The organism is Bacillus sp. FSL K6-2819, assembly GCF_038008305.1.
In the GTDB taxonomy this organism is placed as follows: domain Bacteria; phylum Bacillota; class Bacilli; order Bacillales; family Bacillaceae; genus Bacillus; species Bacillus amyloliquefaciens.
On the sequence record NZ_JBBOYV010000001.1, the window covers coordinates 3291623 to 3752995 of the forward strand.

The following is a 461373-nucleotide window of genomic DNA, read 5'->3' on the forward strand; positions in this document are numbered from 1 at the left end:
GTCGTTCCCGATATTGAAGTCTTCAAAGACGGCTCCTTCATGAACGAGCGCGAGATAAGTTCCGTTGACGATATCACTGATATAGCTGAAGCAGCGTATTTGTCCGCCGTCTCCGTAAAGAGGCAGCTCTGAGCCATTCTCGGCCAGACTGAAAAACTTGTTTATGACAAAATCCTCGCGCTGTTTCGGTCCGTATACATTAAAGTACCGGACGACCCGAATATGAAGTTTATCGGAAGCTTGTTCTCTTAAATATTCCTCTGATTGCAGTTTGGCTTTTCCGTAAGCCGATTTCGGAAGCTTTCTGCTTGTCTCGGTATAAGGAAAATCAGGTGAATCTCCGAACACTTCTGAGCTCGATGAGAAAAGAAGTGTGCTGATTCCCAATTCACCGCATACCTCGGCGACGTTTTTCGTTCCTTCAAAATTGACCCGTATGACGTCTTCTTCATTGCTTCGGCAGCTGTCCACTCCGACCATTGCCGCCAAATGGACAACCGCATCCGCTCCCCTCAGTGATTCGCGCAGCGACGTCCGGTCAAGAATATCCGTGTGGCGGTATTCAGTGTCAAAAGCCGGCTTCTTTTGGTCTGCAATAATGGTGTGATACCCTTTAGTCTGTAATAACGCCGCCAGTTCGCTTCCGATAAAACCGGCCCCTCCGATAATCGCAATATTCTTCATGATCCAACCTCCTGGCTGATAGTCAAAACTTCTTTTATAGACTTAACAATATAGCTGCAATCCTCATCTGATAACTGGCTGTAAAGAGGCAGTGATACGATCTCCCGGAAAACACGTTCAGTTACCGGAAGCTCAGCAGGAAAATGTTTTTTATAGTAAGGATGCATATGCACGGGAATAAAGTGCACGCTCAGCCCGATTTGTTTTTCTTTCATTTTCTCAATAAACAGATCTCTGTCCATGCCGCCGTTTTCTCGAATCCGTAAAATAAATAAATGCCATGAGTGCGTTATGCCGTTTGGAATGTCAGAAAGCGGAAGCGCTGCTTTGTCAGCTTGGCCTGACAGTTCACGGACATAAAATTGAGCGATCTGTTCCCGTTTTTCTTGAATTTCATTTGCGCGTTTCAATTGAACCAGACCGAGTGCGGCCTGAATATCCGTCATATTATATTTAAAACCCGGCAGTAAAACGTCGTATCTCCAGCTGCCTTTTTCACCGTACCGGTTCCAGGCATTTTTTGTGATGCCGTGCCAGCCGTACAGCCTCGCTCTTTCTGCGGCCTGTTCGTCTTTCATGACGAGGGCTCCGCCTTCCCCCGTCGTAATATTTTTGGTAGCGTAAAAGCTGAAGCACACCGCATCGCCGTGGGTGCCGATCATACTTCCGTTATATTTTGTACCGAGCGCATGAGCGGCGTCTTCAATCAGGTATAATCCGTGTTCTTTACAAATGGACTGCAAGTTTTCCAGATCAGCCGGATAGCCGGCAAAATGAACCGCAATTACCGCTTTTGTGCGCGGCGTTATTTTCTTCCTGACATCTTCAGGATCTGCACACAGACTTTTCTCGCATATATCCGCAAACACAGGAACGGCTCCGGCGTGCAGGATGACATTGACACTGGAACAGAACGTGAAGCTCGGCACGATGACTTCATCGCCTTCTCCCACACCGAGCGCCAATAAAGCCATGTGTAATGCAGCGGTTCCTGAATTACAGCTGATGACGTGTTCGGCTCCTATACATTCTCCCAGCTTTTTTTCAAAATCTATTACCTTCGGGCCTTTCGAAATCCATCCCGATTGAATTGTTTCGGTGACGCTTGCGATTTCTTCGCTTGTCATATCAGGTCTGTGAAAAGAGATAAATCGATTACTAATGACCGTTCACTCCTATAAAGTGACAACTCTGCAATTGTCGGCTGATTTTTCCCTGCATACATTTCTTGTGTCAAAGATAATCGGTGAGGCATCCTTCAAAATACTGTAGTCAATCACATCGTGGTCTGTATGAATGATGATGACGTCGTATTGATTGATTTGTTCTTTTGTGAAAGGGACAGATTGTTTGCGGCTTCCGTCATTCAAGCTGATCTTGCTGATAAACGGATCATGATAATCAATCGTGCATCCCTTGCCCATCAATTCTTCCATTATCGTAAACACTGAGGATTCACGCGGATCATTTGTATTTTTTTTATAGGAGGCGGCTCCTATTATTAAAATGCTGCATTTGTCTTTGCCCGCCAGTTTCAGGGCATAGTCAGAGACAGAAATCGGCATGTTAGAATTGATTTCGTCTGCCAGATCAATTAATTTTGTCTGCAGCCCTTTTTCATTCGCAATCCATTTGAAGTAAAAAGGATCAATCGGGATACAATGGCCTCCGACCCCGGGGCCCGGGATAAATTTTTGAAAGCCGAACGGCTTCGTGTCCGCCGCGCAGATGACTTCCCATATATCAATGTCGAGTTCACGGCAATTAAGCGCCATTTCATTGATGAGAGCTATATTGACATAACGATAGGTATTCTCTAGGAGTTTAGCTGTTTCAGCTACTTCGGGTGAGGTGACCGGGTGAATGCTGGTAACGATGGTGCTGTAAAACGCTGAGGCGAGTTCTGTGCAAGTCTGTGTAATCCCGCCGACTACTTTAGGAATATCTGATACTTCATATTGACTGTTGCCCGGATCGATTCTTTCCGGTGAATAAGCCGTAAAAAAGTCTGTTCCTATTTCCATGCGGCGGCTTGATGCCATTCTTTCGGCAATCTTTTTTTTCGTTGTTCCAGGGTAGGTGGTGCTTTCTAAAATTAAAAGCTGATGCTGTCGTCCATAAGCGATCATGCTGTCAACTGCACTGTCGATGTAGGATAAATCGGGGATCTTGTCTTTTTTGTCCAGGGGTGTCGGCACACATATCACAATGATGTCACATTTTTGGATAAGCGACATGTCGGCACTGACTTGAAATCGTTTTGTTTGTAAAGCAGAGTTCAGTCTGTCGTCCTCTATATCTTGAATATGGCTGCTTCCGGCGGCTAACAAGGAAACCTTTTCACTGTTTTTGTCGAATCCGATAACATTGTATCCTTTATCAACACATTCCAGTGCAAGAGGAAATCCCACATATCCCATGCCTAACACGCCTACAATCGCCTGCTTCGTTTCAATCAGATGTAACAGCCGTTTTTGACCAAGGTTGCTGGCTTCTTTTGTGACAGTATTCATTTTTCGCCCCCTAATAGATAGAAAAGAGTATTATTTTTTACAATTTAATACAAATATCGATCGATATCGCAATTATAACAAAAGTTAAAATTTGTTGAATGGGTTTTACATCCTTTTATAAATTAGGTATTATATATTTATTTTTCCTTTATTCATAAAATAAAATCCTATTAAATGGTACATATTTGGTAACAAGTGAGAAAATCTCCCCTAATTGAGAGAATATACAGAAAACAATATAAAAAAACAGGCCGCAGCCTGTTTTTTTATTCTTTCACAGCCTCAGTTACAGCTCCGGTAACGAGTGCTCCCGCTTTCTCTAATCGTTCTTTGCTGATATGTTTCATATTATCATTCTCGGTGTGATACCAGGGCCCCGGCTCATGTGTATCGGGGCTGAGCCAAATCCAGTTAGCCGACGGAATTCCCGCTTCATAAAAAGAGACGTGGTCTGAGTAACCGAGCTGAATCAGGCTTGGCTTGACCAGCCGGGATTGTTCAGCGGCTTTTTCAGCATACCGGACACTCGGATTTTCCCTGCCGTCAGGAGTGGTGACACACATTTGGCTCGCTTCTTTCCAGTCAGTCGCAATCATATCGGCATTAAAATTGGCCTGGCTGTGCTTTCTTTCATCTTTCGTAAGTGTACTGACGTAATAAGATGAACCCGCAGACCATAATTCTTCTGCACCGAACAGGATAAAGCGGATTTCTTTATCTTTCGGTATGTGTGTAAACTGCTTGCTTATTTCCAGAACGGCAGATGTGCCTGAGGCGTTATCGTCCGCTCCGGGCGCTCCTTTTACGCTGTCATAATGCGCTGTGACATAAATAATATCAGCATCAGAAGGGTTGGCCTGTGCCGCTTTGCGAGTTCCTATGATATTTTGTGAGGTACGGTTTTTATAATTCTTAAATTGAATGACTGCCTGCTTTTCCCGCAGCAATGCTTCACCGTCTTCTTTTTTCATACCGGCCGCCGGTATTGTTATTCCTTTCCCGCTATGCGGGCGGACAGCAAGCGGTTTTGTTGCCTGATTATAAATAATAACTGCATTGGCTCCCGCTTGTTCGGCATGTTTTATCTTTTGCGAAATGGGGATCTTCCCCTCACGGATTACTGCAATCTTTCCTTTTGCTCCCGTTACGTCATCGCGTAATCCGAGGCCGCCGTCAAAGATCGCGCCCTCTATTCTCAGCTCTTTTTCAACAGCAGATTGATCAGCGGAGCGAAGCGGGAATTCATGCTCTCCTGCTGTGACTGAACCTGAAAAATACTTTTTCAATTGAAATGTCTGTACTTGGACAGCGGCGCCTTGAGCCCTCAGGCGATTCGATATGTATTCAGCCGCTTCCTTTTCTTTCGCAGTTCCCGTTTCCCTCGGCCCGATGGTTTCACTCAGAGCATGCATGGTGTCCAATGCCTCGTCAGTATCAAAAACCGGCGCCTTCACTGTTGAATGAGCATGGGTTTCGGACAGCGGTCCGGCAGACGCGCCCCATATAACACTTGCTGCCACCGCAGCTGATATAAATGAAAATTTCATCAAAATCCCTCCTCTTATTACACCTCTTCCTTTCGATTGATGGACAATGATTCCTTTAAAAAGGAAAAAAATGAATATTATTAACCAAATGAAAATGATGAAAAAGGAGGGAAAAGTCCGAAGGCATAAAAAAAGCCGGGAGAATATCTCCCGGCATTCTTTCATTACTTATTCAAGTTATAGAAAGAGTTGATACCGTGGTATTGAGCAGTTTCAGCCAACTGATCTTCGATGCGAAGAAGCTGGTTGTATTTCGCAACACGGTCCGTACGTGACGGAGCACCTGTTTTGATTTGTCCTGCGTTTGTTGCCACAGCGATGTCAGCGATTGTGCTGTCTTCAGTTTCACCAGAACGGTGAGAGATAACGGCAGTGTAGCCCGCGCGTTTCGCCATTTCGATCGCATCGAATGTTTCAGTCAATGTACCGATTTGGTTTACTTTGATCAGGATAGAGTTGCCTACGCCGTTTTTGATACCTTCAGCAAGCTTTTTCGTGTTTGTAACGAAAAGGTCGTCACCGACAAGCTGAACTTTTTTGCCAAGACGCTCTGTAAGAAGTTTATGTCCTTCCCAGTCGTTTTCGTCAAGTCCGTCTTCGATAGAGATGATTGGGTATTTAGAAACCATTTCTTCATACCAGTCAACCATTTCAGCAGATGTTTTCACAACGCCTTCGCCAGACAGATGGTATTTGCCGTCTTCTTTGTTGTAGAACTCAGAAGATGCAGCATCCATAGCAAGTTTCACTTCTTCGCCAGGTTTGAAGCCGGCTTTTTCGATTGCTTCAACGATTGTTTGAAGCGCTTCTTCGTTAGAACCAAGGTTCGGAGCGAATCCGCCTTCGTCACCTACAGCTGTGTTCATTCCTTTAGCAGAAAGAACTGATTTCAGGCTGTGGAAGATTTGAGCGCCCATGCGAAGCGCTTCACGGAAGTTAGGCGCGCCTACAGGCATAATCATGAATTCTTGAATGTCTACGTTGTTGTCAGCATGCTCTCCGCCGTTTACGATGTTCATCATCGGTACAGGAAGCGTTTTTGAGTTGAAGCCTCCAAGGTACTGATAAAGAGGAATCTGTAAGAAATCAGCAGCAGCGCGCGCACAAGCCATAGATACGCCAAGGATTGCGTTCGCACCGAGTTTGCCTTTGTTTTCAGTTCCGTCAAGCTCGATCAAAAGCTGATCGATTGCGTTTTGTTCTGTTACGTCAAAGCCGAGAAGCTCTGGAGAAATGATTTCGTTTACGTTGTTAACAGCAGTTAACACGCCTTTTCCAAGGTAACGGTCTTTGTCGCCGTCACGAAGCTCAACCGCTTCGTATTCACCTGTAGAAGCTCCGCTTGGCACTAATGCGCGGCCAAAAGCTCCTGTTTCTGTATATACTTCAACTTCAACTGTCGGGTTGCCGCGGGAGTCAAGGACTTCGCGTGCATAAACATCAACAATGTATGGCATGAGTTTGTCTCTCCTTTTGATTTACGCTTATTTTTGAATTAAAGATGTTCCGGTCATTTCTTTCGGTTTTTCAACACCGAGAAGGTCTAATAACGTTGGTGCGAGGTCGCCTAGGATTCCGCCTTCGCGCAGCGTCACGCCTTCTTTCGTCACAATGACAGGGACTGGGTTTGTCGTATGGGCAGTGTGCGGTTCGCCTGTTTCTGTAATCAGAATGTCTGCATTACCGTGATCAGCGGTAATGATGGCGTGGCCGCCTTTAGCGATGATGGCGTCAACCACTTCGCCTAAGCATTCGTCCACTGCTTCAATTGCTTTAATTGTCGGTTCGACCATTCCGGAGTGGCCGACCATGTCAGGGTTTGCAAAGTTCAGGATGATCGCGTCGTGCTTGTCAGCCGCGATTTCTTTTACAAGAGCATCCTTCACTTCATACGCGCTCATTTCAGGCTTCAGGTCATATGTTGCGACCTTCGGCGAGTTAATGAGGATGCGCTCTTCGCCCGGGAATTCTTCTTCGCGGCCGCCGCTCATAAAGAACGTAACGTGCGGATACTTTTCAGTTTCCGCAATGCGAAGCTGTTTTAACCCGTGCTGTGCTAATACTTCACCGACCGTATTATCAAGGTTTACCGGTTTAAAAGCCACATATCCGTCAACAGATTCACTGAAGTGAGTCAGGCAGACGAAATGCAGGTTTTTCGGATGATTTTCACCGCGGTCGAAATCGCGGAAATCTTTGTTGGTAAACGTGTTCGAAATCTGGATGGCGCGGTCAGGTCTGAAATTATAGAAAATTACAGAATCGCCGTCATGAATTTTCGCAACAGGTTCGCCGTTTTCTTTTGTGATGACGGACGGAATGACGAATTCATCATGAATGCCGTTCGCATAAGAATCGTCCACTACATCCATTGCGCTCTTGTAAGACGGGCCTTCGCCGTAAGCCATTGCGCGGTACGCTTTTTCCACACGGTCCCAGCGTTTGTCGCGGTCCATGGAGTAGTAGCGTCCGGAAATGCTGGCGATTTCGCCGACACCGATTTCTTCGATTTGCTCATTCAGCTGCTGAATGTAAGTTTTCGCTGTTTGCGGACCTACATCGCGGCCGTCGAGGAAACCGTGAATATACACCTTCGTCAGCCCTTCACTTTTCGCAAGCTTCAGCAGCGCGAATAAATGATTGATATGACTGTGTACGCCTCCGTCAGAAAGAAGACCGAACAGGTGCAGCGCTTTGTCGTTGTCCTTCGCGTTTTTGATGGCGTCAAGGAACGTTTGATTGCGTTCGAATTCACCTTCGCGGATGGCAACGTTCACGCGTGTTAAGCTTTGGTACACAATACGTCCGGCGCCGATATTCAAATGTCCGACTTCAGAGTTCCCCATCTGTCCTTCAGGCAGTCCGACTGCTTCGCCTGATGCCGTCAGCGTCTGATGAGGGTATTGGTTCCAATAACGGTCGAAATTCGGTTTTTTCGCTTGTGCGACTGCGTTTCCGACTGTTTCATTGCGTAATCCGAACCCATCAAGAATGATGAGTGCAGCTGGTTTTTTACTCATATTGACCTTCCTCCAATAATTGAACGAATGACTGCGGTTCAAGGCTTGCGCCGCCGACCAAAGCACCGTCAATATCGGACTCTGCCATATATTCTTTAATATTTGCAGGTTTTACGCTGCCGCCGTATTGAATGCGGAGCTTGTCAGCAGCTTCTTGGCTGAAGCTTTCAGCAACAACTTTGCGGATATGCGCGCAGACGTCGTTTGCATCTTTCGCTGTAGAAGATTTGCCTGTTCCGATTGCCCAGATTGGCTCGTACGCAATAACGGAAGCTGCAACTTGCTCTTCAGAAAGACCCGCAAGACCTTTTTTCACTTGATCGGCAACAAGATCATTTGTTTTTCCGGCTTCGCGCTCTTCAAGCGTTTCACCTACGCAAATGATCGGCACAATGCCGTGTTTGAAAGCGGCATGCGCTTTTTTGTTAACTGTTTCATCAGTTTCAGCGAACATTTCACGGCGCTCAGAGTGGCCGATGACGCAGTAATCCACGCCAAGGTCTTTCAGAGCGACCGGGCTGATTTCGCCTGTGAACGCACCGTTTTCTTCAAAATGCATGTTTTGGGCGCCGACTTTTAAGTCAGTTCCTTTAACAGCAGAAGTCAGCTTTTCTAAGAAAAGAGCTGGTGCGCAAACAACGGCTTCCGCTTTGTCTGCTGCTGGAATGGAATTTTTCACTTCTTCAACGAAGCTGACAGCCTCGCCGAGAGTTTTGTTCATTTTCCAGTTACCGGCTATAATTGGTTTTCTCATCTGTTCCACTTCCTTATAGCAGTTTTTATTTATCGTTCAGTGCAGCTACACCAGGAAGCTCTTTGCCTTCCATGAATTCAAGAGATGCGCCGCCGCCTGTAGAGATATGGCTCATTTTATCAGCAAGGCCGAATTTTTCAACGGCTGCCGCAGAGTCTCCTCCGCCGATGACAGAGTATGTATCTTTCGCCTCTGCCAATGCTTCCGCAACCGCTTTTGTTCCTTGAGCGAACAAGTCGATTTCGAATACGCCCATCGGTCCGTTCCACACGACAAGTTTGCTGTTTTTGATAACGTCAGCATACGTTTCGCGTGTTTTCGTACCAATGTCGATTGCTTCTAAATCACTAGGGATTTCAGAGATCGGCACCATTTTCACGTTTGCATCGTTAGAGAAATCGTCTGCAACGAGCACATCTTCAGGCATATAGAATTTCACGCCTTTTTCTTTCGCGCGGTCCATGAATGATTTTGCAAGCTCGATTTTATCTTCTTCAAGCAAAGATTTACCGATTTCGTATCCAAGGGCTTTTACGAATGTGTAAGCAAGACCTCCGCCGATAATCAGGTTGTCCACTTTATCAAGCAGACTTTCGATTACGCCGATTTTGTCTTTTACTTTCGCTCCGCCGATGATCGCCGTAAACGGGCGCTCAGGATTTGTCACGGCTTTGCCGAGAACGTCAAGCTCTTTTTCCATCAGGAATCCTGCAACCGCCGGCAGATGCTCGGCAATTCCGGCTGTAGATGCGTGAGCACGGTGGGCAGCACCGAATGCGTCATTGACATATACATCCGCAAGCTCAGCAAATGCTTTTGCAAGCTCAGGATCATTTTTCTCTTCACCAGGGTAGAAACGTACGTTTTCCAATACAAGAACGTCTCCGTCCTTCATATCGGAAATTTGTGCTTTTACAGCATCTCCGTAAGCTTCATCCGCTTTTTTCACTTCTTTGCCAAGCAGTTCGCCTAAGCGCGCAGCGACAGGAGTTAAACGAAGCTCCTCAACCACTTCACCTTTCGGGCGGCCTAGGTGGCTCGCAAGAAGGACTTTCGCGCCTTGGTCTGCAAGGTGTTTGATTGTTGGAAGCGCAGCGCGGATACGAGTATCGTCTGTTACTTCCCCGTCTTTCATTGGAACGTTAAAGTCAACGCGGCAGAATACGACTTTGCCTTTTACGTCGATGTCTTTTACTGTTTTCTTATTCATGCCTTAGGAGATCCTCCTTCAAAATGGTTTGCATAGCACGAAAAACGTGAAACGTGAAACCGCCTCATGATGCTTCCGCCGCGGGGCAGATTGCAGCTTCTCGGCACGGGGCAGATCGTCTTCTGAGCCAGGGCAGGCGGCCCCGAAAACGAAAGTGCCGCGGAAACTGCAAAACGCGGACGTTCTGCAGCAATCCGGCGCTTTCTGAAAGCCGGTCCTCATGGAAAAAGGGAAAGGGAGTCCGTCCCCTTCCCTTGTCCGCTTTCATTATAGCGTTTCTGTCCGAAAGAACCAAGTCCGGCCCTTTCCGGGAGCTATGAATTAAAGACCTTGTTTTGCGATGTAAGCTGCAAGGTCAACAACGCGGTTAGAATAGCCGCTTTCGTTATCGTACCAAGAGATTACTTTTACCATGCTGCCTTCCATAACCATTGTAGAAAGAGCATCGATTGTAGAAGAGTTAGCATTGCCGTTGTAGTCTCCGGATACTAATGGCTCTTCGCTGTAGCCAAGGATTCCTTTAAGGTCGCCTTCAGCCGCTTCTTTAAGAGCTGCGTTTACGTCTTCAGCCGTTACGTCTTTGTTCAGTTCAGCAACTAAGTCAACAAGAGAAACGTTTGGAGTCGGCACACGCATAGCTCCGCCGTTCAGTTTGCCTTTCAGTTCAGGAAGAACGAGGGAAACTGCTTTAGCAGCACCAGTTGATGTAGGAATGATGTTTTCAGCTGCTGCACGCGCACGACGGTAGTCTTTGTGCGGAAGATCAAGAATTTGCTGATCGTTTGTGTAAGAGTGAACAGTTGTCATCATACCGCGTTTGATGCCGAATTTGTCGTTAAGTACTTTTGCAAACGGCGCAAGGCAGTTTGTTGTGCAAGATGCGTTAGAGATAACATGGTGGTTAGCCGCATCGTATTTGTCTTCGTTAACACCCATAACGATTGTGATATCTTCTTCGTTAGCAGGTGCAGAGATGATAACTTTTTTCGCGCCAGCTTCTAAATGTTTCGCAGCGTCTGCGCGTTTTGTGAAGAAACCAGTAGATTCAACTACGATTTCAACGCCTTGTTTGCCCCAGCTGAGTTTCGCAGGATCGCGCTCAGCAGAAACTTCGATTGTTTTGCCGTTAACAACAAGGTTGCTGCCGTCAACTTTAACTTCTGCGTCTAATTTTCCGTGTACGGAATCATATTGTAAAAGATGAGCAAGCATGTTAGCGTCTGTTAAATCGTTAACCGCTACTACCTCAACTTCAGGATTGTTTAATGCTGCGCGGAATACGTTACGTCCAATACGACCAAAACCGTTAATACCGACTTTTACTGCCATGATTGTTTCCTCCTTTAAATAAGTGAGAGATATTTATATTGAGGGACTTTTATCCCTTAATAACTTCTTTGCGGCTCCTTCGTCCGTGACGAGAACCGTGTTTCGCTGCTTTTTAAAATAAGCTTCAATTGCTTCTGCTTTTGATGATCCGCCCGCTACTGCGATAATGTCGGGAATGGCGCCGAGATCATCGAGCTGCATTCCGACTGAATGCACTTTGTGAACGACTTCTCCGTCCGCATTAAAGTAGTAGCCGAATGCCTCTGTCACCGCATGATTGTCATCTATTTTCTTCAAATCTTCCAAAGGCGTGTTTCTTCGTTCCGCCATTGTTCTAGCTTCGCCGATTCCGTGAACGAGCATACTCGCTGATTTAATCGTGTGAAGCACCTCTTTTACGGAAGGCTCTTCAATAATAGATGAGTAGGCGCCTTGTGACAGCTGTCCGGGAACAAACAAAAGCCGGTAAGTGCCTGAAGCTTTTTCCGCCATATGCGCGCATATGGTGTTCGCCTGATTTTTGACGTTTTCACCTAAACCGCCTCTTGCAGGCACAAACAGGAGCTCGCGGTTTTTTGAATCCGGCGTCATCATATCGGCGACAGCTTCAATTGTCGTACCGCCGGTTACAGCGACGATATTTTTGCCTGAAAATCTCTTTTTCATACATGCGACGGCCGCTCTCCCTAATTCTTTTTTGACCCAAGGAGATTGGTCGCTGTCTCCGGAAACGATAATGGCGTCTTTCAGATTAAGACGTTCCTTTAATGTCTTTTCCAAAAGCGTCAATCCTAAAACATCCTTCATCGTATCTTCCAGAATCGAAAGCAGTGAATAGCCCTCTTCCGTCAGTGTCATGCCGTTTGTTTTTATATCGATGAGATTCTGTTCTTTCAAAAACTGAACCTCGCTTCTGAGAACGCGCTCGGTCAATCCGAGACTGGCTGCAAGGCTTCTGCGGCCGATCGGTTCAGTAAGCCTGATATACTGCAAGATTTCAAATCTTTTCTGCATCACAAGCAAAAGATCAGGCAATAATTTTTTTTGAGCTTGTATTAACTGGTTCATGACTCAAACGTTCCTTCCTATTCATACTGGACAGAAAATGTCCCGCTATGACAAAAAACGTCCCATCATAGCCAAAAAAAATTATGTCTGCTTTCTTTAATTATTTTAACAGGCTGACATTGTTAATTCAACTGTTAAAGGTCAATTCCTCGACATTCTTCGCAACATTTACCAGTATCTCCTTGATACAGTCATTATATACAGAAACGGAATGAAGGTGACAGACAAAAGCCCGCCGGAGCGGGATTTTGTCGTAAAACGCTTTCATTTTATCCAGAGCTTTTCTATTTCTTCTAATGATTTATTTTTCGTCTCAGGGCAGATCGTCACGACGAACAAGAAACAGAGAATATTAATGACGGCGAATATCCAGAAGGTGTACGCAAGACCCAGCCCGCTGATCATCATCGGCACAAACTGGCCGATCGCCCAATTCGCCCCCCATAAGAATATTGTTGCAATACCGGCGAGGCGCGTGCACGGAGGTGATTCGGGAAGATTTCTGAAATCATGATCCACGTAATCGGCCCCACTGATACACAGAAAGCGGCGACGAATCCCAATATAATGACGACTAAAGCCGTCCCGCTCGCCAGATGAAAATAAAAGGATGCCCCGATTAAGATCATAAACAGCGCCATAAAGGCAGATCCGACCCCCATCAGCTTTTTCCGGCCTACTTTATCGACTAAAAGAACCGCGATAACGGTGAAAATCACTTCGACGACACCGACGATGCATGTCGTGACAAACCCTGCATTCTGCCCGAAGCCCATCATTTTAAAGATTTCCGGCCCGTAATACGTAATCGCGTTCATACCGATGACCTGATTGAACAAAGCCAGCAGAATCCCGATCACAAGCGCTTTTCTCAGCCCCGGTTTAAACAGCTGAGATAATGAACCCATTTTTTCTAATTGTAAAGACGTTTCGATTTGTTTGATTTCTTCTTTCGCAGTCTGTTCGCCGTTTATACGCGTCAGCACGGCGAGGGCTTCATTCCGGCGCCCCGCTTTTGCAAGCCAGCGCGGACTTTCCGGCACGAGAAACAGCACGATAAAAAAGATGACGGACGGAATCATTCCGTAAGCGAGCATCCACCGCCAGCCGGTATGCACTCCCCATTCATATGAACCGGATTGCTGGACGGCAAGGTTAATAAAATAAGTGCCGGAGATGCCCAATATCGTAAATAGCTGATACAGTGAAGACAGACTGCCGCGGATGGCCGGCGGGGCGGCTTCGGTAATATAGGTGACAGAAAGCGAGGAGCCCATCCCGATTCCCAGACCGCCGATAATTCTGGCGATAATTAAGGAAGACACGCTTTGAGAAAGCGCAGAGACAACCGCTGACACCGCAAACAAAAGCGCTGCTGCCATCAGGATCTTTCTCCGTCCGAAACGGTCGCTCAAAAATCCGGAAATACCGACACCGAAAACACCGCCGATCATAATGCTTGAAATCACGAGCCCTTCCATAAAAGGACTTAAGCGGTACAAGTCTTTCAAAAAACCGATCGCGCCGGAAATCACCGCCGTGTCATAACCGTACAAAAGCCCTCCAAGTCCGGCCGCACATGAGATGAGAATGACAAACCACATGGAATGCTGCCGAGTGACTGGTACATGTGAACCAATTGGTGCCGGGTGATTCTTCATGAATTTTACCCTCCCGCGTATAATAGAATAAAAACGCTTACAAATCAGAGTGCCGGCGTTTGGTTTGACTTTGGTTTACTTCGCCGTCACATTTGTACGTACTTATAAAGAATTTTATCTAAAAATAAGGAAAATTAGTACGTACAAATAAAGAATAAGCAGTTTTTCATAATCTGTCAATTATTTTTGACGCTTGATGAAAGGGCTTACTATGTTATACTTGAATTTGTCCGTATACATTTTGGAGGAATTGATATGCTACCGAAATATGCTCAAGTAAAAGAAGAAATTTGTTCTTGGCTGAATCAAGGGAAGATACAGCCGGATCAAAAGCTGCCTACGGAAAATGAGCTGATGCAGCAGTTCGGCGTCAGCCGCCATACTATCAGAAAAGCGATCGGGGATTTGGTCTCGCAAGGACTGCTGTACAGCGTTCAGGGCGGAGGCACCTTTGTCGCTTCACGCACGGCGAAATCAGCCATGCATTCAAACAAAACGATCGGCGTTATTACAACGTACATATCAGACTATATTTTCCCGAGCATCATCAGGGGAATCGAATCTTATTTAAGCGAACAGGGCTATTCCATGCTTCTGACGAGCACCAACAACAATACAGAAAGTGAACGGCGGGGCCTTGAAAACCTGCTGTCCAAAAATATAGACGGGCTGATTGTCGAGCCCACAAAAAGCGCGCTTCAGACGCCCAATATCGGCTACTATCTCAATCTGGAGAAAAACGGCATTCCGTTTGCCATGATTAACGCCTCTTATGCGGAGCTGGCCGCACCGAGCTTTTCCGTCAATGATGTCAAAGGCGGCATGATGGCTTGCGAATACGTTATGTCACTCGGCCACACGCACATTATGGGAATCTTTAAAGCCGATGACACGCAGGGCGTCAAACGGATGAACGGCTACCTTCAGGCACATCGGGAACGCGGGATTTTTCCATCGCCGGACATGATCGTGACTTACACGACTGAAGAAAAAGAAACCGTGCTTCTCGAGAAAATGAAGCATACTCTTGAGCAGAACAGCGGGTCACATCCGACGGCCATTCTTTGTTACAATGACGAAATTGCGCTGAAGACGATTAATCTTCTCAGAGAACTCGGTTTGAGAGTCCCTGATGATGTGTCAGTCATGGGCTATGATGATTCACATTTCGCCCAGATTTCCGAGGTGAAGCTTACCTCTGTCAAGCATCCGAAATCAATTATGGGGAAAGCGGCGGCAAAATACGTCATCGACAGCTTAGAACATAAAAAACCGAAGCGGGATGACGTCGTGTACGAACCGGAACTCGTTATCCGGAATTCCGTAAAGCGAATCGACGAATAAAAAAAGCAATGTGCACGGCACATTGCTTTTTTGCTCAGCTGTTTTTTAATTCAGCAATAATTTCAAACGACCGCATTCTGTCGGCATGCTCAAAGCTTTCAGAATTCACCATGATTTCATCCGCCTGTGTTGTCCGGATGAAGCTTTCCAGCTTTTCCTTCACACGATCAGGTCCGCCGACGATCGTTGAACTGAGCTGTTCATTGACCATCGCTTTTTCATACGGCGACCAGATTTGATCCATGTCTTCAACAGGAGGTTTCAGCTGATTCGGTGTACCGCGTACGAGGTCTAAAAATCTTTGATAATGCGATGTCGCCAGATGCTCCGCCTTTTCATCCGTATCCGCGGCAATGACGGTGACGCCGACCATCGCGTACGGTTTATCCAGTACGTCTGACGGGCGGAAGGAGCTTCGGTACATCTCAAGGGCGGGCACGGTGTTTTTCGGTGAGAAGTGAGCCGCAAAGGCGAACGGAAGCCCGAGCTCACCCGCAAGACGCGCGCTGAAGCCGCTTGAGCCCAAAAGCCAGATCGGCACGTCCAGCCCTTCGCCTGGAATGGCGCGGACTTGATTACGCACATTGCCTGACGGTTTAAAGTAATTTCTCAATTCTTCAAGCTGCTCCGGAAAATCTTCTCCGCTGTTTATATTTCTTCTTAAAGCTCTCGCCGTTAATTGGTCGGTTCCCGGAGCGCGTCCGAGCCCGAGGTCAATCCGCCCCGGATATAACGTTTCAAGGGTTCCGAATTGCTCCGCGATCACAAGCGACGAGTGGTTCGGCAGCATAATGCCGCCTGAACCGACGCGGATTTTTTTCGTGCCGCCGGCAATGTGGCCGATCAGCACTGACGTTGCCGAGCTGGCAACTCCTTCTATATTATGATGCTCCGCCAGCCAGTAGCGGTTATAGCCCCACTCCTCGGCGCGGCGCGCTAAATCCATGCTGTTGCGGAACGATTCAGCAACCGTTCCCCCCTGTACGACCGGCGATAAATTCAATACGGAAAACGCAGTATCTTTCAATGTATGTTCAGCCATCGTTTTCTCCTTTATGGTTTAGTGTAAGCAGATCTTAAACAAGGTCTCTACCACACACCTTACCACAGCTTTTCCCGTGAGTTAAACAATTTGATTCGATGATCTTCGAACAATCAGTCAGCGGCGGTTTTCTTACGGATGAACAGCTCCTCGGCAATTTCAATAAAAAGCTTGGCGGCAAGTGAGGCGTCTTTTATAGAAGGAACCGCCAGCTGCACCTCCCTGAATACATCCGGGGTAAACTCTTTAATCACCACTTCTTCCGGAAGAGGATTGCCGGCCATAGACATTTCCGATAAGATTGCCATGCCTAACCCCTCCCGCACCATATTAATGGATGTGCTGACATTAAAAACGGTAAAGGCGGCGCAAAGTTCGGCACCGGCTTGTTTAAACAAACCGGAAAAAGGGGACGTGTAACCGCCGTCGCAGACCACCATCGGTTCGCCGTCCAGATCCTTTATTGTTACGGTTGAGCGTGCGGCGAGAGGGTGATCCCTATGCATAACCGCTGCCATTTTGTCTTTTTTCAACAGGAAATAATCCATATCCTCTGTCGGAAAAAGCAAAATGCCCGCATCAATCATCCGGGATTGCAGCCACTCCTTCACTTCGTCCGCCGTTCCTTCATGCAGCACCAGTTCAAGCTTCGGATACCGTTTTTTAAACACGCTGATCAGCTTTGGAATGAAATAAGCGGAAGCGGCCGGAAATGTGCCGATGTGAATCGTTCCCTGTTCAAGCCCTCTTTCCGCGGCCGCCAGCTGCTCCGCTTTTTCTATGCCTTTGAGCACCTCTCTGATATGTACGAGAATTTTTTTGCCCGTGTCCGTGAGCCTTAAGCCGTTGCGGCGTTCCCGGATGATCAGCTTGATGCCGAGCTCCGTCTCAAGCGCCGAGATGGCATGACTGACGGCGGGCTGCGTCATATTCAGCGCCTGCCCTGCTTTTGTAAAACTTCCCGTTTCAGCAATTTGAACAAAAACCCGCAGTTGTGTAATCGTCATAACGTTTTACTTATGCTCCTTATAAAAAAGATTCATTTTATTTATCTTACTGATTACCGTATCATATGATGGAATTGTTCTACAAGGAGTGAACGACGTGAAACAGCTTTCGAGAATACAGACGGCTCTCATGCTGGCGTTTTTAGTCACGGTATGGGGGATTAACTGGCCGCTGACAAAGGCAGCGCTCGCCTATTCGCCGCCCCTTCTGTTTGCCGGAATCCGCACGCTGATCGGCGGACTGCTGCTGTTAATGGTTGCGGTGCCCCGTTTTAAAAAGCTGCGTTTTAAAGAAACGTGGCCGATCTATCTTATTTCTGCTATTTTAAATATCACTTTATTTTACGGCCTGCAAACGGTCGGCTTGAACTACCTGCCCGCCGGCTTATTTTCAGCCATTGTGTTTTTCCAGCCGGTCTTAATGGGCGTTTTTTCTTGGCTGTGGCTCGGGGAACCGATGTTTCCTTTGAAAATAGCCGGTCTTATTCTGGGCTTCGCCGGTGTCGCCGTCATCAGCGCAGCCGGTTTCGGAGGCCATATTTCCATCGCCGGCATTCTTCTGGCATTAGGCTCTGCGGTCAGCTGGGCGCTCGGCACGGTATTTATGAAAAGAACGGGAGGACGCGTGGATTCCATCTGGATGGTCGCTCTTCAGCTTCTGATCGGCGGCGGGCTGCTTGTCAGCTCAGGCAGTTTTTCGGAAAGCTTTTCAGCGATTCAATGGAAAGCTCCGTTCATTCTCAGCCTTCTATTTATTTCGGTATTTGTCATCGCGCTCGGCTGGCTCGTCTTTTTTACGCTTGTCGGTTCAGGGGAAGCAAGCAAGGTTGCCTCTTACACCTTCCTGATCCCGCTCATTTCCATTGTCGTCAGCTCAATTTTCCTGCATGAGCCGCTGACCGTCAGCCTTTTGGCCGGACTGCTTCTGATCGTCACAAGCATCTGTTTTGTGAATATAACACCGAAGAAACTGAAAACACCTGCTTTGGCCGCAGAAAAAAAGGCCGTTCATTAAAAAAACTCTTGCCGCGGGGCAAGAGTTTTTTATTTATTGGCGTCTCCCTTTCACAAGATACGCAGCCGTAATGAGCAGATAGATGGCCGCCGTGATGCATGTAATGACGATTGATGTCGTGGCAATCACGCCGATCAGGATGGCCAAAAGCGCAAGCACCGCGAACCATGTGGTGTACGGGAACCATTTTACGTAATAAGCGGGCTGTTCCGCTGCATGTTTTCTTGATTTCAGATGGGCGAACCCGATAATCAGCCAAATGAACAGCACGGTATAGCCTAGTGACCCCATCAAATAATTAAACGTCTGGCTTCCTGCAAATAAAGAAATCAGAACGCCTACATATAAAAACGACGTACATGTAAGAATCGCATAAACGGGGACCTTTTTCTTTGATAGTTTTGAAAAGACTTTCGGCACCCGGCCGTCAGAAGCCTGCGTAAACAAGACGCGGGATGATCCGTACAGTCCCGAGTTCATGGACGAGATAATCGCAAGAAGAATGACGGCGTTCATAATATGGTCGGCACCCGGAATTCCGATCATCTTAAATACGATGACAAACGGGCTTTCGGGAACGCTGTTAACTTGATTCCAAGGAATCAGGCTGACGATGATGAAAAACGGCAGCAAGTAAAAAGCGACAATCCGCGTTAACGTGCTGCGGACAGCTTTCGGAATCACCTTTTCAGGATTTTTTGTCTCCGCCAGCGTGACGCCGATGATTTCCGTTCCGCCGTATGAGTAGATCACAACGAGCATCGCCGTAATGACGCCCCCCGCTCCATGCGGGAAAAACCCGCCGTGGTTCGTTAGATGAGACAGCCCCGGTGCCGTGTGATTGCCGAATGAGAAAAATAACAGCAGAATACCGCATAAAATAAAGATGACAATCACCGTAATTTTAATAAGCGCGAGCCAGTACTCTGTCTCGGCAAACAGCTTAACAGAAAGCATATTAACGACCGTAACAACGATGGAAATGATTAGAGCCAATATCCATATCGGACATTCCGGCAGCCAATATTGAATAAAAATTGCGGCTACTACCGCTTCTGCGGCAATATTGAGCACCCACATTTTCCAATAAATCCAGTCTAAAAAGTATGCAGCGTACGAACCGAGAGACTGCTGAACCAAATCACGGAACGTCCTTGCATTTTTATTTCGGACAGCCATTTCAGCCAGCCCCTGCATAATAAACAGCAGAATAATTCCGCCGAGGAGATAGGCCAATAATACGGACGGCCCGGCTTCATCAATCGCCGTGCTGCTGCCTTTAAAAAGCCCGGCTCCGATCGCGCCTCCAAGCGCCATCATCATAATGTGTCTGGACGACATCGTCCGTTTTAACGTTTGCTTGTCCTTTTCCATCTATCACACGCCCTCTCGCAAAAAATTGTTCATCACATAAAAAAGCACGCCGCCTCTTTTTAGAAAAGAGACGGCGTGCCTCAGGCAGCCGCGGTACCACTCTTGTTGATCCCGAATATCCGGAATCCAGCTTTTAAACCTTTTAACGAAGGTCAGCCGTTAGGACATAGGGAATATTCCGACAATTCCGTTCCGCCCTGCCACTTCCGGGCGAGTTCAAAGAACAATCAGTCCGCGTTGCACCACCCCGCGGCTCTCTTTTTCTGACTGGATTCTTTTACTGCTCCCGTTCACAGTGTTTTATGTTAAATGAATCTCTTGAGTTTTTATTTTCTGAATATAGTAACATAATATACAGTCTTCTATTTTCAAAGTCAATACATAATTTTTGCCGCTTATTGCCCTTCCAAGTCATTTAAAAATCTCAGCAGAAATCCGGAAACCGGGCTTTGCTTTCCGGGTGCCGCGCTTTCCGCTTTTACCTTTGTATTTGCGTATAAAAACAGGGCAAGCGCAATGCCGAATGAAATGACGAGAATCCATGCTTTTTTCATCCAGATTCCTCCTCACTTTTTATCATCGGCGGCCTTTCTCTTTTTTTTATATTTTAAATCGAAAAAACAATTTTAAAATTCTGTTTTCCTTATATTGAAACTTGCTTTATCATAAAAGTATGCGTTTACATTCGAGTAAGGAGGTTATAGCATGACCCCTGTCAATTCAAGCAGCATCGGGAAGATTCAGGCTGCCAGCAAAGGCTTGTCGCCAAAATTGAGAGCGATTGCAGACCATATCGTGAAGGAACCGAAAGACGTGGTTCACCTCTCCATCATTCAGCTGGCGGAAAAAACGAAAAGCTCTGAAGCGACGATTTTCAGGCTGTGCAAGCGTCTCGGTTTTACCGGCTATCAGGATTTAAAAATCACGCTTGCTCAGGAGATCGTTCAGGAGCCGGTACAGCACATTCATGAAGAAATGAGCCCCGATGACGATATCGAAGTCATCATTCAGAAAGTTTTCCGCGCAAATATTTCCGGCCTGACTGATACCTTCCATTTACTAGATCCGGCCGATGTTGAAAAGGCGGTAGAGATGATTCACAGCGCAGACAGAATCGAATTTTACGGAAACGGCGGCTCCGGGCTGATCGCCACTGACGCGTATCATAAGTTTATGCGTACGGGCATAAACTGCATCGCGCATACGGATTCTCACTTTCAGGCGATGTCAGCGGGTCTTCTCGGTCCCGGAAGCGCGGTCATCGGCATTTCTCATTCGGGGAGCAACAAAGATGTGCTCGACGCAGTGAAAACGGCCAAATCGCTCGGCGCAGGAACGATCGGCATTACAAGCTATCAAAAATCGCCGCTCACCCAGATTTCCGACGTTGTGCTGTATACATCAACAAGGGAGACGGCCTTCAGAACGGAAGCGATGTCCGCAAGACTCGCCCAGCTGACAGTCATTGATACACTGTATTTCGCAACTGCCCGTCTGCGGCAGGAGAAAACGCTCGCCAACTTGCAGAAAATCAGAAAAATGATCGCGCACAAACGTTTGTAATCGCTTTCTGAATATTTATTTTTCAAAAGAGAAATGCCGATACAGCGGGAAATGAGGCAATTTTATGAAAAAATTTTTCTTCTTCATCGTTGATTTATAAAAAAATTATTCCTATAATTGACTTTGTAAGGGCATACATTATCAATCTATCTTATTATTCAATTAGATTAGGCGGGATATATATGAAGGAAACCCAAGCTGTTATCGGTCTGGATATCGGCACGACCAGTACGAAAGCCGTTCTGTTCGGACCAAGAGGCAAAGTGTTAGCCAAGCATTCGGTTCACTATGATTTAATACAGCCAAAGCCGGCATGGGCCGAGCAGGATCCTGAGCACATTTTGGAAGCGGTTATCGGAAGCATCAGGGGCGCCGTCACAAAGGCCGGACTGAGTCCTGACAACCTGCTTGCAATCGGTATCAGCACCGCCATGCACTCATTGATTGCTGTCGATCAGCACGGCGGCCTGCTGACCAAAAGCATCATTTGGGCGGACAACCGCAGCGCTGAGCAATCAAAACGGATTATAAAAGAGATGAACGGTTTCGATATTTATAAAAGGACGGGTACACCGATTCACCCGATGTCCCCGCTTTCCAAAATTGTGTGGATGAGAGAGCAGGATAAGGAGACATTCGCGAAAACCGCCAAATTCATCAGTATTAAGGAATATATTCTGCACGAGTTTTTCGGGACATATGTCGTCGATTATTCCATTGCTTCGGCAACGGGGCTGTTCCGTTTAGAGACGCTTTCCTGGGATGAAGAAGCGCTCCGGATTGCCGGAATCCGGGAAGATCAGCTGTCGGACATCGTGCCGACCACTCATCAGCTGCGCGGCCTTGCGCCGGAAATCGCGGCACGGATGGGCATTCATGCGGATACCCCGTTTGTCATCGGCGCAAATGACGGCGTGCTCGCGAACCTGGGAGTAGGCGCGATCGGCAAAGGCGAGGTAGCCGTTACGATCGGAACAAGCGGTGCCGTGCGTTCGGTGACGGATACGCCGATTACGGATGAAAAAGCGCGGACGTTCTGTTACGCGTTGACTGACAAGCATTGGGTCATCGGCGGCCCGACGAATAACGGAGGCATTATGCTGCGCTGGCTTCGTGATGAATTCGCTTCTCCGGAAGTCGAAACGGCGAAGCGGCTGGGCGTTGATCCGTACGATTTAATGATTGATATCGCGGATAAAGTGCCCGCAGGTTCTGAGGGATTGCTGTTTCTGCCGTTTTTATCAGGAGAGCGCGCGCCGTTTTGGAATCCGAATGCCCGCGGAACGTTTTTCGGCATCAGCCTCCGCCATAAACGGGAGCATTTTATCAGAGCGGTGCTGGAAGGCGTCATCATGAGCGTCTTTTCAATCGGGGTCGCACTGAGAGATTTGGCGGGTCCCGCAAAAGACGTGCGGGCATCAGGCGGATTTGCGAGGTCGCCGCTGTGGAGACAGATTTTGTCCGATACGATGGGGCGGGAAGTTCTCGTACCGGAAAGTTATGAAGCCTCGGCGCTCGGAGCTGCCGTCCTCGCTTTACACAGCCTTGGCGAAATGGAACGGATTGAGGATGTTCAGGACTGGATCAGAATTTCTCACCGCCATGAACCAAATGTCAAAAACAGCGAAACATATATTGAGCTGTTTTACTTATACGAGCGGCTGTATGACAAGCTCAAAGATGAATTTGACGTCATCAGTGAATTTCAGCTCAAACAAAGCCGTTAATTCTTCTTTGAAAGGGTGAAAAGGTCATGTTACTGTTTATTGTCATTGCCGCTATTATCGTTTTACTCTTATTGATTACAGTCGCTAAGTTAAATCCTTTTATCAGTCTTTTGATTACATCCATCCTTGTCGGTTTCGCAACGGGCATGCATCTTCCGGACATTATCACTTCGATGAAAACCGGGCTCGGCAATACGCTGTCTCTGCTTGCGATCGTGCTGGCTCTCGGTACGATGCTCGGTAAAATGATGGCTGAATCAGGGGGTGCGGAGCGGATCGCTCACACCCTGATCGGCCGCTTCGGCAAAAAGAAAGTGCATTGGGCAATGATGGCCGTTGCTTTTATCGTAGGCATCCCGGTCTTTTTCCAGGTCGGCTTCGTCCTGCTCGTGCCGCTTTTGTTTACGATTGCGATTGAAACCGGCGTTTCATTAGTGACGATCGGGATTCCGCTCCTTGCGGGGCTTTCCGTCGTGCACGGATTGGTTCCGCCCCACCCGGCGGCGATGGCGGCTGTCGGCATTTATCACGCAAATGTCGGAAAAACGATTTTGTATTCTTTAATCGTCGGCATTCCGACTGCCATCATCGCGGGGCCGCTTTACGGAAAATGGATTGGTAAGCGCATTCACAAACCCGTTCCCGAACTTTTGAAAAAACAATTTATTGAACGGAATGAGAAACACAAGCTTCCTGGATTCGCAAATACATTGTTTACGATATTGGTACCGGTGATCCTGATGCTTATGGCAACGCTTGCCGAAATTGCGCTTCCGGAAAAAAGCACGCTCTATGAAACTTTTAAATTTATCGGCGATCCTGTCACGGCGCTTTTGATCGCCACGGTTTACTCCTTTTTCAGCCTTGGTTTTTATCAGGGCTTTAACAGAGAAAGCATTTTAAAATTCAGCAATGACTGTCTGGGACCGATCGCTTCAATTCTGCTTGTGATCGGAGCCGGCGGCGCTTTTAACAACGTCCTGATTGATTCAGGCGTCGGCACTTATATCGCTGATCTGGCGAAGCATTCAAGCTTCTCTCCCGTTCTTTTAAGCTGGACGATCGCGGCAGTCATACGCGTCGCCACAGGTTCAGCGACTGTCGCCATGATGACGGCGGCCGGCATTGTCGCACCGATTGCATCTGTCATGCCGGGCGTCAGCAGCGAGCTTCTTGTTTTAGCAACAGGAGCGGGTTCTTTGATTCTGTCTCATGTCAACGACTCCGGTTTCTGGCTTATTAAAGAATACTTCGGAATGACGGTGAAAGAAACATTCCTGACATGGACGGCGATGGAAACGATTATTTCTGTCAGTGCGATTTGTTTTATCATGATCATTAACGCGTTTATATAAAAACAGCCCCCGGACTGAACCGGGGGTTGTTTTTGTTATCGGTCATTCACAAGGATATAAGCAGCTTTAACGGGTCCGTGGACGCCGACAACCAAATCCATTTCGATATCGGCCGAGTTGCTCGGTCCGGTAATATAGTTGATGCAGGAAGGAACAGTGACGCCGTCTCTGATCTGCTGTTTCAATATATCACTGGCCTGCGTCATTCTCGGCACAATGGAAGATTTCGGGATGATTGCGATATAGGTGGTCGGAAGCAGGCTGACAGAACGGCCGGCATGCTCTGACGCATACAAAACGACGGTGGCTGATTCCGCAAGCGTGATCTCGCTGAATGTGATGCCCACATTCGCCTGTTCCGCTTTTTCAATATTTTTCGCTCCTTGTTCCGCATCCCATTCCCAAACCGGAATCCCTTCATCCGGCCACTCTTCTGTCATAAGGCTCTGCAGGCCGTATGTTTCAAACCGGCTGTCTTTCGGGATAATGACAGGCCCCCCTTCAAAGCGTTCCACCTGCGTGCGCAAAGCGGCGTAAAGCCCGGCGGCATCCGTTTCGATCAGCTCCGTATGAATGTTGACACAGTGGTCTTTCAGCATCATGACAAGGTCATCTTCCGTACAGTCCGCGTGCGTTTCATATTGAGGCTGATACTTCCATTCAGGCAGGGACACGCCTGATTTTCTGCGCTCTCTGCCCAGGCTTTCGGCAATCCGGTTTAAAAAGGATTCCTGATGTTTAACCGTCCCTTTCATCATCATTCTTCCTCCTTTTGTGTTTCCCGATCTTTAAACCAATCTCGGAATCTCGATTTATGCGGCGCCGGGAAGTCCCGGACTGTTGTCCATCCCTTTAACGGTCCCGGTCCTTTTGATATTTTGTCATCTTCCGTAAACGGCATCATGGCGGCTGGCGCCCATTTTGATCCCATTTTATAAAGAGACGGGGATGATGAGCCGAGCCCGAAGGCTTTCATGGCCAGTTTTTCGCTGAACGGCGCTTTGCCCTCTTTTTCCACGATGTTCTGCCGGTGCTTGAGCAGGAGCTCGTGCAGCGGAATTTTAACGGGGCACGCTTCCGTACAGGCCGCGCATAAGGAGGATGCGTACGGAAGCTCCTTATACTCGTCGTATCCGCCGAGAAGCGGCGATAAGACGGCGCCGATCGGGCCCGAATAGATGGACCCGTACGAATGTCCGCCGACATGCCGGTATACGGGACAGACATTAATGCAGGCGGCGCAGCGGATACATTGCAGCACCGATTGAAATTCCGTGCCGAGTATGCGGGAACGCCCATTGTCCACAACCACTAGATGGAATTCCTCCGGTCCGTCAGCTTCTCCCTCCCGCCGGGGGCCCGTCAGCGCCGTAATGTAACTTGTAAGCCGCTGGCCGACGGCGCTTCTCGTCAGCATGCTGACAAGCACTTCAAACTCAGAAAATGAAGGAACGATCCGCTCCATTCCCATTACGGTAATCTGCGTCTTCGGCAGCGCGGACACAAGGCGGCCGTTTCCTTCGTTTGTCACGAGACTGACTGAACCAGTATCCGCGATTGCAAAGTTGCAGCCCGTGATGCCGACGTCCGCTTCGAGAAATTTTTTCCGGAGAACGCTGCGCGCGTGCATAACGAGCTCTTCCGGTTTTTCCGTCTGCTTGTATCCGAGTCTTTCTTTAAACACGTCACGGATCTGCTCTTTGTTTTTGTGAAGAGCGGGAGCAACGATGTGTGACGGCGGGTCGTGATCGTCAATCTGGAGAATGTATTCGCCCAGATCCGTTTCTGTGACTTCACAGCCCTCTTCCTCAAGCACTTCGTTCATATTGATTTCTTCTGTCACCATGGATTTGGATTTCACGATTTTTTTGGCGTTTTTCTGCCGAATGACATCGCGGATATATGAGGACGCTTCTTCCGCCGTTTCGGCGAAAAAGACGTGTCCGCCTCTTTTGGCGACGTTTTCGGCGAGCTGTTCTAAATAGAAATCAAGATTGTCCAGCACATGCTGCCTGATTTCTTCCGCATGCGAACGCCAATCCTCCCAGTTTCCCAATTCCTCTGCCGCCTGAAGCCTTCTTGTCCTGAGCCGTTCCTGCGCTCCGGAGACGGCTCCTCTCATAAACTCATTATCTATTCCTTCTGATACCCGCTCTTTAAAAGCGGCGGTGCCGATTTTCATCGCCATGATTTTACCCCCCTGTTGTTTCTCGTTATCTGCTGTTCAGCACTTCGGCGATGTGCATGACTCTGACGTTTTTTTCTTTCCGGTCAAGACGCCCGCCGATATTCATCAGACAGCCGCAATCCGCCCCGATCAGCACCTCGGCCTCCGTGTCTTCCACACAGGCGACCTTCTCATCCACCATTTGTTCGGAGATTTGCGCCATTTTCACGGAAAACGTTCCGCCGAACCCGCAGCATTGATGTTTTCCGGGAAGCGGAGTAAACTCAAGCCCCTTCACATGGCGCAAAAGCTTCATCGGCTCCTCCGACACGCCGAGCAGCCTTGTCATGTGGCACGATGTATGTAATGTCGCTTTTTTATGCAGCACCGCACCGACATCCTCCACCCCGAGAATATTGACAATAAAATCTGTTAACTCATATGTTTTGTCTGCAAGCTGCTGCGCTTTTGCCGCCCACTTCGGATCGTCCTGAAACAGATGCGGATAGTCACGGAACATCGTCGTACAGGAGCCTGACGGACTGACGACGTACTCCGCTTCCTCAAACGCGGCAATCATCCGCTTCATCGCTTTTTTCGCATCCGTCACATACCCGCTGTTGTATGCCGGCTGACCGCAGCAAATCTGACCCTCGGGAAAATCCACCTCACACCCGAGCCGTTCCAGCAACTCAACCGTCGCCTTTCCGACATTGGTCTGGAACATATCCACAAGGCACGTGACAAATAATGAGACTTTCATGATGAACCCCTCTTTCATCCTCAATATATTGATCCGGTCATCTGATGACCTGTTTTTGGGAAAGCTCTATAAATATCCTACACTATTCTGAATATGGATTGGAAGGTTTTTCTGAAAAATCCTGTTGTCCGATGCGCTAAGGGCACAAAAAAAGAGAAGCCCGAAAGCTTCTCATGCTGCTTTACACCTCGTTTTCCAGCAGGCGCCCCAGCTTTTGCACACCCTCTTTTATCGCAGCTTTACCTGCATAACTGAACGACAGGCGGAGATATTCCGCACCGTCTTTCTGGTTCAGAAAAAAATATTTTCCGGGTACATAGGAAACGCCTGAAGAAAGAGCCCGCGCCAGCAGTGCGGACGTATCCGCACCCGGCACTCTCACCCAAACAAAATAACCGCCGTCCGGCACGTTCCAGGATGCGGATTCCGGAAGATATTGCTCTAATGCGGCGAGTAAAACGTCACGTTTGCTCCGGTATGCTTCCCGCAAGGCGGCGAGCCGTTCTTCAACATTCGTTTGTTCCAGATAGACGGCGGTCACCGCTTGAGAAAATGGGTGGTCCAAGTCTTTTTTAAACCATGACAAAGCCTTGATGAAAGAAGCGTTCCCTGCAATCCAGCCGATCCTCATACCCGGGGCGATGACTTTTGATAATGAACCGGCGTACAGTACCCGGCCGTTCTGATCCATGGCCTTTAAAGGCGGCGGGATATCAGTGAATCCCAGCTCTCCGTATGCATCATCCTCCAAGATGAGAAAATCATACGTTTCGGCCAGCTGAAGCAGGCGGGTTCTCCGCTTTGCTGACATCACAGTTCCCGCAGGATTCTGAAAAGCGGGTATCGTGTACAGAAGACGGGGAAGCACAAGCCCTTTGCGTTTTCTTTCCTCAAGCATGAGGGCTAATGTTTCTGTTTGCAGGCCCTCTTGATCTGCCGGAACGCTCATCATATGCGGTGTGTAATTTTTAAAAATCTCGAGCGCCTCCATGTAGGCAGGAGCTTAAACGGCAGCGGCGGTTTGTTCATCGAGAAAAACCCGGGCAGCCAGATCTATCGCCTGACAGGCGCCTGAGGTCACGATCAGTTCATCGTCCCGGCAGTGAATGCCGCGGACAGCTAATCGTTTTTGAATCTGCTTTTTTAAAACGGCCGGCCTCGGACTTCCCATATAATGCAGCGGCAGATCGCGTTCCTCATCGAGAAGACGGGATGCAGCTTCTTTCAGCTCCTTATCAGGAACGAGTGCGGGATCGGGATAGCCGGAATGCAGAGGGATGCACGCTTTCGGAACATCCGGCATCCATTCCCCGGGAGGATCGTTTGTAAGGGCTTTCTTTACATGGTCAGAAAAAAAAGATTCGGCCTGCATGTGATCTTATCCCCTTTCACAAGTCAGCTTTTATACATTTTCTTCAAAATAAGCCCCCAGCACTTCTTCCACATTCGTCAGGTGCGCCGTCATCGCGGCTTCCGCTTCATCCGCGTCTCCGGCGGCGACGGCGCTGTAAATGCGTTCATGCTCTTCATATAATCTTTTCACGCTCGTTTGTTTAGAAAACAGCCAAATCTTTCTCGTTTCTCTCATCGTTTCCAAAAGCAGCGCGGAGACATGATTCATGAGATGCTTGAGCAGACCGTTTTGTGATGCTTCCGCCAGCGCCATATGAAAGGAGAAATCTGCTTTTTCCCCCAATTCTTCGTCTCCGTCGATGTCTTTCATCTCCATGAGAGCTTGGCGGATTTTCTGTAAATCTTCTTCTGTTCGTTTTTCAGCGGCCATGGCGGCGACACCCAATTCAAGCAGCTTTCTGACTTCGAGCAGCTGTTTGACGTCCTCTTTTTTCATTAAGAGGGCGGAAGAAAGCGGCTGGGAAATATGGGCCGGTTCAAATTCTTTTATGTATGTGCCTTCTCCCTGTTTCATGTCGACGAGCCCCATCGCTTTCAAAGCTGACAGCGCTTCTCTGACTGCCGAGCGGCTGACCTGAAAACTCTCAGAAAGCGCCTGAACGGAATCAAGCTTTTCACCCGGCTTAAGCTCGCCCGCTTTTATCTTCTCAAGCAATGCATCAGCGACTTCTTCGTAGATTTTTTTCGTTTTAATTTGTTTATATTTCAACGCGATCACCCCGTCACTTGTGAATCTTGATGTTTATCGTCTATTATACTTCTTTTTTCGAGCCGCCGACAGGTTCAGACAATTTGTTTCAGAAAAGTATTGTATTTTCAAAACCTTCAAAATATAATGCTAATTAACCCGGTCATCAGATGACCTTATCATAAAAAGTAATCGTTTACATGTCATAAGGAGGGGTTTTTAGGGATGCAATGGACACAGGGGTATGCTCCTTTAGGGGGAAATTTGCTTTTATCGGCAGCTTGCGCGCTCGTGCCGATTATCTTCTTTTTTTGGGCGCTGGCGGTGAAACGGATGAAGGGGTACATAGCGGGTCTTTTGACATTAGCCGTTTCACTTTTAATCGCTGTATTTGTTTACGGAATGCCGGCGGAAAAAGCGGTGCTGTCCGCTTCGCAGGGAGCGGTGTACGGGCTGCTTCCGATCGGCTGGATTATCATCACGTCCGTCTTTTTGTATAAAATCACCGTGAAAACAGGACAATTTGAGATTATCCGAAGTTCGGTGCTGGCGATTACAGATGACCGCCGTTTACAAGCGCTGCTCATCGCCTTTTCATTCGGAGCGTTTTTAGAAGGCGCCGCCGGTTTCGGCGCTCCCGTCGCGATCTCGGCCGCTTTGCTCGTCGGACTTGGTTTTCAGCCGCTTTATGCGGCGGGGATCTGCCTGATTGCCAATACCGCGCCCGTTGCCTTTGGCGCGATCGGCATTCCGATTACCGCCGTCGAAGGTCCGACCGGAATACCGGCTATGGAAATTTCTCAAATGGTCGGCCGGCAGCTGCCGTTTTTATCCGTATTTATTCCGCTTTATTTAATCATTTTGATGAGCGGATTTAAAAAGGCTTTTGAAGTCTGGCCGGCCATTCTTGTTTCCGGCGTCTCCTTTGCGGCCGTGCAGTACGCAAGCTCAAACTTTTTAGGGCCTGAGCTGCCTGATGTGCTGTCGGCGCTTGTGTCCATGGCCGCGCTCACCGTGTTTTTGAAATTTTGGAAACCGAAAACGGCCTTTCGTTTCGCGGCAGAACGGGAATCAGCCGCAGCCGCTGACGTCACGCCGGCCGTGTACGGGGGGGCTGCGGTTTTTAAAGCATGGTCTCCTTTCCTTCTTCTGACGGCCATGATATCCGTTTGGGGGATTCCCGGCGTGAAGGCCGCCTTGACCGGTCATTACGAAGGAACGTCAATATGGCTTTCCTGGCTGAATGCAGCCGGGAAAGCATTGACCTTCACGCCTCCCGTCCCATTTGTAAATCAGCAGATTCTTCAGGCTGACGGCACGCCGATTGAAGCCGTGTACAAGCTTGAATTTTTCGGTTCAGCGGGCACGGCGATTCTGATTGCGGCCGTCATCTCCAAGTTCGCACTCGGCATGCCGTGGAAGTCATGGGGCGGGGCATTTATAGAAACCATAAAAGAACTAGCGCTTCCGATCGTCACCATCGTATCTGTTGTCGGCTTTGCTTATGTCACGAATGCTTCCGGCATGAGCGCGACACTCGGTCTTGCGCTTGCCATGACTGGCGCGATGTTTACCTTTTTTTCGCCGGTGCTCGGCTGGCTCGGCGTGTTTATTACCGGCTCTGATACGTCGGCCAATTTATTGTTCGGCGGATTGCAAAAGGTGACGGCGCTCTCTGTCGGGATGGATCCGGTTCTCTCTGTCGCCGCCAATTCATCAGGCGGCGTCACCGGAAAGATGATTTCTCCCCAATCCATTGCGGTGGCCTGCGCCGCTGTCGGTCTGGCAGGCAAGGAAGCAGAGCTTTTCCGCTTCACGATTAAGCACAGTCTGTTTTTGCTTTTGCTCGTCTGCCTCATTACATTTTTACAGCATCATCTGTTTTCATGGATGATCCCCTAACAAAGAGAACCTCCCCGGGAATTGGCTCGGGGAGGTTTCAGCTGTATCGTTTTCTCGCCGATGACGGCGGGATATTTAATTGGTCACGGTATTTGGCGACGGTGCGTCTTGAAATTCGGATGTCATATTGTTCAAGCAGCAGGTCGGCAAGCTTTTGGTCTGAAAAAGGTTTCTTTTTGTCTTCTTTACGGACCAATGCTTCCAGGTGTGCTTTTACGGCATAGTTTGAGGCGCTGCCGTCTCCCGATGATTCAGCTTTCGCCGAAAAAAATGTTTTCATATCGTACAGTCCGTACGGCGTCTGCACGTACTTTCCTTTGATGGCCCGGCTGATCGTTGATTCATGGAGCTCCAGCGTTTCCGCCACCTCTCTTAAGGTCAGCGGCTGCATGCCGCTTTTTCCTGTGAGAAAAAAGGATGCCTGCCGTTCAGTCAGGACGCCGATAATTCTCGTGATCGTTTGTTTTCTTTGCGATAAAGCCCGGTTCAGCCAGCGCCATTCCTGATATTTTGCCGACAGATAATCTTTCGTGTCACGGCATCCGGCGGCTGACAGCATCGGCCGATAATGGGCATGAAGCTGGATATCCGGGAACGAACGGCTGTTGAGCCGCGCTTGAATGATGCCGTTTTTCACCGTGATGAAAATATCCGGTTCAACGTAAAAACCCGGTTCCTCATGCGCATAACGGAGCCCCGGCCTCGGGTCAAGCGCGCTGATCATGTCAAAGATGTCCTGAATGTCTTTGAGCGGAATGCCCGTTTGCAATGTAAGCGCTTTCCAGTTCTTTCTTGCAAAAAGCTCAAAATAGGCGCCGGCAATCCATTCCGCCTGTTCGTTCCGCTCGGGCAGACGGCGGAGCTGAAGAAGGATGCATTCCTGCAAAGACCTGGCGCCGATTCCCGCGGGCTCAAGCGATTGAAGCTTTGCCAGAACGGCTTCCGTCTCCTCTAGTGAAGCGGATACATGGTCGGCGGCAGCTTGTATGTCCTCTTTTAAATATCCGTTAGAATCCAAGGAATATATCAGATAATTAAAAATTTTCTTTTCAGCATCGGACAGCTTCATGTCTATGGCCTGCTGTTTGAGCGAATCCTGCAGCGTTTTGCGCGTAAGCCTGATCTGCTGGCTTACGTCCTGTTCTTTCATCCTGTTTTTATTTGTTTTATGGTAAGATAGTGGCGGCGTGTCTGTTTCCTTTCGTTCAATCAGAGGGTTTTCCAGAGAGAGCTCATCAATATACCCGGCCAGTTCCGCGGAATTGTATCCGAGTAAAGTGATGGCCTGTTTAAGCTCTTGAGTCAATTGAGGCTTTAAAATTTGTGTTTGCTGAAGTTTGATATCCATCATGCTCACTCCCCTTTTTTCATTGTACATGATTGGTTTCATACCGTATATACTTATTAAAAGGAGTTGCTTTATAGATGTCAGAACTTTTTTCTGTTCCTTATTTTATTGAAAACTTTACACAGCATATTGAAATGAATCCGAATGAAGACCGAATTCATGCGATGAACAGCTATTACCGCTCCGTCGTCTCAACCCTTGTACAGGATCAGCTGACGAAAAACTCGGTTGTGCTCAAAAGAATTCAGCATTTGGATGAGGCGTATAACAAAGTAAAACGGGGAGAAACAAAATAAACCTTCCGCTCATTCAAAGCGGAAGGTTTTCCTTCGTGCCTGCAGTCTCGATCAGACGGACGTCCGGCGCTTCGTGTGTCCAGGTGTGATAATAGTTGGCGTTTTTCCCGTATGAATTATCAATGACAGTATTCGGTTTCCCAAGAAGCGAGGACAGGATGTGGCCGTGAAGCCTTGACGTTTCCGCCGATTCGTACTTGCTGAAAAACCGGACCGCTTTTTTCGTCAGGAAATCCGAATAGAATTTCCAAAACCGCGCAATCGGCAGCAGGTTTCCCGCTTTTTTATTCAGGACATTCAGCGTCTGGAAAAAAGCGATTCCCCGGCGGTCGCTTGCTGACAGCACATGCTGCCAGTCGCAGCTTTTAACGGAATGATTGTTTTGCAGTTTCGGATTGATTTCCCCGTCAGTGCGGATAAAATGAAGCCTGCCGCGTGACGGAGCCGCTGCCGTCTTGATCGGATACAGCTGATGGGCCATATCAGGCAGAAGTCCGATGTGATTCGCCGAAAAAAAGCGTTTCGCAGTCTCGTGTGACACATGATCTCTCGTAAACAGGTGCAGATCCTTGTGCTCCGCAAAAAGCGCCGCTGTCTTTCGCAGCCGTGTTTCATCCTGATAATAGATGGATTGGGGCAGAATGACGATCCTGTTTTCGGGAAAGGCTTTGACGATTTTTTCTCTGAACGTCTGATAGTACGGATAGAGATCCCCGAAATTCCCGCCTCCCTGACAGACGATGATCGTCTTTTTATCCGCCCTGCGCCCGAACGGAAAATTGTCAGGATTCCAGCGCTGTTTCACGCGGATGCCGTGCGCTTTAAAAAACGCCTCCGTCCCTTTCATAATCAATAAATCCCCTACATTTCCATAGAGGGGATAGTCGGCATAAATGATGTCAGACTGGGGCGGTATGACGCTGAGCAGACCTGTCAGCGTCTCTTTTAATCGGCTCATGACATGGCGGCTGTCCATGTTTTCTCCCCTTTCGTTTCAAACAGTTGTGCTAGTGCGTCAATGACACGCTGCTGCTCTTCAATAGACAAATCAGACCCGGACGGCAGACAAATGCCCCGGCTGAAAAGGTTCTCAGAGACCCGTTCATGATCGCTGTGAGGATAAAAAACGGAAGATGAGAAAAGCGGCTGCGTATGCAGCGGTTTCCACAGCGGACGGGCCTCAATATTTTGTTCGGCAAGACAGGCGACGGCTTCCTCAGGCGTCACGCCGTTATCAAGCGTCAGAGCCGTCAGCCATCGGTTTGAAACCGTTCCTTCAAGCTCCGGCATCATGCGGATGCCCGGATACGTTTCCAGCGCTTCCTTATACCTGTGAAAGATTTCTCTCCTCGCCCGGACGCGTTCTTCGAGCACTTCCAGCTGCGATATACCGACGCCTGCGAGAATGTTGCTGAGCCTGTAGTTATAACCGAGCTCACTGTGCTGGTAATGAACGGCGGCATCTCTCGCCTGTGACGCAAGAAACTTCGCTTTTTCAATAGCTGCTTCATCGTCAGACACGAGCATGCCGCCTCCCGATGTTGTAATGATTTTGTTGCCGTTAAAGGAATAAATGCCGAAACGGCCGAACGTGCCGCTCTGTCTGCCTTTATATGTTGATCCTAAGGACTCGGCTGCGTCTTCAATCAGACAGACTCCGTATGCGTCGCAAAGGCGTAACAATTCATCCATTTTTGCGCTTTGGCCGTAAAGATTGACGGCGATCACCGCTTTCGGGAGCCTGCCGCACCGTTTTGCATCCCGGAGCGCCCGCTCAAGCGCGGCGGGCGACATGTTCCACGTCTCCCATTCCGAATCAATGAAAACGGGCTCTGCCTGCTCATACACAATCGGATTCGCCGTGGCGACAAACGTAAAGGAAGGACAAAATACAGCGTCTCCTTTTTTCACACCCGCAAGCCGCAGGGCAAGATGGATGGCCGCCGTTCCCGAGCTTACGGCCGCCGCGCTTTTCACCCCCGCATATTCCGCGAGCCGCGCTTCAAACGAATTGACGAGCGGACCGAGCGGCGCAATCCAATTGGAACGGAAGGCTTCCGCGATGTATTCCTGTTCTTTTCCGCTCATATGAGGCGGAGACAAATAAATCCGTTTGTTTGTTTGCATGAAATCATCCTTTTTCATTATGAATAGAGGAGATGACGCGGGCCGGAACGCCGACCGCCGTCACATGATCGGGAATCCGGCTGATGACGGCAGCCCCCGCGCCGATAACCGACCAAGGACCGATGTCTGTCCGCGGTATGACAGACGCGCCGATTCCGATGTGCGCTCCTTCCCCGACTTTCACTCCGCCGGCAAGCGCAGCGCGCGGGGAAAGATGGACGTAATCTCCGATTGCATTGTCATGATCGGCAACCGCACCTGTATTGATGATGCAATGCGCGCCGATGTCAGCGCCCGCCTGAATGACGGCGCCCGCCATCACAACCGTTCCGTGTCCGACGGAAGCCGTATCACTGACGATTGCCCCGGGGTGAATGAGAGCGGTGTAATCATCATGTTCAAGCCCAAGCGTTTCAGCGAGCTGCTTTCTTACACCATTGTGACCGATGCATATCGTGAATACGGCTCCCGGGACGAGTTTCCGAAGCATGTGCACGTCTTTCGTTCGGCCCGTATACAAACCGTCCCGAACGGTAAAACCGCTGAATCCGTCGTCCAATATGCCCGCAAGCTCCATATCGGAACGAGCCTTCACGATTTCCTTTACAACTTTTCCGTGTCCGCCGTTTCCGATCAGCACGACCTTTTTCACGATGACATATCTCCGCTGCCTGTGAAGCGCTTTGCCGTCGCATGGCCGGATTGATGTATCCCCTCTGACACGAGAACCTTTTTCACAGTTAACAGCAGTATTTTCAAGTCGAGAAGGAATGTGCGGTTATCGACATACCACACGTCGAGCTTGAATTTTTCTTCCCAGGAAATCGCATTTCTCCCATTAATCTGCGCCCAGCCCGTAATGCCCGGTTTCACCTCATGCCGCCGCGCCTGCTCCGCCGTGTAAAGCGGCAGATAATCCATCAGCAAAGGGCGGGGGCCGACCAGACTGATATCGCCTTTGATCACATTAAAAAGCTGGGGAAGCTCATCGATGCTCAGTTTTCTGATCAGCTTTCCCGCTCTGGTCAGACGCAGATGATCCGGAAGCGGCGCACCGTTTTCGTCACGCGCATCCGTCATCGTCCTGAGTTTATACAAAGTAAACGGACGCCCGTTATACCCGGGTCTCGTCTGTTTAAAGAACACCGGCGACCCGATGGCGAATCTGACGGCGGCCATGGCGAAGAGAAGAATGACACTTGCGCCGCACAATAACAAAATCGCGGCCGTTATATCAAATACACGTTTCGCCTTCAAATCTGAACAGCTCCTTTCACTTTTCGGCATTTCTGTAAAGCAAGCCGCCTTTCTTCCTTCGTACAAATGAAGAAAAAAGCGAATGCGGCATAGCTCACGCATACGGCAAGCCCTGCGGCAATCAGGCCGGTCCAGCTGTCAAGCGGTGAAAACAGCTGGATTCCCCGGCAGACAGCCCAGGCAAATACAGCCGCCGCCAACGGACCGAACATGCCTTTGTAAAACGCGGTTTTCTGAAAGCCGGTAATATGCGAAACATACAGCGGCGTGAAGACGGCATTTTTCAAAATGAGAGAGACAGCTCCGGCAATGGTGATGCCGTACAGGCCGAGATGAGCCGGCCCGCTGAGAACAACGGCCAATAGAACATTCAGTCCGCCTAAGCATAAAGTAACGACGGCGGGCGTTTTTTGTTTATTAAAAGCCGTCCATACGTAAAATAGCGGCATGACAGAGAGACTGACCGCCAAATACGCGGCGTGAATGTATAAAATAGGCGCCGTCTGCACAAACGACGGGCCCAGCCAAATCGACAGAAACGGTTCGGCAAGCCCTCCTAATAAGGCGGCGGGAAGCGCGAGCAGAAGCCCGTTGAGCCGCACGGCCTTATTGGCGTAAGACAGGAGACCTTCCATATCGCCTTTTGAATAGCAGGAAGTCAAAACCGGCGCAAACAGCGAAGCGAGCGTCCCGGCAAGACTTCTAAGCAGAAGCGGAAATTGGATAATCGCCGCATAAATGCCCGCTTCCGACGGCCCCAGCACAAGGTTTGCCGTCATCAGGTCAATCTGCAGAAACAGCAGCACGCCGATCTGGTTGACAGAGCTCCATGCACCGGCCGAAAACAGCACTTTGCTCGTCTGTAATGACAAGGCTTTCCGCCTGAAAGAAAACCACGGAATCAATTTCTTAAAAAAGAAAAACGTCAGCACGGCCGCGCAGACGGCACCGGCTAAAGCCGAGAGCTGGATCTGCCAGATCTTCGGGGGAAGGAACGTAAACAGAGCGAGCACACACAGCACCCTGACCAGCATTTGCACGGCCTGAATGGAGCTTGTGATATAAAGCTTGTTGGCAAAAAACGGCCCCGTCGCGAAACCTGCCATAAAAAACGTCAGCATAAACAGCACACTGCCGATCACGATAGAGAGCCTCACATCCGTTAACAGCCCGGCCGGAACATTCATGATGCGGTCAATAAAAAAAGCCGTCCCGGCGAGCGGCACAGCGAGCAATAGCGAAATCACGACAGACGCGGCTAAATAATTGCTTACATACGCATTGGCCTCATCCCTGTTCCCCCTGTGGGCGGCGACGGAGAAAAACCTCACAACGACAGAGCTCAGCGCAACGGTAATAATAGAGAAATAGTTAATGATATTCTGTGTCAGATGGACAAACCCAAAAGCCTCTACACCTAATGTTTTGACAATAAAGGGGGTCATCCATACTGATAAAAACACCGATAGTAAAAACGCCGTCACATTGGCGCCGAAATTAATGGCAAATTTCATGCTCCTTCCGCACTGCCTTTCTCTTTCGTTTTCCGATCGAAAAATGCATGCAGAAGCAGCGGAAGGCGCATTTTGCACAGACCGAGCACCACACGTTCCCCGGCCAGCAGCTGTTTATGCCGGCACGGCGTGCTGCGCACCGCCGTTTTTACCATGTCATACGTTAAAATTCTGCCGATGTGCGCCGTAATCTCATGTGACGGCTGCGGGGCGGCGCATGCATTGGCGATCAGCATCGGGATCTGATGCTTACACAAATACGTATTGATATCGCTTTGGCAGGCGTCCGTCAGCCCGTTCGCCTCATAAAAAGCCATTTTCGCTTCATATTGCTTTTGCAGTTCGTCATCTAAGTGTGGCTTAAACGGAGTTTCTGTAAGGCTTGTGGGGTTTTCCCGGTAAATATAAAGCCCTTCATCTATCACTTTGACACGTGCTGCATGGCGGAACGCTGCCAAGTTAAACGGAGAGTCCTCGGCAAATCGGATATCTTCATGAAACAGCAGCCCTTGCAATACTTCTCTCCGGTATATATAACGCCATACGTACCAAATAAACCGATGTTCGTGCGCGCAGGTCAGCAGATCAGTCATCTCAGCCGCTGTGAAGACGCGGCCCGGCGGAATGGACGGCGGCATATACGCTCTTTCCTTAGACGGCGTTTCCTTATAATAGCCGCATCCGGCGATATCCAGCCGGTTCTTCTCCGCTTCTTCATAAAGCCGCTCGAACATCGTTTCCGTCACATAGTCATCGCCGTCCACAAAGCCGATATAACGGCCGCGGGCGGCTTTAATTCCGGCATTGCGGGCCGAGCTGAGACCGCCGTTTTCTTGATGAATCACCCGGATTCTCGCATCTTCTGCGGCGAATTGTTCGGCCATCCGGCCGGACTGATCCGGTGAGCCGTCATTGACGAAAATAATTTCGATGTCTCTCAGCATCTGTTTTGTTAAAGATACCGCGCATGCTTTAATAAAAGGCTCTGTCTTATACATCGGGACGATTACGCTTACCAGCGGCGCGTTCATTGGGCATCACCGCTGATTTTCGAGCGCAGCCCGGCAAAATAAACACTGCGCATAGAACCGCCTTCCTCATACTTGCCGCTCAGCAGCCGGTTTACAGCGGCCGTCACGGCTTCAGGCTCCGGACGTTCAAGCAATGTCATGTTCGGTATATGTTTCAGCCATTGAAAGCCTTCCATCACTTTATGGTCAAAAGAACGAATGACGACACAAGGCGTTTTCGTCAGCGCACAAAAAATCATCCCGTGAAGCCTGTCAGTTACGACGGCTTCCGCGCCTTTCAGTGTATTCCACAGCGCCTCCAGCTCTTCTTCCCGTGTATGGCGGCTGACTCTCCGGCCGACCGTCGTGGTAAAGGAATGCAGCTCTCCGTATTCTTCAGCCAAAGCTTCTTTTACCATCGTTCTTTCCTCAGCGGTCAGCGCGCTCTCCCGGTCCTCACGTAAGCAGAGGTAGATCCCTTCCCGCGGGAGGCGCCGTTCGCTTTTATCCAAATATAAGACCATGTCAGGCTGTTTGAGCACTGTTTTTCCGGGAAAATGACGCTTCATCCATTGATACGTCGTCTCGTCTCTTGCCATTAACAAAAGGTCGGGATGCGCATTATACACTTTTTGGGCGCGTTTCAGTTCCTTCCGCCCCTTTTTTGAATCAGAAAAGTGAGCCGTCGCCGGAAGCTGAACGATCCGATACTGATGGAATGTTTTTATAATAAAACGGCGCGTCCATTCCTCATAACGGTACAAATCACCCATGTTCCCGCCGCCGATGATGAATACCATATCATCGGGGTGGCGTTTTTTGATCAGCGCTTTTGCGGATCTGTATATATCCTTCATATCCACCTCAATGATGTCAAAATCGGGATACTCCCGTTCAAGAAACGTTTTGCTTGCGTAGGCGATGGCGTGATCGCCGAGATTATCGTGGGACGGAAGCAGCGTCAGAATGATCTTTTTTCTTGCCGCTGTATGCCCCGCCCCGTCCGCTGCCGTTCCGAAATGAAATTGAGACGGGTATTTCACCTTAAGCAAAAGCCATTCCGCGAGATTGATTTTTAAAGATTGTATCGACATGTCTTCACCCTCTGATTTTCATTTTGTACTCGATTGCCCGCTGATACGCGGCTGATGCCAGCGATACGAACGGAATCAGCTTCAGCTTCGCCAAAAGCAGAAGGCATGAGCGTTTAGCGTCAAACGGCGCCGTTCCTGTTTTGGAAAGACTCAGGCGGAACACGGGATCAGCGCATATCCGGCTGATATTCTGCCATTTCTCAGAAAAACGTCCGCCGTTATTCCGCTTCCATTCATTAAGCAGGCAGACTGTTCCGTGCTGGACGATAAAAAAGTCCAGCTCCTGCCGGTATTCCTGTAAGCAGCCGTTTTCACGCAAAAAAGCCTCGTTCAGCCGATAGAGAACCAGACCTGAGTCAAACAGCTTTTTCTGATAGCTTTGCACAATGGAAGTCAAGTGAATCCGATAATGATAGAGCGGCTGATCCACGTACGAGACCGCATCCGCGAATACATGCGCACGGAGGCTGAAGTACTGATCCTCCACGTGTTCCAGCTCATCACGAAGCGGAAAGCGCAGCCGATGATGTTCGATCATGGTTCTGTTGTACAGCTTGTTCCATGAAAATCCGCTGACTCTTCCCTCAAATAAATCTTTCAGGTAGAGTTGTTTCGGACGGCCCTCATACGCTGAAGCGATCGTTGATACGACAGTTTTCCCCGTATCCGCAAATTCAGCCGCATATTCGCAAATGACGAGATCAGCCTGATCAGCCTTCGCTTTTTCATACATGCGCAGGCAATAATCCGGTTCAACCCAGTCGTCCGCATCAATAAAAGCGATAAATTCGCCGCGCGCCGCCTCAATGCCCTTGTTGCGGACCGCGCCGAGCCCCCGGTTTTTCTGATGAATGACCCGTATTCTCTCATCCCGCTTTTGATAGGTTTCAAGAATGGCCGGGCTTTGATCCGTTGACCCGTCATTGACGGCGATAATTTCGATATTGGCGAGCGACTGATTGAGCAATGAATCTAAACATTTTTCTAAATAGGTTTCCGTATTATACACAGCAATTAATAAACTGACCGCGGGTGTTTCCATATAAACCTCCAGTATCCATTACCGGGAAAAAATCGTTCTGTACGGAAGCACAGACGAATCGACCGGCATAAGCAAATAGCTGTAAAGAAAATAACAGACAATAATGGCGATATAAATCAGGGCATTCGATTTTTCATCAAAAATCCTCACAAAATAAGGGATCAGGATCATTTGGTACAGGCCGAAATATATATTAAACCGGGCAAAAATAACATCCTTTGTCGCCAGCAGACCGAACAGCAGGCCGAGCAGACAGAAATTCACGATGACATCAATGCCAGGCCAGAGCTTCCGCAGCCGCTCCCGGTAGCAGAAAGCCAAAAACAGCGGCAGAAGCAGCACCGCGATTTTTACGACGTTCATCCCGTTCGTATTGGTCATCAGCCATTTCTCATAATGGCCGTACGAGCTGTTCTCCAGCACGACGACAAACAGCGAAATGAACTTCTGATACAGAAACGTCATGAGAAGAAACAAGGCCGACAGCCCGAAAATCGCGGGCGACCAGGCTCTTCTTCTGACGATAAAATAAACCGGAATCATGATCAGGGCCGAGGAATGAAAGAGCGAGCACAACAGCACGATCAAAAAATAGCGCTTCCAGCTTCCGCTGATCACGTAGCGGACGGCCCAAAACAGCACGGCCGCCACCATATACTGCCTGATGCCGTTAAAAGAAGCGTAATAATGATACGTGCCTAAAAACAAAAACACACTCAGCTCAAACGGACGGCCGAACTCGGCGAGCCCTTTTAAAATAAAGCTGCACGTCACGACCGCAACGGTGAAATACATGATTTGCGGATCTTTCGTGATAAAATTCATGAGCCAGATGAGAGCGGTAAACCCCGGATCAACAGCGGCTTTTTTCGCTCCGAACCCGAAAATCTCCCATATACTGCCGTAATTGCCCGCCAGTTTGTACATCAGCGCGTACGTCTGAAAATCCGTTCCGACTCTGTAGCGTAACCCGGAGACCAATACCAGCGATAGCAGCGGAACCAGCATGACGAGCTGATTCGGGCGGTACCCGGTCGAAAGCGATTGATCACGCCCGCCGCACATTTTCGCGAACCATGACCAAATATAAACAATTCCCATATTGACTACATATACAATCATTCGTTACTGTTCCTTTTCACAATTCATATTGTAAAGCTTCATAATCGCCCCCGCATTTTCTCCCGCATCATATCCCAGCCGTCCGAGGGTTTCTTTAATGCGGGCCTTGTCAGGCACCGGCGTCTCCGCTGCCCGTAAAATCGCGGATGCCCATTGTTCGGGCGGCTCTTTGAGGCTGAGCCTGCTGACCAGTCCGAGCCCGGCATCGGCTTCTTCTGTTATGCCGTCTGATATCACGCACGGCACCCCGGAAGCCTGCGCTTCAACGAGCGTGACAGGCAGCCCCTCATATAGAGACGGCATGACAAATACATCCAGCGTTTTCAGCAGATCATGAACGCGCTCCTCTACGCCGATAAAACGCACATCATCATCAAGCCCCAGCTTCTCCGCCAGTTTTTCCATATCGGTGCGAAGCGGACCGTCTCCGGCGAGAATCAGCTGAAAGCCGATGCCCCGCTCTTTCATATCAGCGGCCAGCCGGAGCAGAAATTGGTGGTTTTTCTCCTCTGTAAAGCGGCCGATATGTCCGATTGCCAAACGGCCGCCGGCAATGCCCCGCTTCCTTTTTTCCGATTCTGTGTCCGCACGCCCGCCGGCAAATAAATCGAGATCAATGCCGTTCGGCAAAAGATGCACATCTTTTTCTTTACCGAATAAGAAACGTCCCGCCTCTTCCCCGCAGGCGCACAGCGCGGTGGCGTTTGCCGTGATCATCCGTCTGAATACAAATAGCTGCATCCCGGCAAGCCGCGACGACCGCCCCCGCCACGACGTGCTGTGAGAATGGCAGATCCTCACCGGGACACCGGCTAAACGCGCAGCCAGCGCGATAAATCCCGATTGAAAATCGGTATGGGCGTGCACGGCGGCAAACGGGCCTTTTTCCTGAATCACCCGTTTGACCTGTTTCACAAATGTTATCGGATTTGTGCTGCCGATGCTCGGCACATAAAAAAGCCGTCCGCCGAGAGTAAGAATTTCCTCATCATAAGCGCACGGATCGTTCCTATGGGTTAAAAAATCAAACTGCACCTTCGTTCTGTCCATCTTCCGGTACAAATTCATCATCATCGTTTCTGCGCCGCCTCTGTTCATCCCGCTGAAGATGTGCAGCACCCGCACAGGTGTGTCAGTCATGTTCGGCAAGCCCTTCTTTTTGGCGGATGTCCCTGTTTTTATGATAACGGTTCATGACCGCAGGCGGCGTAATGGCGCGGATGAGCGGCTTTGCGATATACACGTAATGGGAAAACGGCAGCTTCAGCCGTCTGCACGCCTGAAAAACGAGCACAGCATTATCAATGGAATACGTGAACGACCTCCGTTTAAACGCATCGCTGTCCTCTCTCACTTTATACAGCGTTTCTTGGAGATTGTACCCTCTGAAGCCCTCTTCAAAAAAGCGCAGCCACAAATCGATATCCTCCATCCGCCGCGTCCGCCTGACTGACCGGTAGCCGCCGAGCGCTTTGTACGCTTCGGCCCGCATCATAATGGTGCCGTGGCAGAACGGTGTGCCTTTCGCCATGATTTCCGGTTTCGGCACCGGCGGCAAAAGCCGGGCGCCCCTCACGCCGAATTCGTCAAATACGAGCATACCCGTGCCTACGACTTGATAGTGGGCGTGCTTGTTTAAGAAAGCGGCCTGTTTTTCCAGTCTCCTAGGGGCGGAGATATCGTCTCCGTCCTGTCTGGCGATATAATCCCCCGACGCGTATGTCAGACAGCGGTTCAAAGAAGCGGCAAGCCGTTGATTTGTCCTATTTTGAATCAGCGTAATCCGGTCGCTGTAATGATCCGCGTAACGGCGCGCAATCTGATACGTTCCGTCAGTTGACGCGTCATCACACATAATCAGCTCCCAATTCTTATAAGATTGGCTCAGGATGGATTCAATACTCTCCGCCAATGTCTGTTCGCAATTATAAATTCCCATGATGACGGAAATTTTCGGTTGTGCTCCTGCATTCATACGCTTTTCTCCTTTTTATCCATATAACCGGCGTAAATATGCGCCATTTCCTTTACCGTGCGTGTTTCTGAAAAGCATTCCGCCGTACGGCGCCCTTTTTGCCCCATTGCTTTTCGCAGGCCGGGGGAGCGGTACAGCTTTCCAATCCGATCGGCAAACGCCGCGCTGTCTCCGGCCGGCACGAGAAAACCGTTCACGCCGTCTTCGATGATCTCACGGTGCCCCCTGTTATCTGCGGCAACGGCGGGCTTTTCGGCAGCCATTCCCTCAAGGACATTCATGCCGAGCCCTTCCCGGATACTTGAGGCGACAGACAGATCAGCAAGCTGAATGAGTTCATGAATGTCCCGGCAAAAACCGTAAAACCGCACAATATCGGATACACCGAGTGATTCAGCCTTTTTTCTGTACGACTCTTCCATCGCGCCTTCTCCCGCAAATACAAGCTTCAGCTCAGGGATGCTGTTCTTCAGCAATGCCGCAGCCTCAATGAGGATACCCTGGTTTTTATTGCTGTTTAATTCAGCTGGATAAACGAGGATAAATTCTCCGGCGGTGAAGCCGTGTTTTTCTCTCAGACGTTCACTCTCTGCCCGGCTTACAGGCCGAAACCTGTCCGTATCAACGCCGATGCCGTGTATTTTTTTCGCGTCGCAATCGGTTTTTTTCATTTGCTTGGCCCGTTCGTAATCCTCTTCATTAATGGTAATCAGGCAATCCGTATAAGAAGAAAGAAATTTTTCGATCGGGTAATAAAGAAGCCAATTTTTCAGAGGCGCTCCCTCACAGAAGTGAAAACCATGCGCGGTGTAGAGCACCTTTGTCCCTTTTTGGCGTGCTTGTCTCGCGGCAAGGCGGGCGAGCACGCCGCCGACCGGCGTATGGCAGTGAATCATGTCATAGCCGTTATCCTGAATGAGCCGTTTCAGCCGTCTGTAAACAGAAAGGTTTTCGGGATGAAACGGTGAGCGCCGGATCGGAACGGAAAACTTTTCATTCACGAACGGCAGATTCATATCACCGCCTGCCGCGACGTGCACCTCCCAGCCCATATCCTGAAACCATTGAAAATACGGAAGATGAAAGGCTTTAAAATGATAATCGACAGTGGCGCAGAATAATACTTTTTTCGTCATCTTTCTGACCTCCCATCACACGCCCGCGGCCGCTTCTTCATGTACTGATTCGATTGCCTCAAACAGCCGTTTTCTCAGCTCTTCCTCAGGCAGACGGCTGAATTCTTCCATAAAGCGGATAAGCACGGCCCAATCCCCGTCTACCGCTTTTCCGATATGGATTTTCGGAAAAATCTGTTCCGTATGTACTTCATTATGATTCAGCAGTTCTTCATACATCTTTTCTCCCGGCCGGATGCCGGAGAATTCAATAGGAATCTGTTCTGTCGTATAGCCTGATAAATGAATCAGGTTTTTTGCCAGATCGACGATTTTGACGGGTTCTCCCATATCCAGAACGAAAATCTGCCGCCCTTTTGCAAGCGCCCCCGCCTGAATGACGAGTCTTGACGCTTCGGGGATCGTCATAAAATATCTTGTCATCGCCGGATGCGTGACGGTGACGGGTCCGCCTTTTGCAATCTGCTTTTTGAAAATCGGAATGACGCTGCCCCGGCTTCCGAGCACATTTCCGAAACGGACGGCGGCGAATTTGGTGCGGCTGATTTTTCCGAGGTTCATGATGACCATTTCCGCAAACCGCTTCGTCGCCCCCATAACATTGGCCGGATTGACCGCTTTATCAGAAGAAATCAGCACGAACGTTTCCGTTCCGCACATATCGGCGGCCTCGGCGACATTTTTTGTGCCGAGGATGTTGTTTTTGACAGCTTCCTCCGGGTTATGTTCCATTAACGGCACATGTTTATGGGCAGCCGCATGATAGACGACGTGCGGCTCGTATTTTTTCATCAAGGTAAAGATTTTATCTCTATCCTGAATATCGGCGATCTCCGCGTGAAAAAGCACCTCTTTCCCAAAGCGTGCTGACAGTTCGCCATGCACGGAATAAATGCTGTTTTCCCCGTGGCCGAGAAGGACGATTTCACGCGGACGAAACGAGCTGATCTGGCGGCAGATCTCAGAACCGATAGAGCCGCCGGCACCCGTGACCAGAATCGTTTTTCCCTTTATGCTGTCAGAAATTTTGCTCGTATCCAGAGTGACCGGTTTTCTGCCGAGCAAATCTTCGGCGTTTACATCTCTGATGTGTCCGGCAGCCTGCGTTCCGAGCAGGATCTCATCAAATTGCGGCATGATTTTAATATGGGCGCCCGTCTGCACACATTCTTTGTATAAAGTCTGAAGCTCATGGGTTCGCAGAGACGGAATGGCGATGATGATATGGTGAATTCTCAGCCTCTGCACCGCCGGCAAAATGCTTTCTTTTCCGCCGATGACGGGCAGCCCCATAATCTCGAGCTTATGCTTCGTCTGGTCATCATCAATAAAAGCCACAGGCATGATTCCGAGATCGTTTTTCTGCGTAAGCTGACGGGCGAGCAGCGTCCCCCCCGCGCCAGCGCCGATAATCAGCGCCCGTGAAGAGTCATTTTGCTTCTTGCCGATCGTTTCTTTCAGCACGCGCGAAATCATCCGGCTGCCTCCGATAAACAATAGCTGAACCATCCAGCTGACGGCTAAAAGCCGGAACAAAATCGTGTGGAACACCCCATATTGAACGGCGGCCGTCACCGCTGCGGACAGAGTGATCCCCTTCAGCAGGGCAAGCAGCTCCCCTATTCCCGTATACGTCCATACCTGCTTATACTGGTGAAACATAAAAGCGCATACATGGTGGCTGATCAGCATGCTCACCGCGGTCAGCAGGAGCGCTCCGGAGTCATAAAAGTGATAAGAATCCTCAAAAAATTGATATCCTATAACAACGGAAAGTAAAACGAGATACGTATCCAATGCAAAAATCATTGAAAGTCTTCTCCGGTAAGTCAATCTTTCCCCTCCTCATTTATCGGTTTAGCTGATACGGTTTTCGCAAAAAAACAGGCATAACAGCTAAGCCGATAAAAACGCGGCATTTTAAGATAAATTGGGCATTTAACCCGTCCTCACACCCCGCCACCGACGACCAGCATCTAAGGCAGCGAAAATCGCTGCCCACAGCAGAGCCGAGTGCCTCCGTTGATAAAGGTAAGGAGACATCACCTTCACCGCTCAATACGAGTAGTGTTCTGTTTTTTTGATTTTCTTTTTATTCAAAAGCGCGCCCAAAAGCTTCGCCTTCGACTGCTGAAGCGCGTCTTTCGCCTTTTGGACGGTATCCATTTTTGTTTTTCCGCTCAAAACGACGAGAACGCTTCCATCCGTCTGGTTCGCTAAAATCTGTCCGTCCGCCACCGCCAAAAGCGGAGGTGAATCGAAAATGACCAGACTGTATCGGCTGTACATCTCCTGAATCAGCTCTCCCATCGCTTTAGAGGACAAAAGCTCAGCCGGATTCGGCGGCGTCGGACCGCTCGTTAAGACATAAAGATTATCTATCAGTGTTTTTTGCACCGTTTCGCCGAGGGAAGCGTTTCCGACTAACACATTCGTAAGGCCTTGTACATTTTCAAGCTGATAGGTCTCATGTATCGTCGGTTTTCGTAAATCCGCATCGACGAGCAGCACCTTTTTTTCCTGCTGCGCAAATACCGCGGCAAGGTTGGCGGCGCTGAATGATTTTCCTTCTCCCGGAACGGAAGAAGTGACGAGAATAGAGCGCAAATGGGTCTGTACAGAGGAAAACTCAATATTTGTCCGAATGGTGCGGTATTGTTCAGCTACCAATGATTTGTGGTGTAAAACGGATATTTGAGCCAATCCCCGTCTTGACTTCTTTTTTCTGAATCCCAAATGCCTCACTCCCCGAAATGTTTTTCATCAGACCGTGTCTTCTGATTTTTGATATCATACACAACCCCTAAAACAGGCAAGTCTGTTTTTTCGCTGAGCTGCCGCTCGCTTTTAACGGTTTCATCAAGAAAGTGGAGAAAAAACGCAAGCGTCACACCGGCCATAAGGGCCGCACCGAATGCCATCATGATATTCCGGATGCGCGAAGGCTTGACCATCGGGCTTTCCGATGCTTTTGCCTCAGACAAAACGATGACGCCTTTTATATTCATCCTGTCGCGGACTTCTTTTTTAAATGTTTTCATCAGCGTGTTCGCTATTGCGGCGGCCTGTTTCGGATTCTCATCCTGCACCGCTGCGGTGATGATTTCTGAATCGGTTTCGCTGCTTGTCGTGATCTTTGCTTTCAAAGCGGATGCCGTCTCGGAAAGATGGAGCTTCCGCTTCACTTTCTCAATCACAACCGGGCTTTTCATTATCGTTTGAAACGTGTTGTTGTAATGGAGATTCAGCTGGATGTCGCTGAGATTTGATTTTTTTTCACCGCTTGTTTCATGAATGAGCACCTGGGTTGACGCCTGATAAACGGGCGAAATCACTCGAAATTGGATGTATCCCGTCACCAGCGTCACTACTGCTGTCATGATAAAAATCAGTAAAAATCTGCGCTTAATAATATCAAATAATTCTTTAAAACTCATATTCTCATTCATGTAATATACAGCCTCATCCTTGATGCATCAGGCTTAAACGCCCCCTTCTGTTAATGATTGGATTATAAAAGAAAAGCTCGAAATTTGAAAATTTCAAATTAAGCCATTTAGTTCTTTTTAGAGAACGTTATCATGATTTTCCTCTTATTTACTGCACTTACCTTATAATTTTAAATTTTATAAAGAACAAAAAATTTCTTATAATGAACAAAAAAATGCCAGTATACAGGGGAGAATTCAGCATAATGATTGGAAGAATAATACGTTTATACCGCAGAAGAAAAGGCTACTCAATTAATCAGCTAGCAGTCGAAGCAGGTGTCTCTAAATCTTATTTAAGCAAGATAGAACGGGGGGTTCATTCAAATCCGTCTATTCAATTTCTAAAAAAAGTGTCCGCCACCCTGCAGGTCGATCTGACGGAGCTTTTTGATGCCGAGACGATGCTGCATCACATGGGAGACACGGAAGATGAGTGGCGCATCCATCTTGTGCAGGCCGTGCAGTCAGGCATGCCGAAAGAAGAACTGTTCACCTTTACGAACAAACTGACTGAAAAACGGCCGGAGCCCGCACCCTACCGCAACAGAAAACTGACTGAATCCAATATTGAGGAGTGGAAAGCGCTGATGCAGGAAGCGAAAGAACTCGGCTTGTCCGTTCAGGAAGTCAGATCATTTTTAGAACGGAAGCGTTACTAATCATATGCTGATGAAAGGGCTTTTATTTCCATCTTGTCATCATCTCCGTTTATAATGAAATGAAAAAGGGGGATGAAATAATGACAGAACTTACTGTTCAAACCCGCTGCGGCGCATTGAAGGGAACTGCCGGTCACGGTGTCCGCACATGGAAGAGCATACCGTATGCAAAGCCGCCCGTGGGAGAGCTGAGATTTAAAGCGCCGGAGCCGCCCGTACCTTGGGACGGCGTAAAAAATGCCGACTCGTTCGGGCCGGTTTGCCCGCAGCCGGCTGATTTGCTGTCGATGTCATTTTCCGGAGATGTACCGCCTCAATCTGAAGATTGCCTTTACCTCAATGTGTTCGCTCCCGATTCAGAGGGCGGGAAACGGCCTGTCATGGTATGGATTCATGGCGGCGCATTTTTCCTAGGTGCCGGAAGCGAACCGACTTACGACGCATCTGCTCTTGCCGCTGACGGAGATGTCATTGTGGTGACACTTAATTACAGACTCGGGCCGTTCGGTTTTTTACATTTGTTTTCTATTGATGACACATATCCCGGCAATATCGGCATGCTCGATCAGATCGCCGCGCTGCGCTGGGTGAAGGACAATATCTCCGCATTCGGAGGAGACCCTGATAATGTCACGGTATTCGGTGAATCGGCTGGCGGCATGAGCATCGCCTCACTTATGGCCATGCCTGACGCAAAAGGCCTGTTTCATAAAGCCATACTGGAAAGCGGCGCCTCTCAGACGATGACGGCGGACGTGGCAAAAGAGATCACAACAGCATTTATTCAAGAAGCCGGCACTGATCAATTGCAGGAGCTTTCCGTTAATGACATTCTCAAGACTGCGGATAAGTTGCGGAATACAATAGATCAAAGCATTTTTCATCTTTTGTTTCAGCCCGCCATCGATCCGGCCACATTGCCTGCGGAACCGGCCAAAGCCATAGCAGACGGGGCCGCGGAAGGCATACCAATGATCATTGGAACCAATCGTGATGAAGCATATTTGTTTTTCACCCCTGATACAGACATTCATTCCGAGAAAAAACAGCAAGAATATTTGCTTTATCATCTCGGAGAGAACAGCGCCAAGCTAGCGGCAGATTTATATCCGCATTCTTTAACAGGACAAATTGATATGATGACGGATCTGAAATTCTGGCGGCCTGCCGTTGCCTTTGCACAAGAACAATCGCAATACGCGCCCGTCTGGATGTACCGCTTTGATTGGCATGGCGAAACACCGCCGTTTCATAAAGCGGTTCACGCTCTGGAATTGCCGTTTGTGTTCGGAAACTTTGATTCTTTGAAAAAGACGCTGAAGGAACCGCTCAGCGAAGATGTAAAACAGCTCTCCAAGCTGATTCAATCCGCATGGATCGCTTTTGCAAAAACCGGAAAACCGGACACTGATCAGCTCCATTGGCCTCAGTATGAAACAGGTTCGCGTGAGACCATCATTTTCAACACATCCGTCTCGACGGAAAGCGATCCCGATTCAGCCAAACGCCGCATTCTGTTTCAAGCATAAAAAAACCCCCAAGGGATCGGTTCCCTTGGGGTTTCGTTTTCATCCCACTTCAGACATCAGTCAGCTTCAACCTGGTCATTCGGTTTCGCAGAATACCCATTTCCATATTAATCCTTATATGTTATATTCTATTACAACTAATAATCTAACCATTCATAAAGGAGTTTTTATATGGAGAAATCAAATATTATCGGCACAGCTGCCGTTATTATCGGAGCGCTTATGCTCTTAGTTTCTTATCTCTTCCTGCGCGGCACTGATTTCTATGCCGTGAGGTGGATAGGGGCTGTGATCATGGTTGCAGGATTTTCATGCGGGCCGGCCCACACAATTTCAAAAAATAAAAACAAACATGAAAAAGAAACCCGGTAACCTTACTGGGTTTCTTTCATATATTTCATTCTATCTCACTTCATAACGCAATTCCGCAAATTGCTTGTAGCGCCGGACATCCGTAAGCTTCAATGCGGTCTCCGTCTCTCCCGGTCTGAATAACGGAATACCCCGGCCAAGCAGAACGGGAGCGACCTGAATGATAAACTCATCGACAAGCTCCTCTTTCAATATCGGCTGCAGCAGATCGCCCCCGCCGACAATCCAAATCCGCTTGCCATCTTGGCGTTTCAACGCTTGTATAAAATCGGCAGGTTCTTCATGAATAAACCGCACATCTTCAGTACGCCCGGTCAATGTCCGTGAAAACACATAGCATTCTTTCCCCTTATATGGAAATTCATCAGGGAATAAAACCAATATTTCCTCATATGTTTTTCTGCCCATGATGATCGTATCGACAGATTCATAGAAGTCTGCATAATCGGTGTCTTCTTCACCTTCAGTTCCGATCAGCCAATCCAAAGAATGATTTTCCCGCGCAAGATAGCCATCTGCGCTGACAGCTCCGTAAAAAACGAGCTTTCTTTGACCGCTCATGAAAACCCCTCCCCTTTTTACAAGTTCATATTGAGTTCATACAAACCTATTATACTGCAAGAAGCCGGATAAACCGGCAGTTAAAAAATTGAGGTGAGTATAAATATGAACAGCCAAGAAAAACGAATTGCGATTATCGGTGCAGGGCCCGGCGGTCTGACACTGGCGCGCATTCTGCAGCAGGGAGGGCTCGCCCCGGTCATTTATGAGCAGGAGACATCACCGGCTGAGCGGCAGCAGGGCGGAACGCTTGATTTAGATGAACAAACCGGACAAAAAGCGCTGCAGGCGGCCGGCCTTCTCGGCTCCTTCCGGTCGATCTGCCGTTATGAAGGGCAGGCGCTGAAAATCACAGATAAAAAAGGAACCGTTTTTGCTGAGACAGAACCTGAAAAACTGACGGATCATGGGCGGCCTGAAATTGACCGAACCGAACTTCGCAGACTGCTGCTGCAATCGCTGAAAACGGACACGATCAAATGGGGACATAAGCTTTCTCATGCCGTTCCGCTTGAGAAAGGAGGTCATAAGCTCGAATTTGAAAACGGACATACAGACGTCTTTGATCTTATCATTGCGGCGGACGGCGCCTTTTCCCGGGTTCGTCCCCTTCTCAGCGATGCGCCTGTTGAATACTCCGGAATCAGCATGATTGAGCTTCATATTATGAATGCGGCGGCTGACTTCCCTGACCTCGCCGGTTTTCACGGCACGGGAAGCATGTATGCCCTTGATGACCGGAAAGCGATTATGGCCCAGCTCAATGGAGACGGCACAGTCCGGGTCTATTTATGCTTTGCCGCCGGCAGGTATTGGATAGATGAAAACGACATAGATTATGATCAGCCCGAGGAAGCGAAGCAGAAACTTCTGGAGCTTTTTGAGGACTGGAGCGACGACCTGAAACATTACATCCAATACGCAGGAGAAACCATTCTGCCGCGAAGACTGTACAGCCTGCCCGTGCAGCATAAGTGGGAGCACAAACAAGGTGTCACGCTGATCGGTGATGCCGCCCATCTCATGACGCCGTTTGCCGGGGCGGGAGCCAATCTGACTATGCTGGATGCGGCGGAACTCGGGCTTTCTATCTTACACAATGCTGATACAGACAAAGCGGTAAAACAATATGAAGAAAAAATGTTTGCTTATGCGGAAGAAACGGCAGCTGAGACCGGCTCACACATGAAAACATTCTTCTCAGAGAGCGCCGCACAGAAGATAGGCGCCATGATGAATGCATTTTAAATCTGATATATGAACTGGAGGTGCGCTGAAAGTAAAGCTTTCGGCAAACAAATGACAGAAAAAGCGAAATGTATCCCTATTCATTTACACATCCCGATCCCGGCAATGCCGGATGGACAATTCACGATGACACCGACACTGTTTCATACAGACAATGATTTGATTCTCGTTGACACGGGAATGCCCGGTATGGTGAAAAACATCGTAATGCAGCTGGAAGCTGCGGGATTTTCACCCGGGGAATTAAACGGCATCTTGCTCACCCACCAGGACATTGATCATATCGGAAGCGCCGCACAGCTGAAAACGAAATTTCCGGACATTGAAATTTATGCCCATGACGCTGATAAACCTTATATACAGGGAGAACTTCCCCTCCTTAAAACACTTCCGAATTCCCTCGCTGCGCAAATGTCTTCCGACGGCAAGCAGACGTCCGGACTGACCGTCACTCATACCGTTACAGACGGAGATCAACTGGCCGGCGGGCTGACCGTGATCCATACACCCGGGCATACACCGGGGCATATCAGCCTGTATCATTCGGCCTCGAAAACGCTTATCGCCGGAGACGCCCTGATCGTCAGAGGCGGGGAGCTTCAAGGGCCGAATCCGCCTCAAACTCCTGACATGGAAGAAGCCTATCGGTCCGTCGCAAAACTGGCATCCTATGATATCGAAAAGGTCATCTGCTATCACGGCGGACTATACGATAGAGACGTTAACCGCAAAATCGCACAGATTGCCGCAGCAGGGCCTCCTCTTAAAAATAAGGAATAACAGCAAAAAACCCGGCCGTCACCGGGTTTTAGTTTCTTCCTGCTTTTGAGATACTGTTAAGATGCTGTCTATCCATCTTCCGGTAATCGGCATAAAGAAATGAAGGATCATTCCTCCTAAACAAACGGTGAAAAACGTTCCAACGCCTACCGGTCCTTTTAAGATCAATGCCAATATGAAAAATACGAAGTAAATGACCGTTCTTGAAAAAAAGATGCTTCTTCCGGTTAATTCGCGGATAATTAACGTTAACCGGTCAACCGGGATCGGTGCGAAATTTGTGTGCAGATAAGTCGCGGTGCCTATCCCTATCACAACCAAACCGATTGCAAAACACCCCGCTTTTCCGTACCATAGTTCAGGCGTGATGATTCGATGCAGGAAAAAAAGCCACAAATCAATCCCGATTCCCGTGATAAACGCGGTAATCATTCCTGAAAATTCCGGTCTTTGTCTTTTTAACATTGAATTACAGCAAATTAACAGGAAAGCTATAATGACTTCCCAGCTTCCCACGGTAAGGCCTGCATTTACAGATAGTCCCACGATAAGCGCATCAAAAGGCGATGTTCCAAGATCTGATTGAATAGTGACAGAAATACCAAAGGTCAATATGATGATTCCCAAAACATAAAAAACGTATTTCACTTGATCAGCCTCATTTTATAATTTTATGTTGCAAATACAATAAAATTACGTTATGTTTACTATACGGTATTTTCATTGCAAATACAACATAAATCAACTGAAGAAAGGAGATGTATGAAGATGAGTATCAAAATAAAAAAGTGCAGCCTTAACGATATAACAGCACTCCGAGAGATAAGCATTGAAACATTCAATGATACATTTAAAGATCAAAATTCACCTGAAAATATGAAAGCTTATTTGGAAACTGCATTTCGCTCTGAACAGCTGAAAACGGAATTATCCAATCCCTCTTCGAAATTCTATTTTGTTTATTATGACGATGACCTTGCCGGATATGTAAAAGTCAACATGAACGAAGCTCAATCAGAAAAAATGAGTGAAGATTCTCTAGAAATTGAGAGAATTTATATAAGAAAGAACTATCAGAAACACGGACTTGGAAAATTTCTGCTGAATCATGCTGTAAAAATCGCAACTGAACACAATAAAAAGAACATCTGGCTGGGCGTATGGGAAAAAAACGAAAATGCAATCGCCTTTTATCAAAAAATGGGGTTTATTCACACCGGAGAACACTCTTTTTATATGGGGAATGATAAACAAATCGACTTTATCATGACGAAAAACCTGTCGTAAAAGCCGCCGGATTGACTCATACAAAAAAACCCGGCCAAGCTGCCGGGTTTTTTCTATTATTTTAATTTTCCCGCGCGAATATCATCAGTCATTCCTTCGTACGGCGCTTCTGAAATCAATGCTTCGTTATTGATTCCCGCATTGTTGAGATACGTAATATCCGCAAACTCGGGAACGACATATTTCGGGTACGTGTCATATTTCTCACGTGACTCTTTCATCACATCAATGTAATCATTTTGGTAGCACACCGTGATTTCCGGATGCTCATGAACCCATTTCGGGAAGAAAATAATCCCGTGCATCCGTTTTTCATTCGGCATAAAGTTTAATGAAACGTCTGTGCCTGTCGGTTCAGTCCATGACACTTTATATACGCCTTCTGTCAGCTTTACGATATTCACTTCTTGGTCGCGCACCCAGCGGCCGCCTACCATTCCGCTATGAATCCGATAGTCGATCGTATGATCATTTTTAATATAAATTTCATACTCCCAGCCGTTTTCATACGTGTAAATCATATGGCTTCCGATAAAGTTTTCCATGCTAACTCACTCTCCATATTATTATTATTGAACTTCATAAATATCCAACCGAATGTCATCCGGCAATCTGACCGCAGCCCCGATAAACATCCGGTCCTGCAGATGCTGATATGCCTTACTGCTTGTTTTAAACACAGGCACAGTGCGGAAATACACGTGCTCGTGATCAATGATGCGCCCCTCTGCAGCCTGCTGGCGGAACGGTTCACTGACTTGGCGGATGCCGTTGTTCTCAACATAAATGACTTCGTGCTCTTCGGTTTCCAGCGCGTACCTAGCAGAAAGATCAACCCGGCCGTTCGGACGGATGATCTGGGCGTCTGCCCCGCCCGGGAGAACACGCCCCTTTACGGCGCCGCTGACCGTTCCGCCCCGAATCAGGATCAGCTGCCTTTTCCCTAATCCAGTCTGCCCAGCAACGATCGGTTCATCCACTTTAATTTGCAGAGACATCACTTTTTTTAAAGAAGGTTCATTCAGGACGTATCACCTCCCAAGACATTATGTTTATATATACATGTAACTATTTACATGATTAATTGTAACGCTGTTAAAATGGACTGTCAAATGATGAGATGCTTCACCCGGTAAAAAGGTGTTTAATAAAAAAGACAAGGACGGCAAATGCCGAAACCCTTGTCTTTTTCATTTACTCTGGCGCTCCTTAGGTCCATGCTCACATGCGGCTCGCGAACTAGAAAGGAATCATAAAGAGGTTTTCTCTATTCCAGCGCCTTTTAGTATTCACATTCTTTTTCTTGACACTCAGGTTTCTCTTCAGCATCGACTAAAGATATCCCTATTTCATCATTCGTTTTGTCATAAAGTCCGAAAAATTCTTTTTCCTTATTACCATTCAAGTAACCCTCGATGGAAATTCCCCCCATAGGATCTATTTTGTAATCGTTATCGTATGTAATGTGCTTTATATTTTTGTAATTAGCTTTTATATAGCTTTCCATTTTATCTTTCGCTTGGTTAAAAAGTTCTTGTTCTGCTTCTTTTTTATCATGTTGGTACTTCAAGTAGGTACCTCCTGACGCTATAACCATTACAAACACCAGGATAATTATGTATTTATTCACAAACTCATCCTTTCTTATATTAAATTTATATCTACTTTTGGGGTGTTGTACATGTCTAAAAAACATGAATGTATCAAAAGTCGAGAATACTTTTATATAAGCGTTAGTTACACTTGCCTAAAGGGTGTGTGAATTTCTAAAAAATCTTATAGTTAGATCTAGGTTAAATGAAGTTATGAAGAGGAAGGGAATTCAAAGCCAGAAAGAATTGGCTGAGTTAGGTTAGCTCTATGAGGCTGCGATAAGCAGATTTAAAACAAATATCAAGATATGATATCACAACACTATTCATTATTAACAGAGGATTAAATGTGCCTATGGAAGATTTGTTTTATATCGAGGAGATAGAGGGTAGGCAATAAAACAAAATTAGCCCAGCTCGATTTGAGCGGGCTAATTTATCTTGTACAAAGCTTATCTTTACATTCTTCTTTGGGTTCGGCATCAACCGTATATGACAATATTTCTTTATTACTTGGATCATATAGACCTTCAAACTCTTTTTTTCCGTTAGTATAACCCTTAACACTAATACCACCCATTGGATTAATATAGTAATCCTCAGAAAAATGGATATCATCCACATTTTTATAGTTCGTTGTTAAAAACTTTTCCATATGATTCTGGGCTTCTTCGAATAACGCAATCTCTTTTTTCTTTTGATCATACTGATGCTTCATAAAAAGACCCCCAACTGCTATAATTATTAAAATAAGGATAATTATGTACTTTTTCTTTTTCATTTGGAAATCAACCCTTTCCTATAAATAACTGTCGTTTTTAAGTAAACGAAATGAGCGAAAACTTGATATGAATATACTTTCAGCATGCCAAAAGCAAAGCTAACCAATTCAGAATTCATCGCGATTGTTGCTGACAAGTTAAGATTGGAACTTAAAGCGAGTAAAATGCTATCTGACGTTTTTCCTATCGTTGAGTTGTCATGATATTTGTACGCAGTTACCGTTAATTATCGGGGATACCTCGACAAATGAGACGGTAGAGGCGATTGATCTCAGGAATAGGTTTGAACTGTATGAGAAACATATCACGAATTTTGTAAGATAATTAAACAAAATAAATACCCACTCATCCTGAGGTGGGTATTTTATCTTTCTTCGGCATTGACCACTGAAATACCTATCTCTTTGTTCGTTGGATCGTATATACCGGAAAATTCTTTTTCTTTATTATTATTTATGTAACCTGAAACTTCGACTCCGCCTGTCGGATCGATATTGTAGTCTTTGGAAAAGTGAACTTCCTGCACATTTTTATAGTCTTTTTTTAAGTAATTCTTCATATGATCTTGCGCCTCATTCACAAGTTTCTCTTCGTTCTTATGTTTGTCATATTGATGCTTCACGAAAAAACCTCCCACTGCTATAATTATAACAATTAGGATAATAATGTATTTTCTCATGCGTATCATCCTTTCGAACTTATTTTACAATATATGAAAGGTGATGTATATATGCCAAAAGGAAAAGAAATAACCGTCTCAAATGTTACAGATAAAGAATATTACCGTTTGAGTCAGGCGGCCTACCACTATAAAATGTTAGCCCTGCACATGAAATATAAAACCCCCTATAAAATCAGTAAGACGTCATATTGGTACATTGAGAAAGTTGAGCAGGATTCTGATACGGGTCTTGATGCCTTTGTATTCTCAAAAGGTGTAAAGACAAAAGACGGCAAGTGGGCGAAGTCTGATAACCCCGAAAACGTCGTCATCGCCTTTGCGGGAACCGATATCGGAAAAGATCCGATCAATGACGGCGTAAAAGCAGACGGCGGGAACATTGTTTTCGGAAATGATCCGAAAAAAGAAGCCCATTATATTGTTAAAAAAGGCGCCAAAGACACATCTAAAACACTCGGAAAATATAATGGAACACCTACTCAAGACGCCATGCTTACAACGGGAAACTATAAGCTGCTGACGAAAACATCGCAAATTGATCAGGCAGATCAGCTCGTGAAACAAGTCAAACGCAAATACGGAACATCAACAATCGTTTCAACAACCGGCCATTCACTGGGAGGCGCAGAAGCGGAATACAGTGCGGTCAACAATGATATTTACGCAGTCGCTTTTAACAGTCCTTCTGTCGTAAAACTGCATGATAAAGAAACACAGAAAGACATCAACAGCGGCTTATACGATCCTTACATACGATCAATCATCAATCCGGACGACATGGTCGGGGCAGGTTATTGGAACGAATATGACCGGCATAACGGGACAACGATTTATACGAAAAACCCCTCACTCTCACAGTTCAGCCGAAAGCTGCGGCTTGATGGGAGCTTGAGCGAGCAGATCGGCAAGAATCTCGCTTATTTCTTCACTACCGTCATTCTGAGAAATCCGGATACACACGGCTTAAATGAAGCAAATTTTATGTTTGACCGAAACGGAAACATCGCAAATCCGAACGGAGATGAATTAGTCTTCGATAAAAACCTCGGAGCTCTCCTCCCGGCCGGTGCGATCGGAAGCGGAGACGCGATTAAAGTAACGCCCGCGATCGCCAAAAAGCTGGCTGAAAAGGTGCAGGCCATGACCGAGGATTTGCGGACAATGAAAAAAGAAGCGCAGAACGCCTATCAGGAGCACGATGAAAAAATCGCCGAGCTGAAAACGGAATTTTACGGCCAAGTCGGACACGGCTTGTTTGATCAGCTTCAGGCACAGGATGTGACCAATACAATAGAAGATATTGCGCAATCCTACGATAAAGGCCCGATTTTTTATGACACTCAGGCTGAGCAGGCGTTTATTGATTCTTTGCAGACGGCGATCACGGACCTTGAAGAGATCGGCGGATTCTTACATACAATAGCGGATGACTTTAAAGAAAAAGATCACATGCTGGCAAACTGGTTACGTTTATAGGAGATGATTTTTATGACGACATTAGACAAGCTTCTGGAACAAAAAGATGATCCCATGAGGAAAATGCTGCAGCGGCAGATGCTGAAAACCGCCATGACGCAGGCAGCGGGGACAAAACTGGAAACAGTGCGCCGAACGCTTCAGCCAAAATTCGATTTAAACACATTGAAAGATGAATTAACTGAAGTTTATTCAGCCCTATTGAACAGCTTCGAAGGCAAGGCGCAAAAAGCTCTCGCACAGCGGATCAGTGAAAGTGCGCAGCTGATTGCCGGAGCTGAAAATAACAGAGACACATTCATTAACAGCTTCAAAACAAGGTAAACAAAAAAACCTCACAGATTGATTCATCTGCGAGGTTTTTAACTGTTACGCGCTCGGAGGGATTCGAACCCCCGACAGACGTGGTACCGGAAACCACCGCTCTATCCAACTGAGCTACGAGCGCACGTTATTTCAATCAGATACCTTTATATTATAATAAAGAAACGTGCAGAAAGCAATACTTTTTCAATGAAACGTGATTTACGGCGTATCGTGACAGGATTATGCAGCGTTCTCATGCAGCATAATCCCGCATCATATAACGGCTATTGGTTTGCGAGCAGACACGCCGCCGAAACGCTGCAATGTTTCAGCTTTTTTTCCAAATGTCTTTTAACGTCCAATAGGTGAATTCCTCAACCTTTACAGCGCCTTTCTCAGAAAACAGCTCAAGCCCCAATCTGCCCTCTTTCGGATAGATACGGCTTGTCATCGTTGCTTCTCCATGATTGGCGAATACTTCAATCGAAGACCTGTCAATAAATATTCGCAGCGCCAGCTTGCCGCTTGCATCCATCCGCACTCTTCTCACACCGTCTTTCGCTTTCCCCATCTTGGTGCAATCAAGTGTCAATTTTTTATCCGTTAGATTGTACTTAAGCACAAGTTCCTCTTCATCAAGGCCGCGAATTTTAATACCTGCCGTTTCGGCATCGCAATCGTTTACATCATACACGACTTGGACTTCCAGCAGCTCTTCGGATGTCTTTGCCGAGTAACTGCCTGAAACGGACCGGCCGGCACATTCCCGATATTTCATTTTTCGCAGCTGCTTGGTTTCTTCCACGGGATTCATCAAAAGTTTATGATCATCACGCAATGTCAGTTCCCGCGGCAGTGTCAAAGCACCGCACCATCCGTCCGCTTTTGTCGGCATCTCGGATTCCCACATATCCATCCAGCCGACGGCAATTCTGCGTCCTTTATCATCCAGTAATGTTTGAACGGCGTAAAAGTCATGGCCGTGATCCAGTTCTTTAAAAGCGCCGTGTGTAAATTTATTTGTTTCATCATTATAGTCACCAATTAAATAACCGGTTTGATGTAAATTTTTATAGGAATCACCGTCGGCTTCAATACCCTGTGGCGAAATTAGCAGGACATGTTTGCCGCCTAATTCAAAGAAATCAGGACATTCCCACATATAGCCGAGATGACCGTCACTTTGGGCGAGAACACCTGCGTATTCCCAATTACGCAAATCAGATGAACGGTATAAAATGACCCGCCCGACGTTTTCTTTTGTGGAATTGCCGACTACCATATACCAGTCTCCGCGATGCTTCCACACTTTCGGGTCGCGAAAATGGCGGGAGCTGTCTTCCGGCGGTTCCGCAATAACAGGGTTATCTTGAAGCTTTTCAAACACTGCACCATCTTGGCTGACAGCGATATTTTGAGTTTGATAGAAAAGGTCTTTCTCGGGGTCAATCATGTTATGCCCGGTATAGATTAAGACAAGTCTTCCACGATCATCGACCGCGCTTCCCGAAAAACAGCCGCTTTGATCAAATGCGTCGCCCGGCGCTAAGGCAATCGGCAAGTGCTCCCAATGAATGAGGTCTTTACTCTTTACATGCCCCCAATGCATCGGCCCCCAGTTCTCATCAAACGGATGATGCTGAAAAAAAACGTGGTATTCTCCCTTAAACTGAATAAGTCCGTTCGGATCATTGATCCAATTCGCCCGGGGCATAATATGGTACCCCAGCCGATATCTTTGTTTCACTTTACCCTCGGCTTTCTTCAAGGCTTCTTCCGCCTGCTGAATTCTATCCATTTGCGACATCCTCTCTATCCGATTTTTTGTAAATGCTGCACGCGCCTGCTGTTTTGTTTCGGGCCCAATAAAGTAAATATGGAGATGACGGTAAAACCAAAGACGACGATTCCCATGATGAGATAGGTTTGCCGGAACCCCGCACTGTCATATAATCCTCCCGCCAGCGGCGACAGAATCGACGCGCCTGCCTGAGATGCGAATTGGAAACCGACGAGATAAAGGACGGACGACAGACGCGTATCAAAATTGGCCGCCAAATATTTAAAAACGGCGATCAGCATAATCGGCAGTTCCAGTGCGTGGATGAGTTTCATTGATGAAATTCCTACTGGCTCAACTGCAATTCCGGACCCGACGATGCGGAAAGCCATTAAAAACCCCGCTAAAATCAAACTGTTTTTCGCTCCGAACTTATTGACGATAAAAGGCGCAAGAAACATCATGCCGGCCTCCAAAAATACCTGGAACGAATTAAGATAGCCGAATACTTGGTTGCCTATCGCCACTGAAGGAAATAAAGACGCATAGTAGATCGGGAACTGCTGATCATATACGCCGTAAATGCAGGTCACGCCGATAATGTACATCATAAAAAACCAAAAATCCTTTATTAAAAAGAGACGACCCACATCTTTTAACCGGACCGAATCCGCTCTGTTTTTCTCATGGTCGGTCATTTCGATTTTCACAGACATGATAATGGCCGTTAAAATGACGGCTGATACAGACGCAATCCAGAAGTTGATATTGGGATTGATATTGAAAAGCTGCCCTGCAAAAAATGCAGCGGCCGCCCAGCCCAGCGAGCCCCACATTCTTGATTTTCCATACTCGAATTGATATTTCCGGCTGACCTTTTCAATGTAAGTTTCAATCGCGCCTATCCCCGCTAAAAAAGCGGCACCCAAATACAAGCCTCCGACAGCCGCGCCAAGGAAGACGTTGTACTGCAGGAGCGGTCCATAGATGAAAATATAAAACGGACCTGTAAATAGGAGAAGAAAGCTGATCATAAACAATATCTTTTTCTTCAGCCCCAATTTGTCAGAGATAAAACCGTAAAGAGGCTGCATGCACAGGGCAAATACGGCATTTACAGAAAAGATAATGCCTGTCGCTGATCCGTTTAAATTGATTTCTTGCCCTAACCAAATCGCAAATAAAGAATAGCTGGAAGACCAAGTAAAAAAGAAAAAGAAAAAATAAGCACTCAGTTGCCAATACAGACTTTTTGCGCTTTTCATGTTCACCGCTCCTTTGATCGGACATGGATATTTCTTAATCTCCGTTCCCGAACTGCTTGCTGAGCCACGTACTTCCTACTTCTTTTTCAGCAGATTCATGCGAGTGTTTGGTAAGCGCTTTCTTTTTTGCCGCTGTTCGCCCCTTTCACTTTTGCGGCAGCAATATCCTTTTTTGTAAAGCACTTTCAAAAAGAATTGTATGTCAACCGGTTTCATATGTCAATCGGTTGACATATATTTTTCTGATTATTAAAACTAATCCTGCTCACATGAAAACAGACACATGGAGTTTCCTTGCACATGTCAGCCCGATTCTCTAAAATAGTGCGTGACGAGAATTGTAAGCCATTTCAGTAAAGCAGGAGGGCAAGGGAATGAAGCCTAACATTCATGATGTTGCAAAAATAGCGGGAGTTTCCTCTACAACCGTTTCGCGGGTATTAAATAACCGCGGCTATATCAGCGAAAAAACAAAAGAAAAAGTGTACAGGGCGATGGAAGAAATCAATTACTTTCCAAACGATCTGGCCCGCTCCTTATTCCGAAAACGAACCAATTTAATAGGGCTTATCATTCCGAACTCCAGCAACCCGTTTTTCGGCGAACTCGCCTTTCATATTGAAAGCATTTGTACGTCCATGGGCTACAAACTGCTGCTTTGCAACAGTTTACATCGGAAAGACAAAGAAGAAAAATATTTGGAAATGCTGATTAGAAACCAAGTGGACGGCGTCATCGCCGTGACTTATAACCGGGGAATTCTCAATTACCACAAGCAAAATCTGCCGATTGTCGCCATTGACCATTACTTATCGGACTCGATTCCCGTCGTCGGCTCAGACAATTATGACGGCGGAAAAAAAGCGGCGGAACTGCTGATCGAAAAAGAGTGCCGGCACATCGTCCATATCAACGGTCCGATTGAACTCACTACACCGGCAAACCTCAGAAGAAAAGCATACGAAGATGTCATGCATAAACACGGACGGCAGCCCATTACATACGAAGTGCCCTTTTATCAAGATTACCATGACATCATTTCAACATTATTTGATGAACAGCCTGACACCGATGGAATTTTTGCCAGCGATGATATCATGGCAGCCGCAGTTATGACCGAGGCTAAAAAACGGGGAAAAGACATCCCCAATCAATTAAAAGTGATCGGTTATGACGGCACCGAGACCGTTCAATCAATTCTGCCGGAATTGACAACCATCCAGCAGCCGATCGAATTGATTTCCAAAACAGCCATCGAGATTTTAGCTAAAGAAATTGAAGGCGAATTTGATGATATTCCGCCGGAAACGTATTTGCCGGTACGGCTTTTGGAAGGACGGACAACTTAATCAGGTGCGGTGCTGACGCGTCTGCGGTCTATTTCGAATGCCCCGGCCATATAATTTTCTCAAGCTCCGGGGGCGCGGTATAGGGCAGCTCGGCATACAGCAGCCTATTGACCATTGATCACTTCCATTTTCACTTTGCTGTTTGAACTTTTTGTTTTCTGGGAAAAATGGTTTTAGAAGAAAAGGTTGGCATTTTGGTCAGCGTTTTGTTTGACCTTTATTGACCAAAAATGTATCATGTAAATACATACTTACCTAAAAGGTGAAGGAGGAGCATTATGAATTTAATACCTACAGTCATTGAACAAACGAACCGCGGAGAAAGAGCTTATGACATTTACTCCCGTCTTTTGAAGGACCGTATTATCATGCTTGGATCTGCGATTGATGACAACGTTGCAAACTCCATCGTGTCACAGCTTTTATTCCTTGAAGCGGAAGACCCTGAAAAAGATATTTCCATTTACATTAACAGCCCTGGCGGATCAATCACTGCCGGTATGGCAATCTATGATACAATGCAGTTCATTAAACCGAAAGTATCCACGATCTGCATCGGTATGGCCGCTTCTATGGGAGCATTCTTACTTGCTGCCGGAGAAAAAGGCAAACGTTACGCGCTTCCTAACAGTGAAGTCATGATTCACCAGCCGCTTGGCGGAGCGCAAGGACAGGCGACTGAAATTGAAATCGCTGCTAAACGCATTCTCTTGCTTCGCGATAAATTAAACAAAGTGCTTGCTGAACGTACCGGCCAGCCGCTTGAAGTGATCGAGCGCGACACGGACCGCGACAACTTCAAATCAGCTGATGAAGCTTTAGAATACGGCTTAATCGATAAAGTGCTGACACGCAATACGGAAGACCAGAAGTAATATCCCGCCTGCAAGAGAGACTCAACCTCTTGCAGGTTTTTTTTATGCTTTCTCTTCATTCAAAAAAGTAATGAATGCTTTTACGACAGACAATTCTAACACTGAAGAATCATACATGAGCCACGTATCGCGTATCACAGGCTCGTTATTTTTATAGGAAAGCGCCAAGGTGTATAATTCATCAGAAGGCTGAAGACAGATTTCCGGCACAACAGAATAACCGAGGCCGTTTTTCACCATCTCTTTACAGGTTTCCTGCCTGTCTACCTCCATTGCAATGAAAGGCGGCTCGGAAAATTGATTATTCCACCATTTTTGAATCAAACTTTTCAAAGAAGCATCTGTTTGATAATAAATCATCGGCAATTTGGGAAGGTCCTCACTGTTGATTTCAGTTTTCGAAATAAGGTACAGCCTCTCTTCATTTAACAGTTGTTTTTCCCCTTGCCAATCATAATTTCCCCTCATAATCCCAAGGTGTACACCGGAATGATGAAGCAGATCCATAACCTTTGCACTCCATCCCGTATTGACGTGGAATTGAACAGACGGATACTGATCAGAAAACCGTTTCAGAATCGCCGGGAGCTTATACTGAGCAAAATTGCTCGAGACTCCTAATCTGAGAACCCCGCTGACTTCATGGCTCATATTGAGGATATCATCCTTCATTTTTCTGAATTCCCGCAGCATCTCTTTCGCATATTCAACGAGATATTCACCTTCTGAAGTGAATTCCATCCCTTTTTTTCTTTTATAAAAAAGGCGCACTCCGAATTGCGCTTCCAAGTTTTTGAGACGATAACTTAACGCCGGCTGCGTCATATATAACCGCTCTGCTGCCTTTGTCATATTTTTTTCTTCGAATAATGTTATGAGTACAACCCAATCCTTTTCATCCATATGAAATCCCCTCAAATATTTTTCTGCTATAGAATTTTCTCCTATTATAAAAGTTTTTTATTCAACTTTATAAAAATTATATGTTTTACTTATAATCCTCATTTATCATACGATATTTCCCAAGGGACCGGTACCTTTTTTCCACACAAAATGATGTAAGGATGAGACAGCATGGAAAAAGTTCCTGTAACCGTCATGAGAGGCGGCACCAGCAAAGGCGTTTTTATTCATCAAAAAGACATGCCAAACGATACAAACCTATGGAGTGATTTTCTTTTAGACATTATGGGGAGCCCTGACGAGAGACAAATTGACGGTCTCGGCGGCGGCCATTCTCTCACAAGCAAGGCAGCCATTATTAATAAATCCGCCAGAAAGGACGCAGATGTTGAGTATACGTTTGCTCAGGTCAGCTTGACTGACAAATTTACCGACTTCAAAGGCAATTGCGGAAATATTTCTTCTGCCGTAGGCCCTTATGCTATTGAGCAAGGGCTCGTTCAAGCGAAAGAGCCAGTTACAAAAGTCAGAATTTTAAACACAAACACACAAAAAGTGTTCATAGCAGAAGTTGAAGTCAAGAATGGAACATTTCATTACCAGGGGAACTGCTCGATTCCGGGGGTTCCGGGCACAGCTTCTCCTATTTATCTTTCATTTCACCAGGCTGAAGGAGCGGTGACCGGAAAGCTGTTTCCGACTGGTCAGCCTATTGATGTTCTCGATACACCGTATGGAAATATCGCGGTATCGATTATCGATTACGCCAATCCGCTTGTCTTTGTAAAAGCAGAGGACGCGGGGCTTACCGGCATAGAACTTCCGGACGAATATACACCGGATATACTTGAAAAACTTGAAGTGATCCGATCGATTGCAGCAGAGAAATGCAGATTCGCTTCAAGACATGAGGCTGCGGCAAAATCACCCGCCGTGCCAAAACTAACTTTAATCTCATCTCCAGCGGATTATATTGATACAAAAGGGATAAAGAGACATGCTCAAGAGATGGACCTTGTCATTCGTATGATGTCCATGCAAAAACCGCATCAAGCTTTAGCCATTACAGGGGCGGTATGTACGACCGCCGGCATGCTATTGCAAGATACATTATTATCTGAATTTTCATTCTCCGGCAAAACGATCCGCTTAGGGCATCCAAGCGGCATTTTAAAAACCGAAGCAGTTGCTGATCCGGCTGGAACAACGATTAAAGTAGTACGCACAGCAAGAAAAATCTCTGAAGGCTATGTGTTTACAAAGCAAAGTTACAACATGAATACGCTGAATCACATTGGTTAATACAAGCCTTCAGACAAGTCAAAGATAAACGGAGGAATACGAGATGATCAATGTAAACGCGTCTAATCGATTAAACAGACTGCCTTTTTCAAGAGCTCATCAAGCGGTGCTCGTTATCCTTTCATTCGCTTACTTTTTTGATTTTATCGATTTAAATACGTTTTCATATGCGGCGCCTTCACTTTTAAAGGAGTGGAATATATCCACTCATACCATCGCTTTTATCACGTCTGTCTCCTATTTCGGAATGTTTATCGGTGCCTCTGCCGGAGGATGGTTTTCAGACCGGTTCGGAAGGAAAAAAGGCTTAATCCTGGTTGTCACCTTTTTCTCTTCCTTCTCCCTCCTCTCTTCTCTGGCTTGGAGCCCTGAAATACTCGGTGTTTTTAGATTTCTTACGAGTTTAGGCATCGGCGCCACGACGATTGTGGCAAGTACGTATATCAGCGAATTTTTCCCATCCGCAACTAAGGGGAAATACCAGGCCATCTGTATTACAATCGGCATATGCGGAATTCCTGCCGCCGGCTGGGTGGCTAAAATGGTCGTGCCGGCCGCCCCTTATGGCTGGCGGTTTATCTTTCTTTTCGGAGCAATCGGTATTTTCTTTCCGCTGATCGCCAAAAAACTGGATGAATCCCCGAAATGGCTGGATACGAAAGGAAAAAGCGAACAAGCACACCGTATTCTGCTTGAGCTTGAGGCAAAGGCTGAAAAAGAAAAAGGTGAACTGCCTGAACCAGCTCCGGCTCTAAAAGGCCGACAAACCCCTGTAAAATCCGTTCCATATCGGACGCTATTTCAAAAGCCTTTAGCAGGAAGGACTTTTGTTTTGATGACGATGTGGGCAGCTTCCACGATTGCAATTCAAGGCTTCGGCACGTGGGTTCCGACCCTTTTGGTAAAAGAAGGCGTATCAATGGATGAGTCTATCGTATACGTCACTCTCGGTACGATCGGTGCCCCGCTGGGCGCTCTCATTGCGTCGCAAATCTCAGACCGTGTGGAACGAAAATGGGCCATTTCTGTTTTATCGTTAATGATTATGGCGCTTGGATTCTTTTACGGCATCAATCCTTTGCCGATGGTCATTGTCATATGCGGATTTCTCATGCACATGTTTGAACGTACTTTCAGTTCGATCGCATATGCCTATACGCCGGAATTATATCCGGTTGAAGCCAGGGCGTCTGGAAACGGCCTCACTTACGGCGTGGGACGTCTTGCGAATGTAGCCGGTCCCTTTGTCGTCAGTTTCCTGTATTCGGGATACGGATTTTTAAGTGTCTTCTTGTTCTTTACAGGCTGCTGGCTTCTTTGTGCACTGACAGTCGGTATATTTGGAATCGGTTCAAAAAAACAAACGATTGAGCAGGATGATATCATATCGGAAGAAACAATCGTGCAACAAAAGTTGTAAACGCATACACTATGCAAACCGCAAAAAACATCCATCTCCTCTGAGGAAATGGATGTTCTTCTTTCAAAACTATCCGCAGTCTCTTTCTCATCTTATTCTCATACATATGTCTTATCATCAAGAAAGGCGTGAGCGCAATGAAGTGGAGAAGACGGTCTTTTCCCAGAAAGAAAAGGTATTTTATGGGCGGAGAACTTTCCGATCAGGATGGATTAGATGCAAGCTACGAACAATCTTCCTTCAGAGCAGTTGATGCCGAAACATATTTCAGGCCCTCTTGTCTTCCTGTCCTGAACACAGCAATTGAAAGTTCCTTTTTTGATCCTTATATTGATAAGCCTGTGAAAAGCATTCATCTGCCCCAATCCCTCTCTTTGGCTCCGGACAAAACGATCTTACATTATTTTAGTGTTTTACGTGAAGCCGAAAATCTTACGCGCGAAAAAGCCGGGGGATGCGGTACAGTCGGCCAGGCACACATTCCCTTTCCGCTGGCCTATGCCTTTTTCACCCCGTCCTATCATAAGAAACATTCCTACAAAGCTTTTCTTGCCTCATTCGAAGGTATTGGCCAGACCCATCTGATTAAATTGAACCGGCTTGAAGACTTGCGATATTTCGTTGAGATCGAAACCATTCAAGGTTCAAATCAAAACGTCACGTTTTTCGCTTATTATCACGGCGTTGTCCAGCTGGAAAAACATAATGGACGATTTCAGATCGGACGAATGACTTGGTATGGCGAAGATTTTTTGTGTGCCGCTTATCATTTGTGGCAGCACAATGCAGAAAGCAGCCTTGATATCAAATTCGGCAAATGGTGCAAGCTTATTAAAAAAAGATGGCCTGTCCGGCAGAATGGTTATGTCAAAACAATTGACTTTGACGGAACAGACGGCCATCATTATCGTTTTGTCTATTTTCAGCTTACGAATGATACAGATAGGTTAGCAAAACAACTGAGAAAAAACAGCTCCGGCCAATGGGAGCAGATTCATATTGATCCTGATGACTGCTTATAGAATCTCCCTTTACACTTCCCGCCATTTCTTATCTAAAATCGGGTATGTGTACTGATTCATCTGTTCAATCAGCTCATCCGGACGTGATGATGTATGAATCAATTGAAGATGAGACTCATTGGAAAAGCCTTCTTTTATACTGTATTTGACCATATTGATCAGCGGTTCAAAATAGCCGTTTACATTATAAAGTCCGATCGGTTTTTGATGAATGCCGATCTGGGTCCAGCACAGCACTTCAAACAATTCTTCATATGTTCCGAATCCGCCGGGCATGGCAATATAGCCGTCAGCCAGCTCACTCATTTTCGCTTTCCGCTCATGCATGCCGCTGACTTCAATCAGCTCCGTCAGATTCTGATGAACAATCTCTCCGCTGAACAGTCCGCTCGGCATGACACCGACAGCTTTTCCGCCGCCTGCCATTAACGCATCGGCAACGGTTCCCATAAGACCGACCCGTGAACCGCCGTAAACAAGGCCGATTCCCTGCTCCGCCATATATTCACCGAGTTCGGCCGCTTTGCGTTTGTACTCTTCATTTACCCCCGGGTTTGACCCCGCAAATACACAAATGGTTTTCATTTTTTCATCTCCGCATCTATATATGTACATCAAAAAATCAAAACACACTATATATTGTCCCATCTCTATATGATAATATCAATAAGAATCATACAGGACATAAGGAGTGTTTCACATGCAGATGGCTGAAACGGAACAATGGATGAAAGACTTTTACGAAAAAAGAGGATGGACGGAATACGGGCCATTTATCAGAATCGGCTTTTTAATGGAAGAAGCGGGTGAGCTCGCCCGGGCGGTAAGAGCATATGAAATCGGGAGAGACCGGCCGGATGAAAAGGACGCGACACAGGCTGAACGCAGGCAGGAGCTGATTGAAGAAATGGGTGATGTCCTCGGAAACCTCGCCATCCTCGCCGATAAGTACGGGATCACCTTAGAAGAGGCGATGAAAGCCCATCAGGAAAAACTGATCAAACGCTTTGAAACCAAATAAAAACACGGCCTGTCCGTTTTTTTCTTGGACAGGCCGCGCCTGAATTTATCCCGTTATCTCGTCCTGATGTTCAAAGAAGTGCTGTTTTCCGATTTTATGGAACAGCCCCGTTTTACGGATCAGCTCCCTCGGCTGTGATTGCAATCCGACGATCATCAATCTGCCGTTATGGCGTTTGATCCGATTCATCACATTCCCCAGCACCGCTTCTGCGGAGGTATCCATGTAATGCACATTATTCATCAGCAGAATAAGCGTCTTCGGCTTTTCCTGAAGCCTCTCCAGCAATGACGATTCCAATGAATCAATGGAACCGAAAAACAGCGGCCCTTCAATGGAATATGTGCTGACGGATGAATCATTTTTCACCGATTTGACGGCGGCATGCGGTGTTTTGATGCTTGTCGATTCGCTCATTTTCCTGATAAAGAAAACAAAAGCGAGCACGAGACCGGCGGAAACGCCGATGATTAAATCAAACAGAACCGTCAGCAAAAAGGTAACCGCCAGCACGAATGAATCAGTGTTTTTCAGCCGCATCATATTGGCGACTTCCCTCCGCTCGCTCATGTTCCAAGCCACAACCATCAACACCGGCGCCATGCTTGCCAGCGGTACATGAACGGCAAGCGGTGCGAAGACGAGCAGGACGAGAAGGACGGTGACTCCGTGGACAATACCGGAAATCGGAGAAACTGCGCCGTTTTTAATATTTGTGGCGGTCCGCGCAATCGCTCCCGTTGCCGGTATGCCGCCGAAAAGCGGCGCGGCCATATTGGCGATGCCCTGCCCGACAAGCTCCCTATTGCTGTCATGCCGTGATCCTTTCATATTATCCGCGACCATCGCTGATAAGATGGACTCAAGTCCGCCGAGAAGCGCAATGATCAGAGCCGACGGAAACATCATAATCATGTTATCAATGGAGAAATCCGGAAGCTGCAAAGCCGGGAGCGACCTCGGAATTTCTCCGTAAGCAGAACCGATTGTCGCCATCCTGTCAGGAAAAAACACAACCGCCGCGGCTGTAGATACAAGCAGCGCCACAAGCGCGCCGGGAATCTTCGGCATCAGCCTTGCTGATAACAGCAAAATGGCCAAAGCGATACCGGCGATGAAAATGCTGTACAAATTAAAGGTTTCGAGCTTCTTGCCGATCTCCGCAATGTTGAGGATAAAGCTTTCATGCTTTTGAACATTGCGCAGACCGAGAAAATGGGCAATCTGCTCCGAGAAGATCAGCACCGCGATTCCGGCCGTAAATCCGACGATCACCGGCTTCGGCACGAATTTCATAATCTTCCCGAGTTTAAATACGCCGAACAGGACGAGCATCACGCCTGCCATAAAACCGGCTACAAGTAAATTCTCAAAACCATACTGCATCACAATGGCAAATAAAATGGGAACAAACGCCCCCGTGGGCCCCCCGATCTGATACTTAGAGCCGCCCAACAGTGAAATCAGAATTCCGGCCACAATAACGGTATAAAGCCCGTATTCCGGACCGACCCCCGAGGCGATGGCAAAAGCCATTCCCAGAGGAATTGCTACAATCCCAACCACAATTCCCGCGATCAAGTCTTTCTGAAATTTCTGCAAATTGTATCCCTGATATCTGCCGGAAAATTGCATCGTCAGCTGCATCCCCCTTTGACCGTTTCATAACCGTCAACGACAACATCCAGCGTCCCCGTCCCCGGATCGATCACAAGCCCGTGCACAGGCACCTCTTCAGGCAAGAGCGGATGATGCCTGACCATATTCACGCTGTGTGCCACGCTTTCTTCAACGCTGTGAAAACCGGTCAGCCATGTTTCCAAGTCGACTCCCGCATGCTCAAGAAGGCTGAGACATTTCTCCTCCACGCCGCGATCTTTTGCTTTATTTAATATGGAAGCATTTAACCCCGACATTCCGCACTCGCGGTGCCCTACGATACAGACTTCCTCAGCTTCCAGTTCATAAACGGCAACCAAAATACTCCGCATGACACTTCCAAATGGGTGAGAAACAATGGCCCCCGCGTTTTTTATGATTTTGGCATCACCGTTTCTGAGTCCCATCGCCTGCGGCAGAAGCTCCGTCAGCCTTGTATCCATACAGGATACGATGACAAGCTTTTTTTTCGGGAATTTTGTCGTTTGGTAAGGCTCATATTTCCTTTCTTGGACAAACTGCTGGTTGTGCTCCAAAATGCTTGATAAAGAAACCATTTTTCTAATCATCTCCCATCCGATTGTATTGCAAGCCTTCTTACCCAGCTTACAGTAAGGAATTATAGCACAGAAAAAGGCGTGGAAAAGGCTTTCAAAAAAAGACACGATAATTTAACTGTAAATTCAGATTATATTCATTTATATCTTTCAAAAATAATAAAATTTATCTTTATACCAACCTATAAAGCTTTTGAAAGCAGCCGTTTCGCTCATTCTGCCTTCAGAAATATAGGCGGATTCTGTTATGGTTTGGGGGAAATACCTTTTCCTCTTTTCATTTTAAGTTCAAAAGAACCAGAAATTTATTCAAATGTGTTTGAATATTTCTCACTTTACCGCTTCTCTTTTATAATAAAATAGAGAAGAAAGACAAAGGAGGAGAAGCCCGTTGAAACCATATGTATTCATCGCGAAACCGATACCGCCGGAAGTCGAACAAATGATAGGCGAACATTGCCGCTATGACATCTGGAAAGAAGATACCATTTCAAAAGAAGAACTGTACGAAAAAATGAAGGATGCTGAAGGCCTGCTGACATCCGGAACGGCGATTGACAGTGATTTACTCGATCACGCGCCGAAGCTGAAGGTCGTCAGCAATAATTCAGTCGGCTACGATAATTTTAATATAGAAGAAATGAAAAAACGCGGGGTCGTCGGCACGCATACGCCATACACCTTGGACGACACTGTTGCTGATCTGGCTTTTTCATTAATCCTGTCTTCCGCCAGACGGGTTGCCGAATTGGATCGATTCGTCCGCGCCGGCAAATGGGGAACTGTTGAGGAAGAATCCCTTTTCGGTATGGATGTCCACCATCAGACGTTAGGAATTATCGGCATGGGCAGAATCGGTGAACAAGCCGCCAAACGGGCAAAATTCGGCTTTGATATGGACGTGTTATACTATAACCGCAGCAGAAAACCGGATGCTGAGAAAGAGCTTGGCGTTACATATGCCGACTTAGACACACTGCTGAAAACGTCAGACTTTGTGCTGTTAATTACGCCGCTTACTGACGAAACGTATCATATGATGGGAGAACGGGAATTCAGACTGATGAAAGATACGGCATTTTTCGTCAATATTTCCCGGGGAAAGACGGTTGATGAGAAAGCGCTCATCCGCGCATTGCAGGAGGGCTGGATAAAAGGCGCCGGTTTAGATGTGTTTGAAAAAGAGCCGGTCTCAGAAGACAATCCGCTTTTACAGCTGGAAAACGTCACATTGCTTCCGCATATCGGGTCAGCAACGGCTAAAATCCGCTTGAATATGTTCACACAAGCCGCTCAAAACATGATTGACGCCGTATACGGAAGAACGCCGAAAAACCTTACTAAGGAATTTCAATAAGAAGAAAAATCCCGGTTGGTTCAGCCGGGGTTTATTTTTCGCTAGATAAAAAGTACTATTTTTAAATTCTTTCTATTCCTTTCTTTCGTTGCTGATACAATGAAAAGGAATCAGCTTCACATGATGAAAATGGGAGGTATTGCTTTGAAAAAACGATTATCGTGGATTTCCGTTTGTTTACTGGTGCTTGTCTCCGCGGCGGGGATGCTGTTTTCAACAGCTGCCAAAACGGAAACATCTTCTCACAAGGCACACACAGAAGCACAGGTTATCAACACGTTTGACGGGGTTGCGGATTATCTTCAGACATATCATAAGCTACCTGATAATTACATTACAAAATCAGAAGCACAAGCCCTCGGCTGGGTGGCATCAAAAGGGAACCTTGCAGACGTCGCTCCGGGGAAAAGCATCGGCGGAGACATCTTCTCAAACAGGGAAGGCAAACTCCCGGGCAAAAGCGGACGAACATGGCGTGAAGCGGATATTAACTATACATCAGGCTTCAGAAATTCAGACCGGATTCTTTACTCAAGCGACTGGCTGATTTACAAAACAACGGACCATTATCAGACCTTTACAAAAATCAGATAACGAAAAAAACGGCTTCCCTGCGGGAGGCCGTTTTTTTCAGCTTTACATAAAGTGTGTAATAAATTTTTCTTCAAACTCTGATCGGTCAATTTCACTTTTTTCCGCCGGGCCATCGTGTTTTTGAATCGTTACATTGCGTTCAGACAGAACCATGTGCCCCTCCGGCGTCCGCTTAGAAGCAAGCAGGCGTTTATTGAATGGAGACCGCTCATGTTCAAAGATCGTTTGTTTCATGGCCTTGAGGTCCTTTTCACCGATTTCTTCAAGTGAAAATGCGTAACCTGTCTGCCAGCCGTCCCCTTTGTTCATTTCAAGCACGTGTGTCCCGAATTCCGTTTGTTCTTTTCTCACACGAAACGCTCCGGCGGCAGATACCGCCTCGGCGCCGGACAGCGGAACGGGCTGCATAGCGAGATTGAGGCCGAAGCCTGTATCAGCGATATATTCATTTCCTTCGGCGGAAAGAAGCACGGCCGCATGTGTGCCGGGCAGCTCCCATCCGTTGTTCCAAACCGTTCCGCGGATCAATTTGACGTCAAATCCGGCGTCCTTCAGTATGAAATAAAGCAGTCCGTTCAAGTCATAACAAAGTCCGCCATGAGGCTCTTTCACCATATGCCGCCACAGTCCTTCTTTCGTGACGTCATATTCTTTTTTGGACAAAACCGCGCGATTTTCAAACGGAAACCGATACGCGAGCGCTTTTAAAAATTCGGGCAGGGTGCTGAAATCGAGTGACTCCTTTTCCCATCCTATCGTTTGATAACAATCTTTCAGGAACTCATTCATCGTTCCGTCCTCCTTACAAAGCGCTTACACTTCTTCCTGCACGTAAGCGGACAGCTTTTCAAGCGCTTCCTTTTCATCCTCGCCTTCAGCGATCAGAGTGACTTCCGTCCCCGTGCTGACCGCCAGGCTCATTAACCCCATAATGCTTTTGGCATTCACTTTCTTGCCGTTTTTCTCAAGAAACACATCTGATGTAAAGCGATTTGCCTCCTGTACAAACAATGCAGCGGGACGCGCCTGCAATCCCGTCTTTAAACGCACTTCCACTTTCTCCTGAACCATAAGATCTCCCCTTTTCTGTACGGTTATTTCAAAGTGATGCTTTGTCCTGTACGCAGCTGTTCTGCGATTTCATCGAGCTTTCTCAGCCTGTGATTGATGCCGGATTTGCTGATTTTCCCGCTTGCAACCATTTCCCCAAGTTCTTTCAGCGTGACTTCCTGATAATCAATCCGCAGCTGCGCAATTTCGCGAAGCTTTTCCGGCAGCGCTTCAAGACCGATCCGTTCATCAATGTATTTAATATTTTCCACCTGTCTGAGCGAAGCCCCGATGGTTTTGTTTAAGTTGGCTGTTTCACAATTTACGAGGCGGTTCACTGAGTTTCTCATATCTCTGACAATCCGCACATCTTCAAAGCGCAGCAGTGAATTGTGGGCGCCGATGACATTCAGAAATTCGGTGATTTTTTCCGCCTCTTTTAAGTACGTAATATAGCCTTTTTTCCGTTCAAGCGTTTTGCTGTTCAGATGAAATTCATTCAGCAGCGCGCATAATGAATCGTTATGTTCCTTATAAAGCGAAAAGATTTCCAAGTGGTATGACGATGTTTCGGGATTATTCACAGATCCCCCCGCCAAAAACGCCCCTCTCATATAAGAACGTTTGCAGCACCGTTTCGCCACCAGTTCCTCAGAAATATTCCGTTCAAATACAAAGTTCTCTCCGAGGATTTTCAATTCCTCCAGAATCAGCTTTGCGTTTTCAGAAAAGCGTACAATATAAACATTGTTTTTTTTCAGCCGCATTTTTTTTCTGACTAACAGTTCGACCGATACATCATATTGTTTCTTCAGCAATGTATAAATGCGGCGGGCAATCGCCGCATTTTCGGTTTGAACGTCAAGCACGAGATGGCGGTTTGAAAATGACAGTGAACCGTTCATCCGAATCAGAGCGGACAGCTCCGCCTTGGCGCAGCAGTCCTTTACTTCCAGATTCGTCAGTTCTTTTTTTGTTTCCGATGCAAATGACATATGAGCCACCTCATTTCAAAAGACCTCTAGTCCCTTAATAAATCAACGAGAAGAGAAGCCACTTTATGTGTATCGTGACGGATTACGCCATTTTTATACGTGATAATCTGGTCCCTGATGACCTCAAGCCCCATGGCTTTCAGCTTTTCAACGTTAAATTCAACGGGCCGGGCCAGCTCTTTCGCATATTTGCTTTTGATTTCGTCAGGGATATCTTCATTATTGATTAAAATCGTGTCGATAAACGGCTGCTCCATATGATCGTTCAGCGCCTTAACATGGTCGGCCGCGCTGTATTGAAGCGTTTCACCGGGCTGGGTCATGACGTTGCAGATATATACTTTTTTGGCCGCAGCCTTGACGACTTCCTCGCCGATTTTCGGCACGAGCAGATTCGGAAGAATGCTTGTGTACAGGCTTCCCGGACCGATAATGATTAAATCGGCCTGGCGGATTACCTCAATCGTTTCCGGCAGCGGATCAATTTTTTCAGGCGTAAGGAACACCCGTTTAATGCGCTGGCCGTAAGAAGGGATTGTCGATTCTCCGGAGACGACCTGCCCGTCCTCCATTTCGGCGTGAAGAACGACACTGGTATTGGCAGCCGGCAGCACTCTGCCGCGGACATTCAGCACCTTGCTCATTTCGGTGACAGCATGAAAAAAATCACCGGTTATATTTGTCATTGCTGCCAAAATCAAATTGCCAAGCGAATGTCCGGTTAAATCGCTTCCTTTGTTGAAACGGTGCTGAAACAGATTTTCAACGAGCGGCTCAACATCTGACAAAGCGGCCAGTACGTTACGGATGTCACCCGGCGGCGGAATTTGAAGTTCATCCCGCAGACGGCCTGAACTTCCGCCGTCATCAGCAACTGTCACAATCGCCGTAATATCAACGGGCTTATGCTTTAATCCCCGAAGCAGCACGGACAGACCCGTTCCGCCGCCGAAGATTGCGATTTTCGGCTTCTTATTCATTTCCGGCTTCTCTTTTCAATGTCCCGGTGAGTGACATGAGTATAGAAATCCTTTTTAAAATAATCAGCCAGATACTCAGCGAGTGTAACGGAGCGGTGCTGGCCGCCCGTACAGCCGATCGCGATGACAAGCTGGCTTTTTCCTTCACGCTTATAGGACGGAAGCATAAAGCTGAGCAGATCAACAAGCTTTTCGATAAACTTTTGGGTTTCGTTCCACTTCATCACATAGGATGACACTTCCTCATCTTTCCCCGTAAGCGGCCTCATGCTTTCAATGTAGAACGGATTCGGCAGAAACCTTACATCAAACACGAGGTCGGCATCTATCGGAAGGCCGTATTTGAAACCGAATGACATCACGTTCACTGTAAATGTTTCACCTTGGTTCGTGGCGAAATGCGCCACGATTTTTTCACGCAGATCACGCGGTTTCATATCCGATGTGTCATATATCAGCTGAGAACGCCCTTTCAATTCTTCAAGCAGCTGGCGTTCCAGCGCGATTCCTTCAAGAGGAAGCCCCGTAGCGGCCAGCGGATGAGAACGTCTCGTTTCTTTATATCTCGTCACAAGGATGGAATCCTTAGCGTCTAAAAAGAGAATGCGCGGTGTAATCCACGGATTTTCCGCCATTTCATCCAGCGCCTCAATCAGCCTGTCAAAAAATTCACGTCCCCGCAGATCCATGACAAGCGCGACCTTGCTCATTTTTGAACTTGATTCTTTCATCAGCTCCAAAAATTTCGGCAGCAAGGAAGGCGGCAGATTGTCGACGCAAAAATAGCCGAGATCCTCAAAGCTTTGGATGGCGACGGTTTTCCCCGCTCCAGACATTCCCGTTATAATGACGAGCTGAATATCATGATTTTCATTCACACTCATCTTTCTCCCCCCTGCGGTCTTTCTTTTATTTGATGAGCTGCGGATCTAAACGATAGCTGAGCAGCTCGAAGTCCGGCGTATACGTAAAGGTGCCGTGCAAAAGCCCTTGGCCCTTGATCATAAAATCAAGAATATGCCCGTCTCCGGGTGCCATCGGAAGGCTGTGGATATCTTTTACGTCATGCCACTTCAGAACGCCTTCCTCTGATTCAGCGACATTCCGTCCCGTATAGGAATCGGCGACAAAAGTAAACATCATCCACTCTGACACGATTTGTTCCTGTTCCTTAATAATAAAGGTAAACACGCCTTTTAACTGCGGATTTAATATATAAATACCCGTCTCTTCTCTGTACTCTCTGATGACGGAATCTCTGACTGATTCGCCGCTCTCCATCTTCCCGCCGGGCGCGACCCACCAGCCCCGTCTCGGCTTTTGGAGAAGGAGAACCTGGTCATCTGCCTGCAGCACACAATTTGTCACTCTTTGCACAAGTACGTCACCTAACCTTCTCAACAAATCATCGTCTCTTCATTATACCGTTTCGGCATGTCTCTCACAATGCAGAGACACCGACATCCTTTTCTTTTATTTGACAGAAAACCAAAAATCGCAAAAAAAGGGCACGGATACTGAAATCCGTGCCAAGGTGTATTCATATAAAAAGGGGGTCAATTACTACATTCATCTTAAAACATCAGTATTTCACCCGTGTTACAGCGGAATTAAAACCCAGTAACGATTCAAAAACTGAACATTACAGTGATGATTAAACGGTTTTGAGCGTCTCCTGAAGCTCTTCCACATAATGCTGAACGCTTTGAGCCGCAATACTTCCGTCACCTGTCGCCGTTACGATCTGGCGGAGTGATTTTTCACGGATGTCTCCAGCGGCGAAAATGCCGGGAACTTTTGTTTCCATTTGATCATTTGTTTCAATGTAGCCCTCTTCATTTGTGATGCCCAAGTTTTCAAATGGTTTAGAAAGCGGAAGCATGCCGATATAAATAAAGACGCCGTCAGCTTTGAATTCTTCCTCTTCTCCCGTCACAGTATCCACAAGCGTAAGTCTGCCGACTTTTCCGTTTTCTTCATGAATTTCTTTTACGGTTTTATTCCATTTGAAATCAATTTTCTCGTTGTCAAAGGCACGCGCCTGGAGAATGCTTTGCGCACGCAATTTATCGCGTCTGTGAACGATGGTGACTTTTGAAGCAAAGCGTGTCAGATAGACGCCTTCTTCCACGGCGGAGTCTCCGCCGCCGACAACGACAAGCTCTTTATTTTTAAAGAATGCGCCGTCACATACTGCACAGTACGATACACCGCGGCCGCCAAGTTCTTTTTCACCGGGAACGCCGATCTTTTTGTATTCCGCTCCGGCAGAAATCACGATGGCTCGCGCTTTAAATTCTTTTGAACCGGCTTTGACTGTTTTATATTCTTTGCCGTCAACAATTTCTTTAATATCGCCGTACGCATATTCCGCACCGAATTTTTTCGCATGTTCAAACATTTTATTTGAAAGTTCAGGGCCGAGAATGCTTTCAAAACCCGGATAGTTTTCAACATCCTCCGTGTTGGCCATCTGGCCGCCCGGAATTCCTCTTTCGATCATTAATGTGGATAAATTCGCTCGTGATGTGTAAACAGCAGCGGTCATCCCCGCCGGACCCGCGCCGATAATGATCACATCATAAATTTTTTCTTCTGACACCATGATTCACTCCTTTTCGAAATGGGGCACCCCCTATATGAATAAGAATCCCCATCAATCGTATTCCTTACCCATATCCTATAAAATCTGAGAGCGATTCGCTATTTTTTTGCTCATTTTTCTAAGAAACCGTGATTAGGCAGCTCCTGCCCCGGGTATACAAATAAAGAAAGAGCCCTCCGGGATGGAAGGCCCTTGTGTTATTCATTATTGCACGACACGTCTTACATTGCCGTTGAATGCTTTTTTCCAGTAAGGGTTGCTCATTGAATCAATAGATACACCATGTGATGTATTATCGTTCAGGAACGTTCCGTTACCTAAGTAGATGCCGACGTGGCCGTTTGTTTTATACGTATTGAAGAATACTAAGTCTCCGCGTTTCATGTCAGACGCGCTGACTGCTTTACCTCTTCCGATTAGCGTATCTGTGTTTGTTCCGCTTGCAGGTCCGAGGTTAACGCCCGCGTTAGCGAAAGCCCAGCGTACAAATGAAGAGCAGTCAAAAATACGGTTGTTGATATCAGATTGCGTGCGTCCGCCGCCGAATTTGTACGGAGATTGACCCACAAGGCTTGATCCTACGCTGATCGCGCCTTCAATACCGCCTGAATTTGAAATAACAGATCCGTCAGAATCATCTGAACCGCCGCTGTTATGAGATGATCCGCCTGAATTGCTCGGTTTGCTTGAGCTGTCAGATGAATCGGATGTTTCAGTTGAAACAGCCGCTTTTTTCACAGTTTTAACCGCAGGTGCCGGCTGGCTGTCATCTTTTTGGTTTTGGTCTTCAGAGGCTTTTTGCGCTTCTTCCTGTTTTTTGATCAGGGCAGCTGCTGCAGCCTGCTCTTCTTTAATGCGCTTCTGTTCTTTTTCAGTGTCAGCTTTTTCGTTTGCAAGCTGTGACGCTTCTTTTTTCAGATCAGAGATAGCGGAAGCCGCTTTTTTCTGACCGTTTTTCGCTTCGTCGAAAAGCTTGTCTTTCTGATCAAGCTGTTTGTTCAGGTCTTTTTGCATAGACTCTAACTTCGCAAGATCATCTTGGACTTTTTTAAGCTTCACGTTAAGTTCAGCTTCAGCATCTTCGAGTTTCGCTTTATCCTGCTCCTGCTGTTTGATCAGGTCTTTATCCGCATCAACGATAGAAGATACCGCAGTCGCACGGGAAATGAAATCTCCGAAGCTTGTCGCTCCTAAAAGAACGTCAATGTATCCTTGAGAACCGCCGTTTTCCTGTAAAGAACGAACGCGTTTTTTCAGGATTTCATTGCGTTTTTCAATGCGCGCTTCTGTTTCTTTGATTTCTTTTTTCAAATCAGCGATTTGCTTTTTCGTTTTTTCGTTTTCAGCTTTTTTATCTTCGATTTTATTACTTGTATCCAACGCTTTGGCGTTAATGTCTTTCAGTTCTTTTTCAATCTTAGCCTGCTTGTCCTGAAGCTTAGATAATTCCTTTTCTTTCGCTTCGAGGCTTGAAGCCACCTCAGATTGCTTGCTTTCGATTTTTGCTTTTTTGCTGTCTAATGTTTCCGCCGATGCAGTTTTTGTAAACGGGATCAAAAAACTGCTTGTCCCGATGACGGAAGCCAAACCAAGTGTTAATAAACTCTTTTTCACTTTTTCTTTCCTCCCTTTTACTTTAAAACCTGTTCTCATTTGGAATTCTATTATGAACATCAAAGTTACGCTCCCTCACATACCGTGAGGCTGATGATTTTTATGTATGAATCTTTGAAACTGGTTAATTGGTATAGATTATACAGCACATGTAAAAAAAACTAATCTCTTATGTACGAGAATCATTATACCATCATGTTTCGACAATTTTTATTACAGTTATATTTCAATGTGATTGCAAAATTCATCATTTGCAAAATAAATGATGATTGCGGTCTGTTTTTGATTCAAAAAGCAAAAAAATACGTATGAAAATCTCTTTTTTCGGCAGTAAAGTTCTGTTTTATCACTTTCTGATAAAAAAAGAACCGACTCTTTATATAGAAAGAATCGGTTTTATTCTAATATATCATCTATTTGTCTGATGTATTTTGAGAGTGTTGCCGCGGATATACCGTAAACGGCGGCGGTTTCTTTTTTCGTCGTTTTTTCGCCGTTTGCTTCCTTCCATACGTATGCAATGGCTGCGGCCCATGCCCGCTCATTCTGTACGGCAGCAGCAGCGCGGATGTGCTGAATAACGTGAAAAACCCAGCAGCTCATGACGTCAGTCTTTAAACTGTCGGCTTCCGCTTTCTCCAGCAGCTTGACCGTCCGATACGTGAACAAAGCATCACGGGAGACGCCTGAAGCGCCTTTTTCACCGGAAAGCAGCAGTCTGACGAATTCCTGTTCAAACGGCGTAGCGGCTCGTTTTGCAGCCAGAACTTTTTCAAGCTGGTGCCGCTCTCCTTGAGCGCTGCTGATATAATAGGCGGCGAGCCGCTGTTCAAGTGAAGCAGGCAGCGGTTCCTGCCGCTCCGCCCAAGGCGCGGGGCGGTCTGATTCGGGAAATTCAGTTTCGGCCTTTCTCCAAATGGTTTCGGCAAATTCTGTACGGCCTGTCCCGTATGCTGAGGCGGCAAGCCAGTAATAAAACGTGTCGTCGCCTTCAAATCCGCTTTTGTATAGAGAACGGAGCCACTTATAGCCAAGATCATGTCTGCCGACAAGCGCAAGCGTCGCCCCCAGCTTGTAACGCTGTTCGAATAATATCGGATACACATTGGCGAGCCTTTCGCTCAATTCTCCGACTTTTTCATCTTCCCTCTCGTAATAGCAGAATACAAGGTAGTTGCACAGGGCGTGGAGATTGCCTTCGTTTTTCTCAAGCACTTCAAATACCGTCTGTTTCGCTTTTGTTACATTGCCTGAGTAAAAATAAGCGAGCGCCAGGTTGTTGTATGCGGACCAAAGCTCGGGGTAATCGGCTGTAATCTCTTCAAGCATGACAACCGCTTCATGAAGCTGGCCGCTCTCAAGAAGCGCTTTTGCCCGGTCCTGCCTGATCAGCAGTTCATCTTGGTCATAGAGCGATTCGTTTTCACCCGCTTCGCCGAAATCCAGAAGCTCCATCAGGTTTTCAATCTCTTCGCTGAATTCTCCGTCCGGATCGGCATCAGAATAAGCCGCCGCTTCTTTGTATGCTTCCTGAAAGAGCCCCAAATGCGCGAAATTATTCGCTTTAAAATAATGACACTCGGGCATTTCTTCTTTCAGGTTCACCAAAATAAAGTCGAACAGCTCATTTGACTGCTGGTAGTGCCCCATTTCAGAATAAATGACGGCCAGCCGGGACAGCATTTCGGAATCATTCGGTTCGAGATGAACGGCTCGCTGAATCAGTTTGCTGGCCCGTTTTAAATTCCGCTCTTTATATGCTTTTAAGCCTTTATGAAAAAAATATTGTCCATCCTGAAGCAGCTGGACAATTTGTGCGTGCTTTTTATGTTCAGAAGTGTGTTTTCCCACAAATACCCTCCGTTTTATACGTATTACCGTCAGTAGTATACCATAAAACGGTTTCGCCTCAATAGTTCAAAAGACAGGATCGGCTTCGTTTTTTACTGGCTGGTTCGACCAGATTTTAGCTGTTTGTTTCATGAGGGTCGGCAGGAAGAATGACGCGGAAAAGGGTTCCTTCGCCGCGCTTGCTTTCAACCTCTATCGAACCGCCGTGCAGCTCAGCGATTTTTTTGGCGATGGACAGGCCGAGCCCGCTTCCCCCCGCGTTTCTCGCTTTATCCGCTTTATAAAACCGTTCAAATACGCGCTCTGCCTGCTCAGGCTCCATTCCGATTCCGTTGTCGGCGATTTCGATGGCCGCAGCCTCCGGCAAATCTGTAATTTTAACGGATATGCGGCCTCCTTCTCCGGTAAATTTCACAGCATTGTGAATGAGATTCATCCAGACTTGGCTGAGCAGCGCTTCATCTCCGTACACATACGACTCCTGTAAATCAATGAGAAACTCAATCTGTTTGGCGGACCACTCTGGCTCACAAGTCAATATGGTGCGCCGCAGCTGTTTGTCAATGCGGAACGGTTTTTTTTGTATCGGTTCGGTCTGACGTTCGAGTGCGGTGAGCTTCAGCAGATTTTCACTGATTTTTGATAATCGTTCTGTTTCTGTCTCGATGATGTGTAAGTAGCGCCCCCGCTCCTCATATGATAAATCCGGTTTTTTTAAGAGGTGCGCATAGCCCTTTAATGAAGTAAGCGGGGTTTGAATTTCATGGGAAACGTTTGAAATAAATTCTTGTTTCAGTTTTTCCATTTCACTCAGTTCCGCGGCGAGTGTCGACAGTTCATCAGCCAACTTCGTCACGGGGTGATCCCGCTCAATTTTCTCCATTTTCCGGGAAGCGGCCGCGGTGAAGTTGCCGCTCGACATTTGCTTGATCGTGGCGGTGAGCGAATCCCAGATCGCATGATGTCGTTTACGCGCTGACTTTGAAAAAATAAACATCGTTAAAAACAGCAGGCCGAACACAAGCCAAAGTGTCAGAATTTGCTCGACGAACGGCGTCAGCAAAATTGGCCATATAACACCGAAGCCCTGAACGATCAAGTGGGCAGCAAGCCATAAAAATGCAGTGAATACGAGAAGGATGATGATTCTTCCCGCCGTTCTGAGAATCCGTTTCATTCTGTCACCACAAACCGGTAGCCGAGACCCCGCACCGTATGAATGGCAAACGGATAGTCCTTTTCAGGAAACCGTTCTCTCAGCCTTTTAATATGAACGTCAACCGTCCGCTCGTCACCTTCATAATCAAAGCCCCAAATATCTTCTATTAAATGCTCTCTTGAAAACGTCTTATTCGGATAACCGGCGAGCTTAAATAAAAGCTCAAATTCACGCCGGGGCAGCGTCATTCCCGAACCGCCGCCGCGCGTTACAGTACGGGATTGCTTATCTAATGTGACCGTTCCGATGGTCAGCAGTTTTTCAGCGGTGATCCGGTAGCGTTTCAGCAATGCTTTGACCCTTGCTTCCAGCTCAAGCGGCTCAAACGGTTTGACGAGATAATCGTCCGCTCCGGAAGTAAAACCCTGCACTTTATCCAGCGTTTCGCCTTTTGCCGTCAGCATCAAAATCGGAATATCCGTAAAGCTGCGGACGGCTTCACTGACTTCAAATCCGTCCATTTTCGGCATCATCACATCCAGTATGATGAGATCAATATGTGTTGATTCTATCAGCTGCACCGCCGCTTCCCCGTCTTCCGCTTCTGCGACGTCAAATCCGCTCTGCTCCATCATAAGGCGGACAAGCTCACGGATATGGCGGTCATCATCCGCAACCAATATGACAGCCATGAAAATCCCTCCTTCTGCTTTTTCAAATTTTTTAGTCTCCTGTATCTTCAGCAGACTCTCAAAACGGTCCGTCACTGTGCCATATCGGCTAAGCTGTAAAATAAAAAGCAGCTTTTCAGCTGCTTTCTTTTCATAAAGTCTTGCTTTACACAGCTTTGTTTTCTAAGTCGGCATTCAGCTTCAGCTGCTGCTCCGCAAAATCACGGTACAGCGAATGGGATGCCATTAATTCATGGTGTGTGCCCCGTCCGGTGATTTCACCCTGTTCGACAAAGAGAAGCTGATCTGCATCCACAACCGTGGATAAGCGGTGGGCGATCACGATGGTGGTGCGGCCTTCCATCAAGACTTCCAGCGCCTGTTGCACCCATTTTTCAGATTGGCTGTCCAGACTTGATGTCGCTTCATCAAGCATAAGAATGCTCGGATTGCGGAGAAGCGCTCTGGCAATGGCGATGCGCTGGCGCTGTCCGCCTGACAGCATAATCCCCCGTTCACCGACCTCGGTTTCAAATTTCTTCGGTAAATCTTCAATAAATTGCAGGGCGTAGGCCATGTCGGCCGCTTTTCTCAGTTCCTCATCGGTCACCTCGCGTTTTAATCCGTAGCAGATATTGTCGCGGATGGTGCCTGACATTAACGGACTTTCTTGAGACACGTAGCCGATATGCTCCCGCCATGATTCAAGGGAATACGTATCAATCGGTTCATTCCCGAGCAGGATACTGCCGGCCGTCGGATTGTAGAATCGTTCAAGCAGTTTAAATAACGTTGTTTTTCCGCCGCCGCTCGGTCCGACAATCGCAGTGACTTTGCCGGCCTCAATCGTTGCCGTAATGTCTTTTAAGATGGTTTGATCTGTTTTGTAGCCGAATGAGACTTGTTCAAGCTTAATCGGCTGATCCGCGTTTTCAATCGCTTTCCCGGTCTGGATGTCTTCTTCTTTTTCTGCAAGAATATGAATCATCCGTTCTGTTGCGCCGACGGATTTTTGAAGCTGTGTGAAAAATGAAGTAATCTGGCCCATCGGCATAATGATCTGAAACAAATACAGGATAAAGGCAACGAGTGCGCCGGCTGTCAGTTCACCTGATGATACCTGCATTCCGCCGTACCCGATGACAGCGACCAGCGCCGCCATTAATACGAGTGTGATAAGCGGGCCTACAAGTGACTGCACCTTCGCTTCACGCAGACCGAGTTTAAAGAGCGCCATGATGCCCGCTTTTCCGCGGCCGTATTCCGCTTCTTCAGCGTTTGACGCTTTCACAAGCCTGATTTCCGGGAGGATGTGGTTCAACAATCCGGTGAATCTCGCTGTTTCATCCTGTGTTTCCCGAGATATTTTAAACATTTTCCGGCCGATCGGCACTAAAATAACCGCAGCCAGCGGCACGACGATCAGCACGAGCAATGTCAGCTTCCAGTTCATGATAAATAAGATCGTCAGTGATCCGATAACGGAAATGATTCCGGTAATAAATCCGCTGATATTGTTTGTGATCAGCTCTTTTACCACCATCGTGTCATTGGTGACACGGCTGATCGTTTCGCCCGTGGCGTTTTTGTCAAAATAAGAGACGGGCAGTTTAATTAATTTCTGCCATAACAAATCACGCAGCCCCGAGATGATTTTCTGGCCGCTGTAGTTCAAGGCGTATGTGGCGTAGGCGCTTAATGCGGCCTGTACGATAAATACGGCTGCGATGATCCCGATTTGCATGCCTGACAGCGACGACATGGAAAAACCGTCAACGAGCTGCTTTGTCAATAGCGGAATCAGCAGGCTGACGAGCGTTGTCACAATACTGAGAGACAGCGCGAAGGCCAGCATTCCGTATGATGGTTTTGTTTTTTTGACTAATGAAAAGAATGAACTGAATTTCCCTTTTGGTTTCGGTTGTTTATTCGGCATATGTTTTCCTCCTATATCACTGTTTATACTATAACGGATGAGCATGAACGGAATATGAACAAAACGTACATTTTTAATAAAAACCAAAATAAACTCTATTAGTCAATATTATCAAATTCATCTGCCTCCGGTTGAGAAATAAGGAATATTTTAATGAATGTTTAGGTTTGGCATGTAAAAAACCTCACGAATCTCTCCGTGAGGTTTGTTTTACTCAGATGACGAATGGCGTTTCGCAAGGACGGCAAGCACGTCGTCCAGAGGAAGCGACTGCTCTCGCAATAGAACGAGCAAATGATAAAGCAAATCCGCCGCTTCCCATTTTAATTCTTCATGATCGCGGTTTTTCGCGGCAATAATAACCTCTGCGGCTTCTTCGCCGACTTTTTTGAGGATTTTATCGACACCTTCCCGAAACAGGTACGTTGTGTAAGCCCCGTCAGGCATCTCCGTCTGCCGTTTGGCGATTACGCTTTCCAGTTCATTTAAGATGCCGAAACGATCCTGCACGTCCGCTTTTTCCGGAGTAAAGCAGCTGTAGCTTCCCTTGTGGCATGCGGGTCCTGAAGGCTCCGCCAGCACGACAAGGGCGTCTTGATCACAATCATAGCGGATAGCTTTTACCTTTTGGGTATTCCCCGACGTCGCTCCTTTATGCCACAGCTCCTGCCGTGAACGGCTGTAAAACCAGGTTTCTTTCGTTTCTATCGTTTTTTCATATGATTCACGATTCATATAAGCCAGTGTCAGCACTTCTTTGCTTGCCGCATCCTGTACGATGGCGGGAATCAGTCCGGCCTCGTCAAACCGCAGTTCATCTGCCCGTTTCATCTCACATTCACCCCGTGTTTCTTCATATAATCTTTCACTTCTTTTATCGATGTTTCTTTGTAATGAAATATTGAAGCTGCAAGCGCGGCGTCCGCTTCACCGATCGTAAACGCTTCAAGCATATGGCGCGCGCTGCCGGCTCCCCCTGACGCAATGACGGGCACCGGGACGGCACGTGTAACAAGCTTTGTGAGCGTATGGTTAAAGCCCGTTTTCTCTCCGTCTGCGTCCATGCTTGTCAGCAAGATTTCACCCGCACCCCGGCTGACGGCTTCTTTTGCCCAGGCTGTGACTTCCCACTCGGTTTTCTTTCTGCCGCCGTGTGTGTACACTTTATAGCAACCCGAGTCTTCGTCATACTTTGCGTCGATCGCCGCTACGATGCATTGCGAGCCGAAAAAGTCCGCCCCTTCCGTAATCAGCTCGGGCCGGAGGACGGCCGCTGTATTAACGGATACTTTATCAGCGCCGGCGCGAAGCATTCGTTTCATATCGCTTAATTGATTGATTCCGCCGCCGACCGTAAACGGAATTGCCAGTTTTGCAGCAACTTGTTCAACGACGTCTGTCATCGTCTTGCGGCCTTCATGAGAAGCGGAAATGTCGAGAAAAACGAGCTCGTCAGCGCCCTCCCTGTCATATGCTTCAGCCAGCTCGACAGGATCGCCGGCATCTTTCAGCCCGAGAAATTGAATGCCTTTGACCACGCGTCCTTCTTTCACATCAAGACACGGAATGATTCGTTTCGTTATCATGCGTCCCTCACCCCGCTGAGCGCTTCGGCCAATGTAAATTGTTTAGTATACAGCGCTTTTCCGATAATCGCTCCCGATACACCGGCGTCTTTGTAGCGGGCCAGCGCTTTTAGATCAGCGACTGAGCTGACCCCGCCTGAAGCGATGACGGTTTTTCCCGTTGCTTTTGCGAGCTGGACGGTGCTTTCAATGTTCGGTCCTGACAGCATGCCGTCAGTTGCAATATCCGTGAAAATGAAGGTTTCCGCTCCTTCCACAGCCAATTCACGGCCCAGATCGGCCGCTCTTACGGAGGATGTTTCCAGCCAGCCTTCCGTCGAGACATACCCGTTCCTCGCATCGAGACCGATGGCGATTTTCCCGCCGTATTGTTTCAGCATGCTTTTCACAAACGCCGGATCAGAAACGGCCGAACTGCCGAGAATGACACGATCGGCGCCTTGTGATAAGTAACCGTACACGTCTGCTTCAGAACGGATGCCGCCGCCGATCTCGACTTTGACATCAAGCTGCTGCACGATGTCAAGAACATGCCGGTCATTTACTTTCTTGCCTGCTTTCGCGCCGTCAAGATCCACAAGATGAATCCATTCCGCACCTTCTTTTGCAAATTGCGCCGCCATGTCTAAAGGCGAGTCTCCGTATATTGTTTCCTTGCCGTAATCACCTTGGATGAGCCGGACGCATTTGCCGTTTCTCATATCGATTGCCGGATATAATGTAAAAGCGCTCATTTCTTCACCTTCTGTTCCGCTGCCATTTTTGTAAATTGTGTTAGGATCGCCATTCCGGCCGAGCCGCTTTTTTCCGGGTGAAACTGCGTCCCAAAGACATTGCGTTTCCCGACGACCGCGGGTACTCGAACGCCGTACTCGGCACTTGCCAGAAGATCTCCGTCTTCCATCCCGTCTATATAATAGGAATGGACAAAGTAAACGAAGCCTTCTTCCGCTTTTGAAAGCAAAGGAGACGTTTGGTGAAACGTCAGCCGATTCCAGCCCATATGCGGCACCTTCAGCTTGTTTCCTTCAGCGTCCCTGTCTTTTAGTCTCACTGCTTTTCCGGCTAATAAGCCAAGTCCTTTTGCAGTGCCGTTTTCGCTGCTTTTTTCGAAAATAAGCTGCATGCCGAGGCAGATGCCGAGAAGCAGCTTCCCCTCCTCAACCATGCGGTGAATGAATCGATCAAGCTTCATGCTGTGTAAATTGTCCATGGCGTCACTGAACGATCCGACACCGGGAAGAATAAAAGCATCCGCTTTTTCCAGCTCTTCCGGCCGGTCTGATACGAGATACGGGACGCCGACGCGTTCCAGCGCCTTTGACACGCTGAATAAATTGCCCATTCCGTAATCAATTACACCGATCATTTACAGCATTCCTTTCGTTGATGGTACACCCTTAACCCGCGGATCAATGGATGACGCTTCATCCAGCGCTCTGCCAAGCGCCTTAAACACGGCTTCTATCATATGGTGGGTATTCGTACCGTAATGAACGATCACGTGCAGATTCATTCTCGCTTCGAGCGCCAGTTTCCATAAAAATTCATGTACAAGCTCGGTATCAAACGTGCCGACTTTCGCTTGCGGAAATGCAGCGCGCATCTCAAGGTGCGGCCGGTTGCTCAGGTCTACGGCAACTTGGGCGAGCGCTTCGTCCATCGGCACAAGCGCTGATCCGTACCGTTTGATGCCTTTTTTATCACCAAGCGCTTCCAAAAGAGCCTGCCCTAAGCAGATGCCGATATCTTCAGTCGTGTGGTGATCATCTATTTCCGTATCGCCTTTTGCATCAACGGTTAAATTGAATTGCCCGTGCTTTGTAAACAAATCAAGCATATGGGTCATAAACGGCACATCCGTGCTGATATCTGCTCTTCCTTCTCCGTCTATCCCGAAAGCCAGCTTAATATCCGTCTCATTTGTTTTTCTGGCGCGTTCCGCTTTTCTCATCGGTCACTTCCTCCGTTTCTCGCTTCAATCGATTTTGCGTGCGCTTCAAGCCCTTCCAGTCTCGCGAAGGCGGCAATGCTGTCCGCATGGGATTCAAAAGCCTTCCTGCTGTAAGAGATGATGCTCGATTTCTTTTGAAAATCTGTGACATTCAGCGGGCTTGAAAACCGTGCCGTGCCGTTTGTCGGCAGAACGTGATTCGGTCCGGCAAAATAATCTCCCACCGGTTCAGCGCTGTATCGTCCTAAGAAAATCGCTCCCGCGTGTCTGATGCTTCCAAGCAAAGCCTCCGGCGAATGCGTCATGATTTCTAAATGCTCGGGCGCCAGCGCGTTCACCGTGTCTATCGCATCCTCCATCGATTCCGAGATATAAATGCGCCCGTGATCCATGATCGACGCTTCGGCGATCTCTTTACGCGGCAGCGTCTGAAGCTGTTTATCCACCTCATCGGATACCGCTTCGGCAAGCTTCCTTGAATCGGTGACAAGCACGCTTGAGCTGAGCATATCGTGTTCGGCTTGTGAAAGCAGGTCAGCGGCGACTTCTTGCGGCACCGCCGTATCGTCTGCCAGGACCACGATTTCACTGGGACCGGCAATCATGTCAATATCCACATCACCGAAGACTTCGCGCTTCGCGAGTGCCACAAATATATTGCCGGGGCCCGTAATCTTATCAACAGGCTGTATCGTGTCCGTTCCGTAAGCGAGCGCGGCAATCGCCTGTGCGCCCCCCGCTTTGTAAATTTCATTTATCCCGAGCTCAGACGCCGCAACCAGAACGCCCGGCGAAAGGCGGCCGTCTTTTCCCGGAGGGCTGACGAGAACGATCCGCTCCACTCCCGCAGCAAGAGCGGGGATGACATTCATTAAAACGGAGGACGGATAAGCGGCCGTCCCGCCCGGCACATATACGCCCGCGGAATCGAGCGCCGTTATTTTCTGTCCGAGCATCGTGCCGTCTTTGCGGTGGTAAAACCAAGAGGATTGCAGCTGGCGCTCGTGATATTCTTTAATATTGGCAATTGCCTGCCTGATCACTTCCAGCAGCTGATCATCAAGCAGACGGTACGCCTCGGCGATTTCGTCCCCGCTCACCGCCATCTGGTCCAGGCTGATCCCGTCAAATGTTTTTGTATAGGCCAAAACGGCTTTGTCGCCGTTTTTTCTGACGTCTTCAATAATCGCTCTGACGGTTTTTCGCTGCTCTTCGGTTCCGCTGTCAATAGAACGCTTCAGTGAAAACCGCTCGCTTTTTTTTATTGCGGTTATTTTCATTTTGCCGTGTCTCCTTCCACAACCCTTGCCAGCCTGGCCGCCATTTCGTCGATTACATCGTCCTTCATGCGGTAGCTGACCGGGTTGACAATAAAACGCGATGTGATGTCACAAATATGTTCCGACTCTACGAGACCGTTTTCCTTTAATGTCCGCCCTGTTGATACGATATCCACGATTCTGTCAGCAAGCCCGATTAAAGGCGCCAACTCAATGGAACCGTTCAGCTTAATGATTTCCACCTGCTCGCCCTGTTCTCTGAAATAACTTGACGCAACATTCGGATATTTTGTCGCAATCCTCGGAGCGACTCCGTTCCAATCCGCTCCCGGAAGCCCTGCAACGGCGAGATGGCATTTGCTGATATTCAGATCGAGCACCTCATATACGTCACGCTCTTCTTCAAGCATGACATCCTTTCCGGCGATACCGGCATCAGCGACGCCATGCTCGACATATGTCGTGACGTCCATCGGCTTTGCCAGAATAAAGCGGAGATTTTCTTCCGGAACGTCGATGATCAATTTTCTCGATTCTTCAAACTCCCCGGGCAGCCTGTATCCGGCCTGCCTCAGCAATCCGGCCGCTTCCTCAAATATCCGTCCTTTTGGCATAGCCATTGTGAGTACCTTACCCATTCTGCTCTTCCTTTCTGGCACCGATAAAGTAGGTGACGTTTGCGAATGATTTTGTCATATGATCGATATTTTCAATGCCCGCCAAATCCTGCAGGACGACTTTTCTGCCTCTTGCCCTTTCTTCCTCCGCGAATAAAATGGCCTGCGGCCGCTGCTCCTTGCTGAAAATAACGGCGTCCGCATCACTTGTTTCTCCCCGGATGCCGAGCGCTTCAATCAGCCTGTCGATACGGAGCCCGAAGCCCGTGGCGGGAGCAGGGCTGCCGAAATGGCCGAGAAGATTGTTATAACGGCCGCCGCTTCCGATGACAAACCCGACATTTGCCGCGTACACTTCGAATAAAATCCCCGTGTAGTAACTCATATGGCTTACCATGTTCAGATCAAGGCGAATATGCTCGGCACACCCGTAATCTTCAAGAATGTCCCACAGGTCTCCCAGCTCCTGAATCACGCTTTGCCCGGAGATGCCGATGATCTCCCCCGCTTTGGCGCAGATCTCTTTTCCGCCGCGCAATTCCAGAAGTCCGAGCAGCCGGCTTTTGTCTATTGAAGAAAGCGGAAGCGACTTGACATGTTCTTTGTACCCCACGTAATTCTTTTCAAAGAGAAAGCGCCGCAGAACATCCGCCCGCTCGGCATTTCCCAAAACCTCGACAAACAGCTCATCTGCGAGCCCGGCATGGCCGATCGCGATTTTAAATTGGCGCAATCCCGCGTTTTTCAAAGCGCCGGCCGCGAGCGCAATCACCTCGGCATCCGCGCTTGTTGATCCATCGCCGATCAGCTCCGCGCCGACCTGTTCGAATTCAGCCGGACGTCCGCCTTCCCGCTCCTGAGCGCGGTAGACGCTTGCCGCGTACCCCGCTCTGAGCGGATGATTGTTTTTGTGCAGCTTAGACGCCGCCACCCTGGCAATCGGTCCGGTCATGTCAGGCCGAAGCACAAGCGTTTTTCCGTCCTGATCGAGAAGCTTAAACAGCTGCTGTTCGTCAATGGCTGACTGGGCACCCACTGTTTCATAGAATTCAAGAGTCGGTGTCTCCATAAACTGATAACCCCATTTATCAATTAAATCCGTTAGTGTGGAACGGACTTTCTTCTTTGCTTCGTATAAACCGGGCAGCGTATCTCTCATGCCATGCGGTTTCTCAAACATAAACATTCCCTTTAGCACCCCCGCTTTTTCTGAAGAAAAATTCCGAATCCTTTAGTTCGCTAATATGATAATATGTTAGCAGATAAAAGAACGGATTGCAACGCCCAATGTCCTCCTATTCTTTCCCATAATCATGACTAAATCATGAATAAATCTGTAAACATATCGGAACAATCCAATCAGGTTGAACAGAAATGCTATAATACATTAAATAGCTTCATCAGAAACAAGGGAGAGTAATCATGAAGACGCTTGGAACATTATGTGTGCTGATTCTGACAGCCGTCCTTGTCTATCTGGGGTACAACATCTATACAAACGATATCCATTTGAATTTTTTCAATCAGCAGTCTGACGAGCCTGATGAGAAAACACCATTAAAAGGGAGCGCATCACCACTGAATGTCGTTCTGTACAGACAGATGGATTCACCCAGACTGTACAATGGCTGTGAGGTAACAAGCCTTGCTATGATTTTGAATAATGCCGGATATCATGTATCAAAAAATACATTGGCGGATCAAATCAATACGGTTCCGCTCACATACAGCAGCGGGCTGAAAGGAGATCCGAACGAAGGATTCGCCGGAGACATGGAGAACGGCCCGGGTTTAGGCGTTTATCATGAGCCGATTGATAAACTTGCCAAAAAGTACGCGGGAAACAAAGTATATGACCTTACGGGAAAAGACATTTCTTCAGTGTACCGGCAGCTTGAAAAAGGACGGCCGGTCTGGGTGATTATCACCACTTCCTTCAAACCGGTTGATAATATGCAGACTTGGAATACGCCGAACGGAAAAGTCGACATTACGTACAGCATGCACAGCGTAGCCGTCACCGGTTATGATCACGATTATGTATACGTCAATGACCCTTATGGCTATAAAAACAGAAAAACTGACCGGACTGAATTCGAAAAAGCCTGGAAGCAGATGGGCAGCCAGGCCATTGTGATCAAGTCCTAAAAAAACCCCGCTGACGTTAATCAGCGGGGTTTCCCATTCGTTTTTTCATTTCTTCGTCCGTATAAATCAGCTTCATCGGGTTTCCTCCGACAAACGCCCCGGCCGGGACATCTTTGTGTACAAGCGTGCCGGCCGATACGACGGCTCCGTTCCCGATGGTAACGCCGGGCAGAATCGTTGTGTTTGCCCCGATCATCACCTCGTCACCGATTGTGACAAAACCGGTCCGGTACTCATGTATTAAATATTCATGAGCCAAAATCGTCGTATTGTAGCCAATGATGCTGTTTTTTCCGACAGTGATTTTTTCGGGAAACATGATATCCGGCATTACCATCAGCGCGAATGACGTCTGTTTTCCGACCTTCATTTTCAAAAAGGTGCGGTACAGCCAGTTCTTCACGCTTAGAAACGGCGTATACCTTGCGATCTGAATGATGATGAAATTTTTCATCACCTTCAGAAAGGGAACCGTCTGATAAACATGCCACAATGAATTTGCACCTGAAACCGGATGGCGGTCTGTTTTTCTCACTGATTACTTCACTCCGGTGATGTGCAATAAATCACTCATTTTCTCAAGCATATAATCGGGTTCATAAGCGGAAAGCGCCTGTGCGCCCTTAATCGTCCACGCGACGCCGGCTGTTTTCGTGCCGGCGTTTTTCCCCGCCATGACATCGTGATAATTGTCACCGACCATCATGGCTTCCGACGGATCGCACCCCAGCCGGCTGAGCGCAAGCCTCACAGGCTCGGGGTCAGGCTTCGGGTGCTTTACATCATCAAGCGTGACGACAGTATCGAAAAACGCCCCGATGCCTGTCAGCTTCAATCCCATATTGACTGTATCCCTCAGCTTTGTGGTGACAATACCGAGCTGATAGCCCGCTTTTTTCAATTCATCAAGCGTTTCATAAACCGTTTCGTACTCCGTGACGAGCTCATCGTGCTTTTCATGGTTGAATGCTCTGTACATGTTGATCATGTCATCGCACTTTTCGGCATTAATGCCTGAAAACGTTTCGTACAGAGGCGGGCCGATAAACGGAAGCACATCTTCCCGTTTATACTGCCCCGGGCAATAATGATCAAGCGTATGAAGATAAGAAGCGATAATCAGTTCATTCGTGTCAACCAGCGTGCCGTCGAGATCGAATAAAATGGCGGTTAAACGTTTATCAGTCATCTTATGTCCTTTCCGATTTCAGACGTCAGTCTGTATCCGCATACCGCTTTTCGGCATACCCTTTCACACGTCTGAAAATCATTAAAATAATCGCAAGAACAATCAGCACAATGGAAATAACCTGCGCGATCCGAAGCTGGCTCGTGAGCATCAGGCTGTCCGTCCGCATTCCCTCAATAAAGTATCTGCCGATCGAATACCAGATAATATACGTCAAAAACAGATCGCCCCTGCGCAGGTTCACGCGGCGGAGCAGAAGCAGAATCACGACTCCCGCAAAGCTCCACAGCGATTCATACAGAAAAGTCGGGTGATAATATTGTCCGTCTATGTACATCTGATTAATGATGAAATCCGGGAGGTGCAGACTTTCCAAAAATGAACGGCTGACCGCTTCGCCGTGAGCCTCCTGGTTGATAAAGTTCCCCCAGCGTCCGATGGCTTGGCCGAGCAAAATACTCGGTGCGGCAATATCCGCGAGCTTCCAGAATGAAATGCCTCTTACTTTTGAAAAGACGATGCCTGTTGCGATCGCGCCGATTAATCCGCCGTGAATGGCGATGCCGCCTTTCCAAATTTTAATGATTTCCCCGGGGTGTTCCGAGTAATAACTCCACTCGAAAAGCACATAGTATGCCCGCGCGCAAATGATTGCGATCGGAATGGCGAAAAGAACAAGATCAATAAAAATGTCCTTTTTCAGCCCCCGCTTTTCACTCTCCCTCATGGCCATCCAAAGCCCTAATAACGCACCCGCACCGATAATGATTCCGTACCAGTGCACGGATAAAGGCCCGAGCTGCAAGGCAATCGGATTGATTGGTGTACCTGCTTCGTTCATATCATTGCCAACTCCTATTCGTCTTGTTCGCCGTCCTCAATGACATCCGCCAGCTTATTCGTAAATTGCTCGGCGGCATTTAAGCCCATCCGCTTCAATCTGAAGTTCATCGCGGCAACTTCGATAATAACGGCGAGATTTCGCCCCGGGCGGACGGGAATGGTCAGTTTTGTAATTTCCGTATCAATGATTTTCATTTTTTCTTCTTCCAGCCCGAGACGGTCGTATTGTTTCCCTTGCTCCCAAAGCTCAAGGTCCATGACGATTGTGATTCTTTTGTTGCTTCTGACGGCGCCCGCTCCGAACAGCGTCATGACATTTATAATGCCGAGCCCCCTGATTTCGAGCAGATGCTCAATCAGATCAGGCGCATTCCCGACGAGCGTGTCCTGATCCTCCTGCCGGATTTCGACGCAGTCATCCGCGACGAGGCGATGGCCGCGTTTGACGAGCTCCAGCGCCGTTTCACTTTTACCGACGCCGCTTTTTCCCGTAATGAGCACACCGACGCCGTAAATATCCACGAGCACGCCGTGAATGGCGGTTGTCGGCGCGAGACGGCTCTCAAGAAAATTCGTCAGCCGGCTTGACAGTCTGGTTGTTTTCAGAGGCGATCTGAGCACCGGCACACCGTTTTTCTCGGACGCTTCTACAAGCTCCGGCGGAATCGGCATATCTCTGGAAAGTATGATAGCCGGCGTCACATCGGTGCACAGCGATTCCATCCGCTGTTTTTTATCTTCCTCAGGAAGCTGATCGAAAAATGACAGCTCCGTTTTTCCTAAAAGCTGCACCCGTTCTCTCGGGTAATATGTAAAATAACCGGCGATTTCAATACCGGGCCGTGATAAATCACTCATCGTAATCGGGCGGTTAATTCCTTCTTCTCCGCTGATCAATTCTAAATGGAACTGCTCCATTACGTCTTTGGTCCGAACCTTTGCCAAGATATGTTCCTCCTGTTCTGGGATGTTCCGAGCTTTGAACAGTTATATTTTATCACTTTACCGTCTGAACCAAAACAGATTTATACAATTCCGGGATAACTGGTCTAGATAACTAGTCTGAAAAGGAGTAAAATAAAACTAACAACTAACCAGAAAGGCGTGTTTTAAAGTGGCTGAAAGCTTGTTAATCAGCGGTGCGGACATCGTAACAGAAGATGAAATCATCCAAAACGGATTTCTCGGCATAAAAGACGGCATCATTTCTTACGCGGGTAAAACAAGACCGCAAGAAACGTATGAGAAGGAATGGAAGGCGCCCGAGGGCACGTATGCGCTTCCCGGAATGATTGATATCCATATTCACGGCGGATACGGCGCGGATACGATGGATGCCGATTTCGCGGCGCTTGATACAATGGCCGCCCGGCTGCCCGAAGAAGGAACAACCTCTTTTTTAGCGACAACAATTACACAGCAGCACGAAAATATTGAAAAAGCGCTCGAAAACGCCAAAGAATGGACGGCATCTTCACCTCAGGCGCATAAAGGCGCTGAGTTGATCGGGATTCATTTAGAAGGGCCTTTCGTCTCTCCGGAAAAGGCGGGAGCACAGCCGAAACAATGGATTACCCCGGCCGATACCGGGCTCTTTCAGAAATGGGAACATCTTTCTGGAGGGCTGATCAAAATTGTGACGCTTGCGCCGGAAGAAGATCCTGATTTCAGCCTGATCCGTTATTTAAAAGACCGGAACATCATCCCCTCAATGGGACATACAAACGCGGGAGCCGATCTTTTAGAAAAAGCGGCGGATGCCGGAGCGCTGCATATGACGCATCTCTTCAACGCCATGAGCTGCTTTCATCACCGTGAGCCGGGGGGCATCGGTACGGCTCTCGCCTGCGGCCGCATCACGGCGGAGCTGATCACTGACGGTATTCATTCCCATCCTTTAGCCGTAAAGCTTGCCTTTTTGGCGAAAGGAAGCCAAAACCTGGTGATGATTACAGACTCCATGCGGGCAAAAGGGCTGAAGGACGGAGAATACGAATTCGGCGGACAAAAAGTCACCGTTCGCGGGAACACGGCGCTTCTTCCTGACGGGACGCTGGCCGGTTCCATTTTAAAAATGAATGAAGGCGCAGCGCTCATGCGCAGGTTTACAAACTGTTCATGGCTGGATATAGCAAATATGACGTCGGCAAATGCAGCCCGCCGCCTCGGCATATTTGACCGCAAAGGAAGCATTGCGGAAGGAAAAGACGCCGACGTTATACTGACGGACGGACAGTGCGGCGTGCTGGCATCCATTTGCCGCGGAAACACCGCATATATTTCAAAGGAGGCTGATTGGGCATGAACATCATCACATGCAGACATTATGAAGAATTAAGTGAAAAAGCCGCAGCGATTATCGCTGAAACAGTCAAACAAAAGCCGGATGCCGTCCTGGGCCTTGCGACGGGAGGCACCCCCGAAGGCGTATACAAAGAACTTGTGCGGAGGCACCGCTCCGAAGGTTTGTCATTCCGGGATATCACGACGATCAATCTTGATGAATACGCCGGACTTTCTCCCGAGGACAAAAACAGCTATCATTATTATATGAATACACATTTTTTTGCACATATCGACAGCCGAAAGGACCGCCACTTTCTCCCTGACGGACGGGCAGACGATCTTGATGCTGAATGCGAACGCTATGACCGATTAATTCAAACACTCGGCGGAGCGGATATTCAGCTTTTAGGCATCGGACACAACGGCCATATCGGCTTTAATGAGCCCGGGACGCCATTTGAATCCAGAACCCATGTCGTTGAGCTGAATGAAGAGACAAGACAGGCGAATGCGCGGTACTTTCCGTCAATCGATCAAGTCCCTGAAAAAGCTGTGACAATGGGGATCGGGACTATCTTGTCCGGCAAACGCATTTTGATCATGGCATCCGGAAAAAGCAAGGCCCAAGCGGTGAAACAGCTTCTGGACGGACGCGTCAGTGAAGCATTCCCCGCCTCTGCCCTGCACGCACACCCGGATGTGACGGTCTTGATTGATGAAGAGGCTGCGGGCGGCGATTGAAAGGATTTGACCTATGCAGATTGATAAACAATCTCCGGTTCCGATTTATTTTCAGATTATGGAACAGTTGAAAACACAAATCAAAAACGGCGAGCTGAAAGCGGATGCGCTGCTTCCGTCGGAGCGGGAATACGCTGAACAATTCGGCATCAGCCGAATGACGGTGCGCCAGGCGCTTTCCAATTTGGTGAATGAAGGATTTTTATACAGGCAGAAAGGCCGGGGAACGTTCGTCAGCAAACTGAAGATGGAACAGCCGCTCCAAGGGCTGACAAGCTTTACGGAAGATATGAGGAGCCGAGGCATGAAGCCGGGGAGCAGACTTGCCGAATACCAGCTGATTCAGGCGACTGAAGAATTGTCTTCTATTTTAGGATGCGGCCATCAGGCAACGCTTCATAAAATCATCCGCGTCCGGCTGGCGAATGATATCCCGATGGCGATTGAAGCCTCGTACATCCCGTTTGACAAGGCAGGAAAACTGGACGCCTCCCATTTTCAGTCATCCATGTATGAGCATATCGAAGCGTACAATCAGATGCCGATCTCACGCGCCAAACAAGAGCTTGAACCGGGTGCCGCTTCCGAAGAAGAAGCGGAACTGCTCGGCATCCAGCCCGGCGCGCCCGTCCTCTATATAAAGCGGACCACTTATCTGCAGGACGGCACTGCCTTTGAGCACGTCAAATCCGCATACAGAGGCGACCGCTACACATTCGTGCATTATATGGACAGGGTGAAATGAAACATCTCCAACCGTTTCGGGTTGGAGATGTTTTTTTGATCTGCCATTTTCAAATCAATTCTCTATGACTCTGTCAAAACGGAGAGGCTGGGGTTCTGGTATCTATTTTTATAAAGAAAAGGGTAACAAAATGCTACCCTCTGTTTCGGACAAGATATGGAACCTGCTTTGAAATCAGCAGCAGCGGTTCTTTGTTTTTGTGAGCCAGTGAAAACATAATCCCGCCTTCAATCATCGAGTTGATTGTCATTCCAAGCTTCTCCGCTTCCTCTTGCTCAAATCCGTGCTGAAGAAATTTTTCCGCGAACACATCCGTCCACTGTTTAAACACCTCAACACATGTGCATCTTAACGTTTCATTTATCAGAGCTGTCTCACCCGCTAACAAACCAACCGGCACTCCCTCAATATTCTGCGGATCATTAAACTGTTCAGCCGTTACATGAATAAAGTGCTGAATGGCTTCGACAGGATCCGCGAATTGAGTCATACTATTCTGTATTTGCTTTTCAACGCACCTTCCCGTATGTTTGATCGCTGCAATGGCGAGTTCTTCTTTTCCGTTCGGAAAGTGATGATATACAGACCCTCTGGGCGCTCCGCTCTCTTTTATGATTTGATTCAAACCTGTCGCATGGTATCCCTGAATTTGAAAAAGGTATGCAGAGGCTTGAATAATTCTTTCTTTTGTCCCGGTTTTGCTGTTCATTATGTTTCCTCCTGCATATTAAGAAAACCAATCGGTTTTAAGTATAGAAAAGGGACATAAAAAAGTCAAAAACACTTATCACCGTTGTGCGCCGCCATTCGCGTTACAGAAAAAATCCTGCTGACCGTCAGATTTTGTTCTGAGCAATCAGCAGGCGGTATTCGCATTATGGGCTGGAAGCATGCTTAAAATCAAATTGATCCGGAGCCGGGTGATACGGCGTTTTTCCCGTTTTGAACATCCAGATCGGCGATATTGTTTTTCCGTTGTACGGATCCTTGACGACGGTGTACCAGTAATAAACGGAATCTGGCTGCAGGCCGTCCCAGACCCAATGCGCGGTTTTTCCGCTTTTCACGTGTTTTTTATGACCGAGCAGTTCATTCGTATAGACGTTGCATTCAAAATAATCGGTCGCTACCTTTTTCATTTTCGGCTGTAAATCCATTTCAGCCGAGAATTCATCTTTATCCGCGAACAGATCGGTGTCATAGTAATTGATGTCATCCGTATACGGCGAGTAGGAGAACATGTGAACCTGATTGGCGGCCTGATCGAATTGCATAATGCGCATATAGCCTTGCCCCCCTTCAGGGCCGTCCTGATAATCGGTCAGAATTTGATGAACGAGGCGGTCCGGTTTTCCGTCTCCGTCATCGTCAAGGGCATCGGTTTTTTTCATGGCATTATGGTAATGGCCGCTTAATACCATCGCCACATTGCGATTCGGCTTGACGACTTTTTGATAGATCGTCTCCCCGATCGGGCTTCGGTTTCCGCTTACAAGCAAATACTCATGAAAGCATAATATGGCGGTTCGGTCCGGATACCGCTTTAGCACTTGATTGATCCAGTCAATCTCTTGATCCGTAATGCCCCAGCCCATATAAATCATAATAAAATCGTTCCCGCTTGCCGACAGCAGATCATAATGCCCGCGGTTATTTTTGTATGACCCGCCATAATGCATTTTCTTTTCAAAACGGCGGCTCCCGAAGAAATCCCCGAAGGTTCGGTATGTGCCGTCTTTATGGCCGACGTCATGATTTCCGGCAAGCACTCCGTACGGAATCCCCGCCTTGTCGAGTGTCCGCATGGAGTGATCGGCGTTTTTCCACTGTTTCATAACCATCGAATCATCGACAATATCACCGGTATGAAAGACATATTTAATATTGTGCTTTTCCTTATTTTCTTTGATCCACTCCGTCATTTTGTCAAAAATGTTCGGGTGACCTTGTGCGTAATACTGTGTATCCGACATCCAGACAAATGAGTAATTGCCTTTCGCCGGTATTTGATCCTGCACGATGACATTCATTTTTGAGTTCTTCACCGCATCGGCTGCGGACACGGCGGCTTTTAACGTAAACGGCTTTTTATTTTTGGCAAGGACGCTGTCCGCCTCCTGCCAGCGGCTTGTCCGGTAATTCCAAATATACATGGTTACCTTCCGGCCGGGCAGAGAGCTTCCTTTCCAGACCGCCTCGGCCAGATCCGTTTCGTCAATAGACGGGTCAACGGACACTTCAAACCGGTGATAAGGGAAACGCTCCATGTTTTCCGTCGAGACGGTTTTTCCGTCATTTGCCGAGATGCGGTTCATTTCCGGCAGTGTAAACGGCATTTCATTTTCTTTCATGCCTCTCGGCGGTTCTGTCAATGAGGCGTGCTGATACACTTTCACGCTGCCCGGATTCCGCGCGGTATAACGGAAGCCCCGGTAAAATGATAAATTCATTTCATCCTTCGTCGGATCTTTTACCCGGACGGACAGCTTCGCTTTATGGGCGCCGGTTTTTTGGCCGGTAAACTCCGGCTGATTCGGCTCCTCCCGTTTGATGTGGAAGGTGCGGACGGATGTTGTTTCATTTCCCGCAAGGTCTGCCGCAGTGATGGTAAGGGTGTGCTTTCCGGGCTTAAGATCGGCTGATGACGTATGATGCGGGAGCGTGATGCTTTCTCCGTCCAAAAACGCTTTCACTTCTTCTACTTTGCTCCATTTATCACGGATGTCCGCTTTCAGCTCAAAGTTACCTTTCAGTGTCGCGCCTTCTTTGATTCCCGGAACAATCTTCGGCCCCGTATTGTCCACCAGCACAGACTGACTGAGCTGCTCTTCACCGTCGCTCACAAAAATGTGGTGATGCCCTTCAGAAAGCTTCACCGTATTCCATGGCAGAAGCCGCGACGTAAACAAATGATCCGGCAGGCTGAATGAGAAGGTCATGCGCTGATTCGCCCGCTTGCCGTCACCGATAAACAGCTGCTCAGCCGGATCCCGCCCCCCGTTTTTGATCACCGTTCCGTCTGAAAGCACCAGGCGGGCATTTTTCACGATAAAATCATCCCGATTCTCCCCTGTGTCATACGGAGAAACCTTGGAGCCCGAACGGATGGAGACTTTCTGTGTTTTGCCCCCTTTTTGCAGCAGACGTTCCGGCAGCAGCACCGAGTACGTTCTGTAGCGGTGTGCCGGATCGTCAAAAATGTGCAGCACCTCGTTTTCCATCATGACGGTGTTTTGGAAATAAAGATTCGTTTTCCGGGCATCGAAAGCGAAGTAAACTTCTTTTTCCAGCGCAGGCCGGGTCTCCTGCAGCTTGCCGTCAATCCACAGCTTGATCTTATCAGCGCTGACGTCGGATGTCGCTTTGAGGAGATAGGTGCCGGATATCGTATCTTCGGGTTCAATGTTCATCCTGAGTCCGTGTGATTTGCTCGTCTGTTTAATGTCAATCATCTTGACGGGCGTTTTTGCTTCATTTTCTCCGTCACCGGCTGCGATGTAATACTCAAGCTGATCCTGGCCGAGCAGTTCCGGGGAATAAAGAATGTGACGATATAACCTGTCGTTGCGGTCTTTTTCAGCCAGAATTCGTTTAAATGGTTTTTTCTCATTGGTTCTGTAATAAAACGCGGCTGTTTTGACAAGGTTTTTGTCCCGTATGTCAGCCTTTAATTCGATGCTTTCAGCGGGCCGGACCGGCTTTCTGTCTGTAAGGTCTTCAATGACCGGTTTTTCCTTGTCCGGTTTGATCACCCTTTTCTGCTGCGGAATCTGCGCCTGAAAAACGAATCCCGGTGACGGCTTATGTTCGCTCGTGGAAATCTTCAGCAATTCTCCCGTTCCGTTCAGCGGATATTTATAAAGCAAAGAAGTCAGCCGGCGGAACGCGTGTTTTCGATAGTGCGCTGAGGCGATGGTTTTTCCGGTATTTGCCGACAGCACCACCGTCCTCGGCCGGTCGTTGGACATTCCGTCCGTCCCCTCGATGACGGCGAGATGTTTTCCCTCCTTCAGCTGTGTTCCGTAGTAGCGGTTGAAATCATCTATCGTCAGTTCTGATGCGGCGCGTCTCAGCCAAAACACATAAGCGCCGCCTGACGGAATGACCGTATCTTCTTTCGGCCTCCATATCATATCTGACTCCGGCCCTTCCTTCGGATAGCGGTAGCGGATGTGATAATCCTTAAAATGGATGGGTCTGTCCGTCGTGTTATACACCTCGATAAATTCATAGGCATCCGCGCCGTCTTCATTTTTCGTATCAACGGCAAGTTCCGTAATCATCAGCTCGGGAATATGATTCAAATCGGCTTGATAGCCGTCAAGCTTCAGCCGCTTTTTCTCCGATTCCGCCCTCTGTCTGCCATTGGTGAAAACGAGGTAATATTCCAATTCTCCATTCCAGATATCCCGTTTTGAAACCTGTGCCGTAAACAGCTGGATTGAACCTGGAGCGGGCTCCATCGGCACCATCTTAAATCCCAGCTCATTACTTTGTTTATAAAAAAGAAACGCCGAAAATGCTTGATAGTCGGCATTCTTTACATGAGCCTGTATGAACAGGTTTCTTTTCATTTCCGCCTTTACTTCTATTTGGGGAGGATTCTCCAGAAGCGGTATGTAATGAGGCGGCTGTCCGAATTCCTGCTGATTCACGGGGATTGCCGATTCTTTGCGCGCCGCATCCGCAGAAGGACTCACACAAAGCAAACCAATCAGAAAAAAGAGCGTCATCACAAGTTTCATCTCATTACCTCCCTATGCATTATGTTGCGTCAGGAGGCGGCCGCTTATGTACCGCACATAAAAAAGCTGCCCCCCTTGGGGACAGCTTCTTTTTTTATCTTTTTCTAAGCGGCTCCAATATGCCTTTTTGAATCAGCAAGTGGAAAACGGACAGCACGACGGATGCCCAAATGGCGGTGCCGAACCCGTCAATCTGAAAGCTGTCTCCCATCAAGGCAGCGGTCATCATCAGCGTGATGGCGTTGATGACAAACAGAAAGAGGCCGAGGGTTACAACCGTGACGGGCAATGTCAATATAATGATGATCGGCTTGATCAGCACATTTAACACAGAAAGAATCACACTTGCGATGACAGCCGCGCCGATACTGCTGATATGAACGGAATCAAAATATCCCGCAATAACGATTAATAATAAAGCATTTACTAAAATGCTGACTGCCCATTTGATCATTTATTTCAAATCTCCTTCTAAAGGTACAACAAAACACCAGATAATATATACAATCGGCACGATTCCGCTCGTGACAAGCGCTAATACAACGGTTATGATGCGCAAAAGCGATGCATCCATATTGATGTACTCCGCCAACCCGCCGACGACACCGGCGATTTTACGGTTTTTTTCTGAACGGTAAAGTCTTTTCATCCAAATCACCTCTGAGTATGCTTGAGCTTAATGGCCCCTGTTAACGATTCTGAGAAAATCGAGAGATGCTGATCATGGCCTTGATTTGATGCCAGCATCAGTTCTTTTTGAATGGTATCATTCTTTTCCTTTAAAATCTCCGCATCAATCAGCTCATGGCTGAGAGAGCCGAGATTGCTTTTCAGCTCCGCTTTCACCGCCGCGTCATCAGGCAGGGCGATTTCCACGTTTCCGGTAGTCGTTTTCGTGTAGATGGAGCGGCAATGCGGCGCAGTCACGGTAAGCATGATATTGCCGTTAAAACTTTGGACGTCAATGGATTCACTCGATCCGCGCAAATCAATCAAGCCGTTAATCGTTTCCGCTTCAATCGTGCCGCATTGGTGTCCGGCCAGCTTGATTTGTCCGTTAGCCGTTTCCGCCGACGCTTTCTCAGCCGTCAAATGAGAGAATGACAGAACGCCGTTTGTCGTTTTCGCTGAGAATTCTTTTACATGTAAATGTTCCCCTCTGATCGGTCCGTTAAACAGCTTCACTCTTATCTTATCGTACTCTTTCTGAGGAACATAAAGCGTCACATTGGTTTTCATCGTTTTCTTTTCTGTGCGGACAAAAAACTTATTGCCCTTCACTTCACATTCAATGTGCTGAAGAAATGCGGTGCGTGCCGCCTCCTGACTGTCCGCCCGGTACACTTTCGCCTGGCATTCGGCTCTGATATCTTCATCCGCCCAAGGCACGATATTGACGCTGCCGTTTGCGATCTGCATATCAATGGCCGAGAACTCACTGTCTTTAAATTGAAAAATATGCTGGACTTCGTGTGCATGGCCGAAATTCAGATCGAGATCCGCTTCCTTCACTTTTTTGACGGCCGAATCAATCCAATCGAACAGCTTAGCCCCGATCGAGGGTTTTTGGCTTCCTTTTGTCCCGCTTTCGAAATCTTCCGCGGGTTCCTGGACCTCTGTTGATAATGCGGTGATCTGTTCTTCTTTTTCTTTATATTCGTGATCAAGTTTTTCAATGAGCGTCAGAGCTTCCTGCGCCGTCAGCCTGCCTTCTTCCACAAGCTTTAAAATCCGTTCTTTTTCCTGCTTCATACAAAACTCCTCCCCCGACTTTTCTTACACCTGGCGTAATACCTTAATTCCCTGCACGATATTCCAAATGACCATTGCGATGAGGATCAGAAAATAAACAGCAGCTCCTGTTATCATAACAAAAAACGGAACCATACTCTCCCCCTGAGCCGTAATCACTCCGCCGACAACGCCGGCGATCACAATCAACAATCCCGCAAACGGAATGATGTGAGAAATCAGGGCGCGCATGGCATGCCGCTTCGTCTCTTTTTCATCAACGACAAAGTAAGCCACAATCGGAAGAATGAGCGGCGCGAGAAACACGCTGAAATAACAGATTGATGCGATAATCGCTTGGTTTCGATTCAATAAAAACACTCCCTGTGCTGTCATGTAAAAAACCATTCCTTATACATACGTATGACGAATGGGCGGGTTTCATTTTCATGCTAAGGACATGCTTCGTTATACATAATTTTGGATTTCCGGGATCTCACTATAGAATCTTTTCCCCGAACCCATTACAATATGTAACAAAGCCTGACCGTATGCAAGGAGGACATACAATGGAGAAAGATCCCGGAAACGACCAAGTGACGGAAGAAAGTCTGCGAAAATTAATTCGCGAACAGAAAAGAATGAACAGTGAAATGCTGGCTGAATTGGAACAGATCAAGGCAGCCCCACTTCCCATTTCCCATGATATTCAATATATAAAAGTGCTGCTGGACAGCAGCAGCACCCATATTCTGCAGGACTTGATGCATTTAAGCAAACAGCTTCCCCGACAGAAAAAAAGCCTGTAACAAAACAGCCCAAAACCGATACGTTTTGGGCTGTTTTTATTGATCTATTACGTGGCTGCCGTTTCTTTTTCGGCCAGCAATGTTTTCATCCGTTTTTTATCACGTTCCATTACCGGTTTCAGATAGCGGCCCGTATATGATTCCTTCACTTCAACAACTTCTTCAGGTGTCCCGGAGGCTACGATCGTGCCGCCGCCCGCGCCGCCTTCAGGTCCCAGATCTACGATGTAGTCCGCCGTTTTTATGATATCGAGATTGTGTTCAATGACCAAAACGGTATCCCCGTTATCAACGAGTCTTTGAAGCACGACCAAAAGCCGTGCGATATCATCGACGTGGAGGCCTGTCGTCGGTTCGTCCAAAATATACAGCGTCCGTCCGGTGGAGCGCTTATGCAGTTCGGAAGCAAGCTTCACGCGCTGCGCTTCTCCGCCTGACAGCGTCGTCGCCGGCTGGCCGAGCGTCACATACCCGAGTCCGACATCGGCAAGCGTTTGAAGCTTGCGTTTGATTTTCGGGATATTTTCAAAGAAAGACAGAGCATCTTCCACCGTCATATCCAGAACGTCAGAAATGCTTTTTCCTTTGTATGTGACCTCAAGCGTCTCCCGGTTGTAACGTTTGCCGTGGCACACTTCGCACGGGACGTACACGTCGGGAAGAAAGTGCATCTCAATTTTGATGATGCCGTCGCCGCGGCAGGCTTCACAGCGCCCGCCTTTTACATTAAAGCTGAATCGGCCTTTTTTGTAGCCGCGCACCTTCGCTTCATTTGTCTGCGCGAACACATCGCGGATATCATCAAATACGCCTGTGTAAGTTGCCGGATTTGATCTCGGTGTCCGGCCGATCGGCGCCTGATCGATGTCGATCACCTTATCAAGATGATCGAGGCCTTTGATCTCTTTATGGCTTCCCGGTTTCGCTTTGGCTTTATGAAGTTTTTGCGCAAGCGCCTTATGCAGAATTTCGTTCACAAGCGTGCTTTTTCCGGAACCGGACACACCTGTCACCGCCGTAAAAGTGCCGAGCGGGAATTTGGCGTTCGCTTTTTTCAGGTTGTTTTCTGAAGCGCCTTTAATTTCAATGAATCGGCCGTCAGGCTTTCTTCTCTCCGGAGGCATCGGGATGAATTGAGCCCCTGATAAATAACGTCCGGTCAGAGAGTCCGCATCATTCATCACCTCTTCAGGCGTGCCCGCGGATATGACACGGCCGCCGTGAATGCCGGCGCCGGGGCCGATGTCTATCAAATAATCGGCAGCCATCATCGTATCTTCATCATGCTCAACGACGATCAGTGTATTCCCGAGATCTCTCATGTTTTTCAGCGCGCTGATCAGACGGTCATTGTCACGCTGGTGAAGGCCGATGGACGGCTCATCCAAAATGTACAGGACGCCTGACAAACGGGAGCCGATCTGCGTCGCAAGCCTGATACGCTGGGCTTCTCCGCCTGACAGCGTCCCTGCCGCCCGGCTAAGCGTCAGATAATCTAGACCGACTTTATCTAAGAAACTGAGCCGCTCCACAATTTCTCTTAAAATTAAATCGGCAATCTGCATATCTTTCTCAGACAGCGTCAGGTTTTTGAAAAATTCCAGCGCATCGCCGACGGAAAGCTCGGTAATGGTTCCGATGTGGCGTCCGTTGACCAAAACGGCCAGCGCTTCTTTCTTCAGCCGGTAGCCTTTGCACGTCGGGCACGGCTTCTGTGACATGTACTGCTCCATCTGTTCACGGATATAATCGGAGCTTGTCTCTTTATACCGTCTCTCAATATTGCGCAGCACACCTTCAAACTCAATTTCATTTTCCCGCACTTGCCCGAAATCATTCTCGTATTTAAAGTAGATCCGTTCATTGCCGCTGCCATAAAGCACTTTATCAAGCTGATGATTCGGCAGGTCTTTGACCGGAGTCTCCATATCAATGCCGTAATGAGTGCAGACCGCCTGAAGCAGCTGCGGATAATATTGTGAACTGATCGGCGTCCACGGCGCGATGGCGTGTTCCTTTAATGACAGTTCAGGATTTGGAATGACGAGTTCAGGGTCCACTTCCAGCTTCAAGCCAAGACCGTCGCAAGTCGGACAGGCGCCGAACGGGCTGTTAAACGAAAACAGCCGGGGCTCAAGCTCACCGATTGAAAAACCGCACATCGGACAGGCGTGATGCTCGCTGAACATCAGCTCTTCCTGGCCGATGACATCAATCATGACTCGGCCTTCTCCTAAGCGGAGCGCGGTTTCCAGTGAGTCGGAAAGCCGGGCGGCAACACCTTCCTTGACGACAATCCGGTCAATGACTACTTCAATGGAATGCTTTTTATTTTTTTCAAGTTCGATCTCGTCGGAAAGCTCGGCCATTTCTCCGTCAATCCGGACTCTTACGTAACCTTGCTTTCTGATTTGGTCAAGCACTTTGACATGGGCGCCTTTTCTGCCGGAGATAATCGGCGCAAGCACTTGAAGCTTCGTCCGCTCCGGATATTCAAGAATCCGGTCAACCATCTGTTCAATCGTTTGAGACGTAATTTCGATCCCGTGCTCCGGGCAGTGCGGCTTCCCGACTCTCGCGTATAACAGCCGCAGATAATCATAAATCTCCGTTACCGTTCCGACGGTTGACCGCGGATTGCGGCTTGTCGTTTTCTGGTCAATGCTGATGGCCGGAGAAAGCCCTTCAATCGCATCAACGTCCGGCTTATCCATCTGCCCTAAAAATTGGCGCGCATAGGCGGAAAGCGATTCAACATACCGCCTCTGTCCTTCCGCGTAAATGGTGTCAAAAGCAAGGGATGATTTTCCCGATCCGGACAGACCCGTCACGACGACGAGCTGATCCCGCGGAATCGTTACATCAATGTTTTTTAAATTATGCGCCCTTGCCCCTTTCACCTCAATCCGGTCAATTGCCATGTGTTCATCATCCTTCCGCTTTTAGCTCTAACAGTAAATCACGAAGCTCTGCCGCCCGTTCGAAATCAAGCGCTCTGGCCGCTTCTTTCATTTCGTGCTCCATTTGCTCAACGACTTTCTGGCGTTCTTTCTTCGTCATCTTCGCCAGCTTAGGAGCGGCTTTTGTTTTATATTCTTCTTTATCCTCAGCGGCCTGCGTCGCGCGGATCACATCGCGGATTTCCTTATTGATCGTTTGCGGCGTAATGCCGTGGATTTCGTTAAAGCGCTCCTGCTGTTCCCGCCGGCGCTTCGTTTCATTAATCGCAATTTCCATCGAATGCGTGATTTTATCGGCATACATGATGACGCGTCCCTCTGCGTTCCGGGCCGCCCGTCCGATCGTCTGAATCAGCGACCGCTCGGAACGAAGGAAGCCTTCTTTATCCGCATCCAGAATGGCGACAAGTGACACTTCCGGAATATCAAGCCCTTCCCTCAGCAGGTTGATGCCGATTAACACATCATGTTTCCCGAGGCGGAGGTCACGGATGATTTCAATCCGTTCAAGCGTCTTAATCTCTGAATGAAGATAATTGACCTTGATACCGATTTCCTTCAGATAATCGGTCAGGTCCTCTGACATTTTTTTTGTTAAAGTCGTCACGAGCACGCGTTCATTACGTTCAATCCTCGCCTGAATCTCACCGATCAGATCATCAATCTGCCCTTCGATCGGACGGACATCAATGAGAGGATCGAGAAGTCCCGTCGGCCTGATGATCTGCTCGATCATTTCCGGCGTATGCTCAATTTCATACGGTCCCGGGGTAGCAGAGACGTACACGATATTGTGCATGTGCTTTTCAAATTCCTCGAATCGAAGCGGACGGTTGTCAAGCGCTGACGGCAGGCGGAACCCGTGATCGACAAGCACCTGTTTTCTTGCCTGGTCACCGTTGAACATGCCGCGCACCTGCGGAATCGTCACGTGTGATTCATCAACGACAATCATAAAATCATCCGGAAAATAATCAAGCAGCGTATACGGCGTGGAGCCCGGAGGACGGAGCGTCAAGTGTCTTGAATAGTTCTCGATCCCCGAGCAGAAACCCATTTCCCGCATCATTTCAAGATCATATCTCGTACGCTGCTCAAGGCGCTGGGCTTCCAGAAGCTTGCCGTTTTCGCGCATGACTTTTAAGCGCTCCTCAAGCTCCTGTTCAATATTCAGAATCGCTTTTTCCATCTTTTCCGCCCGTGTGACGAAGTGGGAAGCCGGGAAAATCGCGACATGATCGCGGTCGCCGAGAATTTCTCCGGTCAAAGCGTCAACCTCTCTGATCCGCTCAATTTCATCACCGAAAAATTCCACTCTGATACAATGTTCGTCACGGGAAGCCGGGAAGATTTCCACAACGTCTCCGCGCACGCGGAACGTCCCCCGCTGAAAGTCGATATCATTGCGGGCATACTGGATATCCACAAGCTTTCTCAGCAGCTCATTTCGCTCAATCTCCATTTCCGGTCTGAGCGACACGACCATTTCCCGGTATTCTTCAGGCGAACCGAGACCGTATATGCATGATACACTCGCGATAATAATGACATCTCTCCGTTCAAACAGAGAGGATGTGGCGGAGTGTCTCAGTTTATCAATTTCATCGTTAATGCTTGCGTCTTTCTCTATAAATGTATCCGTCTGAGGCACATACGCCTCCGGCTGATAGTAATCGTAGTAGCTGACAAAGTATTCGACAGCGTTGTTCGGAAAAAACTCCTTAAACTCGCTGTACAGCTGTCCGGCAAGGGTTTTGTTATGGGCAATGACCAGTGTCGGCTTGTTGACTTCTTTAATCAAATTGGACACGGTAAAGGTTTTGCCCGTCCCTGTCGCGCCCAGGAGAGTCTGGTGTTTTCTGCCTTCCTGTATGCCTTTGACAAGCTTCTCAATCGCTTGCGGCTGATCTCCCTGGGGCTGATATTTCGAGACTAACTCAAAACGATCTTTCACAAAAAAGCCTCCGTTTCTTTACGAAATCTTCCTATTGATATAGTAACACAATGACGGGCAAAATCACTAAAAATACGAACTAAAGTTCGATGGTTTATTTTTACCAAGTCAATTTTTGTATAAAAAACCTGCTTTTATGGCGTAAAAGCAGGCATTCTATTTCATATTCACCATGTCAGGCATTGTCTTTCTTTTTGTCTGCTTCTTTTTTAGCCATGTACAGCCCGCCGGCTACCAGAGAGACGACATCCAATCCAACGATAAAATACGTTTCGGTGTAGCCTTTTAAATAGGATGCGAAAAGCAGCGCGGCTGTGAGAGCGATCGCCACATAGTGGTTAAAAGTGACCCTCGTAAAAAGGACGACTAGCATAAAAGGGAAACATAATGCAAAAACGGCTTTTGTAATCACAAAAACCCTCCTCGGGAATTCTTCATCTCATCTGATTATAGTAAAAAATGAAGAATCGGACAATCGTTCCCCTGCTATCACAATACCCTTTTTCACCATTCTTCAATCATCTGTCAGAAAAAATGTAAAAGTAAATCCATTGAACCGTTAACAAAATGAATCAAATTGCCTTTCTTCAGCCGAAAGGCGGAGAACGATTAGGTCTTTGTGTCTTTGACAGTTTCTTCCTCCCTCTTTACAATGTAATGATAGTGTTCACTATCATTTTCTTGGATGAAGAAAAAAGGGGGCATCACTCATGTATTCAGTACGATTTCAAAAAGCGGAAGAATCAAGCCGCTCAGCGGGAGCAAAAGGAATGAACCTGATTAAACTGACGAAAAACGGCCTGCCCGTTCCCGACGGTTTTGTCATTCAGACGAACGCTCTGACACGTTTTATAGAAGACAACCGGCTTCAAGCAGCAGACGCACATATGGAGCGCGCCATTATGAACGGCACGTTTTCAAAAGAGCTCCGAGATGAGCTGGCCGCGTCATTTTATGAATTGAGAGAATCATACGCCTCTGTCGCCGTACGTTCCTCATCCGCGTCCGAAGATCTTGAAGGCGCTTCTTTCGCGGGCCAGTACGAAACCTATTTAAATATCAAAACAGAAGAAGAGTTTCTAGGAAAAGTGAAAGAATGCTGGGCTTCCTTCTTCTCGGCGCGGGTCAGCGGCTATAAAGAGAAAATGAACAACGATACCGCAGAGCCGTTAATGGGTGTTGTCGTGCAAGGGCTGATCAATTCTGAGGTTTCGGGGGTCATTTTCAGCCGCAACCCGGTCACACACGATGACGGAGAACTGATGATCAGCGCGAGCTACGGCCTCGGAGAAGCAATCGTTTCCGGCAGCGTGACGCCCGACACATTTATCGTCAATAAAGGCACATTTCAGATTGACAAAGAAATCGGCTTAAAAGAAATATATATCGTTTCTCAAGAGGAAGGCGTGACGGAAAAAGAGACGTCCGCTGACATGAGAAACCGCTTCTGCCTTGATGATGAGAATATCAAAGAGCTTGCCATGCTGACGATCAAGACAGAAGAACTGTACGGTTATCCCGTGGATCTTGAATTCGGATTTGCCGAAAATAAGCTGTATCTGCTTCAGGCCAGACCGATTACAACGATCGTGCAGGATCAGAAAGCGGCGGACGAAGAACGGGAATTTATCATGACGCCCCGGGATCAGAAAGATTTTTGGCTTAATATGGAGTCCAATATAGAAGGCCCCGTGAGCCCGTTATTCGCCTCGCTCATTGTGCCGGCTTTAGAATACGGCCTCAAAGAGAGCACAAAGACATTCCCAGTAATGGGCATCGAAATCGAGCGTGTCAAGCTTCATCAAGGCCGTGTTTTTTCCAGACAGCATAAGACGGACGACAAGCTGCCCGCAGAACAGTTAGAAGCGCTATTTCCCATCTTGGCTGACCGCATGTACGATATTATTCAGGAAACCTTTCTGCCTTTTTATCAAAAGCTGGACGAACTGGCGCATACAAACCATACACGGGAGACTGCCCTCGATGCGTTCCGAAACCTGCAAGACTTCTATTTGAAAGGATACGAAGAACATTTCAACATTGTCTTTCCGCAGGTTGCGTTAAACATGATGCTGGAATCGATGTACGGACAGATTGAGAAAGAAAACACCTCCCTCTTGTACGAAATGCTGGCGGGTGTCATGAATAAATCATTAGAAACAGACAGACAGCTTTGGCTGCTTTCCGGACAAGTAAAAGACAGTCCTGAGCTGCGGCGTGTTTTTACGGTTTCTCCTGCCGATGAGCTTCATCAGACGCTTCTGCAATCAAATGAAGGAAAGCGCTTTCTTGAACAAGTCGGTGAATTTTTACAGGAATACGGCTGGAGATCCGTGAAAAGCCACGACCTGCTCGAAGAAACATGGGCGGAAAATCCTTATTTCGCTTTGGCTAACATTCAGAACTATGTCCGGAACGGCTACGATTTTGACAGTGAGTTTCATAAAACGATAGAAAAACGAAAACAGCTTTACGCCGCCTTCATGGAGAAAATCGAAGATGACGGCTTCCGGGAGAAGTTTGACCGCTATTATCAGTGGACGCTGTCTTCCTCCGTCATCAAAGATGATCACCATTTTTATATTGATGCGATGCTGGACGCCAAAGCGCGCCTTTGCCTCTTGAAAATCGGCGAGCTGCTTGAAAAACAAGGCGTGATCGATGACCGGGAGGATATGTGGTACTTATACAGCGATGAAGTCGAGAAAGCGCTGGCGTCGCCTGTTCCGATGCAGGAAAAAGCGGCTGAACGTAAACAGCTGTTCCAGCAATATCAGCTTCTTGAAGCGCCCGCTTATCTCGGCACTCCGACTCCAGAACAGCTGCAAGCGGCTGAGCAGATTACCGGTTCCATCACAGAAGATGAAAAAAACACTGAACATCATATATACGGACTTGCGGCTTCAAGCGGAATCGCAAGCGGCCCTGTGAAAGTCATTCGTGACGCAAGTGAATTTTCCCTTTTTTCATCAGGAGATGTGCTTGTCTGCAAAATGACGACACCGCTTTGGACCAGTCTGTTTCAAGACGCAAAAGCCGTCATTACGGACACGGGCGGCATCCTGTCACACGCGGCCATCATAGCTAGAGAATACGGGCTTCCCGCCGTTCTCGGCACTCGCGCCGCGACTGACAGGCTCAACGACGGAGATATCGTCTCGGTAGACGGCACAAACGGCAAGATTACGATTGTCAAACGCGCTTCATGCTAGGTTTCCCTCTTTATTGACGGGCAGGGCGGGTGTATACTTGTCCTGCCAGTATTTTCGCGAGGTGAAACATGTTGAGAACGACGAACAAGAGAATTCTTGACGCTGCGATGAATCTTATTATCCAAAAAGGATACCGCGCCGCGACAACAAAGGAAATCGCAGAAAAAGCGAATGTAAGCGAAGCAACGATTTTCCGTAATTTTAAAAACAAACAAGGACTAATGAAAGCAATGATTGAGCAGCAGGCGCCCGCACCGGAAAACATGATCGCCAAGGCGGAAGGCGACCTGTATGAAGATCTTCTTCATTTCGCCACGGCCCTTTTGCAGCAATTGGAACAAAAAAAAGAGGTGTTCCGTATTTGCCTGCGCGAACCGGAACTATTCGAAGACGTCCTGCAGGATATCATCGTATATCCGCAATCTGTGAAAAAGGATTTAATCGTTTACTTTAAGGAGCTGACCAAGAAAAACATCATAAGCCCCGGCAGTGAAGAAGCAAATGCAGACGTCTTTATGACAATGGTCTTCGGTTATTTTATGCACCGTCTGCAGCTGGGGAAAAGGGTCATTACTCTTTCTGAGGAAACGATGCTGAAACACAGCACTGAGATTTTTATCAAAGGAATCGTCAGCCGGTAATTTTTCCGGCTCCTAGGAGGATGAAGGATGGGTTCAAAGAAAGAATGGGCGCTGATCGTTTCGCTTTTGCTGGGAGCCATACTCGTTCCCATCAATTCTACGATGATCGCAGTCGCCCTTTCATCCATTTCCCGCTCATTCAGCGAATCAATTGCCAGCATCACATGGGTAGTGACGGTGTATTTAATCGTGATGGCCGTGACACAGCCCATTGCCGGCAAGCTCGGTGATATGTACGGGAACAAAAAAATGTATTTATGGGGCGTCGGCCTTTTTCTTATCGCATCATTGGGGTGCGCCCTCTCGCCAAGTCTTTTCTTATTGATTTTCTTCCGGGCGCTTCAGGCCGCCGGCGGCGCTTTGCTTACGCCAAACAGCATCGCCATCATCCGCCATGTCGTGTCTGAAAAACGGCTTCCGAAAGTATTCGGTTTTTTCGGCCTCGGTGCCGGACTGGGCGCGGCTCTCGGCCCGTTTATCGGCTCTCTTCTAATCGAGAGCTTCAGCTGGCATTCTATCTTTTGGGTCAACATTCCGTTTCTTGCGATCGCACTCGGGACGGCATTGATGATGTTTCCTAAATATAAAGAAGAAACTTCTGACGCGCCGCTTGATATCATCGGATCTGTTTTGCTTGCCGGAAGCATTGTATCTATTATTCTTCTGACGAAAAACGAAAGCTCTATGGGCTATTGGGTATACGCGCTGCTCATTCTTGTATTTGTTCCGTTATTTTTCAGGCGGGAGCTGCGCACGAAACATCCGATTATTGATTTTGACCTGTTTAAAAGCTCGACATTTACAAGCGCCAATTTGTCGGTTCTGTTAAGCAATCTAATGATGTACGCCGTGCTATTGATTATGCCGCTCTTTATGACCGGCCACTTCAGCATGAATACGTCGCACAGCGGCATGGCGCTGTCCGTCTTTTCGATTTTTATGTCCGCCAGCAACTGGGGCGGGGCTCAGCTGCATCATAAATGGGGCGCGCGAAGAATGATTTTTCTGTCCTTCATGCTGATGGCCGGAGCCAATCTCTTATTTCTGCTTTTGGTTTATTCCCATTCCGTCCCGTTCCTTATGGCATCGCTTATTGTCGGCGGCATCGCATCCGGTGCGGGGCTGACGAGCATGCAGGTGTCTTCTCTTGCGACGGTAGAACCGGGCATGTCAGGCATCGCGTCCGGGATTTTTTCCACCTTCCGTTATTTCGGAAGCATTATTTCTTCAGCACTGATCGGGTTAATCTCCGGATTTCATATTCTGTTTATCATATTGATCGGCGTTTCTGTGATCGGCATGTTCGTATCACTTGGAATTAAGTCCGGGGAAACCGTTCATACGAAAAAAAGCCATTCGGCGTAAACGAAAAAGGTTCCGTAAGCATCTGCTTTCCGGAACCTTTTCTAGTTTTTCTTCTTCATTTTCTCTTTCAAAGTGTCACCGCACTCCCCCGATGCATAGAGTATCGCAACGCCGTTTGCTCTATGAGAATCTTTTCGTTAAAAGAGAAAAGGGGAATGTAAATGGCTAAGAGTTCAGACCAAGTTAGGCCGCTGGCGCCGTCTCTTACAGTCAGCGCCGTTCAAAACAGCACAGAAGGAACAGCGTCAGATCTCGTTCTTACCTATTCGCCGAATTCCGTGCTTTCGTTAGGCGGAGTCGTATTCCGGCTGCCTGAAGGGTTTACCGCAACGACGAATGACACCATCAACAACAATAATTTAACTTCTTCACAAATATCAGAAGGCGGCAGAAAAGTCACGTTGCCATTGACGCTCGATCTTCTCGGACTTGCCCAGTTCACGCTTGTGCTGACAAACAAAACACTCCCGGCGGCAGGCACGTATACCTTTTCCGCAGAAAATACGGTGCTGATCATCGGTTCTCTGCTGCCGGCCTCCGCTGATCTCACTGTGAATCCGGCAGCTTTTGCTTATGTGACCAACTATTTGAGCAACCATGTCGGCGCTATCAACAGAATCACCGGCACGGTTTCCAGTGTCATTCCGGTTGAGGCTGCGCCGCTTGGCATCACAATAAGCCCGACGGCAGATTTTTGTACGTGTGTAATTCGGGAGAAAACAGCGTATCCGTTATCTCAACCGAGACAAGCAGCGAGGTCAAGAGAATTCCAGCAGGCGCGTCTCCTTATAAAATCGCAGCTTCGCCAAACGGAAATTTTATATACGTCACCAACCAGCAAAGCAGCAATGTTTATGTGATCAACACACAAACCAATACCGTCATCTCAGTCATTCCCGTCGGCCTTCTGCCGACAGGCATCGCCGTATCGCCGAACGGACAGCTTGTATATGTGCTGAATACCAATACCAACACCGTTTCCATCATCCACACGGCAGACAATACAGTGACGGCAACCATTATTCTGCCGTACAATTCTCCTTCCGATCTCGTCTTTTCGCCGGACGGAAGCAAGGCTTATATTACAAACCTTAACAGCAACAATCTCTCCATTATTGATACCGGCACAAACACCATCATTGATACCGTCAATACGGAGCTGAATCCGCTCGGTGTCACGATAACGCCTGACGGAGCGAAAGTGTATATTTTAAATTCAAGCAGCGGCACCGTATCTGTGCTCAATACAGCTGCAAACACGATCACAGCGATTATTCCTGTCGGTCAGTATCCGTACGGCGCCAAACCGGATACAGACGGAACACGTATTTTCGTCACAAACTTTTTCAGCAATCGGATTTCCGTCATTGACACGGCGTCCGATACCGTCGTCGGCACCATTACCTCAGAATTGTATCCGGCTGACATTGTAATCCGGCCGTAAAAAAAAGCCCGGCCGCCGTGTTTTTAACGGCACCGGGCTTTTTTATAATGCTGTCATTTCTTCTTGCTCATGTTCATCCTGCACGAATAAAATACCTAATTCATGATGTTCGCCTTCATAGGACGCACGCTGATCAAACCGGATCTCACCGTTCAGGCCGATGATCTCCATTTTTACAAATGCGCGGTTTTTTTGAAGTGCTTCATAAAAATCCGATACATGCTTCACGGGTATGCCGTTTACTTTCGTAATAATCTCACCGATCTTCAGATTAAGATCTTCCGCGGGCGTATTCGGAATGATACCGAGCACCATTAAGCCTTGATCCCGCTTAGAGAAATAAAACGGAGCCGCATTATCGTTCAACCGCTGTCTCAATGATAAAAACAGGCGGCCGAGCACCGCGATACAAACGGCAGCACCGGCAAGCGGAGTCCACCAAAGGGCCGCTGCCCCGAATACGGTAACGATCATTCCGAGATACATAACACGTTTCGCCGTTATCCTTATGCTGACCTCCGGAAGGGATCCCTGTACACGCTGTCCAAAGCCCGCGATATAAGGAATCCAGATCAAATGGAAAGAGCCGCCCGGCACGGTAAAGACAGGCCACCAAGAAAGGTGTGTTTCAAGCCCGCTGCCCGGCACCAATAAGAAAAGCGGAAGCAGCCATGCGCGATTCGCCAATTGACGGCCGATGGGCAGACCTCTGCTGCTGACGACAAGCGCCGGAGATGTTTTTTCAAGCGCTGAACGGTAAGCAGCAGCCCCCTCCGTGATGATCAAAAGGCCCATGAACACGGCCGCCGACGCCCAATTCACGCCGAATGCCTGCGGAAACCGATCCGCAAACGGCAATGTGTGGGTATATTGAAGGACAAACACAATGAACATACCGGCGCTGACAATATAAGCTGATGACAACCAATTCATACGGAACGTCAGCGAAGCCAAAGCCGTCACAGCCGCAATGATGCCGAGAAGACCGAATGGAATCGAAATTCCCAGCCCAAAAAATAATATGGAGAGAAGAATCCCCGGTATAAGCCCTTTTATGTATGTAAAGATAAGCTCGTCATACATATCTGCGATTTTTGTATGAAACGTATGGCGTTCACGTTTAATCCGCAAATATCCGCATGCGAGACTTATGATGATAAAAAACCAAAACATCGGGTGCAAAAAAAACAGACCGATACTTTTCAGAAGTTCAATTCCCCATTGAACAGACACTGCTTTCACCGCCTCAAGCCAAACATTTTAATTCTATTCTACCAAATAATCATTGGCTTGAATATCTCAAACGTCTATCTCTCTTCCGTCATCCACAGTGTTACATTTGAGAGAGAGAAATCTTTTAGATAATGGTCGACCTCCACCTCGATCACGCCGCTGATCAGAAGCATGGACCGCTTAATATCCGTCAGATTGATTCCTAAACGTTTATGGTTTTTCATTAAGTAAGTGAAATAATGCTTTGCACACTCTTCATTGATTTCGTGAACACTTTCAACATTTGTGTAATTGACCAGGTATCTGCTGAACAGCATGAGAAGACTTAGTGCTTTTGTTGATGAAAATGTGACGTCTTTTGTTCTGTCTTTTAGTTGTTCCACTAATTCATAATATTTTTTTTCACGCACAATACTTGCCCTCTTCAATTGTGAACCCCCATTTTTTTATCCAGATAAGCACGGGTGATTACAGCTGCCGTGCTGAAGCGCCGCAAACACTTCTGCTTTCAATACTGAAATGCAGCTGCCAGACTAAAACTGTTCTCTATTAGAACCTTCTTTTATTGTAAGAACTAAAACTGACTGAGGCAACTTTCAAAAGTTTCATTTTGAATACATATTAACTCGGCATAAAGTCTCTCTTCCCTATAAATATCGGGTAATGTTTGTCCTTTATAAATGTTTAAATGTGAAAATTTTTTTAATATCTTGTCAAAAACGTCATAATTATATATCTTTCGATTCATTTTTGACGAAGGACAAAAGAAACAGGAGGCGAAAAAAACGCCTCCTTTTCATTTATTTTACAAATAATGATTTTAACGCCATTTGCAGCTGTAAATCATTTTTTTCGTCAGCTTTCTTCTCGTTCATCAGCTGATTCATTTTTTCCGCTGTTTTTTTGTCAATGACAGCTGTTTTATCAAGCTTGTTCCGGTCTTGAAACGCCAGAACGGCTTTTTTCATTGTTTTGCTGAAATAGCCGTCCGCCCTGCCCGGGTCGAAGCCCAAGCCTTTCAGCAGGATTTGGGCGTGTTTGACATCCGCACTGTTCATATCAGGCTGAAGCGGCTGTTTCAGCTGAAGCGGCCCCGCTGCAAAATAATCCGGCTGGCTCACGGCGATTGTCGGGGTAATGCCTTTTTTGTGAATCCAATTGCCTTTCGGTGTGAGCCATTTGTACAGCGTCAATTTAATGTTGCTGCCGTCTCCCATAGGTACGGCCTGCTGAACCGTTCCTTTACCGAAGGAGGTATCACCGACAACGTCATAATGTCCCGCCTCTTTCAATGCGCCCGCAAGAATTTCTGAAGCGGAGGCGCTTCCTTTATCTGTGATGACATTGATAGGATACGGCTTTTTATGTTTTAAGGTTGAGAAATATTGTTTTTTATCCCCGTTACGTTCCGCGATTTGAATATACGGCATGTCTTTTGTGACGAAATGCTTTAAAATTTGTTCGACGCTTTGAAGGTAGCCGCCGGGATTTCCCCTTACGTCAAGAACGAGCCCGTCAATCCCCTGTTTCTCAAGCTTTTTCAGCGCCGCTGCGAAGTCCTGAGCGGTATGCTCGGAAAATGTGGATATGCCGATATAGCCGACATGATGCCCGCCTGATTCTTTGCGGGAAGCAAATACGGTTTCCAGCGGAATTTCCGCTCTTTTAATCCGGAATGACAGCTGTTTTTCAGAGCCCGGACGCTGTATTTTAATAGAAACCTTCGATCCTTTTTTCCCCCTGATTTTCAGCACGGCTTCGTTTAAATCTTTCCCGTTCATTGACTCGCCGTTTATACTGATGATTTCATCATTCGGCTTGAGGCCTGCTTTTTCAGCCGGAGATTGCTTAAACGGTGATACGATAATGATTTTATTATCTTCCATACCGACTTCAGCGCCGATTCCTTCAAAAGAAGAGTCAAGAGAATCGGAAAACTGCTTGGCGGTCTGCTTGTCCATATAAACGGAATAAGGGTCGTTTAATGTAGACAGCATCCCCTGAATCGCTCCTTCAAGAAGCTTTTCTTTATCTACATTTTCCACGTATTCGTTCGAGATCAGCTCATATGCTTTTTCGATTTTTTCCATTGCCTGGCTTCTTTCTGCTTCTGATGAATTCGGCTGTGCCGCCCCGGCAATATGGGCGCCGCCGCACATGATGCTGACGGCCGCTATCGCTGCGATTATTTTCTGTTTCATCGTTTACCTCCTCTTAGTCCTTTTACGAAAACCTGGAGATAGTATGTGTAAACCGGAAAGAATTCATGTAATGGCAACAAAAAAATGAATACGCAATTGTTTCATATAAATGGGTAACGTATAATATTCTGTATATAATTCATTAAATATACAGGAGAATACGATATGAAAATAAAATTATCAATTTTATCCGCAGCGGTGCTGGCCGCAGGCATAACCGCCTTTGTCTGGCAAAAAACAGAGGCCAATGAAAAAACGCAGACGGATGCCCTGTATGTTTCTCCCGCAGGCAGCGATCAAAATGATGGAACGAAAGAAAAGCCTTTCCGCACATTGAAGCATGCGGCGGAAAAGGCTGAGGCCGGAACAACCGTATTGATTCGGGAAGGAACGTACGATGAAACATTTGAGGTCAAGCACAGCGGCACGTCTGAGAAGCCGATTACATTTCAGAACTATCAGAATGAGCATGTCGCCATCAGCGGCAAATCTGCGTCAGACGGCGATTCTGAAACACCATTAATTCAAATCCGCAATAAACAGTACATTACCATTCACGGCATTACGCTTGAAAATCTCTCCGTTTCATCAGAAGATGCGACAGCCATGGGAATCTACGTCACCGGATCAAGCAGCCATATTACCATTGACGGCAACCACATCCAAAACATTAAAACAACGGCTGATGACGGAAATGCACACGGCATCGCGTTTTACGGCACAGGCGCGATGAAGGATGTCAGCATCACAAATAATACGGTTGAAAAACTGACGCTGGGCGCAAGCGAGGCGGTAGTTCTGAACGGAAATATTGACGGATTTAACATCGCCGGCAATACCATCCGGGACAATAACAATATCGGGATTGACGTGATCGGCTACGAAGGAACGTCCAAAGAAAATGATTATGCGCGAAACGGCGTCATTGAAAACAATACAGTGAGCCATAATTCCTCTTACGGAAATCCCGCCTACGGCAATGAATACTCAGCGGGCGGTATTTACGTTGACGGCGCAGAACATGTGGACATTAGGAAAAACACCGTTTACAACAATGACCTCGGCATTGAAGCCACTTCTGAGCATAAAGGGAAATACGCACAAGATATCCGGATTACGGATAACAAGGTGTATAACAATGCTTACACGGGTATTTCAATCGGGGGCTATGACACGAAGCGCGGCGGCACAATTAATTCCGTGATCGCTCACAACATCATGTACCGAAATGACACGAAGAACCTTGACGGCGGCCAGCTGCTGCTGCAGTACGACACAAAAGGGAACACCATCGAAAAAAACATCATGACGGCAAGCCGTTCCCGGATTTTTATCGCAAATGATTTTACGAAAAACGAAAGCAATACCGTTAACCATAACGTCTATCACAAAGAAACAGGAAAAGACGGCATTTGGAATTGGAAAAACAAAGAATACCGCTCATTCACAGCTTACCAAAAAGGAACGGCAAACGATTCAAATTCGATTTATGCGGACCCGATGTACCGTGACGAATCGTCTTATGACTTTACATTAAAGCCCGGATCACCGGCCCTGCCCGTCATTCAGTAACGGAACCATCAAAAAAAGCCAGTCTTTATCAGACTGGCCTTTTTTTATTTATACACGAAGGAATTTTCGGATGGAAGTCAGGCTTCCCCATACTCCGATAACCGCGCCGATCAGAATGAGCACAAGTGATACTTGGAACACAAACGGACTGTACGGCAGAAGTGAAACAAATGAACCCTGAACTTTCGGAGCCACCCAAGCGACCATCGACTGGTACGTACTGAGCACGAGTGCGATCGGTATGACTGAACCGAATACCCCGAGCAGCAGACCTTCAAGGAAAAACGGCCAGCGGATAAACCAGTTTGTCGCACCGACAAGCTTCATGATTTCAATCTCTTTTCTTCTTGCGAAAATCGTGATTTTAATCGTATTTGAAATTAAGAACATCGCCGTGAACAGAAGGCCGATGATTAACGCAATCCCGATGTTGCGTGACACGCCGACGATCTTAAACAGACGGCTGACTTCTTCTTTTCCGTATGTCACTTTATACACATGATCAAGCTTCTCAATTTTTTTCGCGACTTTCGGCGTATCATGCGGATCTGTCGTTTTGACGATAAACGCGTTGTTCAGCGGGTTTTCCTGATCTTGCATTTTCATGGCCTTTCCGCTGTCGCCGAAGCTTTTGACCAATTGATCAAGCTCTTTATCTTTAGATGAAAACTCTACGCTTTGGATTCCCGAGATGTCCTTAATCTCATTCTGCAGCGTATCCTGCGTTTTCTTATTCGACGTCAAATCAATTAATACTTTAATCTCCACTTCTTTTTCAGCATTTTTAGCCATGTTGTTTAAGTTCAGCATAATGACTAAAAACACGCCGACCAATATCAATGTAACGGTAACGGCACTGATGGATGCAAATGTCATCCATGTGTTTCTTCCGAGAGATTTAAAACTCTCACGCAAATGGCGCCCGAGAATTTTAATCATAAGAACCATACTCCCCTCTTGACTCATCACGCACAATAATTCCGTCTTCGATCGCGATGACCCGTTTCTTCATGGTGTTTACTATTTCTTTATTGTGTGTCGCCATCACGACAGTCGTTCCGCGGTTGTTAATCTCTTCCAGCGTCTTCATGACTTCCCATGATGTTACCGGATCAAGGTTGCCCGTCGGTTCGTCAGCTATAACGACGTCAGGATTGTTGACGATGGATCTTGCGATGGAAACACGCTGCTGTTCTCCTCCGGAAAGCTGGTCGGGAAACTGCCGCGCTTTATGCTTCAGCTGCACCAGATCGAGCACTTCAAGCACGCGTTTTTTAATGACTGACTGCTGCTCTCCGATAACCTCAAGCGCAAACGCAACGTTTTCAAATACCGTCAATTTCGGAAGGAGTTTGAAATCTTGGAAAACAACACCTATTTTACGCCGCACGAAAGGAATCTCTTTTTCTTTTACAGCCGCGAGATCTTTATGATTAATCAATATTTGCCCTTTTGTCGGTTTTTCTTCTCTGTAAATCATTTTGATAAAAGTAGATTTACCGGCTCCGCTCGGTCCTACGACATATACAAATTCTCCGGGATGAATCATGACTGACAGCCCGTTAATCGCTTTTACACCGTTCGGATAGGATTTATATACTTCTTTCATCTCTATCATGAAATCACCTAATCTTTTATTTATGTCTTGCAGCCATAGAGTTCGCAAAAATACTGCGGTTTATGGCCGATTTACCAGGAAACAGATGAAAAATCTGAAAGTTCCTTTTCCTCAGTACACTTCATTATACGTCAAATTTAGACATATTACTATTACAGTTTCTTTTCATTCCCAGGCCGTGAAAAAACCTTGCCCCTTATAACAGGCAAGGTTTTTCTGTTATTTTTTCTGTGACAGCCATTTGGCGATCTTTGTGGCGTCCTCATCACTTACAAGATGGCTCGGCATATTGCCGCGGCCGTTTTTAATGATGCTTTCAATTTTAGCTTCATCATATTTCCCGCCGACTTCCTGCAGATTGGGACCTCCGCCGCCTTCTAAGTCTTTTCCGTGGCAGCCGATACAGCTTTGCTGATAAAGCTCTTCGCCTGCTGACGCGGAAGCTTTTGATCCGCCTGAGCTGTCAGAGCTTTCTTTTTTTGATTCATTGGATCCGCCGCATGCCGCCAGCAGGACGGACATGGTCAGAACCAGCGCCAGCAGCGCCCATTTTGATTTCATATGTAAGATGCACCCCTTCGCTATTATAACTCCGTTTATGCGCGTTTGAAACCCTCGCCGAGCACCTCGCTTGCGTCTGCGACAATGACAAAAGCTGACTCATCAATTTGTTTGACGATTTGTTTCAGTTTTGTGAATTCGGTCTGGCCGACGACACACATTAAGATCGGCCGGTCATGTTCCGTATACCCGCCGACTGCGGAAATCTTCGTCACACCCCTGTCGATTTGCGTAAACACAGCCGACCTGACGGCTTCTTCATGCTGCGTAATGATTAAAGCCATTTTGGAACGGTTGAACCCGACCTGTACGACATCAATCGTTTTGCTTGAAATAAATACCCCGAGCATCGCATACAGTCCCTGTTCCACTCCGAAAACGAGCATCGCGCTCAGCACAATTAATCCGTCCATGATGGCAAGACACGTCCCTAACGAAAGCCCCGTGTATTTGTGAATGATCTGCGCCGCCAGAGCCGTTCCTCCCGTGGAGCCTTTGCCGAGATAAACGATGCCGATCCCCGTACCGATCCCCACGCCTCCGAAAATCGCCGCCAGCAATTCATGGGTCGTCGCGGCAGGGAGATCTCTTGTTAAAAAGACGGCAAGCGGCAGAACGATGGAACCGACAAGCGTCTTCATTCCGAATTTCCCGCCGAGAATGATCACTCCAGCGATAAACAAAGGAATGTTAATAATCCACTGCACGTAAGCCGGTTCAAAACCAAATGTTTCTAAAATGGTGCTGATTCCGCTTACTCCTCCCGCTGCTATACGGTTCGGCAGCAAAAATACGTTAAACACGACCCCTGTAATCGCCGCGCCGATCATGATATATATGTAATCTTTGATCAGACGGAGCGGTTTATTGTGATTCACATCCATGCAAAATCCTCCGTTCTCCGATTTTCTCTCGATAGCATTTTAAGTCTTCCCGGCTTAGAAGTAAATAACAGCCAAATACCGTATTAATTTGCTAAAGCGCTATTGTGAAAAACGGAAAAAGAGAAGCGATAAAAAAAACACACCATGCCATTGGCAGGTGTGTTCCCGGATTATGACAGTTTGGAGCGTAAATAGGCATCAATGAAGATATCAATATCTCCGTCCATGACCGCCTGCACGTTCCCCATTTCCGTATTTGTCCGGTGATCTTTCACCATGGAGTACGGATGGAATACGTACGAGCGGATTTGGCTGCCCCAGCCAATTTCTTTCTGTTCGCCGCGGATTTCGTCAAGCTCCGCCTGCTGTTCTTCAATTCTGCGCTGATACAGCTTCGCTTTGAGCATTTTCATCGCTCTGTCGCGGTTTTTGATTTGTGAACGTTCCGTCTGGCATGTGACGACTACATTTGTCGGCAGGTGGGTGATCCGAACGGCTGAATCAGTCGTATTGACATGCTGTCCGCCGGCGCCGCTTGCCCGGTACGTATCAACTTTAATGTCTTCGGTCCGGATTTCGATATCGATTTCTTCATTGAATTCAGGCATGACTTCACATGACACGAATGACGTGTGACGGCGGCCTGATGAATCAAATGGAGAAATCCGCACGAGACGGTGTACGCCTTTTTCCGCTTTTAAATAGCCGTATGCATTGTGGCCTTTAATAAGCAGTGTGACCGACTTAATTCCGGCTTCATCCCCAGGCAGATAATCAAGTGTTTCAACTTTGCATCCGCGTCTTTCCGCCCAGCGGGTATACATTCTGAGCAGCATGGAACCCCAGTCTTGGGATTCCGTACCGCCGGCTCCCGGGTGAAGCTCTAAAATCGCGTTATTTTTGTCATATGGTTCACTGAGCAGCAGCTGAAGCTCAAATTCATTCAATTCCTTCGTTAATGACTTCAGCTCTTTCTCAAGCTCTTGCTGAAGTTCCTGATCAGGTTCTTCTTTTAAAAGCTCATATGTCATTTGCAGCTCTTCGTGAGACTCGCTCAGCTGATGATAGGAGTTCACGTAGTCTTTCAGACCGTTCGCTTCGTTGATGACGGTTTGGGCCTTCTGCTGGTCATTCCAGAATTCCGGTTCCGCCATCTGTTCATCTAATTCTGCAATGCGGGCTTCCTTTGATTCGAGGTCAAAGAGACCCCCTGAAGTCCGCTAAACGAGAAGCCATATTTTCGAGCTCTGCCCTGATTTCTGATAATTCCATTCCATTCACCTCATTAAAAGATCCGGGGCGTCATAAGACGCAGACCCGGTCATGTTCGCTTCCTGCAGTCGTGACTATTCTGTCCGGCCGCAGCAATTTTTATATTTTTTTCCGCTTCCGCAATGGCAAGGCGCGTTGCGTCCGATATCCACGACTTTGCGCACCGGCGCTTTTTTCGCTTGTTTGGCTTCATCGCCGTCCTGCTGCTGATGAGCCGTCGTTTGGCCCTGAACAACTTCTTCGCGTTCCAGATTGCTTTCAATCTCGGCCTTCATGACGAATTTTGCGACCTCGTCCTCAATGGACTCAATCATGTGCTCAAACATTGCGAAACCTTCCATTTGGTATTCACGCAGCGGATTTGTCTGCGCATAAGCGCGAAGGTGAATCCCTTGACGCAGCTGATCCATCGCATCAATATGATCCATCCATTTTGAATCGACGGCACGCAATACGATTACTTTTTCAAATTCACGCATCTGCTCTGCGCCGAAATTCTCTTCTTTTTCATTATATTTCGTCATGATGCGGTCCATGATCATCTCATGCATTTCATCAGGTTCTTTTCCGAAGATATCGCTCTTTTCAAGCGCGCCTTCATCAAGATACGTTGTATTGACCAGCTCCACGAGTCCGTCAAGATTCCATTCTTCCGGAAGCTCCTCGCTCGGTGTATAAGCGGCAATCGCACGCTCCAGAGAAGACTTGATCATGCCTTCCACAATGTCACGCAGGTTTTCAGAATCAATGACTTCAAAACGCTGCTTGTAAATGACTTCGCGCTGCTGACGGAGCACGTCGTCATATTGAAGAAGCTGTTTACGTGAATCGAAGTTGTTTCCTTCAACGCGTTTTTGAGACGATTCCACGGCGCGTGACACCATTTTGCTCTGGATCGGCGTGGTGTCATCCATACCAAACCGGTCAAGCATCGCCATCGTCCGTTCAGCTCCGAAACGGCGCATCAATTCATCTTCCATTGAAAGATAAAATTGTGTGATGCCCGGGTCTCCCTGACGTCCTGAACGTCCGCGGAGCTGGTTGTCAATCCGGCGGGATTCGTGGCGTTCCGTACCGACGACTGCAAGGCCGCCAAGCTCTTTTACGCCTTCGCCGAGTTTAATGTCGGTTCCGCGTCCTGCCATGTTGGTCGCAATCGTGACAGCGCCTTTTTGTCCCGCTTCTTCAATGATCTGAGCTTCACGCTCATGGTTTTTCGCGTTCAGCACCTGATGCGGAATTCCTTTGTTTTTCAGAAGTTTTGAAATCAATTCAGACGTTTCAACGGCAACCGTACCGACAAGAACCGGCTGTCCGGTCATGTAGCGCTGGGCGACATCCTCCGCCACCGCCTTGAATTTCCCTTCCATTGAGCGGTAGATCAAGTCCGGACGGTCGTCACGGATAACCGGCTGGTTGGTCGGGATGGACACAACCTGCATGTTATAAATATTGCGGAATTCTTCCTCTTCCGTTTTTGCGGTACCGGTCATACCGGCCAGCTTTTCGTACATACGGAAATAGTTTTGGAACGTAATCGTAGCCAACGTCATGCTTTCATTTTGAATCTCCAAGCCTTCTTTTGCTTCAATCGCCTGGTGAAGGCCTTCGCTGTAGCGGCGTCCTTTCATCAGACGGCCGGTGAAGGAATCAACGATGACGACCTGGCCGTCCTCAACAACATAATCCACGTCTTTCTGCATCGCTGCATGGGCTTTTAAAGCCTGGTTGATATGGTGGTTTAAGGCGACGTTTTTGACATCGAACAGGTTGTCGATGCCGAACGCTTTTTCAGCCTTCGTCATTCCTTCTTCCGTCAGCTGAACGCCCTTCGTTTTGACGTCATACGTATAATCCTGATCCTTCTTGAGTGTGCGGACAAACGCATTTGCCTGCACGTACAGTTTTGTGGACTTCTGAGCTTGTCCGGAAATAATCAATGGCGTTCTCGCTTCATCGACTAAAATGGAATCGACTTCATCAATAACGGCAAAATGAAGCGGACGCTGCACCATTTGTTCTTTATAAAGCACCATATTGTCACGCAAATAATCAAAGCCGAGTTCATTATTCGTGGAATACGTGATATCGGCTGCGTAAGCTTCGCGTTTTTCGTCTTTTGACATCGAATTCAGGTTCAGGCCGACCGTAAGCCCGAGAAACGTAAAAATTTCTCCCATTTGCTCAGCATCACGGCTTGCCAGATATTCGTTGACTGTTACGACGTGAACGCCTTTTCCCGTCAAAGCATTTAAATATACGGGAAGCGTGGACGTCAGCGTTTTCCCTTCCCCTGTTTTCATTTCGGCGATATTCCCCTCATGAAGGGCAAGGCCCCCCATCAGCTGCACTTTAAACGGGAACATGCCGGTTACGCGGCGGGAAGCTTCACGAACGACGGCAAACGCTTCGACAAGAAGGTCATCCGTCGTTTCTCCTTTTTCAAGCCGCTCTCTGAATTCTTCCGTTTTATGTTTAAGCGCATCGTCAGAGAGATTTTCATAATCTCCTTTTACAGCATCAATGTCATTTGCAATTTTTTCGTATTTGTTCAGCGCACGTTTGGTCGGATCAAACATTTTATTTAAAATCCCAAGCATCTATAACGCTCCTCTATGTTCACATGCAAATTTCGCATGGAATAAATGATAATTTTCTGTCCATGTATACCTCTCATTATCATAACATACCTTTTGTTATTTCCAAAGAATTTGCAGATAAAGATAGAGAAAAACCTTCCGCGCGTTCACGGAAGGCTGGATGGGTTTATTCAGTCGGTTCAATTAATCCGTATTTGCCGTCATTTCTGCGGTAAACGACATTTGTGAGATTCGTCTCCGCATTGGTGAATACGAAGAAATTATGTCCGAGCATATTCATTTGGAGAATCGCTTCTTCATTATCCATCGGTTTTAAATTAAAACGCTTTTGGCGGACAATTTCCGGGCTGTCATCTTCAATTTCATCCTGAACCGCTACCGTGTCAGCAGCGCTCCCGTTCTCGAAGTAATGTTTCGGCAGACCCTGCTCACGGAATTTCCGGTTGACCTTTGTTTTATGCTTTCGGATTTGACGTTCCAGCTTGTTTGTTGCGAGATCAATTGCATTGTACATATCCTCGTTATGCACTTCGGAACGAAGCGCCAGATCAGTCATCGGAATGGTGACCTCAACTTTTGATTCCTTATCATTATAGAATTTTAAGTTGACGTTCACATCGGCATTGACGCTCTGCTCGAAATATCGTTCCAGCTTGCCGATTTTTCTCTCCACATGATCCTTTAACGCAGGTGTAACCTCAATGTTTTCTCCTCTGATATTGTAGTTCATCAAAGAACGCCTCCCTTTATCTAAGGATATGTATCTATTTCTCTTTTACCCCTTCTGATCCCTGCTGAAACGTTAAAATAATGTGTAAAATCAGTGAACGATGACGAATGGTGTCGGCTTTTTATCCGGCAGCTTCCGGCAGGATTAAAGTATATGCAAAGAACGCAGGCAAAAGACCTGCCGCTTGCAGCAGGTCTAATGAAGAACATACGGTTTGATGCAGTCGTGCGTCTGCTCCATCCACAGCTTATAATGCGGCAGAAAGATGGTTTTTAAAAACTCCTGAAATGGAGCGGACGGGAAATCATAATCATTTAACATGCTGAAATCCTGAAAAATCTCGTCAAATGACCGAATCGCAGTCTCCACGCATCGGCACTCAACGATAGACAAAAGAAGCGCATGAGAGGAGTCGAGATGAAAAAAAGCCTGAATCAAATCGTTGTAAATCCGTTCGCCCTCCGTCTTAAAAAAATCATCCTGCGTATCCAATAGGTAGCAAAGCCCCTCATCAATCGTAAAAAGAAGCTGGTAGTATGCTGACACCAAATGGTAATCGTTCAAACTTCTCAAAACACTCACCTATTTGCGTTTGTCGTAATAACGGCCGTCACTTGTCGTTTGATGATACGGATTAAAATACGTATTATGGTACACCCGTTTTTTCTTGAGCGTTTTTATTTCATTTCGGATGCCGTCCTGGATCCGTTTCACTTCTCCGGTAATCAGGCGGTCAAGCGCGGTCACCTGCTGAAGCAGCGTTTGTTCTTCTTCGGAAAAAGGCGGTTTTATGCCCGCAAGCATCTCTTCCCTTTTCTCCGTAAATGCCGTAACGCTGCTGATGAGACCGTCGCTTTCCGGAGCATCCTTCAGTTCGGTGTACATGTTCTTCGTTTCGTTATACAAGGAAAAGACATTGCTGTTCATCAGGCAAGGCCGCCTGTGCCATGGCTGTTTTTCCGTTCGCTCTGCATGGCCTGCTTCCACGTATCGCGAAATTCAGTAACGAGCTTTTCCGCTTCATCTAAAAATCCTTCGTTATTCTGCACGTTCGCTTCGATCAGGCGGCGGCGGATGTAATCATAGATTGATGACATCTGCTCAGAAATCTCAATCTCCCGGTTTAACGTGATGCTGAGCTCTTGAATGATGTTTTGCGCCTTTACGATATTTTCATTTTTGGCTTCAGGGTTGTTTTGCTTCATCGCCTGCCTGGCCAGCTTAATAAATCGCAGGCAGCCGTTATAAAGCATAAGGGTCAGCTCTTCCGGAGCGGCTGTAAAGACGGATGTCTGCTGATAAGCAGCAAAAGGATTATTTATTGCCATTTTTGTGAAACCTCCAAGATTATGATGTTGAAGATCCTAACATTGACGTGAGATATGAAGATTGGCTGTTCAATTTCTCCAATGCCGTATCCAACGCGCTGAACTTTTTATAATATCTCGTTTCGATGTCATCCAGCTTCGTTTTCATATTAGTAATATTTGTTTCTACTTCGTTCAGGCTTTTTCCGATGGCAAAGCTGGTTGATACCGAGCTTTCCGTGCCCGCTTGTTTTGAAATTTGAGTCTGCATTTTGTTTAATGTGTCTTTTAATCTCCGGGCAATCCCCTGCTCTTCCGGGTTTTTGGTTTTCGCTGTATCAGGGCTGTCCGCATTAAACAGCTTAGCCACGAGAGACGGATTCTCGGTAATTTTCTGCTTCAGTTTCGCTTCGTCTTTAATGACAAGCTTTCCTTGATCGGCGTAGTTATCAGACGTTTCAATTCCGAAATCCGCGAGCTGATATTTTTTCCCGTCAATCGTAACCGTTGAGTACAGATCAATCCGCATCTCCGCCAAACCGTTCTGCAGCGTGCTGTCGCTCCGTAATAAACCGCTTTTGGCTTTAGCCTCCCACTGCTCAACCTGCTTATCAGTCATCGCTTCTCTTTGATCATCAGTTAACGGCGTATAATCCCGGTATTTTGATTCCGTCACCTTCGCGTTTACGTTTTTAATTAACGTGTTATATTTATCAACAAAATCTTTAATGTTGTTAAAGATGCCGTCCGTATCAGTCGTGCTGTTAATCGTAACCGTTTTATTGCTATCCGTCACGCTGTTCAGCGTATATTTAATGCCGTTGATCGTAAAGTTATTTGACGTTTTGGTCATTTCAAGGCCGTTGAACGTAAACTTCGCGTTTTTCCCTTCGGCATTGGCCGTAAGTTCATTCGTTGTATCATCAACGGCAAAACCGAGCTGATCTTTCAGAAAGCTTTTGGTTGCGTCATCACCTGCGGCAAGGGTAAACCCTTCCCCCGTTTTATTGGAAGTGAACGCAATCGTGTCCGCATAATCCGTGCCATTGGAAATTTTCTCTCTTAAAGCCGTCATCCCGAGGCCCGAGCTGTTCAGTTTGGAAATCACATCATCAATCGTATCAGTCGCGGCGATCGTGACGTTTACCTCAGTCGGCTTCGTGTCACCCGGATTTGTGACATTGAATTTCAATGTTTGGCTCTGGCCTGATGTAAAATTGATGGCGCCTGAGGATTTATACGTCGTCGGCGTGGCCAGCTGCTGAACGGACATGCTTGTTGAAATATTTTGCTCAGCACTGACGGCCACCGCGCTGACACTGGAATCCGAACTTGTTACTGTTTTTTTATTCCAGTTTGTGGACATCAGCATATTATTAAATGTAGTGGAATACATGTCGGTAATCTGGGTATTCATTTCCCGATAAGCATCGCGCTTCCATTCAAGCGTCTGCTTTTGCTGGTTCAATTTATTAAGCGGCTGCTTTTCGGCATCCATCAGTTTTTTCACCAGAGAATCTACATCAAGACCGGAATTAAGGCCTGTGATTCTTGTGACCATATGTACCCTCTCCTTTTCAGCGTTTAGTCGTAGACGGCTCTATGACAACAGTGAGTTTCCGACTGTTTATCATATCGCAGCTCCATAAATGTATGATCTTATTCTTATATCGGTCATATTAAAAGGTTTTCAATATTTTAACTGAAATTATAATGTTTCATTTTGTCAATAGGGTTTCCTTGGCATGATGAGGGAAAAAGCGGAGGAAATAAAAAAAGACCCTGGAGAGCCAGGATCTTTCCGTCATTAACCTTTAAGCAATTGAAGAACTTGCTGAGGCTGTTGGTTAGCTTGCGCAAGCATTGCTTGAGAAGCCTGAGTAAGAATGTTGTTTTTCGTGTACTCCATCATCTCAGAAGCCATGTCTACGTCACGGATACGTGATTCAGCAGAAGTCAGGTTCTCAGAAGAAGTACCAAGGTTGTTGATTGTGTGCTCTAAACGGTTTTGAACCGCACCAAGTTTAGCGCGCTCGCTAGATACTGTGTCGATAGCTGTTTTGATTGTTGTAAGAGCTGAAGACGCAGCTTTAGCAGAAGATGAGATGTCGATACCTTTGGTTACTTTTGTATCTGCAGCCAATGCGCTGTCAGCTTGATAAACTAGTTTATCATCAGTGTCATAGTAGCCATTCGGTCCTTTAGAACCATCAGTTACGAGAGTTGCTTCTTTTCCGTCTGCAGTTACAAGCTTAGACCCGTCAGTATTTGCTGTATAAGTCGTACCAACTTTCAGGCTTTCAGAGTCCATTTTATTGATAGACAGGCTCATTGTTTGGCCTTCGTTAGCTCCGATTTGGAACGTAAGGTCTTTTGCAGTTCCGTCAAGAAGTTTTTTCGTGTTGAACTCAGTGTCAGTAGAGATTCTTGTTACTTCAGACGCTAATTGGTCCATCTCTTTTTGAAGCTCAGAACGGTCAGAATCTGTGTTTGTATCGTTAGCCGCTTGTGTAGCAAGCTCGCTCATACGCTGAAGAATGCTGTGAGTTTCGTTCAATGCACCCTCAGATGTTTGGATAAGAGAGATTCCGTCTTGAGCGTTTTTAGACGCCATGTCTAAACCGCGGATTTGAGAACGCATTTTTTCAGAGATCGCAAGACCCGCAGCGTCATCACCAGCGCGGTTGATGCGAAGACCTGAAGATAATTTTTCCATGTTTTTAGAAGCAGCGTTTGAACCTGCATTCAGCTGACGGCTAGTGTTAAGAGCCGCGATATTGTGGTTGATTCTCATTTTGTATTTCCTCCCTGAATTGTTTTTCGCACGTCCTTGTGCATTTTTCGCAGCGTCATTCTGAAGAAAATTTTTCCTCTCATTGGCTACACTATATATATCGGACGGCCGCTTCTATTGTTTATATGAAAATAAAAAAATCCTCACTTTTTTTGTGAGGATAAATTAAGTAATAAATCGGTATTAAAAGATACGGCTCTGTTGTTCTCTTCCAGGATCGACAAGTATATTTCTTTCCGGTGAATATCCACATGCTGAGGCGCTTCAATTCCCAGCTTCACTTGCTCTCCTTCGATGGCAATCACCTTTATTTCAATATCGGGTCCGATCTGAATTGACTCATTCACTTTTCTTGAGAGAACTAGCATGATCCTCCTCCTATCAGATGTTTTGTTTCATAGGAAGCATCATGTAAAATGATTTGTTTCGCCTTCATTTCCTTTTTATTGACGATAATCGGCGCTTTTAAATTGGCGGTCGTGTTTTCAAAAGGCTCTTCCAGCGTTAAAATCGCCATCACTTCGACGTCCTCTATATCTTCAATATGCAAAAGCTCAAGCGTCGCATGGTCAATGTCAAATTCGTACCCTTTAAAGAAAATAAACGGGCTGGCGACAATAAAGGCGATGTGCTCCTGTTTGACAGATTGCAGCGCCAAAAACGGTGAATCTTCCGACAAAGGAAGAACAACAAATTGAGTCTCGTCATTAAATCCCGGCAGGCCGTTTTCAAATGAGATGATCTGCCCTTCGTCTATTCTGATTTCTCCATGATATTTTGTTTTAATAATCATGCTTCACAATCCTTTACCACTTTCATCTTTTATTCTGTGTTACCGTCGTCAACCGAAATCGTCACCTTAGGGTCTTGCATCATATCAATCTGAACTTTTCCCGGCGTGTAATTCCATACCGGTTTATGGGCGGCTGCTTCAATTGAAGGTTTGCGGGCTTCAATATCAATCGTCAGCTTTGAAGGAATGCAGTCAATGTCGACGAGAAACTGTGCAGGGAGAAAGTCGCTGAATTCGCCGAATGGCTCGGGCGGGCTGACATCCGCTGCCTGCCGGGCCATCACATTGCCGGTTTTCTTTTCGATAGCCGCCATTTCCTTCCCTTCTCTGACTGTTTTTGCAATAAACTCACTGCATGCTTCCGCGCCTTTCTGGGCGGCTTCCGCGTTCAGCTTTTCAAATGATTTGAGATTCAAGTTCTCCCAAGCCCTCGTCTGATCAATCGTCAGTTTGGCCGGCGTGCTTTCAATGTTCAGCTCTGCCGGCGGCTGCTCAATTTCCAGGTCAGCGGGCGGCTGTTCCATTTCGATTTCTTCCTTCTGAAAGGTAATACCGATTTTAGCAGGCACACTGTCAATAATCAATCTCGGCATCTGCATAGAAATCCCTCCTCTTTAGAATGTTCTAGTAAAAAAAGCGATCTCCCTGTTGTGAGTCGCTTTTTTTATATATTGAAGACGGTCAGTTATATTATTTCAGAAAGTCGATCAGTGACGGCTGAATAATATTCGCATTTACTGACAGCGCAGCTTTATGAACCGTCTGCTGAGATAAATAATCAACAATCACATCTTCCATTTCTACATCTTCATTATCTGACAATACTTTTTCAGCGGTAGCAGCTTGTGATTCCAGCCTTGTCTGAATGAGTTCCAAACGGTTTGTACGTGCACCGATATTGGATTTTTCAGCATTCATTTTGTCAGTAAAACCGTCGATATCTGACAGAATCTGTTTTGAATCTGCTTCGGAAAGCGTACCTTTGCTTAAAGAAGCTTCTAAGGAGTTGAGAAATTCAAATACATTATCCCCATTTTGAGCGACGCCCCCGAAAGCTGAATTCGGGTCAGAATTCACTTTCAGCACTGCCCCGTTCGAGATGTTGATGTTAACATCCGAAGCACTAGTGTAATTTTCATAGTTGTACGTATATGTACCGTCAGCATTTTCAGTAATCGGCGGGACGTCTGAATTGGTTCCGTTAAACAGGTAACGCCCGTTCACCTGAGTATTCGCGACAGAAACGAGCTGCTTTTTCAGCTGGCCGATTTCTGTACCGATTGCTTTTAATTCCGTTTCACCGTTCGAATCACTTTTGGCCTGAACCATCAAGTCCCGGATTTTCCCCATAATATCGGTTTCTGAGTTTACGCTTGATTCCGAGTTTTCCAGCCATGTAAAACCTTGCGAAACATTCCGCTGATATTGGTTTACCTGCGCAAGCTGAGTACGGTACTGCATTCCCTTCATTGCAACGACCGGGTCATCAGAAGCTTTCGTGATTTTTTTCCCCGTAGACACTTGCTGCTGAAGCCGATCGAGCTTGTCATAACTTGAGCCGATAAATCGAAGAGAATTTTTTGCGATCATCCCTTGAGTTACTCTCATTTACTTATCTCCTATCTTCCTCCGGTGCCCATACCGTTAATAATTTTATCGAATATTTCATCCTGCATCGTTATGATTCGCGCAGCGGCATTATAAGCGTGTTGAAACTGAATCATATTTGTCATTTCTTCATCTAAAGACACGGCGCTGACTGATTGTCTCCTTTGATCGGCTGAAAGAGTGTTGCTTTCAGAGTTGTTCATAAGATTGGCCGCTTTTTGTGAATTAACGCCCAGCTTGCCGATAAGGGATTCATAAAAGTCATTAATTGTAGTGGTTTCACCGTTAATAGTCAGCTTGCTGTTCTGCACGGCTGCCAGGTTAGTCGCGTTTGTGCCGTCACTTTTTTCTCCGTTTAACGACGCTGCGATATTGTCAGTAGACGCGAGGATTTTGTCACTGACTTTTATTTTCGCTGCCGCACCTTTTGCCGGCACCGCTTCATCACCGCTGAAATCAAAAAATGCCGCGCCCTGTTCGCCTGTATAGGTCTTTCCTTTTTCGTGAACTGCGTTAAACGCGTCAGCAAAGGATAGCGCCATATTGTCAAGAGCCGTCAGCATTTCAGGGTAGAGGCCTTTTTCTTCTCCATTCGACATATAGCCGTATGACTCAATAAGACCTAAAAGTGAGCCTTTTCCGGTAAATGCATCCGCATTGACCTCGCTGCTGCCGATTGACACACTCGACACAAGGCCGCTGTCCTTGTCGTAGTTGATTTTCATTTCTGAAACGGTTTTTGTATTACCATCCAGCAGCGTTCCGAGAGAATTGTTGTTTCCGTTCAGCAATTCCACGTTAACCGTGCCCTCAGCAGTCGCCAAGGAATGCCCGCCCGACTTATTATATGAAACTTTTATATTTGCCATAGAAGATAATTGATCAATCAATCTGTCTCTTTGGTCATATAAATCATTAGGGAGCATACCGCTCGGTTCAACTGCCGCTATTTGAGTATTAAGGTCATTCAGCTGATTGAGAATTGAATTGACCTGGTCCGCTGTGTTATCCAGATTCTTTTTAATATCACCCTGAATGTTAGTCAACGAGGTAGATATATAGTTAAAACTTTCAGCAAGAGATTTCCCCTGCTCCTGCAAGACTGAGCGCGCTCCCGTATTTTCCGGATTCGTCGCCAGATCCTGAAGGGCATTCCAAAACGAACTGAGCGATCCGTTTAAACCGTTATCGTCAAGCTCTTTCATGACGCCTTCCATTTGCGATAATGAATTGGAACGGGCTGTATAGTAGCCTAATTTTGTATTTTCAGTTCTGTACTGATAGTCTAAAAAACTGTCTCTGACGCGCTCCACTGAACCGGCTTTAACACCTGTTCCGATTTGGCCGGCTGTCAGATCACTGTTTTTTGATACAGCGGGATAAGGACTCGTCGATTGTAACGTGACTCGCTGCCTTGTATATCCTTCTGTATTTGCATTTGCAACGTTATTTGAAACGGTGCTCAATGCAGTCTGCTGCGCACTCAGTGCACGCCTTGCTGTTTCGAGCCCCATAAAAGTCGATGGCATTGAAAATCCTCCGTTCTAAGCTTTTGAATCGAATAATGTCAAACGGCTGACAGGCTGGCGTGCCGTTTGCGGCTCTTTATAATTCATATTCTCTTTTTCACCCGGCATTATCATATCGAATGCCCCGGAGATGAATTGCAAAGCCTGAATCGTGAGCTGTTTGTTCATCTCGTTCACTTCTTTCAGACGGTCAAGAAGCGCAGACAAAGAGTGAAATAACCCTTCAAGCTCCTGTTTTTCGCTGCCTGAAGTTCTGGAGATGCATGCAGCAATTGTGTTGTCCTCACTGCCGCTGAGAAACTGAGAAGTCAGCTTGATTCGTTCTTCTTCAGTCTGCCCGATTGCCTGAATATACTTTTGCTCTTTAGTCAATATGTTGGAAAGCTCTTTTGTTTTACCTGCTTTCAGCGCTTCCGTTTTCTCCTCAGACAGCGTGAGCAGATGTTCATGCAGTGCGCAAAGTCGCTTCAGTTGATCAATAATTGGCTTTGCTGACATTGGCTTTCTCCTTTTTATTGCTTTTTATAGAAATTCACTATTTTTTCAGCGATGCTGTTTGAATCTATTTTATATGTTCCGCTCTCTATATCCGCTTTCAGCTGAGCGATTTTTTCCTGACGTGTTTTAGTGACCGCATCTGACGCATTTTGAAGCTCTTTTGCATGAGAAGAAATTTCCACTTTGTCTTTCGGCTTTGCAGCCTCTTTTTGTACGGCTTGCTTTTCGTAATTTTTTTGGTATGGATTAACGGATTGTGTTCCGTACTGATTGATTTTCATAGGATTCCTCTCGCTTTCTGTTCGCAGTCTAATTCTTTTATCGACTGCGTTATCAGTTAGTTTAGGGAATCAGGTGTTTTTGGTATTATAGGCATAGTATGTGTCATTTGAACTATTTTTCTCTTTGAATTCAGCAGCTGTTTTTTGATTCATATGGTCTAATTGCGACTCAATATCGGTCTGACAGGACTTGCAAAATTTCCCCGTCCTGATCGGATTTCCGCACCTTTCACAAGGGTATGCCAAATTCGGAAGCTGGCTGATCTGAATCCTTTTTTGTTTGATAAACTTGAGGATCAGCTCTTCTTCAACACCTGTTTCCTCAGTAATCTGCTGCATCGTCGACTGTCTGTTGACTTGCTTTCTTAAAAATTTATAGACGGTTTCAAATGCTTTTTCTTCTTCTTTAATACATGCCTGACATACGGTCTGCAGGTTCGTTTTAAAAAATAAAGCATTGCATTTTGGACAATTCGCCAATTCACCCATCGTATTAACTCCTATTCCTTCTTTTATCTGCCTTATATTTCTATCAATTATATCGGCAGGATAAAAGAATGATTTAGCTCCTGATTAAAGTAAAAGAGGAGACCGATAACGCTTTGCCTGCTGTCAGCAGAGCTCCGGCAGCTTGATGCAGTGTGGCGCCCGTCGTATAAATATCGTCTATTAAAATGACGTTCATACCTTCGGCGGAGTTTTCGGCAGCTGAAAACTTTTTTTCTGCGGAGAGCCTTTCTGTTTTGCTCTTTTTGGATTGTTTTTCATTGTTCAGTCGGATGAGGGGGGAAATGACGGGCATTCCGAGCAGCGAGGCCAGCAGCTCGGATTGATTAAATCCGCGCTCCGCCAGCCGTTCGGGGCTCAGCGGAATAGGGACGAGGATATGTGTATTTGCCGGATATGCCGCTTTAAAGCCGGCAGTAAAATCACGTTCAAATGTTTGAATGATTTTCGTATCACCCCTGAATTTAAACCGGGCCAATGAGTCCTTCATTGCATCATTATACAAAAAAACCGAACGGTTCTGCCGCAACAAAAAGCGCTGTTCCGTTTTTGATTCCCGCGCCATGCAGTCAGCGCATTTTTTGTTTGACTGCTGAGGCCTTCCGCATAAACTGCACACGGGGCCTTCGATTTTTTCAAATTGATTGCTGCATGCGCTGCATACCTCTTGCTCCGGCGCCAGAGAAAATAGAGAACTCCAAGTCAGTGATCTTGAAATTGGTGAGTCACACAATAAACAATTCAGAGAAATTACGCTCCTTCCCGAGTCTCACAGAACTCGCTGGGATTAACCGAAACAATCGCCGCTGATTCAGCAAGAATGACAAGCAGCGCCGTATTTTTCTGTTTATCAACCATCTCTGCTTTTGCGTAAGCAACTTTCTTTTTATCAGTAACATATGCCGGTTCAGCCCGGTTTAATGAAAGTGCCAGTACATCATTTTTGCATACCCGGCATGTGCATTTCATATGAAGCTGAGGTATATAGCGGTCGAGAAGTTCCTTTAATACGATTTCTTTAGAATTGACAAGCATGTTGACAGCTCCTCATAGGAAAAGTATGAGTATACTGTATCACGTTTTCTGAAATTAACTAGTCCAACAATTTATTTTTTTGTGCCAATTTGTTCATATATTCTATATGTTTTTTTGCTTTCTTCATACCGTTTGTCATTCCGAAATGAAACATGACGACATCACCGCTGAAATGTTTATAATGCCTGCCCGTTCTGCCTGCAATCTGTACGAGTGCGCTCTCAGTAAAGATAGGTGCTTCTGCGCCGAGGACACAAGTCTGGACTTTAGGTACGGTAACCCCTCTTTCTAAAATCGTAGTCGTTACCAGCAGGTCAAACCGTCCCTCTCTGAACCGTTTCACTTTATCCTTTCTGCATGTGTCTTCCGCATGCACGCCTTCTGCACGGATGTTTAATTTCTGAAAATAATCCGTTGTCTTTCTTAATATATGTACAGACGGAACGAATAAGAAAACCGGCAGTCGTGATTGAAGTTTTTGCCGGACCCAATCCGTTACAGAACGCGGCAGTTTTCCTTTCTCAAGCTTCTTCTTCCAATTGCCGCACCACAAAAAACGCGGCTCCGGGAGCGGTTTCCGATGATATCTGGCCGGTATGCGAACGCTTTTCAGCAAACCGGCCTCAGCCCTCTTTTTTAATGTGTCTGAAGGAGTTGCCGTTACATAAACTAGGGCGCTGTTTTTCTTTCTGGCTTTATCAACCGCAAATCTTAATGTCTCATCAGCTGAAAAAGGAAAAGCATCTACTTCATCTATTATCATTACATCAAAAATATCTCGATAGCGCATCAGCTGGTGAGCGGTTGAGATCATTAGCGGAGTCAAGCTGCCTTTGTCCTCACTGCCGCCGTACAAAGCAGAAACTTCGACTTTCTCAAATGCTTTTTTCAGTCTCGGCAGCAGTTCAAGTACGACATCTGTACGCGGAGTCGCGACACAGACGCGCAAGCCGTGATTCAGCGCAAACTCTATACCCGGAAACAGCATCTCTGTTTTCCCTGATCCGCAAACCGCCCATACCAGCAGCTCTTGTTTCTCTTTTATCGCTTCTATAAGCGCTTCCGCCGCCTGCTTCTGTCCGTCTGTCAGTGTTCCTTCCCAAGAAAGCTTGATAGGCTCCCAGCTGTTTTCAGCCGCTAGATTCCAAGAGTATAATGACGTCAGTTCATCAGCCCTTCCCATTACGACACAGGAACGGCAATAGGTAATATGTCTTTTGGCAGAGGGCGCCCAAAATACCGCAAAGCGGGCTTGGTCAGACTGGCCGCATCGGCGGCAGACATAACGGTTTTTCCGGCGGATGACTGACGGCTCGGCCGTTATATATTCTTTTTCTATAAAACGCTTGATGCACTGATCAGAAAACGGAATCTCAGATCTCAATAAATGCCTGCCGTAAAAGAAATCCCGCACCTTCGAAAATTCTGAAGCACCTCCGGACATCTCTCAGCCTCCTTTCTGCTCAAAGTATGCCTGCCGGGAAACTTTTTGTCGAATTACGAAAATAAGAAAATAAAAAATCTCCGCCCTTGAAAACGGAGATTTGCACTTAGTTTTTAAAACACCAGCCGATTCCGATGGCGCCTTCGCCCAAATGGGTTCCGATCACAGCTCCGAAATAGCTGTTATAGAATTCGACATGAGGATATTTACCGCTTAATTCTTGAATAATTTCAGCAGCTTCTTCTTCCCTGTTTGCATGAATGACAGCGGCCCGCATCGGGATTCCTTTACTTGCATCCTCGGCAAACAGCTCCAAAATTCTAGAAATCGCTTTTTTGCGTGTCCGAATCTTCTCAAAAGGAACAATTAGCTTATTGTCAAAATGAAGAATAGGCTTTACCTTTAACAGACCGCCGATAAAAGCCTGAGCACTGCTTAGACGCCCGCCCCGCTGCAGATGTGATAAATCGTCCACCATAAAATAAGCACGGACTGTTTTTTTCATTTCTTCCAGCTCTTTTATAATCTCTTCCGGAGAGTCAACTCCGTCTTTAATAAGCTGTGCAGCTTTTAATGCATAAAAACCTTGCGCTAAACAGCTGATTTCTGAATCAAAAGGATAAACTTTAATATGATCAACCATAGCGTTTGCCGAAGCGGCGCTGTTATAAGTTCCGCTGATTCCGCTGGACAAATGTATGCTTATGACTGCATCATATGTTTTGCCCAGCTCTTCGTACAATGCGATTAATTCACCGAAAGAAGGCTGGGACGTAGTCGGCAGCTCATCATGATTTTTCACTTCTTTATAAAAGCTTCTCCAGTCGAGTTCTGTTTCTTCTCGGAATGTTTTTTCACCGAAAACCACTTGAAGAGGGATCATATGAATATGATGTTCTTCTCTCATCTCTATCGGAATATATGCTGTACTGTCTGTTACAACTGCAATATTCATCACTTTACCTGCCTTATTAAGTACTTAATACGTATTTTAATAGATATGTAGCCGTAAAAAAAGACTTGCCATAATAGGCAAGTCTTCTCACACAGACTAACGCATCTCTACCCAGCCGTTTTTAATGGCTACGACAACAGCTTGTGTCCGGTCATTAACGTTCATTTTCTGCAAAATATTACTCACGTGGTTTTTCACTGTTTTCTCACTGATAAACAATGATTCACCGATTCCGCGGTTGCTTTTTCCGTCTGCAAGCATTTGCAGCACTTCACATTCCCGTCTCGTTAATATATGTAATGGTCTCCGAATTTCCGGATAAACCTCATGCTGAGGGTGAGCAGAAACTCCGCTTGTCGCAAGACGGCGGAATTCGTTGACAAGATTGTGGGTTACTTTCGGGTGAAGGTAAGAACCGCCCTCGGCTACCACTTTCACTGCCTCGATTAAAGTATCCGCGTCCATCTCTTTCAGGAGATAGCCTCTTGCACCTGTTTTTAAAGCATGAGTCACATAGTTTTCATCATCATGGATGGAGAGGATAATTACCTTAGATTCAGGGTACAGCTCAACAAGCTGCTTAGTAGCCTCTACTCCATTTACATTCGGCATATTGATATCCATTATGACGACATCGGGATGATAATGCTCGACGATACGAGCCGCTTCATCTCCATCGTCACCTTCTGCTACCACTTCAAAGGTAGGTTCAAAATCCAATATTCTTTTTACACCCTCACGGAATAGTTGATGGTCGTCGATAATAACAATATTTACTTTAGTCACACGCTACGCCTCCTTATCCTATTGTTCTATATACGCCGCTGTTCGGTCAATATGTCTTTTGGCTCTATTTAACAAATTATAGGCCGAGAGATAAAGGAACCTTAATCATGATAAATGTCCCAAGACCTAGTTTAGAGTCTATCGTTATCGTTCCTTCGAGCAGATCTACTCTTTCTTTCATTCCCAGCAAGCCGAATGACTTGTTTTTCTTTTGTTTAGCTTCCTTGATATCAAAGCCTTTTCCGTTGTCCTTAATAATAAGAACCACAAAATCAGCAGTTACTTCCACTTTTACTGTAATTTCCTCTGATTCTGAATGCTTCAGCGCATTTGTGACGGCTTCCTGAGCGAGACGGAAAAGCGCCACTTCAAATTGCGGGGCAAGCCTTTTGTTCTCCGTGTCTCCGATGCACTGAAAATGTATTTTCACCTTTCCGTTGTATTCTTCAGTTGTATAAAGATATTTTCTCAGTGTCGGAATCAGCCCGAGATCGTCCAATGCCATCGGTCTTAAATCATATATAATCCTTCTGACTTCGTAAAGAGCATTCCGCACATTCTGGCGAAGATTTCTGATTTCCTGAAAGCCGTCCTCCGTGCCGCGGTCGCGGAAGATCCGTTCTATCAATTCCGATCTCATCATAACATTTGCCAGCATTTGAGCCGGACCGTCATGAATTTCTCTGGAAACTCTTTTTCTTTCTTCCTCCTGGGCTTCGATAATTCTTAAACCGAAATCTTGTTTAGCCTGCGCATCGGCAAGCAGAAGCCCTACTTGGCGAAGGTCTTGATTCAGGTAATTCAGAACGACGGTTATTTGGCTGACCAATGATTCTGACCGTTCAATGATTTCCTGAAGCCCCAAAAGCCGGCGTTCTAAATCATCTCTGCGCTCCCGCAGCTGCTTTTCACGCTGCTGGATCATCGTCAGTTCCACTTGAAGTTTGTGCGCCTTTTCATAGGCGTTGCGAATTTCTTCTTCGCTGAACTTATGGAAATTTCTGCTTACTTCCGACAAGCGGTTTCTTGCATGCCGGGTATGTACTTCGAGTTTGTCGCCCAGCTCAATGACTTCGTACACCTGCTGTTTGATCTGTTTGAGTTCTTCGACCAGCTGCTCATATTGCTGGCGCGACTGCTCTCCGATTTGAAAAACCTCGTCCTTACTCCCGTCCACGGTTTTCAGCATTTTCATAAGTATAGAATCCAAAACTTTGGAGTCCATCTTCGATTTATTCATCAGTCTCCCTCCGTAACGGTGTTGTTATGTATTTTTATTATAAATGTAATTGAACTGCAATTTGTGTCGAATTATAATGAAAGAATGCGTATATTCTAGAAAAAAACATTTTTATATAGTATCTTACTCTTTCATAATACCAAAATATGCGCAAAAATTCTAAAGTCTGTTCGAATTTGTAGAAACAAGTCTTTTAATGCTTGTCAGGAGGGTCCAGCAATCATGCTGCACAGCTATTTAACTGTTAAAGAAACAGGTGAACATGAGATTGTGATCGAAAAATCACGTTTTATCTGCCACCTGAGCCGTGCCGCTTCTGAATCGGAAGCGCAGGAATTTATACAAAAGATCAAAAAACAGCACTGGAATGCGACTCATAACTGCTCAGCTTATCTGATCGGAGAAACGGATCAGATACAAAAGGCGAATGATGACGGTGAACCAAGCGGCACAGCCGGCGTACCCATGCTGGAAGTGCTGAAAAAACGCGGCCTGAAAGATACCTGCGCGGTGGTTACCCGGTATTTCGGCGGAATAAAGCTCGGAGCAGGCGGATTGATTCGCGCATACGGGAAGTCAGTTTCTGAGGGGTTAAATCATATAGGAGTTACGGAACGGAAGCTGATGCGGATTATGCATACATCGGCAGATTATACGTGGCTCGGCAAGATAGAGAATGAACTGAGAGAATCAGTTTTTTTACTGAAGGAGATCCATTATGCGGATCATGTCGAATTTGAAACATACGTTGAAGAAAAAGACAAAGAAGCGTTTATAAAATGGATGACAGAGCTGACGAACGGCAAAAGTATTAATACAGAGGGAGAACTGACGTATTTAGAAACAGACGTCAGCCCTAAAGGAGACTAATGTAATGGCTGAACGTGTAAGAGTACGTGTTCGAAAGAAAAAGAAAAACAAACGAAAGATTATTTTCAAACGGATTTTGCTGCTGCTTACCCTCGTTTTGTTAGTTGCTGCCGGGTTTGGCGGGTACAAAGTATACAAAACGATCAATGCGGCAGATAATGCATATGATGCCCTTTCCCGCGGAGATAAATCAAAACTGCGGGATGAAGTCATCGATATGAAGAAAAAACCGTTCTCCATTTTGTTTATGGGGATCGAAAATTATGCCACAAGCGGAAAAGGCGGACGATCAGATTCTCTTATTGTTGTTACCCTTGATCCGAGAAATAAAACAATGAAAATGCTGAGTATTCCGCGTGATACGCGGGTGACGCTTGCCGGCGATACAACCGGTAAAAAGTCAAAAATCAATGCGGCTTTTGCTAAAGGCGGAGCGGATGAAACCGTCTCAACTGTAGAAGACTTATTAGGCATACCGATTGATAAGTATGTCACTGTCGATTTTAACGGTTTTAAGGATGTTATTGATGAAGTCGGCGGAGTCAATGTAAAGGTGCCATTTGATTTCGACGAGATGAGTGACGTCAGTAAAAAGAAACGGATCTACTTCAAGAAAGGAAACATGCATTTGAACGGTGAACAGGCTCTGGCTTACGCGCGGATGAGAAAGCAGGATAAGCGCGGAGACTTCGGCCGTAATGACCGCCAAAAGCAGATCCTAAACGCACTGATCGACCAAATGTCTAAGGCTGGAAATATTGCTAAGATCGATAAAATCGCTGAAACAGCGAGCAATAACGTACAAACGAATATCCGCATCACTGAAGGACTCGCCCTTCAGCAGATTTACAGCGGCTTTACCAGCAAAAAGATTGATACACTGACCATAACAGGAACAGATTTATATTTAGGCGGAGGCGGAACCGCGTCTACGGGCGGAACGTATTATTTCCAACCGGACCCCGCCAATCTCGAAAAAGTACGGCAAACCTTGCAGAAGCATTTAGATTATCCGGCCGGAAGCAGCACTGCGGCCGATCCTGCTTCTGACAGCACCGGAACAGACGGTACGACGGATTCAACTTCCGGCGGCACAGGAGCAGACGGTACGACGGATTCAACTTCCGGCGGCACAGGAACAGACGGCACCACTGATTCGAATTCCGGCGGCACAGGGACCGGCGGCACGACCGATTCAACCAACGGTACTGCGGGTGCAAACGGAACGGACAGCACACAGCCCGGCAACACAAATTCAAGCGGCACAACAGGCTATTAACAGAAAACCCGATCCTTTGAGAAGGATCGGGTTTTTCTATATAATTAAGAGAATAGCAGAATCAAAGAAAAAGCAGACCATTTGCATGATCTGCTCTTTTTAATTCTTCTTTACCAATCTCTTGTAAAACTTGGTAAATGGTTTAAATTGTTCATTTACTAACCCTGTGACCTCTGCTATGATTTGCATAAATACAATCAATACAAAAATAATAAACAGCGAAAGCCATATGGTCGCGCTTTTCAGCAGGATGGCACTGATGCTGAAAATAAAGCCGATTAAATAAATGATGATGACAGCCGTGCGGTGTGAAAGCCCGAAGGCCATCAGCCGGTGGTGTATATGTGACTTATCAGGCGCTGAAATCGGCTGTTTGTTTAGTATCCGTCTGATGACAGCGAACGTCGTATCAAAAATCGGCACGCCCAAAATAATGATCGGAATGATGATACTGAATAAAGTCACGCTTTTATAAAGACCTAATAATGAGAGTACTGAAATGACGTATCCGAGAAAGAGCGATCCGGTATCTCCCATAAATATTTTTGCCGGGTGAAAATTATAAAATAAAAATCCGAGTGTGCTTCCTATCACAACGAGAGAAAGTGACAGGATAAGGATTTTGCCTCCGGATAACGCCATTACTGCGATGGTGGACAGTCCGATGACCGACAGACCGGCAGCGAGACCGTCCAAACCGTCAATCAGGTTCATCGCGTTCGTGATACCGACGATCCATAACACAGTCAGCGGGTAAGCGACCCATCCCAATTCTAAACGTTCCGTTAAAAACGGCACGGAGAAAAAGTCCATTTTCAGTCCCGTGCTCACAATCATAATGGCTACGGCTAACTGGACGAAAAACTTTACCTTTGCGCTTAATTGGTATTTATCATCAAGAATTCCTAAAATAACAATAATAAACGCGCCCACCGTGATGGCGGTCATCTTCGTTTCATTATATATGCCGGCCGCGAGCACACCCGCCGCTACGCCGATAAAAATGGCCAATCCGCCCATACGGGGCATTATTTTATCATGTACTTTTCGGTTGCTGGGCTGGTCAACTGCACCTATTTTGATCGCAATTTTTTTTACGATAGGAGTTAGGATTAAAACCGTTAGCAGAGAGACAAAAAACGCAACAACTATGCGAAACATGCGTTCGTCAAGCATAAAGAAGTCTCCTTTGGAATTATATGAAGTCTTTTCTGATATTGAACCGTTCCTTCCATTATAATTCTTACTAGTTATTATAACAAGCATCATCAAAAAGAAACACGCAAATCAAAAAATGCGCTTTCCCTTTTAATGGGAGTGCGCATTTTTCATGATTCCCGTGCATTCGAGCATATGGCCGAATAAAACATTCCAATCCCGTCTTCGGGCCAATTCACGGCGCAATGCCTCGTAAGATCCGCCGCGATCCGCTGCCAAGAGCGATTCACAGGCTGCGATGAAATCTGCGGGGTCGCTGCCTTCAACGTATTCATAAACATAAGGCCTTTTGATTTTGGCCGTAGAAGCAAGGTTGCAGCCGACAACCGGTTTGCCGGCAGCTAAAAATTCAAAAAGCTTGAGCGGAAATACCGCGTCATTATAAGGCGAATTTTTATAAGGCATAATGCCGATGTCGACGAGCTGCATATAGGACGGCACTTCATTCGGCGCAGCAGGTCCCGACCAGATGACATTCGGCCGCTTCAGAAGCGACTTGAAATCCGGCTCATCCTCAGCCGTGTTCGGACCTACCAATAAAATCGTCCAATCCGGCCGTAAATCTGCCGTTTCCGCTAAAAGCGCGAAATCGAGCTTCGGTTTGATGCCGCCGATAAAACCGAGAACCGGCCCATTTCTTCCCTGTAAAATGTCTTCATCCGGGTGTTTATTTTCCTGTGAAAACAGGTCATATTCCACTCCGTTTTCAATGGTGAAGACCTTCTGGCGCGGGTTCTCCAGCTTTTTTCCGACCTCCTGATGAAGACAGTCAGATGTGCACGTAATGGAATCGGCACGCTGAATGATTCTCATTTCCGCCTGTTTTATGATATTTCTTCTGATATTTGACAGCACACCGGCACGTCCGCTGATCGGAGCCGCCCACAGATCACTGCAATCGTAAATCACTTCATCCCAAGGAAACAGTTCTGACAGAAGCGGAAAACCGGGGAAGGTGTACCATAAGCAGCAGCGGGCCCCTTCTCTTTCTTCCTTCAGCACGTTCAGCAATGGTGAAAGCTTATTCCTGTAGCAAAAATCTGTATACCTGCCGAAGCGGAAAGCTTTCTGCTTCAGGAGATCCTTTACTGCGAACTGCCGGATTCCCTCGGCAATCCCAGTCATTTGCCCGTCATTTGCGCGCGGGGACGGACATACCCAAATGACGCTTTTCGTTTCTTTTTGCCTGGCGAGAAATTCAGCCAGCCGGTGCCGTCTGTATCTCAGCCGGTCATGACCCCATTCCGCCGCTCCGACGATTACGTGAATAATCGGTTCCACCTTCATCACCCAGCTCCTCTAACGCCTACAGTCTTTTCATGACCGCGTTTTTCGCATATTGCATAAAACACCACGAAGCCTTGATAAAGTGCAGGCGCTCAATTTCTCTATAAACAAACCATGTTTTTTTGGCGGCTTTCCACTTGTTGCTTGAAATTGAATTCTGCACAAGCCTGTATTCTGAAAGGCACTCATTCAGGCCGTAAGCTGTAAATCCCCTTTTCAGAAGGGACAGCCATGTCGCCAAATCCTGCCGCGTTCTGATATCAGGCATTTGAATCTGCCCCGTCTGTTCTCTGTCAATCATGACCGTTAAACATCCGATAATCGTGTTTTTTAAAGCTTCATCATAGGACAGGCTTTCAGGCGCTTGAATCGTTTTGTCCGTCGGCGTTCCGTCCTGCTCCATGACGCTGTAGCCCGTGAATGAAAATGCACAGGACCGCTCTGACATAAACGCCAGCTGTTTTTGAAGCTTTTCCTTTTTCCATCTGTCATCGCTGTCCAAAAATGCGACATAACGCCCCTTGGCATGCTCGAGGGCTGTATTTCTGGCAGCCGCGGCTCCCCGGTTTTTGTCTAAATAAACGACGCGGATCCGCTCATCCTTTTGTTCATATTGCCGTAAAATATCTCTCGTTCCGTCCGTTGAACAATCATCCGCGATAATCATCTCCCAATGCGGGTGGCTTTGGTGTAAAACGGATTGAATCGTGTCTTCGATATATTCACTTGCATTATAAGACGGTGTAATGACAGATACGAAAGGTTTCCAGTTTGTCATGGTCACATCTCCATCGCAGATTTTTAAAAGGACTCTCTAAAAAACTCAGGAATGACAATGAACATAAATGCAACTGCAATGCCGATCAAAACGCCCAGAACCGCTTTCTTTTTCGGCGGCATGCCCTGTCCCGCCGTTTCACTCACCGGCTCTGAATTAATGACGCCGGCAGCTTTCAGGTTCAGCTGTGTGTTTTTCAATTCGTATAAAAATCTTTCCTTATCCACTTTGGCATCCGCGCTGACGGTTTCTCCCTGAAGCGCGTCAATACTCTGACGAACCACTTTTGCCCGTTTTTCAAACAGCTCCTGATCATTCTTCAGAAAAGTCTTTATGACAGCCTGAAACACCGATTCGGCCTCCTGTTTGTCTTGGTCGCTGTAACTGACCGTGATCAATGAATCTGACTGTGTTTCGACAGTCAGTTTACTTTTTACGGCTGTTCTTTCTTCGTCTGTTTTTTCAGGCAGAGCCTGCTTTAAAAAAGTATCGCTCGTCAAAAGGAGCGGAATTTCTTTTGTGTTGTTATAAAGCGGATGATCATAATTTCCCGCGGCGATCGCGGCTGCCGATGTGAAACTGCTGGTTCCGGTGATTTTTGACGGCAATAGATAACCGGCCGCCCCTAGGACAACGGGCAGCGCAATGATCCAAATGATATTCTTTTTGATACGCCGGGTTAATCTTGTCAACATATCCTTCATCTCGCATCTCCCTGTTTTTCATAGTACGCCGTAACGGCAGGCTCCTTTTGTAAACGCCTCAGAATATTGACCGCCGCAATCACGAGTGAGAGAAATACCCAGTGAAAAAATAAATTTGATACGGAGCTTGGGCTGATGCTGCTTACCAAAAAACCGGCCATCGCCGTGATAAGTCCTTCTGTGATCAGTCTTGACTGATTTTCCGTTTTTCTTTCATGCCATTTATAAAGTGTCCAAAAAAGGAACAAGTAGACTGTCAGATAGCCGAGCATCGTAAGCACGCCGAAGTTAGCCATAATCTCGACGAGCCAGTTGTGCACTTCAGCTACGCCGCCCGTATCATACACGGGCTCAGCTTTTAAATAGTACGAGACGTTTCCCGCACCCACTCCGAACCCCCAGGAATCAATCACGTAGTGAAAGGCGTTCTTTAAAAGATTCGCCCGCGCGAGGTTCGATGGAAGCGGGTGCTGTCCCGGCATCGCCTGCGGAGCTGAAAAGAGATTCAAGAAGGCATTGGTGATACGGCCCGCAAATAAAAGCGCAAAGAGCGCAGCACCCGCCCCCGCAGCGTACAGCGCGAGTTTTTTCAGCAGGGAAGGCAGCAGGATGAAGACGTATACAGCCGCCCCCGCGCATATGCCCAGCAAACTCGCGCGCGAACCGGTCAAAATGATTAAATACAAAGCGCAGATCGCAAAGAGCAGGCTGACGGCCTTCACATAACCGTTTTTCATATTTTTCACCGCCGCCGCGTACAGAAAGAAACTGATGCATAAAAACGTCGCGAAATCATTTTGATTAAAGAAAACGGACGTCGGATAATGCTGTTTGTACTGCGGCCCGTTATAAAGCGTGGAGCTCGGCAGATGGTGATGTGTAAAATGATTGTAAAAGCCGATCGCCATCACAAAAATGGTCATCACAAGCCATATGCCGTAAAAAACCATCAGCTGATCAAGGCGCTGAATAAACATGACGACGAGATAAATCAAAAACATGCCCATCGCCATTAAAGCTAAATATTTAATCCCGTACGTCACGGATTTTGCCCACAATAGCGATATGAGACCGTATGTAAACCATAAGGCGAAAAACATCAGAACCCCTTTTACATTCACCCGATTCCATCTGTCAATATGATGCCGGTTTGTCAGGATGCCGGCGATGTGAAGGGCGCCCGCCCCGATTAATAACAGCCGGTATATAAATAAGCTGAAAAAACCGAGATGGATGGCAAAGAAGGCCTGATTCAGAAATGTACACGCGATCAGTATATAAATGAGCCCCATAAACATCCGGCCGTTTGTTGTAAAGGCGGATATCAAAGCAAGTCCGGCAATACCGATCATGGCGGCAAGCAGCAGCACGGTGAATTTTCCAAAACCGGCATCCGCTCTGACCGCCTCCAGCATGATGAATACTCCTGTAATGACAGCGGCAAGCAGCACTAGAACATGTGCCGCTGAACGTTTGATACTCACATGGCAAACCCCTTTCCAAAACCGGCAGCCGAGCCGGGCTGCCGAGAGCCTGAAAACAAATCTTTTTCTATCTTGCCAATTCTTTTATTTGCCGGTCGGCATGAACCGCGGGACGTCCGACGGAATGATAAGTGAATCCTGAAACCCTCATATATTCCAGCGGGAATATATTTCTGCCGTCAATGATGACCGGCCGTTTGAGCAGCTGCTTCGCCCTCTGAAGATCCATCTCCTTGACTTCCGGCCAATCAGTTGTAATCAGGCATGCGTCCGCGTTTTCGATGGCACTGTACAGCTCTGTGTGATATTCAATGCCGCCGTCTCCTAATACAGCAGACGCTTCGGGAATCGCGATCGGATCATACGCTTTCACGTGAGCGCCCTGCTCTTTAAGACTTGAGATGATATCAAGAGCCGGGGCGGAGCGGACGTCATTTGTGTGCGGTTTAAAAGCCAGCCCCAGTACGGCCACGGTTTTCCCCTTTACCGGACCGATGACGCGGTTCAATTTTTCCGTAATGCGTAGCCGCTGCTTTTGATTGGTTTCAATGACTGCTTCCATCATTTGAAACGGATAGCCTGCGGCGTTTGCGATATGCAATAAAGCGGTTGTATCTTTCGGAAAGCAGGAGCCTCCGAACCCAATACCCGCCTGCAGAAATTTATTCCCGATGCGGCTGTCTAGGCCGACGCCTTCTGACACGTGAGAAATGTCCGCCCCGACACGTTCGCAAATATTGGCGATATCGTTAATAAAGGATATTTTTGCGGCTAAAAAAGCATTTGCGGCATACTTAATCATTTCCGCGCTTTCAAGATTGGTCTTTACGATTTTTGTACGGAACGGCTTATGAAGCTCTTCAATAACCGAAGCGGCATGTTCGCTTGTGGCGCCGATGACCGCCCGCTCCATTTCCATCGTATCCCGCACTGCCGAGCCTTCGCGGAGGAATTCAGGATTTGACACGACATCAAACGGATGGTTTCCCTTCGACGCTTCGCTGACGATTTGGTAAACGAGCTTCCCCGTCCCGACCGGAACGGTGCTTTTGTTGACAATGATTTTGTATCCGTTCAGCTGTTCTCCGATTGTCTGCGCCGCTGCCTTAATATAGGTCAGATCGGCTTCACCCGTATTTGACATCGGCGTCCCGACGGCGATATAGATGATATCAGCGGCTTTCACAGCCGACTCAATTTCAGCCGTAAAGGATAAACGCCCGGCACTGACATTTTTTTCAGCTAATTCCTCAAGCCCCGGTTCATATATCGGGATGACTCCGTTTTGCAAGCTTCTGATTTTCGCTTCATTGATGTCGCAGCAAGTCACATGATTGCCGATTTCCGCAAAACAAGTTCCAGATACAAGACCTACATACCCTGTTCCTAATACAGCGATTTTTTTCACAGCTTCATCCCTCTTTCGAAAGGTTCTCCTCTTGCCCGGCCCGGTTCATTACGGTCCGGTATTTCTCTTTCAGCGCTTTCGCGTTTTGGCTTGCGTCAAAATACGTGCGGACGGTTTGATAAAGTTCATCGGCAGTTTGCGGCGTCCAAGCCGCTCCTTCATCATATTGCCGAATGGATTCCGCCAGCGTTTCGGGTGAACCCGGTCTGATCAGCAAACGCCGGTATTTACCGAATAATGAAGCGACACCCCCGACATCGGTGCAAATCACCGGCACCTTCAGAGCGAGCGCCTCAATGACCACAGTCGGCATACCTTCACTGTAGGACGGCAGCGCCATGATATCCGACGCCAGCAGATAATCCTGTATCTTGTCATTCGGCACTTGCCCCGTTACGATGTGAGCGGCTTCCCGCAATGAGGATTTGGCGGGTCCGTCACCGACAAATACGGCTTCAAATCTTTGGTCCAATGACTGAACGGCTTTTGATAAGTCGAAAACACCTTTTTCTTTGACAAGCCTGCCGATAAACACGATCAGCTTTTTATCAGAAGGAAGACCTAGCCGTTTTCTGATGGCTTCTTTCGTCTCATTCCTTTTTTGGAAGGCGTCAATCGTGATGCCGATCGGGAGCACGCTGCAATCCGCTTCGCTGAGCTTTTTCATTTGTTCCCGCAGACTGCCGCTGACGGCATAAATATCAGCAGCCTCCCGGACCGCAAGTGTAAATGCGCGATGAGCGCTTTTGCTGTAATGCGGATAGACATTGACATCACTGCCATGCAATGTCAGAACATACGGAATTCCCAAGGCCTTTGAGACAATGGCGGCCGCTCCTCCTGACGGCATGGCGAAATGCGCGTGAATCAGATCGGGCTTCAGGCCGTGCTTTTTGATCGCGGAAAGAACCGATGCCGCCATTCTTTTATGCGGCTGCGCCCATTTCAGCTGCCCGGGAACCGCCCGATAAAACGGCCGGTGGACGGACACGCCTTTCCGCCATTCATGCGCAGGCCTTATATCCTTTTGCCGATATGTCTTTTTCAGCATCCGGAATGGCGCAGCGAGCTTCGGCCGCGGACAAATGACGGTCATCTCCGCGCCGAGCTTTCTCAGTTCTTGTGCCTGCGTCTCATGAAAAACGCCTTCTCCCGGCTTTTCACTGCTCGGATATACACTTGTCATCCACAATACCTTCATAGCAAACGCCCTTTTCTTAATTTACTTTTCATATGCGGATAAGCTTTTCCTAACAGGAATAAATAGCACAATGCGCCGCAGGCTACTGAGATCGCCAGACGCAGCTTTACATCAAGGCTGATCCGCTCGGTGCCGAAGCTGGCTGTAAAAGCGATGACACCCATTGCCGCCGTAAGCAGAAACGGTTTGGCCACGGCTTTGAAATAAGCCGACAGACGCAGTTTAATGACATATGCCAACAGCCAGCGCCCGATCAGGAAATTCAGGATGCTGATGAAAGCGTACGTCCAGGCTACAGTCAAGAGGCTGCCGGACAGCACGGCGGCGTATAAAGACGCACCATACAGCAGCATCACCCCGGCATCCCAATAAAACGCCAGATCAGCCCGCCCTTTTGCCAGCAGCACTGATCCGTTCGGGTTCATCAGGACCCTTAAAATCCCGACGATGGCGAGAACGTTTAAGACTGGGACAGCCGTAAGCCATTTTTCTCCGAAAACCGAAGCCACGAATGCATCCGATACTGAAACCAAACCGAGCAAAAGCGGAAAAGAAATCAGCGCGAGCATTTTGGTCATATTGAGAAATCCTTCTCTGATGACGCTGTTTTCATGCTTGTTTTTCGCAAAGACGGGAAATGCCACTCTTGTAATGATCGGATTAATCTTTAATACCGGAAGCGTGACGATCTGATAGGCCAAATTGTAAATGCCGAGCGCCTCCGCGCCGATAAAACTGCCGATCAGAATCATATCAATATTCGCCCCGAGCCGGTTCACAAGCCGGGAAGACAGCTGAAAGGCCCCGAAAGAAAAGAAACCTTTCATCCCCTTCAGATCAAAAACAAACGCCGGCCTCCATGTTTTTCTGCAGGATATCCAGTACAGAAGACCTTTTGACGATTGCAGCAGCACCTGAGAAATCACATACGCGAGAATCGGATCGGTATAAAAAACCGCAGCCGCCAAATAAACGAAGGACAGCACATTTGAAAAGATTTCAATCTTGCTTAACGTGTTAAACGCCAGCGCTTTTTGCAGCATATACTGATATTGCTGGCCGATCGGTGCGATTAAAAACATGACGGCCAGCACGCGGATCAAATAGGCAAGCTCCTCCCGCCGATAAAAATCGGCAATGAGCGGACTGCTGAAAAACAGAAGCGCAAACAGCGCAAGTCCCGTTATGATATTCAGCCAGTACAGGGAAGACATCTGTTTTTCAGTTACATGATCTTTTTGAATGAGCGCGGCGCCAAAGCCCATATCAAGCGCAATTTGGGCAAACACCACCACCGTTGTGATCATGCCGACAAGGCCGAATTCAGCCAGTGACATGACCCGCCCGAGCAAGGCGAATTGAACGACTTGAATGACCGTAATACACGCTGTCGAAATACTTGTCCATTTAGCGCCGCGCAAGATTTGATTTGTAATACTAGGCATCGTTTTCCCTACTTTTTTGTCTGCTGACCAGAATTTTCTATCGTGCCCCGTCACCGGTCCAGATCACTTTGCACGTTTTGAGCATAATCTTCAGTTCCAATGAAAAGGTCAGGTTTCGGATATAATATAAGTCAAACATCAGCTTTTCCCTCGGTGTCATGTCATATCCCCCGTTGACCTGCGCCCAGCCGCTTAATCCAGGCTTAACAGCCAGCCGCTCCGTAAATCCGGGAATCTCAGCCTGAAACTGTTCCGTAAAAACGGGCCGTTCGGGACGCGGGCCGATCAGGCTCATTTCTCCCCGCAGCACATTTAACAGCTGCGGCAGCTCATCAATACGGGTCCTTCTGATAAAAGCGCCGACCTTTGTTACGCGGGGGTCCTTTTTCAGCGCCCAGACCGCCCCCGATTTTTCAGCATCTATTTTCATAGAGCGGAGCTTATACAAATAAAACGGCTTCCCGTCTTTGCCTACCCGCTCCTGCTTATAAAAAGCCGGGCCGGGCGACTCCAAACGAATCAGTATGGAGAACAGGCCCATTACCGGGAGTGCCGCCAAAAGCCCCGCAAGCGCAAACACAATGTCCATGAATCGCTTAAAAGCTAAATAACGGGCCGTTCTTTCCGTTACGGCAGCGGAAGTCCCCTGCCGCACTGCATAGTTATTATTTACATTCATGCTTTTCTCTGCTCCCACTGACACACACCTCACGATTTGTTGGGATGTTTGATGACCTATGCCGTGAGTTTAGCAGATGGATGTTAATTGGAAGTAAAGGAAACGTTAATGTTTATTAGAATGTTTCGATTATTGTTTTTTTATTGTAAATCTATTCATATCCATAAACGGCGGTTACTATAATTAGAAAATGATAATGATGAGCGCGTAACAGCGCAAAAAGCCTGCCGGTCAATTCTGACCGGCAGGCTCCGTACAAAAATATATAAAAGGTTTACTTATAATAAGACACGATTCCATCATTGATGGCTGCAGCTGTCTTTTCCTTATAAGATGCTTGTTTTAATTTACTTGCATCAGACGGATTCGTAATAAAAGCCGTCTCTACCAATACACTAGGCATTTTGGAATATTTAATGACATAGAATGGAGCCGTTTTAACCCCTCTGTCTCTTGTTGATAATGCATTAACAACCTTGGGCTGAATTTGTTCAGCCAGGCGTTTGCTTGCAGCAGCTTGATATGTCTCATCATAGTAGGTCTCAGTTCCGTTTGCAGAAGTCGCGTCATTTGCATTGCCGTGAACACTGATGAATAAATCAGCTCCTGCGGTTGCGCCTTTATTTACCCTTTCCTGCAGGGAATAAAATGTATCATTGGACCTCGTCATGACCGGAAGAGCACCTGAAGCATTTAATTTTGTATTCAGCCTTTTACCGATATCAAGGTTGACGTCTTTTTCTAAAATTCCGTTACCTATAGAACCGGAATCTTGATCTCCATGACCGGGATCAATTAAAATTGTTTTTCCCGATACTGGATTTTTCAGCTGATTGGCTACATTTGAGCTGACAGCCGGGGTGTTCCCGATAATGGTAAAACTGCTTAATTTTTTTCTTCCTATAATTACTCTTGTCTCTTTTGAGAGATTGCTTCCGTTTGTCAGAATGATAGATTGTTTTTTCTTTGCAGCAAGCGCGGCCCCCGCTATTGAGTCTGCATATCCGAAACCATTGCTGACAAATACATTGCCTGTCGGAAGATTTAACTGCTGAACTAAATTGGCCGCAAGTTCATATCGGTTGCTTCCGCTGATTCTTTTTGGAGAAGGAAGTTTATTAAAGACTGAAGCATTTATGCTCCCGGTTCCCCCTGCTACAATAGAGCTTTTGATTCCCTTGCTTTTTATAGCTCCTGCTGTCGCGCTGTTAATATCTGTTTGATTCGTAAATAAAATTGGATATCCGTTCATTGCGGCATATGGAATTGCAGCGATTGCATCAGCATATAAAAATCCGTTTGCAATAACTGCTTTTGAAGCGGCAGGCATTTCCTTTGCTACTTTAGCTGCCGTATCATATCGGTTGCTTCCTGAAATTCTCTTAACACTGATGCCGAGCGCTTTGATTTGATTTGCTGTATTTGCTGATACAGCAGGCGTGCCTCCGACGATAATGACCGTTTTTGTTTTTAATTCTTTCAGACGGGTTTTCGTCTCTGATGACAAATTATCTTTGTTTGTGTAAAGCAACGGAGCATTTTTTTGATATGCCATAGTCGCGGCGGATATAGCATCTGCATACGATCCTCCGCCGACGACAACAGCTGTACTCGCTGTTGAATACACCTGCTTGGAAAGTGCAGCAGCCGTACCGTACCTGTTGCTTCCCCCTACTCTTTTAACCGCGTTGTCAGCTAAAGCTGACGGGATAAATAAGATGAGTCCCAGCATAGAAATTATCAGGACTTTAAGATAAGAACGCAATTGCCTTCCTCCTGCTCTCTTTTATTTAATAGTCAGTCAATGTTGTGCCCGGGTAATAAAATTTTAAAATCGAACTATATGAATCTCCTGATTCCGCCCTTGCCTTAGCGCCGTATTGGCTCATGCCGATACCGTGCCCGTATCCCTTTCCGGTGATTGTAAAAGCCGAGCCGTTTTGGCTGACAGTCACATAAGTGCTTTTAAATACGGAGGCTCCGATCATCGTCCTCAATTCAGTCACCGGCACAGTCATTGCAGCCGTTTTATTTGCCTCGTAATTTCCATTGTTATTTTTGACAGCGTAATTTACTTTCAAAGTTGCTGTTTTGGCCCGCTGTCCTTTAGTTGTTCCGCTGAATGTAAAATCTTCTATTTTTATAATTTTAATGGCGGAAGCGCCAGTTTCCTTATTTTTTAAAAGCCAATTTTTAATACCGCTCAGTTGAGCTGCATTTGTCTCATTCTTCGAAGCAAACCAAGATGCCGGCTGATTTACATTAATTGAATCTGTGTTGATTTGCTGCTTAGAAAGTGTCAGACTCCAGGCCGTTTGAGGATCTTTTGTGTCTTTTTTTGCAGTTAAATAAGGAACGCTTGAACCCCATACTTCGTCGCTTGATTCTGTATAACCGCCATTACTCGATGAATAAGATGCCGTAATTAAATTTCCGTTGTAAGTCAGCACTTTATTTTTCGTCTGCTGCACCGCTTTAGTTGTATTGGCGTTCCAGCTGTACCCGCCATATACTTGAAAAGCAGTAGTATCAGCTACAGTGCTCCCGGTCTTCGTAATTGAGTATGTTCTTGCCGCAACTGTTTGCGCCTTGAGTGCTTCAAGAGACCAGCTTGCGGGCATTTCATTCGGTACGACACCTTTCAAATAATCTTCAAAAGGAATATTTTCATTTACAGGTCTGATATATTTGCCTGACTCTATTGAAAAATTAATCGTCCCTAAGTATTCTTTTCCATTTAAACTTATCCGGTTGGATTCATTGTATGTTTCCGGTTTTATTCTCAGAGAATTCCCGTATGTTTTAATATGATTAAGACTTAACTTTCCATTATTGATTTGTAAGTTATATGTGCTTCCGCCGGCTAAGTAAAAATGATTTGAAAGCTCATTTTCAACTCCGGCGGAAATTGAGCTTGTACTTCCGATAAAGTCGTATGCATACGACGCCTTCTCTTTTGTCACTGATTTAGCTGCTGAAGGAACATTATCTTGTTTGATATATAAAATTTGACTGCCTTTTTTGGCAGCTAGAGAAGCACCCACCAGAACATCAGCATATTTAGTTCCATTAGTCATGACGACTTTATCAGCCTTCAACTTTAGCTGATTAATGATATTAGCAGTCAATTCATACCTCGTTGACCCGGGTATGCGCTGCACAGTTGAAGTTTTTTTAATTTGATTTTCTACTGCATCACTCACGCTGAACGAACTCCCGATAATTAAGACTTGCTTCGGAAGGTCATAATCCGGCAATTTATCCTTTTCAGTCAGTAATATGGGATAGCCGTTTGCAGCGGCATACGGAGCTATGGCTAAAGCGTCTTGAAAAACATTCCCTGTTACAACAATTGCTTTATCATAATTGCCCATTTGTTTTGCAATGTTTTCAGAAAGAACATAACGATTTTTCCCGCTGATTCTTTTCACAGCTGCATAAGACTTAAGCTTATTTTCAACGTCCTTCGAGATGCTTTTAGCCCCGCCGATGACCAGGATATTATCGGGGTTGAACTTAGCAATCTGTTTTTCTGTTGTTTTGGTCAGAGTGTCCGGCTGTGTAAATAACACTGGTGCATCCAATTTTTTCGCCAAAGGAATTACAGGTAATGCATCGATAAAAACATCACGATTGACAAGAATAACTGTTTTAGGGTTCGTCCATTGGGAGTCAGATGCCAGAGCCGCCGTCTCATATCGCGATGCTCCCGAAAAACGGTCGGTTACAGCTACGTGATCACCAGTAACCTGATAAAACCCTGTTGGAGATAAAGAAATACTTGATTGATTTCCTATGTAATTTGTCAGCTTTACTGAGATTTCGGAATCTGCCGCAAAGGTAACCGCAGGTATGAACAGTAAAACAACAGCTAGAGTCAGTCCTATTAAATGTTTGCAAGTTTTCAAGATTACAGCGTCCTCCTATTTCTTAATTTGCCGGTTCAATATCCTTCAGCACAAGCTGTCCTTTGCTATTTTTTTGATATTTTACTGTCACTTTTTCGCCATTATTTAAATTCTTCACATCATCCGCTGATTCTTCAGTGATATCAAAACTTACCGGTTCATGATCGACAGTAACTTCTATTGTATGAGTATCCGCCAGCCCTACATAAGTGCCCTCTTTCGTTACCAGCTTTTCACCTGCATCCTCGCCTTGGGATTTTTCATTGGTAACTCCGCACCCGGCTAGAAGCAGTATAAAGAACAAACATCCAAAAATTTTTTTCATTTTTTTCACCTCATTATGGATTATCGACAATATATTATCTATTTTAAAGAAAAATTAAGAAACATTGAAACTTTTTTCGATAATATTCGACTATATTAGGATTTAATGTATTTATTATATAATCTTGTATTTGCTGGAAGTCCAATTTTCAATTAAAACAGATGGGGTGTATTGAGATGAGAAGTAAACGAAGAAAAAAGAAAAAGACTTTGTTACTGGTCTTTCTGACAATCATCGGCATTTTTATTTTAGTTTCCGGCGGCTTTACATACTATCTATGGCATAAAGCGGCATCAACTGTCGCAAGCATTCACGAAGACATTAACAAATCGAATAAACGCAGTACTGAGGTAAAAATAAATAAACACGAACCGTTCTCTGTCTTAATCATGGGCGTAGATGAACGTAAAAATGATAAAGGTAGGGCCGACTCGCTCATTTACCTTACAGTCAATCCAAAGACAAAAACAACGGACATGGTCAGTATTCCGCGAGACACATATACAAAAATTATCGGCAAAGGCACGATGGATAAAATCAATCATTCATACGCATTCGGCGGTACACAAATGGCAGTAGATACGGTGGAGAATTTCTTGGACCTTCCTGTAGATTACTTCATTAAAGTAAACATGGAAAGCTTTAAAGCTGTCGTTGACACTTTAGGCGGCATCACTGTCAACAGTACATTCGCTTTCAACTATGACGGTTATTCCTTCAGCAAAGGCAATATTTCATTAAACGGTGATGAAGCCCTCGCCTACTCACGAATGCGAAAAGAAGATCCTAAAGGAGACTTCGGCCGTCAAGACAGACAGCGGCAGATTATAGAGGGTATTATCAATAAAGGGGCAAATATCTCTTCTGTCACGAAATTCGGAGATATGTTTAAAGTGGTAGAGAACAATGTAAAAACGAATTTAACTTTTGATGATATGTGGGATATTCAATCCGGTTATAAAGATGCCCGCAAGAAAGTGATTCAGCATGAATTGAAGGGTGACGGCACCAAAATTAACGGAATTTACTATTACAAAGCAGATGAAAACGGACTTGCTTCTATTACAAAAGAATTAAAAAGCAGTCTCAACCTTTAATTAATGAAGAAAAAGCAGCTTCGCATACTTATGCGGAGCTGCTTCCTTGTTACACCTCAAATGAATCAGGACGCTCTGAACGCAGTCCGAATTGATAGAGCAGCCCCTCAGCAATCCTTCTTGATGCCATACCATCTCCATAGGGATTAGATGCCCGCGACATTTTTTCATATTCTTGTTTATCAGTTAGCAGCTGTTTTGTCAGCTGATAAATCGTTTCTTCATCAGTACCGGCTAATTTCAGCGTGCCCGCCTCCACTCCTTCGGGCCGTTCAGTAGTATCGCGTAATACGAGAACCGGCTTTCCTAAGGAAGGAGCTTCCTCCTGAACGCCTCCTGAATCAGTTAAAATGAAATACGACCTTGACGCAAAATTGTGGAAATCAATCACTTCAAGAGGTTCAATCAAATGGACACGCTTCGAATCACCAAAGTGCTTATCAGCAGCTTCACGTACAGCCGGATTCAAGTGTACCGGATAAACGACTTGAACATCGCTGAACTCGTCTGCGATCCGGCGGATGGCTTTAAACATATGTTCCATAGGCTGACCTAAATTTTCCCTGCGGTGCGCCGTCAGTAAAATCATTCTGTCATTGCCGATTGTTTCAAACATCCTGTGTGAATATTCAGAGTGAACCGTTGTATTCAGAGCATCAATCGCTGTATTTCCGGTAACAAAAATTGAGCTTTCTTTTTTATTCTCATTCAGTAAATTTTGCTTCGCTTGCTGTGTCGGAGCAAAGTGGATATCAGCAAGCGCTCCGGTCATTTGACGGTTCAGTTCTTCCGGAAACGGAGAATATTTGTTGCCCGTCCGCAATCCGGCCTCTACGTGACCGACTGCAATCTGATGATAAAAAGCTGCAAGGCTTCCGGCAAAGGTGGTTGTCGTATCACCGTGAACAAGAACAATATCAGGCTTGATTTCCTTAAACAGACCGTCCAGTTTCACCAAGGCGTTTGAAGTGATTTCGGCCAGCGTCTGCCGTTCTTTCATAATATTCAGATCGAAATCAGGCTTAATACGAAATGCGTGGAGAACTTGATCCAGCATTTGTCTGTGCTGGGCAGTTACAGTGACATATGATTCAATTTCAGGGTATTTTTTTAATTCAAGCACAAGGGGCGCCATTTTTATCGCTTCAGGCCTTGTACCGAATACCGTCATGACTTTAAGTTTTTTCATGTCTATTTCTCCTGTATCTGGTTTGTGTCATTTTTCATTATCAATCCATTTTACACGATATGATCCGCGGGTTAAATATCTTGTATTATTTTCCCCTAATTGAAAAAGGATATATCATTAAGGCTTTGCGGATAAAACTTGTTTAATAATGGTTTATCTTATATCATTAAAAGTGTTAAAAATGAAATATCGGGTATACAGAAAATATCAGCAAGCCTGAGTCTGTATAAATATCATAACTTATCATTTAAGTGACGCTAAGGAAGGTGCTTTAAATTGAAAAAAGTACGCAAAGCCATAATCCCCGCTGCAGGTTTAGGGACACGCTTTCTGCCGGCAACTAAAGCCATGCCGAAAGAGATGCTTCCGATTGTAGACAAACCAACTATTCAATACATAATTGAAGAAGCGGTAGAAGCGGGTATTGAAGACATTATTATTGTTACGGGAAAAAGCAAGAGAGCAATTGAAGATCATTTTGATTATTCACCAGAGCTCGAAAGAAACCTAGAGGAAAAAGGAAAGATTGAACTCTTAGAAAAAGTCCGAAAAGCCTCTAACCTTGCTGACATTCATTATATCCGGCAAAAGGAGCCAAAAGGTCTTGGACATGCCGTTTGGTGCGCACGTAATTTTATCGGTGACGAGCCATTCGCCGTCCTTCTCGGAGATGATATCGTTCAAGCAGAGAAACCAGGACTTCGTCAGCTGATGGATGAATATGAAAAAACACTTTCTTCTATTATAGGGGTTCAGCAAGTGCCTGAGGAAGAAACCCATCGATACGGAATTATTGATCCGCTGACAAGTGAAGGCCGCAGATATCAGGTGAAGAACTTTGTTGAAAAGCCGCCGCAAGGGACTGCTCCGTCCAACCTTGCAATACTGGGACGTTATGTCTTCACTCCTGAAATCTTCATGTATCTTGAAGAACAGCAAATTGGTGCCGGAGGAGAAATTCAGCTTACAGACGCTATTCAAAGACTGAATGAAATCCAACGGGTTTTTGCCTACGATTTTGAGGGCAAAAGATATGATGTTGGTGAAAAACTAGGCTTTATTACCACTACATTAGAATTTGCGATGCAGGATCATGAACTGCGTGATCATCTCATTCCTTTCATGGAAGACCTGTTAAGAAAAGATGAATTATAAGAGAAAAAAGCTGTTGGAATAAATCCAACAGCTTTTTATTTTAAAATGCAGGTTAATGTTTGATTGTCGTTATTGATGATAAAAGCGTATTTATCATTTTCGGCAATAAATTGCCGATCACCGCTTCCCTTTATAACATCTTGATTATTCAGAGATAGATCTGCCGGAGTAACAGCCGATATTCCTCTGAAAACAAGCTGCTCGGCCTTGCCATTCTTTATTACATAACTAACCTGGCCATTTTTAAGATACAATGTCTCCCGGCCATTCACGACTTCTTTCTGCAACTCTTTAGTTTCTTGCTGAATATCATTAACGCGCTCTCCCAGAAGGGAAACAAGTTGGTCAGCATCACTCTGCTTTACATACGGTGAAAAAGCCGATGCTTTCACATTTGAACTTTTTCCGTTAAAGACTGCTGCGTTTTGCGGGATATAGTACGTTTTATTGTTAATCTCAATCTTTGCCGATTGCCTGTCTTCAGATACAACTTTAATCTGAGCACCGAACGGAATAAGGAAGTCAGCCTTTTTTTTCAGCTCTGTATCTTTATACGCTTGCGTCTGATCTTTTAATACGAAACCTTTTTTATTCACCGATGTCTGGTATTTCCCCTTATTGATATCATCTTGATATCCGATCTTACCGAACGAAGCGATCGTACGGAGCGGGGCGCTGAAAAACATGGTTCCGGCTATAAACACAAGCAGTATTGATAATATTGCAATTTGAACAGCATTGACTGCTGATCCGGATTTATTTCTTTTCTTTTGTTCCTTTACAATCGCCTGCTGCTCAGGCGATTCTTTTTTACGCTCAGCAACCTGATCTTTCTTATATTTCTCTTTGTCTTTTTTGGAGAGCTTATTAAACCAATCGATAAATGATTTGTACTCTTTGACTACGGTTTCAGTATCGTCGAACATTCTTAATTCACCATAGTGCATCCAAGCCACACGGTCACACATTTTTTCAATCTGACCGATGGAATGACTCACAAAGAAAATGGTTTTTCCTTGTTCCTTAAATTCCTGGATCCGGTCAACACACTTCTGATAAAATGTCTGGTCCCCTACAGAGAGGGCTTCATCAATGATTAAGATATCCGGATCTATATGCACGGAAATAGCAAAGCCAAGGCGGGACTTCATACCGCTCGAATAGTTTTTCACCGGCTGATTAATAAAATCACCGATCTCAGCAAACTCAACTATGCTGTCATACATCTCATCGATTTCTTTATTTGTCAGCCCCATCATTAAACATTTGAGTCTTATGTTATCCCGGCCAGTCAAGGCATTATTTAAACCGGCCGCAATCGCAATAAGCGACGGCTGGCCGTTCATTTCAATTTCACCGCTTGTCGGCGGTATTACTTTTGCAAGCAGATTTGACATCGTCGATTTACCCGATCCGTTAATTCCTACAAAGCCGATTGTCTCCCCTTCATATACATCAAAGGAGACATTTCGCACAGCGAAAAAACCGTTATCTTTAGCAGGGAAAAACAAACCTTTTATTTTGTCCGACTGTTTTTCATAAAGATGATACTGCTTTGAAACATTTCGAAACGAAACTTTTAGTTTCATCGTACAATCTCCTTACGTATTAAAGAAAGTCAATAAACTTATCTCTGAATTTCATGTGTAAAACAGAACCGACTGTTAATAAAAATAAAGTGAACAGCCAGAAATACAGTGTATATTTCATATCTTGAAAGAACCACTGACCATCTAAGAAACTGTTCCTGAATCCGTCAATAATATAAAAAAGCGGATTCAGCTTCAGGACCGGCACCAATTCCGGGTGATCTGCCCCCAGCTTCGAGTGAATGTCCCAAAAAATCGGCAGCAGGAAAAACAAAAGTCTTGTCACTGCCTGAAGAAGAAACTGATAGTCTCGGATCAGCACGCTGATTGTCGAATTAAACAAGCTGAACGAAAATAAGAAAGCCATCAGACATACAAAATAATAAATATATTGAAGCCAATGAAGGCTCGGATAGATTCCGCTGGCAAGCAATGCAATGATATATATCACCATCATAATTGCATAACTGAACAAATTAGAAGCGATGGCGACGGACGGCAAAGAACTGATTGGAAAATTCATTTTAGCAACCATTTTAATTCTTTTAAATACACTATTTGATCCGTCTAGTATTGTCGGACTTATAAAAAACCACGGTATCAGACCTGCAAGCATCCACAGAATGAAAGGCACTTCTCCGGCACCTGTAGCCATCGGCCCTCCTTTTCTGATTCCCAATCCAAAAACAAACCAATAGGCAAGCATTTGAATAAGAGGATTTAAAAACTGCCATAAAACGCCTAAATAATTCATTTGATATTTAGACTTTGTTTCGTAGGCCGCTAAACGCATGATTAAAGGAAATGATGTTACTTGCTCTTTTAGTATTTTCACTACAGCATTCATTTTAATCTTCCTTAGGTTGATTTGATTTTATAAAGCATCGCTGATAATTGTACCAGAAATTAATTTTTTTTTCACTTTCAAGCCGCATGCAAATGCTGCTAAAAGCTTTGTAAAGCCATAATAGAAAAACCCCTTGATACAAAGGGGTTTTTCTATTATTCAGATTCAAACACAATCTTTACGACTTTTTCAGAAGAATGTCCTGATTCCAGATAACAGAACTTGTCGTAAAAAGGTTTGAATGAAACTGGGTGCTGATAACCCGGTGATGAAATGTGTTTGATTGCATCGATTGTTTCTTCTGTCGTTTTTACTAACGGTCCGGGAGCATCTTTCTCAAAATCGAAGTAAAACCCTCTGAGTTTGTCCCGGTACGTTTCAATATCAGGAACAAAAAACAGCATCGGACGCTTCAGATTTGCAAAATCGAAAAATACTGAAGAGTAATCCGTGATTAACAGATCTGAAATCATATACAATTCACGAATATCTTCGTGGGCAGAAAAATCGTAAGCAAACCCTTCAAACGGACCCAGGTCAAAATTTTCAGCCACAAGATAATGCATTCTCAGAATAACGAGATATTCATCTCCGAGCTCTTCCCTTAATTTGTGCAGGTCCAAATCAAGGTCAAATTTATAACGCCCTTTTGCATAAAATTGGTCATCTCTCCATGTCGGCGCATAAAGAATAATTTTCTTGTCCTCTGGCAAGTGTAATCTTCTTTTGATCGCTGTGATTGTCTCTTCATTATTGTCATTATGAAGAAAGTCATTTCTCGGATAACCTGACTCAATCATTGTTTTCTCGAATTGGAAGGCGCGCGCAAATATCTCAGACGAATAGGCATTCGGTGAAATTAAATAATCCCAATTTGATGCCTCTTTAATAAAATTCTTTTTATATTTTTTCGTATTGGTACCCGGCATATGGACTTCTTCCATATCCATTGCAAGTCTTTTTAAAGGCGTGCCGTGCCATGTTTGAAGATAGGTTGTATGTTCCGGCTTTGGAATCCATAAAGGCAGACGGCTGTTGACTACCCAATACTCTGCCCGCGCCATAGCAAACAGCCACTTGATTGAGAGCCTGTTAATGTATTGAATGCCCTTCTCTTTAAAAGGCGCTGTATACTGCTTATTTACGCTCCAATACATTTTATATTCCGGATGATTGATTTGCATGTATTCATAAATGGCTCTCGGGTTACAGCTGTATTGCTTGCCGTTAAAGCTTTCAAAAATAATGGTCTTGCTTTTGACAGGCATTTTGCTCGCCATTCTGAAAACAACTTTATAACCCTTCGTAATAAGAGAATTTCTGCGTTTTTTCAGTTTTTTTATTTTAGAAATGAAACGCTTTTTCTTTCCTTTTATGAAGTATTTTACCCTTGTTTTCAGGCTGTAGTCGTTCACACGGATACAGACAGTCTGCTTTTTCTTCTTTTTATATACTTCATATCTGACCGGCCCGCTGTCTTTATTCACAACGCTAATGAGGCCTTTCAGTTTATTTTTCCTATCCCCAAGCACAAGCGGAGTGCTGGTGATAACAATATGTTCAGATTCCTCGTTTTCACAATGAAATTCCATAAACATGCGGTAGACAAATCGTTTTTCCAGAGAATAAGGAATATCTTTTAATGGAATCTTTATTTGGAAATCAAAAATTTCAGGAGTGAATGCATCTTCTCGAAGCTCTTCAATATTCTCCGCTTTTTTTGTCATTTCAATAGGAAAATGTTTTTCTACGGGGTCTTCTCCCCCTTTTTTAATGACAAATTGCAAATTTTTAACTGAGAGCTGATTCTCTGAACTAAGATATCCGGCATACCCTGAAATATTAATCTCTTCTGCCTTCAGCTGAATCTCATCAAATTTCACGATTTTCGCTTCTCTTTTTACTTTTAAAGAGAAATTACCCTTATCGGTTGTATAAGGCAAAATTAACAGCTCAGTCGTATGATCAAGGTGGTAGGCACGCTCAATCGCTTCCGCTTCCACGGATAAACGCACCTGCATCGGCTGTTCTTCCTCCTCCGCAGCCGGCTCACCCAAAACCACATAAAAATCATAAGTCTGTCCCATTTCTAAAGGTTCAGGAAACGAGTGAATATTAATTGAAGTGCTGTATTGCGCCGGGCTCTCTTTCTCTAAAAGAACAAAATCCTCCGCTCCGGAACGCCGTTCTTTTAATTTTAAATAATATTTCACTTCCTCAGCTAATGGTTCTTCGCTTTCAAGTGAAATAGAGAGCATCAGATCGCCCACATTATTTTTTAAGCTTTTCAAAATACATTTAATCACAGTATTTTCATCCATACTTATTTTCTGCTCCTCTGTATTAAAGCTCTTCACTTAGCCGATTTCACTTAATCGATGTGATCCTTTTTGTTTAATTTAATAGAGAAATTACCTTTCACTGTCGTATAAGGTTCAAAAATATATCCGTTATTCATAAACCGGTCCTTTTCGCCGAGGTTGACTTCACGGCTGGATACCCTTCTTTGAATACGTATACGGTCAGCTGATACAAACTGAATGTAAAAGTCAAGAACCGAAGTTTGATTGGCCTCGATTTTCTCTTTTTTGATGTCCTTTTCAAAATTAATCGTAAACGTCTGAGCCGGCTGATCAGAGGATACGGATATGATTTCAGCTTTGTTTTTCCGATCAATCCCAATCAGGCTGACTTTTTCAAACACATCATTTGGGTCAGACACTGAAACGCTGATCGCTAGTCCGTCGCCGTTTTTTTCAAAAGATGTAATCGGCTGTTCTTTAGAGCCGACTTTTTCAGCGAGCCGTTCCTTTTCTTTTCTCACTTCAATCATTTTGGAAAGAGCATATGACCAATTTTTAATATAGTTTGGTTTAGAGTATTTTTCAGCCATTTTAAAGGCCTGACGTGAAAATTGTTGATGAGTGCTGTCATCTCTCATTAAAGAGATAATGGCCTCCGCTAATTTTTCTATATTATATTGCTCGATAACATAGCCGTTTACTCCATCTTCTACCAAGCTTCTGGCACCGTAATCGTAATCGTAAGTTACGACCGGGCATCCGTTGCTCAATGCTTCCATATTTGACAGACCGAAGCCTTCAAAGTGAGACGTCGAAATTGTCAGCCATGCTTTTTGAAACTCGTAATCAGGGTTATTCGTGTATCCTTTCAGCAATACATTATCCTTGAGGTTTTGAGCTTCAATTTCCTTTTTGATTTTTTCTGTATCTTCTCCGGAACCGAATATGTCCAGTTTCGCATCCGGGATTTCATCTACGACAAGTTTGAACGCTTTAACGGCATGCGTCAGATTTTTCATTGCGGCAAGCCTTGAGATAATAACCGCTTTATTTCGTTCACTCGGAACGTTCAAAACCTCTTCATCAAGCGGTTTATTAATCGTATGCGGCGTAAAAAAGAATGTCTCTTTTTCTCCCGTAATAAAAGTGAAATCTGCAATCTGCTCCTCAGTAATAAAAAATACGGCATCCAGATTATTCATCTGACCGAAAACTTCTTTATAACGCCCTTTGATCTGTAATTTACTATCACCATAATGTTTGTTGTGAATAATCGCAGCGTAATATGATGACGGCGCTTTTTTTACTCTGAAGACATGTTTGTCCTGAGGTCTGCTGTCGACCAGAAATAGTTTAGGCCGATCGTTTTCATTTTGAAGAACGTCTATCCAATGCCGGCGCAGCTCAGATTCATCTTTAAATGTTAATGGACCTTCCTCCGTGTACCACGTAAAATGTGTTAATTTGACTTCTTCACTTTGGCTGTCCCACATGTAGTGTTTTTCCAAATAAACGACATTTTCGCTGTTGATAAACTCCTGAAGGAAGATTTGATTAATCTTGGTATCAAAATGAGAGACAATGACAGCCTGTCCTTCTTTATTGTATTCTTCCCTTTTTATTACTTGTTTTTCATCATTCAGGTAGTCTACGTAACGTACCGCCGCACCGCCTGAATAATAGGAAAGAATATAATCATTTGATGATTTGCCGAATATTTTTGAGATTGCTTTGCTTACTTTCCCCTTGCTGACATGTCTTTTTATTTGATCCAGCTCAATTTTCTCTGAATAAATCCGCTTGCCTTTTGTTTTTTTACTTAAAAAGTCATCATACATGTTGATAACTTGTGTGTATTCGGAGTCAGCTTTTCCATTTTCAAACAGCTCGTTCTTTTTTCTTGCAAACTCTAAATCAAATCTAAAAGTAAGAAAGGCGGTTTTCTTTTGGCTTTCTTCTCCGAAGAGTTTAGAGCGCAATAATAGTGATTTGGTCAGGCCTCCGTAATTATCCGGCAGTCCGCCTGAGATAAAATAATACATCATATCGGGAAACTCATTATTATAGTTAATAGGCTGATTGGACAAATTTTTTCTCCCTTTCACCATATGAATTTAATAAAACACTGCAAAATAATACTATTCCCGCAGATTAAATTAACAAAACCAATTTAAGCATCAAAAAGTACTTCTTATCTAAAAATAAGAAGTACTTTGATGGTTTTTCACGCAATCTATTAAATTCCCGTATTACACCCCGGCAATTTCTTTTTTAATCTGTGTAGTGGAAATACCTTCGGTTCTAGGGAGATAGATGACTTCGCATTGATCTTTAAGGAAGTCGAATTTGCCTTCCCAATCGTCTCCCATTACGAACACGTCGATATTGTGATCCGCTACGTCCCGTACTTTTTGATCCCAGCTGTTTTCCGGAATGACTTCGTCGACATAACGGATGGTTTCCAGAATCAGCTTTCTGTGTTCATAGCTGTGATAGGCCTTTTTTTGTTTTTGAAGGTTGAACTCATCTGTTGAGATGGCAACGACAAGGTAATCTCCAAGCTGCTTTGCGCGCTCAAGCAGTTTAATATGACCCCAATGCAGTAAATCAAACGTTCCGTAAGTAATGACCTTCTTCATGAAACAAAAGCTCCTTTCTATCATCATACGTATAACAAGCAACTGCCCTGAAATGCTGCGCAGCTGTATCCTTAATCACTAAAGTGCCAATTTCGTACTCATGGAACCTCATTATATCACATAGCCCTGAAAAGGTTAAGCTAATGTAAAGCGAAGTTAAATTCCTTTTATTAACAATTGTTATTACAATAGGAGTTTAGCAGGGTTTTCACGCGTATGATTAAAGAAATTGTTATCTTATTTATATTTTTGTAAAACTATTGTTAAGTTTATCTGAAGGTATTATGTTAAAATAAAGCTTAGCCTAAGTCACGAAAAAGTGAAAGGAAATCCCGTACAAAAGGAGGACGGCAGATGCAGACTGAAATGGTGCACAACCTTTCTTATGTTAATGGAAATTTACAGGAGTTTATTTCATATTTAGACACTTATTATATCGCACAAAAGCAAGGTGCCGTCATTGCGACGGTCAACCCTGAGATCGGATACGCTGCGGCGAAAGACAAAGGTTATCATCAAGTCATTTCTTCCGCGGATTTCGTCCTGCCGGATGGTATCGGCGTCGTGTTAATGTCCCGTTTGACGCAGCACCCGCTGAAATCAAGAATTGCGGGATTCGATGTGTTTCTTTCGCTGCTCGGTCTCGCAAACCGGCAGTCTAAAAAAATATTTTTATACGGAGCTAAACAAGACGTGCTTGATGCCGTTTTGAATCGGATCAGCAAAGAGTATCCGCATATCGAAGTTGTCGGAGCCAGCAACGGCTATGAAGCGGATAAACGCTTCGTCGCCAAACAGATTTCCCGGGCGAAACCCGATATCGTGTTTGTCGCCTTAGGTTATCCGCATCAGGAACAATTTATTTATGAAAACAAACATCTTTTCCCTCAGGCTGTATCGATCGGTTTGGGCGGAAGCCTTGATGTTTTCAGCGGAACGGTGAAACGCGCCCCTCGATGGATGATCAAAACGAATCTGGAATGGCTGTACCGGCTGGTGACAAATCCGTGGAGATGGAAAAGGATGCTGAACATTCCGAAGTATGCTTTTACCGTTTTGAGAGATAATAAATCAAATAAAAGTCTGTATTCCAAGCAGGCTGAAGATCAAACGAAACAGCTTTAAACAAATAAAACTGCAAAAGAGATTGGTAATCTATGAACTTGCGATCTTTATTCGCCGCTTTCTATTCTATATATCTGACGGTTCTCGGCGTTTTGTTCAAGCCTTTGAAGGCAAAGAATCATCTGACCCTGCTGGTATCTTTTGAAGAGAATGCGCAGGCTCTCATCCGTTCTTACAAGGCGCACGCTGAATCGCTTTCTTATGAAGTGACGGTTCTGTATACGAGACACGCCGTCAGTCTGGAAAAAGAGCTGGAAGGTCTCGGCTCTTTTTATCTGAACGAAAAAAACCCGCTGCATCTTGTGAAGGCCGTTTCCATCCTTTTTAAGAGCAAAGCGGTCATAACGGATAACTATTTTCTCCTGACGAGCGTTTTAAACCGCCGGCCGCAAACGACATGCATTCAGGTGTGGCATGCGAACGGTTCTTTGAAAAAGTTCGGCCTTGAGGATGTGACGAATCAAAACCGTCCTGCATCAGACATCAGCCGTTTTAAAAAAGTGTACCGTTCGTTTGATTTTGTCACCGTCGGCTCAGACGCGATGGCTGACGTTTTTAAAAAGTCATTCGGAATACGGGAGGGCCAGCTGTTAAAAACGGGTGTCCCCCTGACTGACGTCTATTATGAAGAAAACAAGCCGCAACTGAAGCGCAAATGGCCGAAAAAAATCATCCTGTACGCACCGACATTCAGGGATTATGATATGCAGTCCTTCAGGCTCCCATTCACCGAAGAACAGCTCACAAACGAATTAAACGGAGAGTATATGCTGCTTGTAAAACTTCACCCTGCCGTTTTGAATCAGATTTCGGCTTCGTTTGAAAGCGAATCGATCAAGAATGTGTCTGACATGCGTCTTCATGATCTCTTGAAGGCGGCAGATATTTTAATTACGGACTACTCTTCCGTACCTTTTGAATTCGCGCTTTTAAATAAACCGATTTTCTTTTTCACATATGATCTGGAAGAATATGATCAAAAGCGCGGTTTAATCGACAATTATACGTCCGTTATTCCCGGGAAGGCATGTCATGACAGCGGAGCCCTTCTGGAGGAAATGACGAAAGAGCAATTTAACGCAGAAGAAATGAAGCGGTTCTCGGACAAATGGAATATGTACTCAAACGGGGATTCGAGTGAAGCGTTATTGAAATTTGCAGAGACAAAAATGAAAAAAAGAGATGAAGCACCTGCCTGAATCCGACGGCAGGTGTTTTTTTGCATGAAGAAAGGCTGAAGCATACACTTCAGCCCTTTTTTTACACCTTCATATAGACAGGAACATCATAGTAAAGCGTATAGTCATCCAGCAGTGAGTATAAGCTGTACATGCGGTTTACCTGCTTATACGCCCAGCCGATATCTGTCGCATACTGATGGGACGCGGTTTGAGACCATCTCATTTTATACAGCGTGTCCTGTTCGTATGCGGGGTTGTGAATATATGACGCACCGATGAATTGGGCTCCGCCGATAATCGCGGCTTCCGGAGTAAACCAGCCCTGATTATACGCGTATTGTGCGCCGTAGTAATTCGGGTTGCTGTCATAAGCCCCGATGCCATACATGTTATAAACCTTTTTTCCATTATACGTAATGCCGTTTGCAAGCTCTGACGTGCCATTGCCCGTTTCAAGCAAAGCATGCGAAATCAAATACACTTCATTGATGCTGTATTTGCCGGCGGCTGTAATAAAGGCCTGGCCTTTTCCTGTCAGTATTCCTTTATTGACCAGCACTTTTTGATTCAGTTCCGATGCGTTCAATCCGGCTGTCTGAGAAAGCTTCAGAAATTGAAAGTAATACTTGCTGTCTTGCGCAAAGTAATCCGGATTGACGTATTGCTCGACTTCATTACTGCTGGCGTTTCTCCAGCCCATACTGAGCTTGGCCCAGCCGTTTGTCTGGCCGATGATGCTGACTTTATCGCCTTTTTTCAGCTGGCCGATAATATTGCCGGAGCTGACTTCCGGAGTTGATCGGACGTTCAGGACGTCTGCTGTGACCGTTCCGGAAGCCGTATTGATGTAAGTAAGCGACGCGTAAGCCGCGGCATCAGTCTGCGGGCTGACTGTCATTTGTTTTTTGACCATATCTGCAACCGAGATGTTGTAATTGGTATTCATGATTTGCGGTCCGTTCTTTATTTTCAAAATGGCCATCGTCCATCCGTACAGCTTTTTCAGCTTTTGGGAAGCGGCTTCTGCGGAATCGGCTCCCGTGAATTGATCGCGGATGCGGAGCTCATAAACCGGCTGGCTTTGACTCGTATAACCGGCCTGCAATTGTTTGGCGCTGAAATAGCTCATGCTTTTATTTAAAACGGTTTTACTGCTGAACTTTTCGGTTTTGATGACGTACTGTGAATAGGCGGTTTTCCCCGTCTCCTTCACAGTGCCGGCCGCTTTGTTTTGCTTGAAAAAGGCAGTCACGCGGTCAATGTCTTCCTTTTTAAGCAGCGGTGCCGTTTCAATCCTGAATTGTGTATACGCTGTTTCGCCTGTTTTCTGTGCGGCAGCGGATACTTTTTTCCCTTTGAAGAAATCCAGTGAACGATTGATCTTTGCCGTATCAAGCAGTGATTCGGTTGTGACTTGGTACGCCGCCCCCGTTTGCTTGGCTACGGTTTTGGAAACAGCAGTCAGCTTATATCCGGCCAGCAGATTCAATCCTTTTTTTATCTTCGACTGGTCTGCCGTCTGTTGAGAAAGCAGCTGGTATTCGTTTTCTGATGTTTTTCCCGCGGCGGTTCTTGCCGTCTTTACATGCTGCTGGCGGAAAAACGCCTCCGCTTGATCTGCCTGTGCGGCGGTAAGCTGTCCTGCCGTGATCCGGTAAGCGGACACCGACGCCGGCTTTTTGACAGGTGATGCGTCACAATGCCATTTTTTCTTTTTAAAGAAAGATTGAACGCTTTGCAGCTGCTTAGCCGTCAGTCCGCTCATCGCGACCGTATAATTATTTTTCGTGCCGGCTTTTTGATAGTTTCCGCTGACGCCGGTATTCTTCTTGATTTGGCTGACGGCATTTTGTGCTGCGCTGACTCCGTTAAAATACCCTGACTGCACATTGTACACGGTTGCCGTTTTGCTTTGGGCATACTTTTGAACATTCCCTTTGACACCCGTTTTCTGCTGCAGCTGTTTCGCTAAGCCTGCCGCATCATTTGCATTTGGAATGTCAGAGGCTGTCACGGTGATATTCGCGCTGCCCTTTGCCGTCATTGTCAGCGACGATTGTAAGCCTGTTTCCTTTTGAAAATCAGTTTGGATTTGAAAAGCTTTTTGATCGCCGGTAATTGTTCCTGACTGGATTTGAAACTGCGCTGTTTCCCGCTTGATCTGACAGTATGACGCTTTCACCCCCGTCTGCTTCGTCAACTCTTTAGTGAGCGTTTTTGCGTCCGCTTCAGCTGCCATCTCAGCAGTCATGACCTGCATGTACGGCTGCTTTGTGCCCGTCGGCTTGACGGCGCCGGTCACGCCCGTATCTTTCGTCAATTTGGCAAGAAGGTTTTTCGTCTGCTGCTCGTCTGATAGAACTCCCGATGTGACGGTCACATACGGCTGTTTGCTTCCGCTTGCGCTGTAAGTGCCGGCCACACCCGTCTGCTTCGTAAAATCTTTCAGCACGGCTTTCGCATCAGTTTCATCGTGTAAGCCTGATACGGAGATTTGATAAGTGAGCGGCGCATTTCCGGCTTTCTTTGCGTCAGCCTGCCACCCCGTATCCTTTTTCAATTTCGCTGCCGCTTGAAGCGCCTCATTCTCAGAAGCAAATTGCTGCTTCGTCTCCAGCTCATAAACGGAATAGTCGCTGTATGCGGCCTCAGCGTGCTCTGTAACGGTGCTTGAGACAAGGAAAACGGCGGACAATAACATAGGTGCAACGAATCTCTTTTTCATTCCTTCTCCTCTTTCTGATTCAATTGGTTTCTATCAAACTAGTTTATTTATCGGCCGGCATCCTTCATTTTTACAGAGAGAAGTCATCCAATTTTCCAAATAAAAAAACTTAATCCCAGAGACGGGATTAAGTTTGAATGATTTATATATGAGAAACGATGATTGTGCATTCTCCGGTTATCGTAAAGTCAGGCATCTGATCCGGCAGTATGAAATGCGCGCCTTTTTCAAGCTTTGCGGATTTGCCTTCACAGATGATGGAGCCGCTCCCTTCTATAACGCTGCACAGCATAAACGGAGCGTCCTGGGTCATTTCCGCCGTCCCGCTGATATCCCATTTGTATACAGAAAAGTATTCTCCCTGCACAAAGGTTTTGATGGTGACGCCTTTTCTCGTTTCGGTTGATTCATCTAAAAATCCGTCCACATGAGGGACGGTGGCGGCATTGACGGCATCGCGGATATGCAGATCACGCGTCCCGCCGTTTTGATCTGTACGCCCGTAATCATATATCCGGTAGGCGGCATCTGAATTCTGCTGCGTTTCAAGCACGAGCGCCCCGGCGCAAATGGCATGAATGGTTCCGCTCGGCACATAATAAAAATCGCCGGGTTTGATCTTCACGCGGCGCAGCAGGCCTTCCCAATCACCGCTGTTGATCATGGTGACAAGCTCCGCTTTCGAACGGGCCGTATGACCGTATATGATTTCCGCATTTTCTTTACAGTCGATAATGTACCAGCACTCAGACTTTCCCGTTTCGCCCTGTCCATGCTCCTCTGCGTCATAATCGTCAGGGTGGACTTTGACGGACAGATGATGTTTGACGTCCAGTATTTTCGTCAGCAGCGGAAACCTGTCCCCTTCCGTTCCGCCGAATAATTCTCTATGCTGATCCCACAGTTCCATCAGGGTTTTCCCTTGATACGGACCGCTTTTGACCGTGCTCATCCCGTGCGGATGGGCTGAGATCGCCCAGCATTCGCCGGTTGTTTCTGAAGGTATGCCGTATCCGAATCGTTCGCGTAATAACGTGCCGCCCCATATTTTTTCTTTACATACAGGCTGTAAAAAAATCGGCTCTTGCGTCATGTTCGTTCCCCTCCCCTTAAAAAGCGGCTCATATCCCATTCCCCCTGTATCTTTTTTAAAACACGGAGGGAGCCGCAGTTAAAAAACAATATGTATAAATGGCTGACCTGCTCATTATACCATTCGGATAAGGCGGAATGCTCAGTCATTTCCTGTTCCAGAATAAAATGCCTTGTTTGTCGCAAATTAAAATAACTGATGGAAGGGGGGAACATTGTGACGATAAATGCTGAGCTCGGCCAAAACCTTAAAGCGCTGAAAAAACGGTTCGGCCAAAGCGATGATATGATGTTTTATTCGTTTACGTACGGAAACGGCAAATGTGACGCCTGTCTTGTGTATATAGACGGGCTGACCGAAAATCAATTGCTTGCCGAATATATTATTTCTCCCGTGCAGACGGCCGCAGAGCATCAGAAGGAACCGGCTGAAACACCGCTGTCATCCATTTCTTTCGGATATCGCCACACCCGGCTTTCTTCACTTGAGGATGTTGAGGCAGACATTCTTTCCGGCAAATCGGTTTTGCTGGCTGAAGGATGGAAAGAAGCCCTTTCCTTTGATACGGAAACATTTAAAATGCGGGATATTGAAGAACCGGCTTCAGAAGTGCTTGAACGGGGGCCGAGAATAGGCTTTGTCGAAAAGCTTCGGACGAACACGGCGCTTTTGCGTGAGCAGTCCGGTGATCCCAACCTTCAGATCAAAGAGATCACACTCGGCGAGCGGACAAAAAAGCGGCTCGCCGTGGCCTATATTCGGGATATCGCGCCTGATTATGTCGTAAAAGAAGTGATAAAAAGACTGAATTCCATCACCATTGACGACATTCCGGAATCAGGAGCTATAGAGCAGCTCATTGAAGATAACACGTTTTCCATTTTCCCGACCATTTTGACGACCGAACGTCCCGACCGGGTCATGGGCGCTCTTTTGGAAGGAAGGGTTTCCGTTCTTGTGGACGGAACGCCTTTTACCCTTTTGATGCCGGCTACCGTTGATGAATTTATCCACTCTCCTGACATTATAATCAGCGGTGGATTCCGGTTACCTTTCTCAGGCTGCTTCGGTATACATGCATTTTAATCACGATTTATTTACCCGGCCTTTACATTGCGCTCGTTACGTTTCACGCCGGGCTTTTACCGACGAGAATGGCGGTGACGATTGCCGGAAGCAGATTGAATGTCCCGTTCCCACCTTTTGTTGAAGCGTTAATCATGATTTTTACGATCGAGATGATCAGAGAAGCCGGACTCAGGCTGCCGAAGCCGATCGGCCAGACGATCGGCCTGATCGGAGGCGTGGTGATCGGCCAGGCCGCCGTTCAGGCGAACATCGTCAGCGCGATGATGGTAATTGTCGTATCCGTTACGGCATTGGCCTCTTTTACGGCGCCCTCCTATGTGTTCAATTTTCCGCTGAGGCTCATCCGTATTTTTTCGATGATTTTGTCGGCGATTTTAGGTTTATACGGGCTGATCATGTGCTATCTGCTTGTCATCGGCCATCTGATGCGCCTGAAAAGCTTCGGTCAGGACTATATCATTCCGATTATGGCGCAGCCGGGCCAGGACTTAAAGGATACGATTGTCAGACTGCCGACACACCTTTTGAAAAAACGGCCGACCAGAAAAGAGACAAAAGATAAAATCAGGCAAAGGTGATCCCCATGAAAAAACCGGAAGACAAGCTGACTTTTATGCAGACCCTTCTCATGGTAAGCGGCACAATGATCGGAGCCGGCGTGTTAACACTGCCGCGTTCCGCCGCATCAGCCGACAGTCCGAGCGGATGGATCATTATTCTTGTGCAGAGTGTCGTTTTTATCGGCATCGTCCTGCTCTTTATGCCGTTTTTGCAGAAGAACAGCGGAGAAACCATTTATGAGCTGAATCAAAGGATTATGGGCCGCGCCGTCGGTTCGCTGCTGAATTTGTTCATGAGCTGTTATTTTGTCGTCACCGTCTGTTTCCAAGCCCGTTTTCTCGGTGAAGTCATCAACTACTTTTTACTGAAAAACACGCCGATGGGTGTCGTCATATTCATCTTTCTGGCAGTCGGCATTTACCATGTGACGGGCGGGGTCTATCCCATTTCAAAGCTCTATGCCTATCTTTTTCCGATTACGATCATCATTCTGCTTACGCTGCTCATATTCAGCCTGAGACTGTTTAATCTGGATTTCGTCCGTCCGGTCATGGAAGGGGGCTACAAAAGCTTTTTTGAGCTGTTTCCGCGGACCCTTCTTTATTTTTCGGGACTTGAAGTGATTCTTTTTCTGGTGCCGTTTATGAAAAATCCGAAGCAGGCGAAAAAGGCGGCTGTCTTCGGCATCGGAAGCGCGGGCTTATTTTACAGCTTTACGCTGCTTGTCGTGATCGGCTGTATGTCGGTCGCTGAAGCAAAAACGGTGACGTATCCGACAATTTCCCTTATTCATGCCTTGGAAATCCAGGGAATTTTCATTGAACGGTTTGATATTTTTCTTTTAATTACGTGGACATGTCAGCAGTTTACCTGCATGCTCGGCTCTTTTAAAGGGGCGCATCTCGGATTTAACACCATTTTCGGGCTGAAAAATAAAAACAATGGCTGGCTGCTGGGAGGATTATTAGCGGTGACATTCGGCCTTTCGATGTACCCCGATGATATCAACAGTGTGTTTGCATTCGCGAATATTCTCGGGTATACGTTTTTTGCCGTCCTTATGATTCCTTTTCTCACTTGGTTTGTCAGCTGGTTGAAGAAAATAGCCGGGAGGAAACAGACGTCATGACACTTTACATAAAATGGGCGGCGGCGCTTTTCATACTGATGATGCTTTCAGGATGCTGGGACGCGAAGGAAGTCGAAAAGGTATCTTTCGCCCGGGGGGTGGCCATTGATGTAACGAGTGACCGCCAATATAAATTAACCTATCAAAATCTGCTGCCCCAAAGTGAAAACAGCCAGGCTTCCGGCCGGCCCGTGTTTGTCAATGTGACGACGCGGGGGGATACCATTCTTGAAGCAGTCAGTGATGTCTCTTTAAAAGATCCGCCCGTTTACAGCGATCATTTAAAAGTGCTGATCTTCAGCGACAAATTGCTGGCCGATCAAAATATACTGCAAATGATGAATCACTTTATCCGCGATGATGAATTGCGGCGGAGCAGCTATCTCTTCGCGGCAAGAGGGAAAGCGTCCGATATTTTGACGGAGCCGACGCCGAATCAGCAGCAGCCCATGGCCGCGGAAAAGCTGATCGACCTCACGAACAACGGCGGCTACAACGGGAAAATTTTAAAACCGCTCCGAATCGGGAGAGCATCAATTTACTGCCATAATAAAGTCAGCTTTCTCATTCAGGCCGTCAGCAATCAAAAAGGAAAAACGGTGTATGACGGAGCGGCCATAATCAAAAACAAAAAACAAAACAGACTGGCAGGATTTCTGTCATCATACGAAACACAAAGCCTGAATTGGCTGATGGGAACGATACAGGGCGGCGTGCTGCCCGCTATGGATAAAGGAGGACACCCGATTACCTTCGAGATAAAAAAATCAACATCCAAAATCACCCCACGGCTGAAAAACGGAAAGTTGTCATTTCACGTAGCGGTGAAAACAAAAGGCCTCTTGTCAGAGGATCAATATGCCGGTGAGGATTCATTCAATCAGCATTATTTAAACGGGCTGGAAAAGATTTTCGAAAAAAAACTGAAAAGCGATGTAAAAGAAGTCATCGATTAGCTGCAGAATCAATATGAAACGGACCCTGTATTCTTTTCTGACAGAGTCCGCATCCAATATCCCGACTATTGGAAGAAAGTGAAGAATCATTGGGATGAGACTTTCTCTGAAGCCGATTTTGACTATGATGTTTCCATTCAGATTGTCAACTTCGGAACGATGGGACGATAGGCTTCAGCGTGTTTTTTCGACACGGAGGAGGATTTGATAAATCCGGCTTTGTTCGGGCAGCTGTGTCACCGGAAATTGCATCGCCTGCGCCATGCGTGTGATTTCCTGTAAAAACAGCTGCACCCGCTCATCAACGTGAACATACGTATAGGACTGTTTTTTTACGTCAAATGTCTCTTCCGGAAAGAGCGTGCGCACCGTCTGCGGCGTAAAAAAACGCAAGTGGGTGCGGTCAAGAATGCCTGCGTCTCTGTATGTCCAGTCACCGAGCAGAAGCGGGAACAGCGCTTCGGCGTGAGAAATATTCGGAATGCTGCATACGATTGACCCGGCAGGCGATAAATAAGACGAATACGTTTCAATGACACGCCAAGGATCTTTTAAGTGCTCAAGGATGTCCGCAAAAATGATGCAATCAAAAAAGCCTTCCGGATAAGGCAGCTTCACTTCTTCGACATCTTCTTGCAGAACCGCTTCATAGTGCCCTTTTGCCGCTTGCGCCGCCAGCGGGTGCAGTTCTATTCCGTACAGTTCACAGGGCTGCCTGTTTTGAAGTTCCAGTCCCGTAGCTCCCGCGCCGCAGCCGACATCAAGTATCCGTTTCGCATCCCGGGGAACGAGCTCAGCAATTTCCGGTCTCGGATGGGTAAAGTACGTAAAATCAGTGCCCCATTTTTCCGTAAACCGCTGGCGGTTCTCCACATATAATTGATTGATATTGATATCCTGATTAGCCGTAAACGTCGCGTGTCCGTGATGATGCACAAAGGCATCGCGGGCGATGTGGAGGCTGTAGCCTTTTTGCAGGGCGCGCAGACATAGGTCATCATCTTCAAAAGAACCGTATCCGAATTGTTCATCGAACGGGCCGATGTCTTCCATGACGCTTTTTTTCACCAGCAGGCAGAAGCCGACAAGACGGAACACCCGCTTCGTGTTATGCTTTTCCCTTTCACAATAAGCTTCTGCGAATGACTCCAGCTCATCCAGCGATTGATACGCGTCATGGATCATCTGATCACCGCTGACATAGTTGCTGACGGGCCCGACCATACCGGTTTTTTCAGATTGATACAGCACTCTCAGCATGGCGCTGAGCCAATTTTTGGTGACTATCGTATCGTTGTTCAGAAACAGCAGATTGTCCCCCTCAGCCGCTTCGATTCCTTGGTTGCAGCCCTTGGCGAAACCGAGATTTTTTTCATTTAGAATGACTTTGACGTCAGGAAGGCTTGATATGTAGTCTCTTGTTCCGTCTGATGAACCGTTATCAACTATAATCAGTTCTATCTCTTCTTTGTCGGTGTATTGATCAATGCTGGCCAGACATTTTTTCGTCAGTTCCAGCTCATTATATGTAAGGATAATAATGCTCGTTTTCACCGGCATCCCCGCCTTTATCGTGACTTTATACTAACGTATGACATATTCCTGTCATTTATGTGGCCGGGCGGCACGCATCAGTTTTAAGGGGCCGGTGTATCACCGCCCCCTCTTATACCGGACTATTAAGGATGAACTGTCTGCTGTTTTGACTCTGACTCTGATTCCGAGCCGCCGTTACGGCTTCGCAGATCCTGTTCGATTTCTTCGAGGCTTTTCCCCTTTGTCTCGGTCACTTTAAACCGGACGAACAGGAATGCCAGTATCCCGATCACGGCATATATGAGAAATAAATAGCTGATTCCGACGGCCTCCATTAACATCGGAAAGGTTAATGAGACAAGCAATGTTCCGGCATGCAGCACCAAAGTCGAGACACCCGTCCCGATACCGCGGACATGCAGCGGGAATAATTCCGGAAGCATAACCCACACGACAGGTCCCCAGCTGACCGCAAACACGATGATAAACAGGCCTAAACAAATAACCGTTGTCCATGATGCGGCTGCTGAATCTTCAAAGAAAAGATTGACCGCGGCCAATACGAGCAGACTGATGACCATGCCCGCATTTCCGGCCAGCAACAGCGGCTTCCGCCCGATTTTATCAATAACTTTGATAGCCATAAGCGTCATAATAACATTGACGGCACCGATTCCGACCGTTCCCAATATAGACGCAGAATTGCCGAACCCGACACTGGTAAATGTTTTCGGAGCATAATAGATAATTGTATTTGTCCCGATGAATTGCTGCAAAAAGGCAAGTCCGAGGCCGGCAATCAGCGCGGGTCTCACCCACGGCTCAAATAATTCTTTCAAACCGCCTTCGTTTTCCTTTTCCGCCTCTTTCATCTGATCAATCTCGTCATCAATATTCTTCGTTCCCCGCAATGACGAAAGAATTTCTCTTGCTTTATCTTCTTTACCGATCGTAAACAGCCAGCGCGGGCTTTCTGGCATGAATAAGATTCCGATCAGCAGAATGACTGACGGCACAACCGCAAGACCAAGCATCCAGCGCCAAGCGCCTGAATCGGCAAATATATAATTCACGATATACGAAACGAGGATTCCGACCGTAATCATCAGCTGATTCAGCGAAGAAAGCGCGCCCCGTTTATGCTTCGGAGCCAGCTCCGATAAGTAAAGCGGAACGATCGTTGTAGATGTTCCGACAGCCAGTCCGAGAATGATCCGGAAAAGAACCATCACCTGTGTATTCGGTGCAAATGCGACTCCTAATCCGCCTATACAAAACAGCAGCGCCGCCCCCATGATGGCTTTCCGCCTGCCGAACCGGTCAGTCAGCTTGCCGGCGAATCCCGAGCCGAGAATCGCCCCCGCCAATAACGAACTGACGACAAGGCCTTCTGTGAAGGCGTTCAGCCCCAGTTCTTTTTTCATAAATAAAATAGCCCCGGAAATGACTCCGGTATCATATCCGTATAAAGCGCCGCCGAGGGCGCCGAAAAAATAGAGCCATTTATTCGAGTGTATGCTTTTCATGTTAGATTGACTCCCCTCATCCTGCGCTGTATCCGCGCGGAATTGTTCTACTGCTTCTTTTGCCTGTTTCCGACTGTTTCAAACCTTCGCATTGTTAACATCCATTATTTTACTGATTATTTTTTACAAAGCGACGAAACATTTCCCGGTTCCTGCCGTCCAATATAATGTGAACCTGATGCAAAAATAACAGTAGATGTTGTCGAAATAGAGAGAAAGATTTGGAATTTTCTCATTTGCAGAGTTGTTCCAAGTCAACAATTATGGTACGCTTCACAAAGAATAGAAACGAGAGGTAATGATATGGAAGAACGATCTCAACGCAGAAAAAAGAAAAGACGCCTCAGAAAATGGGTGAAATTTGTACTGGTTTTTGCCGCTTTCTTATTGGTGATCGCCGGTTCCGTCGGCACCTACGCATTTGTGAAACTGAATAGTGCGACCAAAGAAGCGCACGTCAGCCTTGACCGCGGCGACCAGTCCGTGAAACGGATCAAAGAGTTTGATCCGAAGAAGGATTCTTTCACCGTATTGCTTTTAGGAATAGACGCCCGTGACAATAAGGGCGAATCAGTAGATGACGCAAGAAGTGACGCCAACGTGCTCGTCACCTTCAACCGGAAAAAGAAAACAGCGACAATGCTCAGCATCCCGCGGGATTCCTATGTCAATATCCCGGGACACGGCTATGACAAATTCGCGCACGCACATGCTTACGGCGGTTATAATTTAACTTATAAAACAGTAGAAAACATGCTTGATATTCCGGTAGATTATGTGGTTGAGAGCAACTTTAACGCATTCCGGGATGTCGTCAATGAATTGAACGGCGTTACGGTAAATGTGAAAAGCCAGAAAATTGCCGATCGTATTAAAGTCGATACAAAAGGAAAAGTCGTGCTGAAGCCGGGCGTTCAGACGCTTGACGGCGAGCAGGCATTGGCTTATGTAAGAACACGCAAAGCGGACACCGATCTGATGCGGGGACAAAGACAGATGGAAGTGCTGAGCGCCATTATTAACAAATCTAAATCGTTAAGCTCGATCCCTTCTTATGACGATATCGTCGACAGCTTAGGGAAAAACTTAAAAATGAACTTATCTCTTAATGATGCCATCGGCCTGTTTCCGTTTATCACATCGCTGAAAAAAGTGGATTCTTTGCAGCTGACAGGTTCAGACAGCTATATTTACACTCCTCAGTACGGCAAAAATATTTATTACTTCAAGCTGAATGAGGAGAAGCTTCAAGAAGTGAAAGCGACATTAAAAAAAGATTTAGACGAGTAAGATGTCACGGCGGGGTTTCAGCAAACCCCGCCGTTTTTCTGTTGAAAAAAAGGACATGAAGGTATAGCCTTTTAACTGACGGCTTTCTGTGCTGATTTCACAAAAAGCTGAACATACTACATGAAGCAGCTTTATTTTTAAGGAGGGCATCCATACATATGAAATTGATAGCCATTGACTTAGACGGCACATTACTGAACTCGGAAAGTGTGATTTCTCCGGAAAACAGAGCGGCTTTACAAAGAGCGGATGAATCGGGCATTCTTGTGGCCATCTGTACGGGCAGAGCCACTTTTGACGTTAAGGCGCTCTTAAAAGATTTGGATATTCCGATCATTGCGGCAAACGGCGGGACAGTTCACGACAAAGGATACCGCCTCATCAGCCGGTTCTTAATGGATCAGCAGGCCGGTAAGGATATCGCCGCTTATTTAACGGGAAACGATATTTACTTTGAGGTTTATACGGATGATCATCTCTTGTCTCCGTTTGACGGCGAGTCCAAACTGCAGGCGGAACTGGACATTCTGAAAAGCGCCAATCCTGAGGAAGATATTCAGACATTGTGGGAGGGCGCAAAGACGCAGTTCAAACAATTCGGCATTAAACCCGTGCAGGATATACAGGCGATTTTTGACGGAGACGAACATATTTACAAGCTCCTTTGTTTCTCTTTTGATATGGAAAAACTGAAAAACGCCAAAGAAGAAATTACACATCACCCGAAATTATCCCAGACTTCTTCCGGAAAACACATTATCGAAATCCTCTCTGCCGGTTCCGGAAAGGGACGGGCTCTGAGGGAGCTTGCTTCACTGTACGGAATAGAAAAACAGGATATTTACGCCATCGGCGACAGCCCGAATGACTTCTCCATGTTTGAAGCGGCCGGAAACCGCATCGCCATGGGCAATGCGATTGATGAACTGAAAGAAAAAAGCACATATATTACAAAAAGCAATGATGAAAACGGTGTTGCCTATTTCATCAACCGGCTTCTCGACAATGAACAATAAAAAATCTGTCCGGCAAAAGCCAGGTCTTCCACGACCTGGCTTTTCATGTTTCCAAAAAGGAGTTTCATGATGTCGAATGCAATCGCTATTATTGGATTTTCAGCTTTTCTCTTCGCACTTGGATACGGAATATTCCATCTCATATGCAAAGCAGTAAAAAAAGAAAAACGTTTTTCAAAAAAGCTGTTTTGGCCCCTTCTCATCGGCGGGTTTATCCTGTTCTTAATCGGAGGCTCCTCGGCAGAGCCGGACACAGCGGCCGTGAAAGCGGAGGAGAAATACAGCACCCTTGATACGGCTAATCAAAAATTGACGAAGGAACATCAGGCGCTTGAGAAAAAATATGAAAGCATCAGCGCCGCGGCCGAAAAGGAAAAATCCGAGGCCGAAGCAGGCAATGAAGAAAAACTCAGCAAACTCAGCAAAGAAATAAATGAGCTGAAAAAAACAAACAAATCACTCAAACAAGACAATGAGAAATTAAAAGATTCACAAAAGAAACTCGAAAAGGCCGCTGAAACGCTTCAGTCAGAAAATAAAACATTAAAGCGGCAAAAGGAAGAAACAAAAACAGCCGGAAACGCTGAATCGGCGCAAAACACAGCCTCTTCCTCCGGCGGGCATGCAGAAACGAAGGCAGCCGACACCTCACAGGGATGCAACATTAAAGGCAGCCGAAACGGCATTTATCACACGCCGGGAAGTACATACTACGATCGGACGACAGATCCAGTAGAAATGTTCTGTTCTGTAGAGGAAGCGGAAGCGGCGGGATTCAGAGCGCCGAAACGGTAAATAGAAAAAGACGTCAGAGATACTCTCTGACGTCTTTTTTTACGGAATCCGGATGCTGCCCGCATACTTGTCCTTCCAATAAGCGCTCGTATTCATATTTGTTATGGTCACGCCTGCGGACAGAGTGACATGAATAACTTGTCCGTTCCCGATATAAATGGCCGGGTTCAGGCTTTCCGCTTTAAAAAAGACCAGATCGCCCGGCTTCAAATCCTGTTTACTGACCGGAGCGCCCGCCTGCATCTGCTTCTCCGCGTAACGCGGCAGGCTGATTCCTTTCGCTTTTTGATAGACGTATTGAACAAATCCCGCCGTATCAAAGCCGGTTTCCGGTGAAGCGCCGCCTTTCAGATAAGAAATTCCGATATAATCAGCTGCTGTTGACACAACGGGATTATCTTTGGAAATGGCCAGATTGCTGAATCGGCGCACCCCTGTATAATGTTTTTTCCAATAATCTTCCGACAAGTAGGAAATGGTGACTTTTGCAGAGCGGCTCGCTTGGATGAATCTTCCCTCTCCCGCATAAATGCCCGCATGGGAAATTCCTTTTTTATACGTATCACTGAAATAAATCACGTCCCCGGGCTTTATGCTGCTCAGTTTTATTTTCTCACCGACCAGCCACTGCTGTTCCGCAGATCTCGGCAGGTAAATGTGAAGCTTGTTTTCAAAAACATATTGGACAAGCCCTGAACAGTCGAATCCCTCTTCAGGTGTGCTTCCGCCGAATACATACGGAATGTCGAGATAACGGGCGGCCTCCTGAACGATCGGATTATCAGCCAGCTCCGGATCTTTTGTAATCCGCTTTGCGCCAAGATATAAATTCATCCAATAATTGCTTTTTTGAAAGCTTGTGACGGTTACGCCTTCTGACGGAGAACTGTGTATCATCTCTCCATTTCCGATATAAAGGCCGTCTTGGACGGGCGCGGTTTGTAATGAATCCGACTTTTTGAAAAAAACAATATCCCCCGGTAAAAGCTCATTTTCTTTGACGGCAGCTCCGACTTTCCATTGATCACTGACCGTTCTCGGCAGATGGATGTTCTGCCTGCTGAAAAGATACTGTATCAATCCGGACGGATCAAAACCGTCCTTAGGCTCGTCGCCTCCGTAAACATATTTATTTCCGACAAGTTTTTGCGCGTCTGAAACCATCAGGGCAGAAACTTGAGAATCCGCTTCAGCAATTTCCGTTCTCGTTACTGCAGGTGCCACAAGACAAATCATAAGGCCGGCAAGGATGTACTTCCTCCAGCTTGTGAGCATGTTTTCTGTTCACTCTCCTTATTTTTACTAGTTCTTACATCGGTAACTTTAAGTAAATGTTTAGGAGAGCATAAAAAAAGAATGCCCGATACGGGCATTCTTTACTGGATTCGGTACAAAAAATATGCCGGCAAGCGGAAGCATGCGCTTATTTTGCGCCCGCTGTGTCCTCCTGCTGAATTTTTTGCATTTCTGTGTCAATTTTTTGTTTTTCCTGATCTGTGAGCTGATCATTGAATTTAAAAGCTGACATAAACATAAATACCATAATGATAGCGGCAAACGGCCATCCTGCTTTAATGATTTTCATTTGTTTTTCACTCCGCTTTCTTTTTTAAAATATCGCTGTGATCCACATCAAACGTTAACTTTCCGTCCTTGACGCTCCACTTGAAATTCGATTCTTTCGTCAGTTCACGTATGATTGTTTTATGGTTAATGCTGCCTTTTTTAACCGGCGCAGGCGTTGCTTCGTGAATGTTCATCGGTGTGACTTCAAAGCGTCCCGTGCCGTTTTTCTGAAGGTGATATTGAACAAGCGCCGTGTCTCTCGTTCTTGTCCATCCCTGGTCAAATACGAAGTTGCCCAGGCTGTAGAAAATAACGGTGCCGTGGTACATTTCGATCGGTTCAAGCACGTGCGGATGGTGTCCGACGATAATATCCGCTCCGGCATCTGACATTGCTCTTGCCAATTGGCGCTGTCTGTCATTCGGATCATTATCGTATTCCTGTCCCCAGTGTGTTTGAACAATGACGAGGTCTGCATTCTTTTTGGCTTTAGAGATCATTGGAATAAACAGCTCAGGATCGGCCGGAAGCACACCCGGCGCATTCCGTTTAGCTGCAAAGCCTTTTCCGGAAACATCTGTGAATCCTAACGTTGCGATTTTGACTCCGTTTACATCTTGATATGAAATGTTCTCCTCGGCTTCTTTAAGCGTCAGGCCTGCACCGACAAGTTCAAGGTTCTGCTTTGAAAATTCTTCAACCGTATCCCGCATTCCTTGAGGGCCGTAATCCATCGCATGGTTGTTGGCTGCCGTCAAAACGGTGAAATTCATGTCCTTCAATACTTTTACGGCATCTTTGTTTGACTGAAGGTGGATATTTTTTTCTGCTTCTTTGTAGTTCTTTTTATATGTTACCGGGTTTTCAAAGTTCCCCGACACATAATCGGATGCTTCGAAGAATGGCTTTGCGTAGCGGAAGACGCTTTCCGTTCCGTTATGCTTTGTCACTTTCTCCACATTCCGGCCCATCATAATATCTCCGACGAATGAGGCTGACACAAGGTCATCGGCATTTCTTTTCACACTCGGCGTCTCCGCCTTCCCTGTCAGGATGCAGACGAACATCAGGCAAAAGACGATCGGCAGTGCGATAAAAACGTGAAGATTAGTCTTCTTTTTCTGCTGTTTGGTCAGCTTCAGCAGTTTTTCTTGAAAGGTTAATTGTTTTTTCATCGTTTGACACACCTTACATTAGATTAAGTAGTAAGCAAACATAATGGCAAAAGTTGCGCCGCTTAAGAACAGCGTGCTGGCAAATGTAATCGTTAATCCCTGTTTCTGAATGGTGTTGGCGATCAGACCCGGTACAATGATACCGATTCCGCGGAATTCTGATATCTCAAACGGTACGATCGGGTAAAGAAAATCAAGTGCGATTTTTAAGCAGATTCCCGTAATCAGCATTGCTGCGAATTTTCTGCGTCCGTACAAAATCATAAATCTGGATAAACCGTATTTGACGATGACGTATGTAAGAAGACTCACTAACAGCACGAGTAAAATAAAGACCGGCTGGTTAAAAACGAGTCCTAAATAACCCGGTACGACTAAACCGGCAGGTACGATACCTGTTTTTTCCGCAAAAATTAAACTGATTAACACGCCTAAAATAAGTGAGATATATAAATCTGATCCGAACATTTATCCTTTTCCTCCTAGCTAACGAGCTGTTTCACCTTATACTCTTGGATTTTTTCAATTAATGGTTCCGCTGAACCGTGGATATTGCCGACGCCATATATGACACGGTTTTGCATTCTTGTTTTCAGCACGTCCATGATTTCGTCTGTTGATTTATATTCCAGATCGTGCAGTGTATCAGCAGGAATCTTGCCTTCTTCATAAGCTCTGACGATCGGTTCTGTTGTCTCGCCGATGAGAATGAGTTCCTTCGTTTTAATGTACGGAAGCACGTCGTTGGCAAACTGAATCGTTCTGTCCACGCGGTCGGCACGGCAGTTCATGATAACAATCGGTTCATCTGTCGGGTAGCCGATTTCCTTTACACGTTTCCATATATTTAAAGTAGAAGATGCATCATTTGCGGCAAAGCCGTTTACGAAATGACCGGGCTCCTTCGTGCTGAGCAGCGGGAGAATTCTCATGGCGCCAGGATCAGGCGGCGCATTCAGCATTCCTTTAAACGCTGTTTCTTCATCTATACCAAGAGCTTGGGCAACACCGAGCGCAAGGGAAGCGTTATCAGGAAAGACCATATATTCGAATTTCCGCAGGTATTCATCAGTAATTTTAGAGTTATCCGCAATAATAACTTCGGTATTCCGCTCTGCGGCTTTTTCTTTAAAGAAATCTGTGTATTCACTGTCTGTAATCACAAGATGGCCGTTATATGGAATCGTCGCGGTAAATGCTTCAGCAATTTCATCAAGCGTCGGCCCCATAACGTCCATATGGTCTTCAAGCACATTCACGATGACGCCGATGTTGGCTTGAAGCAGTTCTTCCTGAAAGATAATCTGATAATCCGGGTTTACCGCCATACATTCACTGACAATGGCATTGGCGCCCCGCTCTACGGTTTCCTTCATTACCTCTTTTTGCTCGCCGATATTCGGGCCCTGCGGTTTCCGTTTGATCGGTTTCTCCTCAGGTGTATCCCAATAGATCATCCTTGCATCTGTTCCCGTCGTTTTTCCGACTGTTTTGTAGCCCGCCTCCATCAGTATTCCGGTCGTCAGCCTCGTTACGGTTGACTTGCCGCGGATACCATTAATATTGACGCGTACTGGCAGAGCATCGATATTCTTCTGATGCCGCCTTTTTTCAATGATTCCGATGATTAGTACGGCAGCACAGGCTATAATGAGTAACCACATTGATTTTTGACATCTCCTTCTGTATTGATAAATTCATTCATCAGTATATAGCTTCACTATGAATTCTCAATCGGCATTATGTAACATAATCTCCTCGCCTGCACTAAGCCAAACTTCTCTATTAGCGGCGCTATTCTTCCTATTATCGAATTGCTTTTTTTGGGAATAGGCAGGACTTCGAACTTACTTTAATTTTTTTAAAGAAAAATGAATGCGTTTACATTTTCCTACGGATATTCGTTTGGACTAAATGGACTATTTGCGTTCCGGAAGAAAAAGATGCAATCATAATCCATCTTTTCATAGCCCGTTATATCAACATTTTCCGCACTGCGCATACGATTCGGGACTCTCCGTCCGCTGGATGCAGACTGCCTTTTTTGTTAAGGATAAGGTCATAAAGTCATTCATTTTCCCCCATATCCTGCTGTCAGTCCTATTCCAAAATAACTATCGGAATGACTTGCACATGACAGAAACAGACGGGTCCGGAGTGTTTACAGGAAATACACAATTTATATGCGGAAAGTCTATTTGCTTTTGTTCCGTATACAGGACATTTATCACTCTTTTGAAATAATTTTAATAAATCTTTATATTCGTTCAAGAAATGTTCATCCATATTTGTGAAGTTCTTGGTAAAACATCAAGCATCATCAATAAATTCCTCTATTTTATAAAATGCATAAAAAAGGAATAGCCGCTGAAAACTACAGATAACGCGGAAAGGAGGCGGTCTGATGTCTGCGGATATACAAAACAAACGGCTTCCCGGTGATTTTGAATCGGCTGTACGAAAAATGCAGGAACTGATGTGTGTTTGCGGAGATTTTAAAATACGAAGGATCAAACTGCAGGATCGTCAAACCGCTTTTTTTTATATTGAACAAATGATAGAAGAACAGAAGCTGAATGAGTTTCTGTTAAGCGACAGCTTGCAGAACGGCTCACTTGAGGAAGCGATGGATGCTGTCAGCAGTGCGGAAACGGATGAGATCAGAAAAATTATCGACGGGATTTTGGCCGGCCAGGTTGTTTTTCTCAGCGATGCGTCAAGTAAGGCGAAGCTGTTCTCTGTCGGGCAGAACCCGCTGCGTTCCATTATGGAACCAGAATCTGAAAGCATCGTCCGCGGGGCCCATGACGGGTTTGTGGAAAGTTTGGAAACGAACATTCATCAGCTGCGGTTTCACATACAGGACCGCCACCTCTCCGTTCACTATATGGATATCGGGGAACGGGCCAAATCAAAGGTTGCAGTCATTTTTGTTGAGAATATCGCCAATCCGGAGATTGTGGAGGAAGTGAAGCGGCGCCTGTCGTACCTGCGTATCGACAGTGTGCTTGCGCCCGGAATTATCGAGGAGTCGATAGAAGATAATTCGTTTTCCATATTCCCGCAGATCGTTCATACGGAACGGCCGGATAAAGCAAAAGCAAGCGTGATGGAAGGCTGTGTCCTCATCATGATGGATGGGAGCCCGTCAGCCTTAATTGCGCCGATCACGTTCTTTTCATTTTTTCAATCGCCGGATGACTACAGCACAAGGTGGATTTCCGCCAGTTTTTTGAGGGTGCTGAGATTTTTCGCCTTTATGATCGCGATTACGCTGCCCGCTTTTTATATCGCGCTGATTGCGTTCCATTTTGAAGTCATTCCCAACGATCTGATTATCACCATGAAAAATTCGATTGTAGATATTCCCTTCCCTCCGCTGATAGAAGCCATGATTATGGAGATTACGATCGAACTGATCCGCGAAGCCGGTATCAGGCTCCCGAAACCGATCAGTCAGACGATCGGCATTGTCGGCGGTCTCGTGATCGGTGACGCAGTCGTTCAGGCGGGACTCATTTCGAATATGATGATTATCGTCGTAGCCGTTACGGCTGTTTCCTCTTTTGTGCTTCCTTCATATGAAATGAGCACGTCCATTCGAACGCTCAGATTTCCGCTTATGTTTCTGGCATCATCGTTCGGTTTTATCGGTATCGGGCTCGGCTTCGGGCTTATCCTGATGAACCTGTGCAAGCTTGAATCTCTCGGGGTTCCTTATCTATCATCTCTGACGCCGTTTCATTTCAGTGACTTAAAGGATGCGTTTATCCGGCTTCCGGCTTGGTTCATTAAAAGAAGGCCGTTTTATTTGAGGCCGCAAGACTCAAAGCAGATTAAACATGTTCGGGGGTGGAGAAAAAATGAAGACTAAAAAAATCAGCCGGCTTCAAGCAGTATTTTTCATTAATCAGACGCAGATCAGCATCGGCATTTTGGCGCTGCCCCACTTGCTGATGATGAAATCGGGAAGCAGCGGGTGGATTTCCATTCTGCTCACCGGGCTGCTTGTCCAGCTTACATTCAGTCTGTATATGATATTATTTCACCGGTTTCCGAAGATGAATCTGTACGAAATGCTGGAGGAGGTGTTCGGAACATTCGCCGGCAAAGGGCTGCAAGTGCTGTATATTTTATATTTTACGTTTCTCTGCACGCTCATTCTTTCTGTATTTACACGGATCTTGGATATCTGGGTGCTCCCTCTGACTCCGAATTGGGTCATCTGCTTAATGCTGATACTCGGTTCTGTCTATATCGCCCAAGCCCCGCTGAATGCTATCGCCAGGTTCAGCTTTATCTTAACGCCATTTTTACTGCTGATCTCTCTGCCGCTTTTATACACGCTGGGAAAAGCTGATGTGACAAACATTATGCCGATTTTTCACGGAACCGCCAAAGACATGCTGACCGGGGTGCAGCAGACACTGGTCAGCATTACCGGCTTTCAGGCAGCGCTTGTAATCGGGCCCCTTATCAACTGCACCGTCAGCCAGCGCTACAAAATAATGACGATTTCAAACGTCTGTATTGTCCTTTACTATCTGTACATCACCCTTACTTGCTTTGTCACAATCAGCCCCGAAGAAATAAAGATTATCCCGGAGCCTGTGCTGTATTTGTTAAAAACCGTTTCATTCAGAATTATCGAACGGACGGATCTGCTCTTTTTGACGTTTTGGTTCGTGACAGTCTTTTCAACATTGGCCAACGTGTTTTATTTGGCAAGCACCGGAATGGCCAAGCTGTTCAACAAAAAAGACCACAGCCGGTTTGTTTATCTGCTGGCCCTGCTCGTCTTTCTTCCATCTATTTGGGCCATAAGCACGGATAAAACGATACAGCAGCTGGATCAGGTTTTCCGTCTTTCCGATATTGTCTTTGTGTATTTGTTTCCGGCGTTTATGACATTGATTGTCCTTGTACGCAAAAAGGGTGTCCGCCATGCGCATTAAAAAAGCGCTTCTTATCAGTCTCATGTGTGCAAGCCTTACGCTTACGGGCTGCTGGGACCAAAATTTATTTAAAGATATTTCTCTCGTGCTGACCGCAAGCCTCGACGTGGATCAAGACGGTAAAAATAAAATCGGCATCACCTATCGGAAGGTTCAATCTTCCCAGGCGGAACAGGAAACAGGCGGCTCCTTCATTACGACGGTGCTCAGCGCTTCAGGGCACACCATCCGTGAAGCGCGGTTCCAATTGGATAAGCTTGTCGATCAGCGCATTGACACGTCCAAGCAAAGAGTCTTACTAATCGGTGAGAAAATGGCTGAAAACCGCTTTTTCCATATCTCGATGTATTTTACAGGGATCCGAAAAGTCCGCTTCTCGCTCATCCGGCGGTTGTAAAGGACGGCGAGGCGATTGAAGTGCTGAAGCTGATCGTCCGGCAGAAATTGATCGTCAGCAAGTATTTAACGAATTTATTAACAAGCGCTTATACGGAATCAAATATCAGCATGGAAAATTTGCAATCCATCCGTTCAAGCATGCTGACAGCTAATGAGGATTTCGCCCTTCCTTATTTATCGATTAACGGACAGACCATAAAGGTAGAGGGTTCAGCCCTGTTCAGCGGTCAGCGGAAAGTGACTGAGGTGCTCGGTCAGGATTCGACCCTTCTGACTCTTTTAAGCGGGCAATTTAATAAATCGGCCAATATTAATCTGAAGCTGTGGGACAAATACAAAATGGATATTGAAAATTACATTTCTCTCGGCATCACGGATACCTCGAGAAAGATTGTATTTTTAGATACAGATCCTCAGCATTTGAAAGTGAAAATTCGTTTAAACCTGAATGCACGTGTCTTGGAGTATCCGAAGGACAAACTGAGTTCTTATACGGCTATCAGCCAAATTAACAAACAGGCTTCAGCTAATCTGAATGAACAGGCCAGATCGGTGATCAGGCATATTCAAGAGCATAACTCGGATATTTTCGGCATCGGCCGGAGATACCAAACCCATTATTATGAGCGGGGCAAACATCTCAATTGGCGTGAGATCTACCCTTCCATTGAGATTGTTCCTGATATCAAAGTCAATATCTCACAAATCGGTATCGTGAATTAAAGGAGGCCCCGGCCTCTTTTTTTGTTGCCAATCGAAATTATTCGTGGTACTCTTTCTATGTAAACGGTTACATAAATGAAGGAGGAGTGTTTGTTGGCAACGATTAAAGATGTCGCAGGCGCTGCCGGCGTCTCTGTTGCCACGGTCTCGCGTGTCCTCAATGACAATGGCTACGTGCATGAAGATACAAGAACAAAGGTCATGCTGGCCATGGAGAAGCTGAATTATTATCCGAATGAAGTTGCCCGTTCTCTTAATAAAAGAGAATCCAGACTGGTCGGGCTTTTGCTTCCGGATATTACAAATCCCTTTTTCCCGCAGCTTGCCCGCGGCGCTGAAGACGAATTGCAGCGGGAAGGATACCGGCTGATCATCGGCAACAGCGATGAAGAATTGGAAAAAGAACTCGACTACCTGCAAACATTTAAACAAAATCAAGTTGCCGGTATTTTGGCAGCCACCAATTATCCCGACCTTACCGAATACAGCGGCAGCCTTTACCCGGTCGTATTTCTGGACCGGACAAAAGAAGGCGCCCCGTCCGTATTCAGTGACGGACGGGCAGGCGGAAAACGAGCGGCTGAAGAAATGCTCCGCGGCCAAAGCACAAGCATCACGCTTGTCAAAGGCCCCGGCCACCTTCAAACCGCTCAGGAACGTTTTAACGGCGCACTTGATGTGCTGCAAAAAGCCGGCGCGCAGTTCAATGTCATCTCCGCCGCTTCATTTTCCATCAAGGATGCGGCCATTTTAGCAGAAGAATTGTTTGCCGCATACCCGGAAACCGACGGCGTCATCGCCAGCAACGATATTGCGGCGGCCGCCGTACTCCATGAGGCGCTGCGGCTCGGTAAAAAAGTTCCGGAGGAGATTCAGATTATCGGATATGACGATATTCCGCAGAGCGGGCTTTTATTCCCGCCCCTTTCAACCATTCGCCAGCCTGCATATGAGATGGGAAAACGAGCGGCAAACCTGCTGCTGCAATTGATAAAGAAAGAACCGCCGAAAGAGACGGCCATACAAATGCCCGTGACATACATAAAAAGACAAACGACGAGAAAGGATGATCACCGTGAGTGAAATTTGTGTTATCGGCAGCTGTTCTATGGATCTTGTTGTCACATCTGAACGACGCCCGAAAGCGGGAGAAACCGTACTGGGCGCAGACTTTCAAACCGTGCCCGGAGGAAAAGGCGCCAATCAGGCCGTAGCAGCTTCCCGCCTGGGCGCAAACGTATATATGGTAGGAAAAGCAGGCAGTGACAGTTACGGAAAAGCGATTATTGAAAATCTGCAGGCAAACGGTGTCAATACGGACTATATGGAAACGATTACACACAAAAAAAGCGGAACGGCTCATATTGTGCTCGCAGAAGGAGATAACAGCATCGTCGTCGTAAAAGGCGCAAACGATGACATCTCCCCTGCTTATGCCAAAAGAGCGCTCGCGAAACTTCCCGGCATTGACATTGTGCTGATCCAGCAGGAGATCCCTGAAGAAACCGTTGAAGAAGTGTGCAGCTACTGCCGCGCGCATCAAATTCCGGTTATCCTGAATCCGGCGCCGGCCCGCCCGCTGAAACAATCAACCATTGAGAATGCCGCTTATCTTACGCCGAACGAACATGAAGCATCCATTTTATTTCCTGACCGGACGAAAGAAGAAGCGCTCGCCGGCTATCCCGGCAAATTGTTTATTACCGAAGGAAAACAAGGCGTGCGGTACTCAGACGGCACCGCGGAACGGCTCGTTCCCGCCTTCCCTGTTGAAGCGGTCGACACGACGGGAGCCGGCGATACCTTTAATGCGGCATTTGCCGTCGCACTCGCGGAAGGACAGGACATCGAACAAGCGCTTCTGTTTGCCAACCGCGCCGCCTCCCTGTCCGTGCAGCACTTCGGCGCCCAAGGCGGCATGCCTGCCAGAAAAGAAGTCGAGGAGCTGCTGTCATGAAAAAACACGGAATGTTAAACAGCCACATTGCCAAAGTATTAGCCGATCTCGGGCATACAGACCTCATCGCGATCGCCGATGCGGGTCTCCCCGTCCCTGATGGTGTCCCTAAAATTGATTTGTCCTTAACGGCGGGCGTTCCCGCCTTTCGGGACGTTACCAAACTGGTCGCCGGAGAAATGGCAGTCGAAAAGGTGATTGCCGCCTCTGAAATCAAAGACGCAAATCCTGAGAATGCAAGATTTATAGAAAGCCATTTCTCAGAGCAGACGATCGAATACATGTCCCATGAAGAATTCAAACGGCTCACACGGAAAGCAAAAGCCGTCATCCGAACGGGTGAAATGACGCCATACGCCAACTGCATCCTGCAGGCGGGTGTGATTTTTTAGAAAGAAGGGATCCAGCATGCACATCGGCATGACAGACATTCATAAAGCCTTCGGGAAAAACCAAGTGCTCTCCGGCGTCTCATTTGAGCTTCTGCCGGGAGAAATACACGCTTTAATGGGAGAAAACGGAGCGGGCAAATCGACTTTAATGAATCTGCTCACCGGGCTGCACCGGCTTGACAAAGGAAATATTACGATAAACGGAACAAATATGAGCTTCTCCAATCCAAAAGAAGCCGAAAAACACGGAATCGCCTTTATCCATCAGGAGCTGAATATATGGCCGGACATGACGGTGCTTGAAAACCTCTTTATCGGTAAAGAGCTGACGACGGCATTCGGTGTTTTGGAAACGAAGAAAATGAAAGCGCTAGCAAAATTACAGCTTGAAAAACTGGGTGTCTCACTGCCTCTTGATCGGGAAGCCGGACAATGTTCCGTCGGACAGCAGCAGATGATTGAGATTGCCAAAGCGCTGATGACAAACGCCGAAGTCATTATTATGGACGAACCGACCGCGGCGCTGACCGAACGGGAAATCAGCAAGCTGTTTGAAGTGATGACGGCGTTAAAGCAGGACGGCGTATCAATCGTCTATATATCGCACCGAATGGAAGAAATTTTTTCAATTTGTGACCGGATCACGATTATGCGGGACGGCCTTACTGTCGACACGGCGCATATTAAAGACACCAATTTTGATGAAGTGGTCAAAAAAATGGTCGGGCGGGAGCTGACCGATCGATATCCGACACGTACACCGTCACTCGGCGATAAGGTGCTCGAAGTAAAAAACGCCTCAAAAAAAGGAAGCTTTTCACAGGTCAGTTTCCATGTGCGCGCCGGAGAAATCCTCGGTGTTTCCGGCTTAATGGGTGCCGGACGGACAGAAATCATGAGGGCGCTGTTCGGAATTGACCGGCTCGATTCCGGAGAGATCCGGATTTCCGGCCGAAAAACCGACATTCGGAATCCATATGATGCCATCCGTAAGGGACTGGGTCTGATTACAGAAAACCGCAAAGATGAAGGGCTGCTGCTGGATACGTCCATTCGTGAAAACATCTCATTGCCGAACCTGACCAGCTTCTCTCCGAAAGGCATCATTGACCGAAAACGCGAGGCGGAGTTCGTTGAGCTGCTCATCAAAAGGCTGACGATTAAAACCGCGTCTCCGGAAATCGCGGCGCGGCACTTATCAGGAGGTAATCAGCAAAAAGTCGTCATCGCCAAGTGGATCGGTATCGGTCCAAAAGTTCTCATCCTCGATGAACCGACAAGGGGCGTCGATGTAGGCGCGAAACGGGAAATCTATTCATTAATGAATGAACTGACCGATCGCGGAGTCGCCATCATCATGGTTTCTTCCGAGCTGCCGGAAATCCTTGGCATGAGTGACAGAATCATCGTCGTCCATGAAGGCCGCATCAATGGAGAAATCAATGCGGCCGGCGCAACACAAGAACACATCTTGACACTTGCCACGGGAGGGCAGCAGAATGAAAACTGAACCAATGACACCAACTGAACAAAAGCGTTTTTCCATTCATACCTTCACGCAAAAACTCGGTCCGTTTCTCGGCTTACTGATTCTTGTGTTGATCGTTTCTGTGTTAAACCCGAGTTTTCTTGAACCGCTCAATATTCTCAACCTTCTTCGGCAGGTTGCGATTAACGCACTGATCGCATTCGGAATGACATTTGTCATCTTAACGGGCGGCATTGATCTCTCTGTCGGAGCCATCCTCGCCTTATCAAGCGCATTAGTCGCCGGTATGATGGTATCAGGCATTGACCCGATCTTAGCCGTCATCCTCGGCTGCGCGATCGGCGCCGTACTCGGTATGATCAACGGTTTCTTAATAACAAAAGGGAAAATGGCCCCGTTCATAGCCACTTTAGCGACAATGACCGTCTTTCGGGGACTGACTCTCGTCTATACGGACGGAAATCCGATTACGGGACTCGGTACAAACTACGCTTTTCAATTATTCGGGCGCGGGTATTTTCTCGGCATCCCCGTCCCCGCCATTACGATGCTCATTGCATTTGCGGCCCTATGGATTCTTCTCCACAAAACACCGTTCGGCCGCCGGACATACGCCATCGGCGGCAATGAGAAAGCGGCGCTGATATCGGGAATCAAAGTACCCCGTATCAAGATCATGATCTATTCTCTGACAGGTTTATTATCGGCGCTGGCGGGAGCGATTCTGACATCACGCCTAAATTCCGCACAGCCGACGGCCGGGGAATCATACGAGCTGGACGCCATCGCAGCGGTTGTTCTCGGCGGAACGAGTTTGTCCGGCGGACGGGGGCGCATCATCGGAACGCTGATCGGGGTTTTGATTATCGGAACGCTGAACAACGGTTTGAACCTTCTCGGCGTATCATCTTTTTATCAGCTCGTCGTCAAAGGAATCGTCATTTTAATCGCGGTGCTGCTGGACCGCAAAAAATCGGCATAGTAGGAGGATCATTATGAAGAAAGCCATCATCGCGATTGCGGCATTATCACTGTTTTTGCTGTCCGCCTGTTCACTTGAACCGCCCCAATGGGCAAAGCCGTCAAACGCAAAACATAAAAAAGAATTTACAATCGGACTGTCCGTCTCCACTTTGAATAACCCATTCTTCGTTTCATTAAAAGAAGGCGTTGTAAAGGAAGCCAAAAAACGCGGTATGAAGGTCATCATTGTCGATGCTCAAAATGATTCATCAAAACAGTCGAATGACGTAGAAGATCTGATCCAGCAGGGCGTCGATGCACTGCTGATCAATCCGACCGACTCATCAGCGATTTCAACCGCCGTCGAATCGGCAAATTCCCTCGGCATTCCTGTCATTGCGCTTGATCGTTCAGCCGAACACGGCAAAGTCGAAACGCTTGTCGCCTCTGACAATGTCAAAGGAGGAGAGATGGCGGCCGGCTACCTCGCCGACCAGCTCGGAAAAGGCGCCAAGGTGGCAGAATTGCAAGGGGTTCCGGGTGCATCGGCGACTCGGGAACGCGGAACGGGCTTTCATCATATTGCCGACAAAAAGCTGGATGTCGTAACGAAACAAGCGGCTGATTTTGACCGCACAAAAGGATTAACCGTCATGGAAAACCTGCTTCAGGGCCACCCTGACATCAAAGCCGTGTTTGCCCATAATGATGAAATGGCGCTCGGTGCGCTCGAAGCGATCAACAGCTCAGGCAAACACATTCTGGTCGTCGGTTTTGACGGAAATAAGGATGCGATTTCTTCCATTAAAAACGGGAAGCTGACAGCCACGGTCGCCCAGCAGCCGGAACTGATCGGAAAACTGGCGGCCGAAGCGGCGGAACAGGTGCTAAAAGGAGAAAAAATCAAAAAAACCATTTCCGCTCCATTGAAACTTCAAACGCAAAAGTAACCGTCTGATGTTTATACTTCCGGAAAAACGTGAAAGGAAGAAGTAAAAGGAGAGATAGAGATGAAGAAAACAGCCAAAGCGGCATCCATCCTGACTCTTGCAGCGGGAATATCAGCGGCTTCCGCTGCCGGAATAACGCCTCTTCCCGCGACACACGCGCAAGAAGCGGTCAAGATTGACGATCTGTACAGCTATCCGCTTGATTCTTATCTCGTTTCCGCGGAAGCATTGAACGTCAGAACAAAAGCATCAGCAGCCAGTCCGAAAGCTGATATCCTTCATTTAGGCGACAGCTTAAAGGTTGTTTCATTCCCGAGCGCTGACTGGGCAAAAGTTCATTATAAAAACGGAAAAACAGGATTTGTATCTACTCATTATATTGTTAAAGAAGCAACCACCGTAAAAACAACGGCAAAAACTAAAGTATTTACAGAAAAACAAGCGGTCAAAGCTTCCCTTGCTAAAAACACGAGCGTTTCTTTCTTAGGCTGGAAAAAAACAGCCGGCGGCGGCATTGATTTCGGCTGGGCGCTTGTCGATTACGGCGGCGCAACGGGATATATCAGCACAAAAGATCTGCAAAAACTGACATAATATCAAAACGGATTTCGCAAATTCAGCGCGAAATCCGTTTTTTTCTTTCTGACAGTCAAAAATGTCGGGGATTCGAAATATTTCTCAGGAAATATTGTCGGATGAAAACGAATCGGCGGCTCATTTTAAAATGATTTCTTTATGTAAGCAGCCAGACGTTTGGCATTGTCATGAATATCCGTCGCATCCGCCCCATTTACACCGCACAGCGCGAAAGCCGGCAAATAGGTCATACCTGTAAAATTAGCCATTGCCTGAAACGGCCTTAACAGCTCGCTCAATGTAAAGTGATTGGACCCTCCTGCCTGGTATGCATCCTCTCCGGCACCTACGGAAACTGCCAGCATCAATTCTTTGCCGTGCAGCGCCTTTCCTTTGGAGCCGTAGGCCCAGCCGTACGACAGCACATGATCCATCCATGTTTTTAAAAGCGGAGGCGCACTGTACCAATACAGCGGAAATTGAAATACGATTCGGTCATACTGTTCACACAGATGACGTTCTTTTTCCGCATCGATTTGCCCGTCCGGATATTCTTTATAAAGCTCACGGACCGTGAGTTCATCATGTTTTTTTAATTCTTCTGTCCATGCCTTATTGACCGCTGAGTTCTCCATGTCAGGGTGAACCGCTAATACCAATACTTTCACAGCTACCACACCTTTCCCTTTTGTCTGTATTTTACCTAATCATTGCCGATTCAGCCAAATAAAAAGAAAGCCCCGAAGAAAAATGGGCTTTCTTTTTTCATTTATTCAGGGCTTCCTTCGGTTGTTTCAATATCCTTCGCGAAATTAGGATTATCTAAATTTGCGTTGAAAAAGTCCGCCGTATTCGGAAGCTTGAGGTTCATGTTCATTTTTTGAGAAATGGTCACTTTGCAATCATTAATGACATAGTCAAACACATGCCCGCCGGAATTGCGCCCTTCATCAATGAAGTGCAGGTGATATCCGGAAACGGCGATGCCGTTTGCGTAACCCGGTGTCCAGAAGCCGGCGATCGTTCCCTGAATGTCGTCAAAGTTGAACACAGGCTGTGTTTTCACCGCTTCGATCATCGGAACGTACGGCTTCTCCTGACGCTCTACCGTTCTGGTCTGCACCTTTTTAAATACGCCGTCTAAACGGATCGCATAAAATAAGTTTTTACTAGGCAGAAGGCTGGCGATTTCCTGCTCGAATTCTTCACGGGTCATTTCGCCGTCGATCGTATGCGTCATATCCGGTGTGAAAAATGTGAAGGAGCAGAATGGTGACAGGTCTCCGCTTTTAACAGGCGTAGCCGTTCCGTCGCCGCGCAGGCGGTAAAATTGTCCGTCAAAACCGATTAATTCGCCGTCCAGTTTGTTGAAAGTGCCGATTCCGAAATCACCGAACTTCGGAATGTCAGCCATATCAAAATCTCCGTCATATACTCCATCCAGCAGAGATGTCATAGTTGATACTTGATAAACCTGATCCTCAGGTGAGCCTTTGTCTCCGCGGCCCATCACTTGGATGTCACTTGCGTTTTTCATATTCCCTTCACTCCTTTTAAATTGGGCTGTTTTAGTAAACAGATCATGGTGCGCAGAGTGCTAGAGAGCTTTTGCTTTCATTTTTTCTTTGAATTGCTTCGGAAGCATGTCGCTTGATAAATGGACGTTGTCACTGTAATCGACAGGAATGTCGATGATGACAGGACCCTCTGTGTTCAAGCCTTTTTGCAGCACGTCTGCCAGCTGTTCCGGTGACTCAACGCGCAAGCCGGTGGCGCCGAAGCTTTCTGCATATTTTACGATGTCAATGTTTCCGAAATCTACGCATGATGTACGGTTATATTTTTTCATTTGCTGGAATGCGACCATATCATATGTGCTGTCATTCCAGACAAGGTGAACGATCGGCGATTTTAAGCGGACCGCCGTTTCCAGTTCCATTGCCGAGAACAGGAATCCTCCGTCTCCTGAAACGGATACGACTTTTTCACCCGGATTCACCAATGTGGCGGCAATCGCCCAAGGAAGCGCTACGCCCAATGTCTGCATGCCGTTGCTGATCATCAGCTTCAGCGGCTCATAAGCGCGGAAGTAACGGGACATCCAGATGGCGTGAGAGCCGATGTCACAAGTAACGGTTACGTCGTCATCAATTGCGCTGCGCAGTTCTTGGACGATTTGCAGAGGATGCACTCTGCCGGATTTATGGTCGCTTGGAGCCTTCTCGCTGTCAGAGAGTATTTGTTTTAATTCGTTCAGCACTTCACGTTCACGGCTGCCCATATCAAATCTCACCGCGTCGTGCTCAATTTGTTTGACCGTTGCGGCGATATCGCCCAGTAATTCTAATTCCGGCTGATACGCATGATCGATATCGGCCTGAATTTCGTCAAGATGGATAATATCACGGTCGCCGTTTACATTCCAGAACTTCGGATCGTATTCAATCGGATCGTAACCGATCGTTAATACGACATCCGCCTGTTCAAGCAGAAGATCGCCCGGCTGGTTGCGGAACAGTCCGATCCGGCCGAAATATTGGTCTTCCAGTTCTCTGGACAATGTGCCGGCCCCTTGGTACGTTTCCACGAAAGGCAATTTTGTTTTAGCAAGCAGTTTGCGGATTTGTTTTACCGCCTCCGGTCTTCCGCCTTTCATGCCGACTAACAGAACGGGAAGTTTCGCCGTCTGGATTTTCGCGATAGCCGCACTGACCGCTTCTTCCGGTGCAGGGCCTTGTTTCGGCACCGGCACGCTGCGTACGTTTTTCACAGTTGTGATTTCATTCACAACATCCTGCGGAAAGCTCACAAAAGCCGCGCCGGCCTGACCTGCTGACGCTGCCCTGAAGGCGTTTGTTACCGCTTCTGGTATATTCCCTGTTTCCTGTACTTCTACACTGTATTTTGTGATCGGCTGAAATAGCGCCGCATTGTCCAATGATTGGTGTGTCCGTTTTAACCGGTCTGCGCGAATCACGTTTCCCGCCAGTGCAACTACCGGATCACCTTCTGTATTAGCCGTTAACAAGCCGGTCGCCAAGTTGGATGCCCCCGGGCCTGAAGTAACGAGACAAACGCCAGGTTTTCCTGTCAGTCTTCCGACAGCCGCTGCCATAAACGCAGCGTTCTGTTCGTGACGGCATAAAACCAGTTCAGGTCCTTTATCTTTTAACGCATCAAATACTGCATCAATTTTTGCACCCGGAATGCCAAAAACATGTGTGACACCTTGCTCCACTAAGCAATCAACAACAAGCTCCGCCCCGCGATTTTTACCAGAGGTTTTTAGTTCATTTGTTGCTTTTGCCAACACCCTCACTCCTTATTATGCATATTAAATATAAAATTTTAAGTAATTTGTGATATTATTCACTATACACTCTTTGGAAATTGACCTCCAATATCAATTCGCCGTATGATTAATATGTTTCACGAATAATTAACAAAGGGAAAGGAATGGATAAGGATGGAGCTTCGCCATCTTCAATACTTTATTGCCGTTGCCGAAGAACTTCATTTCGGCAAAGCTGCGCTTCGGTTAAATATGACACAGCCTCCTCTCAGCCAGCAGATCAAACAGCTTGAGAAGGAAGTCGGCGTGACTTTATTAAAGCGCACGAAACGGGTTGTAGAGCTTTCAGCTGCCGGAGAAAGTTTTTTAAAACACAGCAGAAACGCGATCGAACAAATTGACAAAGCGATTGAAATGGCGCAGAGGACCGCACGGGGAGAGCTCGGCCGCCTTGTCGTCGGTTTTGTCGGCTCGGCCACATATGAATTTCTGCCGCCGATCATTCGGGAATTCCGTGAAAAGTTCCCTTCCGTCAAACTGGATCTGCGTGAAATTTCCTCTTTCAGACAGCAGGAAGAGCTTCTGAAGGGAAACATTGATATCGGCATCCTTCATCCGCCTTTACAGCATTCGGCTTTACATATGGAAAAGGTGCAGAGCAGTCCTTGCATTCTGGCTTTGCCGAAGCAGCACCCGCTTACCGCCAAACAGACAATCGATATTCAGGATTTAAAGAACCAACCGATTATCACACTTGCGAAAGAAACATGGCCGACTTTATACCTGGAATTTGTAAACTTTTGCGAGCAGGCGGGCTTCAAACCGAAAATCGTTCAGGAAGCGACGGAGTATCAAATGGTGATCGGGTTGGTAAGCGCCGGAATCGGTGTGACCTTCGTACCTTCTTCAGCTAAAAAGCTGTTTAATCTCGAAGTCGCCTATCGCGACATCAATCAGGTTCAGCTTACCGCCGAATGGGTCATCGCCTACCGAAAGGACAATCAAAACCCGATCCTGAAACATTTCTTGGAGATTATGAATAAACGCCAGGCTTTATTGCAGGCGGATAAGGAAAATGCATAAAAAAAGAGGGCGCCGAAAAGCAGCCTCTTTTTTTGTGTGCTTATATGGAATTTTATTAAATTAGTAGAAACGCTCAGTACACCTTTCGTCCTGTACTCGTATACATACAGTACAACTGATCAGGAGGGATAAAAATAACGGGGCGGCAATGGCCCATTCAAAAAGGAGGCAGAACACATTACACATATTAGCGTCATTTTGACCCTGATTTCTTTCTTTGCGACTATTATTTTTATATTTTGGAGACCCGGGGGAATAAATGAAGCCGTTCCGGCAGCGCTGGGCGCCATTCTCGTATTGTTAAGCGGAACCGTTTCCTTTCATGATTTAGGAGATATAGGGTCAAAAGTCACCGGAGCATCCATAACCATTATCTCCACAATGATTATGGCGATCGCGCTGGAAAGCTTCGGTTTTTTCAATTGGGCGGCAGCCAAGCTGCTCCATCGCGCCAGAGGGTCAGGCATCCGGCTTTTTTGGTTAACCAACCTGCTTTGTTTTTCAATGACGCTCTTTCTGAATAATGACGGCAGCGTTTTAATTACCACCCCTATTTTACTATTGGTATTACAGTATCTCGGACTTAAAAGACATCAAAAAACGCCGTATTTAATAAGCGGTGTATTAATCGCAACGGCAGCAAGCACCCCGATCGGCGTCAGTAATATCGTCAATTTAATTTCTCTCAAAATGATAGGCATGGATCTTTATTTATACACCAATATGATGTTTATCCCCGGTACGCTGGGACTGGTGTTTATGGCCTTTCTGCTGTTTGCTGTTTTTTACCGCCGCTTGCCGAAGCAGCTCCCCGATATTCCGGTTCATTTTGATTCGCTGGAACACAAAAGATATCATCCGCTTCAGCCTCCGCCGGACCTGACCCAAAACAGCCGCACAAACATCATGTTTTGTGTTTTGGCATTTGTATTGTTAGTACGGATCAGTCTGTTTGCAGCTTCTTACATCGGGATATCCGTTTCGCTTGTGGCAGTCATCAGTTCAGTCATTCTGCTTGGCTGGAGATGGTTTTATTTAAAAATCAGTCCGGCAGACTTATTAAGAAAAGCGCCCTGGCATATCTTTGTTTTTGCCTTCACGATGTATATTATCATGTACGGCCTTCATAATATCGGACTGACCGCATTGCTTGTGCAGTATATTGAGCCTTATGTCTCACAAAGCATCGCCCACGCAGCATCTATTATGGGAATTGCTACATCCGTCCTCTCCAATTTGTTCAATAACCATCCTGCCTTAATGATCAGCACCTTGACATTAACTGAAATGTCAATCGACCCTTTAACCGTTAAAATCATTTATTTGGCTAATATTATCGGCAGTGATATCGGATCATTGCTTCTGCCGATCGGGACATTAGCCACACTTATCTGGATGCATATCACCAGACAGCACGGCGAAAAAGTCTCTTGGTCGGAATATATAAAAACGACTATTATCGTTGTCCCTCTCACCGTTGTGTTTACCATTACCGTTTTATTTGTTTGGATCAGTTGGATTTATCTTTAGCTCCGATGAAAAAAACTGCCTGCTGTATAAGAAGGCAGTTTTATCTTTATGGGAGGTGCATGGTTTTTAAATGATTCAATTTCCAAAAAACAGTATCTCCCTCTGCATTGGTCAATTCAAGGATATTAGCCGAGACGTCCTGTAACAATCCCACTTTATTCGGTATATCTCCTAAGTCCAGAATAATCAATTTGCCGATATATTTTTTTAATTGCTCCTCAAAATTCCGGACAAGGGGCACATTAGCGGGAACAACCGGAAGCTCTGAGCTGTTTAATGTATACGGCGTCTGCTCATTGGAGTAGGGTGTCAGCCATTTCAAATGATTCATCGAAATGAAAAGCGTCTTATAAACCGGAGAGAAGAAAACGAAATAATCGTTTAGAACACTTGTCACATACCCATGAATGGAACGGTCTCCTGTCACGAATATTTCTGTAAATCTGCCTTTTATATGCTGGAGGGTATTTCGATAAGAAAATGAATGTTCCTGTTTTTCAGGATGCGGACTTTCTATTCTTGTGCACGCCCCTTGATTCTGATCGTCCGGCCGCGTCAAAGTCATCCGCTGCAGATGCAGCAGCGGGATATAAAGAAAAGTCCGGCCGTCATAAATCACAATGATATCATGACCGATATCCAAAAGAGTTCCTGAAAATGTTGTATTTCCCGATATTTCAATATCGACTTGTTTATCAAGAAATCTGCTTAATCCAGCCATTTCATCCCCCCTCTCCCGCGTTTACGGACAATCTTTCCGGTCACTTACGGCCGCGTTTCCACCGATAATCTATTGTTCTTAATACAGTGGCGTAACTATAAGATTCATCTTCATCCCGTTTTGAGGATCGATCCTCTTTTGATGATCTTTTCGATTTTTCAGAGGAAGTATGCTGCTCCTCATGTGATTCCTCTTCAGCACACTCTTTCTCACCTTGATTCTCGTCTTTATTCTCCTCTTTTTTAGCTGCTCCTTTTGCCCCCGCGCTGATACTCTTGATATGAAGCGGATGGATTCGCAGCACTTCTTTATCTTTCACAAGAGTATAGTGGCCGTCGGAATTATCCACAAGTATACCTTCAACGGCTTCAGGACCGCCGCGGTTGATAGAAACCCATTTGTGGATCAGGCGTTTAAATATGCCGTGAAAATCATCAGCCATTTCAAACTCTGTACGCTCATCCTCTTGCTCATCTTCATCTTCTTGTTCCGCGCTGATGCTTTTGACATGGTCGATGTTAAAATATACAATTCCATCATCTTCCGTTTCCAGCACAAGAAAATCGTCCCCTGTTTCGTGAAGCTTTCCTTTTTTCGATTCCGGGCCTCCCTGGTTCAACTGCACCGTGCGATTGGCCATTCGTTCGATCAGTTCTTGGAAATCATCGGCTTTTTCGCATTCTGCCGACTCGGCCGGCGATACTGTCTCACTCGTATTTTCCGTTACACTTTTCACGTGCTTCCATTGATAGTAAACGATTTTATTATCAACCTGAAGAGCGATATAATCCGATTGAATATCTGCCAATCTTCCTGTTTTGGACTCCGGGCCCCCCCGGTAGACAGTAATCACTTTTCCTTCCATCGCATGCAAAAAGTTATCATCAGACCGATGCCGATTCGTATTGCGTTTCATCTATTGTCCTCCTAGTCATATTTCTCATTAATGTCAAAACATAATGCATATATACGTATCCCGATTCTTTTCGGGAACTGGTTCACCAGCCTATTTGTAAAAAAATTTCTCTTCTTTCCAAAATCAAATATTCCACTGCTTTAGCTCACTGCTGATGAAGGCAGACCGCTCCTTAATGTATTCGCAAATCACATCAGGCTCACGGTCAAAGCGGTCAATCTCATCTTTCTTATAAGGATCCTTCGCGACAAACGGCCTGATCTGTTCATACAGAGACATGACCTTTGGTTTCATATGTTCAATGGTAAACCGGGTCTGAAGCGTCTCTTCCAAAAGCTGTTTGTACGCTTTACGGAAATACGGTTCATCCAGAAGCCTAGCAGTCAAGGTATTAAACCCTTGTATTCTGACATAATCGGCATCCATCCGATCCCCGTGAATGTCTCTTCCCCACGTCGCGTCGTAATCCCACGGAATGACTTCAAAAAGCCCCGTTTCATGATTCCGGTACAAGGCGTAATTATGAACAAACCCATCGTAGTTAGAGGTAAACACGACGCCCGCAAGCCACCGCAGATACTTATCCGCGTCCAGGTGTTTGACAATCTCACCCTTGAACTCCGACTTCGGCACGGTATTAATTTTATAGATCATATCCTGCAAGTAAAAATCGTCTTCTTTCGTTCCCGTTTTCTTTTCATAGCCAAGTTCGAGCGATGTTTTCGTATCCCGCTCGAGATCACTGACAAGGGAAAAATTGGCGTCATCATCAACCGCGTAAAAAACGGCGCCGTCCGCCAGATTCCGTTTCGCCAGAAAATATTCATCCACTGACTCCAGCTCAAGGTATACTCCCTCGTATTTGCCGTTGATTTGCAAGGATACGAAATTCGCCTTCGGTGACAGTGTCCCAAGTTCCGCGAAGAAATCGAGAGACAGTTTATTCCGCATCATCGACGGATCTTTGTACTCAGCGTTTAAATGTATTTCTTTCGCCCTGCGGAATGTTTTCGGCGAATAAAACGTGATATGATACGATTTTTTCTTAAAATCTCTTATATGAGAGCCGCGGTACGCCAGATCAATGTCAAGCCGTTTTTGATTAACTCTCAGCACCGCGGGCACCGGATCATCATCCCAAATGTCTTTTTTCAGCTCCCACAAGTCTTTCGGGTGAATAAACAGCTGGTATTGAGGCAATGTTGATTGGTCCTTCACCTGTAAACCTCCCTGTATTAATTTAGGCTGTGCTTTTTATATAAAACTCAGCGGAACACACATACACTTTTTTCTTCCATGCGTACTATGTGGTAGTAAGGATCGCATCCTTAAAACATATATCAAGAGGAGGTTTCAAAATGGGCCACTATTCCCATTCTGATATCGAAGAAGCAGTACAGTCCGCAAGTACCGAAGGGTTGAAAAATTATTTGTACCAAGAGCCGCACAGCAAAAAAAGCGGTAAGAAGAGAAAATCTCGCAGCCATAAAAAATCTCGTTCACACAAAAGATCTCGCAGCCATAAAAAATCCCGTTCACACAAAAGATCTCGCAGCCATAAAAAATCTTGCCGTTCACACAAAAGATCCCGCAGCCATAAAAGATCTCGTTCTCACAAAAGATCGCGCAGCCATAAAAGATCTCGTTCTCACAAAAGATCACGCAGCCAGAAAAAATCGTGCCGTTCTCGCAAAAAATCACGCAGCCGCAAGAAGTCATGCCGCTCTCACAAAAGATCACGCAGCCAGAAAAAATCGTGCCGCTCTCACAAAAGATCACCAGAAAAAATCGTGCCGCTCTCACAAAAGATCACGCAGCCAGAAAAAATCGTGCCGCTCTCACAAAAGATCACGCAGCCAGAAAAAATCGTGCCGCCGCAAGAAAAAGCGCACTCAGAAAAAACCGTACCGTTCTCATAAAAAACCCAGCCATAAAAAAGACGATTACTGCAGCAAAACAGAGTACTGGAAAGACGGAAATGTTTGGGTTGTAAAGAAAAGCTACAAATAATCCCCCAACAACCTAACACCATGTAAATAGGCTGCCGGCTAAACGGAAGCCTTTTTTCCTCAATCAGATATATGCCACGAGATAAGATATGCAGCCGGGTTTCTTTTGTTGTGTTTCCGAATTTTCTTTCGGTATAATCAGGTCATACGAAAAAGAAAGGCGGCCGAAATAATGCATATCTTACGAGCAGACGAACTGAACGCAAAAGACACCTACAAATTGCTTTCCGGCACTGTAGTTCCCCGGCCGATTGCGTTTGTCACTACGCGTTCATCTATCAACGGCGCCGTAAACGCGGCGCCCTTCAGTTTTTATAACGTTGTCTCCGCAGATCCGCCGCTTCTTGCCATCTCAGTAAGCCGCGCGGACGGACGGCAGAAAGACACCGCGAGAAACGCACTCGCTCATCGGGAATTCGTCGTGCATGTGAGTGATGAGTCCATTATTGAAGACATTAACAAAACGGCGGCAAGGCTTGACCCTGATGTCAGTGAGCTTGGCATGACAGACCTTTCTGTGACAGACAGCGCTTGCATCAGTGTTCCCGGTATAAAAGAAGCGAAGGTCAGGTTTGAATGTATACTCGAACGCCACCTTCCGTTTCAAAATGACAGCGGAGAAACGACAACAGATCTCATCATCGGCAGAGTCGTTTGTTTTCATTTGAATGACCAAGTATATGACGCCGATAAGGGCTACATACGGACGGATGAGCTGCAGCCTGCGGCGAGACTCGCGGGGAATGAATATGCCAGACTCGGAAATACATATACACTCGTCCGCCCGACCTGAAACAGAACCTAATATAATAGAAGAAACTAGTCAAAAAGACCCCTTTTAAAAGGGGTCTTTTTCAGCCATTTACCGTTTAACACAGCCTAATGTCTTATAGAATATTGAAACTTACAATGTCCTCACCCGTATGAAACGAATGACAAGTTTCAGGAGGAGACCATGGATATCATTCATTTACTGATTTTTTCAGCCGTATTTGTTTTGTTCAGTCTCATGTTTCAAGTGTTTGCCGTCAACGTTCTCGATTTGCCAAAGCCTGTTAAAAATCAGAATCCGATAAACGGCACACATCGATTGATCGAAATGTCACTGCTTATTACAGGCACCGCAGCAGTGACATTTTTCAATGAATTGTACGTATTTGCGGGAGTTATTTCTATGTTTTTTTGCTGCAGCGGCTTAATGAAATGGCGGCACCGGCAGGAGAAAAAGCAATATTTGTACGATTCGTTTTACGCAGGTCTTCCCGCCGCACTTGGCGTGCTTATTTTTTTCATCCGTTAGCGGGTCATGCTCTATACTCCTGCGGCCGCTCCGTCTCCGCGCGGGTCGGTTCCGCCTTGGAGAAAGCCTTCTTCATCAATGACGATCGCTGCTGCGTGTCCCATGAGTTTGTCAAAATCGCCAACGGCCTCAACGCGGTGGCCGCTTTGCTTTAATGCTTCCCTCGTTTCGGGGCTGATTCTGCTTTCGACCCTCAACCCTTCGTACTCCTCGCCCCATGTCCGTCCCCAGACCCAGCGCGGCTCACTGACAGCCTGCTGCGGGTCCATTTTGTAATCAATGATGCGCGTAATCACCGCTGTCTGCGTTTGCGGCTGGCCTTCCCCTCCCTGGGTTCCGTATAGGATGTGCGGCTTTCCTTCTTTAAAGGCCATCGCCGGCATGAGTGTGTGGAACGTCCGCTTGCCCGGTTCAAGTGTATTGACATGAGACTCATCCAGTGAGAAAAATGACCCGCGGTTTTGCAGCAGAATGCCCGTATCCCCCGCAGTCACGGCAGACCCGAACTCGAAATAAAGGCTCTGAATAAAGGAAACGGCATTTCCTTCCGCATCGACGACGGCAGCGTAAGCGGTATCGCTTCCGACCGGCCGGCTTACCGCCGGCGCAGCCGTGTAACCGATTTCTTCCGCCAGCTGCTTTGCATACCGTTTATCAAGCAGTCGATCCAGCGGAATATGAGAAAACGCGGGATCAGTCAGCACTTCATTCCGGTGCTGAAAACTCTTTTTCAGCGCCTCGATCAGCAGATGATAATATTCAAAGGAGCCGTGTTCAATCTGGGTAAAATCATAGTTTTCCAATATATTGAGCGTCATTAAGCCTGTAAAGCCCTGTGAATTCGGCGGAGCCTGATAGATGCGGCACCCGCGGTAATCAGAGGATACCGGGTCCGACCACTCGCCGCGATGGGCTTTAAAATCTTCAAGTGTCAAATGCCCGCCGTTGTTTTGCAGAAATGATATGATGCTTTGAGCGATATCCCCTTCGTAAAAAGCGCTCCTGCCTTTTTCGGCAAGCTGCTCCAAGCTGGCCGCCAGATCCTTTTGGACAAACCGCTCGCCGGGCATGGGCGATTTTTTGTTTCTCGTAAAAATGGACGAGGTATACGGCATCGAAGCTAAAAGAGCGAGATTGCGTTCTGTGTGGGCGCACTGATCGGCTGATACCGGAAATCCGTTTGCCGCATAATCAAGGGCAGGCTTCAGCACCTCAGCTAGAGAAAGACGCCCGTACGCCGAAAGCACGGCATCCCAGCTGTCCGCCATTCCCGGAACGGTAATGGCGCTTTCTGTCCCGCGCAGAGGTATCGCTTCTCTGCCCCGATACAAGTCTCTCGTCACCTGCATTCCTGAACGGCCGCTCCCGTTATATGCTTTCATCCTGCCCGATTCTTGATGATATGTAAGCCAAAATGAATCTCCGCCAAGCCCCGTCATATGCGGATACACGACTGCCAGGCAGGCGCTGACCGCCACCGCCGCATCAAACGCGTTGCCGCCCTTCTCGAGAATGCCGGCACCCGCCTGAGAAGCAAGATAATGCGGACTGACGACCATTTGTTTCGTTCCGATGGTTGAAGTATTCATGACAAGCCCCTTTACAAATTTTCTCAATTATAAAAAACGGCACCGCTGGGCATCTACTTTACTGGAAGAAAATCTCACACACTATTTACTTTCCGAAAAGAAATGATCTTAATCTATTACTTATCGAAAATAATTGAAAAATTCTCCTTCATTCCGTAAGATTTCATGATACAATAGTATCTGCCAAATGAAGGAAGGTGAAACTGATTGGAACATGAGTACAGCATTCCGAATCTTGTACTTGATGAAACGGATAAACATATTCTCTCGATTCTGCACGAGGAAGGGAGGATTTCCTATACAGACTTAGGAAAGCGGGTTAATCTGTCGCGAGTGGCGGTTCAGCAGCGCATCCAGCATTTACTGGATGCCGGCGTGATTGAAAAATTCACCGCCGTCATCAACCCGGCGAAAATCGGACGTCACGTGTCTGTGTTTTTTAATGTGGAGGTGGAGCCGCAGTATTTGGAGGAAACAGCATTAAAGCTTGAACAGGAACCCGCCGTGACAAGCCTTTATCATATGACAGGCCCGAGCAAGCTGCATATGCACGGCATTTTCGCAAATGATCAGGAGATGGAAGAGTTTTTGACAAAACGGCTCTATACGCAAAAAGGCGTCGTCAGTGTCGATTGCCAAATGCTGATCAAACGGTATAAAAGCAGAACGGGCATGAAGCTGTAAGGAGGACACGGCAATGAAAAACCCCTATTGGGACATTACGGCGGCGATGGTGCGGACAGGCATACTCGGATTCGGGGGCGGCCCGTCCGTGATCCCGCTCATCCGCCATGAAGCCGTCAATAAATACAAATGGATAGATGATGATGAATTCGGGGAAATATTAGCGATCGCAAATGCGCTGCCGGGTCCGATCGCCACTAAAATGGCTGCGTATCTAGGCTTCAGGCTAAAAGGCACGTTAGGCGCAATCGCGGCAACCCTCGCCCACATTCTCCCTACATGTCTCGCTATGGCGGGCTTGTTTACCGCTGTAAATGTGTTAAGCCATTCAGCGGTTGTTGCCGGCATGATCGGTGCCGTCACACCGGTGATTGCGGTAATGCTTGGTATCATGGCATACGAATTTGGACAAAAAGCGCTGAAAGGTTTCGGCTGGGTCACCGGCATCCTGTTTTTCATCGTCGCTTTTATCGGTCTGCAAACGTTACAGATCAACCCCGGCCTTGTCATTATCATTTTTTTAGCGTACGGTGCGTTTCATTTTAAATTGAAAAACAAAATCACAAATAAGCATTCAAAAGATAAAGGAATGTCGTCCCCATGATAATGATCTATATATTTATGGCGTTTTTTATCGCAAACCTGCTGGGATATGGCGGCGGGCCTGCGTCTATCCCGCTGATGTTTGAAGAAGTCGTCAACAGATACAGCTGGCTCACAAACGATCAATTCTCAAATATGCTCGCACTTGCGAACGCATTACCGGGCCCGATCGCCACCAAAATCGCCGCGTATGTGGGCTACAGTGCAGGCGGATGGCCCGGCTTTCTGATCGCGCTGATCGCAACCGTCGTACCGTCGGCGCTTGCATTGATCGTCCTGCTGCGCATCATTCAGCACTTCCGCCAATCACCCGTCATCAAAGGCATGACGCTGTCCGTCCAGCCTGTCATTGCAGTCATGATGCTCATTCTTACCTGGCAAATCGGCGCAGACGGCATCAAAGCGATCGGCTGGGTTCAATCAATAGTGATTGCGGGGATTTCCCTCCTTGCCTTGACAAAATTCAAGATGCACCCGGCATTTTTGATTATCGCGGCGTTTTTGTATGGAGGCCTTGTGATCCCTCATTTATAAAGAAAAGCACCTGGGCAGGTGCTTTTTTATTTAATATTCATTTTTCATTTCTTTCATAAAAATAAGATCCAATTGTGTAATTAAATCTTTAAGTTCACTACACATAATATCCTCAATAGGATTTACCCAATCTTCGTTTTTTATAAGTTCAATGCCATAACTGCCGGTTGGATCCCCTTCTGGGTACCACCCTACGTCAAGCAGTAAATTTTTTGTCTTATGAGAAACCTGGAGGAGATCTTGATTAAAGTCAAATAACCAAGCATCATCATTTGCCTCTAGAGTCGTAGGATCAGTATCTTTTAATGTAATATAATCAACAGTCCAGCCAGCCGGTATCTTAAGCCTTAAGAAATTGGGAACCTGTTGACTTAGAGGCTGCAAATCCTCTAAAACCCCACTGCCAACACTCCAGATCTGATATTCTAGCTCTTCTAATAAATGCTCTATTTCATGAAAAGATTTTTCTTCATAAATCTTATCTGTTTTTAAGCCCGCTACTTTGACATGGTATTGATCATTTTCATATACTGCCTTAATAACAGCATTACGTTTTTCATTTTGTAGTTCTAGTAGTTCATATTTTTCTTCCGTTCTTTTTTCTGAGTTTAAATTGTTCAGTATTACAGACCATCCATTACAGATTTTTAGTGGCTGCAATTGAGAAATTTGATCTCTGTACATCCTGATTCTCCTCCATTCCAGTAAGAAGTTTAAACTATTCTAATATATCAGTAAACAAGGCTTCTACTTATGTTAATCTCCTGTTGAAAGGCTGTATACAATGAGAAATAAAAATGCCATTCCTTGGTGTCTATAGACTGACGATTCTTGAAAACCTCTCTTAATCTTTATTCATAGCGATAAAAGTCCCGTTAGGATAATCACCATTCCAACCACACGGAAAATAACCCGCTTTATAAATTTCAAAAACTTTTTCAAAAAAATTATTTGTATTACCATTAATTGCTCTATTAATAGCACAATTGTTTAGGTCAGCTACTATATCCTCAAAAAAGGCATTATATCCAGTAGAAGCACTTCTGATGTTTTCAGAAAAAATATCTAATAACGAGTCTATATTTTCCGGCTTTTGATTATCTTCTAATTCGTAAAAACGCCCCCATACTTCACTCATCTCAATTTCCCTTATATCTTTCCATGTATATTCGTCTTCTCCATATACTTCTTCATAAGCCAAGTATTCAGCCTGTTTTTGATCATTAATTATTTTAATAAAATTAGATACATTAACTGATTTTATAGGTTTGAAGGTTTTTGAAAATTCAATTACCTCTTCTGCTAGATTATGATATTTCCCAAAATTCATTACTTGTTATGCCACCTTCTGTACTCCACATTGTTATCCTATCCGTAAAAAAACTTGCCGATGACAACACGGCAAGTTTTTAACTATAGCAATTCTAATTATAACAGTAAACAAGGCATCTCCTAATGTTAATCCCGTGTTGAAAGGCTGTATATGCGGCAAGTCACTTCACTGTTAATTGTTCTGTAGCGTTTTAGTTTTTCTTATTGAAAACACATTTTTTTAAAAAAATTAGAATGACTTCAACAGCCAATCAAGGTCCATTAATTTACCTAATCCTCAATTAAATCGAGATAATATTTATCATTTTTCATAAGTTCTATTAAAAACTCTTCTAATGAATCTGCAATTTTTATATCATCATAATATATTGAATTATTTTGTTCATTGCCTAATTCAATTAGTAACAAAGCACTTTCATTTGCTTCAAAGAAAATCACTTTATCTTCTTCAAGTTCCTCATAAACCTCAATATCTGGATAAAATTCAAAATCATTAACTTTTAATCTTGCATCTCTGATTGAAGCAGGTCCAAGAATGCGGTTAATATTATATTCTGATTTTTTAAGAAAGCCGTAACCCACCTCAAGAAGAAACTGTCTCAAATCATAAGGTAGCCTTAAACCTAACTTATTTTCTACTTCTAAAATTTCATTCTCACTTACTGGATAAAATGTGTTCTCTTTGTAACTGTTAATAAAATCATATTTCACAATTATTTACCTCCTTTTCTGAAGGCACGGCCTGCCCAGCCGACGACCGGTATGAATCTGGCAGCGTCCATCGCTCCTGCTGTGACGCGTTCTGCGGTTGAGAGTTTTTCCCCAGTAACCGCAACGCAGCCTAAAGCCAACAAATTATTCAAAATTTATAAAACAGAAAACAACAATTCACCTATAAAAAAACCTTGAAAGGCTTCAGCAGCCAATCAAGGTTCGAAAATCAAACTTAATGCAGCATTTATCCTGAATAGTATTTTAATAATATCCTAAGATTTTTTAACTATACTATTAATACCTTCAAATATGATATCTCTCATTACTTCATTATTATTGTTATAATTTCTTTCATATTTAATTTTATTAAAAACCTGCTTTATAACTCCATCAATCATTATTGTTAACCCTTCTATTTCTTCTTCACTACCCTCTTTTTTAAAATTTTCATTTAATATTACCAAGCTATCATCTTTTGACATTCCCTTTATTCTCTTTCTCATTAAAAATTTTGTCTATATAATTAATATCATCAATAATCCAGTATCTATCCTATTCACAAATATAACTAGTAAAGTCTTCACGAATCCCTGTCCAATGATCAGGAATATAATTTTCAAAAGGTAATAACTCAGGATACAGCGAAAGAAGCATTTTTTGATTAAAGTCTATATATAATGATGGCCTTAATTCTAGAATAGTACTTTCATAATCCTGATGTTCAACTAACTTCTTTAATTCTGAAGACGGGATAATATAATCAGTATATTCTTTTAAATATAGACGATAATTCTCTTCATTATCCCATTATTTTAGCGCTGTTCATATTCAAAATAAATTGTATTCCAATTTATAGTTGGACTATCAGTTAACTTATACTCTAGGTTGAGATAAACTAGATCATCAACATTAACTATATTAAGAGAAAAAACATCCTTTTAAGTAGATAATTCGACTCTTAGTTTTCATTTTAATGGGAACTAAGCAGACATCAGTCGGTAAGGTAATAGCGCTCTTCATTATTCATATAAATTTTCTATTTCAGTACCCCAAAAGCTTCCTTCTCTTGTGCAATTTGAGTCTACTCTTTTGAGTTCTTCTTTTAACCATTCGATTACATATTCCGGAATATCATTATCAATAAATGCATCCTCACCATTTATGTGTATAGCCTTGTCAATCATTTCTGAGAAAAGCAATATACATTCTGCAAATTGATTTATTGAAGAGTTAATAAAAACTTCTTTATATTCATTACCATTATCTAAATAAACGATTCTCTCGTTGTTTTCTATAATACAAATTGGATCTCCGGAACCAGTAGAACCTAACAACCAATATTTTTGAAACCCTTCCGACACATCAAAGATACTTGTAATTGGCTTAAATGACGCTGGAAAGGAAGTAAAATCTAAATATGGCGGAGGGGATTCAGGCAAACCTCCTAAAGAAATAAATTTTTTAAATCCCTCCGAAAAAGGAGTCTCTACTAAATCATCATATGGAAACGTTAATAACGGACCATTTTTATTAACATCCCAACTTCGATTAAATTCTTCGGGTAATAACATCGTGTCACCTTCCTGATTCTTTTCTGAATGTTTCTAGTCTATTCGCAATTTCATCGTCTACTCCAGTAATTCCCCATTCTTTTTCAATATTATGAATACCACCATATCCAGGGTGCAGGCTTTTAGGTAGAGCTGCGGCCTGGCCTCCTTCCCCAATATGATGATGTCTCATTGGGTCTTTTAAATAATCTGCATACTGTGGAAAATGTTTTATAAATTGTTCATCAACTACTGGGACTCTTCCTCTTTTAATCTTAGCAGTATTTTCAGCACTCCAAAACTCAGGATTACTTTTTAGTAGCGTGTTAAAAAACTTTTTCGCATTTCGCTCCCAGCCAGCCGCATTTGTCCCAGATTTTCCCTTCCCCTTAAAATTCATCTCTACTACAAGCCTAGGATCAATTAAATACTTATTTTCGTAGTTTGAAAGTTCTCTGCCCTTATAGCCTCTAATTCGATCGTATTTACCGTCATTATTCCATTTAGCCGCCATCTTCACAATCCCAAGATCCTTAACAGCAGCCGTTTCCACATCTATACGGACTGTTGGGAATCCGAACGTGAATCCATCAGTCGTTACCGGGCGTTCTGCGTACACGCGGACATTTGTCGGGACTTTGAATTGTTTTGCTTTTTCTAGTGTTTTGTTTGCTTTTTGGACTTTTGAATGGGTTGCAAGCGGTATGCCTTTGTTGACATGCTTCGCCATCGCCCCGGCTCCAACCAAGCTCAAAGCCGCTTCCAGCGCCCCTTGCTTGCGCTTCTCCTCAGATACTTTGTTTCCAAACATATCTTTGCCTGTGACCGCTTCTGAGAATCCGTTTGAGGCAACGAGGCCGTATGCGCCCATTTCTGACATTTTGAGAATGTCTAAGGATTTGCCTGCTTTGTAGGCGTCTAAAGCATGTTCTGCGGCAATGACAGTTTTTCCGGTTTTGTAAATGGCTTTTCCGCCTTTGAAGGCGCGGCCTGCCCAGCCGACGACCGGTATGAATCCGGCGGCGGCCATTGCTCCTGCTGTGACGCGTTCTGCGGTGGAGAGTTTTTCCCCGGTAACCGGATCAACGCCTTCTGCTGCTCTTTTATAATCATAATAGCCAGTGACTTCTCCAGTAAAGTTGCAGATGCCATCCCATGTTTTCTCGTACCATGGTTTATTGGCTTCTTCTTCAGCCTTTTCCTGAAGCTGTCTTGCTTCGGCTTGCTGGGCTTTCGCATCGATATATGCTGTTCCCTGTTTTTCTGTTTCAATGACGCTTTTGTAGATTTCATTGCTGTGGAAGGCTTTTTTGTCATAGTACATAGGGGATGCGCTTTTTCCGTTGCTGGTGGCCTGCATGAGTACGGAATATTTGCTGAGCACTGCGTTGTCCAGTGATTCTAAGTTTTGATATTCAGTGCTCAGGGATTCATCAAGCTTATCGACTGCCGTGATCGTGTCACGTCTGGTTTTCTGGGCATCGCCCATTTTATCTGCGTAGTCATCAAGTGAATACGAGTCGAGATGAATAATATCGCTGATGCCTGACAAAATCGAATCGATTTCTTGTTTATGAGCGGAGACAATCTCTGAAGCTTTCAAGTCCGCGTTAGCCAGCTCGTGCTCCAAAAATGAAGTCTCCACATATGAATCACTCAGTTCTTGATCTTTTATGTCACCTGAAATGCCATTTAAAAACGCAATTTGAGCAGAGACAAGCGTCAGCCAGCTGTCGGCGATTTCCGCTTGCCCCTGAAAGAAATCCTTTATATTGTCTGCGCCTTTCCCTTTCAAAGCATCGCCGAGATCAGCCATGCCTTGAAAGGATTGTTTGAGCGCATGCAGCTGCTCTTCAAGAGCTTCGTATTGTTTCTTTCTCTTGTCTGCTTCATCCGTTAACGATTGTGATTCAAACACTTTGCTCATCGGCAAGTCCTTTCTTTCGTTATTTTACGGCGATCGCCTCGTCCTGTTCTTTCAGGGAGTCTACGTTGTCTTTTACGTCCGCGATATTCTTATGAACGGCTTGCTTATATTCGCTGATCATGGATACAAGCTTTGCCTCGCGGGATTCATACTTGGAGGTATAGTCGAGTCTGTTTTTTCCGTTTGAACCGGCGCTCCCGATAGAAACAGCCTCCAAAGCGCTGCTGACGGATTCAAGCTGCTTCATGACGGCTCCGTATTTGAGTTTTATTTCCATTAAAACCAACTCCAGCTTCTTTTGATTGATTGTATTTTGTCTCCTACTGCGTCAAGGGCTTCTTCTCCAAGCGTCAGCAGGTGCTCTGCCTCTCTCGCGATGCTTCTGGCGGCAAGGAGCCCTCCTTTTTCAATTTCAAGCTGTGTCATCTTCAAGCCGATTCGATACATATACCCGTCGTATTTATCTGTGACGATTCTGTATGCTTCTGTATGGGCCTGATCGCGCTTGTCATCAAATTCTTCAGCGAAAGTGCCGGTCCAATGATGATCCAAGTGCGGTCTGAGGATGTCTTTGATTTCAGACATGGCCTCTTCCTGCAGAGATTCTATCTCTCTCTTCGCTTCTTTTAATTTTTCAATTTGGTGTTCGATCTCGCCCAGTTTATGGCTGATTGTGCTGTTAATATGGCTTAATGTGCTTGAATGGCTCATCTGTTTTCACCTCGTCTTACGCAAAAAGTCGTACAAAAAGCACAGACTTTTCCATACTATATTTCCATATATTATATTTTAAAATAGACAGAAAGCGGCTTAAATAGGTTAAATGACTTATTTTCAACAGCCAAAGCGCTCACCATTAACGCCAAAAGACTCACATACCCGGCATATCCGTTCACAGATCTCCTCTATATATCCATGATAAATTCCCTAAAAAAAGGAGACAGATTTAACCGTCTCCTTTGCCGTATATGATGATCAAAATGTTCGGTTAACTGCAGTCCCAGTTGTACAAAACATTTGAGAAATCTTTTTTCTTCAAGTCTTCCGGTCTGATAAAGAAATTGGCGATTCCGACATCTCCCCACATCGAATCAATGTCATCGTCTGAATCAATTTGCAGCAGCAGAATCGCATGGTCCTGATGAGAATAAGACCGCGGATCTTCCTGGGTAAAGGACGCATATCCGCCTATTTTATGGCCGAATGCGCTTGCCGTATATTCGTCATACACCTCGTCGTCAAACTGCTCGAAATAGTCGAAGGCATCCATCCCGGCATACTGCCTGAATTGAAAATCAGACGGGAGCACCCATTCAGCAGACAGTTCAGGGGTGATCAGCGCTTCGGATTGAATCGGAAAATTGTACTCATCCTCAGCCTGAACGAAAGAAAAATCATCCATGAGCTCCGTTTCTTGCTCTGTCACGCGCTCAAAATATTTGACACAGAAACCCGTTTGCGCGCACCCGTCGTCAAAATTCAGACCGTATACGTCATCACTGACCGATATGTAAAACTGAAGAATACCTGCATCCGGAAAATCAGGCAGTCCGGGCATGTCCGCAAAATTGATCTGGGCGAGGAGCTTCATCGGCCTGCCGCTTTCATCTTCAGGATACGGCTCATGTTTCGGATAATAGGGATCTCCGGCGATTTTACTGTCATACCGTCCCGTTTCAGCTTTTTTGACGTGCAGTTTGATAAAAGGCCTCGATGACGTTTCCAGCAGGCCGCGGGATGATTCCATTTGTTTCGGCAAATGCCATGTTTTTTCCACGATTGATGCCCCCTTCGTTTCTAAATAATTGCATAATAAAAGACCGGCGCGGATTGCCGGCCTTTCAAGTGACAGAATCAGTCTGAGGCACGACCGCTCTTCTTCCGATTGAGATATATTCCACGCCCGCCTGTTCGGCTTCCTCAAGCGGGTGGCAGTTTCTCCCGTCGAAAATAACCGGGGTTTCCATCAGCTCTTTGTAGGCTTCAAGCGGGAAATGCTTAATATGTTCCCAGTCTGTCAAAATCAGGACGGCATCCGCTCCTCTGACGGCTGATTCTATGGAGTCCCGGTAAGAAACCGTATCCGGAAGCAGCTCGGAAGCCCGGAATGAAGCGATCGGATCGTACGCTGTAATCCGGGCGTCAAGAGCAGCCAGACGATCCGCAATGACAATGGACGGCGCATCCCGCATATCATCCGTATTCGGCTTAAAAGACAGCCCTAATAAGGCTATGGTTTTTCCCGTGACGCCGCCGAGACGATTCAGCACTTTATCAACCAGCATAGACTGCTGGTTATTGTTGACTTTAATGACGGACTTCAGCAATTCAAAATCATGCTCCACATGTCCGGCGATCTGCACGAGGGCGTTTGTATCCTTCGGAAAGCAGGATCCGCCGTAGCCGATGCCGGCTCTTAAGAATTGATTGCCGATCCGTTTATCCAATCCCATTCCGTGTGCGACTGATTCCACATCCGCACCGACTTTTTCGCATATATGAGAAATTTCATTAATAAAACTGATTTTTGCCGCTAAAAAAGCGTTTGACGCATATTTGATCATCTCAGCGCTTCTGATATCCGTATGATAAACCGGAATGGCAAGCGGCGCGAAAACCCGGTCAAGCGTTTCCCGCGTTTGCCGGTCTTCAGTCCCGATCACGATGCGGTCGCCGTGAAAGGTATCGTGAATCGCCGAACCCTCACGCAGAAATTCCGGATTCGAGGCGATCGAAATGTTCACGTCCGCCTTCAGCCGTGAATGAATAACCTCGCTGATCCTGTCATTCGTTCCTACGGGAACCGTGCTTTTTGTCACGACGATCACGTCTTTTGAAATATGTTCGGCAATCATTTCAGCGACATTTTCAATATAAGTAAGGTTTGCATGCCCGTCTTCTTTTTGCGGCGTTCCAACCGCTATAAAGATAACGTCTGCTTCCGCAAGCCCTTTTTCGTAGCTCGTTTCAAAGGCCAGCCGATACCGGCCGATATTTCGTTTCATCATATCTTCAAGACCCGGTTCAAAGATAGGGGACATTCCCTTTCTCATCTGCTCAACCTTACGTTCGTCAATATCTATGCATGTTACGTCATGGCCGATTTCTGAAAGAGACACTCCTGTCACAAGACCGACGTAGCCTGTTCCGATCACTGTTATTTTCATCGTGTTCCCCCAACCGTTTAGAAATTGCTGCTGGGCAGCTTACCGTTATTATCATATGACCCCGGCGCCGGCAGAATGCCGGAAGCCTGCGGATTTGAAGGGAAAAAACGGCGCCGGCCGCTGATAATAGCATAAGCATAAAAGGATCATCTTGCAAAACAGCCGCTTACGCCTCATTTAAACGGGATGGAGACGACGATTAAAAAAGACCCCAGCGCTTACGGCGGGCCACAGGCAGCGGAGGTTCCTTATAAACGGCTTTGTTTTCAACAAGAAGCGCCGCGTTTTCCGTAAGCATGTAAATCAGCTCCGCCCCGGCTTCTTTTTTCAGAATGCCGAGCGCCTCCTGATAATAAAAATTTCTCGATCCGAGATTATGGGCGTCAGATGCGAGAAAGTGGATCAAATTCGCTTCAATAAGCTGCAGCGAAAAGGACTTCGCTTTCCGCCCGAATGCCCCGGCAATGCAGCTGGCCGTCACTTGGGCAGCCGCGCCTTTCTTCACGAGACTGTAAAGGACGGATGGGTTTTCGCGGATTTCTCTGTTCCGCTCCGGATGGGCGATGACGGGGACATATCCGTTCAGCTGCAATTCATAAAATAACCTTTCAGCGTAGGCCGGGACATGATCCGCCGGAAACTCCGCCAGCACATACTTTGTATCATGGAGCGGGACAAGCAAGCCGTTTTGAAGACCTGCCAGCAGACCTCCGTCTGTTCTGATTTCCTGGCCGGGCAGAACGGTCAGCGGAATGCCTTCCTTATTCAAACGTTTGTTTAACAGTCTGACCGCTTCTTTGACCGTATGCCGGTCAGTGTCATAGCGGTATTTCATGTGATGCGGTGTCGCGATGATCGTATCAATCCCCTGTCTGACCGCTTCTCTCGCCATCTTGAGGCTTTCTGTATCATCCGCAGCGCCGTCGTCTATGGAAGGAAGGATGTGACAATGGATATCTATCATATTACAATCCCTCCTTAAAAAGAATGGACCGCGCCCATTATGACATTATTGTCCATAATAAGCGTAGTCCGAGTGTTTCGTTTGTCTCTTCCCGTTCATGACGGCCCCAAGGAGCTTGCACGGGCAGTAATCGAGCGCTTCTTTCGCCTTGGCCGCTTTTTCCTTGTCCGTTTTCCCGCTTGAGATCACCATAATGGCCCCGTCAGTATAGCTGCCTAATATTTTCGTATCAGCTACGGCCAATACGGGAGGCGTGTCCAAAATCACCTTATCATAAACGTCGGTTGCTTCTGACAGAAGATCCTTCATGGCATCCGTCGATAAAAGCTCCGCCGGATTGGGCGGGATCGGCCCGCTCGTTAAAATATCCAGATTGGCTTCATCAGCCGGTAGAACGGCTTTCTGAAACGGAATCTGTTTTAACAGCAGCGATGTTAAGCCGGTGCCGTTATCCAATTTGAAGGTGAAATGAACCGTCGGTTTGCGCAGATCCGCATCAATTAAAAGCACTTTTTTCCCCTGCTGGGCAAATACGACGGCAAGATTGGCTGCGGTAGTCGATTTTCCTTCTTCCGGACCGGCTGATGTGATCAGAAGAGACTTCACCTCCGTATCAACGGAAGAAAACTCAATGTTTGTGCGGATCGTACGATATTGCTCTGAGTTGATGGACTTCGGCTCTGACATCGTAATCACGCTTCGTTTTGCAAATTTGTCTTTTTTACGCGTCAACATGTCCGCCTCCCGCTTGTTTTGTTTCTGCCATCCTCAAGCCTTTAGCGAGGCTGTCTTTTGTAATGATTGAAGTAACCGTTCCCAAGACCGGGATGCCGAGCACCGATTCCAGCTGTTCTTCCGATTTGATCGTATTATCCAAATGTTCCAGCAAAAAGGCGAGACCGATCCCGCCCAAAAGTCCGGCGGCAAACGCAATCGCGATATTCAGCTTACGGTTAGGCTCTACGGGTGACGGGCTGTCCGCCGCTTCGGCCTTTGAAAGGATGCTGACATTATCCACATTCATGATGGTTGTGATCTTGTCCTGAAAAACGGCTGCAACCGCATTTGCCATAACGGCTGCCCGCTTTGCATCCGTATCCCGCACGGCGATTGTCACGACTTGTGAATCCTGCTCGCTGGATACCGTGATTTTCGATTCCAGTTCTTTCGAAGTCATTGACAGTTTCAGCTGTTTAATTACTTCGTCGAGAATGACCGGGCTTTTGATGATGACATTATACGTGTTGATTAATTGGAGGTTGGTTTGAACGTCATTGAATTGGACTTCTTTTTGGTTGTTTTTGGATTGACTGACCAAAATTTGAGTTGAGTTTTCATAGACCGGCGTAAGAGCGAAGAAACTGATGAGTCCGCCTGCGGCAGCCGCCGCCGCGGTAATGATAAGTATAAACAGCAGACGCTTTCTCAGTATTGCGAATATTTCCTTTATGCTTGTAGATTCTCCCATATAACCTCCATATCGATTCCTATTCCCTCCAATGAACTTTTCCAATTACGATTATACAGCTTTGAACTGTCATTTCTAGCCTTTTCAAATGACAATATTCGACAAAAATAGACAAACACTTCTATTCGGTTTATTTTTGTAAGCGTTTTATACACTGGTTTTACAGGGGCAATAAAAAATCCCGCGGTAAAGAGCCCGCGGGATTTTATGTTGCATATCCATTTTTAATATGAGAAATCAAATTCTCAAGCATTTCTTTTGTGGTCATCTCAGAGGACTGCTCACCGATGTCGTGCGCATGCATTAAAATCTTCAGAAACTCCTCTTGATCTAACTTCGTTTTCTTCATCATTCGTTTCCTTTCGGCTTCCATTAAATTGAAAACAAGATTATTATATGCTGTCGGGTGCTGTTTTGCAATCTCTAATACATCATTCGACACACTCGGGTTTTTATGTCCTTTTTTAGGAAAAACTTTTTCCGAATCATGTGTTGCGATATAATAGAGGAATTGGAATCTTTTTATTTTGTGACTCGTTAGGAGCGATAATCATGCTTCAGAATATGATTGCTAAAGAAGATGTGCTCGCAGCGGCTGAACAGCTTAAAGAACTTCTTCCTTACAATGAAGACAATGTTCAGCTGATGAAGAAGGCACTCATTTTATATCGGCAGGATTCCGTCTATCGTATACAGGTTCAAACCCCGACAGAGATTTCCGCATATGTGCAGGATGTTGTGCCTGTAAGGGTCACGCTGAACTTATTTTTCATGGTGAAAAGCGGCTGCGCATGCCCGTCTGAGACGATCTGCCGCCACGTGCTGGCCGTTTTTCTTTACGTATATGCCCAATTTGACCGGGTCGGTTCCTTTACCGAGCATTGGCTTGAAAGAGAAAAGCTTGAGGAAAGCAGGGAGCTTGTCCGCCGGCAGTTTCAGGAAAAAATGCTGCCGAATGAAGAGTCGCTGTCAAGCTGGCTCGCTTTTTTTGATTCGGAATTCTCGCTGTGGGAAGCGCGGACGCCGGCCGGAAGCCAGACGATGCAGGGGCTATATTACGGCTATTTGTCTGCGCTCAAAAAACACGCCCCGAAAAAACCTGAGCTCAAAAGCTTATATCAGATTCATTCGGCGCTTGCCGTCTGGCTTCACATGTTTACTTTGATTGAGTCAGGCAGATTGGATGCCGAAAAAGATTATTACAGCATCAATCCATATGTGGAACAGCTGATGGATACGATTTACTCCTCCATTGACAGACTGAAAACGTACGCGTTGTCTTTCTCGCTTGATCCCTTTTTGGACCGGACGCCCCCGGTGCTCCGCAAGCTGCTGTTGAAAGAAGAGCTTTTTCAATACGAACGCCTCCGAGTATTCGGCGAAATGTGGAGCGCGCTTTTGAATCGGCCGAAATGGATCGCGCGTGAACAGGAGATTCTCGCACAGGAAAGCCGACGCCGTTTTTCGCCGGAATTGCGGTTCGGACGGCTTCATTTGGCCTTTTTGCAAAAAGATGATACAGCGGTCTTTGAAGATATGTCCCGCTTCCCTCCTGAGGCGCTGCCGTATACCTTTCAATGGCTCGGTGAGCTCACCGCGAAAAAAGACTGGAAACGGCTGAAGACATGGTATGGTCAGATCGAACCTCTTGCCGTGAACTATACGAAGCTTGATAAGCCGTTTAAAGAAATGCGCGACATTATCGGAGAGCTGTTTGTGCTGCTGGCAGATTATGCGCGGCAGTCACGCGATGATCAGCTGTTTGAACGGTTTGCTTCCGGCTGCCTTCCCTATACCTTTACTGAATACAGCCAGTATCTGTACGAAAAACGGCGGTACGCGGAATGGGTGGAGATTCACAGCCTCGTCGGTTTTTCCGTCTGGGAAATCGAAAAGGACATCCTGAAAGAAATTGCCGCCAGCGATCCGGAAGCCCTCATTCCCTCCTATCACCGGGCTGCGGCCTTTTTTATCGACCAAAAAAACCGCAGCGCCTATAAAGAGGCTGCGCGCCATTTGAAAAAACTGCGGACGCTGTATAAAAAGGCAAAAAAACAGCAGGTATGGGAGCGGTATATCAGCCAGCTGAGCGCAAGCTACAAGAGGCTGCGCGCCCTTCAAGAAGAATTGCAGAAAGGAAAGTTGATTGATGGCGAGTCTTAAGGAAATTTTCATTCATGTAGAACAAATGGAAGATTGGACATTTACGCTGTCAAGCCATGATGAGAAAGAGCAGCCGCTCACTCTCAGTCAGATGAAGACTCATTTGTTCCAATGGCATGAGTCCACCTTTTACGGAACGTTTCTTGAAGACGTCAGCTTCATCGGCACTCCGGCCGCTCTGCTCAGCCCGTGGATGACCGTCGAGCTGCTCGGAAAAAACTCGTTCAATTCATTCAGCACCGTGCAGCTGACAAAGGAAACGGAGCCATTAATTGAAGCGGCTTCGACGATATACGAATTTATTGCCGACGGCGATTTTCTTCCGGATTATGAGGCTTGGCAAAATGGCATCCTGCGCTTCAAAGACCGCGAACTGTTGCTGGAAGGATTTACGGCAGACTGGTTCTCGGCCGCGGTACAAGACTACATCCAGTACAATGATGACCTGCACGAAAAATGGCAGCATATCGAAACCCGTTCGCCGGCCGTTCATACATTTAAAGGCTCCTTTTTGGATGAAGATGATTTTCTCGAAGGAATCGGCTGGCATGACGATCTGACGCCGTTTTCCGTCGGCCTGCGATTAAACGAGCCTGATTTCGATGGCGACGACTGGAAAATCGAAATGTTTTTACGTGAGAAAAAAACTGGCGCCATCACCTTTTTCGACGGACTGAAGGGACTGAAAAAAGCGTGGCAGGCATACAGCGGAAAAATCGCGCGCGAGCAGGACCGCTTCCGCAGAACGGTTCCCTGGCTTTCGTTTGATTCGGGAACGACGCTGATTTCTGAAGAAGAGGCATGGATCTTCTTATCGGAAGCAAGTGAGACCCTTGTCGATATGGGCGTGGAGATTCTTCTCCCATCATGGTGGCAGATTGTCCGGGACAGCAATATGATGCTCAAGGCAAAAGTGTCTTCCTCACCGCGGGGCGAATCCTTCGTCGGCATGAACGCCCTGCTTGATTTCAACTGGAGATTCGCCACAAACGGAATTGAGCTGTCAGAGGATGAATTCAATGAGCTTGTCGCAAACAACAGGCGTCTCGTCAACATCCGCGGTCAATGGGTGAAAATTGATCCGCAATTTATTAAACAGATGAAAAAACTGATGGAAAAAGCGGAATCAGAAGGCCTTCATATGTCCGATGTATTGGCGCGTGAGCTGATGGATCAGAATGAAGATGGCGGCGAGGACACGGACATCATTGACTCATCGGCATTTGCCGGGATCAAGATCGAATTATCAAAACAGCTCAGAAGCCTGATCCGCAAACTGGCGGATGCCCGGGACCTGCCGGAGCATGAAGTCAGCGCCGCTTTTCAAGGCACGCTCCGCCCTTATCAGATGTACGGCATGAACTGGCTTCTGTTTTTACGGGAGAACGGTTTCGGCGCCTGTCTCGCAGATGACATGGGACTTGGAAAGACGATTCAGATGATCGCCTATTTTCTCCATGTGAAAGAGAGCGGACGGCAAAAAGCGCCTGCCTTAATCATTGCGCCGACATCGGTGCTCGGCAACTGGCAGCGTGAGCTCCAAACCTTTGCGCCGCAGCTGAAGGCCGTGCTCCATTACGGCCCCCGCCGGCCGAAGGAAGAAGCATTTGTCCCCGCCTATCAGGATGCGGATGTCGTGCTTACTTCTTACGGACTCTCACACGCCGATCAGGAAGAGCTTTCTTCCGTGACATGGAGCACCATCTGCCTTGATGAAGCGCAAAATATTAAAAACGCGCATACGAAACAGTCCCGCGCGATCAGAAAGCTGAAAGGCGTGCATCATATCGCGCTGAGCGGAACACCGATGGAAAACCGCCTGACAGAGCTTTGGTCGATCTTTGATTTTATGAACAAAGGCTATCTCGGCAGTCTGACAGGCTTTCATAAACGCTATGTGCTGCCGATCGAAAAGGACCGGGACGAAAAAAGAATCAGCCAGCTTCAGCAGTTAATCCGGCCGTTTTTACTGCGCCGGACAAAACGGGATGAAGACGTGGCGCTTAATCTCCCTGACAAGCTTGAAGAAAAAGAGTTCATCCCGCTCTCAGCCGAACAGGCATCCCTTTATGAGCAGCTTGTCAAAGATACATTTGAACATATGGCTTCTCTGACCGGCATGCAGCGGAAAGCGCTGATTCTGAGCATGCTCGGCCGTTTGAAGCAAATATGCGACCATCCCGCGCTCTATTTAAAGGAAGAACAGACAGAGCTGTTAAACGGGAGATCGGTCAAACTGGAAAAGCTGCTGGACTTAATGGCGGCGATCCGCGGCCAGGGAGAAAGCTGCCTCATATTCACCCAATACATTCAGATGGGCAACATGATGAAACGCCTTCTGGAAAAAACATTCGGAGAACCGGTTCAGTTTTTAAACGGAAGCCTGTCCAAGCAGGAACGCGATTCTCTCGTGGAGCGGTTCCAGAAGAAAGAATACCCGACCTTGATTTTGTCACTGAAAGCGGGCGGAACCGGCCTGAACCTCACCGCTGCCAATCACGTCATTCACTATGACAGATGGTGGAATCCTGCTGTGGAAAACCAGGCGACCGACCGCGCCTACCGAATCGGCCAGGAGCGGTTCGTCCACGTTCACAAATTAATTACGACGGGAACGATTGAAGAAAAAATTGACGCCATGCTCGAAACGAAACAAACGCTGAACGATCAGATTATCCAAAGTGAGAATTGGATTACCGAGCTGTCATCCGAGGAGCTTGAAGAATTATTCACCCTCAGCGCATCGGCGCAATCACATTGAACGTAAAAATACCGGCTCTCTTTGCAGAGCCGGTATTTTATGTCGTCCTTACTGTTACGCCGCATTTGCCATGAATGCGTCACGCCAGTCATGAACAGTATCGCCAAATCTTTTACAGTAAATTCCTGATCATATGTGCAACGCCGTTTTGATCATTTGTCAATGTAACGGCGTCTGCGATCTCTTTAATATCTTCTCTCGCATTTCCCATCGCTATGCCTTTTCCGGCCGCCTGAAGCATTGAGTAGTCATTTAAGCTGTCCCCGACCGCGGCGGTTTCAGCCATCGGAATGCCGAGCTTTTGCGCCAGCCGTTTAAGCGCCTGCCCTTTAGAGGCATTTCGCGCTGACAGTTCAAAATTGTGATCGGCAGAGCTGACAAGGGTGATATCTTTCTGATCGCTGAATCGTTCCCAGCCCGCTTTCAGCTTCCGCTCATCAAACGAAAAGCCGAGAATATTGTAAAAATCCAGGCGCTCTTCTTTCTCAAAGAGCTCACGATATGATCGAATGTAAGCAAAACCGGACTGACTGAATTGAACTGAAGCCGCCTGCTCCAAAATAGAAAGATCGGTATCCGGATTGGCGCTTTTCACCCGGTCCATTTCGATTTCGAGCAGCTGCCTGCCCGTTTCAGGCGTATAGATGGCTTTGTTTGTAAACACCTCATAGTAATATTGATTCTCTTCAAGCCAAGACAAAATGCCCCGCGCTCTTGTTTCTTCAATCGCCTCACAATGGTACAGGCTGCCATCAGGAGCGTGAATGGCGGCTCCGTTTGCGCTGATGACCCAGGTTTTTATGCCGAGCGGTTCGAATATGGAGTGCACGTCAAAATGCGCGCGCCCCGTAGAGACCACAATTTCAATTCCGGCTTGCCGGGCTTCCCTTAAAGCCCGCTCGTTTTCATCGCTCACTTGATGGCTGCTGTTCAGCAGTGTGCCGTCCAGATCTATGGCTATCAGTTTCACATGTCCTCATCCTCTTCTTCAGATTCAGTTACAAGCAATTCTACGCCGTGCCGGTCGAGCAGGTCGCAAAAATCCTGATCGGGCAGCCGATCGGTAATAAGCAGATCAATCTCGTGCAGTTCTGCATATTGATAAAAACTCGTACGGCCAAGTTTGGAATGATCGCTCAGCGCAATCACCTGTTCCGCCTGGCGGATCATTTTACGTTTCACCATACCGTCCTCTTCATGCGGTATCGTCAGACCGTTTTCCGAGATGCCGACAACGCCGATCAGCACCTTGTCGGCGTGATAATCCCCCAGTTTTTCTACGACAGAAGCACCGTATAAAAACCGATGTTCCTTTTGGAGCTTTCCGCCGAGCAGATGAATATCAATTCCCTCTTTTGCAGAAAGGATATCGGCCTGATTGATCGAATTTGTAATAACAGTGCAGTCGGTGACATTTAAATGTTCGGCGCAGGCCTGAACGGTTGTGGAGGTATCCAGAATGATCCGGTCTCCTTTATGGATCAGGGAGGCGGCCAGCTTGCCGATTTTGTTTTTCTCTTCAGAAACGGTTAGCAGCCGGCCCGAATAGCCCGGCACTTCCTGATGCACAGACGGCAGAATCGCGCCGCCCCGTGTTCTGATAATCGCCCCGCGCTCTTTCAGCTTTACAAGGTCCCGTCTTGCGGTGTCTCTTGAAATATGAAGCAGCGAACAGATCTGTTCCGCGGTGATCCGCCGATGCTGTTTCAAATATTCCATTATCGCAATCAGTCTTTCTTCTTGATACACGTCCTCATTCCTTTTTTCGTCACTTATCTGTAAGTAATTATAAGTTTTCATTTCAATATATTCAATGTTTTTAAGTGTTTATAAGTGAAATCACTTCTTTTTAACCATTTTTTAGTCCCCGTACAAAAAAACCAGTCTTTCGACTGGCGGATGGGGAGGGGGTATTGCGGGGCCCGCAAAAAGGCGGGAGATAGAGGAAAAAAGCATGCTATTCAGCCAGCGGCTCTTTCCGTTTTTGATCCATAAACCGAACGGTATCAGCCATGACCTCGGTCACATAGACTTTTACGCCGTCTGTCTTTTCATAGCTTCTCGTCTGGATTCTGCCGCTAACACCGACCATTGACCCTTTTTGGCAGTACAGCGCCGTGTTTTCAGCGTTTTTTCTCCAGATGGTGCAGTTGACGAAGTCAGCACCGGTTTCGCCCGACGCGCTTTTAAAATTGCGGCTCACCGCCAAGGTAATATGAGCGACGGGAATGCCCGCTGATGTAAAACGGAGCTCCGGATCTTTCGTCAGCCGTCCGACAAGCATAACGTGGTTAAACAAGCCGTGTCCTCCTCTCTTTTCGCGGCTGGCTTCATTGTAGTACAAGGGCCCCTGGAAGCAAAAAGCGGGAAAAACCGTTATCCGTTTATGCCGCTCTTATGTTTTCGTTTTTCTTTCTGATAAAAAAAACTTTTTCTTTTGACCGCTTATGTAATATGTATTTTTGAGCAGCCGCGAGAAAAGTTTCGTTTTGAGCCAGTCTTTCTCAAACATGCGGACAAACTTTCCGCCATCCCATGCGAACCAGTAAAAACTCAGCTTTTTATCAGACAGTGAAAGCTGAATTTTATACTGTTCCATGCGGTCTTTTGTTTCATATAAAAAAACGACATTCCCGCTTCTGTTAAGATGCACCTCACAATCTTCCTTTTTGGATACTAAGTAGGAATGATCTTCCCGCCTTGTGCCGTCTTCTATATAGATTTCCTTCAGGCGCAATTGATTCATAAGCATCTCTCCATGACCATATTCTTTTACATTATAATGAAAAAATAGAAATGATTAAATGTCGGCCGCCTACAAAGATGATGAAGCATGTCTTACAGCTTTTTCCCGAAAAAAGTAAGATGTGTTATAATAAATGAACGAAAAACATGGACAACAGGGGTGAAAATAGAGATGAAAACATTTAAACTGGTTGATCTGAATGTGGAACGTTTAGATAAAGACGATCAGCCGATTGAACAGTTTCCCCTTTTAGACGGATTGATTATCAATAAAGAAGACGGTGAAAATCATTGGTTAATTGAAGCTCTGGTCCCGGCCGAGCACTTTTCTTTTTTTGACATGCTGATGAAAAGCCAGAAAGAAGCGAAGGTGTTTGTAACGATTACGAAAAAAAGCAACCGTCCCGCCCAGCTGTCGGGAAGCATCAAAAATATCGTCGAGCTGGAAAAGAGTATTCAAGTTTTAATTTACGGTCAGATGGTGTCAAGAAATCACCCCGGATCAGAAAGCATTCTTGAGTCACTCGTGAAAGAAGGCTACTCGGGCAGCCGGCTGATTGAAGCGTTCAAACAAAAATTGTAATCATGAAAAAGGCCGGACATTAATCATCCAGCCTTTTTTTCTATCCTAGTCATTGTATTGAGCCCGCTGTTTCAGCAGATCTCTGATTTCAGTCAGCAGCTCTGTCTGCTGATCTGTTTCTTCGGCTTCTTCCGCCTCTTCCTCTGCTTCTTTTTTACGTCTCAGCTTTCCTATTGTGCGGATCACGATAAAAATAGAAAATGAAATAATAAAGAAGTTCACAATGGTTTGAATGAAGCTTCCGTACTTGATATGGGCGTCGCCGAATGTCACGGCCAGTCCAGAAAAATCAAGACCGCCCAGAAGCAGACCGACAAGCGGCATGATGATATCTTCAACGAGCGACGTCACGATTTTCCCGAAAGCGCCGCCGATGACAACCCCGATTGCCAGATCCATGATATTGCCCCGCATCGCAAAGCTTTTAAATTCAGACCACATTACATTCACCCCTTTCTATACAAAATGGGCTTTTTTAATAAGCCCATTTGTTTTTTTATTCTCCGAGCGCAAAGGTTAATTCAGCTTCACACACGAGCTCGCCGTCAACTTTGGCAACGCCTTTTCCGCGTCCGATCGTACCGCGTGCGCGGGTAATATCAACCTCAAGCTCCAGCTTGTCACCCGGTTTTACCTGCTTTTTGAAACGGCAGTTATCAATCCCCGCAAAAAATGCGAGTCTGCCCCGGTTTTCTTCTTTAATCAGCATCGCAACCGCTCCGACCTGCGCCAAAGCCTCCACGATTAATACGCCCGGCATCACAGGGTATTCAGGAAAATGTCCGTTAAAAAAGTCTTCATTAGCCGTAACATTTTTATATCCCGCCGCCCGTTTTCCTTCTTCGACTTCCGTAATTCTGTCTACCAGAAGAAACGGATAGCGATGGGGAATAATTTCTTTAATTTGCTGAGTATCAAGCATTCCTTGACATCTCCTTCATCGACAATAGTATGTATAGAAGGTATATGCGGTAACCAATCTGTACATTTGGAAGTATATTATGAATCAATTTCTTTTTCAACTGCGCTGTAAACTGTAACCAGCTGGCAATGAGCCTCGTCCATTAATGTGTTATGATAAATAAAGATTTTTACCCTATGCAAAGAGGTTGGAAGATGATTGCTAAGTTTACTGAAAAACGCACGCTGGTGATGCTGAATGAGTGGTATGACGCCATGGGAAAACGCCAATTCGATCTAGCCCGTTCCCTTCACGAACAAATCAATCAGCATCTCCCCAAATTACAAAGGAATGCAAAGCTCAAACTCAGATATCAGCTGTTTTTCGCGCGGTTCCAGCTGCTGTTTGAGAAAAAAGACGGTCTGAATAAACTGTTCTGCGAGCTGAAGCGGCGCAAAGATGAGATGGATCATGAATTAACTTATTATTTCTATTTTTTCAAAGGGTTATTCCATATGGTGAATGGCACTCCGAACCGTGCGGTCTGCCGCTTTAAAGAAGCTGAACAGTATCTGCCGGCCATCGAGGACCGTTTTGAAGCCGCTGAATTTTATTATAAAACAGCGGGCGCTTATTACATGATGAAGTCGTCTCCGCTTTCCATTCAATATGTCAATAAAGCGCTGGAGATCTATCAAAATGAATTCGGCTACATCAAAAAAGTGCTCAGCTGCCAGCTGCTTCTCGCCGTGAACTACATAGACGAGGCACGGTATGAAGACGCGGAACAGCTCTTCAATGAATCCATAAAAATAACGGATCGGATCAATGACAATAACCTGCTGTGCCACGCCTATTATAATTTTGGATTTTTAAAGACCGCCCAGAAAAAAGATCAAGAGGCGCTCCCTTTTTACAAAAAGGTATTAGGCAATCAGCTTTTCGAGAAGGAGTCTCCCGTTTCCTATCTTCATTGTGTATACGAAGCGGTCAGGTCACTTTTTAAAACCGGGTCTGCCGCAGAAGGACAAACCGTGCTTCAGATAGGATTATACATAGCTGACAAAGTGCAGAACAACATCATGAAGCTGAAGCTGACCGCGCTCAACATACTGTACACCTCTCAGGAGGATCCGTACGACCGGCTGCAGAAGCTTGTGCTGGAGCTGCAAAAAATTGAAGCGTGGGTGGATTTAGAAGTGCTGCTTCAGGATATTACTGATTACTACAAAAAAAAGGGCGATTTTGAGAAAGCCGCATTTTTTATCATGCGCGGCTGATCAAAACGCCCCTTCTTTTATCTGACTGAGTTGATTAAGCCCAGCATTTGGTCTCCCAATGTAATCGTGCGGCTGTTCAGCTGGTAGGAACGCTGAGACACGATTAAGTCGGTCATTTCCTTTGACATATCGACATTTGAATTTTCAAGCGCGCCCTGCTCCATGCCGATTTCCTGCCGTTTTGCGCCGGTAAGCTCTTCAATGGCTGAAGCCCCGGTGCCGTTTACGGAAAACAGATTATCCCCCTCCGCATGGAGCTCCTGAGGGTTATTGACATTAACGATGCCGAGATTAAAAGTCTGCGAACGGGTTCCTGTCTGGTCTGAAGCTGTCAGAGTTCCGGTTTTGCTGATTTTCAGCTTAGTCAGCGAACTGTCAATCTGTATGGGCTGACCGTTCTCATCGAGAATGGGATTGCCTCCCGCTGTCATGAGCTGAAGCAGCCGATCATTTCCGCCGGCCGGCTTGAGGGTGAGTGAGCCGTCCCTTGTATACACCCGCCGTCCGCCCGCTTCTGCCTGGAGGTATTGATAAGGTGATGTGAACGCGATATCAAGGTCACGGTCGGTTTTTTTGATGCTTCCCTGCCCTGAATCCAGCTGCGGCGTCATCATCGCTCCGGCGCCGAGACGCAGGCCGGGCGGTGTTTTCCGCATGTTCGGCGAATTTTCCTTTTTATCATCTATTTGATCATACTGCTGCCTGATCAGCTCGGAAAAGCGGGAGTCCCTCGCTTTATAGCCTGTCGTATCACTGTTTGAAAGGTTGCTGCTGACTGTATCCATCTGCTGCTGAAGCTGATTTAAGGCTGTTGAAGCCGCCAGCATTGATCTGAGCATCATAATTGAACGTCCCCCATTTTGTTACACTTTGCCGATTTCATTTGCGGCTTTATCCATGCTTTTATCGTAAGCCTGAATGACTTTCTGATTGGCTTCAAATGATCTGTATGCTTCCGTCATTTCTGTATACGTGCTCGTCACGTCCACGTTTGAAAGCTCCGAGACGCCTTGCTTTAATGAATACGAAACTTGGGGATTCGCCGCCGCACTCGGCAGTTCAGAGCCGTCGGCCGTGCTGTATAAATCGTTGCCGTCCCGTTTCAGATTGCGCACGTCTTCTTCCATTCTGATGTCAATCCGCCCCGCCTGCCGGCCGTTTGATGTGACCGTTCCGTTTTCTGATACGGTGAATTTTTCATTGTCGACGGTAATCGGCTGTCCGTTTGTTGATAAAACAAGATTTCCGTTTATCGTAAGCTGATTGTTTTGATTTAATGAGAAAGTGCTGCTTTTTGAATAGCGCACGCCTCCCGCGGTCTGAACGGGATAAAACAGCTCGGCGTTTTCGTTCGTTTCAGCATTCTTGGGAACCTGATTTTCCATAAGCGCGATATCCGTCGGCTGATCGGTCGTTTTCAGGCTTCCCTGCGTGAACAATGGTTTCAGCTCCTGCATGTACACGCCTGTGTTGACGGAACCGATTTTCGTTTTTTTGTCGCCTTCGATTCGGCTCAAGAGCATCTCAGGGAAAGCGCGGATCGAGCCTTGATCCTCTTTGTACCCCGATGTGTTCGCGTTTGCGATATTATTTGACAGCATTTCCGTTCTTCTCTGCTGTGTAATCATTGCGGACGTTGCGGTATATAATCCTTTTAACAAGTCTTCCACCTCATTATTTCCGGTTGCCTTACCGGAACATTTGTTCTATAATGAAAATCAGCATTTTTTCTTATTATCGGATTTTCCTTCCCGTTCGTGAAGGGTTTGACAGAAAAAAACCCCATTCTTTTTCAGAATGAGGTTTTATGATCAGCTCAGTTTGCGTTTTGGAAGCTTGTCCATGTTATCAAGCATGACGCCCGTTCCGACCGCAACACAATCCATCGGATTCTCAGCGACAAGAACAGGAACCCTCAGCTCTTCAGCGAGAAGCTGGTCAAGTCCGTTTAACAGCGCTCCGCCGCCGGTAATAATAACGCCGCGGTCGATGATGTCAGCGGACAATTCAGGCGGTGTTCTTTCGAGAACCTGCTTAGCAGCCTGCACAATGACAGCAACTGATTCACGAAGGGCTTCTTCCACTTCTTTGCTGTTTACTGTAATTGTTCTCGGCAGACCGGAAACCATGTCACGGCCGCGAATGGTGATTTCTTCATGACGTGCGTCTGGGAAAACCGTTGCGACCTTCACCTTAATATCTTCAGCGGTACGTTCACCGATCAGCAGTTTGTACTCACGTTTGATATAATTTAAGATTTCCATGTCAAACTTGTCCCCAGCCATCTTAATAGAGGAGGAGGTGACGATATCGCCCATAGAAATAACTGCGATATCTGTCGTACCGCCTCCGATGTCAACAACCATGTTACCGCTTGGCTGGAAGATTTCCATACCCGCGCCGATAGCGGCAACTTTCGGTTCTTCTTCAAGGTACACATGCTTTCCGCCGCTTTTTTCAGCAGCTTCTTTAATCGCTTTTTGCTCAACGGACGTAATATTCGTCGGGCAGCAGATCAGCATGCGCGGTTTTGAGAAAAGTCCTTTTACATTCAGCTTATTAATGAAGTGTTTCAGCATGGCTTCTGTTACTTCGAAGTCTGCGATTACGCCGTCTTTCAGCGGACGGATCGCAACAATATTCCCAGGTGTACGTCCAACCATTCGTCTGGCTTCTTCGCCGACCGCCAGCACTTTGCCGCTGTTTTTATCAAGCGCCACAACGGAAGGCTCATTCAGAACAATTCCTTTTCCTTTTACATGGATCAGTACATTTGCAGTACCGAGGTCAATTCCAATATCCCTTGCAAACATCTATTTATATCCTCCTTGATATCTGTTTCACAGTAAAATATCCACATTGTGCCCTAATTATATATATTATCATAATTTATCAAAAAAAAGCTGCTGAACCATATAAGTTCTTGACAAAATTTTGCGGATATTCGCGAAACGTCCCGGAGGAGAAAAAAGGGGCCGGCAGACGTCAGACGCTACGGCTGCTGAACGGGCTCCCCTTCAAGAATTTCATCCTTTTTGTACTTTAACTTCGTCGCCTCTCCCCCTCTTAAGTGCCTGATGGATTTATGATAATCGAGTATTTCTTTTACTTCATTCGCCAAGTCAGGATTGATTTCAGGCAGGCGCTCTGTCAGATCTTTGTGTACGGTACTTTTGGAAACACCAAACTCTTTCGCAATGACACGAACGGTTTTTTTCGTCTCCACGATATACTTACCAATCTTGATTGTTCGCTCTTTGATGTAATCGTGCACACCACTCGACCTCCCCAGTTGGATGTGAGAAGTGTGAAATGAGATCCGTATTCTGTAACAGATTCACTGATGATGCCGCTTCTTCGTTGTCCGATTATATAAGAAGGTTTTTGAAATATGCCCACGATCCCTCACCTCAAACACTCTCTTTGTTAGGTTTGTAACAGTGTATTAGCAATGAATTGGGAATATGCTAAAAACTCAATAAGGACAAGGGGCGGGATCACAATTTTCTGCTTTTTGAACGTGGGCTTTACATCCGCGCGATCCTGCTGTAGAATAAAAAAGCGCGATTAGTTACTTAGGTAAGTTTTTTTGAAAAGGAGAACGGAAATGATCCACGTCAACAGACGCCTCATTCATCAAATCAATCAATGCGCCCGCCTGATTACGAAGAAAGCCAATGAACGGCTGGAGCCATTCGGCCTTTACTCCTCTCAATGGTCAATCCTATATTGCTTAAAAACGATCGGACCGATGACCCAAAAAGAAATCTGGTCCTATTTGAACGTGGAGGCGCCGACCGTTACCAGAACGATCAAACGCCTTGAAGAAAACGGCTGGATTCAGCGGGAACAGGGAGAAGACAAGCGGGAAAAGCTCGTCGTCCTGACGAAGGAAGCTGAATTGAAATACGACAGCATCAATCAAGAGATGCTGAAGTTCGAGGAAGACATGCTTGCGGATTTCCAAGATGGAGATAAAGAAGCTTTTTCTGAGTTTCTGAATGTGTTTTTAACGAAATCATAAAGAAAGGGAAGTGCTGTACTTTTGAGTAAATCTGACTCGATCTGGACCAAAGATTTTATAATGGTCGTACTCGTGAATTTATTTGTCTTTGTGTTCTTTTATACATTTTTGGCCGTGCTGCCTATTTATATGATTCAGGAGCTTGGCGGCAGTGAGTCGCAAGGAGGGCTTTTGATCAGCCTGTTCCTGTTATCCGCTATTATTACCCGTCCATTTTCAGGGGCGATTATCGAACGGTTCGGTAAAAAAAGAATGACGATTATTTCTCTGGCGCTGTTCGCCCTGTCTTCTTATCTGTATTTGCCGATACACAATTTTTATCTGCTGCTCGGACTGCGTTTCTTCCAGGGCATCTGGTTCAGCATTTTAACGACGGTCACGGGCGCAATTGCCGCTGACATTATACCTGTTAAGCGGCGCGGCGAGGGACTCGGTTATTTCGCAATGTCTATGAACCTTGCCATGGCGATCGGTCCGTTTCTCGGGCTGAGCCTTGTGAAGGTCATTTCATTCCCGGTTTTCTTTACGATTTTTGCCGTTTTTGTTTCTTTAGGCCTGTTAATCGCTTTCATGATTCGTGTGCCGGATCAAAACAACAGCGGAACGACTGTCTTCCGTTTTTCTTTCTCCGATATGTTTGAAAAAGGCGCGCTAAAAATCGCGATTGTCGGGTTGTCCATTTCTTTCTGTTATTCAAGTGTGACGTCATATTTATCCGTTTACGCAAAGACGATCCATCTGTTGGATGTCAGCGGCTATTTCTTCGTCTGTTTCGCAGTGACGATGATGGCTGCCCGTCCTTTCACCGGAAAGCTGTTTGACAGAGTGGGACCTGGAATCGTCATCTATCCGTCGATTATCGTGTTCTCCGCGGGGCTTTGCATGCTGGCGATGACAAACAGCGCCCTCATGCTTCTCTTGTCCGGCGCCGTAATCGGTCTTGGCTACGGCTCTATCGTACCGTGTATGCAGACGCTGGCGATTCAGAACTCGCCCGGCCACCGTTCAGGCTTCGCAACGGCTACCTTCTTCACATTCTTTGACAGCGGGATTGCCGGCGGGTCCTATGTATTCGGCCTCTTTGTCGCTTCCGCCGGATTCCATACGATTTATCTGGCAGCGGGGCTGTTCGTCCTGATTGCCCTGCTTCTGTATGGCTGGAGCCAGAAAAAAAGAACGCCGCTTGAAGCGGACGGAAATGTTTCAATCGCAGACTGATATGACAAAAAGCCGGGGTGCAGCCCCCGGCTTTTTTTATTCTGCCGCTCTTTCCCGCACTATGCGCCCCGCTGATTTTGCATAAGGAGGATGAATGTACATAAGCGTCGTATATCCGAGACATGACACAAGCACACCCGCAAACCAGGAGATATCATAGATGCCGGCCAGCGCCGGGACGTACATCCCGATTAAGGAAATAAATGCGCCGAGAAAGGTCGCGGCAAATGCACGGTAATTATAGCCTTTGTAATAGGTGTACTGTCCGTTTTCCGAATAAAGGTCATCAACGGAAAGCTGTCTTCTTCTGATAATAAAATAATCGGCCATCATCACTCCGGCCACCGGTCCGAGCATCCCGCCGATGAGTCCGAGAAACGCATATACATTTGTGGCGCTTTCCATCAGCTTCCACGGAATTGTGAACAGGGCCAAAACGGCGGTCAAGTACCCTCCTCTCTTGAACGTAATATATTTCGGCAGGGCATTCGCCAAGTCATAAGCCGGTGACACGATGTTTGCCGCCACGTTAACCGAAACGGCGGCGATGCAGAGCGTGATGACTGAAAGAGCGATAACGAAAGGATTATCAAACCGGGCCAAAATCTCCACCACATCCCAAATCGGTTCTCCGAACGCCACCTGTGATCCGGAAGTCACTGTAATGCTCGCAAACGCAAACAGCGCAAACGTTCCCGGCAGCCCGTAAAACTGACCGCGAATCTGTTCTTTTTGCGACGCGGCGAACCGGGTGAAGTCAGGGATATTCAGAATCAGCGTCGCCCATATTCCGATAATGCCCGTCACTCCGGCTGCAAATGGCCAAAACGTTTCAGAAAAGGTATGGAATTTTCCCGGCTGGGAGTAAATCGGGCCAAGCCCGCCGGCAATATCTATCGCCCACCAGACCATTCCGCCGAATACAAGATAAACAAGCGGGCCCGCCCACACTTCAAATTTTTTGATCGATTCCATGCCGTGCCGCAGCACAAGCAGGTGAATGCCCCAAAAGAAAATAAACGACAGAAAGCCCGGCAGATGAAGTCCGAACAAATTCCAATCTCCGCCGAGACTCCCCCAGCCCGGCCATATATTCAGAAGCAGGATATGTAAAGCCGTGCTCCCGGCAAATGTTTGAATTCCGAGCCACATGATGGCCGTAAACGCCCTGAGAAGCGCCGGAATGTTAGCGCCGTATATCCCGTACGAAGCTCTGATGATGACCGGAAACGGGAGGCCGTATTTCGTACCGGCATGCCCGTTTAAAGCCATAGCGGCAAACAAAATGAGTGACGCTGTCACGATAATGGCGAGCACCTGCCACGGTGAAAGACCGATCGCAATGAGTCCGCCCACAGTCGCATAGGTCGGGATGTTATGAATACAGCCCATCCAGATGGATGCAAAATTCACCGCTTTCCACGTCCGTTCTCCTTCCTCCACAGGCAGTAAATCTTTGTTGCTGAGCCGATTGTTCGTTGTTTTTTTCATCTTCTCCCTCCCGTATGTACGGTTTCCTCACATTTCATGTTAAAAATATAACTGAAAATTCCGTAAATAACATTGGGCGCTGTCGACAATAATCGTTTTGATTTTTGAGCATAATACACATAAAAAAAGAGACGGGGAGAGCCCGTCTCTTTTGATGCGGCTGTTAAGAGGCCTTTTTGAGGAGAACCGAAAACCGGAACGCCATCAAAAGGCTTACGGCGCCGACAATGATAAGAATCGTGCCGAGCATATGAAAATGGCCGGCGGTAATTTCTTTTCCGAAAAGAATGCCCAAAATGACAGAAGACAAAATCGAACCCAGATACCGGCAGGTCTGAAACAGGCCGGACGTTGTTCCGACCATGTCAGCCGGACTTGTTTTCAGCATGGCCGCCTGAAACGTCACATTGCCGAAGCCATAGCCGACGCCCAGCACAGACAGAATCAGCCCTTTTCCTATCATGGGCGCCTGAAGAAAGAAAAACGTTAACAGCACCGCCCCGATCGCGGTCAGACATGTTCCGGCGACAATCGGCTGAAGAATCCCTTTCTTATCTATCCATTTTCCGGTCAACGGCGACACCAAGATGCTCATGCCCGACATAAACAGCATAATCAATCCGCTTGTCTGAACGGACAAATGCATTTCATCCTGAAAATAGCTCGGAAGCCCGAAAAAAATGCAGTAAAAGAAGATATTCAGCAAAATAAATTGAATATACACCGACGATAGTTTCCGATGTGTTTTAAACAGCCTGACATCAATAAACGGCTTCTCCGTTTTCAGCTCGCGCCAGATAAACAGCCCGACAAACAAAAGCCCGAATACGCCTTCTATATAATGGGGCTTCGTACTGAAGGACAATAAAAACGACAAGAGAAGGATAATCGCCCCGGCAAACAAGAGTATCCCGATCGTATCAAGCTGACGGAGCACGGATTTCCAGCCGCCGATCTCGCGTTTTTCATCCTTCGGAAACATATACAGCCCGAGAAAAAAGCTGAGAATGATAAACGGCAGATTGACGAAAAAGATTGCGGGCCATCCTCCCCAAACGATCAGAAAACCGCCGAGAGTCGGCCCGAGCGCCGTCATAGCTGATGCAAAGATGGACAGAACGGCCAGCGCTGACGCCTGCTTCTCCTGTATATTCGAACGGATCAATCCGACGCCGGACGGATATATCGCGCTGCTTCCGATCGATTGAAACAGTCTCATAATTAACAAAGTCATGAAAGTCGGCGCAAACGGCGCGCCGATGGCCGAGACGGCAACAAGCAGAAGCCCGATCAAAAACAGCTTCTTCCTGCCGAGCATATCACCGAGCTTCCCGGTGACAGGCTGGGCCACCGCGCTGGCCAGATAAAAGGACGATATCAGCCAGGACACCGTAGTAAACGACAGGTGAAATTCATGCTGAATGCTGTGAAGCGCAAGAGAAATCATCGACGAGTTCAACGGGTTCAGCATCGTCCCCGAAGCCACGGCAGTCAAAAACAGGACGCGGCTTTTTTTGGAGATTGTCATTTGGTCTGCGCGATAAATTCTTCCGTCGTCCGGCTTCTGCCGATTTTCGGGAAGATAAACTTGAGTGTCGCTTCGTGCTGTTCATCGCTGAATGTCGCCATCGCGTCAGTCACGAAAACTTGCTGATACCCGAGCTGAAAAGCTTCCCGCGCCGTGCTTTCCACGCCGATGTTTGTCGCAATCCCGCATAATACGATCGTGTCGATTCCCCGTCTTCTGAGCTGAAGATCCAGGTCCGTGCCGAAAAACGCGCCCCACTGCCGTTTTGTTACCGTATAATCATTTTCCTTCACTTCGATTTCAGGCACAAATTCAGCCCAATCCGCCGCCGGAGCCGAATGGCCTGCCGCCTCTTCATCTGTCAGCGGCTTCAGCGCATCCGCTCCGTCGTGAAAGTCTACGTTCACAAAGCTGATAAAGCCGCCTTTTTCACGGAACACATCAATTAATTTTTTCGTGTTCGGCACAACGGCGCCGCTTTTATCAAACGGAACAATGCCTTTTTGTAAATCGATAATGACCAAAGCCGTTTTTTCAAATTGCAGATTTAATGATGTAGTCATAATAATTCCTCCTGATACAGTTAGTGTTTCTCACCCCGTTTATTTTACTCTTTCCCGGGCAGGATTTCTTGCGCCGTGCTCCGGCGCTCTTTTTATGGATATAAAGTCACTTCCTGTTTATTTGAAAATCCGACATTATATACCGTGAAAAACCATGTCATATAACCTTACACGAAAATGTTTTATCGTTCTTTTTTCTCTATAATAATGAATTAATCATGATCACATTCTGAAATGAGACGGAGGAATACAACATGCAGATGGGCGATACAGTATTTATGTTCTTTTGCGCTTTACTCGTGTGGCTGATGACCCCCGGGTTGGCTTTGTTTTACGGCGGAATGGTAAAAAGCAAAAACGTGCTCAGCACGGCGATGCACAGTTTTTCTTCACTCGCCATCGTATCCGTCGTTTGGGTTTTGTACGGATATTCACTTGCTTTTGCTCCCGGCAATACATGGCTTGGCGGCATTGAATGGGCGGGGCTGAAGGGAGTCGGATTTGAACCCGGAAGCTACAGTGAGACGATCCCGCATTCATTGTTCATGATGTTCCAAATGACATTTGCCGTGCTGACGACGGCGATTATTTCCGGAGCATTTGCTGAACGCATGAGATTCAGCGCCTTTCTTGTATTTTCCTTTTTGTGGGCTTCACTCGTATATACGCCTGTTGCGCACTGGGTATGGGGCGGCGGCTGGATCGGCCAAATGGGCGCCCTTGATTTTGCGGGCGGAAATGTTGTTCACATCTCTTCCGGAGTCGCCGGGCTTGTGCTGGCGATTGTACTCGGGAAACGCAAGGACGGCACGGCGGCTTCTCCTCACAACTTAATTTACACGTTCTTGGGCGGGGCGCTCATTTGGTTCGGATGGTTCGGCTTCAATGTCGGCAGCGCCCTGACGCTTGACAGCATTGCGATGTTTGCTTTCATTAATACAAACACCGCAGCTGCAGCCGGAATTATCGGGTGGATTGTAATCGAATGGATGCTGAACAAAAAGCCGACCATGCTCGGCGCTGTATCAGGCGCTATCGCCGGGCTTGTCGCCATTACACCGGCCGCCGGGTTCGTTACGCCATTTTCTTCCATTGCGATCGGCTTCATCGGCGGGCTTGTCTGTTTTTGGGGCGTTTATTGGCTCAAAAAGACGTTCGGATATGACGACGCGCTTGACGCTTTCGGCCTGCATGGGATCGGCGGCACATGGGGCGGCATCGCGACCGGTTTATTCGCAACCGTCTCCGTCAATGAAGGCGGGGCAAACGGGCTGTTTTACGGCGATCCGGGACTGCTTTGGAAACAGATTGCAGCCATTGCGCAACCTATGTATTTGTATTTATTGTCACTTTCGTTATCATTAAAATTGTAGGTCTGTTCATTCCCCTCCGCGCCAGTGAAGAAGAAGAGTCACTTGGGCTTGATTTAACGATGCACGGGGAAAAAGCATATCAGGACTTATAAAGTGAGGAGTGACTTAGATGAGCGGTCAAATGTTCAAAGTAGAAATCGTTACGCGTCCGGCTAAGTTTGAAACATTGAAACAGGAACTCGGTAAAATCGGAGTCACATCGCTGACCTTCTCCAACGTACACGGCTGCGGCCTTCAAAAAGCCCACACCGAACTGTACCGCGGAGTCAAAATTGAGAGCAATGTGTATGAACGGCTGAAAGTGGAAATCGTTGTCAGCAAAGTCCCCGTTGATCAAGTGGTCGAAACGGCGAAAAAAGTGCTGAAAACGGGGGAGCCGGGTGACGGCAAAATATTCGTCTACGAAATCGGAAACACGATTAATATCCGCACCGGAGAAGAAGGACCCAAAGCTTTATAAACATACAGAACGCCCGGGGACAGCATGTCCCGGGCGTTTTTTTCAATCTTCATCAAAAAGAAGAAACCTTTTTTTCATGCGGGACAGGCCGCTTATGACGTGCGGTTTGTTTATTCGCATATGTACTGATATTGACCAGTATGCCGCACAAAAACAGCGTCATGATCAATGAAGAACCGCCGTAGCTGATAAACGGAAGCGGCACACCCGTGACTGGCAGAAGTCCGCTCATCGCTCCCAAATTCAATACAACCTGAAACATTAATTGAAACGTAATTCCGACGGCGAGAAGCTTCCCGAACGGGTCATCAGCACGCACGGCTGTTTTTACGCCGAGAAGCATTAACGCAAAATATAATCCCAACACGATCAGAACACCGAATATCCCCAGTTCTTCGCTGATCACGGCCATAATGAAATCAGTATGCGCCTCAGGCAGATAATTCATTTTTTCAACACTGTTCCCAAGCCCTCTTCCGAAAAATCCGCCTCCGGAAATAGCAAAATAGGATTGAATCAGCTGATAGCCGTCCCCGTTCGCATCACCAAACGGATTGGTAAAGGAAACGAGACGCTTCACACGATAAGAAGCGGAAAATGCGAGATAAACGACCCCTGACACCGCCGTTGCGCCGAGCACGAACAAATGGCGTTTTTTCAAGCCGGCACATAATAAAATCGAACCGCACGCCGCCAGGATTAAGGAAGCCGTCCCTAAATCAGGCTCCGCCAATGTCAAGATAAAAGCGGTCCCCAAAATCACTAAAGGCGGCAGAACCCCTTTCACAAATTGATGAATGTACGGCTGCTTTTTCGTATAAATCGAAGCGAAATACAAAATCATCGCGATCTTCGCCAATTCAGACGGCTGTACGACAAGCGGCCCCGCTCCCAGCCATCTGCGGGAAAAATTCCGCTCCAGCCCGATTCCCGGTATCAACACGAGCAGCAGCAATAACAGCGATCCAACCACAAACAGCGGTACAAGCCGCGCATACCGCTTATACGGCAGACAGGCGGCAAATAAAAATAAGCATATTCCGATCAGTAAAGAGGTTCTTTGTTTATGGAAGAAATAGGATGGATCTCCGTACCGCTGAGATCCCATCACATCACTGGCGCTGTACACCATTAACAAGCCGAATCCGCAAAGCAGCATGATGACAAACACAAGCGGCAGATCGGCGTTTTTTAAACGTTTCAGCAACGGACAAAACTCCTTCGGCTATTCTTTTCCCTCATACTTGACGCACAGCAATACAGTCACGTTTCAATCTGTTTACTTTTTTATGATTATTTTTAATACCAATTGTGTCTCATAGAAAAAAGCATTACACTGTTCATATAAAATAAAGATAAAAGGTGATATTTGTGAATTACGAACTATTTAAAGCGATCAATGGTTTGTCGCACCATAGCGCCATTCTCGACTCTATCATGGTATTTATAACGGAATACTCCATTTACGCCTATGCCCTTTTCCTGCTTGCCATGTGGCTGTTCGGAAGCACAAAAGGCAGACAAAACGCCCTGTATGCGGGCTTCACGGGTATTGCGGCGCTTATCGTCAACTATCTCATCACAAAAGTCTATGTCGAGCCGCGCCCCTTTGTCGAGCATACGGTTCATACGCTGATCCCTCATGCCGCGGATGCTTCTTTTCCGAGTGACCATACGACAGGCGCTTTAGCGATTTCAATTGCGATTCTGTTCCGCAACAAGAAACTAGGCTGGCCGCTGGTGATTTTCGGCCTGTTGACAGGCTTCTCAAGAATCTGGGTCGGCCACCATTATCCGATTGATGTGCTCGGAAGTATTATTGTCGCCCTCGTTGTCGGATTCCTGCTGTTCAGATTTTCAAATGTGCTTCGTCCGATTGTCGATCTGATCGTGCGAATCTACGAAAGTATCGTTCATAAAAACAAATCGACAAACCATAATCTATAAAAAAAAGCCGGCGTCTGTCACAGACTGCCGGTTTTTGTATGTTTGGCCGTAAGCTTTTTTCTTTGTAAAGCACAGAATGCGGCAGTGCCGAGACCGTCAATCATCACATCGCGGAGGCATCCGTTTCTTCCGAAAAAGAGCTGGACGATTTCTGTCAAAAACGCGGCGGCCAATGCATACAGCACCGCCTTCTTCATGCTCCTGCGCTCTCTGAAAAACAAATAGGTGAGCACAAAAAACGAAAACGCGTGCCCGAGCTTTTGAATCGCCGCTTCCGGTATGGCCAGCTCCGCCAAATCGAACACAAAGAAACCGGAAACATCCGGATGGGGCGTGAAACGGAAGGCCACCGTCTGCGTCACAATCATATCGTGAAAGCTTTCAGTCAAAGCAGAAATGAAAACAAAGACGAGCCATCCCGCCGCCAGACATTTATTCATTCAGCATCTCCTCGTTTTCTACCAGTATAAAGGCACATGCGGTAAAATGAAAAGCGCCTATCAGAGCTGATAGGCGCTTAAGGATCACAGTTACTTGCCTGAATCTTTCATTGAACCGTCATCTTTACCATCTGTCTTGTCTTTTGTGCCGTCTTCTTTACCGCCGGGTTTTTCCTCGGTTTCTTGTTTAGGCGTCACATCTTTTTTCTCGGAAGACTGCTGAATGGCCCCTTCCGTTTCTTCTGTCACAGCGTTTTTCTCTTCAGCCGCCGCTTTTTCAATAGATGTTACCGGTTTGTCCATAAAGTTCAGCGGGTTCATCGCTACACCGTCTTTGCGGATTTCAAAGTGAACGTGATTTCCGCTTTCTTCACTGTAAAGGTTTTTTCCTGATTTTCCGATGACTTGGTTCTGCTTTACTTTGTCGCCCTGGTCTACGCTGACTTCAGATAAAGACTGATAAACAGTAGACAGGCCGTCAGAGTGTTCAATTTCGACCACATAGCCCAGCACCGGATCTTTAGCAGCTTTAACAACCGTACCGCTCAGAGAAGCAGAAACATCAAATGATTTTCCGTCTTTCTCAGCTAAGTCAATTCCTTTACTTAGGCTGTACGTGTTATTATAGTTAACAAGTGCTGCTTCTTTCTCTTTTTTTGCGGCATTCGTTTCGTAAAACTTTTTCACAACAGAAACATTTTCAGAATGAGCAGCCGGCATTGCGACGTTTTCCATTGACTTTCCTACTTCGACGGCATCGTCTTTGCCGTTGTCATACGCGGAGTTTCCTCCGTTATTCGTCAGATTGTCCTTCACATCATTTGAAACGGATTGATACCAAAGGACAGCTGTTAAAATGACGGCCGCACTGACTAAGTAGATTGCAGGGAATATCCAGCGTTTGCGAAAGAACCGCTGAAGTTTTTTGACTTGAGAAGTTTTCTTTTCTTCCTCTCTCATTTGTTCATCACCTCAGCAACATTCTGAACACTTTTCTGAAAATATATACACATCTATAAAAAACTTTTTGGAAGTAGTATGTGCAGATTGCTCTTAATTATGTAATAAAATGTGAAGGGAGATCCCGGAATATGAATTTAACCCTGCGCAAAGCCGTTTCGGAAGATTTAGATGCGGTTGTGGCCATATACAACTCGACGATTGCCTCACGAATGGTAACGGCTGATACGGAAGAAGTGACGCCCGAAGACCGGATGGATTGGTTTTTGCGGCACACGGACCGGCGCCCGCTGATGGTCGCGGAAGATGAGAACGGCAAAGTGGCGGCCTGGATCAGCTTTGAAACGTTTTACGGCCGTCCGGCCTATGACAAAACAGCGGAGATCAGCATCTATCTGCATCAGGATTGCCGGGGCAAAGGAGCGGGAAGCTTTTTGCTGAAAGAAGCCCTGGCGATCGCTCCGAAAATCGGCATCCGGAATCTGATGGCTTTTATCTTCGGACATAATGTGCCGAGCATTAAGCTGTTTGAAAAATTCGGCTTTACTGAATGGGGCGTATTCCCGGGTATCGCCGAAATGGACGGAAAACGATATGACTTGAACATTTTAGGGAGAGAACTGTCATGATCAGCATCGATAAAGAAAAAGACGAAAATCAGCCGCTCAATAAAAAAGCCCGTTCCCTTGCCGACATTGCCAAATGGGGAAAAATCACCGCCGTGTTTCTTATCATTACGGGCTCTCTGTCCGCTCTGTCAGCCATAGTGACGCTGCTCGGAGCTATTCCGGGGGTTTTGCTCATCATTTCCGGCGTCATGCTGATGCGCTCGGCAAAAGCGGCTGCCGCCCTTCAGGAAGGCCTGGAAGAAAACGCGGAAGAAAATATGCTCGAACATTACGCATCCTTTATCAAAATGCAGTTTTTTTACGCTGTATCCAGTGTGGCATTGGGCATTATCGCTTTTATTTTAGTCGCCATCTTCGCTGTCATCGGAATTATGGCTTATCACAGCACCGATACGTATGACACGCCTGATTCATATTACTATGAGAACGACCCGGTGTTTGAATGACAAAAAGAGCTGATCACGTGTCAGCTCTTTTTTAATACAGCATTTCTTTTTTCCGGTCTTCTTCCGTTAAAAATTCAATAAAACTCTTCATCGCAGACGGCTCCTCCGCAATCAATCGGGTATAGGCGCTTTTCCGTTCCTCGGACAGAATATTGCTTTTTCTGATTCTGTTGAGCATATACAGACGGATCGTTTTTTGCACCTGTTTCCGCTGATAGCCGGCTTCTTTAAAAAACGCAAGACCCAAGGCCGCAAGGAGCGCAAAAATGCCGGCCGATACGAAAGCTCCTCTCCCGGAAGGAGCCTGAATCAAAAGCGATGCCAGATGAAACAGAGAAAAAGCGGCGAGCGGGAAAGCAAGAAAACGGTAAATGATGCTTTTTTTCATCAGCGGTGTGATGGCGATTTGGATTTTCTGAATTTCTTTTTTTATGAATCCCGGCAATTGTTCCGCATGTTCCAGCTTCATACCCTCTCCCCTTTGCTGTCATTTTTGTCTTCTTTTTCATATATGCTTATTTTACCGCACCCGGAACTTTCTTTGAAAGAAAACTGCATCCATCTTTGATTCCGGCTCTTTATTCTTTCAAAATGTCAATGTTATAATTTGAAATGGGAATCAGATTGCTGCACTTGTCGGAATACTAATGGGCACAGTCTTGATAAATATGATATAGCGGGGTTGCAAAGTGAGCATTTCATTTATTTTATTCGGATTTTTTTTCATTTTAAATATACTTCTGGCCATCATCATGATTTTCAAAGAAAGACGCGATGCCAGCGCTTCATGGGCTTGGCTTTTGGTTCTTTTTTTTATTCCCATTTTAGGGTTTATTTTATACCTCTTATTCGGCCATAACCTGAGACGCAAGCACCTGTTTCAATGGGAAGACCGTAAAAAGATCGGGATTGAAAAGCTGCTGAAGTCTCAGCTGAAAGACCTGAAATCGAGGCAATTCCAATTTAACAACAGGGCGACTGTGGATAATAAAGACCTCATCTATATGCTTGTCATGAACAACCACGCTGTCTTTACAGAGGATAATTCAGTTGAGATTTTAACGGACGGGCGCGATAAGTTCAAACGCTTAATGAAAGACATTTCCAATGCAAAAGATCACATTCACCTTCAATATTATATTTATAAAGGTGATGAACTGGGAAAAAAATTGCGTGATGCCTTAGTGAAAAAAGCACAGGAAGGTGTAAAGGTCAGAGTGTTATATGATGAACTCGGTTCGAGAACGCTCAGAAAAAAATTCTTCAAACCGCTGCGGGACGCCGGCGGCCATGTGGAGGTCTTTTTTCCTTCCAGGCTCCGTCCGATTAATTTGCGGCTCAATTATCGGAATCACCGCAAGCTCGTGATTATTGACGGCGAAACCGGATATGTCGGCGGCTTTAACGTCGGAGACGAATATCTCGGCCTGAACCCGAAATTCGGCTACTGGCGCGATACGCACCTCAGGCTTCAGGGTACGGCGGTTCACGCCATTCAGACAAGGTTTATCCTCGACTGGAACCAAGCCTCCCATCACCATACGCTCACATACGTCCCGAATCATTTTCCGGAATGCGAGCCGAAGGGGAATGTGGGGATGCAGATTGTCACGAGCGGACCGGATTCAGAGTGGGAACAAATTAAAAACGGTTATATCAAAATGATCTCAACGGCCAAACGGTCGATCCTGATTCAGACGCCTTACTTTATTCCTGACTCAAGTCTTTTAGACGCTCTCAGGATCGCTTGCCTGTCAGGCATCGACGTAAAAATCATGATCCCGAACAAACCGGATCACGCTTTCGTTTACTGGGCGACTTTATCTTACATCGGAGATCTTTTGAAAGCCGGGGCCTCGGTCTATATTTACGATAACGGCTTTATTCATGCAAAAACGATTGTCGTCGATGATGAGACGGCTTCAGTCGGTACGGCGAATATCGACGTCAGAAGCTTCAGGCTTAATTTTGAAGTCAACGCCTTTATTTATGACGTCACCATCGCGAAAAAGCTCATTTCCTCATTTAAAGAAGATCTGCTCGTCTCCAGAAAATATACGTATGAAGAATACCAGGAGCGTTCACTGCGGATCCGCATCAAAGAATCGATTTCAAGGCTTCTGTCGCCGATTTTATAAACTTTAATTAGCTTTCTTTCTCCTTTAAATAGATGTGTATAATCATTACACTTGTGATTATACACTCATTTAAAGGTTTTTTATTAGAATAAACAACCAAATTACCATGATTATTCACACATATTATTTCACAAATTAAAATCACACCGTTTATAGAATTAGAATAAACATTGATTAATTTATAATTTATAGTAAAATATTTCATAAAAGGAGGAAAGTCTCATGAAAAAAATTTCAATGTTATTTTCGGTTATTGCTCTTTCACTAGGCCTTCTGAGTATTCCAGTTGGCAAGGCTCAAGCAGCTACAGGCCCATGGACTGAAGTTGGAAAAAAAGGCTGTAAAGTTAGAGTTTGGGTTGACGCCTATACATATTCTAAAAAAGCATCTACAATTGATTGGTATGGAGAAACTAACGGTAAATGTGGAACATTAAATTATACTGCTTACCTTAGAGTCTCAGAGGGTGCTTCACAATATCAATTAAAAGGCTCATTCTCAAAAAGAACTCCTACAAAATCATTCTCTATCAATAAATTAAGGAAAGAACACTTTAGCAGAAAACGAGTTGCAGTTACACTTAATATAGGATCTTATGAAGTACAATCACACACTATAACTGTTAACTGGTAGCATCTTAAATACCCTTTTTGGAACTGTCTTTTTTCAGATTCTAACTAAAAGATATTTACCGCTGATAGAGTCAACCTTTTTTGCATCTTTCTCGGCTATTTTTCTTTAAAAAGTAGATAAATAACTAATATGATAGTAACAGCTTTTTCAGTTGGTTATTAAAGAAGTCCATCAGCGATTTCTATTTTGTTTAACAGCAACCTTTCAAAGACGGCCATTCAAGGTAGAAACGGACACATGGCTGGAAAAAACACATTTTATATTCAAAAGAATGGCCGAATAGTGTATAAATGAAAAGTGAGTATTTTTTTGTAAAGGAGTGCCAAGTTTTGAAACCTGAATCAGTGAATCGTTCGCTTATTTCTATTTCGAAATGGGGAAAAGCGACAGGTATTTTGTTTATTATTATGGGCGCATTTGCTGCGCTGTCCGGCGCGTTTTTCTTCTTAATCGGAGCCATTCCAGGCGTTCTGCAGATCATTGCCGGCATTTTTCTGATGCGCTCGGCAAAAGAAGCGGGACAGATGGCGGAGCAGTTCAATGAACTGACAGAGGAACATATGCTGGAGAATTACGCAAAGTTCGTGAAAATGCAGGGGATCTATCTCATTGTAACAATCGGCTTGTCCGTTCTCTGCATCGTTCTCTTCATTGTACTTATGACGCTCGGCATCGTGGACGGCGTATTTGATAACATTGATGCCAATACATATTAAAAAAGAAAATCCCGGCGCGTCCGCCCGGGATTTTTTTCTTATTCCGCTTCTCCGACAACGGTAAAGCGCTCGTTTTGGTGCTTTGGATTTTCCAATTCATCCAATACGGCAATGGCATAATCGGCGTAGCTGATATAGCTGTCGCCTGCATCATTGACGATGAGTGTGTCTTTGCCTTTTTTGTATGCTCCCGTGCGTTTTCCGTTCGGATCAAACATTGCCGCCGGACTCAGAAATGTCCAAGAAATAGACTCGGTGTTTTCAAGGTCTTGTAAATTTTTCGCCTGCTGAAGCGCTGTCTGCAGATATTCTTTCGGAAATTCCGGCGTTTCAGCCAGACGTGTTGTTTTTGCTTCATCAACAAAGAGGCTGCCTGCTCCGCCGACGACAAATAATGTTGTATCTTTTGCTTCCTTGAAAATGCTGATTAGTGCTTTTCCCGCTTCAACATGCAGATGCTCCTTGCCCGCCGGCGCACCGAAGGCGTTGACTACGGCATCAAATGGCTTTATATCCTCCGCCTTCAAATCAAAGATGTCTTTTTCCACAACCGTGACATCTTGATCTTTTACGTTTGATGCATTTCTGACGATTGCCGCCACCTCATGGCCGCGTTCCTTCGCTTCCTTCATAATAGCGCTTCCCGCTTTTCCGCTTGCTCCGATAATTCCGATTTTCATGTTCTTTTCCTCCTTATTTGTAACTATTATTGTTACAACTGTGGCGGCATGAAGCCATCTCTTTTTAACAAAAGAGATGATTCATTACATCATAAAGGGACTTGCTCGCCAATTCATTCTCCATTGCCCGCTGAACGCTTCCGAACGTCTCATCAAGCGCACGCTGAATATTTTTGCCGACCGGACAGTCCGGATTCGGATTGTCGTGAACCGCAAAAAGCTCTTCCTTATTCTGCACCGCCCTGTAAACCTCCAGGAGGGTAATCTCAGACGGATCTTTTTTCAGGCTGGCTCCCGGAACACCCGCCCGGGATGTCAGAATACCTGCTTTTTTCAGCTGGCTGATCGTTCTCCGCACTACGACGGGATTGGTGTTTACACTGCCTGCAATCATATCTGATGATGCCCGTTCATCCGTTGAGATCAGCGATAGAATGTGAATGGCCACAGCAAGACGGCTGTTAATCATGTTTTTCACCACCGTTGTAACCATAATAGTTACATTTCATTTGTTTGTCAACTATTAATATACACTAAATCACGCGGGAAGATGAAATCAAGTTGGCAACAGAGGTGTAAATAGGCCGGCGGGAAACCGGCCGGAGATGGATTAAAATAAGAAATAACGCTGTCCGAGCGGAACATAGCTGACGGGCTGGCATGCCAGCTCTTCTCCGTCGGCGAACACCTGATAGGTTTTCGGATCGACTTGTATATTCGGCATCGCATCATTCAGCTTCATGTCGAGCTTACTCAGCTTACGGATATTCCGTACGGGAGAAATCATTTTTTCAAGCCCGAGCTTTTCAGGTACGCCGTTTTCGATACCGGCCTGGGACATAAATGTAATAGAGGTATTGCGGTTCGCTTTACCGTATGAAGCGTACATCTGCCTCATAAACACAGGCTCAGGCGTCGGAATGGAAGCATTCGGGTCCCCCATTTGGGCGCGGGCAACCATGCCGCCTTTGAGCACAAGTTCAGGTTTGACGCCGAAGAAAACCGGGTCCCATAATACGAGGTCGGCGAGCTTTCCTTTTTCGACGGAACCGACTTCATGGCTCAGGCCGTGGGTGATGGCCGGATTGATCGTGTATTTGGCGATATAGCGTTTGGCGCGTACATTGTCATTGCCGTTTTCTCCTGAAAGAGCGCCTCGCTGCTTTTTCATTTTATCGGCAACCTGCCATGTCCGGATAATCACTTCTCCCACCCTGCCCATCGCCTGCGAGTCAGATGATGTCATGCTGATGGCGCCGATATCGTGCAGAATATCCTCCGCCGCAATGGTGGCCGCTCTGATGCGTGAATGACTGAACGCCACGTCTTCCGGAACTTTTGAATCTAAATGATGGCAGACCATCATCATATCAAGATGCTCGTCCATCGTGTTGACGGTATACGGAATCGTCGGCGTCGTAGAGGACGGCAGAATATTGGCGTAAGATGCGAGTTTCATAATATCCGGTGCATGGCCTCCGCCGGCTCCCTCTATGTGATATGTATGGATAACCCGGTCGCCGATCGCATCAAGCGTGTTTTCTAAAAAGCCCGCTTCATTAATCGTGTCTGTGTGAATCGCCACCTGAATATCCGCTTCATCCGCTACTTCCATGCAAGTTTTGATGGCGCTTGGCGTTGTTCCCCAATCTTCATGCAGCTTCAGGCCGATCGCGCCGGCTTCTGTCTGCTCAATGAGAGGCGCTTTATCAGAAGCATTCCCTTTCCCTAAAAACCCGACATTGATCGGAAATTGCTCAGCCGCCTCCAGCATTCTCGACATGTACCACGCGCCGGATGTACAGGTCGTCGCTTTACTTCCCGTCGCAGGGCCCGTTCCGCCGCCCAGAAGCGTGGTCACGCCTGAAGAAAGCGCGACTTCCATCTGCTGCGGGCAGATAAAGTGGATATGCGTATCAACGCCGCCGGCCGTTACGATTTTTCCTTCACCGGAAATGACTTCTGTTCCGGCGCCGATGATCATGTGCGGGTCGACCCCATCCATGATATCCGGGTTGCCGCTTTTCCCGACGCCGACAATCCGGCCGTCCTTCACTCCGATATCCGCCTTGACGATCCCGGTATAATCCAGGACGACGGCGTTTGTAATGACAAGATCAAGCGCCCCGTCTTTCCCTGTGATGCGGCCGTTCTGCCCCATACCGTCACGGATTGTTTTTCCTCCGCCGAAAATCATTTCTTCTCCGTAATTCGTGAAGTCTTTTTCGACCTCGATCCATAAATCCGTATCTCCGAGTCTGACTTTGTCTCCCGTTGTCGGTCCGAACAGTTCTGCGTATTGCTCGCGTGACATTTTCATCGGATCGCTTCCTCCATCCATCCGGCTTTTTTAAGATTTGACAGAGTCTTCTCTTTACCCCGCTCATCCATATACGTATCGGCCATTCCGTTCAGGCCTCTGACCGTTTTTCTTCCTCCGATTTCCACGAGCGTGACGGTTTTCTCTTCTCCCGGTTCAAAACGGACCGATGTGCCTGACGGAATGTCAAGACGCATGCCGATTGCTTTCTCCCGATTGAAGGACAGGGCGCCGTTGGCTTCCGCAAAATGAAAATGCGATCCTACCTGCACTGACCTTGTTCCGTTATTGGTGACTGACACCTCCAGCGTCTTTCGGCCTTCGTTAATGGTGATGGTCCCCTTTGCGACTTGAATGGCTCCCGGCTTCATGACTTCACCTCCGCTTTGATCGGCTGATGAACGGTGACAAGCTTGACCCCGTCCGGGAACGTCGCTTCCACCTGAATGCTGTCCAGCATTTCCGGAACGCCTTCCATAACGTCTTTTTCCGTTAAAACGGTGCGGCCGGATTCCATCAGCTCAGCAACGCTTTTTCCGTCTCTGGCGCCTTCCATCAGGTAACAGGTCAAATATGCGGCAGCTTCAGGATAATTCAGCAGAACGCCGCGCTCTTTCCGCTGTTTTGCGAGCTCTCCCGCTGTGAAAATAAGCAATTTTTCTTGTTCAACCGGTGTCAGTTTCATCGTATTCCCCCTTTTGATAGTCAAACGCAATCCACATGGTCATACCGAAACGATGCAGGCGGTTACCACCCCCTTCACCTCATGAAATGTTAAGTGATAAAAGTTATTCGACGGCGAACAGCCTGATTCCTTTTGCAGAAATTCCCGATTTGTTATTTTTTTCTTAAACAAACGTTTAACCAAATGTGAAGAAAGGTCACATTCTTTGTGAATATTATAAAGAAATTATCGTAAAATTTATAGAATATTTAAAAAGTTAGTGAATATTAACCAAACGAACTGGAAATTTTGTCATTTCTCATAACAAAAAGCCCAAAATGTTTTGGGCTTTTGCAGTGTTTCCATTTCAAATTAATCGTCACTGAGTTTATCTTTCGTTTTGCCGACACCCTTTTGCAGGCTGCCTTTCGCTTTGTCTTTTTTACCTTCCGCTTTTAAGTCGGTCTTGTCTGTCATGTCACCGGCTTTGTCTTTTGCTTCCCCTTTCATTTTGTTCATGCCGCCTTTTACTTTGTCTTTTAAACCGTTATCTTGACTCATGATCTCTTCAGCTCCTTTTGTTCTTGTGTACTTGTTTTCTTCCCTTTCAGCCCGAACACAAACATGTAAACTCTCAATTATTGATTTCACAGCGTTCTCCGTAGCGGATCACTTTGTAAACGGCCAATCCGTCTGACAGCTTATTCTCCCCATATTGGACCGGAAGAAGGGCAAAGAAAACATAATAAGTTGAAAAATAGACAAATTGGTAAAAAAATAAGTTTGGCTCAAAGACATCTTTTATGATCAGCAGATTTATTAAAAAAATAGAAGCGAGATTAAACAGACAGCCTCCGGAATAGACGAGCGCGCTCGTCAGACGGTTATCTATCCGCAATTCGCCGAACTTGCAGAAAGAATCTATAAAGTAGATACGCCTAACCTGAATCGGCCCTACTTTTACAAGACGTTTCCCCATTCCGATATCCAATGACGCCTTGCCTCCGAACAGCATCGCCATAAAACTGTGGCCTGACACATGGATGACAGACACCATCGGCAGAATGATGAGAAATGATACGAAAAACTTTATCATATCATTAAATCCGAACAACAAATCCCTCCTTTCCATCGTTCTTTTTTCCCTCTTTTGCGATTTTTCCGATTTTTTCTAAGATCAAACGTCATAATGTGCATAAAAAATAACCACCTGCCGATCAGATGGTTAAAGAAACTTATATATCGTATAAACATTGTTCTTTTTGAATGTTTTCTCTCATGCGAATCGCTTGTTCATAAAAATACGCCGCTTCTTTATATTGCTTATGGGCGCTTGTGTAAATGGCGGCCTCCAAGGCGAAATCTTCAATATACACATACAGCGATTTTTTATTCATATAATCAAACACTTCGTGGATTAAGTCCATATTGAGGGATTCCAGATAAAGCGCTTGTAAAAACTTATATTTCTCTAAACTGAATCGGTCGCCGCGTTCTTTCGCGATCATAACCCCTCTTTCATAATAGGCAAGGGCCGCTTCGTCATCATGCAGCCTGAAAAGGGTGTGTGTTAAGCTGAACAGCGCCTTCGGAAGCTGTTCAAGCTGGTGCTCCTCAAAAACGGGAACCGCTTTTCTAAAGTAACGGGCCGCTTCATCCAGATCGCGCTTTTCAGAATAACAATTCCCCAGATTGTAAAGCGAAGACCCAATCAGACGGGGCTGTCCTTCAAGCAAAGAAAGGCGGAGCGCTTCATCTAAATGCTCGAGCGCTTTGTCGTAGTTTTTGCAGTCGATATAGTTTCCTGAGATAACGAAATGGCATTGAATTCTCCGCACTCTGTAAAAATCGTGTTTTACATATGTATCCAGCGCCTGAATCCCGTGATTCATGGAAAAATGAGTCTGTTTCATGACATAAAAAACTTCAGACATCTTAAAATGGAATTCCGCCCTCTCTATATCATCCTCGACAAATGAAAGGAGTTTTTCCGCTTTCCTGTAAAAAGAAATAGCTGCAACATAGTTATTCTGATCGAATTCATACATCCCTCTGAACAAATGGAAATAATACTCAGACAGTCCCGATATGCTGTCCGTGCTTTCGATCGTCTTTTGCAGCTCGCTGTACTGAATTTGTGATTGTTCGGTAAAATCCGGCTTGACGTAATCAAGCATAATATGATGGCGGTAGCTGATCAGCTGATAATACAGCAGCAGCAGCTGGTCTTCCTCCATCCGTTGTATATCCTCATCAATTTCCTCTTTCAGCTTTATGGCATCAGCCGCTTGAAACGCTAAAATGTGCTTGTACCATTTGTTGATCTTGACTCCAACCTGAGATGACGGAATCTCGTATGCGGTCATGCCCCTTTCACAACCTTTTCTAATTTCTATTGGTTATATTTTAACATATTGTATGGCTTTGGAATTGAATAACTTGATCGTCCTGCATCAAAATTCCTATCATATATTTCGGCCGGCATCGGTATTTTTTGAACCGCTCAGCTTCTTTTGAATAAAAAAGCCTGCCCTTGTTCGGGCAAGCTTCATTATCCGCCTATATAAGACATTTCCACTTTCTTTTTCCCATCTGTTTTAGAAAGCGCGCGGTCAATTGAATACTGATCCGTGCGGTTTTTCCAGACAGAAGCGATGGACTCCGTCAATTCGTCATCGGTCAGGCCGCCGCGCACAAGCTTCCTCACATCGTAGCCTGCGGAAGCGAACAGGCACGTAAACAGCTCGCCCCTCGCCGACAGGCGCGCTCTGTTACAGGAGGCGCAGAATGCATCTGAGACGGAGGAAATCACGCCGATTTCGCCAGATCCGTCAAGATAGCGGAACCTGGAAGCGACCTCGCCTTTATAATTCGCTTCTATCGGCTCCGTCGGCATGTGCTGATTGATCAGATCAATGATCTCAGCCTTCGTGATCACGTCTTTTTTGTTCCATTGATTCGTATTGCCGACATCCATAAATTCAATAAACCGGAGAATATGACCCTTTTCTTTAAAATAGCGGGCCATCGGCAGGATGTCTTTTTCATTGACGCCTTTTTGGACAACCATATTGATTTTAACACCGAGTCCGGCCTCTTTTGCCGCCTCTATGCCCTCAAGCACCTTATTCACCGAGACGCCGCGGCCGTTAATAGCCTTAAACCGCTCATCTTCTAAAGAATCGAGACTGACAGTCACGCGGTGCAGCCCCGCCTGCTTCAGCTTTTCCGCATACACGGGAAGCAGTGAGCCGTTTGTCGTCATCGCAATATCTTTAAGCCCCGGGATGCGCGCAAGTTTTCTGATCAATTCAGGCATATCTTTTCTCATCAGCGGCTCCCCGCCCGTCAGCCTGATTTTTTCAACGCCGAAACGGCCGACAAACAGTTTCGCAAGCCGCTCAAGCTCCTCAAATGAGAGCAATTCTGTCTTTTGTAAAAATGGATAATCCGGTCCGAATAGTTCGGCTGGCATACAGTACGTGCATCTGAAGTTGCAGCGGTCGGTTACAGAGATACGGAGATCCCTGAGCGGCCTGTCCCTTTTGTCTGACACCCGGCGCGTTTCTGTATTCATAAGCCCAAGACCCCTTTCTATTGTTCAACCCGTTCAGGATGTGTGTATACATTAAATGACCCGTTTCTGACAAAGCCTATCGCCGTGATGTTCAGCTCTTCCGCCATTTGCAGCGCAAGCTCCGTCGGCGCCGATTTTGAAATGACAATCGACACGCCGATTTTTGCGGCTTTTAATAAAACCTCTGAGGAAATCCGGCCGCTGAAAACAATCAGCTTGTCACGGACGGGCATTCCGTTTTTCAAACAGCAGCCGTACAGCTTATCGAGCGCGTTGTGGCGCCCGATGTCCGTCCTCATGAAGAGCATCTTTTCCGTATCGCACAGCGCCGCATTATGGACGCCGCCCGTTTCCTGGAATGTGCCGCTTCCGCTTTGCATCTCCTTCATGAGGTGAAGACACGTCTCAGGAGTTATGGTAATGCGGCTCACGGCGGTTTTGGCCGTTTTTACATCCTGCTGAAAGTAAAAATGGCGGCCTTTCCCGCAGCATGAACCGATGACTCTCTTCGTATAGTCTTTTTGCTCGAGCACTTCGGGATTCGTCAGCTCCACATATGCAAATCCGAGACTTTCATCTATAGTAAAGCTTTTGATCTCTTTTTCAAAACGAATGACGCCTTCTGATGCGAGAAATCCGACTACGAGTTCCTCTAAATGATCAGGCGTGCAGACGAGCGTCACAAATTCCCGCCCGTTCACCATGACAGTCAATGGATACTCTGAAACCATCCGATCTGCCGTTTTTGTTAATACCCCTTTTTCATAGCGGTATATTTCTCTTACCGCTGTTGTTTTTTCATCCACTGTTTTCCCCTCCGCAGTATCCTTCTCTTTTATTCTTCCACAATCCCTGTATTTTGTCGAATTTGCGGTTTAAAAAAAGAGCCCTCTTCGGACTCTATGTTTCGTTGCGGTGATGTCTGCTCAACATGGTGAATAAAATAACGGCGGCGATAATGGCCAATATACTGACGAATATGAAGGCGGCAAGCTTCAGAAAAACTCCCAATAGAACAAAAACGACTGCCGCCAGCACTAATATAATGCCTGCTCCTTTTAACAACAGCGGTCATCTCCTTTTAGTCGTATCATTCCCGCGGTTCCGTTTTCTAAACAAAAAAGACGCCGCTCGGGCGTCCTTTTTTAACCTATTCTTTTGCTAAATCCTTTGCAGCGTCTTCCCAAGCCTGTTTGAACTCGGCCGCGCTGTCAGCTGAGACATATGTGCCGCCCCCTGCTTCCGCCGCTTTTTCAAGGCTTTCGCTTCCTTTCATGCCGAAGTTGAAACCGATGATATTGACGATCGTGTTGACGTTCGCTTTACGGAGCTTTTGAATTTCAGCCTGAGGATTACCGCCGCATGTTTCTTCACCGTCTGTAATCAGATATACGACGTTTTTCCCTTTAGCGCCGGCCCGCTCAAATTCTTCACGTGTATCAGAAAGCGCTTTTGCAATCGGTGTCCAGCCGGTCGGTTTAATCTGGCTGAGCGATTGCTCAAACGGAGTCACGGCGTACGGCTGAAGGCCGTATAACGTTTCTGTCGCATTACACGATACGGCTTTACCGGAGTTTTTATTATTGCCCTTATGACCGAATACCCGGAGCATCAGATTAGTGTCTTCAGGAAGAACTTTCGCAAAAGAGGTGACAGAATCTTTCGCGACATCTATTTTACGCTCTCCCCCTGTTTTTTGTATCATGCTACCGCTTGCATCAAACAGCACAGCGACGTTTGTTTCCTCGTGCTTTTTCTCAGCCGCAAAAACAGGTGATCCGAGTGAAAGCGTCAAAAGTCCGACAATCCCCGCAGTAAACATTTTTTTCATTTCCTTCATTCCTCTCCATTTGTTTTTCGCCGATGGGCCCCGGCTCTTCTCTATGCTAGATGAGGAATATGCAAAAAGATATAGGGCGGGATGCCTTTTGTGTGAGCGGCGGTACATCGTCAAAAATGAACAGAATTATGCGCTTCATCCTAGAAAGATTGGATAAAAGATGACAGATTTAATGCCTTTTTCGCCCTTTTTGTAATATAAGTCCGGAATCTGATTCCTTTACAGTTTTCTCTTCATTTCTTCTTGAAAATTTTGTTAATTCAAGCGTAAAAAAAAGGGCCGAAAAACGGCGCCTTTTCTTATTCCCCTAATGAACTCGCTTCTAATTTAAAGATACGGTTCATATCCTTTTGACTGTGAGCTTCGTAATATTTTCCTCCGCCCGCTCCGGCAATCGCGTGAAGCTGACCGTTGAAGCCTTCATTAAAGTCAAAGCCGATTACATTGACTTTAATATGCTGTTTGCGAAGCTCTTTCGCTGTCTTAATAGGATCTCCTCCGCATGTCTCCTCGCCGTCCGTTAACAGGTAAACGGATTTACTGCCGAGTTTGTGCACGCCGTTAAAGGAAGCCTTCGCATCCTCTAATGCCTTTGCAATCGGTGTCCAGCCAGTAGGCCCGATTCCGTTCAGAGAATTAAGGAAGCTTTGTTTGTCAAACCTTTGGAATCCGTATACACCGCGAATAGATTCACAAGACTGAACTTTTCCGGAGTTTTTATTATTGCCTTCAGAACCGAAAACCGTCATTCTGACCTGTGATTTAGATTTAATTTGATCCGCAAAACGGACAATTTCATCTTTTGCCATGTTGTATTTAGAAACACCGTCTATCCGTTTCGCCATACTGCCGCTCGCATCAAGCAAAATGGCGGTATTGTTTTTAGGTTTAAAGAAAGAATTCTCGTTTGCATTCTCAGCAGCAAAAGCAGGAGATGCAGCAGTCAGCAGCAAACCGAACATGAGTATGAGTGAAAATGTTTTTTTCATTGCTTTTCCCCTTTTCAATAGATTTCCGTTCAACGTCGAACACTATTTATCGTAAATGAGTTGAAAAGGGAAATAAATAGGACGGGGTTCCTCATTATTTTTGCGTACATTCACATAGAAGCGGCATTTTTATCAGTGATTTTCACCCGGTGCGCAGCCATCTATCCGCATTTGTCAGCCTTTAGCCTTTCGTTATATGAGTCCGTTGGTTCCTTAGCCGTTTATGGAATAGTTTTCCGAAAAAAAGACGCTGATGAGAGCGTCTACTTTTTCGCCATATATTTGCTTAAAAATGAATCTGCCTCGGAAATATCCACTCCCTGATAATAATGCTTGACGATGTCCGTCACGGATTTTCCCTGCTCCGCCATATAATTGGCACCGTACTGGCTCATGCCGACACCGTGACCGAATCCTTTCGTCGTAATGGTGATGCTGCCGCCGTTTCGTTTCCATTCGAAGTCGGCAGAACGGAGTCCGAGTTTTTCCCGAATGTCTCGTCCCTTCAGCTTCTTGCCGTTTATGACGGCCGTCGCCACTTGATGTCCCGGCGTTCTGGCCGTAATCTGCCCTACAGTGTCTTGTCCTGCGAGCTGCACACCGAGCTTCTGCTGAAACTCCGGCACACTGAAAGTCCGGGTGGCGAGATATTTTGGCGATTTTTTATCCCATGGGCTTTTCACGCTCTTTAAATAAGGAATGGCGCTTGTCCAATAGGCTTCCGCATTTTCCGTATACCCATTGCTTGTAGAGAAAAAAGATGCCTCAATCGGCTTGTTTTCATACGTTAAAATCTTTCCTTGCGTACCGGCCACCGCGTTTGTGATTTTCTTGAGGTTTTGCGCGTAATCAGAACCCCATTCTTTTTTCAGCTGGCTTTTGCTTTGATAGACTTGGAACATTTGCGTGTCATCCACCAGTGATCCTTTCGGGGCCTGGACGGCTGAGTTTGCAACCATCAGTCTGACGATGAATGTACGGGCAGCGAGCGCTTGGGCTTTTAAGGCCTCCGGTTTAAATTCTACGGGCATTTCGGAAGCCACGACACCGATCACGTACTCTTCAAGCGGGATGTTTTCTACAGAATGATTGGATGTCCGATAAACCGGAACGGATACAGGTGATTCTTTCAATGTTGGTTCTGCTCCTTTTGTTTCTCGTATGGTGTGTGCTGTTTTGTGTCCGGGCTCCCTGTTTACGGCTGCTCCTTTTTCGGCCTGAAACGGAAGGACGAGAATGGTGGGAACAAGAAGAATAAGTACACACAGCCCGGATAGTAGAAATACAATGGGTTTCATATATCAGCTGCCTCCTGCTTGGGATTCGACTCTACTTCATCTTATGGGCAGGGACAAGCTAATATGACTTCCTTTTGGACAGATTCTTTTATTCGATTATTTACGCGAAAAACGTATTCTTTTTTGGAATTCAGAGCATAATAATGATGATAAACCATATAAAAAAACAGTATGCCAGATTGACATACTGTTTTTGTAACCATTATGCGTTTAAGTCAGTAACGGCTTCTTTACTTTCTTGTTCAGCGGCCGTTTCATCGACAACACGCTCGATGTCAGCGCCGAGAGCCTCAAGTTTTTTATGGAAATCCACATAACCGCGATCCAAATGCTTCAGTTCCGTGACGCGTGTATGACCTTCAGCCACTAATCCCGCAAGAATCAGCGCCGCGCCCGCACGCAGGTCCGTAGCGGCAACTTCTGCGCCTTGCAGCTGTACAGGACCGTTAATGATCACAGAACGTCCTTCAATTTTAATGTCGCCATTCATCCGGCGGAATTCTTCAGCATGCATAAAACGGTTTTCAAACACAGTTTCAGTAATCATGCTTGTTCCGCTCGCACGGAGAAGCAGCGCCATCATTTGTGACTGCATGTCAGTCGGGAATCCTGGGTGAGGCATCGTTTTGATGTCGATCGGCTTCAGCTGTGCAGGACCGATGACACGAAGGCCTTCTCCTTCATCCGTAATTTTGACGCCCATTTCTTCCATCTTCGCAATTAAAGACGTAAGATGCTCAGGAACCGCACCTTTTACTAATACATTTCCTTCCGTGATAGCCGCGGCCACCATAAAAGTACCCGCTTCAATACGGTCAGGAATGATGTTGTGTCTTACGCCGCGAAGCTTCTCGACACCTTCAATTTTAATGGTGCCTGTGCCGGCTCCGCGGATTTTTCCGCCCATCGCATTGATATAGTTCGCTAAGTCAACGATTTCAGGCTCTTTTGCCACGTTTTCAAGCGTTGTTGTTCCTTCAGCTAATGCAGCTGCCATAATCAAGTTTTCTGTCGCACCCACACTTGGGAAATCTAAATAGATTTTTGCGCCCTGCAGACGGCCTTCCACTTCTGCTTCAATAAAGCCGTTGCCTACTTTGATTTTTGCACCCATTGCTTCAAAACCTTTTAAATGCTGGTCAATCGGTCTTGAGCCGATTGCGCAGCCGCCAGGAAGCGCTACTCTTGAATGACCCGTACGGGCTAACAGAGGGCCCATAACAAGCACTGACGCGCGCATTTTACGCACATATTCAAAAGGTGCTTCTGTTTCTAAAGCGTAAGAAGCGTTTACGGTAACTTCATTATTCTCAAAATGCACATCTGCTCCTAAATGACGCAACACTTCATTAATTGTATATACATCGGAGAGCGTAGGTACATCACATATTACGCTTTTTTCTTCACTTGCTAATAAAGATGCAGCGATAACAGGTAAAACGGCATTTTTTGCTCCTTCAACTTTCACTGTGCCGTTTAACTTCTGACCGCCGCGGACGATGATTTTTTCCAAGGTATTCCCCTCCGCGTCCCTATATTCTCTATATTAATATTCAGTTGTCACGATTGGTGTGCCAACCGTAACGGTATGTTTTTCGCCCATTCCCGCACTTCTAAGCGCAATTTGCACATTCATCTTATGTTTCGATGTCATGATGTAATCTGTCCACTTATATGTAAATGCAGAAACAGAAACGAAATGAGGCTCAACTACATGTTCAACTGGACTTGCTTCAAATTCTTTCATGAGCTGTTCTGCTTTTTTTTGCAAAACAATACTCATATTATCATTTAAATGACCCTTTAGACAAGTAAAAATAAATACTTTATTTTGAAATATGTCATGTGCCTGCCGTTCAAACTGTTCATATGTATCATTCCAGTTTTCCGGTTGCTCCGGGCTCATTTGCTCATATAATAAATACGAAGTTGGGTTCTGGTTTTTGAGGGTAGTGACGAGCTGCAGTTTAAAAGTTGTGTGATTTTTTTTGTCAGAATATGTGCCGACGGCCTTTACGATTTTATCTTCCTCGGCGGTTTCCCAATGATACTGCGGATTTTGCGCCTTCAGTTCTTTCACCTTGTCATCAAATTCACTCAGTGACAGGTTCAGATTTTCTTTCGCATGAAGCGTCCACTCATCAACAGTGACATCCTGCCGCTCCATTCCTTCGGCAATCTGGGCAAGCGGAGACAGCTCACTCGCATGAATGGAATGAAATACCGCAATTAAGGCGCTTAAAAAAACAAAAAACAAGATGATACGGCCTGCTCTTTTTTTCTTCATATCGATCTCTCCCCCTTACTCCCATTTTTGCCGGAGCCGGGGAAAGCGATACATGGAAAACTTCGTCAAAACTCGCCAAGCGGGTGAAGAAAAATTGGTTTCTCCCCCAGCGATTCCCTTCATTACAACTGACGAAACTTCTTAAAACAAGTATGGAAGCTGCTTCGAATAGGTAAGATAATCTAAAAAGAAGTTGGCGACTGCCGTTCCGATCGCAATGGTAAGAAGAATAATCAGCAGCCGTGCCTGCACTATTTTTCCTTTTCGGATCAGCGGATCAAAGTTGACGGCCTGAAGCGCCCACCATGTCACCGCAATGCATACCAAGTGAATCAGGATGCTGATTGCGGCCTGCTGCCCCAATACATTCACAAATTCCATCTCCTTTCATTTTTTCCGCCCCTCATATCCTCTCTTATTATATAAGAAGAAGAGAGAAAGATGATCATTTTTACAGCAGAATTTTTATCCAAAATTAGGGGCAATCCCCGCTTAAATGTCCGTTCTCCGGCATGGTATACTTTTTTGGAAAGGAGATGGGAATATGAATCATTCCTTTTTTCATCCGGAAAAGCAGTATGGGGAAACACTGCCCGTATTTGACCATGAGTGGGAAGCGATTGCATTCTACTATGATTATAGACAGTCTCAAACAGAGGAACTGAAAGAATTATGTCAGTTTTTCAACATTTCTCTTGATTATTCACACGGCAGCCTGCAGGAATTGGAAACCCTTTACTTCCGCAGCATTAAAGAGCTGCTGCTGGCGGATTGGAACCTGCCGATTGACGAATTTGAGAAAATGCTCAGCGTGTATGTCATCGATTGCGCCATCAGACACCATGACGATGCCGAATGGATCGTCAAACCTTATCCGTACACGGACGGCGCCTATACGACAGGTGTGCGAAGAGGAAACAAAACGTGGCACACCGACAACTGCTGTGAGCATTTATATCTGCAAAAAGAAGAGGATCATCCGCTTATCGGCGTCTATGAATCTCTTATGCGTTAATATAGAAAAAGAATCCTTCTCAGATAGCCGAGAAGGATTCTTTTTTAGTTTCCTGCAACATCCAATCTGTTTACAGCCCGCTGTAACGCAAGCTCAGCCCGACGAATGTCAGTATCATCTGATCGTTTGTTTAAACGGTCTTCCGCCCGCTTTTTCGCAGCAAGGGCGCGCTCTTTATCAATGCTGTCCGCTGTTTCAGCGGCTTGTGCAAGGATAGTGACCTGATCAGGACGGACTTCTAAAAATCCGCCGCTGACAGCCGCCAAATCGGTCTGTCCGTCTTTTTTAAGGCGGACAGCGCCGATTTTAAGCGGAGCCACGGTCGGAATATGGCCCGGCAAGATACCGAGATCACCGCTCTCGGCTCTTACACTCACCATTTCAATATCAGCATCATATACTGGGCCGTCGGGAGTAACGATATTGACTTTAACGGTCTTCATGCTTTTACCCTCCTAGGACCAGATTAAACTTCTACACCCATCTCTTTTGCATTCTCAATAACTTCTTCAATGCGTCCCACAAGACGGAATGCATCTTCCGGAAGATGGTCATATTTACCGGAAAGGATTTCTTTAAAGCCTCTTACCGTTTCTTTAACAGGCACGTAAGAACCCTTTTGTCCCGTAAACTGCTCAGCTACGTGGAAGTTTTGAGAAAGGAAGAACTGGATACGGCGTGCGCGGTGAACGACAAGCTTATCTTCTTCGCCCAATTCGTCCATACCGAGAATCGCAATAATATCCTGAAGTTCTTTGTAACGCTGAAGCGTTGACTGGACTTCACGCGCCACCGCATAATGCTCTTCTCCGACAATTTCCGGAGCAAGCGCGCGGGAAGTGGAAGCCAGCGGATCAACCGCAGGGTAGATACCCATTTCAGTTAATTTACGCTCAAGGTTAGTCGTTGCATCCAAGTGAGCGAATGTTGTCGCCGGAGCCGGGTCAGTGTAGTCATCGGCAGGCACGTAGATTGCCTGGATAGATGTAACTGAACCAACGTTTGTAGACGTAATACGCTCTTGAAGCTGACCCATTTCTGTCGCAAGCGTCGGCTGATAACCAACCGCAGAAGGCATACGGCCGAGAAGCGCGGAAACCTCTGAACCCGCTTGTGTGAAACGGAAAATGTTATCGATAAAGAACAGTACGTCCTGTCCTTGTTTATCACGGAAATGCTCAGCCATTGTAAGACCCGTCAGTGCTACACGCATACGTGCGCCCGGCGGCTCGTTCATTTGTCCGAAGACCATGGCTGTTTTCTTGATAACGCCTGAATCGCTCATTTCGTAGAAAAGGTCGTTCCCTTCACGAGTACGCTCTCCTACACCGGCGAATACGGAAATACCGCCGTGCTCTTGCGCGATGTTGTTGATTAATTCCTGGATTAATACGGTTTTACCTACGCCGGCACCGCCGAACAATCCGATTTTACCGCCCTTGATGTAAGGAGCAAGCAGGTCAACAACTTTAATTCCCGTTTCAAGTATTTCAACCTCAGTTGAAAGCTGATCGAATGAAGGAGCTGATCTGTGGATCGGGTCCTTTTGAGCATCCGCAGGCAGCGGTTCATTTAAATCAATTTTATCTCCCAGTACGTTAAATACGCGGCCGAGAGTAACATCACCGACAGGAACGGAAATCGGAGCACCTGTATCAACGGCTTCCATTCCGCGCTGAATTCCGTCCGTAGATGCCATGGCAATTGTACGGACTGTATCATCGCCTAAATGAAGAGCAACCTCTAGCGTTAGATCGATGCTTACTTCATTTTCGCCTGAAGCTGGCTGTGAAACTTTAATCGCATTATAAATCGCAGGCAAGTGGCCGTCCTCGAAACGTACGTCGACAACCGGTCCAAGCACCTGACTTACGCGTCCTTTCTTCATCGCTATCCCTCCTGACAAAATCTTTCTATTCTAAAGCGGCTGCACCGCCGACAATTTCGGTAATTTCTTGTGTAATCGCCGCTTGACGCGCGCGGTTATATGAAAGCGAAAGTGAATCAATGAGTTCTTTCGCATTATCAGTCGCATTTTTCATTGCTGTCATTCTCGCAGCGTGTTCACTTGCTTTACTGTCAAGAAGCGCACCGTAAATTAAGCTTTCCGCATATTGAGGAAGCAGCACTTCGAGCACCTCTTCTTCATCCGGTTCGAACTCGTAAGAAGCCGTGCGCTTCCCGCCGCTCGTTCCGAAATCCGTTAAAGGCAGCACTTTTTTCTCCGTCACTTCCTGTGAAATCGCACTGACGAAATGGTTATACACCAAATGCAATTCATCAAAAGCGCCGTCGATAAACATTTGAACCGTCTGACGGGTCAAATCTTTAATCTGAGCAAAAGTGACCTCGTCGCCAAGCCCCACTAACTCAGACAAAATCGGCATTTCCCGTTTTTTGAAGAAATCGCGGCCGACTCTGCCGATTGCAATCACCGTGTATTCATCTTTAGACTGATGGCGTTCTTGAATGGTGCGGTAAGCGTTTCGCAGAACCGAACTGTTAAACGCACCCGCAAGCCCGCGGTCAGACGTAATGACGAGATACGCCGTCTTTTTCACTTCTCTTGAGACAAGCATCGGGTGTTTCGCGTTTTTCGCGCCTTTTCCGACGTTAAACACAACCTCCTGGATCTTATCCATATACGGAGCAAATGACTTCGCGTTGGTTTCCGCACGGTTCAGCTTCGCAGCGGATACCATCTGCATGGCTTTTGTGATCTGGCTTGTTTTTTTCGTTGACGTGATCCTTGACTTAATATCGCGTAATGAGGCCAAAGATTTCACCACCTTTATTCTTCATTTGCGTAAAAAGAGAGAAAAAGAGAACCTTTTTCTCTCATCTTCTAAGGGTTAGTTGCTTGGTGCAAATGTGCGTTTGAAGCCTTCGATTGCAGCTTTGAAGTCTTCATCAGCAGGAAGGTTTCCTGTTTTCGCAATGCCGTCAAGCAGATCTTTATGGTTTTGATCAAGGTACATGTAGTACTCTTCTTCAAAACGTCTGATATCCGCAACCGGAATATCATCAAGATATCCTTTTGTCAGCGCATAAAGAATGGCTACCTGTTTTTCAACCGGAAGCGGCTTATTCAAGTCTTGCTTCAGCACTTCAACTGTACGCGCACCGCGGTTCAGTTTCGCCTGAGTCGCCTGGTCAAGATCAGATCCGAATTGGGCGAATGCTTCAAGTTCACGGTATGAAGCAAGGTCAAGACGCAATGTTCCCGCTACCTTTTTCATCGCTTTGATTTGGGCTGATCCGCCGACACGGGATACGGATAATCCGGCATTGATCGCAGGACGTACGCCTGAGAAGAATAGGTCGGATTGAAGGAAAATCTGTCCGTCAGTAATGGAAATGACGTTTGTCGGGATATAAGCGGAGATATCTCCGGCTTGTGTTTCGACGAACGGCAGCGCCGTAATTGATCCTGCGCCTTTTGCGTCACTCAGCTTGGCTGCGCGCTCAAGCAGACGGGAGTGAAGATAGAATACATCCCCTGGGAATGCTTCACGGCCCGGAGGACGGCGAAGAAGCAATGACAGCTCACGGTAAGCGGCCGCTTGTTTGGATAAATCATCATATACGACGAGAACGTGCTTGCCGTTGTACATGAATTCTTCACCCATTGTCACCCCTGCATACGGTGCAAGGTAAAGAAGCGGAGCCGGCTGTGAAGCGGACGCCGTCACGACAATCGTGTAATCAAGCGCGCCGTGCTTACGAAGTGTTTCCACTACGCCGCGTACTGTAGATTCTTTTTGACCGATCGCTACGTACACACAGATCATGTCTTGGTCTTTTTGGTTTAAGATTGTATCAATCGCAACAGATGTTTTACCTGTCTGGCGGTCCCCGATAATCAGCTCACGCTGTCCGCGGCCGATCGGAATTAACGCGTCGATCGCTTTAATACCCGTTTGCAGCGGCTCATGTACCGATTTACGGTCCATTACGCCTGGAGCCTGGCTTTCAATCGGACGGGTTTTGCTTGTCAGGATCGGACCCAGTCCGTCTACCGGCTGTCCGAGCGGGTTGACGATACGTCCGATTAATTCTTCGCCTACAGGCACTTCCATGATGCGGCCCGTTCTTTTGACCTCATCGCCTTCACGGATATCTCTGTAAGGTCCTAAGATAACGATACCTACATTGGATTCTTCAAGGTTTTGAGCCATACCCAAAACGCCGTTTGAAAACTCAACAAGTTCACCGGCCATACAATTGTCAAGGCCGTGCACACGCGCAATACCGTCTCCGACTTGGATGACTGTACCTACGTCATGAACTTCAATTTCAGATTGGTAATTTTGAATTTGCTGCTTTATCAGCGTGCTAATCTCTTCAGCTTTGATGCTCACTTAGGTTTCACCCCTTCTATCGATTTCCTCCGGCAAGTTGACGTTCCATGCGCTCAAGCTTTCCGCTCACGCTTCCGTCATAAATCCGGTTTCCAATGCGGACTTTAATGCCGCCTATTAAATCCGTCTGCACTTCATTTCTGATTCTGAGCGAAGCGATTCCGGCTTTTTTTGCAAATACTTGAGATAATGATAACATTTCCGCCTCTGACAGCGGTTTTACTGAATAAACAACCGCATCCTCTGTCTGACGGGCCTGGTTTGCAAGTTTAATAAACTCGTCTGTGAGATCAGGCACAATCGAAGACCGGCGGCGGTCAATCAGAAGAAAAATCGTATGCAGCACAGACTCAGACAGTGCGCCGAATGATTGCTGAATCAGCTCTTTTTTCTTAGCAGCCGATACCTTCGGATGGCTTAACACTTCCTGTAATCCGGCTTCGTTTCGGAAAACTTCTTTTAGTACGGTAAGCTCTTCTTCGATTTCATTGATTTGAGAAGTCTCAACGGCAATGTCGAAAAGCGCTGACGCGTATCGTTTAGAGACAGCAGATCCACTCATCGGCTTTCTCCTACCTCTTTAAGATAGTCCTGAATCAGTTTTTCCTGGGCTTGTTCATCAAGCTCTTTTTCAATCACTTTCGATGCGATTAAGACAGAAAGTGATGCGACTTGCTCGCGAAGTGCGGAAACCGCTTGTTCTTTTTCTTTGACAATTTCGGTTCTCGCCGCTTCTTTTAATCTTTCAGACTCGGCGCGCGCAGCCTGGATAATGTCTTCCTTCTGCTTTTCACCCAGCTTTTTCGCATTTTCAATGAGTGATTGTGATTCCTGTTTCGCTTCTTTTAAAAGAACGCGCTGCTCTTCAATCAGCTTCTGCGCTTCTTTATTTCTTTCTTCAGCGGACGTAATTTCGCCGGCGATATGATCTTCACGCTGTTTCATTATATTTAATAGCGGTCCAAGAGCGAATTTCTTGAGAAGCGCTAATAAAACTAACATAGCTAACAATTGGAATAGGATATCTCCGCCGTTAAACGAAAGTCCTAATTCAAGAGGTAATTGAGACATCTACTACGGCAACTCCCTTCTGCAGGTTTTCTCTGCTGATAAAAAGCCGTTTCAAGCCGGCCTGCTTATCAGACATAAAGCAATGGCGAAGGTTCTCTTAGAGTGATCTTCGCCATTTTTAGTTCATATAAGGCTTTTTTGCTTAGCCAAAGAACGCTAAGAACGCGATAACGACAGCGATAATTGGAAGGGCCTCAACTAATGCGATACCCATGAACATAAGAGTTCTAAGTTCTTTTCCTGCTTCCGGCTGACGGGCAATTCCCTCTACCGTACGTGAAACAATCAAACCGTTACCAATACCTGCACCAAGTGCACCTAAACCGATTGCAATCGCAGCTGCTATTAAATTCATGAAAAAGTTCCTCCTTTAAAATGTTATCCGAATGGATATATGATTTTAATGATCATGACTGATTTTGTGTGACATGTACACCATCGTCAGCATCGTAAAGATAAATGCCTGGATGGTACCGATGAACAAGCTGAATGCCTGCCATGCAAGCATCGGAATAATGGCTCCGACTGTGCCGACCAAACCGAGAAAGAAACTGTTTGAGTAGAAATTCGTCGCCAGATTTGCAAGAAGGCCCAGAAGAATTTCCCCGGCGAAAATGTTACCGTAAAGACGAAGTCCGAGTGTCAGCGTATTCGCAAACTCCTCAATGATCTTCATCGGGAACATAAGCGGAACCGGTCTGAGATAATCCTTAGAATATTCCTTCAAGCCTTTCATCTTCACGCCGTAATAGTGCGTCAATGACACTACCATAACGGCCAGAGTCAGGGTAATAGCCGGATCAGCCGTCGGTGATTTCCACCAAAGCTCGTGTCCGACCGTTACAGAAAACGGCAGCCCCAGCATATTTGATACAAATATGTACATCAGCAAGGTTACACCAAGCGCCAAGAAGTTAGCCCCTGTCTTTAAATCCATTGTACTGCCTATAATATTGCGGACAAAATCAACAATCCATTCCATGAAGTTCTGGGCTTTTCCCGGACGGATGGACAGCGTTCTCGTAGTAAGAATCGCAATCAGCAGCACAATCACACTTGCCACAGTAATCATCAGAATGTTTGTCAGATTAAAAGTAAGACCAAACAAATCAATAGTTCTGTAATCGTGATTCAATGGGTTTTCACCTCTCTTCCATTGATGAACGTTTGAGCTGAATAATGGAATCTATCATAATGACGGGATAAATTGTCATTAATCCAATAATCACACTTGCCACACTGACTTTGTCGGGATATTTAAAGGCGATAGCCATCGCAAGTATCGCATTGCACCAACGCGCTGCGCTCCCGAGTGATCGTATGGACTTTCCTTTCGCCACGGCCTTGTCAAAAGCATTCATTCTTCTGGTCAAGAGCCATAGATTAAACAAACTGAAAACAGTTCCCAAAAAGAGGCCTAAAAAAACAGTTTTATACGCCGTAAGACCATATCCCAGCAAATAGATTGCTAAGATCACAAATACATATCTCCGTTGTCTGCTGAATGTAAGATTGGGATCGTCCATCAACTATCTGTCTCCTGATGAAAATGTAATATAATTCCTGGATACGGCAATACATGCGGTTAACCCTTGCAGAAGGCCTTTTTTGTCCCGCAAAAAAACGGCCTGTTCGAAAAAACCACTCATCCTCCTGGTGCGGGATGCTGTTTCATTCGCTTAGATAAATCCTCATGTAACGGGTTTTTTTGGGAGGATTTAAAATGAGGATGGATACTAGAAATGAAAGGAATGAAAACCTTCTCATAATACCCTCGTTTAGCATACAATAGCCCCTAACATGTGTCAATCTGTTTAAAGTTAAAAAACTTTTTATACCGAAAGCATACACAGAATGTTCACAAATTCACCTATAACTGTATGAACTCTCCCCATTCAGCAAAAATCTGGATAAAAAAAAGAAAACCTCTGAATGAGGTTTTCTGATTTATTTTGTTCCGTACAGTCTGTCACCCGCGTCACCGAGACCCGGAACGATATAGCCTTTTTCATTCAGTTTTTCATCAAGGGCCGCGATATAAATATCAACGTCAGAATGATGTTTCTGCAGCTCTTCCACGCCTTCGGGGGCCGCTACAAGACACATAAAACGAATGTTTCTCGCGCCGCGCTTTTTCAGGCTGTTTATCGCTTCAACCGCAGAGCCTCCCGTTGCAAGCATCGGGTCCACGACAATAAATTCACGCTCTTCTACATCAGAAGGAAGCTTGACATAGTATTCCACCGGTTTTAAGGTTTCCGGATCACGGTATAATCCGACATGTCCCACTTTAGCCGCCGGGATTAATTTCAGCATGCCGTCCACCATTCCGAGACCCGCTCTCAGGATCGGCACAATACCGAGTTTTTTCCCTGAAATCACTTTGGATGTCGCTGTTTGAACAGGTGTTTTCACTTCCACTTCTTTAAGCGGAAGATCACGTGTAATTTCAAACGCCATCAGTGATGCAACTTCGTCCACAAGGTCTCTGAAATCCTTTGTGCCTGTATCTTCATTCCGAATATATGTCAGCTTATGCTGGATTAAAGGATGATCAAATACGTAAACCTTTCCCATACTGTGTTCAGCTCCTTTTTGTTGTCCGAGTGACTTTTTCACACTTCTATTGATTCTACAGAAAAAGACAAACAGTTTCAAGAAAATCATAAAAAAACCCGCCGGATCAGGGTTCCGGCGGGTTTCTTCCTTATTAATAGTCCAGTTCTTTATATAAAGGAAACTTCTCAGTCAAGGCAGACACACGCTGTCTCGCTTCTTCAAGTTTTGCTTCGTCTTCATGATTTTTCAGCGCGAGGCCGATGATGGCGCCGACTTCTTCAAGCGCGTCACCGTCAAATCCGCGGCTTGTCACAGCTGCCGTACCGAGACGGATTCCGCTTGTGACGAACGGTTTTTCCGGATCGTAAGGGATCGCGTTTTTATTAGATGTAATGCCGATTTCATCAAGAACATGTTCAGCGACTTTTCCGGTCAGACCGAGAGAACGGAGGTCAACAAGCACAAGGTGGTTATCCGTTCCGCCTGATACGAGCTGAATGCCTTCTTTGTTCAGAGATTCAGCAAGGCGCTTCGCGTTCGAGATGACGTTTTGCGCATATGTTTTGAAATCATCTTCAAGCACTTCCCCGAAAGAAACGGCTTTTGCCGCGATAACATGCATAAGCGGTCCGCCTTGGATGCCCGGGAAAATGGATTTATCAATTTTTTTGCCGAACTCTTCACGGCAAAGGATCATTCCTCCGCGCGGTCCGCGAAGTGTTTTGTGAGTCGTTGTCGTTACAAAGTCAGCGTAAGGAACCGGGTTCGGATGAAGGCCGGCCGCGACAAGACCCGCGATATGCGCCATGTCGACCATGAAGTAAGCGCCGACTTCATCAGCGATGTCACGGAATTTTTTAAAGTCGATCGTGCGGGGGTATGCGCTCGCTCCGGCAACGATCAGTTTCGGCTTATGCGCCAGCGCTTTTTCACGCACGTCTTCATAATCTATATATTGCGTGTCTTTATCGACACCGTATTCAACAAAGTTGTATTGAACGCCGCTGAAATTAACCGGGCTTCCGTGTGTTAAGTGGCCGCCGTGGGAGAGGTTCATGCCGAGCACCGTGTCGCCGTGCTCTAGAATCGTGAAGTAAACAGCCATGTTCGCCTGAGCGCCTGAGTGCGGCTGAACGTTTACATGCTCAGCTCCGAAAATCTCTTTCGCGCGGTCGCGGGCGATGTCCTCAACGACATCAACGTGCTCACAGCCCCCGTAGTAGCGTTTGCCGGGATAGCCTTCAGCGTATTTGTTTGTTAAAACAGAGCCTTGCGCTTCCATTACCGCTTCCGTCACGAAGTTTTCAGAAGCAATTAATTCGATCTTAGTCTGTTGACGCTTACGCTCATCTCTGATGGCGTTAAACACTTGTTTATCTTGTACAGGTAAATGTTTCATCAGCGAAATCCTCTCCTATCCGTTTCCTGTTCTTTATTTTTACCACCCTTATTGTACATGGTTTTTCAGGTGAATGTAACAGCTTATTTAAAAAAATCACAATATTTAATTAGAAAACACGAACGTTATATAGGAAAAGTATTTTCATCATTCGCATTCATAAACAGCGCGAATTCCGCCGATCAGCTTCGGCCTTGTCCGGGCCATCGTCACATGCGCTTCTCCGAGCTCACGGCTTGATACCCGGACAGGGACGGCGACGGGTTTTAAATGCATACCGATGAACGTATCTCCGATGTCAATTCCGGCGTCGGCCTGAATCGATTCAGCGAGCACGGGAGATTGCATCTGCCGGTATGCATAAGAAGCCATCGCTCCGCCCGCTTTGGAGACGGGGACGGCTGAAACAATGGGAAGCCTGAACCGCTCGGCCGTTTCCGCTTCAATGACAAGCGCCCTGTTTAAATGCTCGCAGCATTGAAAAGCAAGATGCACACCCGTTTTTTCCTTGAACCGGGCAAGTCCGCCGTAAATCAATTCAGCCCAGTCCCCGCTTCCGGCGGTGCCGATCCGGCTTCCGGCGGCCTCACTCGTACTGCATCCGATCACCAGCAGACTGCCGTCCGTCAGTCCGGCCTGCTCTTGAAACTCAGTCAGCATGTCCGTCCATTTTTGCTTCATCTCTTCCATTGTCCAGCACCTCTTACAGATTTTTTTCTTCGTAATCTGCGATTTTGCCGATCCGCCGTTCGTGGCGGCCGCCCGTAAATTCAGTCGTCAGCCAGATTTTTGCGATTTCGCGCGCCAGACCCGGGCCGATAACGCGTTCTCCCATCGCAAGAACATTCGTATCATTGTGTTCTCGCGTCGCTTTTGCGCTGAAAGTGTCATGCGCAAGCGCACAGCGTATTCCTTTTACCTTGTTAGCGGAAATGCTCATGCCGATGCCTGTGCCGCAAATTAAAATTCCCCTGTCAACTTCGCCGCTCACCACTTTTTCCGCTACCGGAAAAGCGTAGTCTGAATAATCGACCGAGCCGCCGCCGCATTCACAGCCCATATCAATGTATTCAATCTGCAATTCATCTAAAAGACTTTTTATTTCTTCGCGGATATGGACGCCGCCGTGATCTGACGCAATAGCTACTTTCATTCAATTTACCTCCTAGGTGTGGCTGGGCGAAGACAGCCCAGTGTGCTTGTCCTTTTTTTACGAAATCCGTTGATTTCATTCTACTCTTTCACATTCGTTTTGCAAATGACCTGTTTGCAGATTTTCTGACAGGTTACTTGCTTTTGCCGTCAAGTAATTGATCAGCTAAAAGGGTCAGCAGCTCCTCCAGTTCGTCCCGCGTCTGTTTATAAACATCAAGCGAACCGCCGAACGGGTCAGAGATATCTCCGTTTGTCCCCGTTACGTATTCTTTAATGGTAAATACTTTGCCCTGACTGTTTTGATATCTGCTTTCGATCAGCTGTTTATGCTGTTCGGTCATCGCCAGCACCAGATCGGCCGTCTCGATATGTTCTTCCGATAAGGGAGATGAAGTGTGATTGAGAGCGATCCGTTTTTCAAACAGCGCTTCCACGGCATGTGCCGACGCTTTTCCGTGCGGAGACGCGAATACTCCGGCAGAGCTTGCGCTGACGTCCAGCCCTTTCGTTACTGCAATGGATTTAAAAAGAGCCTCAGCCATGGGACTGCGGCACGTATTGCCTGTACAAACAAAGATTATTTTCATATCCGTCACCTCTTACTGCCTATTATAAATGAAGAAAAAAGAAACGGCATCTTCGTTTCTTTTTTTACGTATCTTATATCGGTAAAAGCAGTTTCAGCCCGAATCCGATCAAAATGGCTCCGCCGAGCGCTTCGCTGTAAGAGCCGAGCCACGACTGCACCTTTCTTCCCGCCAAAAGACCCGCCCATGTTAAAACGGTGCTGAAGGCTCCGAACAGCACAACGGCCAGAATCGGATTGGAACCGTTCATTCCGAGGCTGAGCCCGACAGAAAAGCTGTCAAGACTGACACCGACCGCGAATAATAACAGTCCCGAGCCTGCCGGAGATATGAGCGGCCCGTCTGATTGTTTAAACGCGGCGATGATCATTTGCACCCCTAAAATGAAAAGAAGAGACCCGCCGATGTAAACAGCGAGCATCCCCAGAAAACCGGACAGCAGATGCCCGGCCGCCATTCCTGCCAGCGGCATCATGACATGAAACAGTCCGATGACAACCCCTATATGAAAAATCTGTTTTTTCCTCATCTGAATCATGCCCATTCCGAGCCCGACGGAAAAAGCATCCGTCCCCAAAGCAAATGCCATGATGCTTAAGGAGACAAGCTCCCCGATGAATAGATTCGACATGAAATAAAAAACCCCCTTGGACGTGCCCGCTTGTTTAGCTTATGCATGTCCGATAAGGGGTAGAACAAGTTAATGGATAACGGTGCCGCCTGCGGCTTTCATCAGCCTGTTCATAACGGCGAGCCCCACTCCGGTATCCGGAAAGGATTCAGAAATAATCATATCCACTTCCGCTTCATCAAAGCTGCGGAGCGCATCGTATAAGGCGGACGCCACTGTTTCAAGGTCGGCGCGCCGGCCGCAGACCTTAATAAAATCAGCCTGGTAACTATCGGCGTTCTCTTCTGTTGTCAGGATGCCGATTCGTTTTCCCCGCCTTTTATATTCGTCCGCCAGCTCTTGAATTCTCCGGGCGCCGCCGTCAGCAACAGCCAGGGGCGCAGAAGGCGCGTAATGTGTATATTTCATACCGGGAGAAATAGGAACCTCATCCTCTTCGGTCAGTCCTTTATCCACAAGGACCGGACCGGCGGCAGATTCAATCTGCTCTTTTGTCACACCGCCCGGGCGAAGCAGCACAGGCTGTTTCCCCGCACAGGAAAGAACGGTTGATTCTACTCCGATCCCCGTCGCGCCGCCGTCCACAATACCGGCAATGCGGCCGTTTAAATCATGAGCCACGTGCTCGGCCTTCGTCGGGCTAGGTTTTCCTGATAAATTCGCGCTCGGGGCTGCGATCGGCAGTCCGGCCGAGCTGATCAGGGCTAACGCCACCGGATGATCCGGCATTCTGACAGCTACCGTCTCAAGTCCCGCGGTGACACGGGGTGACAGCACCCCGGGCTTACACGGCAAGACAAGAGTCAGCGCTCCCGGCCAAAAAAGCTTCATGAGCTTTTTCGCCGTCTCGGGAACATGGCTGATAAAACGATCAAGCTGGCCGATGTCAGATATATGCACGATCAGCGGATTATCGCTCGGTCTTCCTTTCGCCTCATATATTTTCGTTACGGCTTCTGTATTTTCAGCATTAGCGCCAAGTCCGTAAACGGTTTCTGTCGGAAAAGCCACAACTTCATTCTGCCGGAGCAATTCCGCTGCTTGTGTAATCTGGGGATCAGTTGTGGATAATTCTGCGGAAGAATCCACAAACCATCTTCTTGTTTTCATGTATAACCAAACTCCTTATTTTAAAGCGGTAAAACTTTATTTTCTCTCGTGTATTCCTTTTGAAAGTATAAAAGATGTCCTTAAATAAAACAAGTGTTATCCACAAACTGTGGACAACACTTTTCAATAAGTGGATAACTTTGTGTATAAGTAAGGTTAGGCGGTGGTTTTCACCATTAAAAACGAACCCTCTGTGCATAACGAATTGCGGAAATGCTCGGACGTATACAGTTCATCAGGCACATCGGCGCATGTTTCAAATCCCATCACAGTCAGAAATTCAGCAGATGAGGGCTGGTTGGCGACTAAGTAGACATCTTGAATTTCATGTTTTTTACACAGCACATCCATACTTTGAAACAGCGTCACGATATGGCTTTGGTTCAGCCTGTCCGACATGACGAGTGAACGAAGAAGCCCTTTTCCGCCGCTGAATTTTTCGATCCCGAGACAGGCGGCAATCTTTTTTTCACTGTCCTCCAGCATGATAAATCGGCTGATCTGCTGATCGATTTCAGCATGTGCCGTATCGGCCTTTTTCAAAAAAGCCTCCAGCGCTTCCGTATCTTGATCTCTTGCCACTCTCAGCTGATAAAACATATATTTCCCTCCGTTTCGATCAACTCTTTCTTCCAATCTATGAATCGAATCCGGATTTATGCCTTTTTGCTTCAGGAAAACAGATCTGAAATCCAATCGACGAGGAAAAACTTCACTTCGGTTTTATCGTCATCCTTATTTTCTTTCTTCGCTTTATCAGCCTTTGCTTTTACGTCATCCATCACTTTTTCTGTCTGTTTCTTCGTTTCTTCGTGCTTCTGTCCGCCGTCTTCCTGGTCTTTCACTGCTTCACCGTTTGAGAAATCAAGGAAGCACAGCGGCGGAAACAAGACACACCACCAGTTGGCGCCTTCACCATTACCGAGTGTAATTAAAATCGCTTCATATTTTCCGGCCGGATAGACCATATTGCCGTAAAGCTTTGTCGGAAACGAGATTTTATTGAATGCAACGGATACGGATTGATGTGCACCCTTTTCTTTCATCGTTTGTTTGGCGATTTCTTTAATTTCAGGGAGCTTCGAACGAATGAGGCGGCGCGCTTCTTCAATGGAAGTGATATCTTTCACCCAGCCCGTGATTTCCTTGTTTACAGCATCTCTGATCTGGCGCTTGAGCTTTTGATCCTCATCGTTATCACTGTTGGCCAAAATCCTAAGCCGGATCGCTTCATCCGGTATGACAACGGGCTCATTCGCTGATGCCCGTGCCGTTTCTTCTTTTGTCAAACCCGCAAGCGCTCCTGATAATAAAAGAAAAATATATATGCAAATCATCATTGTCTGTTTCATCGGTCCCCACCGTTCCTCTCCGTGCTTTTTTGTCTAGTCTCATTATGGACATGACGGAAAAGGTTTAAACCGGCGGGAAGAAAAAAATCTAGCAAGCTGATAATCTGCATTGACAGACTCAGAATATGGTACGATATTATTTTGATAGGAGGGTTTTCAGATGAAATATAATTACACCGTGCTGCTCTCAGCGGCATGTATGTCGGTCATTTATTCAATTTTGTACGTTCATCAATTCATTATTGCGGCTTTCATTTCGATGGCGTTTTATTTTTTGTTTCCTTATTTAATTTTCGCGCTGCCGCTTCAATACTTTCTGAATAAAAAGCCGAAGAGATTTCACCCGGTGTATTTTCTTTATTATTTAGGGGCGTCATTTGTTGCAAACGGGCTCATCTTCGGCCTTTTGCAGCCGTCAGGCCAATCTTTGTTTTCTAATTCAGCCTTTTATATCTTTGCGGTTTTAACGGCTATCGTCTATTGGGTGTGGGATTCCGTATTGCTGCAAAGACAAAGCCCGGCTACAGAAGCGTAATCAGCAGACAGACGGCTGAAGACAGAGCGGCGCAAAAGAAAACGGCGGCCATCTTCACACGGGCGTGCCGTCCTTCTTTTGTTTCAGAATGATAGTTGGCCCGCTGCTCCGCTCCGCTTACGGCCAGCCCGGAAACAATGATCGCCGTGATGATAAGAACGGCCGTAACGGCACCGAATATGACATCAAAGTCAAACGGCAGAACAAATCCTGCCGCATAAGCTGCGGCGGCAAGTATACAACCGGAGGCAAACGCTTTTTTCAAGGCGGATCCCCTTTCATTTTCTTTCCATTGTAACAAAAGCCCGCCGTGTACGTCACCGGCAGGCTTTTTTCATGATTTGATGACCGCCGAAACGGTTCTGTCTTTTCCGTTGATGTCCTTTACGACTTCCACTTCCGCATTCGGAAAGGAATGACGGAACAGGTCTTCCACGGCTTTTCCCTGATTATATCCGATTTCAAAGACGACAAGCGCCTTATCCTTCATGACAAGAGGCAGGTCCTCCATAAACCGCTTGTAGAATTTCAAACCGTCACCGCCGTCCGTAAGGGCATGAAGCGGCTCATGGAAACGGACGATATCCGATAAATCAGCCATCTCTTCTTCAGAAATATACGGCGGATTGGAAACAATAATGTCCGCTTTTTTTCCTGACGAAATAAAAGGAGTTAACAGGTCTCCCTGCAAAAAGCGCACGTCCGCTCCGAGGTTTTGCGCATTTCTTTCCGCCACTTGAAGCGCTTCTTTTGAAATATCCGAAGCCGCTACTGAAAAATGCCCGCATTCAAGCGCAAGCGTCACCGCAATGGCTCCGCTCCCCGTACCGATATCAATGACGTTCAGGCGTTCTCCCTCGGAAAACACCCGTTTCTGTTTGTCCAGCAGATGAAAGACGACTTCTTCCGTTTCCGGACGCGGAATGAGAACATCGTCATTCACAAAAAATTCCCTGCCGTAAAACTGTTCTTTCCCGATAATATATTGAATCGGAACGCCTTCTTTATGCATTTCCACATGCCGTCTGAATCGGTAAAGCTCGTCCTCGCCGACGGGCTCCTGCAGATTTGCGAGAAGCTTGCTCCGATCCATTCCGGTATCATTTAACAGCAGCAGCTCGGCCGCGTTTTTTTCTCTTCCCGCTTCAGTTAAATAAGAAGAAGCCCAGCTTAGGGCTTCAAAAATGGTCTTCATCTTAATTTTCCGCCTGCTGGAGCTTGCTTGACTGGTCTTCTACGATTAGCGCTTCAACCACTTCATCAAGCTTGCCTTCCAGGATCTGATCCAGCTTTTGAATCGTCAGGCCGATGCGGTGATCCGTCACACGGTTTTGCGGGAAATTGTATGTGCGGATACGTTCGGAACGGTCGCCTGAGCCGACGGCTGATTTACGGTTTTGATCGTATTCAGCCTGAGCTTCCTGCTGGAATTTGTCATAGACTCTGGCGCGGAGCACCTTCATCGCTTTTTCTTTGTTTTTGATTTGTGATTTTTCATCCTGGCAGGATACGACGACACCTGTCGGTAAATGCGTCAGGCGCACGGCCGACATTGTCGTGTTTACGCTTTGTCCGCCCGGTCCGCTTGATGCGAATGTATCAACGCGGATATCTTTTTCGTGGATGTCCACTTCTACTTCTTCCGCTTCAGGAAGACACGCCACCGTCGCCGTAGATGTATGAATGCGGCCGCCTGATTCCGTTTCCGGTACACGCTGCACGCGGTGCGCCCCATTTTCATATTTCAGCTTGGAGTACGCGCCTTTTCCCGTAATCATAAAGATAATTTCCTTGTAACCGCCCGTTCCGGTTACGCTTGCTTCCATGACTTCGGTCTTCCAGCCTTGGACTTCGGCATAACGGGAGTACATTCTGTAGAGATTTCCCGCAAACAGCGCGGCTTCTTCTCCGCCCGCTGCGCCGCGGATCTCCATGATGACGTTTTTGTCATCGTTCGGGTCTTTCGGGATGAGGAGCACTTTCAAACGCTCTGATAAGGTTTCAGTCTCTCTCTGCAATTCGGAGATTTCTTCCTTCACCATTTCTCTCATATCGGCATCAAGCTTATCCTCAAGCATCGCTTTTGCATCGGCAAGCTGTTCTGATGCGTCTCTGTATTGTCTATAGACTTCAACGGTTTCTTGTATATCAGATTGCTCTTTCGAATATTCTCTAAGCTTTTTCGGATCGTTGACCACTTCCGGATCACTTAAAAGCTCATTTAATTTTTCGTATCGTTGTTCAATTGACTGTAAACGGTCTAACACGGTCTTCACCTCTGTTTTCCTGTGCGTAACATTCTCATTATAGTATAGGGTTTATCGCCAGTCAAAAGCAATTCGCCTCTGTTATACTGAAGCAAAAAAGGAGGAGCGGATATGCTGAAATCCATCCACCATATAGCAATCATATGCTCTGATTATGAAAAGTCGAAAGCTTTTTACACCGAGATACTCGGTTTCGGCATTATGAAAGAAACATACCGAAAGGAGCGCGGGTCTTATAAACTCGATCTGGCGCTGGACGGCGCGTATGTGATTGAATTGTTTTCCTTCCCCGATCCGCCCGAACGGCCGACCCGCCCTGAAGCCGCCGGTCTCCGGCATCTTGCCTTCACTGTAAACGATCTTGAAGCAGCAGTCCGGGAATTAAAGGAAAAAGGCATCGAAACAGAACCGATCAGAACCGATCCGCTGACGGGGAAACGCTTTACCTTTTTCTTCGATCCCGACAAGCTTCCGCTTGAATTGTATGAAGCGTAACGTTTTTTGAAGAAATGCCGCTTTCTTTGGCGAATTCCTTCTTGTTTTGTCTAATGTGAAGGGAACGCCGCCTCATGGTCGAATACCTAGCAAAAAAGGAGGTATGTGATCATGAATACAAACATGGCCGCGAAAGAACTCGGCGTCTCCGCAAAAACGGTGCAAAGGTGGGTCAAGCAGCTGAATCTTCCGGCTGAACGGAACGAGCTCGGACATTATTCTTTTACGTCTGAGGATCTTGATGTGCTGAAATCGGTCAAGCAGCAAATTTCTGAAGGCACTGCTCTTCTGGACGTTCAAGTGCCCCGGCAGCCGAAAAAACGGACGGGCTTTATTTTGCAGCGCTCGAAAATCAATGGCGGCACCGAACAAAGGCTGGCGGAGCTGGAGCGCAAACTGGATGTTCTCACGAAAGAGAAACAGGACGGGAACCATCTGCTTTCAAGAATAGAAGAGCTGGAACGCCAGCTGAAACAAAAAGCGGATGAAGGGGTCTCATATCAGCTTCTTCAGCACAGGCGGGAAATCGACGACCTCAATGCCGAATTGCAGACATTGGCCTCCCGCATCCAGGAACTTGCCCAGACAGCTCCCCTCTCAGAAACAGCCGCTTCTTCAGAACATAAGAAATCCAGAAAAAAAACCAGATTTTCACCTTTTAAATTTCAATTCTAATCAAAAAAGCTCCCTGAAACAGGGAGCTTTTTATTATGCGGTCAGCGCAATGATGATCGGCAGTGAGATCAAAGATAAAATCGCACTGATTACGAACGCAGACGCAGTTTCTTCCTCTTGTTTTTCGAAACGTGTGGCAATCATCGCCGCTACCGCAGATCCAGGGAATGCAACAAGCAATACCGCTTTTGTGATCTGGTCAGCCGGAAGTCCGACTGCAAGAGCGATCAGGTACATCAGTGCAGGCTGAACGGCAACTTTTAACAAAGCGATACCGAAAGCCGGCAGACTGAGCTTAATGTTGCGGATACCGACAGTTACACCGACGGCGAAGAGCGCAACACCTGATGTTGTGCTGCCGAGCTGTTCAAGCATTTTGTCGCCCAGCTCAGGAAGACTTACACCGAAAAGCACAAGAATGATACTGATAAGCGGTGCAGCCGCAAGCGGTTCGGAAAGACCGTGAAGAATAGACTTACCAGTCATTTTCCAGAAGCTTTCATTTTCATTGTCCTGTTTCTTAGATGACTCACCGACAGTAGCGATAATGATCGCAAGCGGATCAAGCATGGCGTTAACCACGATACCCGTAACGGCGATAGGAATCGCTACTTCGTTTGCGCCGAACAAGCTTCCGAGTACAGGAATACCCATAAACGCAAATGTCGGCTGTGCTGAGTTTAAAGAAAAGACAGATGAATTCGTTAAATCATACTTAAAGATAAATTTGCATACCAGCAAAATGACGATATAGAATCCGACGATCCCGATGATCAAAGCGATCATCAAAGGAATCTGTGTTAAAAACGCACTTCTTGAAGTGGTTAAAATGCTGGCGATAAAATGCGCCGGAAGCGCGTACTTCGTAACTAAGGTGCTTACCCCTTTTGCTGACTTCGCGTCATAACTTCCGAAGCGACCTGCGAACCAACCCAGCACGATCACGAAAAAGATCGGTGCCAGGAGGATTAAAATATCTAAGAAGCTCAAAATGTTCTCCTCCAAATCCTTAATGTCCGTATACTTTAGCCTTTAGATAAAAGCTTTCCCTCGGACTGTAAAATTAATCGTACAAATTATTTAGCTACAACTTGTTTATATTGCGGTTTCCACATTGCATCAAGAACGGCTTGTTCCACATTTTCAGGAATGCGGTTTGCCACGCCTTCTTTAATTGCAGTTTCCGCTACGGCGATCGCAACTTTAATTGAAACTTCTTGTAAGTCGCTCATGCTCGGCAGAAGGCCTGCACCCGGTGTTTCAAAATCAACGCTTTCTGCGATTGCGTCAGCAGTTGCCGCAAACATTGCAGGAGTAATCACTTTCGCTTCTACAACGATTGAACCAAGACCAAGTCCAGGGAACGCGAATGCGTTGTTAGATTGTCCGATTTCATGAGAAACGCCATTGTACTCGACATTGTCAAACGGGCTTCCTGTCGCCACAAGCACTTTACCGTCAGTCCATTTGAAAAGATCGCTAGGAACGGCTTCAGCAAGCGGTGTCGGGTTAGACATCGGCATGATGACCGGACGCTCAACGTGTTTAGCCATTTCTTTCACGATTTCTTCACTGAATGCGCCGCTTTGGCCTGATGTACCGATTAAGATAGTCGGTTTCGCTTGACGGATGACTTCAATGAAAGGAATTTGTCCATTTTCATCGCGTTTCCAATCTTTAATTTCTTCAGCTGTACGCAGGTACGGCTGTTGGAAATCAAGAATGTTTTCCATGCCTTCAATCAGCAAGCCTCTGTAGTCCATTGTGTAGAACGCTTTGTTGGCTTCTTCTTCAGAAAGACCGGCAAGCACCATAGTGTCGCGGATTTGGTCAGCGATTCCGATTCCGGCAGATCCCGCACCGAAGACAACCACACGCTGATCTTTAATAGACGCGCCTGTTTTCTTCATAGCCGCAAGAACACCTGCAAGCGTAATCGCACCAGTTCCTTGAATGTCATCGTTGAATGTAAGAATTTCGTGATTGTATTTCTTCATGATATTGCGCGCGTTTTTGTTTCCAAGGTCTTCCCAGTGAAGAAGAGCTTTAGGGAAATATTTAAGCGCAGCTTTTACATAAGCGTCAATGAAAGCTTCGTAACGTTCGCCTTGGATACGTTCATGGCGGTTACCGATGTATAAAGGATCGTTCAGAAGTTTCTCGTTGTTTGTACCGACGTCAAGAACAACAGGAATAACACGGCTTGGGTCAATACCGGCAGCAGCTGTGTATACGGCTAATTTACCGATGGCGATGTTGATACCGCCTACGCCCCAGTCACCGATTCCGAGGATGCTTTCTGAATCTGTCGCAACGATCAGATCAATATCGCCCGCAGTGGCATGAAGATTTTCAAATGCTTCTTCAATTCCTTCCACATTGTCGATAGAAAGGTAAATTCCTTGAGGTCTTCTGTACTCATGGCTGTATTCTTGAATCGCTTCACCGACAGTCGGTGTGTAAACAACCGGCAGCATTTCACGAAGATGGTTTTGAAGCAATTTAAAGAAAAGAACTTCGTTACGGTTTTGCAAATCGTTCAAATACACGTTTTGGCGAAGGCGGTCCGGCTGAGCCTGAAACTGCTCGTATGCGCGTTTTGCCTGCTCATCAAGAGACAGAATTGTCGGAGGAAGCAGCCCGTCTAATCCAAGGCTTTTTCTTTCCTCTGCTGAAAACGCAACACCTTTATTTAAAGTAGGGATAGATAGAACTTCTTTTCCTCTTAAAGTAGTTTCTAAGTTGCCTTCCTTCGTTACTTTAATATTATTCAAGAAAATCTCCTTCTTTCTTCAAATAGTTAACAAAGTTAAGTAATTACCCGTTTTGGCTAGTGCGATCGCGATCTGCTATATCTTTTTTTGACAATTATTCGAACAATGTCTCATAACTATTTACATTACTTAGTCATTTTATGCCTGTAAAAATGAAAATTCAAGAGATGAAAATTACTTAATTTTTTCATACTCTTTTTTAAATTATTTAACTACAATTTTTGAAAAAACGATAAAAAAACACCGGATTTTTTTCCGATGTTTTCATGAAAAGGGTTATTTATCAGTCTGTTTTTTCGGGACTTCGTGATGATGTCTGCATCTCGCTTCGTATGACTCCGACGCGCCGACTAAAATGACCGGATCATCATAGGAAGCGGGCTTCCCGTCAATTAAACGCTGCGTACGGCTTGCCGGTGACCCGCAGACAGAGCAGACCGCCTGCAGTTTCGTTACCGATTCGGCAACCGCCATCAGGTCCGGCACAACGCCGAACGGCTCTCCCCGGAAATCCATATCAAGTCCGGCCGCGATGACACGATAGCCTTTATCAGCAAGCATGGATAAATCATCAATGATTGATTCGCCGAAAAACTGCACTTCATCTACCGCGATGACGTCCGTGCTTTCACTGATATGATCCCATATTTCAGCCGAGGACGAGATGACGTGGCTTGTCATGGATGTGCCATTGTGAGAAACGACGGCTTCCTCACTGTAGCGATTATCAATGGCAGGTTTGAACACCTTGACTTCCTGCTTCGCATATGTCGCCCTTTTCACTCTGCGGATCAGCTCTTCTGACTTTCCAGAGAACATGCTGCCGCATATCAGCTCAAGCCATCCGCTTTGCTTCATTATGTACATAGGCTATCCGCTCCCCTTTTTTCCTGTTTATAGACATAAAAAACAGGCAAGAAGCAATTCTTGCCTGCCTGTAAAATCTATTATTACTTAAGACCGTATTTTTTGTTAAAGCGATCAACACGACCATCAGCAGAAGCGAATTTTTGACGTCCAGTGTAGAATGGGTGGCATTCAGAGCAAATCTCAACGCGTACCTCTTCTTTTACTGAGCCTGTTTCAAATTCATTTCCGCAAGCGCATTTAACTGTTGCTTTTTTGAAATTAGGATGAATTCCTGCTTTCATTGTATCCATCTCCTTCCGCCCTGAATCCCGTGTGGAAACAGAGTTATTATTCCGGATTGAATCCGGAACGCATATGAGAGAATTATATCAGTCATTTACTGCATTTGCAAATACATTTTTTATCAGCGGCGGGCTGATGATGAAAGGTTTGCCTGCTTCCATTCTTGGTTGATCAGATCGAAGAATTCCTGATTCGTTTTCGTTTTTTTCATTTTTCTCATAAACTTCTCTGCGAAGTCCGGAGAATCAGACATCGATTTGCGGATCGCCCATAAACGGTCAAGATGCTCTTTCGGCACGAGCAGTTCTTCCTTCCGTGTGCCTGAGCGGCGGATATCGATCGCCGGGAAAATCCGTCTTTCCGCAAGAGAACGGTCAAGGTGAAGCTCCATGTTGCCCGTTCCTTTAAATTCTTCATAGATGACGTCATCCATCCGGGAGCCCGTGTCTACGAGCGCCGTCGCCAAAATGGTCAGGCTGCCGCCCTCTTCAATGTTTCTCGCGGCTCCGAAAAAGCGCTTCGGACGATGGAATGCAGCCGGGTCAATACCGCCGGAAAGCGTACGTCCGCTAGGCGGGATGACAAGGTTGTAGGCACGCGCCAAACGGGTAATGCTGTCCATCAGGATGATAACGTCTTTTTTGTGTTCAACGAGACGCATCGCCCGTTCCAGCACAAGCTCAGCTACCTTGATGTGATTTTCCGGCACTTCATCGAACGTCGAGCTGACGACATCGCCCGCTACGGAACGTTCAATATCCGTTACTTCTTCCGGTCTTTCGTCAATTAAGAGAACGATCAATTCAGCGTCAGGCTGATTTGTCGTAATGCTGTTAGCGATTTCTTTTAACAGCATAGTTTTACCGGCTTTCGGCGGCGCTACGATCAGACCGCGCTGGCCGAATCCGACGGGAGCCATCATATCGAGAATTCGTGTTGAGAGATAATTCGGTTTCGTCTCGAGCACCATTTGGCGATCCGGGTAAAGCGGAGTCAGCGCAGGAAAATGGACGCGCTCTTTCGCAGATTCCGGATCATCACCATTTACCGCTTCAACGTGCAAAAGTCCGTAATAGCGTTCGTTTTCTTTCGGCGGGCGCACCTTGCCGGATACTTTGTCACCGTTTCTTAAATCAAAGCGGCGGATCTGGGAAGCAGAAATGTAGATGTCTTCTGAGCTTGGCGAGTAATTAATCGGTCTGAGGAAGCCGAATCCTTCCGATTGGATGATTTCGAGCACGCCTTCCATAAACAGAAGATCCTCCTGCTCGGCGTTGGCTTTCAGTATCGCAAAGATTAATTCTTTTTTGGTCAGTTTGCTGTAGTAGGAGATTTTATAATGTCTTGCCAGTTCGTATAGTTCTTTTAATTTCATATTTTCCAAAGAGGAAATAGATACGTCTTTCATAAAAACACCACGCTTTTCATAGTCAATGTATTGCTGTTTTCATTCAAAATCGGCTGCTTTGCATGATTCCGCCAAAGCACATTCTTTTATAAAACGTTCAGGAACTTCTATCGGTAACACTTCCACCCATGATCGGCGCTTTTTTTAAAAAAGGAATGTCTTAATGAGTTTTGAAGGAAGCGAGGACAAAAACTTGAGAAGATCAATATTTATATCGTCTGTATGCGGTAGAATTTGAAAATTTCCCAGTACTCAAAAGAAGGAATTACACAGAAAAATCGCAGCACTCTTTATTTTTACCTCATTTTAAAAAATTATTCAACTTAAATAATGCTTTGACATATAAATGATAGGGTTGACTCTTTTTTGCAAAAGAAAAGCGGGACTTCCCGTCCCGCTTTTCTCTATTTATGGCCGGATGACAAGATTTGGTTTCTTCTTCAGGCTGTGCCTTCCGTCAACGAATCGGACCGTTCCTGATTTCGCCCGGATGACCAGACTTTCGGTCGTGCCGACGGAGCCTTTGAACTGAACGCCTTTCAAAAGCTCTCCGTCCGTTACGCCCGTTGCGGCAAAAATGGCGTCGTCACCTCTCACAAGGTCCTCCAAACGGAGCACTTTGGACACATCAAGGCCCATCCGCTCACAGCGGGCTTGCTCTTCTGCACTTTGCGGACGAAGCCTGCCGATGATTTCTCCGCCGAGCGCTTTTAACGCAACGGCAGACAGCACGCCTTCAGGAGCCCCGCCTGAACCGAAAAGAATGTCTACGCCCGTATGGTCAAAGGCCGTATTGATGGCGCCCGCGACATCACCGTCATTGATCAGTTTGATCCTGGCGCCCGCCTCACGCAATTCAGAGATGATTCTTTCATGTCTGTCACGATTTAAAATGGTCGCCACGACATCTTCAATGTCTTTGTTTTTCGCTTTCGCAACAGCTTTTAAGTTATCAATGACAGGAGCTTCGATATCGATGCAGCCTACCGCTTCAGGTCCGACCGCGATTTTTTCCATATACATATCAGGAGCATTCAGCAGTGTTCCATGATCAGCGACCGCGATCACCGTCAGTGCATTCCAGCCGCCGCTGGCTACGATGTTTGTGCCTTCAAGAGGATCGACGGCGACATCGACGCGGGGGCCGTATCCGTTTCCGAGCTTTTCGCCGATGTAAAGCATCGGCGCTTCGTCCATCTCGCCTTCCCCGATCACGACCGTGCCTTTCATCGGCACCGTGTCAAACACGTCACGCATTGCGCTTGTCGCCGCATCATCGGCTTCATCCTTTTTCCCGCGGCCCATCCATCTGGCAGATGCTAAAGCCGCCGCTTCAGTAACTCGAACCAATTCCATTGATAAGCTTCTTTCCATTTCAACACGATCTCCTCTCAAAAGTCCGCATTTCTATGAATTTTGCAGCTGTTCTATTTCTTCGTCCGTCAGCCCTTGCCGCCAGATTGTGGCGCCCAGACCTTCGAGTTTTTTCTCAAGATTGCTGTAGCCGCGGTCCAAATGCTCAAGACCGGTAATTTCGGTTACGCCGTCAGCCATCAGCCCTGCTACGACCAGACAAGCGCCCGCCCGCAGATCGCTCGCCTTTACTTTTGCGCCCTGAAGCTCGGCCGGACCGGTGATAATAGCCGATCTGCCTTCCACTTTCATGTTGGCGCCCATCCGTCTCAGTTCATCAATATGTTTAAATCTGGCCGAGTAGATGGTATCAGTCACGACGCTCGTGCCGCTCGCTCTCGTTAACAGAGATGTCATCGGCTGCTGAAGGTCAGTCGGGAATCCCGGGTAAACAAGCGTTTTCACGTCGACCGGTTTTATCTGCTTCTGCCCGCCGAGCATGAGCAGCTGATCATCACTCGTCTCAATGTGAAAACCCATTTCCCTGAGCTTTGCCGTTAAAGACTCCAGGTGAGTCGGTATGACATTATCAATAATGACTTCTTTCCCCATCGCGGCGCCGGCGATCATAAAGGTGCCCGCCTCAATTCTGTCCGGGATGATGGTATGCCTGCATCCGTGCAGCTCTTTCACGCCATCGATTCTGATCACATTGGTTCCGGCGCCTTTTATCTTTGCGCCCATGCTGGTGAGCAATGTGGCAACATCAATAATCTCAGGTTCCTTGGCGGCGTTTTCTATCACGGTTTTTCCTTCAGCCAGTACAGCGGCAAGCATGATATTGATCGTCGCTCCCACGCTGACGACATCTAAATAAATCCGTGCGCCTCTCAGCCTTTCGGCGCGCAGATAAATCGCGCCTTGTTCATTGGTGACTTCTGCCCCAAGCGCCTCAAACCCTTTTATGTGCTGGTCTATCGGCCGCGGCCCGAGATGGCATCCGCCCGGCAGTCCGATGACCGCCTGCTTGAAACGCCCGAGCATCGCACCCATTAAATAATAGGAAGCCCGGAGTTTTTTCACTTTGCCGTTAGGAAGCGGCATGCTGATCATCGGTGAAGGATCAACGACCATTTCTCCTTTTTCAAAATGGACGTTTCCGCCGATTTCTTTCAGCAGGTCACGCAGCGTTTCAATATCTGAGATCTCCGGAAGCCCTTCAATCGTTACTTCGGAATTTGCCAGAATGGTTGCGGGTATCAATGCGACGGCGCTGTTTTTCGCGCCGCTGATATGTACGGTTCCGTTCAACGGGTCGCCGCCGGCAATATTCAACTTTTCCATGATAGTCTCCTTCCATAAGAAGATAGCTGCGGAGCGTAAATAAAATGGCATTTTATTCTGTCTCTGCAAATAAAGCTCTTGTCCAAAATGTAGCCAATTCGAAGAGAAAGAATACAAGGACATTATAAAATAACAGGAAGAAAATAGCGAAGCTTTGCGGGGCATTTTTAACATAGGATGCACAGAGACCCGCCGGGTTTACATTCCGGGGAACTTTGATATTGAAGGCCCGCCGTCAAACAGGAAAACATAAGGGTGCGGCAAACGGATGCAACCGGTTTGCCGCCCTTTTCGCCCTTATTTATTCCAGTCTGCCAAGAATTGCTCGATGCCTTTATCCGTTAACGGGTGCTTTGTCAGCTGGTGAATAACTTTCAGCGGCATCGTACCGATATGGGCACCGCGTAAAGCGGCTTCAGTCACGTGCTGCGCATGACGGATGGAAGCTGCGATGATTTGTGTATCAATGTCATGAAGGTCAAAAATCTGTCTTATTTCTGAAATCAGTTCAAGACCGTTATGACCGATATCATCCAGACGGCCTAAGAACGGAGAAACATAAGTCGCTCCGGCTCTGGCGGCCAAAAGCGCCTGGTTGGCGCTGAAGATGAGCGTCACGTTTGTTTTAATGTTCAGGTCGCTCAGCGCTTTTACGGCTTTTAATCCTTCAGACGTCATCGGAATTTTTACCGTGATATTCGGCGCGATTTTCGCAAGTTCTTTACCTTCTTCAATCATTTCTTCAGCGTTCAGGGAAATGACTTCCGCGCTTACAGATCCTTTCACGACTTCCGTAATCTCACGCAGTCTGTCATGGAAAGACACGTCAGCTTCTTTTGCCACTAAACTAGGGTTTGTCGTAACTCCGGCAAGAACGCCAAGTTCATAAGCTTCTTTAATCTCGTCAATGTTTGCTGTATCAATGAAAAATAACATAAGGAAAGCCTCCCCAGTAATAAATTTTCAGAACTGTAAAACATGATTGCGCTTTCTAAAGGTAAGACATAAAACCGCCTGTCAAAGCTGTCAGGCGGTTATGGGTGTTACATTTGGATTAAGCTTGGTTTGAAGAACCGAACTCACGCATTTTGCCGATAACCGTTTCTTTGATCGCTTCACGAGCAGGTCCAAGATATTTACGAGGATCGTATTCGTTCGGCTTAGCTGCCAATGTTTCGCGGACAGCTTTTGCAGAAGAAATTTGGTTCTCAGTGTTTACGTTGATTTTAGCCGTACCAAGTGAGATTGATTTTTTAATGTCGGCAGTCGGAATTCCTGTACCGCCATGAAGTACTAACGGAAGGCCGGTTGTTTTGCCGATGTCTTCCATTTCTTTGAAACCAAGGTTCGGTTCGCCTTTGTAAGGACCGTGAACAGAACCCAATGCAGGTGCAAGGCAGTCGATGCCAGTGCGCTCTACAAGTTCTTGACACTCTTTAGGGTCAGCATAGATTACGCCTTCAGCGATAACGTCATCTTCCTGTCCGCCGACAGTTCCGAGCTCAGCTTCAACTGAAACGCCGTGGAAATGAGCAAGCTCAACCACTTTAGCTGTAGTTGCTACGTTTTCCTCAAACGGATGGTGAGATGCGTCGATCATTACAGAAGTGAAACCCGCATGAATCGCTTTCGCACAAGATTCAAAGCTTGAACCGTGGTCTAAGTGAATGGCAACAGGTACTGTCACTTTGTATTCTTCCATAAGAGCTTTAACCATGGCAACCACTGTTTTGAAGCCGCCCATGTAGCGTCCCGCGCCTTCTGAAACACCAAGAATAACCGGGGATTTTTCCTCTTGTGCTGCTTGTAAAATAGCTTGAGTGAACTCAAGGTTATTTAAGTTAAATTGTCCAACAGCATATCCTTTTTCTTTAGCTGTATTCAACATTTCCGTCATTGAAACTAAAGGCATGTCGAAAGTCCTCCTTATGTAGCCTGATTTGCTTCTTCTCGAAAAAAGCTTTCCACCCTATAGCATGACCATAAAAACCTGTCATATGTAAAACAACAGATCGCTTTTTCTCCATCTCTAGGATACCAACTTTTCGACAAATCGGCAACACAATGACATAATTGTTTCTAATTTTATTAATTCGATTTTAGAGGTAAATATTTTTTCACTGCGTCTCTGATCTCATCAATGTCAAAAGGTTTGGCAAAATGGGTCAGCGCGCCGAGCTCTTTTGATTCCTTAATCATATCGAGTTCTCCGTAAGCGGTCATAATAATAACGCGAATGGATTCGTCGATCATTTTCATTCGTTTGAGAATTTCGATTCCGTCCATGCCGGGGATTTTCATATCTAAAAGCACGAGATCGGGCCGTTCCTTCGTTACGATGTCCAGCGCCTGAATGCCGTTGGCAGCCTGAAACGTCTGGTACCCTTCTTTATGAAACACTTCATTGAGCAATATACGTATACCGTATTGGTCATCTACGATTAAAATCTTTTCATTCATCATTTTACACCCCAATATTATCATTTTCGTCAAAAGTAAGCAGTTGTTTATGTATTCTGTTTGATTTTCACATTTCCTTTAATTATAATAGTCTACTTTCCGACATTTTCTGAGCATTTTCTCTTTTGTTGTATACTGTTCTTGTATGTGTAAAGGAGGTTTCACTCATGTTAAAGATCTTTACGACGCAGCTTGCAGGCATTTTTTCCCGCATTCAGGATAAGGAATCCGAAGCAATAGAAGACGGCGCGCGGCTGCTGGCGCAGGCAGCCGTCAGCGGCCATTCCATTTATTTATACGGCGCAAATGAGATGCAGGGCATTTTGTGCGAGGCGGAACTCGGCTCCGAACCGATGCCTGCCGTCAAAGCGTTTCCGGATACAGCTGATTCGATTACAGAAAGCGACAGAGTGCTGATGTTCTGTTCGAGTCCGGGCACGGCTGAGGAACAGGCGCTGGCTCAAAAGCTTTATGAAAAAGGCGTCGGCCTCGTCTGCGTATCTCCCGTCATCAAGGACCAAACCGGGATTGAGGAATTTTGCGATGTTCATATTGACAGCAAATTAAAAATGCCGCTTCTGCCCGATGAAGACGGAACAAGATACGGGTTTCCTTCATTAATGACAGGCCTGTATATCTATCACGCACTGTCCTTTACGTTAAAGGAAATGATGCAGGAATATGCCTAATGCAGAAAAAAGACTTGCCGCTTAACGGAGGCAAGTCTTTTTTTTATTACTTCTCTTCTGCAGCTTGTACGGAAGCGCCGATAAAGTCTTTGAATAAAGGCTGAGGTCTTGTCGGTCTTGATTTGAACTCAGGGTGGAATTGGCAAGCGACATACCAAGGATGGTCTTTCAGCTCGATGATTTCCACAAGGCGGCCGTCAGGGCTTGTGCCTGAGAACACAAAACCGTTCTCTTCCATTTGCTGTCTGTATTCGTTGTTGAATTCATAACGGTGGCGGTGGCGCTCGTATACCACTTCATCCGCATAGGCTTCGAAAGCTTTCGTGTCTTCCTGAAGCTTACAAGGGTACAGTCCGAGACGAAGCGTTCCTCCAAGATCCTCGACATCTTTTTGTTCAGGAAGAAGGTCGATGATCGGATAAGGAGTAGACGGATCGATCTCCGCAGAGTGAGCCCCTTCCAGACCTAATACGTTTCGGGCATATTCAATGGATGCAATCTGCATACCGAGGCAGATGCCGAAGAACGGAATTTTTTGTTCACGCGCATACTTGGCGGCGATGATTTTTCCTTCTACGCCGCGGTCTCCGAAACCGCCCGGCACGATGATTCCGTCTGTGCCGCTTGTCAGCTCTTGAATATTGCTTTCTGTCACTTCTTCAGCGTTAATCCATTTGATCTTCACATCGGCGTCAAACGCATAGCCCGCGTGGCGGAGTGATTCAACGACTGAAATGTAAGCGTCCTGAAGCTCGACATATTTTCCGACGAGACTGATTGTAATGGTTTTAGACAAGTTTTTCACTTTCGTGACAAGGTCTTTCCATTCCGTCATATCTGGTTCTTTGCACTCTAATTTCATATGATCGCAGACAAGCTTATCGAGTCCCTGCTCCTGAAGGTTAAGCGGGATGGAGTAAAGGTTGTCCGCATCTTCACATTCGATAACCGCTTTCGTGTCAATATCGCAGAACAGTGCGATTTTATCTTTCATATCTTGAGAAATCGGCATCTCTGTGCGCACGACGATGATATTAGGCTGAATGCCTAGGCTTCTCAGCTCTTTTACGCTGTGCTGCGTCGGTTTTGTTTTCAGCTCGCCCGCCGCTTTGATGTACGGCACAAGCGTACAGTGGATGTACATCACGTTTTCGTGGCCGATGTCGCTTTTCATTTGACGGATGGCTTCCAGGAACGGAAGAGATTCGATGTCTCCGACTGTTCCGCCGATTTCAGTAATGACAACATCCGCGTTTGTTTCTTTGCCGGCACGGTAAACGCGGTCTTTCAGTTCATTTGTGATATGCGGAATGACCTGCACCGTTCCCCCGAGGTAGTCCCCGCGGCGTTCTTTTTTCAAGACGGCAGAGTAGATTTTACCGGTCGTCACGTTGCTGAATCTGTTCAGATTAATGTCAATGAAACGCTCATAATGCCCTAAGTCAAGGTCAGTCTCAGCACCGTCATCGGTAACGAATACCTCACCGTGCTGATACGGGCTCATCGTTCCCGGGTCAACGTTGATATAAGGGTCAAATTTTTGGATAGTGACGCTCATGCCTCTGTTTTTCAAAAGGCGGCCCAGTGATGCTGCCACAATTCCTTTTCCGAGTGAAGATACAACTCCCCCGGTTACAAAAATGTATTTCGTCATTTCGTTTGCTCCTCTCTTCGGTCTGCGCTACATTCTTTAAAATGTGCCGTTTTATAGAAAATCATTTCACTAAAAACAAATGATGTGTAAAAGAATTTGGGAGATGAAAATAAGAAAGCTCCCTTTCAATTTCTTGAAAGGGAGCGTAGCACTCTTATGAATTCTCTTCTTTTTGAAGAGCCCAAAATACATACTACATAGTTCGACAATGAAAGTCAAGATCGTTTTGCTGATATGGGATCAGTCTTTGCGATCCTCGTCTTCATCATCATATTCTTCCTCATCTTCTTCAATCATATCGTCTTCGATCTCAAGCTCGTCGTCATCTTCTTCATCGATATCTTCGTCGTCAAAGCTGTCTGCGTCAAGGTCAATATCTTCTTCCATTTCATCGAGATCGATGTCGTCTTCATCAACTTCCTCGAATTCGTCAAGATCAAGATCTTCCTCAACGGCTTTTTTCGCTTTTTTCTTTTTCGCTTTTACAGTCGGCTGTGTTTCTTCGTCCAGCTGATCGTACGGATACCAGCTGCGAAGCCCCCATGTCTGGTCTGACAGAGCAATGAAGCGGCCGTCAATGTTGAGGTCGGTATAAAATTGGGCGATACGGTCACCCAGTTCCTCTTTCGTAACACCGAGCAAGGAGATAATTTCATTCAGCAGCTCCTGGAACGGAACCGGTTTTTTATGTTCTGAGAAAATTTCGTGAGCGATTTCAACTAAAGCCATCTGCTTCAGCTGTTCCTGAGAATATTGTTTGATACTCAAGGTCGGACACTCCCTTTCTATTACTTATATGTATCTGTTTCTATCCTATAATAAGAACGATTTTGTATTGTTTTGTTCACAAACCATACCTCTCATTATAAACAAATTAAAACAGAATATGCTACCCTTAACAGTGTAATTTAAGAAATTTTAGAGCCGTTCCTTCATAATTCGGCCGATGCGCGAAAACAAAGCCGCCGGCATATGCGCGGGCGGCCTGCTTTTCTCTATAAAGACTCTTGTTTTTCCGCGCCGAATACAGACATGGCGAGCAATTCACTGACATCATAAGTGCCGATCTCGTCTTCGGCTTCTTTCGCTTTCGTACCGTCACCGAGCATGGTCAGGCAGTAAGGGCAGCCGGAGCTGATGACCGTCGGGCTGACTGAAAGCGCCTGCTCGGTCCGGGCCGTGTTGATTCTCGCTCCCGTTTCTTCTTCCATCCACATGAGTCCTCCCCCGGCGCCGCAGCACATTCCGTTTTCACGGCTTCGCTCCATTTCTTTCAATTGAACACCCGGAATAGCTTTTAAAATCGCTCTCGGCGGCTCATACACCTCATTGTATCTGCCTAAATAGCATGAGTCATGGAAAGTAATCGTTTCATTCACCGGGTGAAGCGGTTTTAATTTCCCCTGCGACACTAGCTCGGCTAATAATTCAGTATGATGATAGACTTCGGCCCGGAATCCGAAATCCGGATATTCATTTTTGAACATATTATAGGCGTGCGGATCAATCGTGACGATTTTTTTGATCCCGTGTTTTTCAAATTCGCCGATGTTGTGTTCCGCCAGCTCTTGGAACAGAAACTCATTGCCCAAACGGCGCGGTGTATCGCCTGAGTTTTTTTCTTTATTGCCGAGAATCGCAAAGGATACGCCCGCTTCATTGAGCAGCTTTGCAAATGAGACGGCAATCTTTTGGCTCCTGTTGTCATAGGAACCCATTGAACCGACCCAAAACAAGTATTCGAACTCTTTATCTTGTTTTTTCATTTCTTTCACCGTCAGAATCTCCGTATCGGTCTGCTCCCGCCAGTTTTCCCGCTCTTTCCGGTTTAAGCCCCACGGGTTTCCCTGTCTTTCAATGCTTGTCATCGCCCGCTGCGCGTCGCTGTCCATCTTCCCTTCCGTAAGCACGAGATAGCGGCGCAGGTCGATAATTTTATCAACGTGTTCATTCATGACCGGGCATTGATCTTCACAATTGCGGCATGTGGTGCACGCCCAGATCTCCTCTTCCGTGATAACCTCGCCGATTAAGCTCGGGTTGTAGTCAATGGCTGCCGCCGCTTCACGCGATCCTCCCCCTGAGGAAGCAGCTGCGAGCTGATTCGCTTTCGTGTGCTGAAAAACGGGCGCGGGCACCCACGGAGATTTTGACGTCACGGCAGCGCCTTTTTCCGTCAGGTGGTCTCTGAGCTTTAAAATGAGATCCATCGGCGATAGCATTTTGCCCGTACCGGAGGCCGGACACATATTTGTACAGCGTCCGCACTCGACGCAGGCATAAAGATCAACAAGCTGAGAGCGGCGGAAGTCTTCAATCTTTCCGACGCCGTAGCTTTCTTTTGTCTCATCGGTGAAATCGATTTTTTCCAGCTTTCCTTTTGAATCAAGCCTGCTGAGGAACACATTCGCCGGACCCGCAATTAAGTGCGCATGCTTTGATTGCGGCACGTACACTAAAAAGCTGAGCAGGAACAACAGATGAAGCCACCATGAAACATAAAACACGGCGGCTGCCACCGGCGCTGAAAGACCGCCGAGCACAAACGCAATCGAGGAAGCGATCGGTTCAGTCCAAGACAGAGAATGATCGTGCCATAAAAGGTTCATGGCGTTCCCGAGAAGCACCGTCACCATCAGTCCGCCGATAAACAGGAGGACAAGCCCCGCCTTAAACCCTCGTTTCAGTCTGACGAGTTTTTCAATGTAGCGCCGGTAAAACGCCCAGACCACGGCAACTAAAATAAGAAACGTGACAATTTCCTGAAAAAAGGTAAATGCCGGATAAAGCGGGCCGAACGGCAAATGCCGGTCAGGAAGCAGCCCTTTCAGAATAAAATCAATAGCGCCGAACTGAACGAGTATAAAACCGTAAAAAAACAGAACGTGGATGATTCCGCTTTTTTTATCTTTCAGCAATTTTTTCTGTCCGAACACATTCACCCATATCTTCTGCAAGCGTTCTTTCAGGCGTTTATCAAATTCTTCCCTCTGGCCGAGCTTAATATAAGCAATCCTCGTTCTGATCAGGTAAACGAATAAATAAACGGCGTAAGCGGTTACAGCTAAGAACAGCAGCGCGTTTACCATGAGAAAAGCGTTCATCTTGTCTCCCCCTTTGTTCTGATTCCCCTCTTCATTGTCATATCTTTACTTTATCATAAATAATGAATGAGTGTTCAGTCAATAATTAAATTCGGATTCTCGGGGCACACTACCGATACTTCGGAAAGGAGGCGTCGGTATGAAGGTCTTTTTTGTGTTGCTTGTCATTTTCATTATATTCATCGCACTTATGCTGCTTGATATGCTGCTTGGCCGGGCGGCGTACAAAAAACAGGCGTACGAACCCGTTTTCGCGCCGAAAAAGAGTGATATCAGACTCATTCACTGCGGCGGCGAGCTTGTGCAGCAAATGACGGATGATATCCGCCAAGCCGTCTCTTCTATTCATATGATGTTTTTTATTATGAAGAACGACCAAGTCTGCCATGATATGTTTCATTTATTGAAAGAAAAGGCGCAGGCCGGCGTCTCCGTATATCTGCTGCTCGATTGGGCGGGCAGCCGTCAAGTGAAAAAACCTTCCATTCAAACAATGAAAAAAGCCGGCGTTCACGTTCATTTTCTGAACAAACCGGGATTTCCGTATCTTTTTTTCAGGCTGCAAAAACGGAATCACCGGAAAGTGACCGTCATTGACGGCAAAATCGGCTATGTCGGCGGATTTAATATCGCGGAAGAGTATCTCGGCAAAAAAGCGAAGTTCGGAAACTGGGAGGATTATCACCTGCGGATGACCGGCGAAGGCACTGCGGATCTCCAGACTCTTTTTGCAAACGATCTGAAACGAAGCACCGGAAAAACACTGGAATCACCCGAGGTTTATCCGCCGTTATCCGAAGGGAATATCACTCATAGGACATATGCGTCTGACGGTTTTTCGCTTGAATCGCATTATGAAAGCTGCATCCTTAAAGCGGAGAAAAACATCATTATCTGCACGCCTTATTATGTACCGAGCAAAAAGCTTCAGGCAGCGCTTATTTCGGCCTGCCGAAAAGGCGTCAAAGTGACTTTGATTGTGCCAATGAAGTCAGACCACCCGCTCGTTCGGGAAACAGCTTTTGCCTATTATCCCGAGCTTCTGAAGGCCGGCTGCCTCATCTACCGGTATTATCAAGGCTTTTATCATGTCAAAGCCCTCATTATTGATGACCGTATCAGCATTATCGGCACGCCGAATTTTGATAAACGGAGCCTGTTCTGGAATGAAGAAGTGAATGTCATCATTAATGATGAGACCTTTACTGAGGAAGTGCTCTCAACCATAAAGCAGGACATCGAAAAATCCGAGCTCCTCACCTTAGAAAAAGTGAAACAGCGCTCCGTCAGACAGCTTCCTGCAGAATGGCTGGGTAAGGCCATATCTTATTTTTTATAAAGGAGAAACCCTATGCTGTTCAAATTCGGATTCGTCTCAAACGCCACGTGTCTTTGGGACGCATCCCCCGCAAAAACCTTAACGTATGCGCGCTATACAACACTTTCCGCAAGCGAACGGAAAGAGGCCCTGCTTTCTGTGACGAAAGCAAATCTTACCAATACGCTGCGCACCATCCACTATGTGATCGGACACGGCATCCCGCTGTACAGGTTCTCAAGCTCGATTGTGCCGCTCGCCACCCATCCGGATGTGCGGTGGGATTTTGTCACGCCGTTTCGCCAGGAGTTCCGCGAGATCGGCGAGCTGGTCAGAAAATATGATCTCAGAACGAGTTTTCATCCGAACCAGTTCACCCTTTTCACAAGCCCGAAACAGGAGATTACCGCAAATGCGGTCAAGGATATGGCCTATCATTATGACATGCTGGACGCTATGGGCATCGCGGATCGTGCCGTCATTAACATTCATGTCGGGGGCGCTTACGGCGACAAACAAAGCGCGCTTGGCCGTTTCGGCATGAACTTGAAAGAGCTCCCCGATATTATCAAACAGCGGATGACTTTGGAAAACGATGATAAAACGTATACGTCTGAAGAAACACTCAGTGTATGTGAACAAGAAGGCATTCCATTTGTGTTTGATTACCACCATTTTTACGCCAATCCGACCGATGACGCTGATTTGGATGACATTCTCCCGCGGATGATTAAAACATGGCAACGGATCGGCTTAAGGCCGAAAGTCCACCTCTCCTCACCAAAATCAGAAGCAGCTATCCGCAGTCATGCCGACTATGTGGATGCGAATTTCATCCTGCCGGTGCTGGAGCGGTTCAGACAATGGGATACGGACATCGACTTTATGATTGAAGCAAAAGAGAAAGACCGGGCGCTGCTTCGGCTCGTCGAAGAATTAAGCGCCATCCGCGGAGTCAAACGCCTGGCGGGAGGCGTGCTGAGGTGGAAATCATAACCAGGTTTATCACCCGATTATCTGGGGAATTTCCGAAATAACAGACCATCAGACGGAGGAGAAAACACATGAAAAACATTACATCTTTGAAAATAGCCGCTAAGAAATTCACTTTAAGAAACATGCTTCAGCTTTATCAGCTTTGCCACACAGGAGGCCACGAGCTGTATATCTACTCTAAAAAAACGATGTGCAAAATCAAAGATATCATCGAACTGGAAACTTTCAGAATGGCTCATAAAGAACAAGAATATTTAATTGTAGTGGAAGGAAAGAAAGCGGTTCAGCTTATTGACCGTTTCAAACATATGATCGAACCTGCGCAAAAAGAAGCCCATTAAATACGGATACATAAAAAAAGGAGAGACAGGAGGCCGCTCGGCCCCGTTCGTCTCTCCTTTTTTCTTTATTAATGAATCAGCTCGCCGAATTGCGCCTGATGAAGTCTCTGGTACATGCCGCCGGATGCCAGCAGTTCCTTATGGTGTCCTTGTTCAGCAATGCCTTCTTTCGTAACGACGACGATCCGGTCCGCATCCTTAATCGTAGCCAGCCGATGGGCGATCACAAGAGTCGTGCGTCCTTCAGACAGTTTTTGCAGAGACTTTTGAATGGCGGCTTCCGTTTCTGTGTCGAGAGCTGATGTAGCCTCATCCAAAATTAAGATCGACGGGTTTTTCAAAAACATTCTGGCGATGGAAAGCCGCTGTTTCTGCCCGCCTGACAGCTTCACGCCGCGCTCGCCGATCACCGTGTTCAAACCGTCGGGATACCCGTTTACCAAATCCTCTAAATGCGCCTGCCGGACGGCCTGCCAGATCTCTTCCTCAGACGCGTCCAGCCGCCCGTAAGCAATGTTTTCCCGTAATGTGCCGGAAAACAGAAAGACATCCTGCTGGACGACGCCGATTTGTCCCCGCAGAGATGACAGCGTCATGTCCTTAATGTCGATGCCGTCGATGGATATGACGCCTTCAGACGGCTCATAAAAACGCGGAAGCAGACTTGTCAGCGTTGATTTCCCCGCTCCCGAAGGCCCGACAAATGCGACTGTCTCCCCCGCATGAATGGATAAATTGATGCCGGACAGCACCGGATTGTTTTCTTCATAGCCGAATGACACATGATCATAGCGGATATTCCCTTTTAAACCGGGTACATGTCTCGCGTGCGGGGCATCCTTGATATCAGGCTCCGTTTCCAGTATTTCCATAAAGCTTTTAAAACCGGCAATGCCTCTCGGATACATCTCAATAATTGCGTTGATCTTATCAATCGGACGGAACAGAACGTTCGTCAGCAGCACAAAAGCAACGAATTCTCCGTAGGATAATGATCCGCGAATGACGAACCATGTGCCGCACAACAGGACGAACAGCGTGACGAATCTTGTCAGCATGTAACTGATTGAACCGTTTTTGGCCATGATTTTATATGACGTCAGTTTTGTCTTGCGGAACCGCTGGTTGTTCACGTCAAACCGCTGCTTTTCAAACGCTTCATTGCTGAAAGCCTGGACAAGGCGGATGCCGCCGATGTTATTTTCGACCCTCGCGCTGAAATCACCGACATCTTTGTTCAGTTTTGTAAACGCGGAGGTCATTTTTTTATTGAAATACAAAGCAAGCCAAATGACGACCGGCATAATGATAAAGGTCAACAGCGCGAGCTGCCAGTTAATGAACAGCATGACGCCGAAAGCGCCCAAAATCGTCATGATCGCGATAAACAGGTCCTCGGGTCCGTGGTGGGCCGTTTCTCCGATATACATCAAATCATTGGTGAGCTTAGACATTAAACTGCCCGTTTTGTTGTTATCGTAAAATTTGAACGAAAGCTTTTGCAGATGGTCAAAAAGCTTTTTCCGCATATCGGTTTCAATGTTAATACCGAGCATATGGCCCCAATACGTCACAACATACTGAAGTGCCGAGCTGAGAGCGTACACCCCGAACAAAGCGATAGAAGTCAAAATAATCAGACTCCAATCCCGCCCCGGGAGCAATGTATCGATAAAGTAATTGACAATCAGAGGAAAACTCAGCTCCATCAACCCGCCTGCGATGGCAGAAAAGAAGTCGAGAAAAAACAGCTTTTTGTACGGTTTATAATAAGAAAAAAATTGTCGCAGCACGATTCTGTCCTCCTTGCGCCTCGCACTCAATGATAATATTTCTCAATTATACTATACACAAGGAGTTTTTAAAGCGTTTTTTACAAAACGCCTGAAAATAGCCGTGCGAAGGATTCCTTCGTTCTTTCCCATAATGCGCGCTTATAAAAACGGACGGGGCTGATTTTCTCAGACTCTCTCATATCCTCCAGATAATGCGCTTCAAGATCTTTGACCGCCTCTTGATCTGTAAAAAACACATTGACTTCAAAGTTCAGCTGAAAGCTTCTCATGTCCATATTCGCCGTCCCGACAGAAGCAAGGTTTCCGTCGGTGATGAGTACCTTTTGATGCATAAAGCCCTTTTGATAGGAATAGACTTCAATTCCTTCCCGAAGAAGCTCGGGGAAATAAGACCTCGTCGCATACTGGGTTAGAAACCCGTCATTGGTTTCCGGCACCATGACACGCACTTGGACGCCTCTTGCGGCAGCCTCCTTTAACGCCGTGCGGATCGGCTCATTCGGCACGAAATAAGGCGTCGCGATCCATACAGACGATTCGGCCGCCGCGATCATGGCATAATACAGATCGCTCATCCGCTCCTTCATATCGGGGCCTGTCGGAACGACTTGATAGACGCCGCCGCTTTCTGCCGGAACCGGGCGGCTGTATGCTTTCTGATCAATAAGCACCTCATCAGAAACGTATTCCCAATCAAGCATAAAAATGCTGTGGAGCGTCTGAACGATTTCTCCTTCGACTTTCATATGGGTGTCGCGCCAAAAGCCGACGTTTTTGTCTTTGCTGATATATTCCTTGCCGACATTCAGCCCGCCGACAAAACCAATTTCCCCGTCAACGACGACGATCTTGCGGTGATTTCTGAAATTGAATTTCTGGTTGAAAAAGCCGTATTTCAGCGGCAGGAACGGGACGATGTTCACGCCCGCGCGTTTCAGTTTTTTAATATCTTTTCCGGACAGCTTCAGGCTGCCGGCCGCATCGAACAAAAACCGCACTTCCACGCCTTGACGCGCTTTCTCCATCATAATCTCCATCATCTTGTGCCCGAGCATGTCTGATTTGAACATGTAATATTCAATATGTATAAATGATGCTGCCCCCCGGAGCGCTTCAAACAGCTCCGGAAAAGTTTCATCCCCGTTTTTGAGCACCTTCAGCCTGCTTTTTGTATTGATATTCATGTGGGCAGCTTTGATTGAATATTGAAAGAAACGCTTCTGATTTCCTTTCAATCCGGACAGGTCGGGAGTTTGCTCCATATCAAATATCGTTCTCAGCTTTTCCCGGTTATACGTCCGTTTTGACCTGAACAGCTTGCCTTTTTCATAAAGCTGGCCGGAGAATAGGTAAAATAAGTACCCGGCGATCGGAAAAAAGATAAGAATGTGGATCCATAACAGCGTGTGCTGCGAGGTGCGGTTTTCTAAGATTAACGAATAAATGCTGAACAGGATAATGCTTGCATAGCAAAGCAATCCGCCGTAAAACTCAAGCCTGGAAACCGGAAAAAACCATATGACATATGCTCCGATCAGCATCATATATAAAAAGCAAAATTCCAGTCTCCTTTTCAGCATCCCGACTCTCTCCAATCTGATCCGATATCTCTTTATACCCTCTATTCTCCGGCCTGTAAACATATGAAAAAGCCTCCCCGCCCGAGCGGAAAGGCTTATGATGAGGCTTCCTGTGATGAAGGAGAAGAGCGTTTTCAGCAACCGTTGAAAAAATTATTCCCCTTTTGCAAGGAGGTGTTTAGCGTTTTCGATATACAACATAGCTGCGAGTCAAGTACTTGAGCGGCAGGCTGAACACGTGAACCAATCTCGTAAACGGCCAGAGGATAAAAACGATGTATCCAATGATGATATGAAACTTAAACCATAGCGGGACACTCTCCATCAAAGAGGCATCAGGCCTGAACAAAATGAGCTCCCTGAACCACGGCCCCACTGTTGTCCGGTAATCAAAGCCTTTCGAATCAATGTTGAGAAACGTGGCCGCAACGCCCGTCAGCATCATAAACAGCAGCAGAATGAGCGTGAGAAAATCCGCCGGCGAGCTGGTGTTGCGGATTCTTTTGTCAAACAGCCTTCTGTACGTCAGGATGAACAGGCCGATACACGCCGCGACCCCTGCAGGCAGGCCCGCGCCAATCGCCATTTTGTGATACGTATGCTCGGAAATGTCAATGGCGGAGTACACGGCTTCCGGAATCAGAATTCCCATGATATGGCCGCCGATGACGCACAGCAGGCCCCAATGAAAAAGGGTGCTGCCCGCCGCAAGTTTTTTCTTTTCCAACAGCTCGCTTGATTTAGCCGTCCAGCCAAACTGGTCATGCTGATAGCGGTAAATATGTCCGCCGATAAAGATCGTCAATACAATGTATGGCATCACGCCCCAGAGGATCTGCCCGTTCATGCCTGAACAGCCCCTTCTTTGCTTTCATGTACGCCGATATCTTCCAGCGCGGCAAGCAGGACATGCAGCAGCCCGGCGTATATGCTGTCATTTTTTTCGAGGCGGGACGCCAGCTCCCTCACATTGGACAGATATTTCTCAAATACGCTTCTTGCGGCTTCAATTTCCGCAATCGCCGCAAATTCAAGCATAAGCGGCAGATAATCAGGCAGTTCTTTCTCTGTCGGGAGGAAACCGGATTGCTGGTATGTGTTCTTTAAATGCAGCAATTCAATGCCGCGTTCCCTTTGCTCGCCTGAGTTAAAGTAGGTGACATACATGTTCGTTTTTTTCCCGAAATCGAACGTATAGACATAGTGTTCAATCAGCGCTTCCTGAGAAAATCCGGCTGCCGCCTTCAAAAAGCGCAGCAGCTTCTCCCGGATTTCCTGGCTGCTGATGTCAAGGAGAAGAGTCTTCCAATCAGGAAGCTCAGCTCTCCAGTCTTCGTCCGGATAAGAGAGAAGACAGGAAAGAGCGGAGAACGTAATTTGCCGGTCTATGGTGTTCATCTTGTTACACCTCATTTTTCAAAAATTAGAAACAAGACCCGGGGCCGCCTGAAAATGATAAGCCGCAGCTCCCTTGTTCAGCGTATAAATCTGACACTTCTTCCCGATGGCTGCTCGGAATCACAAAGCGGTCGTCATATTTGGCGATCGCCAGCAGCCGATACATGTCTTCAATTTGCCGTTCTGTCAGACCGACACTGGAGATGAGTGCCGGGTCAATGGATTTATTCGTCTGGACTGCTCTCATATACTGGCGCATGACAGACATTTTCTTTAACGTTGACCGAATATGGTCCGTGTCTCCCGCCGTTAATAGCTGCGCCAAGTAGTCAATCGGGATTCTCATTTGGTCGATAGCCGGAAAAATGTCTTCCGCCGTTTGCCGGCTGCCTTTTCCTTCAAAGAGATTCATAATCGGGCTGAGCGGCGGTATGTACCAAACCATCGGCAGCGTGCGGTACTCAGGATGAAGCGGGAGCGCAATCTTCCAGTCGATGATCATTTTATAGATCGGCGATTTTCGCGCGGCCTCTATCCATTCATCCGGGATGCCTTGTTCTTTTGCCAGTCTGGCAACCTCAGGATCATTCGGATCGAGAAAAACGTCCAATTGGGAATGATAGAGATCCTTTTCATTTTCAACAGATGCCGCTTCCTCCACTTTGTCCGCGTCGTACAGCATGACGCCGAGGTAGCGGATTCTGCCAACACACGTCTCAGAGCAGATGGTCGGCAGTCCCGCCTCCAAACGCGGAAAGCAGAGTGTGCATTTTTCCGCTTTGTTTGTTTTCCAGTTAAAATAGACTTTTTTATAAGGACAGGATGAGACGCAATATCTCCATGAACGGCAGGCGTTTTGATCCACGAGCACAATGCCGTCTTCCTCGCGTTTGTACATGGCGCCGGACGGGCAGGATGAGACGCACGCCGGGTTGATGCAGTGCTCGCAAATACGCGGCAGATACATCATAAAGACTTCATCGAATTCCGTTTTGATCGATTCCTCCATTTTTTGCACGTTTGGATCTTCAAGCCCCGTAATGTGGCCGCCCGCGAGATCATCCTCCCAGTTCGGGCCCCATTCGATATTCATGAAATCCCCCGTCAGTGACGATTTCGGGCGCGCCACCGGCTGGTGTTTTTTCTGCGGACTGTTTGTTAATGTTTCATAATCATAATTCCAAGGTTCATAGTAATCATCAATCGTCGGCTGATTCGGATTATAGAAAAGGCCTGCCAGCCGATTCGTTTTCGGGCCGGATTTCAGCCCGAGCTTTCCTTTTTTTAAAGTCCAGCCGCCTTTATATTTGTCCTGATCCTCCCATTGCTTCGGGTAGCCGATGCCCGGCTTTGTTTCTACATTATTGAAGTACATATATTCCGCACCGGAGCGGTTTGTCCACGTGTTTTTGCAGGTGACGCTGCATGTGTGGCAGCCGATGCATTTATCCAAGTTCATGACCATACCGATTTGCGCTTTAATCTTCAAGCCAATCGACCTCCTTCAGCTTGCGGATGACGACATTCAGGTCACGCTGGTTCCCTGTCGGACCGTAATAATTAAAGCCGTAGCTGAGCTGGGCGTAGCCTCCGATCATCTGTGTCGGCTTGACGTGAATCCTTGTCGGGCTATTATGGGTGCCGCCCCGGTTATTCGTCAGCTTTGTGCCGGGCACGTTGATGTGGCGGTCCTGAGCATGATGCATAAACGCCATCCCTTTAGGAATCCGGTGGGACAAAACAGCTCTCGCGACGACAACACCGTTTCGGTTGAAACATTCAATCCAATCATTGTCCTTGATATCCGTGTCCTCTGCGTCATCTTTATTCATCCACACGGTCGGCCCTCCGCGGAACAGCGTCAGCATCGGCAGGGAATCGAAATACATGCTGTGGACGGACCATTTATTATGCGGCGTCAAATAGTTGAGGACGATTTCTTTCCCCTCCTGATCAGGCCGCTTGCTCAGAAACGGACGGTGCTGAAGGATCGGTTTAAATGTCGCCATCGTTTCACCGAATTCCATCATCAGTTCATGATCGACATAGTAGGATTGTCTGCCCGTCAGTGTCCGCCATGGGATTAATTTTTCCACATTTGTCGTAAACGGCGAGTATCTGCGCCCCCCTTTTTCTGAGCCGGTAAAGGCCGGAGAGGTGATGACCGTTTTCGGCTGGGCTGTAATTTGCTCGAACGTAAAGCATTCTTCCTCCCGCTCTTCCGCAAGGTCTTTCAGCTTCAGATTTGTGATGTTTTCAAGTGACTCCCATGCTTTGACGGCGACTTTTCCATTTGAAGTGGACGACAGGGTTAAAATCGCTTCCGCCGCCTGCTTTGCTTCACTTATATTCGGGCATCCCTTTGCAACACTGTCCGTTTCGGTTTCTCCCAGTCTCTTTTTGAGTGATTCATATTCATCGGCTATCGACCAGCTCATGCCTTTTGTTCCGCTCGGTTTTAAAGCAGCGTTTGGACCGAGCGCGGTCATTTTATGAAAAATATGCTTGTAATCCCGTTCGACGACTTGGATATTCGGCATCGTTTTTCCCGGAATCGCTTCACATTCACCTTTGCTCCAGTCATTGATTTTGCCGAACGGCTGGGCCAATTCCTGCATGGTGTCATGAAGGAGCGGCGTCGCGACAACCTCTTTCACCGGCTCCATCTCGACTTCTTCCGCAAGATCGGAAACCGCTTTTGAGAGGGCTTTGAAAATATCCCAGTCTGACCTCGATTCCCACGGTGCCGAGATGGCCGGAGCAAAAGGGTGAATGAACGGATGCATATCCGTACTGCTGAGATCGTGTTTTTCATACCATGTCGCCGCCGGCAGCACGATATCGGAATACAGCGCCGTACCCGCCATTCGAAAATCAAGATTGATTAACAAGTCAAGCTTTCCTTCCGGCGCCTGCTCCCGCCATTTGATTTCTTCAGGACGGATGCTGTCGCTGTCGTCATTCATCAAACCGTTTGTCGTCCCCAGCAGATGCTTGAGAAAATATTCGTGCCCTTTTCCTGAGCTGGAGATCAGATTGGCCCGCCATACGAAGAGATTCCTTGGGAAGTTCACTTCATTGTCAGGATCTTCAATCGCGAATTTCAGCTTTTTCTCTTGAAGCTGTGAGGCCACGTACGCACCGACGTCTTCTGGTGCCGCCGCCCCCGCTTTTTCAGCTTCTTTGTACAAATCAATGCCGTTTTGATTGAATGTCGGATAAGACGGCAGCCATCCTAATCTGGCAGCCAGCACATTGTAATCAGCGTGATGCTTGTAGCGGGATGACGCAGCAATCGGTGAAGCCAAATCGCTGATCGGCTGGTCCTCATAACGCCACTGATCTGTCGCAAAGTAGAAAAATGAGGTGCCGTTTTGCAGCTTAGGCACGCCTTCCCAGTCCTTTGCAGTTGCAATCGTCTGCCATCCTTCAGCGGGACGGAGCTTTTCCTGTCCCACATAATGAGCCCAGCCTCCGCCGTTTACGCCTTGCGCGCCTACGAGTAAAACAAGATTTAACACCGCACGGTAGATCGTGTCGGAGTTGAACCAGTGGTTGATCCCCGCCCCGACGATAATCATGGATCTGCCGTCCGTATCGATCGCATTTTGGGCAAACTCCCTGGCAATCTGAATGACGGCTTCTCTTTTAATTCCTGTGATCCGTTCCTGCCAGCCAGGTGTAAACGGACGAGGATCATCATAGGATACAGCTGCTTGTTTGCCGATGCCCCGGTTCACGCCGTAGTTGGCCAATATCAAGTCAAACACGGTCGTGACGTACACCTCTTCGCCATTCAGGTTTACTTTTTTAATCGGAAGATCCCGCTCAAGCACTTTGTTTCCGTCATTTGAAAAATACGGAATGCGCACCGTGCCAATTTCGTCCTCTATTCCAAGTACAGAGAGACGGGGCTCGATCTGTTCCCCGGTGTCTTCATCGATCATATGCAGGTTCCATTTCTTCTGACCGTCCCAGCGGGAGCCCATTGTTCCTTGCGGTATGGCAAACGCGCCTGTCTGTTCATTCCAGACCGCGGGCTTCCACTGATCATGCTTTGTCTGCCGCCCGATGTCCTTCGCATGCAGAAACCGCCCCGCTGTATACACGCCATTTTTTTTTGACAGGGTAACGAGGAATGGAAAATCCGTGTATTGCTTTGCATACTTGATAAAATGCTCTGTCTCTTGATTCACGTAAAATTCCTGCAAAATGACGTGACCCGTTGCCATCGCAAGCGCCCCGTCAGTCCCTTGGCGGATACTCAGCCAGTCATCGGCGAACTTGGAGGATTCCGCAAAATCCGGGCTGACTGAAATGACCTTGGCGCCTTTATAGCGGGCTTCCGCCAAAAAATGCGCATCAGGCGTTCTCGTCAACGGAACGTTTGAGCCCCATGTGATGATATAGCCGGAATTGTACCAATCACTGCTTTCCGGAACGTCCGTCTGGTCACCCCAAATTTGCGGGGACGCCGGGGGAAGATCCGCATACCAGTCATAAAAACTGAGCATTGGGCCGCCCATTAAAGACATAAACCGGGAGCCTGACGCATGGCTGATCATGGACATCGCCGGAATCGGGGAAAAACCGACATTCCGGTCAGGCCCGTATTTCATCACTGTATACAGCAGAGAGGCCGAGATCAGCTTCAGCACCTCCGGCCATTCAGCGCGCACAAAACCGCCTTTCCCTCTTGCCTGTTTATAAGACTTCGCTTTTTCAGGGTGTTCGACGATTGATTTCCAGGCATCCAATGGATTTTGATGAGCCTGCAATGCTTCCCGCCACAAATTGATCAGCACACCGCGCACGTATGGGTATTTCACACGCAGCGGGCTGTAGATGTACCACGAAAAACTGGCCCCCCGCGGACAGCCTCTCGGCTCGAAATCAGGCATATCCGGACCTGTAGATGGATAATTCAAGTTTTGTCCTTCCCACGTGACAATTCCGTTTTTCACGTAAATATTCCAGCTGCAAGACCCCGTGCAGTTGACACCGTGGGTGGAGCGAACGACTTTGTCGTACTGCCATCTGTTTCTGTATACATTCTCCCAATCACGATCTTCTTGGGTGGTTTGGCTATGATTATTTGAATGATGTTCGATAGGAGAAAAATAGTTTAATCTCCTGAACAACGGACTCATTTTCTTTTTCTTCATGATCGTTCACTCCTTCCGAGTCAGGTGATGCTATGTACACTATAAACAGAGACATCATGTTACCTTGTGAACTATGTCACACACTCTGCTTTTTTCACAAAACGTCCACATACAGAAGAAGGAAGGGCGCCTGAATCATTTAGCCGCCTTAGATTCAAAGAAAAACCCGGCTCTATTTAAGAACCGGGCTCTGCGCTTTCATCCTGTGATGTATGGAGATACCGTAAAAACAATTGATAGGAACAAAAGACATTTTGCTGAAGCATCGCCAAAAAGTTCATTTGCAGCCGCGGATGGTAAGACATCATTTGCTTGAACATAGAATATGGAATATGGAGTGCCAGAATGTCCGGGGAAGCATTAACTGAGATAAAAGGCGATAGAGACAGTCCGCCTTTTTCATCAACCGGAAACACAGCGCCTTTTTCCCACAGCGCAACGGTTTGCGAGCCTTCAGGGAGCCTGCTGTCCTTAAAACGGATACTGCCTTTTAATACGATATATACGGATTGTGAATGAAGAAAGGATGGAGACTGATCAGACGAGCCGCGGATAAACGTCCCGTTTTTCAATAAGGCTGCGACGATGGACAGAGGCACTTCATTAAACATAGGAAGTTGTTTCAGACATAATAAATAGTCACACTGATTCATAGGAAAGCCTCCCGTGCTAAGGATAGCTTTAGTGTAGCCCGATTGAGCCTGCACGGCAGTGATATAGTTCACAGCTTGTATGATGAATGTCACTTATCAGGAGGATGCCTGCATTTATAATGAAGTAAAAAGGAGGATTTTGATGAAGGCGATGATTCCGAAGCAGCACGGCGCATGGGCGATGCTGCTGATTCCATTTTTACTCGGCATGGTCAAGGGAGGCCCGGTTTTCTGGCATATTCCGCTCTTTCTAGGCTGGCTTTTCCTTTATTTGACGGTTTATCCCGTTTCACTTGCCTTGAAAAAGAAACAGCTCAAACCCTATCAAAAGTGGATATGGTACTACGGTGTACCGGCCTGCTGCTTTCTGACCGTTTCTGCCGTTCATAAGCCCCATCTCATCTGGGTGGGCGTTTCTTTACTGCCGCTGTTTCTTATCCATATGCATTATGCCCGCCGAAAAAACGAACGAGCGCTGACGAACGATGCTGCGGGTGTCCTGTTCTTTTGTTCAGGCGGGCTTGCGAGCTGCTGGCTGGGAACGGGAGCCCTTGACGGCTGGGCTTGGTTTCTATTCTTGCAATCTGCTTTATTTTTTATCGGAAGTTCTTTTTATGTGAAATCAGTCATCCGTGAGAGAAAAAACAGAACATTTGCATACTGGTCATGGGGATATCATCTGCTCCTTCCCTTATTATCGGCTCTTCTCGGTGCAGGCTGGGCGTTTTTTGCTTTTATCCCAAGCAGTTTGCGGGCATGGTATTTTCACGGGAGAGATTGGTCCGCGAAAAAAATCGGCATTCTTGAAATCGCAAACGCCGGCTTCTTTTTCGCGGTCATGTGTACATATATGGCGTAATAAAAAACAAGGACAGCGGCTGTCCTTGTTTTTTCAGTCAATATTACAGATCTCCAGCGGACAGTTTTCACACTCGATCTCACATCGTAAATAGTCCCGCTTGTGCAAAATAATTTTCCCGGCTTCGTCTATCGAAATAACCCCTTGTTTGCGAAGGTCTCCCAGCATGCGGTTGACGCTTTCTCTCGCCGCCGCGCAAAACTTAGCCAAATCCTGATTTGTCAGCACAATGTTGATCAGAATCCCGTCGCTTCGTTCCACCCCGTAGCTGTTTGATAAGCGGATAAGAGTAGAATAGAGCGCCCCTTTTTTGCCGTGAAGAAGCAGATCCCTGATTTTGGACTGAATTTTCCGGAGATGGGTGCTCATCCATTTCATAAATTCAAAAGTCAAATCACCATTTTGGATTAATTCCTTTTCCAGCTTGTTTTTATTAATGACGAGCACCTCGCCACCCTCTAACACTTTTGCGCTGAGCATATATCTCGGCTCTTCTGTAAACAATGTCAGTTCCCCGACAATATCGTTTTTTTGGCAGATTCTAAGCGTCAGGTCTTTGCCGTCAGATGTCAGCTTGCCGATTTCAATAAGTCCTGATTGGATCAGATAAAGCTCTTCTGCATCCATTCCTTCTTGAAACAAATACGTGTGTTTTTTCATTTTCCTTTTCGTGCTGATCGATTTCAGCAATTCATGGAGTTCGCGGGAAAGAAGTTCTTTATCAGATTTTCGGACAGAGAGAATATTCATGAACTCACCTCGAAGAAAGTCACGTTGCGTATGTTTATTGTAACGTGACTTGATTTGCACTCATCCAGGAAAAACTAACAATCTTGTGAATGGATCATTATGAATGGAGGCTCTGACTGCTTCTCTCTGTATGTGTTTTCATTTTTTCCTGCCAATACATCCAGATCACAAGGACAAAGCTCGCCAACGCAACCTCCGAAAGCGCCATAAAGCCGATGGCATATTGGCCTGTTGCCTGAAATACACTTGCCAGAATCAGCGGAGGGAAAAAGCCGCCCAGTCCGCCCATAGCAGACACAATCCCGTTGGCAATTCCCGCCTGCTTTGAAAAATAGAAAGGCACCAGTTTAAATACCGTTCCGTTCCCAATACCTGAGCAGACCGCCACCGTTAATGACCCAAACGCATAAAGGCCGATCGCCGGCGAGAATGACAGCATAACGCCTGATAGCGTAAGACCCGCGAAAACGAACATCAAAATGCGGAGCGGGTTCATTTTATCAGCAAGAAATCCTCCCGCAGGCCTGAGCAGCGTAGAGACCGCAATAAAGCCGGCCGTCCGCAGACCGGCATCCGCCGGGGTCAGCCCAAAATGCTCAACCAAAAAGTTCGGAAGATAGATAGTAAAGGCGACAAAGGCGCCAAACGTAATAAAATAAAACAGGCTCAAAAACCAAAGCACATGATTTCGGTAAACGGCTTTCATTTGAGTTTTTACGGAAACTTTGACCTTCTTTTCATGCCGGTCGCCGAATAAAACGTGCAGTAATGCGAATACAGCCAGCAAAACCAGATACATCTGCACGGTTGCTTTCCATCCCGCAGCTTGAGCAATAACCGGCGCCGCAAATGTGGTAATGGCGGTGCCGATGTTTCCGGCACCGTAAATTCCATTGACGGCACCGTGCTTTTCTTTCGGATAATATTTCGGAAGGGAGGTCACTCCAATGGAGAATACCGCTCCGCCGATCCCTAAGAAAAAGCCGCCCGCGATTAAATCAAACAGAGAATCCGCGATACTGATCCAAAACACAGGAAACAAAAGCAGGATGAAGCTGATCATAAACATCAGCCGCGCCCCATACCTGTTCGTCAAATACCCTAATGGAATGCGGAGAAGCGATCCGAGAATAACGGGAATCGCCGTCACCAATGAAATCTCGCCTTTGCTTAAATGAATATCTGATGTCATTTGGGAAATGAGTGATGAAATCAGCACCCACACCATAAACCCTGCCACTAAGCTTAATGACTGCAATGATAATTGAATATGTTGACGATTGATCATTCGGCTTGCCCCTTTCACTGATTCAATATCAGTCTTATCATACAAAAACTCGGTGTACAGGATTGTGAATTACATCACACGCTTTATATGCAAAAAAAAGACAAAGCCCGAAGACTTTGTCCTTTCATGATGATTACATTTTTTCCGGAGCCGATACGCCGATCAGCTGAAGCGCGTTGTTCAGCGTAATTTGCGTCGCTTTCATTAAAGCCAGACGCGCGCGGCTCTTCTCTTTATTTTCAGGATCGATGACTTTTTCCGCATTGTAGAAGCTGTGAAGAGCGGATGCCAAATCATAAATGTAGTTGGTGATCCGGTGCGGGATGCGTTTTTCCGCCGCCTCCGCCACAGCTTCAGGGAATCCGCCGATCGTTTTCAGCAGATCGTATTCTTTTTCTGATTGAATATGGCTGAAATCAAGATCTGCCGCCGGTTTAAGTCCCTGCTCTTCCCCTTGGCGTAGCATGCTGCAAATACGGGCATGCGCGTATTGCGCGTAATACACAGGGTTTTCGTTTGATGTAGATACGGCAAGATCCAGGTCAAAATCCATATGCGTATCGGCGCTGCGCATCGCGAAGAAATAACGGACCGCGTCAAGGCCGACCTCTTCAATCAGGTCACGCATCGTTACGGCTTTCCCCGTACGTTTGCTCATCTTCATTTTTTCGCCGTTTTTATATAAATGAACGAGCTGAATGATTTCAACTTCCAATGTGCCTTTTTTGTAACCGAGCGCTTCAATTGCCGCTTTCATACGTGGAATATAGCCGTGGTGATCCGCGCCCCACACATTGATGAGCTTGTCGAAGCCGCGGTCAAGCTTGTCTTTATGGTATGCGATGTCCGGAAGCAGATAAGTGTATGAGCCGTCTTTTTTGATCAGCACACGGTCTTTGTCGTCACCGAACGTTGTGGAACGGAACCATGTCGCGCCGTCCTCTTCGTATACATGGCCCTTTTCGCGAAGCGCCTCAAGCGCCTGATCGATTTTTCCGTTTTCGTACAGTGATGTTTCAGAATACCATACGTCAAACGGCACGCGGAAATTCTCCAGGTCGGAGCGGAGTTTATCAAGCTCGTACTTTAAGCCGTATTCACGGAAAAACGCCTGACGTTCGCTCTCCTCTTCATGTACGAAGCGGTCACCGAAATCTTCGGCAAGCTTTTTCCCGATAGCGATAATATCTTCGCCCCGGTAGCCGTCTTCCGGCATCGGTTTTTCAAGACCGAGCGCCTCAAAATAACGGACTTCAACGGAGAGCGCCAGATTGTTAATCTGATTGCCCGCATCATTAATATAGTATTCGCGGCTCACATCATAGCCCGCTTTAGAAAGCACGCTGCACAGCACGTCACCTACTGCCGCGCCGCGCGCATGGCCTAAGTGAAGATCTCCCGTCGGGTTGGCGGACACGAATTCCACCTGAATCTTTTCGCCTTGTCCGACGTTTGTCTCTCCGTAATGTTCACCGGCTTCAAGCACGGACGGAATCAGTTTTGTTAAGTAGCCGTTGTTCATGTAAAAGTTGATGAAGCCCGGCCCCGCAATATCCATCTTTTCAATGGAAGCCTTGCCTTTATCAAATGCCGCCACGATCTCCTCGGCAATTTGGCGCGGCGCTTTTTTGGCGATTCTCGCCAGCTGCATCGCCATGTTTGTGGAATAATCACCGTGTGTTTTGTCTTTCGGCGTTTCTAACAGTACGCTTGGAATCTGGCTTTCTTCCGCCAGGCCCGCTTTCAGAACGGCCGCTTTGATTTCTTCCTTCAGCACGTCCTTCATTTGTTCCGCAATATTCATGCGTGAGTTCCTCCCTCATACGTGATCGTCATATTATGTAAATGCTGCTGCTCGTCTCCGACATGCATGTCATATGCGATGCTGATTCGGCCTTTTTCTTCACCGAGATCAGATTGAATCGATTTTGTGCTTGTTTCCAGCTCAAGCTCACCAAATGACATTTTATATTTCGTAATTGTGGAAGCTCCCGTTATGAAACGCTGATTCATTTTAACAGCGCCTGACCTCATGATCAGGACTTCGCCTTCGCTCACCTTCACAATCGTTTTTACTTTGCCTAGGTCGTGTTCTTCATAATAAGATAGATACACTTTTTGTTGTTTTACATAGTAAAATCCGGTAGTACGGAATTCGATGACTTCCTCATTTCCGTCATCCTCGATCACAGACTTCACATGGAGTGTTATCGGTGTCTCTTGCTTCATTTTGACACGTCCTTTTCATCATTCCACTTTGACTTGAATAGTATAATCATTCAGCTTGTAAACTTCAACTGCTTCTATCTTACCATCATTGCTCATTAGATTTGAAGATAAACCTCATAAAAAGCAGTTCCTTATGAGAAGAGAAAATCATATCACTATGTCACCCAATCCGTGAAAAACATGACAGCAGCTTTTCAGAAACTCACACAGTCTCATCGAAGCTGCTGCGACTTCCAGCAACATAGATTGTGCAGGAGCTATAAAAACGTCCGCCAAACACACGTGATGGCTTCTGTATTATGCCAAGTCATCATATTCGGCTGCGTGTTCGAAATCGTCAAGGCCGTCCCTTGCCGTATCAACGGGACTCGCGGTGTTACTGATTTTGTATTTATTGTATTTTATGCGGACGAACTTGCTGCAGCTTTTCCAGCATGACAGCCTGTTCAAAAAAGGGCTTGCGGGAGCGCTGACAGGAGCCGGGGTTTGGTGGATGCTCAGTTTCACCATAAGTGAACTGCTGTTTTTGATCATCCTGGCTGCCATCCAGCAGATCGGCTCATTTATTTATAAACGATTGTCTTATCCCAGCTCTGCTTCTCTCGATCTATGAAATCGCTACATTGCAATCGCAGACGGACCCGCGCCAACCGGGATCACCGTCACAGCTGTATAATCGCTCGTGCGGTACACGGTCACGGTATTGTCGTCGGGCTGTGCTGCATAAATGTACTGATTATCAGGTGTTACGGCGAGATCAGAGACGCCGGGGAGAGAGGCAGTTGTTATAAAAGTATGCTGCGCTGTATCTACGACAGTGAGATTCTCTGGGGATGCCTCAAAATAGGGCTCAAGGAAAAACGCACGAGTCCCATCAGCAGAAAAAACAATTGTAATTAAACCGTCAAACAGTCTGTTAATTCGTGAAGATTCGCTAAATATTGTCAAATCTATCACAGAAACGGCATTCGGCCCTAGCTCACCATTTTCCAGATAAGCAAAATTCCCTATTATCGGGGTTACAATTAAATTTGGTGTTTCAAAGTTACTTAAACTTTCGATCAGCTGTCCGGTGTTTAAGTCATATTTATTAACGACCCAAATTACAGAGTTGGTCGTATAGAAAAACTGTCCGTTAGGGTCTAGGGCAAAATCGTCCGCAGCGGGTGACACCGTGAACGTATTGGTAATGGTTTGCGAGGAAATATTAATTTCATAAACGGAGCTGCCTCCTGCGAGAATATAAGCAAATTCTCCCCCAGTTTCAAACTGGATTTTTCTTGGGGCTCCTACAAGAGGGATGGTTTGTGTAACCGTTAATGTTTCGTTGTTAATGATCGACACAAGATTCGCATTCCTATGGAGAACATACGTATACGCTTTATCCAAGGTAACACCCAAATCAGTCGGGATATCAGATAAAGAAATGGTACTTACAAGAGTATTCACGTCAGCATCAATGACAGAAACCGTGCTGTCTCCAGTGTTTGCAGTAAACACGTAAGATCGATGATCCGGTTCCGGCACAAGCACAATCGTGCCTGTCACCGATAAAGGACTGCCATAGAATGGCGGAACGACAACAAGGTTCTCGATCGTAATGTCACTGACATCCGGGCAATCATCGGGTTCATCAGAATAATAGACGACTTGGTCAATCTCTGCATTGCGGATGACAGAAACAGACCCGTCCCCTTGTCCATATTGATTTCGCACTGGTGAGACACTGACGAGAAGCGTAACAGTTCCCTGCAGGCGCACTGCGAATTGAACACCGATTTCATCAGGCTCAGGCCCCGTCTCAATGAAACAGCGTTCAATGACACAAGAAAGGCTGTCTGCATTCCACGTCACGTTTGCAACAGCTTCAGCCGGATCAACAACAAACCCCTCAGGCAATTCAATCGGCGCTTGAAACATCGCTTCACGGCTTGCTTCTTCCTCGCAAAAACATAAACAATCTTCTTGTGCGGCTCCTGCTTTTTCTTTAAAGGAAAGCATGTTATTTCTCATATCTTCACTTCCTTTTCAGACATACACTGCTCACGCAGATACAACAGAATATGGAAGATGTATTTGTTTGCTTGTACAAATTGTCGGGGATAATAGCGGATTTTTGAAGTGATATCCGCAGACATGCGGTTTTAAAAAGAAAACATTGCGGTTTTTTTGCGCTATCCTTCCGAATGAAAATGATAAAATATGTCATATACATAACGTGGAAGGGAGGGATTCGGAATAGTGGCGAGTGTTGTATCGTCTTCAGCGGTTGGAGAAAAAATCAACGAATGGTATATGTACATTCGAAGGTTCAGCATCCCGGACGCCGAGTACTTGCGGAGAGAAATCAAAGAAGAGCTTGCAAGCCTGGAAGATGACCAGGATCTTCATCTGTACTATTCTCTCATGGAATTCCGCCACAATCTGATGCTGGAATACCTCGAACCGCTGGAATCGCAGCGGATAGAAGAACAGCCGAGACTATCGGATCTGCTCGCGGATATTGATAAAAAGCAGGCCCGGCTGACCGGACGCCTTGATTATTATTTTAATTTTTTCCGGGGGATGTATGAGCTGGAATGCCGTGAATATCTTTCAGCGATTCAGTTTTTTAAGAAAGCTGAAAGCAAATTGACGTACGTTACAGATCAGATAGAAAAAGCGGAATTTTACTTTAAGATGTCAGAGTCCTACTATTATATGAAGCAGACTTATTTTTCTATGGATTATGCCCGGCAGGCTTATAAAATTTATCATAAGCAGGAGGCATATAATATAAGGGTGCTTCAGTGCCATTCATTGTTCGCTACCAACTTTCTTGACTTAAAGCAATATGATGAAGCAATTCAGCATTTTAAAAAAGCTTATGCCATGGCAGAGGCAGAACAGCAGCCTCAATTAATGGGCCGGACTCTATATAATATCGGGCTTTGTTTTAACAGCCAAGAAAATTACAAACCAGCCATTGACTACATCAAACGGGCAATAGCTGTTTTTGAAGATGGGAACATCATCACTTCTCTTCCGCAAGCCTATTTCTTAATCACACAAATACATTATAAAATCGGAAATATGGCCATAGCCAGGCAATATCATGACAAAGGAGTATCTTACGCGAAGGAGGCGGAAGATTCATTATATATAGCGGAGTATGAATTTTTAGAATCTTTGTACGTCGGTGAGCCTGATGAAGAAGCAATTATGGAATGTTTTGACTTCCTCAAGGATAAATTGATGTATGCTGATCTTGAAGATTTTGCCTTAGATGTGGCAAAATATTACCACGAGAGAGAAAATTTCGAGAAGGCTTCCGCATATTTTTTAAAAGTGGAAGAAACAAGACAGCAAATTCAAGGAGGTGTGAAGTTGTATGAAATTGAAGTATAAATTAGTACTTACTTGCTTAGCTGTAGGCACTGTTTTTGTTTCAGCCGACATCGCAAGTGCACCGGAACATCAATTTGAAGTTGCTCAGCGCGGAATGATTTAAAAATTAAACTTGATAGCAGCCAACATCTTACGGCTGTTTTTTTATCTGTTCTTCCTTATTAAAAACCCGGAACAAAGGCTGCTTCTGCCCTGTTATTCCGGGTTTTCTTCTTTCTACTTCACAAACCCAAGCAGCATTTCACGAATCATCTTGCTTGCCGTGTTTGCGGTTTGTTCGGAGTGGTCATAGATCGGCGCGACTTCTACAAGGTCAGCTCCTTTTACGCTGACTTCTGAGCGGGCGATTTCATGGATGGACGCGAGCAATTCCTTAGACGTGATGCCTCCTGCGTCAACCGTGCCCGTTCCCGGCGCATGAGCGGGGTCAAGAACGTCGATATCGATGGTGACATAAACAGGACGTCCCGCGAGCTGCGGCAGCACTTTTTTCAGCGGCTCAAGCACTTCAAACTTAGAAATGTGCATGCCGTTTTCTTTCGCCCATTCAAATTCTTCCTTCATTCCGGAACGGATGCCGAATGAAAATACGTTTTGCGGCCCGATAAGCTCGGCCGCTTTGCGGATCGGTGTAGAGTGGGAAAGCGGCTCGCCTTCATAATCCGTGCGCAGGTCTGTGTGCGCGTCAAAATGAATGATGGCAAGGTCCGGAAACTTCTTATACATGGCTTTAATGACAGGCCATGACACAAGGTGCTCCCCTCCCATGCCGAGCGGGAACTTTCCTTTTTCTAAAATGCTGTCCACGTATTCCTCAATCATATCAAGGCTTCTTTGCGGATTGCCGAACGGAAGCGGAATGTCGCCGGCGTCAAAGAAATTCAAATCAGCCAAGTCACTGTCGAGATACGGGCTGTATTCTTCAAGACCGATAGACACCTCGCGGATTCTCCCCGGGCCGAACCGTGAACCCGGGCGGTAGCTGACCGTCCAATCCATCGGCATGCCGTAGAGGATGGCGTCCGCCTCTTTCCAATCGGGGCGGCTTGCGATAAATACTTTTCCTGAATATGCTTCATCAAACCTCATGATAAAACCCTCGCTTTCCTGTAAAAAAGCGCAAGATTCGCTCCTGCGCCGTACGTTTTTATTTAATTAAGTCGCTCACAAATTTCGGAAGAACAAATGCCGCTTTGTGAAGCTCTTTCGTGTAATACTTCGTATCGATATCAAAGAAACGGCTGTCTTCCACTTCAAGCGGATCATACTTTTTAGAACCGATCGTAAATGTCCACAGACCGCTTGGGTACGTCGGGATATTAGCCGTATACAGACGGGTGATCGGGAAGATTTCTTTCACATCGCGCTGTACGTTTGTAATCAGCTCCGGTGTAAACCACGGATTGTCCGTCTGCGCGACGAAGATGCCGTCTTCTTTTAACGCCTTGGAAATTCCGGCATAGAAACCTTTTGAGAACAGATTGACGGCCGGTCCGACCGGTTCTGTTGAATCAACCATAATGACGTCGTATTCATTTTCTGATTTCGCGATGTGCATGAAGCCGTCATCGACTCTCACGTCTACGCGCGGATCATCCAGCTTGCCCGCAATAGATGGAAGGAATTTTTTAGAGTATTCAATGACCTTGCCGTCAATGTCGACAAGCGTCGCTTTTTTTACGCCCGGGTGCTTCAGAATCTCTCTGATGACGCCGCCGTCTCCGCCGCCGACAACGAGGACGTTTTCCGGATTCGGGTGTGTAAATAACGGTACGTGCGCAACCATTTCATGATAGACGAACTCGTCCTTTTCAGAAGTCATGACCATTCCGTCTAAGAACAGCATGTTGCCGAATTCTTCTGTCTCCACCATTTCCAGATGCTGAAATTCAGTCTGTTCCGTATGTAATGTTTGTTTCACCTTTAATGTAATGCCGAAGTTCTTCGTCTGCTTCTCCGTATACCAAAGCTCGCTCAATTGTCATCTCCCTTTCAAGGCTTATTTCATTTATTGTAAGCGTCTGTTTCGCTTTTATTCCGGTTAAAATCTCATTTTCACCTAAGGAAAAAGTATAGAGGATGGGAGGGAAAAAGTAAAGATGTGTCCGGCTTGCGATGTTTAAAAAACCCCCTTTTTTCACATAATAATAGAATCATGAAAAAGGGGGTTCCCAAAAGTGGATAAAGTATCTGGAAAACAGCTCAGAATCACGTTCAAAATCATCCGCGCCTGCATCTTTCTGACATTGATGGGCGGAATGCTGGCCGGCGTCTGCTTCACATCCATTCTTCTTGCAGCGAAATGGCAGGGAGCCCCCTCCGTCCGGGTTCCTCAGTCTACGATTCTTTATGCAAATGACGGCTCAAAGCTGGGTGAGACCGATTTCGGGGAAAAACGCTACTGGGTCCGGTTGAAAGATATCAATCCGATAGCGGTGCAGGCCGCCATTGCGGTAGAGGATCAAAACTTTTACAGCCACCATGGTTTTGATTACCGGCGGATGGCCGCCGCCGCGCTTGCTGACATAAAGGCAATGGCCAAGGTTCAGGGCGCCAGCACCATTACCCAGCAATACGCGAGAAATCTCTACCTTGAGCATGATAAGACATGGAAACGAAAATGGAATGAAGCATTTTACACGATCCGCCTTGAACAGAACTATTCTAAAAACGAGATTTTAGAAGGTTATGTAAATACGATATATTACGGCCACGGCGCATACGGAATTGAAGCCGCCTCCCGCCTGTATTTCGGCAAACACGCCAAAGATCTGAACGATGCGGAAGCCGTGCTTTTGGCGGGCATTCCGAAAGGCCCGTCCGGCTATTCGCCTTATATCAGCGAAAAGAAAGCCAAACAGCGCCAGAAAACCATTCTTCGACTGATGACCGAACAGAAAATGATATCAAAAGCAAAAGCGGAAAACCTTAAGAAAGCCCCGCTTGCCTACAAGCCGCTGAAAAACAGAACCGCGGCGAAAACGGCGCCTTATTTTTACGATGATGCGATGAAAGAACTTGAGAAAAAGCTCGGCATGACGCGCGAACAGCTGGCAACGAGCGGGCTTCGTGTTTATACGACGCTTGATAAGCGCATGCAGCGGATCGCAGAAAACACTGTGGCACATACGATCCGTACCGGCTCTGACATTCAGGTCGGCTTTTCCGCAATTGATCCGGCAACAGGGCGCGTGCTTGCGCTGCTCGGCGGACGTGACTACGAAAAAAGCCCGTTTGACCGGGCGACACAGGCGAAACGGCAGCCGGCTTCCACGATCAAGCCGCTTTTGTACTACAAAGCAATTCAAAGCGGCTTTACACCGGTCACGCTGATGAAAAGCGAAGAAACAGAGTTCCAGATTGACGACAACGGAGACACCTATTCTCCAAGCAATTACAACGGCTACTACGCCAATAAACCGATTACCCTGCTTCAGGCGCTTGCGTTATCAGACAACATTTATGCCGTGAAGACCCATCTCTTTCTCGGCATGAATAAGCTCGTGTCAGCGGCGAAGGAATTCGGCATCAGCGAGCATTTAAAGCCCCTTCCGTCTCTGGCGCTCGGAACTGAACCCGTGCGCCCGATTGAAATGGTCAATGCCTACGCGATGCTCGCAAACGGGGGAAAACAAATCACCCCTTCATTTATCACAAAAGTGACGGATACCGCCGGCAACGTCTTGTATGAACAGCCGCGCAGGCATCAACAGGTTCTTGATAAAAAAGCAGCTTTTGTAACGGCAAGCATGATGACTGGCATGTTTGATAAGGATTTAAACGGCTATACTTCCGTCACAGGACGCACCATTTCAGACAGGCTGACCCGAACCTACGGCGGGAAATCGGGCACGACGAGCGCGGACAGCTGGATGATCGGTTTTAATCCCGCTCTTGCTGCCGGCGTATGGACAGGCTATGACAAAAGCAGCACGATTGATTCAGTTGAGGAAAAAAGCTATGCGAAGACCATTTGGGCGGATTTTATGGAGAAAGCGCTCAAAGGAGAACCGGAAATGGCGTTTAAACCGCCGAAGGGCGTCACGGGCGTCTACATTGATCCCGCTTCCGGCTACACATCAGGACCAGGATGCGCCGCAAAGCATTATACGTATTTTATCGCAGGCACAGAGCCCGCGGATGTGTGCTTCGGTCCGGAACCGTCTAAAAAAGAGAAGGAACACGCCCCCGCCCGTAAAGAACCTCGGCAAAAAAAATGGTGGGATAAGTGGCTCGGCAAAAAAGACTAAGCCCGGTGCATCGCGCACCGGGCTTTAATCCGCATCTTCCTCAAGCACCCATGGGAGCAAAAGTGAAAAGTCGAGATGAATAATAGGATCAGGAAAATCCTTCGGTATAAAAAACCTTGTACTCGGCAAAGAAAACGAAAAGCGGATATCTCCCGCCTTCTCAATATGAGACTTCGGCCAGCCTTCGCCAAGGCGGCCGACAATCGGATAACTGCCCGCATAATGATGCAGGCCGTTTTCCTTTCCGATCTCCCCCACGTCGTGACAGACAGACGGACGAATCCCAAACTGTGTAAACAATCTTGTTTTCTCGGCGGGAAGGAGATTCATCGCCTCGGAGAAATTCCGGCAGTTCGCGCAATCGCATCGATCGTCCCATGGTTTTTCGTGTTGTTTTCTCGTTTCCGCCGCATCCGCCTCAATGACCCAAGGACCGATGTCAAATACGGTGAACATGATGAAACCTCCGCTTAAACATGAAAAACCCCGAGTCTTGGTTCGGCTCGGGACTTTCCATGTCCTGATTCTGTAACAACAGTTTACTCAGTACAATTGCGAAATAGTGCAAATATTTATAAAGTTCACAAAAAGTTCACAAATTATTTTTCTTCCGGAAGCAGACCCGTTTTCAATTCATCGGATGAACGGTCCCAGAGCCCTTGGTCATGCTTCTGCAAAAATTCAGCGAGCACCCGCTTTGAGCTGTCATCCATTTTGTCCACGATAATGCGGCGCTTCATTGATTTATCCATTAAATTCACATGCTCCGGCAATGACTTATAGCCTCTGCGGATACTTCTGTCCACGGTCATTTCACAAGCCGTCACACCCGCGTAATAAGGGCCTTCTTCTTTTCTGTCGATGGTGACCCATACGAGCCAGTACGGTTTTCCGTTCGGCACTTCATCCTTGTTCGGCAGGAATTTGATGCCTTTTTCCACGACACTGCGGGCGTGCATGGCGCCGATATCGACGAAGGCTTCCTTCTCTTCCACATCGACAAATACCGGAGAAATATTGTCAAGGCTCAGCGATCCGGCGCCGAAACCGCCATGTCCGTCGGTCGGATCACTTTTAATGATATTAAACCCGATTGATTTCTTCTTTTTTCCTTCTTCCATGAAAATACCCTCCTACAAAAGCGGTTGAAATATAATGGCAAATACTCTGAGAATCCAGTCTCTCCCCTCGCTTAACAGCGGCCACACGACATAGGAGCCGACCGGTGTCACAAACAGCACGAGGAACACGATAATCCCGTAGCTCTCAAATTGAGTCATTTTGGCGCGCACCCGCGGCGGCACGAGATCCTCAATAATCCGGTAGCCGTCAAGCGGAGGAAGCGGCAGCAGGTTGAATAAACACAGCGCGAGATTCAGCTGTATCCAAATAGAGAAAAAGCGGTCAAGCCCCATGCTGAATGCCGAAAGCAGCTCCATTCCGTAAGCATGCATCAACACTAGCAAAAAGAAACCGATAAAGGCAAGAAGCAGGTTGCTTACAGGCCCGGCGACGGAAACCAGCACTCCCGCCAGCCGCGGTCTTTTAAAGGCGCGGCGGTTCACCGGCACCGGCCGTGCCCAGCCGAAGCCCGCGACCAAAATAAGAATGGTTCCGAAAACATCAAGATGTTTAATCGGATTGAGCGTTAATCTTCCCTGTCTCGCCGCCGTATCATCACCGAACCGATACGCGACATATGCGTGCGCCAGTTCGTGCATCGTAAATGCCACGATCAGCGTAATCACGACATAGGGCATAAGCTCCAGCGGATAATATAAAAATCTGTCCAAGTGTAAAAATCCCCTTTTTTTAAAAATGCAAGATTGTCCTCCGTTCAGTATACTATAAGTGACCTCTCTTCCAAAGAGAGGAAACGAAAAGGAGGAACAGCACCATGCCGCTCGTAACCGTTAAAATGCTTGAAGGCCGCACAGATGAACAAAAACGGAATCTGGTTGAAAAAGTAACAGAAGCCGTAAAAGAAACGACAGGCGCAGCCGAAGAAAAAATCATTGTCATGATTGAAGAAATGAGAAAGGATCATTACGCCGTCGCCGGCAAACGGATCAGCGACACGGAGTAATCCTTGATAAAGGCCGGCGCTGCTGTACGCAAGCCGGCTTATTTCACTACCTTTTCAACCAGGCTGAAAAAGGTTTTCTTTTCTTCCTCTGTCAATGCTTCGAACAGCTCGTCAATCAGCAGCTGCCGGTTTTCAATCATTTGCATGGCTGCCATTTTCCCTGATTCGGAAAGCGTCATCCACACTGTGCGGCGGTCTTCGTTATTTCTCGACCTTTCCACGAACCCTTCTTTTTCTAAATGATTGAGAGCGGTGGTCGTGGCGGAAGGCGATAATGTGACTTCCTGCAATATATCTTTAATCGTGCACGTGCCGTGCCGGTAAATAATCCTGAGAATAAATCCTCTGATATTGTTTATACTCTTCGGAATTGTCGCCTCATCAAGTTTTTTCGTGCTCTTTAAGTATTTTGTGAGAGCGTAATCCAGTACATTTGCTTGCAAGTTATCGTGCTTCATGCAGAAACTCCCCATTTCAAGATGCATCCATCATCATTTAATTGTTTTTATTACATTTTACTGATACCTTACGGAGAAAGTCAAAATTCCGGTCGGAACACCCGCAACTTTTATCCTGCCCTGTACAGACTTTTGTCTCCCTCTTTTTTCACCAGTCCCTTTTATGCAATGCTGGTTTTATAGACATGATTCAGGTAAAATCATTAAGGGTGACTGCGTTTGACGGAAAGACTGATCTGATGCGACAGACAATATGATGGGAAAGAAACGGAACAAACGGGGAAACAGAACACAGGATTGTTGATTACACAGAAGATGTGACACGGGTAAAAGCCAAAGAGTTCCTCTCGGCTTTTGCTTTCGGATGGAGGGATGCGTGTTGCGGAATATCCTACAAAAAAAAGACATCACCCAGCTGCTTGAACAAAGCAGAAACAGGCAGACTGCCAAAACGATGGGTGGATTTGATTTAACATTACTGGGCATCGGCGCCGTCATCGGGACGGGCGTCATGGTCCTTACAGGCATTACGGCCGCGAAAAATGCCGGGCCTTCCGTTATCTTTTCTTTTATCATTGCAGCCGTTGTCTGCAGTCTTGCAGCATTATGTTACGCCGAAATCGCTTCTGTTCTCCCGGTTTACGGAAGCGCTTATATTTACTCTTACACCACCATGGGGGAAATTATCGGCCATTTAATGGGCTGGACGCTCTTATCCGTTTATATGGTGACGGCGTCTGCGGTGGCAAGCGGCTGGTCAAGTTATTTCAATAATCTGTTAGCCGAAATCGGCATGCCTTTGCCGGACAGTCTGCTGCACGTGCCGAGCCAGGGGGGCATCGTCAACCTTCCTGCCATCATCATTACTCTACTAATTGCGGTCGTTCTGTCGCGCGGATCCAAAGAGAGCAAAACATTTAATAATATAATGGTTCTCGTAAAAATCGGAATTGTTTTGCTGTTTATCATCACAGGCAGCTTTTTTGTGAAGCCGGGCAATTGGCATCCTTTTATGCCTTTTGGAATCAAAGGCGTGATCACGGGGGCTTCTGCCGTCTTTTTTGCGTTTCTCGGGTTTGACGCGATTTCCGCTTCGGCTGAAGAAGTCAAAAAACCGCAGCGCAACCTGCCGATCGGTATTATCGGTTCACTGGTGATCTGTACATTAGTATACGTCATTGTCTGTCTCGTCATGACCGGGATGGTTCCGTATTCACAGCTTAATGTGCCGGAAGCCATGTCTTATGTATTACAGACTGTCGGACAAAACGCGGTGGCAGGCGTTATCGCTGCCGGAGCGGTGATCGGGCTGATGGCCGTCGTTCTCGCCCATACATATGCGGCGACCCGCATATCCCTGGCAATGGCAAGAGACGGGATGCTGCCGAAAGTTTTCACGATTGTCGGAAAGAAATCGGGAGCTCCGATCTTTAATACGTGGGTGATCGGCCTGACAAGCGCATTTATTGCGGGTTTTGTTAACCTGAAAGAGCTGTCAGATCTCTCAAACATCGGCGCATTATTGACATTCGCCATGGTCAGTCTGTCCGTACTGATCCTTCGCCGCACCCATAAGGATCTGCCTCGGGGATTCAAAGTGCCGTTTGTACCCGTTCTGCCGATTTTGGCCATTATCTGCTGTTTGTTTTTAATGGTCAATCTGCCGCTGAAAACATGGCTTTATTTTATCGTCTGGCTGATCATCGGCGTAATCGTTTACTTTTTATATTCGTACAAGCACAGCAAATTGAGAAAATAAATAAAACCAGGCCCGCTTTTTTGCGGCCTGGTTTTTGCATAAAAAAAGACGAAAGCCATCGCCTTTAACAAATGTGTTTCAGCTCTTCTATGTAGTGAAGCGCCTCTTCATATTCTTCATCAGTATATTTCTGTTTGCTTTTTATCGTAAACACTTTCTCTTTCTTTTCCTCTGCTTCAAGGCCGTCAAAATACAAAATCGTGGACACCAGCTCCAGAAACCGGGATGAGCGGCTGTTGACGCTGTCGATGTAATTCTTCATATCCGGCATCGTAAGCTCCGCATGATGTAAAAACTCGGCTCCCGTCTCCGTCAGCGAGTACCGGTATTGAAAGTAGCCGCCCTTTTTTTCCTTCACCTCATCCAGAAACCCAAGATTGCACAGCTCTTCAATTCGAAGCGTCAGTTCTTCGGAATACGGGCCGTAAAAATGAAAATCATATTTTTCGTAGAAAGGATACTGCATTTTCTTCGCGATATAAATGATTTTCTGCAGCTTTTTCCGCCCGATGATTTCTCCAGAATCCGAGAACACCTTCATCAGTTTTGCATGTTCTTTCAACAAATTCCCGACATCTCCTTTTCCTTCTTTACCAAAATCCTTCTATGTCAGTCCCAGCAGCTGCCGGATTTTTAATTTTGCTTCAGGGTTTTCTGAATCGTCAAAAATGAGGTCCATCGGATAGTACAGCTTATGATCCGTCCGCCGTTTGCCCGAAATGGATTCGACAATGGCGGACTGCCTGGACAGCTCTTTTATCTGGCCGTTCTGCGTTAACAGATGAATCGGCAGACGCTCTTCTTCCTCACCCGGACGGTAAAAATCATACGGCAGATCCGATGAAGAATCGACCACCAAATAGTAATTGGGATCAATTCCCGCCTCTTTAAACAGAGCGGTCAGCTCAAAATAAGCCGACATTTCTTCATTCGGGTTAAATTCGGCATATTGAAACAGCTGGCGGTTAATGAACCGGCGGCACAAGTCGGACAGAATCGGATCCTCTTCTTCCTCCCAAGCCTGGAAATAATACAAAATAATTGCTTCATCAAGCTTCAGATAATCCTCAAGCGTCAGCTTCCCTTCAAAAATGGAATAAAAATGAACGGGAGCATGAGTGAAGATATACCCTTCTTCATGGAGCTGCTTCGCACGGTGGAGAATTTTCGTCAAAATGACTTCAGCGCTTCTCGTCACAGGGTGGAAATACACCTGCCAGTACATTTGATAGCGGCTCATAATATAGTCTTCGACGGCATGCATGCCGCTTTGCTTAATGACGATCTGGTCCTCACGGGGACGCATCACCCTTAAAATCCGTTCCATATCAAAATGTCCGTAGCTGACGCCCGTATAGTACGCGTCCCGCTGAAGGTAATCCATCCGGTCGGCGTCAATCTGGCTCGAAATCAGGCTGACCACCTGTTTGTTTCTGTATGTTTTGGCAATGACTTCAGCAACATCCTGCGCAAATCCCGGACCCGCCTTTCTGAGAACCTGATTCACCTCAGTATCGCCGAGAATGATTTCCCTCGTAAAATCTTCATGATCCAGATGAAAAACCTTTTCAAAGGAATGCGAAAACGGCCCATGCCCCAAATCGTGCAAAAGCGCTGCGCTGAGACAGAGTTCGCGTTCATTGTCATCCCATTCAGGACGCCCTTTAAAGACATCGTCAACCATTCTTCTGACAATCTCATAGACGCCGAGAGAATGGTTAAAACGGCTGTGTTCCGCGCCGTGAAACGTCAAATACGTCGTACCGAGCTGCTTGATCCGGCGCAGCCGCTGAAATTCACGGGTGCCGATCAAATCCCAGATCAGCTTGTCCCGCACATGAACATAGCGGTGAACAGGATCTTTAAACACTTTTTCTTCTGATAATTTTCCATTTGGATACGCCATCGTCATTCCCTCTTTTTTTTAGCCGTGATTCTATTATATCGGCTCAATCATTTGAAAACATCCTTGAATTTGTCCGGCGTTTTGTTCCAGTTTTCCGAAACTGATTTTTTTGAAGCAAAAAAGCCTGACCCATCGGGCGAGGCTGTCGTAAACACACAAATTCACTTTTTGATCTTCTTTTTCACTTTCTCAATCAGCTCGTCCTCAGTCGGCGCAGACAGCGGGCGGTTGTTTACGAAAGCAAACGATTTTTTGCGTCCGGGCCCGCAATATGACTGACAGCCGACCTCCACTTTTGCATCCGGATCAGCTTCTTTTAAACGCGGCAGCAATGTTTTAATATTGGTGGCTTGGCAATCATCACACACTCGGAATTCATTAGCCATGATGTACGCTTCCCTTCATTCAATGTTCCTCTATGTTAATTCTTAATTTTTAAAAACGAAAAAAATCACATCACATTCCATTGTACAAGGATTCATCTTATCCTGCAAGGCTCTGCGTATCTCTCATTCTTTCAGCCAATTTGTATAAATATTTTCCAATCTGGACATTCTAATACCATCAAGATTATTGGGGGTTGAGAACATTGACAAAGCAAAGACAGGACGCCTGGTCAGAGGAAAATGATCTGCTGCTTGCGGAAACCGTGCTCCGGCACGTTCGGGAAGGAAGCACGCAGCTTAACGCCTTTGAAGAGGTAGGCGATAAATTAAACAGAACATCGGCAGCATGCGGATTCAGATGGAATGCCGTCGTCCGCCATCAATACGAAAAAGCGCTTCAGCTCGCCAAAAAACAGCGGAAACAGCGGATGCGCGCGCTTGGCAACGGCCAGCCGGCCAAGAAGAAATTATTATATCAGCCGCCTGCACCGGATTCGGATATCATTCAAGAAACCGCAGCCGAAAAGACGGTTCAAACAGAAGCGCCAAAAGATGAGCCGCAAGCCGTCATGTCCGGCGAACATATGCCTTATGTCGATGAAAGCTTCAAGGAAGAGTTAGCTAGTTTATCACATTTGCTGGCGCCACAGCAGCCGAGCCCAACAACTGAGCTTACAATGGCAGACGTCATTCAATTTCTGCAGAGCTATGAAGGCAGCGGAAAGCAAACCTCTGCCCTGCAAATGGAAAATGACCGTTTAAAACGGGAAAACCAAGAACTGCAGTCTAAAACCGAGAAGCTGGAAGCGGCTGTCGAAAAACTTGAAAAAGATCAAAAAACCATTCAGGAAGACTACGAAACCTTGGTTAAAATTATGAACAGAGCCAGAAAACTAGTTTTATTTGAAGAAGACGAACACGCCTCCCCGTCCTTTAAAATGGATCGGAACGGCAACTTAGAAAAAATGGCCGAATAACGGCAAAACCCCCTTTCCTTATCACGGAAAAAGGGGTTTTTGTCATTTGTCAATGACGCGCATGCTGATCTATATTAATGTAAATATTGTCCGAGGGGCCTTCTTCCACAAGGCCTGCGCATCTCAGTCCCCGTCCGTACATAAGCATAAAGATTCAATTCCTCATCCTAAATGGTTCTTGGGAATTATTGATCAATTAACTACTGTGCAATACACTGTATAAATAATACAATTATTAGATATGATGGGAATGATAGTAAAGTGAATAGCCAATTACGAAAAGGAGCTTTGGAACTTTGTGTGTTATCTCTGCTTCTTTATGAAGATTTATATGGTTATGAATTAATCAAGGTCATAAGTGAAACGTTCCCTGTGTCGGAGGGCACCATCTACCCCATATTACGGAGACTCACAAAAAATAATTATTTAAAAACATATACAGCAGACTCAGATCAAGGCCCGTCACGCAAATATTACAAAGTAACAGAAGAAGGCGCCTTTTACTATCACACATTAAAAGCAGAATGGCTCGATCTGTCCGAAAAAGTGAACAACATCATTAAGGAGGGAAACTGAATGTTTAAAGACCAATACCTAAAACAGCTCCGGCGGGAAATAAAAGATCTGCCGGAACTTGAACAAAAAGAGATACTCGCGGATATCGGCGAAATATTCCAAATGGGCGGTGCTGAAGGAAAAAGCGACGAACAAATCGCCAACAATTTAGGAGATCCCAAAACACTTGCGCGCACCTTAAAAGCTGATATTTTCATCAATGATGCCCAGGAGCAGAAAACATGGCGCTCCTTTTTCAAAGCATTCGGCCTGCTGTTAGGCATGAGCCTGTTTAACTTCATGGTTGTGCTGACACCGTTTCTTTTTGCCTCTGTTACGGTGTTAAGTTTGATGGCGATCGGGCTAATGCTGATAACCGGGTCATTCTTTCTTCTTGTGAAAGTACCGATTGTTACAGCCATTTTTAACGGATGTATTGTCCTTGGAGCGGGTATGGCGGTGTTTATGGCCGGATTTGATCTTTCGAAGCTGATATTCCGTGTCTTTTTACGCTATTTCAAATGGAATGTCAGCGTTGTAAGGAGGGAAACCATTGAATCGAAAAATGTGGTATAGCATTGCTCTCATTTTAATCGCTGCCGGTCTGATCGGAAGCATGTTCTTCGGTTTTGACGGCTTTTATCCTAATTCATAAGGAAAGTGTGCAAATATCATGACTGAACCAGCCCTGATATTGAAAAATGTCTCTAAAACCATCAATCATACTCCTATTGTACAGTCAATTTCTTTCGATGTGAGAAAAGGTGAGATATTCGGCCTTTTAGGACCGAACGGCTCAGGAAAAACCACTATTTTCAGAATGATCGTACAGCTTATTAAAAAAACAGAAGGAGCCATTTCATTCAAGGGCAGACCGGACAGCGACTTTGAATATTTCATGAAACATATCGGGGTTATCATCGAAGGGCCGGACATGTATCCGAATATGACCGCTTTGCAAAACCTGAAATATTTCACTAAACTTCGCAGCGCCTCGCTCCGAACGGATGACCTTATGAATATTCTCATAAAAGTCGGATTAGAGCAGGCTGCCCGCAAAAAAGTAAAACATTTCTCATTAGGCATGAAACAGCGTTTGGGGCTCGCTTATTCTCTTCTCCACAACCCTGAGTTATTAATTCTGGATGAACCGATGAATGGGCTAGATCCTAAAGGGATGAAAGAATTGCGCACCATTCTTTCTGATTTAGCGTAGCAGGGAGTTTCTATTTTAATATCAATCCATTTATTGTCGGAAATGGAGGAGATTTGCGACAGGGTTGCCTATATCAAAAAGGGACGGATTTTAGGAATTGAAGAGATGAAAAAAAGAAATGACCCTGCTCAGAAAAAGCTGTTTACCGTCATGGTTAATAATCCTGAAAGGGCGAGAGAAATATTAGAACAGGAAGGTATTCTTCAAGTACAGCAAAAAGACAGCCGCATCATTGAATTTGAAGCAGAAGAAGACATCATCCCGTATGTCATTAAATCTTTAGCAGAGAAAGGGATTCTGATTTCCCGCGTCTCCGCAAGAACTTTATCCCTGGAAGAAAAATACATGATAATAACAGATAAGGAGGACGCGGTATGAGCATATTTCATCTGGCGCAGAACGAATTCATAAAAATAACTCGAAAAAAAGGCACACTTTTATCTCTTTTTTTCCTGTTTCTCATCGTTTTGCTGACCGGCCTTATCGTGAATCATGAGGTAGATGCTTCTTCGGATAACAATTGGAAAGAACGGCTTCTCGCCGAAAAAAAACAAGAAGAAATCGAGAAACCGACTGAAACGACGGGCGTTTATTATTCAGCTGATGTTAAAAATAAAGACTATTATTTGGAGCATAACATTAACCCCTATGAATGGAACGGCTGGAGGTTTTTCAGTACGGTTACTTCAAACGGGCTTGAAATTTTCGTAAGCTTAACCGCAATTTTAACCGTCAGCGGGATTGTTTCCAAAGAGTTTGCTCTTGGGACGATTAAGTTTATCGCTACAAGTCCGAACCGAAGATGGCGGATTTTAACATCAAAATTTCTGGCATCCCTCCTGTTTACCGGCATGGTTTACTTATTTTACTGTATAAGCTGTTTGCTGATCGGCGGCGTGTTATTCAGTTTTTCTAATGCCTCATATCCGCTCGTCTATTCTCATTTAAATGACAGCCTGTATACCATCAGTTCATTAAAAGCATCCGGGATCATTCTTCTTTTACGTTTCATATCAATTATAAGCATTGTCACCATCGCATTCACTTTGTCAGTATTATTCAAAAGTCAGGCTCTCTCCCTTTGCTTATCCATTTTACTGCTGTTTGCCGGCAGTATATTGGGCGGAACTGATTTGCTTGCTCAATTTACGTGGTATAAATTTACGCTCTTTCCGCATTTAAATCTCGTTGCTTATGTAAATAAAAGCGCCGGTGATGCGATTTCAACATTAAACATCCCCTATTCTATGACAGTTATAGCAATCTACTTTCTTATTTGTTTGCTGATTTCATTTACCGTCTTTCAAAAGAGAGACATTACAGCATAGACAGAGTGGCGGCGGCATAATGAGCGGACGGCAAAAAATACTGACGGTCCAGCATTTTGCCGCTGACCTTCCCTTGGTCCATAGCCAATGGATTTAAATAACCGAAGCCCCCGTTGCTTCGCTGCTGAAAGCATAGAAATTCCCGCCCTTCCCGTATAAAAAGCGCCTCATCGAACTGGAGAAATTTCATAATGGCTGTGTATTTTGCAACGGCGTCGATGTGATACCTTCTGCACTCAGCTAACATTAAGCCTGAGAAAGCAAAGTCTGATGTTTTGTACCATTCTATGAGAAAAGGCTGCAATTCTTTCATCTGCAAGTAAGTGACAACATAAAGGGCATCCGCTAATTCTTCCTGCCTGCCGCTCGATGCCATAAGCAAATCAGCCTCCCTTTCCAAGCCGTTTTCTAAGAAAACGATCAGCTCTTCCGGGGTCACCGCTTTAAAATAAGCTGCTAACACCATTAGGATCATAGAAGAAGGATCTGATTTCAACTCATCTTTTAAACCGCTGACCATTTGTTCACGACCGTTATGAAAAAAAAGGCTTTTGGCGGCATACATCTTGCGGTATACATGATACGCGTACGCGAACAGGACCGGGTGGCATTCGTGCGTTTTTTCTCCAAAATAACGGTCTAAGTAGAGGATGACTTCTTCCGTATCCTTGTTTTTTTCGAAATGATGACATGCCGCTAAACCGCAAAACAGGTGCATGAGCTCCTCTGCTTCCATTTCTTCCGGGTGCAGCTGAAGGTTCTTCCAAAAAACCAGCAGCCATTCTTCTGTTTTTTTTATATTAAAATGTTCCTCTACTATCTGCATGTTTCACCCTCCAGATTCAGAATCTCAATCGCCGGCAGAAGAGCCGGGGCACAATGAATGGATGGATTTTCGTTATTTATATAATGAAGAGCTGCTTGACAGCCATAAAAAAAAGGATCGATACATGATTGAATAAATAACATAGTGCACAGCTGTTTCATATTTCTGCTGCCGAGACAAAACACAAGCCATTTTTGAATGGAAGCCTTCAAGCCGGGATGAAGCTGATGCTCTCCCTCATCTAAATAAAGAAGACAATACTCAATAAACTCCAGCTCGTTTTCAGCTGTCCTTTTCCATGCGTCATGAAGCAAAGGCTGAAACATCGAATCTTTGTAAAAACGCACTTTCTCATCATCAGAAGACATTCCCAACTCGTTCAGCAAACCGACTAATTCAGCGTATTTAAAATATGGCCATTCTTTTTTTATAGAATAGCCGTTTTGCAACCCATGACGTATAATCTGATCATCCGCTTTTAATCCCTGCTTCTTTTTATAGGCTCTTGCAGTTAAATAAATATGAATCAATTCATTCACAATGGCTGTGTTACTGTGAAACAGATCTTCCCAGCATGACTTATCAACGAAAGCAGACGCAATCCGTTCAATATGTTCTTTTACAGCGGAAGAATGGCTCGTCTTTCTGTAGTATTTGCAGAAGCCTGCAAACAGCTGAATGCACTTCATATCCGGAAGCGATTGTTCGGCAAAAGATAATAAAAATTGATCCGTCTCTTCAGCTAATCTGTTCAAGTTAATAGTTCCTTTCTGCTCTAAGACAGGCATGCGCAGCTCCCGCAGCAACAAGTGTTGTATGGTAGCAATGTTTAAACACATCTTCTCTTCGCTGTTCATCTTTCAAACCGGGTTGATGTTGATAGGTGATGCCTGGAACATTCCCCTCTTTCATTCGGCCCTGGTATATTTTATTCCATGCTGCCTCATAGAGCGGTTTATGATTTTCTCTTTCCATGTCAATATTTAAAAAAGAACTGCACATCAATAATTCACTGGTAATATCTAAATTCTCGAGACATATATAAATCCCGAGAAACTTCAGGACCTTTTCTTTCAAAGACGGCAGATTATACTCCTTATCTGTAAGCGAAGAACATCCCATGTCTGTTATATAAAAAATCGTATGAGTTATACTGTACGCATCATGATCAGTCATATATGTATTTGGGATATTCTGACCAGCTGCTGTGTAGTTATATAAGTCAGAAAAATCCGTTATTTCTGAAGTCACGCCCGCTCTTTCCAGACTGTACTTCAGATCCATTTTCCGAAAGGGAATTTTAGCAAGGCTGCCATCAAAACGCGATGCCGTGAATTTTTTCAGCTCCCATATCACCGAAGCCCGGGACGGGTGATCAGTTAAGGTAAGAAATTCCCCCGCAATAGCCAATCCAGCAAGACCGTCCGGATCAAAATGAATAAATTCTTCAAGCTTTTCATTGTGAAGCCTTTCTGTAATAAAGTCTGTTAAAACCGTAACCTCCTTATCATCTGCCTGATTTCTGATCAGGTAATTGGTAAGAAAAATGAGCTCTATAAATGTTTTAAGCCGCCATCTGAAATCATTCGCTACTTTATGATTCATATCAAAGAAATGAATATTCTCAACGATCCATGACAGTGCTCCCCGCTTAATTTCTTTTATGTACGCTTGGGTCAAATTTTTCACCACCTTGTCTCAGATGTGTAGGTTCCAAACAGCTGATAATTTACTTTTGAGTGGCTAGATCAGAGAAATTCAAATTCGGGTTTTGATTGTCTTCTTGGCTTGGCACTACAAGCACCCAGCCGCTCCAAGCGAAAGTATTGCCTGATTGCTCTGCATCTCCGGCTAACAAATGTGTCGGGATCGTGATTCTTTTTTCTTCTTTTATTTTTTTAAAATTCATATCTCCATCTCCTTTAGTTTATAGAATTATTTGGAACCTACATCAATATATTAATCAAATAAGGTATATATTGTAAACTAGTTTTGATATAATGCTTCTTTTTTCACTATAAATAAACAGTATATAATTACCAAAAATAAAAAAAGCCCGGACTCAGTCCAAGCTTTCCTGCGTACCAAACACCTTCTCATTCCGCTCAAGCATTCGGGTCAGATTTTTTTCAAATACGATTTCTTCTTCCGGTGATAATCCGGACGCATACAGGCGGCCGCTGAGTTCCTTCAGTTCGGTCAAAAGCGCCATCATTAAGTCCTGTACGGAAATGTCCGTTTGCAGCAATTCACTTAATGATGCCATCGTTTCGGGCCGGATGTCGGGGTATACGCCTTTTGTATCATTGCTTTTGTCTTTTAAAGCGGATTGATAGAAACGTCTGATCAAGTCGGCCCTTTCACTGCCGCTTTTATCGGCGCAGAGATAAATTTGAACCGCGGTTCCGCCCCGCAGCCGTCTTTGTGAGATTCCCGCGAATTTTCGGCCGCCGATGCTGAGATCATAGCTCCCCGGACAGTACGATCCTTTAATTTCATACGCTTCAATTTCAGCATTGTACGGACTCAGCATCCGCCGCACCAGCTCTGTCATCGCCTCGTAGCCTCTGTCGATGTCGATGCCTTTTTTCTCATCTTCAAAAATAAGCGAGATATTCAATACGCCTTCATCGAGAACGACCGCGAGGCCCCCGGAATTGCGGACAATGACACGGTAGCCTTCGTCCTTCAGCAATTTCACGCCGTCCTCTAAAAATGGAAGCCGTGTGTCCTGAATGCCGAGCACGATTGTCCGGTGGTGCACCCAAGATCGTGCTGTCGCAGGCGATTCCCCTTTGCCTGCGGAGGCGCACAGCGTATCATCTATTGCGAATGACTGCTTCGCATCAAAATAAGGGCCGAGGCTGGATTGGTCAATGATTCTCCAGCTCGGCTGCATCAATAAATCAATCGGTTGCTTTCCCATCTATATTAAATCCCTTTCGTCATAGGCTTTTCATGCATTTATTATATCACTCCGCTTAAGATGATTGAAATTGGCTTTTCAAAAGAGCGATAAAGATTTCTTTGTTTTTTGTGCTCTCCATAATGGAAGATTGAATGATAGACAGTTTCCGCTTCAAGGAGAATCCTTTTATCTCAAGCACGGAAATGCTGCGGTGAAGCAGATCCTTTTGCAGCACGCTTTTTGACAGGACGGAAAGGCCCATTCCGCTGATGACGGCTTCCTTGACGCCCTGGTTGCTGCTGATCGTCATCAAGGATTTCGGCCGCAGTCCGTTTGAATGAAGGACGTGGTCTAAATATTCCCTCGTTCCCGAACCCTTCTCCCTCGTCACCCACGCTTGATTTTGCAAATCTGTAACCGATATGTTTTTTTTGCCGGCGAGCGGGTGTCCGTTCGGAGCGGCAATGCACAATTCGTCCTCCATAAACGGCTGAATGTCGAGCTCGTTTTTCCCCGTATGCCCTTCAATTAATCCGATATCGGCTTCAAGCATCCGAACCGCTTCACTGACCTCCTCCGTGTTTCCGATCATGACGTCCAGGTTCAGCTCGGGATACTCGGCATGAAGCTTTGCGAGAAGCGGCGGCAGAATATATTCGCCGATGGTAAAGCTCGCTGCGATTTTCAGCTTCCCTTTGACATAATGGTGATGGGCGTAAATTTCGGTTTTCGCCTGCTCGTACAAAAAGACCATTTGCTTGGCGCGCTGATAGAGAATGTCTCCCGTCGGCGTTGTCGTAAAGTGCTTAGGCGAGCGGTTCAGCAAGGCGGTTTGAAATTCTTTCTCCAGATTTTTAATGTGAAGACTGACGCTCGGCTGAGAAATCATCAGCTTCTGCGCCGCTTTTGTAAAGTTTTTTTCTTCCACGACCGCAATGAATGTTTTCAGTTCCCCATAATACAAAAAGCATCGCCCCTAATTATTATTTTTCCTAATCGTTTAGATCATATAAATATATTTTACTAATGATTAAGACCGCAGTAAAGTGGAGTTATCAACAAATGGGAAGTGACTGAAATGAAGATGGTAAAGGGTGTTACAGTTACCGCAGGAATTGCGTTTGCGGCTTTCTATGTCAGCCGCCTGCCTTTTTTACAAATGCTCGGAATGCTTGTCCTCGCGATGCTGATCGGCATGCTCTGGCGCGCCGTTTTCGGACATCAGGCGGCATTAGAGCCGGGGATTGCGTTCTCAAGCAAATACTTGCTGAAAGCAGGCATTATCCTGCTTGGCATGAGACTGAACCTGGCGGATATCTATCATGCCGGCTGGCACGTATTTGCAATTGCCGTCTGCTGTATGATGTTTGCGGGCGCTGTTGTATACGGACTGTCCCGGCTGTTTCGTATGGATCAGACAATCAGCATATTAACGGCCTGCGGCACAGCGATCTGCGGGGCGGCTGCCATTGCCGCGATCGCGCCGCAGATCAGATCAAATGAAAATGCAGCAGCCATCAGTGCAGCCGCCGTTTCATTATTAGGAACCGTTTTTACTGTTGTGTATTCTCTTTCTTATCATGTATTGGGCTTTTCGCCCGCGGCTTACGGGGCCTTTTGCGGGGCAACGCTTCATGAGGTGGCGCATGTGGCGGCGGCCGGCAGCGCCGGAGGAAAAACAGCCGTCGAGATGGCGGTGATCGTCAAGCTGACCCGGGTCGCGCTGCTCGTTCCGGCCGCATTCATGCTTGGCATGCGGGCCCGCCGCAGCGGTAAGTCAGAGACAGTTTCTGCCGCTTCGCTGCCCATCCCTTGGTTTATCTTCGGATTTCTCGGAATGAGCGCCATCCACACATCAGGCGTCATTTCTGCCACGCATTCCGCGTTTCTTGTGCAAGTGTCTTATGTTTTAATCGGCATGGCGATGGCGGGGCTCGGTTTAAAAGTCCATATATCGGCGTTTCGTCAGAACGGCTGGCGGGCGCTCGCGGCTGGTTTGATCGGTTCTCTCTGTTTATCCCTGTTCGGCTGGGCGGCAGTGACTTTCTTTCTATAAAAAAATGCCGGCCTTCGTAAAGGCCGGCATTTTCCGGATTACAGCGCTTGAGCCGCCGTAATTAACGCAAGATTGTAGACGTCTTCCGCATTACATCCTCTGGAAAGATCGTTTACAGGCATATTTAATCCTTGCAGAATCGGTCCAACCGCTTCAAATCCGCCTAAGCGCTGAGCGATTTTGTAGCCGATGTTTCCTGCTTCAAGGCTTGGGAATACAAATACATTCGCGTCTCCTTTAATTTCGGAGTCCGGCGCTTTCTTCTCCGCAACAGACGGCACAAATGCAGCGTCAAATTGGAATTCGCCGTCAAGCGTAAGTTCAGGCGCTTTTTCCTTCGCAATTTTCACCGCTTCGGCCACTTTTTCCGTCTCGTCTGATTTCGCCGATCCTTTTGTAGAGAAGCTGAGCATGGCAACGCGCGGGTCAATATCAAACATTTGAGCCGTATTGGCGCTTTCAATGGCGATTTCGGCAAGGTCCTGGCTGTCAGGAGCAATGTTGATCGCGCAATCAGCGAATACATATTGCTCGTCACCGCGAGCCATGATGAAGACGCCTGATGTTTTTTTCACGCCTTCTTTTGTTTTAATGATTTGCAGTGCAGGGCGAACCGTATCGGCAGTAGAATGTGCAGCTCCGCTGACAAGTCCGTCCGCGAGACCTTTGTACACAAGCATTGTGCCGAAATAGTTTTCGTCCAATAAGGCTTTGCGGGCCTGTTCTTCCGTCGCTTTGCCTTTGCGGCGTTCTACAAAAGCCTGAACGAGTTCTTCCATGCCTTCATATGTATTCGGGTCAAAAATGTCAACGCCGTCAAGCGTAAGATTTAATTCTTTCGCTTTTGCTTGAATGTCTTCTTTATTGCCGACTACGATCGGCTTTAATACCTTGTTGCCCGCCAAGTTGTTGACCGCAACCAGGATACGTTCGTCCATTCCTTCAGGAAATACGATTTTTACATCTTTTCCTGCTACTTTTTCTTGTACTTTTGTAAATAAATCTGCCACGATATACCCTCCTCTATGTTGACAAAAAACGCTTACTTTTACAGCATACTCTTCTTCCTGTTAAATTCAAATAACCAACTTTCATTATAGCGCTTTCAAAGAAAAATCTTATTTTTCTAACTAATTTAACTGACGGTTTGTTCACGGCTTAGTTTCTGACACAAGGCTATGGATTATTCAAGGTTTCTCCACAGCTGAAACGGTTAAACTGTGATATAGTGAAGGCATCAATGAAAAGATATAGGAGTGAAGATACATGAGTGAGCAGCAAAAAACGAACGAAGCCGCCCAAACGCTTGACGGCTGGTACGCGCATCACGATTTCCGCACAATGGACTGGACGTCATGGAAGCTGTTATCCAGCGATGAGCGCCTGTCGATTATTCACGAATTTACGGGACTGCTTGAAAAATGGGGCGTCGCCCAAAAAGAAGGCAAAGGCTCGCAAACCATCTACAGCATCGTCGGACAGAAAGCCGATTTTATGCTAATGATTCTTCGCCCGACAATGGAAGAGCTGAACGAAATTGAGCTTGAATTTAATAAATCAAAGCTTGCTGAATTTACAATCCCGGCTTATTCTTACGTGTCCGTGGTGGAGCTGAGCAACTACCTGGCTAGCGGAGAAGGCGATCCGTATGAAAATCCGCATGTCCGCGCACGCCTGTATCCTGAGCTGCCGGAAGCGAAATACGTCTGCTTCTATCCGATGGATAAAAGAAGAAACGGAAATGACAACTGGTACATGCTTTCTATGGATGAACGCAAAAGCCTGATGAGAAGCCACGGCCTGATCGGACGGAGCTATGCCGGCAAAGTCAAACAGATTATCACGGGATCTGTCGGTTTTGACGATTACGAATGGGGCGTCACGCTCTTCAGTGATGATGTGCTTCAGTTCAAAAAGCTTGTCTATGAAATGCGCTTTGACGAAGTCAGCGCGCGCTACGGCGAATTCGGTTCATTTTTTGTCGGAAACCGATTGTCTCTCGACACGCTTCCGCAGTTTTTACACGTGTAATACCCACCCGCCTCTTTGGCGGGTTTTCATTTATCAGAATTTAAATAAAATTTGCTATTTTCTTCGTTTTTTTTTACGATGTAAAAGAGATTCCATTTTGGTAAAGGGGTGCAGACAGTTGTCTAAACGAACCGCATTTATTATGGGAGCCAGTCAGGGGATCGGCAAAGCGATCGCTCTGAAACTGGCGGACAATGGCTTTCATACCGTCATTAATTCACGAGTTCCCGAAAATATTGAATCCGTAAAAGAAGAGATTCTCGCCAAACATCCGGATGCGGGCGTCACCGTTCTGGCCGGGGATATGTCGGATCAGAAGACGAGAAGCGGCATTTTTGAAGAAATCAGATCAAAATGCGGACGGCTTGATGTATTGATCAACAACATACCGGGCGGCTCGCCGGACACTTTTGAAAACTGCGATATAGAGGATATGACAAATACCTTTACGAATAAAACAATCGCTTATATCGATTCTATGAAAACAGCCGCAGCGATCATGAAGCAGCACGAATTCGGCCGAATCATTAATATTGTGGGAAACCTATGGAAAGAGCCCGGCGCCAACATGTTTACCAACAGCATGATGAACGCCGCTTTAATTAATGCCAGCAAAAATATCGCCATTCAGCTTGCGCCTTTTCACATCACTGTCAATTGTCTGAATCCCGGATTTATCGCCACAGACCGCTATCACCAATTCGTGCAGAATGTCATGAAGCAAAACGGCATTTCCAAAGCAGAAGCGGAAGAACGGATTGCCTCAGGCGTTCCGATGAAGCGTGTCGGAACCGCAGAAGAAGCCGCGGCGCTGGCTGCCTTTCTCGCCTCGGAAGAAGCCTCTTATATTACGGGGCAGCAAGTGTCGGCCGACGGCGGAAGCATGAAAAGCATATAAAAAACATCCCGCTGTCAGCGGGATGTTCCTTGTAATGAAGCAAAGGACAAACCGAGCTTTTGAATCCGCAAAACGAATTCCCTCAAGTCCCCCTGCTTGGCCACCATTGATATTCTGACATAACGCTTTCCGCGGCTGCCGAAAATCTCGCCGGGCGTCACGACAACATGGGCATGCTCCAGCAGATAATCCGAAAATTGGTGTGAAGACTCGAATTCATTCGGAATTTCAGCCCAGACATAAAAAGTCCCTTTCGGCTTTTCAATACTCCAGCCCAATTCCTTTTCACATAACTCAGTGAAAAAATCAATCCGTTCCTGATATGTGCGCTTCAGCCGTTCTGTATGTTCAGGGCTTCCTGACAGCGCCGCCGCTGCCGCCTGCTGAAGGCCGCCGAACATACCGACGAATACGTGATCCTGAAATTCATTGACCGCCTGAATGATCTTTTCATTCCCCACGGCAAACGCCATTCTCCAGCCTGCCATATTGAAGGTTTTCGAAAATGAATACAGCTCCGCGCCGACCGTCTTGGCTTCCTTCGCCTGGAGAAAACTGGCCGGGTTCTGATCAAATTCGAACGCGCCGTATGCAAAATCGTGAATGAGATGGATGTCATGTTTTTTAGCAAACGCCGCCGCTTTTTCATAAAACGCCTGATCCGCTGTCGCGCCCGTCGGGTTATTCGGATAATTCAAAAACATCAGCTTTGCTTTTTTCAGGACGGCGGGATCAATCTGCTCAAAATCCGGCAGATAGCCGTTCTCTGGATGAAGCGGCATCTCATGCAGCTCCGCTCTGGCCATTGTAATTCCCGATAAATACTCAGGGTAGCCGGGGTTCGGGACTAAGGCGATGTCGCCGGGATTCAGCAGGCATTGCGTCAAAACGTACAAACCCGCCTTTCCTCCGCCGAACAGCGCAACTTCTGTCTCCGGATTGACCGATACACCGTATTCTCTCTCATAAAATTCCGCGATGGCTTCTTTCAGAAACGGATAGCCTCTGAACGGGCCGTATCCGTGATACGAAGGATTCAGCGCAGCCTCCCGCAATGATTGAACGATATGCGGCGGAGTGGGGAGATCGGGATTCCCCTGCCCTAGATTGATGATCCGGGCCCCCGTTTTCTCCAACTCTTTTACCTTTTGAAAAACGAGCGAAAATTCCTGTTTCGGAAGTGTCTTGATGACGTCGGACGGTATGATTTCCATCTGAAAGGCTCCTTATAAATGAATTTGCTCCGATTCGTTATTCCGTTCTGAAAACGATTTATTGACCAGTTTTGTATGCAGAAACAACCCGCTGACCAGAAGCACGATAAACGCCATGATAACCGCCGCATCTACAATGTTGATCAGCATGGAACCGACGGCGATGCACAATCCGATGGACGCCTCTGCCACGGAAAAGATCCGGCCCTGAATCTGGTTCGCCGCATTCTCCTGAACTTTGACCTTCGCCAGCACCTCGCCGTATTCCATTGCAATAAAGAAAAGAATGGCGGCAATGACTGACACGGCGAAAATCGGGGTGAACAAAAACAGCGCAAGCGAGACAATTGATAACACTGTAAAATACATCAGCCCTTTATTATTGTTAAAGCCCCATTTGCTGACAAGGGCGGCGCCGATAAAGCCGCCGAAGCCGATACAGAACGTCAGAATGAAATTGCCGATTTCCCCGTCGCCTAAAAAGCGGCTGACAATCGGAAAATAGCTGTAGACGACACCCCATAACAGCGCCATCGTAATCATCGTAAACATGGCGTTTAACACGAAAGCATTTGTTTTGATTTCCTTCAGGCCTTCCTTAAACGACTGAAAGGCTTCTCTCACGTTTTCTGACTGAATCGGCACGTATTGAAGCTTAATACGGCTGATGAAAAACGCGGAGACAAGGTAGGTTACCCCGTTAAAGGCGACGGCAAGCTCGACAGAACCGCCTAATAGAAAAAGACCGCCGGCTGCGGCGCCGACAATAATCGAAATCGTCGTGGCTTTGGCAAATAAGGTATTGATATTTTTAATATCCGCTTCTAAAGACGACATGACCGCGAGACGGGCCGGGTTAAAAAACACGCCGCTTCCGTAAGAGACAAACAGCAGCGCCAGAAAAAGCAGCGGATATTCGCCTTTCGGGAGAAATGTCAGCCCCAAGAAGATGACACCTCTGATCACATCCGTCCACAGCATGATTTTCACCCTGTCGAGCCGGTCCACAAGCACGCCTAAAAACGGCTGAAACACCATCGGAATGCTGCGGACCGCGATGACGCCGGACGTCACCCAGTAGTCATGATAGTATGTAGACAAAATGAGCAGGGCCGGGAGAACGCAATAGTCTCCCATAAACGAAAGCGCCTGCCCGAAAAGCAAATACTTAGAGTTCGGTTTCAGCTGTTTCATACCGATAACGCATACTTTGCAGTCAGCTTCGCCTGCTGCTGAATTTGTTTGATTGATTCGGCCACGTCGTTCGAATTGCTTCCTTTCAGCTCAAACGCCGCAATGCTGTTGAACGCTTCGAACAGCCGCAGATCCACTGACGTACCCGCCTCCGCCGCTGAGAAAGAAACGAGTTCAGTGTCTCCCTTTAAGACGCCGTCAGGAATTTCAATGCTTTCAATGACGAAATCGACAACCGTCTCAGGCAGCTGGCCGTTCTCTTTGAAATGCTGAGGATACAAGTGGCAGTCTGCGACATAGCATGGCTCCTGCTCTAATAATCCTTTCGGCAGATCGGCTTCTTTTCCAAAACAGAGAACATCCAATAATAGCTGCGCCATATCGACGCCGAAGACCTTTTTAATATTCGGAATCATATTCCATCCCGCGAATCTGGCCGCTGACTCAATCAGTCCGGCTTCCCGGTTTTTCATTAATTTTATTTCTGTATGCGTTGCACAGTTTTCGAGGCCGAGTCCTTCATTCGCCTTCTTGGCAGCTTCGACGATTTTCCGCTTGGCGTCATCATCCAGGATGGACGGCGTAATATGCGCTGTCTCCGTGAATCCGATTTGCGGTGTTTTATCATGGATCGCGACGGGGAAGTATTCTCCGTCGGCCATGATGCCTTCGATACTGATATAGTCGGAATAACCGCTTGTTTCGTACCAGTCATCATACTCGCCCTGCAAGAATTCTTCCGCGATAAACGGCGCTTCAAACGTGACCGCTTTCGGTACGTTAATCGATTTCAAGTACTCATTGACTCTGTTGAATTCAGCTTCGGCCGTTTCCATCTCTTTGATAAGCGTCACGCCGATCGAGCTCGCCAGATATGTAGGCTTCAGAATAAGCGGCGTTCCGATTTCCTGAAGCGCGGCGCGGAAATCTTCCAGGGTCGTCACCCGTTTGTTTTTGATGGATTTGACGCCGGCCCGGTTGAAGGCGGCTCTCATTTTGTTTTTATCTCTCGCGTTTTCAGCGGCCTGTACGCCCGCTCCCCGCAGGCCGAGACGTTTACACGCTTTTGCCATCGGAGCGATAAACAGTTCATTGTTGGTCGTAATGGCGTCAACCGCAAACATGTCGGCCACCTTGACGATTTCTTCGACGACTTCTTCCTCAGGTTTGTCATGATCTTCATGAGCCCAGTAAATCGAATCGGGATGCTCAAAATCAGCCAGACTCTTAAAATAGTCTTTATCTTTAATGACCGCAATCGAGTATTTTTCAATTAAGGCCGCATGAGAGGCTGTAATTGCAAAGGGTCTCGGAATAAAGCTGACGAGGTTGTATTTTTCGGCTGCGCTTTCGTAAAACATATGCGGCGGGCAGCCCCCAAGATCAGCGATAACCAATACTGTTTTTCTCTCCATATGTAACACTCCTTCTCTATTGTGCGGTGTATCCACCGTCTGCGGTGATGGCGCTTCCGGTCATATAGCTTGATAAATCCGAGGCGAGAAACAGCATGACGTTCGCTATTTCCTCAGGCTTGCCGAGCCTCAGCAGCGGATTGACTTTCGCTTTTTCTTTTTTGATTTCTTCAAGCGTGCCTTCGTTATTTTCAAGGAACGACTTTTCATTCAAAGGTGTGTCGATGATTCCCGGGCACACGCAATTGACGCGGATGTTGTGTTTCGCATAATCGACGGCCATAGAACGCGTCAGCTGCAAAACGCCGCCTTTAGATGCGTTATATGCGGGAATGTCGGGCCATGCGACGACTCCACCGACGGAGCACGTGTTAATGATATTGCCCTTGCCGCTTTTGAGCATATACTTCAGCGCGTGCTTGCTCATGAGAAACATGCCCGTGAGATTGACATTAAGCACCTTGTTCCAATCACTCAGCTCCATCTCATGAATCGGGGCGACAATTTCGATGCCGGCGTTATTGATTAACACGTCCAATCCGCCGAACTTGTCAACCGCTGACAGGATGGCGTTTTGACATGCCGGTTCATTTGTAATATCCGTCTGGACAAAATGCAGCCTGTCATTATTTTCTTTCCGGATCATCGCTTCTCCCTGCGCCTCATCAATATCCGCGACGACCACATTTGCCTGCTGATTCAGAAACGCCTGAACCGCAGCATAACCGATGCCTGATGCGCCCCCTGTGATGAGGACGGTTTTATCTGTCAGGTTCATGACTCTTTCGCCTCTAATTTTTTCGCTTTTGCTCTGTTATAGCGCGGAGGGAAAAAGATATTGACTGATTTTGAATCCTTTTCAAATCTATTGATGGCGCCGTGATCTTCTCTCGGGTCGCAGAAATAAGCTGTTCCGAATGTCATATCCACTTTGCAGCCTTCAATGGTCATATCATAGCCGCCGCCGATGCAGATGCCGATCTGTTCATTGCGGTGTTTATGGAACGGCATTTCCCCGCCGTTGCCCGGAATGTTGGCAAGCATGATTTCCACCCAGTCCTCCACGAAGAATGTGACTTCCATACCAGGCAATAAGTCTCTCGTTTTAAAAATATTCAAAAAATAATCCTCGGGGCTTGTGTAGGTTTCACCGGCTTTAAGGCGTTTAATATCAATAGCGATCACTTCTTGATCCGTTTCATTTCTTGCGCCGTGTGGCACATAAGGAGGCGCGATATAGGCTGATTCCAGCGCCGTCATCTTTCTTGTGACGTCTCCGACTGTCATGGACAGCTCGCCGGAAACGACAAGGCCGATTTGGACTTCCTTATGCTGATGCGGTTCGACGTTTGTATGCGGCGGAACGTAAGAGAGCAGAACTTCCGTATCGCCTCTGACGGATGAATATTGTCTTACTCCGTTTTCCCATTCTATTAATTTAGGCGTCGGGAAATAAAGTTCCTGCAAGTCTTGTTTAGTTTTCATCATGAATCTCTCCTTTTCCGAATAATGACCAGCTCATGGGAATGCTTTTAAATGTTTTTACAAATTGAAGGCCGTACTTTTGTCTGGCCAGTTCATTTGTCAGCGCGATGTCGGACAAACCGTCCTTCACTCTTTTTGCGGCTGCGCTTGTTGAGTTCACCAGATCAAACGTGACATCTTTACGGGTAAAATACTTAATCAAATTGATAGGAGACGGGTGGGATACGATAACAGCCTTATCAAGCATGTCATCGGTATATTCAAAATCAGGCCGGACAGCCAGGCCGTACATTGGGGTGTCGCACCTGAAAATTTGCAGAAGCTGCAGATCCGGTCTCATGTAGAAATGCTTAATACCGTCATACGCGTGAGGCACAATTGTGTATTCCAACGGACTTTGAAGCGTTTTTTCAATGCACGATTCAAATGTATCATGCAGAGATAACTTGCTGTTCACCCCTTGGAGGAGGGTAAAATTGGTGATGAAGTTTTTTGCTGCGTACTCACTGCTTGTCCCTTCAGGACCGAGCGTGTTGATCGTAATCAGTTTAGATATTGAATAAGCCTTGCTTTTCGTCTGAATGCTATTATCCAATATAATCATGAGCACCAACCAATCTGTTAAATTTTAAGTAAATATTATCCATAGAGATTCAAACTGTCAATATTATTTGAAAATATTGATAATTATTCCTATATAATAGAAAACACCTTATAAACTAAGGTGTTAAAAATTAACATTTACAAAATTATAGAAACTTTATTTTACCGATACAATGATTGGTCAGCCGTATGCTCATGTCTGCCATATCTTCTGTAAGCAAAAACGCTGAGGCCAAAGCCGATGAGGGTGACGGCCGCACAGATAAACCCGACAGCTGCATATCCGTATCCGACGTAGACCGGACCCATGACAGCCGAACCCAGGGTCACGGCCAAATTGGACGCCAGACTGTAGAATGCCATGATTTTGCCCCGGCGGCTCTGTGAGCAATCGCTTAAAATGGTGCTGAGCAAGGTCACCGTCAGGCTTTGCATCAAGCCCCAGACGAATAACCCGATGACCAAAAACGGCATTGATGACGGCGCATAAGCGAGACAGGCAAGCCATATGCTGATAACGGCCAATGCCGCGATCAGGGAACGCATTTTTCCCGCCTTGTCGGCGATTTTCCCCGTGAACACACTCATGGAAAACCCGATTCCGTACACCATGATCATCAGCCCGGAAGCGGTATTTCCTCCCGGCAGCACGCGGTGAAGATACGTGCCGAGAAATGAATACATGCCGTAAAAACCGATCATGTTGCAAAAAGTGATCGTGAGGTATACAGGAACACGGGGCACCTTCAGCGCATCCCGGAAGGTGCCTGCCTGCCGTCCGCTTTCCTCTTCTGTTTTGTCCCCATCCGCCGTGCTGCGGCGCGCCTCAATGAAAATGAGCGAAGCAACGAGGACAGCCATCAGGGCGAAAATCCAAAATGTCCACCGCCAATTCAAAACACCGCCGATAAAAGAGCCGATCGGAACACCGAAAATCAAAGCAAGCGACCAGCTCGAAACGATCAGACCCATCACCTTGCCGCGATGCGCATAAGGCACACGGTCGCCGACCAGCGCATAAGCTGTCGGCACAAACGCACCCGCCGCAAGCCCGGAAAGCGCCCTGCCCAGAAAGAAGAAAAAGATATTGTGCGCCAGCGCGCAGATCACCGTGCCGGCCGTAAATATAAGAAGCCCCGCCATCAGGCTGAGTTCACGGGAATATTTATCTCCCAGCGGAACCAAAAGCGGCGCCCCAATAAAAATCATCACTCCGTAAATACTGATGGAAAGCGCCAGCACACTGACATCCGAGCTGAAAGCCTGCGCTAAATCCGGAAGCAGCGGGGAAATCACCAGCTCTTCAGAACCCGCGGCAAATACGCCTAATGTCAAAGCAAGCGCGAGAAAGACCGGAAATCGGCGTTTCGTTTCGATGTGTTCGGTTTGTTTGCTGTTCATGCTCTTTAAACACCTCTTCCGTAAAACTTTTCTACCTTTTGTTGTTTTATAGTTTAGCATCCTTATTTTTCATTTTACATTTCATACGAAAACTAATTTCATTTTTTTATTTACATTCAGATTTTAAATAAAATATTTAGTTTATATTCAGCAAATGTTATAAAATATGCCATCCGGTTATGCTATAGTGATAGAATCATTTGTTAAGGTGGGTCATGAAATGAATAACGGTTATTCAAAGGCCGGCCGCGCAGGCCTCGGCATGGTATTGATTCTCGGGACGCTGGCTTCATTCGGGCCGCTTTCACTCGATATGTATCTGCCCGCTTTGCCTGAAGTGGCGGCCGACCTCCATACGTCAGCGTCACTTGCGCAGCTGAGCCTGACGTTTTGTCTTTTAGGGCTTGCGATCGGCCAGATTGTTGTCGGGCCGCTCAGTGATATGATCGGGCGCCGGAGGCCTCTGATTCTGTCATTGCTGCTTTATATGCTGTCTTCTTTATTATGCGCCTTCAGCCCTTCTGTTTCGTTTTTAATTGTCATGAGGTTTATTCAAGGGTTCACAGGGGCGGCCGGAATCGTCATCGCACGGGCTTCCGCACGCGATATGTATTCCGGAAAAGAATTGACGGCTTTTTTCTCATTACTGATGCTTGTGAATGGGGCGGCGCCGATCTTAGCGCCGATTACAGGGGGATTTATCCTTCAGTTCGCCGGGTGGAAAATCGTGTTTATCGTGCTGGCGGTGATCGGCTGTATCATTTTTGCCGCAGTAATTACGGCATTGCCTGAGTCACTTCCGCCTGAAAAACGGACAAGCGGCGGACTCCGGGAGACGCTGATGACGTTTCGGGGCCTGCTCGGCGACCGGATGTTTATGGGAATTGCGCTCAGCCAGGCGTTTGTGATGACCGGCATGTTCGCATATATTGCCGGGTCGCCGTTTGTGCTGCAAAACATCTACGGCGTGTCAGCGCAAACGTTCAGCTTGCTGTTCGCCGTAAACGGAGCGGGAATCATATGCGCTGCTCAAATCACCGGGCGGATGGCCAAAACACATGATGAACGGAAGCTGTTTATCGCCGGGCTGTTCATTGCCGTCATCGGGAGCATCGCTTTGCTTTTATCGCTTGCATTGGGATTAGGCCTGACAGCGGTCTGCATTTCTTTATTTATTATTGTCTCTTCAGTCGGGGTCGTCACGACGACAGGCTTTTCTTTGGCTATGCAAAAACAAGAGAAAGGCGCGGGGAGCGCTGCGGCTCTTCTCGGACTCCTGCCATTTATCGGCGGCGCGGCTGCCGCCCCACTGGTCGGAATAGCCGGAGAAGAAAACGCCTGGCCGATGGCTGTCAGCATTTTCGGTTTTCAGCTCTTTGCCGTTCTTTCCTACGCTCTGTCGGCAAAACGGAAAACAAAGTAAAGCCCGCCGCTTATTGCGGAGGGCTTTCTTCTTATCCTGCGGCGCCTTTTTCCGAAGAAGCCGGCTCACGCTTCAAGCGTTTTTTGATACCGAAGTGATAATACGCGTAACAGATGATCATCAGCGGGACGCCGCAGTACAGACCGATACGCTGGTCGGGGATAAAGATGAGACTGATTAAGATCAGCCCGTAGACCGAAAATCCGAGAATCGGCACGAGCGGATAAAGAGGCGTTTTAAATGCCAGGTCTTCCAGATTTCCTCCTTCAGCGAGAAAGCGCCTGCGGAAAACGAATTGTGAAGCGCAGATTGACATCCACGCGACGACGGTAATCATACCCGAAATGGAAATCAGCCATACATACACCGTTTCAGCCGCGACTACACTTGTCAGCAGGGATAAACCGGAGATAGCGATGGTGATGGAAAGAGCTTTCAGGGGCACGCCTTTTTTCGTCAGTTTCGTTAAGAAAGCAGGGCCCATTTTGCTTTTTGATAGTGACCACATCATTCTGGACGAAGCGTACAGCCCGGAATTCGCCACCGACAGCATGGCGGTCAGAATGACAAAGTTCATGATATCAGCCGCATAGGGAACGCCGATTTTATCTAACACAGCCACAAACGGGCTTTCGATGACGCCTGCCGTTTGGTACGGCAAAATGGATACGAGAACAAACATCGCCAGCACAAAGAAAAACAGCGTCCGCCATATGACGTTTCGGATTGAGCGGGGAAGCGTCTTTTCCGGGTTTTCGCTTTCTCCCGAGGCGATTCCGACCAGTTCGGTTCCCTGAAAAGAAAAATTCACCATGACAAGCGTAAACAGCACAGCCTGTGCCCCGTTCGGGAAAAGCCCTTTGTCCGTCATAAAGTTTGACAGATACGGCGCCGTCTGACCGCCGTTAAAACCGACAAAGCCGAACACGGCAGCGCAGCCGAGAATAATAAACAATACAATGGCCATGACCTTAATGCTGGAAAACCAAAACTCCATTTCCGCAAAACTCCGCGCAGACAGCGCGTTAATGGAAAAAATGACGACGCCGAATACAAGGCACCACACCCAAATCGGAACGTCCGGAAACCACCGCTGCATTAAAATCCCCGCCGACGTCAGCTCAAGCCCCACTGTATTGGCCCAGCTGAATGCGTACATCCATCCGATCGTAAAACCCGTCGACGGCCCCAGGAACTTTGCGGCATACGCCTGGAACGAACCGGCGACCGGCATGGCGACTGCAAGCTCCCCCAAACAAAGCATCACCAGATACATTAAAAATCCGCCGATCACATAAGCCATTATCGCGCCGATCGGCCCCGCTTCACTGATCGTAAAACCTGAGCCCAGAAACAGCCCCGTCCCGATCACGCCGCCGAGGGCGATCATAAATAAATGCCGGCCCTTCATCGTGCGCTGTAATTCATTTTGATTGGTATCTCCCTGCATATACATCCCCCTTATCCCGTTATGTCAGCCATTTGTGCGTATGTCTAATCGGTAGCTGTGCAAAAGGTGCAGCGTCGTCTGCTGAATGAGTTCAGGCAGCACATGGAATGTGTACGGTTTATACACCCGTTCCGTCCATTTATGGCCGTCCTTGCCATACACCCCTATATTGACCGATGGAATATTTAATTCCCTGATTTCTTTAAAAGGAATCATGCCGATGACATCCCATCCCGGAAAATTATCGGTAAAGGCGGAGACCTCAGCGTCTGTTTCATGCAGCGATAAGAAGCTTCCGTCCGCTAAATAAGGGAAAAACTTTTTAAAAGCGAATGTTTCTCCTGTTGACGCCGCTGTTTTATCGACGGCTTCTTGAATGACATGCTGCAAAAGCCGGTCCCGCGTGCTCTCTTCCTTTAAATAATTGTGCGGAAGGTAAGGCGGCGCATAGAAAATAATGACCTTGGCTCCTTGCTCAGGATCAAGTTTTTGCAGTTCCTCTACGGCTTTAAAGCATCTCATCCGCAGTTCAAGATGTTCATACGTTTTAAACGTCTGCTCTATACACTGCGCCGGGTCTATGCCGCGGCTTCTCAGCCTTTTCAGGTAATCTTCCAGACTGTACACTTGAACGTTCCATGAGATCTCTTTTTTCGGAAGGCTCGTTCTCCTGTGATATTCGTCGTAATAATCAGATAATTTTCGCTCTGTCTCTTTGCAGGCTTCGTCAGCCACGGCAGTCAGCTGATCCATGATTTCTTTGGCGGTTTTTTCGTAATAAAATAATTAAAATAGACGTAGCTGCTGACGGCGGTCTGCACGTTATACGCTTCCTTGTTGTCACGCTGGTACAGGCAGGTCGGCGGAAGCACAAGCTCTCCTTCAATGTTTTCTGCCATATGAATATTGTTATGGATTCTTCTGGTGATTTCTGAGGCGATCAAATTCGGGTCTATGCCGGACAGCGTATCCCCGACATGCACTTCCCGTCCGTAAATCGCAAAGCAAGGCAAAAGCTTCCCGGCGGCGCCCGTGTATATGTACCGTGTCGTGTCACCGTCATACAGCGGCGTGATAAAGTCGGTATTAATCGCCGCTAAATAACGAAGCTGTTTTTCTTGTTTCAGCCGTTTTAATTCAGAAATGCTTGTTAAGATGCCGGAATGCTGGCTTTCTTCATCCGGGTTTGCCATGAACAGAATATGGCCCGGCAATTGCTTACGCCGTTCAGAAAAGTGAAGCAGATTGGCGAGATGAACGGCAATACCGCTCTGCATATCAACCGATCCCCTTCCGAACATCCACTCGCCTGAGCGGGCGTCCCGCTGCACCTCCCGATCAAATTCATAGCTCGAGAAATACTCCGCGAGACGATCGGAATCAAAAGCGATATCTTTTAAAGGGCCGAAATCCTCAATGCCGACCGTATCAAGATGGGCGTGATAAATGACCGTATTCAGGCTGTCACCGTTTCCTTCAATAAACGCGAAAATATTTTTGCGGCCGTAAGGGTCCTCAGGAATCGCCTGCTCCCACACATGTGACGGGTTGTCCTGAAAGTAGGGAAAGCTCTTGATCATATCTTTGATATAGTCGGCCTTCTTTCCTTCTCCCAATGTGCCGTTAATGCTGTTTAATGCCACCAGCGATTTCGTAATGGCTTCTATTTTCTCCTCCGGAAGCATTTTGCTGAGCTGCTGATACATGTTTCATCCTCCTTACCCTCATATAGAGAAAATAGCGCGACTCTCTTTGTCATCGCGCTATTTCCGAAAGATTAATAGGCTTCAGATGTTGTTTTTGCCTGCATATGAAGAATCAGATAATCAGGTCCTCCGGCTTTTGAATCCGTTCCTGACATATTGAAGCCCCCGAACGGCTGGTATCCGACAATCGCACCTGTACAGCCGCGGTTGAAATATAGATTTCCGACGTGAAAGTCTTCACGGGCGCGTTCAATGTGCGCGCGGGTTTTCGATAACAGAGCGCCTGTCAGGCCGTAATCCGTATTGTTGGCGATCTCAAGCATATGGTCGAAATCCCGGGCTTTAGAGATCGCGACGACCGGCCCGAAAATTTCCTCCTGCATCAGGCGGGCGTTTTCATCTACATCCGCAAAAATAGTCGGCTGAATAAAGTATCCTTTCGAATCATCACCTTCGCCTCCCGTCAGAAGTTTTCCTTCTGTTTTGCCGATTTCGATATAACTCATGACTTTATTATAAGACGCTTCGTGGATGACAGGCCCCATGTATGTATCAAAATCTTCCGGACTTCCGACGGTGAGTGATTTTGTTAAAGCGACGGCTTTTTCGACAACTTCATCATAGACGTCCTGATGAATGACCGCGCGGGAACCGGCCGAGCATTTTTGGCCTGAAAATCCGAAAGCGGAATACACGATTGAGGAAGCGGCCAGATCAAGATCAGCATCTCTGTCTACAAGCACCGTATCTTTTCCGCCCATCTCAGCGATGACCCGTTTCAGCCATTTTTGGCCCGGCTGCACTTTTGCGGCTCGTTCATAGATGCGGCATCCGACCGCACGGGAGCCTGTAAATGACACAAATCTCGTCTTCGGATGCTCAACCAGGAAGTCTCCGATTTCTCCTCCGTCGCCCGGTATGAATTGGAGCACGCCGTCCGGCAGACCCGCTTCCTTCATCACTTCAACGAATTTCGCCGCCACGACAGGCGCCGCATCCGCCGGTTTCAGCAATATTGTGTTGCCTGTTACGATAGCCGCTGCCGCCGTTCCGGCCATAATCGCAAGCGGGAAGTTGAATGGAGAAATGACGATTCCCACACCAAGCGGCTCATAATGATATTGATTAAATTCTCCGTCACGGCTCTTTACAGGGGAACCGTCTTTCAGCTTCAGCATCTGACGGGCGTAGTACTCTAAAAAGTCGATCGCTTCCGCCGTATCCGCATCCGCTTCCTTCCACGGTTTTCCCGCTTCTTTCACAAGGTACGCGGAAAATTCGTGCTTTCTTCTGCGGATGATCGCCGCCGCTTTAAACAGCACGTTCGCGCGATGTTCCGGCCGTACTTTTTTCCATGTTTGAAATGCCTCAAGCGCCGCCTGCATGGCCTTCTCCGCAAGCTCTTTGCCGGCCGCCGATACAGTGCCGATCACTTCTTTTTTATCGGCCGGATTGACGGAAACGATTTTTTTATCCGTCTCAATCGATTCACCGTTGATGATAATCGGATAATGCTTGCCCAGCTGTGAATTCACATAAGCCAGCGCTTCTTGAAACGATTGTTTATTTGTCTCTTCCTGAAAATTTGTAAACGGTTCGTGTGCGTATGAAACTGTCATTAGAATTCCTCCTCGTATTTTGTAATGTGTGCTCACGCTTTATGAAGATGCAAGAAGCATACCAGCATAACAAGCTGTGATAAAAAAAAGAAAATCTCTGCCGAAAGCGGACGAAGCTTGTCCGAATCTGTCAGCTTCATCCAGAAAACGCAAAGAAATTTTGCGATCCTTTATATATACGGCGCAAAATTCCTTTGCGGATAACACTTATACCCAGCCGCGGAAACGGGCGGCTTCAGCCGATTTTCTGATGCCTGTCATATATGCGGCCAAACGCATATCGACCTTGTGGGTATGCGCTGTCTGATAAATGGATTCAAATGAATTCACCATAACACTGCGCAGTTTTCCGGCGACTTCCTCCGCTGACCAGTAAAATCCCTGATTATTCTGCACCCATTCAAAATAAGACACTGTCACGCCGCCCGCGCTTGCCAAAATATCCGGCACAAGAAGCACGCCTCTTTCATTCAGGATTTTCGTGGCGTCGATCGTTGTCGGCCCGTTCGCCGCTTCCACAATGATCGAGGCTTTAATGTTATGAGCGTTTTCAGCCGTAATCTGATTGGAGATCGCGGCAGGCACGAGAATATCACAGTCTTTCTCCAGCAGCTCCCGATTCGTTATGATATCTGAGAAAAGATTCGTCACCGTGCCGAAGCTGTCCCGCTTATCCAGCAGGTAATCAACGTCAAGGCCGTCAGGATCATACAAAGCGCCGTGGGCGTCTGAGATGCCGATCACCTTGGCGCCCGCGTCATGCATAAATTTAGCGAGAAAACTTCCGGCATTTCCGAACCCTTGAATGATGATGCGCGCATTTTCCAATGGAATCCCTTTTTTCTTAACGGCTTCCTCAATACAAATCGTGACGCCTTGCGCGGTCGCCGTTTCCCGCCCCTGTGAACCGCCGAGAACGATCGGTTTGCCCGTAATGAATCCCGGTGAATCAAATTCTCTCAGCCGGCTGTATTCGTCCATCATCCACGCCATAATCTGCGAGTTGGTATATACGTCGGGAGCCGGAATATCCTTTGTCGGGCCGACGATCTGGCTGATCGCCCGCACATATCCGCGGCTCAGCCGTTCCAGCTCCCCGAATGACATCGTCCGCGGATCACAGATGATGCCTCCTTTTCCGCCCCCGTAAGGAAGATTTGTGATGCCGCATTTTAAAGTCATCCAGATGGAAAGCGCCTTGACCTCTTCTTCACTGACTTCAGGGTGAAACCGCACGCCCCCTTTTGTCGGGCCGACCGCATCATTATGCTGTGAACGATAGCCCGTGAAAACCTGTACTGAGCCATTGTCCATTTTGACCGGAATGCGGACGGTCAAAAGCCGCATCGGCTCTTTCATTAATTCATACATATTATCGGGATACCCCAGTTTACGCAGGGCTTCCTTAATGATCGATTGTGTTGACAAGAACAAATTAAGAACTTCTTTTTCTTCATCTTTCTGATTGCTTTTAGAAAGCGGGTTGGCTGACATGTTTTATCACCTCATCGTATTTTACGTGTAAGCTTCAATTACCGGCAGAACAAAAATGTAAGCGCTTTTACACCAAAACCCATCAATCCCTTTCACATTGTCGTTACGCCCCTTTTTATATGCAAGATTCATGCCAGGATTTTGCGCATAAAAAAAGAGGCTGTTGTGCAGCCTCTTTCATCCCGGATTAACGCGGGTCAATGACCAGTTTTGTTTCGGCGTAAAGACTGCCGGCACCCAAACCGTTTACGTAATCGCCTTTGATTGTATACGTGCCGGCGCGCGGAAGGTTTTTACGCACCAGAACGAGATTGTATTCAGTCGCTCCCAGCAAGTCAAGGGTAAGCGGGAGTCTGACCGTTTTTCCATAGTTGAGAATTTGCGTTTCTTTCAATGTTCTTCCGTTTACAGAGTCCCTCACAGTGGCGTTGAACCCGTCGGGAAATTGAAATTCAATGGCACCGACGGCAAGCAGCGCATTCGGCTTGTATGTGACTTCAATATCAGACGTCGCGTATTCTTTCGTACTGTTGATGGTTTTCGCTTCAATAACGGCAGATTGGGCATTCGCATGAAAAGATGGCAAGAACACAGCTAAAAATACAGCAGCACTGATGAAAAAAGCAGAAAATGATTTTCTTTTTAACATCATTGATTCCTCCAGATTATATGGGATTCAGAGCGTCCTCTGCCGGAAAAGCGTGTCTGATGATTCCATTCGCGCGAATTGGAGTTTCTCTTTTCCTGAGAATAATCTACCACCTTTACCCATGTAAGTAAATTGTTTTTTAAGAATATTCTATCTTTTATTTTCAAAGGTTCACATCAGCTGAAAATCAAAAAACGAAGACATCCGCTGTCTCCGTCTTGTGCGCTACCGATGAGCCGTCTTCCAGTCAAATCCGATGGTTTCATCATTCCACGGGATTCTTTTTTCGTCAGGCTGATCCGGATTATAGGACATTGTCGTAAAATAAATAATAGTCAGCGGGGTTTCTCCCAGCACTCTGTAACCGTGCGCGACTCCTTTGGGAATGAGAAGCAGCATCGGATTGTCTTCTCCCATGTAGTAGACATCCGTTTCTCCCTTGGTTGCTGACTCTTCGCGAAGGTCATGCAGCACGACTTGGGCATGGCCCGTCGGGAAAAACCACAGGTCATCCTGTTTCTCATGATAGTGAAACGCTTTAATGACGCCGGGATAGCTTTTTGACCAGGAAGCCTGCCCGAAATGTTCCAGAAGTTGTTCATCGTCACGGACGAGTTCTGAGAAAAAACCTCGGTCGTCACTGTGTTTGATCAGCTTTTTGATTTTTACGCCTTCGATCACTTGCACTGTCCCTCCCTTTGTAAATAATCCCGCAGCGCATCCCGCCAATGCCTCATGCCAAGCCCCTGCCGTTCAATCGACTCAAGGCTTAACACCGAGTAAGCGGGACGGGGCGTCTTATTTCCGTATTCCTCCGTCGTGACGGGCAGCACATCGGCGGTCCTGCCGCTTTCTTCAAAAATGGCCTTGGCGAATTCATACCAGCTGCACACTCCGCTGTTTGCGGCGTGGTACGTGCCCGGCGGCCTGTCAAAGAGACCGATCACCGTTTCGGCTAAATCCTTTGTGTAGGTCGGTGCGCCGACTTGATCGTTTACGACACGCACTTGATCATGTGTATCCGCAAGCTTCAGCATCGTATTGACAAAGTTGTTCCCGCCGCTGCCGTACACCCACGATGTTCTGATAATGGTGTGGTTTTTTCCCGTTAACCGGATCAGTTCTTCGCCGAGTTTTTTGCTTTTTCCGTAAATCGTTCCGGGGTCTGCGGGATCATCTGTGTGAGAAGGCCGTGTTCCTTTGCCGCTGAAGACGTAATCGGTGCTGATGTGAATAAATCTCGCTCCGGTATTTTCAGCCTCAAGCGATGTATAATAGGCTCCGATTCCGTTTATTAAATACGCTTTGTCGAGCTCCGTTTCACATTTGTCAACGGAGGTGTATGCCGCCGTATTGACGACGATATCCGGCTTGTAATGGCTGAACGAGTGCCGCACCGATTGCTGGTCGGATATATTCATCATCGCTTTTGTCAGGGCGATCACTTCATACCCTTCCTGCTTCAGTCGGCGGCATAACTCCCGCCCCAGCTGGCCGGCCGCTCCGGTTACTAATACCTTTGTCAATCGGATCCCCTTCTTTCCGATTAGTCTTGGCTGCCTGTATACCAGCGAATGGTTCTTCTCATTCCTTCTTCAAACGTTACGTCCTGCCGCCAGCCCAGCTCTTGTTTCAGCTTTGTGGCATTGATGGCGTAACGGCGGTCATGCCCTTTTCTGTCTTCGACATGGGCAAACCGTCCCTCGACTCCGAGCTCCTTCATGATAAAAGCCGCCAGATCTTTATTCGTCCGTTCATTTCCGCCGCCGATATTGTAAATTTCGCCGAGCGTTCCTTTTTCCAGTACAAGTTTAATGGCGCGGCAATGATCTTCGGCAAACAGCCAGTCTCTGATCTGCATCCCGTCGCCGTACAGCGGAACCGGCGTGCCGTTTACGGCGTGTCTGATAATGGTCGGAATCATTTTCTCGTGATGCTGATAAGGCCCGTAATTGTTGCTGCATCTCGTAATGATGGCGGGAAGCTTATGGGTTTTCACATAGGACATGACGAGCAGGTCTGAGCTTGCCTTGCTTGCGGAATACGGATTATTCGGCGAAAGCGGCGTCGTCTCCGTAAAAGCGGGATCATCCGGCCCCAAATCTCCGTACACCTCGTCAGTTGAAATATGAATCAGTCTGCCGGCCTTTCCCTGTAACACCGCGTCGGCCAGTCGGTATGTGCCCATCACATTTGTTGTGATAAACGGCTCTGCCTGATTTATGCTTCTGTCCACATGAGATTCAGCCGCAAAATGAATGACGGCGTCATACATTTGGGAAAAGGCTTTGTCGATGTCCTCTTTTTTAGAGATGTCACCTTTAATAAAACGGAAACGGCCGTTCTTTTTTAAGGCTTCTATTTCAAGCGGCCTGCTTGCATACGTGAGATTATCCAGGACGGTAATCTGCGCGTCCGTTTCTTTCAGCATCATGTTTGTAAAGGTGAGGCCGATAAATCCGGCGCCGCCTGTAATTAAATATGATTTTGGCATGATTAATGTTCCTGTCCTTTCTGTATCGCCTGTTGCGCCAGGCTTCCGGCGAGGCAGAGCGATTCATGCGTGCCCGCATCCACCCACCAGCCCTTTAACACATCATACGTCAGCTCACTGTGTTCAATGTATAAATTATTGACATCCGTAATTTCCAGCTCGCCGCGTTTTGAAGGGGAAATTTGATCAATATAAGAAAACACTTCGGCGTCATACATGTAGATCCCTGTGACGCATAGGCTGGTCGGCGGCTGCTCCGGCTTTTCAATGATCGACTTGATCCGTTTGTTTTTTTCATCAATCTCGGCGATGCCGAAGCGCTCAGGATCATCAACTTCCTTCAGCAGCACTTTCGCTCCTTTTCCCTGCTGTGCGAAGCGTTCCGTATAAGGTTTTAATGAATCTTCAAAAATATTATCTCCTAAAAGCAGAACGAACGGGTCGCGTCCGGTGAACCGTTTTGCGTACGATAAAGCGTCCGAAATGCCGGATGCGGCGGGCTGAACCTGATATGTGATCGAGACGCCGAGCTCTTCTCCGTTTTCAAGAAGTTTATGAAATTGCGGAATATACTCTTTTTGCGTAATCAGCAATATATCCTTAATTCCCGCTTCTTCCAGCTTCATGATCGACCAGTAAATCATCGGATATGGACCGACAGGGAGTAAATGCTTATTGACCGCTTTCGTCAGCGGCATAAGGCGTGAGCCGGTGCCTCCGGCTAAGATAACACCTTTCACATCAACACTTCCTTACGTGTGGTTTTATCACAATTCAAAAAGAATCGCCGCCGCCCGTTTGATGCCTCTCCCGTCAACCAGCGGCGTTCCGTTCTGATGAAGTCCGAGCCGCATCTGATAATCAGCGGTCAGCTCAGACATATGCCGAGCAAGAACGTCCGCTGACATGCGTTCTCCGAGGCCGAGATGAACGGCGGCTCCCCGTCCGGCGAATTTTTCTGCCGTCACGGTTTGATGCGCCACTTGAGATAGAACGATGCAGGGCAACCCGTACAAATGGTTTCATATAAAGTAATGCCGCCGGACACGACGGCCATATCAGCCTTTGTGAGAAGCGCGGCCATGTCATTTGTCTGCCTTACCAACCCGGCATAAGGCATTTGCGCAATAAGCGCGCGCACGTCATCAGCGTGTGGAGCGGCGCCGCCCATGACGATGATCACCTGTTTGCGCTGAATATCCGGAATGCGGCGGCATGCTTCTATCACTTTAAAGACAAGCTTCTTAGGGTCGCTTCCTCCTAAAGAAACCAAAATGGTCCGGCATTCTTTTCTGAGCTGATAGAGCTGTTTGGCTTTTTCAAAACCCGGATGAAGAATCATATATTCCGGGCCTTCATATACAACGGCGCTGCCCATTTTAACCATCCGGCTTTTCAGTCCGCCATATATGCCGTTTATGACGGCATCGCATAAATGAATAACATGTTCCCGTTTTTCTTCAAACAAGACGATGCGGGCAGATGAGTGCTTTTTGATTTCTTCAAGCCAGTCACACGGTATATCGAGCAGATCGAATATGAGCAGGTCAGGAGCCTGCCGGTTTATTTCCCGGACAATAAATTCCTTCTGTCCCTTGTCAGGCTTGATGATTACTTCCCATTTGTCAGAAGAAAGATAAGAGGAAGCCTCTTTGTTGGTATAAAACGTAATGGAGCATTTGGTCTTAATGGCATCGGCAAGCAGTTTCATCCGGACGACGTGCCCCATGCCGATTTCATAGCCCCCGTCTGAGAATATCAAAACCCGCATCTTAATCAGCCTCTTTTTGCCGGATCATCTGATTAATGGCTCTGAGCTCCGGATCGCTATTCAGCAGATGAATTAATTCCTTTGCCGGAATATCAGGGCGCGCTCCTGCTTTTGCGTACAGCTCGCAGGCCAGCCGGTAGTCCTCTTCGGTATCGACGGTCAGCCGCAAGTGAGGAGCACGAAGTTCCTGCGGGGGTTCTGGAAAGAGGAGCCGATACTTCTCAGGAGATTCTCTTATCAAAAGTGTCACATGCTCCTGATATTTGTCCGCCAGCGTTTTGGCGGCGCTCAGTTCTGTTAAAAGATTCGCGTTTACCGCCTCGCCGCCGATGCCGAGCGGCGTACCCCCGATATACGTGTAATCCGCGTGCTGGTCTGAATGCGATTTAATCAGAAGATCAAGCAGCGAAGGATCGACAAACGGGTTATCCCCCGTCAGTCTGACTGCGATGGCCGGTTTTACTTGTTCGATGACTTGTGCAAACCGGTCAAGCACGCGCTGCTCGCTGCCGCGGTGCACACGGTAGTGCTTGCTGAGGCAGTGTGCGGACAGTATGTCGTCGGTCTTATTGTCAGACGTGGCGATGATCAGATTATCCCGTGATTGATCATAATACGCGCTTTGCCGAACTCTTTTGACAATCATATCGAGAATGGTATATCCGCCGATCGGCTTCAGCACTTTGCCTGGAAGACGCTCGCTTCCCATCCGTGCCTGAATGATAAACAGAATGTCAGTCATCATAAGAGCTGCCTTTCGTCAAAAGGTCATCCCAGGTGATGCCCGTGTCGGCGGGGATATCCCTGACCGCACGCGCCCCGTCAGTTAAAAGTTCAAAATACCTCGGGTGAAGCCCCTGCGGCTTTTGTCCGGGACGAAGAACGGCAATGTTATCCGCTGTAAAACATTCGCCTTTTTGAATCGGCGCTGTTGAAAAAATGCCTCTGTAAGCGAATTTCCTGATATCCCCCTCAATTGATGTCGTGGTTTTATGGGAGCTTCCCGACAGTATTTCCGGCACCGGAGCGTGATGCCCCTGTCTCAGCTCCGCTTCAGCTGAACGGATCGCCGCAACCATTTCCTTTAATTCATCCGGATTGAGGGCGAAGGAGTGATCGGCGCCGGGCAGGTTTTTGTCTATCGTAAAATGCTTTTCGATCAGCTTCGCTCCGAGCCTGACAGCTGCGCACGGGACGTCATACGGGTGGGCGCTGTGGTCGGAAAAGCCGATCACAGCATCCGGGAAAGCGGCGGCGAGCATGGGAATGACGCTCAGATTGCTGTATTCAGGCGGTGCGGGATATTTCGCCACACAGTGCATAATCGCAATCTCTTTGTTCCCCTCGCCGGTAATAGTTTTATAAGCCTCCTGAATATCTGAAATATCAGCGCCCGCGGTTGAAAAGATAATCGGGGTCTTCAGCCCCGCGACATATTTCAATAACGGCAGATGGTTCAGCTCATAGGAGGCGATTTTAAAAGCTGACGGAGATGTCGCATATAATAAGTCCGCAGAGCCTTCGTCACATACCGTGCTTAAAAACAGCACGCCTTTTTTCTTACAATAGTCAAGCAGCGGTTCTATCCATTCGGCGGGCATTTCCATTGATTGCACTAAAGAAAATATTGAGACGTCTTTACCCGCTGCGGTTTTGTACAAGCCGGGGTCTTTCTGATACATTTTGTCCGCCTGAAACATTTGAAACTTGACTGCATCCGCACCGGCCTCACTGGCCGCGTCTATCAATTCAAACGCCTGGCTCAGTTTTCCGTCATGATTAATCCCGGCTTCGGCGATGATGAAAACGGGCGAACCTTCGCCGATTGACTTCGATCCGATTTTGCATGATGCCATCAGTCCGCCTCCTTCCCGGGCCACACATGATAATAGTAATAAGACGCATCCGCTTTAAATCCCATTCTTTCATACAGGCGGATGGCTCTTACATTGTGAAGCTGCGTTCCCGCTGATACAGTCTTATGCTGAAAGCGCAGTGATTGTTCAATAATGCGCGCCGCTAAATGGTATCCCGCGCCCTTTCCTTCAAATCCCGGTTTTACCGCCATCAGATCAAGGACAAATTCATCGCCTTTAGACAGCCCTTGAACAAAGCCCACGGTCTCTCCCTTGTATTTGGCGGCGAATTGTAAGGAAGCTCTGCCTTCCGCATTATTCCGCGCCCACTCTTCAAACAGGCGGTTTGCACTTTCATAGCTGAGATGAGGGTCTTGGTAATACCTGCTTTTTGTAAAGGCGTCGCGGGCCAGCCGGCTGATCGCTTCCGTGTCGCCGGGTCCGGCTTCTGTAATCTCAAACGGCGGCGCACTGTTATAAACACGCACCGGACTGACGAGCTTGAACAAACTCCCGACAAAACAGGCGGTCGGAAGCTGCTGAACGACCTGCATAGCTCCGACATCTTCAGCCGGTATTTTAATAAATATAAAATCGGTGCCGTCAGCCCGCCTTGAGGCGTAAAACTCCTGAAACAGCCTTTTGAGCTGCCCGGTGCTGTTTGCGGCTGCGAGCTTCACATTGATGATTTTTTTTTGGAACAATTGACTTTCCCACGAAGAGTTTTCGTATAAAATCACGCCTTGAAGGCTGTTTTCTTCCAATAAACAGAGCGACGATTCATAGGCCTCCGGCTGAATGCCCTTTTGATGGAGAAAGGCTTGAATCATGTCTTGAGTAAGATTTTCCCTCAGTCTGTACACCTAATCAGCCCCTTTGATGATATCCGTAACGGCTGCAATGACGTATTCAACGTCATCATCTGTCATTGACGGATAAAGAGGGAGTGATACGGTGCGGTGATAATACGCGGCCGCGGCCGGAAAATCAGTTTCCTTATATCCGTATGTTTTTTGATAATACGGATGGAACGGAACCGGAATAAAATGAACGCTTGTGCCGATATTATATTGGTCTTTCAAAGCGGAAATCAGATCGTTCCGGCTGATTCCTGCTTCCTGCTCCTCTACTTGAATAACATACAAATGCCATGCATGCCGTCCGTTCTCACTGACATATGGGACGGTCAGCCCTTTCATGTCTCTGAAGGCGTCCTGGTAGCGGGCCGCAATTTCGGCTCTTCTTTCCTGCATGCTGTCAATCCGTTTCAGCTGATGAAGCCCAAGCGCCGCCTGAAGATCAAACATATTCATTTTATAGCCGGGCGTTTCGACCTCATAGTACCAGCTTCCGTTTGAAGAATAACGGTTCCACGCGCCTTTGCTCATGCCGTGAAGGCTGAGAACCCTGATCTGGTCGGCAAGCCTGTCATCATCCGTCGTCAGCATGCCGCCTTCTCCGGTTGCCAGGTTTTTTGTCGCGTAGAAACTGAATGCCGTCGCGTCCCCGATTGATCCGATCATTTTCTGTTTATAAGTGGTGTACACGGCATGGGCCGCATCCTCTAAGACAAACAGCTGATGCTTTTCGGCAATGGCCAGAATCTGATCCATCTCACACGACTGGCCGGCGAAATGAACGGGCACAATCGCCTTTGTCTGCGGGGTCACAGCCGCCTCAATTTTCTCAGGGTCCGCATTCAAGGTAAGCGGATCAATGTCTACAAACACCGGAACTGCGCCTGTATGCACGATTGTATTGGCTGTTGAACTGAACGTCACGGCAGACGTAATGACCTCGTCGCCGGGACCGATCCCTTTCGCTTTCAGGGCCAAAAACAACGCGGCGGTACATGAATTCAGCGCGATCGCGTGCTTTGCTCCCGTCCAGGCGGCGAAAGCTTTTTCAAACGCCTCCACTTTCGGTCCCTTTGAAAGCCAGCCCGTTTCAAGCGTATCAATAACCTCCTGAATTTCGTCCTTCCCGATCATGGGCAATGAATACGGAAGAAAAGATGATCTTTTTTGCACCATTTTCTTTGCGCTCCTATCTTTTTTATGAAGGGTCAACCCGTCTGAAGTCGACTCCGGTTTTTTCCTGAAGCACTCGGCATAAAGCGGCCAGCGAATCCTGAACAGGATAGTTCGCGGCGATAAAAGTGCGGCGCGCCTTTTCTGCCTTTTGATATTCGTCGGGGCTTTCGCATACCCGAATCAATTCCTGAGCAAGCGCCTGCGGGTCCTCAAAAGCAAATTCCCCGAGAGAATGATAATAAGGGTATTGGCGGGTTCCCGCTGATTTTCCGATCAGTACGGGTTTCTGAAACAGCATCGCTTCAAGGCCGACCGTTGATGTCTGCGTCACCGCGGCGTCAACATACGGGAGAATATCATAAAGCCCCATTTCTTTTTTGATGATTTTGCCGGCTTTATATTTCCGCAGCACCTGATGGTAAGCATCCAGCTTGTTTTTGCCGATTTCCCACGGATGCGGTTTAATAATAAGCTGCATGTTCTTATGCTTGATCAGTTCTTCAAGAACTCCCGTATAAAATTCATCAGAGAACGGCTGAGTGGCGATCAGCACCGTCCGCTTTGACGGGAGAAAGGAAAGCTTTCGGTAAAACGTGTCCTTATCTATCGGCTCTCTTGAGAAAATCTCGTCGAAACGGGGATGACCCGTGATGATGATTTGTTCCTCCCTGCAGCCTTTTGCTTTATACCACTCCGCTTCATAAGCCCCGAACACAGCCTGATAGTCCGTAAACACGGGCAGAAACGCTTCATCTCCCATGAGCGCCCCATGCTGAAGACAGATGCTGACGGCGTTTTTTTTCGCGCACATCAGCGCCAGCACACGGCTGTAAATATCCTCTGTCGTGCCGACTACAACGGCGGAAATGTTCTCGGCCGTAAACAAAATATCAATGGCATCAATCGCTTCAATAAATAACGGAATGTCTTTATACAAACGCTCCTGAAACGCTCTGTTTCCGAAAGCGGGATGGCTGCTGTGCTCTTTCAGAATGGAATGGGCTTTTTCAATATAAGGGACGGGGTTCCCTTTTTTGTCCATTCCCGTCAGCTCCAATTTGCTGATAACGGGCAGCCCGTGATGATCAGGAAGACTCCATCTGGCTAAAACCGCCGTTTTCGCCGGATCAAACTGCCGGTAGTTTCCCTCGGTGAATCGAAGGTGGTCAAAATGCAGAATGACTTTTCCGTTTACCGGTTTCTCATCTGTTTTCTTAATGGTTTGCTTCTTTTGATCAAAATAAGACTGAATATTGGCTTCAGGAATATGCCGGTCAGCCGGGCCGAAAAGCTCTGGGTTCTGCTCCATGCTCTCCCGAAGCGCCGGACTGATATATTGATAAAAATTACTGATCAATGCGAGCGGGATGTCTTTGTAGCGAAGTGAATGAAAAAGGTCAATATACTGCCGGTACAGCACCCAATAGTTCGCTAAGTATGCCGACAAGCCCTCACCCCTTTCCAAGCTTTTTTAATGATTCCCTCAGCTCTCGGCACGTGGTCTGCTGCGGAAGGCTGTTCACAAACTCGTTTTTCTCCGCCGCAAAAAGCTGATAATGGATGGATTGATCGGTAATATAATTGATGTCAAGCTCCTCAGCAATCGGGTAAAACGGATAAAAATGATTCACTCTCCAGAAGAAACGGGCGTCACCGATCCGGTAAAACGCGGGGCTTTCATCCCAATAGGAGCCGAATGCCGATTTGACCTGTTCCAGCACGGAAAACCGGTGCATGACCGAACAATGGTCAATGGCGCACGGCGCATTCCACACGATCCGTTCGGCGGGCCTGGCCGTTTCCTTCACCGTCTCTTTCTGTTCATTCAGATGATAGGTTTTGGAACTTGAATACACAACGGCTTTTTCCGGGTCGTCATCAAGCTCTTTCACCATTTTCTCAAGCCGGTCCGGCACATACGTGTTGTCGTCGGTCGCATACGTCACGTATTCGCCCTCCGCCATTTCTATTGCCTGATTAATCAAGGCCGCATAGCGTGTTTTTTCCGTTCTTTCTTTGACGCCCGATACATCGCTTTGATAAAACCGGACGCGGGGATCCGTGAGAAAAGGGCGTATTTCCGCCAATGTCGCTTCATTTGAGTTGTCATCCATAATGAAAAGCTCAAAGTCTGTAAACGTCTGAGACAGAATACTTTTAATTGAGCGGGCCACATAGTCACTTTTGTTATAGCTCGTCATGATCACTGACACTTTAGGCAACTCGTCACCCCCTTTTCGTACCTGAAACTACCGCTATCATATGTTCCTTATGTCAAAGATGCGCTAGGAATACAGACTATTATGTGAAAAGTCAGCTTTGCGCGCACAAAAAAGGCCGGCTCTGATGGCCGGTCTCAGGCAGCGTGTTTTCTTTTTTCGCATAAATCTTTCTAAAGGCTCATATGGTGGAATAGATAAAAACAGCAGCCGCTCTGACGGCTGTCTGATTACTTGTCAGGAGGTTCCAGCATCACGAGGTTTTCATCAAAGGAGGAACAATATGAAACCGAAAAAGAATCAATATCAGCAAATGCAGGGGATGGGGATGGGAATGGATATGCAGGGATTCCAGCCGCAGCTCGGGCCTAATCCTTATCCGCAGCCTCAGGGCCAAGGATCACAGATGATGCCGATGCAGCAGCAGATGTCGATGCCGATGCAGCAAGGCCAGCAGAGCTTCGGCGGGGGGTTCCCCGGCCAGACGCAGCCGCAGCAGCAGGGCGGCAGCAGCTTTCAGATCCCGTCAGGTCCATCATCGTCACAAAACGTTCCCGGCATGCTGCCGATTGAAGAGTCATACATTGAAAATATTCTGCGGTTGAATCGGGGCAAAACGGCGACGATTTATATGACGTTTGAAAACAGCAAAGAATGGAATTCAAAGATTTTCCGCGGCGTGATTCAGGCTGCGGGGCGTGATCATATCATCATCAGCGACCCGAAAACGGGTACCCGTTATCTGCTTCTGACCATTTACCTTGATTACATCACGTTTGATGAGGAAATTGCTTATACTTATCCGTACTCCATGTCTTCTTATTCTCCGAGATAAATCAAAAAGCCAATCGCTCACTTGGCAGAGGATTGGCTTTTTTTCTTTATAAATATTTGACGGCCGCGACGACAATCATAATCCACGAAATAATAAACGCCACGCCGCCGAGCGGTGTAATCGCTCCGAGAATGGAAATCTGCGTCACGCTCAATACGTACAAGCTTCCAGAAAACAGAACGATGCCCGCAAACATCAGCCAGCCCGCGACAGAAACGCTCCCCACGCCAGAGAGCTTTTCGGCTAAAAACGCGACAGCCAGAAGGCCGAGCGCGTGATACATATGATATTGCACGCCTGTGTGCCATACCTGCAAATATTTATCAGGGATTTTCCCTTCAAGCCCGTGCGCCCCGAAAGCACCCAGCGCCACAGCCAATAAGGCGTTAATCGCACCCAGAATAATAAACACTTTCATCTATTCTTCTCCCGCCTTTTCGTTAAAGTTTCCAATTCAATCATAACCCAACATCGGGAAAATTCAACGCCCGTCCTCCGATGACACGAGATTGTCGGATTTTTTCTTTTTGATAAGATAGATCCGGTCGACCGCTATCGCCAGCAGCGTTCCGAGCACAAGACCGTTGCTTAAGAGCGAAATCAGAATCGGATGCATGCCTGATAATGCGCTCTCAGGCACAAACATCACACCGACTCCCGTCAGAAGCGCCAGACCGATAATGGAGCGGATTCGTTTTTGCTCCGCTTTCTCATAAGAGTCAAACTCCGTAAAGGCAAGACCCGCCATTGTGGAGAAAACGACGAAATTCACCGCAAAGCCGACCGGTGAGGGCAGACTCGCAAACGCATTCATAAATAATGGGATCATACTGATGATAGCGACAAATACACTGCCCAAAAGAAACGGCTTTTTCGAAGGAAGCTTCGTCGTCTCAATAAAACCGGCCGCCCCTGAGATCGGCACAGGCGCAATGCCTCCCGTCAATCCGCTCAAAAGGTGGCTGATCGAGGCCGCAAACCCGGCCGGGCGCTCACGCCGCTTCCCTGCGGTGCCGCCGAATTTTTTCACCGCCGCTTCAACAACCCGAATGCTCGCAAGCATGTTGACAATCAAAAGCACTGTAATGAAGAGTGATGTAATGATCAGTCCGCTGTCAAACACAGGTTTTCCAAACGGAAAGAGAGTCGGCAGCTGAATGATGCGGTCCGGTATTTGAATCGGTTTGGCAGCGCCGAAGACCGCAAACAATATCCATCCGCCCGCAAGCGAAAGAAGAATCGCATACTGCCTTAAAAACGTAACATGTGATCGGGACATGATGAACATTGCGGCCGTCACAACCATGGCAAGCCCAAAGACAAGGCCGTCGACGCTGTTTTTTAAATAGCCGATGCCCAAAAGACCTTTTACTATCGGCTGACTCAGCTGCATGACCAAAAGCAGCAGATACACGCCAGTCACAACCGGCGTAAACAGTACGGCCAGCCGTTCAATCACTTTAAAAAGGCTGAACAAAAAGAAAAAGACAGCGCTTAATAACAGCGCCCCCTGAAGCGCCCGCAGCGTCTCGCCGAATGTCGCGAACACCGTGCCCGTCAGTCCGCCGTAAATCGTATACACGCCCCACCATAAGCCTGCCGGGCTTTCATTAATCGGCAGACGATGTCCCTGAAGACATTGGATGACCGCGGCGACGCCGAGCACAAAAAATGTACTCTGAATCAATGCGGCAGAATCGGCATGGTTCAAGTGAAATGATTGTGCGATGGCGACAGGAACCACAATCGCAGCCGCGATCATAAATGCCGTCCATTGCAAACCCCCGAGTATCAGTTTCAAGTCAATCAACCTCTCCTGTTAAAAATCGAAAATGGAATCCCCGTTTCCGTCTTCCCCGCGTTCGTCTTTCGTTTTTTTCTGATATTGATTCAGCCCGGCGCTGCCCATCATTTTTTCAAGCAGAAGCGGGTCTGTCGAAGGAGACGCGGAAGGCTTCGGCGCCTCTTTCGGAATCGGATTCTGCACAGGCGCCACAGCGGTGTGCGTCTGGGTGCCGAGCACGACGTCACACAGAGAGCGGACGGCGGCCACGTGCATTTTGATCTCCTCGGCGCGGGACGCCGTTTTTGCCTGCCTCAGTTCTTCTTCCATCTTCTGAATCAAAGCAGAGATATGTATGTTCATGAGTAAATCCTCCAGCAGTAATTTGTCTTCTTCCTGCATTTTATCAAATTTCTGACCGAATCGCAGAAATGAGTTTGTTATTTTTTCTGACAGCATACGGCCCCGGGCGTCAAAAAAGGCGTTTCCGCCGGGCGGAAACGCCTCAAAAAACCGGTTATTGCGGCAGATCGGGGATGCACCAGTCAATCGGCTGCTCCCCCATTTTTTCAAGGGCGGCGTTTGTACGGGAAAACGGTCTGCTCCCGAAAAAGCCGTTCCTTGCCGAAAACGGGCTCGGGTGAGTCGATTCAATAATAACGTGTTTCGATGTGTCAATACGCTCTTTTTTCATCTGTGCGTGACGTCCCCACAGGATAAAGACAATCGGCTTTTCTCTTTCATTCACCACATCAATGATGCGGTCAGTGAGCCGCTCCCATCCCTTGCCTTTGTGGGAATTAGCCTGGCCGCGGCGAACCGTAAGCACTGTGTTTAACAGCAGCACTCCCTGCTTCGCCCAGCTGACGAGTGATCCGTGATTCGGTACGGAGCAGCCGATATCATCCTGAAGCTCTATGAAAATATTTTTCAATGACGGCGGCTGTCTGACGCCGGGCTGAACGGAAAAACTGAGCCCGTGCGCCTGTCCGGGACCGTGATACGGATCTTGTCCGAGAATGACCGCTTTTACATCCTCATAGGACGTATAATGCAAGGCATTAAAAATATCATGGCTGTCAGGATAAATCGTTTGGCTGCTGTATTCCTGTTTCAGCATCTCTCTCAGCTCTTGATAATACGGTTTGTCGAATTCATCTTTCAGCTGATTCCACCAGCTGTCTTTTAAAAGCTGTTTCAAACTGTCCGTCCCCCTTATGAACTGTGCAGTCTCGAATAGACGGGCTTTCCGTCCCACACAATGTCAGTCGGCGCCTCCCGCCTCTTCATATCCGGCTCTTCAAGAAGAACCGCGAAGTTTTTCGTCGGGAGCTCCCCAAGCCCGTGCTTTTCGCTTAACCGGTCTAAGTACTGCTTCCGTTTGGCGCCGAGATCCGCGGACTGATTGCCGCCTCCCTCAAAAAACGCATAGATGACGCTCGCGCAAGGAACACGCTTCACACGGTGCTGTTTCGCAGCGCGTAAATAAAAATCCCAGTCCCAATAATTATGGACATCCGGATCAAAATATCCTAACGTGTCATGCAGAGAACGTCTGTACATGCTGCCTGACGGAACATACGTGGAAAACACCCGCATATCCTCATAATCGGCCGTATAGGCGAATGGCTTCCGTGATACCGGATATCTCGTGTTGTCCCGTTCTTCAAATGACACAATTTCCGCGTCAGCATGAACAAAGTCGGCATCAGCGAGCTCAGCCGCCATTCTTTCCAAATGGCCCGGCGTAATGAAATCATCATCATCGCACAGCATGATACAATCACCTGACGCTTGTTTCACACCGGCGTTTCGAGCTTCCACATGACCGGCATTCTGTTCTAAATCAATAATCTGAATCGGCAGATCGCTGTACAGCTGCTTCGCTTGCTCGACCGATTCCCCCGCATCATTTACGATGATCACTTCATAAGGCTTTACGGTCTGCCTGGAAATTGACTCCAGCAGCTCACACAAAGCCGGAATCCGATTATACGTGACTATGACAATTGATATATTCATGATCCGCTCCTTCTGCTTTTTCTCATGTTCTATTAAAACATAAAGCGGCTGAGAGATCAGGGGGGATTTTTTATTTCACCCGGTCAGACACATATCCAGGTCATGCCCGCCAGCAAAACCAGAATGATCAGAAGGTCTCCCCAAACCATGCATACCGCCTTGATATCAAATCTGCCCGCATCCATGACATTCCAAAGTTTTGACTGATAAACAGGCACCAACACCAGCGCATAACACGTGCACAAACAGATCAAGGCCGGCGGAACAAGCACTGTCAAATCATTCCTCTAAGCCTTCCGTATTGTGATCAGGAGAAAATCTAACTATAATGAGATATAAAACACTGATGGAGGCCATTGATATGTCAATGCACAAAGCACTTACTATAGCCGGTTCTGATTCCAGCGGCGGCGCGGGAATTCAGGCCGATTTAAAAACATTTCAAGAAAAAAACGTATACGGAATGACGGCTTTGACCGTTATCGTAGCGATGGACCCGGAAAACAGCTGGGATCATCAAGTGTTTCCGATCGATGCCGATACGATTCGCGCACAGCTTGCGACGATCGTTGACGGGATCGGCGTAGACGCCATGAAAACGGGAATGCTCCCTACCGTGGAGATCATTGAGCTTGCGGCGAAAACGATTAAAGAAAAACAACTGAAAAATGTCGTGATCGACCCGGTCATGGTCTGCAAAGGAGCGAACGAAGTGCTGTATCCGGAGCATGCCGAAGCGCTGCGCACCCAATTGGCCCCGCTGGCAACCGTCATCACCCCAAACCTGTTTGAAGCAAGCCAGCTGAGCGGTATGGATGAATTAAAAACGGTGGAAGACATGATAGAAGCGGCCAAGAAAATTCACGAACTCGGCGCGAAATATGTATTAATTACAGGCGGAGGCAAACTCAAACACGAAAAAGCGGTTGACGTGCTGTATGACGGGAAAACCGCGGAAGTATTAGAAAGCGAAATGATTGATACGCCTTACACACACGGAGCCGGATGCACATTCTCCGCAGCCGTTACTGCGGAACTGGCCAAAGGCGCTGAAGTGAAAGAAGCCATCTATGCGGCAAAAGAATTTATCACCGCCGCGATCAAAGAATCCTTTCCGCTGAACCAATACATCGGACCGACTAAACATTCGGCGATGCGTCTTAGCGGAAAATAAAATAAATATCCCCCTCATCGCCTGAGGGGGATTATTTCATTTTTTTCGCGGATGACCGTAAAAACATTTCAATCGATTGCACAAAGAGCGCATATTCCTTCATCTGTTCATATGTATGGCTAAGCCGATCACTCCATTCGTTGTGCGGCTCGGCTCTCTTGAGCATGCGTTTCAGCTGAAGCAATACTTCTTTATATTCTTCCCGCTTATCTTCCACTTGCTCTGCGGCTTTGACAAGTAAACATTTCGGCGTCATCTTCTGATTCTTCAAAACTGAGAAAACAACTCCTTTTATTCCTGAGAATAGTAGTCTTTTGTTTGAAGAATAGCACAGATGGCATAGGTTTCACATAAGAAAAAAGGACGATTTTCTACAAAAGTGTCCAAATTGAGGCATTTATTTCCGTGCTCCCTGTCGATGTAACCGTTACCTCATCATTTCCCGGGAAAGGAAAATATCTGGCGCTGAATACCTCTTCTCCATCATTCAAAAACAATTCGATGGAGGATGCATCCAGAAATAGCTGCACGGAATGCACCTCACTTATGGCGCAGCTTCTCGTTTCTTTTTCCTCTCCGCTAAAAGCGGTGCGCTCCAGCACGGCGAGTCCCTTTTCCTGATGAAATATAAACCGGGCCGCGCCCCGAATAGAGATTTCAAAACCAGATTTATAAGTGATGTCATCCAGCAGCACTTCAGCCCGGGACGCATCTTTCACCGGAAGGGCTGCAGACGAGCATTCCAATTGGAGACGGCGCTTTTGTTCATCCGTACGGCGCGATTTCATTTCCGGGAGCGGACGCTGTATGATTCTGCCGTTTGACAGTGACAGCTGTCTCGGCATCGTCAAACAGTGAACCCAATGATACGCATGTGTCGGATGTTTGTCCTCCTCCTGATCAGGGACGCCCATCCACGCGAACAGAATCCTCCGCCCCTTATCATCTTCCAGCGTCTGAGCCGCGTAAAAATCAAACCCTCTGTCAAGCTCCGTGAATTCACCATGCTTAAACTCAAGCGGCTCTATATCCAGCCTGCCGAGGAAATAGCCCGCCTGGTGGCTGTTATGATATTTCATCCCGTCGGCGTCAAGCCCCTGCGGACATACGAGCAGCACGTCGGTTCCGTCAAGAGAAAACAAGTCCGGGCATTCCCACATATAGCCGAATGACCCGAGACCGCCGGAATCTGCCCCCGCAATCGCACCGACAAATGTCCAATCCGTTACATTCTCTGATGTGAATAACACAGCGCTCCCGGTGAGCTTTTCTGTCTGCGCCCCGAGCACCATGTAATACGTCCCGTCTTTCTTCCAAACCTTCGGATCACGGAAATGAGCGGTATAGCCTGCCGGGAGACGCGCGACGACTCCTTTTTTTTCAAATACTTTCCCATCTTCGGATACGGCGAGGCATTGATACGTTTCCCGATTGCCTTCTTCGTCACGGACATTGCCTGTGTATATCAGGCAGAGCCGGCCGTCTTTTTCGATGGCGCTTCCGGAATAACAGCCGTTTTTGTCATACCATTCCCCCGGCGCAAGCGCGATTTCTTCCTCTTTCCAATCAACAAAATCCTTCGTCGTCACGTGAGCCCAAAATTTCGCGCCATGTCCCGTATGAAATGGCTGCCATTGAAAAAACAAATGATATACACCGTTCCATTGGATCACGCCGTTCGGATCATTTAAAAGCCCGACCGGCGGCATAATATGATAGTTCTGACGATACGGATCTGATGCAGCGGTTTCCCCCCGCTTCTTTTTCGCTTCCTCAGCCTGCAGCCGCAGCTCTTGATCAAGTGTACTCATTTGGCGGCCTCCTTTTCTTTAGCTCCCATAATGTAAGCGGCAATAAACGCCGACACAGAGGCGATGCCCATTCCGATCAGATAGTTTATGAGATTTCCTAAACCGAGCGGAGCCGTGATGGCAATCATCGGAATTCCGGTCAGTCCGTAGGCATTGGCGGCGACACCGGTCACCACGACATAGGCGCCCCCCAGCGCTCCGCCGATCATTCCCGCGATAAACGGCTTGCGGTATCTGAGGTTCACACCGAAAATAACAGGTTCTGTTACGCCGAGAAAAGCGGAAAACGCGGCAGGCAGAGCGATTTCTTTCATTTTCGCTTTTTTCGTCAGGAAAAATACAGCCAGTCCCGCCGCGCCCTGAGCGACATTCGCCATCGACCAGATAGGAAGGATATAGTTTCTGCCCAAATCAGCGATGAGGCCGGCCTCAATCGCATGAAAGCTGTGATGCACACCGGTAAGCACAATAAGCGGGTAAAGCCCTCCGAAAAGAAGTCCGGCAGCAATGCCCGCGTGATCATACACATATGTCAGCGAGACGGTAATGCCTGATCCGATCGCTCTGCCAAGCGGACCGATTGCGACAAAGGTAATAAATCCGGTCACAATCACCGTGACAAACGGCGTGACCAATAAATCGAATGCGTGAGGCACAATTTTTCTCGTGCCTTTTTCCACCCTGCTCATAATGTAAACGGCCAACAGTACGGGGATGACCGTCCCTTGGTAGCCGAGAAGCGCAATGTTGAAGCCGAAGAGTTCCATAAAATCAGGCGATGCATCCGCAAGCCCCCACGGATTCAAAAGCGCCGGATGGATCATAATTCCCCCGAGCACCGCACCGAGATATGCATTTCCGCCAAATTCCTTCGCCGCGCTGAATCCGATGAATACGGGCAGGAAGATAAAAGCCGCGCTTGAAAACATGTCGAGAAGCCGAAACAGCGATGATTGTTCAGACACCCAGTGAAAGGCCTTCATCATGCCGAGCAATCCCATTAAAAGGCCGCTTGCTACGATAGCCGGAATGATGGGAACGAATATGTTAGACAGTGTTTTCGCAAATCTTGCTGCCGGGTTCAGCTTTTTTTTCGCTGCGTCCTGATGTGTCTCACGATCCTCCCGCCCCAGATCGGCTTCTTTTGAAAACGCGTCATACACTTTATTCACGAGGCCGGTACCGAATATAATCTGGTATTGTCCCGAGCTGCTGAAAGCCCCTTTTACTCCTTCTATTTCTTCAATGCCGGCCTGGCTGATCTTCTGCTCATCTTGAATGACGAGCCTGAGCCTGGTCGCGCAATGTGTCGCACTGATGATGTTTGATTTCCCTCCGATATGTTTGACAAGCTCTTTTGCAATTTCTTGATAATCCATTATGTATCCCCCTTTCTAAAATCAAAAAAGACCTAAAATTCGCCAACGAAAAAGGACAACATGATCCCTTTTTCATGTACGCAAATTTTAGGTCTTGCCTGCATAACCAGTCACAATCCCGCCGGATTCAGTTTTTTGATGCGCTTTCATTTTATTTCATGACAGCGCTTTCGTCAATATGTTATCAAAAAAAAGTCTGTTTCTCCAAACAGACGCGTTATTCCGGGTTTTTTTGCAGACGCTGGACATGCAGCGTAATATAGCCGGCCTCGGATTCCGGCAGTTCCAAATCATATTCATTTTTTAAAAACGCCGCCAGTTCAAGCGCACACCGATAAGCAAACGGATACTTTTTTTGGATGAAATAAAGCATCTCCTCGTCCATGGAATGGAGGGCTTCATTTGAGTCCAACCGGCTGACCGCATACCGCAAGTGCGTGACGAGGCGCTGATATGAAATACTGTCTTCATCCACCTTCTGTTCAAAAAAGGATTCGATCTTTTCGATCATTTCTTTGATCATGGTTGTATGCTTCATCGCCGAATACATGCTTTTGGCATCCGCCTTGGCAGTGTGGATATGAAGCGCGATATACCCCGCCTCATCATCAGGCAATGATATACCGAGGGTCTGTTTCACATGTTCGACTGCCCAAAGGCCGATCTCATATTCTTTTTTATAGAGCGCCTTAATTTCATGAAGCAATCGGTTATGCACATGAAGGCCGTTTTGAATCCTTTCGATCGCAAAGGATAAATGGTCCGCCAGCGCAATATGAATATGATCGCTCAAAGGTGCCGCAAGCTCTCCCTCCGCATGGCTGATGATATCTTCAGCCGCTTCTATATGCTCTTCGGGAAGCGTTTCTAACACTTGTTTGAACTTTTCATTTTCGTCGTGCACGACAAATATTTTTTCAATTTTATGTTTTTGAATCAAATCATTCTTTCTCTTTTGAAAAGCGATTCCGGGACCCATTACGATCTTTTCCCGTCCGTCTTCTTTTATTAACGCCGCATTGTTATTTAATACTTTGTCTATTCTCAAGAGGTTCGCTCCCGTTCATATGTTTAGTGGGATTGTACCCTCTTTTTCATATGATGTAAAGATACCGGACCAGCCCGCTCCCGTTTCGGCAATTCTTTGCGGACAGGTATCCATCGATTTTTATCCAGCCTGCCGCAGGCCGATTTCGTTTCATCGGTCAGATCCGCCGATCGTACCCGGCTCACAAACGAAAACGCCTCAGCCGTCAGCTTCGCTTTCTTATGATAGACAACTTGGTTTCCGTACACGGCGGCTAATTGAAATCTTCCGTCACCCGGCGCCATCCAGTTCATCAGAAAGACCATCCACACCCGTAAAGATACTAGCACACGTTTCATTGCAAATCATCCCTCCGCTTCTTTTTGACAGACAGCTTGTTCGCAGGCCTGTTTTCTCTCCGCTTTAACGGAAAAGGCGGCCGATCCTTCTCCGCTAAAAACTAGCGGGTCTAGCAACCCTATGACTCTATGATAGACGCGGCCGGACGAATTGTTTGTCACAATATGAGTGAAAAAACAAACTAGTTTTAAGAAGTTTTGTTGAAAGCTGATGGAAATGACCTGAAAAATGGAGAAGCGGTTAAAAAAAGTTATGCACATCTTATCCCTTGGTTAAGCACAGCTTAAACACAGGACATATCCACATATCCACAAAACAAATCTATATTTTGTATAGGAACATTCGTTCCCAACAATATATATACACAGATTTATTCACTTATACACATGATTCTGTGTATAACTTCCTCCTTATTCACAGATCAATTTCCATAAATGAGTCCTATGTCACAAGGAATATTTTGAATTTTCGAGAAATATATACTAGATTTCTAATTTTAGATAAAGAAAAAGGGGGAAACACGATTGAAAAAAGGAATCATCCGTTATCTGCTTCCGGCTTTTGTCTTATCCTTTACCTTATCCACAAGTTCACAGGCTGCGCCGGCTTCAAAACCGCAAGCTCCTGATCTCGAGAAGGCTGAGGTGTTCGGTGACATTGATATGACCACCGGCAAACAAACGACGGTCATCGTGGAGCTGAAAGAAAAATCACTGGCCGAAGCAAAGGAACTCGGCAAAACACAAACAAAAAACAAGCTGAAAAGCGAACGCGCAAAAGTGAAAAATAAAGCGCTCAAAACGATTAAACACGGAAAGATCAACAGGGAATATGAGCAAGTGTTTTCTGGTTTCTCCATGAAACTCCCGGCAAATGAAATCCCGAAACTGCTGAGTGATCAGGATGTCAAAGCGGTTTATCCGAATGTCACCTATCATACCGATCAGCTGAAAGATAAAGACATCACCCTTTCCAAGGATGCCGTGTCTCCGCAGATGGATGACAGCGCGCCTTATATAGGGGCAAATGACGCGTGGAAGCTCGGCTATACGGGCAAAGGCGTCAAAGTTGCCATTATTGATACAGGCGTCGAATACAAACACCCTGACTTAAAGAAAAATTTCGGGCAATATAAAGGATACGATTTTGTGGATAACGATTACGATCCTGAAGAAACGCCGGCCGGTGATCCGAGAGGCGCTGCGACTGACCATGGAACCCATGTCGCGGGCACGGTTGCTGCAAACGGAACGATTAAAGGCGTCGCGCCTGATGCAACGCTTCTGGCCTACCGTGTGCTTGGTCCGGGCGGAAGCGGGACAACGGAGAACGTCATCGCCGGCATCGAACGCGCCGTACAGGACGGAGCGAATGTCATGAACCTTTCGCTCGGCAATTCTGTGAATAATCCGGACTGGGCGACAAGCACTGCGCTTGACTGGGCAATGTCAGAAGGCGTTACGGCCGTTACGTCAAACGGAAACAGCGGGCCGAACAATTGGACCGTCGGCTCTCCGGGAACATCCAGAGAAGCCATCTCCGTCGGAGCGACACAGCTGCCGCTGAACGAATATGCCGTCTCCTTCGGTTCTTATTCCTCAGCGAAAGTGATGGGCTACAACAAAGAAGATGACATAAAAGCGCTGAATAAAAAAGAAGTAGAACTCGCAGAAGCGGGTATCGGCGAGCAAAAAGACTTTGAAGGCAAAGATCTGAAAGGAAAAATCGCGGTTGTCAAACGCGGCAGCATCGCCTTTGTGGATAAAGCCGACAATGCCAAAAAAGCGGGCGCGATCGGTATGGTTGTGTATAACAACGCCGCAGGAGAAATTGAAGCCAACGTACCGGGCATGTCCGTGCCGACCATTAAGCTGTCATCAGAAGACGGCGAAAAGCTCGTCAGCCAAATAAAAGCGGGCGGCACAAAAGCGACATTCAATTTATCCGTGGCTAAATCGCTCACTGAACAAATGGCAGACTTCTCTTCACGCGGTCCGGTTATGGACACGTGGATGATAAAACCTGACGTCTCCGCTCCCGGCGTAAACATCGTCAGCACCATTCCGACCCATGATCCGGCCAACCCGTACGGCTACGGATCGAAGCAGGGAACAAGCATGGCTTCACCGCATGTAGCCGGCGCAGCTGCTGTCATCAAGCAGGCTAAACCGAAATGGAGCCCGGAGCAAATAAAAGCCGCACTCATGAACACGGCGGAAACCTTAACGGATGCGGACGGTGACGTATACCCGCATAATGCGCAGGGCGCCGGAAGCATCAGAATCATGAAGGCGATCAAAGCAGATTCTCTCGTCGCCCCGGGAAGTTATTCTTACGGAACGTTTATGAAAGACAAAGGCAATGAAACGAAAAAAGAAACATTTACGATTGAAAACCAATCGTCCATCAGAAAGTCATATCAGCTGGAATACTCTTTCAACGGCACAGGCATTACCGTTTCAGGCACAGACCGGGTCGTGATTCCCGCTCATCAAACAGGAAAAGTCAATGCGAAGGTAAAGGTCAATGCCAAAAAAGTAAAAGCAGGCACATTTGAGGGAACAGTCACAGTGCGTGAAGGCGGAAAAACAGTCGCAAAAGTGCCGACGCTTCTGATTGTAAAAGAACCGGACTATCCGCGCGTGACTTCGATCGACGTACAGGACGGCACAGCGCAAGGTTCCTATCAAATTGAAACCTATCTGCCGGCGGGCGCCGAAGAGCTAGCCTTCCTTGTGTATAACAGCAATCTTGACTTTGTCGGCCAAGCCGGCATTTATAAAAAACAAGATAAAGGCTATCAATATTTCGACTGGAACGGCAAAGTCAATGGTGACACCGCACTGCCGGCAGGAGAATATTATATGCTGGCCTATGCCGCGAACAAAGGGAAATCAAGCCAGGTGCTGACTGAAAAACCATTTATCATTGAATAACCAAACAACCCTGCTGGAGCATCAGCAGGGTTTCTTTCTGATCATTCGGCAAAGGCTTCGCGAAGCAGCCGGTATGACTGAAGTTTATCTTCAAAATGATGAGTAATGGTCACAGCCATCACTTCCTCCGTACCGTATGCTTTACTGAGAGCCAGAATCTGTTCTTTCACTTGCTGCTTTGTTCCGATGATCATTCGATTCCGATTATCGGCAATTCGCCTTTGTTCATATGGTGTATACGTATTGCCGCGGACGGTTTCGTAAGACGGTACGCCATGAAGCGGAATCCCCTGTTCCCCCGCAAGCAGCGTATAATCCATGACGGCAGCGAGTTCCTCCGCTTTCTCCTCAGTGTCCGCGCACAGCACAAACACCGCCACGGCCGTTTTTGGTTCTTTTCCTAATACAGAAGGTTTAAATCGGCGCTTATATTGTGCCGTCGCGCTTTCTCCGCCTTCTCCATTAATAAAATGGGCAAACATATAGCCTGCTCCCGTTTCTGCGCTCAGAAGCGCGCTTTCCCCCGATGAACCGAGCAGCCAGACTTCCGGCGCCGTCTTAATAAGCGGGGATGCCGTCAGATTCGGAAAACGGTGATTGTCATCGGCTTCATCATGCAAATACATCGCCAGCTCACGAATCTGCTGCGGGTATTGATCAGCATTGCGCTTCCCGCCGTCATTCAGCGCCCATGATGCAATCGGCATTCCGCCCGGCGCCCTCCCCAATCCGAGATCGATTCTGCCCGGCGTCAACCCTTCAAGCATGCGGAAGTTCTCCGCTACTTTATAAGCGCTGTAATGCGGAAGCATGACACCGCCTGAGCCTACACGAATGTCGTTCGTTTTCGCCGCAATATGGCTGATCAGCACTTCAGGGCTTGAACCCGCCAGCCGCTCTGAAAAATGATGCTCTGACACCCAAAACCTCTTATATCCGAGCTTCTCTGCCTCCTGCGCGAGCCTCACCGTATCCCGCAGCGCGCTTTCCGCAGAACTCCCTTCTGATACAGGAGATTGATCTAATATACTTAATGAAATCATCACTGTCACCTCCTCAACATCGTACCACTGCTAAGCCGATCATATGAAGTCTGGCGACTTTCTTCGTCATCTTGGTTTGTTATTACGATGATTTAGCTTCCTCGCGACCTCACAAATGCCAAACGGGCTGCCTTTATCTTTAACCTCAAGGAATACTGCAATACCACCTGATTGCTTCTTTTGTTTCCATCGCAAGCGATATCGGCACGCTGGCTGTGTGTCCGTAGACGAGCGGCTCGGAACTACAGCCATGTTAATATTTACAAAGAGGGAGATGTTAAGAAATGATCTTAACCTGACATCTTGTTGTCAAGTTTTAACGGATATACTAAAAACCCAGAGGTGAGCGGATGCAAATCAGCAGATTATTTCAAGTGATTTATATTTTATTGGAAAATGGAACCGTTACGGCACCCGAGCTGGCTGAGCGGTTTGAGGTGTCTGTCAGAACGATCTATAGGGATGTTGAGGCTTTAAGCCAGGCTGGAATTCCGATTTATACCATACAAGGGAAAGGGGGCGGCATTTCCCTTTCCGACAGGTTTGTTCTGAACAAATCTATGCTTACCGACAAGGAGCAGGATGAGATCCTTTTTGCTCTCCAAAGCTTAGCCGCCGCCCAATACCCTGATTCTAATGCGATTTTTGAGAAATTGAGCAGCCTTTTCAGGAAAAACAACATCAACTGGATTGAAGTGGATTTTTCCTCATGGGGAAGCGGGCAAAAACAAAAAGAGCTGTTTGTACTTCTGAAACAGGCAATCTTGGAGCAGAAAGTGATTTCATTTACCTACTTGAGTGCTGCCGGAGAACAAAAAAGCCGGAGAGCCGCGCCAATGAAACTGCTCTTTAAAGATAGAGCGTGGTACATTGAAGCCTTCAGTTTCGAAAAAAACGCTTTAAGAACCTTTAAGATTAACAGAATGTCGAATGTCCGACTTTTAAACGGAGAGGAGATGGGACTTCACCTTCAGCATGGCTGGTCGGAGCCTTCCGTGACTTCTTCTGCAGAAGAATCGGTTAAAAAACCGCAGAGAATCCCTCTGGTATTAAAAATAGACCAAGCGGGAGCCTATCGAATCGTGGATGAGTTTAAAGAAGAGGACATTTTAAAACTGGAAGACGGGTCTTTCCGGGTCACTTCAGAGATTCCTCCCGGTGAATGGCTTTATCACTATTTGCTTTCCTTTGGAGATTTACTGGAAGTCATTGAGCCGGCGTCTGTCAGACTTGAAATGAAAAACCGCACTGCCAGAATGGCCGAAAAATATTTGAGGTAACTGGACACGATGCTGTCAGGTTCTGTTGATTAAACTAGCCTTGTACTCAACATTTGAAGGAGGATTCAGCAGAACGATGGAAAACAGTCCGTACTTATTAAATATGAGCAAAGAATTTGCAGGTAAACGGGTCCTAGTGACCGGCGGAACACGGGGAATCGGCAGAGCCATCGTCAAACGGCTGCATGCGGCAGGAGCTGAAGTTATAGCTACGGCAAGATCATTACCCGAGGCATTGCCTGAAGGCGCAGGGTTTATTCAAGCCGATGTCTGCCTTCCAGAAGGCGCAGATCATATCATTAAGGAAACAATTCATACATTCGGCGGTCTGGATATTTTGATTAATAATGTGGGAGGTTACTCAAGTAGCACGGCAGGGGCTTTAGCTTTAACAGACGAGGATTGGCAGACAGCGTTTAACGCAAACCTGTTTTCTTCCGTCCGCCTCGATCGCGGATTTCTGCCTTACATGGTCAAGCAGCAAAGCGGAGTGATTGTCCATATATCATCTATTCAACGAAAGCTGCCGGGCAACATGACCATGCCTTATTCGGCTGCCAAAGCTGCACTAGTTAACTACAGTAAAAACCTGGCGACCCAATTCGGCCCTGAGGGGATAAGAATCAACGCACTAGCACCGGGGTTTACCGAAACAGAAGCAGCTGAACAGTTAATTGAGAGAATGGCTAAACAAGCCGGAACCGACTATCTAGCCGCCCGTGAGCAGTTAATGGACGAGCTTGGCGGCATTCCCCTCGGCCGTCCGGCTCAACCTGAGGAGGTTGCCGAGCTTGCCGCATTCCTTGCGTCAAGCAGAGCCTCTTATGTAACGGGTTGTGAATATGTTATTGACGGCGGAACCATCCGCACCGTTTAACGAAATGACAAAGGAGTTGATCTTATGGAGCCTAATGCGCTTCCGCAAGTTATACAAGAGTTTATAGCCGCTTCCAATAAACCCGATCCGGATGCCTATATCGACTGTTTTTCGGAGGATGCTTTGATCTTTGATGAGGGCAAAGTGTGGGCAGGCAAATCCGCTATAAGAAAATGGAGTGCCGAACATCATTTTGATGCAAACGTAACGCTTGACTTACAAAGGCATAGACAGGATCAGGGGGAAATCACGGCGGTTTTTAAGGTTGACGGCGATTTTGACAAAACCAGCCTGCCGAACCCTCTCTATTTAGATTTTTATTTTCAGATTCATAATCACAAGATTAAGCAGCTGGCGATCCAGCTTTCTACAGGACCTGAACAAACAGAAACGGTAACCCAGATAAGAAACCAGGAGGAACATAAAAATGATAGTAAATAACGTGCTGCTGAAGCTGAAGGACATGAGCCCAGAGCATATCAAGCAAGTTCAAACCGTTCTGCTGGGCATGAAGGGAAAAATAGACGTTCTTCTCGATGTTCAGGCTGAAGCTAACATTCGCCCTGCCCCTTCAGGATATGATTTGATTCTGATCACTAAGTTTGCATCCTTGGGGGATATGGAAAAGTACCTTACACACCCGGTTCATCAGGACATCGCCAAGTTTATTGGCACGGTTCTGGAAACGCAGGCGTCCGTTTGCTATGAATTATAATAAGACGATGAGGAATGACTGCCAGTTAAGTCAATTAACTTCACTTATATACAGAAATCAGCCATATACACGTTATTCACTGTTTTAGAACTTCGGTAAGGCAAACAGAGCTGCTCTGTTGTGTATTGAATGCAGTCTCGATTATTAATGAAAAAAAGACGATATGTGAAAGTTCAAAACCCGGAACAGCAGCTCATCAAATTTTAGAACTGTACATCATCGCAGATGTTCCATTTTGTCGAAATATGTTACACGTGAAACATAAAAAAACCTCTCCCGTCAGGAGAGGTTTTATTTCTTAATTTTTTTGAAAACCTTTATCTTTAACATATTGATTTAAATAGGTTCTCGGTTTTTGTTTCATGAACTGCAGAATTTGATCAGACCACGTTTCAACCCGCTTGCCGTTTGTCCGTTTATCATAATAAGCGGAGATGGTTTCATCATATTCCTTCATATAACTGCGGAAGTTTTCTTCATTCGTATCGTACGTGTTTTCATGATATACGGCTTGTTTCGGCAGACGCGGCTTTTGGCCGGACGGATGCGCGGGATGGCCGACTACCAGACCGAACAGCGGCAGCACATGGTCAGGCGTACCGAGCACTTCCGTCACCTGATCAAGTTCATTCCGAATGCCTCCGATATAACAAATGCCAAGGCCCATTGATTCTGCGGCAACACTTACGTTTTGTGCGGCAAGTGCGGCATCAATGACGCTGACCATAAACATTTCCGTATTCTCAAGAAGCTCTGTAATGTTTTCGCCTTTTTCTTCCGCAAGTTTTTTATGGCGGTACAAATCAGCACAAAACACAAACAAGTGCCCGTTATTCTCGACGTAAGGCTGATTTCCGGCCAGCGCCGCCAGCTTTCTTTTTTTCTCCGGATCGGTTACCCCGATGATGGAGTACGCCTGCACGTAACTGGACGTTGACGCCGCCTGGGCGCTTTTCACTAATGTATCTATCTCTTCCGCTGTCAGAAGCTCGTCAGTAAATGATCGGATCGACCGATGATTAAGTATGGTTTCAATGGTATTGTTCATATAAAAGCCTCCTTCTCTATATATCATATCCGAAAGAGAATCATGCCAAAAGCGAAATGCTCTAACCAAAAAAAGACAGCCCGAAAAACGAGCCGTCTGACATTAAGAATTAAACAAATAGCTTTTATATTTCGTCAGCTGCACACTTGCGTTGTATACGATCCCGAAGCTGATTAATGTAGACAGCACCGAGCTCCCTCCATAGCTGACAAACAGCAGCGGAATTCCGGTAACCGGCATAATGCCGATATTCATCCCGATGTTCTGGAAGGTGTGAATCACGATAAGTGCAGTAAATCCTACGCAAAAAAACGCGCCGAATCGGTTAAAGGCATGCAAGCGGTCAATCAGCACCACAAGCCTGTAAATTAAAAAGAAAAACATAACAACGGCAATCGCGCAGCCTAAAAACCCAAAACTTTCACCCAAAATCGCAAAGATAAAGTCGGTCTGCCCCTCAGGTACGTACACCTTCAGATTATGAACGCCGTTTCCGGTAATGCCGCCTGATCCGATCGCCATAACGGCCTGATCCACCTGCCAGCTTTTATCACTCTCTGCCTGAGTCGTTGCCGCACTGGAGTCAGACATCCACGATGTAATCCGGTTGATTTGATAATCCGCAATGCCGATTGAATTCGCCACATGGGGAAATTCAATCACGAGCACTAAGAAAAGCCCGATAACAAGGGCGGCCGAACCGCCGATAATGGTGATCAGCTTCCAGTTTACACCTGACATAAACACCATCACCATCACGATAAACAGACAGATCGCACCCGTTCCGGCATCCTGCAAAACGATCAGTCCGATCGGAATAACCGTCCATGCCGCAATTTTCAAGAGCAGATTCACATCTTCCCGAAGTGATCTTTGATCTTTCGGTCCCGCCTTCGATATAATGGACGCGACCATCATCATAATTCCTATTTTCGTAAACTCAGAGGGTTGAAGGGTAAAGGTTCCGATTTGAAACCAGCTTTTCGCCCCGTTTTTAATCGGCGCGATAGATTCCGGCGCAACACGCAAAAGGAGCAGCGACAGCACGCCGGCAATTAATACGTACAGACTCAGTTTCTCAAGCTGCTCTAAATCAAAGTACAGCAATAATCCGATGAATCCCGCCCCTATAACATAGAAGACAATCTGTTTCATCCAGGCGCTGCCTCCATACTGCCCGAACTGTCCGGCCGCATAAATCGCAGCGACACTAATTATTAAAAACACACCAAATATAAAAATCAAATCCCCCTGATAATAGGGATTTTGCTGTTTCTTATATCGACTCATTCTATCCCGCCTTACATTTTCATCGGAAGTCACTATTGTTTATTATACATGAACACCGTTCAAGAAAACATGATGAGGTTGTTTCCTTTTTATTTTTTACGGTTTGGAGACTACACGACATATGACGTGTCAGAAAAGGAAATGTTTCGGTCATGATGAAACTTTTCCGATAAAAAACCCCTTCTCACCAGAAAAGGGGCAGCGGGAATATAGAAACCAATGAATTCAAATGACTTTACCTCATGTTTAATGTCATAAACAAGCTGTTCGGGTCCTCATTGTAGTCCCCAAACGGTTCACAATATTGAAACCCGGCTTTTTCATACAGCAGTCTGGCGGGAAGGAAAGCCTCCACAGAACCGGTTTCTAGGCTGAGACGCTGATAGCCCCGCCGCTTTGCTTCTTCAATTATATGGTGAAGAATTCGTTTGGCCACGCCTTTTCTGACATGCTGCGGGGAGGTTTTCATTGATTTCAGCTCACCGTGCCGGCTGTTAAGCTCCTTTAAGGCACCGCAGCCGAGCAGGACGCCGTCTTCCCTCGCACTCCAAAGCGTAACGTCAGGCTGACGCAGGCGGTCCGTATTGAGCGCGTGTATACTTTCCGGGGGAGAGCAGAGGGTCATGCTCTTCAGATGATCCTGCAAAAGCGCAATAACATCCGGCGCTGTAACATCGTCTTTATTTATGTTCATTTCAAAACCTACCTTAGTGTGCATGTTTTCTTTAAACATAACAAAGGTTCACAAGGCTGCGCCATCGCACTGTCTGAAAATGTGACAGGGTATTTGACCTTTCTGATTTCTATTACCTATCCAAAAATGGGGCAATAGTTGCAATACATTTCTCGAAAAAGCGGTATCAAAAATTGGAAAACATGGTATAATAATTGTAACAAAATGTTCAAAAAACGACCACAAAACAGACACATTTTATTCTCTGTATTTCATTTTGGAAACGCTCCCATAAAATGAAAGGAGACACGTAAGATGGACATGTTTTTTGCTTATTTACTGGTCGCAAGCGCAACACCCCTCTTTATCTGGCTTGATAACAAAAAAGTGGCTCTTTCGGCCATACCGCCAATCATTTTAATGTGGGTTTTCTTCTACTTTTACGCAACCAGCAGCCTATCCCCCCTCGGCCACACACTCATGATTATCCTGTTTGCCGTCAACGTCATCGTTGCCCATATCGCCGCCTTTATCATTTACGGCCTTCCGCGCCTGCGCCGGAGAAGAAGCCAATAAAGGCACAAAAAACCCTCTTCGCCTAAACGAAGAGGGTTTCTTTTTATTCGTGATGTTCGGAATGCTGCTTCGCACCGCCCGGAGGGTTTCCATCCATATGGTCACCGTGATGGTAGTGCGCCGCAAAGATCCAGATAGAACCAAGGATGATAACAATCGCTCCGAAAAATCCGAAGAGCGTGTTTCCGACTTGGATTCCGCCGTTTTCGCTTTCTGTCATGTGCATGAACATGAGAAGCTGCAGGCCGGCCTGAATAAATGCGAATCCGAAAATGATCCAGAGTTTTGCTGATGAGCTTAAATCTGTATATACCGCAACCCAAAGGGCCAGCAGGGTCAGAATAATAGACAACGCAAAACCTACGATATGCTTCCACGGAAAGTGGCTGTGTTCAGCAGATTTGTTTGCCATATTATAGTCCCCCCAATCCGATGAGATAGACGCCTGTAAAGATGAAGATCCAGACAACGTCTAAGAAGTGCCAGTATAAACTTGAGATAAAGATTTTTGAAGACGTCTGCGGCGTTAATCCGCGTTTCTTCAATTGCAGCAAGATGCCGGTAATCCAGAAGATACCGATCGTTACGTGCGTTCCGTGCGTTCCCAGAAGGACGAAGAATCCAGACCAGAAAGCACTTGTACCGAGAGATGCTCCTTCATGTACATAGTGAATGAACTCGTTAAGCTCACATCCTACGAAGCCTGCGCCGAGAAGAAGCGTAATGATCGTCCATATGACGACGCCTTTTAAACTTCCGCGACGCATTTCATGAACAGCGATCCCGCAGGTAAAACTGCTGATCAGAAGCAGGAATGTCATGATCATGACAAGCTTCACTTCAAATAATTCAGCCGGTAAGACTCCTCCTGCTGTTCTTCTTTGAAGAACGAAGAAGGTTGCAAATAGTGTTGAGAACAACACAATCTCTGCCCCTAAAAAGATCCAAAACCCGAGAATATTGAGTCTGCCGGTTTCAGATTGATATTCCATAGGCGCGTTAGAATTGCCGTGTTCTGCATGTTCCATAAATCACGCCTCCTTTATTCGGAAATCTTTCTTTCCGTCTCTTTTATTTCTTCAACAGGTATATAGTATCCATTGTCATATTCAAATGAACGAAGCACCATGCAAAGCAGAATGCCGATCAAGCCGACAATGCCCATCCAGAACCATTCAAAGACAAGTCCGAAGCCTGCAATACCGAACGCCACTGACATAATAAGCGGTCTGCCGGAGTTGTGCGGCATATGGATTTTCTTGAACTTGCTTTCCGGATGAATATCCACTTTGTCTTCTTTCAATTGCAGGTACGCATCTTGAGATTTCACTTCAGGAAGCACCGCAAAGTTGTAGTGCGGCGGAATCGCAGATGAAGTCGCCCACTCAAGCGTACGTCCCACGCCCCATGAATCTCCGCTGATCTCGCGAGTAGAGTAGCGGAAGCTGTAGTAGATGTTGTAGCAAAGGATTAAGAATCCGACACCCATCATGAAGGCTCCGACAGTTGAAATAAAGTTCAATGTAGTCCATCCGTCATTCGGTCCGTATGTGTAAATACGGCGAGGCATACCTTGCAGCCCCAAGAAGTATTGAGGGAAGAAACATACATTAAATCCGATCATAAAGATCCAGAAGAACCATTTTCCGATTCTCTCGTTCAGCTTGTGGCCGAACATTTTCGGATACCAGAAAATAAATCCTGCGAAACATGCAAATACCGTACCCGCGATCAGCACATAGTGGAAGTGAGATACGAGGAAGTACGTATTATGGTATTGATAATCCGCTGCAGCCATCGCGAGCATAACCCCTGTTACCCCGCCGATAACGAAGTTCGGGATGAACGCAAGCGCCCACAGCATCGGTGTTGTAAAGCTGATTCGGCCTTTATACATTGTAAAGAGCCAGTTAAAGATTTTAACCCCGGTCGGAACCGAAATCGCCATCGTTGTGATCGAGAAGAAAGAGTTAACAGACGCACTGTTCCCCATTGTGAAGAAGTGGTGAGTCCATACAAGGAAACTCAGGACGGAAATGGCGATAATAGAGCCGACCATCGCTTTGTAACCGAATAACTGCTTTCTTGCAAACGCTGAAATAATTTCAGAGAAAATACCGAAAGCCGGTAAGATAACGATATAAACTTCAGGGTGTCCCCAAATCCAGAATAAGTTAGCCCAAAGCATCGGCATACCGCCGGCTTCCAGCGTGAAAAAGTGAGCGCCGAACAAACGGTCAAATGATAGCAGCGCCAATGCCACTGTCAGAACAGGGAAGGCGAATACGATAATAACCATTGTAATCAGCGTCGTCCATGTGAACATCGGCATACGCATCAGCGTCATGCCTTTTGTACGCATTTTCAGGATCGTCACCATAAAGTTGATACCCGTCATCAGCGTACCGATACCGGCAATCTGAAGACCGAGCAAGTAGAAGTTCTCACCAGGCCCAGGGCTCATGTCGTTACTTGCCAGCGGCATGTAACTCGTCCAGCCTGCGTTCGGAGAACCTCCGATAACGAAAGAAATATTGAAAAGCATCGCACCTACGAAGAACGTCCAGAAACTCAGGTTGTTCAAGTACGGGAATGCTACGTCGCGCGCACCGATCTGCAAAGGTACGACAACGTTGATCAGACCGATTAAAAACGGCATCGCCATGAAGATAATCATGATCGTACCGTGAGTCGTAAAGATCTCATTATAGTGGTTTGAGTCTAAAAAATTGTTATTAGGAAGCGCTAACTGGGCACGCATCATCAAGCCGTCGACCCCGCCGCGGAACAGCATGATAACAGCAGAGATAATGTACATGATTCCAAGTTTCTTATGGTCTACAGACGTCAGCCATTCAGACCAGAGCCACTTCCACTTTTTGAAGTATGTGAGTACTACGATGATAGCAATAGTGGAAAGCGCAATGGAAACTTGTGCGCCCAGAATTAATGGGTCACCTGTTACAAAAAATTCATCCCATCTCAATTTCATTCGGGCTTCCTCCTTTCTTGTTCAATTTCAATCTTGTTTATCGTCGGATACTTTAAATTCGTTTTTCTTAACATCTTCCCACGGATCTGTTTTAGAGTGCGGTGATACGGCTTTGTAGCCAAGGCGTTTGCGCGCCTCCATCGCATATTCGGCATCTTGGCCGTGGTCAACGTATTTTAAGTGTGTAGAAGAGAACGTTAATTTACCGACATTCTCCGGAAGCATCAGTTCGTCATACTTCTCTTTCGTCAGCTTTGGAGAATCGCTTTGGGCTTTTTTCACCCAGTTGTTAAAGTCTTTTTGCGTAACTGCTTTTACGTTGAATTTCTGGTCGGCAAAGTGTTCGCCGGTGAAGTTCGCGTTGCGGCCTTCATATGTTCCCACTTTGTCAGCCTGTAAGTATTGATCCATCAGCATTCCTGCCATCGCGTATTTTTGTCCCCCGAGCTGAGGAATCCATAGCGACGCCATTGAATCGGCTGAAGAAATTTTAAATAAAACCGGACGGTCTACAGGAATGTTCAGGTAGTTAACCGTCTCAATATCCTGCTCTGGGTAACTGAATACCCATTTCCAGTCTACCGAAGTAGCATAAACGACAAGAGGTTCTTTATCCTTAGTCGCTTCAGGCGCTTTTTCTAACGAATATATCGTCTGTACGGTAGGCACAGAAAGTGCAATGACAATTAAAATTGGGATCACTGTCCAGACTACTTCTAAGAACGTGTTGCCGTGCATGTCTGGCTTGTAATTTCCGCTGTCTTTGCCTTTGCGGTCGCGGTATTTCACTAAAATGATTGTAAATAGTACGAATACGACGCCGACAATGAACAGCATAAATCCGATTGACAAGAGAATCAGATCTTTTTGCTGGTCTGCAACAGGTCCTTTCGGATCTAACACGGAAATGTCGCTGCATCCGCCCAGTACGAAAACAACAGCCAACATCGCTAATAAAAGTAACGGTTTAAATGCTCTGAACAAGAAGATCACCATCCTTCCTATTGATGTAGTGAATCTGAAATGTACTTTCTCAAAATCTTTTCTCTATCTACCTTGTTATGCTATCAAAATCTGCCCTTATTAGCTTTATTTTTTTCTAAAGTTCATCTTTTTTTCGCCCTGATGTCACAAAATCGACAAAAAATGCATGAACTTTTTCCACTTGCATAAATCAAAGTTAAAAAGTTTTAGATCATTTAGCATATATAGAGAAAAAAGATAGTGAGAACGAATAATACCAAATAAAGGTTTACCATAATAAAATACGCTGGTCAACAAAAAGTTTCATTTTGTTAACCATTCCACAAAGAAAATATTTTTTCCTTTGCTCACACCTTTTCACACGTTTTCCATTTTAACGCAACGCATGGTGAAAAAAAAGAGATGAACGCGCGTTGATATGTTCATTATAAAAAACACATTCATATGTTTAATATGGACAAAACGAAGGAAACATATAGGCATAAATAATAAAAAATAGGAAGTGATATTTATGGGTTTTATCGTATCTCTGATTGTAGCTATTATTATCGGCTGGATCGGAAGTTTATTTGTAAAAGGAAGTATGCCCGGGGGAATTATCGGGTCAATGATCGCCGGTCTGATCGGCGCATGGATCGGGCACGGCCTGCTCGGCACATGGGGTCCGCACCTTGCCGGCTTTGCCATCATTCCGGCAATCATCGGAGCGGCGATCGTGGTATTTCTGTTCAGCCTCATCGCCAGAAGCAGAGGATAAAAAAAGCCTCGTCCCTTATGGGATGAGGCTTTTTTCCGGTAGAGCGTCCAAATGGCTGATAAAACGCCGGAAAGCCGCTCTGCCTTCTTCTGTCTGTTTAAAGACGCCGGCATGCTCCAGTATCCGGGCAAAAACATGTCCGATTTCTTCTTTTAGAATCTGTTCCGCGTTTTCTTTCGTTACCTTCCGCTTGTGCAGCACGCTGAGCGCCCACTCCTTATGCTTGGCCGCAGAAGGATCGGCCGTTAAAGCCGCCTCCGGGTCCGGTGAACACAGCGCTTCAGCCGTGCGGATCATCTCTTCTTCAAGACGCCCCGGCAGAATCGCAAGCCCCATCACCTCAATCAGTCCGATATTTTCTTTTTTCAGATGATGAACTTCCTGATGAGGATGAAAAATTCCCAGCGGATGCTCATCTGAGGTGCGGTTATTTCTGAGGACGAGATCTAATTCGAATAAACCGTTTCTCCGCCGGGCAATCGGTGTAATTGTATTGTGCGGTGTCTCCCCTGAATAGGCGAGGATATCCGCCGCCTCATCGGAATAGCCGCGCCATGCCCGTAAGATGGAGTCCGCCGCGTCAGAAAGCTCAGACGCGCTCTCGCTTTGCAGACGGATGACCGACATCGGCCACTTCACGACACCCAAAGCCGTATTCGGATAATCAGGCAGCCTGTAACGGCTTTCTGTCTCCGCCTGCGCCATCGGGAACTCGTGATCGCCACCTTGAAAATGATCGTGGCTTAAAATACTGCCGCCGACAATCGGCAGATCAGCATTGGAACCGAGAAAATAATGAGGATACTGGCTGACGAACGACAGCAGCCTGTCAAACGTTTTTTTGCTGATCTTCATCGGTTCGTGCCGGTCTTTCAAAACGATGCAATGCTCCCGGTAATACACATACGGAGAAAATTGCAGAAACCACTGCTCATCACCGAGAATCACCGGGATGACGCGAAGATTTTGACGCGCGGGATGATCCGGCCTTCCTTCATATCCGACATTTTCTTTACAGAGAACACATCTCGGGTAATCGGATTGCGGCTGCTCTTTGGCAGCGGCAATTGCTTTCGGATCTTTTTCCGGTTTTGAAAGGTTGATCGTGATGTCCAGCTTTCCGTAAGCCGTCTCAGCCGTCCACCCGATATTCCGCTGAATTCTGTCCGAACGGATATAATACACATCCTCTGAAAATCGGTAAAACGCCTTTGTCGCCTGCTCCGGACCGTGCACTGCCTTTGTTTCTTCAAAACGCCGGACAATCTCTGACGGCTGCGGGGCAAAACAGCCCATGATCTTCGCGCTTAGCAGATCGCGATATGTGTCTGTATCGGCTGCAATCCGGCCCGTCTCTGCGGCCCATTCATAAATCGGGGCTAATATGTCCGGCAGAGGCGCCGCCGAGTCAATTTCTATCTGTTCTGAAGGCTCCGGATGGGTTATGTGCAGCGTTTCATATAAACGGTTTCTTGTATATTCAATATCAAGAAATGAAATCAGCTCTTTTTGCAGTCCGTACCGGATTAAACGTTCTACGTGCCGCTCAATCGCCATTGTCATCCCCCTTTAGTTCTCTCGCTCCGGCCCCGATATCCGCCGTATAAAAGTCAGCCTTTCTCCCGGTCTGTTCCTCATAATGGGCCCCTGCCGTTTCAATAAAATCTGAAACGGCCTCGTCCTTGACGATACTGACCGTACAGCCGCCGAAACCGGCTCCCGTCATCCTTGACCCGACAACCCCGGCATGGCGCCATGCCGCTTCTGCCAGTGTATCCAGCTCAAGACTTGTCACCTCGTAGTCATCGCGTAAAGAAAGATGCGAATCCCTCATTAATTCGCCGATGTGATGAAGCTGATTGCTGCTGAACATCGCGGCCGCCTTTTGGGTGCGGTGGTTTTCATAGACGGCGTGTTTTGCCCGGCGCCTGTTCACTTCATTCTGAATCAGCTCCGCATGAGCGTCAAAAGCGGAAGGCGACAGCTCCCCGAGTGACTGAATGGAAAGGTGCTTCTGCAGATCAAAAAGCGCTTCCCGGCACTCCTTGAGCCTCGTATTATAGCTTGAGTCTGCAAGCGTTCGTTTTTTATTGGTATTCGCAATAACGATCGACAGTCCAGACATCCCGAGTTTCGTATATTCAAAGGCGAGCGTCCCGCAATTCAGCAGGATCGCGTGATCTTTCTTTCCCATCCCGATGGCGAATTGATCCATAATGCCGCAGCTGACGCCGATAAAGGAATTTTCCGCCGCCTGAGCGAGTTTCACCAAGTCGATCATATCCGCATCAAGCCCATGGCATTCCTTGAGAATGACCGCCGTGACAAGTTCAATGGAAGCTGATGATGACAGCCCTGCGCCATTCGGGATATTTCCTAAGAATACAATATCGAAGCCGTGCGGAAGAGAAAAACCGCTGCCGAGATATTCCGCCATGACGCCTTTCGGATAATTGGCCCACCCGTCCTCTTTTTGGTAGCGGATCTCATCGAGACTGCATTCCTTTATGCCTGCTTCCTTAAAATTATCAGAGTACATTCTGACGAGCCTGTCCCCTCTCTCCCGGACGGCTGCATATGTACCGATCGTAAGCGCGCACGGAAAGACGTGGCCTCCGTTATAATCCGTATGCTCTCCGATGAGATTCACTCTGCCGGGCGCAAAGAAAATACGCAGGTCCTCCGATTCCCCGAATACATCAGCAAACGCTTTCTTTATTTTGTGTTTCATACGTATCCCCTTTCCCGTTACTCTTTCCCCCAAGGCTCGGAAAGAAACCGTTATGACACGCCCTCTTCTTTCGCTTTTCTGAAGACAATCCACTTGCTGGCCGCATAGTTGACGACTACGATAATGACGTTGTCGGCGATTTTCGCCAAAGTTTCGTTCATATGAAATTGACTGACCAGAAGAATCATCATGGCGAGATCTATGCCGAGAGACAATACCCGCACGCTGAAAAAGGCTGTCAGTTCTTTCATCAGACTCCGCATCCCCGCGGTTTTTTGCTGAAATACATACAGTTTATTCGTGACATAAGCAAATAGAACGGACAGAATCCACGCAGCGACGGTCGCCATCTTGTAATCCATCTGAAACACCGACGTCAGAATGTAAAAACTGACGATGTTCACGATCGTCGTGAAAACACCCATAATGATATACATCATAATTTCTCTGTAGCGCATGGCAATTCCTCGCTTTCTGAAAAACTTTTCTAAAACTTTTGTCAAATAAAGACGAACTTACCCTGATTTTCTGTTACTGAAAAAAACAGAGAGCGCGTCAAAAAGGCTGCGGAAGGTGACGGAGCGCCCCAGCACGTTTGATTGCTTAATCATGCCGTCAATGAGCGCGCACATCATTCTGGCGGTGTATTCCGTATCAATTTGTTCTTCTATTAAATTTCTCGATTTGAGCCAATTTATGTACAAGCAGCTTTCTTCAATCCATAGCTCGTAAAGACGGATGTAGGCTTCATATTCCTGTACCACCTTGTAATTGGGCATGTGAAGGGCAAAGGACACGATGTTCCATGCCGGTTTGCTGTTAATAAGATGCATCAGCAAGTCAGCCGCGCTTCTTGCCGCTTCATAAAGTGTCAGCGGCCTGGCTGATTGCCGTTCTATTTCGTCGAGATAGCCGGTAATGATCCTTTTTTTGATCTGATGCCTGTCTAACAAATGCTTCAGGAAATCTTCTTTGCTTTCAAAATGAACGTAAAACGCGCCTTTGCTGTAACCCGCGGCTTTGCTGATTTCATCTATCGATACTGTATCGTAAGCTCGGTCAATTAACAAATGAAGGCCTGCGTCAATAAAACTTTCAAATGTTTCTTCTCTCTTAATTTGAAATTTGTTTTTTTTCATTTTTTACCCCAGCTGTTTGATCTTCACTTTATCTTACACCGAATCATTCTTTTGCGGTATTTTTTATGTAAAAAGAATATGTTAGTTCGACGTTCAAAGGGTAAATGTTAATAGGTCAGATGGTTTATTTTCATTTACATACTATCCAGTCAGTATTTAATTGTTTATTATTATATGTAAGATTTCTTGAAGGATTTTGGGTATTTCAGTCATTTTCTTAGGGAATAGGTAGGTGAATTCATCTTCAATTTGGGATTACCGGCCAACTATGTGTGATATTTGTTATACATTGGCTGCTGTAGCTGGGCAAATCAATTTTTCAATTGGAGGTTCTTATGAAAACTCATGTAATGAAAGAGATAGATCAAGATTGGCATTTGTTAATTCAAGAGGCTAGAATCATGGGTTTGCACATTGACGATGTAAGGCGATTCTTAAATGCTGAAAAAGCGGTGAAGAAAAAAACACCAATGAAAAACACCATCCGCCAGCGGTAAGATTACAGGCGGATCCTTTTACTATTTAACACAGTCCGCCCGCACCCGAGTTTTCAAAGGAACACCCGCAATCTTATGAGGGGAATCAGAGAATAAAACCGTATACCGGACAACCATTCCCGCCCGCATTCCGCTACCTGAACAGCCAAACATGGTGATATGAGATCCCCCCGCTGCATATCTTGTGTATTATGCCGATTTACGAGGTGATACACAGATGGATACGAATCCCTATTATGATGAAAAACAACAGAACTACTACGAAGGCCTGAATCCTTATTTATTAAAAAAAATAGACAAAAACTGGCGTACAGTGCTTGATGTCGGCTGCGGCACCGGTAATTTAGGCGCGGCAATTGAAGACCGCGGAATAACGGTTTACGGTATTGAAGCGTATCCCGAAGCAGCTGAAAAGGCGGAAAACAAATTGAGCCACGTGCTTTGCGGCGACATTGAATCCGCCATTCTTCCGTACAAATCAGAGCAATTCGACTGTATGCTGTTCGGAGACGTACTGGAGCATCTTGTCGACCCGTGGTCAGTGCTGAAAAAACTTCGCCCTTATTTAAAAAAAGACGGCACAGTGCTTGCATGCATACCGAATGTCGGCCATATCTCGGTGGTGCTTGAGCTTTTAGCCGGCAAATGGACTTACAGAGATGCCGGATTAATGGATCAGACCCACCTGCGTTTTTTTACGCGTGAAGAGACTCTTTCCTTATTTAAAGCCTCCGGTTATGAGGTGAAAAGCATTGAGGCGATCCGTGTTGATCATCCCTCTTATCACAAGGCCATCGCATCTTTGCACGAAGTCTGCGTACAGCTTGGCATAAGACATGATTTTCTGACAGAGGCATCGGCCTATCAATATGTGATTGAGGCTGAGAGGAGCATGTAATGGATGCGCATTCGTTTCTGTTTGTCGTCTGTGTGAATGATGAATCGCTTTACTCCCAATGCAAAAACCATATCCTGCAGCTTACCGTTCCCCCCTCACACTCCGTTGATATCATGCCGGTATACGATTCAGAGAGCATGACCTCCTCCTACAACAAAGCGCTGAAACACCCTGCCAAATATAAAATTTATCTGCATCAGGATACATTTATCATTCATCAGCATTTCCTGCGAGACATGCTTCATATCTTTCAATCTCATCGGGAGCTCGGCCTTCTCGGTGTCGCCGGCTGCAAAACTCTGCCGCCGAACGGTATTTGGTGGGAAAGCGGGCATCGGCTGGGAAAAGTGATTGAATACCGGGTGAATGGTTACCGCCCTCTGGAATTTGAAAACAGCGAAGAAAACGGCCTGTTTACGCATGCTGACGCCATTGACGGATTGTTAATGGCCGCTCAATATGACGTAGAGTGGCGGGAGGATTTGTTTCGCGGCTTTCATTTTTACGACACATCACAGTCGCTTGAATTTCAAAAACACGGCTATCAAGTCGGCGTCGCCTGCCAGAAAGAGCCTTGGTGCCTTCATTTTTGCGGTGATTCATTTGACGCCGCGGCATATGAAGCGGACAGACAAACATTTGTCAAACACTATATGGGAAAGCCCTCTTGCTGATGCAGAGGGCTTTTTACAGTTACCGTTTATTCAATTCCCGCTCAATGATTTGTTCAAAGGTTTCCTTTCCCGCTGCGCCCGGGATTCTTTCATCGCCGATGATAAACGTCGGCACTGCGGTAATGCCGGCTTCCTCATAGGCATGGCGGAGCGCTTCCCGCTGCATGTGTCTGTACGCCCTTGTCTCAAGCGCCTCTTTGAACGCGCCGCCGTCAAGTCCGGCTTCTTCCGCAAGCTTTGTCAGGACGTTAATGTCACCGATATTTTGTTCTTCCTGAAAGAACGCCCGAAAAACGCGTGTATGGTATTCGCTTTCTTTCCCATGTTCCTTCGCAAAATGGAAGCCTTCAAACGCCAAATCCGTGTAAGGATGCGGTGATACGCGGGGGAACGTTATATCAACGCCTAAAGACCGCGCCATCGGTTCAATTGAGTTTTCCCACATCTGCCGCTTGGCGGGGTCATTCACCGGATCAAGTTTCGGTGAGGGGCTCGGACGCAATTCAAACGGCATCCATTCCACCTGTACGTCCTTGTCCTTAATTGCTTCTTCAAACGCCGCTTTGCCGACAAAGCAAAACGGACATACATAATCAGAATATACTTTAATCTGCAGTGTCATTGTAAATCTCCTTTCTTTTTCATTTTAAGTTGTAACATAAATAGTTACAAGTATTTTTTTAAAAAAACACCCTCCCTATGGAAGGTGTCACGATTCCAGCAGCCTCTGGGCGATATATTCTCCTTTTTTACAGCCGCCGGGACAGGCGAATAAGGAGGAGCCGATCGTTTGTGTGTATTCATTCAGCGCATCCTTTGCCGCCAAAGCTTTCAGCATCGGGACAAATTGGCGGTCCGGGTCTTTTTGAAAGCTGATAAACAGCAGGCCTGCGTCAACATAGCCCGTCTTCGGATCAATTCCGTCCGTATAGGAAAATGCCCGCCGCAGAATCTGTCTGCCGGTTGATTTCGCCACGCTGACATGTGAGTCGGCGGGAATTTGATTCAGCTTGACGGGATCGGTTTCCTTTTTTTGTCCGAAAGGCGCGCCCGAGCTTTTCATTCGTCCGAACGTGTCTTCCTGATCTTTCAAGGATGAACGGTCCCATATTTCTAAAAACATTTTAATTTTTCTAAACGCCATGTACGTGCCGCCCGTCATCCAGTCCGGCTCCCCTGATTGAACCCAAACGATTGAATTCATCAGGTTTTCATCCTTCGTGCTTTGGTTGCCGGTGCCGTCTTTGAATCCGAAAAGGTTGCGCGGGGTTTCGCCGTTTTTTCCGCCGCTTAAGAAACCTTTATTGAGAAAGCGGACTTCACACACGCCGACGGCCTGTTTAATCAGATTGCGCACCGCGTGGAACGCACTCTGTTCATTATCCGCGCAGACTTGTATGACGATATCACCGCCGCCTTGTTTCTTATCGAGTTTGTCGTTAGGCATCGGCGGAATATCGGCGAGGTGCTTCGGTTTTTTATCCTTCAGTCCGAAGCGGTCCTTCCCGTCTTTCTCGAAAAAACCGGGGCCGAAGCCGAAGGTAACGGTTAAATTCGCCGGTGCCAGATCCTGCGACTCCCCGGTATCCTGCGGAGGCATATATTTATTTTTCTGTTCGCCTGACAGGGCGGCGCCTGAGGTCAGCAGCTGCGTCAGACTGGTCCAATTTCTGAAAAGGGAGATGACATCAGCTTTGTCGCTTGACATGACATCAAGCGCCGCAAAATACACATACGTCTGGTGCGCCGTTGTGATTCCCGCTTGGTGCTTTCCGTAAAAAGGAACGATTTGATCACTTTCACTTTTCCCTTGACTCTTCTTTGAAGCGGTGGCCGCCGGTTTGAAAAGCGGCGCGAGTCCTCCGAGGCCGCTCGCTCCGACAGCGACGGCGGCGCCCGCTACGGCGCCCCACTTCAGAACATCCCGTCTGTGAATCTGTTTTTCCTTGTTTTGTTCATCGCTCATGCTGTGTTATAACTCCTTTTTAAAGCACATCGGCAATCTTCGACATGGTTTCAGAAAGGGCCGTCAGCTTTGTGCTTATCTCTCTGATTTGATCTTTACTTAATTTATCATAAGACGTATACGAGTGATCACCCGTTTTGTATTTCGACATCAAAACTTCAAATTCGCTGAATTCCGTATCCAGCTTTTCCGTGACGTCGGAATGGTCTTTCACAAGCGCGCTTTTCACAGTTTCATATACGGCTTTTGAGCCTTCGACATTAGCGGCCAGATCTGTTAAATCAATTCGGGAGTAACGTTCTTCTTCACCCGTGATCTTTGAGATGCCCGCTTCATTGAGAAGCTCCATGGCGCCGGCGACGATTTGTTCCGGCGTCAGTTTGAGAGAAGCGATAGAGCCGTCAAGCTCCTTCACATCCTTTAACAGGACGGCGGCCGTTTCTTTTTCGCCAGTAATCTTATTGTCCTTCCAGAGGGCTTTTTCAAGCTTGTGGAAGCCCGTCCATTTGTCGCCTTCTTCCACATCATTTTCTCTGGCATCGATTCTCGGGTCAAGCGTGCCGAGGCTTTCGGCAATCGGTTCAATTCGCTCGTAATAGACGCGCGCCTGCGGATAAAGTGATTTTGCTTTATCGATGTCCCCGGCCTTGACGGCGTCTGTAAACGCTTCAGCCGACTTTACAAGCTGATCGCTCTGTTTTTTCACATATGTTTTATAGTCATCAGCCGCTTTCTTGAGCTGGTCACTCGCCTTTTTGCTGCTTTTTTCAGCGCCCGTCAGCTCTTCCAGCGAGGCTGTCAGCGATACGGATTCCGATTTAATCTTCTCTGTATCAGGCTTATCTTTTTGTGCTTCTGTATAAATCGGCTGCAGGTGCTTTTCGATATCTGTGTATTCAAACGGATAATCGCCGCGGATTTTATTTTCAAATGAGAGCCAGTAGCTGTTCAGTTCTTTCCCTTTTTGCTGAATGCCTTTCCGGTCTTGTTTTTTAACGGATTCATTCAGTTTGGTGAGAATATCCTCCATTTTGTCAACTGATGTTTTGATTTCCTGGTTTACACTGTTTTTTTCGGCTCCTTTGTCAGACGCTGACTGCTGAGCGCCGCAGCCCGAGCACAAAGCGAGGAGCAGGCCGGCTGACAAAGCCGCTTTCTGGATATGTTTCATTTTGCAACTTCCCTTCTATTCGATTTTATTTTTAAGATTTCCATAACGAGTGCGACGGCTAAAAATCCGATGATGACCAGCTGCGGAATTGTGCTGTAAATCGACGGATAGATGCCGAGAAATGATACCGACGGAAGCCAGCTTTCGGCGTCAGACGGCAGAATATCCGCCAGCTGCAGGCTGTGGACGCCCGTACCGAGAAATTTCACGCACATATACAGCACGACAGCCATGGACAGCAGAAAGAACGGCTTTAACGGAATCCGCATTCCGAGCTTAATCATGAGAAAACCCGCTGCCGCAAGGATCAACAATCCCGCCGCGGTTCCTCCTATTAATTCTGTAAGCCGCAGCTTGCCGACGAGGCCGATAAAAAAGATCACTGTTTCAAGCCCTTCTCTGACGACCGCCAAAAAGGCGATCAGCGCGAAGGACAGCAGACTGCCTTTTTTAAGCGCCTGCGATTTTTGCGTATTGATTTTTTCCCGCCATTTATCCATTGAAGCGTTCCGGTGGAGCCAGACGCCGACATACAGGAGCATCACGGCAGACAGAATGCCGGTCACGCCGCCGAGCAGAAAATTGTTTTCGCCAAAAATGTTCGAGGAAAACAGCAGTGTGACGCCGACTCCCGCACCGAGAGAGACGAGCATGCCGAGTGACGCTCCGCCCCAAATCCAAGCTGATGAACGGGTTACCCGGGCTTTTTTCGTCATCGTCAAAAGCGCGCCGATCACAAGAAGCGCTTCCATTCCTTCCCTTACCGGGATAAGAGCGGCGTCCAGCCAGCTGTAGCTGCTCGACGCAATCGGCTCAAGGAGCTGAATCATTTCGTCAATATGCTTAATGGCCTGATCCGGGCGGTTTTCAGCTTCCGCCTTCATAAGCGCCAGGTTCTCTTCTGAAGTCGTGTAGGCCGCTTTTGATTGGGACACGACGTCTCCTTCGACTGCCAGCCAATTCGTGACAAGCTGATCGATTTTTGTTTGGGCTTCAGCGGTTTGGCTGCTTTTTATCAGCTGTTTCGTCTCTTTTAAGCTTTGAATATAGGCAGAGAGTGTAAGTCTTGAGCTCCCTCCGGCTGCGTCTTTTAATGTGACGGCCTGCCGGTAGGTTTCCAAGTGGGACCCAAGCTCAGAAAGCGCCGCCTGTACTTTTTTTGTATCTTTATTAATCAGAGAAAGTGAAATCATTGCGATATTGGAGTTCATTTTTGAGTAGGAAGATATATTTGCTTTTTTGATAGCAGGCTCTTCCTTTTTCCATACAGTTTTGAATTGTGAAAATGTTTTTTCGACGGATTGCAGGTTTCCGTCTCTTGCAGATTGAATCATTTGCTGATTCAGGCTGATAAGTGAATCGATGGGATCAGCGCCTTTCGCCACGGCAGAAGAACTGAAAATGACGAGCAGGCTGAATAACATGAAAGCAATCTTCCGTGCCATCATGCACCTCCTGTAGTTGAAAATGATTATCATTATATATCATAATCATAGTCCGATATCAGCCTTTGTCAATAAAAAGTTGCGCATACAGAAAAAGGGCCGTCCTCACGGGACGGCCCTTCTGACAGAAACATGTCAGCTTTTTGCTTTGGAGCGCCGAACTTCTTCAAAAAACCTGCGCGCCGCCGCCTTTGGATCTTCGGCTTGGCTGATGGCGCTGATCATGCTGACGCCGTCAGCTCCCGCTTCAATGACGGGCGCCGCATTGTCAGCTGTGATGCCGCCGATTCCTACAATCGGAATGGTGATGCCCTGACGTCGCACCTCTTCAATCAATGTAACGCCCTGCACAGCTTCAGCATCTTTTTTCGTTTCGGTCGGATAAACCGGACCCATTCCGACGTAATCGGCTCCGGCCGCTTCCGCCAGCTTCACCTCGGAGACGTTATGTGCCGATACACCGAGAATCATATCACCGATTGCCGCTCTCGTTTCTTCGGCGTCCGCGTCATCCTGGCCGATGTGCACTCCGTCGGCCTCAAGGCGCAAGGCCAATTCAACATCATCATTAATAATGAAAGGAATGCCGGCCCGCCTGCAGACATCCTGCACCTGCTTTGCAAATAAAACAAGATCCTCTCCTGTTAAAGAACCGCTCCCCTTTTCCCGAAATTGAAAGAGCGTAGCGCCGCCCTCTATGGCTTTTTTCACCACAGAAACGGGGTCTGCGCTTGTATTATTTGATCCCATGATAAAATAAACCGATAAAATATCCTTCATCATTTCCCGAGAAATACGAGTCATTTTTCTGTCACCCTTTCAATTGCAGCAAGCTCGGCCGCTTCTTGTTCCGAGATGCCCGACAGCTTGTTTAAAAGCTCAATCTGGAAGCTGCCCGGTCCCTTATGAGACGAATTCTGAGCGGCAAGCTGAGCTGCGCTTCCGTATACAGAAACGGCTGAAACGGTTGCTTGCAGAACGTCCTGCTCCGCTGCGCAGAAGGCTCCGATCACAGATGTCAGCAGACACCCCGCCCCCGTTACCTTCGTCAGCAGTTTATCGCCGTTATGTACGGCGTATATGTCGGTGCCGTCGGAGATCACGTCGGTTTTTCCGGTAATCGCAACGACCGTTTTCAGCCTGCTTGCAGCGGTCTTGGCGAGCTGAATCAGATCTCCTCCGGCTTCCCCTGCATCCACGCCTTTTATCTTCCAATCGGCGGCGCCGGCAATATTGGCGATTTCCGCGGCATTTCCGCGAATGACGGACAAGCGCACCTCCTGTATGATCTTGCGGGCTGATGCTGTCCGAAACGGTGTGGCGCCGGCGCCGACCGGATCAAAAATGACCGGAACGCCGTTTTCGTTAGCCGATTTTCCGGCTGCGATCATCGCTTCAACCGAAGCCGCACTGAGAGTGCCTATATTCAGGACGAGCGCTCCGGCGATTTTCGCCATGTCGGCTGCTTCCTCGATTGCATATGCCATGACGGGCGATGCGCCGAGCGCGAGCAGGCCGTTAGCGGTGAAGTTCGTGACGACATTATTCGTGATACTGTGAACGAGCGGGCTTTGCTCCCGCACTTTACTCAAGTTTTGAGCTGCGGTTTGTGCGTCCATGGTTTAATCATCCTTTTTTCTCTTTTTCGGATTCCATAAATACGATTTCGTATGTTCCAGCCAGGCTCTGGCGGCAAAGGACATATAGCGGTCCTTCCGCCAAATAATGGCTAAATGCCACGGAATGACCGGATGTACGAGCGGAATGGTGCTGACTTTCTCAGGATCAAGACCGCGGCAGATTCTTTCCGGCAGCAGGCCGATGCCAAGATTGGCCGATACCATTTCACTGATAAAGTCCCACTGTGACGTTTCATAAATGACGTGCGGTCTGAATCCGGCTTTCACACATTCCGTCATAATTCGATTATGAAGGACAAAATCCTCCCTGAAAAATATGAAAGGCTCGTCTTTCAATTCGTGCAGACTGCATTCTTTCTCGTCAGCAAGCCGATGTGACGGATGGACGACGAGCATAAGGGTTTCCTTTACAATTGTAAATGTATGAAAAATCTCTTCATTCGCGGGAAGCACGACAACGCCGATATCAAGCGAGCCGTCCTCCACCCCTTGCTGCACTTTAATAGAGCCGTCTTCTACAAGCTGAAACGTCACATCGGGATATGTGACGCGGAAGTCACCGAGCACCCTCGGGAAAAAGCCGGACCCGATCATCGGCGGAAGTCCGATGCGGACATGCCCTTTCTTCACTTCCATAATATCATTCAGCTCTGACGTCAGGTTTTGGAATGACTTTGTGATTTCCTGCGCCTGCACATACATGCTCTGTCCGGCGTCCGTCAGTTCAACCTGCCGGCCATTGCGGTAAAAGAGCTTGATGCCGAGCTCCGTCTCCAGGTTTTTAATCATTTTTGAGATGGTCGGCTGCGAAACATACAGCGACTGCGAAGCCTTCGTAAAGCTTTTCAAACGGGCCACCTCTAAGAAATACGTTAAGTGCCGGATGTCCATTTCATTTCATCCTTTCTATAGACAAAAGGAATAGATATTATTCTTTATATATATTTTACCTATAGCAAAACCTTATGTACAATATAAATATAAGGGAGGCATCATGATGAAAAAATTGCTGCTTACCGTTATTCAAATCGCTCTGCTGTTTATATTTGCGCGTCTGATCAATTGGGTCACGGCGGCTCTTCATATAAATATTCCCGGCAGTATAATCGGGATTGTGATTCTTTTCACATTATTGCATTTCAAGATTATCAAGCTTGAATGGATTGAGCTTGGCGCAGCATGGCTCCTTGGCGAGCTGCTGTTGTTTTTCATCCCGTCTGCCGTCGGAGTGATTGAATACGGAGATATTATGTCTAAATTCGGCGTAAGCATTTTACTTGTCGTCGTCATCAGCACATTTGTTGTGATGGTTTCAACAGGTACGCTTACACAGCTTATAGCAAAAAGAAAGGAGAAAAAACAAACGTGTTCATCGGAATCTTAAGTTTATTCTTAACTGTTTTGGTGTATTTAGGAGCGAAAAAACTCTACATTCGATTTCCGCGGGTGTATACCTCGCCGCTTCTGGTTACGCCCGCCGTTTTGGTCGGACTGCTGCTGCTTGTCAATGTCCCGTATCAGACATACAATCTCGGCGGCGGAGTGCTGACCGATATGCTTCAGCCGGCCACAGTGGCGTTCGCGATCCCGCTTTATAAATATTTCCCGATTTTAAAGAAATACGCCGTGGAAATTATTTTGAACGTGGCGGTCGGTTCATGTATCGCCATTCTGTCAACGGCCTTTATCGCGAAATGGTTCCATCTCGGCAGCAGCTTAGTCGACAGTCTCGTACCGAGATCCGTGACGACGCCGATTGCCATGAACGTATCAGAAATGATCGGCGGCATGCCGGCCGTTACAGCGGTTTTTGTCATTTTAACGGCTTTACTGGGAACGATCATCGGGCCGATGGTCATCCGCTATTTCCGCATTGATAACGAAATTGCCCGGGGCGTGCTGCTCGGAACAAGCGCGCACGGAGCGGGAACATCTAAAGCATTTGAGCTCAGCTCCGTATCAGGAACGATCTCAAGCGTGTCCATGATTCTCGCCGCGATTATGACGCTGTGCGCGGCCCCGATTTTGCTTTCGTTTATGTCATAAAAGACTGCTCCTTACAGAGCGGTCTTTTTTTTGGCCGTAAGAATTGTTTTGTCCGTCCTTCATAAAAAGACGAAAACACGATATGATAAGACATGAAGTGAAAAGACTGAAGAACGGATGTGTCATATGAACGGCCAGCAGCGAAGCAGCATCAGAAAAGGACTTGAAGTCGATATCGTCCTGAAAGCCGACCAGCGTTCAGGGAAGCTGACGAGAGGAATCGTGAAAGATATTTTGACAAACTCAAGCTTCCACCCGCGCGGCATTAAGGTTCGCCTAGAAGACGGACGAATCGGCCGGGTGCAGCAAATTATTGAATAGAAAAAAGGCCGGGGTTCACGCCCGGCTTTTTTTTTTTGTTTTCATAACTAAAATCAATAATTATTCTCCCCTTTTACAAAAAATGTACAGCTAACTATTGACTCTTACGTTGCGTAATACTTTAGAGTAGCAATTGAGGAGGTGGAAAAAGTGACGGGTATGAAAGTAAAAGAAGTAGCTGAACTGATTGGAGTAAGCATCCGTACTCTCCATCATTACGATCAAATTGGATTATTGACTCCTAAAGAAACCACTGATTCCGGTTATCGGCTTTATTCTGATGAGAATCTTGAACAGCTGCAACAGATATTATTTTTCAAGGAGCTCGATTTTTCCTTAAAAGAGATTAAAGAAATCATTAATAGTCCTTCATTTAACCGAAGGGAGGCATTACTATTACAAAAGAAAATGTTGATTGAGAAACGAAATAGAGTAGACAAGATGATTGAAACCATAGATAAATCAATCAAACATATCAAGGGAGAAATCTCCATGACAAACAAAGAGAGGTTTGAAGGTATTCACTTTAAGCATAATCTTTATGAACAAGAAGCTCGCAAACGGTGGGGCGATCAACCCGTCGATGAGGTAAATATAAGATTGAAAAACATGACTGATGACGAGCAAAAAGATTTATCTGATAAGTGGACTGCAATGTTCAATACATTTGCACTTCTTATTAATCAATCCCCGAAGTCTCCAGAAGTACAAACAGCTATCAAAGAATGGTTTGATTTTCTAAATGAGAATTTTGGTGAATATTCTTTTGATGCCTTTTATGGATTAGGTCAACTCTATATTGAAGATACACGCTTCACTAAAAACATCGATCAGTATGGTGAAGGGTTGGCGAAGCTTATGAGTGATGCCATTAAATTTTTTATAGACAGTCAAAAAAAAGGGTGATACCAATTAAAATCATTATGGAGGATACAATTAGGCAATACGAAAAGTTATTTTCAATGACTGAAAATAGAGAAGATTACTATCGATATTCAATGATGAAACCTTTTGAAGACATGTGGAAACAGATTAATGTTCCCTTAAAGGCAAAGCACCCTAACGGATATGATGTAATAGTAGCGACAAATATGATGGGCTATCTGAGCGTAACGGAAACGGAAACCGGCAGAAAAGCATTAGAGAACCTAAAAGAAATTCAAGCTCATCAGATTGCATTTGACACTTTAACTCATTGTGTTGAATTTATCGAACAAAACAACTTAAAAATAAATGCTGATGAAATAAGATTTGGGATGTATCTAGCTAATCAAAAAAAGCTTGAATTACATAAAGGATATTGTGGATTTGGAGGAATTCCAGGGTTTATTCAAATTTGTATATTTCCCAATTCATATAATATACCAAGACTGCCCGCTGTCATTGCTCATGAATTTCATCATAATATTCGTTTTTCATATTTCAATTGGGATTATGGGAACGTAACGGTCGGTGATTACTTAATTATAGAGGGGTTAGCAGAATCATTTGCCAAAGAACTTTACGGAGAAACGCTTTTAGGTCCTTGGGTTACTTCCTTTGAAAAAGAAGACCTAGAATACTCAAAAGAAATCTTCAAAGACTCATTACATATTAAAGGATTTGATGAGGTCAGCAGTTACATGTTTGGTGACACTTTTGCAGCTCAACAAGGTTATCAGCCTGTTGGCTTATCACCATTTGCAGGCTATGCGGTAGGCTACCAGGCTGTGCAATCCTTCATGAAAGCCAACAATGTGGGGATAAGAGAGGCCACCTTACTTGATACGGATGAGATACTAAGTAATAGCGGACTGTTTCTTTAATAACGTTTGGACAGTAAGAAAGTCATTATTATTTTGGCCCAATTTAAAGCGACGGAGGAGGGGTTTCTTTTCCCTCTCTCCACGCTATAAACGATAATCCTATTTTTTCCGCAAGAAAACGACCTTCAAATAGTTCCCTTCTTTAAACGCGGGTATCGTTTTAAAATCCTCCGGAAGCGTATATTCTTCCAAAATGTCGTAACTCTCGTTTGTTTCTTTAAAGGCAGCCTCTATAAAGCCTTTAAATTTCTTCATGTTGAAGGCGCTGCTGTTTGTCGATGCAACGATGATGCCGTTTTTCGCGGTGATGGCGATCGTTTCCTTCAGCAGGTTTTTATAATCTTTCGCCGCGCTGAACGTCCGTTTTTTTGTGCGGGCGAAAGAAGGCGGATCAAGGATGATGAGGTCAAATGCCAGCCCTTTTTTCTCCGCATAGCCGAAGTATTTGAATACATCCATAACCTTAATGTCATGCGCCTCATAATCAATTCCGTTGGCGCTGAACTGTTCAATCGTTTTTGCCAGGCTGCGGTTGGCGACATCGACGCTTGTCGTTTTCTCTGCTCCTCCAAGCGCCGCCGCAACGGAAAATGCTCCCGTATAAGAGAACGTATTCAGCACCCGTCTGCCGTTTGCATACTTGTCCCGAATCGCTTTGCGCACATGACGCTGGTCTAAGAAAATGCCCGTCATCGCCCCGTCGTTTAAATCCACAGCGTACTGTATCCCGTTTTCTTGAACAATGACCGGAAAATCTCCTCTTTCGCCTTTGACAAAATCGTCGTCTTCCACATATTGTCCGGCGGTATCAAACCGTTTCTTTTCGTAGATCGCCTTATAAGACAGCTCCAGCCCGTCAATCGCCTCAATCAAACTGTCCTTATATGCGTAAATGCCTTTGCTGTACCATTGAATCAGCAGATAACCGTCATAGAAGTCAATCGTGACGCCGCCGATGCCGTCGCCCTCACCGTTGAAAAGACGGAACGCCGTTGTATCAGACGCCTTAAACAGATGGGCCCTTGCTTCAGCCGCTTTTTTCAGCTTGTCCAGAAAGAAACGTCCGTCGATCCGTTCATCTCTCGCACGGGACAGCACCCAGCCGACTCCTTTATTCTGCAAACCGTAATAGCCTTTCCCGATAAATTCGCCCTTCTCGGATGTCACATCAAAAAGATCGCCCTCTGTTAAGTGAGCCGAGCTTCCGGACAGAGCGTCTTTTTCAATCAGGGGGAATCCTTTTTTCAGCTTTCCGGCAAATGTATCTTTCACTGTAAGTAGCTTCATTGTGCATTCCTCTTTCGTTTTGCTTTCTCTTATCGTACCATAAAACATGCATTGTCCCGAAAAATTCAAAACAGGGGGAAAACCATGACAGCCAAAAGAATCGACCATACAGGCATTATGGTCAAAGATATTGAAACATCCATCGCCTTTTATCAAGACGTTCTCGGTATGACGTTAAAGGACCGGATCACCCATACAAACGGCATTATTGAACTCGCCTTTCTCGGATTTCAGGAAGGGCCCGAGACAGAGATTGAATTGATCCAAGGTTACAGCAGCGAGCTTCCCGCAGAAGGAAAAGTGCATCATATCGCTTTATTAACTGAAGATATCGCAGCGGAATTCACGCATGCGAAACGTCAGGGCGCCGTATTTATTGATGAAGAAATCACGACGCTTCCCAACGGATACCGCTACTTTTACATTGAAGGACCTGACGGCGAATGGATTGAATTTTTCCAGCGTTAAAAAAACGGGCGGAAGCGCCCGTTTTTTATGTTTCTTCTGTGCCGTTTTGCGCCGCTTCCCGTTCCTCTCTCCATTTTTGAAGATCCCAAATTCTGAAAAACGGATAATAAATGATAAATGTAATCAGGAGGTTGATCAGCTGCATCACCGAACCGGAGATTTTCCCGCCTGTCGCCAGATAACCTGAAATCAGCGGCGGCATCGTCCATGGCACGGCGATTCCCGCCGGTTTTGCCACCATCCCCGTGCTCATCCCAATGTACGTCGCCGTAATGGTCAAGAGCGGCGCGATGATAAAAGGCACGATTAACAGCGGATTCATGACGAGCGGCATTCCGAAAATAATCGGTTCGTTAATGTTAAATATCGCAGGCCCGATACCGAGACGGCCGAGCTGTTTCATCTGTTTGCTTCTGGAGCGCACAAGCATGGTCAGCACAAGGGCCAGCGTCGCTCCGCTTCCGCCGACATTAATCCATATTTGAAAGAACTGTGTCGTAAAAATGCTCGGCAGCGCTTCTCCCGCTTGAAAAGCCAAACGGTTGGCGTCCATCGCCCCGTACCAGATCGGTGACATGACCCCGCCGATAATGGATGCGCCGTGTATGCCGCAGGACCAAAGCAGCATTTGCACGAATTCGGCGACGAGGCTTCCGCCGAGACTCCCGCCTAAAATAGACAGCGGGGTGCCCAGCAGGTCGCCTACGACATTGTGGAGGCTTTTAAATGGAGTCATTTCAATAAACAGACGGGCCAACCAAACAAGCGTAATAATAAAGAAACCGGGAATGAGCGCGACGAACGATTTGCTGACCGCAGGCGGCACTCCGTCAGGCATCTTAATGACGATATTTCTTTGGATGATAAATCGGTACACTTCCGTAGACAGCATTGCAATGATCATCGCGACAAACAGACCTTTGCTTCCGAGCAGCGAAATCGGGATGCCGCCTCCCACCATAATCTCTGTTGCCGAGCCGTCAGGAATAAACGGAATCTGATACGGCGTCGCCAATAAAAAGGCAGCAAGGGCAATGGCTCCCGACGACAGGGCATCCACCTCATAGCTTTCCGCAAGCCGGTAAGCTATTCCAAAGGCGGCGACGAGCGCCATAATGTCAAAGGACGCATTCACCGGATACCCGAGCTTTTCAACCCAATGTTCACCGAAAAGACCCGCCATAAAATCGGCGTAACCGGGAATCGGGAGACTCGTCAGAATCAGAAAAACCGATCCGATAATAATAAGCGGCATAGACAGAATAATGCCGTCACGCAAAGCTCTTAAGTGCCTTTGACCGGCGACTTTTCCGGCGACAGGCATGATTTTTTCTTCCATTACCCGATTGAACGTACTCATTTATCAAAAAACCCCCTTTTTGAGTTCATTGCGCAGATATCTTATTGCATTTTCTTCATCATATTTTGAAAGCGTTTACATTTGCATACAGAAATTTTCCTTTCCCCTTAGGAAAAAAAGAATTCCGCACTGCCGATATATAAAGAAAAAAGGGGGAACCACGATGCATCACATCCTAAAACCGATAACGGCCGCTGCCTTGTGCGTCAGCCTGTTTTCCGCCGCGGCGCCAGCGCACGCCGAGACGCACGACCGGGACGTTATCGTAGTGTACAAAAATCAAAACGGCAAGGAATCCGCCATAGACAGCGGAGCGGATGTGGAACAGACCTATCAGCATCTCCCGGCAGTCGCCGTGTCGGCCGATTCGCAAACGGTGAAAGACCTGAAGCAAGATCCTGACATCTTATATGTAGAAGACAATGTACCCTTTCAGGCAGCAGGCGGCTCTGATGTACACCTGTTATCAGCGGCTCCAAGCAGCAGTTACGTGCTGCCGCAATGGGATATAGAACCGACTCAGGTCAAGCAGGCCTGGAAAGAAGGCTTGACGGGAAAAAAAGTGAAAGTGGCTGTCATTGACAGCGGGATTTATCCTCATGATGACCTTTCCATTGCGGGAGGCTATTCCGCAGTCAGCTATACATCCTCATACAAAGATGACAACGGACACGGTACGCATGTCGCCGGAATCATTGCGGCCAAGCATGACGGATACGGCATTGATGGCATCGCGCCGGATGTCCGGTTATATGCGGTTAAAGCTTTGGATCGAAAAGGTGCGGGAGATCTTAAAAGCCTTCTTAAAGCGATCGACTGGTCAATCGCCAATAAAATGGACATCATCAATATGAGTCTCGGAACAAACGCAGACAGCAAAATTCTTCACGACGCCGTCGACAAAGCATACAAAAAAGGAATCGTGATCGTAGCCGCCGCAGGAAATGACGGCAACAAAAAACCCGTCAATTATCCGGGCGCCTACAGCAGCGTAACGGCAGTCTCAGCGTCAACCGAAACAAACGGGCTTGCGGCGTTTTCCACGACCGGAAAACAAATTGAATTCGCCGCACCCGGCACCAATATAACAAGCACTTACCTGAATCAAATGTATGCAACGGCGGACGGGACCTCTCAAGCCGCGCCGCACGTCACCGGCATGTTCGCGCTGCTCAAGCAGAAATATCCGGAGGAAACAAATACGCAGCTCCGACAGCAGATGCAGCAAAACGTCAAAGACCTGGGCGCTCCCGGACGTGACAGCCAATTCGGTTACGGGCTGGTGCAATATTATACGAACCAAAAGAGTTTTGCCGAACGGGCCGTCATAAAAGCGGAAAAAACGAAAAAGCAGGCAGATATCAATCAAGCAAAAACGTCGGTCAGCAAACTTCCCAAGTCAAAGGGAAAAACCGCACTTGAGACGCGAATCAATAAAGTTCAAGCCGCAAGAAATGTGACGGATGCAAGAGACAAAGTCCGGACTGCCGAAAAACAAAAGAAAAAAAACGCCGTCAATGCCGCCCAAAGCGCCATCCGCAAATTAGCGGCCGGCTCAGAGAAAAAAGGGCTGCAAAAGCGGCTTGATGCTGTCAACTCAGGCCTTTTGAAAACAGCCGAAGCCAGCGTCAAGCAGGCGGAAAAAAAGACCTCTGAGACCAACGCCGCCAAAGCAAAAAAAGCAGTCAGCGAGCTCCAGCCGGGAAAAGAAAAAACCGCCCTGGAAAAACGGCTTGACAGGATAAAAGATAAGATCAACCGGAAGCAAGCAAGAGACAAAGTGAAAACGGCCGAAAAAACCAAAACGAAAAAGGCAAAATCAGCGGCACAAACGGCGGTCAGCCGGCTGAAGCCGTCTGCCGAAAAGACCGGTCTGCAAAAACGTGTGCGCGCGATCCGGGTGAAACATTAAAAAACGCTTATGAGCCGGATAACGGCTTCACAAGCGTTTTCATCACACCTGCCTATTGGTTCATAGCCGGGCGGTCGATCGTGTTCCATTTCGTAAAGGACATATAACGGAAATAATGATCACGGTACGGGTGCGCGGTACCTGTATTCCAAGGCTTGTCTCCTCCGCAGAAATGGACGATGGCCGGCTCGGCACGTGTTTCTCTGTATCGTATACGGTCAATCAGTTCAGGAGGCGTTTTCTCATTCATGATAATATGCGTCTGCGCATTCCAGCGCGGATGCAGTTCATGCCATTGATCATATAAGATCGCGTTAAGCGCGTCCTGATCATGAAATACGAGAAAATCCTCCGAACTGTTTTCATTGATAAAATCAATCACCTTTTCGGAAATATTTTGTTTTCTCCAAGGTTCGAAATCTATAATCATAATGCCGGAATTAAAATATTTGGCAGTATCGCTGATATTCATTTTTTTCAGTCTGTCATGCTGTCCGGCATCTTCTACCGCCGCAACAATTGCCGGGGAAATATTCAAATCCCATAGAGCTGAAATATCTTCCATCACAATCGCATCGCAATCAATGTAGATCATCCGCTTCACAGACTCATCCTTAATTAAATCAGGAATGGAAATGCGGTAATAAGCCGCTTTTGTAATGTGGCTGCTTTCGACGGCATGCTTGTATTGATCAGCATCCACTTCTAAAAATTCAAGCGGCGCTCCGAATGACGTCGCAGTCTGTTCAAGCTTGTCCTTGTTTTCGGCAGTAATTCCGCCGTCGATTACATATAATTTCGCATCCCTTGTTTTATCCATATTCATCAATAAAGAAGCGAACATCCCACCCAAATGACGAGCATAATGATCATCGGCACATGATACGATATGCATTGTTTCATTCTTTCCCACTGATATTCATCTCCCTTTTTGTTGTACAAATGTCTTTCCCTTTTTTTAAAAAGTAAACCTTGATCTCACACATTTTTTTGCGCGGGAATGTGCTGTTTACGATTTGATATTCGCTTTCTCTGTACAATTTATTTCTGATTTGAAATCAGGAAAGGGGAAATGATTTTAGCGAAAACAATCGTCAGAATGTACCACGGCAGGAAATCGGCGGGTGCGGCGGAGTCAAAGCGAACGGGGAGAAAACGGGAGCCCTTCATACCGTTATTACCGCAGGAAACGGCGTAACAATCCGGGGAGGCAAGCGATGCACGTAAACGGATAAACAACAGCCGGACTGCTCATAAAAGCGGTCCGGCTGTTTGTAATGCTAATCGACTTCTTTCTTAATCCCAAGCATTTTTTCGTCTAAATAATGGGCGATTTCCGCCGCTTCCTTCAGCTCGTCGGTCAGATGCTTCGGGACTTCGTTATTCAATTTATAATAAATTTTATGCTCAAGACTCGCCCAAAAATCCATGGCGATGGTGCGGATTTGGATTTCCGCCTTCACATATTCCACACGATTCGTCAAATAAACGGGAATTTCAATAATCAAATGCAGGCTGCGGTAGCCGTTCGGCTTCGGATGTTTGATATAATCCTTCACCTTCACAATTTTCAGGTCCTTATGCTGCTTCAAAACCTCAGCGACATTATAAATATCGGAAATAAAGGAACAGATAATCCTGACACCCGCGATATCATGAATATGCTCTTTCATTTCCTGCGTCGTCACATCGCAGCCTTTGCGCATCAGTTTGTTGACGATGCTCTCAAAACTTTTCACGCGTGATTTTGTATGCTCGATCGGGTTATGCCCGTGAATCAGATTATATTCCTGGCTGATGATAGAAAACTTCGTATCCAGCTCATCTAAAGCAAATTTATAAACTAATAATTCATTTTTCCAATCTTCCATAACTGTTTTTAAATCATCCATATGGGCTGTTGACAAGTCCATTTTTTTCATCTCCTTGCTTTGCTGTCCACGTATTAGACGGGTCGGTCCGCAGTGAGGTTCTTTACAAAATCGTGAAGATTATTTCATAAAAAAAAAAAGCAAATGCCGGTTATGGCACTTGCTTTTTTAATTGATCAGCGGAAATAACTGATCAGGAGTCCGATTGAAAGCAGGAATCCGAAGAATGTATTGGTTTGCGCTGTTGATTTCATCGCAATAATCATGTTCATCGGCATTTCGTTTTTCACAAAGCCTTTCACGGCCTGAATCGGTTTCGGCACGCTCAAAAAGACCAGGAACAGCCACGGACTTGTGTACCCCATGATGACAAGACCGACGATCCAAATGTAAGCAATGGCAAAGGATGCGGCCAGTATTATGACGGCTCCTCTATGCCCCATCAAAATCGCCAGCGTTTTACGTCCGCCCTTTTTATCTTCTTCAATATCACGGATATTGTTGGACAGGTTAATCGCTCCGACCAATATGGCGATCGGAATGGAAATCAAAATGCTCTGTTCATTAACTTCGCCTGTCTGAATAAAGAAAGAAATAAGGACAAATACAGATCCCATGCAAATGCCGGAGAACAGTTCCCCGAACGGTGTATACGCAATCGGCAGCGGGCCGCCCGTATACAGGTAGCCGATCAGCATGCCGGCAAGACCGATTGCCGCAAGCCACCAGCTGCTGCTCATGCAGATATAAACACCGAGCACGAGGGCGATCGCATAAGAGCCGAGCGCCAGCTGCAGAATTGTTTTCGGCTTCATGCCGTGGCGGACGATCGCTCCGCCGATACCGACGGAATCCTCCGTATCTAAACCGCGTTTAAAATCGTAATATTCATTGAATAAGTTCGTGGCGATCTGAATCCAAAGGCAGGAAAACAGCATGGCCAAAAACAGCAGGAAATCAACCTTTACGTAAAACATCGCCAATACGGTGCCGAGAAGTACGGGCACAAACGATGCCGTCAATGTATGAGGGCGGGTTAACTGCCACAAAATACGGCCCATGCTTTCTTTTTCAGGCGTCTTTTGGCTGCCTCCCATATTGTTTTGATTCATTTTCCTCTTCCTTTCTATTAAAAGGCTTTCACAGTCAGCCGATAACAGTAGTGTTGAATTGGGGTTTTCATGTTTTCTGCTACCTTATCTATCATAATAATTTCTTCCTCATTTCACAAGATGCGGCGCTTTATCAGCTTTCCTGCCGGAAACGGCTTTTCGCCCTTCTCCATTGGGATTCGGCACAAGCCGGCGCAAGAAAAAGCCGGCAAATTTTTTTTACCTCATTTATATTTTCGATAAGTTAAAAATCCCGCCTGCACAGCGCTTTTTTAGTATGATCTTTCGCCAATTTTTACATGCGTGTTTTCCAGCCTTTTGTTTCTCATTCATTTTTAAGGAAATTTTAAGCTTAGGATATTAGACATATTTTGAAACTTTTTGTTAATCTAATCGTCATATACTGGTGTAATTATTGAATACGCGGGAAGGAATTTAACATGATGCAAAAATTAAAACGTGCTTATGAAAATACATTGGTCAAATGGACGTTTCATACAGGATTTTATTTTCTGATATTAGTATTGCTCTTTTGGATGTATGGTTTTCATACAGCAAATACCGGCACTTATATTTACAACGATTTCTAATCGGGGAGGATAACTATGAAACTACTTGATGCTATAAAAACATACGCAGACGTCAAGCCTCAGGCCGAAGCGTTTCGTTCCTTAGATCATTCCCTCACTTACGGGGAATTATGGGATTTGTCGGAGCGGGTCGCGTCCGGCATTCAAAAACATACGGCTGACGGTTCGAAAACGCCTGTTCTGGTTTACGGACATATGGAGCCGAATATGATCGTTTCTTTCTTAGGAAGCGTCAAAGCGGGCCGCCCTTACATCCCTGTCGATGTATCCATTCCGGCGGAGCGGATCGTCAAAATCATTGAAAGCTCAGGCGCAGAGCTGCTCATCAGCGTATCGGGCGATGCAGTCGATACGGGAAGCAATCTGATTAAAACCGTTACACCCGAAGAACTTGCAGCTGACGGAGATGCAGACCTCAGCCGTGAGAACTGGGTAAAAGAGCTGGACACTTTTTACATTATCTACACGTCCGGCAGCACGGGAAATCCGAAGGGCGTGCAAATATCAGCTGATAACCTGCAAAGCTTCACTGACTGGATCTGCAGGGATTTTCCTGTGGGCGAAGGCAAGACATTCTTAAACCAAGCTCCGTTTTCTTTTGATTTGTCTGTCATGGATATTTTCCCGTCACTTCAAACGGGCGGTACGCTGCACTGCGTAACGAAAGACAAAATCAATAAGCCGAAAGTATTATTCGAAGAGCTGGAGAAATCCAAACTGAACGTCTGGACATCGACTCCGTCTTTCGTCCAAATGTGCCTGATGGACCCCGGCTTTACGCAGGAGCTCCTGCCTGACGCAGAAGTATTTATGTTTTGCGGAGAAGCCCTTCCGGCTGCCGTGGCGCAGGAACTGTTAAACCGTTTTCCGAAGGCCCGCGTATTCAATACATACGGCCCGACTGAAACAACGGTTGCCGTCACCTCTGTTGAGATTACGCAGCAGGTCATCGATGAAAACGAATCTCTGCCCGTCGGTTTTGCAAAACCCGATATGAATATCTTCATCATGGATGAAAACGGGAATAAGCTTCCGGACGGAGAAAAAGGGGAAATCATCATCGCCGGCCCGAGCGTGAGCAAAGGCTATCTCGGAGAGCCGTCTCTGACGGAAAAAGCGTTTTTCTCTGTTGACGGACAGTGGGCATATCATACGGGTGATGCCGGTTATGCTCAAGAAGGTCAGATTTTCTGCCAAGGACGCCTTGATTTCCAGATTAAGCTTCACGGCTACCGCATGGAACTTGAAGAAATCGAAGTCCATGTAAGGCAGTCTCAATATGTACGCTCAGCGGTTGTCATCCCGTATCAGCCTAACGGAACTGTGGAATATCTAATTGCCGCCATCGTGCCTGAAAAACATGATTTTGAAAAAGAATTCCAGCTGACAAGCGCCATTAAGAAAGAACTGGCCGCTTCGCTTCCGGCCTACATGATTCCGAGAAAATTCATTTATCAGGATCACATTCAAATGACTGCGAACGGAAAAATCGACCGTAAACGCATTGGCGAAGAGGTTCTTGTATGACGCCTTACAGCTCGTTTTTCTTCTTTATCTTACTTGGAATCCTTCTCTTGCCGACGATTATTTTAGGGCTGAACGGCAAGAGATTCCAAGGATACAACATGTTTATATCCATCATCGTATTGGCTTTGATTTTCTCGCATGATCTGCACGGCGTAATCGCATTATGTATCTTTACGCTCTGGCAGGTGCTTTTAATCAGGGGGTATCTCGCTTACAGACTGAAAGCCAACAGCGGCTTTGTCTTCAGCATGGCCGTGATCGCGTCCATTTTACCCCTGTTTTTATCTAAATTATGGCCGTTTTTCTTTCCGCCGGCGCCTCATCATCCGGTTCAAAACCTGATCAGTTTCTTAGGGATTTCTTATTTGACATTTAAAGGCGTCCAGCTGATCATGGAAACGAGAGACGGGCTGATTAAAGAAAAAATGCCTATACACCGTCTTTTGTACTTTATTATGTTTTTCCCGACCATTTCTTCCGGTCCGATCGACAGATACCGCAGATTTGCCAAGGACGAACAGAAAGTATGGTCAAAGGAAGAATACGCTGATTTATTGTATACCGGCATTCATAAAATTTTTATCGGTTTCTTGTACAAATTCATTATCGGATATGCGATTAACACGTACTTCATTATGAATCTGTCTCATATCACCCACAGCAAACTGTGGGGTAATGTGCTGTACATGTACGGATACAGCTTGTACCTGTTTTTTGATTTTGCGGGTTACACGATGTTTGCCGTCGGTGTCAGCTACATTATGGGTATCAAATCTCCGGAAAACTTTAATAAGCCGTTTATCAGCAGAAACATTAAAGACTTCTGGAACCGCTGGCACATGTCCTTATCCTTTTGGTTCAGAGACTACGTATTTATGCGCTTTGTATTCTGGATGACAAAGAAAAAATGGATAAAGAACCGGATGGCCGTCTCGAACATCGGGTATTTCCTGCTGTTCATGCTGATGGGCGTCTGGCATGGACTTGCCCTGCAATATATTGTGTACGGACTGTACCACGCCGTGTTAATGACAGGGTATAACTTTTTTGAGAAGTGGAATAAGAAATACAAGTGGCTGCCTGCCAACCGTTTTACGGCCTTTTTAGCCATTGTCATCACATTCCATTTCGTATGTTTCGGATTTTATATTTTCTCAGGAAAACCATTTCATCATCACTAAAGGAGATTGAAAACACATGGAATTTAAACAAGAAGTATTGGACGTATTAGCGGAAGTTTGTCAGGAGGACGTTGTTAAAGAAAATCCTGATATTGAAATCTTTGAAGAAGGACTGCTTGATTCTTTCGGAACTGTAGAGCTGCTTGTTGCCATTGAAAACCGTTTCGGCATTACAGTGCCCATCACTGAATTTGACCGTGACGAATGGAACACGCCAAACAACATTGTAAACAAACTGACTGAGTTGAAGTAAATGAAAAAGCGTTTCTTTGGACCTATTATTTTAGCGTTTGTCCTGTTTGTCGGAGCTATCGCAGTTCCGGCTTCATGGCTTACGCGCTTCATACCTGAAAAACGTGTCGAAGAGTCGGCAGCGGCCCTAAACCCGAATATGTTCCAAGGGCTCTATCTGCAAAACAAAATGTTCGAAGACTCGAAGTATCTGCCGATTTTCGGTTCTTCCGAGCTTTCAAGACTGGATGAGTTTCATCCGTCCAACTATTTTCAAGTGAACAACCAAGGCTTTACGCCTTATCTTGTCGGAAAAGGCGGTTCGCAATCTTTAATTCATGCCATAAATTTTGCCGCTCATGCTGACCAGCTTAAAGGCAGAAAGATGGTATTTATTGTATCACCGCAATGGTTTACAAAACACGGTTCAAATGAGCAGCATTTTGCTCCTAATTTCTCATCATTACAAGCTCTTGACTTGGCTTTTAATCACAGCATTGAGCCAAAACTGAAAAAACAAATGATGAAGCGTATGCTGCACTACAAAGTTGTCAAGAACGATGCAGTCCTGTCTGAACTGTATAAAGCATCTGTCAAAGGTCAGACTTGGAAAGTAAACGCATTAACACCGGCTGCGAAGCTTTATTATAATATCTTAGAAAAGAAGGATCTTTATTATTCGATAGAAGAGCCGCAAGGACCAAAGCGTTACATTAATAACAATTTAAAGGGAAAATCCTGGTCTCAGCTTGAAAAACTTGCTGCTCAATATGGTAAAGATCACTCCCGTTCTAATCCGTTTTTCATAGACGATTCTGTTTATAAAACGATCAAGAACAAAGTGCCTAAAGCCAAAGGTTCAAACAAAGGCAGAACATACGCCTATAAAAAGTCACTGGAGTTCAGCGATTTTGAAGATATGCTTAATATTCTGAAGGATGCCGGGGCTAAGCCGATGTTCGTCGTCATTCCCGTAAATGGGAAGTTTTACGATTACACCGATTTCCCGAAAAAAGGCCGGACTGATTACTACAAGAAAGTCACAAAGCAAATTAAAGCGAAGGGCTTTCAGGTTGCCGACTTATCCGGTCACGAATATGATCCGTACTTTATGAAAGACACCATCCATATCGCCTGGAAGGGCTGGGTGTACGTCGATAAAGCGATGGAGCAGTTTTACAAAACCGGCAAGGTGACGGTTCACTGAGCATGGTGATGATCGAATACGGAAAAAACGAACACGCAGGGGGCATTTCTCCCCTGCTTTTTATGTGATTTGATTTTTTCACAAATTTGAGGAAAACTATTGCGAATATTTGTTGAAGGTATACAATAGAATATAAATTATTTTCAAATAAGTTTGACAATAACACCAATAGGGAGACAGAACATTATGAAACAAGACATTCGTGTTGAATTGACTTCAGCCAAAAAACCGAAACCGGACCCCCATGACCTCGCGTTCGGCAGAATTTTCACAGACCATATGTTTGTCATGGATTACGACGCCGATCAAGGCTGGTACGATCCGAGAATTATCCCTTATCAGCCCGTCTCAATGGATCCTGCGGCTATGGTTTATCATTACGGGCAAACCGTTTTCGAAGGGCTTAAAGCGTACGTAACGAAGGATCAGGAGGTGCTTCTGTTCAGACCAGAGAAAAATATGGAGCGCCTGAATCAGTCAAATGACCGCCTTTGCATCCCGCTCATTGATGAAGAGCTTGTTCTTGAAGGCCTGAAGCAGCTCGTAGCCATCGACAAAGACTGGATTCCGAAAGCGGAAGGCACTTCCCTTTACATCCGTCCGTTTATCATTGCGACCGAGCCTTTCCTCGGTGTAGCGGCATCCCATACGTACAAGCTTTTTATCATTCTTTCGCCGGTCGGCTCTTATTACAAAGAAGGCATTAAACCGGTGAAAATCGCCGTAGAAAATGAATTCGTGCGCGCCGTCAAAGGCGGTACGGGAAACGCGAAAACGGCCGGCAACTACGCATCAAGCCTGAAGGCGCAGCAGGTTGCGGAAGAGAAAGGCTTTTCTCAGGTGTTATGGCTCGACGGCATTGAAAAAAAATACATTGAAGAAGTCGGCAGCATGAACATCTTTTTCAAAATCAGCGGCGAGATCGTGACGCCGGAGCTGAACGGAAGCATTCTTGAAGGAATTACGAGAAATTCCGTCATCGCCCTTCTCAAACATTGGGGACTGACTGTGTCTGAGCGGAAAATTTCTATCGACGAAGTCATTCAGGCGCATCGTGACGGCCGCTTGGAAGAAACATTCGGAACCGGTACGGCGGCAGTCATTTCACCGGTCGGCGAATTGATCTGGAATGATGAAAGTCTTGTCATCGGCAGCGGTGAAACCGGAGAGATCTCGAAGAAATTGTATGATACCATTACAGGCATTCAAAAAGGCGCGGAGGCCGACGTGTTCGGCTGGACGACGGAAGTCGCCTCATTAAGCAAATCAAAATAAACAAAAAACCCGGAAATGAATCCGGGTTTTTTTGGTGCTTTTATGCTTCAATCGACTTAAAGAAATGAGGCAGATGTTCTTTGTGCGCCTCAATCATTTCATCCAGAATGGCCTTTGCCACAGTGTCTGACGGGACGAGAGGGTTGATCGTCATCGCGAGAAGCGCCGTTTGATAATCTCCCGTGACGGCTGCTTCAGCGGCGACACGCTCAAAGGACTTGATTTGCTGGACGAGGCCGCGGACAGACACCGGCAGATCACCGACGGCGATCGGTTTCGGACCGTCTTTCGTTATGACACAGTTCACTTCGACCGCTGAATCACTCGGGATGCTGGCGATTGCGCCGCTGTTTATTGTATTGACGGGCTGGATATCATGTTTGTCGTTATAGATGGAGCTGATCAGGTTGCAGGCCGCGTCACTGTAGTACGCCCCGCCTCGTTTTTCAAGCTGCGGCGGTTTGATGGCGAGATTCGGGTCTTTATACAGTTCGAACAGTTCTTTCTCAACCTTCTGCACGACCTCGGCGCGTGTGCCCTCCGTTTGAGACGCTTCTATTTCGTGCTCGAGCATTTCTTTCGTTTTGAAATAATAGCGGTGGTAGCCGCAAGGAATCAGATCAAGCGCCTTCAGGAACTCAGGCTCCCATTCCGCCCCGGAAATGTTTTTCATCGTCATGGCGTTTTCCGGATCTCCCATGGCTTCAATGACTTTATCCTTCACGCTGATGCCGTCTAAGAAAACATCTAATCCGAAGACCATGTGATTCAGCCCGGCAAATTGCACTTCAATCCGGCTGACATCCACATCCAATGCTTTTGCGACGCCCATTTTAATGCCGATCGGCACATTGCAGAGACCGACGACTTTTGTCAGATTCGAGTAGCGGAGCAGAGCTTCGGTGACCATGCCGGCAGGGTTTGTAAAGTTCACAAGCCATGCATTCGGACAAAGCTCTTCGATGTCTTTCGCGATGTCCAGAATGACCGGAATGGTGCGCAGCCCTTTGAATAAACCGCCCGGACCGTTTGTCTCCTGGCCGATTACGCCGTATTTTAACGGAATCCGTTCATCTTTGGCGCGGGCCTCAAGAAGGCCGACGCGGAATTGAGTCGTCACGAAGTCTGCATCCTTCAAGGCTTCTCTGCGGTCAAGCGTCAGGTGGATTTCTATCGGAAGCCCCGCTTTTTCGACCATGCGTTTTGCAAGCGTGCCGACGATATTGAGTTTTTTCTCGCCTTCGGGAATGTCGACGAGCCATAATTCTCTGACAGGCAGTTCATCATAGCGTTTGATTATGCCCTCTACAAGCTCCGGCGTATAACTTGAACCTCCGCCGATCGTTACGATTTTAATTCCTTTTGTCATATTGTTGCTCCCCCTTGCAGACTCACTTTTTCATAAATCGCGACTAACTCTGCGGCCAAATCTTTCACGGTCATGGCATTCATTAAGTGATCTTGCGCATGTACCATCAAAAGCGTCATGTCTGTTTTTTCTCCGCCGGCTTCGTTTTGGATCAATTCTGTCTGATAATGATGGGCTTCTGTCAGTTCCCTTGCGGCTTCCTGAAGCTTTTTTTCCGCCAGGGCTCTGTCTCCCTGCTTTGCGGCGGCTATGGCTTCCATTGAGGCGCTTCTGCCGTTTCCGCCATGCAGGATGATCTGAAAAATGGTCTGTTCCATTTTCTCATTCATGTGTTTCACTCCCTTTCTCTACAGCACGGCTGTTTCGTCTCCCTGTACGGCTGACGCCTGCGATTGTTCAAGTTCGTTTTCTTCTTTCAGCTTTTGTGAATCCCACATTCTGAAGAACGGGTAGTACACGATAAAGGCTGTGATGATATTAATCGCCTGCATGACAGCCCCTGATATTTTTCCGCCTGTGGCAAGATATCCGGAAAAAATCGGCGGCATCGTCCATGGGACGGCAATGCCGGCAGGTTTGGCGACGAGGCCGGTGCTCATGCCGATATAGGTCAGTGTCAGTGTGACGAGCGGTGTGATGATGAACGGGATGAGAAGCATCGGGTTCATGACGATCGGCATTCCGAAAATAATCGGCTCATTAATATTAAAGATGGCCGGCCCGATGGCGAGTTTCCCAAGCTGCTTCATCTGTTTGCTTCGGGCGCGGAGAAACATGGTGACCACGAGCGCCAGTGTCGCGCCGCTTCCGCCGATGTTAATCCAGATTTCAAAGAACTGCTGGGTAAAAATATTCGGAAGCGCATCGCCCGCCTGAAAAGCAACCCGGTTCGCATCCATCGCTCCGTACCAGATCGGCGCCATAACGCCGCCGACAATATTTGCTCCGTGTAACCCGCACGCCCACAAGAGCATTTGAACCGCTTCAGCTATCAGGCTTCCGCCGAGACTTCCGCCGAGAATCGAGAGCGGCGTCCCCAGTAAAACGCTTACAATATTATGAAGACTCTCAAATGGCGTCGCTTCGACAATTAAACGCGCGCCCCAGATCAGAAAGATAACGGCAAAGCCGGGAATTAAAGCGACAAACGATTTGCTGACCGCCGGAGGCACGCCGTCCGGCATTTTAAATACGAAATTCCGCTGTATGATCAGGCGGTAAATCTCCGTTGACAGCATGGCGATGATCATCGCGACAAACAGCCCTTTGCTTCCCATGAGAGAAAGCGGAATGCCGCCGCCCACCATGATTTCCTCCTTAGCGCCTGCAGGCAGAAACGGCACTTTGTACGGCGTTGCCAAAAGAAACGCCGCCAGAGATATCGCACCGGCCGATAAAGCGTCTACCCCATATTTTTCGGCCAGGCGATAGGCGATCCCGAAAGCGGCGACAAGACCCATGATTTCAAAGGTCGCATCAACCGGATATTGCAGTTTTTGAGACCACGAGCTTCCGAACGTATTAGCCATGAAATCCGCATATCCCGGAATCGGCAGGTTGCCGATGATCAGAAAAAATGAACCGATGATAATAAGAGGCATGGTGAGGATGATCCCGTCCCGCAATGCTTGCAGATGCCGCTGAGAGGCAATTTTTCCGGCAATGGGCATGACTTTCTCTTCTAAAAACTGATTCACCTTATTCACACGGCCCGCCCCTTTCTATGATGCGTTTCCGAGCTGTTCTGCTGATTTCAGAACTTCCGCCCCGTTGCATGTGCCGTAATGGACGGTATTGATGACTTCAACCGGCACTCCTTTTGATTCACCAAGTTTTTTCAGCTGCGGAAGCAAATAACGGACTTGAGGCCCAAGCAGCAATACGTCCGCTTTATCAATATGCTGCTTGACTGAATCGCCTGACACCGCCCAGATTTTATATTCTTTCCCTTGTTCCTGCGCGCTTTTTTCCATCTTGGTAACGAGTAAGCTTGTAGACATCCCTGCTGCACAAACGAGTAATATATTCATGTGAAAGACCTCCTGAAAGTTTGATATTTTGTATGTCTCGATGTTAGTACCATCATATTATGAAATCGCTTTCATAACTACTCAGGCTTTTTCCGCTGCTAACGGAAAAAAGGTGTATCCCGGTCTTTCTCAGATCGTTTGTCTCTGAATACTTGTAAAACCTCCTGATAGGTTGTGCATTTTAAAAGACGGCTCACCGCGGCCTGATCATCTAGCATGCCGCCGAGCCATTTGTACATATGCTGGAGGTCGGCTTTGTTTTCTTTCTCGACGCAGAGCAGGCAGACAAATTGGACACGCTTATTTGCCCAGTCAATCGGCTTCTTCAGCGTGCATACCGCCCAAAACGTCGTGTCTGTCTGGGGAACGAGGGGATGCGGAATCGCCGTGAGATTGCCGAAGCTCGTAGGAGAAATCGCTTCCCTTTCAAAAATAGAATCGGTCAGGGAATCAGAGGCGAGGCCGGCTTCTGCAACCTTCTGTCCGAGAAAACGGATGACGTCCTCCTTCGTCTCCAGATCCTGCTGCAAAAATATCAGCTCCGGTTTCAGAAAGTTCAATTGTTCCCGCTTTTCTTCCAGCATGGCATCAATTTTGGTAAAGTCCCCGCCGCCCAACAGCGTATGAACCTTTAATACGGGAACGGGCAAGTCTATTTTGATCGGCACGGTGCTGACCACAAAATCAATCGACTCAAAAGAAAGCTGGTCAAGACTGTAGTAATCAGCCGTTCCGACGATTTCAAGGCGCTTTCCGAACCGGGAACGCAGCTTTTCTCTTAAAAGCTGCGCACTGCCGGCGCCGGACGCACAGACAATCAAACAGCGTTTAGGCGGCCGTTCCGTCTTTCTCCTTTCGATGGCGGCTCCGAAATGCAGCGCCAAATATCCGATCTCATTTTCATGAATATCAATGCCGGTTTGCTCCTTGATCACGATTCCCGCAATCACTCCCGCTTCAAATGCGAGTGGATAATTTTCTTTTATAGCGGAAAGCATCGGGTTTCTCAGGTTCATTCCGTAGCGGTTTCGGTTAATCGCCGGCTTGATATGGAGCGCAAGACCCGTTTTCAGCTCATTGTCGTCCGTGATTCCGAGCTCCAGCTCCCTCTCAATGGCTTCAATCATGGCCTCCGTTAAACGGCTGGTTTCCCCGTCTATCAGCCTTGTAAACTCTTTTCCTTCAATTTGTGACTGGGTCATGCGCTTTGTCCCCAGCAGGTGAATGGCGATATAGGCGGTTTCCTGTTCGGGAAAGGTGACGGAAAGCGCCGATTCAAGCTCATTTACGATGGCTTCCGCTGACTGATATTCTGTTTCAAGCTTAATGTCATGAAGATCCTCCGGGATGAGAGATACATTCCGTCCGGATTCGTTTGCAGGCAATGGCGATATGGATGATGAGATTGTTCAGGCCGAAGAAAGAAAGCGGGATCTTGTGGTTTCGAACCTGCTTCATAATGGCTGTGCGGATCACATGAATGTCTTCTTTCGGCAAAATACCGGCCTTCTCATTCAGGAGATCAGGCTCAGGCTCGCGGTCGTCCACTAAGTATTCCGCCATACAATAACGGAGGCGGAGCTCTTCGCCGCGCAGCTTAAATCCGCAGTTCGGCCTTGTTTCCAAAACGATGTCATAAGGGCGGAGCCGTTTTTTTACTTCTTTCAGATCAGATTGAAGAGTCGATTTACTGATGAACAGTTCTTCTGCCAAGTCATCCAGCTTGAGGCAGCCGTCGGTCAGAAGCAGTCTTTTCATAAGATAATGAATCCGTTCATCGGGAAAAATCGGCACGGCGCTGTTCTGCTGGAAATTGTCCTGAAGCCAGTTTTTAAATTGCTGCTCATTGCGGATCAGCAGCTTATAGCCGCTCCCTCTGACAGATTGAATGGAAGCGCCGTTTTTTTCTACAACGGTTTGCAGTTCCTTTATGTCATTGCGGACCGTCCGCGTCGTTACCTTTACATTTGCAGCGATGACTGAGCTTGTAATCGGTGTTTCAGCAGCTAAAAGCAAGCGCAGAAGTTCACGAAGCCGCCCATGAAGCATGAGAAAAACCTCCTATCAGATCAAATGCAGTTGTAAAAAATGGGCAAAAAGGATGAGGAAGGGGTAAATGTAATGTAAATTCTATAATGGGGAGGATTTCAAGTCAATGAGGCAGCCCGATAGAAAGCCCGTAAAAAAACAGCCGGATCAGCCGGCTGTTCGGGATGCGGACATGCGGTTTCGCTTAGATGCCTTCCGTTCTTTTATAATTTTTCTAATGATCGGATAGATGACGGGCGCCCATTTGATAATTGTTTTGAAAAATTTTTTCAATGTCTGAATCCCCTTTCTTTTACCTTGTCTTTCCCCTGTTATCAGCAGCTGTAAACATGGTCAGCGTGAGACATACCGATTTCCCGTCACCCAATAGCGCCACGGATAATCCCGGGCTTCTCCGCTGTTTTCAATCCCGATTCTCGGGCCTGTTGATATATGCTCCGGCGTAAAGCCTTCCGTAATAAACAGCGGCGGTTCCGTGATCATGCCGCCATAGTCACTCATTGAAATGCCCATCGCCTTTGTGAGTTTTCCCGGGCCGTTTGTCCACTCTCTAGGGCGTCTGCCCGGTCTCCTGCGCTCCATCAGGAACTGTCCTTCATGAGGTTCTGCCGCCCTGATTAACACGGCCTGCGGAATGCCGATGTCAGCGGCGACAACATTCATTAATGTATGGGTGTGCATGACGTATGTATAAATGCGGCCCGCCTCATGGAACATGATTTCAGTCCGTTTCGTGCGCCGATTGCCGAAGCTGTGCGCCGCCCGGTCTTCCACTCCCATATAAGCTTCCGTTTCAACGATGAAGCCTGATGCCGTTCCCTCATCCGTCTCCTTCACCAAGAGACAGCCGAGCAATAAAGGAGCAAGCTCCACTGACGGCCTCTGGAAAAATTCAATCGGCAAAGGCTTTCGTTCTCCCGTCATCCGTCTTCCTCCTTTTCTGAATATAGCGATTTCCCTCTTTCACGTTTTTCACTTCTTTTTTACAATATAAACATGAAAGAAAAAAGGGCGTCATGTTGAACACTCTATTGCGTTTTGAAAATCGGCTGGTTATAATATGATGGTTCAACTGAAAATGATTCTCATGTTCAATAAATGCCGGACAATGATCATAAAAGTAGGTGAATTGATTTTTGAGCGATTCTGTCACGTCCGCAAACCGTCTGCTCAGCATCTTAAAAAACGGGATTTTCTTCCTGGCTACGGTGCTCGGACTGCTTGTTTCTATTTTTTTCGCCGTCTCATTCGGCGCGAAAGACATTACTTTACATACGGTTTGGTCGGCTGTTGCTGATTACAATCCAAACATTACGGGCCAGCAGATCATTCATGAATTGCGTCTGCCGAGAGTGCTCGGAGCGGCCGTTACAGGAGCCGCGTTTGCAGCAGCCGGCGCCCTCATGCAGGGTGTCACGAGAAACCCGCTTGCCGATTCGGGTGTCTTAGGCGTAAACGCAGGAGCCATGTTTGTTGTTGCGCTTAGCTTTGCTTTTTTCCCTCATTTGTCATACGCGCTGCTGATGGTGCTGTCATTTTTCGGCGCACTGGCAAGCACAGCCTTGATTTTCTTTATCAGTGCGGCGGGAAAAGGCAGCATGACACCTTTAAAGGTGACGCTTGCCGGGGCGGTTGTAGCCGCTCTTTTGCATTCACTCAGTACGGGTGTGGCGATTTATTACGATTTAAGCCAGGATTTGGCCTTCTGGTATGCCGGCGGGGTATCAGGGATCAAGTGGGCACATTTACAAGTCCTCGTTCCCGTCATTACGGTCTTCATCATTCTCGCGACATTCATGGGCCGGTCCGTCACCCTTCTCTCAATGGGCAATGACGTTGCGGCGAATTTAGGGGTGAACACGGCTCTGACGCGTGCCGCCGGATTAATGATCGCCGTCGTTCTTGCCGGTGTGTCTGTCTCGGCTGCCGGTGCAATCGGCTTCGTCGGGCTGGTCATTCCCCATATCGCACGGAAGATCGTCGGCGTTACGTACAGGCTGATTATTCCGATGTCCGCGTTGCTTGGCGCGATTCTTTTGATTTTGGCCGACTTGGCCTCGCGGACAGTCAGTCCCCCGAGAGAATTGGCGATAGGCATTATGGTCGCACTTGTCGGTGTCCCTTTCTTTCTTTATATTGCTCGCAAGGAAGGGAGAGAATTATAAGTGAAGGTTCAGAAGGAAACAAAAAAAGCGTCGGCGGCAGGCCTCATTCTGCTGGTCATCGCCGTTTGCATTATCCTGATCGGGTTACATACGGGCTCATTCCGGCTTTCTCCTCTTACGGTGGGAAAAACGCTGTTCGGATACGGCACGTTTCAAAGCACAACCGTTTTATTTGATTATCGGCTTCCACGGATTCTGGTGACGATGCTGGCCGGTATCGGTTTAGGCGTGTCGGGCGCTATTTTGCAGGGCGTATCCCGAAACCCGCTTGCCGATCCGGGCATTCTCGGACTGCATGCCGGCGCTTCGTTCGGTCTGATGATTTATATCACGTTCTTTCATTCACTGGAGGCGCAGGCGTCGATGTTCATCCCGTTATTTACGTTTGCGGGCGGAACCCTCGCTGCCCTGCTGATCGTGGTCCTTACGTACGACAGGCTGAACGGTTTTTTAACGATTCGCATGCTGTTAGTCGGGATCGCCGTTTCCGCGGGCTTCAGCGCCGTTACATTGTTTATGTCGCTGCGCCTGAATGAAGAAACCTATACATTCGCGTCCCGCTGGCTGGTCGGAAACGTCTGGGGCAGGGACTGGATTCATGTGTGGTCGCTGCTGCCCTGGATCGGCATTCTCGCACCGCTGGCTTGGCTTAACGCCCGGTCTTTGAATATTTTAATGCTTGGTGACCAGGCAGCCGCGGGGCTCGGCGCACACGTACAGCGAAAAAGGATCATGCTGATCGCCATAGCTGTCGGCTTATCCTGCGCGAGTGTCGCGATGGCGGGCGGAATCGGCTTTATCGGCTTTGCCGCCCCTCACTTGGCGAGACGGCTCGTCGGCACCATGCATCAGCATATTATCCCGATTGCGGGGTTAATCGGCCTTGTCATTCTTGTCGCGTCAGATACCATCGGCCGGTCTTTGTTTCAGCCGAACGCCATTCCGGCCGGGGTGGTTGCGGCAGCGATCGGGGCGCCGTATTTTCTCTATCTGGTCATGAAAATCAAAACATAAAATAAGGAGTTTTCTCATGAAAAAAATAATTGCGCTCGTCAGTTTCATGTGTATTTTCTTATTGGCTGCCTGCCAATCCGATTCAACACAGCCGGAGACAAAGAAGAAATCCGGCGATCATAAAATCGCATCGATGTCCATTCACCTGACAAATGATCTGCTGGCTCTCGGCGTTACACCGGCCGGTTCCGTCGTGGGCGGAGAATTAAAAGATTTTCTCCCTCATGTGAAAAATCAGCTGAAAGACACGAAAAAACTCGGCCCTGCCTCAGATCCGGATATGGAAGCTTTACTCGAGCTGAACCCTGATAACATTTATCTTGATAAAGAATTTGCAGGAAAAGATGTGTCAAAATACAAGAAAATCGGAAACACACACGTTTTCGACCTTGATAAAGGCACGTGGCGAGATCATTTAAAAGACATCGGAAAAATCGTCAACCGTGAAAAAGAAGCGAAAACCTTTATTCAAAATTATGAAGATGAAACAAAACAAGTCAGATCCATGATCAATAAGGAATTAGGGAAAAACGCCAAAGTTATGGCGATCCGCGTGAACGCAAAAGAGCTTCGCGTCTTCAGCACACGCCGCCCGATGGGTCCGATTCTGTTTGATGATCTGAAGCTGAAGCCGGCTGACGGCATTAAAGAAATGAACACCTCCCGCCCTTATGAGGTCATTTCTCAAGAGGTTCTGCCTGATTACAACGCAGATGCGATTTTCGTCGTCGTTAACAGAGACGACAAGTCACAGCAAGCCTATCAAGAATTGCAAAAAAGTGCTGTATGGAAAGGCCTGAAGGCGGTTAAAGCAAATCATGTCTATAAGATCGCCGATCAGCCTTGGCTTGATTATTCGGCACTGGGAAATAAATTAGCAATGGATGAAGCGAAAAAGCTGTTCCAAAAATAAACATGAGCCGGTTTTGCAAAAGTTGCAAAGCCGGCTTTTTTATATTATTGTTTACTTATATAACCAAACGCTTATATAATGATTTGAAAAGGAGTGAGAGCATGGAACCGCAGCAAAACGCCTTAAGTTCCGAAGGGGTCAGTCAATGCCTCAAGCTTCTCAGCGATCCGACGAGGCTTTTGATGATGAAGCTTCTGGCGGATAAGGAATACTGTGTCTGCGAGCTGACAGCCATTTTTGATATGAGCCAGCCCGGCATCAGCCAGCACTTGCGGAAATTAAAGAACGCCGGGCTTGTGCGGGAAAGGCGGGAGGGCCAGTGGCGGTACTATGCCATTCATCCGTCCGGTCCGGAATACACGCTGGTCCGCTCGATTCTGCGGCAGATAGATGAAAAGGACGGCGTTTTACAAACACTGCGGCTAAAAGAAGTCACTGTTTCATGCCGGTAAGGAGGATCTATTCTTGGGAATCGCGGTTTTATCAGCACTGATTTTTGTGCTGACACTTGTATTTGTCATATGGCAGCCGAAACATGTATCCATCGGCTGGTCTGCCTGCGGCGGAGCGGTCCTCGCTTTGATCGCGGGTGCAGTCAGCCTTCATGATATTGCGGAAGTGACGGGGATCGTCTGGAATGCGACACTTGCCTTTATCGCCATTATTATCATTTCATTGATTCTTGACAGCATCGGGTTTTTTGAATGGGCTGCGCTGCATATGGCCATGGCGGCCAAAGGCAGCGGGCTGCGGATGTTTCTCTATGTGTCGGTCTTAGGGGCGGTTGTCTCCGCCCTGTTTGCCAATGATGGAGCGGCGCTCATTTTGACGCCGATCGTACTTGCGATGGTACGGGCTTTGGATTTACCTGAAAAGCTGGTTTTTCCGTTTATTATCGCCGGAGGATTCATCGCGGACACCACCTCGCTTCCGCTCGTTGTAAGCAATTTGGTCAATATCGTCTCGGCGGATTACTTTCATATCGGATATATTGAATATGCATCACGTATGCTGGTGCCCAACCTTTTTTCTTTATCTGCAAGCATTTTGGTGCTGTATCTCTATTTCAGAAAAAACATTCCGAAACGGTATGACACCGGCCTTGTCAAACATCCGTCATCTGCAATTAAGGATCAGCGCCTCTTCCGGTTATCATGGGTTGTGCTGGCCGTTTTGCTGATCGGATATTTCGTCAGCGAACTGCTGTCGATACCCGTTTCCTTCGTAGCCGGCTCCATCGCGGTCATTTTTCTCATTCTGGCACAGCGAAGCCCCGCCGTCCCGGCAAAACAAGTCATCAAGGACGCCCCATGGGCCATCGTGTTTTTTTCTGTCGGCATGTATGTTGTCGTGTACGGCTTGCGGAATGCCGGACTGACGGATCTTCTTTCTCAGCTTATACAGAAAGCGGCGGATCACGGGCTGTTTGCGGGGACACTCGGAATGGGTTTTATTGCTGCAATCCTGTCATCCGTTATGAATAATCTGCCGACAGTAATGATTGACGCCATAGCTATCAGCGGAACGGACACTCACGGGCTGATGAAAGAAGCGCTGATTTATGCGAATGTTATCGGTTCGGATCTCGGACCGAAAATCACGCCGATCGGGTCGCTGGCGACATTGTTATGGCTCCATGTGCTGAGCCGGAAAAACGTGAAAATTTCCTGGGGAATGTATTTCAAAACAGGTCTGATATTAACCATTCCGACGTTATTTATCACGCTGACCGGACTTTATTTGTGGCTGTTATGGCTCTCCTGATAGGAAAAAACCTTTTAAGTTGAATCTTAAAAGGTTTTTTTGTGTCAAAAATCCGAAAAGTAAAACTTTTATATTTTAAAAGTATAGACATTTAAATTGAAAAGATTATAATATTCATGAAAACGTTTTAACTTTATGAAAGAAGGGATTTATCATGAAAAGAATTTTATTAGCCTGCAGCTCAGGCATGTCCACCAGCCTGCTTGTCACGAAAATGCAGGATTACGCCCGCTCCATCGGTGAGGAAGCCGAGATTTGGGCAGTCGGACAGGATAAAGCAAAAGAAGCGATGAAAGACGCAGACGTCGTGCTGATCGGCCCTCAGATGAGCTTTTTAAAAGGTGAGCTTCAAAAAGAGGCGGAGCCGCTTCACATCACCGTTGATGTGATTGATATGATGGCATACGGCATGGGAGACGGCAAAAAAGCATATGAACAGGCCGTTGTCTTGATAGAGAACAGGTAAAGGAGGCGATAAGCATGGAAACATACACAGATGAACAGATCAGTTTTCAGCTGATTCTTCACAGCGGCAATGCCCGCAGCTGTATTATTCAATCGATACGAGCTTATAAAGACGGCCGGATAGACGAGTCAGACACCTTTCTGACAAAGGCTGAAGAAGAGCTGGGAAAAGCGCATGACATCCATTTTCAGATGATTCAAAAAGAAGCCAGCGGCGCCAAAACGGATGTCTCTCTGCTTTTCATGCATGCAGAAGATCACTTAATGTCAGCGCTCTCAATGAAAGAGATCGTCAAAGAAATGCTCGACTTATTTCAATCAAAGAATTTATAAAAAGCCGGGGGTGAAGACGTGTTTGAGAAAATCAGCCAATTCCTTGTTCCGATCGCGGGCAAATTAAACAATAACCGCTACTTGCAAGTCTTACGGGATGCTTTTATGCTGGCGTTTCCGCTGACCATTTTCGGTTCAGTGTTCGTCGTGCTGACGAACCTGCCGTTTTTAAACAAAATCATGAGCAGTTCCGCCCTGTCTGTCTTTCAATCCGGGTTTGGCGGGGCTTCAACGGCGACGATGGGGATTATGTCCATTTTTGTCGTCTTCGGGATCGGCTATTACCTTTCCAAAAGCTACGATGTGGAGGCCGTATTCGGCGGAGCGATCGCTTTGGTTTCTTTTCTGCTGCTCACTCCTTTTGTATTAGAGCCGGAAACGGGCAAAGCGGTTGCAGGCGTCATTCCGGTTGACCGTCTTGGAGCAAAAGGGATGTTTCTCGGCATGATTACCGCGTTTTTGTCAGGTGAAATCTACAGAAGAATCGTCCAGAGAAACTTGACGATTAAGATGCCTGCCGGTGTTCCCCCGGCTGTTGCTAAATCGTTCGCCGCATTGATTCCGGCTTTTATCACGCTTACCGTTTTCCTCTTGATCAATGCGGCTGTCACCCAGATCTTTCACACCAATCTGCATGATGTCATTTATCACACGGTTCAAGCCCCGCTTGTCGGACTTGGAAGCGGCATCATTCCTACATTAATCGCTGTTTTCTTTATTCAGATTTTATGGTTTTTCGGTCTTCACGGACAAATCATCATCAACTCCGTGATGGACCCGATCTGGAATACATTACAGGTCGAGAATTTAGCTGCCTATACAGCGGGGAAAGAGGTTCCCCACATTATTTCTAAACCGTTTATGGAGATTTACACCGTCGGAATGGGCGGCACCGGAATGACATTGGCCATAGTGATCGCCATCTTGCTTTTTATGAAAAGCAAACAGATGAAACAGATATCCAAACTCGGTCTCGCGCCAGGCATTTTTAACGTCAATGAGCCGGTTATTTTCGGTTTGCCGATCGTAATGAACCCGATCATTATCATTCCGTGGGTGATCGCACCGATGGCTGTCACGCTTGTCACCTACCTGGCCATGTCGGCGGGGCTCGTGCCCCCTCCTACCGGCGTGACCGTACCTTGGACCGTCCCCCTTTTCATTAACGGGATTATGGCGACCAATTCCGTCATGGGCGGCATTATGCAGCTGGTCAACCTCTGCATTGTCTTTGTCATCTGGTTCCCGTTTCTTAAAGCGCTGGACAAATTAAACATGGCAAAGGAAAAAGAAGCCGAAGCTCAGCAGCAAGTCCGCGATGACAGCGTGAGTATGTAATAAAAATCGCAGTAAGGGAGAGAAATCAATTGACTGAATCAGTTGTTCAATACCGTTTTCCGGAAGGATTTTGGTGGGGGTCTTCCGCCTCCGCAACCCAAACCGAGGGAGCCGCCGACAGAGACGGAAAAAGCCAGAACATATGGGATTACTGGTATGAAAGAGAGCCAAGCCGTTTTTTTAACGGAGTCGGCCCCGGCGACACGTCACGTTTTTACGACAAATACAAAGAAGATATCCGGCTGATGAAAGAAATCGGCCACAACTCTTTCCGGCTGTCTATTTCCTGGTCAAGACTGATTCCGGACGGAACGGGTGAGATCAATCAGAAGGCGGCCGCGTTTTACCAGAACGTCATCGATGAAATGCTCGCCCATCACATTGAGCCGTTTGTCAATTTGTTTCATTTTGACATGCCGCTCGCCCTTCAGCGTTCAGGGGGCTGGGTCAGCCGGAACACCGTTGACGCGTTTGAGCATTACGCCAAAACCTGCTTTTCGTTATTCGGCGGCAAGGTAAAAAAATGGTTCACTCACAATGAGCCGATTGTGCCGATTGAAGGCGGCTATTTATATGATTTTCACTATCCGAATCACGTTAATTTTCAAGAAGCAGTGCAGGCAGGTTTCCACACCCTGCTGTCAAATGCAAGAGCTGTTAAAGCCTACAGAGAATTAAAGCAGGACGGGCAAATCGGAATCATTCTGAATCTGACGCCTTCTTATCCGAGAAGCTCTCATCCTGAAGACCTGAAAGCGGCCCGGATTGCCGACGCCTTTTTTAACCGATCATTTTTAGATCCAGCAGTAAAGGGCGAATTTCCTAGTGAGCTTGTTGAGATTCTCAAAGCGGAAGGATTTCTGCCGCGTTATGAGAAGGATGATCTCCGCCTCATTCAGGAGCATACGATCGATCTGCTAGGCGTGAACTACTATCAGCCGAGACGCGTCAAAGCAAAAGAACATGTTCCGAATCCGCATGCCCCTTTCCTGCCTGAGCGTTTCTTCGATCCGTATGTCATGCCCGGCCGGAAAATGAACCCTCATCGCGGGTGGGAAATTTACGAAAAAGGAATCTATGACATTCTCACCAACCTCAGAGAACATTACGGCAATATCGAGTGTTTTATTTCTGAAAACGGCATGGGAGTTGAAGGCGAGGAACGCTTCCGCGATGAAGACGGCATCATTCAGGATGATTACAGGATTGAATTTATTAAAGAACATCTCAAATGGGTGCACCGGGCCATCGGGGAAGGTTCAAATGTAAAAGGCTATCATCTGTGGACTTTCATGGACAACTGGTCTTGGACAAATGCTTATAAAAACCGCTACGGCTTTGTATCTGTCAATCTGGAAAACGGGGGCGGACGGACCGTCAAAAAAAGCGGACGCTGGTTCAAATCCGTTTCCGATCAAAACGGCTTTTAACGGAGGAGGAGCTACAGCCATGCTTGGAGGTATTGAAGCCGGCGGCACGAAATTTGTCTGTGCCGCCGGACAAAAAGACGGCACCATTCTGGACAGAATCGAGTTTCCGACGGGAGAACCGGATGAAACCCTCAGACAGGTCATCCGTTATTTTAAAGATTTCCCGATAGAAGCCATTGGCATCGGGTCGTTCGGGCCGATTGATATCCGTCCCGACAGTCAAACTTACGGGTGCATTACCGCGACGCCGAAGACAGCCTGGCGGAACTGCCCTTTTCTCCAAACGATCAAAAACGCTCTGCAAATTCCCGCAGGCTTCACCACCGACGTCAATGCGGCGGCGCTCGGAGAAGCTTCTTTCGGCGCGGCCAAAAACGCGGACAGCTGCCTCTATTTGACGGTCGGCACGGGCATCGGCGCGGGCGCCATCATGAACGGCAGATTTGTTCAAGGGCTGTCACACCCTGAAATGGGCCATATTTACGTCAGAAGACATCCGGACGACGGCTACAAAGGCAATTGCCCTTACCATACAGATTGTCTGGAAGGTCTCGCGGCAGGCCCCGCCATTGAGAAACGCTGGGGGAAAAAAGCATATCTGCTGACGGATCTCAAAGAGGTATGGGAGCTTGAGGGCTATTATATCGCTGAAGCGCTTGTGCAGTATATCCTCATTCTTTCTCCCGAAAAAATCATTCTCGGCGGGGGCGTCATGAAGCAGCGGCAGTTGTTCTCTTATATCCGTCAGCACGTAAAAAAGCGGCTGAATCAATATATTGATCTGCCCGATATTGAAAACTGCATTGTTCCCCCTCAATTGGGCATTCACTCCGGCGCGGCCGGTTCGCTCGTATTGGCGGAGCAGGCCTTAGAGGCGGCAAACCGGGAGGCGGGAAAATGACGAAGCTCTTATTTTTAGAACCGGTTTTTAAAGAAAGATTATGGGGCGGGACGAAGCTGCGCGATACATTCGGGTATGAGATTCCTTCTGAACGGACGGGAGAGTGCTGGGCGATTTCAGCTCATCCGCACGGTGCATCCATCGTGCGGAACGGACCTTTTTCCGGAACATCATTACACCGTCTCTGGAATGAACATCCTGAACTGTTCGGACATCCGAAAGAAGACGCTTTCCCCCTGCTCACAAAGATTCTTGATGCTGATATGGACTTATCCGTACAGGTGCACCCGAATGACGCATATGCGCATCGGCATGAAAACGGAGAACTCGGAAAAACGGAATTCTGGTATGTCTTGGACTGCCAAAAAGACGCGGAGCTCATTTTAGGGCACCGCGCCCAAACAAAAGAAGATTTCGTTCGGCTCATTGAACGAAACGAGTGGGATCATCTGCTCCGCCGCATCCCAATTAAGCCCGGCGACTTTTTCTATGTCCCGAGCGGCACGCTGCACGCTTTATGTGAAGGTACGCTCGTTCTTGAAATCCAGCAAAGCTCTGATGCCACCTACCGGCTTTACGACTATGACCGTACCGATGAGAACGGGAATAAACGCGAGCTTCACCTTCAGAAAGCAATTGACGTAACAGACATACCGCATACCGATCAAAATGTAAAAAGCACAAAGCATCAGATCGGAGATGCTCTTATTACGATACTCGCTGAAACACCTTTCTTTTCAATTTATAAATGGAACGTGAGCGGGAAAGCATCATTCCCCGCACCCGGCCGGTATTTACTCGCAAGCGTCATTAAAGGACGCGGAAAACTGGATGGATGCTCCATTCAGAAAGGCGGGCACTTTATTGTGCCGGCGGATTTCGGAGATTTTGTTATAGAAGGAGATTGTGAGGTTATCGTTTCACATCCTTCATCATCTTAAAAAATCAGGAGGTCTTTTTTATGCTCAAAAAATTCGCAGTCTGTCTGTCTATCATTTTATTACTCATCTCAGCCGCCCGTCCGATATCGGCTCACACCGTTTACCCTGTCAATCCCAATGCCCAGCAGACGACAAAAGACGTCATGAACTGGCTGGCGCATTTGCCCAACCGTTCAGAAAACAGGGTCATGTCCGGTGCATTCGGCGGGTACAGCGATGTCACCTTTTCAATGACGGAGGAAAACCGCTTGAAAAACGCGACGGGACAGTCTCCCGCCATCTACGGCTGTGATTATGGGAGAGGGTGGCTGGAAACATCGGATATCACCGATTCTATCGACTACAGCTGCAACAGCAGCCTCATTTCGTACTGGAAAAGCGGCGGCCTCCCTCAGGTCAGCCTGCATCTCGCAAATCCGGCCTTTCCATCAGGACACTATAAAACGGCCATTTCAAACAGCCAGTATAAAAATATCCTGAACCCTTCAACTGTTGAAGGACGGCGGCTTGAGGCCTTGCTCAGCAAAATCGCCGACGGCCTTACTCAGCTGAAAAATCAAGGCGTCACCGTTCTGTTCAGGCCGCTGCATGAGATGAACGGTGAATGGTTCTGGTGGGGGCTGACAGGCTACAACCAAAAAGACACTGAGAGAATCTCGCTGTACAAAGAGCTTTACAAGAAGATATACCGCTATATGACAGAGACAAGAGGATTGGATAATCTTTTGTGGGTGTATTCGCCTGATGCCAACAGAGACTTCAAAACAGACTTCTACCCAGGCTCATCTTATGTGGATATTACCGGACTGGATGCTTACTTCACCGACCCGTATGCGATATCAGGCTATGATGAAATGCTGTCTCTGAAAAAACCGTTTGCCTTTGCCGAGACCGGTCCGTCCGGTAATATCGGAAGCTTTGATTACGCTGTTTTTATCAATGCGATCAGGCAAAAGTATCCCGAGACAACCTACTTTTTGACATGGGATGAACAATTAAGCCCGGCAGCCAATCAAGGCGCGCAAAGCCTTTATCAAAACAGCTGGACGCTGAACAAGGGCGAAATGTGGAATGGCGGAACCTTGACGCCGATCGCGGAATAACCGCTTCTTTTGGAAAACCGGTTTTAAAAAACGGCTCTGCTGGGCATATTGTTACCGTTTAAAAAGGAGGGTTCAACAATGGAAAATAACAATAACAGCGATGAGACGCTTTCCAGTAAGACGACCGGTAAAGGCGAGTCAGAAGACACGCTGACAAACCGGCAGGGCCATCCGGTCACTGACAATCAGAATGTCAGGACAGTCGGCAACAGAGGGCCGACAACATTGGAGAATTATGATTTTTTGGAGAAAATCAGCCACTTTGACCGCGAACGGATTCCGGAGCGCGTCGTTCACGCGCGAGGCGCCGGCGCACACGGATACTTCGAGGCATACGGAAGTTTTGGAGACGAGGAGATTTCGAAATACACAAGAGCGAAGGTGTTCCAAAAGAAAGGAACGAAGACACCGGCGTTTGTGCGTTTTTCAACTGTCAATCACGGAAAACATTCGCCGGAAACACTGCGTGACCCGCGGGGGTTTGCCGTTAAGCTTTATACGGAAGACGGCAACTGGGATCTGGTCGGCAATAACCTGAAAATCTTTTTTATCCGTGATCCGCTGAAGTTTCCGGATCTTGTTCACGCATTTCAGCCTGATCCCGTTACGAACATTCAGGACGGCGAGCGAATATTCGATTTTATTTCCCAATCACCGGAAGCGACTCATATGATCACGTTCTTGTTCTCACCGTGGGGAATCCCGGCCAACTACCGGCAGATGCAGGGCTCAGGGGTTCACGCGTACAGATGGGTCAATGAAGAAGGAAAAGCCGTGCTCGTCAAATATCACTTTGAACCGAAACAGGGCATCCGCAACCTGACACAGAAGGAAGCGGAAGAGATTCAGGGGAAAAACTTCAACCATGCGACACAGGATTTGTATGAAGCGATTGAAAAAGGCGATTACCCTGAATGGGAAGTGTATGCGCAAATCATGACTGATGACGAGCATCCCGAGCTGGATTTTGATCCGCTTGACCCGACCAAGCTGTGGTATAAAGACGATTTCCCTTGGAAGCCGATCGGTAAATTGGTTCTGAACAAAAACCCGGAAAACTACCACGCCGAGGTGGAACAAGCATCATTCGGAACGGGCGTGCTCGTGGACGGCCTTGATTTTTCAGATGATAAATTGCTTCAGGGGCGTACATTCGCCTATTCAGATACCCAGCGGTACCGCGTCGGCGCAAATTACCTGCAGCTTCCGATCAACTCGCCGAAAAAGCATGTCGCCACCAACCAGGAAGGCGGACAAATGCAGTATCGGGTCGATCGGGCAGAAGGACAAAACCCGCACGTCAACTATGAGCCGTCCATTATGGGCGGACTGAAAGAAGCGAAGCAGGATGGGAAAGACCATACGCCTCATGTCGAAGGCGACGTGAAGCGGGAAGCGATCGACCGGACGAATAACTTCGGTCAGGCCGGAGAAACATACCGCCGATTTTCGGAATTTGAACGGAACGAATTGATTACAAACTTGGTCAATACGCTGTCTTCTTGCCGAAAAGAAATTCAGGATCAAATGATCGAGAACTTCACAAAAGCAGATCCGGACTACGGAAAACGCGTTGCGGAAGGACTGAAAAAAGCCTCTGAAAACAACAGCGGCGGGCCGATCGGCACAACGGATACGGCACAGGCCGCAAAGCAGGCTGAACAGGAAAGCCATCCGTCAGATCCGTATTAAACAAAAAAACAGGACAGCAGCGTCCTGTTTTTTTTGTTGAGCTAATTGAGCTCCTGTATATTCTGCTCCGCCACAGCCGCAAATACTTTCGGCTCCGGACGGTCAAGATCTTCATGGAATAAACTCACTTTATGAATCTGCCGGTTGTCGTACAGATGAAAGTAATAGTTTCCCGTGTCACAGCACATGACCGACGTATACTGCGTATAATCAATTTCATTCTCCTCGGTGATCACCGCGCCTTTTGGAATATTCACATTGGACAGCACGTGAAAAGCTGCCGTGACCCCTTCCGTTTCATGAGCTGCTGGCTCCAAATGCTCTTTCAGATAAGCGGCTCTGATGAATCGGGATGGCGGCGTGTAATCACCGGGAAGCCCGATCGTTCCTGAGCCTTGCCCGAATGCGGTTAATGTCATTCCGCCCAATGTCTTGCTTTCTGACTGCTGCGGCCTGATTCCGATATAATGGCGCAGATTGGTCACATGCCAAGGAAATTCAGGGCTGTTGGTCATCACCCCGGGTTTGTTGTCATAGACTTTCATTCCTTCCGGTGTCGGCTCGATCACAATGCAGCCGCCCGTACGGTCTGATAAAATCCAATGAAGAGGCAGGACCGTATCCAATAACATTAATTTCTTCTCTACAATCGTCAGGGAACCAAGCTTTTCCTTTACATCTTCAAGAGATCCACAGTTTGATAAGGTCCATGTGACAAACTCATGAGGAGCGATGTGAGAGGTGCCCTCCCGTTCCGCTTTCTCGTATCCCGCAAAGCCCGGAAAATACAGCGTCGCACACGACAGTCCCTTTTCATTCACGCCGTCGGCAAACAGAATATTGCCGAGATTTCTCCCCATGCCGATAAATGCGTATTTCGTCTTATGCAGCCTGCCGTCAGCTTCACTTCTCCAGCTGTACTGACGAGGGTAAAGCATGACGTCCGTGCCGAGCTGAAAAGCAAAATCCATCGTTCGCGCCAATAAGTGGTTACCGTCTGCTGTTTTCAATGTAAGACTTGTACACATATCATCAATCCCCTTTTCAATAATGAAATTTACACAAAGTAAACTATTCTTCCAGCTTAACGAATAATGATTCCATTCGTCAAAGAATTGACACATTTCTCTTTGATACATATTAGCTTTTAAACCTATCCATACCTTTTAACCCCTACCAAAATCGTTTTTGCGGTATCAGTTTGGTTTTTCAAAAAAACTTTACTGGAATTTGTAAACGGCAAGTCATTCTGTTAAGCTATGACTTTATGTTAAAGAAGAACATACGGAGGAGATTATCTATTGAAAGTAGAAAGGCGAACGATTGAACATATTCCGCATCACGAAAGACACGGAAAGGCCAGAGATTTGTTTCCCGTTTGGTTCGGGGCGAATATGCATATCACGACGTTAGTCACCGGCACACTGCCCGTTACAATGGGACTCGATCTCTTTTGGAGTATCGCCGCCATTATTATCGGAACCTTTATCGGCGCAATTTTTATGGCGTCTCATTCCGCACAAGGTCCTCAGCTCGGCATTCCGCAAATGATTCAAAGCCGCGCGCAATTCGGCGTGATCGGAGCGATTCTGCCCCTCTTTTTGGTCATGTTTATTTATCTTGGTTTCTTTGCGAGCAGTACGATTCTCGCAGCCGGCACACTGAGCAGCTTTGTCCCGATTCCGGCTTCATGGTGTATTATCGGCTTAAGCGCCATCTGTTTTTTACTCACGATTTACGGTCATGATCTGATTCACAAAATGCAGAAAATCCTCTCTTGGACCTCCTTTGCCGTTTTTTTTGCAGCAACGATTCTTATTTTTCAACTGCCGATTCCCTCAGGAAGCTGGGTGCCCGGCTCATTAGATCTGCCTGTTTTCTTAGTGGCGGTCAGCGCGGTGGCGACATGGCAGCTGGCATACGCGCCATATGTGGCGGATTACTCCCGCTATCTGCCGGTCAAAACACCGGCATCGCATACTTTCTGGTACAGCTATGCAGGCACATCAGTCAGTTCCATCTGGATGATGCTTCTCGGCGCCATTTTGACGACGGCGCTCCCGGAATTTACCGCTAATGCAGGAAATGAGATTGTCCGATTGTTCGGCCCGTTTTCCTTTATTATGCTAATCATCGTCTTGTTCGGGCAAATGGCGATCAACGTCTTTAATTTATACGGAGCCTTTATGTCAACCACGACCACCTTGGAGCCGTTTTTGAAACTGAAGGTGACGCCGAAAACAAGAGTGGTGATGATCCTTTGTGTCACGGCAGCGGGTACTGTGTTAAGTCTCTTGGGCCAAAGCAACTTCATGGAACTGTTTTTAAATTTCATCTTTTTCATCAGTTATTTCTTAATTCCATGGACGGCGATCAACCTCGTGGATTACTATTTTATCCGCCGCGGAAAATACCACGTCAAATCGATGTTTGACGTAAACGGACAATACGGCAGGATCAACTGGATTACAGCGGCCGCCTTCGTTTTGTCGATTATATTAGAAATCCCGTTCATCAATACATCCTTTTACATCGGACCGCTCGCAGAAATATTCGGCGGAGGCGACATTGCCTGGATTGTCGGCCTGGCCGTGCCGTCGCTGCTGTATTATTTCCTGATGAAATCAAGGTTGAAACATAAAGAGGCGCCTTCCATATAAAGACGCCTCTTCTTTATTCATACTGTTTCCACACCCGCGGCAGCAGTTCAGAAAGTTCGTGCGCCAATAAGGTATGGGCGGAGCGCTCTTTCGTCCATAATTCCGCACAGGCGCCGTGAAGACGGACGGCGTTCAATACGGCATGCTTCGGTTCTTGATGGCAGCACAGCATGCCGAGGATCATTCCCGTCAGCGTGTCGCCGGTCCCGCCTTTTGCAAGCGCGCCGTTTCCGGTTGTATTCCTGCGGCACTCCCCATCGGGAAAAGCGATAATGGTTTCGTTTCCTTTCAGGACAATCGTGACACGAAGCCGCTCCGCCCACTCCGCGGCATATGCGGCTCTGTTCTGCTGAATCTCCTGAATCGGAAGGCCTGTCATTCTGGAAAATTCGCCGGGATGAGGCGTCAAGATCACCGGGGCTTCCCTCTTTGGATAGGTTCTTTTCGTAATGGCGCCCGCATCCAGTATGACGGGATAATCGGCAGAAAGCAGCTGATCAGCCGCCTGCTGCACTTCATCCGTTTGCGGGAGTCCCGGCCCGATGGCCGCAGCCCGGATGTTCTCTTCAGGCTGGCCGTCCGCGGCTTTTTTCCAGCCGTCACGCCAGTATGTCGCTTCCAGCAGCACCGGGACGATGAGCGGGATGACGCCTGCCGACGTACCGATGACAAGCTTGCCGACACCGCTTCTCATCGCGCCCAATCCGGCCAGAAGGGCGGCTCCCGGCATATCTTCGCTCCCAGCCAGCAATAACGCCCTCCCGAACGTTCCTTTATGGCTGTCTGCGTCCCGTTTCGGCAGTGTGTCTTTCACATCCTGCTCCGTCCAATCAAGTATGTTCATCTCTGTACCTCCTCGTCTGTCTCCTATTTATATTCCAAATCAGGAGCAATTTTAAACCGCACAAAAAAAACAGCCGCTCGTTTGCGGCTGTTTATGTTCTGATCGGAACGTCAAGACGGTAAAGCTTCCGGTACCGTTCGTTTTCTGCAAGCAGCTCTTGATGGGTTCCTTCCATTTCTGCTTTTCCATTTTCTAAAAAGACGATTTTATCAGCTGTTTCCACACCTGCTAAGTGGTGTGTGATCCAGAGAATCGTTTTCTCTTTAAAGACGTCAAAAATGGTCTCAAGCAAGTCACGTTCGGTGACCGCATCAAGGCCGACCGTCGGTTCATCAAGGATAATGACCGGCGTATCCTGGAGCAGAATACGGGCAAGCGCGATCCGCTGCCGTTCCCCGCCGGAGAAACGAATCCCCGTCTCCTGCACGGACGTTTCATACCCGTCAGGCAGTGATTCAATATAATCATGCAGCTTCACTTGCCGCGCCGCACGCCTGACATCTTCATCGCTCGCCTTGCCGTTTCCGAGACGGATATTGTTCATAATGCTCGTATTAAAGAGATGAGGCTTCTGATTCAAAACGGCTACCGCTGAGGAAATCTGATCCTGCACGGCCGCAGTTTCCAGCCCGTTCAGCGTCACTTTGCCCGAATCGGGAACTAAGGCGCCCTCAATTAAAGCGAGAGAAGTCGACTTACCTGAGCCGCTTCTGCCGAGTAGCGCCATTTTTTCACCTTGGCGGAGAGTGAAGGAAAAATGGTCAAGCACATGACTGTGCTGATCATAAGAAAATGTCACGTTATCAAATGTCAGTGTCACATCAGATACATCCAGTTTCTCATCTGACTGCTTCACCTCACGCCCCCGCAGCTCCGGAGCCGCCTTACTCATTCTGCTGATGGAATCCTGATAAGAAGGCACTTCCGTCAGCGCATCCGAAAGGGGCAGAAAAGCCTCCGTCAGCGGAAATACGACGAGCACAAAGGCTGCGATCATCGTGTTGGCGATGCTGCCGTCCGCATACTGGCCCGCCGTCCAGAACAGCATGATCAATATGAAACCGCCGACAAGACATTGCGCGGCGAGGTCACGCAGCCTCGTAAAGCGCTGACGTTTGCTCTCAAGGTCAAACCATGCCTTTTCTTTCTCTTCATAAGAGGAAATAAAGGCGGCCTGACGTCCAGAAAACATCCAGTCGCTCACGCCGAGCACGGCATCTGTCAGCCGGCTGTAGAGCGTATTCCGGCCGCTTTTCAGCCTCATGTTTTTCGCTCTCGTCACTAGAAGCGATACAACCGGAAATAATACAACCAATACAAACAGGTAAATCGCCGCAAAAGCGGCAAACGGCCAGGAAAAGAAGCCGAGCCCGATAACGGATGCCGCATACAGCAGCAAAGCGGAAACCGCCGGGAAAATCGTTTTTAAAAACGCATCCTGCAAATGCTCAATATCCTCAGCCAAAATGCCGAGCATATCGCCCGTCCTAAAACGGGAGGAAAGCATGAGCGAGGCCGGCTCCAGCATATTGTAAAGCCGCACCCGCATGTCGGACACGATTTTCAAAATGATATGGTGCCCCGTCAGACGCTCAGCATATCGGGAGACTGAACGGGCAATCCCGAAGGTGCGCACGGCCACAATCGGAACGTACACGAGCAGGATATTCTCAGGCCTTGTCGCCGACTTTGAGATCAAAAAACCGGAAGTGAACATGAGAAAGGCCGCCGAAAAAATCGTCACCGCGCCTAAAAAAATCACAAGA

At 46.8% G+C, this 461373-nt stretch carries 450 protein-coding genes, 1 tRNA gene, 16 pseudogenes and 1 other annotated feature (2 of these 468 only partly in view); of the genes and pseudogenes, 142 read left to right on the plus strand and 325 right to left on the minus strand.

Features of this window, described 5'->3' with window-relative positions:
- From MHH91_RS17260 to MHH91_RS17310, 11 genes and pseudogenes are all read right to left on the minus strand, one after another.
- A protein-coding gene (locus tag MHH91_RS17260) for an NAD-dependent epimerase/dehydratase family protein (protein ID WP_013353656.1) crosses the window boundary here: on the minus strand, nt 1–684 show its 5' portion. 246 nt of this gene lie to the left of the window's left edge; the window shows 684 of its 930 coding nt (coding positions 1–684); the start codon lies at nt 682–684; the stop codon falls past the left edge of the window.
- Nucleotides 681–1811 carry a DegT/DnrJ/EryC1/StrS family aminotransferase gene (locus MHH91_RS17265; protein WP_013353657.1) on the minus strand — a complete coding sequence of 377 codons (1131 nt, stop codon included), beginning with the start codon at nt 1809–1811 and terminating at the stop codon, nt 681–683. Before MHH91_RS17265 ends, MHH91_RS17260 begins: the two co-directional genes overlap by 4 nt.
- Before the next feature lie 48 nt (nt 1812–1859).
- Nucleotides 1860–3197, minus strand: a complete 1338-nt coding sequence (locus MHH91_RS17270; protein ID WP_340978261.1) for a nucleotide sugar dehydrogenase — start codon at nt 3195–3197, stop codon at nt 1860–1862.
- 266 nt (nt 3198–3463) lie between these two features.
- Entirely contained in the window at nt 3464–4744 is a 1281-nt protein-coding gene (locus MHH91_RS17275; protein WP_013353659.1) for a M28 family peptidase, read from the minus strand.
- A gap of 164 nt (nt 4745–4908) precedes the next feature.
- Nucleotides 4909–6201, minus strand: a complete 1293-nt coding sequence (gene eno / locus MHH91_RS17280) for a phosphopyruvate hydratase (RefSeq protein ID WP_007409956.1) — start codon at nt 6199–6201, stop codon at nt 4909–4911.
- A 27-nt stretch (nt 6202–6228) separates the two neighbouring features.
- Nucleotides 6229–7764 carry a 2,3-bisphosphoglycerate-independent phosphoglycerate mutase gene (gene gpmI / locus MHH91_RS17285; protein ID WP_013353660.1) on the minus strand — a complete coding sequence of 512 codons (1536 nt, stop codon included), beginning with the start codon at nt 7762–7764 and terminating at the stop codon, nt 6229–6231.
- The gene (tpiA, locus tag MHH91_RS17290; protein ID WP_013353661.1) at nt 7757–8518 is read right to left on the minus strand and encodes a triose-phosphate isomerase; all 762 of its coding nucleotides are present in this window, start codon (nt 8516–8518) and stop codon (nt 7757–7759) included. The genes gpmI and tpiA overlap by 8 nt, the downstream gene beginning before the upstream one ends.
- A gap of 25 nt (nt 8519–8543) precedes the next feature.
- A complete protein-coding gene (locus MHH91_RS17295) occupies nt 8544–9728 on the minus strand; it encodes a phosphoglycerate kinase (RefSeq protein ID WP_013353662.1) in 1185 nt (394 codons plus the stop codon).
- Between the two features lie 321 nt (nt 9729–10049).
- Nucleotides 10050–11057 (minus strand): type I glyceraldehyde-3-phosphate dehydrogenase, encoded by a 1008-nt coding sequence (gene gap, locus MHH91_RS17300; RefSeq protein WP_003151611.1) that lies wholly within the window; start codon nt 11055–11057, stop codon nt 10050–10052.
- 33 nt (nt 11058–11090) lie between these two features.
- Nucleotides 11091–12125, minus strand: coding sequence for a gapA transcriptional regulator CggR (cggR, locus tag MHH91_RS17305; protein ID WP_013353663.1), 1035 nt, complete (start codon nt 12123–12125; stop codon nt 11091–11093).
- 264 nt (nt 12126–12389) lie between these two features.
- A pseudogene (locus tag MHH91_RS17310) lies at nt 12390–13786 on the minus strand (sugar porter family MFS transporter).
- A 255-nt stretch (nt 13787–14041) separates the two neighbouring features.
- Here MHH91_RS17310 and MHH91_RS17315 point away from each other — a divergent pair.
- The gene (locus MHH91_RS17315) at nt 14042–15130 is read left to right on the plus strand and encodes a GntR family transcriptional regulator (protein ID WP_014471051.1); all 1089 of its coding nucleotides are present in this window, start codon (nt 14042–14044) and stop codon (nt 15128–15130) included.
- Between the two features lie 34 nt (nt 15131–15164).
- On the opposite strand, the gene MHH91_RS17320 is transcribed toward MHH91_RS17315, so the two are convergent.
- Together MHH91_RS17320 and MHH91_RS17325 are read right to left on the minus strand one after the other, a co-directional pair.
- Nucleotides 15165–16172 carry an LLM class flavin-dependent oxidoreductase gene (locus tag MHH91_RS17320; RefSeq protein WP_013353666.1) on the minus strand — a complete coding sequence of 336 codons (1008 nt, stop codon included), beginning with the start codon at nt 16170–16172 and terminating at the stop codon, nt 15165–15167.
- A 113-nt stretch (nt 16173–16285) separates the two neighbouring features.
- Entirely contained in the window at nt 16286–17179 is an 894-nt protein-coding gene (locus tag MHH91_RS17325) for a LysR family transcriptional regulator (RefSeq protein ID WP_014471052.1), read from the minus strand.
- 97 nt (nt 17180–17276) lie between these two features.
- On the opposite strand from MHH91_RS17325, the gene MHH91_RS17330 reads away from it, so the two are divergent.
- Nucleotides 17277–18194, plus strand: a complete 918-nt coding sequence (locus MHH91_RS17330) for a DMT family transporter (RefSeq protein ID WP_013353668.1) — start codon at nt 17277–17279, stop codon at nt 18192–18194.
- Nucleotides 18195–18227: 33 nt separating this feature from the next.
- Here the strand turns inward: MHH91_RS17330 and MHH91_RS17335 are convergent, their stop codons facing one another.
- Both MHH91_RS17335 and MHH91_RS17340 read right to left on the minus strand, forming a co-directional pair.
- Complete coding sequence (locus tag MHH91_RS17335; protein WP_013353669.1) at nt 18228–19568, minus strand: amino acid permease; 1341 nt, start codon at nt 19566–19568, stop codon at nt 18228–18230.
- Nucleotides 19569–19631: 63 nt separating this feature from the next.
- Nucleotides 19632–19871: a binding site (T-box leader), on the minus strand.
- Nucleotides 19872–19963: 92 nt separating this feature from the next.
- Complete coding sequence (locus tag MHH91_RS17340) at nt 19964–20122, minus strand: hypothetical protein (RefSeq protein WP_014471053.1); 159 nt, start codon at nt 20120–20122, stop codon at nt 19964–19966.
- Nucleotides 20123–20273: 151 nt separating this feature from the next.
- On the opposite strand from MHH91_RS17340, the gene MHH91_RS17345 reads away from it, so the two are divergent.
- The 3 genes from MHH91_RS17345 (at nt 20274) to MHH91_RS17355 (ending at nt 24213) form a co-directional block, all read left to right on the plus strand.
- On the plus strand, nt 20274–21131 hold the full coding sequence (locus MHH91_RS17345) for a MurR/RpiR family transcriptional regulator (RefSeq protein ID WP_013353670.1): 858 nt from the start codon (nt 20274–20276) through the stop codon (nt 21129–21131).
- A 182-nt stretch (nt 21132–21313) separates the two neighbouring features.
- Nucleotides 21314–22858 (plus strand): gluconokinase, encoded by a 1545-nt coding sequence (gene gntK / locus MHH91_RS17350; RefSeq protein WP_013353671.1) that lies wholly within the window; start codon nt 21314–21316, stop codon nt 22856–22858.
- A 26-nt stretch (nt 22859–22884) separates the two neighbouring features.
- Nucleotides 22885–24213, plus strand: a complete 1329-nt coding sequence (locus tag MHH91_RS17355; RefSeq protein WP_013353672.1) for a GntP family permease — start codon at nt 22885–22887, stop codon at nt 24211–24213.
- Between the two features lie 35 nt (nt 24214–24248).
- Here MHH91_RS17355 and MHH91_RS17360 read toward each other — a convergent pair whose 3' ends face one another.
- The 5 genes and pseudogenes from MHH91_RS17360 to MHH91_RS17380 all read right to left on the minus strand — a co-directional run bounded on the left by MHH91_RS17360 (nt 24249) and on the right by MHH91_RS17380 (nt 29265).
- On the minus strand, nt 24249–24971 hold the full coding sequence (locus tag MHH91_RS17360) for a LutC/YkgG family protein (protein ID WP_014471054.1): 723 nt from the start codon (nt 24969–24971) through the stop codon (nt 24249–24251).
- Entirely contained in the window at nt 24971–26401 is a 1431-nt protein-coding gene (locus MHH91_RS17365) for a LutB/LldF family L-lactate oxidation iron-sulfur protein (protein WP_013353674.1), read from the minus strand. Before MHH91_RS17365 ends, MHH91_RS17360 begins: the two co-directional genes overlap by 1 nt.
- A 25-nt stretch (nt 26402–26426) precedes the next feature.
- Nucleotides 26427–27143, minus strand: coding sequence for a (Fe-S)-binding protein (locus MHH91_RS17370; RefSeq protein ID WP_013353675.1), 717 nt, complete (start codon nt 27141–27143; stop codon nt 26427–26429).
- 181 nt (nt 27144–27324) lie between these two features.
- Nucleotides 27325–28515 (minus strand): annotated as a pseudogene (locus MHH91_RS17375) (aminotransferase-like domain-containing protein).
- Nucleotides 28516–28545: 30 nt separating this feature from the next.
- Nucleotides 28546–29265 (minus strand): FadR/GntR family transcriptional regulator, encoded by a 720-nt coding sequence (locus MHH91_RS17380; protein ID WP_013353677.1) that lies wholly within the window; start codon nt 29263–29265, stop codon nt 28546–28548.
- 204 nt (nt 29266–29469) lie between these two features.
- Between MHH91_RS17380 and lutP the strand changes: the two genes are divergently transcribed.
- Entirely contained in the window at nt 29470–31146 is a 1677-nt protein-coding gene (gene lutP, locus MHH91_RS17385) for an L-lactate permease LutP (protein ID WP_013353678.1), read from the plus strand.
- Nucleotides 31147–31183: 37 nt separating this feature from the next.
- Here the strand turns inward: lutP and rpoN are convergent, their stop codons facing one another.
- On the minus strand, nt 31184–32494 hold the full coding sequence (gene rpoN, locus MHH91_RS17390) for an RNA polymerase factor sigma-54 (RefSeq protein ID WP_014471057.1): 1311 nt from the start codon (nt 32492–32494) through the stop codon (nt 31184–31186).
- A 77-nt stretch (nt 32495–32571) separates the two neighbouring features.
- On the opposite strand from rpoN, the gene yvfG reads away from it, so the two are divergent.
- Nucleotides 32572–32790: a protein YvfG gene (gene yvfG / locus MHH91_RS17395; protein WP_003151570.1), complete on the plus strand. Its 219-nt coding sequence runs from the start codon at nt 32572–32574 to the stop codon at nt 32788–32790.
- A gap of 13 nt (nt 32791–32803) precedes the next feature.
- Here the strand turns inward: yvfG and MHH91_RS17400 are convergent, their stop codons facing one another.
- The 15 genes from MHH91_RS17400 to MHH91_RS17470 all read right to left on the minus strand — a co-directional run bounded on the left by MHH91_RS17400 (nt 32804) and on the right by MHH91_RS17470 (nt 48516).
- Nucleotides 32804–33766, minus strand: coding sequence for a polysaccharide pyruvyl transferase family protein (locus MHH91_RS17400; RefSeq protein ID WP_013353680.1), 963 nt, complete (start codon nt 33764–33766; stop codon nt 32804–32806).
- A complete protein-coding gene (locus tag MHH91_RS17405; RefSeq protein ID WP_013353681.1) occupies nt 33745–34917 on the minus strand; it encodes a DegT/DnrJ/EryC1/StrS family aminotransferase in 1173 nt (390 codons plus the stop codon). Before MHH91_RS17405 ends, MHH91_RS17400 begins: the two co-directional genes overlap by 22 nt.
- Nucleotides 34918–34921: 4 nt before the next feature.
- On the minus strand, nt 34922–35569 hold the full coding sequence (locus tag MHH91_RS17410; RefSeq protein WP_013353682.1) for an acetyltransferase: 648 nt from the start codon (nt 35567–35569) through the stop codon (nt 34922–34924).
- Nucleotides 35566–36174: a sugar transferase gene (locus MHH91_RS17415; protein WP_014471058.1), complete on the minus strand. Its 609-nt coding sequence runs from the start codon at nt 36172–36174 to the stop codon at nt 35566–35568. Before MHH91_RS17415 ends, MHH91_RS17410 begins: the two co-directional genes overlap by 4 nt.
- On the minus strand, nt 36171–37688 hold the full coding sequence (locus tag MHH91_RS17420; RefSeq protein ID WP_014471059.1) for an MATE family efflux transporter: 1518 nt from the start codon (nt 37686–37688) through the stop codon (nt 36171–36173). The genes MHH91_RS17415 and MHH91_RS17420 overlap by 4 nt, the downstream gene beginning before the upstream one ends.
- The gene (locus tag MHH91_RS17425; protein ID WP_013353685.1) at nt 37685–38719 is read right to left on the minus strand and encodes a glycosyltransferase; all 1035 of its coding nucleotides are present in this window, start codon (nt 38717–38719) and stop codon (nt 37685–37687) included. Before MHH91_RS17425 ends, MHH91_RS17420 begins: the two co-directional genes overlap by 4 nt.
- Nucleotides 38716–39792, minus strand: a complete 1077-nt coding sequence (locus tag MHH91_RS17430) for a polysaccharide pyruvyl transferase family protein (RefSeq protein ID WP_013353686.1) — start codon at nt 39790–39792, stop codon at nt 38716–38718. Before MHH91_RS17430 ends, MHH91_RS17425 begins: the two co-directional genes overlap by 4 nt.
- A 4-nt stretch (nt 39793–39796) precedes the next feature.
- A complete protein-coding gene (locus MHH91_RS17435; protein WP_013353687.1) occupies nt 39797–40834 on the minus strand; it encodes a glycosyltransferase family 2 protein in 1038 nt (345 codons plus the stop codon).
- Nucleotides 40835–40852: 18 nt separating this feature from the next.
- The gene (locus MHH91_RS17440; RefSeq protein ID WP_013353688.1) at nt 40853–41956 is read right to left on the minus strand and encodes an EpsG family protein; all 1104 of its coding nucleotides are present in this window, start codon (nt 41954–41956) and stop codon (nt 40853–40855) included.
- 3 nt (nt 41957–41959) lie between these two features.
- Nucleotides 41960–43096, minus strand: a complete 1137-nt coding sequence (locus MHH91_RS17445; RefSeq protein WP_013353689.1) for a glycosyltransferase family 1 protein — start codon at nt 43094–43096, stop codon at nt 41960–41962.
- Nucleotides 43089–43931: a glycosyltransferase family 2 protein gene (locus MHH91_RS17450; protein WP_013353690.1), complete on the minus strand. Its 843-nt coding sequence runs from the start codon at nt 43929–43931 to the stop codon at nt 43089–43091. Before MHH91_RS17450 ends, MHH91_RS17445 begins: the two co-directional genes overlap by 8 nt.
- On the minus strand, nt 43928–45067 hold the full coding sequence (locus MHH91_RS17455) for a glycosyltransferase family 4 protein (protein ID WP_014471061.1): 1140 nt from the start codon (nt 45065–45067) through the stop codon (nt 43928–43930). Before MHH91_RS17455 ends, MHH91_RS17450 begins: the two co-directional genes overlap by 4 nt.
- 15 nt (nt 45068–45082) lie before the next feature.
- Entirely contained in the window at nt 45083–46900 is a 1818-nt protein-coding gene (locus MHH91_RS17460; RefSeq protein WP_014472284.1) for a polysaccharide biosynthesis protein, read from the minus strand.
- Between the two features lie 222 nt (nt 46901–47122).
- Entirely contained in the window at nt 47123–47803 is a 681-nt protein-coding gene (locus MHH91_RS17465; protein ID WP_003151543.1) for a CpsD/CapB family tyrosine-protein kinase, read from the minus strand.
- Nucleotides 47804–47808: 5 nt separating this feature from the next.
- On the minus strand, nt 47809–48516 hold the full coding sequence (locus tag MHH91_RS17470) for a YveK family protein (RefSeq protein ID WP_013353694.1): 708 nt from the start codon (nt 48514–48516) through the stop codon (nt 47809–47811).
- A 245-nt stretch (nt 48517–48761) separates the two neighbouring features.
- Between MHH91_RS17470 and slrR the strand changes: the two genes are divergently transcribed.
- The 3 genes from slrR to MHH91_RS17485 all read left to right on the plus strand — a co-directional run bounded on the left by slrR (nt 48762) and on the right by MHH91_RS17485 (nt 51118).
- The gene (gene slrR / locus MHH91_RS17475) at nt 48762–49217 is read left to right on the plus strand and encodes an HTH-type transcriptional regulator SlrR (protein ID WP_007407395.1); all 456 of its coding nucleotides are present in this window, start codon (nt 48762–48764) and stop codon (nt 49215–49217) included.
- Nucleotides 49218–49297: 80 nt separating this feature from the next.
- Entirely contained in the window at nt 49298–50746 is a 1449-nt protein-coding gene (locus MHH91_RS17480) for a carboxylesterase/lipase family protein (RefSeq protein WP_013353695.1), read from the plus strand.
- 171 nt (nt 50747–50917) lie between these two features.
- Complete coding sequence (locus tag MHH91_RS17485; protein ID WP_013353696.1) at nt 50918–51118, plus strand: hypothetical protein; 201 nt, start codon at nt 50918–50920, stop codon at nt 51116–51118.
- Between the two features lie 30 nt (nt 51119–51148).
- Here MHH91_RS17485 and MHH91_RS17490 read toward each other — a convergent pair whose 3' ends face one another.
- Nucleotides 51149–51679: a dihydrofolate reductase family protein gene (locus tag MHH91_RS17490; RefSeq protein ID WP_013353697.1), complete on the minus strand. Its 531-nt coding sequence runs from the start codon at nt 51677–51679 to the stop codon at nt 51149–51151.
- A gap of 105 nt (nt 51680–51784) precedes the next feature.
- Here MHH91_RS17490 and MHH91_RS17495 point away from each other — a divergent pair, with 105 nt between their 5' ends.
- On the plus strand, nt 51785–52927 hold the full coding sequence (locus MHH91_RS17495; protein ID WP_013353698.1) for an FAD-dependent oxidoreductase: 1143 nt from the start codon (nt 51785–51787) through the stop codon (nt 52925–52927).
- A 126-nt stretch (nt 52928–53053) separates the two neighbouring features.
- A complete protein-coding gene (locus MHH91_RS17500) occupies nt 53054–53707 on the plus strand; it encodes an MBL fold metallo-hydrolase (RefSeq protein WP_232469710.1) in 654 nt (217 codons plus the stop codon).
- Between the two features lie 18 nt (nt 53708–53725).
- On the opposite strand, the gene MHH91_RS17505 is transcribed toward MHH91_RS17500, so the two are convergent.
- On the minus strand, nt 53726–54355 hold the full coding sequence (locus MHH91_RS17505) for a YczE/YyaS/YitT family protein (RefSeq protein WP_013353700.1): 630 nt from the start codon (nt 54353–54355) through the stop codon (nt 53726–53728).
- A 120-nt stretch (nt 54356–54475) separates the two neighbouring features.
- Here MHH91_RS17505 and MHH91_RS17510 point away from each other — a divergent pair, with 120 nt between their 5' ends.
- A complete protein-coding gene (locus tag MHH91_RS17510) occupies nt 54476–54994 on the plus strand; it encodes a GNAT family N-acetyltransferase (RefSeq protein WP_014471064.1) in 519 nt (172 codons plus the stop codon).
- Nucleotides 54995–55050: 56 nt separating this feature from the next.
- On the opposite strand, the gene MHH91_RS17515 is transcribed toward MHH91_RS17510, so the two are convergent.
- The 4 genes from MHH91_RS17515 to MHH91_RS17530 all read right to left on the minus strand — a co-directional run bounded on the left by MHH91_RS17515 (nt 55051) and on the right by MHH91_RS17530 (nt 57367).
- A complete protein-coding gene (locus tag MHH91_RS17515) occupies nt 55051–55539 on the minus strand; it encodes a phenolic acid decarboxylase (RefSeq protein WP_013353702.1) in 489 nt (162 codons plus the stop codon).
- Between the two features lie 24 nt (nt 55540–55563).
- On the minus strand, nt 55564–56019 hold the full coding sequence (locus tag MHH91_RS17520; protein WP_038463075.1) for a DUF3237 domain-containing protein: 456 nt from the start codon (nt 56017–56019) through the stop codon (nt 55564–55566).
- A 257-nt stretch (nt 56020–56276) separates the two neighbouring features.
- A complete protein-coding gene (locus tag MHH91_RS17525) occupies nt 56277–56564 on the minus strand; it encodes a DUF1433 domain-containing protein (protein WP_014471065.1) in 288 nt (95 codons plus the stop codon).
- A gap of 458 nt (nt 56565–57022) precedes the next feature.
- Entirely contained in the window at nt 57023–57367 is a 345-nt protein-coding gene (locus MHH91_RS17530) for a DUF1433 domain-containing protein (protein ID WP_013353705.1), read from the minus strand.
- A 66-nt stretch (nt 57368–57433) separates the two neighbouring features.
- On the opposite strand from MHH91_RS17530, the pseudogene MHH91_RS17535 reads away from it, so the two are divergent.
- Nucleotides 57434–57571 (plus strand): annotated as a pseudogene (locus MHH91_RS17535) (hypothetical protein); the annotation flags it as partial.
- Between the two features lie 161 nt (nt 57572–57732).
- Here MHH91_RS17535 and MHH91_RS17540 read toward each other — a convergent pair.
- Entirely contained in the window at nt 57733–58047 is a 315-nt protein-coding gene (locus tag MHH91_RS17540; protein WP_013353706.1) for a DUF1433 domain-containing protein, read from the minus strand.
- A 51-nt stretch (nt 58048–58098) separates the two neighbouring features.
- Here MHH91_RS17540 and MHH91_RS17545 point away from each other — a divergent pair, with 51 nt between their 5' ends.
- Nucleotides 58099–59526 carry a lipase gene (locus tag MHH91_RS17545; protein WP_013353707.1) on the plus strand — a complete coding sequence of 476 codons (1428 nt, stop codon included), beginning with the start codon at nt 58099–58101 and terminating at the stop codon, nt 59524–59526.
- Nucleotides 59527–59538: 12 nt separating this feature from the next.
- Nucleotides 59539–59850: a hypothetical protein gene (locus MHH91_RS17550; protein ID WP_013353708.1), complete on the plus strand. Its 312-nt coding sequence runs from the start codon at nt 59539–59541 to the stop codon at nt 59848–59850.
- A 48-nt stretch (nt 59851–59898) separates the two neighbouring features.
- Here the strand turns inward: MHH91_RS17550 and MHH91_RS17555 are convergent.
- The 3 genes from MHH91_RS17555 to MHH91_RS17565 form a co-directional block, all read right to left on the minus strand.
- Nucleotides 59899–59974: transfer RNA gene (locus tag MHH91_RS17555), tRNA-Arg, on the minus strand.
- Between the two features lie 186 nt (nt 59975–60160).
- Complete coding sequence (locus tag MHH91_RS17560) at nt 60161–61630, minus strand: glycoside hydrolase family 32 protein (protein WP_014472286.1); 1470 nt, start codon at nt 61628–61630, stop codon at nt 60161–60163.
- Nucleotides 61631–61644: 14 nt separating this feature from the next.
- Entirely contained in the window at nt 61645–62877 is a 1233-nt protein-coding gene (locus tag MHH91_RS17565) for an MFS transporter (protein WP_013353710.1), read from the minus strand.
- Between the two features lie 374 nt (nt 62878–63251).
- On the opposite strand from MHH91_RS17565, the gene MHH91_RS17570 reads away from it, so the two are divergent.
- Entirely contained in the window at nt 63252–64226 is a 975-nt protein-coding gene (locus MHH91_RS17570) for a LacI family DNA-binding transcriptional regulator (RefSeq protein WP_014471068.1), read from the plus strand.
- A gap of 278 nt (nt 64227–64504) precedes the next feature.
- Nucleotides 64505–65101 carry an ATP-dependent Clp endopeptidase proteolytic subunit ClpP gene (clpP, locus tag MHH91_RS17575; RefSeq protein ID WP_003151513.1) on the plus strand — a complete coding sequence of 199 codons (597 nt, stop codon included), beginning with the start codon at nt 64505–64507 and terminating at the stop codon, nt 65099–65101.
- 42 nt (nt 65102–65143) lie between these two features.
- On the opposite strand, the gene MHH91_RS17580 is transcribed toward clpP, so the two are convergent.
- Nucleotides 65144–66004 (minus strand): LysR family transcriptional regulator, encoded by an 861-nt coding sequence (locus MHH91_RS17580; protein WP_013353712.1) that lies wholly within the window; start codon nt 66002–66004, stop codon nt 65144–65146.
- A gap of 171 nt (nt 66005–66175) precedes the next feature.
- Between MHH91_RS17580 and MHH91_RS17585 the strand changes: the two genes are divergently transcribed.
- The 3 genes from MHH91_RS17585 to MHH91_RS17595 all read left to right on the plus strand — a co-directional run bounded on the left by MHH91_RS17585 (nt 66176) and on the right by MHH91_RS17595 (nt 69748).
- A complete protein-coding gene (locus MHH91_RS17585; RefSeq protein ID WP_013353713.1) occupies nt 66176–67306 on the plus strand; it encodes a 2-methylaconitate cis-trans isomerase PrpF family protein in 1131 nt (376 codons plus the stop codon).
- Between the two features lie 43 nt (nt 67307–67349).
- Nucleotides 67350–68726 carry an MFS transporter gene (locus MHH91_RS17590; protein ID WP_013353714.1) on the plus strand — a complete coding sequence of 459 codons (1377 nt, stop codon included), beginning with the start codon at nt 67350–67352 and terminating at the stop codon, nt 68724–68726.
- A 182-nt stretch (nt 68727–68908) separates the two neighbouring features.
- The gene (locus MHH91_RS17595; protein ID WP_014471069.1) at nt 68909–69748 is read left to right on the plus strand and encodes a hypothetical protein; all 840 of its coding nucleotides are present in this window, start codon (nt 68909–68911) and stop codon (nt 69746–69748) included.
- A gap of 9 nt (nt 69749–69757) precedes the next feature.
- Here the strand turns inward: MHH91_RS17595 and MHH91_RS17600 are convergent, their stop codons facing one another.
- Nucleotides 69758–70333: a TIGR00730 family Rossman fold protein gene (locus tag MHH91_RS17600; RefSeq protein ID WP_013353716.1), complete on the minus strand. Its 576-nt coding sequence runs from the start codon at nt 70331–70333 to the stop codon at nt 69758–69760.
- Nucleotides 70334–70448: 115 nt separating this feature from the next.
- On the opposite strand from MHH91_RS17600, the gene MHH91_RS17605 reads away from it, so the two are divergent.
- Nucleotides 70449–70769, plus strand: coding sequence for a MazG nucleotide pyrophosphohydrolase domain-containing protein (locus MHH91_RS17605; protein ID WP_013353717.1), 321 nt, complete (start codon nt 70449–70451; stop codon nt 70767–70769).
- 45 nt (nt 70770–70814) lie between these two features.
- Here the strand turns inward: MHH91_RS17605 and MHH91_RS17610 are convergent, their stop codons facing one another.
- Both MHH91_RS17610 and MHH91_RS17615 read right to left on the minus strand, forming a co-directional pair.
- Nucleotides 70815–72404, minus strand: a complete 1590-nt coding sequence (locus MHH91_RS17610) for a SulP family inorganic anion transporter (protein ID WP_013353718.1) — start codon at nt 72402–72404, stop codon at nt 70815–70817.
- A gap of 2 nt (nt 72405–72406) precedes the next feature.
- On the minus strand, nt 72407–72994 hold the full coding sequence (locus MHH91_RS17615) for a beta-class carbonic anhydrase (protein WP_340978730.1): 588 nt from the start codon (nt 72992–72994) through the stop codon (nt 72407–72409).
- A 382-nt stretch (nt 72995–73376) separates the two neighbouring features.
- On the opposite strand from MHH91_RS17615, the gene MHH91_RS17620 reads away from it, so the two are divergent.
- Both MHH91_RS17620 and MHH91_RS17625 read left to right on the plus strand, forming a co-directional pair.
- The gene (locus MHH91_RS17620; protein ID WP_013353721.1) at nt 73377–74342 is read left to right on the plus strand and encodes a 2-hydroxyacid dehydrogenase; all 966 of its coding nucleotides are present in this window, start codon (nt 73377–73379) and stop codon (nt 74340–74342) included.
- 204 nt (nt 74343–74546) lie between these two features.
- A complete protein-coding gene (locus MHH91_RS17625; RefSeq protein ID WP_232469747.1) occupies nt 74547–74936 on the plus strand; it encodes a ribonuclease in 390 nt (129 codons plus the stop codon).
- A 42-nt stretch (nt 74937–74978) separates the two neighbouring features.
- Here the strand turns inward: MHH91_RS17625 and MHH91_RS17630 are convergent, their stop codons facing one another.
- The 20 genes from MHH91_RS17630 to MHH91_RS17725 form a co-directional block, all read right to left on the minus strand.
- Nucleotides 74979–75725, minus strand: coding sequence for an arylamine N-acetyltransferase family protein (locus MHH91_RS17630; RefSeq protein WP_013353723.1), 747 nt, complete (start codon nt 75723–75725; stop codon nt 74979–74981).
- Between the two features lie 24 nt (nt 75726–75749).
- The gene (locus tag MHH91_RS17635) at nt 75750–76007 is read right to left on the minus strand and encodes an HPr family phosphocarrier protein (RefSeq protein ID WP_013353724.1); all 258 of its coding nucleotides are present in this window, start codon (nt 76005–76007) and stop codon (nt 75750–75752) included.
- Between the two features lie 23 nt (nt 76008–76030).
- Nucleotides 76031–76981, minus strand: coding sequence for a DNA-binding protein WhiA (gene whiA / locus MHH91_RS17640; protein WP_007407421.1), 951 nt, complete (start codon nt 76979–76981; stop codon nt 76031–76033).
- 26 nt (nt 76982–77007) lie between these two features.
- Complete coding sequence (locus MHH91_RS17645; RefSeq protein WP_014471072.1) at nt 77008–77961, minus strand: gluconeogenesis factor YvcK family protein; 954 nt, start codon at nt 77959–77961, stop codon at nt 77008–77010.
- The gene (rapZ, locus tag MHH91_RS17650; RefSeq protein WP_014472290.1) at nt 77958–78845 is read right to left on the minus strand and encodes an RNase adapter RapZ; all 888 of its coding nucleotides are present in this window, start codon (nt 78843–78845) and stop codon (nt 77958–77960) included. Before rapZ ends, MHH91_RS17645 begins: the two co-directional genes overlap by 4 nt.
- A 25-nt stretch (nt 78846–78870) precedes the next feature.
- The gene (locus MHH91_RS17655; RefSeq protein WP_014472291.1) at nt 78871–79338 is read right to left on the minus strand and encodes an 8-oxo-dGTP diphosphatase; all 468 of its coding nucleotides are present in this window, start codon (nt 79336–79338) and stop codon (nt 78871–78873) included.
- A gap of 277 nt (nt 79339–79615) precedes the next feature.
- Entirely contained in the window at nt 79616–80563 is a 948-nt protein-coding gene (gene trxB / locus MHH91_RS17660; protein WP_014471075.1) for a thioredoxin-disulfide reductase, read from the minus strand.
- Between the two features lie 207 nt (nt 80564–80770).
- On the minus strand, nt 80771–82180 hold the full coding sequence (locus tag MHH91_RS17665; protein ID WP_041915625.1) for a C40 family peptidase: 1410 nt from the start codon (nt 82178–82180) through the stop codon (nt 80771–80773).
- A 396-nt stretch (nt 82181–82576) separates the two neighbouring features.
- The gene (locus MHH91_RS17670) at nt 82577–84031 is read right to left on the minus strand and encodes a tetratricopeptide repeat protein (protein ID WP_013353730.1); all 1455 of its coding nucleotides are present in this window, start codon (nt 84029–84031) and stop codon (nt 82577–82579) included.
- Between the two features lie 115 nt (nt 84032–84146).
- Complete coding sequence (locus tag MHH91_RS17675) at nt 84147–85208, minus strand: sensor histidine kinase (protein ID WP_013353731.1); 1062 nt, start codon at nt 85206–85208, stop codon at nt 84147–84149.
- Nucleotides 85205–85882: a response regulator transcription factor gene (locus tag MHH91_RS17680; protein ID WP_013353732.1), complete on the minus strand. Its 678-nt coding sequence runs from the start codon at nt 85880–85882 to the stop codon at nt 85205–85207. The genes MHH91_RS17675 and MHH91_RS17680 overlap by 4 nt, the downstream gene beginning before the upstream one ends.
- A gap of 145 nt (nt 85883–86027) precedes the next feature.
- Complete coding sequence (locus tag MHH91_RS17685; protein ID WP_014471077.1) at nt 86028–87797, minus strand: ABC transporter ATP-binding protein; 1770 nt, start codon at nt 87795–87797, stop codon at nt 86028–86030.
- A 210-nt stretch (nt 87798–88007) separates the two neighbouring features.
- Nucleotides 88008–88628 carry a bifunctional phosphoribosyl-AMP cyclohydrolase/phosphoribosyl-ATP diphosphatase HisIE gene (hisIE, locus tag MHH91_RS17690; protein ID WP_013353734.1) on the minus strand — a complete coding sequence of 207 codons (621 nt, stop codon included), beginning with the start codon at nt 88626–88628 and terminating at the stop codon, nt 88008–88010.
- Nucleotides 88625–89383 carry an imidazole glycerol phosphate synthase subunit HisF gene (gene hisF / locus MHH91_RS17695; protein ID WP_013353735.1) on the minus strand — a complete coding sequence of 253 codons (759 nt, stop codon included), beginning with the start codon at nt 89381–89383 and terminating at the stop codon, nt 88625–88627. Before hisF ends, hisIE begins: the two co-directional genes overlap by 4 nt.
- Nucleotides 89380–90117: a 1-(5-phosphoribosyl)-5-[(5-phosphoribosylamino)methylideneamino]imidazole-4-carboxamide isomerase gene (gene hisA / locus MHH91_RS17700; RefSeq protein WP_013353736.1), complete on the minus strand. Its 738-nt coding sequence runs from the start codon at nt 90115–90117 to the stop codon at nt 89380–89382. Before hisA ends, hisF begins: the two co-directional genes overlap by 4 nt.
- Nucleotides 90114–90752 (minus strand): imidazole glycerol phosphate synthase subunit HisH, encoded by a 639-nt coding sequence (gene hisH, locus MHH91_RS17705; RefSeq protein WP_013353737.1) that lies wholly within the window; start codon nt 90750–90752, stop codon nt 90114–90116. The genes hisA and hisH overlap by 4 nt, the downstream gene beginning before the upstream one ends.
- Nucleotides 90753–91337: an imidazoleglycerol-phosphate dehydratase HisB gene (gene hisB / locus MHH91_RS17710; protein ID WP_013353738.1), complete on the minus strand. Its 585-nt coding sequence runs from the start codon at nt 91335–91337 to the stop codon at nt 90753–90755.
- Entirely contained in the window at nt 91334–92617 is a 1284-nt protein-coding gene (gene hisD / locus MHH91_RS17715; RefSeq protein WP_013353739.1) for a histidinol dehydrogenase, read from the minus strand. Before hisD ends, hisB begins: the two co-directional genes overlap by 4 nt.
- Nucleotides 92614–93255 (minus strand): ATP phosphoribosyltransferase, encoded by a 642-nt coding sequence (gene hisG / locus MHH91_RS17720; protein WP_013353740.1) that lies wholly within the window; start codon nt 93253–93255, stop codon nt 92614–92616. Before hisG ends, hisD begins: the two co-directional genes overlap by 4 nt.
- Nucleotides 93248–94420, minus strand: coding sequence for an ATP phosphoribosyltransferase regulatory subunit (locus tag MHH91_RS17725; protein ID WP_013353741.1), 1173 nt, complete (start codon nt 94418–94420; stop codon nt 93248–93250). The genes hisG and MHH91_RS17725 overlap by 8 nt, the downstream gene beginning before the upstream one ends.
- A 236-nt stretch (nt 94421–94656) precedes the next feature.
- On the opposite strand from MHH91_RS17725, the gene MHH91_RS17730 reads away from it, so the two are divergent.
- Entirely contained in the window at nt 94657–95382 is a 726-nt protein-coding gene (locus tag MHH91_RS17730; protein ID WP_013353742.1) for a C39 family peptidase, read from the plus strand.
- A 16-nt stretch (nt 95383–95398) separates the two neighbouring features.
- Here MHH91_RS17730 and MHH91_RS17735 read toward each other — a convergent pair whose 3' ends face one another.
- Genes MHH91_RS17735 through hprK form a run of 4 tightly spaced genes read right to left on the minus strand, consistent with a single transcriptional unit; the run spans nt 95399 to nt 98359 of the window.
- Nucleotides 95399–95917 (minus strand): acyltransferase, encoded by a 519-nt coding sequence (locus MHH91_RS17735; protein ID WP_013353743.1) that lies wholly within the window; start codon nt 95915–95917, stop codon nt 95399–95401.
- 3 nt (nt 95918–95920) lie between these two features.
- On the minus strand, nt 95921–96571 hold the full coding sequence (ppaX, locus tag MHH91_RS17740) for a pyrophosphatase PpaX (protein WP_340978311.1): 651 nt from the start codon (nt 96569–96571) through the stop codon (nt 95921–95923).
- Between the two features lie 25 nt (nt 96572–96596).
- Entirely contained in the window at nt 96597–97412 is an 816-nt protein-coding gene (gene lgt, locus MHH91_RS17745; protein ID WP_013353745.1) for a prolipoprotein diacylglyceryl transferase, read from the minus strand.
- 14 nt (nt 97413–97426) lie between these two features.
- A complete protein-coding gene (gene hprK / locus MHH91_RS17750; RefSeq protein WP_013353746.1) occupies nt 97427–98359 on the minus strand; it encodes an HPr(Ser) kinase/phosphatase in 933 nt (310 codons plus the stop codon).
- Between the two features lie 169 nt (nt 98360–98528).
- Here hprK and nagA point away from each other — a divergent pair, with 169 nt between their 5' ends.
- The 3 genes from nagA to MHH91_RS17765 are packed head-to-tail and all read left to right on the plus strand — an operon-like array spanning nt 98529 to nt 101186.
- The gene (gene nagA / locus MHH91_RS17755; protein WP_014471078.1) at nt 98529–99719 is read left to right on the plus strand and encodes an N-acetylglucosamine-6-phosphate deacetylase; all 1191 of its coding nucleotides are present in this window, start codon (nt 98529–98531) and stop codon (nt 99717–99719) included.
- On the plus strand, nt 99716–100441 hold the full coding sequence (nagB, locus tag MHH91_RS17760; RefSeq protein WP_013353748.1) for a glucosamine-6-phosphate deaminase: 726 nt from the start codon (nt 99716–99718) through the stop codon (nt 100439–100441). The genes nagA and nagB overlap by 4 nt, the downstream gene beginning before the upstream one ends.
- 13 nt (nt 100442–100454) lie before the next feature.
- Nucleotides 100455–101186, plus strand: a complete 732-nt coding sequence (locus MHH91_RS17765) for a GntR family transcriptional regulator (protein WP_013353749.1) — start codon at nt 100455–100457, stop codon at nt 101184–101186.
- A 133-nt stretch (nt 101187–101319) separates the two neighbouring features.
- On the opposite strand, the gene MHH91_RS17770 is transcribed toward MHH91_RS17765, so the two are convergent.
- The 6 genes from MHH91_RS17770 to MHH91_RS17795 form a co-directional block, all read right to left on the minus strand.
- Complete coding sequence (locus MHH91_RS17770) at nt 101320–101895, minus strand: TetR/AcrR family transcriptional regulator (protein ID WP_013353750.1); 576 nt, start codon at nt 101893–101895, stop codon at nt 101320–101322.
- Nucleotides 101896–102061: 166 nt separating this feature from the next.
- Nucleotides 102062–105931, minus strand: coding sequence for a metallophosphoesterase (locus MHH91_RS17775; RefSeq protein ID WP_014472299.1), 3870 nt, complete (start codon nt 105929–105931; stop codon nt 102062–102064).
- 94 nt (nt 105932–106025) lie between these two features.
- Nucleotides 106026–106385, minus strand: a complete 360-nt coding sequence (locus MHH91_RS17780; RefSeq protein ID WP_013353752.1) for a phage holin family protein — start codon at nt 106383–106385, stop codon at nt 106026–106028.
- Entirely contained in the window at nt 106386–106580 is a 195-nt protein-coding gene (locus tag MHH91_RS17785) for a PspC domain-containing protein (protein WP_003151448.1), read from the minus strand.
- A gap of 5 nt (nt 106581–106585) precedes the next feature.
- Nucleotides 106586–107683, minus strand: coding sequence for a DUF4097 family beta strand repeat-containing protein (locus MHH91_RS17790; RefSeq protein ID WP_013353753.1), 1098 nt, complete (start codon nt 107681–107683; stop codon nt 106586–106588).
- Nucleotides 107684–107707: 24 nt separating this feature from the next.
- Nucleotides 107708–108034 carry a hypothetical protein gene (locus MHH91_RS17795; RefSeq protein WP_025649342.1) on the minus strand — a complete coding sequence of 109 codons (327 nt, stop codon included), beginning with the start codon at nt 108032–108034 and terminating at the stop codon, nt 107708–107710.
- Nucleotides 108035–108231: 197 nt separating this feature from the next.
- Between MHH91_RS17795 and MHH91_RS17800 the strand changes: the two genes are divergently transcribed.
- A complete protein-coding gene (locus MHH91_RS17800; protein ID WP_014471080.1) occupies nt 108232–108471 on the plus strand; it encodes a hypothetical protein in 240 nt (79 codons plus the stop codon).
- A 47-nt stretch (nt 108472–108518) separates the two neighbouring features.
- Here MHH91_RS17800 and uvrA read toward each other — a convergent pair whose 3' ends face one another.
- The 3 genes from uvrA to MHH91_RS17815 all read right to left on the minus strand — a co-directional run bounded on the left by uvrA (nt 108519) and on the right by MHH91_RS17815 (nt 113797).
- Complete coding sequence (gene uvrA / locus MHH91_RS17805; protein WP_013353756.1) at nt 108519–111392, minus strand: excinuclease ABC subunit UvrA; 2874 nt, start codon at nt 111390–111392, stop codon at nt 108519–108521.
- Nucleotides 111393–111399: 7 nt separating this feature from the next.
- Nucleotides 111400–113385, minus strand: a complete 1986-nt coding sequence (gene uvrB / locus MHH91_RS17810; RefSeq protein ID WP_013353757.1) for an excinuclease ABC subunit UvrB — start codon at nt 113383–113385, stop codon at nt 111400–111402.
- A 175-nt stretch (nt 113386–113560) separates the two neighbouring features.
- A complete protein-coding gene (locus MHH91_RS17815) occupies nt 113561–113797 on the minus strand; it encodes a CsbA family protein (protein WP_003151438.1) in 237 nt (78 codons plus the stop codon).
- Nucleotides 113798–114095: 298 nt separating this feature from the next.
- Here MHH91_RS17815 and MHH91_RS17820 point away from each other — a divergent pair, with 298 nt between their 5' ends.
- From MHH91_RS17820 to MHH91_RS17840, 5 genes and pseudogenes are all read left to right on the plus strand, one after another.
- Nucleotides 114096–116597: a PEP/pyruvate-binding domain-containing protein gene (locus MHH91_RS17820; RefSeq protein WP_014471081.1), complete on the plus strand. Its 2502-nt coding sequence runs from the start codon at nt 114096–114098 to the stop codon at nt 116595–116597.
- Nucleotides 116598–116668: 71 nt separating this feature from the next.
- Nucleotides 116669–117238: a TetR/AcrR family transcriptional regulator gene (locus tag MHH91_RS17825; RefSeq protein WP_013353759.1), complete on the plus strand. Its 570-nt coding sequence runs from the start codon at nt 116669–116671 to the stop codon at nt 117236–117238.
- Nucleotides 117239–117265: 27 nt separating this feature from the next.
- Nucleotides 117266–118603 carry an MFS transporter gene (locus MHH91_RS17830; RefSeq protein ID WP_013353760.1) on the plus strand — a complete coding sequence of 446 codons (1338 nt, stop codon included), beginning with the start codon at nt 117266–117268 and terminating at the stop codon, nt 118601–118603.
- 161 nt (nt 118604–118764) lie between these two features.
- Nucleotides 118765–119142, plus strand: a pseudogene (locus MHH91_RS17835) (BslA/BslB family hydrophobin); the annotation flags it as partial.
- Nucleotides 119143–119303: 161 nt separating this feature from the next.
- Nucleotides 119304–120047, plus strand: a complete 744-nt coding sequence (locus MHH91_RS17840; protein WP_237701437.1) for a YncE family protein — start codon at nt 119304–119306, stop codon at nt 120045–120047.
- 42 nt (nt 120048–120089) lie between these two features.
- On the opposite strand, the gene MHH91_RS17845 is transcribed toward MHH91_RS17840, so the two are convergent.
- The 3 genes from MHH91_RS17845 to ctpB all read right to left on the minus strand — a co-directional run bounded on the left by MHH91_RS17845 (nt 120090) and on the right by ctpB (nt 123439).
- Entirely contained in the window at nt 120090–121280 is a 1191-nt protein-coding gene (locus tag MHH91_RS17845) for a S1C family serine protease (protein WP_014471084.1), read from the minus strand.
- Between the two features lie 74 nt (nt 121281–121354).
- A complete protein-coding gene (swrA, locus tag MHH91_RS17850; RefSeq protein WP_013353763.1) occupies nt 121355–121708 on the minus strand; it encodes a swarming motility protein SwrAA in 354 nt (117 codons plus the stop codon).
- Nucleotides 121709–122080: 372 nt separating this feature from the next.
- Nucleotides 122081–123439 (minus strand): carboxy-terminal processing protease CtpB, encoded by a 1359-nt coding sequence (gene ctpB, locus MHH91_RS17855; protein WP_373419144.1) that lies wholly within the window; start codon nt 123437–123439, stop codon nt 122081–122083.
- A 207-nt stretch (nt 123440–123646) separates the two neighbouring features.
- Here ctpB and MHH91_RS17860 point away from each other — a divergent pair, with 207 nt between their 5' ends.
- A complete protein-coding gene (locus MHH91_RS17860) occupies nt 123647–125053 on the plus strand; it encodes a right-handed parallel beta-helix repeat-containing protein (protein ID WP_014471087.1) in 1407 nt (468 codons plus the stop codon).
- Nucleotides 125054–125101: 48 nt separating this feature from the next.
- Here the strand turns inward: MHH91_RS17860 and ftsX are convergent, their stop codons facing one another.
- The 26 genes from ftsX to degS form a co-directional block, all read right to left on the minus strand.
- On the minus strand, nt 125102–125992 hold the full coding sequence (gene ftsX, locus MHH91_RS17865; protein ID WP_013353766.1) for a permease-like cell division protein FtsX: 891 nt from the start codon (nt 125990–125992) through the stop codon (nt 125102–125104).
- Nucleotides 125985–126671 carry a cell division ATP-binding protein FtsE gene (gene ftsE, locus MHH91_RS17870; protein ID WP_003151418.1) on the minus strand — a complete coding sequence of 229 codons (687 nt, stop codon included), beginning with the start codon at nt 126669–126671 and terminating at the stop codon, nt 125985–125987. Before ftsE ends, ftsX begins: the two co-directional genes overlap by 8 nt.
- 219 nt (nt 126672–126890) lie before the next feature.
- Nucleotides 126891–127232, minus strand: coding sequence for a cytochrome c551 (gene cccB, locus MHH91_RS17875; protein ID WP_013353767.1), 342 nt, complete (start codon nt 127230–127232; stop codon nt 126891–126893).
- A 35-nt stretch (nt 127233–127267) separates the two neighbouring features.
- A complete protein-coding gene (locus MHH91_RS17880; protein ID WP_013353768.1) occupies nt 127268–128116 on the minus strand; it encodes a YitT family protein in 849 nt (282 codons plus the stop codon).
- 170 nt (nt 128117–128286) lie between these two features.
- A protein-coding gene (prfB, locus tag MHH91_RS17885; RefSeq protein ID WP_115996803.1) for a peptide chain release factor 2 occupies nt 128287–129388 on the minus strand; the annotation gives its coding sequence in 2 pieces (ribosomal slippage) (nt 128287–129315 and nt 129317–129388; 1101 coding nt in all).
- A gap of 74 nt (nt 129389–129462) precedes the next feature.
- Nucleotides 129463–131988 (minus strand): preprotein translocase subunit SecA, encoded by a 2526-nt coding sequence (gene secA / locus MHH91_RS17890; protein WP_013353770.1) that lies wholly within the window; start codon nt 131986–131988, stop codon nt 129463–129465.
- 166 nt (nt 131989–132154) lie between these two features.
- Nucleotides 132155–132718, minus strand: coding sequence for a ribosome hibernation-promoting factor, HPF/YfiA family (gene hpf / locus MHH91_RS17895; RefSeq protein WP_013353771.1), 564 nt, complete (start codon nt 132716–132718; stop codon nt 132155–132157).
- 195 nt (nt 132719–132913) lie between these two features.
- Nucleotides 132914–133291: a hypothetical protein gene (locus MHH91_RS17900; protein ID WP_013353772.1), complete on the minus strand. Its 378-nt coding sequence runs from the start codon at nt 133289–133291 to the stop codon at nt 132914–132916.
- Between the two features lie 9 nt (nt 133292–133300).
- The gene (locus MHH91_RS17905) at nt 133301–133645 is read right to left on the minus strand and encodes a flagellar protein FliT (protein ID WP_013353773.1); all 345 of its coding nucleotides are present in this window, start codon (nt 133643–133645) and stop codon (nt 133301–133303) included.
- Nucleotides 133645–134046 (minus strand): flagellar export chaperone FliS, encoded by a 402-nt coding sequence (gene fliS / locus MHH91_RS17910; protein WP_013353774.1) that lies wholly within the window; start codon nt 134044–134046, stop codon nt 133645–133647. Before fliS ends, MHH91_RS17905 begins: the two co-directional genes overlap by 1 nt.
- Nucleotides 134047–134065: 19 nt before the next feature.
- Entirely contained in the window at nt 134066–135586 is a 1521-nt protein-coding gene (locus tag MHH91_RS17915) for a flagellar hook-associated protein 2 (protein ID WP_014471089.1), read from the minus strand.
- Nucleotides 135587–135832: 246 nt separating this feature from the next.
- On the minus strand, nt 135833–136819 hold the full coding sequence (locus MHH91_RS17920) for a flagellin N-terminal helical domain-containing protein (protein ID WP_014471090.1): 987 nt from the start codon (nt 136817–136819) through the stop codon (nt 135833–135835).
- A 143-nt stretch (nt 136820–136962) separates the two neighbouring features.
- Nucleotides 136963–137187: a carbon storage regulator CsrA gene (csrA, locus tag MHH91_RS17925; protein ID WP_003151402.1), complete on the minus strand. Its 225-nt coding sequence runs from the start codon at nt 137185–137187 to the stop codon at nt 136963–136965.
- On the minus strand, nt 137181–137612 hold the full coding sequence (fliW, locus tag MHH91_RS17930) for a flagellar assembly protein FliW (protein ID WP_007407475.1): 432 nt from the start codon (nt 137610–137612) through the stop codon (nt 137181–137183). Before fliW ends, csrA begins: the two co-directional genes overlap by 7 nt.
- Nucleotides 137613–137641: 29 nt before the next feature.
- Nucleotides 137642–138211, minus strand: a complete 570-nt coding sequence (locus tag MHH91_RS17935) for a DUF6470 family protein (protein ID WP_014471091.1) — start codon at nt 138209–138211, stop codon at nt 137642–137644.
- A gap of 91 nt (nt 138212–138302) precedes the next feature.
- A complete protein-coding gene (gene flgL / locus MHH91_RS17940; RefSeq protein ID WP_013353778.1) occupies nt 138303–139220 on the minus strand; it encodes a flagellar hook-associated protein FlgL in 918 nt (305 codons plus the stop codon).
- An 11-nt stretch (nt 139221–139231) separates the two neighbouring features.
- Complete coding sequence (flgK, locus tag MHH91_RS17945) at nt 139232–140749, minus strand: flagellar hook-associated protein FlgK (protein ID WP_014471092.1); 1518 nt, start codon at nt 140747–140749, stop codon at nt 139232–139234.
- 15 nt (nt 140750–140764) lie between these two features.
- Complete coding sequence (locus MHH91_RS17950; RefSeq protein WP_013353780.1) at nt 140765–141247, minus strand: flagellar protein FlgN; 483 nt, start codon at nt 141245–141247, stop codon at nt 140765–140767.
- Between the two features lie 14 nt (nt 141248–141261).
- Nucleotides 141262–141528: a flagellar biosynthesis anti-sigma factor FlgM gene (flgM, locus tag MHH91_RS17955; protein ID WP_013353781.1), complete on the minus strand. Its 267-nt coding sequence runs from the start codon at nt 141526–141528 to the stop codon at nt 141262–141264.
- A 69-nt stretch (nt 141529–141597) separates the two neighbouring features.
- Entirely contained in the window at nt 141598–142017 is a 420-nt protein-coding gene (locus MHH91_RS17960; protein ID WP_013353782.1) for a TIGR03826 family flagellar region protein, read from the minus strand.
- 73 nt (nt 142018–142090) lie between these two features.
- Nucleotides 142091–142780, minus strand: a complete 690-nt coding sequence (locus MHH91_RS20860) for a ComF family protein (RefSeq protein ID WP_198315882.1) — start codon at nt 142778–142780, stop codon at nt 142091–142093.
- A gap of 5 nt (nt 142781–142785) precedes the next feature.
- A complete protein-coding gene (locus MHH91_RS17975) occupies nt 142786–143070 on the minus strand; it encodes a late competence development ComFB family protein (RefSeq protein WP_013353784.1) in 285 nt (94 codons plus the stop codon).
- A gap of 58 nt (nt 143071–143128) precedes the next feature.
- Nucleotides 143129–144514, minus strand: a complete 1386-nt coding sequence (locus tag MHH91_RS17980; protein ID WP_013353785.1) for a DEAD/DEAH box helicase — start codon at nt 144512–144514, stop codon at nt 143129–143131.
- Nucleotides 144515–144620: 106 nt separating this feature from the next.
- Nucleotides 144621–145469 carry a DegV family protein gene (locus MHH91_RS17985; RefSeq protein ID WP_013353786.1) on the minus strand — a complete coding sequence of 283 codons (849 nt, stop codon included), beginning with the start codon at nt 145467–145469 and terminating at the stop codon, nt 144621–144623.
- A 96-nt stretch (nt 145470–145565) separates the two neighbouring features.
- Nucleotides 145566–146255: a two-component system response regulator DegU gene (gene degU / locus MHH91_RS17990; RefSeq protein WP_003219701.1), complete on the minus strand. Its 690-nt coding sequence runs from the start codon at nt 146253–146255 to the stop codon at nt 145566–145568.
- 76 nt (nt 146256–146331) lie between these two features.
- A complete protein-coding gene (gene degS, locus MHH91_RS17995) occupies nt 146332–147495 on the minus strand; it encodes a two-component sensor histidine kinase DegS (protein WP_013353787.1) in 1164 nt (387 codons plus the stop codon).
- Between the two features lie 222 nt (nt 147496–147717).
- Here degS and MHH91_RS18000 point away from each other — a divergent pair, with 222 nt between their 5' ends.
- Both MHH91_RS18000 and MHH91_RS18005 read left to right on the plus strand, forming a co-directional pair.
- Nucleotides 147718–148365, plus strand: coding sequence for a YigZ family protein (locus MHH91_RS18000; RefSeq protein ID WP_013353788.1), 648 nt, complete (start codon nt 147718–147720; stop codon nt 148363–148365).
- 4 nt (nt 148366–148369) lie between these two features.
- The gene (locus MHH91_RS18005) at nt 148370–149644 is read left to right on the plus strand and encodes an LCP family protein (RefSeq protein WP_013353789.1); all 1275 of its coding nucleotides are present in this window, start codon (nt 148370–148372) and stop codon (nt 149642–149644) included.
- 99 nt (nt 149645–149743) lie between these two features.
- Here MHH91_RS18005 and MHH91_RS18010 read toward each other — a convergent pair whose 3' ends face one another.
- The 12 genes from MHH91_RS18010 to MHH91_RS18065 form a co-directional block, all read right to left on the minus strand.
- Nucleotides 149744–150820 (minus strand): glycosyltransferase family 4 protein, encoded by a 1077-nt coding sequence (locus MHH91_RS18010; RefSeq protein WP_013353790.1) that lies wholly within the window; start codon nt 150818–150820, stop codon nt 149744–149746.
- 132 nt (nt 150821–150952) lie between these two features.
- Nucleotides 150953–152149, minus strand: a complete 1197-nt coding sequence (gene tuaH, locus MHH91_RS18015) for a teichuronic acid biosynthesis protein TuaH (RefSeq protein WP_013353791.1) — start codon at nt 152147–152149, stop codon at nt 150953–150955.
- Between the two features lie 19 nt (nt 152150–152168).
- On the minus strand, nt 152169–152927 hold the full coding sequence (tuaG, locus tag MHH91_RS18020) for a teichuronic acid biosynthesis protein TuaG (RefSeq protein ID WP_013353792.1): 759 nt from the start codon (nt 152925–152927) through the stop codon (nt 152169–152171).
- 23 nt (nt 152928–152950) lie between these two features.
- The gene (gene tuaF, locus MHH91_RS18025; RefSeq protein WP_013353793.1) at nt 152951–153631 is read right to left on the minus strand and encodes a teichuronic acid biosynthesis protein TuaF; all 681 of its coding nucleotides are present in this window, start codon (nt 153629–153631) and stop codon (nt 152951–152953) included.
- Nucleotides 153628–155115 carry a teichuronic acid biosynthesis protein TuaE gene (gene tuaE, locus MHH91_RS18030; protein WP_013353794.1) on the minus strand — a complete coding sequence of 496 codons (1488 nt, stop codon included), beginning with the start codon at nt 155113–155115 and terminating at the stop codon, nt 153628–153630. The genes tuaF and tuaE overlap by 4 nt, the downstream gene beginning before the upstream one ends.
- Before the next feature lie 67 nt (nt 155116–155182).
- Complete coding sequence (tuaD, locus tag MHH91_RS18035) at nt 155183–156523, minus strand: UDP-glucose 6-dehydrogenase TuaD (RefSeq protein WP_013353795.1); 1341 nt, start codon at nt 156521–156523, stop codon at nt 155183–155185.
- A gap of 4 nt (nt 156524–156527) precedes the next feature.
- Nucleotides 156528–157724, minus strand: coding sequence for a teichuronic acid biosynthesis protein TuaC (gene tuaC / locus MHH91_RS18040; RefSeq protein ID WP_013353796.1), 1197 nt, complete (start codon nt 157722–157724; stop codon nt 156528–156530).
- Nucleotides 157721–159169: a teichuronic acid biosynthesis protein TuaB gene (gene tuaB / locus MHH91_RS18045; protein ID WP_013353797.1), complete on the minus strand. Its 1449-nt coding sequence runs from the start codon at nt 159167–159169 to the stop codon at nt 157721–157723. Before tuaB ends, tuaC begins: the two co-directional genes overlap by 4 nt.
- Nucleotides 159170–159206: 37 nt before the next feature.
- Entirely contained in the window at nt 159207–159866 is a 660-nt protein-coding gene (locus MHH91_RS18050) for an exopolysaccharide biosynthesis polyprenyl glycosylphosphotransferase (RefSeq protein WP_014471097.1), read from the minus strand.
- 256 nt (nt 159867–160122) lie between these two features.
- Nucleotides 160123–161613, minus strand: coding sequence for an N-acetylmuramoyl-L-alanine amidase (locus MHH91_RS18055; RefSeq protein WP_014472306.1), 1491 nt, complete (start codon nt 161611–161613; stop codon nt 160123–160125).
- A gap of 25 nt (nt 161614–161638) precedes the next feature.
- Nucleotides 161639–163756 (minus strand): SpoIID/LytB domain-containing protein, encoded by a 2118-nt coding sequence (locus MHH91_RS18060; protein ID WP_013353800.1) that lies wholly within the window; start codon nt 163754–163756, stop codon nt 161639–161641.
- A gap of 22 nt (nt 163757–163778) precedes the next feature.
- The gene (locus MHH91_RS18065) at nt 163779–164081 is read right to left on the minus strand and encodes a membrane protein (RefSeq protein ID WP_013353801.1); all 303 of its coding nucleotides are present in this window, start codon (nt 164079–164081) and stop codon (nt 163779–163781) included.
- 176 nt (nt 164082–164257) lie between these two features.
- Here MHH91_RS18065 and tagU point away from each other — a divergent pair, with 176 nt between their 5' ends.
- Nucleotides 164258–165178 (plus strand): polyisoprenyl-teichoic acid--peptidoglycan teichoic acid transferase TagU, encoded by a 921-nt coding sequence (tagU, locus tag MHH91_RS18070; protein WP_013353802.1) that lies wholly within the window; start codon nt 164258–164260, stop codon nt 165176–165178.
- Nucleotides 165179–165227: 49 nt separating this feature from the next.
- Here the strand turns inward: tagU and wecB are convergent, their stop codons facing one another.
- A complete protein-coding gene (gene wecB, locus MHH91_RS18075) occupies nt 165228–166367 on the minus strand; it encodes a non-hydrolyzing UDP-N-acetylglucosamine 2-epimerase (RefSeq protein ID WP_014471100.1) in 1140 nt (379 codons plus the stop codon).
- 276 nt (nt 166368–166643) lie between these two features.
- Here wecB and galU point away from each other — a divergent pair, with 276 nt between their 5' ends.
- Nucleotides 166644–167522, plus strand: coding sequence for a UTP--glucose-1-phosphate uridylyltransferase GalU (galU, locus tag MHH91_RS18080; protein ID WP_013353804.1), 879 nt, complete (start codon nt 166644–166646; stop codon nt 167520–167522).
- A 35-nt stretch (nt 167523–167557) separates the two neighbouring features.
- On the opposite strand, the gene tagH is transcribed toward galU, so the two are convergent.
- From tagH to tagD, 5 genes are all read right to left on the minus strand, one after another.
- A complete protein-coding gene (gene tagH / locus MHH91_RS18085) occupies nt 167558–169111 on the minus strand; it encodes a teichoic acids export ABC transporter ATP-binding subunit TagH (RefSeq protein ID WP_013353805.1) in 1554 nt (517 codons plus the stop codon).
- A 19-nt stretch (nt 169112–169130) separates the two neighbouring features.
- Nucleotides 169131–169958, minus strand: a complete 828-nt coding sequence (tagG, locus tag MHH91_RS18090) for a teichoic acids export ABC transporter permease subunit TagG (RefSeq protein ID WP_013353806.1) — start codon at nt 169956–169958, stop codon at nt 169131–169133.
- A gap of 155 nt (nt 169959–170113) precedes the next feature.
- Nucleotides 170114–172279, minus strand: a complete 2166-nt coding sequence (locus MHH91_RS18095; RefSeq protein ID WP_013353807.1) for a CDP-glycerol glycerophosphotransferase family protein — start codon at nt 172277–172279, stop codon at nt 170114–170116.
- Between the two features lie 50 nt (nt 172280–172329).
- Nucleotides 172330–174348 carry an alpha-glucosyltransferase N-terminal domain-containing protein gene (locus MHH91_RS18100; protein ID WP_014472308.1) on the minus strand — a complete coding sequence of 673 codons (2019 nt, stop codon included), beginning with the start codon at nt 174346–174348 and terminating at the stop codon, nt 172330–172332.
- A 162-nt stretch (nt 174349–174510) separates the two neighbouring features.
- Nucleotides 174511–174900 (minus strand): glycerol-3-phosphate cytidylyltransferase, encoded by a 390-nt coding sequence (gene tagD / locus MHH91_RS18105; RefSeq protein ID WP_003151361.1) that lies wholly within the window; start codon nt 174898–174900, stop codon nt 174511–174513.
- A 354-nt stretch (nt 174901–175254) separates the two neighbouring features.
- Here tagD and MHH91_RS18110 point away from each other — a divergent pair, with 354 nt between their 5' ends.
- Nucleotides 175255–176025, plus strand: coding sequence for a WecB/TagA/CpsF family glycosyltransferase (locus tag MHH91_RS18110; RefSeq protein ID WP_013353809.1), 771 nt, complete (start codon nt 175255–175257; stop codon nt 176023–176025).
- A gap of 32 nt (nt 176026–176057) precedes the next feature.
- Nucleotides 176058–177224 (plus strand): CDP-glycerol--glycerophosphate glycerophosphotransferase, encoded by a 1167-nt coding sequence (locus MHH91_RS18115; RefSeq protein WP_013353810.1) that lies wholly within the window; start codon nt 176058–176060, stop codon nt 177222–177224.
- Between the two features lie 61 nt (nt 177225–177285).
- On the opposite strand, the gene MHH91_RS18120 is transcribed toward MHH91_RS18115, so the two are convergent.
- Together MHH91_RS18120 and manA (MHH91_RS18125) are read right to left on the minus strand one after the other, a co-directional pair.
- The gene (locus MHH91_RS18120; RefSeq protein ID WP_013353811.1) at nt 177286–179931 is read right to left on the minus strand and encodes an N-acetylglucosaminidase; all 2646 of its coding nucleotides are present in this window, start codon (nt 179929–179931) and stop codon (nt 177286–177288) included.
- Nucleotides 179932–180073: 142 nt separating this feature from the next.
- Nucleotides 180074–181024, minus strand: a complete 951-nt coding sequence (manA, locus tag MHH91_RS18125) for a mannose-6-phosphate isomerase, class I (protein ID WP_013353812.1) — start codon at nt 181022–181024, stop codon at nt 180074–180076.
- 216 nt (nt 181025–181240) lie between these two features.
- Between manA (MHH91_RS18125) and MHH91_RS18130 the strand changes: the two are divergent.
- The 3 genes and pseudogenes from MHH91_RS18130 (at nt 181241) to MHH91_RS18140 (ending at nt 184930) form a co-directional block, all read left to right on the plus strand.
- A pseudogene (locus MHH91_RS18130) lies at nt 181241–182691 on the plus strand (spore germination protein).
- A 5-nt stretch (nt 182692–182696) separates the two neighbouring features.
- A complete protein-coding gene (locus tag MHH91_RS18135; RefSeq protein WP_013353814.1) occupies nt 182697–183803 on the plus strand; it encodes a GerAB/ArcD/ProY family transporter in 1107 nt (368 codons plus the stop codon).
- Nucleotides 183800–184930, plus strand: a pseudogene (locus MHH91_RS18140) (Ger(x)C family spore germination protein). Before MHH91_RS18135 ends, MHH91_RS18140 begins: the two are co-directional and overlap by 4 nt.
- A gap of 3 nt (nt 184931–184933) precedes the next feature.
- Here MHH91_RS18140 and MHH91_RS18145 read toward each other — a convergent pair.
- Together MHH91_RS18145 and MHH91_RS18150 are read right to left on the minus strand one after the other, a co-directional pair.
- Complete coding sequence (locus MHH91_RS18145) at nt 184934–186319, minus strand: glycosyltransferase (RefSeq protein ID WP_038463098.1); 1386 nt, start codon at nt 186317–186319, stop codon at nt 184934–184936.
- A 119-nt stretch (nt 186320–186438) separates the two neighbouring features.
- The gene (locus MHH91_RS18150) at nt 186439–187821 is read right to left on the minus strand and encodes a sugar porter family MFS transporter (RefSeq protein ID WP_013353817.1); all 1383 of its coding nucleotides are present in this window, start codon (nt 187819–187821) and stop codon (nt 186439–186441) included.
- A 303-nt stretch (nt 187822–188124) separates the two neighbouring features.
- Between MHH91_RS18150 and MHH91_RS18155 the strand changes: the two genes are divergently transcribed.
- The 3 genes from MHH91_RS18155 (at nt 188125) to MHH91_RS18165 (ending at nt 190922) form a co-directional block, all read left to right on the plus strand.
- On the plus strand, nt 188125–189111 hold the full coding sequence (locus MHH91_RS18155) for an LCP family protein (RefSeq protein WP_013353818.1): 987 nt from the start codon (nt 188125–188127) through the stop codon (nt 189109–189111).
- A gap of 158 nt (nt 189112–189269) precedes the next feature.
- Nucleotides 189270–190127 carry a Cof-type HAD-IIB family hydrolase gene (locus tag MHH91_RS18160; protein ID WP_014472312.1) on the plus strand — a complete coding sequence of 286 codons (858 nt, stop codon included), beginning with the start codon at nt 189270–189272 and terminating at the stop codon, nt 190125–190127.
- 69 nt (nt 190128–190196) lie between these two features.
- Nucleotides 190197–190922: a sunset domain-containing protein gene (locus MHH91_RS18165; protein ID WP_014472313.1), complete on the plus strand. Its 726-nt coding sequence runs from the start codon at nt 190197–190199 to the stop codon at nt 190920–190922.
- A 39-nt stretch (nt 190923–190961) separates the two neighbouring features.
- On the opposite strand, the gene MHH91_RS18170 is transcribed toward MHH91_RS18165, so the two are convergent.
- The 5 genes from MHH91_RS18170 to pgsB form a co-directional block, all read right to left on the minus strand.
- Nucleotides 190962–192197 carry a C40 family peptidase gene (locus MHH91_RS18170; RefSeq protein ID WP_013353821.1) on the minus strand — a complete coding sequence of 412 codons (1236 nt, stop codon included), beginning with the start codon at nt 192195–192197 and terminating at the stop codon, nt 190962–190964.
- Nucleotides 192198–192345: 148 nt separating this feature from the next.
- Nucleotides 192346–192507 carry a hypothetical protein gene (locus MHH91_RS18175; RefSeq protein WP_013353822.1) on the minus strand — a complete coding sequence of 54 codons (162 nt, stop codon included), beginning with the start codon at nt 192505–192507 and terminating at the stop codon, nt 192346–192348.
- A 7-nt stretch (nt 192508–192514) separates the two neighbouring features.
- Nucleotides 192515–193663 (minus strand): CapA family protein, encoded by a 1149-nt coding sequence (locus tag MHH91_RS18180; RefSeq protein WP_013353823.1) that lies wholly within the window; start codon nt 193661–193663, stop codon nt 192515–192517.
- A gap of 18 nt (nt 193664–193681) precedes the next feature.
- Entirely contained in the window at nt 193682–194131 is a 450-nt protein-coding gene (gene pgsC / locus MHH91_RS18185; protein WP_003151340.1) for a poly-gamma-glutamate biosynthesis protein PgsC, read from the minus strand.
- A gap of 14 nt (nt 194132–194145) precedes the next feature.
- Nucleotides 194146–195327, minus strand: a complete 1182-nt coding sequence (gene pgsB / locus MHH91_RS18190) for a poly-gamma-glutamate synthase PgsB (protein WP_003151337.1) — start codon at nt 195325–195327, stop codon at nt 194146–194148.
- A gap of 740 nt (nt 195328–196067) precedes the next feature.
- Here pgsB and MHH91_RS18195 point away from each other — a divergent pair.
- The 10 genes and pseudogenes from MHH91_RS18195 (at nt 196068) to MHH91_RS18240 (ending at nt 206085) form a co-directional block, all read left to right on the plus strand.
- Nucleotides 196068–197537 (plus strand): spore germination protein, encoded by a 1470-nt coding sequence (locus MHH91_RS18195; protein ID WP_013353826.1) that lies wholly within the window; start codon nt 196068–196070, stop codon nt 197535–197537.
- Nucleotides 197527–198618, plus strand: coding sequence for a GerAB/ArcD/ProY family transporter (locus MHH91_RS18200; protein WP_013353827.1), 1092 nt, complete (start codon nt 197527–197529; stop codon nt 198616–198618). Before MHH91_RS18195 ends, MHH91_RS18200 begins: the two co-directional genes overlap by 11 nt.
- A pseudogene (locus MHH91_RS18205) lies at nt 198608–199740 on the plus strand (Ger(x)C family spore germination protein). The gene MHH91_RS18200 and the pseudogene MHH91_RS18205 overlap by 11 nt, the downstream one beginning before the upstream one ends.
- Nucleotides 199741–199833: 93 nt before the next feature.
- Nucleotides 199834–200823 carry a LacI family DNA-binding transcriptional regulator gene (locus MHH91_RS18210; RefSeq protein ID WP_014472316.1) on the plus strand — a complete coding sequence of 330 codons (990 nt, stop codon included), beginning with the start codon at nt 199834–199836 and terminating at the stop codon, nt 200821–200823.
- Nucleotides 200816–201697, plus strand: a complete 882-nt coding sequence (rbsK, locus tag MHH91_RS18215) for a ribokinase (protein ID WP_013353831.1) — start codon at nt 200816–200818, stop codon at nt 201695–201697. The genes MHH91_RS18210 and rbsK overlap by 8 nt, the downstream gene beginning before the upstream one ends.
- Entirely contained in the window at nt 201694–202089 is a 396-nt protein-coding gene (gene rbsD, locus MHH91_RS18220) for a D-ribose pyranase (RefSeq protein ID WP_013353832.1), read from the plus strand. The genes rbsK and rbsD overlap by 4 nt, the downstream gene beginning before the upstream one ends.
- A gap of 16 nt (nt 202090–202105) precedes the next feature.
- A complete protein-coding gene (locus tag MHH91_RS18225; protein WP_013353833.1) occupies nt 202106–203599 on the plus strand; it encodes a sugar ABC transporter ATP-binding protein in 1494 nt (497 codons plus the stop codon).
- Nucleotides 203589–204560: a ribose ABC transporter permease RbsC gene (gene rbsC, locus MHH91_RS18230; protein WP_013353834.1), complete on the plus strand. Its 972-nt coding sequence runs from the start codon at nt 203589–203591 to the stop codon at nt 204558–204560. Before MHH91_RS18225 ends, rbsC begins: the two co-directional genes overlap by 11 nt.
- A 13-nt stretch (nt 204561–204573) precedes the next feature.
- Nucleotides 204574–205491 carry a ribose ABC transporter substrate-binding protein RbsB gene (gene rbsB, locus MHH91_RS18235; RefSeq protein ID WP_014471113.1) on the plus strand — a complete coding sequence of 306 codons (918 nt, stop codon included), beginning with the start codon at nt 204574–204576 and terminating at the stop codon, nt 205489–205491.
- A gap of 60 nt (nt 205492–205551) precedes the next feature.
- Nucleotides 205552–206085 carry an SH3 domain-containing protein gene (locus MHH91_RS18240; protein ID WP_013353836.1) on the plus strand — a complete coding sequence of 178 codons (534 nt, stop codon included), beginning with the start codon at nt 205552–205554 and terminating at the stop codon, nt 206083–206085.
- Nucleotides 206086–206210: 125 nt separating this feature from the next.
- Here the strand turns inward: MHH91_RS18240 and MHH91_RS18245 are convergent, their stop codons facing one another.
- The 3 genes from MHH91_RS18245 to alsS all read right to left on the minus strand — a co-directional run bounded on the left by MHH91_RS18245 (nt 206211) and on the right by alsS (nt 209377).
- A complete protein-coding gene (locus MHH91_RS18245) occupies nt 206211–206735 on the minus strand; it encodes an NAD(P)H-dependent oxidoreductase (protein WP_014472317.1) in 525 nt (174 codons plus the stop codon).
- Between the two features lie 101 nt (nt 206736–206836).
- A complete protein-coding gene (budA, locus tag MHH91_RS18250; protein WP_013353838.1) occupies nt 206837–207604 on the minus strand; it encodes an acetolactate decarboxylase in 768 nt (255 codons plus the stop codon).
- A 60-nt stretch (nt 207605–207664) separates the two neighbouring features.
- On the minus strand, nt 207665–209377 hold the full coding sequence (gene alsS, locus MHH91_RS18255) for an acetolactate synthase AlsS (protein WP_041481680.1): 1713 nt from the start codon (nt 209375–209377) through the stop codon (nt 207665–207667).
- Nucleotides 209378–209533: 156 nt separating this feature from the next.
- Between alsS and alsR the strand changes: the two genes are divergently transcribed.
- Nucleotides 209534–210442 (plus strand): acetoin biosynthesis transcriptional regulator AlsR, encoded by a 909-nt coding sequence (gene alsR / locus MHH91_RS18260; RefSeq protein WP_014471118.1) that lies wholly within the window; start codon nt 209534–209536, stop codon nt 210440–210442.
- Between the two features lie 198 nt (nt 210443–210640).
- A complete protein-coding gene (locus tag MHH91_RS18265; protein WP_014472318.1) occupies nt 210641–211972 on the plus strand; it encodes an arsenic transporter in 1332 nt (443 codons plus the stop codon).
- A gap of 46 nt (nt 211973–212018) precedes the next feature.
- On the opposite strand, the gene MHH91_RS18270 is transcribed toward MHH91_RS18265, so the two are convergent.
- The 3 genes from MHH91_RS18270 to MHH91_RS18280 all read right to left on the minus strand — a co-directional run bounded on the left by MHH91_RS18270 (nt 212019) and on the right by MHH91_RS18280 (nt 214827).
- On the minus strand, nt 212019–212693 hold the full coding sequence (locus tag MHH91_RS18270) for a hypothetical protein (RefSeq protein WP_013353842.1): 675 nt from the start codon (nt 212691–212693) through the stop codon (nt 212019–212021).
- Nucleotides 212694–212733: 40 nt separating this feature from the next.
- Nucleotides 212734–213609, minus strand: a complete 876-nt coding sequence (locus MHH91_RS18275; protein WP_013353843.1) for a DUF6897 domain-containing protein — start codon at nt 213607–213609, stop codon at nt 212734–212736.
- A 123-nt stretch (nt 213610–213732) separates the two neighbouring features.
- Nucleotides 213733–214827, minus strand: coding sequence for a CotH kinase family protein (locus MHH91_RS18280; protein ID WP_013353844.1), 1095 nt, complete (start codon nt 214825–214827; stop codon nt 213733–213735).
- A 140-nt stretch (nt 214828–214967) separates the two neighbouring features.
- Between MHH91_RS18280 and cotG the strand changes: the two are divergent.
- From cotG to MHH91_RS18300, 3 genes and pseudogenes are all read left to right on the plus strand, one after another.
- Nucleotides 214968–215619 (plus strand): annotated as a pseudogene (gene cotG / locus MHH91_RS20865) (spore coat protein CotG).
- A 171-nt stretch (nt 215620–215790) separates the two neighbouring features.
- On the plus strand, nt 215791–216411 hold the full coding sequence (locus MHH91_RS18295) for a flavin reductase family protein (RefSeq protein WP_014472322.1): 621 nt from the start codon (nt 215791–215793) through the stop codon (nt 216409–216411).
- A 162-nt stretch (nt 216412–216573) separates the two neighbouring features.
- A complete protein-coding gene (locus MHH91_RS18300; RefSeq protein ID WP_013353847.1) occupies nt 216574–216918 on the plus strand; it encodes a hypothetical protein in 345 nt (114 codons plus the stop codon).
- An 11-nt stretch (nt 216919–216929) separates the two neighbouring features.
- On the opposite strand, the gene ggt is transcribed toward MHH91_RS18300, so the two are convergent.
- On the minus strand, nt 216930–218507 hold the full coding sequence (ggt, locus tag MHH91_RS18305; protein ID WP_013353848.1) for a gamma-glutamyltransferase: 1578 nt from the start codon (nt 218505–218507) through the stop codon (nt 216930–216932).
- A gap of 207 nt (nt 218508–218714) precedes the next feature.
- On the opposite strand from ggt, the gene MHH91_RS18310 reads away from it, so the two are divergent.
- From MHH91_RS18310 to chrA, 3 genes are read left to right on the plus strand one after another with little or no spacing between them, the layout of a single operon-like run.
- Nucleotides 218715–219191, plus strand: a complete 477-nt coding sequence (locus MHH91_RS18310) for an Lrp/AsnC family transcriptional regulator (protein ID WP_013353849.1) — start codon at nt 218715–218717, stop codon at nt 219189–219191.
- 13 nt (nt 219192–219204) lie between these two features.
- Complete coding sequence (locus MHH91_RS18315; RefSeq protein ID WP_013353850.1) at nt 219205–219795, plus strand: chromate transporter; 591 nt, start codon at nt 219205–219207, stop codon at nt 219793–219795.
- Complete coding sequence (gene chrA / locus MHH91_RS18320) at nt 219792–220328, plus strand: chromate resistance efflux protein ChrA (protein WP_041915591.1); 537 nt, start codon at nt 219792–219794, stop codon at nt 220326–220328. Before MHH91_RS18315 ends, chrA begins: the two co-directional genes overlap by 4 nt.
- Before the next feature lie 30 nt (nt 220329–220358).
- Here the strand turns inward: chrA and MHH91_RS18325 are convergent, their stop codons facing one another.
- The 15 genes and pseudogenes from MHH91_RS18325 to MHH91_RS18395 all read right to left on the minus strand — a co-directional run bounded on the left by MHH91_RS18325 (nt 220359) and on the right by MHH91_RS18395 (nt 231799).
- On the minus strand, nt 220359–221012 hold the full coding sequence (locus tag MHH91_RS18325) for a hypothetical protein (RefSeq protein WP_013353852.1): 654 nt from the start codon (nt 221010–221012) through the stop codon (nt 220359–220361).
- A gap of 160 nt (nt 221013–221172) precedes the next feature.
- On the minus strand, nt 221173–221658 hold the full coding sequence (locus tag MHH91_RS18330) for a hypothetical protein (RefSeq protein ID WP_013353853.1): 486 nt from the start codon (nt 221656–221658) through the stop codon (nt 221173–221175).
- 272 nt (nt 221659–221930) lie between these two features.
- On the minus strand, nt 221931–222371 hold the full coding sequence (locus MHH91_RS18335; RefSeq protein ID WP_013353854.1) for an SMI1/KNR4 family protein: 441 nt from the start codon (nt 222369–222371) through the stop codon (nt 221931–221933).
- 5 nt (nt 222372–222376) lie between these two features.
- Nucleotides 222377–222502, minus strand: a pseudogene (locus tag MHH91_RS18340) (hypothetical protein); the annotation flags it as partial.
- Between the two features lie 144 nt (nt 222503–222646).
- Nucleotides 222647–222856 carry a hypothetical protein gene (locus MHH91_RS18345; RefSeq protein ID WP_014471123.1) on the minus strand — a complete coding sequence of 70 codons (210 nt, stop codon included), beginning with the start codon at nt 222854–222856 and terminating at the stop codon, nt 222647–222649.
- Nucleotides 222857–223393: 537 nt separating this feature from the next.
- Nucleotides 223394–223945 carry an SUKH-4 family immunity protein gene (locus tag MHH91_RS18350; RefSeq protein ID WP_013353856.1) on the minus strand — a complete coding sequence of 184 codons (552 nt, stop codon included), beginning with the start codon at nt 223943–223945 and terminating at the stop codon, nt 223394–223396.
- A gap of 4 nt (nt 223946–223949) precedes the next feature.
- Complete coding sequence (locus MHH91_RS18355; RefSeq protein ID WP_014472326.1) at nt 223950–225851, minus strand: T7SS effector LXG polymorphic toxin; 1902 nt, start codon at nt 225849–225851, stop codon at nt 223950–223952.
- A 19-nt stretch (nt 225852–225870) separates the two neighbouring features.
- Entirely contained in the window at nt 225871–226128 is a 258-nt protein-coding gene (locus MHH91_RS18360) for a YwqI/YxiC family protein (RefSeq protein WP_014471125.1), read from the minus strand.
- A complete protein-coding gene (locus MHH91_RS18365; RefSeq protein WP_014471126.1) occupies nt 226128–226562 on the minus strand; it encodes a YwqH-like family protein in 435 nt (144 codons plus the stop codon). Before MHH91_RS18365 ends, MHH91_RS18360 begins: the two co-directional genes overlap by 1 nt.
- Before the next feature lie 277 nt (nt 226563–226839).
- The gene (locus MHH91_RS18370) at nt 226840–227628 is read right to left on the minus strand and encodes a YwqG family protein (RefSeq protein ID WP_014471127.1); all 789 of its coding nucleotides are present in this window, start codon (nt 227626–227628) and stop codon (nt 226840–226842) included.
- Nucleotides 227629–227692: 64 nt separating this feature from the next.
- Complete coding sequence (locus MHH91_RS18375) at nt 227693–229018, minus strand: UDP-glucose dehydrogenase family protein (protein ID WP_014471128.1); 1326 nt, start codon at nt 229016–229018, stop codon at nt 227693–227695.
- Between the two features lie 199 nt (nt 229019–229217).
- Nucleotides 229218–229982, minus strand: coding sequence for a tyrosine-protein phosphatase (locus MHH91_RS18380; protein WP_014471131.1), 765 nt, complete (start codon nt 229980–229982; stop codon nt 229218–229220).
- Between the two features lie 45 nt (nt 229983–230027).
- Complete coding sequence (locus tag MHH91_RS18385; RefSeq protein WP_013353863.1) at nt 230028–230717, minus strand: CpsD/CapB family tyrosine-protein kinase; 690 nt, start codon at nt 230715–230717, stop codon at nt 230028–230030.
- A complete protein-coding gene (locus MHH91_RS18390; protein ID WP_014471133.1) occupies nt 230704–231450 on the minus strand; it encodes a YveK family protein in 747 nt (248 codons plus the stop codon). The genes MHH91_RS18385 and MHH91_RS18390 overlap by 14 nt, the downstream gene beginning before the upstream one ends.
- Before the next feature lie 205 nt (nt 231451–231655).
- Complete coding sequence (locus tag MHH91_RS18395) at nt 231656–231799, minus strand: hypothetical protein (protein WP_014471134.1); 144 nt, start codon at nt 231797–231799, stop codon at nt 231656–231658.
- A gap of 203 nt (nt 231800–232002) precedes the next feature.
- Here MHH91_RS18395 and MHH91_RS18400 point away from each other — a divergent pair, with 203 nt between their 5' ends.
- Both MHH91_RS18400 and MHH91_RS18405 read left to right on the plus strand, forming a co-directional pair.
- The gene (locus tag MHH91_RS18400; protein ID WP_014471135.1) at nt 232003–233613 is read left to right on the plus strand and encodes an SWIM zinc finger family protein; all 1611 of its coding nucleotides are present in this window, start codon (nt 232003–232005) and stop codon (nt 233611–233613) included.
- A complete protein-coding gene (locus MHH91_RS18405; RefSeq protein ID WP_014471136.1) occupies nt 233600–236374 on the plus strand; it encodes a DEAD/DEAH box helicase in 2775 nt (924 codons plus the stop codon). Before MHH91_RS18400 ends, MHH91_RS18405 begins: the two co-directional genes overlap by 14 nt.
- A gap of 112 nt (nt 236375–236486) precedes the next feature.
- Here the strand turns inward: MHH91_RS18405 and MHH91_RS18410 are convergent, their stop codons facing one another.
- From MHH91_RS18410 to MHH91_RS18425, 4 genes are all read right to left on the minus strand, one after another.
- Nucleotides 236487–237344 (minus strand): Cof-type HAD-IIB family hydrolase, encoded by an 858-nt coding sequence (locus MHH91_RS18410; RefSeq protein WP_014471137.1) that lies wholly within the window; start codon nt 237342–237344, stop codon nt 236487–236489.
- The gene (locus MHH91_RS18415; protein ID WP_013353869.1) at nt 237341–238123 is read right to left on the minus strand and encodes a DeoR/GlpR family DNA-binding transcription regulator; all 783 of its coding nucleotides are present in this window, start codon (nt 238121–238123) and stop codon (nt 237341–237343) included. Before MHH91_RS18415 ends, MHH91_RS18410 begins: the two co-directional genes overlap by 4 nt.
- 208 nt (nt 238124–238331) lie before the next feature.
- Nucleotides 238332–238673: a single-stranded DNA-binding protein gene (ssb, locus tag MHH91_RS18420; RefSeq protein ID WP_013353870.1), complete on the minus strand. Its 342-nt coding sequence runs from the start codon at nt 238671–238673 to the stop codon at nt 238332–238334.
- 96 nt (nt 238674–238769) lie between these two features.
- Nucleotides 238770–239120: a hypothetical protein gene (locus MHH91_RS18425; RefSeq protein ID WP_013353871.1), complete on the minus strand. Its 351-nt coding sequence runs from the start codon at nt 239118–239120 to the stop codon at nt 238770–238772.
- A gap of 171 nt (nt 239121–239291) precedes the next feature.
- Here MHH91_RS18425 and MHH91_RS18430 point away from each other — a divergent pair, with 171 nt between their 5' ends.
- Complete coding sequence (locus MHH91_RS18430) at nt 239292–239702, plus strand: YwpF-like family protein (RefSeq protein ID WP_013353872.1); 411 nt, start codon at nt 239292–239294, stop codon at nt 239700–239702.
- Nucleotides 239703–239747: 45 nt separating this feature from the next.
- On the opposite strand, the gene mscL is transcribed toward MHH91_RS18430, so the two are convergent.
- Both mscL and fabZ read right to left on the minus strand, forming a co-directional pair.
- Complete coding sequence (mscL, locus tag MHH91_RS18435; protein ID WP_013353873.1) at nt 239748–240143, minus strand: large conductance mechanosensitive channel protein MscL; 396 nt, start codon at nt 240141–240143, stop codon at nt 239748–239750.
- A gap of 55 nt (nt 240144–240198) precedes the next feature.
- Complete coding sequence (gene fabZ / locus MHH91_RS18440; RefSeq protein ID WP_003151242.1) at nt 240199–240624, minus strand: 3-hydroxyacyl-ACP dehydratase FabZ; 426 nt, start codon at nt 240622–240624, stop codon at nt 240199–240201.
- Nucleotides 240625–240818: 194 nt separating this feature from the next.
- On the opposite strand from fabZ, the gene MHH91_RS18445 reads away from it, so the two are divergent.
- Entirely contained in the window at nt 240819–241883 is a 1065-nt protein-coding gene (locus tag MHH91_RS18445) for a tetratricopeptide repeat protein (protein ID WP_014472331.1), read from the plus strand.
- A 17-nt stretch (nt 241884–241900) separates the two neighbouring features.
- Here MHH91_RS18445 and MHH91_RS18450 read toward each other — a convergent pair whose 3' ends face one another.
- The 4 genes from MHH91_RS18450 to spoIIID all read right to left on the minus strand — a co-directional run bounded on the left by MHH91_RS18450 (nt 241901) and on the right by spoIIID (nt 245157).
- Nucleotides 241901–242722 carry a flagellar hook-basal body protein gene (locus MHH91_RS18450; RefSeq protein WP_013353875.1) on the minus strand — a complete coding sequence of 274 codons (822 nt, stop codon included), beginning with the start codon at nt 242720–242722 and terminating at the stop codon, nt 241901–241903.
- A 24-nt stretch (nt 242723–242746) separates the two neighbouring features.
- Entirely contained in the window at nt 242747–243544 is a 798-nt protein-coding gene (locus tag MHH91_RS18455) for a flagellar hook-basal body protein (protein ID WP_013353876.1), read from the minus strand.
- A 150-nt stretch (nt 243545–243694) separates the two neighbouring features.
- Complete coding sequence (gene mbl, locus MHH91_RS18460) at nt 243695–244696, minus strand: cell shape-determining protein Mbl (RefSeq protein WP_003151237.1); 1002 nt, start codon at nt 244694–244696, stop codon at nt 243695–243697.
- 179 nt (nt 244697–244875) lie between these two features.
- The gene (spoIIID, locus tag MHH91_RS18465; protein ID WP_003151236.1) at nt 244876–245157 is read right to left on the minus strand and encodes a sporulation transcriptional regulator SpoIIID; all 282 of its coding nucleotides are present in this window, start codon (nt 245155–245157) and stop codon (nt 244876–244878) included.
- A 333-nt stretch (nt 245158–245490) separates the two neighbouring features.
- Here spoIIID and MHH91_RS18470 point away from each other — a divergent pair, with 333 nt between their 5' ends.
- Together MHH91_RS18470 and MHH91_RS18475 are read left to right on the plus strand one after the other, a co-directional pair.
- Nucleotides 245491–245907 carry a MarR family winged helix-turn-helix transcriptional regulator gene (locus MHH91_RS18470; RefSeq protein ID WP_013353877.1) on the plus strand — a complete coding sequence of 139 codons (417 nt, stop codon included), beginning with the start codon at nt 245491–245493 and terminating at the stop codon, nt 245905–245907.
- 21 nt (nt 245908–245928) lie between these two features.
- Nucleotides 245929–247125: an MFS transporter gene (locus MHH91_RS18475; RefSeq protein WP_013353878.1), complete on the plus strand. Its 1197-nt coding sequence runs from the start codon at nt 245929–245931 to the stop codon at nt 247123–247125.
- Nucleotides 247126–247161: 36 nt separating this feature from the next.
- Here the strand turns inward: MHH91_RS18475 and MHH91_RS18480 are convergent, their stop codons facing one another.
- The 3 genes from MHH91_RS18480 to MHH91_RS18490 all read right to left on the minus strand — a co-directional run bounded on the left by MHH91_RS18480 (nt 247162) and on the right by MHH91_RS18490 (nt 250707).
- Nucleotides 247162–248616 carry an NCS1 family nucleobase:cation symporter-1 gene (locus MHH91_RS18480; RefSeq protein ID WP_013353879.1) on the minus strand — a complete coding sequence of 485 codons (1455 nt, stop codon included), beginning with the start codon at nt 248614–248616 and terminating at the stop codon, nt 247162–247164.
- A gap of 163 nt (nt 248617–248779) precedes the next feature.
- A complete protein-coding gene (locus tag MHH91_RS18485) occupies nt 248780–250144 on the minus strand; it encodes an MFS transporter (RefSeq protein ID WP_013353880.1) in 1365 nt (454 codons plus the stop codon).
- Nucleotides 250141–250707, minus strand: coding sequence for an isochorismatase family protein (locus MHH91_RS18490; protein ID WP_013353881.1), 567 nt, complete (start codon nt 250705–250707; stop codon nt 250141–250143). The genes MHH91_RS18485 and MHH91_RS18490 overlap by 4 nt, the downstream gene beginning before the upstream one ends.
- A gap of 254 nt (nt 250708–250961) precedes the next feature.
- Here MHH91_RS18490 and MHH91_RS18495 point away from each other — a divergent pair.
- Both MHH91_RS18495 and MHH91_RS18500 read left to right on the plus strand, forming a co-directional pair.
- Nucleotides 250962–252172, plus strand: a pseudogene (locus MHH91_RS18495) (ammonium transporter).
- A 17-nt stretch (nt 252173–252189) separates the two neighbouring features.
- On the plus strand, nt 252190–252540 hold the full coding sequence (locus MHH91_RS18500; protein WP_013353883.1) for a P-II family nitrogen regulator: 351 nt from the start codon (nt 252190–252192) through the stop codon (nt 252538–252540).
- 52 nt (nt 252541–252592) lie between these two features.
- Here MHH91_RS18500 and ftsW read toward each other — a convergent pair whose 3' ends face one another.
- On the minus strand, nt 252593–253747 hold the full coding sequence (ftsW, locus tag MHH91_RS18505) for a putative lipid II flippase FtsW (protein ID WP_013353884.1): 1155 nt from the start codon (nt 253745–253747) through the stop codon (nt 252593–252595).
- A 164-nt stretch (nt 253748–253911) separates the two neighbouring features.
- On the opposite strand from ftsW, the gene MHH91_RS18510 reads away from it, so the two are divergent.
- A complete protein-coding gene (locus tag MHH91_RS18510) occupies nt 253912–254487 on the plus strand; it encodes an undecaprenyl-diphosphatase (protein ID WP_013353885.1) in 576 nt (191 codons plus the stop codon).
- Between the two features lie 17 nt (nt 254488–254504).
- Here MHH91_RS18510 and MHH91_RS18515 read toward each other — a convergent pair whose 3' ends face one another.
- Both MHH91_RS18515 and MHH91_RS18520 read right to left on the minus strand, forming a co-directional pair.
- Nucleotides 254505–254927, minus strand: coding sequence for a VanZ family protein (locus tag MHH91_RS18515; protein ID WP_013353886.1), 423 nt, complete (start codon nt 254925–254927; stop codon nt 254505–254507).
- Nucleotides 254928–255017: 90 nt separating this feature from the next.
- Entirely contained in the window at nt 255018–255887 is an 870-nt protein-coding gene (locus tag MHH91_RS18520; RefSeq protein ID WP_014471139.1) for a M23 family metallopeptidase, read from the minus strand.
- Nucleotides 255888–256018: 131 nt separating this feature from the next.
- Between MHH91_RS18520 and MHH91_RS18525 the strand changes: the two genes are divergently transcribed.
- Nucleotides 256019–256516: a GNAT family N-acetyltransferase gene (locus tag MHH91_RS18525; protein ID WP_013353888.1), complete on the plus strand. Its 498-nt coding sequence runs from the start codon at nt 256019–256021 to the stop codon at nt 256514–256516.
- Nucleotides 256513–256962: a DUF5362 family protein gene (locus tag MHH91_RS18530; protein WP_013353889.1), complete on the plus strand. Its 450-nt coding sequence runs from the start codon at nt 256513–256515 to the stop codon at nt 256960–256962. Before MHH91_RS18525 ends, MHH91_RS18530 begins: the two co-directional genes overlap by 4 nt.
- Before the next feature lie 31 nt (nt 256963–256993).
- Here MHH91_RS18530 and MHH91_RS18535 read toward each other — a convergent pair whose 3' ends face one another.
- Nucleotides 256994–257431 (minus strand): DUF5392 family protein, encoded by a 438-nt coding sequence (locus MHH91_RS18535; RefSeq protein WP_013353890.1) that lies wholly within the window; start codon nt 257429–257431, stop codon nt 256994–256996.
- A 220-nt stretch (nt 257432–257651) separates the two neighbouring features.
- Here MHH91_RS18535 and cls (MHH91_RS18540) point away from each other — a divergent pair, with 220 nt between their 5' ends.
- The 3 genes from cls (MHH91_RS18540) (at nt 257652) to MHH91_RS18550 (ending at nt 260449) form a co-directional block, all read left to right on the plus strand.
- Nucleotides 257652–259100, plus strand: a complete 1449-nt coding sequence (gene cls / locus MHH91_RS18540) for a cardiolipin synthase (protein WP_013353891.1) — start codon at nt 257652–257654, stop codon at nt 259098–259100.
- Between the two features lie 222 nt (nt 259101–259322).
- On the plus strand, nt 259323–259733 hold the full coding sequence (locus MHH91_RS18545) for a hypothetical protein (protein ID WP_014471142.1): 411 nt from the start codon (nt 259323–259325) through the stop codon (nt 259731–259733).
- A 329-nt stretch (nt 259734–260062) separates the two neighbouring features.
- Nucleotides 260063–260449 (plus strand): DUF5362 family protein, encoded by a 387-nt coding sequence (locus MHH91_RS18550; RefSeq protein WP_013353892.1) that lies wholly within the window; start codon nt 260063–260065, stop codon nt 260447–260449.
- A gap of 38 nt (nt 260450–260487) precedes the next feature.
- On the opposite strand, the gene MHH91_RS18555 is transcribed toward MHH91_RS18550, so the two are convergent.
- The 17 genes from MHH91_RS18555 to MHH91_RS18635 form a co-directional block, all read right to left on the minus strand.
- Nucleotides 260488–261129 (minus strand): NAD(P)-dependent oxidoreductase, encoded by a 642-nt coding sequence (locus MHH91_RS18555; protein WP_013353893.1) that lies wholly within the window; start codon nt 261127–261129, stop codon nt 260488–260490.
- Between the two features lie 64 nt (nt 261130–261193).
- Nucleotides 261194–261598, minus strand: coding sequence for an Rrf2 family transcriptional regulator (locus MHH91_RS18560; protein ID WP_003151203.1), 405 nt, complete (start codon nt 261596–261598; stop codon nt 261194–261196).
- 141 nt (nt 261599–261739) lie between these two features.
- Complete coding sequence (gene ureC / locus MHH91_RS18565) at nt 261740–263449, minus strand: urease subunit alpha (protein WP_013353894.1); 1710 nt, start codon at nt 263447–263449, stop codon at nt 261740–261742.
- Nucleotides 263446–263820: an urease subunit beta gene (ureB, locus tag MHH91_RS18570; RefSeq protein ID WP_013353895.1), complete on the minus strand. Its 375-nt coding sequence runs from the start codon at nt 263818–263820 to the stop codon at nt 263446–263448. The genes ureC and ureB overlap by 4 nt, the downstream gene beginning before the upstream one ends.
- Nucleotides 263817–264134, minus strand: coding sequence for an urease subunit gamma (ureA, locus tag MHH91_RS18575; RefSeq protein WP_013353896.1), 318 nt, complete (start codon nt 264132–264134; stop codon nt 263817–263819). The genes ureB and ureA overlap by 4 nt, the downstream gene beginning before the upstream one ends.
- A gap of 351 nt (nt 264135–264485) precedes the next feature.
- The gene (locus MHH91_RS18580; RefSeq protein ID WP_014472339.1) at nt 264486–264674 is read right to left on the minus strand and encodes a CsbD family protein; all 189 of its coding nucleotides are present in this window, start codon (nt 264672–264674) and stop codon (nt 264486–264488) included.
- A gap of 73 nt (nt 264675–264747) precedes the next feature.
- A complete protein-coding gene (locus MHH91_RS18585) occupies nt 264748–265227 on the minus strand; it encodes a hypothetical protein (protein ID WP_014471143.1) in 480 nt (159 codons plus the stop codon).
- 121 nt (nt 265228–265348) lie between these two features.
- Nucleotides 265349–266479, minus strand: a complete 1131-nt coding sequence (locus MHH91_RS18590; protein WP_014471144.1) for a response regulator aspartate phosphatase — start codon at nt 266477–266479, stop codon at nt 265349–265351.
- Between the two features lie 185 nt (nt 266480–266664).
- The gene (gene moaA, locus MHH91_RS18595; RefSeq protein ID WP_014471145.1) at nt 266665–267690 is read right to left on the minus strand and encodes a GTP 3',8-cyclase MoaA; all 1026 of its coding nucleotides are present in this window, start codon (nt 267688–267690) and stop codon (nt 266665–266667) included.
- A 17-nt stretch (nt 267691–267707) separates the two neighbouring features.
- On the minus strand, nt 267708–268496 hold the full coding sequence (gene fdhD, locus MHH91_RS18600; protein ID WP_013353899.1) for a formate dehydrogenase accessory sulfurtransferase FdhD: 789 nt from the start codon (nt 268494–268496) through the stop codon (nt 267708–267710).
- 94 nt (nt 268497–268590) lie between these two features.
- Nucleotides 268591–268755 carry a hypothetical protein gene (locus MHH91_RS18605; RefSeq protein ID WP_014471146.1) on the minus strand — a complete coding sequence of 55 codons (165 nt, stop codon included), beginning with the start codon at nt 268753–268755 and terminating at the stop codon, nt 268591–268593.
- A gap of 85 nt (nt 268756–268840) precedes the next feature.
- A complete protein-coding gene (locus MHH91_RS18610; RefSeq protein ID WP_014471147.1) occupies nt 268841–269521 on the minus strand; it encodes a VWA domain-containing protein in 681 nt (226 codons plus the stop codon).
- Nucleotides 269522–269829: 308 nt separating this feature from the next.
- Nucleotides 269830–270519: a VWA domain-containing protein gene (locus MHH91_RS18615; protein WP_013353901.1), complete on the minus strand. Its 690-nt coding sequence runs from the start codon at nt 270517–270519 to the stop codon at nt 269830–269832.
- Nucleotides 270520–270782: 263 nt separating this feature from the next.
- On the minus strand, nt 270783–271817 hold the full coding sequence (gene spoIID, locus MHH91_RS18620; protein WP_013353902.1) for a stage II sporulation protein D: 1035 nt from the start codon (nt 271815–271817) through the stop codon (nt 270783–270785).
- Nucleotides 271818–272019: 202 nt separating this feature from the next.
- Nucleotides 272020–273330 carry a UDP-N-acetylglucosamine 1-carboxyvinyltransferase gene (gene murA, locus MHH91_RS18625; RefSeq protein WP_013353903.1) on the minus strand — a complete coding sequence of 437 codons (1311 nt, stop codon included), beginning with the start codon at nt 273328–273330 and terminating at the stop codon, nt 272020–272022.
- A gap of 33 nt (nt 273331–273363) precedes the next feature.
- Nucleotides 273364–274104: a YwmB family TATA-box binding protein gene (locus MHH91_RS18630; protein WP_013353904.1), complete on the minus strand. Its 741-nt coding sequence runs from the start codon at nt 274102–274104 to the stop codon at nt 273364–273366.
- 141 nt (nt 274105–274245) lie between these two features.
- A complete protein-coding gene (locus MHH91_RS18635; RefSeq protein ID WP_013353905.1) occupies nt 274246–274476 on the minus strand; it encodes a DUF1146 family protein in 231 nt (76 codons plus the stop codon).
- Nucleotides 274477–274648: 172 nt separating this feature from the next.
- On the opposite strand from MHH91_RS18635, the gene MHH91_RS18640 reads away from it, so the two are divergent.
- Nucleotides 274649–275119, plus strand: a complete 471-nt coding sequence (locus MHH91_RS18640) for a hypothetical protein (protein WP_013353906.1) — start codon at nt 274649–274651, stop codon at nt 275117–275119.
- 44 nt (nt 275120–275163) lie between these two features.
- On the opposite strand, the gene MHH91_RS18645 is transcribed toward MHH91_RS18640, so the two are convergent.
- The 18 genes from MHH91_RS18645 to spoIIR form a co-directional block, all read right to left on the minus strand.
- A complete protein-coding gene (locus MHH91_RS18645; protein ID WP_013353907.1) occupies nt 275164–275562 on the minus strand; it encodes a F0F1 ATP synthase subunit epsilon in 399 nt (132 codons plus the stop codon).
- A gap of 23 nt (nt 275563–275585) precedes the next feature.
- Nucleotides 275586–277007, minus strand: a complete 1422-nt coding sequence (gene atpD / locus MHH91_RS18650) for a F0F1 ATP synthase subunit beta (protein WP_013353908.1) — start codon at nt 277005–277007, stop codon at nt 275586–275588.
- Nucleotides 277008–277032: 25 nt separating this feature from the next.
- Nucleotides 277033–277896, minus strand: a complete 864-nt coding sequence (gene atpG / locus MHH91_RS18655; RefSeq protein WP_003151172.1) for an ATP synthase F1 subunit gamma — start codon at nt 277894–277896, stop codon at nt 277033–277035.
- Nucleotides 277897–277971: 75 nt separating this feature from the next.
- Nucleotides 277972–279480: a F0F1 ATP synthase subunit alpha gene (gene atpA / locus MHH91_RS18660; protein WP_003151170.1), complete on the minus strand. Its 1509-nt coding sequence runs from the start codon at nt 279478–279480 to the stop codon at nt 277972–277974.
- Nucleotides 279481–279496: 16 nt separating this feature from the next.
- Nucleotides 279497–280042: a F0F1 ATP synthase subunit delta gene (locus MHH91_RS18665; protein ID WP_003151169.1), complete on the minus strand. Its 546-nt coding sequence runs from the start codon at nt 280040–280042 to the stop codon at nt 279497–279499.
- The gene (gene atpF, locus MHH91_RS18670) at nt 280039–280551 is read right to left on the minus strand and encodes a F0F1 ATP synthase subunit B (protein ID WP_013353909.1); all 513 of its coding nucleotides are present in this window, start codon (nt 280549–280551) and stop codon (nt 280039–280041) included. The genes MHH91_RS18665 and atpF overlap by 4 nt, the downstream gene beginning before the upstream one ends.
- 142 nt (nt 280552–280693) lie before the next feature.
- Complete coding sequence (atpE, locus tag MHH91_RS18675) at nt 280694–280906, minus strand: F0F1 ATP synthase subunit C (protein ID WP_003151167.1); 213 nt, start codon at nt 280904–280906, stop codon at nt 280694–280696.
- 45 nt (nt 280907–280951) lie between these two features.
- Nucleotides 280952–281686 carry a F0F1 ATP synthase subunit A gene (gene atpB, locus MHH91_RS18680; protein WP_003151158.1) on the minus strand — a complete coding sequence of 245 codons (735 nt, stop codon included), beginning with the start codon at nt 281684–281686 and terminating at the stop codon, nt 280952–280954.
- Nucleotides 281687–281693: 7 nt separating this feature from the next.
- On the minus strand, nt 281694–282077 hold the full coding sequence (atpI, locus tag MHH91_RS18685) for an ATP synthase subunit I (RefSeq protein WP_013353910.1): 384 nt from the start codon (nt 282075–282077) through the stop codon (nt 281694–281696).
- A gap of 421 nt (nt 282078–282498) precedes the next feature.
- Nucleotides 282499–283128, minus strand: a complete 630-nt coding sequence (gene upp, locus MHH91_RS18690) for a uracil phosphoribosyltransferase (protein WP_014471148.1) — start codon at nt 283126–283128, stop codon at nt 282499–282501.
- A gap of 133 nt (nt 283129–283261) precedes the next feature.
- Nucleotides 283262–284509: a serine hydroxymethyltransferase gene (gene glyA / locus MHH91_RS18695; RefSeq protein ID WP_013353912.1), complete on the minus strand. Its 1248-nt coding sequence runs from the start codon at nt 284507–284509 to the stop codon at nt 283262–283264.
- 147 nt (nt 284510–284656) lie between these two features.
- On the minus strand, nt 284657–285199 hold the full coding sequence (locus MHH91_RS18700; protein WP_014472341.1) for a TIGR01440 family protein: 543 nt from the start codon (nt 285197–285199) through the stop codon (nt 284657–284659).
- Nucleotides 285200–285212: 13 nt separating this feature from the next.
- Nucleotides 285213–285662 carry a ribose 5-phosphate isomerase B gene (gene rpiB / locus MHH91_RS18705; RefSeq protein WP_013353914.1) on the minus strand — a complete coding sequence of 150 codons (450 nt, stop codon included), beginning with the start codon at nt 285660–285662 and terminating at the stop codon, nt 285213–285215.
- Nucleotides 285663–285795: 133 nt separating this feature from the next.
- Nucleotides 285796–286251 carry a low molecular weight protein arginine phosphatase gene (locus MHH91_RS18710; protein ID WP_013353915.1) on the minus strand — a complete coding sequence of 152 codons (456 nt, stop codon included), beginning with the start codon at nt 286249–286251 and terminating at the stop codon, nt 285796–285798.
- Between the two features lie 73 nt (nt 286252–286324).
- Nucleotides 286325–286882, minus strand: a complete 558-nt coding sequence (locus MHH91_RS18715; protein WP_013353916.1) for a manganese efflux pump MntP — start codon at nt 286880–286882, stop codon at nt 286325–286327.
- A gap of 69 nt (nt 286883–286951) precedes the next feature.
- Entirely contained in the window at nt 286952–287992 is a 1041-nt protein-coding gene (locus tag MHH91_RS18720) for an L-threonylcarbamoyladenylate synthase (protein WP_014471149.1), read from the minus strand.
- Nucleotides 287993–288148: 156 nt separating this feature from the next.
- A complete protein-coding gene (locus MHH91_RS18725; RefSeq protein WP_013353918.1) occupies nt 288149–288592 on the minus strand; it encodes a hypothetical protein in 444 nt (147 codons plus the stop codon).
- A gap of 71 nt (nt 288593–288663) precedes the next feature.
- Entirely contained in the window at nt 288664–289344 is a 681-nt protein-coding gene (spoIIR, locus tag MHH91_RS18730; RefSeq protein WP_014471150.1) for a stage II sporulation protein R, read from the minus strand.
- A 160-nt stretch (nt 289345–289504) separates the two neighbouring features.
- Between spoIIR and MHH91_RS18735 the strand changes: the two genes are divergently transcribed.
- Nucleotides 289505–289879: a UPF0715 family protein gene (locus MHH91_RS18735; protein ID WP_013353920.1), complete on the plus strand. Its 375-nt coding sequence runs from the start codon at nt 289505–289507 to the stop codon at nt 289877–289879.
- Here MHH91_RS18735 and MHH91_RS18740 read toward each other — a convergent pair.
- The 3 genes from MHH91_RS18740 to prfA form a co-directional block, all read right to left on the minus strand.
- On the minus strand, nt 289866–290144 hold the full coding sequence (locus MHH91_RS18740; RefSeq protein ID WP_014471152.1) for a DUF5316 family protein: 279 nt from the start codon (nt 290142–290144) through the stop codon (nt 289866–289868). The genes MHH91_RS18735 and MHH91_RS18740 overlap by 14 nt on opposite strands.
- 69 nt (nt 290145–290213) lie before the next feature.
- Nucleotides 290214–291074 carry a peptide chain release factor N(5)-glutamine methyltransferase gene (prmC, locus tag MHH91_RS18745; RefSeq protein WP_014471153.1) on the minus strand — a complete coding sequence of 287 codons (861 nt, stop codon included), beginning with the start codon at nt 291072–291074 and terminating at the stop codon, nt 290214–290216.
- Between the two features lies 1 nt (nt 291075).
- Entirely contained in the window at nt 291076–292146 is a 1071-nt protein-coding gene (gene prfA, locus MHH91_RS18750; RefSeq protein ID WP_014471154.1) for a peptide chain release factor 1, read from the minus strand.
- Between the two features lie 111 nt (nt 292147–292257).
- Between prfA and gloA2 the strand changes: the two genes are divergently transcribed.
- Nucleotides 292258–292641, plus strand: a complete 384-nt coding sequence (gene gloA2, locus MHH91_RS18755; RefSeq protein WP_014471155.1) for an SMU1112c/YaeR family gloxylase I-like metalloprotein — start codon at nt 292258–292260, stop codon at nt 292639–292641.
- A 111-nt stretch (nt 292642–292752) separates the two neighbouring features.
- Nucleotides 292753–293316, plus strand: a complete 564-nt coding sequence (racA, locus tag MHH91_RS18760; RefSeq protein ID WP_013353925.1) for a chromosome-anchoring protein RacA — start codon at nt 292753–292755, stop codon at nt 293314–293316.
- 33 nt (nt 293317–293349) lie between these two features.
- Here racA and MHH91_RS18765 read toward each other — a convergent pair whose 3' ends face one another.
- The 11 genes and pseudogenes from MHH91_RS18765 to spo0F all read right to left on the minus strand — a co-directional run bounded on the left by MHH91_RS18765 (nt 293350) and on the right by spo0F (nt 303810).
- Nucleotides 293350–294306, minus strand: coding sequence for an AEC family transporter (locus MHH91_RS18765; protein WP_013353926.1), 957 nt, complete (start codon nt 294304–294306; stop codon nt 293350–293352).
- Between the two features lie 86 nt (nt 294307–294392).
- A complete protein-coding gene (malS, locus tag MHH91_RS18770; protein ID WP_013353927.1) occupies nt 294393–296090 on the minus strand; it encodes an oxaloacetate-decarboxylating malate dehydrogenase in 1698 nt (565 codons plus the stop codon).
- A gap of 276 nt (nt 296091–296366) precedes the next feature.
- Nucleotides 296367–296957: a thymidine kinase gene (locus tag MHH91_RS18775; RefSeq protein WP_014471156.1), complete on the minus strand. Its 591-nt coding sequence runs from the start codon at nt 296955–296957 to the stop codon at nt 296367–296369.
- Nucleotides 296958–297040: 83 nt separating this feature from the next.
- A complete protein-coding gene (gene rpmE / locus MHH91_RS18780; RefSeq protein ID WP_003151132.1) occupies nt 297041–297241 on the minus strand; it encodes a 50S ribosomal protein L31 in 201 nt (66 codons plus the stop codon).
- Between the two features lie 122 nt (nt 297242–297363).
- Nucleotides 297364–298650: a transcription termination factor Rho gene (gene rho, locus MHH91_RS18785; protein WP_003151107.1), complete on the minus strand. Its 1287-nt coding sequence runs from the start codon at nt 298648–298650 to the stop codon at nt 297364–297366.
- Nucleotides 298651–298689: 39 nt separating this feature from the next.
- A pseudogene (locus MHH91_RS20870) lies at nt 298690–298857 on the minus strand (hypothetical protein).
- Nucleotides 298858–299058: 201 nt separating this feature from the next.
- Complete coding sequence (glpX, locus tag MHH91_RS18790) at nt 299059–300024, minus strand: class II fructose-bisphosphatase (RefSeq protein ID WP_014471158.1); 966 nt, start codon at nt 300022–300024, stop codon at nt 299059–299061.
- A 33-nt stretch (nt 300025–300057) separates the two neighbouring features.
- Entirely contained in the window at nt 300058–301347 is a 1290-nt protein-coding gene (locus MHH91_RS18795) for a UDP-N-acetylglucosamine 1-carboxyvinyltransferase (RefSeq protein ID WP_013353930.1), read from the minus strand.
- A 297-nt stretch (nt 301348–301644) separates the two neighbouring features.
- Nucleotides 301645–302283: a fructose-6-phosphate aldolase gene (fsa, locus tag MHH91_RS18800; RefSeq protein ID WP_013353931.1), complete on the minus strand. Its 639-nt coding sequence runs from the start codon at nt 302281–302283 to the stop codon at nt 301645–301647.
- A 118-nt stretch (nt 302284–302401) separates the two neighbouring features.
- Nucleotides 302402–303259, minus strand: coding sequence for a class II fructose-bisphosphate aldolase (locus tag MHH91_RS18805; RefSeq protein ID WP_013353932.1), 858 nt, complete (start codon nt 303257–303259; stop codon nt 302402–302404).
- 176 nt (nt 303260–303435) lie between these two features.
- Nucleotides 303436–303810, minus strand: coding sequence for a sporulation initiation phosphotransferase Spo0F (gene spo0F, locus MHH91_RS18810; protein WP_012118670.1), 375 nt, complete (start codon nt 303808–303810; stop codon nt 303436–303438).
- A 164-nt stretch (nt 303811–303974) separates the two neighbouring features.
- Between spo0F and MHH91_RS18815 the strand changes: the two genes are divergently transcribed.
- Nucleotides 303975–304496, plus strand: a complete 522-nt coding sequence (locus tag MHH91_RS18815) for a DUF2529 domain-containing protein (protein ID WP_013353933.1) — start codon at nt 303975–303977, stop codon at nt 304494–304496.
- A 46-nt stretch (nt 304497–304542) separates the two neighbouring features.
- Here MHH91_RS18815 and pyrG read toward each other — a convergent pair whose 3' ends face one another.
- The 3 genes from pyrG to MHH91_RS18830 form a co-directional block, all read right to left on the minus strand.
- A complete protein-coding gene (gene pyrG / locus MHH91_RS18820) occupies nt 304543–306150 on the minus strand; it encodes a glutamine hydrolyzing CTP synthase (RefSeq protein ID WP_013353934.1) in 1608 nt (535 codons plus the stop codon).
- A gap of 240 nt (nt 306151–306390) precedes the next feature.
- A complete protein-coding gene (gene rpoE / locus MHH91_RS18825; RefSeq protein ID WP_013353935.1) occupies nt 306391–306918 on the minus strand; it encodes a DNA-directed RNA polymerase subunit delta in 528 nt (175 codons plus the stop codon).
- A gap of 227 nt (nt 306919–307145) precedes the next feature.
- Nucleotides 307146–309254, minus strand: coding sequence for a heterodisulfide reductase-related iron-sulfur binding cluster (locus MHH91_RS18830; protein WP_014471159.1), 2109 nt, complete (start codon nt 309252–309254; stop codon nt 307146–307148).
- A 139-nt stretch (nt 309255–309393) separates the two neighbouring features.
- On the opposite strand from MHH91_RS18830, the gene cls (MHH91_RS18835) reads away from it, so the two are divergent.
- The 3 genes from cls (MHH91_RS18835) (at nt 309394) to MHH91_RS18845 (ending at nt 311909) form a co-directional block, all read left to right on the plus strand.
- Nucleotides 309394–310593, plus strand: coding sequence for a cardiolipin synthase (gene cls, locus MHH91_RS18835; protein WP_013353937.1), 1200 nt, complete (start codon nt 309394–309396; stop codon nt 310591–310593).
- A 12-nt stretch (nt 310594–310605) separates the two neighbouring features.
- Nucleotides 310606–311568, plus strand: a complete 963-nt coding sequence (uvsE, locus tag MHH91_RS18840) for a UV DNA damage repair endonuclease UvsE (RefSeq protein WP_013353938.1) — start codon at nt 310606–310608, stop codon at nt 311566–311568.
- Between the two features lie 68 nt (nt 311569–311636).
- A complete protein-coding gene (locus MHH91_RS18845) occupies nt 311637–311909 on the plus strand; it encodes a hypothetical protein (RefSeq protein ID WP_013353939.1) in 273 nt (90 codons plus the stop codon).
- Nucleotides 311910–311977: 68 nt separating this feature from the next.
- Here the strand turns inward: MHH91_RS18845 and MHH91_RS18850 are convergent, their stop codons facing one another.
- The 7 genes from MHH91_RS18850 to MHH91_RS18880 form a co-directional block, all read right to left on the minus strand.
- Complete coding sequence (locus MHH91_RS18850) at nt 311978–313702, minus strand: ABC transporter ATP-binding protein (protein ID WP_013353940.1); 1725 nt, start codon at nt 313700–313702, stop codon at nt 311978–311980.
- A gap of 80 nt (nt 313703–313782) precedes the next feature.
- The gene (cls, locus tag MHH91_RS18855; RefSeq protein ID WP_014471160.1) at nt 313783–315285 is read right to left on the minus strand and encodes a cardiolipin synthase; all 1503 of its coding nucleotides are present in this window, start codon (nt 315283–315285) and stop codon (nt 313783–313785) included.
- A 178-nt stretch (nt 315286–315463) separates the two neighbouring features.
- Nucleotides 315464–316132, minus strand: coding sequence for a respiratory nitrate reductase subunit gamma (gene narI, locus MHH91_RS18860; RefSeq protein ID WP_013353942.1), 669 nt, complete (start codon nt 316130–316132; stop codon nt 315464–315466).
- On the minus strand, nt 316129–316683 hold the full coding sequence (narJ, locus tag MHH91_RS18865) for a nitrate reductase molybdenum cofactor assembly chaperone (protein WP_013353943.1): 555 nt from the start codon (nt 316681–316683) through the stop codon (nt 316129–316131). The genes narI and narJ overlap by 4 nt, the downstream gene beginning before the upstream one ends.
- 25 nt (nt 316684–316708) lie before the next feature.
- Nucleotides 316709–318172, minus strand: a complete 1464-nt coding sequence (gene narH, locus MHH91_RS18870) for a nitrate reductase subunit beta (protein WP_013353944.1) — start codon at nt 318170–318172, stop codon at nt 316709–316711.
- Nucleotides 318162–321848, minus strand: coding sequence for a nitrate reductase subunit alpha (locus MHH91_RS18875; RefSeq protein WP_014471161.1), 3687 nt, complete (start codon nt 321846–321848; stop codon nt 318162–318164). Before MHH91_RS18875 ends, narH begins: the two co-directional genes overlap by 11 nt.
- Nucleotides 321849–322024: 176 nt before the next feature.
- Complete coding sequence (locus tag MHH91_RS18880) at nt 322025–322501, minus strand: Crp/Fnr family transcriptional regulator (RefSeq protein ID WP_014471162.1); 477 nt, start codon at nt 322499–322501, stop codon at nt 322025–322027.
- Nucleotides 322502–322643: 142 nt separating this feature from the next.
- Here MHH91_RS18880 and MHH91_RS18885 point away from each other — a divergent pair, with 142 nt between their 5' ends.
- Nucleotides 322644–323360, plus strand: coding sequence for a YwiC-like family protein (locus tag MHH91_RS18885; protein WP_013353947.1), 717 nt, complete (start codon nt 322644–322646; stop codon nt 323358–323360).
- Nucleotides 323361–323393: 33 nt separating this feature from the next.
- On the opposite strand, the gene MHH91_RS18890 is transcribed toward MHH91_RS18885, so the two are convergent.
- The 4 genes from MHH91_RS18890 to MHH91_RS18905 form a co-directional block, all read right to left on the minus strand.
- Complete coding sequence (locus MHH91_RS18890; RefSeq protein WP_014471163.1) at nt 323394–324110, minus strand: Crp/Fnr family transcriptional regulator; 717 nt, start codon at nt 324108–324110, stop codon at nt 323394–323396.
- A 97-nt stretch (nt 324111–324207) separates the two neighbouring features.
- The gene (gene narK / locus MHH91_RS18895) at nt 324208–325398 is read right to left on the minus strand and encodes a nitrate transporter NarK (RefSeq protein WP_013353949.1); all 1191 of its coding nucleotides are present in this window, start codon (nt 325396–325398) and stop codon (nt 324208–324210) included.
- 133 nt (nt 325399–325531) lie between these two features.
- Nucleotides 325532–327202 carry an arginine--tRNA ligase gene (argS, locus tag MHH91_RS18900; protein ID WP_013353950.1) on the minus strand — a complete coding sequence of 557 codons (1671 nt, stop codon included), beginning with the start codon at nt 327200–327202 and terminating at the stop codon, nt 325532–325534.
- Entirely contained in the window at nt 327199–327627 is a 429-nt protein-coding gene (locus MHH91_RS18905) for a DUF1934 domain-containing protein (RefSeq protein ID WP_013353951.1), read from the minus strand. The genes argS and MHH91_RS18905 overlap by 4 nt, the downstream gene beginning before the upstream one ends.
- Nucleotides 327628–327780: 153 nt before the next feature.
- On the opposite strand from MHH91_RS18905, the pseudogene MHH91_RS18910 reads away from it, so the two are divergent.
- Nucleotides 327781–328240, plus strand: a pseudogene (locus MHH91_RS18910) (bacteriocin biosynthesis protein AlbG); the annotation flags it as partial.
- A gap of 5 nt (nt 328241–328245) precedes the next feature.
- On the opposite strand, the gene MHH91_RS18915 reads toward MHH91_RS18910, so the two are convergent.
- On the minus strand, nt 328246–329640 hold the full coding sequence (locus MHH91_RS18915; RefSeq protein ID WP_014471165.1) for a YncE family protein: 1395 nt from the start codon (nt 329638–329640) through the stop codon (nt 328246–328248).
- A gap of 228 nt (nt 329641–329868) precedes the next feature.
- Between MHH91_RS18915 and MHH91_RS18920 the strand changes: the two genes are divergently transcribed.
- Nucleotides 329869–331014 (plus strand): response regulator aspartate phosphatase, encoded by a 1146-nt coding sequence (locus MHH91_RS18920; protein ID WP_013353955.1) that lies wholly within the window; start codon nt 329869–329871, stop codon nt 331012–331014.
- Nucleotides 330998–331117 carry a PhrC/PhrF family phosphatase-inhibitory pheromone gene (locus MHH91_RS18925; protein ID WP_014471166.1) on the plus strand — a complete coding sequence of 40 codons (120 nt, stop codon included), beginning with the start codon at nt 330998–331000 and terminating at the stop codon, nt 331115–331117. The genes MHH91_RS18920 and MHH91_RS18925 overlap by 17 nt, the downstream gene beginning before the upstream one ends.
- Before the next feature lie 113 nt (nt 331118–331230).
- Here the strand turns inward: MHH91_RS18925 and speB are convergent, their stop codons facing one another.
- Nucleotides 331231–332103 carry an agmatinase gene (speB, locus tag MHH91_RS18930; protein ID WP_013353956.1) on the minus strand — a complete coding sequence of 291 codons (873 nt, stop codon included), beginning with the start codon at nt 332101–332103 and terminating at the stop codon, nt 331231–331233.
- A gap of 58 nt (nt 332104–332161) precedes the next feature.
- A complete protein-coding gene (speE, locus tag MHH91_RS18935) occupies nt 332162–332992 on the minus strand; it encodes a spermidine synthase (protein WP_013353957.1) in 831 nt (276 codons plus the stop codon).
- 199 nt (nt 332993–333191) lie between these two features.
- On the opposite strand from speE, the gene MHH91_RS18940 reads away from it, so the two are divergent.
- The gene (locus tag MHH91_RS18940) at nt 333192–335264 is read left to right on the plus strand and encodes a transglycosylase domain-containing protein (protein WP_013353958.1); all 2073 of its coding nucleotides are present in this window, start codon (nt 333192–333194) and stop codon (nt 335262–335264) included.
- A gap of 24 nt (nt 335265–335288) precedes the next feature.
- Here the strand turns inward: MHH91_RS18940 and MHH91_RS18945 are convergent, their stop codons facing one another.
- The 3 genes from MHH91_RS18945 to MHH91_RS18955 all read right to left on the minus strand — a co-directional run bounded on the left by MHH91_RS18945 (nt 335289) and on the right by MHH91_RS18955 (nt 337057).
- A complete protein-coding gene (locus MHH91_RS18945; protein ID WP_013353959.1) occupies nt 335289–335720 on the minus strand; it encodes a hypothetical protein in 432 nt (143 codons plus the stop codon).
- 143 nt (nt 335721–335863) lie between these two features.
- Complete coding sequence (locus MHH91_RS18950) at nt 335864–336385, minus strand: YwhD family protein (protein ID WP_013353960.1); 522 nt, start codon at nt 336383–336385, stop codon at nt 335864–335866.
- Between the two features lie 12 nt (nt 336386–336397).
- Complete coding sequence (locus MHH91_RS18955; protein ID WP_014471167.1) at nt 336398–337057, minus strand: site-2 protease family protein; 660 nt, start codon at nt 337055–337057, stop codon at nt 336398–336400.
- Nucleotides 337058–337161: 104 nt separating this feature from the next.
- On the opposite strand from MHH91_RS18955, the gene MHH91_RS18960 reads away from it, so the two are divergent.
- Nucleotides 337162–337350: a 2-hydroxymuconate tautomerase gene (locus MHH91_RS18960; RefSeq protein WP_003151042.1), complete on the plus strand. Its 189-nt coding sequence runs from the start codon at nt 337162–337164 to the stop codon at nt 337348–337350.
- A 38-nt stretch (nt 337351–337388) separates the two neighbouring features.
- Here MHH91_RS18960 and MHH91_RS18965 read toward each other — a convergent pair whose 3' ends face one another.
- Nucleotides 337389–337808 carry a MarR family winged helix-turn-helix transcriptional regulator gene (locus MHH91_RS18965; protein WP_013353962.1) on the minus strand — a complete coding sequence of 140 codons (420 nt, stop codon included), beginning with the start codon at nt 337806–337808 and terminating at the stop codon, nt 337389–337391.
- 379 nt (nt 337809–338187) lie between these two features.
- Here MHH91_RS18965 and MHH91_RS18970 point away from each other — a divergent pair, with 379 nt between their 5' ends.
- Nucleotides 338188–339567: an APC family permease gene (locus MHH91_RS18970; protein ID WP_014471168.1), complete on the plus strand. Its 1380-nt coding sequence runs from the start codon at nt 338188–338190 to the stop codon at nt 339565–339567.
- A gap of 64 nt (nt 339568–339631) precedes the next feature.
- On the opposite strand, the gene MHH91_RS18975 is transcribed toward MHH91_RS18970, so the two are convergent.
- From MHH91_RS18975 to MHH91_RS18985, 3 genes are all read right to left on the minus strand, one after another.
- Nucleotides 339632–340132: a YwgA family protein gene (locus MHH91_RS18975; protein WP_014471169.1), complete on the minus strand. Its 501-nt coding sequence runs from the start codon at nt 340130–340132 to the stop codon at nt 339632–339634.
- A 39-nt stretch (nt 340133–340171) separates the two neighbouring features.
- Nucleotides 340172–341473, minus strand: coding sequence for an HD domain-containing protein (locus tag MHH91_RS18980; protein ID WP_014471170.1), 1302 nt, complete (start codon nt 341471–341473; stop codon nt 340172–340174).
- A gap of 161 nt (nt 341474–341634) precedes the next feature.
- Nucleotides 341635–341859 carry a DUF1450 domain-containing protein gene (locus MHH91_RS18985; protein ID WP_003151034.1) on the minus strand — a complete coding sequence of 75 codons (225 nt, stop codon included), beginning with the start codon at nt 341857–341859 and terminating at the stop codon, nt 341635–341637.
- 203 nt (nt 341860–342062) lie between these two features.
- Here MHH91_RS18985 and MHH91_RS18990 point away from each other — a divergent pair, with 203 nt between their 5' ends.
- The 5 genes and pseudogenes from MHH91_RS18990 to MHH91_RS19010 all read left to right on the plus strand — a co-directional run bounded on the left by MHH91_RS18990 (nt 342063) and on the right by MHH91_RS19010 (nt 345935).
- Nucleotides 342063–342836, plus strand: coding sequence for an RsfA family transcriptional regulator (locus MHH91_RS18990; RefSeq protein ID WP_014472347.1), 774 nt, complete (start codon nt 342063–342065; stop codon nt 342834–342836).
- Between the two features lie 300 nt (nt 342837–343136).
- Nucleotides 343137–343412 carry a PadR family transcriptional regulator gene (locus MHH91_RS18995; RefSeq protein ID WP_014472348.1) on the plus strand — a complete coding sequence of 92 codons (276 nt, stop codon included), beginning with the start codon at nt 343137–343139 and terminating at the stop codon, nt 343410–343412.
- A complete protein-coding gene (locus tag MHH91_RS19000) occupies nt 343413–343967 on the plus strand; it encodes an HAAS signaling domain-containing protein (RefSeq protein ID WP_014471174.1) in 555 nt (184 codons plus the stop codon). It begins immediately after the preceding gene.
- Between the two features lie 97 nt (nt 343968–344064).
- Nucleotides 344065–344985: pseudogene (locus MHH91_RS19005) on the plus strand (ABC transporter ATP-binding protein).
- Nucleotides 344982–345935 carry an ABC transporter permease subunit gene (locus MHH91_RS19010; RefSeq protein ID WP_014472349.1) on the plus strand — a complete coding sequence of 318 codons (954 nt, stop codon included), beginning with the start codon at nt 344982–344984 and terminating at the stop codon, nt 345933–345935. The pseudogene MHH91_RS19005 and the gene MHH91_RS19010 overlap by 4 nt, the downstream one beginning before the upstream one ends.
- On the opposite strand, the gene MHH91_RS19015 is transcribed toward MHH91_RS19010, so the two are convergent.
- The 6 genes from MHH91_RS19015 to MHH91_RS19040 all read right to left on the minus strand — a co-directional run bounded on the left by MHH91_RS19015 (nt 345925) and on the right by MHH91_RS19040 (nt 350633).
- Nucleotides 345925–346761, minus strand: coding sequence for a hypothetical protein (locus tag MHH91_RS19015; protein WP_014471176.1), 837 nt, complete (start codon nt 346759–346761; stop codon nt 345925–345927). The genes MHH91_RS19010 and MHH91_RS19015 overlap by 11 nt on opposite strands.
- Nucleotides 346752–347549 (minus strand): hypothetical protein, encoded by a 798-nt coding sequence (locus MHH91_RS19020; RefSeq protein WP_014472350.1) that lies wholly within the window; start codon nt 347547–347549, stop codon nt 346752–346754. Before MHH91_RS19020 ends, MHH91_RS19015 begins: the two co-directional genes overlap by 10 nt.
- Entirely contained in the window at nt 347518–348441 is a 924-nt protein-coding gene (locus MHH91_RS19025; RefSeq protein ID WP_014471177.1) for a DUF6895 family protein, read from the minus strand. Before MHH91_RS19025 ends, MHH91_RS19020 begins: the two co-directional genes overlap by 32 nt.
- Before the next feature lie 49 nt (nt 348442–348490).
- Nucleotides 348491–348670, minus strand: coding sequence for a hypothetical protein (locus MHH91_RS19030; protein WP_013353974.1), 180 nt, complete (start codon nt 348668–348670; stop codon nt 348491–348493).
- Between the two features lie 153 nt (nt 348671–348823).
- Complete coding sequence (locus MHH91_RS19035; protein ID WP_014472351.1) at nt 348824–349687, minus strand: lipoate--protein ligase family protein; 864 nt, start codon at nt 349685–349687, stop codon at nt 348824–348826.
- 55 nt (nt 349688–349742) lie between these two features.
- Complete coding sequence (locus MHH91_RS19040) at nt 349743–350633, minus strand: LysR family transcriptional regulator (protein WP_014471179.1); 891 nt, start codon at nt 350631–350633, stop codon at nt 349743–349745.
- A 114-nt stretch (nt 350634–350747) separates the two neighbouring features.
- Here MHH91_RS19040 and MHH91_RS19045 point away from each other — a divergent pair, with 114 nt between their 5' ends.
- The gene (locus MHH91_RS19045; RefSeq protein ID WP_014471180.1) at nt 350748–351725 is read left to right on the plus strand and encodes a YeiH family protein; all 978 of its coding nucleotides are present in this window, start codon (nt 350748–350750) and stop codon (nt 351723–351725) included.
- A 38-nt stretch (nt 351726–351763) separates the two neighbouring features.
- Here the strand turns inward: MHH91_RS19045 and pta are convergent, their stop codons facing one another.
- A complete protein-coding gene (gene pta, locus MHH91_RS19050; RefSeq protein ID WP_013353978.1) occupies nt 351764–352735 on the minus strand; it encodes a phosphate acetyltransferase in 972 nt (323 codons plus the stop codon).
- 256 nt (nt 352736–352991) lie between these two features.
- Here pta and hemQ point away from each other — a divergent pair, with 256 nt between their 5' ends.
- Complete coding sequence (gene hemQ, locus MHH91_RS19055) at nt 352992–353756, plus strand: hydrogen peroxide-dependent heme synthase (RefSeq protein ID WP_014472352.1); 765 nt, start codon at nt 352992–352994, stop codon at nt 353754–353756.
- Between the two features lie 118 nt (nt 353757–353874).
- A complete protein-coding gene (locus MHH91_RS19060; protein WP_014471182.1) occupies nt 353875–354654 on the plus strand; it encodes an SDR family oxidoreductase in 780 nt (259 codons plus the stop codon).
- 14 nt (nt 354655–354668) lie between these two features.
- Here the strand turns inward: MHH91_RS19060 and MHH91_RS19065 are convergent, their stop codons facing one another.
- The 7 genes from MHH91_RS19065 to MHH91_RS19095 all read right to left on the minus strand — a co-directional run bounded on the left by MHH91_RS19065 (nt 354669) and on the right by MHH91_RS19095 (nt 361966).
- Entirely contained in the window at nt 354669–355868 is a 1200-nt protein-coding gene (locus MHH91_RS19065; RefSeq protein WP_014471183.1) for a pyridoxal phosphate-dependent aminotransferase, read from the minus strand.
- 12 nt (nt 355869–355880) lie between these two features.
- Entirely contained in the window at nt 355881–357062 is a 1182-nt protein-coding gene (locus tag MHH91_RS19070) for an MFS transporter (protein ID WP_007407671.1), read from the minus strand.
- Complete coding sequence (locus tag MHH91_RS19075) at nt 357059–358477, minus strand: ATP-grasp domain-containing protein (RefSeq protein WP_014471184.1); 1419 nt, start codon at nt 358475–358477, stop codon at nt 357059–357061. Before MHH91_RS19075 ends, MHH91_RS19070 begins: the two co-directional genes overlap by 4 nt.
- Before the next feature lie 16 nt (nt 358478–358493).
- Nucleotides 358494–359255 (minus strand): dihydroanticapsin 7-dehydrogenase, encoded by a 762-nt coding sequence (gene bacC, locus MHH91_RS19080; protein ID WP_013353985.1) that lies wholly within the window; start codon nt 359253–359255, stop codon nt 358494–358496.
- Nucleotides 359252–359962, minus strand: coding sequence for a cupin domain-containing protein (locus MHH91_RS19085; RefSeq protein WP_014471185.1), 711 nt, complete (start codon nt 359960–359962; stop codon nt 359252–359254). Before MHH91_RS19085 ends, bacC begins: the two co-directional genes overlap by 4 nt.
- Nucleotides 359952–360566 (minus strand): bacilysin biosynthesis protein BacA, encoded by a 615-nt coding sequence (locus tag MHH91_RS19090; RefSeq protein WP_014471186.1) that lies wholly within the window; start codon nt 360564–360566, stop codon nt 359952–359954. Before MHH91_RS19090 ends, MHH91_RS19085 begins: the two co-directional genes overlap by 11 nt.
- 161 nt (nt 360567–360727) lie before the next feature.
- A complete protein-coding gene (locus MHH91_RS19095; RefSeq protein ID WP_014471187.1) occupies nt 360728–361966 on the minus strand; it encodes an MFS transporter in 1239 nt (412 codons plus the stop codon).
- Between the two features lie 220 nt (nt 361967–362186).
- Between MHH91_RS19095 and MHH91_RS19100 the strand changes: the two genes are divergently transcribed.
- Entirely contained in the window at nt 362187–363389 is a 1203-nt protein-coding gene (locus MHH91_RS19100; RefSeq protein WP_014471188.1) for a multidrug effflux MFS transporter, read from the plus strand.
- 31 nt (nt 363390–363420) lie between these two features.
- Here the strand turns inward: MHH91_RS19100 and MHH91_RS19105 are convergent, their stop codons facing one another.
- The 16 genes and pseudogenes from MHH91_RS19105 to MHH91_RS19180 all read right to left on the minus strand — a co-directional run bounded on the left by MHH91_RS19105 (nt 363421) and on the right by MHH91_RS19180 (nt 380683).
- Nucleotides 363421–364839: an amino acid permease gene (locus tag MHH91_RS19105; RefSeq protein ID WP_014471189.1), complete on the minus strand. Its 1419-nt coding sequence runs from the start codon at nt 364837–364839 to the stop codon at nt 363421–363423.
- A gap of 24 nt (nt 364840–364863) precedes the next feature.
- Nucleotides 364864–366545, minus strand: a pseudogene (locus MHH91_RS19110) (M20 family metallopeptidase).
- 71 nt (nt 366546–366616) lie between these two features.
- Nucleotides 366617–368164, minus strand: coding sequence for an L-glutamate gamma-semialdehyde dehydrogenase (pruA, locus tag MHH91_RS19115; protein WP_013353992.1), 1548 nt, complete (start codon nt 368162–368164; stop codon nt 366617–366619).
- A gap of 207 nt (nt 368165–368371) precedes the next feature.
- Entirely contained in the window at nt 368372–369658 is a 1287-nt protein-coding gene (locus tag MHH91_RS19120) for a Glu/Leu/Phe/Val family dehydrogenase (RefSeq protein ID WP_013353994.1), read from the minus strand.
- 187 nt (nt 369659–369845) lie between these two features.
- The gene (gene bslB / locus MHH91_RS19125) at nt 369846–370307 is read right to left on the minus strand and encodes a biofilm surface layer hydrophobin BslB (protein ID WP_014471192.1); all 462 of its coding nucleotides are present in this window, start codon (nt 370305–370307) and stop codon (nt 369846–369848) included.
- Between the two features lie 225 nt (nt 370308–370532).
- On the minus strand, nt 370533–370988 hold the full coding sequence (locus MHH91_RS19130) for a dTDP-4-dehydrorhamnose 3,5-epimerase family protein (protein WP_014471193.1): 456 nt from the start codon (nt 370986–370988) through the stop codon (nt 370533–370535).
- Nucleotides 370985–371833 carry a dTDP-4-dehydrorhamnose reductase gene (gene rfbD / locus MHH91_RS19135; protein ID WP_013353997.1) on the minus strand — a complete coding sequence of 283 codons (849 nt, stop codon included), beginning with the start codon at nt 371831–371833 and terminating at the stop codon, nt 370985–370987. Before rfbD ends, MHH91_RS19130 begins: the two co-directional genes overlap by 4 nt.
- 20 nt (nt 371834–371853) lie before the next feature.
- The gene (rfbB, locus tag MHH91_RS19140; RefSeq protein ID WP_013353998.1) at nt 371854–372801 is read right to left on the minus strand and encodes a dTDP-glucose 4,6-dehydratase; all 948 of its coding nucleotides are present in this window, start codon (nt 372799–372801) and stop codon (nt 371854–371856) included.
- A gap of 2 nt (nt 372802–372803) precedes the next feature.
- Nucleotides 372804–373541, minus strand: coding sequence for a sugar phosphate nucleotidyltransferase (locus MHH91_RS19145; protein WP_013353999.1), 738 nt, complete (start codon nt 373539–373541; stop codon nt 372804–372806).
- 27 nt (nt 373542–373568) lie between these two features.
- Nucleotides 373569–374572 (minus strand): annotated as a pseudogene (locus tag MHH91_RS19150) (PseG/SpsG family protein).
- Between the two features lies 1 nt (nt 374573).
- Nucleotides 374574–375314 (minus strand): cytidylyltransferase domain-containing protein, encoded by a 741-nt coding sequence (locus MHH91_RS19155; protein WP_014472356.1) that lies wholly within the window; start codon nt 375312–375314, stop codon nt 374574–374576.
- A complete protein-coding gene (locus tag MHH91_RS19160; protein WP_013354002.1) occupies nt 375307–376428 on the minus strand; it encodes an N-acetylneuraminate synthase family protein in 1122 nt (373 codons plus the stop codon). The genes MHH91_RS19155 and MHH91_RS19160 overlap by 8 nt, the downstream gene beginning before the upstream one ends.
- Nucleotides 376428–377291, minus strand: coding sequence for a GNAT family N-acetyltransferase (locus tag MHH91_RS19165; RefSeq protein ID WP_013354003.1), 864 nt, complete (start codon nt 377289–377291; stop codon nt 376428–376430). The genes MHH91_RS19160 and MHH91_RS19165 overlap by 1 nt, the downstream gene beginning before the upstream one ends.
- Nucleotides 377292–378461, minus strand: a complete 1170-nt coding sequence (locus MHH91_RS19170; protein WP_013354004.1) for a DegT/DnrJ/EryC1/StrS family aminotransferase — start codon at nt 378459–378461, stop codon at nt 377292–377294.
- A 22-nt stretch (nt 378462–378483) separates the two neighbouring features.
- Nucleotides 378484–379908 carry a capsular polysaccharide export protein, LipB/KpsS family gene (locus MHH91_RS19175; protein WP_013354005.1) on the minus strand — a complete coding sequence of 475 codons (1425 nt, stop codon included), beginning with the start codon at nt 379906–379908 and terminating at the stop codon, nt 378484–378486.
- A 4-nt stretch (nt 379909–379912) separates the two neighbouring features.
- The gene (locus MHH91_RS19180; protein ID WP_013354006.1) at nt 379913–380683 is read right to left on the minus strand and encodes a glycosyltransferase family 2 protein; all 771 of its coding nucleotides are present in this window, start codon (nt 380681–380683) and stop codon (nt 379913–379915) included.
- Between the two features lie 280 nt (nt 380684–380963).
- Between MHH91_RS19180 and gerQ the strand changes: the two genes are divergently transcribed.
- Nucleotides 380964–381515 carry a spore coat protein GerQ gene (gene gerQ, locus MHH91_RS19185; protein WP_013354007.1) on the plus strand — a complete coding sequence of 184 codons (552 nt, stop codon included), beginning with the start codon at nt 380964–380966 and terminating at the stop codon, nt 381513–381515.
- Between the two features lie 46 nt (nt 381516–381561).
- On the opposite strand, the gene MHH91_RS19190 is transcribed toward gerQ, so the two are convergent.
- The 5 genes from MHH91_RS19190 to MHH91_RS19210 form a co-directional block, all read right to left on the minus strand.
- On the minus strand, nt 381562–381933 hold the full coding sequence (locus tag MHH91_RS19190; RefSeq protein WP_013354008.1) for a DUF423 domain-containing protein: 372 nt from the start codon (nt 381931–381933) through the stop codon (nt 381562–381564).
- A 63-nt stretch (nt 381934–381996) separates the two neighbouring features.
- Nucleotides 381997–383316 carry a purine/pyrimidine permease gene (locus MHH91_RS19195; RefSeq protein ID WP_014471202.1) on the minus strand — a complete coding sequence of 440 codons (1320 nt, stop codon included), beginning with the start codon at nt 383314–383316 and terminating at the stop codon, nt 381997–381999.
- Nucleotides 383317–383334: 18 nt separating this feature from the next.
- Nucleotides 383335–383757: a YwdI family protein gene (locus MHH91_RS19200; RefSeq protein ID WP_013354010.1), complete on the minus strand. Its 423-nt coding sequence runs from the start codon at nt 383755–383757 to the stop codon at nt 383335–383337.
- A gap of 58 nt (nt 383758–383815) precedes the next feature.
- Entirely contained in the window at nt 383816–384499 is a 684-nt protein-coding gene (locus tag MHH91_RS19205; protein WP_013354011.1) for a uracil-DNA glycosylase, read from the minus strand.
- Nucleotides 384500–384513: 14 nt separating this feature from the next.
- On the minus strand, nt 384514–385320 hold the full coding sequence (locus MHH91_RS19210) for a glycosyltransferase family 2 protein (protein ID WP_013354012.1): 807 nt from the start codon (nt 385318–385320) through the stop codon (nt 384514–384516).
- 361 nt (nt 385321–385681) lie between these two features.
- Between MHH91_RS19210 and MHH91_RS19215 the strand changes: the two genes are divergently transcribed.
- Nucleotides 385682–386494 carry a bifunctional hydroxymethylpyrimidine kinase/phosphomethylpyrimidine kinase gene (locus MHH91_RS19215; protein ID WP_013354014.1) on the plus strand — a complete coding sequence of 271 codons (813 nt, stop codon included), beginning with the start codon at nt 385682–385684 and terminating at the stop codon, nt 386492–386494.
- A 31-nt stretch (nt 386495–386525) separates the two neighbouring features.
- Here the strand turns inward: MHH91_RS19215 and MHH91_RS19220 are convergent, their stop codons facing one another.
- The 5 genes from MHH91_RS19220 to MHH91_RS19240 all read right to left on the minus strand — a co-directional run bounded on the left by MHH91_RS19220 (nt 386526) and on the right by MHH91_RS19240 (nt 391070).
- Nucleotides 386526–386750 (minus strand): hypothetical protein, encoded by a 225-nt coding sequence (locus MHH91_RS19220; RefSeq protein WP_013354015.1) that lies wholly within the window; start codon nt 386748–386750, stop codon nt 386526–386528.
- Between the two features lie 115 nt (nt 386751–386865).
- Nucleotides 386866–388305 carry a sucrose-6-phosphate hydrolase gene (locus MHH91_RS19225; protein WP_013354016.1) on the minus strand — a complete coding sequence of 480 codons (1440 nt, stop codon included), beginning with the start codon at nt 388303–388305 and terminating at the stop codon, nt 386866–386868.
- Nucleotides 388302–389684: a sucrose-specific PTS transporter subunit IIBC gene (locus MHH91_RS19230; RefSeq protein WP_013354017.1), complete on the minus strand. Its 1383-nt coding sequence runs from the start codon at nt 389682–389684 to the stop codon at nt 388302–388304. Before MHH91_RS19230 ends, MHH91_RS19225 begins: the two co-directional genes overlap by 4 nt.
- A 217-nt stretch (nt 389685–389901) precedes the next feature.
- Nucleotides 389902–390732 carry a PRD domain-containing protein gene (locus tag MHH91_RS19235; protein ID WP_013354018.1) on the minus strand — a complete coding sequence of 277 codons (831 nt, stop codon included), beginning with the start codon at nt 390730–390732 and terminating at the stop codon, nt 389902–389904.
- A gap of 23 nt (nt 390733–390755) precedes the next feature.
- A complete protein-coding gene (locus MHH91_RS19240) occupies nt 390756–391070 on the minus strand; it encodes a hypothetical protein (RefSeq protein ID WP_013354019.1) in 315 nt (104 codons plus the stop codon).
- 525 nt (nt 391071–391595) lie between these two features.
- Between MHH91_RS19240 and MHH91_RS19245 the strand changes: the two genes are divergently transcribed.
- The gene (locus tag MHH91_RS19245; RefSeq protein WP_013354020.1) at nt 391596–394007 is read left to right on the plus strand and encodes a S8 family peptidase; all 2412 of its coding nucleotides are present in this window, start codon (nt 391596–391598) and stop codon (nt 394005–394007) included.
- A gap of 41 nt (nt 394008–394048) precedes the next feature.
- Here MHH91_RS19245 and MHH91_RS19250 read toward each other — a convergent pair whose 3' ends face one another.
- Nucleotides 394049–395050, minus strand: coding sequence for an LLM class flavin-dependent oxidoreductase (locus MHH91_RS19250; protein WP_013354021.1), 1002 nt, complete (start codon nt 395048–395050; stop codon nt 394049–394051).
- 350 nt (nt 395051–395400) lie between these two features.
- Here MHH91_RS19250 and MHH91_RS19255 point away from each other — a divergent pair, with 350 nt between their 5' ends.
- The 4 genes from MHH91_RS19255 to MHH91_RS19270 all read left to right on the plus strand — a co-directional run bounded on the left by MHH91_RS19255 (nt 395401) and on the right by MHH91_RS19270 (nt 397922).
- Nucleotides 395401–396330 (plus strand): helix-turn-helix transcriptional regulator, encoded by a 930-nt coding sequence (locus MHH91_RS19255; RefSeq protein ID WP_013354022.1) that lies wholly within the window; start codon nt 395401–395403, stop codon nt 396328–396330.
- 76 nt (nt 396331–396406) lie between these two features.
- Nucleotides 396407–397207 carry an SDR family oxidoreductase gene (locus MHH91_RS19260; protein ID WP_014471207.1) on the plus strand — a complete coding sequence of 267 codons (801 nt, stop codon included), beginning with the start codon at nt 396407–396409 and terminating at the stop codon, nt 397205–397207.
- Nucleotides 397208–397231: 24 nt separating this feature from the next.
- Nucleotides 397232–397648, plus strand: coding sequence for a YybH family protein (locus MHH91_RS19265; RefSeq protein ID WP_013354024.1), 417 nt, complete (start codon nt 397232–397234; stop codon nt 397646–397648).
- On the plus strand, nt 397635–397922 hold the full coding sequence (locus MHH91_RS19270; protein ID WP_013354025.1) for a Dabb family protein: 288 nt from the start codon (nt 397635–397637) through the stop codon (nt 397920–397922). The genes MHH91_RS19265 and MHH91_RS19270 overlap by 14 nt, the downstream gene beginning before the upstream one ends.
- 298 nt (nt 397923–398220) lie before the next feature.
- On the opposite strand, the gene nfsA is transcribed toward MHH91_RS19270, so the two are convergent.
- The 3 genes from nfsA to MHH91_RS19285 all read right to left on the minus strand — a co-directional run bounded on the left by nfsA (nt 398221) and on the right by MHH91_RS19285 (nt 400954).
- A complete protein-coding gene (gene nfsA, locus MHH91_RS19275; protein WP_014471208.1) occupies nt 398221–398970 on the minus strand; it encodes an oxygen-insensitive NADPH nitroreductase in 750 nt (249 codons plus the stop codon).
- Between the two features lie 102 nt (nt 398971–399072).
- On the minus strand, nt 399073–400260 hold the full coding sequence (locus MHH91_RS19280; protein WP_013354027.1) for an FtsW/RodA/SpoVE family cell cycle protein: 1188 nt from the start codon (nt 400258–400260) through the stop codon (nt 399073–399075).
- A 235-nt stretch (nt 400261–400495) separates the two neighbouring features.
- Nucleotides 400496–400954 (minus strand): GNAT family N-acetyltransferase, encoded by a 459-nt coding sequence (locus MHH91_RS19285; protein ID WP_014471209.1) that lies wholly within the window; start codon nt 400952–400954, stop codon nt 400496–400498.
- Between the two features lie 294 nt (nt 400955–401248).
- Between MHH91_RS19285 and ywcE the strand changes: the two genes are divergently transcribed.
- Nucleotides 401249–401509, plus strand: a complete 261-nt coding sequence (ywcE, locus tag MHH91_RS19290; RefSeq protein ID WP_003150937.1) for a spore morphogenesis/germination protein YwcE — start codon at nt 401249–401251, stop codon at nt 401507–401509.
- Between the two features lie 43 nt (nt 401510–401552).
- On the opposite strand, the gene qoxD is transcribed toward ywcE, so the two are convergent.
- From qoxD to qoxA, 4 genes are read right to left on the minus strand one after another with little or no spacing between them, the layout of a single operon-like run.
- Nucleotides 401553–401921 carry a cytochrome aa3 quinol oxidase subunit IV gene (qoxD, locus tag MHH91_RS19295; RefSeq protein WP_013354029.1) on the minus strand — a complete coding sequence of 123 codons (369 nt, stop codon included), beginning with the start codon at nt 401919–401921 and terminating at the stop codon, nt 401553–401555.
- A 1-nt stretch (nt 401922) separates the two neighbouring features.
- Nucleotides 401923–402537: a cytochrome aa3 quinol oxidase subunit III gene (gene qoxC / locus MHH91_RS19300; RefSeq protein ID WP_013354030.1), complete on the minus strand. Its 615-nt coding sequence runs from the start codon at nt 402535–402537 to the stop codon at nt 401923–401925.
- A 14-nt stretch (nt 402538–402551) separates the two neighbouring features.
- Nucleotides 402552–404501 carry a cytochrome aa3 quinol oxidase subunit I gene (gene qoxB / locus MHH91_RS19305; RefSeq protein WP_013354031.1) on the minus strand — a complete coding sequence of 650 codons (1950 nt, stop codon included), beginning with the start codon at nt 404499–404501 and terminating at the stop codon, nt 402552–402554.
- A gap of 27 nt (nt 404502–404528) precedes the next feature.
- Nucleotides 404529–405494, minus strand: a complete 966-nt coding sequence (gene qoxA, locus MHH91_RS19310; RefSeq protein ID WP_088030703.1) for a cytochrome aa3 quinol oxidase subunit II — start codon at nt 405492–405494, stop codon at nt 404529–404531.
- Nucleotides 405495–405996: 502 nt separating this feature from the next.
- Here qoxA and MHH91_RS19315 point away from each other — a divergent pair.
- Complete coding sequence (locus MHH91_RS19315) at nt 405997–406242, plus strand: GlsB/YeaQ/YmgE family stress response membrane protein (protein ID WP_003150926.1); 246 nt, start codon at nt 405997–405999, stop codon at nt 406240–406242.
- A gap of 15 nt (nt 406243–406257) precedes the next feature.
- Here the strand turns inward: MHH91_RS19315 and galT are convergent, their stop codons facing one another.
- From galT to MHH91_RS19335, 4 genes are all read right to left on the minus strand, one after another.
- Nucleotides 406258–407799: a UDP-glucose--hexose-1-phosphate uridylyltransferase gene (gene galT / locus MHH91_RS19320; protein WP_013354033.1), complete on the minus strand. Its 1542-nt coding sequence runs from the start codon at nt 407797–407799 to the stop codon at nt 406258–406260.
- Complete coding sequence (locus MHH91_RS19325; protein ID WP_013354034.1) at nt 407789–408973, minus strand: galactokinase; 1185 nt, start codon at nt 408971–408973, stop codon at nt 407789–407791. The genes galT and MHH91_RS19325 overlap by 11 nt, the downstream gene beginning before the upstream one ends.
- A 50-nt stretch (nt 408974–409023) precedes the next feature.
- Entirely contained in the window at nt 409024–409410 is a 387-nt protein-coding gene (locus tag MHH91_RS19330; protein WP_038463302.1) for a GtrA family protein, read from the minus strand.
- A 78-nt stretch (nt 409411–409488) separates the two neighbouring features.
- Nucleotides 409489–410112: a TetR/AcrR family transcriptional regulator gene (locus MHH91_RS19335; protein ID WP_013354036.1), complete on the minus strand. Its 624-nt coding sequence runs from the start codon at nt 410110–410112 to the stop codon at nt 409489–409491.
- A 335-nt stretch (nt 410113–410447) separates the two neighbouring features.
- On the opposite strand from MHH91_RS19335, the gene MHH91_RS19340 reads away from it, so the two are divergent.
- From MHH91_RS19340 to MHH91_RS19350, 3 genes are all read left to right on the plus strand, one after another.
- On the plus strand, nt 410448–410609 hold the full coding sequence (locus MHH91_RS19340) for an anti-repressor SinI family protein (RefSeq protein WP_013354037.1): 162 nt from the start codon (nt 410448–410450) through the stop codon (nt 410607–410609).
- 217 nt (nt 410610–410826) lie between these two features.
- Entirely contained in the window at nt 410827–411507 is a 681-nt protein-coding gene (locus MHH91_RS19345) for a class I SAM-dependent methyltransferase (RefSeq protein ID WP_013354038.1), read from the plus strand.
- Nucleotides 411507–412181, plus strand: a complete 675-nt coding sequence (locus MHH91_RS19350; protein WP_013354039.1) for a glycosyltransferase family protein — start codon at nt 411507–411509, stop codon at nt 412179–412181. The genes MHH91_RS19345 and MHH91_RS19350 overlap by 1 nt, the downstream gene beginning before the upstream one ends.
- A gap of 19 nt (nt 412182–412200) precedes the next feature.
- Here the strand turns inward: MHH91_RS19350 and MHH91_RS19355 are convergent, their stop codons facing one another.
- From MHH91_RS19355 to cidR, 7 genes are all read right to left on the minus strand, one after another.
- Nucleotides 412201–412803, minus strand: a complete 603-nt coding sequence (locus MHH91_RS19355; RefSeq protein WP_013354040.1) for a DsbA family oxidoreductase — start codon at nt 412801–412803, stop codon at nt 412201–412203.
- Nucleotides 412804–412890: 87 nt separating this feature from the next.
- The gene (efeB, locus tag MHH91_RS19360; protein ID WP_013354041.1) at nt 412891–414147 is read right to left on the minus strand and encodes an iron uptake transporter deferrochelatase/peroxidase subunit; all 1257 of its coding nucleotides are present in this window, start codon (nt 414145–414147) and stop codon (nt 412891–412893) included.
- A 19-nt stretch (nt 414148–414166) separates the two neighbouring features.
- Entirely contained in the window at nt 414167–415318 is a 1152-nt protein-coding gene (gene efeO, locus MHH91_RS19365) for an iron uptake system protein EfeO (protein ID WP_013354042.1), read from the minus strand.
- Entirely contained in the window at nt 415315–416763 is a 1449-nt protein-coding gene (locus MHH91_RS19370) for an FTR1 family protein (RefSeq protein WP_013354043.1), read from the minus strand. Before MHH91_RS19370 ends, efeO begins: the two co-directional genes overlap by 4 nt.
- A gap of 135 nt (nt 416764–416898) precedes the next feature.
- Nucleotides 416899–417567, minus strand: coding sequence for a thiamine phosphate synthase (gene thiE / locus MHH91_RS19375; RefSeq protein ID WP_013354044.1), 669 nt, complete (start codon nt 417565–417567; stop codon nt 416899–416901).
- Entirely contained in the window at nt 417564–418382 is an 819-nt protein-coding gene (thiM, locus tag MHH91_RS19380; RefSeq protein ID WP_014471212.1) for a hydroxyethylthiazole kinase, read from the minus strand. Before thiM ends, thiE begins: the two co-directional genes overlap by 4 nt.
- Before the next feature lie 3 nt (nt 418383–418385).
- Nucleotides 418386–419294: a cidABC operon transcriptional activator CidR gene (gene cidR, locus MHH91_RS19385; RefSeq protein WP_013354046.1), complete on the minus strand. Its 909-nt coding sequence runs from the start codon at nt 419292–419294 to the stop codon at nt 418386–418388.
- Nucleotides 419295–419400: 106 nt separating this feature from the next.
- Between cidR and MHH91_RS19390 the strand changes: the two genes are divergently transcribed.
- The 5 genes from MHH91_RS19390 to MHH91_RS19410 all read left to right on the plus strand — a co-directional run bounded on the left by MHH91_RS19390 (nt 419401) and on the right by MHH91_RS19410 (nt 422575).
- Complete coding sequence (locus MHH91_RS19390; RefSeq protein WP_007407725.1) at nt 419401–419787, plus strand: CidA/LrgA family holin-like protein; 387 nt, start codon at nt 419401–419403, stop codon at nt 419785–419787.
- The gene (locus MHH91_RS19395; protein WP_013354048.1) at nt 419769–420449 is read left to right on the plus strand and encodes a CidB/LrgB family autolysis modulator; all 681 of its coding nucleotides are present in this window, start codon (nt 419769–419771) and stop codon (nt 420447–420449) included. The genes MHH91_RS19390 and MHH91_RS19395 overlap by 19 nt, the downstream gene beginning before the upstream one ends.
- Nucleotides 420450–420575: 126 nt before the next feature.
- The gene (locus MHH91_RS19400) at nt 420576–420770 is read left to right on the plus strand and encodes a YwbE family protein (RefSeq protein ID WP_014471213.1); all 195 of its coding nucleotides are present in this window, start codon (nt 420576–420578) and stop codon (nt 420768–420770) included.
- 159 nt (nt 420771–420929) lie between these two features.
- Nucleotides 420930–421676 (plus strand): MerR family transcriptional regulator, encoded by a 747-nt coding sequence (locus tag MHH91_RS19405; RefSeq protein WP_038463304.1) that lies wholly within the window; start codon nt 420930–420932, stop codon nt 421674–421676.
- A 17-nt stretch (nt 421677–421693) separates the two neighbouring features.
- Nucleotides 421694–422575 (plus strand): DUF2268 domain-containing protein, encoded by an 882-nt coding sequence (locus tag MHH91_RS19410; RefSeq protein ID WP_013354051.1) that lies wholly within the window; start codon nt 421694–421696, stop codon nt 422573–422575.
- Between the two features lie 99 nt (nt 422576–422674).
- Here the strand turns inward: MHH91_RS19410 and MHH91_RS19415 are convergent, their stop codons facing one another.
- Nucleotides 422675–423862 (minus strand): class I SAM-dependent rRNA methyltransferase, encoded by a 1188-nt coding sequence (locus MHH91_RS19415; RefSeq protein ID WP_014471214.1) that lies wholly within the window; start codon nt 423860–423862, stop codon nt 422675–422677.
- An 84-nt stretch (nt 423863–423946) separates the two neighbouring features.
- Between MHH91_RS19415 and MHH91_RS19420 the strand changes: the two genes are divergently transcribed.
- Nucleotides 423947–424330, plus strand: a complete 384-nt coding sequence (locus MHH91_RS19420) for a VOC family protein (RefSeq protein ID WP_013354053.1) — start codon at nt 423947–423949, stop codon at nt 424328–424330.
- A gap of 25 nt (nt 424331–424355) precedes the next feature.
- Here the strand turns inward: MHH91_RS19420 and celB (MHH91_RS19425) are convergent, their stop codons facing one another.
- Nucleotides 424356–425690, minus strand: coding sequence for a PTS cellobiose transporter subunit IIC (celB, locus tag MHH91_RS19425; RefSeq protein ID WP_013354054.1), 1335 nt, complete (start codon nt 425688–425690; stop codon nt 424356–424358).
- Between the two features lie 163 nt (nt 425691–425853).
- Between celB (MHH91_RS19425) and MHH91_RS19430 the strand changes: the two genes are divergently transcribed.
- Nucleotides 425854–427602 carry a S8 family peptidase gene (locus MHH91_RS19430; protein ID WP_013354055.1) on the plus strand — a complete coding sequence of 583 codons (1749 nt, stop codon included), beginning with the start codon at nt 425854–425856 and terminating at the stop codon, nt 427600–427602.
- Between the two features lie 52 nt (nt 427603–427654).
- On the opposite strand, the gene MHH91_RS19435 is transcribed toward MHH91_RS19430, so the two are convergent.
- The 3 genes from MHH91_RS19435 to MHH91_RS19445 all read right to left on the minus strand — a co-directional run bounded on the left by MHH91_RS19435 (nt 427655) and on the right by MHH91_RS19445 (nt 430585).
- The gene (locus MHH91_RS19435; RefSeq protein WP_014471216.1) at nt 427655–428515 is read right to left on the minus strand and encodes a glycosyltransferase family 8 protein; all 861 of its coding nucleotides are present in this window, start codon (nt 428513–428515) and stop codon (nt 427655–427657) included.
- Between the two features lie 367 nt (nt 428516–428882).
- Nucleotides 428883–429515: a GTP pyrophosphokinase gene (locus tag MHH91_RS19440; protein ID WP_013354057.1), complete on the minus strand. Its 633-nt coding sequence runs from the start codon at nt 429513–429515 to the stop codon at nt 428883–428885.
- 134 nt (nt 429516–429649) lie between these two features.
- Entirely contained in the window at nt 429650–430585 is a 936-nt protein-coding gene (locus tag MHH91_RS19445; protein WP_013354058.1) for a 1,4-dihydroxy-2-naphthoate polyprenyltransferase, read from the minus strand.
- A 440-nt stretch (nt 430586–431025) separates the two neighbouring features.
- On the opposite strand from MHH91_RS19445, the gene MHH91_RS19450 reads away from it, so the two are divergent.
- From MHH91_RS19450 to MHH91_RS19475, 6 genes are all read left to right on the plus strand, one after another.
- Complete coding sequence (locus MHH91_RS19450; protein ID WP_013354059.1) at nt 431026–431175, plus strand: teichoic acid D-Ala incorporation-associated protein DltX; 150 nt, start codon at nt 431026–431028, stop codon at nt 431173–431175.
- 15 nt (nt 431176–431190) lie between these two features.
- A complete protein-coding gene (gene dltA, locus MHH91_RS19455; RefSeq protein WP_014471218.1) occupies nt 431191–432702 on the plus strand; it encodes a D-alanine--poly(phosphoribitol) ligase subunit DltA in 1512 nt (503 codons plus the stop codon).
- Nucleotides 432699–433883, plus strand: coding sequence for a D-alanyl-lipoteichoic acid biosynthesis protein DltB (gene dltB, locus MHH91_RS19460; protein ID WP_013354061.1), 1185 nt, complete (start codon nt 432699–432701; stop codon nt 433881–433883). Before dltA ends, dltB begins: the two co-directional genes overlap by 4 nt.
- A gap of 16 nt (nt 433884–433899) precedes the next feature.
- Nucleotides 433900–434136 (plus strand): D-alanine--poly(phosphoribitol) ligase subunit 2, encoded by a 237-nt coding sequence (dltC, locus tag MHH91_RS19465; RefSeq protein ID WP_013354062.1) that lies wholly within the window; start codon nt 433900–433902, stop codon nt 434134–434136.
- The gene (gene dltD, locus MHH91_RS19470) at nt 434137–435321 is read left to right on the plus strand and encodes a D-alanyl-lipoteichoic acid biosynthesis protein DltD (protein ID WP_013354063.1); all 1185 of its coding nucleotides are present in this window, start codon (nt 434137–434139) and stop codon (nt 435319–435321) included.
- 183 nt (nt 435322–435504) lie between these two features.
- On the plus strand, nt 435505–436596 hold the full coding sequence (locus MHH91_RS19475) for a branched-chain amino acid aminotransferase (RefSeq protein WP_041481746.1): 1092 nt from the start codon (nt 435505–435507) through the stop codon (nt 436594–436596).
- 40 nt (nt 436597–436636) lie between these two features.
- On the opposite strand, the gene licH is transcribed toward MHH91_RS19475, so the two are convergent.
- From licH to MHH91_RS19510, 7 genes and pseudogenes are all read right to left on the minus strand, one after another.
- Complete coding sequence (gene licH, locus MHH91_RS19480) at nt 436637–437965, minus strand: 6-phospho-beta-glucosidase LicH (RefSeq protein ID WP_014471219.1); 1329 nt, start codon at nt 437963–437965, stop codon at nt 436637–436639.
- Nucleotides 437962–438294 (minus strand): PTS lichenan transporter subunit IIA, encoded by a 333-nt coding sequence (licA, locus tag MHH91_RS19485; protein ID WP_013354066.1) that lies wholly within the window; start codon nt 438292–438294, stop codon nt 437962–437964. Before licA ends, licH begins: the two co-directional genes overlap by 4 nt.
- 18 nt (nt 438295–438312) lie before the next feature.
- On the minus strand, nt 438313–439671 hold the full coding sequence (licC, locus tag MHH91_RS19490) for a PTS lichenan transporter subunit IIC (protein WP_014471220.1): 1359 nt from the start codon (nt 439669–439671) through the stop codon (nt 438313–438315).
- A gap of 15 nt (nt 439672–439686) precedes the next feature.
- Entirely contained in the window at nt 439687–439995 is a 309-nt protein-coding gene (licB, locus tag MHH91_RS19495; RefSeq protein WP_013354068.1) for a PTS lichenan transporter subunit IIB, read from the minus strand.
- Nucleotides 439996–440093: 98 nt separating this feature from the next.
- Nucleotides 440094–442044: pseudogene (gene licR, locus MHH91_RS19500) on the minus strand (transcriptional regulator LicR).
- Nucleotides 442045–442191: 147 nt separating this feature from the next.
- Nucleotides 442192–442326 (minus strand): hypothetical protein, encoded by a 135-nt coding sequence (locus tag MHH91_RS19505; RefSeq protein ID WP_369719122.1) that lies wholly within the window; start codon nt 442324–442326, stop codon nt 442192–442194.
- Nucleotides 442327–442377: 51 nt separating this feature from the next.
- Entirely contained in the window at nt 442378–442968 is a 591-nt protein-coding gene (locus tag MHH91_RS19510; RefSeq protein WP_013354070.1) for a DNA-3-methyladenine glycosylase, read from the minus strand.
- Between the two features lie 242 nt (nt 442969–443210).
- Between MHH91_RS19510 and MHH91_RS19515 the strand changes: the two genes are divergently transcribed.
- From MHH91_RS19515 to katX, 13 genes are all read left to right on the plus strand, one after another.
- Nucleotides 443211–444209, plus strand: a complete 999-nt coding sequence (locus tag MHH91_RS19515) for a FecCD family ABC transporter permease (protein ID WP_340978737.1) — start codon at nt 443211–443213, stop codon at nt 444207–444209.
- A complete protein-coding gene (locus MHH91_RS19520; RefSeq protein ID WP_013354072.1) occupies nt 444210–445223 on the plus strand; it encodes a FecCD family ABC transporter permease in 1014 nt (337 codons plus the stop codon).
- A gap of 16 nt (nt 445224–445239) precedes the next feature.
- On the plus strand, nt 445240–446136 hold the full coding sequence (locus tag MHH91_RS19525) for an ABC transporter substrate-binding protein (protein ID WP_013354073.1): 897 nt from the start codon (nt 445240–445242) through the stop codon (nt 446134–446136).
- Nucleotides 446137–446237: 101 nt separating this feature from the next.
- On the plus strand, nt 446238–446588 hold the full coding sequence (locus MHH91_RS19530; RefSeq protein WP_013354074.1) for an ArsR/SmtB family transcription factor: 351 nt from the start codon (nt 446238–446240) through the stop codon (nt 446586–446588).
- Nucleotides 446589–446601: 13 nt separating this feature from the next.
- Nucleotides 446602–447900: an arsenical efflux pump membrane protein ArsB gene (locus tag MHH91_RS19535; protein WP_013354075.1), complete on the plus strand. Its 1299-nt coding sequence runs from the start codon at nt 446602–446604 to the stop codon at nt 447898–447900.
- Between the two features lie 154 nt (nt 447901–448054).
- Entirely contained in the window at nt 448055–448366 is a 312-nt protein-coding gene (locus MHH91_RS19540; RefSeq protein WP_014471222.1) for a PTS sugar transporter subunit IIB, read from the plus strand.
- 14 nt (nt 448367–448380) lie between these two features.
- The gene (locus MHH91_RS19545; RefSeq protein WP_013354077.1) at nt 448381–448698 is read left to right on the plus strand and encodes a PTS lactose/cellobiose transporter subunit IIA; all 318 of its coding nucleotides are present in this window, start codon (nt 448381–448383) and stop codon (nt 448696–448698) included.
- Nucleotides 448699–448716: 18 nt separating this feature from the next.
- Nucleotides 448717–450036, plus strand: coding sequence for a PTS cellobiose transporter subunit IIC (celB, locus tag MHH91_RS19550; RefSeq protein ID WP_013354078.1), 1320 nt, complete (start codon nt 448717–448719; stop codon nt 450034–450036).
- Between the two features lie 29 nt (nt 450037–450065).
- Nucleotides 450066–451466 (plus strand): glycoside hydrolase family 1 protein, encoded by a 1401-nt coding sequence (locus MHH91_RS19555; protein WP_013354079.1) that lies wholly within the window; start codon nt 450066–450068, stop codon nt 451464–451466.
- 19 nt (nt 451467–451485) lie between these two features.
- Nucleotides 451486–452367, plus strand: a complete 882-nt coding sequence (locus MHH91_RS19560; RefSeq protein ID WP_013354080.1) for an ROK family protein — start codon at nt 451486–451488, stop codon at nt 452365–452367.
- Nucleotides 452364–453308, plus strand: coding sequence for a mannose-6-phosphate isomerase, class I (manA, locus tag MHH91_RS19565; RefSeq protein ID WP_013354081.1), 945 nt, complete (start codon nt 452364–452366; stop codon nt 453306–453308). Before MHH91_RS19560 ends, manA (MHH91_RS19565) begins: the two co-directional genes overlap by 4 nt.
- A 20-nt stretch (nt 453309–453328) precedes the next feature.
- Nucleotides 453329–454411: a glycosyl hydrolase gene (locus MHH91_RS19570; protein ID WP_013354082.1), complete on the plus strand. Its 1083-nt coding sequence runs from the start codon at nt 453329–453331 to the stop codon at nt 454409–454411.
- A 78-nt stretch (nt 454412–454489) separates the two neighbouring features.
- The gene (gene katX / locus MHH91_RS19575; protein ID WP_014472368.1) at nt 454490–456103 is read left to right on the plus strand and encodes a catalase KatX; all 1614 of its coding nucleotides are present in this window, start codon (nt 454490–454492) and stop codon (nt 456101–456103) included.
- 41 nt (nt 456104–456144) lie between these two features.
- On the opposite strand, the gene MHH91_RS19580 is transcribed toward katX, so the two are convergent.
- The gene (locus MHH91_RS19580; protein WP_014471224.1) at nt 456145–457131 is read right to left on the minus strand and encodes a choloylglycine hydrolase family protein; all 987 of its coding nucleotides are present in this window, start codon (nt 457129–457131) and stop codon (nt 456145–456147) included.
- A gap of 273 nt (nt 457132–457404) precedes the next feature.
- Here MHH91_RS19580 and MHH91_RS19585 point away from each other — a divergent pair, with 273 nt between their 5' ends.
- Nucleotides 457405–458763 (plus strand): purine-cytosine permease family protein, encoded by a 1359-nt coding sequence (locus tag MHH91_RS19585; protein ID WP_014471225.1) that lies wholly within the window; start codon nt 457405–457407, stop codon nt 458761–458763.
- A 13-nt stretch (nt 458764–458776) separates the two neighbouring features.
- Here MHH91_RS19585 and MHH91_RS19590 read toward each other — a convergent pair whose 3' ends face one another.
- Both MHH91_RS19590 and cydC read right to left on the minus strand, forming a co-directional pair.
- On the minus strand, nt 458777–459607 hold the full coding sequence (locus MHH91_RS19590) for an NAD(P)H-hydrate dehydratase (RefSeq protein ID WP_014471226.1): 831 nt from the start codon (nt 459605–459607) through the stop codon (nt 458777–458779).
- 91 nt (nt 459608–459698) lie between these two features.
- A protein-coding gene (gene cydC / locus MHH91_RS19595) for a thiol reductant ABC exporter subunit CydC (protein ID WP_014471227.1) crosses the window boundary here: on the minus strand, nt 459699–461373 show its 3' portion. 56 nt of this gene lie beyond the right edge of the window; the window shows 1675 of its 1731 coding nt (coding positions 57–1731); its start codon lies beyond the right edge, outside the window — the gene reads right to left on this strand; it ends in the stop codon at nt 459699–459701.

Excerpts from the sequence above, each read along its gene's own strand:
- MHH91_RS17265 (WP_013353657.1), bottom strand. The coding sequence starts at position 1,811 with ATGACAAGCGAAGAAATCGCAAGCGTCACCGAAACAATTCAATCGGGA.
- MHH91_RS17270 (WP_340978261.1), bottom strand. The coding sequence starts at position 3,197 with ATGAATACTGTCACAAAAGAAGCCAGCAACCTTGGTCAAAAACGGCTG.
- MHH91_RS17275 (WP_013353659.1), bottom strand. The coding sequence starts at position 4,744 with ATGAAATTTTCATTTATATCAGCTGCGGTGGCAGCAAGTGTTATATGG.
- eno (WP_007409956.1), bottom strand. The coding sequence starts at position 6,201 with ATGCCATACATTGTTGATGTTTATGCACGCGAAGTCCTTGACTCCCGC.
- gpmI (WP_013353660.1), bottom strand. The coding sequence starts at position 7,764 with ATGAGTAAAAAACCAGCTGCACTCATCATTCTTGATGGGTTCGGATTA.
- tpiA (WP_013353661.1), bottom strand. The coding sequence starts at position 8,518 with ATGAGAAAACCAATTATAGCCGGTAACTGGAAAATGAACAAAACTCTC.
- MHH91_RS17295 (WP_013353662.1), bottom strand. The coding sequence starts at position 9,728 with ATGAATAAGAAAACAGTAAAAGACATCGACGTAAAAGGCAAAGTCGTA.
- gap (WP_003151611.1), bottom strand. The coding sequence starts at position 11,057 with ATGGCAGTAAAAGTCGGTATTAACGGTTTTGGTCGTATTGGACGTAAC.
- cggR (WP_013353663.1), bottom strand. The coding sequence starts at position 12,125 with ATGAACCAGTTAATACAAGCTCAAAAAAAATTATTGCCTGATCTTTTG.
- MHH91_RS17315 (WP_014471051.1), top strand. The coding sequence starts at position 14,042 with ATGCTACCGAAATATGCTCAAGTAAAAGAAGAAATTTGTTCTTGGCTG.
- MHH91_RS17320 (WP_013353666.1), bottom strand. The coding sequence starts at position 16,172 with ATGGCTGAACATACATTGAAAGATACTGCGTTTTCCGTATTGAATTTA.
- MHH91_RS17325 (WP_014471052.1), bottom strand. The coding sequence starts at position 17,179 with ATGACGATTACACAACTGCGGGTTTTTGTTCAAATTGCTGAAACGGGA.
- MHH91_RS17335 (WP_013353669.1), bottom strand. The coding sequence starts at position 19,568 with ATGGAAAAGGACAAGCAAACGTTAAAACGGACGATGTCGTCCAGACAC.
- MHH91_RS17340 (WP_014471053.1), bottom strand. The coding sequence starts at position 20,122 with ATGAAAAAAGCATGGATTCTCGTCATTTCATTCGGCATTGCGCTTGCC.
- MHH91_RS17345 (WP_013353670.1), top strand. The coding sequence starts at position 20,274 with ATGACCCCTGTCAATTCAAGCAGCATCGGGAAGATTCAGGCTGCCAGC.
- gntK (WP_013353671.1), top strand. The coding sequence starts at position 21,314 with ATGAAGGAAACCCAAGCTGTTATCGGTCTGGATATCGGCACGACCAGT.
- MHH91_RS17355 (WP_013353672.1), top strand. The coding sequence starts at position 22,885 with ATGTTACTGTTTATTGTCATTGCCGCTATTATCGTTTTACTCTTATTG.
- MHH91_RS17360 (WP_014471054.1), bottom strand. The coding sequence starts at position 24,971 with ATGATGAAAGGGACGGTTAAACATCAGGAATCCTTTTTAAACCGGATT.
- MHH91_RS17365 (WP_013353674.1), bottom strand. The coding sequence starts at position 26,401 with ATGGCGATGAAAATCGGCACCGCCGCTTTTAAAGAGCGGGTATCAGAA.
- MHH91_RS17370 (WP_013353675.1), bottom strand. The coding sequence starts at position 27,143 with ATGAAAGTCTCATTATTTGTCACGTGCCTTGTGGATATGTTCCAGACC.
- lutP (WP_013353678.1), top strand. The coding sequence starts at position 29,470 with ATGCAATGGACACAGGGGTATGCTCCTTTAGGGGGAAATTTGCTTTTA.
- rpoN (WP_014471057.1), bottom strand. The coding sequence starts at position 32,494 with ATGGATATCAAACTTCAGCAAACACAAATTTTAAAGCCTCAATTGACT.
- yvfG (WP_003151570.1), top strand. The coding sequence starts at position 32,572 with ATGTCAGAACTTTTTTCTGTTCCTTATTTTATTGAAAACTTTACACAG.
- MHH91_RS17400 (WP_013353680.1), bottom strand. The coding sequence starts at position 33,766 with ATGGACAGCCGCCATGTCATGAGCCGATTAAAAGAGACGCTGACAGGT.
- MHH91_RS17405 (WP_013353681.1), bottom strand. The coding sequence starts at position 34,917 with ATGCAAACAAACAAACGGATTTATTTGTCTCCGCCTCATATGAGCGGA.
- MHH91_RS17420 (WP_014471059.1), bottom strand. The coding sequence starts at position 37,688 with ATGAAATTTGCCATTAATTTCGGCGCCAATGTGACGGCGTTTTTACTA.
- MHH91_RS17425 (WP_013353685.1), bottom strand. The coding sequence starts at position 38,719 with ATGAACGCGCCGCTGGTAAGCGTAATCGTCCCGATGTATAAGACAGAG.
- MHH91_RS17430 (WP_013353686.1), bottom strand. The coding sequence starts at position 39,792 with ATGTCGATACAATCTTTAAAAATCAATCTCGCGGAATGGCTTTTGCTT.
- MHH91_RS17435 (WP_013353687.1), bottom strand. The coding sequence starts at position 40,834 with ATGGAAACACCCGCGGTCAGTTTATTAATTGCTGTGTATAATACGGAA.
- MHH91_RS17440 (WP_013353688.1), bottom strand. The coding sequence starts at position 41,956 with ATGATTGTATATGTAGTCAATATGGGAATTGTTTATATTTGGTCATGG.
- MHH91_RS17445 (WP_013353689.1), bottom strand. The coding sequence starts at position 43,096 with ATGACTGACACACCTGTGCGGGTGCTGCACATCTTCAGCGGGATGAAC.
- MHH91_RS17450 (WP_013353690.1), bottom strand. The coding sequence starts at position 43,931 with ATGAATGCAGGAGCACAACCGAAAATTTCCGTCATCATGGGAATTTAT.
- MHH91_RS17455 (WP_014471061.1), bottom strand. The coding sequence starts at position 45,067 with ATGACGAAAAAAGTATTATTCTGCGCCACTGTCGATTATCATTTTAAA.
- MHH91_RS17470 (WP_013353694.1), bottom strand. The coding sequence starts at position 48,516 with ATGAATGAGAATATGAGTTTTAAAGAATTATTTGATATTATTAAGCGC.
- slrR (WP_007407395.1), top strand. The coding sequence starts at position 48,762 with ATGATTGGAAGAATAATACGTTTATACCGCAGAAGAAAAGGCTACTCA.
- MHH91_RS17480 (WP_013353695.1), top strand. The coding sequence starts at position 49,298 with ATGACAGAACTTACTGTTCAAACCCGCTGCGGCGCATTGAAGGGAACT.
- MHH91_RS17485 (WP_013353696.1), top strand. The coding sequence starts at position 50,918 with ATGGAGAAATCAAATATTATCGGCACAGCTGCCGTTATTATCGGAGCG.
- MHH91_RS17490 (WP_013353697.1), bottom strand. The coding sequence starts at position 51,679 with ATGAGCGGTCAAAGAAAGCTCGTTTTTTACGGAGCTGTCAGCGCAGAT.
- MHH91_RS17495 (WP_013353698.1), top strand. The coding sequence starts at position 51,785 with ATGAACAGCCAAGAAAAACGAATTGCGATTATCGGTGCAGGGCCCGGC.
- MHH91_RS17500 (WP_232469710.1), top strand. The coding sequence starts at position 53,054 with ATGACACCGACACTGTTTCATACAGACAATGATTTGATTCTCGTTGAC.
- MHH91_RS17510 (WP_014471064.1), top strand. The coding sequence starts at position 54,476 with ATGAGTATCAAAATAAAAAAGTGCAGCCTTAACGATATAACAGCACTC.
- MHH91_RS17515 (WP_013353702.1), bottom strand. The coding sequence starts at position 55,539 with ATGGAAAACTTTATCGGAAGCCATATGATTTACACGTATGAAAACGGC.
- MHH91_RS17530 (WP_013353705.1), bottom strand. The coding sequence starts at position 57,367 with ATGAAAAAGAAAAAGTACATAATTATCCTTATTTTAATAATTATAGCA.
- MHH91_RS17540 (WP_013353706.1), bottom strand. The coding sequence starts at position 58,047 with ATGAGAAAATACATTATTATCCTAATTGTTATAATTATAGCAGTGGGA.
- MHH91_RS17545 (WP_013353707.1), top strand. The coding sequence starts at position 58,099 with ATGCCAAAAGGAAAAGAAATAACCGTCTCAAATGTTACAGATAAAGAA.
- MHH91_RS17550 (WP_013353708.1), top strand. The coding sequence starts at position 59,539 with ATGACGACATTAGACAAGCTTCTGGAACAAAAAGATGATCCCATGAGG.
- MHH91_RS17560 (WP_014472286.1), bottom strand. The coding sequence starts at position 61,630 with ATGGATAGAATTCAGCAGGCGGAAGAAGCCTTGAAGAAAGCCGAGGGT.
- MHH91_RS17565 (WP_013353710.1), bottom strand. The coding sequence starts at position 62,877 with ATGAAAAGCGCAAAAAGTCTGTATTGGCAACTGAGTGCTTATTTTTTC.
- MHH91_RS17570 (WP_014471068.1), top strand. The coding sequence starts at position 63,252 with ATGAAGCCTAACATTCATGATGTTGCAAAAATAGCGGGAGTTTCCTCT.
- clpP (WP_003151513.1), top strand. The coding sequence starts at position 64,505 with ATGAATTTAATACCTACAGTCATTGAACAAACGAACCGCGGAGAAAGA.
- MHH91_RS17580 (WP_013353712.1), bottom strand. The coding sequence starts at position 66,004 with ATGGATGAAAAGGATTGGGTTGTACTCATAACATTATTCGAAGAAAAA.
- MHH91_RS17585 (WP_013353713.1), top strand. The coding sequence starts at position 66,176 with ATGGAAAAAGTTCCTGTAACCGTCATGAGAGGCGGCACCAGCAAAGGC.
- MHH91_RS17590 (WP_013353714.1), top strand. The coding sequence starts at position 67,350 with ATGATCAATGTAAACGCGTCTAATCGATTAAACAGACTGCCTTTTTCA.
- MHH91_RS17595 (WP_014471069.1), top strand. The coding sequence starts at position 68,909 with ATGGGCGGAGAACTTTCCGATCAGGATGGATTAGATGCAAGCTACGAA.
- MHH91_RS17600 (WP_013353716.1), bottom strand. The coding sequence starts at position 70,333 with ATGAAAACCATTTGTGTATTTGCGGGGTCAAACCCGGGGGTAAATGAA.
- MHH91_RS17605 (WP_013353717.1), top strand. The coding sequence starts at position 70,449 with ATGCAGATGGCTGAAACGGAACAATGGATGAAAGACTTTTACGAAAAA.
- MHH91_RS17610 (WP_013353718.1), bottom strand. The coding sequence starts at position 72,404 with ATGCAATTTTCCGGCAGATATCAGGGATACAATTTGCAGAAATTTCAG.
- MHH91_RS17625 (WP_232469747.1), top strand. The coding sequence starts at position 74,547 with ATGCTGTTTTCAACAGCTGCCAAAACGGAAACATCTTCTCACAAGGCA.
- MHH91_RS17630 (WP_013353723.1), bottom strand. The coding sequence starts at position 75,725 with ATGAATGAGTTCCTGAAAGATTGTTATCAAACGATAGGATGGGAAAAG.
- MHH91_RS17635 (WP_013353724.1), bottom strand. The coding sequence starts at position 76,007 with ATGGTTCAGGAGAAAGTGGAAGTGCGTTTAAAGACGGGATTGCAGGCG.
- whiA (WP_007407421.1), bottom strand. The coding sequence starts at position 76,981 with ATGTCATTTGCATCGGAAACAAAAAAAGAACTGACGAATCTGGAAGTA.
- MHH91_RS17645 (WP_014471072.1), bottom strand. The coding sequence starts at position 77,961 with ATGAATAAGAAGCCGAAAATCGCAATCTTCGGCGGCGGAACGGGTCTG.
- rapZ (WP_014472290.1), bottom strand. The coding sequence starts at position 78,845 with ATGAGTGTGAATGAAAATCATGATATTCAGCTCGTCATTATAACGGGA.
- MHH91_RS17675 (WP_013353731.1), bottom strand. The coding sequence starts at position 85,208 with ATGAAACGGATTCTCAGAACGGCGGGAAGAATCATCATCCTTCTCGTA.
- MHH91_RS17680 (WP_013353732.1), bottom strand. The coding sequence starts at position 85,882 with ATGGCTGTCATATTGGTTGCGGATGATGACCGCCATATCCGTGAGCTT.
- MHH91_RS17685 (WP_014471077.1), bottom strand. The coding sequence starts at position 87,797 with ATGCCGAATAAACAACCGAAACCAAAAGGGAAATTCAGTTCATTCTTT.
- hisIE (WP_013353734.1), bottom strand. The coding sequence starts at position 88,628 with ATGAAACGGGCAGATGAACTGCGGTTTGACGAGGCCGGACTGATTCCC.
- hisF (WP_013353735.1), bottom strand. The coding sequence starts at position 89,383 with ATGATAACGAAACGAATCATTCCGTGTCTTGATGTGAAAGAAGGACGC.
- hisA (WP_013353736.1), bottom strand. The coding sequence starts at position 90,117 with ATGAGCGCTTTTACATTATATCCGGCAATCGATATGAGAAACGGCAAA.
- hisH (WP_013353737.1), bottom strand. The coding sequence starts at position 90,752 with ATGATCGGTGTAATTGATTACGGAATGGGCAATTTATTCAGCGTGTCA.
- hisB (WP_013353738.1), bottom strand. The coding sequence starts at position 91,337 with ATGAGAAAAGCGGAACGCGCCAGAAAAACAAATGAGACGGATATTAAG.
- hisD (WP_013353739.1), bottom strand. The coding sequence starts at position 92,617 with ATGAAAATAACCGCAATAAAAAAAAGCGAGCGGTTTTCACTGAAGCGT.
- hisG (WP_013353740.1), bottom strand. The coding sequence starts at position 93,255 with ATGGGTAAGGTACTCACAATGGCTATGCCAAAAGGACGGATATTTGAG.
- MHH91_RS17725 (WP_013353741.1), bottom strand. The coding sequence starts at position 94,420 with ATGTTTATGTTTGAGAAACCGCATGGCATGAGAGATACGCTGCCCGGT.
- MHH91_RS17730 (WP_013353742.1), top strand. The coding sequence starts at position 94,657 with ATGAAGACGCTTGGAACATTATGTGTGCTGATTCTGACAGCCGTCCTT.
- ppaX (WP_340978311.1), bottom strand. The coding sequence starts at position 96,571 with ATGACTGATAAACGTTTAACCGCCATTTTATTCGATCTCGACGGCACG.
- lgt (WP_013353745.1), bottom strand. The coding sequence starts at position 97,412 with ATGAACGAAGCAGGTACACCAATCAATCCGATTGCCTTGCAGCTCGGG.
- nagB (WP_013353748.1), top strand. The coding sequence starts at position 99,716 with ATGAACATCATCACATGCAGACATTATGAAGAATTAAGTGAAAAAGCC.
- MHH91_RS17765 (WP_013353749.1), top strand. The coding sequence starts at position 100,455 with ATGCAGATTGATAAACAATCTCCGGTTCCGATTTATTTTCAGATTATG.
- MHH91_RS17770 (WP_013353750.1), bottom strand. The coding sequence starts at position 101,895 with ATGAACAGCAAAACCGGGACAAAAGAAAGAATTATTCAAGCCTCTGCA.
- MHH91_RS17775 (WP_014472299.1), bottom strand. The coding sequence starts at position 105,931 with ATGAAACTTGTGATGACGCTCTTTTTTCTGATTGGTTTGCTTTGTGTG.
- MHH91_RS17780 (WP_013353752.1), bottom strand. The coding sequence starts at position 106,385 with ATGATCAAATGGGCAGTCAGCATTTTAGTAAATGCTTTATTATTAATC.
- MHH91_RS17785 (WP_003151448.1), bottom strand. The coding sequence starts at position 106,580 with ATGAAAAGACTTTACCGTTCAGAAAAAAACCGTAAAATCGCCGGTGTC.
- MHH91_RS17790 (WP_013353753.1), bottom strand. The coding sequence starts at position 107,683 with ATGAAGCAGGAAAAAGAACGGATTTTAAAGCTTGTGGAAGAAGGCAGG.
- MHH91_RS17800 (WP_014471080.1), top strand. The coding sequence starts at position 108,232 with ATGGAGAAAGATCCCGGAAACGACCAAGTGACGGAAGAAAGTCTGCGA.
- uvrA (WP_013353756.1), bottom strand. The coding sequence starts at position 111,392 with ATGGCAATTGACCGGATTGAGGTGAAAGGGGCAAGGGCGCATAATTTA.
- MHH91_RS17820 (WP_014471081.1), top strand. The coding sequence starts at position 114,096 with ATGTATTCAGTACGATTTCAAAAAGCGGAAGAATCAAGCCGCTCAGCG.
- MHH91_RS17830 (WP_013353760.1), top strand. The coding sequence starts at position 117,266 with ATGGGTTCAAAGAAAGAATGGGCGCTGATCGTTTCGCTTTTGCTGGGA.
- ctpB (WP_373419144.1), bottom strand. The coding sequence starts at position 123,439 with ATGTGCGGCGGCGCCCATATTGCCGGGGCGGCACAGCCGAATTCATCA.
- MHH91_RS17860 (WP_014471087.1), top strand. The coding sequence starts at position 123,647 with ATGAAAATAAAATTATCAATTTTATCCGCAGCGGTGCTGGCCGCAGGC.
- ftsX (WP_013353766.1), bottom strand. The coding sequence starts at position 125,992 with ATGATTAAAATTCTCGGGCGCCATTTGCGTGAGAGTTTTAAATCTCTC.
- ftsE (WP_003151418.1), bottom strand. The coding sequence starts at position 126,671 with ATGATAGAGATGAAAGAAGTATATAAATCCTATCCGAACGGTGTAAAA.
- cccB (WP_013353767.1), bottom strand. The coding sequence starts at position 127,232 with ATGAAATCAAAATGGGCGCTGCTGGCGCTGGTTCTGACCATGTCCGTC.
- MHH91_RS17880 (WP_013353768.1), bottom strand. The coding sequence starts at position 128,116 with ATGGATGTGAATCACAATAAACCGCTCCGTCTGATCAAAGATTACATA.
- secA (WP_013353770.1), bottom strand. The coding sequence starts at position 131,988 with ATGCTTGGGATTTTAAATAAAATGTTTGATCCGACCAAACGTGCGCTG.
- hpf (WP_013353771.1), bottom strand. The coding sequence starts at position 132,718 with ATGAACTACAATATCAGAGGAGAAAACATTGAGGTTACACCTGCGTTA.
- MHH91_RS17905 (WP_013353773.1), bottom strand. The coding sequence starts at position 133,645 with ATGAACAGCAATGTCTTTTCCTTGTATAACGAAACGAAGAACATGTAC.
- fliS (WP_013353774.1), bottom strand. The coding sequence starts at position 134,046 with ATGGCAATAAATAATCCTTTTGCTGCTTATCAGCAGACATCCGTCTTT.
- MHH91_RS17915 (WP_014471089.1), bottom strand. The coding sequence starts at position 135,586 with ATGGTCACAAGAATCACAGGCCTTAATTCCGGTCTTGATGTAGATTCT.
- MHH91_RS17920 (WP_014471090.1), bottom strand. The coding sequence starts at position 136,819 with ATGAGAATCAACCACAATATCGCGGCTCTTAACACTAGCCGTCAGCTG.
- csrA (WP_003151402.1), bottom strand. The coding sequence starts at position 137,187 with ATGCTAGTTCTCTCAAGAAAAGTGAATGAGTCAATTCAGATCGGACCC.
- fliW (WP_007407475.1), bottom strand. The coding sequence starts at position 137,612 with ATGATTATTAAAACAAAATATCATGGAGAAATCAGAATAGACGAAGGG.
- MHH91_RS17935 (WP_014471091.1), bottom strand. The coding sequence starts at position 138,211 with ATGCAGATGCCGAGATTGATTATTGACAGTGTGCCTGCTAAAATCGGT.
- flgL (WP_013353778.1), bottom strand. The coding sequence starts at position 139,220 with ATGAGAGTAACTCAAGGGATGATCGCAAAAAATTCTCTTCGATTTATC.
- flgK (WP_014471092.1), bottom strand. The coding sequence starts at position 140,749 with ATGCCATCGACTTTTATGGGGCTCGAAACAGCAAGGCGTGCACTGAGT.
- MHH91_RS17950 (WP_013353780.1), bottom strand. The coding sequence starts at position 141,247 with ATGTCAGCAAAGCCAATTATTGATCAACTGAAGCGACTTTGCGCACTG.
- flgM (WP_013353781.1), bottom strand. The coding sequence starts at position 141,528 with ATGAAAATCAATCAGTACGGAACACAATCCGTTAATCCATACCAAAAA.
- MHH91_RS17960 (WP_013353782.1), bottom strand. The coding sequence starts at position 142,017 with ATGGGTGAATTGGCGAATTGTCCAAAATGCAATGCTTTATTTTTTAAA.
- MHH91_RS17975 (WP_013353784.1), bottom strand. The coding sequence starts at position 143,070 with ATGCTTGTCAATTCTAAAGAAATCGTATTAAAGGAACTTCTCGACCGC.
- MHH91_RS17980 (WP_013353785.1), bottom strand. The coding sequence starts at position 144,514 with ATGTCCGGAGGTGCTTCAGAATTTTCGAAGGTGCGGGATTTCTTTTAC.
- MHH91_RS17985 (WP_013353786.1), bottom strand. The coding sequence starts at position 145,469 with ATGAATATTGCAGTTGTAACAGACAGTACAGCATATATTCCGATAGAG.
- degS (WP_013353787.1), bottom strand. The coding sequence starts at position 147,495 with ATGAATAAATCGAAGATGGACTCCAAAGTTTTGGATTCTATACTTATG.
- MHH91_RS18000 (WP_013353788.1), top strand. The coding sequence starts at position 147,718 with ATGCTGCACAGCTATTTAACTGTTAAAGAAACAGGTGAACATGAGATT.
- MHH91_RS18005 (WP_013353789.1), top strand. The coding sequence starts at position 148,370 with ATGGCTGAACGTGTAAGAGTACGTGTTCGAAAGAAAAAGAAAAACAAA.
- MHH91_RS18010 (WP_013353790.1), bottom strand. The coding sequence starts at position 150,820 with ATGCTTGACGAACGCATGTTTCGCATAGTTGTTGCGTTTTTTGTCTCT.
- tuaH (WP_013353791.1), bottom strand. The coding sequence starts at position 152,149 with ATGAAGGTGGAACCGATTATTCACGTAATCGTCGGAGCGGCGGAATGG.
- tuaG (WP_013353792.1), bottom strand. The coding sequence starts at position 152,927 with ATGACAAACTGGAAACCTTTCGTATCTGTCATTACACCGTCTTATAAT.
- tuaF (WP_013353793.1), bottom strand. The coding sequence starts at position 153,631 with ATGAAGGATATGTTGACAAGATTAACCCGGCGTATCAAAAAGAATATC.
- tuaC (WP_013353796.1), bottom strand. The coding sequence starts at position 157,724 with ATGAAGGTATTGTGGATGACAAGTGTATATCCGAGCAGTGAAAAGCCG.
- tuaB (WP_013353797.1), bottom strand. The coding sequence starts at position 159,169 with ATGCCTAGTATTACAAATCAAATCTTGCGCGGCGCTAAATGGACAAGT.
- MHH91_RS18065 (WP_013353801.1), bottom strand. The coding sequence starts at position 164,081 with ATGAAAAAAATTTTTGGATGTTTGTTCTTTATACTGCTTCTAGCCGGG.
- tagU (WP_013353802.1), top strand. The coding sequence starts at position 164,258 with ATGAGAAGTAAACGAAGAAAAAAGAAAAAGACTTTGTTACTGGTCTTT.
- wecB (WP_014471100.1), bottom strand. The coding sequence starts at position 166,367 with ATGAAAAAACTTAAAGTCATGACGGTATTCGGTACAAGGCCTGAAGCG.
- tagH (WP_013353805.1), bottom strand. The coding sequence starts at position 169,111 with ATGAAACTAAAAGTTTCGTTTCGAAATGTTTCAAAGCAGTATCATCTT.
- tagG (WP_013353806.1), bottom strand. The coding sequence starts at position 169,958 with ATGAATGCTGTAGTGAAAATACTAAAAGAGCAAGTAACATCATTTCCT.
- MHH91_RS18095 (WP_013353807.1), bottom strand. The coding sequence starts at position 172,279 with ATGGATGAAAATACTGTGATTAAATGTATTTTGAAAAGCTTAAAAAAT.
- tagD (WP_003151361.1), bottom strand. The coding sequence starts at position 174,900 with ATGAAGAAGGTCATTACTTACGGAACGTTTGATTTACTGCATTGGGGT.
- MHH91_RS18110 (WP_013353809.1), top strand. The coding sequence starts at position 175,255 with ATGCAGACTGAAATGGTGCACAACCTTTCTTATGTTAATGGAAATTTA.
- MHH91_RS18115 (WP_013353810.1), top strand. The coding sequence starts at position 176,058 with ATGAACTTGCGATCTTTATTCGCCGCTTTCTATTCTATATATCTGACG.
- MHH91_RS18120 (WP_013353811.1), bottom strand. The coding sequence starts at position 179,931 with ATGAAAAAGAGATTCGTTGCACCTATGTTATTGTCCGCCGTTTTCCTT.
- manA (WP_013353812.1), bottom strand. The coding sequence starts at position 181,024 with ATGACGCAAGAGCCGATTTTTTTACAGCCTGTATGTAAAGAAAAAATA.
- MHH91_RS18135 (WP_013353814.1), top strand. The coding sequence starts at position 182,697 with ATGAAAAAACCGGAAGACAAGCTGACTTTTATGCAGACCCTTCTCATG.
- MHH91_RS18145 (WP_038463098.1), bottom strand. The coding sequence starts at position 186,319 with ATGCCGGTGAAAACGAGCATTATTATCCTTACATATAATGAGCTGGAA.
- MHH91_RS18150 (WP_013353817.1), bottom strand. The coding sequence starts at position 187,821 with ATGAAAAGCATACACTCGAATAAATGGCTCTATTTTTTCGGCGCCCTC.
- MHH91_RS18155 (WP_013353818.1), top strand. The coding sequence starts at position 188,125 with ATGGAAGAACGATCTCAACGCAGAAAAAAGAAAAGACGCCTCAGAAAA.
- MHH91_RS18160 (WP_014472312.1), top strand. The coding sequence starts at position 189,270 with ATGAAATTGATAGCCATTGACTTAGACGGCACATTACTGAACTCGGAA.
- MHH91_RS18165 (WP_014472313.1), top strand. The coding sequence starts at position 190,197 with ATGTCGAATGCAATCGCTATTATTGGATTTTCAGCTTTTCTCTTCGCA.
- MHH91_RS18170 (WP_013353821.1), bottom strand. The coding sequence starts at position 192,197 with ATGCTCACAAGCTGGAGGAAGTACATCCTTGCCGGCCTTATGATTTGT.
- MHH91_RS18175 (WP_013353822.1), bottom strand. The coding sequence starts at position 192,507 with ATGAAAATCATTAAAGCAGGATGGCCGTTTGCCGCTATCATTATGGTA.
- MHH91_RS18180 (WP_013353823.1), bottom strand. The coding sequence starts at position 193,663 with ATGAAAAAACAATTAACCTTTCAAGAAAAACTGCTGAAGCTGACCAAA.
- pgsC (WP_003151340.1), bottom strand. The coding sequence starts at position 194,131 with ATGTTCGGATCAGATTTATATATCTCACTTATTTTAGGCGTGTTAATC.
- pgsB (WP_003151337.1), bottom strand. The coding sequence starts at position 195,327 with ATGTGGTTACTCATTATAGCCTGTGCTGCCGTACTAATCATCGGAATC.
- MHH91_RS18195 (WP_013353826.1), top strand. The coding sequence starts at position 196,068 with ATGTCTGCGGATATACAAAACAAACGGCTTCCCGGTGATTTTGAATCG.
- MHH91_RS18200 (WP_013353827.1), top strand. The coding sequence starts at position 197,527 with ATGAAGACTAAAAAAATCAGCCGGCTTCAAGCAGTATTTTTCATTAAT.
- rbsD (WP_013353832.1), top strand. The coding sequence starts at position 201,694 with ATGAAAAAACACGGAATGTTAAACAGCCACATTGCCAAAGTATTAGCC.
- MHH91_RS18225 (WP_013353833.1), top strand. The coding sequence starts at position 202,106 with ATGCACATCGGCATGACAGACATTCATAAAGCCTTCGGGAAAAACCAA.
- rbsC (WP_013353834.1), top strand. The coding sequence starts at position 203,589 with ATGAAAACTGAACCAATGACACCAACTGAACAAAAGCGTTTTTCCATT.
- rbsB (WP_014471113.1), top strand. The coding sequence starts at position 204,574 with ATGAAGAAAGCCATCATCGCGATTGCGGCATTATCACTGTTTTTGCTG.
- MHH91_RS18240 (WP_013353836.1), top strand. The coding sequence starts at position 205,552 with ATGAAGAAAACAGCCAAAGCGGCATCCATCCTGACTCTTGCAGCGGGA.
- budA (WP_013353838.1), bottom strand. The coding sequence starts at position 207,604 with ATGAAAAACGCAAGTGACATCCAAGTGATGGGCCGCGGAGACAAAGGC.
- alsR (WP_014471118.1), top strand. The coding sequence starts at position 209,534 with ATGGAGCTTCGCCATCTTCAATACTTTATTGCCGTTGCCGAAGAACTT.
- MHH91_RS18270 (WP_013353842.1), bottom strand. The coding sequence starts at position 212,693 with ATGGCTGGATTAAGCAGATTTCTTGATAAACAAGTCGATATTGAAATA.
- MHH91_RS18275 (WP_013353843.1), bottom strand. The coding sequence starts at position 213,609 with ATGAAACGCAATACGAATCGGCATCGGTCTGATGATAACTTTTTGCAT.
- MHH91_RS18295 (WP_014472322.1), top strand. The coding sequence starts at position 215,791 with ATGCATATCTTACGAGCAGACGAACTGAACGCAAAAGACACCTACAAA.
- MHH91_RS18300 (WP_013353847.1), top strand. The coding sequence starts at position 216,574 with ATGGATATCATTCATTTACTGATTTTTTCAGCCGTATTTGTTTTGTTC.
- ggt (WP_013353848.1), bottom strand. The coding sequence starts at position 218,507 with ATGAATACTTCAACCATCGGAACGAAACAAATGGTCGTCAGTCCGCAT.
- MHH91_RS18315 (WP_013353850.1), top strand. The coding sequence starts at position 219,205 with ATGAAAAACCCCTATTGGGACATTACGGCGGCGATGGTGCGGACAGGC.
- chrA (WP_041915591.1), top strand. The coding sequence starts at position 219,792 with ATGATAATGATCTATATATTTATGGCGTTTTTTATCGCAAACCTGCTG.
- MHH91_RS18325 (WP_013353852.1), bottom strand. The coding sequence starts at position 221,012 with ATGTACAGAGATCAAATTTCTCAATTGCAGCCACTAAAAATCTGTAAT.
- MHH91_RS18330 (WP_013353853.1), bottom strand. The coding sequence starts at position 221,658 with ATGAATTTTGGGAAATATCATAATCTAGCAGAAGAGGTAATTGAATTT.
- MHH91_RS18345 (WP_014471123.1), bottom strand. The coding sequence starts at position 222,856 with ATGTCAAAAGATGATAGCTTGGTAATATTAAATGAAAATTTTAAAAAA.
- MHH91_RS18350 (WP_013353856.1), bottom strand. The coding sequence starts at position 223,945 with ATGTTATTACCCGAAGAATTTAATCGAAGTTGGGATGTTAATAAAAAT.
- MHH91_RS18355 (WP_014472326.1), bottom strand. The coding sequence starts at position 225,851 with ATGAGCAAAGTGTTTGAATCACAATCGTTAACGGATGAAGCAGACAAG.
- MHH91_RS18360 (WP_014471125.1), bottom strand. The coding sequence starts at position 226,128 with ATGGAAATAAAACTCAAATACGGAGCCGTCATGAAGCAGCTTGAATCC.
- MHH91_RS18365 (WP_014471126.1), bottom strand. The coding sequence starts at position 226,562 with ATGAGCCATTCAAGCACATTAAGCCATATTAACAGCACAATCAGCCAT.
- MHH91_RS18375 (WP_014471128.1), bottom strand. The coding sequence starts at position 229,018 with ATGAAAATAACAGTGATCGGAACAGGCTACGTCGGTCTTGTGACAGGA.
- MHH91_RS18380 (WP_014471131.1), bottom strand. The coding sequence starts at position 229,982 with ATGATAGATATCCATTGTCACATCCTTCCTTCCATAGACGACGGCGCT.
- MHH91_RS18385 (WP_013353863.1), bottom strand. The coding sequence starts at position 230,717 with ATGTTGACGCGTAAAAAAGACAAATTTGCAAAACGAAGCGTGATTACG.
- MHH91_RS18390 (WP_014471133.1), bottom strand. The coding sequence starts at position 231,450 with ATGGGAGAATCTACAAGCATAAAGGAAATATTCGCAATACTGAGAAAG.
- MHH91_RS18395 (WP_014471134.1), bottom strand. The coding sequence starts at position 231,799 with ATGAAGAAAACGAAGTTAGATCAAGAGGAGTTTCTGAAGATTTTAATG.
- MHH91_RS18400 (WP_014471135.1), top strand. The coding sequence starts at position 232,003 with ATGCTTCAGAATATGATTGCTAAAGAAGATGTGCTCGCAGCGGCTGAA.
- MHH91_RS18405 (WP_014471136.1), top strand. The coding sequence starts at position 233,600 with ATGGCGAGTCTTAAGGAAATTTTCATTCATGTAGAACAAATGGAAGAT.
- MHH91_RS18425 (WP_013353871.1), bottom strand. The coding sequence starts at position 239,120 with ATGAATCAATTGCGCCTGAAGGAAATCTATATAGAAGACGGCACAAGG.
- MHH91_RS18430 (WP_013353872.1), top strand. The coding sequence starts at position 239,292 with ATGAAAACATTTAAACTGGTTGATCTGAATGTGGAACGTTTAGATAAA.
- mscL (WP_013353873.1), bottom strand. The coding sequence starts at position 240,143 with ATGTGGTCTGAATTTAAAAGCTTTGCGATGCGGGGCAATATCATGGAT.
- fabZ (WP_003151242.1), bottom strand. The coding sequence starts at position 240,624 with ATGCTTGATACTCAGCAAATTAAAGAAATTATTCCCCATCGCTATCCG.
- MHH91_RS18445 (WP_014472331.1), top strand. The coding sequence starts at position 240,819 with ATGATTGCTAAGTTTACTGAAAAACGCACGCTGGTGATGCTGAATGAG.
- MHH91_RS18450 (WP_013353875.1), bottom strand. The coding sequence starts at position 242,722 with ATGCTCAGATCAATGCTGGCGGCTTCAACAGCCTTAAATCAGCTTCAG.
- mbl (WP_003151237.1), bottom strand. The coding sequence starts at position 244,696 with ATGTTTGCAAGGGATATTGGAATTGACCTCGGTACTGCAAATGTACTG.
- MHH91_RS18470 (WP_013353877.1), top strand. The coding sequence starts at position 245,491 with ATGATCCACGTCAACAGACGCCTCATTCATCAAATCAATCAATGCGCC.
- MHH91_RS18480 (WP_013353879.1), bottom strand. The coding sequence starts at position 248,616 with ATGAAAAAAACAACGAACAATCGGCTCAGCAACAAAGATTTACTGCCT.
- MHH91_RS18485 (WP_013353880.1), bottom strand. The coding sequence starts at position 250,144 with ATGACAATCTCCAAAAAAAGCCGCGTCCTGTTTTTGACTGCCGTGGCT.
- MHH91_RS18490 (WP_013353881.1), bottom strand. The coding sequence starts at position 250,707 with ATGACTACATCATTAAATCTGCAATTTGAAAAAACGGCTTTGGTCATT.
- MHH91_RS18500 (WP_013353883.1), top strand. The coding sequence starts at position 252,190 with ATGAGCGGTCAAATGTTCAAAGTAGAAATCGTTACGCGTCCGGCTAAG.
- MHH91_RS18515 (WP_013353886.1), bottom strand. The coding sequence starts at position 254,927 with ATGAATAAATGTCTGGCGGCGGGATGGCTCGTCTTTGTTTTCATTTCT.
- MHH91_RS18520 (WP_014471139.1), bottom strand. The coding sequence starts at position 255,887 with ATGAGAGAGGAAGAAAAGAAAACTTCTCAAGTCAAAAAACTTCAGCGG.
- MHH91_RS18525 (WP_013353888.1), top strand. The coding sequence starts at position 256,019 with ATGAATTTAACCCTGCGCAAAGCCGTTTCGGAAGATTTAGATGCGGTT.
- MHH91_RS18530 (WP_013353889.1), top strand. The coding sequence starts at position 256,513 with ATGATCAGCATCGATAAAGAAAAAGACGAAAATCAGCCGCTCAATAAA.
- MHH91_RS18535 (WP_013353890.1), bottom strand. The coding sequence starts at position 257,431 with ATGAAGCTGGAACATGCGGAACAATTGCCGGGATTCATAAAAAAAGAA.
- MHH91_RS18545 (WP_014471142.1), top strand. The coding sequence starts at position 259,323 with ATGAAAAAAATTTCAATGTTATTTTCGGTTATTGCTCTTTCACTAGGC.
- MHH91_RS18555 (WP_013353893.1), bottom strand. The coding sequence starts at position 261,129 with ATGAAAATCGGAATTATCGGAGCAAGCGGAAAAGCGGGAAGCGCTATT.
- MHH91_RS18560 (WP_003151203.1), bottom strand. The coding sequence starts at position 261,598 with ATGATTAACAGCCGTCTTGCTGTGGCCATTCACATTCTATCGCTGATC.
- ureC (WP_013353894.1), bottom strand. The coding sequence starts at position 263,449 with ATGAAAATGTCACGCGAGCAATACGCAGAACTGTTCGGACCGACAACG.
- ureB (WP_013353895.1), bottom strand. The coding sequence starts at position 263,820 with ATGAAGCCGGGAGCCATTCAAGTCGCAAAGGGGACCATCACCATTAAC.
- ureA (WP_013353896.1), bottom strand. The coding sequence starts at position 264,134 with ATGAAACTGACACCGGTTGAACAAGAAAAATTGCTTATTTTCACAGCG.
- MHH91_RS18580 (WP_014472339.1), bottom strand. The coding sequence starts at position 264,674 with ATGAGTCAAGATAACGGTTTAAAAGACAAAGTAAAAGGCGGCATGAAC.
- MHH91_RS18590 (WP_014471144.1), bottom strand. The coding sequence starts at position 266,479 with ATGACCGCATACGAGATTCCGTCATCTCAGGTTGGAGTCAAGATCAAC.
- moaA (WP_014471145.1), bottom strand. The coding sequence starts at position 267,690 with ATGAATACAGAAACGCGCCGGGTGTCAGACAAAAGGGACAGGCCGCTC.
- MHH91_RS18610 (WP_014471147.1), bottom strand. The coding sequence starts at position 269,521 with ATGAAAAAAATGTTTACTGCGGGGATTGTCGGACTTTTGACGCTTTCA.
- MHH91_RS18615 (WP_013353901.1), bottom strand. The coding sequence starts at position 270,519 with ATGAAAAAAACATTTTCACTCATACTCATGTTCGGTTTGCTGCTGACT.
- spoIID (WP_013353902.1), bottom strand. The coding sequence starts at position 271,817 with ATGAAACCCATTGTATTTCTACTATCCGGGCTGTGTGTACTTATTCTT.
- MHH91_RS18630 (WP_013353904.1), bottom strand. The coding sequence starts at position 274,104 with ATGAAGAAAAAAAGAGCAGGCCGTATCATCTTGTTTTTTGTTTTTTTA.
- MHH91_RS18640 (WP_013353906.1), top strand. The coding sequence starts at position 274,649 with ATGAATCATTCCTTTTTTCATCCGGAAAAGCAGTATGGGGAAACACTG.
- MHH91_RS18645 (WP_013353907.1), bottom strand. The coding sequence starts at position 275,562 with ATGAAGACCGTTAAAGTCAATATCGTTACTCCCGACGGCCCAGTATAT.
- atpD (WP_013353908.1), bottom strand. The coding sequence starts at position 277,007 with ATGAAGAAAGGACGCGTAAGTCAGGTGCTTGGACCGGTTGTCGACGTA.
- MHH91_RS18665 (WP_003151169.1), bottom strand. The coding sequence starts at position 280,042 with ATGAGTGGATCTGCTGTCTCTAAACGATACGCGTCAGCGCTTTTCGAC.
- atpF (WP_013353909.1), bottom strand. The coding sequence starts at position 280,551 with ATGTCTCAATTACCTCTTGAATTAGGACTTTCGTTTAACGGCGGAGAT.
- atpE (WP_003151167.1), bottom strand. The coding sequence starts at position 280,906 with ATGAATTTAATAGCAGCTGCGATTGCAATCGGTTTAGGTGCACTTGGT.
- atpI (WP_013353910.1), bottom strand. The coding sequence starts at position 282,077 with ATGGACGATCCCAATCTTACATTCAGCAGACAACGGAGATATGTATTT.
- upp (WP_014471148.1), bottom strand. The coding sequence starts at position 283,128 with ATGGGAAAGGTTTACGTATTTGATCATCCTTTAATCCAGCATAAGCTG.
- glyA (WP_013353912.1), bottom strand. The coding sequence starts at position 284,509 with ATGAAACATTTACCTGTACAAGATAAACAAGTGTTTAACGCCATCAGA.
- MHH91_RS18700 (WP_014472341.1), bottom strand. The coding sequence starts at position 285,199 with ATGGAAGAGATGAAGCAAAAATGGACGGACATGCTGACTGAGTTTCAA.
- rpiB (WP_013353914.1), bottom strand. The coding sequence starts at position 285,662 with ATGAAAGTAGCTATTGCGTCAGATCACGGCGGCGTCCATATCCGCGAA.
- MHH91_RS18710 (WP_013353915.1), bottom strand. The coding sequence starts at position 286,251 with ATGAAAATAATCTTTGTTTGTACAGGCAATACGTGCCGCAGTCCCATG.
- MHH91_RS18715 (WP_013353916.1), bottom strand. The coding sequence starts at position 286,882 with ATGTCGAATCTATTCATCGGGGAGCTTGTCTCCTTAAGCATCATGGCA.
- MHH91_RS18720 (WP_014471149.1), bottom strand. The coding sequence starts at position 287,992 with ATGAAAACAAGAAGATGGTTTGTGGATTCTTCCGCAGAATTATCCACA.
- MHH91_RS18725 (WP_013353918.1), bottom strand. The coding sequence starts at position 288,592 with ATGTTTTATCAGCTGAGAGTGGCAAGAGATCAAGATACGGAAGCGCTG.
- spoIIR (WP_014471150.1), bottom strand. The coding sequence starts at position 289,344 with ATGAAACAGACAATGATGATTTGCATATATATTTTTCTTTTATTATCA.
- MHH91_RS18735 (WP_013353920.1), top strand. The coding sequence starts at position 289,505 with ATGAAATATAATTACACCGTGCTGCTCTCAGCGGCATGTATGTCGGTC.
- prmC (WP_014471153.1), bottom strand. The coding sequence starts at position 291,074 with ATGAAGACCATTTTTGAAGCCCTAAGCTGGGCTTCTTCTTATTTAACT.
- gloA2 (WP_014471155.1), top strand. The coding sequence starts at position 292,258 with ATGCTGAAATCCATCCACCATATAGCAATCATATGCTCTGATTATGAA.
- racA (WP_013353925.1), top strand. The coding sequence starts at position 292,753 with ATGAATACAAACATGGCCGCGAAAGAACTCGGCGTCTCCGCAAAAACG.
- MHH91_RS18775 (WP_014471156.1), bottom strand. The coding sequence starts at position 296,957 with ATGTACATAATGAAGCAAAGCGGATGGCTTGAGCTGATATGCGGCAGC.
- rpmE (WP_003151132.1), bottom strand. The coding sequence starts at position 297,241 with ATGAAAGCAGGAATTCATCCTAATTTCAAAAAAGCAACAGTTAAATGC.
- rho (WP_003151107.1), bottom strand. The coding sequence starts at position 298,650 with ATGAAAGACGTATCTATTTCCTCTTTGGAAAATATGAAATTAAAAGAA.
- glpX (WP_014471158.1), bottom strand. The coding sequence starts at position 300,024 with ATGGAAAGAAGCTTATCAATGGAATTGGTTCGAGTTACTGAAGCGGCG.
- MHH91_RS18795 (WP_013353930.1), bottom strand. The coding sequence starts at position 301,347 with ATGGAAAAGTTGAATATTGCCGGCGGCGACCCGTTGAACGGAACCGTA.
- fsa (WP_013353931.1), bottom strand. The coding sequence starts at position 302,283 with ATGTTATTTTTCATTGATACAGCAAACATTGACGAGATTAAAGAAGCT.
- MHH91_RS18805 (WP_013353932.1), bottom strand. The coding sequence starts at position 303,259 with ATGCCTTTAGTTTCAATGACGGAAATGTTGAATACAGCTAAAGAAAAA.
- spo0F (WP_012118670.1), bottom strand. The coding sequence starts at position 303,810 with ATGATGAATGAAAAGATTTTAATCGTAGATGACCAATACGGTATACGT.
- MHH91_RS18815 (WP_013353933.1), top strand. The coding sequence starts at position 303,975 with ATGTTAAAGATCTTTACGACGCAGCTTGCAGGCATTTTTTCCCGCATT.
- pyrG (WP_013353934.1), bottom strand. The coding sequence starts at position 306,150 with ATGACGAAATACATTTTTGTAACCGGGGGAGTTGTATCTTCACTCGGA.
- MHH91_RS18830 (WP_014471159.1), bottom strand. The coding sequence starts at position 309,254 with ATGAACGCTTTTCTCATGGTAAACGCGCTGCTGTTCTTAGCTGTAACC.
- cls (WP_013353937.1), top strand. The coding sequence starts at position 309,394 with ATGAAGGTCTTTTTTGTGTTGCTTGTCATTTTCATTATATTCATCGCA.
- uvsE (WP_013353938.1), top strand. The coding sequence starts at position 310,606 with ATGCTGTTCAAATTCGGATTCGTCTCAAACGCCACGTGTCTTTGGGAC.
- MHH91_RS18845 (WP_013353939.1), top strand. The coding sequence starts at position 311,637 with ATGAAAAACATTACATCTTTGAAAATAGCCGCTAAGAAATTCACTTTA.
- cls (WP_014471160.1), bottom strand. The coding sequence starts at position 315,285 with ATGCTGAAAAGGAGACTGGAATTTTGCTTTTTATATATGATGCTGATC.
- narI (WP_013353942.1), bottom strand. The coding sequence starts at position 316,132 with ATGAACGGGCAGATCCTCTGGGGCGTGATGCCATACATTGTATTGACG.
- narJ (WP_013353943.1), bottom strand. The coding sequence starts at position 316,683 with ATGAACACCATAGACCGGCAAATTACGTTCTCCGCTCTTTCCTGTCTT.
- MHH91_RS18875 (WP_014471161.1), bottom strand. The coding sequence starts at position 321,848 with ATGAAGAAAAAGAAAATGAGTCCGTTGTTCAGGAGATTAAACTATTTT.
- MHH91_RS18880 (WP_014471162.1), bottom strand. The coding sequence starts at position 322,501 with ATGAATCAGTGTGACTATTTATTATGTCTGAAACAACTTCCTATGTTT.
- MHH91_RS18885 (WP_013353947.1), top strand. The coding sequence starts at position 322,644 with ATGAAGGCGATGATTCCGAAGCAGCACGGCGCATGGGCGATGCTGCTG.
- MHH91_RS18890 (WP_014471163.1), bottom strand. The coding sequence starts at position 324,110 with ATGAATATTCTCTCTGTCCGAAAATCTGATAAAGAACTTCTTTCCCGC.
- narK (WP_013353949.1), bottom strand. The coding sequence starts at position 325,398 with ATGATCAATCGTCAACATATTCAATTATCATTGCAGTCATTAAGCTTA.
- argS (WP_013353950.1), bottom strand. The coding sequence starts at position 327,202 with ATGAATATTGCGGAACAAATGAAGGACGTGCTGAAGGAAGAAATCAAA.
- MHH91_RS18905 (WP_013353951.1), bottom strand. The coding sequence starts at position 327,627 with ATGAAGCAAGAGACACCGATAACACTCCATGTGAAGTCTGTGATCGAG.
- MHH91_RS18915 (WP_014471165.1), bottom strand. The coding sequence starts at position 329,640 with ATGAGAAATAACATGCTTTCCTTTAAAGAAAAAGCAGGAGCCGCACAA.
- MHH91_RS18925 (WP_014471166.1), top strand. The coding sequence starts at position 330,998 with ATGAAATTGAAGTATAAATTAGTACTTACTTGCTTAGCTGTAGGCACT.
- speB (WP_013353956.1), bottom strand. The coding sequence starts at position 332,103 with ATGAGGTTTGATGAAGCATATTCAGGAAAAGTATTTATCGCAAGCCGC.
- MHH91_RS18945 (WP_013353959.1), bottom strand. The coding sequence starts at position 335,720 with ATGTTCACCGTATTTGACATCGGTCCTTGGGTCATTGAGGCGGATGCG.
- MHH91_RS18950 (WP_013353960.1), bottom strand. The coding sequence starts at position 336,385 with ATGGAAGAAGGAAAAAAGAAGAAATCAATCGGGTTTAATATCATTAAA.
- MHH91_RS18960 (WP_003151042.1), top strand. The coding sequence starts at position 337,162 with ATGCCGCTCGTAACCGTTAAAATGCTTGAAGGCCGCACAGATGAACAA.
- MHH91_RS18965 (WP_013353962.1), bottom strand. The coding sequence starts at position 337,808 with ATGAAGCACGATAACTTGCAAGCAAATGTACTGGATTACGCTCTCACA.
- MHH91_RS18980 (WP_014471170.1), bottom strand. The coding sequence starts at position 341,473 with ATGGCGTATCCAAATGGAAAATTATCAGAAGAAAAAGTGTTTAAAGAT.
- MHH91_RS18985 (WP_003151034.1), bottom strand. The coding sequence starts at position 341,859 with ATGGCTAATGAATTCCGAGTGTGTGATGATTGCCAAGCCACCAATATT.
- MHH91_RS19000 (WP_014471174.1), top strand. The coding sequence starts at position 343,413 with ATGTTTAAAGACCAATACCTAAAACAGCTCCGGCGGGAAATAAAAGAT.
- MHH91_RS19010 (WP_014472349.1), top strand. The coding sequence starts at position 344,982 with ATGAGCATATTTCATCTGGCGCAGAACGAATTCATAAAAATAACTCGA.
- MHH91_RS19015 (WP_014471176.1), bottom strand. The coding sequence starts at position 346,761 with ATGCAGATAGTAGAGGAACATTTTAATATAAAAAAAACAGAAGAATGG.
- MHH91_RS19020 (WP_014472350.1), bottom strand. The coding sequence starts at position 347,549 with ATGCCTGTCTTAGAGCAGAAAGGAACTATTAACTTGAACAGATTAGCT.
- MHH91_RS19030 (WP_013353974.1), bottom strand. The coding sequence starts at position 348,670 with ATGAATTTTAAAAAAATAAAAGAAGAAAAAAGAATCACGATCCCGACA.
- MHH91_RS19035 (WP_014472351.1), bottom strand. The coding sequence starts at position 349,687 with ATGGGAAAGCAACCGATTGATTTATTGATGCAGCCGAGCTGGAGAATC.
- MHH91_RS19045 (WP_014471180.1), top strand. The coding sequence starts at position 350,748 with ATGAAGATGGTAAAGGGTGTTACAGTTACCGCAGGAATTGCGTTTGCG.
- hemQ (WP_014472352.1), top strand. The coding sequence starts at position 352,992 with ATGAGTGAGCAGCAAAAAACGAACGAAGCCGCCCAAACGCTTGACGGC.
- MHH91_RS19065 (WP_014471183.1), bottom strand. The coding sequence starts at position 355,868 with ATGGAAATCATACCGTCCGACGTCATCAAGACACTTCCGAAACAGGAA.
- MHH91_RS19070 (WP_007407671.1), bottom strand. The coding sequence starts at position 357,062 with ATGAAACAGCTGAAACCGAACTCTAAGTATTTGCTTTTCGGGCAGGCG.
- MHH91_RS19075 (WP_014471184.1), bottom strand. The coding sequence starts at position 358,477 with ATGGAGAGAAAAACAGTATTGGTTATCGCTGATCTTGGGGGCTGCCCG.
- bacC (WP_013353985.1), bottom strand. The coding sequence starts at position 359,255 with ATGAACCTGACAGATAAAACCGTCCTCATCACAGGGGGCGCATCAGGC.
- MHH91_RS19085 (WP_014471185.1), bottom strand. The coding sequence starts at position 359,962 with ATGAAAACTAAACAAGACTTGCAGGAACTTTATTTCCCGACGCCTAAA.
- MHH91_RS19090 (WP_014471186.1), bottom strand. The coding sequence starts at position 360,566 with ATGATTATATTGGATAATAGCATTCAGACGAAAAGCAAGGCTTATTCA.
- MHH91_RS19095 (WP_014471187.1), bottom strand. The coding sequence starts at position 361,966 with ATGAACAGCAAACAAACCGAACACATCGAAACGAAACGCCGATTTCCG.
- MHH91_RS19100 (WP_014471188.1), top strand. The coding sequence starts at position 362,187 with ATGAATAACGGTTATTCAAAGGCCGGCCGCGCAGGCCTCGGCATGGTA.
- MHH91_RS19105 (WP_014471189.1), bottom strand. The coding sequence starts at position 364,839 with ATGCAGGGAGATACCAATCAAAATGAATTACAGCGCACGATGAAGGGC.
- pruA (WP_013353992.1), bottom strand. The coding sequence starts at position 368,164 with ATGACAGTTTCATACGCACACGAACCGTTTACAAATTTTCAGGAAGAG.
- MHH91_RS19120 (WP_013353994.1), bottom strand. The coding sequence starts at position 369,658 with ATGTCAGCCAACCCGCTTTCTAAAAGCAATCAGAAAGATGAAGAAAAA.
- bslB (WP_014471192.1), bottom strand. The coding sequence starts at position 370,307 with ATGTTAAAAAGAAAATCATTTTCTGCTTTTTTCATCAGTGCTGCTGTA.
- rfbB (WP_013353998.1), bottom strand. The coding sequence starts at position 372,801 with ATGCCAAAATCATATTTAATTACAGGCGGCGCCGGATTTATCGGCCTC.
- MHH91_RS19155 (WP_014472356.1), bottom strand. The coding sequence starts at position 375,314 with ATGACTGACATTCTGTTTATCATTCAGGCACGGATGGGAAGCGAGCGT.
- MHH91_RS19160 (WP_013354002.1), bottom strand. The coding sequence starts at position 376,428 with ATGGCATCATGCAAAATCGGATCGAAGTCAATCGGCGAAGGTTCGCCC.
- MHH91_RS19170 (WP_013354004.1), bottom strand. The coding sequence starts at position 378,461 with ATGGTGCAAAAAAGATCATCTTTTCTTCCGTATTCATTGCCCATGATC.
- gerQ (WP_013354007.1), top strand. The coding sequence starts at position 380,964 with ATGAAACCGAAAAAGAATCAATATCAGCAAATGCAGGGGATGGGGATG.
- MHH91_RS19190 (WP_013354008.1), bottom strand. The coding sequence starts at position 381,933 with ATGAAAGTGTTTATTATTCTGGGTGCGATTAACGCCTTATTGGCTGTG.
- MHH91_RS19200 (WP_013354010.1), bottom strand. The coding sequence starts at position 383,757 with ATGCTGTCAGAAAAAATAACAAACTCATTTCTGCGATTCGGTCAGAAA.
- MHH91_RS19210 (WP_013354012.1), bottom strand. The coding sequence starts at position 385,320 with ATGAATATATCAATTGTCATAGTCACGTATAATCGGATTCCGGCTTTG.
- MHH91_RS19215 (WP_013354014.1), top strand. The coding sequence starts at position 385,682 with ATGTCAATGCACAAAGCACTTACTATAGCCGGTTCTGATTCCAGCGGC.
- MHH91_RS19220 (WP_013354015.1), bottom strand. The coding sequence starts at position 386,750 with ATGACGCCGAAATGTTTACTTGTCAAAGCCGCAGAGCAAGTGGAAGAT.
- MHH91_RS19225 (WP_013354016.1), bottom strand. The coding sequence starts at position 388,305 with ATGAGTACACTTGATCAAGAGCTGCGGCTGCAGGCTGAGGAAGCGAAA.
- MHH91_RS19230 (WP_013354017.1), bottom strand. The coding sequence starts at position 389,684 with ATGGATTATCAAGAAATTGCAAAAGAGCTTGTCAAACATATCGGAGGG.
- MHH91_RS19240 (WP_013354019.1), bottom strand. The coding sequence starts at position 391,070 with ATGAAACGTGTGCTAGTATCTTTACGGGTGTGGATGGTCTTTCTGATG.
- MHH91_RS19250 (WP_013354021.1), bottom strand. The coding sequence starts at position 395,050 with ATGATTTCATTAAGTATATTAGATCAATCTCCTGTATCAGAAGGGAGT.
- MHH91_RS19255 (WP_013354022.1), top strand. The coding sequence starts at position 395,401 with ATGCAAATCAGCAGATTATTTCAAGTGATTTATATTTTATTGGAAAAT.
- MHH91_RS19260 (WP_014471207.1), top strand. The coding sequence starts at position 396,407 with ATGGAAAACAGTCCGTACTTATTAAATATGAGCAAAGAATTTGCAGGT.
- MHH91_RS19265 (WP_013354024.1), top strand. The coding sequence starts at position 397,232 with ATGGAGCCTAATGCGCTTCCGCAAGTTATACAAGAGTTTATAGCCGCT.
- MHH91_RS19270 (WP_013354025.1), top strand. The coding sequence starts at position 397,635 with ATGATAGTAAATAACGTGCTGCTGAAGCTGAAGGACATGAGCCCAGAG.
- nfsA (WP_014471208.1), bottom strand. The coding sequence starts at position 398,970 with ATGAACAATACCATTGAAACCATACTTAATCATCGGTCGATCCGATCA.
- MHH91_RS19280 (WP_013354027.1), bottom strand. The coding sequence starts at position 400,260 with ATGAGTCGATATAAGAAACAGCAAAATCCCTATTATCAGGGGGATTTG.
- MHH91_RS19285 (WP_014471209.1), bottom strand. The coding sequence starts at position 400,954 with ATGAACATAAATAAAGACGATGTTACAGCGCCGGATGTTATTGCGCTT.
- ywcE (WP_003150937.1), top strand. The coding sequence starts at position 401,249 with ATGGACATGTTTTTTGCTTATTTACTGGTCGCAAGCGCAACACCCCTC.
- qoxD (WP_013354029.1), bottom strand. The coding sequence starts at position 401,921 with ATGGCAAACAAATCTGCTGAACACAGCCACTTTCCGTGGAAGCATATC.
- qoxC (WP_013354030.1), bottom strand. The coding sequence starts at position 402,537 with ATGGAACATGCAGAACACGGCAATTCTAACGCGCCTATGGAATATCAA.
- qoxB (WP_013354031.1), bottom strand. The coding sequence starts at position 404,501 with ATGAAATTGAGATGGGATGAATTTTTTGTAACAGGTGACCCATTAATT.
- MHH91_RS19315 (WP_003150926.1), top strand. The coding sequence starts at position 405,997 with ATGGGTTTTATCGTATCTCTGATTGTAGCTATTATTATCGGCTGGATC.
- galT (WP_013354033.1), bottom strand. The coding sequence starts at position 407,799 with ATGGCGATTGAGCGGCACGTAGAACGTTTAATCCGGTACGGACTGCAA.
- MHH91_RS19325 (WP_013354034.1), bottom strand. The coding sequence starts at position 408,973 with ATGAAACACAAAATAAAGAAAGCGTTTGCTGATGTATTCGGGGAATCG.
- MHH91_RS19330 (WP_038463302.1), bottom strand. The coding sequence starts at position 409,410 with ATGTATATCATTATGGGTGTTTTCACGACGATCGTGAACATCGTCAGT.
- MHH91_RS19335 (WP_013354036.1), bottom strand. The coding sequence starts at position 410,112 with ATGAAAAAAAACAAATTTCAAATTAAGAGAGAAGAAACATTTGAAAGT.
- MHH91_RS19340 (WP_013354037.1), top strand. The coding sequence starts at position 410,448 with ATGAAAACTCATGTAATGAAAGAGATAGATCAAGATTGGCATTTGTTA.
- MHH91_RS19345 (WP_013354038.1), top strand. The coding sequence starts at position 410,827 with ATGGATACGAATCCCTATTATGATGAAAAACAACAGAACTACTACGAA.
- MHH91_RS19350 (WP_013354039.1), top strand. The coding sequence starts at position 411,507 with ATGGATGCGCATTCGTTTCTGTTTGTCGTCTGTGTGAATGATGAATCG.
- MHH91_RS19355 (WP_013354040.1), bottom strand. The coding sequence starts at position 412,803 with ATGACACTGCAGATTAAAGTATATTCTGATTATGTATGTCCGTTTTGC.
- efeB (WP_013354041.1), bottom strand. The coding sequence starts at position 414,147 with ATGAGCGATGAACAAAACAAGGAAAAACAGATTCACAGACGGGATGTT.
- efeO (WP_013354042.1), bottom strand. The coding sequence starts at position 415,318 with ATGAAACATATCCAGAAAGCGGCTTTGTCAGCCGGCCTGCTCCTCGCT.
- MHH91_RS19370 (WP_013354043.1), bottom strand. The coding sequence starts at position 416,763 with ATGGCACGGAAGATTGCTTTCATGTTATTCAGCCTGCTCGTCATTTTC.
- thiE (WP_013354044.1), bottom strand. The coding sequence starts at position 417,567 with ATGACTCGTATTTCTCGGGAAATGATGAAGGATATTTTATCGGTTTAT.
- thiM (WP_014471212.1), bottom strand. The coding sequence starts at position 418,382 with ATGGACGCACAAACCGCAGCTCAAAACTTGAGTAAAGTGCGGGAGCAA.
- cidR (WP_013354046.1), bottom strand. The coding sequence starts at position 419,294 with ATGGACATCCGGCACTTAACGTATTTCTTAGAGGTGGCCCGTTTGAAA.
- MHH91_RS19390 (WP_007407725.1), top strand. The coding sequence starts at position 419,401 with ATGAAAAAATTGCTGCTTACCGTTATTCAAATCGCTCTGCTGTTTATA.
- MHH91_RS19400 (WP_014471213.1), top strand. The coding sequence starts at position 420,576 with ATGAACGGCCAGCAGCGAAGCAGCATCAGAAAAGGACTTGAAGTCGAT.
- MHH91_RS19405 (WP_038463304.1), top strand. The coding sequence starts at position 420,930 with ATGAAAGTAAAAGAAGTAGCTGAACTGATTGGAGTAAGCATCCGTACT.
- MHH91_RS19410 (WP_013354051.1), top strand. The coding sequence starts at position 421,694 with ATGGAGGATACAATTAGGCAATACGAAAAGTTATTTTCAATGACTGAA.
- MHH91_RS19415 (WP_014471214.1), bottom strand. The coding sequence starts at position 423,862 with ATGAAGCTACTTACAGTGAAAGATACATTTGCCGGAAAGCTGAAAAAA.
- MHH91_RS19420 (WP_013354053.1), top strand. The coding sequence starts at position 423,947 with ATGACAGCCAAAAGAATCGACCATACAGGCATTATGGTCAAAGATATT.
- celB (WP_013354054.1), bottom strand. The coding sequence starts at position 425,690 with ATGAGTACGTTCAATCGGGTAATGGAAGAAAAAATCATGCCTGTCGCC.
- MHH91_RS19430 (WP_013354055.1), top strand. The coding sequence starts at position 425,854 with ATGCATCACATCCTAAAACCGATAACGGCCGCTGCCTTGTGCGTCAGC.
- MHH91_RS19440 (WP_013354057.1), bottom strand. The coding sequence starts at position 429,515 with ATGGACTTGTCAACAGCCCATATGGATGATTTAAAAACAGTTATGGAA.
- MHH91_RS19445 (WP_013354058.1), bottom strand. The coding sequence starts at position 430,585 with ATGAATCAAAACAATATGGGAGGCAGCCAAAAGACGCCTGAAAAAGAA.
- MHH91_RS19450 (WP_013354059.1), top strand. The coding sequence starts at position 431,026 with ATGATGCAAAAATTAAAACGTGCTTATGAAAATACATTGGTCAAATGG.
- dltA (WP_014471218.1), top strand. The coding sequence starts at position 431,191 with ATGAAACTACTTGATGCTATAAAAACATACGCAGACGTCAAGCCTCAG.
- dltB (WP_013354061.1), top strand. The coding sequence starts at position 432,699 with ATGACGCCTTACAGCTCGTTTTTCTTCTTTATCTTACTTGGAATCCTT.
- dltC (WP_013354062.1), top strand. The coding sequence starts at position 433,900 with ATGGAATTTAAACAAGAAGTATTGGACGTATTAGCGGAAGTTTGTCAG.
- dltD (WP_013354063.1), top strand. The coding sequence starts at position 434,137 with ATGAAAAAGCGTTTCTTTGGACCTATTATTTTAGCGTTTGTCCTGTTT.
- licH (WP_014471219.1), bottom strand. The coding sequence starts at position 437,965 with ATGACAAAAGGAATTAAAATCGTAACGATCGGCGGAGGTTCAAGTTAT.
- licA (WP_013354066.1), bottom strand. The coding sequence starts at position 438,294 with ATGAATGAGAAAATGGAACAGACCATTTTTCAGATCATCCTGCATGGC.
- licB (WP_013354068.1), bottom strand. The coding sequence starts at position 439,995 with ATGAATATATTACTCGTTTGTGCAGCAGGGATGTCTACAAGCTTACTC.
- MHH91_RS19510 (WP_013354070.1), bottom strand. The coding sequence starts at position 442,968 with ATGACGGGAGAACGAAAGCCTTTGCCGATTGAATTTTTCCAGAGGCCG.
- MHH91_RS19525 (WP_013354073.1), top strand. The coding sequence starts at position 445,240 with ATGAAAAAAATAATTGCGCTCGTCAGTTTCATGTGTATTTTCTTATTG.
- MHH91_RS19530 (WP_013354074.1), top strand. The coding sequence starts at position 446,238 with ATGGAACCGCAGCAAAACGCCTTAAGTTCCGAAGGGGTCAGTCAATGC.
- MHH91_RS19540 (WP_014471222.1), top strand. The coding sequence starts at position 448,055 with ATGAAAAGAATTTTATTAGCCTGCAGCTCAGGCATGTCCACCAGCCTG.
- MHH91_RS19545 (WP_013354077.1), top strand. The coding sequence starts at position 448,381 with ATGGAAACATACACAGATGAACAGATCAGTTTTCAGCTGATTCTTCAC.
- MHH91_RS19560 (WP_013354080.1), top strand. The coding sequence starts at position 451,486 with ATGCTTGGAGGTATTGAAGCCGGCGGCACGAAATTTGTCTGTGCCGCC.
- manA (WP_013354081.1), top strand. The coding sequence starts at position 452,364 with ATGACGAAGCTCTTATTTTTAGAACCGGTTTTTAAAGAAAGATTATGG.
- MHH91_RS19570 (WP_013354082.1), top strand. The coding sequence starts at position 453,329 with ATGCTCAAAAAATTCGCAGTCTGTCTGTCTATCATTTTATTACTCATC.
- katX (WP_014472368.1), top strand. The coding sequence starts at position 454,490 with ATGGAAAATAACAATAACAGCGATGAGACGCTTTCCAGTAAGACGACC.
- MHH91_RS19580 (WP_014471224.1), bottom strand. The coding sequence starts at position 457,131 with ATGTGTACAAGTCTTACATTGAAAACAGCAGACGGTAACCACTTATTG.
- MHH91_RS19590 (WP_014471226.1), bottom strand. The coding sequence starts at position 459,607 with ATGAACATACTTGATTGGACGGAGCAGGATGTGAAAGACACACTGCCG.